At 52.0% G+C, this 461,373-nt stretch carries 380 protein-coding genes, 3 tRNA genes, 1 other RNA gene, 9 pseudogenes and 1 other annotated feature (2 of these 394 cut by a window edge); of the genes and pseudogenes, 182 read left to right on the top strand and 211 right to left on the bottom strand.

Annotated features, from left to right (window positions below; genetic code table 11):
* The 4 genes from K3T82_RS04305 to K3T82_RS04290 all read right to left on the bottom strand — a co-directional run.
* Positions 1-277 carry the 5' end (the start) of a PTS transporter subunit EIIC gene (locus K3T82_RS04305; RefSeq protein ID WP_420799289.1) on the bottom strand. 1,286 nt of this gene lie to the left of the window's left edge, so 277 of the gene's 1,563 nt are visible here — the first part of the coding sequence; it begins with the start codon at positions 275-277; its stop codon lies beyond the left edge, outside the window.
* 236 nt (positions 278-513) lie between these two features.
* Positions 514-1,428, bottom strand: a complete 915-nt coding sequence (locus K3T82_RS04300; protein WP_220192254.1) for a MerR family transcriptional regulator — start codon at positions 1,426-1,428, stop codon at positions 514-516.
* 371 nt (positions 1,429-1,799) lie between these two features.
* The gene (locus K3T82_RS04295) at positions 1,800-2,009 is read right to left on the bottom strand and encodes a hypothetical protein (RefSeq protein ID WP_220192253.1); all 210 of its coding nucleotides are present in this window, start codon (positions 2,007-2,009) and stop codon (positions 1,800-1,802) included.
* A 70-nt stretch (positions 2,010-2,079) separates the two neighbouring features.
* Positions 2,080-2,931, bottom strand: coding sequence for a hypothetical protein (locus K3T82_RS04290; RefSeq protein ID WP_220192252.1), 852 nt, complete (start codon positions 2,929-2,931; stop codon positions 2,080-2,082).
* A gap of 272 nt (positions 2,932-3,203) precedes the next feature.
* Between K3T82_RS04290 and K3T82_RS04285 the strand changes: the two genes are divergently transcribed.
* Positions 3,204-3,440, top strand: a complete 237-nt coding sequence (locus tag K3T82_RS04285) for a hypothetical protein (RefSeq protein ID WP_220192251.1) — start codon at positions 3,204-3,206, stop codon at positions 3,438-3,440.
* 77 nt (positions 3,441-3,517) lie between these two features.
* Here the strand turns inward: K3T82_RS04285 and K3T82_RS04280 are convergent, their stop codons facing one another.
* From K3T82_RS04280 to K3T82_RS04270, 3 genes are all read right to left on the bottom strand, one after another.
* Positions 3,518-4,492 carry a carbohydrate ABC transporter permease gene (locus K3T82_RS04280; RefSeq protein WP_220192250.1) on the bottom strand — a complete coding sequence of 325 codons (975 nt, stop codon included), beginning with the start codon at positions 4,490-4,492 and terminating at the stop codon, positions 3,518-3,520.
* A 3-nt stretch (positions 4,493-4,495) separates the two neighbouring features.
* A complete protein-coding gene (locus K3T82_RS04275; RefSeq protein ID WP_220192249.1) occupies positions 4,496-5,449 on the bottom strand; it encodes a carbohydrate ABC transporter permease in 954 nt (317 codons plus the stop codon).
* Positions 5,450-5,513: 64 nt separating this feature from the next.
* Positions 5,514-6,884 carry an extracellular solute-binding protein gene (locus tag K3T82_RS04270; protein WP_220192248.1) on the bottom strand — a complete coding sequence of 457 codons (1,371 nt, stop codon included), beginning with the start codon at positions 6,882-6,884 and terminating at the stop codon, positions 5,514-5,516.
* A 726-nt stretch (positions 6,885-7,610) separates the two neighbouring features.
* Between K3T82_RS04270 and K3T82_RS04265 the strand changes: the two genes are divergently transcribed.
* The 4 genes from K3T82_RS04265 (at position 7,611) to K3T82_RS04250 (ending at position 11,538) form a co-directional block, all read left to right on the top strand.
* Complete coding sequence (locus tag K3T82_RS04265; RefSeq protein ID WP_220192247.1) at positions 7,611-8,663, top strand: LacI family DNA-binding transcriptional regulator; 1,053 nt, start codon at positions 7,611-7,613, stop codon at positions 8,661-8,663.
* Between the two features lie 251 nt (positions 8,664-8,914).
* A complete protein-coding gene (locus K3T82_RS04260) occupies positions 8,915-9,880 on the top strand; it encodes a S1C family serine protease (RefSeq protein WP_220192246.1) in 966 nt (321 codons plus the stop codon).
* A gap of 234 nt (positions 9,881-10,114) precedes the next feature.
* Positions 10,115-10,417 carry a hypothetical protein gene (locus K3T82_RS04255; protein ID WP_220192245.1) on the top strand — a complete coding sequence of 101 codons (303 nt, stop codon included), beginning with the start codon at positions 10,115-10,117 and terminating at the stop codon, positions 10,415-10,417.
* Positions 10,418-10,533: 116 nt separating this feature from the next.
* Entirely contained in the window at positions 10,534-11,538 is a 1,005-nt protein-coding gene (locus tag K3T82_RS04250) for an NAD(P)H-dependent flavin oxidoreductase (protein WP_220192244.1), read from the top strand.
* 86 nt (positions 11,539-11,624) lie between these two features.
* On the opposite strand, the gene K3T82_RS04245 is transcribed toward K3T82_RS04250, so the two are convergent.
* Both K3T82_RS04245 and K3T82_RS04240 read right to left on the bottom strand, forming a co-directional pair.
* Entirely contained in the window at positions 11,625-13,082 is a 1,458-nt protein-coding gene (locus tag K3T82_RS04245; RefSeq protein WP_220192243.1) for an acetate--CoA ligase family protein, read from the bottom strand.
* Positions 13,079-14,062 carry a PAC2 family protein gene (locus K3T82_RS04240; RefSeq protein ID WP_220192242.1) on the bottom strand — a complete coding sequence of 328 codons (984 nt, stop codon included), beginning with the start codon at positions 14,060-14,062 and terminating at the stop codon, positions 13,079-13,081. The genes K3T82_RS04245 and K3T82_RS04240 overlap by 4 nt, the downstream gene beginning before the upstream one ends.
* A gap of 204 nt (positions 14,063-14,266) precedes the next feature.
* Between K3T82_RS04240 and K3T82_RS04235 the strand changes: the two genes are divergently transcribed.
* The 4 genes from K3T82_RS04235 (at position 14,267) to K3T82_RS04220 (ending at position 16,460) form a co-directional block, all read left to right on the top strand.
* Complete coding sequence (locus K3T82_RS04235) at positions 14,267-14,917, top strand: pseudouridine synthase (RefSeq protein WP_220192241.1); 651 nt, start codon at positions 14,267-14,269, stop codon at positions 14,915-14,917.
* Complete coding sequence (locus K3T82_RS04230) at positions 14,914-15,216, top strand: pseudouridine synthase (RefSeq protein WP_220192240.1); 303 nt, start codon at positions 14,914-14,916, stop codon at positions 15,214-15,216. Before K3T82_RS04235 ends, K3T82_RS04230 begins: the two co-directional genes overlap by 4 nt.
* A 77-nt stretch (positions 15,217-15,293) precedes the next feature.
* Entirely contained in the window at positions 15,294-15,854 is a 561-nt protein-coding gene (locus K3T82_RS04225; protein ID WP_220192239.1) for a hypothetical protein, read from the top strand.
* 24 nt (positions 15,855-15,878) lie between these two features.
* Positions 15,879-16,460: a PadR family transcriptional regulator gene (locus K3T82_RS04220; RefSeq protein WP_220192238.1), complete on the top strand. Its 582-nt coding sequence runs from the start codon at positions 15,879-15,881 to the stop codon at positions 16,458-16,460.
* Positions 16,461-16,518: 58 nt separating this feature from the next.
* On the opposite strand, the gene K3T82_RS04215 is transcribed toward K3T82_RS04220, so the two are convergent.
* From K3T82_RS04215 to K3T82_RS04200, 4 genes are all read right to left on the bottom strand, one after another.
* Positions 16,519-17,661 (bottom strand): DUF4349 domain-containing protein, encoded by a 1,143-nt coding sequence (locus K3T82_RS04215; RefSeq protein ID WP_220192237.1) that lies wholly within the window; start codon positions 17,659-17,661, stop codon positions 16,519-16,521.
* A gap of 386 nt (positions 17,662-18,047) precedes the next feature.
* Complete coding sequence (locus K3T82_RS04210) at positions 18,048-18,920, bottom strand: carbohydrate ABC transporter permease (RefSeq protein ID WP_220192236.1); 873 nt, start codon at positions 18,918-18,920, stop codon at positions 18,048-18,050.
* Positions 18,913-19,863 (bottom strand): carbohydrate ABC transporter permease, encoded by a 951-nt coding sequence (locus K3T82_RS04205; protein WP_220192235.1) that lies wholly within the window; start codon positions 19,861-19,863, stop codon positions 18,913-18,915. Before K3T82_RS04205 ends, K3T82_RS04210 begins: the two co-directional genes overlap by 8 nt.
* Before the next feature lie 27 nt (positions 19,864-19,890).
* Positions 19,891-21,249 (bottom strand): extracellular solute-binding protein, encoded by a 1,359-nt coding sequence (locus K3T82_RS04200; RefSeq protein WP_220192234.1) that lies wholly within the window; start codon positions 21,247-21,249, stop codon positions 19,891-19,893.
* A gap of 572 nt (positions 21,250-21,821) precedes the next feature.
* Between K3T82_RS04200 and K3T82_RS04195 the strand changes: the two genes are divergently transcribed.
* Positions 21,822-22,850, top strand: a complete 1,029-nt coding sequence (locus tag K3T82_RS04195) for a LacI family DNA-binding transcriptional regulator (protein WP_220192233.1) — start codon at positions 21,822-21,824, stop codon at positions 22,848-22,850.
* A gap of 143 nt (positions 22,851-22,993) precedes the next feature.
* On the opposite strand, the gene K3T82_RS04190 is transcribed toward K3T82_RS04195, so the two are convergent.
* From K3T82_RS04190 to K3T82_RS04180, 3 genes are all read right to left on the bottom strand, one after another.
* Positions 22,994-24,358 (bottom strand): D-arabinono-1,4-lactone oxidase, encoded by a 1,365-nt coding sequence (locus tag K3T82_RS04190; protein ID WP_220192232.1) that lies wholly within the window; start codon positions 24,356-24,358, stop codon positions 22,994-22,996.
* A gap of 54 nt (positions 24,359-24,412) precedes the next feature.
* Positions 24,413-25,687, bottom strand: a complete 1,275-nt coding sequence (locus K3T82_RS04185; RefSeq protein WP_220192231.1) for an amino acid deaminase/aldolase — start codon at positions 25,685-25,687, stop codon at positions 24,413-24,415.
* A 108-nt stretch (positions 25,688-25,795) separates the two neighbouring features.
* Positions 25,796-26,266 carry an NUDIX hydrolase gene (locus tag K3T82_RS04180; RefSeq protein WP_220192230.1) on the bottom strand — a complete coding sequence of 157 codons (471 nt, stop codon included), beginning with the start codon at positions 26,264-26,266 and terminating at the stop codon, positions 25,796-25,798.
* Positions 26,267-27,112: 846 nt separating this feature from the next.
* Between K3T82_RS04180 and K3T82_RS04175 the strand changes: the two genes are divergently transcribed.
* The 3 genes from K3T82_RS04175 to K3T82_RS04165 are packed head-to-tail and all read left to right on the top strand — an operon-like array spanning position 27,113 to position 30,276.
* On the top strand, positions 27,113-28,414 hold the full coding sequence (locus tag K3T82_RS04175) for an ABC transporter substrate-binding protein (RefSeq protein ID WP_220192229.1): 1,302 nt from the start codon (positions 27,113-27,115) through the stop codon (positions 28,412-28,414).
* Positions 28,415-28,462: 48 nt separating this feature from the next.
* Entirely contained in the window at positions 28,463-29,410 is a 948-nt protein-coding gene (locus K3T82_RS04170; protein WP_220192228.1) for a carbohydrate ABC transporter permease, read from the top strand.
* A 2-nt stretch (positions 29,411-29,412) separates the two neighbouring features.
* Positions 29,413-30,276 (top strand): carbohydrate ABC transporter permease, encoded by an 864-nt coding sequence (locus tag K3T82_RS04165; RefSeq protein ID WP_220192227.1) that lies wholly within the window; start codon positions 29,413-29,415, stop codon positions 30,274-30,276.
* Between the two features lie 63 nt (positions 30,277-30,339).
* Here the strand turns inward: K3T82_RS04165 and K3T82_RS04160 are convergent, their stop codons facing one another.
* The gene (locus K3T82_RS04160; protein ID WP_220192226.1) at positions 30,340-31,992 is read right to left on the bottom strand and encodes a glycoside hydrolase family 10-like protein; all 1,653 of its coding nucleotides are present in this window, start codon (positions 31,990-31,992) and stop codon (positions 30,340-30,342) included.
* A gap of 403 nt (positions 31,993-32,395) precedes the next feature.
* On the opposite strand from K3T82_RS04160, the gene K3T82_RS04155 reads away from it, so the two are divergent.
* Positions 32,396-33,025: a biotin transporter BioY gene (locus K3T82_RS04155; protein WP_220192225.1), complete on the top strand. Its 630-nt coding sequence runs from the start codon at positions 32,396-32,398 to the stop codon at positions 33,023-33,025.
* A 70-nt stretch (positions 33,026-33,095) separates the two neighbouring features.
* Here K3T82_RS04155 and K3T82_RS04150 read toward each other — a convergent pair whose 3' ends face one another.
* Entirely contained in the window at positions 33,096-34,355 is a 1,260-nt protein-coding gene (locus K3T82_RS04150) for a glycoside hydrolase family 3 protein (protein ID WP_220192224.1), read from the bottom strand.
* A 367-nt stretch (positions 34,356-34,722) separates the two neighbouring features.
* On the opposite strand from K3T82_RS04150, the gene K3T82_RS04145 reads away from it, so the two are divergent.
* The 6 genes from K3T82_RS04145 to K3T82_RS04120 all read left to right on the top strand — a co-directional run bounded on the left by K3T82_RS04145 (position 34,723) and on the right by K3T82_RS04120 (position 42,029).
* A complete protein-coding gene (locus tag K3T82_RS04145) occupies positions 34,723-35,727 on the top strand; it encodes a TIGR03557 family F420-dependent LLM class oxidoreductase (RefSeq protein WP_220192223.1) in 1,005 nt (334 codons plus the stop codon).
* Positions 35,728-35,833: 106 nt separating this feature from the next.
* Positions 35,834-37,171, top strand: a complete 1,338-nt coding sequence (locus tag K3T82_RS04140; protein ID WP_220192222.1) for a glycosyltransferase — start codon at positions 35,834-35,836, stop codon at positions 37,169-37,171.
* A gap of 809 nt (positions 37,172-37,980) precedes the next feature.
* Complete coding sequence (locus K3T82_RS04135) at positions 37,981-38,880, top strand: hypothetical protein (protein WP_220192221.1); 900 nt, start codon at positions 37,981-37,983, stop codon at positions 38,878-38,880.
* 429 nt (positions 38,881-39,309) lie between these two features.
* Entirely contained in the window at positions 39,310-40,179 is an 870-nt protein-coding gene (locus K3T82_RS04130; RefSeq protein ID WP_220192220.1) for an ABC transporter permease, read from the top strand.
* Entirely contained in the window at positions 40,122-40,952 is an 831-nt protein-coding gene (locus K3T82_RS04125) for an ABC transporter permease (protein ID WP_220192219.1), read from the top strand. The genes K3T82_RS04130 and K3T82_RS04125 overlap by 58 nt, the downstream gene beginning before the upstream one ends.
* Positions 40,953-40,979: 27 nt before the next feature.
* Positions 40,980-42,029, top strand: coding sequence for an ABC transporter ATP-binding protein (locus tag K3T82_RS04120; RefSeq protein ID WP_220192218.1), 1,050 nt, complete (start codon positions 40,980-40,982; stop codon positions 42,027-42,029).
* 50 nt (positions 42,030-42,079) lie between these two features.
* Here the strand turns inward: K3T82_RS04120 and K3T82_RS04115 are convergent, their stop codons facing one another.
* Complete coding sequence (locus K3T82_RS04115; RefSeq protein WP_220192217.1) at positions 42,080-43,030, bottom strand: nucleotidyltransferase domain-containing protein; 951 nt, start codon at positions 43,028-43,030, stop codon at positions 42,080-42,082.
* Positions 43,031-43,441: 411 nt separating this feature from the next.
* On the opposite strand from K3T82_RS04115, the gene K3T82_RS04110 reads away from it, so the two are divergent.
* The 8 genes from K3T82_RS04110 to K3T82_RS04075 all read left to right on the top strand — a co-directional run bounded on the left by K3T82_RS04110 (position 43,442) and on the right by K3T82_RS04075 (position 53,383).
* On the top strand, positions 43,442-45,277 hold the full coding sequence (locus tag K3T82_RS04110) for a serine/threonine-protein kinase (RefSeq protein WP_220192216.1): 1,836 nt from the start codon (positions 43,442-43,444) through the stop codon (positions 45,275-45,277).
* A gap of 113 nt (positions 45,278-45,390) precedes the next feature.
* Positions 45,391-46,380, top strand: coding sequence for an aldo/keto reductase (locus K3T82_RS04105; RefSeq protein WP_220192215.1), 990 nt, complete (start codon positions 45,391-45,393; stop codon positions 46,378-46,380).
* Positions 46,381-46,436: 56 nt separating this feature from the next.
* Positions 46,437-47,348 carry an LLM class flavin-dependent oxidoreductase gene (locus K3T82_RS04100; RefSeq protein WP_220192214.1) on the top strand — a complete coding sequence of 304 codons (912 nt, stop codon included), beginning with the start codon at positions 46,437-46,439 and terminating at the stop codon, positions 47,346-47,348.
* A gap of 250 nt (positions 47,349-47,598) precedes the next feature.
* Positions 47,599-48,828: an NAD(P)/FAD-dependent oxidoreductase gene (locus tag K3T82_RS04095; protein ID WP_220192213.1), complete on the top strand. Its 1,230-nt coding sequence runs from the start codon at positions 47,599-47,601 to the stop codon at positions 48,826-48,828.
* An 89-nt stretch (positions 48,829-48,917) separates the two neighbouring features.
* The gene (locus K3T82_RS04090; protein ID WP_220192212.1) at positions 48,918-50,009 is read left to right on the top strand and encodes an FHA domain-containing protein; all 1,092 of its coding nucleotides are present in this window, start codon (positions 48,918-48,920) and stop codon (positions 50,007-50,009) included.
* Positions 50,010-50,028: 19 nt separating this feature from the next.
* Positions 50,029-51,972 carry a cyclic nucleotide-binding domain-containing protein gene (locus K3T82_RS04085; RefSeq protein WP_220195055.1) on the top strand — a complete coding sequence of 648 codons (1,944 nt, stop codon included), beginning with the start codon at positions 50,029-50,031 and terminating at the stop codon, positions 51,970-51,972.
* A gap of 13 nt (positions 51,973-51,985) precedes the next feature.
* On the top strand, positions 51,986-52,879 hold the full coding sequence (locus K3T82_RS04080) for a hypothetical protein (protein WP_220192211.1): 894 nt from the start codon (positions 51,986-51,988) through the stop codon (positions 52,877-52,879).
* A 180-nt stretch (positions 52,880-53,059) separates the two neighbouring features.
* Complete coding sequence (locus K3T82_RS04075; protein ID WP_220192210.1) at positions 53,060-53,383, top strand: hypothetical protein; 324 nt, start codon at positions 53,060-53,062, stop codon at positions 53,381-53,383.
* Between the two features lie 113 nt (positions 53,384-53,496).
* Here the strand turns inward: K3T82_RS04075 and recQ are convergent, their stop codons facing one another.
* The 3 genes from recQ to K3T82_RS04060 form a co-directional block, all read right to left on the bottom strand.
* On the bottom strand, positions 53,497-55,716 hold the full coding sequence (recQ, locus tag K3T82_RS04070) for a DNA helicase RecQ (RefSeq protein WP_420799252.1): 2,220 nt from the start codon (positions 55,714-55,716) through the stop codon (positions 53,497-53,499).
* 99 nt (positions 55,717-55,815) lie between these two features.
* A complete protein-coding gene (locus tag K3T82_RS04065) occupies positions 55,816-57,513 on the bottom strand; it encodes a KAP family P-loop NTPase fold protein (RefSeq protein WP_220192208.1) in 1,698 nt (565 codons plus the stop codon).
* Between the two features lie 201 nt (positions 57,514-57,714).
* A complete protein-coding gene (locus K3T82_RS04060; RefSeq protein WP_220192207.1) occupies positions 57,715-58,635 on the bottom strand; it encodes a heme-dependent oxidative N-demethylase family protein in 921 nt (306 codons plus the stop codon).
* Between the two features lie 388 nt (positions 58,636-59,023).
* On the opposite strand from K3T82_RS04060, the gene K3T82_RS04055 reads away from it, so the two are divergent.
* Positions 59,024-60,286 carry a cation:proton antiporter domain-containing protein gene (locus tag K3T82_RS04055; RefSeq protein WP_220192206.1) on the top strand — a complete coding sequence of 421 codons (1,263 nt, stop codon included), beginning with the start codon at positions 59,024-59,026 and terminating at the stop codon, positions 60,284-60,286.
* 45 nt (positions 60,287-60,331) lie between these two features.
* The gene (locus K3T82_RS04050; RefSeq protein WP_220192205.1) at positions 60,332-60,616 is read left to right on the top strand and encodes a hypothetical protein; all 285 of its coding nucleotides are present in this window, start codon (positions 60,332-60,334) and stop codon (positions 60,614-60,616) included.
* Positions 60,617-60,772: 156 nt separating this feature from the next.
* Here K3T82_RS04050 and K3T82_RS04045 read toward each other — a convergent pair.
* The 5 genes from K3T82_RS04045 to K3T82_RS04025 all read right to left on the bottom strand — a co-directional run bounded on the left by K3T82_RS04045 (position 60,773) and on the right by K3T82_RS04025 (position 64,383).
* Positions 60,773-60,853: transfer RNA gene (locus K3T82_RS04045), tRNA-Leu, on the bottom strand.
* 75 nt (positions 60,854-60,928) lie between these two features.
* Positions 60,929-61,915: an acetyl-CoA carboxylase carboxyltransferase subunit alpha gene (locus K3T82_RS04040; protein WP_220192204.1), complete on the bottom strand. Its 987-nt coding sequence runs from the start codon at positions 61,913-61,915 to the stop codon at positions 60,929-60,931.
* Between the two features lie 88 nt (positions 61,916-62,003).
* Positions 62,004-62,894, bottom strand: coding sequence for an acetyl-CoA carboxylase, carboxyltransferase subunit beta (accD, locus tag K3T82_RS04035; protein ID WP_220192203.1), 891 nt, complete (start codon positions 62,892-62,894; stop codon positions 62,004-62,006).
* Positions 62,895-62,909: 15 nt separating this feature from the next.
* Entirely contained in the window at positions 62,910-63,914 is a 1,005-nt protein-coding gene (gene ftsY, locus K3T82_RS04030; RefSeq protein WP_220192202.1) for a signal recognition particle-docking protein FtsY, read from the bottom strand.
* 253 nt (positions 63,915-64,167) lie between these two features.
* Positions 64,168-64,383: a hypothetical protein gene (locus K3T82_RS04025; protein ID WP_007909317.1), complete on the bottom strand. Its 216-nt coding sequence runs from the start codon at positions 64,381-64,383 to the stop codon at positions 64,168-64,170.
* 989 nt (positions 64,384-65,372) lie between these two features.
* Between K3T82_RS04025 and K3T82_RS04020 the strand changes: the two genes are divergently transcribed.
* Complete coding sequence (locus K3T82_RS04020) at positions 65,373-66,344, top strand: sigma-70 family RNA polymerase sigma factor (RefSeq protein ID WP_236030998.1); 972 nt, start codon at positions 65,373-65,375, stop codon at positions 66,342-66,344.
* A gap of 69 nt (positions 66,345-66,413) precedes the next feature.
* On the opposite strand, the gene prfB is transcribed toward K3T82_RS04020, so the two are convergent.
* From prfB to rnhC, 8 genes are all read right to left on the bottom strand, one after another.
* A protein-coding gene (gene prfB / locus K3T82_RS04015) for a peptide chain release factor 2 (protein ID WP_220195054.1) occupies positions 66,414-67,545 on the bottom strand; the annotation gives its coding sequence in 2 pieces (ribosomal slippage) (positions 66,414-67,478 and positions 67,480-67,545; 1,131 coding nt in all).
* A gap of 77 nt (positions 67,546-67,622) precedes the next feature.
* Positions 67,623-68,495, bottom strand: coding sequence for an amidohydrolase family protein (locus K3T82_RS04010; protein ID WP_220192200.1), 873 nt, complete (start codon positions 68,493-68,495; stop codon positions 67,623-67,625).
* Positions 68,496-68,515: 20 nt separating this feature from the next.
* Complete coding sequence (locus tag K3T82_RS04005) at positions 68,516-69,823, bottom strand: L-fuconate dehydratase (RefSeq protein ID WP_220192199.1); 1,308 nt, start codon at positions 69,821-69,823, stop codon at positions 68,516-68,518.
* A gap of 68 nt (positions 69,824-69,891) precedes the next feature.
* Positions 69,892-71,013, bottom strand: a complete 1,122-nt coding sequence (locus tag K3T82_RS04000) for a hypothetical protein (protein WP_220192198.1) — start codon at positions 71,011-71,013, stop codon at positions 69,892-69,894.
* Between the two features lie 362 nt (positions 71,014-71,375).
* Complete coding sequence (locus tag K3T82_RS03995) at positions 71,376-72,068, bottom strand: polyadenylate binding domain-containing protein (protein ID WP_220192197.1); 693 nt, start codon at positions 72,066-72,068, stop codon at positions 71,376-71,378.
* Positions 72,069-72,326: 258 nt separating this feature from the next.
* A complete protein-coding gene (locus K3T82_RS03990; RefSeq protein ID WP_220192196.1) occupies positions 72,327-73,325 on the bottom strand; it encodes a GNAT family N-acetyltransferase in 999 nt (332 codons plus the stop codon).
* Positions 73,326-73,410: 85 nt separating this feature from the next.
* A complete protein-coding gene (locus K3T82_RS03985) occupies positions 73,411-74,457 on the bottom strand; it encodes a zinc ribbon domain-containing protein (protein ID WP_220192195.1) in 1,047 nt (348 codons plus the stop codon).
* 212 nt (positions 74,458-74,669) lie between these two features.
* On the bottom strand, positions 74,670-75,596 hold the full coding sequence (rnhC, locus tag K3T82_RS03980; RefSeq protein WP_220192194.1) for a ribonuclease HIII: 927 nt from the start codon (positions 75,594-75,596) through the stop codon (positions 74,670-74,672).
* A 420-nt stretch (positions 75,597-76,016) separates the two neighbouring features.
* Here rnhC and K3T82_RS03975 point away from each other — a divergent pair, with 420 nt between their 5' ends.
* The 3 genes from K3T82_RS03975 to tmk all read left to right on the top strand — a co-directional run bounded on the left by K3T82_RS03975 (position 76,017) and on the right by tmk (position 79,443).
* Positions 76,017-78,065 carry an exonuclease domain-containing protein gene (locus K3T82_RS03975; protein WP_220192193.1) on the top strand — a complete coding sequence of 683 codons (2,049 nt, stop codon included), beginning with the start codon at positions 76,017-76,019 and terminating at the stop codon, positions 78,063-78,065.
* Positions 78,066-78,207: 142 nt separating this feature from the next.
* The gene (gene dcd / locus K3T82_RS03970) at positions 78,208-78,804 is read left to right on the top strand and encodes a dCTP deaminase (protein WP_220192192.1); all 597 of its coding nucleotides are present in this window, start codon (positions 78,208-78,210) and stop codon (positions 78,802-78,804) included.
* A gap of 15 nt (positions 78,805-78,819) precedes the next feature.
* Positions 78,820-79,443, top strand: a complete 624-nt coding sequence (gene tmk, locus K3T82_RS03965) for a dTMP kinase (RefSeq protein ID WP_220192191.1) — start codon at positions 78,820-78,822, stop codon at positions 79,441-79,443.
* Between the two features lie 7 nt (positions 79,444-79,450).
* Here tmk and K3T82_RS03960 read toward each other — a convergent pair whose 3' ends face one another.
* Genes K3T82_RS03960 through K3T82_RS03950 form a run of 3 tightly spaced genes read right to left on the bottom strand, consistent with a single transcriptional unit; the run spans position 79,451 to position 81,359 of the window.
* Positions 79,451-80,308: a nucleotidyltransferase domain-containing protein gene (locus tag K3T82_RS03960; protein ID WP_220192190.1), complete on the bottom strand. Its 858-nt coding sequence runs from the start codon at positions 80,306-80,308 to the stop codon at positions 79,451-79,453.
* 21 nt (positions 80,309-80,329) lie between these two features.
* Positions 80,330-80,698: a tetratricopeptide repeat protein gene (locus tag K3T82_RS03955; RefSeq protein WP_220192189.1), complete on the bottom strand. Its 369-nt coding sequence runs from the start codon at positions 80,696-80,698 to the stop codon at positions 80,330-80,332.
* Positions 80,699-80,720: 22 nt separating this feature from the next.
* Positions 80,721-81,359, bottom strand: a complete 639-nt coding sequence (locus K3T82_RS03950; protein ID WP_220192188.1) for a nucleotidyltransferase family protein — start codon at positions 81,357-81,359, stop codon at positions 80,721-80,723.
* A gap of 397 nt (positions 81,360-81,756) precedes the next feature.
* Between K3T82_RS03950 and larE the strand changes: the two genes are divergently transcribed.
* The 4 genes from larE (at position 81,757) to K3T82_RS03930 (ending at position 86,796) form a co-directional block, all read left to right on the top strand.
* The gene (gene larE, locus K3T82_RS03945) at positions 81,757-82,599 is read left to right on the top strand and encodes an ATP-dependent sacrificial sulfur transferase LarE (protein ID WP_236030996.1); all 843 of its coding nucleotides are present in this window, start codon (positions 81,757-81,759) and stop codon (positions 82,597-82,599) included.
* Positions 82,600-83,093: 494 nt separating this feature from the next.
* A complete protein-coding gene (locus tag K3T82_RS03940; RefSeq protein WP_220192186.1) occupies positions 83,094-83,933 on the top strand; it encodes an alpha/beta hydrolase in 840 nt (279 codons plus the stop codon).
* 181 nt (positions 83,934-84,114) lie between these two features.
* Positions 84,115-85,302, top strand: a complete 1,188-nt coding sequence (gene nifS, locus K3T82_RS03935; protein WP_220192185.1) for a cysteine desulfurase NifS — start codon at positions 84,115-84,117, stop codon at positions 85,300-85,302.
* 318 nt (positions 85,303-85,620) lie between these two features.
* Complete coding sequence (locus K3T82_RS03930) at positions 85,621-86,796, top strand: aminotransferase class I/II-fold pyridoxal phosphate-dependent enzyme (RefSeq protein WP_220192184.1); 1,176 nt, start codon at positions 85,621-85,623, stop codon at positions 86,794-86,796.
* Between the two features lie 84 nt (positions 86,797-86,880).
* On the opposite strand, the gene K3T82_RS03925 is transcribed toward K3T82_RS03930, so the two are convergent.
* The 3 genes from K3T82_RS03925 to K3T82_RS03915 all read right to left on the bottom strand — a co-directional run bounded on the left by K3T82_RS03925 (position 86,881) and on the right by K3T82_RS03915 (position 90,847).
* A complete protein-coding gene (locus K3T82_RS03925) occupies positions 86,881-87,519 on the bottom strand; it encodes a DsbA family oxidoreductase (RefSeq protein WP_220192183.1) in 639 nt (212 codons plus the stop codon).
* A 165-nt stretch (positions 87,520-87,684) separates the two neighbouring features.
* Positions 87,685-88,236, bottom strand: coding sequence for a hypothetical protein (locus K3T82_RS03920; protein WP_220192182.1), 552 nt, complete (start codon positions 88,234-88,236; stop codon positions 87,685-87,687).
* Between the two features lie 226 nt (positions 88,237-88,462).
* Positions 88,463-90,847: an adenosylcobalamin-dependent ribonucleoside-diphosphate reductase gene (locus tag K3T82_RS03915; RefSeq protein WP_220192181.1), complete on the bottom strand. Its 2,385-nt coding sequence runs from the start codon at positions 90,845-90,847 to the stop codon at positions 88,463-88,465.
* Between the two features lie 437 nt (positions 90,848-91,284).
* Here K3T82_RS03915 and K3T82_RS03910 point away from each other — a divergent pair, with 437 nt between their 5' ends.
* The 3 genes from K3T82_RS03910 (at position 91,285) to K3T82_RS03900 (ending at position 95,320) form a co-directional block, all read left to right on the top strand.
* The gene (locus K3T82_RS03910; RefSeq protein ID WP_220192180.1) at positions 91,285-92,520 is read left to right on the top strand and encodes a competence/damage-inducible protein A; all 1,236 of its coding nucleotides are present in this window, start codon (positions 91,285-91,287) and stop codon (positions 92,518-92,520) included.
* Positions 92,521-92,805: 285 nt separating this feature from the next.
* The gene (locus K3T82_RS03905) at positions 92,806-94,062 is read left to right on the top strand and encodes an Nramp family divalent metal transporter (RefSeq protein ID WP_220195053.1); all 1,257 of its coding nucleotides are present in this window, start codon (positions 92,806-92,808) and stop codon (positions 94,060-94,062) included.
* 151 nt (positions 94,063-94,213) lie between these two features.
* Positions 94,214-95,320, top strand: a complete 1,107-nt coding sequence (locus tag K3T82_RS03900; RefSeq protein ID WP_220192179.1) for a site-2 protease family protein — start codon at positions 94,214-94,216, stop codon at positions 95,318-95,320.
* A gap of 77 nt (positions 95,321-95,397) precedes the next feature.
* Here K3T82_RS03900 and K3T82_RS03895 read toward each other — a convergent pair whose 3' ends face one another.
* The 5 genes and pseudogenes from K3T82_RS03895 to K3T82_RS03875 all read right to left on the bottom strand — a co-directional run bounded on the left by K3T82_RS03895 (position 95,398) and on the right by K3T82_RS03875 (position 102,203).
* Positions 95,398-96,303 (bottom strand): NAD(P)-dependent oxidoreductase, encoded by a 906-nt coding sequence (locus K3T82_RS03895; RefSeq protein WP_220192178.1) that lies wholly within the window; start codon positions 96,301-96,303, stop codon positions 95,398-95,400.
* 71 nt (positions 96,304-96,374) lie between these two features.
* The gene (locus K3T82_RS03890; RefSeq protein WP_236030994.1) at positions 96,375-98,393 is read right to left on the bottom strand and encodes an acetyl/propionyl/methylcrotonyl-CoA carboxylase subunit alpha; all 2,019 of its coding nucleotides are present in this window, start codon (positions 98,391-98,393) and stop codon (positions 96,375-96,377) included.
* Between the two features lie 161 nt (positions 98,394-98,554).
* Positions 98,555-99,361 carry an enoyl-CoA hydratase-related protein gene (locus K3T82_RS03885; protein ID WP_220192177.1) on the bottom strand — a complete coding sequence of 269 codons (807 nt, stop codon included), beginning with the start codon at positions 99,359-99,361 and terminating at the stop codon, positions 98,555-98,557.
* 91 nt (positions 99,362-99,452) lie between these two features.
* A complete protein-coding gene (gene corA / locus K3T82_RS03880) occupies positions 99,453-100,436 on the bottom strand; it encodes a magnesium/cobalt transporter CorA (protein WP_220192176.1) in 984 nt (327 codons plus the stop codon).
* 160 nt (positions 100,437-100,596) lie between these two features.
* Positions 100,597-102,203 (bottom strand): annotated as a pseudogene (locus K3T82_RS03875) (carboxyl transferase domain-containing protein).
* 381 nt (positions 102,204-102,584) lie between these two features.
* Here K3T82_RS03875 and K3T82_RS03870 point away from each other — a divergent pair.
* From K3T82_RS03870 to K3T82_RS03855, 4 genes are all read left to right on the top strand, one after another.
* Positions 102,585-102,658 (top strand) — tRNA-Gln (locus K3T82_RS03870).
* 192 nt (positions 102,659-102,850) lie between these two features.
* Entirely contained in the window at positions 102,851-104,281 is a 1,431-nt protein-coding gene (gene glmU / locus K3T82_RS03865) for a bifunctional UDP-N-acetylglucosamine diphosphorylase/glucosamine-1-phosphate N-acetyltransferase GlmU (protein WP_220192175.1), read from the top strand.
* A gap of 148 nt (positions 104,282-104,429) precedes the next feature.
* On the top strand, positions 104,430-105,884 hold the full coding sequence (locus K3T82_RS03860) for a hemolysin family protein (protein WP_220192174.1): 1,455 nt from the start codon (positions 104,430-104,432) through the stop codon (positions 105,882-105,884).
* Entirely contained in the window at positions 105,881-106,801 is a 921-nt protein-coding gene (locus K3T82_RS03855; RefSeq protein WP_220192173.1) for a hydroxymethylglutaryl-CoA lyase, read from the top strand. The genes K3T82_RS03860 and K3T82_RS03855 overlap by 4 nt, the downstream gene beginning before the upstream one ends.
* 110 nt (positions 106,802-106,911) lie before the next feature.
* Here the strand turns inward: K3T82_RS03855 and K3T82_RS03850 are convergent, their stop codons facing one another.
* The 4 genes from K3T82_RS03850 to K3T82_RS03835 form a co-directional block, all read right to left on the bottom strand.
* On the bottom strand, positions 106,912-108,354 hold the full coding sequence (locus K3T82_RS03850; RefSeq protein ID WP_220192172.1) for a S41 family peptidase: 1,443 nt from the start codon (positions 108,352-108,354) through the stop codon (positions 106,912-106,914).
* 502 nt (positions 108,355-108,856) lie between these two features.
* Positions 108,857-109,510: a translation initiation factor IF-3 gene (gene infC / locus K3T82_RS03845; protein ID WP_220195052.1), complete on the bottom strand. Its 654-nt coding sequence runs from the start codon at positions 109,508-109,510 to the stop codon at positions 108,857-108,859.
* A 182-nt stretch (positions 109,511-109,692) separates the two neighbouring features.
* Positions 109,693-110,625, bottom strand: coding sequence for a dihydrodipicolinate synthase family protein (locus K3T82_RS03840; protein ID WP_220192171.1), 933 nt, complete (start codon positions 110,623-110,625; stop codon positions 109,693-109,695).
* A 12-nt stretch (positions 110,626-110,637) separates the two neighbouring features.
* The gene (locus tag K3T82_RS03835; RefSeq protein ID WP_220192170.1) at positions 110,638-111,942 is read right to left on the bottom strand and encodes an MFS transporter; all 1,305 of its coding nucleotides are present in this window, start codon (positions 111,940-111,942) and stop codon (positions 110,638-110,640) included.
* A 329-nt stretch (positions 111,943-112,271) separates the two neighbouring features.
* On the opposite strand from K3T82_RS03835, the gene K3T82_RS03830 reads away from it, so the two are divergent.
* The gene (locus tag K3T82_RS03830) at positions 112,272-112,988 is read left to right on the top strand and encodes a FadR/GntR family transcriptional regulator (RefSeq protein ID WP_220192169.1); all 717 of its coding nucleotides are present in this window, start codon (positions 112,272-112,274) and stop codon (positions 112,986-112,988) included.
* 98 nt (positions 112,989-113,086) lie between these two features.
* Here K3T82_RS03830 and K3T82_RS03825 read toward each other — a convergent pair whose 3' ends face one another.
* Both K3T82_RS03825 and K3T82_RS03820 read right to left on the bottom strand, forming a co-directional pair.
* Entirely contained in the window at positions 113,087-113,527 is a 441-nt protein-coding gene (locus tag K3T82_RS03825; protein WP_220192168.1) for an Hsp20/alpha crystallin family protein, read from the bottom strand.
* 507 nt (positions 113,528-114,034) lie between these two features.
* Positions 114,035-115,159 carry an oxidoreductase family protein gene (locus tag K3T82_RS03820; protein WP_220192167.1) on the bottom strand — a complete coding sequence of 375 codons (1,125 nt, stop codon included), beginning with the start codon at positions 115,157-115,159 and terminating at the stop codon, positions 114,035-114,037.
* Positions 115,160-115,597: 438 nt separating this feature from the next.
* On the opposite strand from K3T82_RS03820, the pseudogene tyrS reads away from it, so the two are divergent.
* The 7 genes and pseudogenes from tyrS (at position 115,598) to recA (ending at position 123,079) form a co-directional block, all read left to right on the top strand.
* Positions 115,598-116,799: pseudogene (gene tyrS, locus K3T82_RS47505) on the top strand (tyrosine--tRNA ligase).
* Positions 116,800-116,930: 131 nt separating this feature from the next.
* Positions 116,931-117,806 carry an S-methyl-5'-thioadenosine phosphorylase gene (mtnP, locus tag K3T82_RS03805; protein WP_220192164.1) on the top strand — a complete coding sequence of 292 codons (876 nt, stop codon included), beginning with the start codon at positions 116,931-116,933 and terminating at the stop codon, positions 117,804-117,806.
* A gap of 155 nt (positions 117,807-117,961) precedes the next feature.
* Positions 117,962-118,205, top strand: an RNA gene (gene ffs, locus K3T82_RS03800) — signal recognition particle sRNA large type.
* Positions 118,206-118,345: 140 nt separating this feature from the next.
* A complete protein-coding gene (gene dnaX, locus K3T82_RS03795) occupies positions 118,346-120,541 on the top strand; it encodes a DNA polymerase III subunit gamma/tau (RefSeq protein WP_220192163.1) in 2,196 nt (731 codons plus the stop codon).
* Between the two features lie 16 nt (positions 120,542-120,557).
* The gene (locus K3T82_RS03790; protein WP_220192162.1) at positions 120,558-120,854 is read left to right on the top strand and encodes a YbaB/EbfC family nucleoid-associated protein; all 297 of its coding nucleotides are present in this window, start codon (positions 120,558-120,560) and stop codon (positions 120,852-120,854) included.
* Positions 120,855-120,866: 12 nt separating this feature from the next.
* Complete coding sequence (gene recR, locus K3T82_RS03785; RefSeq protein ID WP_236030989.1) at positions 120,867-121,478, top strand: recombination mediator RecR; 612 nt, start codon at positions 120,867-120,869, stop codon at positions 121,476-121,478.
* 542 nt (positions 121,479-122,020) lie between these two features.
* Positions 122,021-123,079: a recombinase RecA gene (recA, locus tag K3T82_RS03780; protein WP_236031233.1), complete on the top strand. Its 1,059-nt coding sequence runs from the start codon at positions 122,021-122,023 to the stop codon at positions 123,077-123,079.
* A gap of 91 nt (positions 123,080-123,170) precedes the next feature.
* On the opposite strand, the gene K3T82_RS03775 is transcribed toward recA, so the two are convergent.
* From K3T82_RS03775 to K3T82_RS03755, 5 genes are all read right to left on the bottom strand, one after another.
* Positions 123,171-124,448, bottom strand: a complete 1,278-nt coding sequence (locus K3T82_RS03775; RefSeq protein WP_220192160.1) for a DUF4032 domain-containing protein — start codon at positions 124,446-124,448, stop codon at positions 123,171-123,173.
* Positions 124,449-124,804: 356 nt separating this feature from the next.
* A complete protein-coding gene (locus tag K3T82_RS03770; RefSeq protein WP_220192159.1) occupies positions 124,805-126,397 on the bottom strand; it encodes a sensor histidine kinase in 1,593 nt (530 codons plus the stop codon).
* Entirely contained in the window at positions 126,394-127,119 is a 726-nt protein-coding gene (locus tag K3T82_RS03765) for a response regulator transcription factor (RefSeq protein ID WP_220192158.1), read from the bottom strand. The genes K3T82_RS03770 and K3T82_RS03765 overlap by 4 nt, the downstream gene beginning before the upstream one ends.
* A gap of 319 nt (positions 127,120-127,438) precedes the next feature.
* On the bottom strand, positions 127,439-127,630 hold the full coding sequence (locus tag K3T82_RS03760; RefSeq protein ID WP_220192157.1) for a hypothetical protein: 192 nt from the start codon (positions 127,628-127,630) through the stop codon (positions 127,439-127,441).
* A gap of 150 nt (positions 127,631-127,780) precedes the next feature.
* On the bottom strand, positions 127,781-128,812 hold the full coding sequence (locus K3T82_RS03755; RefSeq protein WP_220192156.1) for a zinc-binding dehydrogenase: 1,032 nt from the start codon (positions 128,810-128,812) through the stop codon (positions 127,781-127,783).
* Between the two features lie 363 nt (positions 128,813-129,175).
* On the opposite strand from K3T82_RS03755, the gene K3T82_RS03750 reads away from it, so the two are divergent.
* On the top strand, positions 129,176-129,451 hold the full coding sequence (locus K3T82_RS03750; RefSeq protein ID WP_220192155.1) for a hypothetical protein: 276 nt from the start codon (positions 129,176-129,178) through the stop codon (positions 129,449-129,451).
* 299 nt (positions 129,452-129,750) lie between these two features.
* Complete coding sequence (locus K3T82_RS03745; protein ID WP_220192154.1) at positions 129,751-129,981, top strand: hypothetical protein; 231 nt, start codon at positions 129,751-129,753, stop codon at positions 129,979-129,981.
* A gap of 164 nt (positions 129,982-130,145) precedes the next feature.
* Here K3T82_RS03745 and K3T82_RS03740 read toward each other — a convergent pair whose 3' ends face one another.
* Together K3T82_RS03740 and K3T82_RS03735 are read right to left on the bottom strand one after the other, a co-directional pair.
* Positions 130,146-130,991, bottom strand: coding sequence for a 2-oxoacid:ferredoxin oxidoreductase subunit beta (locus K3T82_RS03740; RefSeq protein WP_220192153.1), 846 nt, complete (start codon positions 130,989-130,991; stop codon positions 130,146-130,148).
* A 4-nt stretch (positions 130,992-130,995) separates the two neighbouring features.
* Complete coding sequence (locus tag K3T82_RS03735) at positions 130,996-132,759, bottom strand: 2-oxoacid:acceptor oxidoreductase subunit alpha (protein WP_220192152.1); 1,764 nt, start codon at positions 132,757-132,759, stop codon at positions 130,996-130,998.
* 651 nt (positions 132,760-133,410) lie between these two features.
* Here K3T82_RS03735 and K3T82_RS03730 point away from each other — a divergent pair.
* Positions 133,411-135,057: a serine/threonine-protein kinase gene (locus K3T82_RS03730; RefSeq protein ID WP_220192151.1), complete on the top strand. Its 1,647-nt coding sequence runs from the start codon at positions 133,411-133,413 to the stop codon at positions 135,055-135,057.
* 65 nt (positions 135,058-135,122) lie between these two features.
* Here K3T82_RS03730 and K3T82_RS03725 read toward each other — a convergent pair.
* Positions 135,123-135,195: transfer RNA gene (locus tag K3T82_RS03725), tRNA-Ile, on the bottom strand.
* Positions 135,196-135,467: 272 nt separating this feature from the next.
* On the opposite strand from K3T82_RS03725, the gene K3T82_RS03720 reads away from it, so the two are divergent.
* Together K3T82_RS03720 and K3T82_RS03715 are read left to right on the top strand one after the other, a co-directional pair.
* Positions 135,468-136,178 (top strand): YczE/YyaS/YitT family protein, encoded by a 711-nt coding sequence (locus K3T82_RS03720; protein WP_220192150.1) that lies wholly within the window; start codon positions 135,468-135,470, stop codon positions 136,176-136,178.
* A gap of 160 nt (positions 136,179-136,338) precedes the next feature.
* Positions 136,339-137,964 carry a hypothetical protein gene (locus K3T82_RS03715; RefSeq protein WP_220192149.1) on the top strand — a complete coding sequence of 542 codons (1,626 nt, stop codon included), beginning with the start codon at positions 136,339-136,341 and terminating at the stop codon, positions 137,962-137,964.
* Between the two features lie 1,026 nt (positions 137,965-138,990).
* Here K3T82_RS03715 and K3T82_RS03710 read toward each other — a convergent pair.
* Positions 138,991-139,920 carry a LysR family transcriptional regulator gene (locus tag K3T82_RS03710; protein ID WP_220192148.1) on the bottom strand — a complete coding sequence of 310 codons (930 nt, stop codon included), beginning with the start codon at positions 139,918-139,920 and terminating at the stop codon, positions 138,991-138,993.
* A 973-nt stretch (positions 139,921-140,893) separates the two neighbouring features.
* On the opposite strand from K3T82_RS03710, the gene K3T82_RS03705 reads away from it, so the two are divergent.
* Positions 140,894-141,754, top strand: coding sequence for a polyphosphate kinase 2 family protein (locus K3T82_RS03705; protein WP_220192147.1), 861 nt, complete (start codon positions 140,894-140,896; stop codon positions 141,752-141,754).
* Between the two features lie 584 nt (positions 141,755-142,338).
* Complete coding sequence (locus K3T82_RS03700) at positions 142,339-142,866, top strand: YggT family protein (RefSeq protein ID WP_220192146.1); 528 nt, start codon at positions 142,339-142,341, stop codon at positions 142,864-142,866.
* Between the two features lie 192 nt (positions 142,867-143,058).
* Here K3T82_RS03700 and K3T82_RS03695 read toward each other — a convergent pair whose 3' ends face one another.
* Entirely contained in the window at positions 143,059-144,567 is a 1,509-nt protein-coding gene (locus tag K3T82_RS03695; protein ID WP_220192145.1) for an amidase, read from the bottom strand.
* A 289-nt stretch (positions 144,568-144,856) separates the two neighbouring features.
* Here K3T82_RS03695 and K3T82_RS03690 point away from each other — a divergent pair, with 289 nt between their 5' ends.
* The gene (locus tag K3T82_RS03690) at positions 144,857-145,402 is read left to right on the top strand and encodes a ribonuclease FAU-1 family protein (RefSeq protein ID WP_220192144.1); all 546 of its coding nucleotides are present in this window, start codon (positions 144,857-144,859) and stop codon (positions 145,400-145,402) included.
* A gap of 65 nt (positions 145,403-145,467) precedes the next feature.
* On the opposite strand, the gene K3T82_RS03685 is transcribed toward K3T82_RS03690, so the two are convergent.
* Complete coding sequence (locus K3T82_RS03685; RefSeq protein ID WP_220192143.1) at positions 145,468-147,240, bottom strand: ABC transporter ATP-binding protein; 1,773 nt, start codon at positions 147,238-147,240, stop codon at positions 145,468-145,470.
* Positions 147,240-148,997, bottom strand: coding sequence for an ABC transporter ATP-binding protein (locus K3T82_RS03680; RefSeq protein ID WP_220192142.1), 1,758 nt, complete (start codon positions 148,995-148,997; stop codon positions 147,240-147,242). Before K3T82_RS03680 ends, K3T82_RS03685 begins: the two co-directional genes overlap by 1 nt.
* A 382-nt stretch (positions 148,998-149,379) precedes the next feature.
* Here K3T82_RS03680 and K3T82_RS03675 point away from each other — a divergent pair, with 382 nt between their 5' ends.
* From K3T82_RS03675 to K3T82_RS03655, 5 genes are all read left to right on the top strand, one after another.
* A complete protein-coding gene (locus K3T82_RS03675) occupies positions 149,380-150,993 on the top strand; it encodes an N-acyl-D-amino-acid deacylase family protein (protein WP_220192141.1) in 1,614 nt (537 codons plus the stop codon).
* Positions 150,994-151,021: 28 nt separating this feature from the next.
* Positions 151,022-152,134, top strand: coding sequence for an alanine racemase (locus K3T82_RS03670; RefSeq protein WP_220192140.1), 1,113 nt, complete (start codon positions 151,022-151,024; stop codon positions 152,132-152,134).
* Positions 152,135-152,337: 203 nt separating this feature from the next.
* Positions 152,338-152,796, top strand: a complete 459-nt coding sequence (locus K3T82_RS03665; protein WP_220192139.1) for a RidA family protein — start codon at positions 152,338-152,340, stop codon at positions 152,794-152,796.
* Positions 152,797-152,807: 11 nt separating this feature from the next.
* The gene (locus K3T82_RS03660; protein WP_220192138.1) at positions 152,808-153,434 is read left to right on the top strand and encodes a bifunctional 4-hydroxy-2-oxoglutarate aldolase/2-dehydro-3-deoxy-phosphogluconate aldolase; all 627 of its coding nucleotides are present in this window, start codon (positions 152,808-152,810) and stop codon (positions 153,432-153,434) included.
* Positions 153,431-154,363, top strand: a complete 933-nt coding sequence (locus K3T82_RS03655) for a sugar kinase (protein ID WP_268886618.1) — start codon at positions 153,431-153,433, stop codon at positions 154,361-154,363. The genes K3T82_RS03660 and K3T82_RS03655 overlap by 4 nt, the downstream gene beginning before the upstream one ends.
* 81 nt (positions 154,364-154,444) lie before the next feature.
* On the opposite strand, the gene K3T82_RS03650 is transcribed toward K3T82_RS03655, so the two are convergent.
* From K3T82_RS03650 to K3T82_RS03615, 8 genes are all read right to left on the bottom strand, one after another.
* Positions 154,445-157,666 carry an efflux RND transporter permease subunit gene (locus tag K3T82_RS03650; RefSeq protein ID WP_220192136.1) on the bottom strand — a complete coding sequence of 1,074 codons (3,222 nt, stop codon included), beginning with the start codon at positions 157,664-157,666 and terminating at the stop codon, positions 154,445-154,447.
* 298 nt (positions 157,667-157,964) lie between these two features.
* Positions 157,965-158,579 (bottom strand): TetR/AcrR family transcriptional regulator, encoded by a 615-nt coding sequence (locus K3T82_RS03645; protein WP_220192135.1) that lies wholly within the window; start codon positions 158,577-158,579, stop codon positions 157,965-157,967.
* Positions 158,580-158,746: 167 nt separating this feature from the next.
* The gene (locus K3T82_RS03640; protein ID WP_220192134.1) at positions 158,747-160,339 is read right to left on the bottom strand and encodes an aldehyde dehydrogenase (NADP(+)); all 1,593 of its coding nucleotides are present in this window, start codon (positions 160,337-160,339) and stop codon (positions 158,747-158,749) included.
* A gap of 103 nt (positions 160,340-160,442) precedes the next feature.
* Positions 160,443-161,363 (bottom strand): dihydrodipicolinate synthase family protein, encoded by a 921-nt coding sequence (locus tag K3T82_RS03635; protein WP_220192133.1) that lies wholly within the window; start codon positions 161,361-161,363, stop codon positions 160,443-160,445.
* Positions 161,363-162,640, bottom strand: coding sequence for an NAD(P)/FAD-dependent oxidoreductase (locus tag K3T82_RS03630; RefSeq protein WP_220192132.1), 1,278 nt, complete (start codon positions 162,638-162,640; stop codon positions 161,363-161,365). The genes K3T82_RS03635 and K3T82_RS03630 overlap by 1 nt, the downstream gene beginning before the upstream one ends.
* On the bottom strand, positions 162,637-162,888 hold the full coding sequence (locus K3T82_RS03625) for a 2Fe-2S iron-sulfur cluster-binding protein (protein ID WP_220192131.1): 252 nt from the start codon (positions 162,886-162,888) through the stop codon (positions 162,637-162,639). The genes K3T82_RS03630 and K3T82_RS03625 overlap by 4 nt, the downstream gene beginning before the upstream one ends.
* Positions 162,881-164,005: an NAD(P)/FAD-dependent oxidoreductase gene (locus tag K3T82_RS03620; protein ID WP_220192130.1), complete on the bottom strand. Its 1,125-nt coding sequence runs from the start codon at positions 164,003-164,005 to the stop codon at positions 162,881-162,883. Before K3T82_RS03620 ends, K3T82_RS03625 begins: the two co-directional genes overlap by 8 nt.
* Complete coding sequence (locus tag K3T82_RS03615) at positions 163,998-164,924, bottom strand: proline racemase family protein (RefSeq protein ID WP_220195050.1); 927 nt, start codon at positions 164,922-164,924, stop codon at positions 163,998-164,000. Before K3T82_RS03615 ends, K3T82_RS03620 begins: the two co-directional genes overlap by 8 nt.
* A gap of 262 nt (positions 164,925-165,186) precedes the next feature.
* Between K3T82_RS03615 and K3T82_RS03610 the strand changes: the two genes are divergently transcribed.
* Both K3T82_RS03610 and K3T82_RS03605 read left to right on the top strand, forming a co-directional pair.
* A complete protein-coding gene (locus tag K3T82_RS03610; RefSeq protein ID WP_220192129.1) occupies positions 165,187-165,975 on the top strand; it encodes an AraC family transcriptional regulator in 789 nt (262 codons plus the stop codon).
* An 84-nt stretch (positions 165,976-166,059) separates the two neighbouring features.
* Complete coding sequence (locus tag K3T82_RS03605; RefSeq protein ID WP_220192128.1) at positions 166,060-167,637, top strand: diacylglycerol/lipid kinase family protein; 1,578 nt, start codon at positions 166,060-166,062, stop codon at positions 167,635-167,637.
* A 45-nt stretch (positions 167,638-167,682) separates the two neighbouring features.
* On the opposite strand, the gene K3T82_RS03600 is transcribed toward K3T82_RS03605, so the two are convergent.
* The 21 genes from K3T82_RS03600 to K3T82_RS03500 form a co-directional block, all read right to left on the bottom strand.
* The gene (locus K3T82_RS03600) at positions 167,683-168,231 is read right to left on the bottom strand and encodes a hypothetical protein (protein WP_220192127.1); all 549 of its coding nucleotides are present in this window, start codon (positions 168,229-168,231) and stop codon (positions 167,683-167,685) included.
* A 113-nt stretch (positions 168,232-168,344) separates the two neighbouring features.
* Complete coding sequence (locus K3T82_RS03595) at positions 168,345-169,097, bottom strand: hypothetical protein (protein ID WP_220192126.1); 753 nt, start codon at positions 169,095-169,097, stop codon at positions 168,345-168,347.
* A 225-nt stretch (positions 169,098-169,322) separates the two neighbouring features.
* The gene (locus tag K3T82_RS03590) at positions 169,323-169,616 is read right to left on the bottom strand and encodes a DUF5808 domain-containing protein (protein WP_220192125.1); all 294 of its coding nucleotides are present in this window, start codon (positions 169,614-169,616) and stop codon (positions 169,323-169,325) included.
* Between the two features lie 129 nt (positions 169,617-169,745).
* Positions 169,746-170,858 carry a hydrogenase expression/formation protein HypE gene (gene hypE, locus K3T82_RS03585; protein ID WP_220192124.1) on the bottom strand — a complete coding sequence of 371 codons (1,113 nt, stop codon included), beginning with the start codon at positions 170,856-170,858 and terminating at the stop codon, positions 169,746-169,748.
* Positions 170,859-170,948: 90 nt separating this feature from the next.
* Positions 170,949-172,097, bottom strand: coding sequence for a hydrogenase formation protein HypD (hypD, locus tag K3T82_RS03580; protein WP_420799288.1), 1,149 nt, complete (start codon positions 172,095-172,097; stop codon positions 170,949-170,951).
* Entirely contained in the window at positions 172,084-172,791 is a 708-nt protein-coding gene (locus K3T82_RS03575; protein WP_220192122.1) for a D-sedoheptulose-7-phosphate isomerase, read from the bottom strand. Before K3T82_RS03575 ends, hypD begins: the two co-directional genes overlap by 14 nt.
* On the bottom strand, positions 172,784-173,071 hold the full coding sequence (locus tag K3T82_RS03570) for a HypC/HybG/HupF family hydrogenase formation chaperone (RefSeq protein WP_220192121.1): 288 nt from the start codon (positions 173,069-173,071) through the stop codon (positions 172,784-172,786). Before K3T82_RS03570 ends, K3T82_RS03575 begins: the two co-directional genes overlap by 8 nt.
* On the bottom strand, positions 173,068-173,679 hold the full coding sequence (locus tag K3T82_RS03565; RefSeq protein WP_220192120.1) for a D-sedoheptulose-7-phosphate isomerase: 612 nt from the start codon (positions 173,677-173,679) through the stop codon (positions 173,068-173,070). The genes K3T82_RS03570 and K3T82_RS03565 overlap by 4 nt, the downstream gene beginning before the upstream one ends.
* A 20-nt stretch (positions 173,680-173,699) precedes the next feature.
* Positions 173,700-173,972, bottom strand: coding sequence for a HypC/HybG/HupF family hydrogenase formation chaperone (locus K3T82_RS03560; protein ID WP_220192119.1), 273 nt, complete (start codon positions 173,970-173,972; stop codon positions 173,700-173,702).
* A 56-nt stretch (positions 173,973-174,028) separates the two neighbouring features.
* Positions 174,029-176,389: a carbamoyltransferase HypF gene (hypF, locus tag K3T82_RS03555; RefSeq protein ID WP_220192118.1), complete on the bottom strand. Its 2,361-nt coding sequence runs from the start codon at positions 176,387-176,389 to the stop codon at positions 174,029-174,031.
* Positions 176,382-176,855, bottom strand: a complete 474-nt coding sequence (gene hypB, locus K3T82_RS03550; RefSeq protein WP_307811073.1) for a hydrogenase nickel incorporation protein HypB — start codon at positions 176,853-176,855, stop codon at positions 176,382-176,384. The genes hypF and hypB overlap by 8 nt, the downstream gene beginning before the upstream one ends.
* Positions 176,843-177,085, bottom strand: a complete 243-nt coding sequence (locus tag K3T82_RS03545) for a P-loop NTPase family protein (protein ID WP_220192117.1) — start codon at positions 177,083-177,085, stop codon at positions 176,843-176,845. The genes hypB and K3T82_RS03545 overlap by 13 nt, the downstream gene beginning before the upstream one ends.
* Positions 177,073-177,456 (bottom strand): hydrogenase maturation nickel metallochaperone HypA, encoded by a 384-nt coding sequence (gene hypA, locus K3T82_RS03540; RefSeq protein ID WP_220192116.1) that lies wholly within the window; start codon positions 177,454-177,456, stop codon positions 177,073-177,075. Before hypA ends, K3T82_RS03545 begins: the two co-directional genes overlap by 13 nt.
* A 134-nt stretch (positions 177,457-177,590) precedes the next feature.
* Positions 177,591-178,136, bottom strand: a complete 546-nt coding sequence (locus K3T82_RS03535; protein ID WP_220192115.1) for a hydrogenase maturation protease — start codon at positions 178,134-178,136, stop codon at positions 177,591-177,593.
* The gene (locus tag K3T82_RS03530; protein ID WP_220192114.1) at positions 178,133-179,413 is read right to left on the bottom strand and encodes a hypothetical protein; all 1,281 of its coding nucleotides are present in this window, start codon (positions 179,411-179,413) and stop codon (positions 178,133-178,135) included. The genes K3T82_RS03535 and K3T82_RS03530 overlap by 4 nt, the downstream gene beginning before the upstream one ends.
* Positions 179,410-180,060 (bottom strand): DUF6084 family protein, encoded by a 651-nt coding sequence (locus K3T82_RS03525; RefSeq protein ID WP_220192113.1) that lies wholly within the window; start codon positions 180,058-180,060, stop codon positions 179,410-179,412. The genes K3T82_RS03530 and K3T82_RS03525 overlap by 4 nt, the downstream gene beginning before the upstream one ends.
* Positions 180,048-180,728, bottom strand: a complete 681-nt coding sequence (locus K3T82_RS03520) for a DUF5947 family protein (protein WP_220192112.1) — start codon at positions 180,726-180,728, stop codon at positions 180,048-180,050. The genes K3T82_RS03525 and K3T82_RS03520 overlap by 13 nt, the downstream gene beginning before the upstream one ends.
* Before the next feature lie 6 nt (positions 180,729-180,734).
* On the bottom strand, positions 180,735-181,301 hold the full coding sequence (locus K3T82_RS03515; RefSeq protein WP_220192111.1) for a NifU family protein: 567 nt from the start codon (positions 181,299-181,301) through the stop codon (positions 180,735-180,737).
* Positions 181,302-181,338: 37 nt separating this feature from the next.
* A complete protein-coding gene (locus K3T82_RS03510; protein ID WP_220192110.1) occupies positions 181,339-181,557 on the bottom strand; it encodes a hypothetical protein in 219 nt (72 codons plus the stop codon).
* Positions 181,558-181,595: 38 nt separating this feature from the next.
* Positions 181,596-183,392 (bottom strand): nickel-dependent hydrogenase large subunit, encoded by a 1,797-nt coding sequence (locus K3T82_RS03505; protein ID WP_220192109.1) that lies wholly within the window; start codon positions 183,390-183,392, stop codon positions 181,596-181,598.
* A 58-nt stretch (positions 183,393-183,450) separates the two neighbouring features.
* Positions 183,451-184,479, bottom strand: coding sequence for an NADH-quinone oxidoreductase subunit B family protein (locus tag K3T82_RS03500; RefSeq protein WP_220192108.1), 1,029 nt, complete (start codon positions 184,477-184,479; stop codon positions 183,451-183,453).
* A 775-nt stretch (positions 184,480-185,254) separates the two neighbouring features.
* On the opposite strand from K3T82_RS03500, the gene K3T82_RS03495 reads away from it, so the two are divergent.
* From K3T82_RS03495 to K3T82_RS03445, 11 genes are all read left to right on the top strand, one after another.
* Positions 185,255-185,914 (top strand): LysM peptidoglycan-binding domain-containing protein, encoded by a 660-nt coding sequence (locus K3T82_RS03495; RefSeq protein WP_220192107.1) that lies wholly within the window; start codon positions 185,255-185,257, stop codon positions 185,912-185,914.
* Positions 185,915-186,248: 334 nt separating this feature from the next.
* Positions 186,249-186,875, top strand: coding sequence for a TetR/AcrR family transcriptional regulator (locus K3T82_RS03490; RefSeq protein WP_220192106.1), 627 nt, complete (start codon positions 186,249-186,251; stop codon positions 186,873-186,875).
* A 157-nt stretch (positions 186,876-187,032) separates the two neighbouring features.
* Complete coding sequence (locus tag K3T82_RS03485; RefSeq protein ID WP_220192105.1) at positions 187,033-188,673, top strand: DHA2 family efflux MFS transporter permease subunit; 1,641 nt, start codon at positions 187,033-187,035, stop codon at positions 188,671-188,673.
* A 70-nt stretch (positions 188,674-188,743) separates the two neighbouring features.
* Positions 188,744-189,400, top strand: a complete 657-nt coding sequence (locus K3T82_RS03480) for an HlyD family secretion protein (RefSeq protein WP_220192104.1) — start codon at positions 188,744-188,746, stop codon at positions 189,398-189,400.
* A 37-nt stretch (positions 189,401-189,437) separates the two neighbouring features.
* A complete protein-coding gene (locus K3T82_RS03475; protein ID WP_220192103.1) occupies positions 189,438-189,938 on the top strand; it encodes a hypothetical protein in 501 nt (166 codons plus the stop codon).
* A 408-nt stretch (positions 189,939-190,346) separates the two neighbouring features.
* The gene (locus tag K3T82_RS03470; RefSeq protein WP_220192102.1) at positions 190,347-190,976 is read left to right on the top strand and encodes a TetR/AcrR family transcriptional regulator; all 630 of its coding nucleotides are present in this window, start codon (positions 190,347-190,349) and stop codon (positions 190,974-190,976) included.
* A 137-nt stretch (positions 190,977-191,113) separates the two neighbouring features.
* Positions 191,114-191,332 carry a hypothetical protein gene (locus K3T82_RS03465; RefSeq protein ID WP_220192101.1) on the top strand — a complete coding sequence of 73 codons (219 nt, stop codon included), beginning with the start codon at positions 191,114-191,116 and terminating at the stop codon, positions 191,330-191,332.
* A 685-nt stretch (positions 191,333-192,017) separates the two neighbouring features.
* Positions 192,018-192,563, top strand: a complete 546-nt coding sequence (locus K3T82_RS03460) for an NADPH-dependent FMN reductase (RefSeq protein ID WP_220192100.1) — start codon at positions 192,018-192,020, stop codon at positions 192,561-192,563.
* Between the two features lie 413 nt (positions 192,564-192,976).
* On the top strand, positions 192,977-194,278 hold the full coding sequence (locus K3T82_RS03455) for an NAD(P)/FAD-dependent oxidoreductase (protein ID WP_220192099.1): 1,302 nt from the start codon (positions 192,977-192,979) through the stop codon (positions 194,276-194,278).
* A 235-nt stretch (positions 194,279-194,513) separates the two neighbouring features.
* On the top strand, positions 194,514-196,016 hold the full coding sequence (locus tag K3T82_RS03450; RefSeq protein WP_220192098.1) for a serine/threonine protein kinase: 1,503 nt from the start codon (positions 194,514-194,516) through the stop codon (positions 196,014-196,016).
* Positions 196,017-196,123: 107 nt separating this feature from the next.
* Positions 196,124-196,729: a Dps family protein gene (locus tag K3T82_RS03445; RefSeq protein WP_220192097.1), complete on the top strand. Its 606-nt coding sequence runs from the start codon at positions 196,124-196,126 to the stop codon at positions 196,727-196,729.
* Between the two features lie 488 nt (positions 196,730-197,217).
* Here the strand turns inward: K3T82_RS03445 and K3T82_RS03440 are convergent, their stop codons facing one another.
* Positions 197,218-197,487 carry a DUF4954 family protein gene (locus tag K3T82_RS03440; RefSeq protein WP_220192096.1) on the bottom strand — a complete coding sequence of 90 codons (270 nt, stop codon included), beginning with the start codon at positions 197,485-197,487 and terminating at the stop codon, positions 197,218-197,220.
* A gap of 279 nt (positions 197,488-197,766) precedes the next feature.
* Between K3T82_RS03440 and K3T82_RS03435 the strand changes: the two genes are divergently transcribed.
* Positions 197,767-198,804, top strand: a complete 1,038-nt coding sequence (locus tag K3T82_RS03435) for a phosphotransferase (RefSeq protein WP_220192095.1) — start codon at positions 197,767-197,769, stop codon at positions 198,802-198,804.
* A gap of 143 nt (positions 198,805-198,947) precedes the next feature.
* Here the strand turns inward: K3T82_RS03435 and add are convergent, their stop codons facing one another.
* Positions 198,948-200,006, bottom strand: coding sequence for an adenosine deaminase (add, locus tag K3T82_RS03430; protein ID WP_220192094.1), 1,059 nt, complete (start codon positions 200,004-200,006; stop codon positions 198,948-198,950).
* Positions 200,007-200,602: 596 nt separating this feature from the next.
* On the opposite strand from add, the gene K3T82_RS03425 reads away from it, so the two are divergent.
* The gene (locus tag K3T82_RS03425) at positions 200,603-202,963 is read left to right on the top strand and encodes an MMPL family transporter (protein ID WP_220192093.1); all 2,361 of its coding nucleotides are present in this window, start codon (positions 200,603-200,605) and stop codon (positions 202,961-202,963) included.
* Positions 202,964-203,102: 139 nt separating this feature from the next.
* On the opposite strand, the gene K3T82_RS03420 is transcribed toward K3T82_RS03425, so the two are convergent.
* Complete coding sequence (locus K3T82_RS03420) at positions 203,103-204,482, bottom strand: serine hydrolase domain-containing protein (protein WP_236030983.1); 1,380 nt, start codon at positions 204,480-204,482, stop codon at positions 203,103-203,105.
* 563 nt (positions 204,483-205,045) lie between these two features.
* On the opposite strand from K3T82_RS03420, the gene K3T82_RS03415 reads away from it, so the two are divergent.
* Positions 205,046-205,582: a hypothetical protein gene (locus K3T82_RS03415; protein ID WP_220192092.1), complete on the top strand. Its 537-nt coding sequence runs from the start codon at positions 205,046-205,048 to the stop codon at positions 205,580-205,582.
* Here K3T82_RS03415 and thyX read toward each other — a convergent pair whose 3' ends face one another.
* The 4 genes from thyX to glnA form a co-directional block, all read right to left on the bottom strand.
* A complete protein-coding gene (thyX, locus tag K3T82_RS03410; protein WP_220192091.1) occupies positions 205,583-206,503 on the bottom strand; it encodes an FAD-dependent thymidylate synthase in 921 nt (306 codons plus the stop codon).
* A gap of 164 nt (positions 206,504-206,667) precedes the next feature.
* Complete coding sequence (locus tag K3T82_RS03405; protein WP_220192090.1) at positions 206,668-206,871, bottom strand: helix-turn-helix domain-containing protein; 204 nt, start codon at positions 206,869-206,871, stop codon at positions 206,668-206,670.
* Positions 206,872-207,075: 204 nt separating this feature from the next.
* Complete coding sequence (gene moaA / locus K3T82_RS03400) at positions 207,076-208,071, bottom strand: GTP 3',8-cyclase MoaA (RefSeq protein WP_220192089.1); 996 nt, start codon at positions 208,069-208,071, stop codon at positions 207,076-207,078.
* Positions 208,072-208,291: 220 nt separating this feature from the next.
* Positions 208,292-209,725 carry a type I glutamate--ammonia ligase gene (glnA, locus tag K3T82_RS03395; protein ID WP_220192088.1) on the bottom strand — a complete coding sequence of 478 codons (1,434 nt, stop codon included), beginning with the start codon at positions 209,723-209,725 and terminating at the stop codon, positions 208,292-208,294.
* Positions 209,726-210,269: 544 nt separating this feature from the next.
* Between glnA and K3T82_RS03390 the strand changes: the two genes are divergently transcribed.
* On the top strand, positions 210,270-210,929 hold the full coding sequence (locus K3T82_RS03390) for a hypothetical protein (RefSeq protein WP_220192087.1): 660 nt from the start codon (positions 210,270-210,272) through the stop codon (positions 210,927-210,929).
* A 257-nt stretch (positions 210,930-211,186) separates the two neighbouring features.
* On the opposite strand, the gene cofC is transcribed toward K3T82_RS03390, so the two are convergent.
* From cofC to cofE, 4 genes are all read right to left on the bottom strand, one after another.
* A complete protein-coding gene (gene cofC / locus K3T82_RS03385) occupies positions 211,187-211,798 on the bottom strand; it encodes a 2-phospho-L-lactate guanylyltransferase (protein ID WP_220192086.1) in 612 nt (203 codons plus the stop codon).
* A 138-nt stretch (positions 211,799-211,936) separates the two neighbouring features.
* A complete protein-coding gene (gene cofD, locus K3T82_RS03380) occupies positions 211,937-212,869 on the bottom strand; it encodes a 2-phospho-L-lactate transferase (RefSeq protein WP_220192085.1) in 933 nt (310 codons plus the stop codon).
* Between the two features lie 18 nt (positions 212,870-212,887).
* Positions 212,888-213,541 (bottom strand): nitroreductase family protein, encoded by a 654-nt coding sequence (locus K3T82_RS03375; RefSeq protein ID WP_220192084.1) that lies wholly within the window; start codon positions 213,539-213,541, stop codon positions 212,888-212,890.
* 199 nt (positions 213,542-213,740) lie between these two features.
* Positions 213,741-214,508, bottom strand: a complete 768-nt coding sequence (gene cofE / locus K3T82_RS03370; protein WP_220192083.1) for a coenzyme F420-0:L-glutamate ligase — start codon at positions 214,506-214,508, stop codon at positions 213,741-213,743.
* A gap of 283 nt (positions 214,509-214,791) precedes the next feature.
* Here cofE and K3T82_RS03365 point away from each other — a divergent pair, with 283 nt between their 5' ends.
* Complete coding sequence (locus tag K3T82_RS03365) at positions 214,792-215,172, top strand: DoxX family protein (RefSeq protein WP_220192082.1); 381 nt, start codon at positions 214,792-214,794, stop codon at positions 215,170-215,172.
* Between the two features lie 62 nt (positions 215,173-215,234).
* Here K3T82_RS03365 and K3T82_RS03360 read toward each other — a convergent pair whose 3' ends face one another.
* The 5 genes from K3T82_RS03360 to K3T82_RS03340 all read right to left on the bottom strand — a co-directional run bounded on the left by K3T82_RS03360 (position 215,235) and on the right by K3T82_RS03340 (position 224,588).
* Positions 215,235-217,085: a cellulase family glycosylhydrolase gene (locus K3T82_RS03360; protein ID WP_220192081.1), complete on the bottom strand. Its 1,851-nt coding sequence runs from the start codon at positions 217,083-217,085 to the stop codon at positions 215,235-215,237.
* Between the two features lie 201 nt (positions 217,086-217,286).
* Complete coding sequence (locus K3T82_RS03355) at positions 217,287-219,188, bottom strand: phospholipid carrier-dependent glycosyltransferase (protein ID WP_220192080.1); 1,902 nt, start codon at positions 219,186-219,188, stop codon at positions 217,287-217,289.
* A gap of 23 nt (positions 219,189-219,211) precedes the next feature.
* Positions 219,212-220,498, bottom strand: a complete 1,287-nt coding sequence (locus K3T82_RS03350; protein WP_220192079.1) for a glycosyltransferase — start codon at positions 220,496-220,498, stop codon at positions 219,212-219,214.
* A 77-nt stretch (positions 220,499-220,575) separates the two neighbouring features.
* Entirely contained in the window at positions 220,576-222,315 is a 1,740-nt protein-coding gene (locus K3T82_RS03345) for a glycoside hydrolase family 44 protein (protein WP_220192078.1), read from the bottom strand.
* Positions 222,316-222,365: 50 nt separating this feature from the next.
* Complete coding sequence (locus K3T82_RS03340; protein WP_220192077.1) at positions 222,366-224,588, bottom strand: serine/threonine-protein kinase; 2,223 nt, start codon at positions 224,586-224,588, stop codon at positions 222,366-222,368.
* A gap of 513 nt (positions 224,589-225,101) precedes the next feature.
* Here K3T82_RS03340 and hisI point away from each other — a divergent pair.
* From hisI to K3T82_RS03325, 3 genes are read left to right on the top strand one after another with little or no spacing between them, the layout of a single operon-like run.
* A complete protein-coding gene (gene hisI, locus K3T82_RS03335; RefSeq protein ID WP_220192076.1) occupies positions 225,102-226,043 on the top strand; it encodes a phosphoribosyl-AMP cyclohydrolase in 942 nt (313 codons plus the stop codon).
* 1 nt (position 226,044) lies between these two features.
* The gene (locus K3T82_RS03330) at positions 226,045-226,806 is read left to right on the top strand and encodes an HAD family hydrolase (RefSeq protein ID WP_220192075.1); all 762 of its coding nucleotides are present in this window, start codon (positions 226,045-226,047) and stop codon (positions 226,804-226,806) included.
* A 44-nt stretch (positions 226,807-226,850) separates the two neighbouring features.
* A complete protein-coding gene (locus tag K3T82_RS03325; RefSeq protein ID WP_220192074.1) occupies positions 226,851-227,696 on the top strand; it encodes an HAD family hydrolase in 846 nt (281 codons plus the stop codon).
* Between the two features lie 52 nt (positions 227,697-227,748).
* On the opposite strand, the gene K3T82_RS03320 is transcribed toward K3T82_RS03325, so the two are convergent.
* Complete coding sequence (locus K3T82_RS03320) at positions 227,749-228,687, bottom strand: EamA family transporter (protein ID WP_220192073.1); 939 nt, start codon at positions 228,685-228,687, stop codon at positions 227,749-227,751.
* A 252-nt stretch (positions 228,688-228,939) separates the two neighbouring features.
* Between K3T82_RS03320 and K3T82_RS03315 the strand changes: the two genes are divergently transcribed.
* The gene (locus tag K3T82_RS03315; RefSeq protein WP_220192072.1) at positions 228,940-230,118 is read left to right on the top strand and encodes a lactate 2-monooxygenase; all 1,179 of its coding nucleotides are present in this window, start codon (positions 228,940-228,942) and stop codon (positions 230,116-230,118) included.
* 11 nt (positions 230,119-230,129) lie between these two features.
* On the opposite strand, the gene K3T82_RS03310 is transcribed toward K3T82_RS03315, so the two are convergent.
* Positions 230,130-231,266 carry a class II histone deacetylase gene (locus K3T82_RS03310; RefSeq protein ID WP_220192071.1) on the bottom strand — a complete coding sequence of 379 codons (1,137 nt, stop codon included), beginning with the start codon at positions 231,264-231,266 and terminating at the stop codon, positions 230,130-230,132.
* Between the two features lie 542 nt (positions 231,267-231,808).
* Between K3T82_RS03310 and K3T82_RS03305 the strand changes: the two genes are divergently transcribed.
* Positions 231,809-233,455 (top strand): serine/threonine protein kinase, encoded by a 1,647-nt coding sequence (locus K3T82_RS03305; RefSeq protein ID WP_220192070.1) that lies wholly within the window; start codon positions 231,809-231,811, stop codon positions 233,453-233,455.
* A 34-nt stretch (positions 233,456-233,489) separates the two neighbouring features.
* On the opposite strand, the gene K3T82_RS03300 is transcribed toward K3T82_RS03305, so the two are convergent.
* The 7 genes from K3T82_RS03300 to K3T82_RS03275 all read right to left on the bottom strand — a co-directional run bounded on the left by K3T82_RS03300 (position 233,490) and on the right by K3T82_RS03275 (position 242,054).
* Positions 233,490-234,578, bottom strand: a complete 1,089-nt coding sequence (locus tag K3T82_RS03300; protein WP_220192069.1) for a phosphotransferase enzyme family protein — start codon at positions 234,576-234,578, stop codon at positions 233,490-233,492.
* A gap of 17 nt (positions 234,579-234,595) precedes the next feature.
* Complete coding sequence (locus K3T82_RS03295; protein WP_236031228.1) at positions 234,596-234,937, bottom strand: sulfurtransferase; 342 nt, start codon at positions 234,935-234,937, stop codon at positions 234,596-234,598.
* A 44-nt stretch (positions 234,938-234,981) separates the two neighbouring features.
* Entirely contained in the window at positions 234,982-235,494 is a 513-nt protein-coding gene (locus tag K3T82_RS47500; protein WP_236030980.1) for a rhodanese-like domain-containing protein, read from the bottom strand.
* Positions 235,495-235,508: 14 nt separating this feature from the next.
* Positions 235,509-236,048, bottom strand: coding sequence for a DUF6391 domain-containing protein (locus K3T82_RS03290; RefSeq protein WP_220192067.1), 540 nt, complete (start codon positions 236,046-236,048; stop codon positions 235,509-235,511).
* Between the two features lie 37 nt (positions 236,049-236,085).
* Positions 236,086-237,513 carry a protein kinase domain-containing protein gene (locus K3T82_RS03285; protein ID WP_220192066.1) on the bottom strand — a complete coding sequence of 476 codons (1,428 nt, stop codon included), beginning with the start codon at positions 237,511-237,513 and terminating at the stop codon, positions 236,086-236,088.
* Between the two features lie 424 nt (positions 237,514-237,937).
* Entirely contained in the window at positions 237,938-239,230 is a 1,293-nt protein-coding gene (gene odhB / locus K3T82_RS03280; RefSeq protein WP_220192065.1) for a 2-oxoglutarate dehydrogenase complex dihydrolipoyllysine-residue succinyltransferase, read from the bottom strand.
* A complete protein-coding gene (locus K3T82_RS03275; RefSeq protein ID WP_220192064.1) occupies positions 239,220-242,054 on the bottom strand; it encodes a 2-oxoglutarate dehydrogenase E1 component in 2,835 nt (944 codons plus the stop codon). Before K3T82_RS03275 ends, odhB begins: the two co-directional genes overlap by 11 nt.
* 441 nt (positions 242,055-242,495) lie before the next feature.
* Positions 242,496-242,809: a binding site (T-box leader), on the top strand.
* Between the two features lie 64 nt (positions 242,810-242,873).
* Here K3T82_RS03275 and K3T82_RS03270 point away from each other — a divergent pair.
* The 3 genes from K3T82_RS03270 to K3T82_RS03260 all read left to right on the top strand — a co-directional run bounded on the left by K3T82_RS03270 (position 242,874) and on the right by K3T82_RS03260 (position 248,355).
* Entirely contained in the window at positions 242,874-243,599 is a 726-nt protein-coding gene (locus tag K3T82_RS03270) for an alanyl-tRNA editing protein (protein WP_220192063.1), read from the top strand.
* Between the two features lie 50 nt (positions 243,600-243,649).
* Positions 243,650-246,946, top strand: coding sequence for an isoleucine--tRNA ligase (gene ileS, locus K3T82_RS03265; protein ID WP_220192062.1), 3,297 nt, complete (start codon positions 243,650-243,652; stop codon positions 246,944-246,946).
* Between the two features lie 422 nt (positions 246,947-247,368).
* Positions 247,369-248,355: an LOG family protein gene (locus tag K3T82_RS03260; RefSeq protein ID WP_236030978.1), complete on the top strand. Its 987-nt coding sequence runs from the start codon at positions 247,369-247,371 to the stop codon at positions 248,353-248,355.
* Between the two features lie 86 nt (positions 248,356-248,441).
* On the opposite strand, the gene glgB is transcribed toward K3T82_RS03260, so the two are convergent.
* On the bottom strand, positions 248,442-250,502 hold the full coding sequence (gene glgB / locus K3T82_RS03255) for a 1,4-alpha-glucan branching protein GlgB (RefSeq protein WP_220192061.1): 2,061 nt from the start codon (positions 250,500-250,502) through the stop codon (positions 248,442-248,444).
* A 433-nt stretch (positions 250,503-250,935) separates the two neighbouring features.
* Here glgB and K3T82_RS03250 point away from each other — a divergent pair, with 433 nt between their 5' ends.
* The 4 genes from K3T82_RS03250 to K3T82_RS03235 all read left to right on the top strand — a co-directional run bounded on the left by K3T82_RS03250 (position 250,936) and on the right by K3T82_RS03235 (position 254,131).
* Positions 250,936-251,337 carry a TraR/DksA family transcriptional regulator gene (locus tag K3T82_RS03250; protein WP_220192060.1) on the top strand — a complete coding sequence of 134 codons (402 nt, stop codon included), beginning with the start codon at positions 250,936-250,938 and terminating at the stop codon, positions 251,335-251,337.
* A 193-nt stretch (positions 251,338-251,530) separates the two neighbouring features.
* A complete protein-coding gene (lspA, locus tag K3T82_RS03245) occupies positions 251,531-252,124 on the top strand; it encodes a signal peptidase II (protein ID WP_220192059.1) in 594 nt (197 codons plus the stop codon).
* A 47-nt stretch (positions 252,125-252,171) separates the two neighbouring features.
* Complete coding sequence (locus K3T82_RS03240; protein WP_220192058.1) at positions 252,172-253,125, top strand: RluA family pseudouridine synthase; 954 nt, start codon at positions 252,172-252,174, stop codon at positions 253,123-253,125.
* 211 nt (positions 253,126-253,336) lie between these two features.
* Positions 253,337-254,131 carry a hypothetical protein gene (locus tag K3T82_RS03235; RefSeq protein ID WP_220192057.1) on the top strand — a complete coding sequence of 265 codons (795 nt, stop codon included), beginning with the start codon at positions 253,337-253,339 and terminating at the stop codon, positions 254,129-254,131.
* A gap of 107 nt (positions 254,132-254,238) precedes the next feature.
* On the opposite strand, the gene K3T82_RS03230 is transcribed toward K3T82_RS03235, so the two are convergent.
* Positions 254,239-254,601, bottom strand: coding sequence for an HU family DNA-binding protein (locus K3T82_RS03230; protein WP_220192056.1), 363 nt, complete (start codon positions 254,599-254,601; stop codon positions 254,239-254,241).
* Between the two features lie 307 nt (positions 254,602-254,908).
* Positions 254,909-255,451: an NADH-quinone oxidoreductase subunit B gene (locus K3T82_RS03225; protein ID WP_220195047.1), complete on the bottom strand. Its 543-nt coding sequence runs from the start codon at positions 255,449-255,451 to the stop codon at positions 254,909-254,911.
* 149 nt (positions 255,452-255,600) lie between these two features.
* Here K3T82_RS03225 and K3T82_RS03220 point away from each other — a divergent pair, with 149 nt between their 5' ends.
* Complete coding sequence (locus tag K3T82_RS03220) at positions 255,601-257,634, top strand: tetratricopeptide repeat protein (protein ID WP_220192055.1); 2,034 nt, start codon at positions 255,601-255,603, stop codon at positions 257,632-257,634.
* Positions 257,635-257,850: 216 nt separating this feature from the next.
* Positions 257,851-258,495, top strand: a complete 645-nt coding sequence (locus tag K3T82_RS03215) for a zinc ribbon domain-containing protein (protein WP_220192054.1) — start codon at positions 257,851-257,853, stop codon at positions 258,493-258,495.
* A gap of 99 nt (positions 258,496-258,594) precedes the next feature.
* On the opposite strand, the gene dgoD is transcribed toward K3T82_RS03215, so the two are convergent.
* The 4 genes and pseudogenes from dgoD to K3T82_RS03195 all read right to left on the bottom strand — a co-directional run bounded on the left by dgoD (position 258,595) and on the right by K3T82_RS03195 (position 261,778).
* On the bottom strand, positions 258,595-259,746 hold the full coding sequence (gene dgoD / locus K3T82_RS03210; RefSeq protein ID WP_220192053.1) for a galactonate dehydratase: 1,152 nt from the start codon (positions 259,744-259,746) through the stop codon (positions 258,595-258,597).
* 52 nt (positions 259,747-259,798) lie between these two features.
* The gene (locus K3T82_RS03205) at positions 259,799-260,731 is read right to left on the bottom strand and encodes a U32 family peptidase (RefSeq protein WP_220192052.1); all 933 of its coding nucleotides are present in this window, start codon (positions 260,729-260,731) and stop codon (positions 259,799-259,801) included.
* A pseudogene (locus tag K3T82_RS03200) lies at positions 260,732-261,148 on the bottom strand (zinc-binding dehydrogenase); the annotation flags it as partial.
* Positions 261,149-261,163: 15 nt separating this feature from the next.
* Entirely contained in the window at positions 261,164-261,778 is a 615-nt protein-coding gene (locus tag K3T82_RS03195; RefSeq protein ID WP_220192051.1) for a zinc-dependent alcohol dehydrogenase, read from the bottom strand.
* A 128-nt stretch (positions 261,779-261,906) separates the two neighbouring features.
* On the opposite strand from K3T82_RS03195, the gene K3T82_RS03190 reads away from it, so the two are divergent.
* Entirely contained in the window at positions 261,907-262,641 is a 735-nt protein-coding gene (locus K3T82_RS03190; RefSeq protein WP_220192050.1) for a FadR/GntR family transcriptional regulator, read from the top strand.
* Positions 262,642-262,742: 101 nt separating this feature from the next.
* On the opposite strand, the gene K3T82_RS03185 is transcribed toward K3T82_RS03190, so the two are convergent.
* Entirely contained in the window at positions 262,743-265,970 is a 3,228-nt protein-coding gene (locus tag K3T82_RS03185; protein ID WP_220192049.1) for a bifunctional cytochrome P450/NADPH--P450 reductase, read from the bottom strand.
* Between the two features lie 61 nt (positions 265,971-266,031).
* Complete coding sequence (locus K3T82_RS03180; RefSeq protein WP_220192048.1) at positions 266,032-266,667, bottom strand: TetR/AcrR family transcriptional regulator; 636 nt, start codon at positions 266,665-266,667, stop codon at positions 266,032-266,034.
* A gap of 215 nt (positions 266,668-266,882) precedes the next feature.
* On the opposite strand from K3T82_RS03180, the gene K3T82_RS03175 reads away from it, so the two are divergent.
* The 8 genes and pseudogenes from K3T82_RS03175 to K3T82_RS03135 all read left to right on the top strand — a co-directional run bounded on the left by K3T82_RS03175 (position 266,883) and on the right by K3T82_RS03135 (position 275,499).
* Entirely contained in the window at positions 266,883-267,821 is a 939-nt protein-coding gene (locus K3T82_RS03175) for a sucrase ferredoxin (RefSeq protein ID WP_220192047.1), read from the top strand.
* Positions 267,822-267,855: 34 nt separating this feature from the next.
* Positions 267,856-268,797 (top strand): ABC transporter substrate-binding protein, encoded by a 942-nt coding sequence (locus K3T82_RS03170; RefSeq protein WP_220192046.1) that lies wholly within the window; start codon positions 267,856-267,858, stop codon positions 268,795-268,797.
* A gap of 2 nt (positions 268,798-268,799) precedes the next feature.
* Positions 268,800-269,866, top strand: a pseudogene (locus K3T82_RS03160) (FecCD family ABC transporter permease).
* The gene (locus K3T82_RS03155; RefSeq protein ID WP_220192043.1) at positions 269,866-270,906 is read left to right on the top strand and encodes a FecCD family ABC transporter permease; all 1,041 of its coding nucleotides are present in this window, start codon (positions 269,866-269,868) and stop codon (positions 270,904-270,906) included. Before K3T82_RS03160 ends, K3T82_RS03155 begins: the two are co-directional and overlap by 1 nt.
* Positions 270,907-271,045: 139 nt before the next feature.
* Entirely contained in the window at positions 271,046-271,849 is an 804-nt protein-coding gene (locus K3T82_RS03150) for an ABC transporter ATP-binding protein (protein ID WP_220192042.1), read from the top strand.
* 391 nt (positions 271,850-272,240) lie between these two features.
* Positions 272,241-273,548 carry an ABC transporter substrate-binding protein gene (locus K3T82_RS03145; protein WP_220192041.1) on the top strand — a complete coding sequence of 436 codons (1,308 nt, stop codon included), beginning with the start codon at positions 272,241-272,243 and terminating at the stop codon, positions 273,546-273,548.
* Between the two features lie 49 nt (positions 273,549-273,597).
* A complete protein-coding gene (locus tag K3T82_RS03140; protein ID WP_220192040.1) occupies positions 273,598-274,542 on the top strand; it encodes a carbohydrate ABC transporter permease in 945 nt (314 codons plus the stop codon).
* A gap of 69 nt (positions 274,543-274,611) precedes the next feature.
* On the top strand, positions 274,612-275,499 hold the full coding sequence (locus tag K3T82_RS03135) for a carbohydrate ABC transporter permease (RefSeq protein ID WP_220192039.1): 888 nt from the start codon (positions 274,612-274,614) through the stop codon (positions 275,497-275,499).
* Positions 275,500-275,564: 65 nt separating this feature from the next.
* Here the strand turns inward: K3T82_RS03135 and K3T82_RS03130 are convergent, their stop codons facing one another.
* Both K3T82_RS03130 and K3T82_RS03125 read right to left on the bottom strand, forming a co-directional pair.
* Positions 275,565-275,885 (bottom strand): hypothetical protein, encoded by a 321-nt coding sequence (locus K3T82_RS03130; RefSeq protein ID WP_220192038.1) that lies wholly within the window; start codon positions 275,883-275,885, stop codon positions 275,565-275,567.
* 500 nt (positions 275,886-276,385) lie between these two features.
* Positions 276,386-276,673 carry a hypothetical protein gene (locus tag K3T82_RS03125; protein WP_220192037.1) on the bottom strand — a complete coding sequence of 96 codons (288 nt, stop codon included), beginning with the start codon at positions 276,671-276,673 and terminating at the stop codon, positions 276,386-276,388.
* A gap of 333 nt (positions 276,674-277,006) precedes the next feature.
* Here K3T82_RS03125 and K3T82_RS03120 point away from each other — a divergent pair, with 333 nt between their 5' ends.
* Positions 277,007-277,978 carry a carbohydrate kinase family protein gene (locus K3T82_RS03120; RefSeq protein WP_268886617.1) on the top strand — a complete coding sequence of 324 codons (972 nt, stop codon included), beginning with the start codon at positions 277,007-277,009 and terminating at the stop codon, positions 277,976-277,978.
* A gap of 171 nt (positions 277,979-278,149) precedes the next feature.
* A complete protein-coding gene (locus K3T82_RS03115; RefSeq protein WP_220192035.1) occupies positions 278,150-278,431 on the top strand; it encodes a hypothetical protein in 282 nt (93 codons plus the stop codon).
* 83 nt (positions 278,432-278,514) lie between these two features.
* On the opposite strand, the gene K3T82_RS03110 is transcribed toward K3T82_RS03115, so the two are convergent.
* From K3T82_RS03110 to cbiM, 3 genes are read right to left on the bottom strand one after another with little or no spacing between them, the layout of a single operon-like run.
* A complete protein-coding gene (locus K3T82_RS03110) occupies positions 278,515-279,345 on the bottom strand; it encodes an energy-coupling factor ABC transporter ATP-binding protein (RefSeq protein WP_220192034.1) in 831 nt (276 codons plus the stop codon).
* Entirely contained in the window at positions 279,342-280,217 is an 876-nt protein-coding gene (cbiQ, locus tag K3T82_RS03105) for a cobalt ECF transporter T component CbiQ (RefSeq protein ID WP_220192033.1), read from the bottom strand. The genes K3T82_RS03110 and cbiQ overlap by 4 nt, the downstream gene beginning before the upstream one ends.
* 19 nt (positions 280,218-280,236) lie before the next feature.
* Positions 280,237-281,547: a cobalt transporter CbiM gene (gene cbiM, locus K3T82_RS03100; protein ID WP_220192032.1), complete on the bottom strand. Its 1,311-nt coding sequence runs from the start codon at positions 281,545-281,547 to the stop codon at positions 280,237-280,239.
* Between the two features lie 557 nt (positions 281,548-282,104).
* Here cbiM and K3T82_RS03095 point away from each other — a divergent pair.
* Positions 282,105-282,644 carry a hypothetical protein gene (locus K3T82_RS03095; protein ID WP_220192031.1) on the top strand — a complete coding sequence of 180 codons (540 nt, stop codon included), beginning with the start codon at positions 282,105-282,107 and terminating at the stop codon, positions 282,642-282,644.
* 66 nt (positions 282,645-282,710) lie between these two features.
* Here K3T82_RS03095 and K3T82_RS03090 read toward each other — a convergent pair whose 3' ends face one another.
* The 7 genes and pseudogenes from K3T82_RS03090 to K3T82_RS03060 all read right to left on the bottom strand — a co-directional run bounded on the left by K3T82_RS03090 (position 282,711) and on the right by K3T82_RS03060 (position 288,241).
* On the bottom strand, positions 282,711-282,947 hold the full coding sequence (locus K3T82_RS03090) for a heavy-metal-associated domain-containing protein (RefSeq protein ID WP_220192030.1): 237 nt from the start codon (positions 282,945-282,947) through the stop codon (positions 282,711-282,713).
* 274 nt (positions 282,948-283,221) lie between these two features.
* Positions 283,222-283,926 carry an urease accessory protein UreG gene (gene ureG / locus K3T82_RS03085; RefSeq protein WP_220192029.1) on the bottom strand — a complete coding sequence of 235 codons (705 nt, stop codon included), beginning with the start codon at positions 283,924-283,926 and terminating at the stop codon, positions 283,222-283,224.
* A gap of 73 nt (positions 283,927-283,999) precedes the next feature.
* Positions 284,000-285,723: pseudogene (ureC, locus tag K3T82_RS03080) on the bottom strand (urease subunit alpha).
* A complete protein-coding gene (locus K3T82_RS49580; protein WP_220192028.1) occupies positions 285,720-286,073 on the bottom strand; it encodes an urease subunit beta in 354 nt (117 codons plus the stop codon). The pseudogene ureC and the gene K3T82_RS49580 overlap by 4 nt, the downstream one beginning before the upstream one ends.
* An 8-nt stretch (positions 286,074-286,081) precedes the next feature.
* Positions 286,082-286,387: an urease subunit gamma gene (locus tag K3T82_RS03070; protein WP_220192027.1), complete on the bottom strand. Its 306-nt coding sequence runs from the start codon at positions 286,385-286,387 to the stop codon at positions 286,082-286,084.
* A 63-nt stretch (positions 286,388-286,450) separates the two neighbouring features.
* Positions 286,451-287,134, bottom strand: coding sequence for an urease accessory protein UreD (locus K3T82_RS03065; RefSeq protein ID WP_220192026.1), 684 nt, complete (start codon positions 287,132-287,134; stop codon positions 286,451-286,453).
* Between the two features lie 396 nt (positions 287,135-287,530).
* Positions 287,531-288,241, bottom strand: coding sequence for an urease accessory protein UreF (locus K3T82_RS03060; protein ID WP_220192025.1), 711 nt, complete (start codon positions 288,239-288,241; stop codon positions 287,531-287,533).
* 278 nt (positions 288,242-288,519) lie between these two features.
* Between K3T82_RS03060 and K3T82_RS03055 the strand changes: the two genes are divergently transcribed.
* From K3T82_RS03055 to rsmG, 4 genes are all read left to right on the top strand, one after another.
* The gene (locus tag K3T82_RS03055) at positions 288,520-289,776 is read left to right on the top strand and encodes an acyltransferase family protein (RefSeq protein ID WP_220192024.1); all 1,257 of its coding nucleotides are present in this window, start codon (positions 288,520-288,522) and stop codon (positions 289,774-289,776) included.
* 189 nt (positions 289,777-289,965) lie between these two features.
* Positions 289,966-291,369 carry a sigma 54-interacting transcriptional regulator gene (locus K3T82_RS03050; RefSeq protein ID WP_220192023.1) on the top strand — a complete coding sequence of 468 codons (1,404 nt, stop codon included), beginning with the start codon at positions 289,966-289,968 and terminating at the stop codon, positions 291,367-291,369.
* Positions 291,370-291,436: 67 nt separating this feature from the next.
* Positions 291,437-293,569, top strand: coding sequence for a vWA domain-containing protein (locus K3T82_RS03045; protein ID WP_220192022.1), 2,133 nt, complete (start codon positions 291,437-291,439; stop codon positions 293,567-293,569).
* A 260-nt stretch (positions 293,570-293,829) separates the two neighbouring features.
* Positions 293,830-294,537 (top strand): 16S rRNA (guanine(527)-N(7))-methyltransferase RsmG, encoded by a 708-nt coding sequence (gene rsmG, locus K3T82_RS03040; RefSeq protein ID WP_220192021.1) that lies wholly within the window; start codon positions 293,830-293,832, stop codon positions 294,535-294,537.
* A 28-nt stretch (positions 294,538-294,565) separates the two neighbouring features.
* Here rsmG and K3T82_RS03035 read toward each other — a convergent pair whose 3' ends face one another.
* The 4 genes from K3T82_RS03035 to K3T82_RS03020 form a co-directional block, all read right to left on the bottom strand.
* On the bottom strand, positions 294,566-295,873 hold the full coding sequence (locus K3T82_RS03035) for an adenylosuccinate synthase (RefSeq protein WP_220192020.1): 1,308 nt from the start codon (positions 295,871-295,873) through the stop codon (positions 294,566-294,568).
* A gap of 133 nt (positions 295,874-296,006) precedes the next feature.
* Positions 296,007-297,542, bottom strand: a complete 1,536-nt coding sequence (locus K3T82_RS03030) for a spermidine synthase (protein WP_220192019.1) — start codon at positions 297,540-297,542, stop codon at positions 296,007-296,009.
* A gap of 28 nt (positions 297,543-297,570) precedes the next feature.
* Entirely contained in the window at positions 297,571-298,884 is a 1,314-nt protein-coding gene (locus tag K3T82_RS03025; protein ID WP_220192018.1) for a zinc ribbon domain-containing protein, read from the bottom strand.
* A gap of 348 nt (positions 298,885-299,232) precedes the next feature.
* Positions 299,233-299,724 carry a M67 family metallopeptidase gene (locus K3T82_RS03020; RefSeq protein ID WP_220192017.1) on the bottom strand — a complete coding sequence of 164 codons (492 nt, stop codon included), beginning with the start codon at positions 299,722-299,724 and terminating at the stop codon, positions 299,233-299,235.
* A gap of 366 nt (positions 299,725-300,090) precedes the next feature.
* Between K3T82_RS03020 and K3T82_RS03015 the strand changes: the two genes are divergently transcribed.
* Positions 300,091-303,201: an alpha-mannosidase gene (locus K3T82_RS03015; RefSeq protein WP_220192016.1), complete on the top strand. Its 3,111-nt coding sequence runs from the start codon at positions 300,091-300,093 to the stop codon at positions 303,199-303,201.
* A 99-nt stretch (positions 303,202-303,300) separates the two neighbouring features.
* On the opposite strand, the gene K3T82_RS03010 is transcribed toward K3T82_RS03015, so the two are convergent.
* Positions 303,301-303,972: an HAD family hydrolase gene (locus K3T82_RS03010; RefSeq protein ID WP_220192015.1), complete on the bottom strand. Its 672-nt coding sequence runs from the start codon at positions 303,970-303,972 to the stop codon at positions 303,301-303,303.
* Positions 303,973-304,146: 174 nt separating this feature from the next.
* Here K3T82_RS03010 and K3T82_RS03005 point away from each other — a divergent pair, with 174 nt between their 5' ends.
* The 4 genes from K3T82_RS03005 to K3T82_RS02990 all read left to right on the top strand — a co-directional run bounded on the left by K3T82_RS03005 (position 304,147) and on the right by K3T82_RS02990 (position 307,733).
* Positions 304,147-304,428, top strand: a complete 282-nt coding sequence (locus K3T82_RS03005) for a hypothetical protein (protein ID WP_220192014.1) — start codon at positions 304,147-304,149, stop codon at positions 304,426-304,428.
* Positions 304,429-304,431: 3 nt separating this feature from the next.
* Entirely contained in the window at positions 304,432-305,370 is a 939-nt protein-coding gene (locus K3T82_RS03000) for an ATP-grasp domain-containing protein (protein ID WP_220192013.1), read from the top strand.
* Positions 305,352-305,699 (top strand): hypothetical protein, encoded by a 348-nt coding sequence (locus K3T82_RS02995; RefSeq protein WP_220192012.1) that lies wholly within the window; start codon positions 305,352-305,354, stop codon positions 305,697-305,699. Before K3T82_RS03000 ends, K3T82_RS02995 begins: the two co-directional genes overlap by 19 nt.
* A gap of 669 nt (positions 305,700-306,368) precedes the next feature.
* Positions 306,369-307,733: a 3-keto-alpha-glucoside-1,2-lyase-like domain-containing protein gene (locus K3T82_RS02990; RefSeq protein WP_220192011.1), complete on the top strand. Its 1,365-nt coding sequence runs from the start codon at positions 306,369-306,371 to the stop codon at positions 307,731-307,733.
* Positions 307,734-307,783: 50 nt separating this feature from the next.
* On the opposite strand, the gene K3T82_RS02985 is transcribed toward K3T82_RS02990, so the two are convergent.
* On the bottom strand, positions 307,784-308,752 hold the full coding sequence (locus K3T82_RS02985) for a threonine ammonia-lyase (protein ID WP_220192010.1): 969 nt from the start codon (positions 308,750-308,752) through the stop codon (positions 307,784-307,786).
* A gap of 275 nt (positions 308,753-309,027) precedes the next feature.
* Here K3T82_RS02985 and kal point away from each other — a divergent pair, with 275 nt between their 5' ends.
* Complete coding sequence (gene kal / locus K3T82_RS02980) at positions 309,028-309,471, top strand: 3-aminobutyryl-CoA ammonia lyase (RefSeq protein WP_220192009.1); 444 nt, start codon at positions 309,028-309,030, stop codon at positions 309,469-309,471.
* A gap of 115 nt (positions 309,472-309,586) precedes the next feature.
* Here the strand turns inward: kal and K3T82_RS02975 are convergent, their stop codons facing one another.
* From K3T82_RS02975 to K3T82_RS02965, 3 genes are all read right to left on the bottom strand, one after another.
* Positions 309,587-310,732: a Gfo/Idh/MocA family protein gene (locus K3T82_RS02975; RefSeq protein ID WP_220192008.1), complete on the bottom strand. Its 1,146-nt coding sequence runs from the start codon at positions 310,730-310,732 to the stop codon at positions 309,587-309,589.
* 38 nt (positions 310,733-310,770) lie between these two features.
* Positions 310,771-311,820 carry a sugar phosphate isomerase/epimerase family protein gene (locus tag K3T82_RS02970; protein WP_220192007.1) on the bottom strand — a complete coding sequence of 350 codons (1,050 nt, stop codon included), beginning with the start codon at positions 311,818-311,820 and terminating at the stop codon, positions 310,771-310,773.
* Between the two features lie 80 nt (positions 311,821-311,900).
* Positions 311,901-312,995 carry a Gfo/Idh/MocA family protein gene (locus K3T82_RS02965; protein ID WP_236031225.1) on the bottom strand — a complete coding sequence of 365 codons (1,095 nt, stop codon included), beginning with the start codon at positions 312,993-312,995 and terminating at the stop codon, positions 311,901-311,903.
* Between the two features lie 432 nt (positions 312,996-313,427).
* Between K3T82_RS02965 and K3T82_RS02960 the strand changes: the two genes are divergently transcribed.
* From K3T82_RS02960 to K3T82_RS02945, 4 genes are all read left to right on the top strand, one after another.
* Complete coding sequence (locus K3T82_RS02960) at positions 313,428-314,102, top strand: response regulator transcription factor (protein WP_220192005.1); 675 nt, start codon at positions 313,428-313,430, stop codon at positions 314,100-314,102.
* Positions 314,086-314,442: a hypothetical protein gene (locus tag K3T82_RS02955; protein WP_220192004.1), complete on the top strand. Its 357-nt coding sequence runs from the start codon at positions 314,086-314,088 to the stop codon at positions 314,440-314,442. The genes K3T82_RS02960 and K3T82_RS02955 overlap by 17 nt, the downstream gene beginning before the upstream one ends.
* Positions 314,385-315,713, top strand: coding sequence for a sensor histidine kinase (locus tag K3T82_RS02950; protein WP_220192003.1), 1,329 nt, complete (start codon positions 314,385-314,387; stop codon positions 315,711-315,713). Before K3T82_RS02955 ends, K3T82_RS02950 begins: the two co-directional genes overlap by 58 nt.
* Positions 315,714-316,111: 398 nt before the next feature.
* Positions 316,112-317,083, top strand: a complete 972-nt coding sequence (locus tag K3T82_RS02945) for a TerC family protein (protein ID WP_220192002.1) — start codon at positions 316,112-316,114, stop codon at positions 317,081-317,083.
* A gap of 53 nt (positions 317,084-317,136) precedes the next feature.
* Here K3T82_RS02945 and K3T82_RS02940 read toward each other — a convergent pair whose 3' ends face one another.
* From K3T82_RS02940 to K3T82_RS02920, 5 genes are all read right to left on the bottom strand, one after another.
* Positions 317,137-317,994, bottom strand: coding sequence for a sugar phosphate isomerase/epimerase family protein (locus K3T82_RS02940; protein WP_220192001.1), 858 nt, complete (start codon positions 317,992-317,994; stop codon positions 317,137-317,139).
* Complete coding sequence (locus K3T82_RS02935; protein WP_220192000.1) at positions 317,991-319,049, bottom strand: Gfo/Idh/MocA family protein; 1,059 nt, start codon at positions 319,047-319,049, stop codon at positions 317,991-317,993. The genes K3T82_RS02940 and K3T82_RS02935 overlap by 4 nt, the downstream gene beginning before the upstream one ends.
* 340 nt (positions 319,050-319,389) lie before the next feature.
* Entirely contained in the window at positions 319,390-319,992 is a 603-nt protein-coding gene (locus tag K3T82_RS02930) for an NUDIX hydrolase (RefSeq protein ID WP_220191999.1), read from the bottom strand.
* 114 nt (positions 319,993-320,106) lie between these two features.
* Complete coding sequence (locus K3T82_RS02925; protein ID WP_220191998.1) at positions 320,107-321,612, bottom strand: aldehyde dehydrogenase family protein; 1,506 nt, start codon at positions 321,610-321,612, stop codon at positions 320,107-320,109.
* Positions 321,613-322,004: 392 nt separating this feature from the next.
* On the bottom strand, positions 322,005-324,050 hold the full coding sequence (locus tag K3T82_RS02920; protein ID WP_220191997.1) for a molybdopterin-containing oxidoreductase family protein: 2,046 nt from the start codon (positions 324,048-324,050) through the stop codon (positions 322,005-322,007).
* Positions 324,051-324,346: 296 nt separating this feature from the next.
* On the opposite strand from K3T82_RS02920, the gene K3T82_RS02915 reads away from it, so the two are divergent.
* The gene (locus tag K3T82_RS02915; RefSeq protein ID WP_220191996.1) at positions 324,347-325,099 is read left to right on the top strand and encodes a hypothetical protein; all 753 of its coding nucleotides are present in this window, start codon (positions 324,347-324,349) and stop codon (positions 325,097-325,099) included.
* Positions 325,100-325,188: 89 nt separating this feature from the next.
* Here K3T82_RS02915 and K3T82_RS02910 read toward each other — a convergent pair whose 3' ends face one another.
* The 3 genes from K3T82_RS02910 to K3T82_RS02900 all read right to left on the bottom strand — a co-directional run bounded on the left by K3T82_RS02910 (position 325,189) and on the right by K3T82_RS02900 (position 327,606).
* Complete coding sequence (locus K3T82_RS02910; RefSeq protein WP_220191995.1) at positions 325,189-325,587, bottom strand: ankyrin repeat domain-containing protein; 399 nt, start codon at positions 325,585-325,587, stop codon at positions 325,189-325,191.
* 80 nt (positions 325,588-325,667) lie between these two features.
* Positions 325,668-326,513: a helix-turn-helix domain-containing protein gene (locus K3T82_RS02905; protein WP_220191994.1), complete on the bottom strand. Its 846-nt coding sequence runs from the start codon at positions 326,511-326,513 to the stop codon at positions 325,668-325,670.
* 58 nt (positions 326,514-326,571) lie between these two features.
* Positions 326,572-327,606, bottom strand: coding sequence for a Gfo/Idh/MocA family protein (locus K3T82_RS02900; protein WP_220191993.1), 1,035 nt, complete (start codon positions 327,604-327,606; stop codon positions 326,572-326,574).
* Positions 327,607-327,888: 282 nt separating this feature from the next.
* On the opposite strand from K3T82_RS02900, the gene K3T82_RS02895 reads away from it, so the two are divergent.
* A complete protein-coding gene (locus tag K3T82_RS02895) occupies positions 327,889-328,533 on the top strand; it encodes a ThuA domain-containing protein (RefSeq protein WP_220191992.1) in 645 nt (214 codons plus the stop codon).
* 178 nt (positions 328,534-328,711) lie between these two features.
* Entirely contained in the window at positions 328,712-329,359 is a 648-nt protein-coding gene (locus tag K3T82_RS02890) for a TetR/AcrR family transcriptional regulator (RefSeq protein WP_220191991.1), read from the top strand.
* Here the strand turns inward: K3T82_RS02890 and K3T82_RS02885 are convergent.
* The 3 genes from K3T82_RS02885 to K3T82_RS02875 form a co-directional block, all read right to left on the bottom strand.
* Positions 329,268-330,332, bottom strand: coding sequence for a zinc-dependent alcohol dehydrogenase (locus K3T82_RS02885; protein WP_220191990.1), 1,065 nt, complete (start codon positions 330,330-330,332; stop codon positions 329,268-329,270). The genes K3T82_RS02890 and K3T82_RS02885 overlap by 92 nt on opposite strands.
* Positions 330,333-330,550: 218 nt before the next feature.
* The gene (uvrA, locus tag K3T82_RS02880; RefSeq protein ID WP_220191989.1) at positions 330,551-333,574 is read right to left on the bottom strand and encodes an excinuclease ABC subunit UvrA; all 3,024 of its coding nucleotides are present in this window, start codon (positions 333,572-333,574) and stop codon (positions 330,551-330,553) included.
* Positions 333,575-333,936: 362 nt separating this feature from the next.
* Entirely contained in the window at positions 333,937-334,308 is a 372-nt protein-coding gene (locus tag K3T82_RS02875) for a hypothetical protein (protein ID WP_220191988.1), read from the bottom strand.
* 548 nt (positions 334,309-334,856) lie between these two features.
* Here K3T82_RS02875 and K3T82_RS02870 point away from each other — a divergent pair.
* Positions 334,857-335,852, top strand: coding sequence for a helix-turn-helix transcriptional regulator (locus tag K3T82_RS02870; protein ID WP_220191987.1), 996 nt, complete (start codon positions 334,857-334,859; stop codon positions 335,850-335,852).
* 78 nt (positions 335,853-335,930) lie between these two features.
* Here K3T82_RS02870 and K3T82_RS02865 read toward each other — a convergent pair whose 3' ends face one another.
* Positions 335,931-337,592, bottom strand: a complete 1,662-nt coding sequence (locus K3T82_RS02865; RefSeq protein ID WP_420799287.1) for a cellulase family glycosylhydrolase — start codon at positions 337,590-337,592, stop codon at positions 335,931-335,933.
* Positions 337,593-338,093: 501 nt separating this feature from the next.
* On the opposite strand from K3T82_RS02865, the gene K3T82_RS02860 reads away from it, so the two are divergent.
* A complete protein-coding gene (locus K3T82_RS02860; protein ID WP_220191985.1) occupies positions 338,094-339,533 on the top strand; it encodes a helix-turn-helix domain-containing protein in 1,440 nt (479 codons plus the stop codon).
* A gap of 25 nt (positions 339,534-339,558) precedes the next feature.
* Here K3T82_RS02860 and K3T82_RS02855 read toward each other — a convergent pair whose 3' ends face one another.
* Together K3T82_RS02855 and K3T82_RS02850 are read right to left on the bottom strand one after the other, a co-directional pair.
* Positions 339,559-340,071, bottom strand: a complete 513-nt coding sequence (locus K3T82_RS02855) for a hypothetical protein (protein WP_220191984.1) — start codon at positions 340,069-340,071, stop codon at positions 339,559-339,561.
* 57 nt (positions 340,072-340,128) lie between these two features.
* Positions 340,129-342,063 carry an APC family permease gene (locus K3T82_RS02850; protein ID WP_220191983.1) on the bottom strand — a complete coding sequence of 645 codons (1,935 nt, stop codon included), beginning with the start codon at positions 342,061-342,063 and terminating at the stop codon, positions 340,129-340,131.
* A 288-nt stretch (positions 342,064-342,351) separates the two neighbouring features.
* On the opposite strand from K3T82_RS02850, the gene K3T82_RS02845 reads away from it, so the two are divergent.
* A complete protein-coding gene (locus tag K3T82_RS02845; RefSeq protein ID WP_236030973.1) occupies positions 342,352-343,020 on the top strand; it encodes a response regulator in 669 nt (222 codons plus the stop codon).
* A 54-nt stretch (positions 343,021-343,074) separates the two neighbouring features.
* Positions 343,075-344,124, top strand: a complete 1,050-nt coding sequence (locus K3T82_RS02840; RefSeq protein ID WP_220191982.1) for an ATP-binding protein — start codon at positions 343,075-343,077, stop codon at positions 344,122-344,124.
* 21 nt (positions 344,125-344,145) lie between these two features.
* On the opposite strand, the gene ggt is transcribed toward K3T82_RS02840, so the two are convergent.
* Positions 344,146-345,768 (bottom strand): gamma-glutamyltransferase, encoded by a 1,623-nt coding sequence (gene ggt, locus K3T82_RS02835; RefSeq protein WP_220191981.1) that lies wholly within the window; start codon positions 345,766-345,768, stop codon positions 344,146-344,148.
* A 373-nt stretch (positions 345,769-346,141) separates the two neighbouring features.
* Between ggt and K3T82_RS02830 the strand changes: the two genes are divergently transcribed.
* Positions 346,142-347,164 (top strand): Gfo/Idh/MocA family protein, encoded by a 1,023-nt coding sequence (locus K3T82_RS02830; protein ID WP_220191980.1) that lies wholly within the window; start codon positions 346,142-346,144, stop codon positions 347,162-347,164.
* Positions 347,165-347,296: 132 nt separating this feature from the next.
* Here K3T82_RS02830 and K3T82_RS02825 read toward each other — a convergent pair whose 3' ends face one another.
* The gene (locus tag K3T82_RS02825; RefSeq protein WP_220191979.1) at positions 347,297-347,539 is read right to left on the bottom strand and encodes a hypothetical protein; all 243 of its coding nucleotides are present in this window, start codon (positions 347,537-347,539) and stop codon (positions 347,297-347,299) included.
* Positions 347,540-347,853: 314 nt separating this feature from the next.
* On the opposite strand from K3T82_RS02825, the gene K3T82_RS02820 reads away from it, so the two are divergent.
* The 3 genes from K3T82_RS02820 (at position 347,854) to rpsU (ending at position 349,585) form a co-directional block, all read left to right on the top strand.
* Positions 347,854-348,819, top strand: a complete 966-nt coding sequence (locus K3T82_RS02820) for a helix-turn-helix transcriptional regulator (RefSeq protein WP_220191978.1) — start codon at positions 347,854-347,856, stop codon at positions 348,817-348,819.
* 248 nt (positions 348,820-349,067) lie between these two features.
* Positions 349,068-349,394 (top strand): zinc-ribbon domain containing protein, encoded by a 327-nt coding sequence (locus tag K3T82_RS02815; RefSeq protein ID WP_220191977.1) that lies wholly within the window; start codon positions 349,068-349,070, stop codon positions 349,392-349,394.
* Positions 349,395-349,399: 5 nt separating this feature from the next.
* Positions 349,400-349,585, top strand: a complete 186-nt coding sequence (gene rpsU, locus K3T82_RS02810; RefSeq protein WP_220191976.1) for a 30S ribosomal protein S21 — start codon at positions 349,400-349,402, stop codon at positions 349,583-349,585.
* 117 nt (positions 349,586-349,702) lie between these two features.
* Here the strand turns inward: rpsU and K3T82_RS02805 are convergent, their stop codons facing one another.
* Positions 349,703-351,109, bottom strand: a complete 1,407-nt coding sequence (locus tag K3T82_RS02805; protein WP_220191975.1) for an APC family permease — start codon at positions 351,107-351,109, stop codon at positions 349,703-349,705.
* A gap of 645 nt (positions 351,110-351,754) precedes the next feature.
* Here K3T82_RS02805 and K3T82_RS02800 point away from each other — a divergent pair.
* Entirely contained in the window at positions 351,755-352,966 is a 1,212-nt protein-coding gene (locus K3T82_RS02800; RefSeq protein ID WP_220191974.1) for an MFS transporter, read from the top strand.
* 59 nt (positions 352,967-353,025) lie between these two features.
* Here the strand turns inward: K3T82_RS02800 and K3T82_RS48980 are convergent, their stop codons facing one another.
* The 3 genes from K3T82_RS48980 to K3T82_RS02785 form a co-directional block, all read right to left on the bottom strand.
* Positions 353,026-353,223, bottom strand: coding sequence for an aldo/keto reductase (locus tag K3T82_RS48980; protein ID WP_220195044.1), 198 nt, complete (start codon positions 353,221-353,223; stop codon positions 353,026-353,028).
* Positions 353,220-353,993, bottom strand: a complete 774-nt coding sequence (locus K3T82_RS02790) for an aldo/keto reductase (RefSeq protein ID WP_220191973.1) — start codon at positions 353,991-353,993, stop codon at positions 353,220-353,222. Before K3T82_RS02790 ends, K3T82_RS48980 begins: the two co-directional genes overlap by 4 nt.
* Before the next feature lie 186 nt (positions 353,994-354,179).
* Positions 354,180-355,502: an AAA family ATPase gene (locus K3T82_RS02785; RefSeq protein ID WP_220191972.1), complete on the bottom strand. Its 1,323-nt coding sequence runs from the start codon at positions 355,500-355,502 to the stop codon at positions 354,180-354,182.
* Between the two features lie 362 nt (positions 355,503-355,864).
* Here K3T82_RS02785 and K3T82_RS02780 point away from each other — a divergent pair, with 362 nt between their 5' ends.
* Positions 355,865-356,734: an SCO6745 family protein gene (locus K3T82_RS02780; protein ID WP_220191971.1), complete on the top strand. Its 870-nt coding sequence runs from the start codon at positions 355,865-355,867 to the stop codon at positions 356,732-356,734.
* A gap of 159 nt (positions 356,735-356,893) precedes the next feature.
* Here K3T82_RS02780 and K3T82_RS02775 read toward each other — a convergent pair whose 3' ends face one another.
* Positions 356,894-357,544, bottom strand: coding sequence for a nitroreductase family protein (locus K3T82_RS02775; protein ID WP_220191970.1), 651 nt, complete (start codon positions 357,542-357,544; stop codon positions 356,894-356,896).
* Positions 357,545-357,718: 174 nt separating this feature from the next.
* On the opposite strand from K3T82_RS02775, the gene K3T82_RS02770 reads away from it, so the two are divergent.
* A complete protein-coding gene (locus K3T82_RS02770) occupies positions 357,719-358,339 on the top strand; it encodes a TetR/AcrR family transcriptional regulator (protein WP_220191969.1) in 621 nt (206 codons plus the stop codon).
* Positions 358,340-358,433: 94 nt separating this feature from the next.
* On the opposite strand, the gene K3T82_RS02765 is transcribed toward K3T82_RS02770, so the two are convergent.
* The 4 genes and pseudogenes from K3T82_RS02765 to K3T82_RS02750 all read right to left on the bottom strand — a co-directional run bounded on the left by K3T82_RS02765 (position 358,434) and on the right by K3T82_RS02750 (position 362,435).
* On the bottom strand, positions 358,434-359,459 hold the full coding sequence (locus K3T82_RS02765) for a LacI family DNA-binding transcriptional regulator (RefSeq protein WP_220191968.1): 1,026 nt from the start codon (positions 359,457-359,459) through the stop codon (positions 358,434-358,436).
* Positions 359,460-359,696: 237 nt separating this feature from the next.
* A complete protein-coding gene (locus tag K3T82_RS02760) occupies positions 359,697-360,899 on the bottom strand; it encodes a S1C family serine protease (protein WP_220191967.1) in 1,203 nt (400 codons plus the stop codon).
* Positions 360,900-361,076: 177 nt separating this feature from the next.
* A pseudogene (locus tag K3T82_RS02755) lies at positions 361,077-361,753 on the bottom strand (phosphoribosyltransferase).
* Positions 361,734-362,435 (bottom strand): dienelactone hydrolase family protein, encoded by a 702-nt coding sequence (locus K3T82_RS02750; protein ID WP_220191965.1) that lies wholly within the window; start codon positions 362,433-362,435, stop codon positions 361,734-361,736. The pseudogene K3T82_RS02755 and the gene K3T82_RS02750 overlap by 20 nt, the downstream one beginning before the upstream one ends.
* A gap of 328 nt (positions 362,436-362,763) precedes the next feature.
* Between K3T82_RS02750 and K3T82_RS02745 the strand changes: the two genes are divergently transcribed.
* On the top strand, positions 362,764-363,093 hold the full coding sequence (locus tag K3T82_RS02745; RefSeq protein ID WP_220191964.1) for a four-helix bundle copper-binding protein: 330 nt from the start codon (positions 362,764-362,766) through the stop codon (positions 363,091-363,093).
* Between the two features lie 160 nt (positions 363,094-363,253).
* Here the strand turns inward: K3T82_RS02745 and K3T82_RS02740 are convergent, their stop codons facing one another.
* Positions 363,254-364,054 carry a helix-turn-helix domain-containing protein gene (locus K3T82_RS02740; RefSeq protein WP_220191963.1) on the bottom strand — a complete coding sequence of 267 codons (801 nt, stop codon included), beginning with the start codon at positions 364,052-364,054 and terminating at the stop codon, positions 363,254-363,256.
* 233 nt (positions 364,055-364,287) lie between these two features.
* Between K3T82_RS02740 and K3T82_RS02735 the strand changes: the two genes are divergently transcribed.
* A complete protein-coding gene (locus K3T82_RS02735; RefSeq protein ID WP_220191962.1) occupies positions 364,288-365,577 on the top strand; it encodes a glycoside hydrolase family 125 protein in 1,290 nt (429 codons plus the stop codon).
* 171 nt (positions 365,578-365,748) lie between these two features.
* Here the strand turns inward: K3T82_RS02735 and K3T82_RS02730 are convergent, their stop codons facing one another.
* The gene (locus K3T82_RS02730) at positions 365,749-366,117 is read right to left on the bottom strand and encodes a hypothetical protein (protein ID WP_220191961.1); all 369 of its coding nucleotides are present in this window, start codon (positions 366,115-366,117) and stop codon (positions 365,749-365,751) included.
* A gap of 153 nt (positions 366,118-366,270) precedes the next feature.
* Complete coding sequence (locus tag K3T82_RS02725; protein WP_220191960.1) at positions 366,271-367,320, bottom strand: UDP-N-acetylmuramate dehydrogenase; 1,050 nt, start codon at positions 367,318-367,320, stop codon at positions 366,271-366,273.
* A 485-nt stretch (positions 367,321-367,805) separates the two neighbouring features.
* On the opposite strand from K3T82_RS02725, the gene K3T82_RS02720 reads away from it, so the two are divergent.
* The 7 genes from K3T82_RS02720 (at position 367,806) to K3T82_RS02690 (ending at position 378,806) form a co-directional block, all read left to right on the top strand.
* On the top strand, positions 367,806-368,786 hold the full coding sequence (locus K3T82_RS02720; protein ID WP_220191959.1) for a universal stress protein: 981 nt from the start codon (positions 367,806-367,808) through the stop codon (positions 368,784-368,786).
* A gap of 833 nt (positions 368,787-369,619) precedes the next feature.
* Positions 369,620-371,845, top strand: coding sequence for a discoidin domain-containing protein (locus K3T82_RS02715; RefSeq protein ID WP_220191958.1), 2,226 nt, complete (start codon positions 369,620-369,622; stop codon positions 371,843-371,845).
* 119 nt (positions 371,846-371,964) lie between these two features.
* Complete coding sequence (locus K3T82_RS02710; protein ID WP_220191957.1) at positions 371,965-375,222, top strand: glycosyl hydrolase; 3,258 nt, start codon at positions 371,965-371,967, stop codon at positions 375,220-375,222.
* A gap of 348 nt (positions 375,223-375,570) precedes the next feature.
* Positions 375,571-376,272, top strand: a complete 702-nt coding sequence (locus tag K3T82_RS02705; RefSeq protein WP_220191956.1) for a hypothetical protein — start codon at positions 375,571-375,573, stop codon at positions 376,270-376,272.
* A 215-nt stretch (positions 376,273-376,487) separates the two neighbouring features.
* Positions 376,488-377,174 carry a TetR/AcrR family transcriptional regulator gene (locus K3T82_RS02700; protein ID WP_220191955.1) on the top strand — a complete coding sequence of 229 codons (687 nt, stop codon included), beginning with the start codon at positions 376,488-376,490 and terminating at the stop codon, positions 377,172-377,174.
* A gap of 14 nt (positions 377,175-377,188) precedes the next feature.
* The gene (locus K3T82_RS02695; protein ID WP_220191954.1) at positions 377,189-378,046 is read left to right on the top strand and encodes an alpha/beta fold hydrolase; all 858 of its coding nucleotides are present in this window, start codon (positions 377,189-377,191) and stop codon (positions 378,044-378,046) included.
* A gap of 190 nt (positions 378,047-378,236) precedes the next feature.
* On the top strand, positions 378,237-378,806 hold the full coding sequence (locus K3T82_RS02690) for a GNAT family N-acetyltransferase (protein WP_220191953.1): 570 nt from the start codon (positions 378,237-378,239) through the stop codon (positions 378,804-378,806).
* A gap of 92 nt (positions 378,807-378,898) precedes the next feature.
* Here the strand turns inward: K3T82_RS02690 and K3T82_RS02685 are convergent, their stop codons facing one another.
* The 6 genes and pseudogenes from K3T82_RS02685 to K3T82_RS47495 form a co-directional block, all read right to left on the bottom strand.
* Positions 378,899-379,363 carry an SRPBCC family protein gene (locus K3T82_RS02685; RefSeq protein ID WP_220191952.1) on the bottom strand — a complete coding sequence of 155 codons (465 nt, stop codon included), beginning with the start codon at positions 379,361-379,363 and terminating at the stop codon, positions 378,899-378,901.
* The gene (locus K3T82_RS02680; protein ID WP_220191951.1) at positions 379,360-379,692 is read right to left on the bottom strand and encodes an ArsR/SmtB family transcription factor; all 333 of its coding nucleotides are present in this window, start codon (positions 379,690-379,692) and stop codon (positions 379,360-379,362) included. Before K3T82_RS02680 ends, K3T82_RS02685 begins: the two co-directional genes overlap by 4 nt.
* 199 nt (positions 379,693-379,891) lie before the next feature.
* Positions 379,892-380,254: a hypothetical protein gene (locus K3T82_RS02675; RefSeq protein WP_220191950.1), complete on the bottom strand. Its 363-nt coding sequence runs from the start codon at positions 380,252-380,254 to the stop codon at positions 379,892-379,894.
* 117 nt (positions 380,255-380,371) lie between these two features.
* Positions 380,372-381,862 (bottom strand): class II fumarate hydratase, encoded by a 1,491-nt coding sequence (fumC, locus tag K3T82_RS02670; RefSeq protein ID WP_220191949.1) that lies wholly within the window; start codon positions 381,860-381,862, stop codon positions 380,372-380,374.
* Positions 381,859-383,589, bottom strand: coding sequence for an NAD-dependent malic enzyme (locus K3T82_RS02665; RefSeq protein WP_220191948.1), 1,731 nt, complete (start codon positions 383,587-383,589; stop codon positions 381,859-381,861). Before K3T82_RS02665 ends, fumC begins: the two co-directional genes overlap by 4 nt.
* 279 nt (positions 383,590-383,868) lie before the next feature.
* Positions 383,869-384,027: pseudogene (locus tag K3T82_RS47495) on the bottom strand (LLM class flavin-dependent oxidoreductase); the annotation flags it as partial.
* Positions 384,028-384,305: 278 nt separating this feature from the next.
* Between K3T82_RS47495 and K3T82_RS02660 the strand changes: the two are divergent.
* Entirely contained in the window at positions 384,306-384,926 is a 621-nt protein-coding gene (locus K3T82_RS02660; RefSeq protein ID WP_220191947.1) for a dihydrofolate reductase family protein, read from the top strand.
* Between the two features lie 219 nt (positions 384,927-385,145).
* On the opposite strand, the gene K3T82_RS02655 is transcribed toward K3T82_RS02660, so the two are convergent.
* The 5 genes from K3T82_RS02655 to K3T82_RS02635 all read right to left on the bottom strand — a co-directional run bounded on the left by K3T82_RS02655 (position 385,146) and on the right by K3T82_RS02635 (position 393,533).
* Positions 385,146-387,605: a heavy metal translocating P-type ATPase gene (locus K3T82_RS02655; protein ID WP_307810730.1), complete on the bottom strand. Its 2,460-nt coding sequence runs from the start codon at positions 387,603-387,605 to the stop codon at positions 385,146-385,148.
* Positions 387,606-387,932: 327 nt separating this feature from the next.
* Complete coding sequence (locus K3T82_RS02650) at positions 387,933-389,126, bottom strand: ABC transporter permease (RefSeq protein WP_236030971.1); 1,194 nt, start codon at positions 389,124-389,126, stop codon at positions 387,933-387,935.
* Between the two features lie 15 nt (positions 389,127-389,141).
* A complete protein-coding gene (locus K3T82_RS02645) occupies positions 389,142-390,101 on the bottom strand; it encodes an ABC transporter permease (protein ID WP_220191946.1) in 960 nt (319 codons plus the stop codon).
* A 213-nt stretch (positions 390,102-390,314) separates the two neighbouring features.
* Positions 390,315-392,006 (bottom strand): peptide ABC transporter substrate-binding protein, encoded by a 1,692-nt coding sequence (locus K3T82_RS02640; protein WP_236030969.1) that lies wholly within the window; start codon positions 392,004-392,006, stop codon positions 390,315-390,317.
* A 450-nt stretch (positions 392,007-392,456) separates the two neighbouring features.
* The gene (locus tag K3T82_RS02635) at positions 392,457-393,533 is read right to left on the bottom strand and encodes an ABC transporter substrate-binding protein (RefSeq protein ID WP_220191945.1); all 1,077 of its coding nucleotides are present in this window, start codon (positions 393,531-393,533) and stop codon (positions 392,457-392,459) included.
* 363 nt (positions 393,534-393,896) lie between these two features.
* Between K3T82_RS02635 and K3T82_RS02630 the strand changes: the two genes are divergently transcribed.
* The 4 genes from K3T82_RS02630 to K3T82_RS02615 all read left to right on the top strand — a co-directional run bounded on the left by K3T82_RS02630 (position 393,897) and on the right by K3T82_RS02615 (position 396,625).
* Positions 393,897-394,313 carry an organic hydroperoxide resistance protein gene (locus K3T82_RS02630; protein WP_220191944.1) on the top strand — a complete coding sequence of 139 codons (417 nt, stop codon included), beginning with the start codon at positions 393,897-393,899 and terminating at the stop codon, positions 394,311-394,313.
* A 161-nt stretch (positions 394,314-394,474) separates the two neighbouring features.
* Positions 394,475-394,906, top strand: coding sequence for an RrF2 family transcriptional regulator (locus K3T82_RS02625; protein WP_220191943.1), 432 nt, complete (start codon positions 394,475-394,477; stop codon positions 394,904-394,906).
* A 62-nt stretch (positions 394,907-394,968) separates the two neighbouring features.
* Positions 394,969-395,877 (top strand): NAD(P)/FAD-dependent oxidoreductase, encoded by a 909-nt coding sequence (locus K3T82_RS02620; RefSeq protein WP_220191942.1) that lies wholly within the window; start codon positions 394,969-394,971, stop codon positions 395,875-395,877.
* A 181-nt stretch (positions 395,878-396,058) separates the two neighbouring features.
* A complete protein-coding gene (locus tag K3T82_RS02615; RefSeq protein WP_220191941.1) occupies positions 396,059-396,625 on the top strand; it encodes a cysteine hydrolase family protein in 567 nt (188 codons plus the stop codon).
* 125 nt (positions 396,626-396,750) lie between these two features.
* Here the strand turns inward: K3T82_RS02615 and K3T82_RS02610 are convergent, their stop codons facing one another.
* The 4 genes from K3T82_RS02610 to K3T82_RS02595 all read right to left on the bottom strand — a co-directional run bounded on the left by K3T82_RS02610 (position 396,751) and on the right by K3T82_RS02595 (position 403,104).
* The gene (locus K3T82_RS02610; protein ID WP_220191940.1) at positions 396,751-397,296 is read right to left on the bottom strand and encodes a DUF1326 domain-containing protein; all 546 of its coding nucleotides are present in this window, start codon (positions 397,294-397,296) and stop codon (positions 396,751-396,753) included.
* A gap of 406 nt (positions 397,297-397,702) precedes the next feature.
* Positions 397,703-398,674 carry an LLM class F420-dependent oxidoreductase gene (locus K3T82_RS02605; protein ID WP_220191939.1) on the bottom strand — a complete coding sequence of 324 codons (972 nt, stop codon included), beginning with the start codon at positions 398,672-398,674 and terminating at the stop codon, positions 397,703-397,705.
* Between the two features lie 205 nt (positions 398,675-398,879).
* Positions 398,880-402,050: a DUF6788 family protein gene (locus tag K3T82_RS02600; RefSeq protein WP_220191938.1), complete on the bottom strand. Its 3,171-nt coding sequence runs from the start codon at positions 402,048-402,050 to the stop codon at positions 398,880-398,882.
* A 238-nt stretch (positions 402,051-402,288) separates the two neighbouring features.
* Positions 402,289-403,104, bottom strand: a complete 816-nt coding sequence (locus K3T82_RS02595; protein WP_220191937.1) for a fumarylacetoacetate hydrolase family protein — start codon at positions 403,102-403,104, stop codon at positions 402,289-402,291.
* A gap of 297 nt (positions 403,105-403,401) precedes the next feature.
* Between K3T82_RS02595 and K3T82_RS02590 the strand changes: the two genes are divergently transcribed.
* Positions 403,402-403,803 carry a nitroreductase family deazaflavin-dependent oxidoreductase gene (locus tag K3T82_RS02590; RefSeq protein WP_236030967.1) on the top strand — a complete coding sequence of 134 codons (402 nt, stop codon included), beginning with the start codon at positions 403,402-403,404 and terminating at the stop codon, positions 403,801-403,803.
* A 147-nt stretch (positions 403,804-403,950) separates the two neighbouring features.
* Here K3T82_RS02590 and K3T82_RS02585 read toward each other — a convergent pair whose 3' ends face one another.
* Positions 403,951-404,343 (bottom strand): VOC family protein, encoded by a 393-nt coding sequence (locus tag K3T82_RS02585; RefSeq protein ID WP_220191935.1) that lies wholly within the window; start codon positions 404,341-404,343, stop codon positions 403,951-403,953.
* Positions 404,344-404,680: 337 nt separating this feature from the next.
* Here K3T82_RS02585 and K3T82_RS02580 point away from each other — a divergent pair, with 337 nt between their 5' ends.
* Positions 404,681-405,010: a hypothetical protein gene (locus tag K3T82_RS02580; RefSeq protein ID WP_220191934.1), complete on the top strand. Its 330-nt coding sequence runs from the start codon at positions 404,681-404,683 to the stop codon at positions 405,008-405,010.
* 101 nt (positions 405,011-405,111) lie between these two features.
* Here K3T82_RS02580 and K3T82_RS02575 read toward each other — a convergent pair whose 3' ends face one another.
* From K3T82_RS02575 to K3T82_RS02565, 3 genes are all read right to left on the bottom strand, one after another.
* Entirely contained in the window at positions 405,112-406,131 is a 1,020-nt protein-coding gene (locus K3T82_RS02575; RefSeq protein ID WP_220191933.1) for a zinc-dependent alcohol dehydrogenase family protein, read from the bottom strand.
* A gap of 38 nt (positions 406,132-406,169) precedes the next feature.
* Positions 406,170-407,399 (bottom strand): MFS transporter, encoded by a 1,230-nt coding sequence (locus tag K3T82_RS02570; protein ID WP_220191932.1) that lies wholly within the window; start codon positions 407,397-407,399, stop codon positions 406,170-406,172.
* A gap of 433 nt (positions 407,400-407,832) precedes the next feature.
* Positions 407,833-408,192 (bottom strand): peptide chain release factor family protein, encoded by a 360-nt coding sequence (locus K3T82_RS02565; protein WP_236030965.1) that lies wholly within the window; start codon positions 408,190-408,192, stop codon positions 407,833-407,835.
* A gap of 531 nt (positions 408,193-408,723) precedes the next feature.
* On the opposite strand from K3T82_RS02565, the gene dnaK reads away from it, so the two are divergent.
* From dnaK to K3T82_RS02540, 5 genes are all read left to right on the top strand, one after another.
* A complete protein-coding gene (gene dnaK, locus K3T82_RS02560) occupies positions 408,724-410,619 on the top strand; it encodes a molecular chaperone DnaK (protein WP_220191931.1) in 1,896 nt (631 codons plus the stop codon).
* A gap of 125 nt (positions 410,620-410,744) precedes the next feature.
* Positions 410,745-411,734, top strand: a complete 990-nt coding sequence (locus tag K3T82_RS02555) for a DnaJ C-terminal domain-containing protein (RefSeq protein ID WP_220191930.1) — start codon at positions 410,745-410,747, stop codon at positions 411,732-411,734.
* Between the two features lie 2 nt (positions 411,735-411,736).
* Positions 411,737-412,093: a chaperone modulator CbpM gene (locus K3T82_RS02550; protein ID WP_220191929.1), complete on the top strand. Its 357-nt coding sequence runs from the start codon at positions 411,737-411,739 to the stop codon at positions 412,091-412,093.
* A 67-nt stretch (positions 412,094-412,160) separates the two neighbouring features.
* Positions 412,161-414,779 (top strand): ATP-dependent chaperone ClpB, encoded by a 2,619-nt coding sequence (gene clpB / locus K3T82_RS02545; RefSeq protein ID WP_220191928.1) that lies wholly within the window; start codon positions 412,161-412,163, stop codon positions 414,777-414,779.
* A 25-nt stretch (positions 414,780-414,804) separates the two neighbouring features.
* Entirely contained in the window at positions 414,805-415,257 is a 453-nt protein-coding gene (locus K3T82_RS02540; protein WP_220191927.1) for a hypothetical protein, read from the top strand.
* 76 nt (positions 415,258-415,333) lie between these two features.
* On the opposite strand, the gene K3T82_RS02535 is transcribed toward K3T82_RS02540, so the two are convergent.
* The gene (locus tag K3T82_RS02535) at positions 415,334-415,741 is read right to left on the bottom strand and encodes a pyridoxamine 5'-phosphate oxidase family protein (protein ID WP_220191926.1); all 408 of its coding nucleotides are present in this window, start codon (positions 415,739-415,741) and stop codon (positions 415,334-415,336) included.
* 156 nt (positions 415,742-415,897) lie between these two features.
* On the opposite strand from K3T82_RS02535, the gene K3T82_RS02530 reads away from it, so the two are divergent.
* From K3T82_RS02530 to K3T82_RS48970, 10 genes and pseudogenes are all read left to right on the top strand, one after another.
* Positions 415,898-416,272, top strand: a complete 375-nt coding sequence (locus K3T82_RS02530; protein ID WP_220191925.1) for a MerR family transcriptional regulator — start codon at positions 415,898-415,900, stop codon at positions 416,270-416,272.
* A 691-nt stretch (positions 416,273-416,963) separates the two neighbouring features.
* Positions 416,964-418,097, top strand: a complete 1,134-nt coding sequence (locus K3T82_RS02525) for a peptidoglycan recognition protein family protein (protein ID WP_220191924.1) — start codon at positions 416,964-416,966, stop codon at positions 418,095-418,097.
* Between the two features lie 312 nt (positions 418,098-418,409).
* Positions 418,410-420,515 (top strand): ADP-ribosylglycohydrolase family protein, encoded by a 2,106-nt coding sequence (locus K3T82_RS02520; protein WP_220191923.1) that lies wholly within the window; start codon positions 418,410-418,412, stop codon positions 420,513-420,515.
* A gap of 95 nt (positions 420,516-420,610) precedes the next feature.
* A pseudogene (locus K3T82_RS02510) lies at positions 420,611-421,638 on the top strand (alpha/beta hydrolase).
* A 348-nt stretch (positions 421,639-421,986) separates the two neighbouring features.
* Entirely contained in the window at positions 421,987-423,552 is a 1,566-nt protein-coding gene (locus K3T82_RS02505; protein ID WP_220191921.1) for a DUF4129 domain-containing protein, read from the top strand.
* 161 nt (positions 423,553-423,713) lie between these two features.
* A complete protein-coding gene (locus K3T82_RS02500) occupies positions 423,714-425,123 on the top strand; it encodes a rhodanese-like domain-containing protein (protein ID WP_220191920.1) in 1,410 nt (469 codons plus the stop codon).
* A gap of 370 nt (positions 425,124-425,493) precedes the next feature.
* Positions 425,494-426,684: a nitric oxide synthase oxygenase gene (locus K3T82_RS02495; RefSeq protein WP_220191919.1), complete on the top strand. Its 1,191-nt coding sequence runs from the start codon at positions 425,494-425,496 to the stop codon at positions 426,682-426,684.
* 87 nt (positions 426,685-426,771) lie between these two features.
* Entirely contained in the window at positions 426,772-427,566 is a 795-nt protein-coding gene (locus tag K3T82_RS02490; RefSeq protein WP_220191918.1) for an SDR family oxidoreductase, read from the top strand.
* A gap of 147 nt (positions 427,567-427,713) precedes the next feature.
* Positions 427,714-428,427 carry an MFS transporter gene (locus tag K3T82_RS48975; protein WP_220191917.1) on the top strand — a complete coding sequence of 238 codons (714 nt, stop codon included), beginning with the start codon at positions 427,714-427,716 and terminating at the stop codon, positions 428,425-428,427.
* Positions 428,397-429,023: an MFS transporter gene (locus K3T82_RS48970; RefSeq protein ID WP_220191916.1), complete on the top strand. Its 627-nt coding sequence runs from the start codon at positions 428,397-428,399 to the stop codon at positions 429,021-429,023. The genes K3T82_RS48975 and K3T82_RS48970 overlap by 31 nt, the downstream gene beginning before the upstream one ends.
* 64 nt (positions 429,024-429,087) lie before the next feature.
* On the opposite strand, the gene K3T82_RS02475 is transcribed toward K3T82_RS48970, so the two are convergent.
* Positions 429,088-429,960 carry an SMP-30/gluconolactonase/LRE family protein gene (locus K3T82_RS02475; RefSeq protein ID WP_220191915.1) on the bottom strand — a complete coding sequence of 291 codons (873 nt, stop codon included), beginning with the start codon at positions 429,958-429,960 and terminating at the stop codon, positions 429,088-429,090.
* 33 nt (positions 429,961-429,993) lie between these two features.
* Entirely contained in the window at positions 429,994-431,277 is a 1,284-nt protein-coding gene (locus K3T82_RS02470) for a GNAT family N-acetyltransferase (RefSeq protein ID WP_220191914.1), read from the bottom strand.
* 258 nt (positions 431,278-431,535) lie between these two features.
* Here K3T82_RS02470 and K3T82_RS02465 point away from each other — a divergent pair, with 258 nt between their 5' ends.
* The 3 genes from K3T82_RS02465 to glpD all read left to right on the top strand — a co-directional run bounded on the left by K3T82_RS02465 (position 431,536) and on the right by glpD (position 434,835).
* A complete protein-coding gene (locus tag K3T82_RS02465; protein WP_220191913.1) occupies positions 431,536-431,925 on the top strand; it encodes a MerR family transcriptional regulator in 390 nt (129 codons plus the stop codon).
* Positions 431,926-431,993: 68 nt separating this feature from the next.
* Positions 431,994-432,815: an NAD(P)-dependent oxidoreductase gene (locus K3T82_RS02460; protein WP_220191912.1), complete on the top strand. Its 822-nt coding sequence runs from the start codon at positions 431,994-431,996 to the stop codon at positions 432,813-432,815.
* 295 nt (positions 432,816-433,110) lie between these two features.
* Complete coding sequence (glpD, locus tag K3T82_RS02455) at positions 433,111-434,835, top strand: glycerol-3-phosphate dehydrogenase (protein ID WP_220191911.1); 1,725 nt, start codon at positions 433,111-433,113, stop codon at positions 434,833-434,835.
* A gap of 95 nt (positions 434,836-434,930) precedes the next feature.
* On the opposite strand, the gene glpK is transcribed toward glpD, so the two are convergent.
* On the bottom strand, positions 434,931-436,421 hold the full coding sequence (gene glpK, locus K3T82_RS02450) for a glycerol kinase GlpK (RefSeq protein WP_220191910.1): 1,491 nt from the start codon (positions 436,419-436,421) through the stop codon (positions 434,931-434,933).
* A gap of 316 nt (positions 436,422-436,737) precedes the next feature.
* Here glpK and K3T82_RS02445 point away from each other — a divergent pair, with 316 nt between their 5' ends.
* Genes K3T82_RS02445 through K3T82_RS02425 form a run of 5 tightly spaced genes read left to right on the top strand, consistent with a single transcriptional unit; the run spans position 436,738 to position 442,188 of the window.
* Entirely contained in the window at positions 436,738-438,039 is a 1,302-nt protein-coding gene (locus K3T82_RS02445; protein WP_220191909.1) for a serine/threonine protein kinase, read from the top strand.
* A complete protein-coding gene (locus K3T82_RS02440) occupies positions 438,036-438,890 on the top strand; it encodes a WD40 repeat domain-containing protein (RefSeq protein ID WP_220191908.1) in 855 nt (284 codons plus the stop codon). The genes K3T82_RS02445 and K3T82_RS02440 overlap by 4 nt, the downstream gene beginning before the upstream one ends.
* Positions 438,891-438,927: 37 nt before the next feature.
* Positions 438,928-441,111, top strand: coding sequence for a WD40 repeat domain-containing serine/threonine protein kinase (locus K3T82_RS02435; protein WP_220191907.1), 2,184 nt, complete (start codon positions 438,928-438,930; stop codon positions 441,109-441,111).
* 27 nt (positions 441,112-441,138) lie between these two features.
* Positions 441,139-441,567 carry a cytidine deaminase gene (locus K3T82_RS02430; protein ID WP_220191906.1) on the top strand — a complete coding sequence of 143 codons (429 nt, stop codon included), beginning with the start codon at positions 441,139-441,141 and terminating at the stop codon, positions 441,565-441,567.
* Between the two features lie 51 nt (positions 441,568-441,618).
* The gene (locus tag K3T82_RS02425) at positions 441,619-442,188 is read left to right on the top strand and encodes a fasciclin domain-containing protein (RefSeq protein ID WP_220191905.1); all 570 of its coding nucleotides are present in this window, start codon (positions 441,619-441,621) and stop codon (positions 442,186-442,188) included.
* Between the two features lie 176 nt (positions 442,189-442,364).
* On the opposite strand, the gene K3T82_RS02420 is transcribed toward K3T82_RS02425, so the two are convergent.
* Together K3T82_RS02420 and K3T82_RS02415 are read right to left on the bottom strand one after the other, a co-directional pair.
* Positions 442,365-443,021 (bottom strand): nucleotide exchange factor GrpE, encoded by a 657-nt coding sequence (locus K3T82_RS02420; protein ID WP_220191904.1) that lies wholly within the window; start codon positions 443,019-443,021, stop codon positions 442,365-442,367.
* A 525-nt stretch (positions 443,022-443,546) separates the two neighbouring features.
* Positions 443,547-444,131 (bottom strand): HdeD family acid-resistance protein, encoded by a 585-nt coding sequence (locus tag K3T82_RS02415; protein WP_220191903.1) that lies wholly within the window; start codon positions 444,129-444,131, stop codon positions 443,547-443,549.
* 433 nt (positions 444,132-444,564) lie between these two features.
* On the opposite strand from K3T82_RS02415, the gene K3T82_RS02410 reads away from it, so the two are divergent.
* Complete coding sequence (locus K3T82_RS02410; protein ID WP_220191902.1) at positions 444,565-444,792, top strand: hypothetical protein; 228 nt, start codon at positions 444,565-444,567, stop codon at positions 444,790-444,792.
* 204 nt (positions 444,793-444,996) lie between these two features.
* On the opposite strand, the gene K3T82_RS02405 is transcribed toward K3T82_RS02410, so the two are convergent.
* A complete protein-coding gene (locus K3T82_RS02405; RefSeq protein WP_220191901.1) occupies positions 444,997-445,863 on the bottom strand; it encodes an aldo/keto reductase in 867 nt (288 codons plus the stop codon).
* 226 nt (positions 445,864-446,089) lie between these two features.
* Between K3T82_RS02405 and K3T82_RS02400 the strand changes: the two genes are divergently transcribed.
* Positions 446,090-446,356, top strand: coding sequence for a DUF6582 domain-containing protein (locus K3T82_RS02400; protein ID WP_220191900.1), 267 nt, complete (start codon positions 446,090-446,092; stop codon positions 446,354-446,356).
* A gap of 387 nt (positions 446,357-446,743) precedes the next feature.
* The gene (locus tag K3T82_RS02395; protein ID WP_220191899.1) at positions 446,744-447,652 is read left to right on the top strand and encodes an MIP/aquaporin family protein; all 909 of its coding nucleotides are present in this window, start codon (positions 446,744-446,746) and stop codon (positions 447,650-447,652) included.
* Positions 447,653-447,763: 111 nt separating this feature from the next.
* Here the strand turns inward: K3T82_RS02395 and K3T82_RS02390 are convergent, their stop codons facing one another.
* The 8 genes and pseudogenes from K3T82_RS02390 to K3T82_RS50855 all read right to left on the bottom strand — a co-directional run bounded on the left by K3T82_RS02390 (position 447,764) and on the right by K3T82_RS50855 (position 457,333).
* Entirely contained in the window at positions 447,764-448,723 is a 960-nt protein-coding gene (locus tag K3T82_RS02390) for a GNAT family N-acetyltransferase (protein WP_220191898.1), read from the bottom strand.
* A gap of 28 nt (positions 448,724-448,751) precedes the next feature.
* Entirely contained in the window at positions 448,752-450,368 is a 1,617-nt protein-coding gene (locus tag K3T82_RS02385) for a glycoside hydrolase family 3 protein (RefSeq protein WP_220191897.1), read from the bottom strand.
* A 150-nt stretch (positions 450,369-450,518) separates the two neighbouring features.
* Positions 450,519-451,457, bottom strand: coding sequence for an N-acetylmuramic acid 6-phosphate etherase (murQ, locus tag K3T82_RS02380; protein ID WP_220191896.1), 939 nt, complete (start codon positions 451,455-451,457; stop codon positions 450,519-450,521).
* 11 nt (positions 451,458-451,468) lie between these two features.
* The gene (locus K3T82_RS02375) at positions 451,469-452,719 is read right to left on the bottom strand and encodes an anhydro-N-acetylmuramic acid kinase (RefSeq protein WP_220191895.1); all 1,251 of its coding nucleotides are present in this window, start codon (positions 452,717-452,719) and stop codon (positions 451,469-451,471) included.
* A gap of 32 nt (positions 452,720-452,751) precedes the next feature.
* Positions 452,752-453,933, bottom strand: a complete 1,182-nt coding sequence (locus tag K3T82_RS02370) for an exo-beta-N-acetylmuramidase NamZ family protein (protein ID WP_220191894.1) — start codon at positions 453,931-453,933, stop codon at positions 452,752-452,754.
* Positions 453,934-453,977: 44 nt separating this feature from the next.
* Positions 453,978-454,835, bottom strand: a complete 858-nt coding sequence (locus K3T82_RS02365) for a carbohydrate ABC transporter permease (protein WP_220191893.1) — start codon at positions 454,833-454,835, stop codon at positions 453,978-453,980.
* 87 nt (positions 454,836-454,922) lie between these two features.
* Positions 454,923-455,864, bottom strand: coding sequence for a carbohydrate ABC transporter permease (locus tag K3T82_RS02360; RefSeq protein ID WP_220191892.1), 942 nt, complete (start codon positions 455,862-455,864; stop codon positions 454,923-454,925).
* A 195-nt stretch (positions 455,865-456,059) separates the two neighbouring features.
* Positions 456,060-457,333: pseudogene (locus tag K3T82_RS50855) on the bottom strand (extracellular solute-binding protein).
* An 87-nt stretch (positions 457,334-457,420) separates the two neighbouring features.
* On the opposite strand from K3T82_RS50855, the gene K3T82_RS02350 reads away from it, so the two are divergent.
* Together K3T82_RS02350 and K3T82_RS02345 are read left to right on the top strand one after the other, a co-directional pair.
* The gene (locus K3T82_RS02350) at positions 457,421-457,624 is read left to right on the top strand and encodes a hypothetical protein (RefSeq protein ID WP_220191891.1); all 204 of its coding nucleotides are present in this window, start codon (positions 457,421-457,423) and stop codon (positions 457,622-457,624) included.
* 1,041 nt (positions 457,625-458,665) lie between these two features.
* Positions 458,666-459,670, top strand: coding sequence for a peptidoglycan recognition protein family protein (locus K3T82_RS02345; protein ID WP_220191890.1), 1,005 nt, complete (start codon positions 458,666-458,668; stop codon positions 459,668-459,670).
* 94 nt (positions 459,671-459,764) lie between these two features.
* Here K3T82_RS02345 and K3T82_RS02340 read toward each other — a convergent pair whose 3' ends face one another.
* On the bottom strand, positions 459,765-461,373 hold the 3' portion of the coding sequence (locus K3T82_RS02340; protein ID WP_220191889.1) for a RecQ family ATP-dependent DNA helicase. It continues 50 nt past the right edge of the window; 1,609 of the gene's 1,659 nt are visible here — the last part of the coding sequence; its start codon lies off the right edge, out of view; its stop codon occupies positions 459,765-459,767.

Raw genomic sequence — 461,373 nt, 5'->3', positions numbered from 1 at the left:
CAATACCAGCGAGCGCAGCCGCGCCCTCTCCTCCTGTGAGACCAATTGCGATACCAATCGCGAAAATAGCGGGAAGATTGCTGAAGACGGCATTGCCTGCCGCTGCCAGCCAGGGGCCAAATGTGTGGCTCCCAATAGCCGACATCCAGGGGAGCGAGATCATGTCATCCTGCCCGAAACGGAGCAGCAATGCTGCCGCCGGTAACACAGCGATGGGGAGCATGAGAGAACGTCCCATGCTCTGTAATCCGCCCAGGATGCGGTCCCAGACTCCCATGTTGGAGGGCCCGGAAACCTGAGTTTGTGTGGCGGGAGTGCCAATACTCATTGTGTTATGCTCCTCTTTGCTGCGAATCTGGCGCAATGGAAGGCTCGTTTTTAGCGTTGAGTCTCCATATGCGCATTTTCGTCGTCAATACGATTTAAGATGGTAAAAAGGCCGTTTTGAATACTATACAACCATTGTAAATAGCAGGCGAGCATTGCCTCGCATGTGTATTACTTGCACCTCCTTTACTCTATATGGGTTATCTGGGGCTGTGAGGTATTCCCCTGGCGTGTTTGTTGAGGGAAAGAAAAACTTGAGCGTGTATGATTGCCATCGCGCTTCTCAATGGGAAATTGAATTTCAGTAAGGTGCGATTCAAGATCACCATCGCGTTGTAGGCAGATCTTACGGCAATGACCAGTGATGGTATAGTCGTTAATCTGAAGCCACATCCCAAGTGCCTGATAGGTCTCCATCATCGTGGAGGGGTTCCCATGGTGAAGGAGGGTTGCCAGAGTATTCACTCCGGGTAGTTCGCGGATCGTAATTTGCCCTCCACTCAACTCGACGATATTGCCTACTGAAGAACTATTGACGGGTACCGCGATCTCTACTGCCCCGGTGTCGTCTTCGTGGTAACCACCATCATGTTCGATATAGAGGAGATGATCGACTTGTTTGACGCCATGGCGCTGTAGAAAATCGAGCATCTCATTCGCGAGTTGATTCCTCTGGACCATATTAGCAACGATCTTGCGACTGGAAGCCACAATCTGAGGCTTAACCTTCTTGATGGTGACCTCATGAGTTAATCTGGCATCATCGGTTTCAATCTGTCGCAGGCGAGATTCGACTCGTTCCAAACGCTCTTGTTCCGCTTGCACACGCTGTTGGAGTTCAACCTGTTTGAGGCGAAGCATGCCACGTATCTGGGCTGGAGGAACCTCTTCATCGAGAAGCTGGACAATTTGCGAAAGCTCAAACCCCAGGTCTTTGAAGGCTAAAATACGATTCAGGCGGGGTAACTGGTCAATAGAGTAATAGCGATACCCCGTAAGTGGATCGACCTGGACAGGCTTCAGCAGCCCAATCTCATCATAGTAGCGAAGTGTGCGCATGGACACCTGGCTCAACCTTGAGAAATCGCTAATCTTGAACAAGGCTCTATCCTTCTTCTCTATGGATTGCTACGAAAACCATTCTCCACGTGAGGAGGCGATGCCCCTGGCGTGGCTAGCGTTGACACACTCAGGTTTTCGGATAAGAAGCTATCCAGATTTCCAGAGAGGTGGAACGCGTCGTTGTGTTCCGGTTGAAGTTATTATTAAGCATAAACTTTACCGTGACGTGAAAGTCAAGATGCATTTCGACCAAATTTCAGGTCAATTAGAATCTAAAGAGAAAGTGAGGCTATGTCAATGGTATACAACTTTGTATGCTGTGTATACATAAAAGGAAGCCAGGAGAGAGTACGAAATGTAGCTTCTCCTGGCTTCCTGTTGTTGCGACGTAAGTGCGAGTGAGGATCTGTTTATCGCTCGCTTGTGTTAGTGTGTTGTGATGGGCGTTGTGTGCTGGTGGACCCAGAGGTCATCCGCTGGCACATTTCCATAAGATTCTGTGCGGCCTCTTGAGGCGTGATGCCTGCTGCCTGAGCAGCGCTGTTGATATCCGTTTGAGTGATATTGCGGCTGTCACCATGATTATCATTGACTTTACCGCAACCACAACTAACGCACATTGATCAACTCCTTACGTGTCTAAAGAGACAGCTTGCGTGTATCTACGAAGTTTCGGTCCGCGTGATGGGACTAGACGCGAGCAAAGGCATCGTGCATGATCGAATCGATCTGCTGGTGAAGCTTTTGAGCATAGATCGCTGTCTTTTCGCCAGTGATCCAGGCTGCCTCACGTGCGGTCTGAAGCTTGCGGCTATCATTGGGAAGTCCGCGCGAGATTGGAGTGCGTGGTGTCTGGCGATCGATGAATTCGCGCAGGCCAGAGCGCTGCTGATGCTGCTGGCTGGCGCCGAAATCAACGAAGCCACCATCGATTCCAAGATGGCGGAACTGCCACCAGCGACCGTCGCTGGCATTGTACCAGGTGATGTATCCGCCGGGCAGGACCTGGCGAGGCTCCTGAACAGCGCCGGTATAGCTATAGCGCTCCCCATTCGCGCGAACTGGCTCATAGTAGGATGGGGTCACGAAATCAGAAACGAGAATGTCATTAACGGTGTAAGCAAAGTCAGCACCCTGACAAGGATCGCAGATGCCAAGTAAATATTGAACGCGGCCATGATCCTTCTTCAGTGAAGGTCCTGCGACCAGGCAATTGCCGTACGCGTCGGCTAGTAGTTCCAGAACCTCATGACTGGCGCTTAATGACCAGCTATGTGAATACTGAACGATGGCGTAGGGTTGCCCCTGCTCATCCAAGTGGAAGCCGAGAGCATGATCGGGAACGTTGGCGCGAACGATCACTGGATTGTACCCCAGGGGGACATCCTCAAGGCGGCTGAAGGCGTCAACTGTACCTTCGATATTCCACAAGGGCGTAAAGTCGCGGGTGACCTGCTTTTGCAGTGCGGCTGCGACACGTGTAAGCTCCGCTGTGCTAATGGCGTCTGTCTCTGATATCAGAGCAATATGTGAGGGCATCATAAAATGTTTCTCTCCTCAAAGCTTGCTAAAACGATAGATGTGGCGAGAGGGGAGCGCTTAGGCAAATTATGCTTGTACGTTCCCTTCGTGTCTCTACACACAACGTACCCCGCCCGAAGCAAATATATATTTGCAAGAGGGCACATAAGAATGAGGATTGTGGAGGTGTCTCTCTTGAGGTGGGGAAGCAAGCGGCTAGCTTTTTGGCTTTCTGTATATAATAGCGGAGGGAAAGGGAAGATGTATTGCCAATCAATGAAGGAGGGTCAGACATGTCTCATTGTGAGAAGTGTGGTAATGAGTATGACAAGGCTTTTGAGGTCACAATGGCCGGTAAAAAGCATATTTTTGATAGCTTTGAATGCGCTATTGCTACCCTGGCTCCAACCTGCAAGCATTGTGGTTGCCGCATAGTTGGTCATGGCGTTGAGGCAAGTGGCACCATATATTGTTGCGCCCACTGCGCGCGTGAATCGGGCTCACAATCGATCCGAGATCGTGATGCCTAGCAGCTTATTACATATCATCCAGAAGCATAACAAGGCCAGCATTGTGCAATTCAATGCTGGCCTTTCTGTGTATGTGTTTAGCCTTTCAGGCCGCTTAAATTGATGCCACGAATGATTTGCCGCTGGAATATCAGGAAGAGAATAATAGGAGGCACGCTTGTAAAGACCAGGCCTGCCATGAGGTAGGTGAAGGGGAGACCGGAATTGGGTCCCGTCTGATGGTAAAACATCACCATTAATGTTTGAAGCTGGTCATCAGCAAGAACCAGCAAGGGCCAGAGGAAATCTTTCCAGGAGGCAACAACGGTAAGGATGGTGATGACTGCCAGGGCTGGACGCGAAAGTGGCAAAATGATACGTGTAAATATCTGCCACGCGTTCGCGCCATCCAGGCGCGCGGCATCGGTCAAGTCGTCAGGAATTGTATCAAAGAAGCTCTTGAGAACGAGGATATTAAATGCATTGGCGGCCTCTGGCAGCCAAACGCCGCTCCAGGAGTCAATCAGCGAGATATGGATAAGCGGGAGATCGCTAATATTGACGAATTGAGGAATAAGATAGACGACTGGTGGAACCATCAAGGTACAGAAGAAGCTGAATTGAATAATATTTTTGCCCTTTGGGCGCAGTTTGGCAAGAGCATAGGCCGCTGTGGCCGAAACGGCGATTTGTAGCACCACGGCTCCCAGCGCCACAGCCAATGTATTCCAAAAGTAGAGCGGAAAATTCAGAAATTGCCAGGCGTTGATGTAGTTATCCCATTGTGGATGAACGGGCCAGAAAGTTGGTGGGGTCTGGAATATCTCGATACTAGATTTGAGCGCGCCAGAAACCATCCAGTAGAGCGGTATCAGTGTACTGAGAGTTGAGATAAGGAGAAGTGCGAAGACTGTCCAATAGATCATTTTGCCAAGAGGCTGTTTGAGCACAAAAGGCGAGACAAGTGTTCGCTCGCTGATATCTATTTCGGTCTCTCTCTTGCGAAGCCGTGGCTTTTGGGTTTCTGGCCCTTGAGGTGGCAGGGCTTGTGGATTCTGCATGAGAAGCGCCATGATCTATTCTCCTTGCATTGATTTGCTGGTCAAGCGCATATAAAGTAGTGTGAATGCAGCTAGAGCCAGGAAGAGTATTACACCTATTGCGCTGGCCCCACCAAAATCCGCTTGTTGGAACGCGTAGTTATAGATCAGCAGGAGGATACTCATCGTCGAATTCTGGGGTCCACCATTGGTCATGGTGAATGGTTCGATGAATACTTGCATGGTGTTGATGATTTGCAGGATGAGCATAAGCAACATGATAGGGCGGATAGATGGTAGTGTAATATGCCATAAACGCTGCCAGAGATTTGCGCCATCTATCTCTGCTGCCTCATATAGGGAGGCAGGCACACCTTGTAGGGCCGCGAGATAGATCAAGATGGTCGAGCCAGCGGCGCTCCAGGTTGCGACAACGACTAGCGCGGGAAGAGCGGTAGCTGGCGTTTCTAACCAGCTTCCAGATGCCACATGTAAGAGATTGAGCAGAGCGTTTAACAGCCCATCGTCAGGATTATAAATCCAGCGCCAGAGAAACACCGTAACAATAGGTGGCAACATGACAGGGATATAGAAGATCAAGCGGAAGAAGCCTCTGGCGTGTCTCATCTCATTAATGAGGAGGGCGAGGATGATCGGAACCGCATAGCCAGACAGAAGAGCATAGATCGAAAACACCAGAGTGTTACGCCAGGCTATGGCAAAAAGAGGATCGGAAAAGACATGACGATAGTTTGCCAGGCCTACCCAGAGTGAAGGATTGATGAGATCTATACTCTGGAAGCTCATTATGAAGCCTAAGATAATGGGATACCAGACGAAGATCGCAAAGACGAGGAGTGCAGGAAGCAGGAAAAGATAGCCACTCAGGTTTCTTCTAAATGTGTGGTACCAGTCGTGCGCCTCTTGAGGAGTTCGAGCAGTGTACTTTGTGATTGAGCCATGCTCCTGAGTTGGTACAGATGAAGACATCAGATTCTCCTTCTATACGGTAAGAGGGCACGGATTTTGGAGGCCGCACCCTCTTCTACCTCCATCAGGAGGCAGCCTGGTCGAGTATTTTTTGGAACTGTTGCGCCGCCTGATCGAGGAGCGCTTTCGGGTCTGCATTCGCGTTGCTCAATGTTGTTTGCACAACGGAGTCGAGAGCGGCATACATCTTCTGCGTCTCGGTGCGAGGCTCTGGTCGCAGAGTAAGTTTTGAATTGGCGAATGTTGTGTAGTTTCCGGTAGGCACGTTAGCATATTTGAGATTGAGCTTGTTGATGGTATCCTGGAATTCACCAGTGAAGAGAATGTTGCTGGGTGCTCCAACAGTTTGCCCTGCCGATGATTTTAATGCAAGGTTATTCTCCATGACCGAAAGATCAAATTGAGAGTAGATGACAAAATCGAAGGCTGTCTTGATCGCCTCGCGCGATGATTTCGGGTTGAAGATAAAGATGTTGCCACCCGTCAAGGCCGCGTTCCCTCCATTCTGAGGCATTGGGGCCATGCCAAAGTCTTCCAGGTTGGCCTTATATTGCGATTTGAGTGTATCAAGCATATCGGGAGCCATGACGACCATGGCAGCCTTGTTGGTTGCCAGAAGTTGCAGCGTTTGATCCTGAGTTAAGAGTTGCTGCTTTTTGATGGACTGGTCAGTAAAGCGCATATCCTTGAGAAGTTGTAGGACGCTTACCCCTTTGTCGCTGTTGAAGGTTGCCTTTGTGCCATCTGCGGACTGCATATCACCACCGACGGTATACATCCAGTTCGTGAAGTGCCAGCCACCCTGGTTGGATGTACTGGTTTCCGCGAAGCCAGCCACAGAGGAGCTAGTCAGTTGCTTGGCGTATCCACGGAACTCCTCCCAGGTGGTTGGTGGCTTATCGGGATCGAGGCCAGCCGCTTTGAAGAGTTTGCGATTGTACCAGATGCCAAGAGCGTAGCCAGTGACGGGAACGCCATAAATCTTGCCGCTCGCGGGATCTTTGGCGATAGAGGAGATACCGGGATTATAGCTATCAAAGTATTTCCAGCCCTTCGCGAGATCAGTGATATCGGCGACGGCATGCTTCTTGATGAGCAGAGGGGGCTCGGTAAACCAGCTTTCGACCGCATCTTCGGTTTGTTTCGCGGCTAATCTGGCGAAATACGTTGTTGGATCATAGGGATCGTTTTTGCCAACAATCTTTGTGCCTGGATGCGATTGTTGAAATTGCTTGACGGTCTGATTAAAGACATAGACCGCGCCCGGATTGGTTGAAGGTGGAAGATTATTGATGCTGGCTGTGACCGTGCCCGATCCTGCATTTGCGGCCCCACCGCAGGCAGCCAGGAGCTCAAGCCCGAGCAGGCTAACACCAACTGTCGCGCTTTGCTGAAGAAATTTCCGTCGAGTGCCATGTTTGATGAACGAGTCCATGAGATAACCTCCTTGAAAATAAGCACATGTTGTCCCTGCTTCATGACATAAGAATGTTATGAAGACATAATGCGAGCGTATTTAGGCTAACTGGCTTTATTGTGTGCGTTCTTGTATTAGGAACGCCGGGTAGGATCTGAAGGACCAGGTTATAGGGTTTCCAATGTGGGAAAAGGATAAAGTTTCATTTTCTAAGAGGCGGCTTCAAGAAGTTCTTATGTGAAAACCAACGCCGCTAGCGCGGCTAGCGCTGGCGCGCTCAGGTTTCCGGATAAGGAGGAAGTTAAGAACCATGGAATGGGTGCTTCGCGAAATAGCATGTTGGAGAAGAGAAGGTTGCATCATAGCTTTTCACCTCTGCAATTCTTTCGTCTAACAATGACGAAGGCAAGCAGGCCAGGGAACGTTCTCGCCGCGATCTGCGAATTCGCGCGACGAGGGTCAGGCCTGAGTGGTCCCTCTGGTCACTCAGAGGGAAGAAGTTACCAGATATGTCGCCTTCCAGGGTAGTTCAATAGAAGGATAAATTTAGGGTAACGTTTACCTTGCTACTCTGTAAAAAAGATAACATAGAGAATTATGGATTGTCAAGGGATACGAGAAAATCCGCATTAAGCGTTGTTTGTGGCTGAATTAAGGCATATGCTGATTGACATATATGGAAAATGCATGTTACGATGAGGGGGAATTGTTTAGGGTATCGATTACTCTACCGAGGAAGAAGGTATGACGTTGGAGCAGAAGCAATCGAAGCGTTTAACGATGGCGCAAATCGCAAAAGAGGCGGGTGTTTCAATCACTACGGTCTCCAAAGTACTCAATCAGCTTCCAGGGGTAGGGGCTCAGACGCGAGCACGTATCCAGGCAATGATTGAGCAGCATGATTATGTGCAAAATCATGCTGCGCGGCACCTGCGCAAAGGGCAGAGCGGCTTGATTGACCTGGTAATTATGCGCCTGGAGGGTGGGTATGACCTTGGAATTATGCATGGAGTGCAGGAGGCGTTAGAGGAGAGCGGTCATCGCCTGGTTGTCTTTGCTACTCATGAGGATGAGGCGGTAGAGCGTCGTTGGTTGCGTCGTATACAGGACCAGTCAACTGATGGGGTTCTCCTACTTCTACCGTATGAGCGTATTGGGATCGCTGAAATGCTCATGGCTCAGAATATTCCAGTTGTAGCCATTGGGGACCGTAATGAGCCTACCACAAATTACCCCACGATAGGATCAACTATCTGGTTAGGCGGATATACCGCGACTGAGTATCTGATTTCGCTTGGGCATCGCCGTATTGGTATCATTGCTGGACCACTTCATCTTACGACAACGCGCGCGCGTCTGGCTGGCTATCGTGAGGCTCTCGAACGCGCAGGCATTCCTGTTGATCCGGCGCTTATTTGCGAGGGGAATTATTTCTTGGGTGATGGTATAAAGCAAGCGAACGCACTTCTTGATCTCGAAGATCCACCAACAGCTATTTTCGCGGGTAACGATGCCCAGGCGGCAGGGGTATACCAGGTCTTGTATCAGCGTCAGGTGCGTATCCCAGATGAAATGAGCGTGGTTGGTTTTGATGATGTGATGTATACGGCCCAGATGCCACCTCCATTGACGACGATTCATCAGCCACTCGCTGAGATGGGGAAAATGGCAGCAAACATGCTGCTCCGCTTAATTGGCGGACAGACGCTTGAATCAAATCGTGTCGAACTCTCTACTTCGCTTGTGATCAGGGATTCCTGCGCCCCTCCACGCACAGGCCCACTGCTCAACCGGTAAGCCTTCGATTTCTGTGTTCTCTCGCTGCTCCTGATTTCCTATAGTTGAACTCTGAGCAGGATATTACTCTGTGCCTCTCGGTACGCATGGTATGACTAGGCGTGTACTGAACAGGGGTCTATGATAAAGAGGTAGTGAGAGGCGTGCGCTTGCGTTTGGCCAAAACGTGATATAATGTCTATCAATCTTGTTGAGTTGTGCCCTCGCACATACGCGATAGAATCGGTTCCACGAGAAAGCGCGATGGCGATATGAGTACCTTTGAAAAAGATGCCCTGGCATTAGATGCCTATTCGCATGCGGTGACAACTGCGGCTGAAAGAGTAGGCCCAGCGGTCGTGCGGATCGACGTTGAGCATCAGTCGCGGCGTTATCGCTCTTCTGGCTATCCACCTGAATTGCGTGGTGGCATTGGCTCGGGCTTCATCTTTGCCTCGGATGGGCAAATTTTGACAAACGCACATGTAATTGAACATGCTCGGCATATTAAAGTAACGTTAGCTGATGGACGTACCTTTGACGCGGGATTAATGGGGAGTGATCCAGCGGTGGATGTGGCGATCTTGCGCATTGGCGCGGATCACTTGCCCGTTGCCGAATTAGGGCGTACCCCTTTACGGGTTGGGCAACTGGTTATTGCTGTAGGAAATCCATATGGGCTGAACTGGACAGTGACTGCTGGAGTTGTGAGTGCTCTTCAACGAACCTTACAAGCTCCAGGTGCACCTAAGATGACCAATTTGATTCAGACTGACACCTCAATCAATCCTGGGAATTCCGGTGGCCCATTAGTTGATAGTGCAGGTCATGTGGTAGGTATTACAACGGCTATGATGCCAATGGCACAGGGGCTTGGTTTTTCGGTCCCTCTGGATACAGTAAAGGGGGTTGTGGCGAAGGTCATGGCGCAACGCTCTGAGGCTTCGCGAGGTGTCTCGCTGGGCGTAGGCGGCATGCGTGTCGTTTTGGATGAGGCGTTACGTCAGCGCCTGCAACTCTCGCAGCAATGGGGAATGCAAATCCTGGAATTACGCTCGTCGGGACCAGCCGAACAAGCTCAGTTGAAGCGCCTGGATATTATCCTCTCAGCGGATGGCGAACCTGTGACAGAGGCGCGTGATCTCCAACGCCTCCTGCGCTCAAGGCAGGCCGGCGAAAAGGTCGCGATTGGATTTTTACGTGGAGGGGTTACCCGTAAGGTCACGGTCGTTTTGTAGGATTTATATGGGATGATCCTGGCGGCGAGCCTGTAGAGCGGCAAAACAATCGAACATTTTTTTCTCTTTCGGGGAAAAACGACGAAAAGCCTTCATTCTCATGCATGGAGGCTTTTTTCTTTTTTAGTGGTTTCTGCCTGTTGCGTCTAGGTTATTGAAAGTGAGGAAGATCACACAGGGAACCCAATAAGGGAACTGCTAAAATCAGGCATACACGAAAGGGACGGTGCTACTATGCAAATGTTTGCTTTGATCGCTCTTAGTCTTTTCATCGTTCTTGTCGTAGGTGGTGTCTTCGTAAATGTGTTCCTGTATACTAGAGGTGCGGTAGGCAAGCATGACCGTATGAGCGAAATGGCATCGGTAACTTTGAGCCAGGAGGCGAGCGCAGACGCCGAAGACCTATATTACCTGGGGATTGGCTCGACCGATCATACAATGAGCAACTACATGCGGAAGACGCTCGCTGTGTTTGCTGCGGCCATCCTGGCGGTATGCCTTATTGGAGCCTTTCTTCTGAACTTGATTGTCAGATAGAAAGGGTGGGCCGATGTGCGCGAAGGGGCAATTGAAACAACGACCTGGAATGTGATACAACATTCCAGGTCGTTGTTTGTGACCGCTATTTATGAGAGAAAGCGAGAACGTCATTGATGCCTTTACTTCCAGAGCGCATGCAGACACGTTTTACCGAACTCGTTGGTATCCGCTATCCTATAGTCCAGGGAGGGTTAGCGCATCTTTCATTTGCCGAATTGGCGGCGGCGGTTTCCAATGCCGGAGGATTGGGGCAGATCGGATGCGCGTGTTTCTCAACACCGCATGAGTTACGCGCCGATATACAGAAAGCCAAACAATTGACACAGCAGCCCTTTGGCGTTAACTTTCCAATTGGGCACATCCCCTTAGATGATTTCCTTGATGTGGCCCTGGAAGAGGACGTCGCCGTGATCAGTATTACGGGCGGTAACCCAGAATCTCTTCTGAAGCGCATTCAGTCCAGTGGGGTATCCGTGAAGATGATGGTGCTGGTCGCGGGGACGAGGGCGGCTCGTAAGGCTGAAGCGCTGGGCGCGGATGCCGTGATCTCTGTTGGCTTTGAAGGCGGGGGCCACCTGGGTCGAGATGATATTGGAACGATGGTCCTGACGCCGCGTGTTGTGGAAGCGGTAAAGATTCCCGTTCTCGCCAGTGGTGGCATCGCCGATGGCCGTGGACTGGTTGCGGCGCTGGCACTGGGTGCGGAGGGCGTTGAATTGGGGACGCGCTTTGTGGCGGTGCGGGAGAGCAATGCGCACCCCAATTATCAGCAGGCATTAGTCCAGGCTCAGGAGATCGATACTGTAGTGGTGGAGCGAGCCATAGGACGCCCTGCTCGTGTGCTCAAGGGTGCGGTTGCCGCTCACATCCAGGCGCTTGAAACAGAGATCGAGCAGGCCCAGTTAACTCCTCAAGAACGCCTGGAGCGTTTGCTTCCCTCGATTCGGGGTGACGTGAATAAGCGCGCGGCTCTGGAAGGGCTGCTCGATGATGGATTTGTTTGGGGCGGGCAGGTGGCTGGCTTGATCCATGATATTCCCTCATCTGAGGAACTGGTAACGCGAATAGTCCGCGAGGCATATGCGATCACGCAGCGCTTGCCCAGGTATTTTGTCTAAGTCGTTGATATTTTACCCTTTTACGATAAAGAGAGGGGTCGGATTGCTCGCGGCAACCTGACTCCTCTCTGTCAAATTAAGCATCTCTAGAGATGCGAGGCGTTGCTGGTCGCGGGTTCTTTCTGCGAAGCCAGAAATTCTCCAACTTCGGAGAGGGCCGCCATTGCGCGGCAGGTGATCTCGACCGACTCATAATAGGGAATGCCCTCTTCGCGTAGGATGCGTAAGGCCGGGATGTCATGGCGCGCGTAAATGGTCTGGACGAGAATGGGTTTTCCGTATTGGCGTACCAGTTCGCCAAGCGCATGAGCTGCGGCTTCTTCGCGGGGACCAAAGTCTTCGGAGAGAAGCCAGCGATACCCGCCGAAAAGGCCCGTTATGACCACACCATCGACGTCTGGGTCCTGAACACAGACCTCAGCCAGATGCGCGAAGGAGAGTGGATCTTCGTCGGCGGCACCGGCTACGTCGATGGGATTGGTAGAAGTCGCGCGGCTGGGCATCAAGGCGCGCAAGGCTTGCTGGGTGTCCTGCTTGAGGATGGGCACTTCTAAGCCCGCGCGAACGAGAGCGTCGCCGGAGGCGACCGAGCTACCACCACCGTCACCAATGATTGCTATGCGGCGTCCACCCTGCGGTGTTGTTGGCTGCGAGGCAAGAGCTTGTGCCACGGGGAAGAGCTCATCCGAACGAAGGACACGCACGACGCCACTGGCGAAGAGGCTCTTATCGCTGTCTGGACGCACTCTTGCGCGTGATCCTGTATGTGAGAGAGAGGCGCGTACACCAACCTCTGTAGCCCCACTGAGCAGGATAACTACTGGCTTGTAATGACCTCGCGCATGCATCTCATTGGTGGTCTGACGTAGCGTCTCTTCCTCGATAGCTTCAACATAGCCAGCGATCACACCAGTTTCGGGATCGTCCGCCAGATATTGCATGCATTCGGGGAAAGAGACATCGGCTGAATTGCCGACACTGAGGAAGGTTGTAAAGCCGCAGCCATCCAGATATGCCTGGGCGTAGAAATACATTCCCAGATTACCGCTTTGCGAGACCAGACCAATGGGGCCTGAGGGCATGGGGAAGACCATGCCCAGGGCATTAAGTTTTGATTTGCGTACATATAGACCCATGCAGTTGCTACCGATCATGCGTATGCCATGCTCACGGCAGCGGGCTACAAGTTCTTGCTCCAGCGCTCGTCCCTCTGATCCTGTCTCGCTAAAGCCCGCCGTAATGACAACGATGCCTTTGACGCCCCTGGCGATGCAGTCCTCGATGGCGTTGGGCACGTGGGGAAAGGAGGTCGCGATAACGGCCAGATCGACCTGCTCGGGAACATCACGCAGGCTAGGATATGTTGGACGTCCAAGAATTTCGGGCACAGTCGGATTTACCAGGTAAATGTCGCCCTCGAAACCGCCCTCAATAAGCTGGCGGGCGGCGACGTGCCCCCATTTTTGGGGCGAGCGCGAGGCCCCCAGGATAGCTACTGAGCGCGGCTGGAGGACTTCATTGAGGCTATAGAGTTCTCTCTTCATTCGGTATCCTTCTCATCGTCTTCAGAGTAATAGGGAAGGTGCTCCCGTTCCATACGCAGCATAGCCTCAATATCCTGAATTAAAACATCTGCGCCTGGGAGTGGAAGAGATGCATAATCTTCGAGGACCGAAGCCTCTTCATCCTCTTCATCCTCTTCATCCTCCAGTTCAACTTCGATCTCGATCTCGTTCTCTATTTCATCCATTTGTTCTTCGAGCTGACGAACATACTCGCTGGCCTCGGGATCGCGAGCGACCATCGCGTCGATTCGCGCGCTGAAGCGTAGCGCTTGCGCTTGAATCTCTTGTAAGTCAAGTTCAAGGGATAAATAGGTATTGAGTGTCGTAAGTAGCGCTGATGAGATCATGACATTGGGGGTTGTCGCCAGGTAGTGTGGAGCGGCAGCCCAGAACATCGTCGTGGGAATTTGTGCTCGATTACAGTCTTCAAGGAGCACACTGAGAATCCCGGTTGGACCCTCATATCCAGAAGCAGGTAGATTCATCTCTTCCAGGCGTCGCAGCGCTTCCGGGTCATATGATGTCCCGGTAATGGGAACAGAAAGAGAGTGCGGCACATCGGAGAGCATTGACCCGAATAAAATGACATCTGAGGCCCGGAAGTATTTGCAGACCTTAAGGAAAGATTGACTGAACGTTTGCCATTTTAATTGGGGCTCTGTTCCGAGAAATAGGATGATATCGCGTTCCAAATCAGGTGTATTATAGGCGAAAAACTCATTGGAGGGCCAGACTATTGAGCGTTTATCCTCGTCGCTAAACTTGACGTGGGGCCGCGTTTCTGTAAAGATAAAGAAGTCTTCGCTATCTATTTCGGCGATCTTTGCTGGTGACCAGCGGTCAACGAGAAACTGGACCGCGTTAGTCGTGGCTTCGGCGGCGTCATTCCAACCCTGGAAGGCGGCGATGATCAGGGGATCTCGTAGTGCTGGCTGGGCATAGTAGTGGATGTGCGACATTCAAAAAAACCTCTTTTACCTGCCTGTAGAAGTGCTCCTTAAGCAAATATTTCTTACCATTCTACCATTCTTGCGCTTCGCGGCAAATACCGTAGTAGAGAAATGCCATCGCGACCACTCTGCCTCTCTCTGCCAGGGACGATGCAGCGCCAGAAGTGGGAATTATGAATAGTTACTACCACTAATTTGAAAGGATATTGACGCTTGCAACCTCTACCCTCTATACTGCCTGGCATGGAAGACGTGGACATTGCGATCCTTTATCAAGATCATCATACACTTATCGTCAACAAACCGGCGGGCATGGTGATTCATCCTACGTATAAACATGCGGATGGCACAATGTGGGATGCTCTCTTGCGCTATCTTGAAGCGCAGGGACCTGACAATTGGAGCCCGCCTGACGATTTGCCCGATGAGCCTGCCTGGAGCAAGGCTCCGCCGGAGGTGCAGGCGATGTTGCGTGAGCGCCGCCGGGAGATTTTCTTAAAAGAAGAAGGGCTCTTACCTCGCCCTTGCTTGCTACATCGCCTGGATAAGGACACATCCGGCGTTGTGGCTCTGGCGCGCACAGAGCGCTCGCGACGGCACCTGGTTCGCCAATTCTACGCGCATACTATTATAAAACGTTATCTGGCTGTTGTCGCTCCGGGCGCTCCCGCATGGGCGAGCCCACGTGTTCCCTTGCGCATCACGAAGCCACAAAGCGGTGAGGAAGTGGAAACGCGCTCATCTTCTTATGTAAGGGAGTTGGCTGTAGGTGAGGAACTGCTTATCGATGGTCCGCTCTGGCGTGATCCTGATGATCGCCGCCGTTGTGTGGTGATTGAGGGGGGCAGGAGGCAACCACCTTGATACGTGCGCTTGGGCACGAAGGGGCGTATTCCCTACTTGAGGTCCATCCCATTACGGGACGTACGCATCAGATCAGGGCACACCTGGCGGCTCTGGGGCAGGCAATAGTTGGTGATCCTGTCTATCGTGAGTCTCAGCCCTTTGATCTGGCGCTTGGTCGCCAGTTCTTGCATGCCTATAGCTTGACACTGTGCCGCTATCCCGACAACCAGGAAATGACATTTACGGCGGCTCTGACATCGGATCTACGAGATTGGCTGGTGAATTATTTCCCAACCGCGCTTGCTTGTGGTATATAGTTTACTGGTAAGCGCCTCGGTTCGCGAGGAACTTATGGGCTCAGTAAATGGCTTCTCCATAGAAGAGAGGAATGGTTATGGTCTCTTCCGCGCAGTATCCTCCCAATAGCGGCTCCCTGGCGCAGGCGAGTGAGCAAGAGAAACGTAAGCGCCTCGACGCCATGGTGCGTCTCTGGCAAAGTGAGACCCAGAGACAGTATGAGCGTGGCGATCACGCCGCCTTTGTCTCAGCGATGGGCCTGGATGAGTATCGCTATAGCGTCTGGTTACGCTTTCCTGAGTGGGAGCGTTCAGCGGTTGTCGCGCAGGTGATGGCGTTACGTGAGGTCAGGAGTGATGAGCAGGAGTCACAACCCGCCTTATTTAGCGCCTGGAAGCATGAACCTCTGCTCAAGAGCATGCCTGACTGGAAGTTGCATCTCCCACAGGAAACGGTATTTAATATTAGCGTTCGCATCACGCCGGGAGGGTTGGGAGAGGGAAGTAAATGGGCCATCGTGATGCCTCGCGAGATGCGAGCCCGCTATCGACCGGGCTGGCCGACTCAGCAGGAGTGGGTCGACTGGACAAGGTCGTTCGATTGGCTTGCCGTGAGCGTTGGTTTTATTCATATGCTGCTCGATACCTTAGAGCAATAGAGAAGAGGGCTGAAGGTGCCTCGGATGACCATACTTGGCTACGCTCTGTTATCGTTGCTTGCCTCTGAACCGCTTTCTGGCTACGATCTGGCACAGCGTATGAAGAAACCTATTAGTTACTTCTGGCACGCCCGTCACAGCCAGATTTATCCCGAACTGGCTCGCTTAGAAGAGCTAGGGTATGTGACGCATGAGGTAATTGAACAGGTAGAGCGCCCTCATAAGAAGAGGTATACAATTACTCAGGCCGGCTACGAGAACTTGCGAGATTGGTTGACGAAACCAACAGAGATAGGGCCGGACCGGAGTGAAATTGTGCTGAAGGCATACGCGATCTGGATGACTGATCCTCGCAAGGCGATTGATCTGTTTCAAGCGCATCTGCGATTGCATATCGAGCGCCTGGAGCAATATGAACGTGACTATGCGCTCATAGAGCGAGAAAAATCTTCCTCCCTGACGTTCGCTTCACCATTATTTGGCAATTACGCGACGCTCCGCAAAGGGATTGGCTATGAGCGTGAATATGTGGACTGGTGCCGCTGGATGATAGATCAAGCTCAGGCGTATCTTACTCAACAAGAAGTAACTTGCAAACTGCAATAAGTGGGTCTCGCGCTAGCATACATGCCGGTAGCGCGAGACCCATCATGCGTGAAGATGCTCAGGATCTATGTGAACCAGTTGTGAGAGGTCGCTCATCCTTTGGCGAGGCGGCTTCTTCAATAGATTCTCTCTCTGATTCCTCACTCAGCGCTGGTTGTGCTGTTTCCTCGTTGGTAACATCATCCTGAGAATTGACCTCCGCAACCATTGGTGACTGGCTGGCGGTATGATCTGGGTAAGGTATGGTTGCTCTCTGGGGTGTTTTCATCGGACTAGAGGCTAGGAATGGCTGAGATCGATGCTGCTTGCGCCAACGTCTGACGAGCCAGATTAGGATGGCGGCGGGGATAATATAGACGCTGAAGGCCAGTAGCCAGATGAGAATGGACACCAGAAATTGGAAGAAGTGTAACGAAGCCTGGAGGGCATCGTGTGTAATCTGCCCTATATTCCAGGTGTTGCTGGGTTCTGTGATTGCCGTTGAACCATCGTATGGCGGTTGAATGGTAATGGTGACTGGATAGAAGGTTGTTTGATCGTCGAGCGACTTTAGCGTGCCCTCTGCCTGCTCAATCTGGCCTTCAACCTCGGAAAGTTTGGACTCAATGCTCAGGAGATCTGACATCGACTGTGCATTCTTCATAAGATCTTGCAAGCGCTGCTGCTCTGTGCGTAAGTTCTTGAGACGCGATTGTGTATCAATGTAATCGTTGGTCGCGTTCTTGACGGTTTCATTGAGGCTGAGCAGGCGTCCATCATGCTTGCTGGGGTAATCGACCAGATAGCCACGAATGGCGGTATATAAACTGGATTGAACAGAGAAGGTCATCGTAATGTTGTAAGCATTGCCAACCAGTTGATATTGCATGCCCGATGAGGTAGATTGTGGGTCGGTGTGCGTGATCCAGTTCTGAAGATCGTTAGCGATGTTTGTGGTCTCTTTGGCCTCCATTGTAACGGCCAGTTGTTTGATAAGGTACTGCGGCGTGTAGTTGGTATTCGTTTGCGAGGTGCCGTTTGCTGACTTCTGGTTTTGTGACGAGGTGTCGCTAGCGCTATTCTTGCTTGTCGATGCAAACTCGCTGCTGGATGTTCCCGAAGATGTTGCTCCGCCGCAACTGGCAAGTAGGGTAAGCAGTAAGAGCAATCCGATAGAAATAGCGATCCATTTGACGCGAGACTGATATCTCTGACCCTTCATAGGTGCGCCTCCTGTGCCTATAAATAACAACAGTATGTGTAGACAACCATCTAAAGGTCTCCAACGACCGTAAAAGCGTGGTCACGTTGATGAATTTGAGCCTTACTAAGATGATGACGTCAAAGATGCGCTATTTGTTCCCATCAATATACTTCTTATTGTCAGTTACATTACGTGTTTTCACGCTTCAACTTCACAGAAACCTATGTGCTAAATGCATTTTTTATATGAAAATGTATCTGAATATTATGTTATGGGGTCTTGCTGAGGGGATGAAAGTGGGATGATTGATGGTACTATCTTTCATGGCGATTGAACAAGTAGCGCTCCTATGGCTTACGAAACCGTAGGAGCGCTACTTGTTCTCTATGAGATGGTAGAGGAGCCTAGCCTTTGAGGCCTGTTCCAGCTACACCTTGAATAATCTGGCGCTGGAAGAACAGGAACACGATCAGGACAGGTAGCCCACCTGCGATGGCTGAGGCCATAACCTGGGCGTAGCGAACACCATAAGAGCTCTGAACGGTTGAGAGTCCAACTGGAAGTGTCATCATATCAACGCCTGTGGCGACAATAAAGGGCCAGATGAAATTGTTCCAGGCTCCGATGAATGTCACAATGGCTACAGCAGCGATAGCGGAGCGAGCCAGAGGCATCCAGATCTGCCAGTAGACCCGAAAGCGACTCGCTCCATCCACAATTGCAGCCTCTTCCAGCTCTTGAGGGATACTATCAAAGAACTGTTTGAAGATAAACACCGCTAGAGGAGAAGCAATCTGTGGCAGAATAATTCCCCAATACGTATTTACCATGTTTAATTGCTGCATTTCGGTGAAAAGGGGCACAATCAGAATCTGACCAGGAACCATCAAGCCAGCCAGAATGATCCAGAAGAGCGGCTTGCTAGCGCGGAAGCGGATACGAGAGAGCGCGAAAGCCGCCATGCTTGCCAGCAGAATGACCAGCACAGTAACCGCGAGCGAGGTCAGAGCACTATTGAGATACCAGCGAAAGATGTTGGCGCTACTGAAAACGCTCTGATAGGCTACCCCTGTAAATTGAGTAGGAAGCCAGGTGACCGGAATTGTGGTGGTCTCACTCTCTGGCTTGAAGGAGGTATCAACAGCCCAGAGCAGAGGAATGAACCAGAGGACCGCCATAATAATGAGCAATATGAAAGCCAGCACACGCGAAATGGAAAGGCGTTTCCCTGGTGTTTTTGGCCTGGATGTGGATATGCTGGATGCGAGACTACTCATTGCCCTTTGCCTCCCCACGATAAAGGATAATAAACTGAACGATAGTGACGATGAGCACAACCAGGAAGAAGAGGTATGACATCGCGGACGCAAAGCCGATACGGAACGACGTGAAGGCTGTCTCATAGACATATTGCAGCACGGGGCGCGTCACAAAGTTAGGACCACCACCTGTTAACAAGAAGGGTTGCGCAAAGAGTTGGAGTGAGGAGATCACCTGAAGAATGACAACCGTTACGGTCGTATTGCGCAACAAAGGGATTGTCATGCTAATGAATTTGGACCAGGCGTTCGCGCCATCGATAGACGCAGCCTCGTAGGTTTCCTGAGGAATCTGTTGCAAACCAGCCAGGTAAAGCAGGAAGTTAAAGCCAACCGTCCACCAGATAGTGACAATGACCACGGACATCATTGCCGCATTGGGATCGGTTAGCCAACCCACTTCTTTCAGCCCGAAGGTGGTCAACATGCTATTGATTAAGCCATAACCTGGCTGATAGAGCCAGTTCCAGATCAATATAACGACCGAGACAGGCAAGACATAGGGAGCGAAGAAGGCCAATCGGAAGAGCCAGCGCGCGGGAATCGCCATATTGGCGAGCAATGCTAGCACCAGGCTAAGGATAACCAGGATGGGCGTACTAATAATCGTGAAAAGGAGCGTATTGCCCAGCGCGCCCCAAAGATTGGAGTCGCCTAGTGCCTCTACGTAATTGCTCAGGCCAAGGAAGGTATCCGTACCGGTGCCAGCCAGGCTCCAGTTAAAGAAGCTCATACGGAAGCCGAGAATCACCGGCCAGATAAGAAATATCGCATAGGCAAGTAAGAATGGCAGCACAAAGGCGAAACCAGTCAACTCATTGCGCCACCGTGCTCGGGTCCTGGCCTGTTGAGCTTGCCGCGAGTGGAGCGCTGATTTTTGTTCAAGCATAACTTCTGACATAACAAGTCCTCTCTACAGGGTGCTCGTCTAGAAAGGCGTAGGCGTTTTGAGCTGTTTGATCATCGCATCGCGGAACTGCTTGACGCCCTGTTTAGGAGTCAGATGCCCTCCGATTACAGCCTGGAAGGCTGCTCCTGCCTGGGTCTCCATCTCGGAGGCCGCGCCCGCGAACCAGACGGAGGGATCGTAGACAACATGTTTCGCTTCCTCGGCGTAATGGGATTGTGGAGTGAGCTTTTGATACTCACCGCTGGTTGCGACTGGCAGGTAGGTAGGAATATGCCCACCTTGTGCCCAGATCTGACTATTCTTGAGGAGCTCGCTGATAAATTTGATACTCAACGCCCGGCGCTGGGAATCGACAGCGTTCTGACGAGGCAGGACGAGGGCGTGAGAGTCGGCCCAGGTTTGTTGCCCACCAAAGATATTGGGATAGAGCGTCATATCAAAATTAGTCTTCTGGGTCTGGTAGGTCGTTACCTCCCACTCACCGTTCCAGTGGAAGCCTGCTTTGCCACTACTGAAGAGTGCTACAGAGCCCGCATAGTCTGCGGTAGTAGAACCAACCTCTTTGCTCATGCGTAACAAGAAGTCGAGCACCCTGGTCGCTTTATCCTCATCGAGAATGAAGTCTTTGCCATCGGCGGAGAAATATGGACCGTCAAGCTGCCCATAGAGAGCGCAGAAGACACGCCAACAGCTTGATGGATCACCCACAGGAAAAGAAATACCCAGATTGCCAGAGGCTTTTTTGGCTTCCCTGAAGGCATTGAGTACATCGTCTTCGCCCTGGAATGGGAGAAGTTTTCCCGTGGAATCTAGTAGGCCAGCCTTCTGACAGACGTCAATGTTGTAATACATGACCAGAGGGTGCGTATCCAGTGGCACCGCATAGAGTTGATTGTTATAGTGTGCCTTCTGCCAGACCGGCGCGACAAAATTCTCCTGGCTAATGTTATTGCTCGCGAGGGCTGAGAGATCAAATGGCTCCAGGAGTCCACTTCCTGCATACATAGGCAGACGTGACATATGTAAGATGGCTACATCAGGGGGACGACCACCAGCCGCCGCCATGGCAAGTTTCGTATAGTATGGCGTGCCCCAGGAGAGAGTGACTGCTTCCAGATCAACGTCCTGGTTTGCCTGCTGATATTTCTGCACCATTTCGAGCATGCGCTCGCCATCGCCACCTCCCAACAGATGCCAGTATGTCAGGTGTGTTTTTCCCGCTCCCAAAGCGGTTGTACCGCATGAACTGAGGATACTAGCCAAAGCCGTGGCCCCTAGACCGAGAGCAGCCGCGCGCCCCAGGAAATCTCGGCGCGTGAAATGTCCAGATTGGACAGGCTCAGAGTCTGGTGAGAATAAACGCTGCTCAGAGACCATATGCGATCCTTCCTTTATGAATATGCTCCTCTGAAGAGGCAGTTCAGCACGACGAAGTCTATGATAAATCTATATGATTGTTAGATGTCTGCACTATAAGTCGATAACACGCTGTGCATGAAGCTCATAGATATAGGTGAAGGAGCCGTTTAACAACGGTTTTTTGGGAATAGGTATGATAGTGGGAAAGCTCAAGAAGGCGAAACACACATCATTGGACACCTCGTAAATCGACATTGATAGCGTAAATAGAGACCTCAAACATCATCGTGACCTCGCGTTTTACAACGTTGTAATGCTCTTTACAACGTTGTAATGAACTGTACCATATAAAATTTGCGTTTGTCAATATAGTTGATGTTGAATATTTGGTAGCAATAATTCTTGTTTTGCTAAGCAAAAAGCGCTTGAGTGCTCTAGAAATATCGATTATGCCTGAATTGTAATTCTCTGTTGCTTCTGCAAGCATCCTATGATTGGATTGATTCGTACATTGACAATCGTAAATTCAGCGTGGTATAGTTCTCAACATTGTAATTCTCGTAGTTCTGTGCCAAAGGATTGAAAAACACGTGCCGACGACACTCAAAGACGTTGCCTTACGCGCGGGGGTCTCAATTAAGACCGTATCAAATGTGATTCATGGGACAATTCATGTCGCAGATGAAAAGCGGGAGCGTGTCGAGGCGGCGATCAAAGAATTGAATTACCAGCCAAATCTTTCCGCGCGGCATCTGAGGAAGGGGCGCGTGGGAGTTCTCGGGCTGGTGGTACCAGAACTAACTAATCCCTATTTTGCTGAGGTGAGCAATACTATTATCGCTGCCGCTGCTTGCCAATCGTACACCGTGCTGGTGGATACAACGGGTGGATTACGCGAGAATGAACGTGTTGTTATCAATGGGTGGCGCCAGCAACTGCTCGACGGCGTGATCTTGAATGCTCTTGCTCTGGAGCAGGAAGACCTGCATCCCGAACGAGTCGAGACCCCTATCGTTTTGTTGGGTGAGCGCTTTCTTGATGTCCCTTATGACCACATCATCATTGATAATGTCGCCGCTGCATATGAGGCGACTCGCCATCTCCTGAGTCTGGGACGGAGGCGGATTGCTGCCATTGGTTTGCGCTCAGATCTCCTCCGGCAAACAGAAACCTCCGAAATGCGTTTGCATGGATATCTTAGCGCCTTACAAGAGGCTGGTATCGCACATGATGAGGCGCTGATTCCTACAACGGTGACTCCTTATACGCGTCAGAGCGGTTATATTGCTATGCGCCAACTGCTTGAAAACGCTGTTTCTCTGGATGCAGTCTTTTGTTTTAATGATCTGATGGCTCTAGGGGCGTTGCGAGCACTACATGAGGCTGGATTATATGCTCCCCAAGATGTCTCGATTGTGGGCTTCGATAACATTGAAGAAGGATGCTATGCTCTGCCCTCTTTGACAACCATTGCCCCTGATAAGCAGCAGATCGGCGAAACCGCAGTCCGCTTCCTGTTGGGGCGGATCGAAGGCACACGCACAGAGCCACCCGAGCGTGTTCATGTTCCATTCACCCTGATCAAGCGCGAAAGCACGATGGGGCGTGCCACTTTCTAATTTTTATCTATTCCTTTTCAAGATCAGGTGTCTCGCGACGCTAGCGCGCCTTTGAGCACATGAATGTACGTGCCTGCACATATTTGAACCCCCTCACCACCACAGGTGATAGTGAGGGGGTTCTGTTGTGAACGATCCTGGTTTTATACATTAGCTTGTGGAATTGCGAGGAGAGAGCGGAGATAGGGATTGAGGAAGACTCCATCTGGATCGAGTTGGGCGCGAATATTGAGGAAGTCGTCCCAGCGGGGGTAGAGCGTGGCGAGCCTGTCTGCTGTGAGCGTATGCATTTTGCCCCAGTGGGGCCGTCCCTGGTAGCGCTGAAAGATCTCCTCGATGGCTTGAAAATACTCTTTATAGGGCATGCCGCGATACATATGGACTGCGATATAGGCCGAGTTGCGCTGGTATGCCGGACTGAGCCAGATGCCATCTTCGCGCACAAAGCGGCATTCGATGGGAAAATGCACCTGAAATTTGTTTTTCTCGATGCACTGGTGAATCTCATTGAGCACAGTCGTAAAGTGCTCGGCGGGGATATTGTACTCCATTTCCTGAAAGCGCACCCAGCGCGGGGTCGCGAATACGAGGTGGCTATAATCAACCTCGTCAACGTTCGAAATACCCAGGGCTGAGATATGGCTGACAGTGGGTGTGAGCCGTGGGAAGAGGCGGCAGGACTCGGAGAGTAGCCCATATAGCCAGTTTTCGAGTACGACCTGATTGAGTGTGCTCCAAATATTACCTCCCGCATTGGGGGCGGCTTCTGTCTCGCGTGCGAACTTGGTCTGTACCCACTGTGTATGTGGAAAGAGATAAAACTCGAAGTGGCTATTCTCCTGTTTGTAGCGCTCCAGGTTTTCCAGGCATGTCGTCAATGTCTCGCGCTGGCTGCGGTAGTGGAGGCGCTTACTCGGAACGGTGCGTAACTTGATGCGTGCCAGAACACCCAGGCTTCCCAGCGAAACCTGTGCAGCCTGAAAGATATCGGGATTCTGTTCGGATGAGCATTCAAGCTCCTCGCCTTGCGCGGTAATCAGCGTGAGCCCTACAACCTGCGTGGCGATAGTGCCGAAGCCGACACCAGTACCATGAGTGCCTGTGCTAATAGCTCCCGCAATACTCTGAACGTCGATATCTCCTAGATTTTCTTGAGCTAGCCCGTTGGCGTGGAGCAACTTACCCAGGTGATTGAGCCTGGTCCCCGCGCGTACGGTAACTATGTCGTGCTGGTTCTCATCTTTTTCAATGTGCTCGATCCCTTGCCAGTTATCCAGCGAGAGTAAGGTATCATCAGTCTGTACCAGGGGCGTGAAGGAATGGCCTGCCCCCACCACACGTAATTGTCCGCCTGCCTTTGCCGTTTGTTGTACAATCTGGCGTAACTCTTCCACGCTTTGTGGTTGGGCGAAGTTCTTGGGGTGACCCGTAACGGAGCCAGACCAGTTATGCCACTTGCGTCCTTCTCCTGGCGCTTTGGGAGTTGCTGTCTGTATGCGATGGCTCATAGACACACCTCTTTAAGTATGTAAGTAGCGAGTATGAGCAGTGATTGAGAGATGCTAGAGGAAGCATTGACCGTCACCGCGATAGGTTGGGACTTCATCGACAATAGCCCCGGCCTGTACCAGGAGCAGATGTGTGAAACGTTCACAAAGTTCACCGGCCTTCGCATGTCGCATGAAGATGGGATCCCCCAGGTGCAAGTCTAATTTGCCCTGGTAATGGATTGGCGTCTGGACCTCGCCAGCCCCTTCTAAGGCATCAAGTTTTGTCCCCTGGGGAAGATAGGGCTGTGCCTGTTTGTCCGCGCCCACAGCTCCCGAAGCCGTATAGCCGCCACCCTGGCAGGTGTAGATATGGGAGCGTGGTTGGCGGACGATTTCGATGGCATAGCCAGCCGCTGGTTGATAACGGAAGGCGTGGAAATTGTCAAAGAGTGTGGGCGAGTAGAAACCCGATCCAACCGTTACCTCAGTGACAGCGGCCTCTTGTTTCGTTGTATGCAGACTCCCAGTGCCACCACCATTCACAATGCGGATTGGAAGCTGAGCCTCCTCTCGAATAAATTTGACTATTGCCGCGCGACGCTGGGTGATGTCAGATAGCGAGCGGCGTTTTAGCAGACGAACAATGACATTCTTCGGTCCTTGTCCGGCGAACGCATCACCCAGACCTGCTATCTGGGCCTCATATCCCATGATGCCATCTAATGTGAGATGGTCCGACTTCTTGATGTAATCAACCAGTGGTCTTACATCTTCAACCGTGCGTAAGGGCGAGCGTCGCACCCCAAAGTGGAGACCGGGGAGCGGGAGCGACATATCGATATCCAGACAGAGTGGCAGGTGTGCTTGATGCTGCTGAGCGATACGTTCGGTATGCTTGATCTGTTCAAGGCTATCCACCATCAGGACAATTCGCTTGTCTTGCAGGCTGGCCTGGGCGATAGCTGCGATATCGTGTTCCTGCCAGGTTGGATACCCAAGCAACAGGTCTGTGAACCCTTGCTCCGCTAGATAGAGAGCCTCGCGTGCCGTGAAGCACATGATTCCCTGAAAGCAGGCATTGGCAGCCAGGACCCGTTGAAGTAGTGCGCGACTGCGAAGTGATTTCGAGGCCAGGCGAATGTGTTTATCACCAGCCTGGCTTGCGATGCGCACAATGTTGTCGTCGAACAAATCAAGATCTATGAAGGCAAAAGGCCTGGCGCGATCTCTGAACAATTCTCGATAATACTCATAGCGTGCATCGAGATTTTGAGGTGGATAGTTTGGAGGGCGTGAGACGGGCTCTTGCGATGCCATGACCGAAATAGATGCTTTGTTTTGTGACATGACTCAAATCCCTTTGATAGGCAAATAAGAGGTCAACAAAGACGGTATGGATGTGAGTGTAGCATTCAGGTAAGAGCAAGGTCAAGCGTATGCAGGGTATATATGGTCTTAGCTAAAGAAGGGGTGGTCGCGCCCTTCAAGAAAATGGTAGACGCGTAGACGGATGGAGGGGTGCATACTCAGGTACTCAATCTCGGCAGGGGTGAAAAATGCTACTTCAAATGACTCCGCGCTTCTACTGAGTTTGCCGCCAAGGAGTTTGCAGGCAAAGCAAATAGAGAACTGCTGTCTGACCTCGCCATCAGAAAAGGCGATGATATGCTTGGGATCAGTATAAATGCCAATGATCCGCTCAGGTTGTACATCTAAGCCAGTCTCTTCTTTTACTTCGCGGATGAGGGCCTCGCTAATGGATTCGCCCAGTTGCATTGCGCCACCCGGTAGTGCCCAGAGATTGTTATCACTACGTCGGTGGAGCAGGATTCTCCCCTGCGGGTCAGTAACGATTGCCGAAGCTGCGGGCACCAGGCTATTAGGTTGCGGTGCGCCGGAATAGTTGTAGTAGTCAACGCGTGTCATGCGTGGTCGTGTATCTCCCAGGCTCTAGAATAGCATGCTTCTGGCTATTGTAGCATTTATTTTTGCGAGAGAGAACTCTTTGAGACTATTTCGGGGGCTTTCCAATTCCAATATCAAGAGAACAAGTTATAACCTGAATTTAAAAGATAATGACCACCTTCATAATGCTTGCCGCGTTTTAGAAACTTTCAAACTAGAAAGTTTCTAAAACGCATAGCTAGTCAGCTTGTAGCACTTGCGACCTACGCTTTATGCTTTTTCCTTTAACATTTGATTATGGATTGAAGGGGCTTGCAAGGCTACTTTTATGAGTCCTTGCCCTATGAATCGATAGTATTGCATAAGTTATATCTTTGATGTTACAATTAACCCATGCACCTTGCCAACCACAGCCTTCTTTGGCACTGTTCGGGTCATAGGGAGCAAGAATTCTTGCTTTTCCTAAGTTGTTATGATGTGTATATCTATATACATGCTTTGTTGTTTTCCACTCCATGACCCGGTAGGGTATTTTGAACCGCGAGCTTCTTGCCACCTACTCCTTTTCACAAGACGCGCCTACTTGCTTTATTTCCTGTGGCTCAAGCTTCTTCTAGTGTGTCGACCGAGCGGAAGACGGTTCTGGAGCACGCGATCAATGTTGATTGCGGCCCTAAGTGTGAGCGCTGTGGATAGGTTCAGTGGTGAACCTTTCTGGTGTGCAGGGTGTTGTTGAAGATGAAATGCGCACTGTTTAAAGACCATTGACCGCATCTTTGTTCCTGCGTGATCCCAGAATTATGGGGCGTATCTTTCTTTTCACCGGTGCGCAACCTTGCTCGAATCGATGAATTGAGGAGTATGAAAATGAGTAGCTCGATTACACGTCGCCATTTGCTTGTTGAGGGCAGCAAAGTCGCTGTTAGCGCGAGTGTCCTGGGTTCGCTGCTTGCGGCCTGTGGAGGCTCAGATGCAGGTGCCTCGGGTAGCGTTTCGTTACGGTATTGGGTATTAGGCTATTCTCCTAAAGGCGCTAATAAGACTGGGATGCTTACTGATGCCGCCGTTGCCGCCTATAAAAAGGCCCATGCGAATATTAAGGATATATCCATTACTGGCTATACAGGCGATCAGGCAGGTTTTACGAAGCTTGTGCAGGCCGTCCAGGGGGGCAGTACTGTCGATGTCTTCCGCCTGCCATCCGATGTGCTCCCCGAATTGGTAAGCTCGGGCTCTGTGGCTCCCATTGATAGCTATCTCACCGACGATGATAAGAACGATATTATCCCATCCATCCTTGAAACGGTGAAGATCAATGAAAGTTATTATGCCTGGCCGCTGTGGGTTCCACCGGTGGGTATGTTCTTGAATCTGGATATTTTCAAAGAGCGTGGTGTTGAGGTTCCCAAGGACGATTGGACGTATGAAGAGTTTGTTGATATTGCCAAGCGTCTGACCTTCAAACGTTCTGACGGTCAGCAGGTCTATGGCTACACAGGTGTTGTTGACGCTGGTGTCGTCAATACCTGGCCTATCATTATGGGTGATGGCGGTACCCCTTTGAGCAGCGACAACAAGAAGTATACTTTTAACACGCCTGAAGGTATTAGTGGTCTGCAAAAACTGGTTGATCTCGCGCTCAAACATAAGGTCACACCTCCTGACTTTGGCACGCAGACTCCAGCTGACATGATAACCGGTTTTAGCGAAAAGAAGAACTATGCCATGTATAGCGAACCAAGTGGCTCTTCCGCTACGTACAAGGCGCTGAAAATGAACTTCACCGTCAAGTCCATGCCAATTGGTGCAGGTGGGAAACCCCTGACGACAGGTGGTATTGGCCTGATTTCCGTCGCTAGTATCCCAGATGAAGGGAAGCTCAAGGCGGCTATGGATATGGCTCGCTATCTGACGAGCGCCAGTGTCGGTAAGGATGTGAGTGGCTACTTCCTGGCTCCGGGCGCACGTAAATCAGTTGAGGTGAATGATCCGATCAGCCTCTTCAAGCCCTTTGTTCCTTATACATACATCACGCCCATTATCCCTCAGTGGCCCCAGATTCGCACCCTTCTGCATGAGCAGATCCAGAAGGCGGTTCTTGGTAAGATCTCACCAAGCCAGGCGCTCAACAATCCCGCGAGTGAGATTAATTCACTCCTCAATGGCTAGAGCCAGTTTTGCTATCCAGGCAAAATTTGGCTTCTAGGAGAATGCAGCATGTCGGAAGTCTCTCTCGAAAAGCAGGCTGGCAAACGGCAACGTGGTCCCGTTGCCAGCCTGCAACGTTTCTTTAAAGCGCATGGGTGGGGATATGCCTTTATCATCCCCAGTATGCTTGCCTTCATTATCTTTATTCTGATACCGGTCATCTGGGCCTTTGTCATCTCCTTCCAGAGCTATAGTTTTACCTTATTCTGGAATGGAAAATGGGCTGGCTTTAATAACTACATCAATGCCTTTACGACGAGTAGCGGCATCTTTGGGGCCGCGATCAGGAACACGCTGTACTATACCGTGATTACAGTAACTGCGAATATCCTGATTGCATTGATCCTTGCAAGCTTGATCCAGGGACGCAGCAAAGGCTGGCGCACCTTCTTTCTTGCGGCCTACTATCTCCCGGCGGTGACGAGCGTAGTGATTATCGCGATCACCTGGCGCTGGATCTATAATAGTGAATATGGATTCCTCAACTATCTGTTAGGACTGGTTCATATCGCGCCCGTGCGCTGGCTCTCAGACCCGAACATTGTCTTGAATAGCATTACACTCTCAACAGTGTTAACGATACCCGCGACTGGTGTTGTGCTCTTCAATGCCGCGATGGGCAGTATCCCGCCAGAGTTCTACGAGGCCGCGAAGCTTGATGGCGCGGGGGCATTGCGCCGCTGGTGGCATATTACCTTGCCGCTGATCAAGCCCACTACTTTATACCTGGTAGTCCTGTATACCATTGCGAGCTTTGAGGTCTTTGAGAAGGTCTTTGTCATGGTCCCGGCGGGAGTTGGTGATGGCTCACAGGTAATTGTCACCCAGATTTATCAGAATGGCTTCCAGCAATTCCGCTATGGTATTGCCTCGGCGCAGGCCTTTGTGCTCTTCTTGATGATTGCTTCGGTGGCATTGGTCCAATTCCGCTTCTTCAAGTCAGACGTGGAGTATTAAGTATGGCGTTCAAACTGGAAACTTCTCCCTCGCGACCGGTGCGTATGCGTAGGCGCGTGAACCTATTGCCCTGGATTATCCTGGCGATAACGACCTGCATCTCGCTCTGGCCGATGTACTGGCTATTTGTGACCGCGTTGACGCCTACGACCTTTACACTCAAGACGCCGCCAGATTTTATTCCCTTGCACGCGAGCCTGTCGAACTTTCAGCGCTTGTTGGGTCAGGCCTCTCAGTACTGGTCATGGGCGACGAATAGTATTGTGGTGGCGGGCTGTATTACCATTTTCCACATCTTCTTTGATACGCTGGCCGGTTACTCCTTTGCCAAGAAGACCTTTCCTGGTAGGAATCTCTTCTTCTGGTTGATTGTGGCAACGATGATGGTGCCAGCCTATGTGACGCTGGTGCCGATGTATCTTGTGACACGCAACCTGCACCTGCTCAATACGCTCTGGGCGGTGATCCTGCCTGGTCTGGCAAATGTCTTTGGCATCTTCCTGATGCGCCAGTACATTCAGACATTGCCATCTGAGCTTCTTGATGCGGCGCGTATCGATGGCTGTGGTGAATTAAGGGTGTTCTGGCATATTATTTTACCTCTCTCCAAGCCTGCTATTGGCGCTCTGGCTATCTTTACATTCGTGCGTCATTGGAATGACTTCCTCTGGCCTCTGATCGTACTGACTGATAGCACTGCGTATACATTGCCGGTTGGTGTGGCTGGACTGCAAGGTGAGTTCTCGACTGACTATGGCATCATCTTCGCAGGAGCGGCACTGGCGGCTCTGCCGATGATTATCTTCTTCCTGATCTTCCAGCGCTACTTCCTGGAGGGGGTGCGTATGGGAGCGCTCAAAGGCTAAACGCTTTATCTATGCGCTAAGAGTGGGAGAGAGATGGCAAGCAGCTATCTCTCTCCTTCTTGTTTAATAGCGGAGTGTAATGGCCTGACCGCGAGCAGGCTGGCTTTCATTATGTAGACGGTCTACAGCGGTTATATAGTATGTGTATGTATTCCCTGGTTGGGCGCTTGTATCCACAAACGATTGTTGAGTGCTGCTCTGGTTACGTGCGACGGTTACGAGCAAGGGGGGGCTGACTCCACCACTGTAGCCTGTATATGTTGGTTGTCCATTTCCACCCAGACGGTAGACGGCGTAGTAGGCTGTGGTATTGTTGAGAGCATCATTCCATAGGAGGGCGACCCCAGCCTGACCTCCCGTTGCTTGAAAGCTCTGAAGGTATTGCGGAGGCTGAGGAGATGTCTGCCCTAACCAGGACATCGTGGGCACCAACGCAGGCTGACTGTAGATGTCATTGATCAGGCGTTGCTTGAAGCCAAGGCGATTGGCATTCAAGTCTTTGAGGCTGAAGAAGATGCTGCCCTGGACCTGGGGATATCTAGCATTGAGCGCAAGTTGATTGGGCATCTCGTCAGCGTTGAGCCAGTTGGAGGGCGAGCTTGAGCCAATTTTATACGCGGCCTGTCCAATGTAGAGCTGAACGTGCCCCTTGGAGACCTCATTGGCCCACCAACTGACAAGCTTCTCATAAGCTGCGGCTGGATAGCCGATATTCCAGTAAATCTGGGGTGCGATATAGTCGAGCCAGTTATTTTTGATCCAGGTACGCGTGTCGGCGTACAAGTCGTCATAATTGGTCACTCCTGCGGTGGTATCGGAGCCTGTGGGATCGACCGATTTATTGCGCCAGACTCCAAAGGGACTAATGCCAAATTTGACGAAGGGTTTGATCTGCTTAATACGCGAGGAGAGGGAAGAGACGAAGAGGTTGACGTTGTCGCGTCGCCAGTCGTTTTTGTTGGCGAAGCGGCCTGCCCCATAGCGTTGATAGGTTGCGTTGTCGGGGAAATCCTGTCCATCTACTTTGTAGGGATAGAAGTAATCATCCAGGTGAACGGCGTCGATATCGTAGTTACGAACGACTTCTAGAATGCTGTTAATAATAAACTCGCGCGCGGACGGCTCGCCTGGATTGTAGTAGAGCTTCCCTCCATAGCTTATGACCCACTCTGGATGCTGGCGGGCGGGATTATTGGTGGCGAGTTTGTTGACATCGCCCTGCATACTGACGCGGTAAGGATTAAACCAGGCGTGAAATTCAATGTTGCGCCTGTGCGTCTCGCCTACCATAAAGGCCAGGGGATCATAGCCTGGATCTTTCCCCTGCACTCCTGTCAGATATTGAGACCAGGGTGCGTACTGTGAGGGATAGAAGGCATCGGCGGCCGGGCGTACCTGCACCACAGCAGCATTCAACCTCATTTGTTGAAGCTCGTTCAGGTGAGTAATATACTCCTGTTTCTGGGTCTCTGCCGGTAAACCAGGTTTCGAGGGCCAATCTGTATTCTCGACGGTGGCGATCCAGGCCGCTCGCAACTGACGTTTGGCTAACGATGAACTTGCGAGTGTGTTGCTGTTAGCTTGGATTGTAGCTTTGGTTGCTTCGTCGGCGGTGACTATACCTGGCAAGAGGCTGAGGGCTATCATGACACTGAGGAACGTTGAAAGTGACATGAGCTTGCTCACGCGGCGGAGACGGTCTAGCGAAAATCTCATCAGGTGGCGTTCTCCATTCGTGGATGAAAGATGACGAAAGATAATGAATAGCGCTACACAATCTGATTGTAGCATGTGACTTGAAAAGACAAATAGAGCTTAAGAAATATTGTGATATACTATCAAATACAGTGACACTCTTCTTGTTCGACAGTGAAGCCTCTCAAAAGTTTTCGCGAAAACATTGAACTTTCTGCGTATAAGGAGTGGTGTTGAGGCGTTTGAACTCCGAGAGGCTTTTGTGTTTCGCTGGCGAATGGAATCCATTAGATGTGATAGAATAGGCATGGAAGATGCTGACCTTGTGAGCTATCATCTTTTCGTTCGCACTTGTCTTTGTAGGCGGCTTTGTGGGTTGGTCAGCATAGGCAATTAAATTACACTCTTGTGAGGAGATTTATTTATGATTACTTCCCCTAAATCGACGATTGTAGATTATATTGTGCCGGGTCGTGGTTCATCGCGGGCTGTGGCTCTGTTACGTGATGGACTGTTAATTCTCGGCGTAAGCATCTTAATGGCGCTCTCTGTGCGTGCGCGTATCTATCTTCCCTTTACGCCAGTTCCGTTGACCTTGCAGACCTTCCTGGTCTTGTTGGCAGGGGCGGCCCTGGGAAGTAAGCGCGGGGCGCTCGCGATGCTGCTCTACCTGGCTGAGGGGGCCGCCGGCCTGCCCGTGTTCACGACAGGTGGAGGCCTGGCAAGTCTGGTAGGCCTGACGGCTGGCTATCTCTGGTCATACCCTGTTGCCGCCTTTGTTGTGGGCTGGCTGTGTGAGCGTGGCATGGATCGTAGCTATCTTACCTCCATCTTTGCCATGCTGCCTGGGGCGATCCTGAATCTCGCCGTAGGAACTCTCTGGCTCGCGATTCTTGGCCTTCCGGCTGCGCACGGCATTGATCATGGCTTTGTGACGGCCATGCTGGCTGGCTTTGTGCCTTTTATCCCGGGTGAAGCGATCAAGATGGTCATTGCGGCGGCCCTCTTGCCTACCGCCTGGATGGTTGTACGTCGAACCAACAAAGTGTCATAACTTTATCCAAAAGTAAAGAGAAGCGCGGCCACATGTGGCCGCGCTTCTCTTTACTTTTGGGTATATATCCCTATGCTTTGATAATGCCATACTGCAATTTCATGAGGAGGATACGCTCGACAGCTTCATCAACTCGTTGCTGGGTCAGCTCTCCGCTCTGGACCGCCTTTTGTAAAGCTTCGATGACGCCCTCTACCTGCGTACTATCGTAAGGTCCCTCGATCATATCATTTCCCGCGACGATAGCCATCACCGCTGCCTCTGGGATACTCCACTTGGCTGTGATACCTTGCATATAGAGTCCATCAGTAATTACGACACCATTATACCCCAGCTCCTTACGGAGTACGCCATTGATGGCTTTAGGTGACAGCTCCGCTGGCAGGTCAGGGTCAATGGCTGTTGTCACCACGTCTGTTGACATAATCATGGCTGGATGCTCGTTTTCGATGATCTGCTTATATGGCGCGAGATCGATTTTGTCTAAATCCTGACGGCTGCGGTTAACAATGGGAAGCGTATTGTGAGGATCATCATTGCTGGTAAGCGATCCCAGGCCGGGAAAATGCTTGAGTGTACCAATGATGTTATTCTTTTGCAACCCATCCAGGAACTGCCCCGCGTATGTCGAAACGGTTTGAGCGTTCGTACCAAAGGTGCGCATAGAGAGGAGTGGCGGTGTCGCAGTCGCGACGTCGACTACTGGCGCGAGGTCAGTATTGATGCCAAGCTGCTTCATATGTTCGGCGGTTTGAGTCCCGGCTTTAAAGACGGTTTCAGGATCGTCGCTGGCTCCGAGCGTTGAAGCCGAGGGAGTCTCGCCATAGAAGGTTGCCAACTTGTTGACCTCTCCACCCTCCTGATCGATGGCGATCAGCAAAGGAATCTTCGCGTCCTGGTTCGCTGAGATGGGGATTTGCTTGGCGGTGTCAATGGTGTTGCTTGGTGGATCGAAATTGCCATTTACGGATTGATAAAGATAACCTCCGACATGCTGTTTGGAAACCATATAAGAGAGCTCTGAACCCTCATAGGTGGCACCCATGTACTCTACCATAATAAGCTGTCCCAGCTTCTCTTCAAGCGACATTTGCTGTAGAATACTTTTGGCTTTCGCCAGGCGTTGCGAGAGCGCCAAATCTTCGGCTGTATTCTCATCACCCTTGGTAGTTGTTTGGCGCGTAGGCGTCGGTGTAGGGGTGCTGACCTGTTGTTGAGGAATATTAGCACAGCCTGTGAGAAGAAGGATTAAACAGCAGATTGAGAAGAAAGAACGTTGTAAAACAGTTCGATGTATAGGATACGCAGTTGGTTGCGATTGCTTGATCATAAAAGTTTAAAGCTCCAGCAAAAATAGAAATGTATAGTCAACCTGGCACCATTGTACCAATCTCCCCACTTAATGTAACGCAAATCATCCATATTTGTTTTCAAAATCTTCCAGATATCCCACATATCTGGTTACAAATGTAGCGAAGCAACGCTTGCAAAGAAAAACACTTCATCATTGTTGGAGCTCTTTGCTATCTTTAGTTACCGCATAAGCTCAAGGCTTTTTAGTTTAGCGAGGTGCTTGAGCGTTGAGAAGGCCTTGTCTTGAAGAGCGGAAAGAACTTTTTTGTGGTGGAATGCGTGTTCCTCTAAAGAAAGTAAGATCACCATGCTACTCTTAAGATAGCAATGAAAGGAGATGATACATGGCGGTCATAGGCTGGAAAGCTGGGGCAGAACAGTTTGCACCGCAGGAATTGCTAGAGTGCGCTCTGGTCGCGGAAGAGGTGGGCTTTGAATCCATCGATGTCAGCGACCATTTTCACCCGTGGAGTGAGGAGGGACAGGCGCCCTTTGCCTGGACATGGCTGGGGGCTGTTGCTGCGCGTACACAGAAGATTTCGATGGGACCAGGAGTTACCTGCCCTATCTTGCGCTATCATCCCGCGATTATTGCACAGGCGACGGCGACACTTTCACACTTTGCCCCAGGTCGTGTGTACCTTGGTCTGGGGGCTGGCGAGGCCCTTAATGAATATCCAGTTACTCACCACTGGCCTACCTATACTGAGCGTCGGGAGCGCTTGAAAGAGGCCATTGAGATTATACGAGCTCTTTGGGCCGGCGAGAAACTCTCGTACGCTGGTAAATATTATCAGACCAAGGAGGCCAAACTCTACACTCCTCCCAAGAGTGCTATCCCCATTTACATCTCAGCTCTCGTCCCAGAAAGCGCCCGTTTTGCTGGCGAATATGGTGATGGCCTGATAATTGTTGGTGGAAAGCCGGAAGATCTGTATAAGCAGGTGCTTAAGAATTTTTCTGAAGGGGGGCGGGCGGCAAAGAAAGACCCTGACAAAATGGCGAAATTGATTGAGCTTAATATGCTCTATACCAATGATGAGGAGACCTCTATTCAGCACCTCCTTACCTATTGGGCGGGAACTTTTGTACCTGCTCTCTTTAATCAGAAGATTTATTCGCCTGCCATGTCTGCTCAGAATGGAGAAGTTGTTGGCCCGGATACAGTGCGTAAGACCTGCTGCGTTTCCGGGGACCCCAAGGTGCAAGCGCAGTATATTCAGAAGCATATCGACCTTGGTTTCGATCACATCTTTGTCCATTCTGGTGATAAGGATCAGAAAGATTACCTGCGTCGCTTTGGAAAGGACGTTTTGCCGCGAGTACATGCAATGGTTGCAGCTCATTAATCTTCCGAGGCTGAAATGACACATAGATTAATGCAAGCATTTTTAAGCGGTTAAGAAAAATATAAATACATAGAAATATAGTAATAAAATATGGAGTTACCATTTTATGCAGATCTCACCCATTTTAGAGCGATTTCGTCAGTATAGTGGTGATGCGCAGATCATGCGTATCTATGAAAAAGCAGCTTCGCTACAAGGTTTACGTGTCTTACATATAAATACAACTGCTAGAGGTGGTGGAGTCGCTGAGATTCTCTCTGCCCTGACACCGATCACAAATACGCTGGGGATTACACATGCTCGGAAAGTCATTCAGCTTGATGAGGCATCTGGGGCCTTGATGGGCCATCTGGTGGATCTTTTGCAAAACCATGATGAGCCTGGAGCAATGCCAGAACGCGATGTGCAGATCTTTCTGGAAAAGTTGAGTCATTCGTTGATCCGCACTCCCGAACTCGATGCAGATATCTATGTTATACACGATTTTCAGTTAGTTCCCCTGGCGCAATTGTTTTCATGGCTACAGCCTGCGTTCTGGTTCTGCCATGTCGATACCGCGCATCCCAATCCTCACGGTGTTCAGTATGTACGCCAATTTCTGGATGACTATGAGTTGGCGGTCTTTAACACATCCGCTTCTGTGCTACAAGATCTTCCATTAGAGAAGCGACAGGTCATTAACCTGGGCATTGATCCTTTTGTCGACAAAAATCAAGCGATGGATCGTACCGAAGGCATTGAGCGCATTCGCCGATGTGGCCTTGATCCTGAGCGTCCCCTCCTTACTCAGGTCGCTCGTTTTGGGCGCTGGAAGGACCCATGGCAAGCTGTAGATATCTATCGTTTGGTTAAGGTCCAGGAGCCGCATGTGCAATTAGCTCTGGTTGGTGCCATGGAGGCCAGCGATGACCACACGGCAATGGAGGTGCTTCAGAGCGTAAAGCGATATGTGGGCGAGGACCCTGATGTCCATTTTTTGTACGATCCTCAAAGGATTGGGAATCGCGAAGTTAATGCCTTTCAGCGCTTCTCTAACGTAGTGCTTCAACGCTCGCAGCGTGAGGGATTTGGTCTCACGGCGACCGAAGCGATGTGGAAGTATCAGCCTATCATTGGAACCTCTTCGACTGGTTTGCGTTCACAAATTATCCACGAAGAGAATGGCTATATTGCCGATGATGTTGGGGCAAGTGCGTTCTATGCACTGCATTTGCTGCATCACCCAGAGATTAAGGATCAGCTAGGTGACCGGGCTCATGCCTATGTGCAGCAGCACCATTTACTTCCTGGTATGCTCGAAGACTACCTGGACTCACTCCTACACATTTGCCAACGTTGTGAAGTGCGTCGCCATGGGATTCAAGCTAATCCGGAAAGCATGGAAAGTGCTACGAAGCATGAATCTTCACAACGTGAAAGGATCGCTGACGGCGCTACCGATTAATGCGCCGTGTCGGGCGCTTGTCAATGTTCCTCAATAGGAGCGCATTGACAAGCGCTTTTTGAGTTCTTTTATTGATGTGAATGCATCTTTGAAGCTGGGGTAGCTTGTATCCTAAATGGAAGATAGTAAGTTAACATGTTGCAGTACGGAAGATAGAGGTGCTCCATTCATTGCCTGGCGTTTCTTTGGAGTAGAGCATGAAATTTCCTCTTAATTCTGGTGAGTGAACTGATTGCCAGTAACCTGATGGTGACGGCAGAGCTAGGAGCCGTCTCCATTGCCCTCTCCTTTGTGATCGGTATCTGCAGGCATCTGCTCTTCCCTGTTTCGGTGCCCCTGGTTTGGATCATGATCTGACGTGCACCATTTGGCTGGATTGAGAGTATACCTGCATTGATCTGGCTGGCTACCTTAAGTTTTATAGCGGCAATACAGCGATTGTTGGTAAGGGGCTTGGGAGCGTGAGCACCATCGTGCTTATCGTTCTAAGCGCGATGGTGTTACAACCCCTCAACATGTAGGCAATACACTGTGAGAATTCGATGTTGCCATGGTGAAATCTCTGGGTGTGGTTGGCTCGTTTCCATTATGCTGCAATGGCGTGAAAGGCTGTACTGGGACAACGCGTTGGACCCGCAGACTCCATACTTCTGTTGACCTAAAGACGACTGCTCTGTAGCGTGCCGCATCTATAGCCCATCTTTGGTATTAGAACTCTCTTGCATTGACAGGGATGAGGCTCCTTCATATACTGTGGATGGCAGGATACGCTAGGGAGCGTGCTAATTAGCCATAAGAGGGGTCAGGCTATGTCATTTACGCAAGATGAATTGCAGGCGTTGAATTCGATTCTTGAACAGCGGCTTTCCGCTCATCGTCGTGAACTAGAGCGTTCTTTAGATCATCGCTTTAATGCTATGCGGCGAGAATTTGAGCAGCGCCTTGTGACGTTGAATCAGGAACTCTTGCGTGTTATCCCACGCCATCTGAATATTCAGCAGGCACGTATGAAAGAGGCGTTGGGTCAGGTGACTTCTTCCCTTCGAGAGGGCGTTAAACAGTCGCAGGAGCAGGGATTGGAACGGCATGAAGAGCGCCAACAGATCCAGTTTCAGCAGGCATTGGAGAATTCTTTAGCTGCCCAACTTCTGGCAATAGAAGAGTTGATTAAGCAGTATGTGCCAGAACAGGATACAACTCTTCAGGGGATGCCGCAGGCACCTGAGTTTGAGTTTGGCGCAGAGTATGACGCGATTGAATTGCAAACGGAGATCTCCTGGGACGATATGGCATCTGTTGTCGATAAAGTCGTAGAGCAACGCCTGACGACCACAAGCGATTCGCTTCAGGAAAGGCTTCTGGAGGTGCAGAACTATCTTGCCGTGCAAATGCAGAGCTTGCATGCTGACCTGCTCCAGCACCTGCCCTCGTTCCCTAATGGGATGACTAGCATCCAGGAGATTTTTAGCAGTATCCAGCAATTGGAACATATCATTGAGTCTATGCAGGTTGCGATGAACGCGAACCATGCCCTGCTCTCCAATCGTATCTACCACCATCAGCAATTACCCCTGGAGCGCGCACACACCAACAACCATACTCCTCGCCCTCCTTCTTTCTCCTCAAATATTAAGAAGTCGTCCTTCCCTCTCCTGACTGAGCATGATGAGGAGGAGGATGAACACACGGAATCTTCACAGGAACTTTAACCTGTTGTTAGATTGAGACGTGTGGATCGAATGAGGTTTGCATTTTAGCCATCCCTCTTTCTTCAGTGGTGTTGACAATCTCTCGCAGTATCTTCGTAAGAGCTTGTCACTTACGGATGAGCATGTTATAATGCTCATCCCTGGCGATGATGTGCAATCTCATCAGGGTGGTTTTCCTGTGCTTGTTTTTCTCCTTACGGGTTGGTAGCTTGCCATCCCGGCTTTTGCATGCCACAAATTCTGATTAATCTTCTTTTGTTCCTACACTGATCGACTCCTTTGTGTTTCTAACTTACGCCTGGATGTCTGCCGCTAATACTCCTTTGCCACGTGAGCGAACACAATTCGCAAAGTAGGTGAGATGGTATTGTGTGTGCGCTTCGCATTGTTCATCGTGTTACCTATCTCATTTGTTAATAAGGAGGTGATATGTTTCCCTTTTATGTTGAAACGGCGTTCACAGCTTTTCGCCGCCAACTTATCTATCGCTGGGCCAATATTTCGGGCCTGATAACTAACATCTTCTTCTGTGTATTGTTCAGTTATGTTTTGCTCGCGCTCTATCATGTGCGCCCCTCAGTTCCGGGGTATAGCATCCAGGATAGCCTGCGTTACACCTGGTTGTTACAGTCATTACTTATGGTCATCACGCCCTTTGGTTGGATGGACTTGATGATGACTATTCGTACGGGAGAAGTTGTCTCTGATCTGAGCAAGCCTTGCGATTTCTGCTGGTACTGGTTTAGTCGCGAAGTAGGGAGGAGTCTCTATTTCCTGTTCTTTCGTGGGCTGCCTATCTACACGGCGGGAATGCTGCTCTTTCAGATTGGTTTACCGATGAGTTGGTCAAATTGGGGGGCGCTTTTGTTGATGCTTCCATCCGCGATATTGCTTGGCATCGTCTATCGTTTCCTTTATAACCTGCTGGCGTTCTGGATTATTGAGGGGCGCGCGATAGTGACGATGGCTGTAGTGCTTTCGCTGTTCTTTACTGGTTCATATGTCCCTATCTACTTTTTACCTTCGTGGCTTCAAAATATCGTGGCCTGGCTGCCTTTCAATGGCTTTATGAATGTTCCCACGCTGGCCTTCCTGGGGAAGATGAGTCTTTCTACCTTCTGGTTTGAGCTGGCTCGCCAGATTGGGTGGTTGTTGCTCCTGGTCCTTGTAGCGCGTCTATTGACAACCATTGCTACCCGCCGTGTGGTCTCGCAGGGGGCTAGAAGAGGAGTTTGTGACGTATGTCGCTATCTCGCTGGAACAAACTTTGGCATGATCTGTTGCTCTATCGTTATTTGATAGGTATTCAGGTGAAGGCCCAGTTTCAATATAAAATAAATTTGCTGATTGATATTAGTACATATCTCGCTGTGACGGGATTGGAGTTCGTTGCGCTCTTGCTCTTCTTTGGGCCATTCCCGGATATGCTTGGCTGGAAGATGGGTGAGGTGGCTTTGCTCTGTTCGGTGATGAACCTGAGCTTTGGTCTGGCCGAACTGGTGGGCGCGGGAATCGATAACTTCTCGGAGACCATTCGCCGAGGTGAGTTTGACCGCGTGCTCCTGCGCCCAACAGGAGTCTTTCTCCAGATTATTGGGAGCGACTTTCGCTTGCGCCGCCTGGGGCGTATCTCGCTGGGTATCCTGGGGTTTGCCTTTTCGCTCTCTCTCCTGCCAAACTTGCATTGGACCTGGAGCAAATTGCTGCTCCTGCCTCTTGGTATTGTGAGCACAACGGTGATCTTCTTATCGATCCTCTTGCTGGGTGCATGCATCTGCTTCTGGACTGTCGAAGCCGTCGAGATTACAAACGTGCTCTCGTATGGCGGTCGTGAGATGTTGAGCTATCCACTGACGGTCTATAACGGGCTTTTGCAGCGTATCTTTCTCTTCGTGGTGCCACTGGCTTTTGGCTCATATGTTCCTGTCTGTTATGCGCTTGGGCGTCCACTCCCCTTTGGTATGTCCGAGTGGTTAGCGTTTTGTTCACCGCTTCCAGCGGTGCTCTTCGCCTGTGTGTGCGGTGGCTTCTGGAGCTTTGGCGTGCGCCATTATCAGAGTACAGGTAATTAAGGGCATTATTAGAAAGGAAGACCCATAATGTCTGCGATGATTGAGATTGAGCATATGTCAAAGACGTTTCGCTTGGCACGGCGGCGCCCAGGCCTGCTGGGAGGCTTGCGCAGTATCATCAATCCTGAGATGCGCACGGTGCAGGCTGTACAAGATATCTCGCTCCGCATTGAGAAAGGCGAGATGATCGGGTTGGTGGGGCCGAATGGCGCGGGAAAGAGCACCTCCATCAAGATGATGACTGGCATTCTGATGCCTACAGCAGGCTCTCTGCGCGTGGCTGGTTTGGTGCCAATAGAGCAGCGCCGCGAACTGGCATCACGTATTGGAGTGGTATTTGGGCAGCGTACTCAGCTCTGGTGGGATCTGCCACTGATCGATTCGCTTCGTTTGCTTCGTCATCTCTATCGTGTCCCCGAGGAGCGTCACCGCGCGAATCTGGAGCATCTACGCGAGATGCTTGATCTTGATGAATTTATTGATACGCCTGTACGCCAGCTCTCGCTTGGTCAGCGGATGCGTGGTGATATTGCCGCCGCGCTTCTGCACGATCCCGAGATGCTCTACCTTGATGAGCCAACGATTGGCCTGGATGTGGTTGCCAAGGCGCGTATCCGTGAGTTCCTCTTGCATCTCAATGCCGAGCGAGGTACAACGGTGCTTCTGACCACCCACGATATGGATGATGTCGAGATGCTCTGCCCACGCATGGTGATTATCGATCATGGTCGTAAGCTCTACGATGGCTCTGTCTCCGCGATTCGCGAGCGTTTTGGTGGTGAGCGCACGCTGATTGCTGTGCTTGATCCGTCTGACCTGGATCAATTGGCGCGGAGAGACGCGGGTGAAGTGTGCTTACAAGGTTTGCCTGTAGGCGTGCGCCAGATACGGGCCGAAGGCCCGCGTGTCTGGCTTGGTTTCGCGCGAGATGCTCTGCCCGCGCATGAACTAGTGGCCTGGTTGGGAGGGCGTTATCGTCTGCGCGACGTGACCTTCCAGGAACCCGAGATTGAGGATGTGATTCGCCGCATTTATGAGGAGAATCTGCTCCTTCAGGATGTGCAAGTGATTGCCTAGTAGACAGATTGGTGTAATGCATCTCTGCCCTTTTCAGCTTGAATGTTGAGCTATGGAGCAGAGATGCGTAGCGCATCTTCGACTTCGTTATCCTCGAAGGGGAGGCGCTTTTGAAACGTGAGGGCATCCTGACGATACGCCTCCGGGCCTTCATATAGTTCCCTGAGTAAAAATGCTTTGTAGGTGTGTAAGAAATGCCTCTCAAAGAGAAGCACCTGCTCGCATAGTGTGCTTAACTGCTTTCGTTCGTTTGGATTTTTTGGTACGAGATAGTTCCACCGCTGGCGGCATAGCGTATAGACATCCTCAATGAGCCTGCTCCACTCGTCTCCGATATACTGGCGATATAGAATGTGACAGTCGCTTTTGCGAGTGACATACTGTCCCGACTTGAAAGCTAGTAGAGCCGTTGCCGCCCAACCTGTCGTGCGTACCAGATTGCGTGTAGAGAGGGCTTCGCGCCCATCGCTTAATTGTATTGAGCGATTCATATAGCCGTAGAACTCATCATTTTCATTCGGATACGCCAGTCGCAGGCGTGCATGTCTCCGGTATATGGTAGTTAACAAATAATAGACGGCATGCATGCGCTCATGGGCCCATTGTTGGATGGTGACGAGCGGATAGCGTCCGCATATATCTTCCCCAAAGAGCAGGCAACCACCCAACTTAAGTGTAGGTGTTATGCCCTGGGTTTGCAGGTCTCCCTCGCTGAGCAGCGAGATGTCTATCTCAATAGCGTGCTTTCTGGCGGTGTCCTCAAGCCTCTGATTCAATTGTTGAACTGCCTCTAGTTCGTCTCTAGTTTGTGATGGTTGCTTAAAGACAATGTAGAGGTCTACATCGCTTGTCTGCAATGCACTTGCATCGGTATAGCTTCCAATGAGGTAATAGCCAGCAATCCTTCTAGTGAAAGTTGATTCATAGTGCGCAATGATTCGACACAACAACCAATCGATAGCGGTATTTTCTGTGGTGTTAATGAGAGTAATGGGTGGCATGTTGACCCTTTCTACCTATAGGATGAGGTAATGGGTGCCATAAATGGCATAGTGTATGTGATGCATTCGAATAAGTGTGCATAGGATAAATGGGGACTTTCTTAGATCATTTATATTGTTTCATAGCGTGTATCCCTTAGTCAAAAATCTGAGCGTGACCGTAGCGACGATTTTCGATTAAGGTAATGTCATTTCTCACTCTGGCTACCCATTGCGAATGATGTTTATCATTACCTATATAATGGGTGAAAAGTTTGTGGAATAATGCGTGTTTTATGGTATGATATTGAACTAAAGAAAGATTATCTTATGCCTGTTCCAAAGCACAATATGCATCAATGCTAACAGGCGATTTTTTGTATTTTTTGCATATAGATAAGAGTGAATGCAAGGCGTAAAGGGACTATTCTTATGATGTATCGTGTGGGACAGCAGCTCGGCAATTATCGTGTGACAAATTTTCTAGGGGAGGGGCCCCATGCCCAAGTATTTATCGGTGAACATATATCTACAAAAGCACCCGTTGCTATAAAAGTGTTACGCGTACGACTTCCACAAGATGAATATGAAAAGTTTGCGCGCTCGGCTCGTCGAATTGCGAGCCTTTCACATCCGCATATTGCGCGCGTAGTCGATTTTGGAATTGAGTGGGATTTGCCGTATATAGTTATGGAACTTGCGCTGAATGGTAATCTTCGGCGCAGGCATCCAGCAGGATCGCGTCTCTCGCTTCAACGTATTGCCTCCTATACTCGTCAAATAGTTGATGCCTTGCAGTATGCTCACGGTGAAAATTATATGCATCAGCAACTGAAGCCTGAGAACATGTTGCTTAACAAACGTGGAGAGGTGTTGTTAAGCGATTTTAATATGCCACTGTCAATGATGAATACCTATACTCAGGATACGGCTCTCTATGTGTCTCCTGAGCAACTTCAAGGGGTAGCGCGCCCGGCTAGCGATCAATATTTGTTGGGGCTGGTTCTCTATGAATGGTTTACAGGCGAGCGTCCCATATACAATCCTCTGGGTGATCGTATCTTGCAATATGGCTCATTATTGCCGCCTTTGCGGAGTAAGGTCTCTTCCATACCAGTCGAGATCGAAGAAGTTGTCATGACCACCTTGGCTCGGGAGCCTCATAGACGTTTCAAAGATATGCGAGCCTTCTCCTATGCATTCGATCAGGCTTTTCAATTGCGCTCTGCTTCAGGACCACTAGGCGCTACTCCTCGCCGTACGAATATAACGGCTTTGGGGCAAACAGGTCGCTTAACACCGCTCCCGGCCACTTTTGATGAGCAATCCCAGTCCGCCCCACCTACGCCTCAAATTACTGGTAGGCCTATTTGGACCGCGCGAGCACATCAGGGCGCGATACGCAGTATTTCATGGTCATTTGATGGGCGCCGCCTAGTGTCGGCAGGCAATGATACGAAGGCACGCGTATGGGATGTCTCAACTGGAAAGTTTCTAGTGACATACCACGGACATAATACAGGTGTCCATACTGTGGGCTGGTCGCCTAAAGGTTTGCTGATTGCTTCGGCGGGTTATGATCGTGAGGTGCATATCTGGAGTGCGACCAGGGGGGCTCAGATGCGTACGTACCAGGGGCATACACAACCTATTCGTTCGCTGGCCTGGTCCGTTGACGGTCAGCATGTGGCCTCGGTAGATGGTCCTGATGGTACGGTGCGTATTTGGGAAGCTATGACTGGTGCGGAGCAGGCCTTATTTACGCCTCAGGCGAGCGAGCCTACCGCCCTTACCTGGTCACCTGATGGCACCTGCGTGGCGGTCGCGAGTGTGGATGGGAGTGTCCAGATCTGGCAGATCAATAACGCGGCAAAGCAGAGTAAAGGGCGTGTCTTTAGTGAACCTTCTTACTCTAGCGTACAAGCGATTGCCTGGTCGCCAAGTAAAACGTTTATGGCATCGGGGGGCGAGGAAAAGATTATTCATGTCTGGAATACGAATACGGGCCGTGATAAGCTTGCCTTTACCGGTCATACTCAGACCATCCATTCATTGTCCTGGTCGCCTGACAGTAATATCCTGGCTTCTGCCAGCGCTGATGGAACGATTCGCCTCTGGGATACGCACACTGGTGTGTGTGGATTTTCGTATAGTACTAAGCACCCTCCAATGCATACGGTGTCCTGGTCTCCCAATGGAAGATATCTTGCTTCAACCGATGCTGACGGCGTGCTCCAAATATGGGAGATTCAGTTCGCGAGCAAGTAATGCTTGACCCCTGGGTGGTAAGCAGTAGGTGTCGATGTACGAGAAGCCCACGCCTGTTCGTGCTATGATATGCGTGGGCTCGTAAGAATATTCTAGAATGAGGTGCAATAAGTATGCAATATCGCCCATTTGGACGTACAGGCTGGAAGGCTTCTGAGATTGGTTTTGGTGCCTGGGGTATTGGTGGTGATGCCTGGGGGCAACAGGATGATCAGGTCGCGCTCGCGGCTCTCCATACAGCTATCGACCAGGGAGTGAATTTCATTGATACCGCCGATGTCTATGGGGATGGGCACTCGGAGCAACTTATCGCTCAGATACTCAAGGAGCGTAAAGATGATCTGTTTGTCGCGACTAAGCTGGGGCGGCGTCTGAATCCTCACGTCGCCTCTGGTTACAATAATCGTCAGAACCTGAAAGGCTTCGTCGAGCGAAGCCTTCGCAATCTAAATGTTGAAGCTCTCGATCTGGTCCAATTACATTGTCCGCCCTCTGAAGTATATGCTATGACCGAGGTTTTTTCGCTCCTTGATGAATTGCAGCAGCAGGGCAAGATTCGTCATTATGGTGTCAGTGTAGAAAAAGTGGAAGAGGCTCTTCGGGCTATTCAATATCCGAATGTCAAGAGCGTACAAATTATCTTCAATATGTTTCGCTTGAAGCCAGCGGAGCAGTTTTTTGCCGAGGCACGTAAGCGCGAGGTCGGAATCATTGTGCGTGTGCCCCTGGCGAGCGGCTTACTGACGGGTAAATTTGGCGCGCAGAGCCAGTTTGCGTCAAGCGATCATCGCAATTACAATCGCCATGGTGAAGCTTTTGACCAGGGTGAGACCTTTTCGGGCGTCGACTATGAGGAGGGCTTACAAGCCGTTGATGAGTTACGAGCCCTTGTTCCCGGAGGGATGACGATGGCCCAGTTCGCTTTGCGCTGGACCCTGATGTTCCCTGAGGTCTCGACGGTCATCGCTGGGGCAAGAAATCCGCAGCAGGCTCGGGATAATGCCAGCGTATCCGAATTGCCTCCACTGAGTGACGCGACTATGAAGCGTGTTCAAGAGATCTACGATCAGCGCTTCCGCACTAGTATCCATCCTCGCTGGTAAAATGAGAAACAGAGAGGCTTTTTAGAACACATTGTTTGCTTTGGAGGTAACTTCGTTTGGTACAGGTTGATTTTGGTTTGATGTTACGTCCTACGAACGCTGGTGACTCGTTTAATGATTTGATGAGTTATAACCGCCAGTGCATTGAGGCACTTTCACCAGCGTTTACGACGCTCTGGTTGGAAGACCATCTGCAAGTGGGGGGCAATGACCATCTGGAGGCATTGACGACCCTGACCTATCTAGCTGCACAGTACCCGCGTTTTCACATCGGAACGCTTGTGTTAGCTCAGTCCTACCGCAATCCTGCCTTGCTGGCGAAGATGGCTGCTAATATCCAAGCTCTGACTGGAGGACGTTTGATTCTGGGCCTGGGTGCGGGCTGGAAAGAGGATGAGTACCGTGCCTATGGCTATCCTTTCCCATCTGTTAAGGAGCGCATGGCGCAGCTAGAAGATACCATTCAAATAGCACGTGCGATGTGGACGAAAGCGCCCGCGATTTATGATGGCACGTCATATCATGTTCATGACGCATATTGCGCTCCCCAACCCGCGACTCCTATCCCGTTGTTGATTGGTGGCGGTGGTGAGCGGCGAACGTTGGAGATTGTCGCACGTTATGCTGATTGGTGGAACTTCAATTCATGTACGGTTGAAGAGTATGTGCGAAAGTTGGTGATCTTGCGCCAGCATTGTGAGCGTGTGGGGCGCGATCCGAACGAGATTAAGCTAACGTATCTGAGTACATTAAGCGTATCCGAAGATCCGGCGCAGGTCAAGCATCATCCACAAAAGCACTATATCGCGGGTAATGCTGCAGAGGTTACAGAGGAATTGGAGCGCTTCCGCGATCAAGGCGTATCGCACTTCATTTTCCGTATCCTTGATCTAGAGACATTGCATCACTTTGTCTCACATGTTGCCCCCACTTCCAATAGTTCGTTTTCAAACGTGGAGCAAGAATAGGAGACACCCCTAAAAGGAGCCCTGGAGGTTGAGTCCCCAGGCTCCTTTTAGGGGTGTCTCCTATTCTATAAGATCTGCTCGAGACATGTAGTGGCGATCACTCAATCAGATTATGTGTATAGGTCATATTGATGAAATTCATCCTCTAAAAGTGTTTGTGACACCGTTGATATAGTGATTTCGCCGGGAAGAGGATGCCTGGCGAAATCACTATATTTCGCTTAAAGTTATAGCGCAACAGGGAGACGTAATGGCGGGACAATCTTATGTAATTATTGGCAATGGAATCGCGGGCGCGACCGCCGCAGAGGTCCTACGTACCGAAGATAGCGCTTCAGAGATTACCGTTGTCGCTGATGAGCCGACCCCAGTTTTCTATCGCCCCGCACTCAAAGATTACCTGGGGGGGAAGATTCGCGAAGAGAAACTCTGGGCCCGCCCCATTAGCTTTTACCCCGATCGCCGTATTCGCTTTGTTACGGACTGTGTTATTGCTATCCAGCCCGAGGCACATCTGCTATGTCTGCGAAGAGGCGGCAAGCTTAGCTATTCACGCTTGCTACTGGCGCATGGTGCACGTGCGACTTCACTTGCCTGCCCTGGCGTCAATCTAACAGGAGTTACTACCTTGCGCACTGTTGCCGATTATCAGCGGGTTCTGGCCCGTCTCAATCAGACCCAGCGCATCGTAGTAATAGGGAGTGGCACTCTAGCGCTAGAGTCCATTGAGACATTGAGACATCGTGGCTACGAGGTGACGCACCTGTTGCGACGAAGAACGCTCTGGTCCGACGTACTTGACCCTGTCGCTTCAGATCTGGTACTTCAGCAGGAGAAGCGAGATGGTGTGGATGTACGTATAGAGCAGGAGATCGCTGAGATCCAGGGGCGAAACGGGCAGGTAACGGGAGTCATAACCACGACTGGACAGCATATCGCGTGCGAGATTGTGTTGCTGGGTATTGGCATTGAACCAGTTGTCGACTTTGTGAAAAGCGCGGGTATTGCTTGTGGGCGTGGGGTGAAGGTCGATGGGGCTATGGGCACCAATGTGACGGATATCTACGCGGCGGGAGACCTGATAGAGACAATGGACCCCATTACCTCGAAGGCGCGTGTGATTGGGCAATGGTATCCTGCCGTCCAGCAGGCACGGGCTGCCGCTTACAGTATGCTTGACCTGCTGGATCGGGAGCATCCATTTCGCTTTGGCAATTTCTATAATGCCACCTTTCTGTATGGCCTGGATTTTGCCTCTGTGGGCCTCTCGACTATCCCCAAAGATGGAAAGGGATACCAGGAACTCGTTGCGGATCCAAAGCCCCGTCATTATCAAAAAGTCATCTTGAAAATGGGTGTTCCAGTTGGAATGCTGGCACTAGGAGATCGTAGAAGTGTACTGGTCTATAAACGCGCTATTGACCATAGCGTCGATCTCTCTTCTGTTGCGTCTCGGCTCCTTGCCCTGACTTCAGCCTAGACGCCTGGCTTGATAAGCAAGGCGTACCACCACCCATTCTGGGAACCAATCGCGAAGGGGCTGTTGCAGTTCAGCAAATTGCCTATGCTATGCGGAATATGCAAAGTAGCTCTCCTACTCAGGATACGCTGAAGGAGCCTGCTTTACAAGAGTCATGCCTTGTACCTGTAACATCTGTGGATATTCAGCCTACCCTCCAGAAGGTATATCTTAGTCAGACTCAGGTCCTTTCTATTGGACGTCAGGAGGGATGTGGCCTGATTGTGAACCACAAGACCATTTCGCGTCGCCATGCCGAGATAAGTTATGCTAACGGGCAGTATGTGCTGAGGGACCTGGGAAGCAAGAATGGATCGCGAGTAAATGAGCGGCGGATTACGCCAAATAGCTTGATAGTCCTCAAACCTGAAAGCAAGGTGCAATTTGGCGATGTGGCCTTTCTGTTCCAGACACAGCAAGTAGATCCTTCAGGCTCAATCTTGCTGAACAAGCAGCAAAAGCTCGCGCTATTTGCACCTCCCCGAGCCAAGGATGTTGGCGAACAAGAGAGGGAGGCAGACATAACGCGTATTTCTGAAGCCATTAACAGCGGGGTGCAGGGCCAGCCAGCGCTTTCGCATGACGGCTCATTGATCTTTCCTGGGGCTACCTCTCCATTGCCTTTTGAAGCTGTCTCGACCCTGCGCCAGGGGCCTGTACTAGTTGTGCTGTTAAGAGGTAAGCCAACGCTCTTTCCTTTGTCAGCGCAAAAGCATGTCACTATTGGGCGTGATGCACAAAACGATATTACGTTGTCTGAGATGTCAATTTCGCGTAAGCATGCGTACATCTTTCCAGGACCTGATGGCCTCTATATCAGAGATCTACAGAGTGGCAATGGGATACGGGTAAATCACAGCCACATTACTAGCGCGTGCCGTCTGACACATGAGGCCCATATCGCTTTCGGTAACATCTCAGCTTACTTTATGCATTATCAGCAGCCACTATTCCCCGTTCCACCTAGTATGCCGAACGGTGTTGTCCCGGTTGTCCGAGTTTCGTCCCAAAAACGCGATAGCGAAACCATGCCTGCCGCTGTCGCACTCGTCAGTGCACCACGGCAGGCCAATTGTCGTCAGTGCGGGGAGCAGCTAGTAATGCATGCGAAATTTTGCCCACGTTGTGGCGCACAACAATAAGGAGGGAAAGCCGTTGTCTATGCAGCAGAAGCCATCCGCTTTACCTCTGATCGGAGTACTGCACCGTAGCAATATCGTTCCTCTGACAGAAAGTGAGGTTCGTTTTGAGATTGACATGTGCATTGGTTGTGACCGCTGTATGCGAGCCTGTCCACTGCCTCTCTCATCACAAGTGAACATTGCCGACCTGAATCTGGCAACCATCTCGGACGAGATTGCTCCCCATGTGGTGCGCTTTACACAGGAGTGTGTGATGTGTGGCTCCTGTGTGCCAGTGTGCCCAGTGAATAATCATCGCGACCTGCTGATGCTTTCGCTTAAACAGCGTCTGGGAATAGCATGGGATCGCCATGTTGATATGGCTCGCGTGCTAGAGTACCTGCCGTCTGGCTGGGATCTCGCGCGACTGCTTGCTCGCCTGCGCGAACAACCAATGTTCGTCAATCCCCATCAGGTCCCGGATAACTATCTTAAACATATGCTAGTGAGTTCCAAGCTGCTCACGCTTGTTCCGGGATCGCCTATTATTCAGGAACGAACATATGGACGTGAGATCTACTTCATTCTTGATGGACGTTTTGTGATCTCGACACTCGGTCCGCATGGGGAGGATATGCCAGTCGCAATGCTTGGGCGTGGCGAGTTCGCGGGTGAGCGGGGTATGTTGACTGGGCAGCAACGAGGCGCGACAGTGCGGGCGCGAACGGCGGCGACAGTGCTGGAGGTGCCAGAACAAGTTATACAACGCATGATGGAGGTTGTCCCTTCCGTGCGCGATTACTTCGAGAGCTTGAACGATATACGCTCAATAGAGGCCATTCTCCAGCGTATGTCCTTATTTCAGGGGGTCGCGAAGCCTGATCTGCACTGGTTGGCGGGTAAGATGCAGTTTAGGACCTATGAACGTAACGCGCAACTCTTTACTGCCAGCGAGCAACATCAGCCCGCGCGTGAGACATTGCATATTATTCTGGATGGTTTCGTCAAGGTAGCGCGTGTGGCATCGGGGACAATCCCCGGTGAGATGCATGAGCGCATTATTGCCTATCGTCAGCATGGAGACTACTTCGCTGGCGGTCTGGATATGCTTGGAGATGGTAAAGCGGTGACCGCGACCGCGATTAACCGTGTTCGAGTCGCTGAAATGAAGCGAGAAGACCTGCTCATTATCCTCTCGCGCTACCCGGAGGTCAATCAGCGCTTCCTGCACCGTTTGCAAGAGTATCGCGTGATGGCGGATGCTGCTCAGACCTTTATTGGCTCACGTGACCTCCTCCAACGTACGACATCGCAAGTGCTGGCCGAAGCTGGGGCCAGGGCTGGACTGCGAGCCCTGGTGGGAGGTGGTGTCGTCGAAGGCACTGAGGTATTAGTCATTGACCTGGACAAGTGTGTCCACTGCGACAAGTGTGAGGAGGCTTGCGAACGCAGGCATGGACATTCGCGCATGAATCGTAAGGGGATGGTCATTGGTAATATTAGTGTTGCTACTGCCTGTCGCCATTGTCAGGACCCGGTATGTCTGCTCTGTAGCCGCGCTGGTATTGCGCGAATGTCGAGCGGTGAGGTCTATATCACCGAGAGTTGTATTGGGTGTGGTATCTGCGCCGAGCGCTGCCCTTATGACAATATCTCGATCATCTCGTTGGAGGAAGAAAAGGATAGCACTCCCTCAACCTGGTCGCGCTTCATGCGCTTTTTTACACAGGGGATGGGTAAAGAGTATGGGAAGCGTCAGTTACCTATGGTAAATCAAATGGCGGCTCCAGGCCCTCTCGCATCACATGATGGGCATGGCGCAATTGCGGAGATTCGCAAGAAACTCGCCATCAAATGTGACCTCTGTGCAGGCTATAGTAATCAGGCTTGTGTGCAGGCTTGCCCAACAGGAGCTGCTTTTCGTGTCCAACCAACGCAATTCTTTGGTACGACTGAGGATATCCTCCAACAACGAACATCATAGGAGTGTAATCTGTATGGCGATATCGAGCAAAGCGCCAGTAAAAAAGGTGGCGACACGTATGTGGCATACGCCTACATCAAAAGCAGCTCTTTACTGGTTTCTTTTTGCTGCCGCCTATACCGCCCTCTTCTATATTCTTTACCTGATCTTATTGCATGAGAAGGGGCGGCTTTTCCACGGACCATTCTTTGACGTGGTTTTTCGCTGTGGCGTAATGTCATATATCATGATACTAGGCGTTGCTGCCTATTCATTGCGTGCTCGCTTCTTTCATGGCCTGCCCTGGAAGGCTCAGAACTGGGTCTGGGCACATATATGGGTTGGTATTGCCTCCGTGCTACTCGCCCTGTTGCATGGTGACTTTCGCTATATTCTGCATTTTGATTGTGCTGGAATGACTTGTGTGACAGATAAATACCTGGCGCTACCTTCATTGTATGGTCTTATCTTCCTGGTGCTCAGTGGGGGGATTGGTCGCCTGCTTGATGCCTGGCAGACAAAGATCATCGCGCACGACGCGAGTACTAATGGCGTGGGCATCGCCAAGGCCATCCCAGGGCGTCTATCGGAACTAGAGTACGTGATAGAGCGTCTTAATGCTGGGAAGTCAGAGGCTTTCAAGGTCTATTGCGAGCGTGCTATAACCAGCGTGGGCCTGCTATCTGCCGACATACCAGAATTGCCACCGCAAGAGCATGCTGATTTCCATACAGCTCACACGGCGCTTGCGGAGCACGCGCGCCTTTTGGCCTCGCTGAATGTGCAGATGCGTGCCCGACAGATTTTTAAGCTGTGGCGCAGAGTCCATATGGTCCTGGTGCCGTTGATCCTTCTTATTATCTCCTTCCATGCCATCGCGGAACTGATCCGCGTCCTCCTAGGTATGATCCATACCATGCCACTCTGAGCAGATGGTGAATGTGGCGGCATGGCGCTTCAGAAACTGGATTATAAGCGCCATGCTTTCCCACCTCCATGAGCTTTGACCAAACCCTATAATGAATATCAGGCAAAGGCAATTGTTGGAGACATCCTGATAGCGATCTACTACATTGAAGAGTAACAAGAAAATGGAGTGACCTCTTCCATGAGAAAGCTAGTCTGCCTCATCCTGCTAAGCGTCGCGTTCGCTCTGACATTACTGGTCGCTATGGCGACCCCTGCGTCCGCATCGACCTCTGGTGTAACGGTAAGTGAGAAGACGACCGCAGCGGTTCCGTATGGGCCCTATGGAGGGTATGGGTATAGAGGATATGGGTATGGATATAGAGGATATGGGTATGGTTATTATCGACCCTATTACCCGTACTACCGCCCTTACTACTACCCGTATTATCGCCCTTACTACTACCCGTATTATCGCCCTTACTACTACCCGTATTATCGCCCATATTATCATCCTTACTACTAACGCCTCATTTAGCGATGGCGAATGATGGTAGTTATAGGATGATGAATAGTGGGTGAGTAGGGGCATGAGAGAGCGAGGTGCCTATCCTGCAATATGGCACCTCGCGTCTTCGTTTATGAATTACGGAGCATGGCTCGAACTATGTGCAGTTCTTCGTAGGAATAGTTATCCCCAAGGAGTTCCTTAGCTGGCTTTAGCGCGTCCATCCCAACCTGCTGAAACACGTTTGCGATATCCTCGCGATGGCCTGGTTGGAGCAGTGGTGTGATATCAATGACCTCACCATTCTCGATCATGGTAGCGAGATGGCGGATGATGGTTGACTGTGACAAATTGCGTGTTCTCGCTATCTCCTCAACGCTCATTCCCTGATTATACAGATCAAGCGTTTCATGATGTGTGGATTGTGAGCTCTTGCGGCGTGATGTACTCTCTCCTTGCGCTTTCTGTGTTGCCTCAGAGAATGAAACATCCAACCCAAGGCCCATATTATGGTTCTCACAGTAATCGCGAATGGCATAGGTGAAAGGGTAGTAAAATGCTTCTAGCTTGCGGCTACCAACGCCTGGAATCGCGGCGAATTGTGTCTCATTTTGGGGTCGTTGGCGAGCCATGAGTTGTAGACTCTTATCGGGGAAGATCACATACGGCGGCACACCATTCTCGTCCGCGATCTGCTTGCGTAGTTCACGTAAGTGCTGGAAGAGGCCCTGTTCCTCTGGTAGAAGCGAGATAGCCTGGGGAGAGAGGCTATCCTGTTTAGGACGCTCGATGGGGGCCGCGACTTCAACCTCACGCTGCCGTCGTAAGATCTCCATAGAGAGCCTGTTCAGCTTTAGTACGGGATAGCCATCCTGACTCTCGCTAAGCAAGCCCTGTTGCAGAAGCGCGCGGCAGAGGCGCCCCCACTCTTCGGCGCTCACATCTTTGCCGATGCCATATGTGGTGAGTTGATCGTGTCCTAGTTGACGAATCTTCTGGGTATTGGCTCCGCGCAGGATATCGATGATATATTTCATACCGAAGCGCTGATTCGTTCGTGAGACGCAGGAGAGGAACTTTTGAGCATCAATAGTGCGATCTTCGAATATCATGGGGCGGATACAGTTATCACAGTTACCGCAATTTTCTCCTTCCAGGGTCTCTCCAAAGTAGGCAAGCAGGGCACGCCTACGGCATCCTATGCCCTCGCTATAATTCACCACATGTTGGATCTGCTGCCGTGCCTTTAACTGTTCCGTTGCGTCCTCTTTCTGAGCGACGATGAATTCGAACTTCACACGGTCGCCATATTGGAAGAAAAGGATGCATTGCGCAGGTTGGCTATCACGTCCGGCGCGGCCTGATTCCTGATAGTAACCTTCCAGACTCTTGGGCATATCGTAGTGGATGACGGCGCGCACATCTGGTTTAGCGATGCCCATACCAAAAGCGATGGTCGCGACAAGCACAGATACATTATCGTGAATGAAGCTATCCTGGTTTTGTGTGCGCTCTTCGGCACTCAGCCCCGCATGATACGGGAGCGCACGGATACCATCACGGCAGAGATCATCGGTGAGCGTGTCCACGCTCTTGCGGCTCTGACAGTAAATGATGATCGGGGAGTCATTCTGCTCTCGGAGGAGTTGAAGAAGTTCTCTATATGACCCCTGATGCTTCTGCCGCACTTCGTAGTAGAGGTTAGGGCGGTTAAAGCTGGCAACGTGAATGTAAGGATCATTGAGCCTGAGTTGAGCGAGAATATCATCACGTACCCGCTCGGTTGCGGTCGCGGTGAGCGCCATCGCGGGTACGTGGGGATAGCGCACGCGTAAGCGGCCAAGCTGGCGATACTCTGGGCGGAAGTCATGTCCCCATTCACTGACACAATGAGCCTCATCAATTGCTAGTAAGGCCAGCCCTACATATTCCTGTATTTCGTCGAGAAAGCTCAGAAAAGTCTGTGTCAGGAGACGTTCAGGCGCGACATAGACAAGTTTAACTCGCCCTTCACGGATAGCCCGTTCCCTCTGTTGGCGTTCACCGCTACTGAGTGAACTATTGATGAAGGTCGCAGCGATGCCATTGGCCTGAAGCCGGTCAACCTGATCCTGCATCAAGGCGATGAGGGGCGAGATAACAATTGTTATGCCGGGGAGTAGAAGACCAGAGAATTGATAGATGAGAGATTTGCCCGCTCCAGTAGGCATCAGGGCGAATGCATCTCTCCCTGAGAGAACCTGCTCAATGACTTCGCGCTGGCCGGGTAGGAAGGTATCATATCCAAAGTATTGCTTTAGCTGCTGCTCAACGTCTTGCACGCGACATATCTCCTCCTTGCTGCAATGCATACTCCCCTGATGGTATTGGATTCGGCGGGGCTTGTCAATGAGCGGTTCCCTTGGAATCGATACTGGCTAGGATATGCCTTGCTTGTATGTTCGTATGCTTTAACAGGATGCGGGAGCATGCAAGCGTGAGCACTGGCGGATGATCTCTTCCGTGAGTGAGACCTCCACGTCCCGACCATGGACCACATCGCGGACCCGTTCACTCATAAACAGGTCGCGTAGATTGGCTGGAATGCTTTCAGGTAAGGCTGTCTCCATTGCCAGTGGTCCATTGAGATACTTGAGCATATAGGGATGATCTTCTAGAAACTCTATGAGCAAGGGCCAGCGCAGGTTAATGATGGTCCAGAGGGCAAGTTCCTGTATACTCACATTCGCGTTTGTCAGGATGGCAGCCGCTCTCTGAATGCTATATGTGTTGACGAACTTCTTCATCGCGCGCGGTGTCGGCTCTAGTAGGAGCGCAAAAGGCCTTAAAGCCTGTTCTGTTTCGGCTTCTATCTCAGGAGCAGTCAGGCGTTTGACCGCTGCCTGTCGCAGCGCTTGCTCTATCAGGATATCTTCTCCTTGCGCGCTTGTGCTTATTTCCGCGAGGATCTCCTGTTCGGTACGCTTATCGAGTAGCCTGGACTCTGCTTGCTCATTGGCTTGTTCCAGGTGGGCCATAATTTCTGCTGATCGCATATGCAGGAGGCGTTGCCAGAAGCGTTCCTGAATCACCTGTGGCATTGGTGGGATGGAGACCGAGAGCTGAAATGCCTTTTCCAGGAAGAGATAGCCCAGAGGACGTCCTGGCTCTTCCAGCGTCTGAGCGAATGTATCATAGGCTTTATCATAGCTCGCGCAAAGCCAGCGCTTATCCGCCGCAATGACATAGGTAACGGAGGCAGTGATGAAGAGGGTCTGGATACTTTCCAACAACTCAACAACGTATGTGGATTGGCAGCGGTCCAGATCATCGATAAAGACCACGATTGGATAGTGAATACCGCTCACCAGTGTGTTAAAGTGATCTGTGATGTCCTTCATAGGGTCGCGGCTGGACTTCAAGAATGAGTCCGCGACATTCGTTGAGCTCTGAAACAGAGAACGGCTGACACCAAAGATCAGACCCCAGATGGTGATGATAAATGCGACAATCGCGCTTACGGATTGCGCGAACTGTGCTAGAGGCTGAAGCGCGATTGAACTGGCTGCAAGTGCGGATTTCCCCAGCCCGAGATCTAGCAAGCCAACAGCACTATTGAGGCTAAAGAGCCAGAAGAGGCCAGCTATGGCGAGGAGGGCCAGTAGATAGGGTGGCCATCCTGCTCGAAGGAAACGCCAAGTAAATCGCTTGAGATAGATTTTTGTAGATCTAAGGCGTTCTATCTTCCGGAGTTGGCGAAATGCTTGCTGGAAGACAGCATCCATGATCCACCACCAGGGGGTGCCCAGGCGTTGGTGCATCCAGGCGTTGAAGTTGATAATGATCCATGATTCGGAGTTCTGACCAGGTTGTGGTGTTTGCACCTCTTTGAGTTCGTTACCCAGAAGATTGAGCAACGAAGATTTGCCAGATCCCCACGATCCATGTAGATGAATGAGGAATGAGCCCAGGGATTTCTCTTCTTCATATAGGCAGCGGATACGTAAGGCCAGAGCGGCGGCGAAAGCTTTGCGGCTTAGTTCATCTGTCAGCGCCGGGCGGTCCAGGTAGGTTGGTAGGGTATGGGCTTGCTGCCCAGTTATGTGTGCTTGCACATCTTCTTTCTGTGGCAATGGCACTCTTGCGACAAGCTTCTCATGGGGAGTCATAGCAATCCTCCGAGTATTTGATGCGTCTATTTAAATAGACGCAAAACATAACGGATATTCGAAGACTATATAAGAAGACCGTATAAATAGTAATGTGTGACAACAAAATTATTGTGAACTATAGGGGGTTCAGTAGTTGGGATCATTCTGTACGGAAAAGGCCTGTGAAATTGTTGCAGGGCGAGAGTAGCGATGTCAGCCCTATTGGCAGGTGTAGAGGTAAGCCAGAAGCATCTCAGCAAAGGGGGCTATTCCCTTGTAGCGTAGCACCTCTGGCGGTGTTGTTTGCAGCACTCCAATAAGTGTTTTGGTGTACTGAATATCTTTGGTAAGGATTGCAAGTGGGAACTGATAGGTGTGAATGGTGAAGAGAATGTCTCCTGTTTGAGGAAGACGAAGCAGGACCTGGCGTTCTATGCGAAAGAAGCAGCGCGTTCCGATAGCATCTGGCGTAAGTTCTTGTTGGGCTTTTGCAACTTCATCGTAATACTGGGGGATAAGATTCAATCTTGATACGTTCTTAATACCCCAGTTAGCTCGCCAGACGGCTCTTCCCACCTTTAAGCGCTCCAGGAGAAGTTGAGATGAGCGCCCAATCTTCTCAGCGAAGAGTGGCACCTCCTGATGGATCGCTAAGAATGACTTGCCCAGCTTTTCTTGCAGGCACCAGGCGTTAGGGAAGCAGAGCTGGCCTGCGATGAGGGGGAACTCTCGGGTCGCATCTGCTTGTAGGAGCAGTAGGTCCTCCTGAACCTGCCTTCCCACCCAATCCAGGGGCGCATAAGGGAGGCTGCTATCATTGCCTATTTCGAATGTTGTTGTCTCTTGCAGCAAGGCATTGTACCATCTATAGCTATTTCCTGTTTTGGTCAAGGTGAATGCGTGGGGGAAATTCTGAGTCAGATTATGCAGAAGCAGTTGAAGGACTTCCCACTGTGAAGCCAATGTTTCTATCGGTGTAGAAGCGTAATCGGTATAGTTTGTCTCCAGCAAGGATCGTTTCAAATACATCTCAGAAAGGTAGCATTTGGGATCAAGCTCGACGATGCGATTATTTGTCAGCGCCTGGACTCCCATAGTCATGCTAAATGCATCCGTCGTAAAAGGGAAATATGGAATCAAGGCCCTCTTCCTTTGCTGGTAATATATTTTTCAATCTTGTGTACTATTCATGCAGTATAGCAGATCCAGTTCACCTCTATAAAGTTTCAAAGCAATATCTTCCCTTTTATCCTTCCCCTCGGCATATTATGACAAAGCTGATCAGAGTTTCTGGTTTGCCTTGTGTCTCAGATCGTTATTAGTGCTCCTCTCAAGCGCATACCCCACTTTCAGCTGGAGACGCGTATATCTTTTAAGTGATGAAATAAATTTTCCTGTTATGAATTAGAGGCATTACCAGTGACAACCTAAACCTATCTAGGTGACCTTCACCCATCCCAAGAATCACAGTTTTTGAACAAAAAAACTATCGAAAAATGTTGATCTTGTGTTGACTCGAGGAGGCAAGATGCTGACCGGGCAAATCCTACTTCAACTTATTGTTATCTTGATAGTTGTCCAGCTTTTTGGTTTTTTGTGCAGGCGCATCGGCCAGCAATGGGTGATTGGTGAAATTTTAGCAGGATTGGCTTTGGGGCCATCCTTATTGGGAGCTCTCTTGCCTGGTGTGAAAGGCTTCCTCTTTCCAGCCTCGACTCTGCCTACTCTGCAAACATTGGGCGATATTGGTGTGATCCTTTATATGTTCTCGCTAGGAGTTCGCCTGGATACCCATTTGATGCTTCGCCAGAGCCGAACGGCAATCGCGACCTCACTTAGTGGCATTTTTCTCCCATTGATCCTGGGTGCAACGCTGGCATTTTTTCTCTTCTCCAGCCTTGGTGGGCCGGAAGCGACCCCTGTCTCCTTCATGCTCATGGTAGGAACCGCAATGTCCATCACGGCCTTTCCTGTGCTTGCTCGGCTTCTCGCGGAACGAAAGATGTTGGGGACGCAGATTGGGATACTCGCGTTGACCTGCGCCGCTGTTGATGATGTCATTGCCTGGTGCTTGCTTGCGTTAGTGATTGCAATTGCTCATGCTCAAGCTCTTCCATCCGTTGTGCTCACGGTTGGTCTCACCTTACTCTTTTGTATGTGTCTGTTGATAGTTGTGCGACCCTTGCTGGCCCTGGCATCGCGATATATTACCTCAAAACAGATACTGACGGCCTTCAGCATTGTCCTGTTGCTGCTCTCGGCCTACTGCACCAATGCGATTGGTATTCACCCTGTCTTTGGAGCTTTTTTGATGGGCCTCATCCTACCGCGTAACGCCTTATTTGTTGAACTCGCAGACAAGATTGATCAGGTAAATGTGGTAGTCTTCCTTCCACTCTACTTTGTCTCCAGCGGATTGCGTACCCAGATTGGTTTGATTGGTACCCCCTGGTTGTGGCTTATCTGTCTGCTTGTACTGGGAATAGCCTGTGCTGGCAAAATATTTGGTGGTACATTCGCCGCCCGCTTTATAGGTGAATCGTGGCATGACGCTCTAAGTCTGGGTATCTTGATGAACACGCGCGGGTTGGTGGAATTAATTGTTCTCAATGTCGGACTCGAACTGGGAGTGCTCTCCCCCACCATCTTCGCAATGCTAGTGATTATGGCCCTGGTGACGACAATGATTGCCGTTCCCTTGTTATCGCTCTTAGATTATAAACAAAAGCGATCAAAGTGGACAGACAGCGCAATCCCGAAGAGTGGTACCGAGCAAGAGCCGATTTCGTGAATATTTACTGATGTATGAAAAAATCCACATCTTAAAGAGGGTTGCATGGAAAGCGACAAGTTTTTAGACGAGCAGAGTGCTGAACTACAGAGAGCGTTGAGTGAAGCACAGTTTGTGTTAGATAGAATAGAACAGAGAAAAAGAAAAACATTAGCAATAAAAAAGAAAGTAGCATTGTTTGGATTTTCTTTTGCTCTTATTACTATTTTATATGCATTTTATTCCCTGCTTATTAGCGGGATTGCGCCTTGGTATCTGATACTTGTTTTTATTATTGTCATACTCTGTTTTATCTTTGGAATCTTTGTATCAGTGACAGCTGATCATTGATTGGCAATGCTATTAGCTAGCCATTATGAGGAATAAAAAGCGCTTCTTTTCGAGAGGCTGTGCTAAAGTTGTACTAAGCTCTGCTGTAAGCCAAAAATAGAACGCCCTCAGGAACGTCTAGAATGGTCCTGAGGGCGTCGTCCTACAAGAGGGAGGTGCCGGTGGAGAGATTCGAACCCTCAACCCTTGCGGGATCTGTTTTTGAGACAGACGCGTATACCGTTCCGCCACACCGGCAGGTGTTTGTGATGCGTAATCTACACATCAATTGCGATGTCTATAATAACGCATTCACAAACAGAAGTCAAGAGCCTACACCTCGATTTCCGAGTTCTCGTTGGCTGTTTCGTAGTCGAATTGGCCAATAGTTCGGAATTTATCGTATCGTTGAGTGAGCAGGTCATCAATAGGAATTTGTTTGAGCTCTTTGAGATTGCGGAGGAGTGATTCTTTGAGCGCTTCCGCTGTCAGGTGATGATTACGATGTGCGCCACCCACTGGTTCGGGAATGATCTCGTCGACAATTTTGAAAGAGAGCAGATCTTTTGAACGAATCCGCTGACCCTCTGCAGCGAGCGATGCCTGACCTGCGTCGCGCCAGATAATGTTGGCGGCGGCTTCGGGGGCCGCGACGGTATAATAGCTATGCTCTAGGATAAGGGTACGGTCGGCGATGCCGAGTGCCAGGGCACCACCACTATTACCTTCGCCAATGATGGTAGCGATAATGGGTACTCGCAGGCGAGGCATGAGATAAAGGCATGAGGCGATGGCTTCGGATTGTCCACGCTCCTCATCGACAAGCGCGGGAGATGCACCAGAGGTGTCGATCAAATTGATAACAGGAATACCAAACTTTTCAGCCTGCTGCATGATACGGTAGGCTTTGCGATATCCTTCGGGGTGTGGCATACCAAGGTTGCGGTATTGCTGCTCCTTCATGTCACGGCCCTTCTGGTGGCCGATAATCATCACAGTTTGACCTTCCAGGCGCGCAGTTCCAGCAACGATGGCATGATCGTCCGCAAAGGAGCGATCACCATGTAATTCGAAGAAGTCATCGCAGATATGCTTGATATAATCGAGTGTATAAGGACGATTTTTGTGGCGCGCAACCTGTACAGTCTGCCAGGCAGTAAGGTTTTTGTACACCTCTTCTGTCCGACTCTGAAGCTCGCTTTCCAGATTTTGTAACTGCTTAATTTCGTCTGCTTTGAGACGATCTCCCTTGCGCTGAAGTGCGTTGATCTTCTTTTCCAAATCCGCCAAGGGTTTTTCGAAATCTAGATCATAAGGCATCGGGCGTATCTTCCTCTACTTGGCTATTCCTATGGATCCTTTGAATTGCAAACGTTGTAGCTTATGCTTACATAAGTTATCCGACTGTTTATTTGTTGACCTTGGGCGTATACATCGTCAACAAGCGCGATAGTGTAGAGCGCAATTCATGGCGATGGATGACTGCATCAATCATACCATGCTCAAGGGCGAAATTTGAATTGATGGTGCCTTCAGGCAACTTGATGTGCATGAAGCCTTCGATGACACGTGGGCCAGTAAAGCAAACGAGCGCTCCTGGCTCGGCCAGAATGACATCGCCCAGGAATGCAAAGCTTGCGGAAACACCGCCAGTTGTCGGGTCGGTGAGCAGGCTAAAATAAGGCAGTCCAGCCTCTCCTAAGCGCGCGAGAGCCGCCGAAGTTTTTGCCATCTGCATCAATGAAAAAATACCCTCTTGCATGCGTGCTCCACCCGAGGTAGAGACTACAAGGACTGGTATCTGTCGTTCAATGGCTAATTCAATAGCACGGGTAATCTTTTCTCCAACGACTGAACCCATGCTGCCACCCATGAAATGGAAATCCATAACGGCTAGAGCCAGGGGCTGTCCGTCGATAGTTGCCAGGCCGCTGACAACCGCCTCGTTTTGACCGGTCTTCTGACGTTCCTCAACAAGCTTGCTAACATAATCTGGCTGATTAGCCATAGACGTTGGGCGCGCTACGAAATGCAATGGATCGCCAGGTATCATACTGGCTTCGGTCTCTTCGAAACTATTGGAGTCGACGAGAAGTTGTATGCGTTCGCGTGCGGTAATGCGGAAATGATGGCTACAGCGCGAGCAGACTTTCTGGTTTTTCTCCCAGTCGCGCCCATACAGAATCTCTTTACATTTGGGACACTTGACGACAATATTTCCCATTGAAGAGAGCGAAGACTGCGCGCGTGCTGCTGAGAAGATTGAGCTGTTTGAGGGAGCAGCCGCTTCTTTCACCATTGTAAAACCTCCTGGTTATTCTTGTGCAAAGAGAGCTGCAACAAAGCTCTGCGGATCAAAAGGTATCAGGTCTTCAACCTTTTCGCCAGTGCCAATAAATTTGATTGGCACGCCAAGGTCATCTGTGACGGCGAATGCAAATCCACCCTTGGCTGTACTATCCATCTTGGTAATAATAACGCCAGTGAGACCTATATCTTCGGCGAACTTACGCGCCTGTAAGAGTGCATTCTGTCCGGTTGGGGCATCGATGACAATGAGGAGCTCATGAGGACCATCGGGAACAAAGCGCTGGATGATCTTGTTGATCTTTTTAAGCTCCTCCATAAGATTATACTTGGTTTGCAAGCGCCCCGCCGTGTCGACTATAAGGACGTCGCTCCCACGTGCCTGGGCAGCTTGAATGGCGTCATAGACGACCGCGCCAGGATCGGCATTTGGCTGTTGGCTAATCACGGGTACCGAGATACGCTCACCCCATACTTTCAGTTGGTCAATAGCGGCTGCACGGAAGGTATCAGCCGCAGCAAGCATGACCTTATGCCCTTCATGCGAAAGGCGCGCGGCCATTTTCGCGATGGAGGTGGTTTTACCAGAGCCGTTGACCCCGATAACGAGCATAACTGTCAATGGAGAGCGTTGAGAGAGATGGAGAGGGGAGGAATCGCCTAGAAGGTCAACCAGTTCTTCACGTAACGCGCGCTGTACCTGAGCACCAGTGCGCATTTGTTCGGCGTCGGCACGCTCACGTAGGCGTTCTATAAGCCAGATGACGGTGCGGGGACCAACGTCAGCAGCCAGAAGTGACTCTTCCAGATCGTCCCATAATGTATCAGTAATAAGATCTGTCTCTTCAACGGTTGTACTCATACGGCTGAAGAGCTGGCGTGTGCGATTTAAGAAGCCAAAACGTTGTGGTGGCTCTGGCTGGGATGGTGCTTGTTCCGCTTGATCCCGTGTCACACGTTGATCTTTTTTTGAATCTTCTTCTGGTTTTTGCCCAAAGAAGCGATTGAGCACGTTTCTATTGACTCCTTATAGTTAACATGGTTTGAAAAGCTTGTGAGTTTAAGAAATGGTATCCCTCCAAACACGAAGAAGAGGGTGCGTAACCACTTCATTATACTACGGATAGACAATGACGTGGTCGACCCTCTGCGTGTAAAAGGCAAAAGAGGGGGAGAAAAGTAACTCTGTCTTTTGCCAAAAACAAGACACGTCATTGAGTGGGGTGAGCCACCCAATGGCGTGTGGAGTGGGGCGATGCCCACTTTTATTGGCGACCGCTACGATATGAATGGAGTGAGCCGTCACTGATAGGTTCGTTAATGATGATGTCGCCATTACGGATTTTGATGTTGTACAAGCAGGAGGGGTTGGTGCAAACCCAGGCTTTGTACTCGATGGAAGCTCCCTGGCTACCGAAATCCGAAAGCGGAACCAGATCACCTTCACTACATTTGCGACACCGAGGAAATGCGTTTTCCACGAAATCGCCTCCTTCCTTCTCTCTGGAGGGTATAACCGCTTGCCTAAATAGGTTCAAGCGAGGCTTAACAAGAAAGTAAGCCGAGGGGGGAGCCTCCGCCGCTGCATCCGCATCCCCACAGCAGGTCTAATCCATGCCTCCCCTATCATACCACAACTCCCTTTCAATGTCAGCAGGTATGTGAAGAAATATTCACAAAAATGCTCCGCCTACCTGGGCACTGGAAAATGTGGAGGATGATAATGAATAAGGGTTTTCTGTGCAAGTCAGACACGCCTGAGTGCTAAACCATGAAGGCAATATTCGACATAACTGTGTTCTTTGCCTTCTTACTTCCAGAATAACAGGCGGAACAACTCTAGTCAAGCATTGATATATTTTCATAATGTGGTGGGCAAAAATCCCCAATCATGGAAAACTCTTCATAGAACGGCTGTTGTCTACAGTGAATATATAGTATCATTCAGGTTCGCGTCGCTTCTAGCCTGCGTGGAAAAATTTGTGTATCTCTGGCTGGCGATAATGTCCACACTGGAAATTCTGGCCTTTCTGGCTCTAAAAAAGCATGTTATCTCTTCTTAACGGCAACTGGTGCGATATGTAAATGTCAGGTTTGGAAGATTTCTTTTGGGTTCCCCTCTATTGAATTTCATTTGTGTGCCGATAGTAGTACTGTTACAATGTTACGCTTGCCAATTACGAGCGAAAGGACTACATATGGCTGAAAAAACAAGGTTTTGGCACGCTTCTTGCTCTAATAGAAAAGTAGGAGAGCATATCGCGGACAATCCGTTGGAAAAAACACAGCCGGGATGGGTACATCCCCCAGGTAGCTCGTTGGCATGGGTCAACACGCCTATCATATACCCGACTGCGCCGCATTACGTTTGTAGAGGTCCGTTCTGCGTTTCTCGTATACGTCTGTGTGAAGGTAGTATGGAAAAGGAGTAGCCGTCGTGGGAGCAAGAGGCAAAAGGACATCTCAGAGCGTGGATACCGAAGTGACAGTGACGTTGGGCAAGAGAAAACACACTAAAGACCTGATGGATGAGAGCGTGGAGGTTGAAGGGGAAAAGGACTTCATTTACTCCTATGAGGAGGAGGTTGATGATGCGGAGGATCAGCGCGGGGCTGTTGATGACTCTGTAAAGCAGTACCTCAAGGAGATTGGCATGTATCCTTTGCTTACGGCAGAGCAGGAACTGCAACTGGCTGAACGTGTGGCACGCGGTGATTCGAGCGCACGTCAGAGGTTGATTGAGGCTAACTTACGCCTTGTTGTAAGTATTGCGAAGCGCTATTCCAATCAAGGCTTGCCCTTGCTTGATCTGATACAGGAAGGCAATATCGGCTTGATGCGTGCGACGCAGAAGTTCGATTATAAACGTGGTTTCCGTTTTAGCACCTATGCGACGTGGTGGATTCGTCAGGCGATTAGCCGTGCTATCGCAGAACACTCTCGCAGCATTCATATTCCCGTTCACGTTGTGGAACTTATTTATAAGATAAAGCGGGTCACACGACGGCTTTATCAAGAGCAAGGTGTCGAGCCGTTGCCAGAGCAAGTGGCGGCTGAACTCTCTTTGCCACGTGAGCGCGTGGTTGAGTTGCTCAATGTCTCTGAACAGCCAATATCATTAGACGCACCAATGGCTGATGATGAAGAGTATCATCTGTCAGATATGCTTGAAGATACGAGTATGGCCCCGACGATTGATGTTGTTTCACAGCAGTTGCAGCGTGAGCATATCGAGCAGGCGATGATGGTGCTTAATCCTCGCGAGCGTACGATTATTGAGATGCGCTATGGCCTGAAAGATGGGCATTCGCTCTCATTGGATGAGGTAAGTGTCCTGTTCCACTTAACGCGCGAGCGCATTCGTCAGATTGAGGTGAAAGCGCTACGCAAGTTGCGCTATCCAGAGCGATATGAAGGATTACGTGACCTGGCGCGTGCCTGAGAGTGAGTATAGAGAGAGCCTGAACGCATACGTGTTCAGGCTCTCTCTATACGCTTGTTGTGAATAGCTTTATGGGTTGCTATCTGCTGTGATGGCGCTCTCTACACCTGACGCTTGCTCTTGCAGGTAAGCATAGATGAAAGCATCGACATCACCTGCCAGGTACCCTGTCGTATCACTGGTTTCCTGGTTGGTTCGGTGATCTTTGACGATGTTGTAGGGGTGGACGATGACGGAGCGAATCTGCGTGCCGAAGTCGGCCTGAACATTCTCCCCTTTCAGGCGCGCAGCCTCTTCCTCACGCTTCTTCTGTTCCAGTTCGAAGAGGCGCGCCTTGAGCAATTTCAGAGCGACTTCACGATTCTGGATTTGTGAGCGCTCGTTCTGGCAGGTGACTACAATCCCAGTTGGGATGTGCCGCATACGGACCGCCGAGTCAGTTTTGTTGACATGCTGTCCGCCAGCCCCGGTTGCTCGATAAGTATCCACCTCTATATCCTCTGGTCGAATCGAGATCTCAATCGTGTCTTCGATATCTGGCATGACCTCGATTTTGGCAAAGGAGGTGTGGCGACGATGAGCCGCGTCAAAGGGCGAGAGACGGATAAGGCGATGTGTGCCAATTTCAGAGCGCAGATAGCCATATGCATAGCGCCCCTCAATCTCAACGGTGGCACTCTTGACGCCTGCTTCTTCACCTTCGCTATAGTCGTAGATTTGCGTGCGGAAGCGATGCTGTTCTGCCCAGCGGAGGTACATGCGTAAGAGCATTTCCGCCCAATCCTGGGCATCGACTCCCCCGCTTCCCGCGTGGATACTGAGGATGGCGTTCTTCGCGTCATGTTCGCCACTCAGCATCAAGGCGAATTCCAGCTTTCCAATCTGTTCTTCAAGCGGAGGGATCGCACTCGCTACCTCTTCCTGCATGTCATTATCTGGCTCCTCTTCCAGCATCTTAGAGAGTTCGTGCAGGTCTTTGAGTTGGGTCGCGATCTGTTCCCACGTCGTCACTTCTTCGCGTAAGGCCGTGAGCTGTTGCATGTGCGCCTGCGCCTGGCGATTATCCGACCAGAAATCAGGGGCCATGCTCTCTTCTTCAAGTTGCTTTACCTGGATTGCTTTGGAAGCCAGGTCAAAGACGCACCATAGTTTTCTCGACGCGCTTCTGTAAGCGTTCGATTTGATGGGTTATTTCATTCATAATTGCTATTATAGCATGCTCCTGGTGGATGTCCATGCATCCTGATTTTGTATCACTTGACCCTCAGAAAAGCCTTTCTATTCAAGACGATAAATACGACGCGCGTTCTCATGCCAGAACTTTTGTTGTGCGGTTGGTGAGAGATTCTGGCAAAGGTGCCTAAGCATGCCTATCCAGTTTGCATATGTTGATGCCGTCAATATTACAGGCCAATCTCCACCAAAAAGAATACGGTCCTCACCAAATGTTTGCGACACGTGCTCAATGTAAGGTGCCAGGTTGTTAATCCCTTGATTGTCAGGCCCTGCTTCAGTCGCAAGACCGCTGATCTTGCAGGCTACATTGGGAAGCGCTGCCAGCTGTTGGATCTGTTCGCGCCATGGATCTAATTGGCGCTCACTCACTGGCGGTTTGCCCAGGTGATCCAGAATAAATTGTATCTTTGGGCAGAGTCGCACAAGCTCGATGACGGCTGGTAGTTGCCAATGACGCAGACAGAGATCAAATGTGAAGCTATAGTCCTCAAGGAGTTGCACACCGTATACAAAGTCTGGTTGCAAACAGGTTTTGGGGTCTATCTCACCTTGAATGTTGCGTCGCACTCCCTTGATTTGGGGTCCCAGGGTTCGCAATGCTTCCAGATACGTTACGCAGCGAGCACCAAATTCGATTGGTGCCGCCGCGATAATGCCCTTAAGAAGTGTCTGTTCTCGCGCGAGATTAACAGCCCATTGCGCCTCTAGAAAGGCATACTGGGGTGCGACGTCACACTCTACAAACACGATACCCTCAATGGGTAACCCTTGGGTCTCATCATGGTATTGGGGAAGTGTATAAGAGTGGGCCAGTAAAGGGTCGTTGTCAGTCCAGGATATGCGAAAGCGCTCCGGGTCCCAGAGGTGTACATGGCTATCAATGATTGGAAATGGTTGAGAAGGCTGCGCGTTCACTATGGTTGCTCCTTCCGCTCTTAGTGCGCTTCGGCCCAGACTGCACCCGTGGGGTAACTATGGTCTCGCAGCGATTGTGGGTGCATTTCGATACTGTAGCCGGGCGCGGTCGGAACGAGATAGTGTCCCTGATGTAAACGTACGGGGTGAAGGAAGTGCTCATGCAGGTGAGCGGCATACTCAAGCATGCGTTGCTCCACGGTGCCGCTGATGGCGATGTAATCGAGCATCGCGAGGTGCTGTACATATTCGCAGAGTCCAACGCCGCCCGCGTGTGGGCAGACTGGAACATTACATTTGGCAGCCATGAGAAGTACCGCGAGTACCTCGTTCACTCCCCCAAGTCGACAGGCATCAATCTGGCAGACCGAGATAGCTTCTGCCTGTAGGAGTTGTTTAAAGACAATGCGGTTCTGTACATGCTCGCCGGTGGCGACATGGATTGGCTTCACCGCGCGCGCGATTTTGGCGTGTCCAAGCACGTCGTCAGGGCTTGTTGGCTCTTCAATCCACCACGGCTCAAAGCGAGCCAGGTCTCGCATTCGTTCAATGGCTTCATCAACCTCCCAGACCTGATTGGCATCCATCATCATCAGGTTGTGGGCTCCAATCTCTTCGCGCATGATGCGTGCCCGCCGTAGATCATCAACTGGATCGACCCCAACCTTGAGTTTGAAGCGCGTCCAACCATCAGCAAGGGCCGCTTGGCAGAGCGCGCGCATCTTCTCATCGCTATATCCTGACCAGCCTGCTGAGGTTGTGTAGGCCGGATAGCCATTGCGAACAAGTTCCACTTCGCGCTGTTCTTTCCCGGGTTCCTGGCGTTGCAATAGCTCTAACGCTTCTTCAGGTGTCAGCAGGTCGGTAATGTAGCGGAAATCGATACAGCGTACAAGTTCGGTGGGCGTCATATCCGCGATGAGTTTCCAGAGTGGCTTTTCTGCTACCTTGGCCCAGAGATCCCATACCGCGTTTACCAGAGCGGCGGTTGCCAGGTGAATGGCTCCCTTTTCCGGGCCGATCCAGCGTAATTGGCTATCGCCAGTGATCATGCGCCAGAATGCCCCCATATTCGCGGTCCATTCTTCCAGTTCATGACCAACCAGAAGCGGCGTCAGAGCATTGATTGCGGTCACAACGACCTCGTTCCCGCGCCCGATGGTGAAGGTTATACCATGCCCTTCCAGGCCGTTGGGATGATTGGTATGTAAAATAACATAGGCGGCGGAATAGTCAGGGTCTTTGTTCATAGCATCTGAGCCATCCAGGGCTCGCGAGGTGGGGAAGCGTACGTCATGTACGGAAATAGCTGTGATCTTGATCGGCATTGCTGTTTGCTCCTTTGCCATGAGTGGTTAGTACCTCATTCTAGCACAAGGGCAGTAAAGGCTGCGTATTAGCTCAGAAGCACGTTGGTGAGTAGGAGGGCATTGGGGGAGGAATCCTCTCCTGGGGGGGTGAAGGAGAGAAGGAGAAGCGATGGTTGACCAGGTAGGTCATTGGTGTAATGCAAGGTGCCATGAAAATCTCCGTTGGATTGAAGGGTGAGCGCATCAGCATTGAGTACTGCCAGACGTGTTAGTGTGTGGTCGAAGAGGCGCGCGGAGGGAATAAGCTTACTCTGTGAAGTGGTGAGCTTACCATTGATGACCATCGGTGAGGAGATGGGGGCGTTGAGTGAGGACTGATCCAGGTTAAGTCCTGGCGAGGCGGCGGTGGTCACGAACCAGATTCCGTTCTGATCAGACTGTATGAGGCGCTGGAGTGTGACATCTAATCCTAGCGTACTCTCATCGAGTGTGAGCGTAACATGTGCTGTGGTATCAGATTGGTCGCGTACTACAATGTGCGTTGAAGCTGTGGGCCAATGCAAGAGTTGCTGAGCCATGGTGGATACGGTGGTAAGTGGGTCTGACCAGGGAAGCTGAGTTCCATCATTTGCCTGCTGTTGTAGCTGCTCTCCTTCGGCGCGGCTGAGCACTGGATAGACTGATGGGAAGGGGATTTGCACAAAGCCATTATTGAGCCAGCGATATTCATGATAGAGCATCTGTTGCCAGGGCTGCATTAAGATCCTGATGTTCTCTGTGAGGGTTGGGTCGAGCTCTCCAATGGAAAGGGTATGCGCGCTGGTAATACTGGCTGTTCCCTGCAAGAGATCGTGTTGTTGAAAGAGAGGGGTCAGCGTTGGGGTGAGTCTTTGGATGGTTTCCTGCATACTACAGCCATAGAGATAAACATCAAGCGAGTGGCGAGAGTTTGTCTGATTTTCCACCTGGACAAATGCGAGTGGTTGATTGGCATCTAAACTCGGATTTAGTTGCACACTGGGAATATTTTGCTGTCCTGGGGGAAGCGCAATGATCGAAGGATAATCTGCTTCGCGCAAGAGAGTTGGACAGTCAACGGGCATCGCTGCCGAAGGCTGAAATGTGCGTAAAAGAAAATACCCCAATAAGGCGCAGAGGGCTAGCAGTGAAATTACTACTGTAAGTGGGTTAGGGCCATATGATCTCATTATCAACCACCTCCCACCTTTTCAAGTACCTATTTCTATTCTACTGACAGCTTCAAGAGATCGGCATCATTATTCTGGAACCGCGTCTCCATGAGTAGAAGTATCAAGCAATAGGGAGATGTGGCTGCTCTTTTTGTTGCTAATGCCCGTAAATGTATAATTGTTTTCGCGAAGTAACTATTCAGGTTGTGGAAGAATTGTGGCGCGCGCAAAAAATTACTGGATCATGTAGTGATTGCCAGGCGTATACCACATGAGGCCCTCTTACTACCGCCTACGGTAGCAAAGGGCCTCATGTGAGGTGAAGATAAGTCCTTTACAGAATGTAAATAGACGATTGTGAGAATAAAGTTCGGTCTTGCTTAGCCAATCATATGATTGAACTGCATGATAAAGAGCACCATCGCGACAAGGATGAACAGCATGCCAACGAGAATAGAGATCAGTGCTGTCGTGCGACCACGTGATGAAATGGCCTTGATTTCAGATGACTGTTGCTCGGCGGGTGAGCCCTGAAACGCAGGGTTCTGCTGCTGTTGTGCAAAGCCTGGGAACGAATATGGTCCACCACTTTGGGGTGCGTTGGGCACTTGAAATGATGGATTGGATGGCGGATAGTTTTGTATGCCAGGCTGAGATGCTCCATAGCCAGAGCCCGGCTGCATGCTGGGGAACGATGACTGCGAAGGCGGATAATTGCTACCAGGTGTGTAGGTGCCACCGCGCTGCTGCATCATCCCAGGACCGGGATTCATGTTGGTTTGTGCGTCGACCATGCTGGTCGCGTCAAACGCGTTTTGTTGATTATAGGCATTGTCTGATCCACGCAACAGAATGGGTTGAGGGCCACCGGGCTGAGATGCATGCGTGCCGGGTTGAGGCCTACCTGCCTGGGCGTGAGGCGTGAAAAACGATTGTGACTCAACTGTCTGATCGTTCGCACCATTGATGTCAGGGTTCTGCGCGGACTGCCCGCTCTCGACGACTGCGCCGCAGCGCGGACAACGTGTAGTTCCAGGGGCCATTTGCAGACCACATTGACCACAGAAAACCATGAATTCTCCTTTCAGACCTTGCTTCGATAGTCTGAGTACGCAAGGCTGCTTGTATGCTAGTATACCCTATGGTCGGCCCGCTGGGAACGGGCATATACTTCATTTCTATAACGTTTCATAAGCACGAAACGCCACGTTTGCGGGCTGTACAAAAATAGAGGCTTTAGTTTTTTTCACTCTTTTTGTAAGAACGTTTGGTATACCTAAAATGTTTCTCGCATAAGAAATTATTGGTACTGGAACTCTATGCTATGCTTCTCAATCCAGAATTTTTGCCATGGTGTAGGCATCGACAAATTCTCCGTTGACGTAGTAAGCATCTTTTAAGATGCCTTCTCGTAGAAAACCTCGTTTGGAATAGAGGGTAATGCCAGCGGTATTTGGAGTCATGACGTCAAGCGTCAAACGATGGAGATGCTGGGAGCGAGCCCAGTTTTCCGCGCCAATAAAAAGTTGTGTGCCTATGCCCTTCCCAGTATAGGATGCGAGAATGCCAATGAAGATTGTGGCGCTATGGGCCATGCGCCTTGGTCCACCGCGAGTTGCACCAAGGCAACCTATCAAGCGTTGATTATGTTCGGCAACCAAGAGTACTGCTTGTGTTGGGTCTTCCTGTAAATGGGTAAAGTTGGCCCGAAAATCTTCTACCGTCGAGGTGCGCTCTCCAGGCTCAAGCATCATAAAGGTCGTTTCCTGATCGATTTGGCGCGCGAAATTTAGGTAAGGTTCCGCGTCATCTGGAACAACTGTGCGGATGCGAATGGTTTGATCTTCCGCTGAGAGCTTCTGGCGGGAGCGCACGAAATCCTGTATCATCTGGGCTTTGGTATGACGTCGGAGGATATGATATGCCTCAATCTCATATTCTAGTGTGAAGACAGGTAGATGCATCTCTTCAAGGGGGACGATGTGTTTGTCTTCATCGAGAGGAGTGATTGCCTCCCATTCTCCTGACTCGCCTCTTTTCTGCAATTCGCCCATAATCTCCACTTCAATCCCATCAATGATGAGCTTGCCTTTGTACGAGCGAGTAAACTCTCGTTCATGTAGTGCTACCGAGTGCGTGCTGTACGCTGAAAAGAGTTGTTCAATAGCATATACGCCTGCCAGGTCGCTCTGGATATCTATATCGCGAGGGAAAATTGGTATTCCTTGTAGGGCGAAGCCTGTGCTACCAGTAATGACCCAATGGATGCCGCTGCTTGTCAGGCGTTCGTAGATCTGGCGTAGCACCCTCATGTGCTGAGGCGAGAGCATAAGATGGCGAGTCCTTTCCTGTTGCTTCTGAGCGATGAATGTGGCAAGCCTCTTCTATCGCTCATGAAGGGCTTGCCTGGACGGTTCACGAGACTTTATTCATTTGACTACTGGAGAACTTGAGCGAGCCATCGGCTTGTTTGGTGACGACATAATAACCGTTATAGGTGTTTGTCTGGTTATCGGTAGTGGTGGCTTGCATGGTAATGGTCACCTTGACGCCGTTGGGATCTGACGAGGGGTCGCTCGAAGTAATCGTATCATGATCGGTTGTCGCAAATCCATCCTTAAATTCCTGGAAGGTCTGAGTTGGATTGGCGAAGAGGGCATATGCCTTCTCATACTGCTTGGAATTAATATAGTCATAATAGGTCTGCACCAGATTTGTTGCTTCATAGTTCGTAACATTCGGTGTAGGAGTCGTTTGTGGCGTGTCCGTTGGTTGCGCGGTCGCGGTCTCTTCGGGAGTGGTGGTCTCCTCAGGCGTAGTGGTCTCCTCGGGCTGATTTGTGGGCGTAGCCGTAGCATCGGCCTGTGTCGTCGCGGTCGCGGTCTGGTTGGCGCTTGAGGATGGGAAAAATTTGTCCGGACCGACCGCGACGACGCTAATGGTTAGCAGAACAACGACGAGTGTCACAATGATAAGTGAGACGAGCAGAGCATTGTTACGCCTGGGGGGAGGTGTGGTGGGTGGTTGCCCCTGGTAGCCGGGATATGAGGTGCCGGAGGGTGGTACATTATAGTAATTGTTATAGCCTCCTTGTTGCTGAAAGCCCGTTCCTGTGCCATAGGGCGCTTGAGGGGTGTTGATGGGGTTGTACGGATTAGAGGTATGTGGTACCTGGGGCGGGTATGTGCCTGTCTGGTGGCCCTGGTTCAGGCGTGTCGATGTATGGCCATTATCATATACTCCCTGGTTGGTATTATACTGTTGTGTACGCTCAGAGTGCCCACTAGGATAGTCGTCCACTGGCCTTTGCGGCAGGGCATGCATTGAGGCTTGCGTCTCAGCGTTTGCATCGCTAACATCGACCTGCTGGGATGCCGTGGACGTCTCGGCAGGCGTTCCACAACGAGGGCACTGAACCGATCCAGGCGGTATCAGCAAGCCACATTGACCACAAAATACCATAAGGCGTATCGTTTCCTTTCTCCCACCGGGGTTACGGTCTTATGCGAAAACCAGCGTTGCTGCCGCTACTAACTGTCGTTGAGGCAGCCTTGGTATGTATATCAATTAAGAACATGCTCAGGTTTTCTAATAAGGAGTATGTCTACTATATGTACGTGAGACAAAATCTTACAGTTTAAAATATGGATATGCTTGGACTGACGATAGAGCAATCATGCAATGATCGTCTCGGTGGTTTTGAAGTGTAGCTTTGCGACCCTGCGTAAAGCATCCTTGCCCCTGTGTGCGACCAGCTCGCGCCCTACTGTGACGATCTGAGGATTTGAGGCCCCCTTTGGGAGTTCGAGATCCAGAGAGCGCGATAGTTCCTTGAGATGGCGAACGAAGGCTGCGCGTGCCAGAATGGAGGCCGCAGCTACCGCTATATCATCTTCAGCACGCGGTCTCTGCTCAAGTGTAATCGAGCACCCTGCTTTCGTCAAGGCATGCAGGAGTAAATGCTCCGCACCAAACTGGTCGATAATTGCTAACTGCGCCGGGACAGCGGATTGGAGCAGGGCGATATTCTCCGCGTGTACGCGCGCGAGCAGGAGATTAAGGTTCGAGGTTGCCTCATAGAGCCGATTATATTGTTCTGGTTGTAAAGAACGAATGACGATTTGCTTGTGGCAGATGCGTTGGATCTCGCGTGCCATTTCTTCGATAGCGCTATCTGTCAGGCGTTTACTATCACGTACACCAAGGGCTTGAAGTTGCAGTTCTGTCTCTGCGTTGACATAGGCAGCCGCGACAACCAACGGGCCATAATAATCTCCTTTGCCTGATTCATCGCCACCGATGCGTGCTTTGCCTGTGATTGAGAGGCTCCCACTGGCTGTTGGTTGCGAGGCGACGTGTGGTGGGGATGGAGGACTATCAGATGCTGCCCAGGTTTTGAGTGCGTTTTGTAGCGTGTTGGTTTGTCCCTGGATGTTGACTTTGCCAGTCGTATACAGAGTGATAGGAACGGCGAGGCGACCATTACTAACAACATACTGGCGTCCGCTCTGGACAGTTTTCTCATCACTGATAGTCCACCCCTGTGCGGAGACATAGGCACGTAGTGACGTTGTGAGCTCTTCTAGCCTGGACGTAGGCATCCTGGATTCCCTTTGCATGTTTTAGGTTTTCGACGAAAATCAGCACCGCCTCGATGGCGGCTAGCGCTCCTCACTTATGTTTTCGATAGAAGTAAAAACTCAATTTGGATGCTCTTATTTTAGCAGGTCTATGCTTAGGGGGAAATCGAATAGGAGCAATCGCTGTTATGGTCCTGTTTTGCCGATAAATGTATCTGTGTACCCATTGTGCCTGGGAGGAGCATTCGGGTGTGATTCTCTAACTTGTCAAAAGCATAGAGGCGTGCTATTCTCGCACATATGGTCTAATGTCTTAGCGAAACCCCAAGCCCCTCGATGGTGGCTAGCGCTGACCCCTATGCGGGGCATCGTGCGCTCAGATTTTCGCATAAGGAGAAATGGACCTTTTCGGAGCTGCTAGTTTATTTGGGAGCGAGAGTTATGGTGCAGGAGGATGAGGGGGGCGTTCCTCAACGAGGGGCGCTTCTCCGTAGAGCGCATGAGTTGCTTGAGCAAGTAGGCCAACCAGTTGCAGAAGAGCGTTTGATCGAGCATCTTTTTGGCGTGACCGGAGGGGGACGCGAGAATGGCTTCTGGACGATCCTGCTACGTCAGGCGTTACGAAGTTCTCCTCTCTTTGAGCTGCATGTGGTAGGGGAGGAAGATGAGATCGGACGCGAGCAGCAGTGGGCCTTGACTGCCTGGAAAAGCACTCAAATACCGCTCGAAGCAGTTGACTTTGTGGTGATAGATACCGAGACAACAGGTCTGCGTCCTGGTCCTGATCGTGTCATCGAGGTTGCGGCTGTCCGAGTGCGCAATGGAATGGTAATTGATACATTTCAAAGCCTGGTGCATCCCGAGCGGCGTGTTCCACCTTTCATTGTGCGCTTTACGGGTATCACTCCTGATATGCTTGCCGATGCACCCAAGGCACGTGAGATTATGCCTGCGTTTATGCGCTTTATAGATGGCGCTGTTTTGGTTGGGCATAACCTGAGCTTTGATCTGAACTTTCTCTCACATGAGGCCCAATTGCTAGGCTTGCCATTTCCTATAGATGGCTTGGATACTATTCTCCTGGCGCGTCGCCTCCTACCTGGCCTGAAGCGTTTCAAGCTTGATATGGTCGCCCAATACTTGAAGATCACGACCCATGATCGACACCGGGCCTTTGGCGATGCCCAGGTAACAGCGGAGGTCTTTCTACATTTGCTTGAGCGAGCGCGTGCTCAAGGGATGCTTTCACTGGGTCATATACGTCTGCGTCAGCAATTGCCTGTAGCCTGGACCGGTGATATCACGCAAATGGATGCGAAGAGTGTTCGGCGAGGGCGCGCCGATGGTAAGCTCTCGGGAGCGACGATCCGCCCCACAGGTAGCCTGCTGCTTAATCCCGTCTGGCGACGTGACTTTCCTGCTAAACCTGGTGTGTATCTGATGAAAGATGAGCATCAGCAGGTGATCTATGTTGGGAAAGCCAAGGTCCTGAAAGAGCGGCTGGCATCCTATTATAATCAGCCTCTTGGCTATACGCGCAAGATGGATGGTCTGCTCCAGAATGTACGCGAGATTGAGACACGTGTGCTGGGCTCAGAATTAGAAGCCCTGCTGGTGGAGTCGCGCCTGATCAAAGAGTTACAGCCCATGTATAATGTCCAGTTGCGCAATTATGAGTTGTACCCTTTTATTAAGATTGACATTCAGCATGCCTTCCCGCGTGTCTATGCCACGCGTGAGATCGCGGCGGATGGCGCGCGCTACTTTGGGCCCTTCCGTAGTCGGCGCGTCGTCGACGCGACGATTGAACTGATCCAGAAGATCTTTCCTGTGCGTACCTGTACACGCGGCTTACCACCCTCCGCGAAGGCGTCCGATCCTTGTCTGCGCTACCATCTCGGACGCTGTTCCGCGCCCTGTCGTGGCGATGCAGACGAGGCGGAGTATCGTACCGTTATTGAGCAGGTGTGTGCCTTCCTTGGTGGTGAGCGCGAAGACCTCTTCGAGCGTATGAGGCGGCAAATGTTTGAGGCGGCCCAACAGCTCAACTTCGAGCGCGCTGCCTGGTTGCGTGATGCGTTGCATAGCGCCGATGAAGTGCTTATTGGTCAACAACTTATCACGGGAGCTGTTGAGGCGAATAACCTCTTTATTCTTTACCCCTCGTCTGAGGCGAAACATAACGAGATCTTTCTTGTGCGGCATGGTCGCCTGGTAGCGCAAAGACGAGTTCTACATGAAGAGGGGTCCACCAGAGAGGCTTTGCGTGAATTATTGGTGCTGGCGCAGAATATGGGGTCTCCACCTGCGATTGTTGGTCAGGCTGAGGTGGATCAGATCAATATTATCAGCCGTTGGATACATCACCATAGTAAGGATCGGGCCTTCTTTCCGTTCTCGACTGCTCTGGATCATCAGCAGGGAACGGAGGAATTGTTGTCCCTTATCTGGAGAGATATCAGCGTGGAGCCAGATGTCGCGGAACTATAAGTGTATGGCTACTAGCGGACGGCTTGAAGGTATGATATGCTCTACGGCGTTACCGCTTTCGCATAGGGCCTGAGTGCTGCGAAGAGACGGCGAGCGTCTGTGAATTGTTGCGTTTAGCGAATCCTTGGAGACTGGAACGAGCATGCTACTATCTGACAAGCGTATTTTAGAAGAGCTAGAGAACGGGAATCTTATTATCGAGCCATTTGATATTCGCCACCTGGGAACGAATTCCTATGACTGTCGCCTGGGCGAGTGGTATTTTCAGGGCGATGCCAACGTAGAGGCAATGCATCTGGATAACCCGGAGGAGATTCGTGGCTATTGGGGAATGGCACGGCAGGCGCGGGATGGTAAGATCGCTATTCGCCCTGGAACGACGATCCTGGCTCATACTCAGGAAGTTATCGGCGGTCATAATGGCTTTCTGGCGAAGATGTATTCACGCAGCACGGTCGCGCGTTCGGGCCTCTCTGTTTGTCGCTGTGCGGGGGTTGGTGATGTCGGCTATATCAGTCGCTGGACAATGGAGATTAGCAACCATACACAGACCACCATCTATGTGCCAGTTGGTTTCCGTATTTGCCAGCTTACCTTTGAATATGTTGGCGAGACGCTGAAGGAATATCATGGCAAATATGGCAAGCGTGCGGAGACGTGGCGCCCCGAAGATATGCTGCCTAAGCCGTACTATGACTGGGATTACGAGGTTTACCGGACCGATAAGGGAGGGAAGTAGCGGGTGAAGCGAGGTGTGCTAATATCGTTTGAAGGCCTGGATGGAGCCGGGAAGACGACGCAGATGAACCTGCTCGAAGCGTGGTTGCGAGAGCAAGGCGTGCGCTATCTACGCACACGGGAACCCGGTGGTTCTCCGCTGGGTGTAGAGATCCGGCGTCTCCTGCTCAACCGTCCTGATGTGCAAATCTCACCCCTTGCTGAGGCTCTCCTCTATCAGGCAGATCGAGCGCAACACTTCGCGAGTGTCGTCTTGCCAGCGCTTGAAGAGGGGATTGTCGTGGTGACGGATCGCTGCCTGGATTCCAGTATTGCTTATCAAGGCGTGGCGCGGGGAATCGGTGCGGCGCGCATTGAGGAGCTATCCCTCTTCGCGACCCAGGGGCATGTTCCTGATCTAACTATTCTTCTCGACCTGCCACCGGAGAAGGTGCGGCTACGTACTGATCTGGCCCAGGATCGCCACGAGCAGAGCCACTTCGACCGCGAATCTGAGGCCTTTCATCGCCGCCTGCGTGCGGCCTTTCTTGAACTGGCTGAGACGTATCCGCAGCGCATTCAGGTGCTTGATGCCTCGCGTTCGCTCGTGGAGATTCAGCATGATATTCAAATGCTGGTCGCGGACTTGCTCGCGCGCTGAGAAACCATCAAGCTCCAGTAAGCAGACCGTGTTGTTTGAGTAGATGCCGGGTCTCTTCATATAAGTTTGCGAGTTCTTTAAGCGCAGCGTTGAGGCTCTCTCCTTCTGGCGAGCGATGCGCGAAGATTGTGTTTACGCGTCTGACAAGATCTTTCGGGGCAAGAGCAAAGCTACTAGCAAGGGCTAACGCGCCTTTCTCATTCATCCAGTAGACCTTGTTGAGGGCGAAAAGAACTTGCAGCAGGCAGGCAACCGAGCGGAAACAACAGCCTTCAACATACGTAATATCGCCGCGCTTGGCGGGCTTGAGTGCTATCTGATACGCGAAATCGGCTTCCCAGAAGAAGCGCTGGACAATCCCTTCTTGCAGGGAGCGAGGATAGGGGATGGTAAGCGTCTTGAGACGCTGAATCTCTCCAGATGGATCGCTAAGAATGCGGCAAAGAGCGATCTCTGACATATACATTGCCGTACTAAAGCCGTGGGGATGGCCTGGTTGATAGGCAATATCGACACGTCCGGCCCACCCCTCGGCAATGGAGTGCTCTACCTCGCGCAGATCGCGGTAGAGAAAATCAACGTGCATTCCCTGAATGACCAGCCAACCTCCTCCGTTGATGCGTGGCCCCCAGCCTCCAAAGTCTGTTAGCACGTCCGTGCGATGCTCGTCATCGACGCGGGCTGCCACTTCGCGTAAGCGCTCCAGGTCGAGAGGGGACTGTGAGTCATAGTACAGTCCCAGATCGATATCGGATGTTTCGGTGGCAACTCCTCGGGCCCGTGAGCCACCAAGCACAATGCCTACCAGTCCGGGTATGTCGCAAAGCTCGTTGCGTAATAACGCGAGAATGTCATCGGCGTGCATTGCCTCTGCTCCTCTATTGGACTACAGCGCTTCCAGGCGACTCCGGCGGCGCTGGGCTTCAAAATAGTCGGGATCGATTTCCAGAGCGCGATTGACGGCGAGAAGCGCATCCTCTTTGTGCCCAAGGATACCTAGAACCCAAGCTTTGGCGTCCCAGGCGGCGGCGTAGGGTTCGCGCAGCGCGAGCGCATGCTCAAAATCTGCCAAAGCATCCTGATAGCGGGCAAGCATCGCGAGACAGGTTCCTCGCACGTACCAGGCTTCGGGATTCTCTGGCGCGAGTGCGACAGCCTTCTCGGCTGCGGCGAGTGCCTCTGTATAGCGAATGGTATTTGAGAGTTGCTGGCTATACTCTAGCCAGAACGTTGCCTGTTGTTCTTGTGATGACATGCTGAGAGACTCCTGTGGGTGGCTATGGATTGAGACGCTGCCATTCCGCGACGACAGCCTGATACGTTTCCCAGGTGTCAACATCATAGTTTGCACGCTTGGAGCCAACCTCTATAGCTGCAACATCATCACGATGACGGGCGATGACCATGCGCCCACCCTCGTCTCCACGTACCTCAAGCAATTCTGGATAGAGGTCGCGCGCAAAGAGGACTGGATTGCCGCGCTGCCCCTCATAAAGGGGCGCGATAATAGGTTTGCCTGTTGTCTGCCTGGTAGCGATAAGTGTATCGAGTATAGCATTGGAGAGCAAGGGCTGATCTCCCAGTATGACCAGTGCTGAATGGCTCTCAGGCGCACTATGCGGAAGTTCGCGTAGCGCTGCATGGAGCGATGTGCTCATTCCTTCGCGATACTGTTTGTTCTCTATAGAATGGACGCGGGGATTGGTCAGATATTGAGCAAGTACTGAGCGCATATTCTCAGCTTGATGTCCAAGCACGAGGAGGATTGGGCTTGCCTGAGATGCCAATACTGTGTCGAGTACGTGTGCGATGACGGGCCGATTTCCGAGCGGTAACAGGAGTTTATGCCGTCCCTCGCTCATACGACTGGAGGAGCCAGCGGCCAAAATAATCGCAGCAGTGGTTGCGGATGACATCGAAACCTCTTTCTAGCGCGTGCGCTGAGAGTGCTATTCTCTCTTGAGACTATACTACTACAAAGCACCGATCGTATGTACATATTCTCTCTAGTGGGAATATTGGGAATGTGCTTCTAGTGTTTCCATAGAGGAGGTCCTCAGTAAATTTGCCGTCTTCTTGGTAAAGACTGAGGGGGCTCTGGTTTAAACATTGGCGAGTTGATAGAGGTGCTATAATAGCGTTCGTATTCAGAATATAGGTTGGCAGGAATATAATTGAGGTGGCTGCCCTCCTCACTGTGCGCCCAAACGCTGTTTGCGCCTTAAGGATAGAGTGAGGATGTTTATGCTCGTAACTCACCAGGAGTAAGGAAAAATGCTAAATTCGTCCCATACAATATCAGAGGATGTGCACATGTTGGATGCTGAGACGCAAGCTAAATATGAGAGTTTGCAAAGCATTTTGCGTGACATGGAATCAGTGCTTATTGCCTACTCAGGAGGGGTGGATAGCGCACTTCTTCTCAAAGTGGCTCATGATGTGTTAGGTGATCGAGCATTGGGAGCCCTGGCTGCATCGGAAGCCTACGCACCAGAGGAAACTCAGGAAGCACTTGATGTTGCTAAACAAATGGGGCTGCCTCTGCTCACATTAGAGACGCATGAACTAGAGGACGAGCGCTATGCTGAGAACAGTTTCAATCGCTGCTACTTTTGCAAGACCGAACTGTTCACACAACTGGAGCCATTAGCCCGGGAGCATAAGCTACACTTTATAGCCTATGGCGTGAACAAAGACGACGATGGCGATTTCCGCCCAGGTCAGAAGGCCGCGCGCGAGTTTGGAGTACGTGGTCCTCTGAAAGAGGCCGAGATGGGCAAGAAGGAGATTCGCGCGGTTGCCAGGATGTTAGGATTGCCTGTCTGGGATAAGCCTGCAATGGCTTGCTTCTCCTCGCGTATCCCCTATGGGAGCCGTGTCGATGTGGCGTCTCTTCAGATGGTTTATAAAGCGGAGAAGTATCTGCGGGAACAGGGCTTCCGCCAGCTTCGGGTACGGCATCATGACAAGATCGCGCGTATCGAGGTTGAGCGTTCGGAGATTCCGCGCCTGGTAGAAGAGCAGATGAGCCGCAACGTGACCGATGCTTTGCGTAAGATTGGTTATGCCTATGTGACGGTTGATCTACTAGGCTATCGTACTGGCAGCTTGAATGAAAGCTTCTTCAAGAAGAAAAAGGCAATGAATGAAGGGTAGCCTCATCTGATAAAGTGTCGTTTTAGGTAAAGTCTTTATGGTGAGTCAATGAAGGCTGGCTGTATAGGTAATCAAGGATGAGGAGAGCTCTATGACCAGGATGGTTGGTTGTAGAGCTCTCCTCGCTCTGATATTTTTAGCGTATGGGAAGTTTTTCTGCTCAGAGAACGTATATATGTATGATTACTGGTAATGAGCAATCGTTTATATTGAATATAATGCGCACCATCGTTAAAATAGCAGAAGCATCTTTGGAATTTAGATTAAGAGGGAACATGTGGAAGGAGCTTTGGGATTTTAATAATGGCATAAGCAACTATGCGTGTGTGTGATTCGTATATATGAGTTAGAACTTTAAATTCTTATACAAGAGCATTCATGTTCATTGAGACTAACAAACGTTTGTTCGGTCATGGATTTATTGCACAAAGGATAGAGGTTAGAAGAGGAGAGGCGTCAACGAAGTATTTGCGTAAAGCGTTTGGAGGTTTTCCATGGTATTGCGACGAAACGCTGGCTCCTTTCAGCTTGGTCCAGAGCAAACAGATCGCGCCTGTGTGTTGATCCATAACATTGGTGGAAGTCCGCTTGAGATGTATGAACTGGGTGAGTATCTGGCGGAACAGAATATCCGTGTGCATGGTATCTTGCTGGCAGGCCATGATGGGGATGTTGACACATTGTCCATATGTGAGCGTGAGGAGTGGTTGGAAACAATCGCTCAAGAAATTGAGGTGCTCAAAGACCATCCCTACATCTTTTTAGCAGGATTCTCGCTTGGGGCAGTTATGGCGCTATTGACTGCGTTGGAATACGCGGATCGTATTACAGGTGTTATTGCGATGTCCACTCCACTACGCCTGGCGAGCGGAAAACATGGTCTTAGCAATTATTTTAGCAAATGGTTTACCCCGCTAGATTACCTGGAATTTGATGATCCAAATGTTCGTAGAGATGTAATAGATTGCGTGCGGATCTTCGATCCCAAGAGCATGAATGGGCTCAGCGAAGAGGAGATTCTTGGACTGGCGAGGCAGACCGCGCGCTTCCCACTCGCGACGTGGCGACAGATGACAGCTCTTGCGCGTGACTTAAGGGGAGGACTACGAAATTTAGTCACACCTCTGCTGATTATTCATGGGAGGCATGACGCCATCGCGCATCCTGAAAATGCTTTAGAGTTATATCAAAAAGCCATATATGCACCAAAATCACTTCACTGGCTTGAGCGCAGCGGGCATGTATTGATGGAAGGTCCCGAGAGCGAACAGCTTCACTTCCTTTGCGCCTCATTTATCAATGATACAGTTTTGCACGATCTTATGAGCGGGTAGGAAGTATGAAAGAGACGTGAGTGAGAATATGGCGTGGGCATGTTTGAGCCAGGTATGATATAATCTGGATACCTAAGTGTGTTTTGAACACCAAGTAGGCGAGCTCTACTGTGGTACTGACTCTTTGAATGAATGTGTTCATTATAGCCTGGTGAGCTCGCAAGCCAAGCAGGAAATCGTTATGCCAGAGCATGCTTCAAATTCTGTTGCGTCAACGAATACGCAGCGCCTTATCTATATGGATCATGCCGCCACAACCGCGCTAGATCCGCGTGTTCTTGAGGCCATGATGCCGCACCTGACCGAAGAGTATGGCAATGCTAGCAGCATCTACGCCCTGGGCCGCCAAGCCTTACAAGCTATTTCGCACTCACGCGAAGAGGTTGCTCAGATCCTCAATTGCCAGCCTGCCGAGATCGCCTTTGTGGGCTGTGGTTCCGAGAGTGATAACCTTGCGATAAAAGGGATGGCCTTCGCCTCGCAAAAGAAGGGCAACCATATTATAACCAGCTCAATTGAGCATCACGCTGTTCTTCATACCTGCAACTACCTGGAACGTTTTGGCTTTGAGACAACCTATCTGCCTGTCGATGAATACGCCCTTATCGACCCCGACGCAGTGGGGCGAGCCATTACTGACCGTACTGTGTTGGTCTCCATCATGTATGCTAACAACGAGGTCGGTACCATTGAGCCTATTGCCGAGATTGGGAAGATCTGTCGCGCGCGCAAGATTCCCTTCCATGTCGACGCGGTCCAGGCGGGTGGCGCCCTTCCTCTTGATATTGCTGAACTGAACGTCGACCTGCTCACGCTCTCGTCGCACAAGTTCTATGGCCCCAAAGGAATGGGCATTCTTTATGTCAGGCAGGGGAAACGTATTCTGCCTCAACTACAGGGAGGCTCACAGGAGCGCGGGAGACGCGCGGGAACTGAGAATGTCGCAGGGATCGTAGGGACCTCGACGGCCCTGCGCCTGGCTCAGGAAGAGCTTGAGGTTGTTACGCCTCGCCTGCGGCGACTGCGAGATCGCCTGATAGAAGGCATCCTGACTATTCCTCGTAGTCGCTTGACAGGCCATCCCACTCTGCGACTGGCGAACAACGCAAGCTTCTGCTTTGAGGGCGTGGAGGGTGAGTCCATTCTGATTCACCTGGATATGCTAGGTCTCGCCGCTTCAACTGGCTCAGCCTGTACCTCGGGTTCTGTCGATCCCTCACATGTGTTGGAAGCGATGGGTTTTGCGCCTGAATGGTCGCATGGAAGCCTGCGCCTGACGCTTGGCAAGAAAAATACAGAGGAAGAGGTTGAGCGGGTCATCTCCATTTTGCCAGGTGTGGTAGAGAAGGTGCGTACTCTGGGCTTATAGTACCAAATACCTGATCCAAAAAGGAAAACAGAGAGCAAGTTATGCATTATGGGCGTGGCTGGCTCTCTGTTTTGTCTTGCAGCATCGCGGTACCCCCCGGATGAAATGGCTCTGCTGCACTTGCTCGAAGAGGTAATTGGCTCATTGTAACCCCTAGGGTTTTGTGCTACAGTGGAAGTGTGGGAGGTTGGAGGTGCTGACTTGACGCGCTTCTTAGAGAATGTTGGTACAGAAGACCATTGTAGTGCCAGATCTTGTTGCAGAGGTCTCTCTCAACGCAGCCTCCAGATATCGGACGAAAAGAAAGGGTTTTTGGGGATGGATACGTTAAAGCGTGAAATCCTGTCCCAGAGAGTGCGACAGGTAAGACCTTCTGGCATCCGCAAATTCTTTGATATTATCAACACGATGCCAGAGGTTATTTCACTCGGCGTCGGAGAACCGGACTTCGTAACACCGGAACACATTCGCCAGGCGGGGATACGTTCAATTGCCGAAGGGCATACACAATATACCTCGAACTACGGCATGATTGAGTTGCGTCAAGAGATCGCGAAGAAGCTACAGGGGCTATATGGCCTTGAGTATGATCCCGCGAAGCAGATCCTGGTAACGGTAGGTGTGAGCGAAGGTGTTGACCTGGCTATGCGTACGATCATTGATCCAGGTGATGAGGTGATCGCGCCAGATCCTGGTTACGTAGCTTATGAGGCCGACATCATCTTCGCCGGAGGCGTACCTGTACCTGTACCAACCTACGCGCAATATGATTTCGCCGTGCGCGCCGAGGAGATTGCCGCTGCCATTACCCCTCGCACCAAGATGATTCTGCTGGGTAATCCCAACAACCCGACTGGTGCGGTAATTCCGCAGGCGGAACTGGCAAAGATCGCTGCATTGGCAATTGAGCATGATTTGATTGTACTCTCGGACGAGGTATACAGCCGCTTGACGTATGGGGTTGAGCATTGCAGCATTGCGTCCTTGCCCGGAATGAAAGAGCGAACTATCCTTATGGATGGTTTCTCCAAATCGTATGCTATGACTGGTTGGCGTGTGGGGTATGTCGCGGCCTCGACTGAGATTCTAGAGGCCATGCTCAAGATTCACCAGTACACCATTATGTGCGCTGGGACCGCGCCACAGGAGGCTGCTCTGCACGCCTTACGTTATGGTGATGACGATGTTAAACGTATGCATGATGAGTACGCACGCCGTGGACAGATGTTTGTCGCGGGCCTCAATCGCCTGGGCCTTGCTTGCTGCGAGCCTCGGGGCGCTTTCTATGCCTTTCCTTCCATCAAGCATACCGGGCTGAGTGATGAGGAGTTTGCCGAAAAGCTTCTCTTTGAGGAACAGGTGGCAGTAGTGCCAGGAAGCTCATTTGGTGAGGCTGGTCAGGGGTATGTACGCTGTGCATACTGTACCTCCTATGAAAAACTGGAAGAGGCGCTAGTTCGTATCGAACGTCTTCTGGTGCGTTACGCGAAGTAGAAGACGTTCCGCAAGAAAAGCAAGAGGGGCTCCCCTGACGCCTGTATCGAGCAAGTGTCAAGGGAGCCCCTCTTGCTTTATATACTAATTAGCAGAAACTGCCTCCCAGACTGGAGCCTGAACACGATCCCGCTTCATCTCGAAGACGTTGGGCTGAGTCAAGAACCAGGAGAAATGATCCCAGAGTTCAGTCGCATCCTTTCCAGCGGGAACGCTATGAATAACGGGTCCGTAGAAGCCAACGGTCTCACCCTCGAAGGCAATAGTTGGAACTCCGAAGGCTGCATAGCGATCTACGGCCTCTTTATGATCGTTCAGCACATCCTGAATCGTTGATTCATCGGCAAGTGCTTGCGCCACAAACTCGCTACCCAGACCAGCGTCTTGTGCTGCTACCTCCACCACTGAACGGTCGCTAATGTTCTCCTTGCGGCCATGAGCGGCATTGCCCAGAGAGATATAGAGTTTCTCAATTGCTTCGTTCCCTTTTTGGCGACGCGCAAGAGCCAGGGTACGGAGAGCTGTCCAACCTCTACCGTTCACGTAATCGGGTTGAGTTCCTTCCTGCCGGTTAACAACCTCCAGACTGAAAAGTTTCCAGGTGATCTGTACTGGTCGCTCCTGACGCACGTTGCGCATCCAGAGAGCAGTACGCCAAGCCAGCGGGCAGAGCGGGTCAAAGTGAAAGTTAACGATCTTGGGTGATGTTGCTTCCATTCCCATAATTATCTCTCCATAGGGATATTATTAACGTCGTACTTCAGAAAGTAAAGCATACGGTAACAGCATATCGCGCTCAGGAGAGATCTGTCAAACAAGCTAGCGGATACGGCTCGATGATTGAGGTGGGCTAGCGGTCACTTCCGGGTGTTATCCGACGAGAGTAGACTAAATCTGCCGCCTGAAGCGCCCGGAGGGGGGGAATGGTGAGGATGCCACATGGGGCGTGGCGAATCGTAACACAGGTTCATCAGGTGTCCCCTCATACTTCTTCAGCAATGGGAAAAGTATACGCGGTAGCGTAATGCTTCCGTTGCGCTGTGTAAGCAGAACAAGGTAGTAGCAGCTATGCTTGTTCTCCATGAGGCTAATAATCATAGAGGTGTCAAGCATGATGCTCTGCTCGCCTCGTGTGAAGAGCAAAATGGGAGCGTTGTCCATTTCCTTTGAGATGTGTAAAATACAGTTCTCCAGATGAGAGGTGCGTAATTCCATACGCTCCAGGGTCACTCCCGCGCGCTTTGCTCGATGGCGTGTGTATTCTAGAAAGTCCTTGGCTTGCTGAATATACTCGAGGCGTACCCCTTTGTTACTTCCTGGTCGAAGTGGGATCAACGCGACACATACCAGGCATGCGGAGAGGTTGCGGGCAAGTGCGAGTGATTGATCGATGGCCTCTTTATCGATGCCGTGTGTAAATGGTAAGAGTAGATATCGCATAGGCTCATCCGTTCTTGTCGCCGTGCGGGCTGTTTGGTAGAGAAAGTATTCCGTCTGCTGCTATTAGTATAAAGCGATATTGATAAAGGCCGGATCAAAATCTACTTAGCAGGGCTCAAGATTCTCTCAGGAAAGGCGAAATAGTGGAAGGGGATCGGAGGGGAACGCACAGAGCGCGATGGATTCCCATCGCGCTCTGTGAAGTACATTATGTTCTGAGGTTAGTTTAGCATTCGCTGTAACCGCAGTTATAGCATTTGCGGCAGCCTTCCTCATTGACCATCGTGTTGCAGTCGCATTCAGGGCAGAGGTTGCCTGTCAGGTTCAGCATACTCAGATCATTGGGATTGTGGTGCGTGCCATTCTGACCATTGAGGGGTGGCTCTATAGATTTCGTGACCTGGAAAGATGTGCCTTCTCCCTCCGGGTCCGCTGGATCGCCATTTGTGTCAGATTGCGACTCAATATGTAGCTCGAGCGCGCGCGCGACTCCATCTGGTAGAGAGCGTACTTGCTGGATACCGAAGCCAACTGAGCGACTTCCGCCAATGCCACGGAGTTGTTCAGTGATAACCTTGGCGCGATCCATGGGCGAGAGTGGGCTGAGCAGTTGTAGATTGAGCGAGATCAGGCGACCTAGAGCCTCTGAGAGCGCGGCAATATCACTACCTGCCTTGCCCAGGGTGACGAAGACTTCAAAGGGGCCTTGCTCGTCGCTATTGATCGTGACGTTGATCTTGCCCTCAGGCGCGCGTACCTGACGAGTATACCCATGCACTACAGCTGGTCGCTCCTTAATACCCTGTCGGATCGAGGTCACTGGCTCCATCATTACGCTCTGAGTATTGGCCTCTTTCTCTTCGATAGACTTCTGCTGCTTCTCATCCTCGATACGTGTGAGCACTGCATCGCGTGAGCCATCTCGATAGTACGTTACACCTTTGCAGCCCATCTCGTAGGCCATGCGATATAGATCCTCCACCTGTTCGACAGTATGGCTATTAGGCGCGTTGACCGTCTTGCTAATACTGGCGTCAGTGTAGCGCTGGATCGTGCCTTGAACCCGTACATGCTCTTCTGGCGAGAGATCCTTGGATGAGACAAAGTAGGATGGCGTGGGCTCGTTGGGATGCGCGTCACGCCACTCCTGGAGCAGATGATGGTAGAGAATGTGCTCGCCAGTGCGGTCTCGACGGATCATGGCGAAATCAAAGACCGGTTCGATGCCCGAACTGACGCCTGAGAGTAGGCTGGTTGTGCCTGTGGGCGCCTGTGTCAGTAGGACGGCGTTGCGAATACCATGCTTTTTAATCTTCTCTTGAAGTGTCTTCGGCAGGCGCTTGATGAACTTGCCTTGCAGGTACTTGTCAGACTCAAAGCGCGGGAATGACCCCTTCTCGCTGGCAATCTCGATAGAGGCTTCGTAGGCCGCGTCACGGATTGTTGAGTAGATGCGCTCAATAACCGGGATCGATGCCGCGCTCCCATAGGCCACACGCATCTTGATGAGGGCATCTGCCAGTCCCATTGTGCCCAGGCCCGTGCGCCGGGTTCCCAATTGGGCTTCCCGGTTCTCATCGAAGAAGTAGCCCGTTGCGTCGATGACATTATCGAGGAAGCGCATCGCGACCTTGCTTATCTCTGCAAGGCGTTGCCAATTCATCTCGCCATTGGTCACAAATGCGGCGACATTCAGCGCTCCAAGATTACAAACTCCCCACTCTGGAAGCGGTTGCTCGCCACATGGATTGACGCAGCGTATGTTTTCATAGTACCAGGTATTGGCTTCCTTATTACAGCGATCCATGAAGACGACGCCCGGCTCAGCAGACTCCCAGGCTGATTTACAAATCAGATCCCATAAGTGGCGAGCCTTGAGCGTTTTCCTGACTTCTCCTTGCCAGGTCAATTGCCAGTCTGCATCGTCCTTGACCGCCTTCATAAAGGCATCCGAGACGCAAACGGAGAGGTTGGCATGTTCGATCATGCCAGGCTTCTTTTTGACTGTAATAAACTCTTCTATGTCTGGATGCGTATCATCCAGCATGAGCATTAAAGCCCCTCTTCGGGAGCCACCTTGCTGGATGACATCTCCTGTGGCCACTGAATATAACTGTGCCCAGGAACAGGGACCTGATGCTGTACCATTGACTGTCTTAATGTAGGAGCCACGCGGGCGTAATGTGGAGAGGTTGATACCAACACCACCTCCACGCGCCATGATCTCAGTCATGACCTTGAGATTGTCGAGAATGCCCTGGCGGCTGTCATCTGGGCTGGGGATGACATAGCAGTTGTAATATGTGACCTGATGGCCGGTGCCGCCACCAGCCAGGATGCGCCCGCCAGGCACGAACTGGAAGTCGGAAAGAGCGTCGTAGAAGCGCTCTTGCCAGATCGCGCGCTTCTCATCTGTCTCCTCGACGGAGGCGATGCCACGAGCCACACGGGCCCACATATCTTCGGGATGCTGCTCCATTGGCTGTCCCGAGGTATCTTTGAGCGAGTACCTATCGATAAATACCTTCTGGCGGATGCCTTCTAACTGAGTTTTCTGGCGCGGCGCGGTATTAGATAAAACTGATGTGGATGACTTCTGTTGGTCTACCATTCGTAAATGCTCCTTAAAATTAATTGTGTCCAGGCCACTGCCGTCTTGGTGCCGCGAGAGCGGTAAAACCAGGATAGTATATATGTTCTATGCGCAAGACGAAATAGTTAGCCAAAGATTGTTTAGCGTGTGATTCGAGCTAGATATGATATGAAACATATAAGTGTTGAAGGTATGCGGCGAAAGTGGGTATGATTGGCATACCTGTTGGCACTGAATGGTTGCGCTTCTTTGCGTGTAGTCTGGTATCGTGTTTACGCTAACCAGTATACCCAGAATGAGCCTTAATTACAAGCCCTCTGTGTCAATATATTGTGTCGATGAATATATTTTAACACAATATATTGTGTTTGTCGGGTGTGTGGTATGATTGAGGACACGTATAAGTGTGCTATTGGTGCGCCATAAGACAATCTTAAGCTAATGAGAGGAACTCCATGCGGGCTGAAATTATTTCCTGTGGAACTGAGCTCTTGCTCGGGCATATAACAGATACCAATGCGACTTACCTGGCCCAGAGCCTCGCGGGCCTGGGCGTCGATCTCTTCCATGTCTCGCAAGTAGGTGATAACCAGGAGCGCGTTGTCGGGACCTTGAGTCGCGCCTTCGAGCGCTCCGATCTGATTATAATGACGGGCGGCCTGGGGCCAACCGAAGATGATGTAACCCGCGAATCGATTAGCGCGCTCCTGGGCGAAGAGATGCGGGTTGACCCTGTACTAGAGGCAGAATTACGTGCACGCTTTAAAGGCCGTGAGATGCCAGAGCGTAATCTCAAGCAGGCAACCCTGATTCCTTCGGCGCAAGCCCTTCCCAATCCACGTGGGTCCGCGCCGGGCTGGTTTGTCCACAAAGATAATACGTATCTTGTTGCCATGCCCGGCGTTCCACATGAGATGTTTCGTATGTGGGAGGAGGAGGCTATCCCTCTGCTGGCTGCACACCTGGGTGGCACGATCTTTACTCGTCTATTACGTGTCTCGGGCCTGGGCGAGTCGACGGTCGAAGAGCGTTTGCAAGACCTGATTCATGCCACGAATCCTACAGTCGCCACGTACGCTAAGCAGGATGCGGTTGATGTGCGTATTAGCGCCAAGGCGACCACGGCTGAGGAGGCGGAGCGTTTGATCTCTGAAGTAGAGCTTAAGGCACGCGGGATTCTGGGTGATCATATCTTTGGCATCGACAAGGATACCTTAGCAAGCGTCACTGGCTCACTCCTTCAGGCACGTCAGCAGACACTTTCTGTGATGGAATCGCTTACTGGCGGTCAGCTCGCGAGTACGATTACGGATTTCAAAACCAGTTCCAGCCATTTTATAGGCGGTGTTGTTTCCTATAGCACGGATCTTAAAGTCCAGTTTGGCGTGCCACGTGAGACAATTGAGCGCTATGGTGTGGTAAGCGAAGAGACGGCCATTGCGATGGCGAAGGCTGTCTGCGCGCAACTTGGCACCAACTTTGGTATTGGCATCACTGGCGTCGCTGGCCCAGAAGAACTTGATGGCAAACCGGTAGGCACCATGTATATTGCGGTTGCGGGACCAAATGGAGTCGTTACCGGCATGGGTCCTGGCTGGCGCGCGAGCCGATCAGATAACAAGCGAATCGCCGTAAATACTGCCCTCAATTTACTTCGGCTCTATCTAGAGGGGCGTGTCAGGCCCAAATAGCTTGTTGTGCCGCAGATTAGCTTGCATTTCCGAACACTGTACATTTTATAAACAGTGTTCGGGAATTTATTGATTGCTTCATTTTGAGTGCTGCCGTCTACGCGTTGTACGCATCTATCAGGCGTGCTATGATGAAGGCAACAAAGAAAATGGATAGGGAAAGGTTTGGAGAGATGCGAGGTGATGTCTCGCTCCCTCTGAGTACGGGCTTATGGATACAAAGCGCCTAAAGACGAAGAACCCCCACGAGAGCACGTTGAGCAGAAGCGGCGCTCGCGCTTTCGCATCAGCCGCTCTTCACCGCTCTTAAAGCTTTTCACCGTCCTGGGACCGGGTCTGATTGCCGCCAGCGCAGGTAATGATGCCGGAGGTATCGCCACTTTCTCAACTGCTGGAGCAGATTTTGGTTATGGCCTCCTCTGGGCGTTGGTGGTTGCTGGCTTCTGCCTGGCAATTGTGCAGGAGATGTGCGCGCGTATGGGCGCGGTAACGGGAAAGGGACTGGCGGACCTGATACGTGAGCAGTTTGGGGTCAGGTGGGCCGCCATTGCGATGCTCGCATTGCTGGTTGCAAACACTGGTGTTACCATCTCTGAGTTCATGGGTATTGCTATGAGCGTCCAGGTGTTAGCAGGAAATGTGAATACGCCGCTTATTTATATTGTGGTACCACTATCCGCAGTGGTGCTCTGGTTTCTGGTCATGAAGGGATCATATCGCCGGGTCGAAATTATCTTTCTTCTTATGTCGCTCGGTTTCCTGGTCTATGTTCCTGTGGCCTTTGCCGCGCATCCTGACTGGGGGCAGGTTGGCAGACAAATCATCGTACCCACATTTAGCAGCGATGAGAAGTATTTGCTTGCAGCGGTGGCTCTGGTAGGTACCACTATCAGTCCATATATGCAATTCTTCATCCAGTCTTCAGTTGCCGATAAGGGGATTCACGCGGGCGAATACTTCTACGAACAACTTGATGTCTATAGCGGAACTATTTTCGCGGTTGTTGTCGCGGCTTTTGTGATTATTGTGACAGGGACAACGCTCTACCCCATTCACCATCCAGTTGAAACTGCGCTGGATGCGGCCTTCTCATTGAAGCAGATTATCGGGCCATCTGCCTCATTGCTCTTTGGAGTTGGTCTCTTTGGCGCATCGCTGCTCGCTGCCGCCGTCTTGCCTCTCTCAACCGCTTATGGCATCTGCGAAGCCTTTGGGTTTGAGCGTGGTGTCTCGCGCAGCTTTAGCGAGGCCCCTGTCTTTCAGAGTATCTTTACTGGCCTGATTATTTTGGGTGTGATTGTAACGTTGATTCCAGGTTTGCCGATCATCCAAGTTCTGGTCTTCCTTCAGGGCTTAAATGCTGCCATGCTGCCTGTTTTGCTAGTCTTTATTATCTTGTTAGTAAATAAACGGCGCTTGATGGGACGGCGAGTGAACGGACTGGCTTTCAACATCATATCCTGGGTGACAGTGATCCTGATTACCATTCTAGTTCTTCTCTGGTTGCTTACTAACTATATTCTCCCCATCTTCACAGGCTAGTAGTGGGAGCGCCCTACATGATGTGGGCTTGCTCCTTGATGAGTGAGCATGGTGCTGGTACAATCTGGAATAAGGTGTGGTATTACTATGTTTTTACCTGTAGTATATTCTGATGCAGAAAGCGTGAAGAAGCGCGGAAGCGAGGCAATGCGTGAATTACGAGCGAGATAATACCTCTACCGAAGGTGGCTATACATACAGGGAATATAGCGGCCATGAGCGTGAAGAGACGGGCGAGCCGAATAACTATACCCGCCCGGATTTCTATGCGCCTCCAAGTGAGGAGCAGGGAGAGAAGATCTATCCCGAGTCCGCTTCTTACCAAACGTATAATCCCTACAGTTCACATGCGAATCATGTCTATGAAACTAATGTGATGGAAGAGGCAGGGGAGTATCGAGGTCCGCAAAGCATGGAGGGCTATACAGCCGATGTTGGTGTGGAGCAGCGCGAGGCAGCGGAGCGTGGTAGCGCTGAAGGTGGTGCCCGGAAGAAGGGCGGGTTAGCGGGTATCGGTACGGCAATCGTGGCACTCTTTACCTGGCTCCTGAAGCTTAAAGGTTTCGCTTTAGTGCTCAAGTTTGGTTGGGGGGCTATCTCTGCGCTTGTTACTATTGGAGCCTACTCAATTGCCTTCGGTTGGCAATTTGCTGTTGGCATTGTGGCTTTGCTTTTTATTCATGAGCTAGGGCACGCCCTTGTTCTCAAGCTCAAGGGTATGCCAGTAGGTGGTATCGTCTTCATTCCCTTCTTTGGTGCGATGACGCTGCTTCAGCGTCTACCTACGAACGCCAAAGACGATGCGGAGATTAGTATTGGTGGCCCTATCGCGGGGGCTATCTCAGCTTTCGTCTGTCTGGCAATCGCCCAGTTGCAGCCAGATCCGCGTACCATCTGGGCCGCGCTGGCCTACTTTGGTTTTTTCATCAATCTGCTGAACCTGATCCCGGTTGTCCCCTTCGATGGTGGGCGCATATTGGCAGCTGTCGACAGGCGTGTATGGATTGTGGGCTTTATCGCCCTGTTAGGCTTCCAAGTCTGGGAGTGGATCAATGGCATCTTCTCATTCTGGCTGATCCTCATCATAGTGCTGGCGGCCTCACAGTTCTTCTCTGGGCGCTTTAAAGCTGATAGTCCCCAGATGAAGGCTTTCTACACAGTCCCGCTCTCAACACGCATTCTGGTTTCTATACTCTACTTTGCTCTGGCGGCAGTATTATTCCTGGGTATGTCGACCGCTCACAACATGATTGTTTAGAAACTGAGCATTAGAGAAGGGGTAGGGAAATGGGAGAAGCACTCCATTTCCCTACCCCTTCCGTGTTCAATTCTCCATTATTGTTTGCTGCGGACTTCGACGCCTGCAAGCTGTTCCAGGGCCTGCATCAGAGCTGTGTAGTCATCGCGTCCGTGCCCAGATGCGCGCGAAAGTTCATAGAGCTGGCGCGCGATAGAGGTCATAGCGACGGTCGCCTGATTCTCAGCGGCGAGATCAAGGGCTAGCCCCAGATCTTTATGCAGCAAGTCGGTCATGAAGCCTGGCTTGAAGCTGCCATTGAAGGCTCGCATAGGAAATTGGTTCGCGAGCTGCCAGCTTGCTCCTGTGCTGACGCCAATAATCTTTGCCATCGTATCTGTGTCCGCGCCTGCCTTGACACCGAGCACAAAGGCTTCGGCGATGGAGGCCGAGATGGTGCCAACGAGCATGTTGTTGACGATTTTGACAACTTCTCCGGCTCCGCTGGGGCCGACATAGAAAATATTTTCCTCTTTGCCCATAGCTGCCAGAACGGGGCGTGCTCGTTCAAAGATATTCTGCTCTCCTCCAACCATAATTGAGAGCGTTCCATTGATCGCGCCCTGAGAGCCGCCACTGACTGGTGCATCGAGGAAGTGCAGACCACGCTCGCTCGCCTGTTCGTGCAGTTTACGCGTGACGCTAGGTGCGATGGTGCTCATATCAATGATGATAAGGCCCTTGCGTGCGCCCTCGAAGATACCCTGGGGACCAGCGACGACCTCTTCTACGTCGGGCGAGTTGGCGACCATAGTGATAACAATCTCGGACGCCATAGCCAGGGCTCGTGGGGACGGGGCTTGCCGCACTCCCGCTTGTAATACCTCTTGAACGCTTGCCTTTTCTGGATGGCGCGCGAAGATGGTCACTTCGTGCCCCTTCTTGAGGAGGTTGAGGATCATGGGACCTCCCATGACACCTACGCCAATGAAGCCGACTTGCATTATTACTCCTTCTGCGAAAACCTGAGCGCGTTTTCGTATAGACCCTTAAGATCTTTCTATTATGCTTTACTCTATCTCGATGATGACGGCTTCACCAGGGACGACCTCGCCTTCCTGATAGTGGATACGCTGAACCTGCCCACTCCTGGGGAGACGATAGAGTGCTCCATTTTCATCGCACTAAGCACCGCTAGCACCTGATGGGCTTCGACGCTCTCGCCCTTCTGAACGTTGATCTTCACCAGCGTGCCCGCCATCGGAGCCTTGAGAGCTTTCTGTGTATGTCCAGATCCACTTCCATGTGCTGTGGTGGTGACATCTGGCGCTTGCCGCTTATGAAGTGTGTAGCTATAGCCGCGATAGGCGATCTGTAGCTTCAGTTCATCGCGCTGTGTAAAGAGCCTGTGTTGCGAGCCATTACGCGTGATTAGCCACGCGCCAGGGCCAGTTCGCAGGCAGGCCACACGCTCCTGGGGGCCGTCATCGATACGTATTTCCCAGCTTTTTGGCTGTGTTGACGCATTCTTATCCTCTATTGTATCCCAAATGTGCCCAATCTGGATGGTATGTTCTCTCTCCGCGTAGATATATGTGCGATTCAAGGCTCCGCCAGGCATGCGCCAGGGGCCAAGTCGTTGCCAGGGCGAGTGTATAGCGTCTTGTCCATCCTCAAAAAGTATAGGCGCGAGATCGCTCAGAGCGGCTACAATAAGAACTTCCGAAGGGAGCGACTCTTCGCCCGTAGCAGTGAGCATATCTTGCTCCTCAAGGAAGCTAGTCGGGGTCTCACCCTGACGAAAGGCTGGATTGAGGCTGATGGTGTGCAAGAGTGGTAGGTTTGTAGTCACACCGAGCAGCGCTGTCTGCTCAAGAGCAGTAGTGAGGCGCTCTAGCGCTGCAGGTCGGTTCTCGCCATAGACGATCAGCTTGGCAATCATGGGATCGTAGTACTGAGTAATCTCATCACCCGACTCAATACCGCTATCCACACGTACTCCAGGCCCTTGAGGAGGCTGAAATAATTGTATGCTACCCGTCGAAGGGAGAAAGCTCTGTCGGGGGTCTTCGGCATAGAGGCGGACCTCGATAGCGTGTCCACGCGCATTAATTTGTTCTTGTGTCACTGTGAGAGGTTCGCCAGCGGCGATAGACAATTGGTGGCGAACGAGGTCCAGACCCGTGATTAGTTCCGTGACCGGGTGCTCAACCTGAAGACGCGTATTCATTTCCAGAAAATAAAAGTTCCCATCTCCATCCAACATAAACTCCAGGGTGCCCGCGTTCACATAGCCTGCCGCCTTCGCGATACGCGTGGCGACCTCACCCATCTCCGCGCGCAACTTTGGCGTAAGCGCGATAGAGGGACTCTCCTCTACGATCTTTTGATGGCGGCGTTGAATGGAGCATTCACGCTCTCCCAGGTGAATGAGATTGCCATGTTTGTCTCCGAGCACCTGAATCTCGATATGGCGTGGGCGTTGTATTAGACGTTCAAGGAAGATTGTTTCATCACCAAAGGCCGCGCGTGCCTCACGCCTCGCGCCATCGAGTTGCTCTGGTAGATCAGCAGCGCTGGTGACTGTACGCATGCCTTTCCCGCCGCCTCCGGCTGAAGCCTTGATGAGAAGAGGAAAGCCAATATGCTCCGCCTCCTCTAAGAGCGTGTCATTATCTTGATGTTCACCGCTATAGCCTGGCACGGTGGGTGCTCCCACCTCTTTGGCGAGTCGCTTAGCTGCGATCTTGGACCCCATAACTCGCATGGCGGAGGCTGGTGGCCCTATAAATACGATTCCCGCTTGCTCGCATGCTTCTGCGAAGTCCGCGTTCTCTGAGAGGAAGCCATAGCCAGGATGAATGGCCTCGGCGCCACATTGGCGTGCGATAGCGAGGATGGCCTCGCCGCGCAGATAGCTCTCTGAGGCTGAAGCGGCTCCCAGAAGATAGGCTTCATCAGCCTCGCGCACGTGGCGTGCGCTACGATCTACTTCTGAATAGACGGCAACAGTACGGATGCCCATCTCGCGACAGGTTGCCAGGATGCGTATAGCGATTTCGCCTCGGTTGGCGATGAGTATCTTCTCAAACATAGTCTCTTCCCACAGCGTTGTGTTTTTCTATGACGAGCTTCGAAACAGTTGCACGTGACTTGTCGCGCGTAGTTTTTGAATACTGCTACTACCGCGACTGGCACGAACAAACACCTGAGAATGATAATATTTCTACAAATACTAACGTTTGCCTAATAGGCTCAGGTGTTTGGAGATGTCTTCACCCAATTGGGTTTGCGTTTCTCCAGAAAGGCACGTAGGCCCTCCTGCCCCTCAGCGCTGGTGCGTAGAGTTGCAATGGTGGTAGCGGTAAAGCTTCGAGCCTCTTCATGGCTCATTGTGCCTATGCTCATTGCCAACGCTTTACAGACTCGCGCGGCCTCGGGAGCACTGGTAAGCAACTCCTGTATAGTTTTTTCAAGCATTTCATCCAGTTCGTCTACAGGCACAATGGTATGGACCAGCCCGATTTGCCGTGCGCGCTCTGCTCCAAAGCGTTCTCCAGTCATGAAGAGAGCGCGCGCGTGTGTCTCACCAATCTTACGTATGACATAGGGCGAGATGGCGGCTGGCGCAATGCCTAATTTGACCTCGCTCAGCGCGAAGCGGGCGCTTTCGACGGCGATAACAATGTCACAGACTGCGATTAACCCTACACCTCCGCCTAGAGCCGCACCGTTCACGCGTCCAATGAGGGGACAGGGCAGGGTATTGATTGTATGCATCAGGTCCGAAAGATATAAAGCCTCCTCCAGATTCTGCTCTTTCGTGTAGCTGACGCTCTGCTGCATCATGTTCACGTCCGCGCCTGCGCAAAAGACAGTCCCCTCACCAGTAAGCACGACTGCATGCAAATGCATGTTTGCCCCTAGTACCTGAAAGGCGTTGACAAGCTCCTGCATCGTTTGCGTATTGAAGGCGTTGCGTACTTCTGGGCGGCGAAGTGTCACAACCGCGACACGCTCCTGGTGTGTATAGGTAATGGTAAGGTGTTGGTAATCTGTCATATTACGTCTCCTGCGTTGAGTATAGCTCGCACTGCGAGCAGGCATCTACGTTGTTGCCCTGGTAACTATGAAGGGGTCTTTCCCAAGAAGACTAGATCCACCTGAGCTTACGGAAAAATAGACTCATTATGAGAGTGAGCAAAAGCATAAGGGCGATCACAATAAAGTAGCCATACTCCCATTTTAGCTCAGGCATGTTTACGAAGTTCATGCCATAGACGCCCGCAATGAGAGAGTCAACCATCAAGATAATCGAGGCGGCGGTCATTGTACGCATGACTTTATTGAGCTCATTCGAGGCTACAGTCAGGTTGGCGTCCATTGTGCTACTCAACTGATCTCGATATAGGTCTACCGTATCCGCCAGACGGGAAATATGGTCATAGATATCGCGGAAGTAGACATTGATCTGCTCATCGAAGATTGGATTATCCCGATTGGTCAGAACGTTCAAAATATCGCGCTGTGGTGTGACGATTCGGCGTAACGCCAGGAACTGCTTGCGCAGTGAGAGCAGCTTGAGAGCTGTATCGTGTTCGTGTAATCCCCCTTTGCGCGTGTATAATCCATCTTCAATATCTTCGGTTTGGTCGACCAGGGCGTCGACTACAGGGAAATAGCCATCCACAATCGTATCCAGAAAAGAATAGAGGAGAATGCCCATACCCCAGTTCAGTTGTTGGACATTGCGTGTCCAACGAGTCTCGATCTCTTTGAGTTCATCTATGGGGTGCTCATGAACAGTGATGAGATAGTTTTTGTTCAGAAATAAATCTATCTCACGTACCTCCAGTACGCCTTTTTCTGTATTGAGTTTGACTGTATAGAAGACAACAAAGTAGAAATTGTCATACTCCTCAATCTTAGGCCGTTGGTGCTCATGAGACGCGTCTTCAAGGGCTAGTGGATGGAGGGTAAACTCCTCGCCAATTTTCGCCAATTCTTCTTTACTGGGATCATGAAGGTCAACCCAGAGGAATGCATTGGGATCATCTTTGTATTCGCTTAGCTGATTTAGATCTGTGATAGAGTGGAATTCTTGCTGCTTCTTATCGCAATATGTGGATTTTATCATACGGCGGGTATATCCTTTACTTGTGCCTGGTCGCTGATCTGGATTGAGTGCATCAGTGCTCTACTATAACATATACGTAAGAAGATCTTCCGCCGCTGCTGATAGGGACTATGGGACAAGGTAACGTTATCTTGTCCCTAGTAATGTGGTATGACTCCTGTTACATGCGGAAGACACCAAATGGTGTTTCTGGTAGGGGGGCGTTGAGCGAGGCGGCGATGCCCAGGCCCAGGACGGTGCGAGTGTCGCGCGGATCAATGATCCCATCGTCCCATAGGCGTGCTGTGCTATAGTATGGGTTACCCTCTGCCTCATACTTATCAAGAATGGGCTGCATAAAGGCTGCCTCTTCTTCTGATGTCATACTCTTTCCGCGTGCGGCCAATCCCTCTTTACGCACGGTTGCCAGTACCGTCGCGGCCTGAAGCCCGCCCATGACTGAAATGCGCGCGTTAGGCCACATCCAGAGTTGGCGTGGTGAATATGCACGCCCACTCATGCCATAGTTGCCCGCGCCAAACGAGCCGCCAATGATGACGGTGAAGCGGGGTACGGGTGCGTTCGCGACCGCCATAACCATCTTCGCGCCATCTTTGGCAATGCCTCCATTTTCGTACTGGCGTCCTACCATAAAACCAGTGATGTTTTGGAGGAAGATCAGCGGTGTCTGGCGTTGGGCGCACAGCTCAATAAAGTGGGTCGCTTTGAGGGCGCTCTCAGAGAAGAGAATGCCATTATTGGCGATGATCCCTACGGGGTAACCCATTAAACGCGCGAAGCCACAGACAAGTGTTGTCCCATACAGCTCTTTGAATTCATGAAAATCGCTATCATCCACCAGGCGCGCGATCACCTCGCGCACATCATAGCTCTTGCGTGGATCACGGGGGACAAGACCTAGCAACTCATTGGCTGCGTAGCGCGGTGGGCGCGGCTCACGCACATCCCAGGGAAGATACTTGCGCCGGTTCAGGTGCGAGACAATGCTCCGGCAGATAGCAAGCGCATGCTCATCGCTGACAGCATAATGGTCGGTTACTCCCGAAGTGCGGCAATGTACATCTGCCCCTCCCAGATCTTCCGCGCTGACCTCCTCACCAGTCGCAGCTTTGACCAGAGGTGGCCCGCCCAGGAAGATTGTGCCGTTGCCTCGCACAATAATGGTTTCATCACTCATGGCGGGAACGTAGGCACCACCTGCCGTACAGGAGCCCATGACAACCGCGATCTGAGGTATACGCTGGCTTGACATGCGGGCTTGATTATAGAAGATACGTCCAAAGTGGTCGCGGTCGGGAAAGACCTCGTCCTGAAGGGGCAGATATGCACCTCCTGAGTCTACTAGATAGATACAGGGAAGGTGATTCTGTTCGGCTATCTCCTGGGCGCGTAAATGCTTCTTCACCGTCATCGGGAAATATGTTCCCCCTTCACGGTGGCGTCGTTGGCTACGATCACACACTCCTGCCCTTCGACCACACCAATGCCTGTAACAATGCCAGCGGAAGGGGCTTCATTCTCATACATATCCCAGGCTGCCAGTGGGCTCAATTCCAGGAATGGGGTATCGGGATCGCAGAGAAGCTGCACGCGCTCACGAGCTAAGAGCTTGTTGCGCTTGCGATGCCGGGCTAAAGCCTCAGACCCTCCACCCTGTTGCACCTTCTGGATATCTTGCTGAAGCTGATCGAGGAGTTGCTGAAAATATTGTGTATTCTCCTGATAGGCGGGAGCATGTGTATCTATACGCGATTCAAGCAGAGCCATATGTATGTGTTTCCTCTCGACAGTGATGCGGGAAGTTGAAGGAAGCTTCATTGCTTCTTCTCGGCACAGAAACAAACGGGAGACGTTTGAGGCGTCTTGCCATAGAGTACTCCCAAATGCAGGATAGCACCGCGTAAAAGCGGCGTCAAGAAAAATGAATTATAGAGATGAATGATAATTTATTGGATTTGTATGCATACCGATTTCGAAACGCCTTTTATGTCTGCATCGATGATTTTGAGTAGCGCGTCGAAGGACGAAAAATGCGAGAGGTGATAGAAGCATGATTTTTTGAGAAATTGCAGTGTTCATCCTCTTGTCAATGTCTGTGAAGCATGTTATAATCACAACGTGTTCGCGATTATAAAGGCGGACACATATTCGGGTGTGGCCAAGCGGTAAGGCAGCGGTCTTTGGAACCGCGATCCCAAGTTCGAATCTTGGCACCCGAGCCACTTTCTACTTTGAATTAGGATTGTATGTCCTCCTCAGACATTAGCATGCTAATGTCTGATTTGCTGTTTGTGCAAGAAAGTGCACAAGCGCAAAGGAACTGGTTTGCAACCCAATTTGCTATCGCGAGAAACCTGAAAGGAGACGCGGCGTCGCCTACTTTCGCCTGACAGGGGTCTCACGCCGCACACGCTATGAATACTTATGCGACCGTGGTACTTGCCGCTGGCAAGGGAACACGGATGCGTTCCAAGCTACATAAGGTACTACACCGGCTCGCCGGGTCACCTCTTCTTGAACATGTACTTAAGGCTGTTGAGGCCATCCCTTCTACACCTATTTTTGCCCCACTCCGTGCTTCTGTCTCCACTCATCGCCCGGTCGTAGTGCTTGGGCATGAGTCCGAGCAAATAGAGGCTGCTTTTGGTGAGCGCTGCCATTATGCGATCCAGGAAGAACAACTGGGGACCGGGCATGCTGTACTGGCAGCCAGGGAGGCTGTGGATGCGCTTAACCCTTTACCCGATACGGTCCTTGTTTGCTATGGCGACACCCCTTTGGTGCATCCAGACATCTTTGCCGGGATTGTGGCTGAACATATTTTGCACAAAGCGACTATTACCTTCTTGACCGCGCGTGCCAACGGCCCCTCCGATTTCGGGCGTATCGTGCGCGATGAGCAAGGGAATGTGCAGGGTATTGTCGAGGTCAAGCGCGCCACAGAGCAACAATTGCGTATTACCGAGATTAACTCGGGCGTATATTGCTTTGATCGGGCCTGGCTCTGGTCTGCCCTTGAGAACCTGCCGCGTAACCCTGCTGGCGAGTATTATCTGACGGACCTGATAGAGATCGCCAGCCAGCAAGGGCGTGAGATTGCCACTGTTGAGGGCACGTTGGATGAGACAATAGGTATTAATAACCGTCTTCAGCTTGCCCAGGCTGAACAGGTATTGCGCCAACGTATTCTGGAACGCCACATGTATGCGGGTGTGACGATTCTTGATCCCGCCACCACCTATATTGATGACGAGGTCGAGATCGGCTGCGATACGGTTTTGTTGCCAAACACCATCTTGACGGGTCGTACTGTGATTGGCGCGGAATGCTCCATCGGACCCAGTACCACCATTGATCAGTCCGTAGTTGGCTCTCGTTGCTCCATTCGCAACTCTGTTGTGGAAGAGGCGACGCTTGAAGATGATGTGCGGGTCGGCCCCTTTAGCCATTGTCGCCCTGGTGCGCACCTGGCAAGTGGGGTTTATCTAGGTAACTATGCCGAGGTCAAGAACTCCTATTTGGGACCACAAACGCAGATGCACCACTTTAGTTATGTGGGCGACGCGACGGTGGGAAGTGGGGCCAATATTTCGGCTGGCTCTATCACTTCCAATTTTGATGGAAAAGCTAAACATCGTACTATTATAGGAGAGGGGGCTTTTATCGGGTGTGATACCACACTTGTTGCTCCTGTCACTGTAGGCGATCGTGCATATACTGGCGCGGGGGCGGTCGTCAATCGCGATGTTCCCGCCGATACACTTGTTGTTGGGGTGCCTGCTCGCTTCTTACGCTCACTCAAGCAAGAAGAAGATGCCAGCGCTACCGCCAGCGAGAAACAATAGGCTGTGCTCGTGTAACAAAGGCTTATGCCTTTGCGTATAAAGTGTATTCCACTTTCCTTTGCGAAAATCGATCTGGTTTTCGGAGCCAGTGCTCAGTTTTCGCAGAGGAAATGTACACGAGCATATTTTGAAAGGCAGTTAAAAAACTATGGACGGCCCTGAACTAGGTAGTTTAGCCGCCGCAATCGATTTCCACATACCCAGTCTCAATGGGGAGGCATGGTTGCAGATTTCAGTTCTGCTTATCATGCTGATCCTCTGTGGTGTGGCCTCTGCTGCTGAGACAGCACTAACCTCTGTCAGTCGTATTAAGCTCAAGAATCTCATTGACGAGGGCGATCAACCCGCGCTTGAGATTGAGCGTCTCCTTGCCGAACCCAACGCTTTTCTCTCCACGATCCTGGTTGTAAACAGCGTTGCCGTTATCGTTGCCTCTAGTATGGCGACGGTTCTGGCTCTGAGCTTTTCGTCCTCCTGGGGAGAACTTGTTGCTTCGGTCCTCATTTCCGCTGTTGTGCTTATCTTCTGTGAAATCACGCCTAAGACGGCTGCTGTACAGAACCCCATGCGTTGGGCGCGTGCGCTGGTTGGGCCAGTGCGTGGCGCGGCCTGGCTCCTGCGCCCGGTTGTCTGGCTGTTGAGCGTGATTACTACCTCCCTGGTTCGTTTGCTCGGAGGACAGGTGAAGCGCAAAGGCCCCTTCGTGACTGAGGAAGAGTTGCGCATGCTGGTTACAGTGGGAGAGGAAGAGGGCGTGCTTGAAGAGTCTGAGACTGAGATGATTCACAGCATCTTTGAATTTGCCGATACTACTGCTCGCGAAGTCATGGTGCCGCGTATTGATATGATAACGCTCGCCAGCGATGACACGGTGGCTGAGGCTGTTGACGTCGCGATGCAGGGGGGCTTCTCGCGTATTCCCGTGTATGATGCTGAGAAGGGAATGGATGAGATTATCGGTGTCCTGTATACCAAGGACATGCTTAAACAACTGCGTGAGGGGCATGATAAGAAGCTGATTCGCGATTTAGTGCGACCTGCCTACTTTGTGCCTGAGACCAAGAAGCTTGATGATCTGTTGCGCGAGATTCGTCAGAATCGCGTACATATGGTCATTGTCGTTGATGAATATGGTTCTGTCACCGGACTGGTCACAATCGAAGATTTGATGGAAGAGATTGTTGGTGACATTAAGGACGAATACGACCGGGAAGAGAATCTCTATGAGAAGGTAAATGATGACGAGTATATCTTCGACGCTAAGGTCAGTATCTATGAGTTCAACGAGATTATGGATATGAAACTGGAGGACGAGGATTACGGTACGTTGGGTGGTTTTGTTTATGCCCAACTGGATAAGATACCTTCGACTGGTGATAGCGTTCATTATGAAGGCCTGACGTTTACGGTTCTCGGTACCAAGGGGAGACGCATTCTTACGATTCGCGTCGAGCGCAAGCCGCATGTTGAGCATGAGCATGCTGATGTTTTGGTGCTTCCCACACAAGAGGAGCGTGCACAACAGGAACCTCAGAAGGAACAATATGCCAGTGTTCCTGAGGCCGAGTACCAATATCATCAGCAATCGGGAGGTGTGGCATGACGCCAAACTGGCCCGAGCGCGTGCGCGTGGTTGAGGTTGGACCACGCGATGGTTTGCAGAACGAAAAGGTGCAGATTCCTGCATCCGCGAAGATCCGCTTCATTGACTTGCTCAGTGATGCAGGTTTACCTGTTGTGGAGGCTACATCATTTGTAAGCCCGCGTGCTATTCCCCAGTTGAGCGATGCGGACGAGGTGATGACACAGATCGCAAGACATGAGGGGGTGACCTATCCCGTTCTGGTTCCCAATCTCAAAGGGATGGAGCGTGCTCTAGCCGCTGGCGTGCGTTCTATTGCTGTCTTTACTGCTGCCAGTGAAGCTTTTACCCAGCATAATATTAACGCGTCCATTGCCCAAAGCCTGGATAATTTTCGCCCTGTCTGCGATCTGGCGCGCCGTGAGGGCATCGCTGTGCGTGGTTATATTTCGACCGTCTTTGGTTGCCCCTACGAGGGTGTGGTTCCTACCTCGAAGGTATTGGAAGTCGCGGAGTCTCTCCTGGAGATGGGGGCGAGTGAACTCTCACTAGGCGACACGATTGGCGTCGCGACCCCTAATCAAGTCGTGGAGGTGCTGGATCTGCTTATCTCGAAGGGAAGCATTCCCGTATCGCGCCTGGCGGTCCACTTTCACGATACGAGAGGAACAGCCCTCGCGAATGTCTTAATGGCGTTACAACGAGGTATCAGCATTGTAGATAGCTCTGCCGGGGGACTTGGTGGATGTCCCTATGCTCCCGGTGCTGCAGGTAACCTGGCGACTGAGGACCTGGTCTATATGCTCAATGGTATGGGCATTGAGACAGGTGTGGACCTGGAGAAGCTTGTTCTGGCGACAAGCACTATTGCTCCATTTCTCGATCATGTACCTACCAGCAAATACTATCAGGCTGTTCGTTCCACTTTGCCTGTTTAGAGGGCGCAGAAAGCGATAACGAGAGGAGGCATGCAGCCCACATTGATGGTTGCATGCCTCCTCTTTTGTTATGCGGATTGCGTCCTCTTGGGCGCTTTGTGTAGCTCCCTTTAGTGTGATTGTAGGTACTTGAGAGCTGCGTTGAGCTGAGTATCTCCACCATTGAGAATCTTTTGCAGCGAGTAGTTGCCGCTATTCTCGTCGGCAGGTGTGAGCTCAACGGCATTGGTAGGCAACTTTACTACTTGATTGGGCTCGACACCGTTATCCCGAATAAACTTGCCCTTTGGCGTGAGCCACTCTTGAATGCCGAGTAGAATCGCGGAGCCATCCGAGAGCGGGAACTGTTGTAGTACCGTGCCAGTTCCAAAGGTATGCGGATCACCAATCACATAGGCGCGATTATTGTCCTTGAGAGCAGCGGTGACAATCTCAGCCGCGCTGGCTGTGTTCTCGTTGATGAGCACTACTAGCGTGCTTTTTGTATCAACCGGGCTACCTGTGACTTTGACGGGTGTCTCCTTCCCATTGCTATCCTTCTGGATGAGAACATCCCCATTTTGAATGAACATGCTGGCGATAGCGGTTGCCTCTCGGAGATAGCCACCAGGATTGTCGCGCATGTCTAAAATGTATTTTTGTGCTCCCTTGTCTTTCGCTTGTTTGAGCGCATCACGAAGTTGGTCGGAGACTCCATCCGTGAATTGTACAATCTGAATATGCGCGACCTTATCTTCAGGGATATAGTGCATAACAACACTTGGCACGTGGATTTCCTGACGTTCAATCTTAAAGGTTAATGGTTGTGAAACGCCTACGCGCTGTACTATTAGCGTAACTGTCGTGCCAGCATTGCCTTTGATGAGCTGACTGGCTGTATTGGTGTCTTTGCCTCTGACGTCCTTTCCATCAACGCTTAGGAGCACATCACCACGTTTTAAGCCAGCTTTTTCGGCAGGCGCGCCTGGAATGGTGTTCGAGATGGAAAGCTCCTTGGTTTTGGTGTCCTGGTGGAGATAAATGCCGATACCAATAAATTTACCACTGAGTTGTTGATTCTCAGACTGTACCTCTTCCGGTGTCATGAAGCGTGTATGGCCCTTATCTTGTAGAGACTCAACCATACTCTTAATCGCCGCATAAGACATATTCTTATAGTTGACAGCGTTACGGTCAACATAATGCTGATCTATGGTGTTCCATGCCTGCTGAATTAGATTGGAGTAAGCACGTGAATCCTTACTATCAGGCGTAACAGGGGAATTCCCGAAGAACTGATGGGCGAACCATCCACCAAAGAAGGCGACAACAACCAGAGCAACCAGCGTTATGAGCTGAGCGAAGATGCGGCCTATATTGCGCCGTTTAGGACGCTGATAATCCTGCTGGGGAGCAGGTTGCTGCATGTAGGGGTTATAGGGTACACCCTGCAAGTTATTATCCTGGGGTGGTGTGGTTGAAAACTGGTTGAGATCGTCATAGGCTGGCTGTTGAGGAAGCATGGGGTTATTATGTGGTTCCTCATACCAGCGGGGATCATCATATCTACTCACCGGAAGCCTCCAATATTGTATCGCGTCTTGAGTGGGTTTAATCAAAGGAACGCTATGAAAGAGGCTGTGCCGCCTCTTGTGCATTGTTAGATATACGTAACCTTATCTTAGTTGTGACATCTTACATTGTCAATCCAATAGCGCATATCTCAGGGTAATACGGTATTAGGTATACACGTTGTCTCAATGAACTCTTGTATGGTAGCAAACCCAATACATTATCGCAAGCAGGATATACGTTTGAAATGTTCGATGCTCCAAAGATAGAGGGAATTAGATATTTTTTGAACCACTCTCTTTGATTCTAATGAGGTATCGCAAAAAAATGGGGTGTTTTGACGTGTCATTAAGGAGCAAAAAGAAAAGAGAGCATAGCCTGTGAACTATACTCTCTTTTCGCGGTCTGGTATTAACGTCTTCTGTCATGTCGTCTTCCTCTGGTTGCTCTACGGAACGAACGTAAGGGGACTGACAGAAAAGAGCGACTCACGCACGGAAGCGCTTATGGTGTCGCATCCTTTGTATCGCTGCTTTGAGGTATTTCTTCGGCTTCGGCAGGAGTTGCCTTGACCTTTGACTTACCAGCGGAAGGTGGTGTCTGTTTCTTTGGCGGTTCCCATCCAGGAGCGCGAGAAACGATCATCGACATCATACGCCCTTCCATTGAGGGTGAGCGTTCGATAGTTACTGACCCTTTCAAGACTTCTGCGATGTCCTCGAGCAATTTGCGGCCAATATCGGGGTGTCGCATTTCTGCGCCTCTGAATTGGACGCTGACTCGTACTTTATCGCCTTCAGCAAGAAACTGTTGTATCTTGCGTGTCTTGACCTCGATATCATGCTCGTCGGTACGAGGACGCATTCGAATTTCTTTGAGGGTAACCGTTTTCTGATTTTTGCGTGCCTCGTTCTCCTTCTTAGCCTGCTCGTATTTGTAGCGGCCGTAGTCCAGCAGTTTACAGACTGGTGGAACTACATTGGGAGACACTTCAACCAGGTCAAGATCGCGCTCACGCGCCATCTCAAGGGCGCGTATAGGAGACATCACTCCCACCATCTCGCCGTTCTCGTCGATTACGCGAACTTCGCGAGCACGAATGCGTTCATTAATACGTGTCTCGCGTGACCGGTCGTTTCCACGAAAGTCCCTATTGATAGGCCAAACCTCCTCTTTGGTGACTACTATGTATGTCTTGAGTGTACACGTTGATGAAAGCTTTTTTGTATACACTCACTCGCGAAAAAGCACATGACATACTGATTCGCAATGACTTAGCAGCGAATGCTACAAGTATACTACGTGACCAGCTTGTTTGCAAGAGTATTTTAGCTGATCAATTACGCTCCAAGCAGCTCAGCCGCCTGCATAATGTGGCGAATGCGTGTTATCTCATCTTTATTAAGCAGAATTGAAGGGCGACCGGTGATATAGGTCTGGATAATGCCGCGCAAGTAAAGAGCGGCTTTAAAGGCTCCCATTGCTGAGGAGCCTATGCCCATACGATGTGTGCCTACCGAGACAATCTCAAAGAGGCGGTAGAGCCGCTCTTGCTCCTGGCGTGCTCGTTGCCAGTCGCCTGAGCGTGCGGCTTCGTAGAGGCGAACATAGCCTGCTGGATCAACGTTTCCCAGACCTGGTACACATCCATTCGCCCCCATTAGCAGAGCCGCGTCTACAAGCAGTTCTGATCCGGTAAAGACCTGGATATCGTTTCTTGGTCCCATATCCATTGCCAAGCTCCGGAAGTTGGCTTCATCGCCGCTGCTATCCTTGATGCCGCAGATAAGGTGCTCATCTGCCAGTGTGCGCATTGTCTCACGCGTAATTTTGGTGTGGACGGCGGCGGGAATGTCATAGGCAAACAGAGGTATGTTCACCGCATGGTGCAGTATTCGGAAGTGTTCAATAATCTCTGCCTGACTAATGCGTGTATAAAACGGCGCGGTGACTACCAGGGCGTCAACTCCTGCTTGCTTTGCCAGGCGAGCGTGTTCCAGCACCTGGGCTGTCGTCATATCGATTACACCAGCCAGAACAGGCACCTGTCCAGCCACATTGCGGACCGTAACCTCAATGACTGTGGCTCGTTGCTTGTCGGTCAGAAACGCCGCTTCACCACTGGAACCCAGGACAAAGAGCCCATGGACTCCATTCTCAAGCTGAAAAGCGATTAGCCTCTCTAGTGATGGGATGTCGACTTCAAAGTCGGTGGTCATAGGGGTACAAAGCGGAGGTACGACCCCGATGAATCGTGTAAGGTGATGTGTCATTGATATCTGTCCTTAACCTGCTATTTCTGCTGTGTCTGACCCTTCTGCTGGATTTTCGCTATTAAATTCTGCTGCCACTTCGTTGGCCTGGTGCGATACTCGTTGACCTAGATTCAATGCGACAATCAGGACCGCGATCAGCGTCCAGCCAAATGTTAGGGTTGCAAGCGAGATACCCATGCTCGTATTTTGTGCCAGGAGGGTTCCAATAATTGGCGCAAGGGCACCGCCTAGCGCTCCCACGTTGTAGGATACACCCACTCCAACCCCACGTATATCGACCGCGAAGTGTTCAGCCAGATATTTCGGGTGCAGTCCAGAAATGCCGCTGCTAGTAAACTGGAGCAGGCAGGCCAAAATACCCAGTAGCAGAATGCTGGATTTGCCAATGATAAAGACTGGGATAATAAGGAGCAGTGAGATGAGCCACATGTAAATGTAGGAGTTTCTTGTGCCTACCCAGTCTCCAAGGAATCCAGAGAAGATAGTGCCCAGAAGGTAGCCAAAATTTGCGATAAACATTACCTGCCCTACACCGTTTGGATCATAGCCAATCGATTTCAGATAGGTAGGCATGAGCGATTGAATAGGCCAGCTTAGCATAAAGGCGGAGAAAATAAAGAAGGTCATAACCAGAAAAACTGGCAACCATCGTGGGGTGAGCAGACGGAAGAATGAGACTCCTTCGCTATTCTTCCCCGCTTTCTGCGCGTTATTCCAGTCCGTGCTCTCCGGGAGATTGGCGCGCATATAGATAGTAAGGAAGACTGGTATGATGCCTAGATAGAAGAGGGCTCGCCAGCTAAAATGGGTAATGATATATGGATAGATTAGCGAGACGATAATACTTCCAACCGTATATCCTGAGAGGAGAAAGGCGCTTGCCCGGTTGCGCAAGTGCTTAGGCCAACTTTCCAGCACATAGGTCGCGCTGGCACTGTATTCACCAGCCATGCCGAGGCCCACGATCAGACGGAAAGCGAAGAGGGACCAGTAGTTCCAGGAGAAGCCACAAAGGAAGGTGCCGACAGCATAGAGCCAGATACCGATAATCATGGCCTTCTTGCGTCCTACTTTGTCCGCGATGCTGCCAACAACCGCGCCACCGAGCCAACGCGTGATGAAGGCTGCGCTGATAAGAGTGCTGGCTTCAACGAGCGTGAGTTGAAAGTCTTTTGCGATATTCGTCAGGGCATATGTGATCAAGACGAAGTCAAAGCCATCGAGCGCGTACCCAAGCCAGGCAGCCCAGAATGCTCTTCCCTGTGTTCCACTCAGTTGCTTGTACCAGGGCTGTGTTCCAACATCCGTTGTCATGATTTCCTCCTTTGGATAGTACTGCCGCGCAGCCTACATTTTTCTCGTTCGCCTAACCGCATCACAACCTGATGTATGCTTTGGCTGTGGCGTGTATATGAGCGTAAACACTACTCTCTGGCTTCACCCATAGCGTCGTGCCGATGATCTCCCTCTGGCAAAATATTGATTAAATTCTATATAATGGGCATGCGGAACGTGATGTGTGAGAAGCCAGGTTATTTCGTATGCATGAGCGAGTTTCCTAACAATACCTTACTAGCACTAACTTGTAGGATGTCCTACAAGTTAGTGCTAGTATAAAATATGAGAAAGCAAGGAGTCAAGTTGTGACGTCATCAGATTGGGCACCATATGGCGCTGTTTTACAGCGATCTGTTCCTGATCGCATTAAGCAATACATTCTTGATCAACATCTGGAGAGTGGGGCGGAACTGCCTAGCGAGTCGGAGCTGGCGAGTCAGCTTGGCATCAGCCGCAACGCCGTGCGCGAGGCTATCAAGATATTGCAGACACTAGACATTGTAGAGACACGCCATGGTCAAGGAACGTTTGTTGGAAAGCTCTCACTCAATGCTCTGGTAGATGGGCTGGCTTTTCGGGTACTCTTTGATGGCGAAGAGCATTTGCGAACATTGCGCGAGCTATTGGAGATTCGTCAGGTATTGGAATGTGGCTTAATTCAGCGTGTGCCTCGAACAATTCCTGCTGAACATATAACCGAGCTCTATCAACTCGTTGAGGCGATGGAGACCCAGGCGGAGCAAAACGCGCTGTCGCCACAAGAGGATCGCGCGTTTCATGACGTTCTCTATCGCTCACTTGATAACAAGCTGCTGATCCAGATCCTTCAGGCATTTTGGGATGTCTTTCAGCGCGTGCGCCAAACGCTGCCCGGAATCCCTCCGCATCCTCAAATTACCGCGCAGGCACATCGTCGCATCGTTGACGCAGTTGCCGCTCGCGACGTACATGCCGCCGCCGCCGCCATGCAGGAGCATTTCAGAGGTATCTCGAATTGGGTTCTTGAAAACCCTCAAGAATAGTGGGAGCTATCCTACACCAGGAACACAGCCCACGGTGGATGCAGCGCTGCATCCACCGTGGGCTGTGTTCCTGGTAGAAGGAAGGATTACCGCACTAACTAATTTGTGGCGCTAACCTTAATGGTGCGCGCGCGTGCGTGCTCGGCCTTGGGCAAGCGCAGGGTCAGGATACCATCGTGATAGCTGGCGTTGGCCTTATCGGCGCTGATGGGTGTGGGAACTGTAAAGCTCTGCTGATACTCACTGGTTTGGAAACCATGATGATGAACCGTGGCGCCTTCAGGAATCTCAACCTTGCTCCGCCATTTCAGGCTTATGGTATCCTGCTGCACATTGATCTCTACATTGTCGGGGTTGACACCAGGCATAGGTACCTGGAGTGTGAACTCCTCAGCCGTCTCATAGAGGTTGGCTGGTGTGACACGGTTGAATGCATTGAATGAGCGTGGGGTGAGTACGCTGTCCTCGAAGAGGCGATCCATCGCATCGCGCAAAGTAACGAATTCATTGAATGGGTTGTAGCGAGTAATGTTAGCCATAGTTGATAGCTCCTTTTATCTTGTCAAAATCTGTTGTTTTTATGCGCTCGGACGAAGCCCTTTGGAGTCGTCCGTTGCTGTATATCTTTGTTTCTGTCGATAGTATAAGCCTTCGAGTGTTAGAAGAACGTAAAAGGTATATAAGAGATGTGTTAGAATTCTTGATAATGTGTCTATCAAACTTTTGCGTCCAGAGAGGAATAACCATGAGTTATCTACTTGTTCTGCACACAAAACGGAATGCGCGAGCTCAATGCCTATTGCTGCCTACTTGCCTTGCTTACAATGGGAGGCGTGAATGTGTAAAGAATTGTAAGATTATGTAACTCTCCGTAAAACCGCTTTGGGTATAAAATTGGGTGTAGATTTCCTCTCATGGTGCTCATCGTCTCAAGAGGCCTCTATGCTTCGATACATGACGAGAGCCCATGGATAGATGCAATACTAGAGCATACTATCTATGGGCTCTCCCACATATCGCAATAATTGTTGCCAACAACGGTGGGGTTATTCGGCCATAAAGGTCAGACATTCCCAATCCTGAAATGCCTGGAAGAGGCAGTTCATCTTAGGCCACCAGTAGTCGCGGCGGGAGCCATTGGTAGCATCCCATACCGGCATGAAGAGCCAGTCGATAATACCGAGGCGATAGTCGCGCAATAGCTCATTCCAGCTGTAGGTATTGACTCCTTGGGCGGTGAGGGTTTGGTAGAAGCGGCGTAAGGCTTGCTGCTCACGTTGACCCTCTTGACGCTGTGCCCGCGTCCAGAAGGTCGCCATAAGATTGGCGAGGTCCTCGCCCCCAATATGGACCTGCGGACTCTGCCAGTCGATCAAGTATGTGGGACCGGGTTGCTGGCGAGATACGAGGAAGTTGGAGAAATAAGCATCGCCATGAACCAGGGTGAGCTGCTTCCCCGAAGAAAAACGAGGATTGAGCTGCTTCTCCCACAAGCGTGGCAGGAGCTTCAGACATGCCTCATAGCCGGAGCGTACCTCTTCAGGGAGAGGGTCATTGGCAGTCAATTCCAGCACCTGAGCCCACAGGTCAGCATAGTACTGGACAAAGCGTTTGACGGGTGTAAATTGCGTTTCCCAGATGTCAGCCCTTGCCATAGGAGTCTTGAGCAGGGGATGCTCCCACCAATAGGCTTGAAGCATTGCCAGAGTATCAATTACGGCATCAATAGAAGAGGGTTGAGGTACACTACCGAGTGTCGTAATAGTCTCTGCACGGGTAATCGGTTCACGATGTGTCTCAGAGACATCAAGCATCAGAATGTAGGAATTTTTACTTTCCTCATCATATGCGGCGGCGTAGCATGGCACGAGGACCTTGGGATGATCGGAGAGATGTGCTATGGTCTGATAGAAAAGGACTTCACGCGCCTGTGCTCGTTTACACCAATCTTCCTGGGTGTTGCGTTTGAGTACAAAATGCGTAGGCAAGCCAGTTGACTCGCTAGAATAGCTCACGTGCAGGCGTTGAGTCTGCGAGTTGAAGACCGAGCCAATATGTTCGCTCTCGACTGTGATGACCGTTCCATGAGATAAATATCCTGTATGTTGCAAGACCTGGGTTAGCCATTCAGGCGTGGCTTCACCGTGTATTGCTAGCGCCTCACTCGTCATCTGGTTCCCTCCTTTTCAACTATGACACTCAGCCCCATGAAGATGAACCCGGGGCTCACCACCCTAAAGTAGTGTTTAGATGGTGAAGGTGGTTGTTGTGCGGATAAAAAGGTATGCGCATCACAGGGATAATTATACCTTGTAAAAGGTATATAGAATGACGATTATAAATTCTTGTTAATGCAATGATCAAACTTTGTGTGCTCGACGAGGAAGGGCCATTCTGCTACAATGAGAGCCATAAAATCTATGCTCCCTCCTTATGTGAAAACTTGAGCGCGCTGCGGTGGTGCCTTGCCCTCGTTTGAGAGGGTGGTTTTTGCATGAGATCTTCTATGAGATCTTCTATATGTATAGGGAATAGCGATTGCATGCACAACTTTGTGCTCTGAGAGGTTTGTTGAGGTGTCTGTACAAGAGAAACCCGAGACGCGACTCATTGACTATGTGTTAAAACGAGGCGTAGCACTGGTTGAGAAGGAGGCAGAACTGCGTCGCCTGCTCCTTGAAGGCAATAACGGAGAGCCGCTACGCGTAAAACTAGGTGTCGACCCAACCCATTATGATCTGACCATTGGGCACGCGGTTGTTTTCCGCAAGTTGCGCCAGTTCCAACAACTGGGCCATAAGCCCGTGGTGGTGATTGGTGACTGGACCGCGCGCCTGGGTGATCCTAGTGGGCGTGTGGAAGCGCGTAAGCCGCTCACTGAGGAGCAGGTGAACTCGAATGCCGCGACCTATCTTGATCAGTTTTTCCGCATCGTTGACCGTGAGAAGACTGAAGTGCGTCGCCAGAGTGAGTGGTTTGATAAGTTCTCGCTGGGCGATGCCATCAAATTGCTGGGTTACAAGACCGTGGCCCAGATGCTTGAGCGTGATGATTTCTCCAAGCGCTACAAGGGCGGTATCGAGATCTATCTGGCCGAGTTTATGTATCCACTACTCCAGGGATATGATTCAGTAGCGCTGAAGGCCGATGTTGAACTTGGCGGCACCGATCAGACCTTCAATCTACTGGTGGGACGCGAGTTGCAGCCAACCTTTGATCAGAAACCACAACAGATCTTGACCGTCAACCTGATTGTAGGTCTGGATGGTGTGAAGAAAATGGGCAAGTCGTTGGATAACTATATCGCCATCACTGCCCCGCCAGAGATATGTATGGCAAACTTATGTCGTTGCCCGACCATGCCATGCGCACCTACTTTGAAGCATTAAGTGATATCTCAACAGAAGAACTGGATGAGTTTGATGCTAAGATGAGTGAGGGAACGCTCAATCCTCGCGATGTGAAGCGTCGTATGGCGCGTGAGATTGTGGCTGAATTCCATACGCTGGATGAGGCTCATGAGGCGGAAGAAGCTTTTATTCGCCAGTTCTCAGAGCGCAAACTGCCAACCGATATTCCATCCTTTGCGCTGTCCACGCCAATCAACATTGTTGAGCTGATGGTGCAGGCCGGGCTAGCAGCCAGCAATAATAAAGCCCGCGAACTCATTAAGCAGGGTGGTGTCTCGCTCTTCCTGAAGGGTGAGAGCGGAGAGGCGACGCGTATTACAGACGTTGAGTATACCGTTCCGGCTGAGCCTGGGGCGATTCTCAAAGTGGGCAAACGCCAGTACATTCGCCTGCAAGCGTAAGAGCGTGCCTGCTGCTCTGTGTGAGGGAGGCGCATCCTTTGCGTTCTCCCTCTTCTTTATGTATTTGTATCGATGAAAATCAAACTTATGCGGCTCTTTTCTGAGACCGTGTGATTAGGAGGGCTCAACATATGCCAGAGGCGATAATTGGCGTTATCGGGGGTAGTGGACTCTATCAGATGGAGGGGATGAGCGAAGTGGAAGAGATCGCAATTGAGACTCCCTTTGGCGCTCCGAGCGATACGATTACGCTTGGAAAAGTCGAGGGTGTTTCGATGGCTTTCCTGCCGCGCCATGGGCGCGGACATCGCTTCAGTCCTTCCGAAGTTCCCTCGTGCGCGAATATCTGGGCTTTAAAGAGCCTTGGCGTCCAGTATGTGATATCAGTGAGTGCTGTGGGGAGCCTGCGAGAGGACTATGAGCCACGCGACCTGGTTATTCCAGACCAACTCTTTGATCGCACCAAGAGTCGTGTGAATAGCTTCTTTGAGGGGGGAATCGTAGCGCATTGCCCCTTCGCAGACCCCTTCTGCCCTGAGCTTAGTGCTATTCTGCTAGAGAGCGCACGCGCTCTAGGTGATGTAACTGTGCATAAAGGCGGCACCTATGTCTGTATGGAGGGTCCCCTCTTCTCCACCAAGGCCGAGTCGAATCTGAATCGTAAGTTAGGCTTTGATTTGATTGGCATGACGGCTCTGCCAGAGGCTAAACTGGCTCGCGAAGCCGAACTCTGTTACGCGGTTATCGCTTGCGTTACCGATTATGATTGCTGGCATGAGGCGCATGATGCGGTCAGCGTAGAGATGGTTGTTAGTAATTTGAGCGCGAATGTCGCCAACGCGCAACGTATCCTGCGCCTGGCTGCACAGAAGTTAGCTCCAACGCGTGAAGATGTGAGTTGCCGGTGTGAGAGCGCTCTTGCGAGTGCGATCATGACTGACCCCGTCCGCATTCCTCAAGAAGTAAAAGAGAAATATAGCTTGCTTGTTAGTAAGTATCTTGCGTAGTTTAGTGTGGCTTACTCCGCGAGTTTTGGGGAAGAAGGTGATGATATACTTGAGTGGCATGCCAGCACCTTCTTCTCTATGAGGGAAGCATGAGAACGTGCCAGTGATGATGGCTATCTCGGCTTTCTGAGCCACCTGGGAGAGTGCTTGACAAGTGGTGTGGATAGGAGTACAATACGTCTCGTCCCGTGAAGGAAAGACAACACTAACGGGGCGGACCGATTTTCTTCCGGTCCTGTCGGTCGGCGTAATTGGGGCCTGCGCGGCAGATGTCTATGAATCCCGTCAGGTCCGTGAGGAAGCAGCGGTAAGTGGACCTCCCTGGGTGACGTAGGGTTACCCGATTGCGCTGACCGGCAGGACCGGGTGAAAGTCGGTTTTTCGTTGTCTGTCGCACTGTTTTTGGCTCTCGAATGGCTGGCTTGCCACCTCGATACGATGAGACGTTATAGTATGGTGTATCTCTCGTAGATACTGTTCTCTGGAAACAGGGGGTCGGTTTGTGGCCCGTCATAAAGTAGTCCAGGCGGGAGTATTTGATGGCCTCACAAGCGCTCTACCGTAAATGGCGTTCCCAGACCTTTTCTGAGGTTGTTGGACAGGAAGCCGTTATTCAAACCCTTCGTAACGCACTCAAGAGCGGCAAGCTCGCTCATGCGTATCTCTTTACCGGACCTCGTGGTACTGGCAAAACGACGACTGCTCGCCTCCTCGCAAAAACTATCAACTGCTTGAACCCTAATCACGGCGAACCATGCAATGAATGCCTGCAGTGCCGTGAGATTACCAATGGTAGTTCATTTAATGTAATTGAGATTGATGCCGCCTCCAATCGCGGCATTGATAGTATTCGTGAACTTCGTGAGAAGGTGATGGTGCCTCCCACAGGCGCTCGCTATAAGGTCTATATTCTCGACGAGGCTCATATGCTCACCGTGGAGGCATTTAATGCCCTGCTTAAGACGCTAGAAGAGCCTCCCCCTCACGCTATTTTTGTCCTGGCAACTACCGATGTGCATAAGTTGCTGCCCACCGTTCTCTCGCGCTGTCAGCGTTATGACTTTAAGCGCTTTAACCTGCGCCAGATTGTCATGCACCTGACGCATGTTGCTGAGGATGAACAGATTCGCCTGGAAGCAGGAGCCGCCGAGTTGATTGCCCGAGCTGCCGCCGGTGGAATGCGTGATGCTTTGAGTTTGCTGGATCAGGCCATCGCTTATTCCGGCCATGAGGTTTCGCTGACTCAAGTACAGACGATGCTAGGTGTTGCCGATCCACGCGCGATTCAGAAGTTCATTCTCTATGTCGCCCACCTTGAGAGCCCCAATGGATTACATCTGATCTCTGAGTTGATGGAGTCGGGGGCCGATTTACGCCAACTCAATGTACAGATCGCTGAGTTCTGGCGCTCCATGCTGCTGGCGCGCGCAGGTGCAAACATCGCTGAGATTACTGATAGCACCGATGAGGAGATTCGCGAAATCAAGGAGGCGGCAGAACTCTTCCGCCTGGACGAGTTGATCGAGTGCGCGCGCATCTTTGCGCAAAATGATCTGGTACAGAAGAGCCAGGGGACACCACAGCTTGGTCTTGAGCTGGCCTTTTTGAGTTGTGTCGAGTTACATCGCCGCGCTCAGAGTGGTGAGTCTGTCCTGGCTGTTGAGACTTCAACCACACCATCCCCACCTGCCCAGGCTCGTCCCGCAGCCCCTCAAGCTCGTTCTACCGCCAGTCAGATCACGTCCGTACAATCACCAATGTCAGGTCCGGTTAATCTTCCCCGTTCCGCGATGCCCCAGCCAACCCGCGAGCCTGAGATACAGCGCGCCGCGTTTGCTGTGCCACAACCCTCGCAGCCGGAGGTGGAGGAAGGGCTACCCCATCAAGCTATGCCAGCCAGATTGGGGAATCAGGACCTCGCTGATGAAACGCCCTCCGAGGACCAGACCTTGACCACCTCAACTCCCGTGACACGCGAGGAACTTACCGACGGCGCCCCTTATGAGGAACCTGCGCTTTCGATTGAAGATGTCCGCGAGAAGTGGGAGTATGTGAAGCGGCGTGTGAAGACCAAGAAGAATGGGGCCAAGATCGCGGCCTTCTTGAATGGGTACGTGCTGGTCTCTGTACAGCAGGCGCAAGGGGTCCCCATTGTGGTCATCCAGGCGAATTATGACTTCCATTATCAGGCTCTACAATCCGCTGAGCCACAGAGCTTTATTGAGTGGGCTCTCAAGGTTGAGCTTGGTGTGGAGTGCCGCCTGAAGATGTTATCACCAGGCACGAGCATACAAGGCCAGAGCGCGATGCTTCCGCCTCCACCTCCTCCATCACCTGCACCTGGAACAAAGAAGGACGTGAGTGGTGCTTTAAACATGAAGATGCCCACACTCACAGTGCAATCGGTCCATGTCGAGCGTCCAGTGGAATTTGCTCTGCGTCCGGCCCAATCGGAGCCGAGTGTTCCACCTACACCGCCTCTGCCTCCGCCTGACATACAGCCATCCATTACGCCACCTGTGGCGACAGTGGCAACTTCTCTGGTACAGACGGCACCTCTTGCCAGAACGCAACCAGTGCGCGAGAATATATCTGTACCACCTCCTGCCAGGGATCAGATATACCTGGACGAATCACGTCATGAGTCAGTCTCGCGGAAAGCGCCAGAAGATCCTGTGGTGCAGGAAGTTATGCGGATGTTTAAGGCCGATATTAAAGATATTCGACTGAAATAAGAAGGGAACGTCACCTATGAATATGCGAGAGCTTCAGAAGATGCAGCAGCGTCTCTTGAAAATGCAAGAGGATCTTGAGAAGAAGGAATATACCGGTACCGCTGGCGGCGGCGCGGTCACTATTCAGATGAGCGGTAAGTATGAGATCCTGGGCGTCAAAATTGATCCAGAGGCGTTCAATGCCGAAGACATCGAGGAGCTTGAGGTCATGGTGAAGGCTGCCGCCAAAGATGCCTTTGACAAGGTGTCAGATGCTCAGCAGAAACTTGTCAGCAATGCCACGGGAGGTATGCGCATCCCTGGACTGTTCTAGCATGGAGGACCGGTGAGCGATATTGCCCCACCAGTTGCAGCGCTGGTAGAAGAGTTTGCCAAGCTGCCAGGGATCGGCATTAAGTCAGCGCAACGCCTGACCTTCTTTATCCTGCGTAGCCCAAATGACCAGGCTCGCCGCCTGGCTGAGGCCATTATTCGGGTGAAGGAGAGTATCGTCTACTGTTCGCGCTGCTTCAATATTACCGAGAAGGACCCCTGCCCTATTTGTAGTAATCCCAGTCGTGAACAAGGCGTGGTGTGTGTTGTCGAGGAGCCATTGGATGTGCTGGCTTTGGAGAAGACCGGCGCATATAAAGGATTGTATCATGTTCTGCATGGTGCGCTCTCTCCCATGAATGGCATCGGACGCAAAGAGCTACGCATTGATGAATTGCTTAAGCGCCTGGAACATGAGGAGATTCGCGAGGTCATCTTCGCGACTAATCCCGGCTTTGAGGGCGATTATACAGCCGGGACCATCAAGCTCTACATTAAGAATGAGCTGCATCGTCCCGACCTGCATATCACTACTCTGGCACGTGGACTCCCTATTGGCGGCGATTTAGAGTATGCCGATGAGGACACTCTAGGACGAGCTATCGAGGGTCGACGAGAACTATAAAAGATCAGGATACAGCTATCCCGCTGTATCCTGATCTTTTTCTCCTGTAATGCGTTCTTGTAGCGAGAAGCCGTGCGACACGGCTTGACAGGTTGTTGAACATATGGTACTCTTGTTCTAATTTCTGGGAGATAGTGAATTGGGGAGGATATATTTCCGCTTTTGGAACCCCACCAGGGAATAGAGTAAGTGTACGCAGTAAATCGTCGTTGCCCATGTGCCAGGGAGAGGCATGGAGCGCAAGAGAAGTCAGAACGGCGCAGCCAGATATCTTTTTGTGCCTGTTTTAGGGGAGATGGCGAGACGGTTTACCAGGTTTGACTTTCTCCTTATACGAGAAATAACGCCGCTGGCGTGCTCAGATTTTCGTATAAGACCTTAGACTGGCTTTTAAGAGGATTGTAAAGAAGGAGGAACTCACGGGAGAGGGATGGCGAAGCAACTACTCTGCACCTCGCACCTGTGCGTTGAAGGAATCGCTAATGAGTACGAAGAAAGAGAAAGCTACAGCAGATCGCAGTAATGTCACCAGCTCAAGCGCTATGAGTGACAGGGAGAAGGCTATAGAGCTCGCGTTGCAGCAGATTGAGCGCCGCTTTGGGAAGGGTGCGATCATGAAGCTCGGCGATACAGCCAAGGTGCAAGTTGAGGCCATTCCAACAGGTTCCATCGCGCTAGACCTGGCTCTTGGCGTGGGTGGCTTGCCACGTGGCCGTATTATTGAGATCTATGGCCCTGAGTCTTCCGGTAAAACGACCCTCTGTCAACATGTTATTGCCTCGGCACAAAAAGCGGGTGGGTTCGCTGCCTTCATCGACGCTGAGCACGCCTTTGACCGTGTCTATGCTTCGCGTTGTGGCGTTGATACGAATGCTCTGCTAATTTCCCAGCCTGATACTGGCGAGCAAGCGCTTGAGATTGTGGACTCACTGGTACGCAGTAACGCTATCGACGTTGTGGTGGTCGACTCGGTTGCGGCCCTGGTGCCACGCGCTGAGATCGAGGGCGAGATGGGCGATTCGCATGTTGGCTTGCAGGCCCGCCTGATGAGTCAGGCGCTTCGTAAGCTGACCGGCGCGATCAGTAACTCCAATTGTACGGTTATCTTCACCAACCAGCTTCGCGAGAAGATTGGTGTGATGTTTGGCAACCCTGAGACAACGGCTGGTGGTAAGGCGTTGAAGTTCTATGCCTCCGTACGCCTGGATATCCGTCGTACAGACTCCATCAAGCTTGGACAGGACGTTGTTGGTAATCGCACTCGTGTCCGTGTCATCAAGAACAAGGTCGCACCTCCTTTCAAGTCCGCCGAGTTCGATATTATGTATAGCGAAGGTATTTCGCGCGAAGGCGGCCTGATCGATATTGGCCTGGAGATGGGTCTGGTGAAGAAGAGTGGCGCCTGGTTTACCGTTGGCGATATTCGTCTGGGTCAGGGCCGCGAGAACGCCAAAGAATTCTTGCGTCAGAACAGCGATGTCGCACTGGCTATCGATGAGCAGATTCGTAACAATATGAATACCTTCCGTGGCGGCGAGATCGAAGGGGTCGAAGAGGAAGAGGAAACTGAGGAAGAGATCACTCAGGCTGAGGAGAAATAAGCCGAAGCGGATACGTTCTTCCATAGCAAAGCATAATCAAAGGGTGGGATTGGCAACCTGTGTAAGGAGCTAGTCCCACCCTTTCTTGCTATCAGGCTTTGGGATTTTCCAGATCCTGTGTCGTGATCTTCTTGGGTTGTTGGCTCTCATGCAAGATGGCCGGTAGCTTCTGCTCTAGCTCGGGGTGCTGGAGACGAACCAGGGGGCGCTCCGAGGTGGCGACTAACGGTTCAAGCTCTTCGCTTTCAATTGAGGGTTGGGCCAGTGCTTCGGAGACTGGGGCGCGTTCGCGCCACCACGTCGCGATTCTGGCGGGATCAACCGCTCCCAGCTCACCTGTATCCGCCTTCTCCATTGAAAAATCAACCAGTGAATCTTCCAATGATATCTCGCGTCCAGCCTTGAGGCTCAGGTTCCATTTGTGGTCCATGATCGCGAAATAGATCTGCATGGGGTCCTGGTCCTGGGTCAGCGATTGGCGGAGCAGCAAAATGGTGGGTAAATGATAGCGCTGATACCAATCGCGTGCCGCGACCTCAAGTTTGACTGGTCGATGGACCTGCTCACTAAGTAACGCCTGATGTCCCAGAATCAGGTTATAGAAGCGCCGAGCATAAGGGCGTGGAATAGAGACATGGATCAATTCATAGATGCGTCGCTGGTACCAGCCCGGCAATACAGTGGTAAACTGCTGAATGGCGCGCCCTGTCATATCAAGTAGCGAGAAACCCCAGCGGTTAAGCGATTGGAGGAATTTTTGGGCCTGGAAGAGGGTATCGAAGTGATGCTCATTCGCCAGGCGGGCATGCTCGCGTTTGAGCCAGCGATAGCGTCGCTCGAAGTAGCGGAAATCACTATCGTCGAGCACCTGCTCATCCTCTGAGAGACCTCTTGCCTGGCGGAGATCTTCGGCCTGCCATGCCAGAGATTCGCCAAAGTGGGCCAGGTCTTGCTGACGTAGCCCTTCGCTCACAGCCTGGGGAAAGATCTCGGTCGTTTCTGCGTCTGCCATAATCGCCAGGACGCGCCGACCATCAATGCGTATGAGGGCATTGGCGAGTGAGGGATCGCCCCAATAGATGCCATGTTCATGAAGTTCAACCATCAGCACGGCGATTGCCGAAAGCAGACTATGCTTGGAGCGCCTCTTGAGTGGCAGCCGATAGAGTAGCACGTGAGGGATGACGCGTGGAGCGAGCCGGGTAATCGTGTAACCCCGATCATTATTGATCTGCTGGCGCATGCCTGGGATGCCAGGAACCTCGATGGAGAGAGGAGGAGCTGAAACGTGAGCGACTCCTATTGGGCTAAGCGCTGGTATCCCTCGTCGCTCAATTTCACGCAGGTTGCGGATCTCACGGTCTGCCATATGGGGAGTCGTCTCCTTGATGGCATACCGGGCGCCGTCGCACTCGACAAAGACAACCGGGTGGCGCGATGCTCCACGCCGAATGACTAGAAGCTCTACCCCAAGCTGTTCCCATTCATCGAGCTGGGCGTGCCATGGAAGTTGCTCCAGGCGCTTCCTATCCGCCCGGGGGACATGTAGTTGAATCTTTATGTCTTCATGTGTAATCAGGTGAAATGTGCTAATGATGTTACCTCTTCCATGTATAGTTATCTTAATCTCGTATCGCGATGTATTCTTCCTCTTTATTATGGTGTATGATATCAGGTCCTCCAGACTCTCGCAAATTAGCGGCTTGCTTATAGCGCCACGCTTCATCAATGGTCATCATCCGCGATAGGGAAACAAAGAGTAAATTGGCTCCCTTTGCCGGGTGTGCTCTCTACCTTGACGCTGCCCAGGTGATCCTCGGCGATGCGCTGGACAATTGCTAGCCCCAGACCGCTGCCACCTTTATCGCGCGTACGGGCGTGGTCCGCGCGATAGAAGCGTTCAAAGATGTGAGGAAGATCCTCTTCCGCGATTCCAATGCCTGTATCACTAACGGTAATGCAGGCAATTTGGGTCTGTTCTGAGGTGTGCGTATGGAGGGCGAGCGCCACACTTCCTGTACTTGGAGTGTATTTTAGTGCGTTATCGAGTAGAGCTATCAATGCCTGTTTGAGTGCATCGGCATCGCCATAAATCAGCGCTGGCTCTGTATGTTGTAGGAGAATGCGCGGGTAGGGAGGATGCGATTCTCCTACATGGCGATACTGGCGGAAGGCCTCTAAGACCAGACTATCCAATTCAATCAGGGTCGTGTAGTGGGTGGCTCTATGACCGGGTAAGACTGGTGGCTGGCTATCAGTGCGAGCTAGCGTTAGCAGATCGTTGACTAGTCTCCCCATGCGTTCCGCCTCAGCGTGCGTATCGACGAGGGCGGCGTTGATCTCTTCGGGCGGCAAATCGGGAGCTTTGGTGAGCAAATCCAGATTACAGCGGATAGAGGTGATAGGTGCTCGTAGCTCATGCGAGGCATCAGCTACGAAGCGTTGTTGTCGCCGGTAGACCTCTTCGAGATTGGCAAGCATCGTATTAAAGGTTTCGCTCAGAACACTAAACTCGTCGCGTGCGCGCCAGGGGGACATTGGTATGGCAACACGCTTGCTGAAATCCTGGGCCGCGCTAATAGCCTGAGCCGCATGTGTGATGCGTTGGACTGTACTGAGAACGCCGCGCGCGATGAGCCAACCACCCAGGAGCGCAAGCAGGAGAGCGAGCAGCGATCCTTCAATAATGATCTGGCGCAGGTTTACCAGGGATTGTTCTACGCTGCTTGTGCTGCGCGCCGTTTGAATCAGGTGTGGTGTGGGATATGGGTCATCATTGAGCAGCGTATAGACGCGAACCTGTTGCCCCTGATAGGTGATGGTGCTAAAGAGGCAGGAGCGAACCTGCTTATTTTCTGGGCAGGCCCCACCCCGGAGGGCGGTCTGTGCGGCTACTAGATCCCAAGGGGCGGGCGATGTTGCTTGCCCGCTGATGGATGTGCCGCCCTCCAGAGTGCCAGTGGTTGTTGCTAACAGCTCTAGCTTGGTATTTAGCACCTCAATGGAGATTCCTCCGATGCCAATGCCGCTGTCTCCAGGGAGAAGAAGAGGGTATTTGTAAGGTGAGTGAGCCATCCATTCCGGTGTTAGATCCTTACCAAGCAGCAAACCAGCAGCGCGGCTGCTAAGCGCATTGTCTAGCTCTTTATATGCCTGTTGCCTGGCTTGCTGGTAGACGATGATGCCAAAGAAGGCCAGAATGCAAACCAATAGGAGCGCATAGAAGCAAGCTAGGCGCAGGTGGAGTGGTAGATACAGACCTCTGATAGGCTTACCGCTTCTTTGTCGATGGTGAAGCTGCATAGATACATCGCTCATAGTGTATTCCTCTCTCCCTGATCGCTTGAGCGGAGCACATAGCCAGTTCCGCGCATCGTTCGTAACAGGCGCTTCTCTCCATTCTTTTCGAGTTTCTGACGCAGGTGTCCGATATACACCTCAAGCACATTTGCCCCACCTTCGAAATCATTGCCCCAGATACGCTCCATCAGCAGCCCACGTGTCAGAACCATGCGTGGATTGCGCATAAAGAGTGCGAGTAGCTCGTATTCGGTTGTACTAAGGTCTATCACGCGAGACATGCGTCGTGCCTGGCGGGTCGCGGTATCAAGTTCGAGATCCTCAAAGCAGAGGATTTCGCCTGCGGACTCAGCGGGTTGTTTTCGGCGCAGAAGTGCCTTGACGCGTGCCAGTAGCTCCTCCAGAGCGAATGGTTTCACAAGGTAATCATCGGCACCCATTTCTAGACCTGCGACGCGGTCAGCGACCGTATCGCGGGCTGTGAGCATCAATATCGCGGCTTCATTGTGTGCGGCACGTAAGCGGCGACACACCTCAAGGCCATCTATGCCTGGGAGCATGATATCAAGGATAATGACGTCGGGTCGTCGCGTTCGTGCCAGTGCCAGGGCTGCTTCGCCATCGTTCGCGCTCGATACCTGGTAACCTTCATACGCCAGACCTCGTCTGAGCGCGTCTGTAACTCGGCTTTCATCATCAACAATCAAGATGTGTGCGTTGGTGTGCGTATATGGTTGCATTATTCTATATACCGATCTACTCTATGTGTGCTTCCGGGGAGCGGCTCCAGACTTCTCTCATATTGTTCTTAGCTTGCCTTTTCGGCTTGCGTTTGTCAATGCTTCAGATGACTTTCCTGTTCAAACATCCGGGTGCGTTAGCTAGTTCGCGGAGTTGAAGTTGATGCAAAGCCATAATCTGGATGATGGTATGGGCTTGGGGCAGGCGAAAGCAGGTCGAATAGTGAGGAAGGATTTTCTTATAGTGCGGTTAAGAGGCTCTGGAAGGAGAGTGCCTGGTATGTAACAGGTACTCTCCTCCAAGATATGTAAGCGTTGCCTATACCTCGTCGGCAGAGAGGCGGCGCATTACAAGAAAGGAGACGATGCCGATCAAGGCAAGCGACCCGGCTACGATCCAGGTGATCGTCCAACCTTTACGGCTGGAGGCCGCTTCAGGCGAGTCGATGATCTCGACCCGGTGGTGATTGTTGTTGGGAGACTGGCGCTGCTCTTTCACAACTGTTGCCATGAAACTGTCATCCTTTCGTTGACCAATAAACGATCTTATGTGAAAACCAGCACCTCTCACGCGGCTAGCGCGAGTGCGTCCAGGCTGTCGCATAAGGAAAAGCCAAACCGAAATATCGCTCGGTACCTGAACAATACCTCGACAATTTCATTATACAGAGGGTGTTACAATCAATTTGCCAAAGTTCTCACGTCTCTCCATACGCTGTTGCGCGTGCCCAATCTGCTTCAGAGTATAGGTGCTATCGACAACTGGGATAAACTGGCGTCGCGCGACAAGTTTGAGGAGATCAGCGAGATCCTGACGTGTTCCACCATAAGAGCCAATAAGGGTCTGTTCCTTGGCGAAGAGGTTCCAGAGATTGATTTTACTCTCATTTCCGCTTGTCGCGCCACAGGTGACCAGACGTCCTTTGCGTGCCAGGCATGCAACACTCTTCTCCCAGGTATCGGGTCCAACGTGTTCCACGACAACATTAACGCCGCGTTTTCCAGTCAGGTGGCGGACCTCTTGTAGGAAGTCTTGCTCACGATAGTTGATAACCTCGTCTGCCCCCAATTCGAGAGCCTTGGCTCTCTTTTCCTCATTGCTTACTGTGGTGATGACACGCGCTCCCGCTAGCTTTGCGATCTGGATAGCTGCGCTTCCTACACCGCTTCCTCCTGCCTGTACCAGCACATCCTGACCTGGCTGCAATGGTGCCTTGCGAGTAAGCATATGCCAGGCGGTAATCGCTGACAGCCCAACGGCTGCGGCGGAAACGGCATCGACGTTGTCTGGTCGAGGCACAATACTCGAAGCTGGGACGCTTATATATTCAGCATAGCCACCCTGGCTTCCCAAGCCAACAATATCTCCTTTCAGGCAGATAACCTCCTCGCCCGAGCGACAAAACTCGCATTGTCCGCAGAAAAGATAAGGAGCAACGACTACAGCCTGTCCAACTTTGAGCCCGCCTACAGCCTGACCTAGCGCCACGATCTCGCCTGCGACCTCTGAGCCTGAGATATGGGGCATGGGAGCGACTTTGGTTCGCCCGGTGCGTGAGTAAACATCGAGACGATTGACACCACATGCCTGCACCTTCACAAGAACATCGCCGGGACCCGGCGTCGGTTGTGCTATATCCTCGACGCGCAAGACCTGTATGTCACCATGCTCATGAAAAACGGTTGCCTTCATAACCTCTCCTTTGAAGTCGCCTACTTATGACGAAAACTCTGCTTTTTATTGTTCTCTCTCCATTTTATCACCCTGTGCATCTAAAGACCTCTCCATTCATATTTGGAGATGTGAAGAGAGGCATTATTGTTCGGGTGAGATATCATGACACCTTGACGTTGGTGGAACATCACGCTATCATCCATAGCAGAACAAATTATCTTGCCATTCATCTGCCTGAGCGCAGCCGCCTGAGAGGCTCAGATCTTGCACTACACAAATTTAGCGTGATGTGGAATCATGTGGCGGCGAAGCTAGCCGCCGCACAGGCGGCGTTGGCAAATGTTTTTATGGCTTGTTGTTGAAGGTATACTAAATAAAATCATGATGAACAAACTACGCGGTCGCAACCTTAAGCACCCTGGCTGCCTGATTGGTGTTACAACTGGGCTCATTGTTGGGATCATCCTGGCGGGTGTCCTGGCGGCGGTCTTTAATGTCAATATCACTTTTATCCTCTGGTTCTGGTTAATTCTTACCCTGGTCCTGGGCGTGATCGGGTGGATTATTGGTGATCGTATGTCGAGTCGTTTCCCCGCCTTGCCGGAAGAGGAGAGTGAAGCTGAAACGTCAGCCAATTCAGAATCATCACAGGCGTAACCAGCGACCTTCTTAAAGCGTGGGGAAACTATGCCAGAGGGCTAGCACTTTGCGAGAAAGTATGGTATAGTTGCTTTTACTGGATAGCGCTGATCACCTCTAAATCATATCTACTATCCATCGAAAAATCAGGAGCAGCGTGGCTCTAAAGCGATGATGCGCGAACTCGTGGATGCAGTATCGCCGTGGCTGCTCGTTGAGCTGCCCTCCATCAGATACGAGATCCCCCGGTGTGCTGTAAACAAACCTCTCAACTACTGTAACTACACCTGATCAGCACAGGATAGGAGGATACCCTCATGATGAGTAATGAGTTTCGCCGACCAGTTTCCGTTGATTTTGCCCCTCGCGGTAGCTCATGTGAATGGTGTGGCAAGCCTGCCGAGCGTCAATTGACCGCTATTGGAGGGACCTATCATAACGAGGGCGGTCTCTTCTGCCGAGCCTGCGGCGAAAAGTTCTCCCAGGCTGTTATTAATTCCCTCAATGCTGCGATGACTACAACCACACCTGGCTTTGAATTGTACTAGCACCACCACTGCATCTGTAGGTAGTCATTTCGTTGTTCGCGTATCACACTTACGTCACTCTAGGGATTGAGTGGCGTCTGTCTATTGGGAATAATGAGAACAAGTATAGAAACGCGGTCAGGGAAACACATGTCCTGACCGCGTTCTCTTTCATAGAATGCTGTTTAAGCGTAGCGTTGGATGTATTGTTCTACGTCGAAGGGGTTGCCCCGTTCGGCAAGCTTCTGAGCAGCCTGATCCATAGTATCACGTTCCTCACGGAAGAAGACCCCGGTAAATTGCTTTTCCGTATTGAGTGCCAACATCATCGCCTGATTCCGGTCCTGAATGTTGTGCTCGGGTGAAATGGGTGTGACGGCGGCATCCCAGGCATCAAAGGTATGATAAAAAGTTGGGCAAGGGCTCAGGGCATGAATGAAGGCGAAGCCCTTATGCTGGATTCCCTGCTCAATCAATGCTGCCAGGTCCTTTGGTTTTGCTGAGTAGCCACGTGCCACGAAGCTAACATTCAAGGAAAGGGCTGTCGCAATGGGGTTAAATTGTGACGCCATCAAACCATAGGGGGTCGATTTAGTCACATGTCCATGAGGTGACGTTGGTGAGGTCTGGCCCTTGGTCAGGCCGTAGATCTCGTTATCCATAACAACAACTGTGATATCAATGTTGCGTAATGCTGCGTGTACCAGGTGACCCGCGCCGATACTGAAGAAGTCTCCATCGCCACCAACCGCCACAACTGTTAGATCTGGGCGGGACATCTTTAAGCCCTGGGCGACAGGAAGTGCACGACCATGAACACTATGAAAGCCAAAGGTTCTCATAAAGTGAGGGAAGCGGCTTGAGCAGCCGATACCCGATACCACAACTGTCTCGTCTGGAGCAAGCTTCATCCCAGCCAGGCCGCGTAGCGTTGCATTTAATACGCCGAAGTCACCACAACCGGGACACCATGTAGGTTTGACGTCACTTTTATAGTCTTTAGGTGTAGGATTAATAATTGTCTGCGTCATGGATTTAACCGACCTCCTCAATGGCGCGGAGAATCTCGCCCGCAGTGAATGGAATGCCGCCGAATTTATTGACACGGATCGCTTGCAATCCATATTTCGCGCCAAGCAGGTTTGCTAACTGCCCAGAGTAATTACACTCTGGCACAATTACCTTCTCTACAGAGTTAAGGAACGCTTGAATGGTGTGATCGGGAAGGGGAGACAAAATTTTCAGATGGAGCGAAGCCACCTTCAATCCCTTCTCACGTCCACGGTCAACCGCTTCCTGAATAGCTCCTTCGGTGGAGCCCCAGCCAATAACGCCTATCGCTGCCTCGGCGTCACCGTAGCGCACAGGCTGTGGTAACTCCTCGGCAGCAGTGTAGAGCTTGCGGAAGCGTTTCTCCATCATGGCGACATGGTCTTCTGGCTCGTAGTCAGGATGCCCATATTCGTCGTGTTCAAGACCTGTCGCGACGTAAGGTTTTGCGCCAGGTCCGGGGGCTGTCATAGGAGAGATGCCACTGGCTGTATAGGCGTAGCGTGAGTAACTGTGTGTCATGCCAGAGGCTACAGCTACCTTGTCTTCGCTACTGCCAAGGCTGTCCTCCTGCTTCAAGGGTAGGCGTTCAACGATCTCGCCTTGCTTGAAGATATGACGATCAACGCTCTCCACGCGTGCGGTAAGCGATTGATCTGTCAAAAACAGAACCGGCATCTGGTAGCGTTCGGCCATATTAAATGCCAGTTGAATCAGCTCGAAGCAATCGGCAACGTTGGCGGGAGCTACAACCATACGGGGTGTATCTCCATGCCCCGCGTGCAGCGCAAAGCTCAGATCAGATTGCTCCATCTTGGTTGGCATGCCTGTACTAGGACCGGCTCGCTGCGCGTCTATGATGACAGCGGGCAACTCCGCCATGGATGAAAGCCCAATCAGTTCAGTCATCAGAGAGAAGCCGGGACCAGAAGTCGCGGTCATAGCACGCTTACCGCCGAAAGAGGCACCTAGCACCGCTGCCAGGGCTGCCATCTCGTCTTCAGCTTGCATGAATGTGCCACCGACATTGGGTAGCTCTTTTGCCAGCGCTTCCATAATATCGCTGGCAGGGGTAATAGGATAGCCCGCGAAGAAACTACATTGTGCCGCGAGCGCGCCCGCCACGACTGCCTGGTTTCCATTAAGTACCACACGATCAGCCTTTGTAACGGGACCGAGAACATAAGGATCTTGTTTAGGTGATTTCTCTAAAACATAATTGGATGCGATTTCCAGGGCCAGCATATTTTTTTCCATTAAGGTCGCATTGGCCTTACGGGATTTAGAGAGCTTAGACTGGACGACCTGAGTAATTGCCTCAAGAGGCGGCCCAAACAGACCGGATATCGCTCCTAACATGACCATATTTTTGGTTTGGAAAAGCTGGACTTCTTTACGCGCAATCTCATTAAATGGTATAGCATAAGTAATAAAGTCGCCAGTTTCAGGAGTGAAATCGGACGGGTCGTAAATCAGTACGCCTCCATGTCGTAGATCGCTAACATTGCGATCGAACGCCTCCTTGTTTAGGCAGATGAGCACGTCCGCGTAGTCGCCCATAGATTGAATGGGCTGGTCGCTGATGCGAACCTGAAACATACACGGGCCTCCCAGGATTTCAGCGGGGAAGGTCCTGAATGTATGGACGTGGTATCCCCAACGCGCAGCAGCTAGCGCGAGAATATCACCCCCAGAAATGGTACCTTCGCCCGACTCTCCGCCTATTCGGATGGTAACTTCGTTCTTCACTGATTTCTCCTCAGTAGTGAAACGTTGAACCGCACCGGAAAGCAGGTAGCGCGGCATTGATAGGTAAGGTGTCTTGTCTTTTCGGCAATTCGTACAGCAAAAGATAAATAGAGGAGGGCTTTCGCCTGATGGGGGAGAGTGGCCACACGAGGCGGTTTGTGTTGCGCTATGACACATCCCGTAAGAAAAGGTACTGTTGCTTCCAATCAACTCTCAAGCAGCAGCAGTGAAACAGAAAAGCCCACTAACCTCTAGTATATGTTCCCTGTCTGCTCTTGCACATCCTCGACAATTCACTTTTTTGATCCTAAGCTTTATTGTTGAAAACACACTTATGATCTGCTGGTATTATAGCACACTGACTCATGGGTAGCTATGTCAAAAAAAGCCCATCTCATTGTTTAAATAGCCTTTCTGAGCGTTTTCAAGTGCATCAGCTCTGCTGCCAAGGGCGTTATAAGGTCACCCTAACATCACTCGGGTGGCATTCATTTTTTTAGGCTTACTTCATTGCTTAACTCTGCTTTTGATGCGCATCCAATATCTCCTATGCTTATTGACCTATGCGGTTTTTACTGCATACAATATATTTATATTCGTATTTTATAGTGATTGAATGTATTGAGCCCCGAGGGGTGGGAATAGAGACAGGTGACAAAACATCAAGATCTTCTAAATCAGCAATATGGGGATTATCGCTTAATTCGCTGGATTGGTGGAGGAAGATATGGGGACGTTTACCTGGGACAGCATGTTCAGCATCAAACGCAGGCTGCGGTCAAGGTCTTTAATGTATATCTTACCCAGGCGCAAGATCGGCAACGTTTTCTAAGTGAGGTCCATTCACGCCAATTGGAGCATCCTCATATTGCAGCGTTGTTGGATGCAGGAGTGGGGGAAAGCAGCCTTCCGTTTCTGGTTATGGAATATGCCGCACGTGGGAGTTTCCGCAAGCGCCATACCAGGGGCTTGCAGGTGCCTCTTTTGGATATTCTCAAGCATCTTGTCCCCATCGCTTCCGCTCTCCAGTACGCTCACGATCTGCAACTGGTACATGGCAATCTTCGACCAGAGAACTTGCTGCTGAATAACAATGGCATGGTTCTGCTGAGTGACTTTTCAATCCCTAGTATTGGAAGCAAATTTAATTCTGACAGTACGTTGAGTGATCTGGAACGTGTGATTCCGTATACCGCGCCTGAGCAGTCTCTAGGTGAGCCTGGCTTTGCCAGCGATCAGTATGCGCTTGCGGTGATTATTTATGAGTTGCTCTGCGGGAGGTGCCCATTTCCGGGGATGGTAACAGTACCTGCAACCCAGGAAGAGCTAATACCCCCTTCCTTACGTGAACAGGTTCCAGACCTCTCTCTCGAGGTGGAGCAAGTGATCTTGCGGGCACTCGCAAGTGACCCTGATCAGCGTTTTAGGGGTGTACAAGAGTTTGCGACCGCTTTAAAGGCGGTCAGCTATCCTGAGCAAACTCCAACGGCTCCTATGCCAACTATCGCGCTTATGACAAAGATCTTTCCTGATGAGGAAGAACTAGCTACCTTAAGTGCGAGCCGAGAGATATTTCCCCTACCAGCAGACGATATTTTTAAGATTCCGGAACAAGAAATACCAGAACCAACGGATATATTTCCTGTGGAGGAAGAGGCAGCTCGTCCTATCTATGCGCTGGTGCCGTCTCAGGCTGCACCCCCTGCTCTTACAACTCTTTCGCAAACATCCATTATGGTGCAGGCCCCACGGGGTCAGCGAAAGCAATTCCTCGCTATTGGAACTGTTGCTTTAGTGCTTTTGATTATTGCCTCAAGTATGTTCTTTGTGCGCTCTGTCCAGCGTGTCAAGGTTTCCGTTATACCCACTGCCGTCCAGCAGGGGCAGCCAGAGGATAAACCAACTTCGATTGCCAGGATACATTCTAGGAGTGACTCATCCTCGGTCAAAACCGCTACACCAACAGCTAAACCTACTACGCGACCAGTAATGCAACCTACACCAACCTCGCCTCCGCGCCCAACCCCTGTTCCCACCCAAAAGCCGAAGCCGACCCCCACTCCCAAGCCTGTGTGCCCACCTCAGGTTCAAAACGGGAGTACAGGTAGCTGGGTCAAGGTCTTGCAGCAAGAGCTGAATGCTCGCGGGATGAAAGATCAGGACGGGAAAGTGCTCGACGTTGATGGGGAATTTGGCTCAAGGACCGAGTATGCTGTGAAACGCTGGCAGACACTTCAGCATATAGAGGTTGATGGTCAGGTCGGGCCGATTACCTGGCATACTCTCGGGAACTGTTAATAAGAGCCAAAGGAGCTTTGCATTAAAGAGAGGTGTGAAATGGCATTTGGTGGGAGGTAAACAAGTGGGCCCAGCTGGGATCGAACCAGCGACCAATCCGTTATGAGCGGACTGCTCTAACCGCTGAGCTATGGGCCCAAACACCAGAGGATTATAACACATCTCACGCGTCTTGAAAAGGGGCAAACAGGCAAAAATCGAGCCTTGTGAAGGTCTTACGAAAAAAAGAAGCGCGGCGCGGCGCTTCTTTTTTTCGTAAGACCTTCACAGCTGAAGACCAATAGTGGTTCGGTGCGTTTGCATTGGCTGATAGCGGCCCCCATGGATTGGCGGTTGCGAGTATGATATGTATTCTCTATTCTCTATGTAGTGATATATTGCTGTGGTTGGTATAGAGAATGGATACTTTTATGCTTCAGATACCCTGGCGCACATTTTTATCGTGGAGATATGTGCTCCGCTTGCTCTGTGTATGCGTGGGCCTGGCGCTGTATGCGCTTGGAATTGTATTAACCTTTCGCTCTGGTTTGGGGCTCGATCCCTGGGATGTACTCCATCAGGGTATTAGTCGCCATACTCCGCTCTCCTTTGGTACTGCCAATATCGCCATTGGGGCGCTCCTGATTGTGCTATGCCTGTTCTTTAGAGTCTACCCTGGTGTTGGTACGGTCTTAAATATGCTTCTTATTGGAAGTCTGGTCGATCTCTTTCTACGCTTGAATGTAGTTCCAGACCTTGGGGACGCGGGCCTGTTCTGGCGCTTGCTTGTAAATGTCGCTGGAGTAGGGGTGATCGGGTTGGGAACCGCTTTTTATATTACTCCTCGGATGGGGGCTGGTCCTCGCGATAGTTTGATGTTGTATTTGCATCAGCGCACGAAGCTTCGCTTGGCTATTGTACGTGTTTCTATAGAAGTGTGTGTACTGGTGATAGGTTTCCTGCTGGGAGGGACTGTCGGCTTTGGCACCTTAATCTTTGCTGGTGGGATTGGACCAGCAGTCGAGGGCAGTTTCTATGTGCTGAGAAAGATCGGCGAACTCGTTCGCGCTCCTCAAGTGCAACCTCAACAAGAACGAGCTGAATCAGGGGAGGCAATGTCCCAACTAATAAGCAAAAAATAGGACATGTGACCCATCCCTCCTGTGATGGCAGGATGTATGCTACTATCTGGAATATTCAAGCAGCATTTTTCACGCAGAGCATGATGGCCTGTTTATGATTCCTGACCTGAGCTTGTAACATACATTCATTGGGTATCATTTTGAGGGGGGTAAGCTTCTTATGGTACGAAGCCTTTATCGTTTTTACCTTTATAGCGTTTGTAGCGCATTGCTTATATTCGCACTCACCGCTTTTGGTACGCTGATCTCAACTCTTGCTTCTTTTACTCCGCTTCGTGGGCAATATAGCAGCGCTCCGGGGCAGGCTCAACTGGTGCAATCGATCAGTTTTGCCTGTATTGCGTTTCTGATTAGTGGCGTATTGGGTGGCTTGCATTATTGGCTTCTCCGTCGCGATATGAAGCAAGATGAGCAGGCATATAATAGTCCAATCCGTGCATTCTTCCTGCATACCTTGCAAGGAATTGGAGTCGTTATTGGTGTTCCTCTGTTGGGCACGACCTTTGCCATACTTGGAACATCAGCCTCCCCTAATGTGTCGAGTCTGCTAGCAAGCGCGCTCTCATTCTTATTATTAGCTGTACTTGTGGCTTTAGAGAGCCGTCGTACAAAGGAACTTTCAGGGGTAGCTCTGGTATTCCAGCGCATTCACTTCTTTGGTACGCAAGTGGTGTTGCTTCTGACGATGATCGTGTTCTTCTTTTTGCTACGATATGTCAGAAGGTTGATTGACCTATGGTTTTTTGGCGGTTTGACTCAGAATACCTATTGCTATCAGTGTTCTGTTGGTAATTCGATCTGGCTTGCAATTGCCCTGGTCTGGGTGGCTGGTGCCTGGATCTGGTATGGTTGGATGACCTATCAGGATCGTTCGTTAGCGACGCGCCTCATCTTTCATGGTTTGGGGCTTGCATTTGGGGCTGCGGCCTTTCTTGATGGCATATGGTTGGTGCTCACCTGGCTCTTTAGGATGCTTTCTGGTGAGCAAATAGGTGTCGAGCATATTATAGGTTCCTCTGGTGATCTGGATTTTTTCTCTTCGTTGATCCTGGGCTGTATAGTGCTTGCCGTGTATCTCTGGCTCCTGCGTGGCACGGTGCGACAGCAATTACTACAAGCTCGCCAGCTTGGATTGACCGTTGTGGCTATTGTGGGTGGTATTGCAGCGGCCTTTTTCTGGGTAGGAGCAGGCAGATTATTATATGATGGTCTGCAAACATGGTTCCCGATTACGACGAGACCAGATAGAATTGAATGGCTTACATCGCTAGCGCTGGCTGTTACTGGTGTCGGGTACATAGCTCTCGATTGGTTTTTGCGCCGCCAATATAGGTCGAACGGAGAGTTGGCTTTGGGACCACGCCGGGGCTTTGTCCTGGTGCTTTTGGGGGCAGGCGTCATCACAGGGGCTATTGGCCTGGCGATGGCGTTGTATGTTGGTATTACCGCGTCTCTTGGGTCGGCTGCCAATAATTGGCAGCAAATGGTCCAAGGTGGATTGGCGACACTCATAATCGGGCTGGTGTTAGTGGGCATTTACCTGCTACCAGCTTTACGTGAGCACCTCTTCAAGGGTCGTGAGCATTCGGCCAAAGCTGAAGTTCCACGTATTGAAGTGGGGGCGGAAAATAAAGGTGCGCATGAGGAGCCAGTTGCCGAGGAGCAGGTATCACTTCAACTGACGACTGTGGAGGAGATACTTGATGCGTTACTGGAGTTAAAGATCACACGTGGAGAGGCTGCCTCCCGTCTACACGCGCTTATGGATGCCCCGAAAAGCGAGTGATATCCTTCACACCGAAATGGGCTTGAAACAGATTTAAATTAAGAAGCGATGTCTGCTTAGACGTGAGCGTGCTGGCGTTGTACTGCCTGGTAAGCTACCGAGGTGGATTTCGCTTCTTCTTCGTGCAAGCAGTGAGAGCAATAAGCTGAGAGAACAGAGCTATGGAGCCGACGCTTCTTGCATGCGTGGCGACCACATAGGGTATGTCCACATTTAATACAGGTTTGGGTATTCCACCAACCTAGTGATGCGCTACAAAGCGCGCAAGTCTTTTCATGATGTAGCTGCTTCATGCCTTCAGGCTCCTCTTGCACTATTGCTTTCTGATTGTGGCTGGCCCTATCAACGGGTCATATCATAATCGTTTTTGGGGAAGGATTCCCGAGTTCCACAATAAGATATTAGCATAGCCTAATACAGGCGTCAAGGGTAGCGGTCCAGGAAATTGAGGAGCATCTCAAATGCTACCCACCTGTTGAGGGGTTGTGTATTGCACCCTTTACGATGAATATCAAAGAGCATTTTTGCAAGTCCAGGGATTGTGAACGATTGTGGAATTGTAATGCTGAACGAGAAGAGAATGTGAACGATTGTGGAATTGGGATGCCGAGTCAGGAGAGTGTGAGAGGCATGCGAATGTGAACGGTCCTGTAATCGAAATGTTGCGTCGAGGGAAAGTGGAGAGGTGACGTGAATGTGAATAGTTCTGGAAACGGATTGTGGGGCTGAATATACGAGTGTGTGGCACTAAGGTCTTATGCGAAAACCAACGCGCTGCCGTGCCCCCGTATGGGGGTCGCGACTAGCGCTGACGCACTCAGGTTTTCGGATAAGGAGTAAGGTAAGAGAATGTGAACGGTCGCGGATTTGAGATATAGGGTCAAGTAAAAGTGAGAGAATGTGAACGGTCCTGGATTTGAGATGCTCAGAATTCTGGCTTGGAGAGATTGAGTGTAGTGAGTCTGACACAGGCTCAGCGCTTCAGCCTGTACTTATAGATAGTATACCCCTGATGAGTGGGGAGGCTTAGAAGGACGCGGCTAGCGGGAGGTCTGGAGTCATATGCTGAAAATGCTCTTGAGTGAGCATCTCGCGTGCCACTTCCAGAAAGGCACGGGTTGTGGGTGAGAGCCATTTCTCCTTATGCCAGAGCATCTGGTGGAGAATTTGAAAGTCATGTCCTTCCCACTGCAAAGCGGCAAGTTGACCTTGAGCTAGCTCTGCCTCTACCGTCAGGCGTGGAAGGAAGGTAATGCCCATGCCCGACATCGTGCATTGCTTAATTGCTTCAACGCTGGTGAATTCCAGATCGGTAACAGCGTCGATGCCCGCTATACGCAACTCACGTTCAAAGACATTGCGATACATGCAACCCTTTTCTGTGAGTAAGAACTGCTCGCCCTGGATATCCTGGGACTGGATATGTTCTATGGCTGCCAGGGGATGCCGGGGGGCTGCGAGCATCAGGAGCGTTTCATAGCCCAGGGATTCAACCTCAAAAGCCGTCGAACGAACTGGCTCATCGAGCACAAAGGCGACATCCACTTCTCCCTCACTGAGGCTTTTGAGCTGATCTTGAGTGGGGCGGAAGACCAAACGTGAATGAGGGAAGCGAGCGTGAAACTGCTGGATTACGCTGGGTAGGCGATATGTACAGAGCGACTCGGGCGCGCTGATGCATATGGAACCCGAGAGGTTCTCATCCTCCATGAGCGTATGGCGTGCCTCATCTACCAGGCCCAAAATCTTCTCAGCGTAATGGAGAAGCTTTCTTCCAGCTTCGGTTAAGATAACGCGTTTGCCTAGTCGATCAAAGAGCTTTACCCCAAGTTCTTCCTCAAGCCCCTGAATTTGCGTGGTCACACTCGACTGAACATAGTTGAGAGTCTGGGCCGTGCGGCTAAAGCTCAAGGTATGAGCTAGCATACGGAAGGTGGTCAATTGGCGTATATCCATATACATCCTCTTCACTCGGGAAAACCTAGGCGGCTGGCGCTACTATGCTCAGGTTTTCTGGCAGGCTGTTATCGATTTTTTCGATGGAAACGATCAAATTCGTTTCATTGACTTGATAATAACATTATATTAAACTTAAAGCAAGAGAAAATTATTAGATCCGCACATATGCGGGAAAGGTCAGAAAACAAATGGAAGCCATGCTTATTCTACTAGTGTTTGTTGTTCTCAGTATTGCAGCGTTACGCTGGGGAATCAATAGCCGTGAGACGTTAGAGAGTCTTGAGTGGAAGCGGTGCGCATCCTACTGGCACCGTCAGCCACTAGCTGAATGATATGCTGTTGTATTGATGTGTCTACATCAGGATTGAACGCTGCCGTTGATAGAGGGACGTAAATCGCGTATACTCCCTTTGTTGGCGGCAGCGTTGTTATTTGTGAAAAACAAGGGAAGCTGCTATTAAGAAAATGGCGTAAAAGAGAAGGGGAATGAGCGTGGCACATGTGATCGTATTTCTTGATGATGGCGGCGTGATGAATAATAACACTCTGCGTGGCCCTCAGTGGCAGCGCGAAGTAGCTGATTTTTTGTGCCACTACTAGGAGGCACACACGAAGCATGGCGCGAGGCTAAAATGGACCCGAATACTATAAGCGTCTCTTCGAGGACTCCGAGGTTGACCCTGCTTCAGCTGTGGTTGTGGATGATAGCCTTGATGCGCTCCATTGGGCGCGCCTGATGGGAACGCGCACGATCCATGTTTCTCGCTTGCCCACGCCATGCTGTGATTCCGGTGCCTGTATTGGGAGTCTCGCTGAATTACCAGAGATATTGCTTCGATTAGAGGAGTTAGACCTAAGAGAAACTTCTATCTGACAGGATGGGAAGCCACCCAAGTGCGACAATATGTCTGCGCGGAGCGTGTTAAGGATAATGTAATTGAAGTTGTTTGTACAGGAGGGAGTCAGGTCGATGAGTAAGCAGTTTTTGTGGAAGGTCAAAGAGAGCAGTAAGGTAAAGCTCAAGGACTATAGCCCAGAATATAGAGACGACCATATCGAGCGTGATGTGGCAGAAGAGCAGTTGCAGAAGCTCAGCAAGGAACTGGGCGAATTGCAAGAGTTGATGACAGCGGCTCAGAAGAACAGCTTGTTGATGATTTTGCAAGGAATGGATACCAGTGGCAAGGATGGAACTATCCGCCATGTCTTGAGCGCAGTCAATCCCCAGGGCTGCACGGTGCACTCTTTTAAAGAACCATCATTGGAAGAGTTACAGCATGACTTTCTCTGGCGTATTCATCAGCACACACCTCCACTGGGGGTCTTTGGCGTCTTTAATCGTTCACATTACGAGGATGTGCTCGTCGTACGGGTTCATAATTTGGTGCCAGAGAAAAAATGGCAGAAGCGCTACCAGAGTATCAATGCCTTTGAGGAACTATTGGCTGATAGTGGAACCATCATACTGAAGTTTTTTCTACATATTAGTAAGGATGAGCAGGCTAAGCGACTACGTGCGCGTGAGGACGAGCCAGAGAAGTCGTGGAAGTTGAATGTGGGAGATTGGAAGGAGCGAGCCTATTGGGACGATTACCAGGAGGCATATGAAGACGCGCTAAGCAAATGTAGTACTGAAAGCGCGCCCTGGTATATCGTGCCAGCCAATCACAAGTGGTATCGCAATATGGCGATTGCCCAGACTCTAGTGGAGACCATGCAGCAGTACAAGGATGAATGGCGTAAGGATTTGCTAGCACGTGGTGAGAAGGAACTGGTGGCTCTCAAGCAGATACATGCAGAGCAAAGCTATGAAAGTAAGATCCGAAAATAAGCCTGTGGAGACGAACGCGTAAAATTTTGCCGAGATTGGGACAAGAGGGCCAGTATAATCACTGGCCCAACAGCCAAGCTACCCTCTTTCGCCAGGAGGCATAAGAATGTGGCTTGGCAGGGTTTACCTACATAAATAGTATCGTCGGTCTGACAAAATATTTTGTGTAGGTGTCGAAGCTTTGGTGAGAATGAGGATGGTTATTTGCGATGTCCGGAAGGGATGAAGGTGGAGCCTGGTTATAGAGTCGGTTGAAACGCATAATCCGTACTACTGATAAGGTAGTATATTAAGTCATTTGAAAATGGTGGCATGGTATGTCGTGGGCACTTAAAGAGTGTCCATCAGTATAATAATTGAAAATGACAAAGAAGATATGATAAAGTTCTTATGCGAACACTAACTCTGCTAGTGCGGCTAGCACGAACTCTTTTTACAAAAAACTGAATATGCTCTGCCCTCCGCATGGGGGGTAAGCGGTTGTCGTGCCAGCGGCGTTGGTGTTCAGAGAGGTAGAACGTAAAGATCTATCGTGTGGGAATCATCTACCAGTTCTCATATCTAGGAAAGGTAAGGTGTAGAGCATGAGCAATCAGCCTTATGGGCATGACCCACGTTACCAGCAGGGGGTTGACCCGCGTTATCAACAGAATCAGGAACAGACTGAGCCTGTTGTATATGATGAGCGGGTCTACACGCGCTCGAATGAAGGTGGTTATATGCAGAGCCAGCAAGAGCGCCATGTGGGACCGAACCGTGACCAGGTCGCGAGGCGCGAAGAAGTATATGTCAATCCAGAGCAGCAGCGAGCCAGAGCACGGTACTGGGTCGCGACCGCAGTATACTTCCTCCTAGGGGTGCTGGAGATTATTCTGCTGCTACGCTTTATTTTCCGTTTACTGGCGGCAAATGAGTCGAATGGGTTTGTGAAGGGGCTCTACGAATTGAGCTTTGTCTTTATGGGACCATTCAAGGGGATTTTTAGTGATCCTGGCTTTGGTACAGGGAGCGTCTTTGAGATCTCGACTTTGATTGCGATGCTGATCTATGCTCTGGTGGCCTGGGGTCTCGTCGCGCTGAGTCGTGTCGCGCTTGGTCCAACCAATCGCTAATCTGAGAAACTATAGCTGAGGGCAGAAGGATAGAGCTGTGAACCCGGCGTTAGCTGAAGCACAGCGCCGACGTATGCCGGGTTCAAGATTTCTGAAAGCCGCTGTAGTCATACAAGAACTAAAAAGGAGCCAGCCACGTTATAGGCTAACGTGGCTGGTTCCTGGTGTGTTAAGGGGCGCTTCTTTAGCTGCTTAGGAAAGCGTGATGGTATCGAGGTAGCGAGGGGCATGTCTCGCTCGCGTAGCCTGCTCAAAGGCGTAGGCGAGGCGGATCAGTGTGGCTTCACTATAAGCGCGTCCCATGAAGGTTAGACCGACGGGCAGCTCGAAAGTAAAGCCAGTCGGGACCGTAATGGCGGGATAGCCTGCCAGGGCGGCGGGTTGAGAACTGCTACCGAGGGGATGGTCGCCGTCAATCACGTCGATGCACCAGGCAGGCGCGCCAGTAGGCATGACAAGCGCGTCCAACTTGTGCTCATCCATAATGGCATCGATACCCTCCTGGCGTGCTAGGCGCTGGTTTTCAGCCAGAGCTTGCAGGTAGGTGGGGTCATCTAGCCCGGCTGTCTCCTGCGCGCGGAGAAAAAGTTCTTGTCCGAAATAGGTGAGCTCCTCGGCGGCATGGGCTTTGTTGAAGGCGATGATATCTGCCAGGGTGCGTACCGGGCTGCTTTGCAGTTCAGAGAGATACTGGTTCAGATCAGCCTTGAACTCATGCAGCAAAACGATCATCTCATTTTCTGATTCATTCATCTGTTTTGCAGTTGGGATATTAGCTGGATCAACAATAACAGCGCCAAGGTCGCGTAAGCGCTGTATCGCATTCTCGATAATGGCGTCAGCTTTGGCGCTATAGCCGAAATATACCTCGCGCGCGACACCGATACGCGCACCTCGCAAGCCCTCGCTATTCAGGAATTTTGTATAGTCTATGGGTTGAGGGTGAGGATTGGTGCGGGTGGCGCTATCGCGGGAGTCGGGAATGGAGATAGCTGTGAGGAGCGTGGCGGCATCGGCGACCGTGCGTGCCATAGGTCCGGCAGTATCCTGACTGTGGGCAATGGGCACAATGCCCGCGCGACTGACGAGACCAATGGTAGGTTTGATACCAACCAGTGAAGATGCGGCGGAGGGGCAAAGGATAGAGCCGTCGGTTTCGGTACCCAGGGCTACAGCGGCCAGATTGGCAGCAATAGAGGTGCCAGAACCAGAACTGGAACCACAGGGAGTTCGGTCGAGCACATAGGGATTGCGGGTCTGCCCACCACGTCCGCTCCAGCCGCTAGATGATGCATCTGAACGGAAGTTTGCCCATTCACTGAGATTGGTCTTCCCTAGAATAACGGCCCCTGCCTTCCGGAGCTGGCGAACGACCGAGGCATCCTGACCTGGACGTGAGCCAAGCAGAGCCAGTGAACCGGCAGTGGTTTCCATGCGGTCATCGGTGGCGATATTCTCCTTCAAGAGCACTGGAATGCCGTGCAAGGGGCCGCGTGGACCCTGGGTGTGCCGCTCCTGGTCAAGTGCCTCCGCTATATCGAGCGCGTCAGGATTGATTTCGAGCACCGAGTTGAGATGGGGTCCCTGATGGTCAAGCTGGTGAATGCGCTCGATATAGCGCTCAGCCAGTTGACGTGCCGTGATCTCTCCCGCGCTCAGCGCGGCCTGTAGCTCGGCAATAGTTGCCTCTTCCAGTTGCATACAATGCCTTTCTATCTAAACATTTGATTGATGTCTATCTATATATATGCGCAATTCTCGAGAGTATATCACGTTCTTAGAAACTTGTTCTAAAAAGTATTTGCCAACGCCGCCGCACAGGCGGCGAAGCTAGCCGCCACATGGTTCCACTTCAGGCTGAGTTTGTGTGGTGCGATGTCTGAGCATCTCAGGCGACTGTGCTCAGGCACATGAATGGCTTGCCATTAACCAGATGTGCTAAGCTAAGGAAGAGATTCGCGAGGTAAGGAGAGAAGGAGGGTAGGTCGCTATGAAGATCAAACGCTCGGATAGAAGTGATTGGCGGCGTGTCAAAAAGAGGCGGTATGCCTTGATCCCAGTGGAGCATGAGACCTTTTGTGGGCATGCGAGCCTATTTTGTATGGACGAGTTCTTGGAACCATTGTGGGTTCCTTATGCTGGCCGCTTGATTTGTGTGGCCGACCAGGGGCATCACTGGCTGCAAATGTTTCCCCAGGGGGCGCGGCACGTCATCACCGTCATGTATGATCAGGATGGTGTTGTGACGCAGTGGTATATCGATATTTGTAAACGCTCGTACATGGATGACAGGGGCGAGATGTGGTATGAAGACCTCTACCTGGACATCATCTTCACCCCTGGTGACAAGATAGAATTGATTGATGTGGATGACCTAGACGAGGCGCTCAGGCAGGGGGCGATTTCTGATGAGGAGTATAACCTGGCCTGGAAGGAAGCCAGCAATCTGCTGACCGCGCTCGAAGAAGGAACGTTTGGGCCCCTTTTGGTGGCAGCGCATTGTCGGGAACTGCTATTGGCGCATATGGCTAAATAACGAGAAAGCAGGGGAGGGCTGGCACATACAAAACCCATCCTCCCCTGCTTTTTATTGGAGAAACTTTACGCTTGCGCATCCTGAAAGGCGCGGTTCTCGCCGTGCCAGAGGCGCTGGAACTCGGGGCATGTTGCCAGCAGATCCGAATGCGTTCCCTGAGCAATGAGCATGCCATCTTTGAGCACAAGTACGTTGTCGGCGCGTTGGAGAAGCGCGCGGCGTTGCGTGACAGCCAGAAAGGTGGTATCTGGTTTCCCCGTGAGGCGTTGCCAGAGTGCCTGCTCGGTTTCAACATCGAGCGCGCTGGAGAGATCATCGAAGAGTAGTAGTTCCGCCGGATGTGTGAACATGCGCGCCGCTGCCACGCGCTGTATCTGTCCACCTGAAAGGCGCACACCGCGAGGACCGATGATAGTCTCGACACCTGTGCGCATAGTCATAAGATCTGGTGTCAGGATTGCGTGATCGAGCGCCTGCTCGATCTTTTGTTTATCTGAGGGCTGCCCCAGGAGTATATTGTCGCGAATGGAGCCGCTGAAGAGGTGAGGCTGTTGTGGGGTGTAGGCGCAGCGGGGTGGGACCAGGAACGCGGCGGGTTCTTCGATGGACAATTCGTTCCAGATTATCTCACCTTGACTGCAAGGGAGAAGCCCTAAAAGAACGCGCAGGAGTGTCGTTTTGCCTGAACCAATGCCTCCCGTGATGACGGTAAGTGTGCCGGGTTGGATCTGGAAGGTAATGTTGCTGATGCCGCGCAGTGTGCCGGGATATTGATAAGAAAGATTCACGACTTCAAGCTGCTTCAGGCGCGTCGCGGGCGTTATAGTAACTGGCTCGATAGATGGGAGAGTGCCAGAGAGGTAAGTCTGGCTTGAAGCAACCAATTCTGCGAGAGGTGCTTCCTGGAGGAGTGTTCCCAGACGCTCAAAGGAGGTGGCGACCTGGCGGTAGCGCGCGATTAGCATGCCGAAGGCCGAGAAGCAGTTCATCAGGAATTGCGCGTAAAATACAAATAGAAGGAATGTTCCCACGCTGAGCGTACCAGCGGCGATAATTTGAGCCGAAATGAGCACAATCAGGCCAGTGACAAGATTGAGAGTATTGGCAAAGAAGGATTGCAGCACTTCCCCATAGATACGCTCGCGGAGTGCCACCTGGCGCCGCCGTTCGTTGAGGCGACGGAAGTGCGCGATGACCGATGCCTCTGCCGTAGCAACCTTGATGGCTTGAATTGCCTGGAAGATGTTGCTGATACCAGTTGCTACCTCGCTGGTGGCAGTACGGCTAGCCTGACGATAGCTCTGGATACGTCCCATCATGACGCTATTGAGCACAAGCATCGCGGCTATAGGGAGTAGTGCGATGAGTGTGACCAGGGCATTGATGCTGAGCATGATTGTGATAGCGCAGCACGCGAAGAGAAGGCGGCCAAAAATAACCGCTGACCAGATGAGAAAGACGCCGATTTCACGCGTATCATCGCGAAAGCGGCTCACGGCATCGCCACTTGCGACGGTAAGTGCCTGGACCGCCGGGAGCGCGAAAAGGCGTAACAGGATGTTTTTGGTTAGTAGGGCAATCGTTGCCTGAGTCATCAATGGCTCAATGAAAAAGATCAAAGGGCGCAGCACTGGTCCAATGACTGAGATGAGCAGCCAGAGCAGGAGCGCGTTACCCCAACTGAGTGTTGTATTGCTTGTAAAGCTGTCCATAAAGCGGCGTAGCATCTCGCCGCCGAGTAAAGGCATGGTATAGGTGAGTAGCCAACCTACGATAAGCAAGAGATAGACCCAGAAGCGGAAACGGATTAAGGACCAGAGCAGATATCGAGTTTTCATCAGGCCAAAACCTCCTCCATGCCAGTGCTTAGCAAGTGCGAGAAATACGAATCAGAGCGCTTGAGTAAGCTCTGGCGCTCGCCCTGCTCACGAATAGATCCATTCTCCAGGATCAGCAAGTAGTCGGCCCGGCGCAGCGTTGTCAGGCGATGAGCAATGATGATGACAGTACGGCCCACTAATAAGCGATCCAGGGCCAGTTCAAGTTTGTGCTCGGTTGGTAGATCCAGGCGTGAGGAGGCTTCGTCGAGGATAACGAGCGAAGGATCGCGCAGGAAGACGCGAGTCAGTGCCAGCAATTGCGCCTCCCCTGCCGAGAGTCCAGTATACCCCTGAAGAACCGTGTCGAGACCATCTGAAAGATGCTGATACCATTCTTCGAGACCCGTCTCACGCAAAGCACAGAGTAGTCGCTCATCAGAGATTTCGGGGTCGAAGAAAGTCAGATTGTCGCGTAGAGAGGCATGGAAGAGCTGAATATCCTGCGTGACCAGGGCAACAGAGCTGCGTAGGGTAGATAGGCGTAGCGCCCGCAGATCGAGTGTGGGTGTGGAGGGTGTGCCCAGGCTGATTGTCCCGCTCTGAGGGTCATAGAGTCGCAGGAGGAGGCGAGCAAGGGTCGTCTTCCCGCTACCAGTACGGCCAAGCAATCCGAGTATCTTTCCACCAGGAAGGGCGAAGTTGATGTTGTGAAGGACTGGCTCATGCCCCTCATAGGCGAAAGAGACGTCCGAGAAGGTGAGAGAAAGTGGGCTGGATGGAAGCGTTTCAAGCTTGCCATCGATAACCTGGGGGATGACGTTAAAAAGCGTTTGCACGCGCGTAATACTGGCGCTTGCATCTTGAAGATCGCTTAACTGGTCGAGAATCTGGAGCAGTGGTAATTGTAGGAGTTCTGCATAGTAGAAGAGCATAACCAATGTACCGGCGCTGGTTAGCTTGAGGCCGAAGAGTGATGCGCCCAGAGCCAGGGCGAGCAAGGTCCCTCCTACTAATGTGAGCGATGTAATGCCGAAGCGTAAGCCATCGAGTAGCCCCAGACGCTGTATGGTGTGGAGCCAGCTACGGATGCGTTCATAGAAGCCGAGCAAGATATACGAAGTCGCGCCTAGAGCACGTATGTCCTCAAGACAGGACGGGCGTTCTTCAATATAGCCATAGAATTGAGCCATCTCTTCTTTATTCGCCAGATGGGAGGCACTGGCGAGATTGCGCGTGCGTTGTATGACCAGGAAGGCAAGCAGTGTATAGACTGTGAGCCCCAGCCCTAGCCGCCAATCCAAGATGAAAAGTATAAGCAAGATACCAAGCAGGAGGAGAAGGTTTCCTACCACACGAATGACGAACTGTGAGAAGAAGTTTGCCAGACTGGTTACATCACCATCGAGGCGCGAAATCATCTCGCCGGGGTTATGTTGATTGTGGAAAGGCATGTCTAGATTCAAGCAATGCTCGGCCAGATCTTCGCGCAAGTTATTGGTCGCCTGCCAGGCAATGTTCTCGCTGAGATAGGTCGCTAACACAGAACAGAACTGTGATACCAGCCCAATGAAGAGGAAGAGCAGCCCCAATATGCTCAACGAAGATAGGGGAACCTGACTGACCGCGCCATTGATTAAGAGTTGCAAGATGCGAGGGTTGAGTAGTTGCAGTCCAATAGTCGCCAGCAGTAAGAGTGTTAGAAGTAGAACATGTGGGCGTTGACGAGCTAGATAGGTGCGCAGTAAATGGATGTAAGCGTGAAGCGGTATGTGCATGCGTATCTCCTTTGACCTGGCGGGAGAATCTACCCATGAGACGTGTAGAGCATACCCGGGAAAAGCTTATAAAACATCGGTCAAATGGACGATGCGCATCTATTGACATATACGGTATAATGCATTATGGATAAGACTACATTGACCCTCTCTTCTCTCCTCTTTTGCTGATTACATTCTCTTGTTCCCTCTCTCTGAACCTCCAGGTGCATGCCCAGTGTGGGATAAAACGCCGTACCTACATATGGGATTTCGACTTCTGTGTCCCTTGGGATGTGTGGTTAGTGGCTTTTATATGAGGTATGATAAATGGGAGCGCTGTCTAGCACGCTGGCGCGCTGGCGGGGTTCTGAGGTAGTGACAATGTCATAAGGGGGAAGACATGTATGACCTCTGCATCGTAAATGGTCGGATCGTTGATGGGAGTGGGAAGACGGCGTATAGGGGCGATATTGGCATCGTGGGTGAGCGTATTGTCGCGCTGGGTTCGTGCCTCGCGCCTGACGCTAAAGAGGTGCTGGATGGGGAGGGGCTGGTGGTCGCGCCCGGATTTATTGATGCGCATACACATGATGATCTGGCAATTTTCCGGGGCGAAGGCGTGCCCATGAAGATTCAGCAGGGAGTAACGACAGTTGTCACGGGCAACTGTGGCTTTAGCATGGCTCCTCTGGCAGCGGAGCATGTGGAAGCGTTGAAGGATTACTCCGTGGGAGTTCTGGGGAATGATGCCCAGCCCTGGCATTGGCGCCTGACATCTGAGCTCTATGAGGCATGGCGTGAGATCCCGATGGCGCAACATGTACGGCCCCTTATTGGGCAAGGACCGGTACGTGTCGCGGTGATGGGCTTCGAGCGGCGTGCTCCTACAGAGCAGGAGTTACAGCAACAGGAATCCCTGGTACGCGAGGCGATGGAGGCTGGCTCGGCTGGCCTCTCCCTGGGGCTAATGTATATTCCAGGGATGTTCACTCCAACTGATGAGCTAGTGAGGTTGGCGCGTGTGGTAGGACGCTATGGTGGGGTAGTGACCTCGCATATGCGTGGTGAGGGTGATCAATTGCTTGCTTCCCTGGCGGAGATGCTTGCAATCGCGGAGCGGGCAGAAGTTGCGATGCACATTAGCCATCTCAAGGTTACAGGGCGTAAGAATTGGGGTAGTATAGAGAGAGCCCTGGACCTGATCGCGGAAGCGCGCGGGTGTGGACTGGATATCACTGTCGATGTTTACCCTTACAACGCGGGCTCGACGACGATTACCCAATTGCTACCACCCTGGGTACTGGATGGTGGTATCGCGCAGATGCTTAGACGTCTGCGTGAGCCGGAAATACAGAAGCAGGTCGCGCGTGATCTTGTGCATGGCATTGAGGGCTGGGAGAATCAGGTTGGCGCAAATGGCTGGGATAGCGTATTACTGGCGGCGTTACACCAGGAGGACCTGAAACCGCTAGAGGGCTTGAACATGTTGGAGGTCGCGGAGGCTCTGGGGAAGTCGCCTGAAGAGGCCTTCTTCCATATCATCCTGGAGGAGCAAGGCGAGGCTACCATTACCATTTTTCATATGGATGAGCGCGACGTAGAGCGGGTGGTCCAGGCTCCCTTTGCCATGATCGGCTCCGATGGCATTCCTGTGCGGGGTGGGCGGCCCCACCCCCGCCTGTATGGTACCTTTCCCCGCTATTTTCGCCGCTACGTGCGTGAAATGGGTAGTCTTACGCTGGAAGAGGCTGTGCGGAAGGTCACTTCTTTGCCAGCACACCGCTTTGGATTAGGGGTGCGTGGAGAGATCGCAGTGGGAAACATCGCCGATCTTGTTCTCTTTGATCCCGAAACGATAACTGATACCGCAACATATAAAGAGCCCCGAACATACCCTGAAGGGATAAAGGCGGTCATCGTCTCCGGTCAGATGGTAGTACAGGGAAGCCAGCAGATATCCAATAGACCAGGACGTCTGCTGCTTACGCCTCAAGGTGTGAGAGATGAGTGCTAAGTACGAGTGTTATGGAAGGAGAGAGCTTATGTCGATGATTAATCGTCCAGTGATGGAAGTTGATACCCCTGCCTTGTTAGTTGATCGTCAGCGCTTGGAGGCGAACATACGACGCTATGCTGAGCTTGCCATTGCTGCTGGCGTGCGCTTACGACCTCATATCAAGACGCACAAGATGCAAGAAGTCGCCGAGATGCAGTTGCGTGCGGGCGCGGTTGGCATCACTACCGCTAAACTAAGTGAGGCTGAGGTCTTTGTCGAGGCGGGAGTGAAAGATATTTTTATCGCTTATCCAGTTATTGGGGAAGAGAAAGCGCGCCGTGCGGCAAGGCTGGCGCAACGCTGTCGCCTATCTGTAGGGGTAGAGAGCGAGTATGGTATACGCCAATTGTCTATGGCTGCCGCTGAAGCAGGCGTGGAATTATGGGTACGCGTCGAAATTGATTCGGGTTTAGGGAGAACGGGTGTCTCTCAAGAGCGCGCGGAGGCGTTGTGTCGTCTGGTGCTGGACGCACCCGGATTGAGGTTGGATGGACTCTTTACGTTCCGAGGAGCCTCTTTCCCTGAGGCGCCATCGAAGAATCCAGAGGTGCTAGGCCGCCTGGAAGGGGAATTGATGGTCGCCCTTGCTGAGCGGCTCCGGGGCGTAGGTATTCCCATTCAAGAGGTGAGCGTTGGTTCAACGCCGACGACGCCCGCCGCCGCCAGAGTACCCGGCGTGACCGAGGTACGCCCTGGTACCTATGTCTTTTTTGATCGTATGACAACGGAGGTGGGGACTAGCAAGCTTGATGAGATTGCCCTCTCGATCATTGCCACAGTGGTTAGCCGTCCAGCGGAAGATGTGGCAATCATCGACGCGGGATCAAAGACGTTCTGTGGTGATATCGTTCCCGCGAGTGCCGGATTGGAGGGTTACGGCGTAACGGTGGATGGCGAGAAGGGAGTAGTGATACGTATGAATGAGGAGCATGGTACGGTGCGCCTGGCCCCAGGTTTCTCCCCAGCAATAGGCGATCGGCTGATACTCTATCCCAACCACGTGTGTACAACCGTGAACCTGTCGGATGAGGTTCTAGTGACAGAGAATGACGTAGTGCGCGAAACATGGAATATCGTAGCCCGTGGTAAGCGGCAATAACTTTGCCTGATGCGCGGCTTATTTCGTTTGCCTGAACACTGATCAGTTTCTGAACGAGAAGAGGAAATCAGCAGAGGCAATGCTCCCGAGTGCCGTGCGTGTTGTATGATTACTGGTATGAAAGATGCTCCAATTCGGCTTAAAATCGTGTCGCAGGGAGCGAACAATACGGTTGGAAATGACTAGAAAAGAGATGCTTATCTATGGAGTTTGAAGCACGGATCAAAGAACTTGGTTTAACGGTTCCTGAATTGCCAAAACCGGCCTTTAGCTATGTGCCTGCTGTACAGGTAGGAAATCTTATTTTCGCCTCCGGGCAAACGCCTACTATCGCCGGTCAGTTGACAGTGCGGGGCAAGCTTGGACGAGAGGTCACAATAGAGCAGGGACAGGAGGCTGCCCGGCTGGCAGTACTTAACTGCCTGGCAGAGGTGCGTAGCCTAACAGGCTCATTGGATCGTATCACGCGGATCGTCAAGCTGAACGGCTATGTCGCCTCGGCGGAAGGCTTCACGGATCAGCCACAGGTTATCAACGGAGCATCGAAACTGCTGGAAGAGATTTTTGGTGAGGTGGGCAAGCATGCGCGTGCAGCACTGGGAGTAGCCGAACTTCCCGCCGGTGCGCCAGTTGAGGTTGAGATGGTCGTCGCAATCCAGTAGGGAGAGGAATTATGTCAACTGTACTTGAACGAATTGAGCAAAGCAAAATCGTCGCTATCGTGCGCTTGCGTAGCTATGAGCGCGCGATAGAGGTCGCGAATGCCCTCCTGGCGGGAGGCGTAACCATTGTTGAGTTTACCTTGACTGGCGAGGGCGCGTTGAATGCTATACGCGAGACACGTGCAGCGCTGGGAGACAAAATGACCATTGGCGTTGGGACTGTGCTCAATGCCGAGGCCGCTCAAGCTTCGTTGGAGGTCGGCGCGCAATTTATGGTCACACCTACGATTTGCCCCGACGTCATCGCGACCTGCAATGCTGCTGGCGTGCCCATCCTCTGTGGCGCGCTGACACCAACCGAAGCGCAAACGGCTTATAGCCTGGGCGCGGACATGGTGAAGATCTTTCCCGCGCGCCTGGGTGGACCGGCCTATATACGTGATATCCTGGCCCCATTGCCGCACTTGCGCCTGGTGCCAACAGGTGGCGTGAATATCTCAAACGCGCGAGCCTTTATTGATGCTGGCGCGGTCGCCATCGGTATTGGTGGGAATATTATCTCTGAGCAAGATGTCACAGCCGGGAATTGGGACGCCATTGCTGAGCAGGCGCGCTCATATGTAGAGGCGCTCAGGTGAGCGCGCTAAGGGAAGGGCATGAAGTCGTCACACTGGGAGAATGCATGGCGGTAATGTTCCCAGTGGAGCCCCTGAGCATGGATTGCGTCTCGACGTTGAAACTGGATATCGCGGGTGCGGAGTCCAATACCGCCATAGGTCTGAGTCGTCTGGGGCACCGCGCACGCTTCATTAGCCGGGTAGGTAATGACTCGTTGGGGCAACGCGTGCGAGCGACACTGGCTGCTGAAGGTGTCGATACCACGCATCTTATGACGGACCAGGAGGCACAAACGGGCGTTTTCTTCCGTGAGTGGCTGCCAGATGGAGCGCGGCGCGTACTTTACTACCGGCGTGGCTCGGCTGCCAGCAAACTCGCACCTGAACACCTGGAACCTGAAGCCTTCGAAGGGGCGCGTATCTTGCATCTGACAGGGATCACCCCGGCTTTGAGCGAGACATGCGCGGCGGCAGTGAAGCGCGCGATTCATCTGGCGCACGCCGCCGGGGCTCTGGTCTCCTTCGATCCCAACTATCGCGCGCCATTGTGGAGCCCCGAAGAGGCCCGCAAGGTCTTGTTGCCGCTTATGGCGCAGGCTGACATCCTCCTTATGGGGCATGAGGATGCGCTGGCGGTCCTGGGCACCGACGATGAGGAAGAAGTTCTACGCCCTCATGCCGAGTTTCAGGCTCGCGTCATTGTCTTAAAGCAGGCTGAGAGGGGGGCTAGCGCCTGGTCTGCGGCGTCCGCGAAGCGCATAGCCGTTCCCGCTTCTCCTGTGGCTGAAGTCATAGATCCGGTGGGAGCCGGTGACGCCTTTAACGCCGGCTTTCTAGCTGGCTGGCTGCGTGACTATGGCCTGGAGAACGCGTTGCGGTTGGGCGCAGAAGAGGGGGCGCGCCTTGTTGCCCAGACAGGCGATTACATTCATACGCATGACAGCCAGTGATGTGCTTTTATATGCAAGAGGGGTGCTACCGCAGCATTACGGTAGCACCCCTCTTTTGTGTTAGAGAAGCGAATGAGTCACTTAGTGTGCGACTGCTATCTCAGGAGCGGTTGGCTTCTCATCGATGGTTGGCTCTGCGGGAGGTGTTGTATCGTTGCGCCCGCGCATGCTCTCCACGATAACGTAGAGGGTTGGGACGACGATCAGAGTCAGGATCGTACTTGTCGTCAGACCACCGATCACCACGATAGCTAGAGGCTTCGAGATGAAGCCGCCAGAACTTTCACCACCGATGCCCAGAACCATAGGCAGGAGAGCCAGGATCGTCGCGATAGCGGTCATCAGAATGGGGCGCAGACGGTGACGTCCACCTTCGATAACGGCGTCACGGGCCGACATGCCCTGCGCGCGATACTGGCGTACCAGATCAAGCAGAACGATAGCATTGGTAACTACGATACCCACCAGCATCAGGAAACCGATAACTGCAGCGGCACCCAGAGGCGTATTGGTTGCCAGCAGGAGGATCAACGAACCTGTCGCGGCAAATGGGATCGAGACGAGCAGGAGGATTGGCTGCAAGAGGCTGCGGAAGGTCGCAACCATGATGCAGTACACCAGGACGATAGCGATCAGAACGGCGATACCCAGATCCCTGAAGGTACTGTTCAGGTCGGATGAGACACCACCCAGCGAGACTGTGGCTCCGGCGGGGATGCTCAACTTATCCAGGTGTTCTTTTACTGTCGTGCTGATGGCTCCAACATTGGAGCCGGTAACAGTCGCGGTTACGGTTGCTGTGCGATTGCCATCAATGTGCGTGACCTGTGTTGGGCCATCTACCTGTTTGACCGTCGCGATATCCTTGATTTTGACGTTTCCCGACGTGGTGGGAATGACCATATTCTTGATATCATCGATCTTTGAGGCAGGCGAGCCAACGAAGAGATTGACATCCTGCTGAGTGCCATTGAGCGTGATATGCGAGATGGTCGTGCCTGAATAGATCAGGCGCACATTCTGAGCCACCTGAGCCGGAGTCATACCAACGGCAAGGGCCTTAGTGGGATCGACATCGATTTCAATCTGGGGTGCCGCGTCTGTCAGGTTGCTGGTAATATCACTCAGACCTGAAATGCTGGATACCTCATCCTGCACCATCTTTGTTGTATCGCGCAACGTCTGCTCATCAGTGGACTGAATATCAACCTCAAGATTGGAGCTTGATGGTCCGCCAGAGCCACCCGCAGAGATGGTGAGTGTGCCCAGGCTCTTCTGTCCATCGAGGCGTTCACGGAGAGCCTTCTCAAACGCGATCTGATCCACGCCATCTTTCGTCGTGATGGTCATGGAAACCGAATTAGAGCCACCGCCACCCGTGAAGGAAGAGAGGCCGCCGCCAGAGCCAACGGTAACCTGATAGGTCTTGATATTTGAGAGATCGGAAATGGACTGCTCAAGCGTTTGAGCGTCCTTGTTTGCCTCATCAAGGCTGGTAGCAGGTGCGAGCTTCAGGCTAACATTATAAGAATTCTGACCAGATGAGCCAAAGAGATTGGTCTGGAGACGAGTGGCAAGGGCGAGCGAGCCCACTAAAAGAGCGATGGAGACAAGCACTAGAACTGTGCGCTGCCACCAGCGTCCAGTTACCCAGCCGACAATCGCGACATAGCCACGCTCAAGCCAGCTACCAGAATGGGCGCGTTCCTTCTGCTTCTCTGTTTGTGGTTTGTTCTTAGGAGCCTTCAAGAACCAGTAGGCCAGGACCGGAATAATGGTCAGGGCCACGAAGAGCGAAGCCAGGAGCGCGACTGTCACCGCTACCGAGAACGAGCGGAAGAGTTCGCCTACCAGGCCGCTAGTAAAGGCGATGGGTAGGAAGACCGACACTGTTGTCAAGGTTGAGGCCGTAACCGCGCCCGCTACCTCGCGTACAGCGTTAAGGATAGCAGCTTTTTTCTCCTCACCGTTTTGGAGATGGCGATAGATGTTCTCAAGAACAACGATTGAGTCGTCCACCACGCGTCCAACCGCGATAGTCAGACCACCCAGGGTCAGAATGTTCAGGGTAAAGTTTCCTACATACAGACCGATCAAAGCGATAACAATAGAGAGCGGAATAGAGACCGCAGTTACCAGAGTCGAGCGGATAGAGAGAAGGAAGACCAGGATAACGATGATGGCGAAGACCGCGCCAATGACGCCCTCACGCACCAGATCATTGACTGATCGGGTGATGGTCGGAGCCTGATCGGAGATGACTGAAACCTTCGCGTTATGGCCCAGCTTTTTCTCAAGGTCTGAAATTTGCTTATTGACTTCCTGCGAGATTGAGACTGTGTTACCATCAGAGGTTTTGACAATCGAGATGCCCAGGCTGGGCTGACCATTTGTGCGGGTCAGTGAGGTCGAAGGCGAAAGATCCTCTTTCACCGTTGCTACATCTTTTAGTTTTACAGGCTTAGGTGGCGCGGTAGGTGGTAGAGCGGTCTGCCCTAACGAGCCAGTGCCACCCATACCCTGTGAGCCAGTGCCGGTGGGAAATTGGCCGGTCGTGCTGGTCTGTACTCCAACAACAAGATTCTTCAGATCGTCGAGTGACTTGAAAGTATTGCCAGTCACGATGGGCAGGGTTTTACCATCATTGGTCGTTGAACCCGAAGGAATCGTAATGTTGTTGGCCTGCAGCATACCCTGAACCTGAGAGAAGGTCAGGCCGTGATCCTTGAGCTTCTGAGGGTCAATCGTGATGCTTACAATCTGGGTGCGTACACCTGTCACATTGACATCGCCCACACCTTCAATCTTCTCAAGGTTGGGGACCACATCATGTTTGATTGCATCGGCGAGTACTTGCTGGTCCTCGTCTGCGCTCACGGCCATCTGAATAACGGGTAAGTCCGAGATGCTAAAGGACTGTACCTGTGGTGTGACGCCACTGGGTAGGCTGGATTGTGCTTTATTGATGCGCTGAGTGATGGTTTGGGTGGCCTGATCAATGTCCGTGCCGTACTCAAAGGCCACGGTCAGAATGGCGACACCCTGGTTTGAGTACGATGTTACCTTCTGGAGGCCCTTAATTCCCTGGATGTTCTGTTCCAGGGGTTCGGCTACATCGCGCTCGACAATCTCAGGCGAGGCGCCCATGTAGGTCGCGACCACTGAGACCGTTGGGAACGAGATAGACGGGAAGAGCTCTTGCTTGAGAGACGGGATGATAAAGCCTCCCAATAAGAGTATGGCAATCGTCACCAGGGCGACGATACTTCTATTGGCGATACTAAGCCGTGAGAGATATGACATACCTCGTAGACTGCCTTTCATACTGGCCCAAGGCCGAAAGCTGAAATTCAAAACTAAGGTCTTATGTGAAAACCAACGCGTTACCGTGCCCCCGTATGGGGGTCGCGGCTAGTGCTGCCGCACTCAGGTTTCCGAATAAGGAATAATAGGCGAATTGGTAATATGTGCGAAAACTAGAATATACACATTAGCATGTCGCTTCATCATCACAACTGCAAGTTATGATGGAAACCTTTATTAATATAGTAAAATTTTTTTCTGCCGTCGCTGTTGCTAACGGGAGCCTCTCTGCGATCTATCAGGATTGGGGAGAGGAAGCAGATTGGTACTGGATATAGGGGAGAAGTAGCTTTGCCGCTTCTACCTCCATCTGTTCAGCCGGTGTTTGCAAATCAAGAAATGCGTAACCGAGGATTAGGCCCAACCCCACGCATTGGAGTAGATCTGCCATCGCCTGTGAACGGATATAAGGCTTGTCCTTTCTCTTCTCCTGCTCCTGACATTGTGCCTCGTCGCGCTGGTGGAGGGAGGCGAAGAATGCTTTTAAGCGTTGTTTAATATCTGGTCGGTGAATCGAGGATGAGGCGAAATGAAGAATAAGCCGATAGAGGGAGCGGTCTGATTCGATGGATTGGCAGAACGCGTGCAGGAAAGCGCCTGGATTCTGTTGCGCTTCTTCTTTGGAGACAGACGCGACCAGGCGATCATGGAGGCGGTGGATGACATCTTCCAGGACGGCGAACATGATATCGTCCTTGTCCTTGAAATGGTGTGTCAGCCCTCCTACTGATATGTCAGCTTTCTTGCATATATCCGCGATTGTTGTCTCGGCCCATCCTCGCTGCGCTGCGAGTTCTTCGGCGGCATGCACAATTTGTTGTCGCCTGATAGAGCGGATATTGATCCTGCCCATTTGCTGTCCTCTATTCTTCTCTAAATTCGCAAGCCTCCTTGCGATACAGAATTATCGCTCGATAAACAGAATATATATTCTGTTTAGGTGGTTGTCAAGGCAGGTAGGAATAAAGAGAGGGAGTGTAAGCGATTGCCACTCACACTCCCTCTTTCAGGTCTGGGGGACTATGCGCCAGTCACATCATCGCGTGTCCATTTGCCATCGACGACGCGCCAGATGCGGTCCGGGTTGGCGTCTTGAAGCTCGCGTGGGAGGCGATGGGGGCGCACATTATCATAACTTTGGAGGATGGTAAAGCGCTCAATCGCTGCTGGCAGGCCAACGGAGGTGAAGCCAGCGTGTCCAGTGGATGGGAAGGGACCACCATGCTGCATCGCGGGGCTGACCTCAACGCCGGTGGGCATCTTATCATTGAGGAGGCGCCCCACATGCTGCCTAAGTACATGCTCCAGGCGTGTGTAGAAGGCATTATCCACGTTCCCAGTGTGGCTATAGATTGCGCCAGTCAGGCTACCTTCGAGGCGATGTGCTATCTCAAGTATTTGATCCTCGTCTTTTGCCAGGACGAGCAGGCTAGAGGGGCCAAAAGCCTCTGTTTGCAAGGCCTCGCTCTCACGCAAGAATTGCTCCCCACTGACACGTAGCAAGGTGTTCGCGAAGCGGAAGCCCGCCTCATTGACGGGCGTTCCACCCGTGAGGAGTTCCGCGCCATGCGCTGTCAAGGCCTTCATCGACTCTCCCAGCCCGGTTTGGACGCGTTCATTGAGCAGAACCCCTGGTGTCTTCTCCTTGAACTGTCCACTTACAGCCCGTACAAAAGCTTCGGCTTGGGGACCCTCGGGAAGAATGATGAGGCCGGGATTGGTGCAGAATTGCCCTGCTCCCATGAGGCAGGAGGTCACGAATTCGGCAACAAGAGCATCCAGGCGCTCTTCCAGCGCTCCGGGAAGAATGAAGATTGGATTGACGCTGGAGAGTTCCAGATAGATGGGCTTGCCCACGCGGTCCGCTGCTGCTTTGAGCGCGAGACCTGCCGGGCGCGATCCTGTGAAGCCAGTCGCGCCGATGTGTGGGTGCGAGACAAGTTCCAGCGCAAGCTCGTTGGGGAAGTGATAGAGAAGTTGGAGGGTGTCCACTGGCAAACCAGTGCTTTGGAGGGCCTGGGTCGCAAGTTCCGCCAACAGGCGCGTGGTGCCTGGATGTCCTGGATTGGCCTTGGCGATGACTGGATTGCGTGCTACAAGGGCTGCGGTGAAGTCTCCGCCCGCGACCGCATTGAAGGCGAAGGGGAAGTTATTAGGACCGAAGACCACGACAGGTGCGCTCAGGGGCGCACGAAAAGAGCGAATGTTGCTTGCAGTATCAATGATGGGATGTGTCCAGGAACTTTCACGCGCGGCTTTGGCTCCCAGGCGCAGTTGCTTCGTTGTACGAGGTAGCTCGACCGAGTTGAGACGCGGCTCCTTTGGTAGGCCAGTTTCACAATGGGCACTATCAACCAGAGCGACCCGGTTAGCTTCTATCAGGTCCGCAAATTGTTCGAGGAAGGTCGCGATGCTCTCAGGAGACGTTGAAGCCAGGGTATCGGCGGCCTGGTACGCGGATTCAATGGCCGCGTAGATATCTTCTTTACCAGAGATCGGATAGGTTTCGTCTAGCACTTGCCCTGTAGATGGATTAAGGGCCTGAAATGTGCCTACGGGATGATTTGCCTGCCGCCACTCACCAGCGATCAGGACTGGTTGTATGCTATTCATTATTTGCCTCCTGATAATGCCTTATGTGAAAACCAATGTGTTGCTGTACCCCGCAGGGGGCACAGCGCACTCGGGTTTTTCTCATAAGGCGTACAAGATTTGCTTATGCTTGTATGGTTGGTTTGTGCTCCAAAGCGTACTGGATTGTTGAGCGTGCTGTTTCAAGTTCCGCTCCCGTCAATTCGAGGCGCGGTCCACGTACTTGAGCGCTCCCCATGCCAACGAACTCTTGCGCGAGCTTGATAAGCTGCACAAACTTGGGCACTGTGTCCATACGCAGCAGGGGGAGGAACCAGTTATAGAGTTCTTCAAGTCGTGCTCGATTCCCCTGTCCCTCGCGAACCTGGACGGCCAATTCAAAGAGCTCAACTGATTCGCGCGGAAAGGCGTTGACCAGGCCCGCAATCCAGCCCACTGCGCCCGCCTGAATGCCCTCGACAATCGCGTCATCGACGCCAACCAGGATATCGAGTCGCTCGCCTAGCAGGGCGCGGATGGCGGTGACACGGCGCACGTCGGTGCTCGATTCCTTGACTGCTTGCAGATTACTATGCTCATGTGCAAGTTCCGCAATCTGCTCAGGTAGGAAGTCTGTTTTGTAGGCGGGTGGATTGTTATAGAGCAGCGCTGGGAGCTCAGTAGCGTTGAGAATCGCGTCTACATGCGCTTTCATTTCACGCCAATCGCTGGAATAGACATAGGGTGGTAAGACCATCAGGCCACTACATCCCAGCTCCTGTGCCGTTTGAGCCAGCCGAACCGCCTCCTTTGTCGAGAGAGCCGCGATTCCCGGAATGATAGGCACCCGTTCGCCTACTGCCGCGAGAGCCGTCTTGAGCAGTGTGACCTTCTCATCGAAGCTGAGGGTTGAGCCCTCGCCGAGCGAACCTAGCGGAACGAGTCCGATGCAGCCTGCATCGACCATCCAGCGGCAGTGGTCAGCGTAAAACGTATAATCAATTGTATCATCCAGATTGAACTTTGTGGTAATGGCGGGTATGACGCCTTTCCAATTCACATTCATCAGGCTAACTCCTTTGAGGCTTGTTTATCAGGTGTATCAAGTGTGGTAATCAGGCTTGAAACGCGCGCGCTGACAATGGGCGGACGAATAGAATCCCGGCTCCATCCAAAGAGGAGGCTTGTCGCTGAGCCACAAACGCGGCCCTGGCATGGCCCCATACCGCAGCGAGTATGGAGCTTCGCGCCGCGCCAGCTTGTATGCGCTTCCAGAGCACTATAGGTCACATCTTCGCAGCGGCAGACAATCGTATCCGGCTCCGCTAGCGCACGTAACTCAGGTCGTAGGGCGAAGTGGCGGGCCTGTAAGGCGGCAAAGCGGCGCGTGCGGGCGCGGGCTGGAAAGAGAGCACGCGCCTCTTGCGCCTGCCCTATGGCTGCCAGACCAGCGATCTGTCCTTCCAGCAAGGAGAGTTCCAGGCCACCAATGCCGGTGACTTCTCCGGCGCAGTAAATAGCTTGCTGCGAGCTCTCTTGCCATTCATTGACGCGAACTGCCTCGTTCTGAATCTCGCAGCCAAGCGCGGAGGCTAACTCAGTGTTAGGGAGCAGGCCGAAGCCGCAGGCCAGATAGTCGCAATCCAGACTCAGGCTTCGTGTGTCCTGGCTCAGGATGATCGCTTCCAGGCGCTGTTCTCCCAGGGCGCGGGTAACCCAGCAGCTAGTCTTAAAGGGAATTCCTAGCAGCGAACCCCCTAGAGCCGCAGCTTGCCAGAGATATTGGATATGGCCTGGAAGGTGAAGAGCGAAGCGTGCTAGCTGGTTAAGTGGTGCTTGCTCAGCTAGTAGACACACATGAGCTCCCTTGCTTTTGAGGTAGGACGCAACCGCGAGCAGGAGTGGCCCGCTACCGGCGATTACAACGCGCTTGCCAGCGATAGGTAGACCACCCTTGACCAGAGCCTGGAGCCCACCCGCGCCCATGACACCGGGAAGCGTCCAGCCTGGAAAGGGCAGGAAGCGTTCGCGAGCGCCTGTTGCTAGGATGAGCTTATGATAGCCTATTTCAAGCGCCTCATCTGGCGTTTCGATGATTAGCTTTCCCGGCTCATAGGCCGCGACGACGCGTGCTTGCATGTAGCGTGTAATATTACTGGCTTCCGCTCGCTTAAACCAGGCCTGGTGGGCGTGGGTTGGGCCGCCGCGCCAGATCTGTCCACCAGGGGAGGGATTGTCATCGATCAGCGCGATACTGGTATGGGCATGGGCCGCGCTGCTGGCGGCTGCGAGGCCTGCTGGTCCCGCGCCAACAATCACAATATCAAAGATGACCTGCTTCATGTTGTTGTTACCACCATTCCGTCTTCGCAGAGAGTCTGGCAGCTCAGACGATGGGCCTGCTGATTGATTGTCACGCGACATTCGTAGCAGATGCCCATGCCGCAGAGAGGCCCGCGCGGCTCGTCTTGCGTTGAATGTCGATATGCCTCCGCTTGCGCGAGGGCGATTGCTGCCGCGACCACTGTGCCAGAAGCGACACTTACTTGGTGTCCATTCACCGTGAGTTGTAAGTATTGTATCTCACTCATGTGCCACCTCCATGAGGGCGCGAGCTGGTAAATAGGGATCGGTTGGGATATCCGAGGGTCGTTTGAGTATCTGGGCCGCAAGCAAGTGTGCTGTGCTGAGCGACGTGGTAATACCCAACCCTTCATGTCCGGTTGCGAGCCATAAGCCGGGATGTTGTGGATGAGGACCAATTAGCGGTAGGCCATCGGGCGTTGCAGCCCGTAGACCAGTCCAGGTGCGGATACAAGAACAGTGTGTCAACTCTGGTAGGTACGCGCAGGCGCTCGCCAGGACTTTCGAGAGCATATGTGGCTCGACCTCAGAGGTGCCTATGCCTGGCTGGCGCGAGGAACCAATGAGGATTTGTCCGCTTGGGCGCGGCTGCACATTGAAGGAAACGGTATCTGCGTCGGTCGCATGGGCATTCCTGACATAGCCAAGCTCCACAAGCTGATGTCTCACAAGATCGGGATAACGGTCGGTAATCACCAGATGGCCCTTGCGTGGCTGGATGGAAAGTTCCGGAAGCAATTCAATTGTGCGCACACCATTGGCAATCACTATCTGCTCTGCCTGTAGGATCTGATCATTCTCAAGTTGAATTCCATCAGCGAGCAGACGGACTACGTTCCCATACAGGAGGGTAGCTCCATGTTCATGGGCGCGTTGATACAGCCAGTCGGCGCTCCGTGGTGGATAGATCACGCTATCGCCGGGCACCAGTAGCCCGCCAGCCAAACCAGGGCGCAGGTGTGGCTCAAGTTCATAGAGCTGATGCTCATCGAGTACTTCGGCGGGTATAGCGTGCGTAAGGTATAGCTCATACTTGCGCCGTACTTCGAGCATCTCAGCATCATCGGCGGCGACCCAGATGGTGCCGCAGCGCGCGTATTCGTGCCGCGCGGGATTCTGGTCCACAAGCTCATCCCAGAGAAGTTGTGAATGTCGCGTGAGGGTAAGTTGAGCCGGGCTGTCATCCATGACCACAATATGACCCATGCCAGCCGCGCTCGCCCCGCTACCAATGGTATCGCGCTCGATGATACCCACTGAGAGGCCTGCGCGAGCCAGTTCCAATGCGCAAGCCGTGCCAACAATGCCAGCACCTACAATGAGCACATCAAATGCCTTACCCATGTCCAATGCCTTTCCAGAATGGATCTCGCTCGTTCATGATCAGGCGGGCTTCCATGGTAACAAAGGCTTCTCCGGTGATATGGGGATAGATTGCGTCTCCCTCGCGATGATAGGATGCCTCGAAGCGGCTGCCGAGAATGCTCTCCTGTATCCATACCTCGCCGGGCGCAAGCTTGGCACTCTCAGCGAGACAGGCCAACTTCGCACTAGTTCCAGTGCCGCATGGTGAGCGGTCGTATGCCTTGCCAGGGCAGAGCACGAAGTTGCGGCTATGGCTACCGGGTGAACCAGGGGCGAAGAGCTCGATATGGTCGATCAGTGCGTCATTGGCTCCTGTTATACCATTGCGCTCCAGGGCCTGACGAATTCTCCAGGCAAAATCAGTAAGTTGCTCAACCCGTTCGAGGCTAAGTTCTTGCTTATGATCCTCAACAAGGAAGAACCAGTTGCCGCCCCAGGCAATATCACCTGTAACGGAGCCATGCCCCTCTATCAAGAGGTGTACCTGGGAGGCATAGCGATAGCTGGGGATGTTGTGAACCGTCACGCGTCCATCCTCATGCAGTTCTGTCGTAACTATACCAACGGGTGTCTCGATCAGGTGACGCCCAGGTTGGATGTGTCCAAGATGCGCCAGGGTCGCGATCAGACCAATCGTGCCATGTCCACACATACCCAGGTAGGAGACATTATTAAAGAAAATCACCCCAGCGCTACAAGCTGGATCTACTGGCGCGCAGAGGAGCGCTCCAACAAGCACATCGGAGCCGCGCGGCTCATTGACGACAGCGCTGCGGAACCAGTCGAATCGCTCACGGAAGACATTCAGGCGTTCGGGCAGACTCCCCGACCCCAGATCTGGCCCACCTTCAAGCACGACACGCGTCGGCTCGCCAGCGGTATGCGAATCAACGACCATGACGTTGCGCACGCTTTTACCTTCCTTCTATGGGATGCCATTCATTTGCCTGAGCGTAGCCGCCTGAGACGCTCAGATGTCACGCATTACATACTCAGCTTGAAGTGGAATCATGTGGCGGCGTTGGCAAATGCTTTTCTTAACATGCTATCAGAGCAAGTATTATACTTCTATCTTATTTCGCAAATGGCACAACGTCTTGTACAATTAGCGAGAGATCTATGCGGATTTTGGCATAGTTATACCTGAGGAGGTTGTCTTGATGTACCCGCCATACACATCGGAGCAGGGGCGATCTAGCGCCGACTGGAGTATTGCCTCTCGCCAACAAATGGCTCTTTCGCTCACCGATCCCTTCTTCTGTGAACTGCTCTTTGACCAATTGGCCGATATCGTCTTCTTCGTCAAAGATGTACAAGGGCGGTATCTGGTGGTGAATACAACCCTCATGCGGCGATGTGGCTGCAAGGAGAAGCGTGATCTTATTGGTCGCTCGCCGCTTGAGGTATTCCCGCCTGAATTGGGTGCGAGCTATCTGGCGCAGGATCGTCAAGTGGTGTGTCAGGGGCAGGCCATTTATAACCGTCTTGAGCTTCACCTCTACAATGATCGTTCGCGCGGTTGGTGCCTGACGCATAAGATACCATTGCTTGACAAGGATGAGCAAATAACCGGGGTAACTGGCATCTCCAGAGACTTGCGGGTGCCTGACCAGGGGCATCCGGTCTATCAGCGTCTTGCCGAGGTTATTGCCTACATCCAGCAAGCGTATGCGCAACCAATCAGGCTGGAGCATCTGGCAGCTATCGCTAATCTCTCGGTCGCGCAGCTTGAGCGGCACATCCAACGTATCTTTGACCTTACACCGAAGCAGTTACTGATAAAGACGCGGTTAGAGGCGGCAACGCGCTTGCTTGAAGGCGCTGATTCTATCTCTTCCATCGCGCATGCCTGCGGCTACGCTGATCACAGCGCCTTCTCGCGCCAGTTTCGTACCGTCGTTGGCATCTCGCCCGCGAAGTACCGCGAAATGCTCCGTGTTGGTTCTTGACCAGACCGTTTATATGCTTGTATTCACCTTTTTGTTGTAGCGCGTACCAGAGAGTAGGGACGAAACAGCGAAAGGGTGATATCTATGAAGGGCAAGAAGGCATTCCTGGTGATTAATCCCAGGGCGGGACAGAATGTCGTGCGACTTCCAGAGGTCTTAGCGGTGCTCGCGGCTGCTGGCTGGCAGCCAGAGGTCGCCTTGAAGAAGTATGGAAGGCAGTCAATTGAGCTAGCGCGTGAAGCGAGCGAGAGCGGTAGCGATGTGCTGATTAGCTATGGCGGTGATGGCAACTTGAATCAAGTCATCAATGGCTTGATGAATGCGAAGAAGCCCGAAAAGGGGGTAGTTGGGGTCCTTCCTGGGGGAACAGCGAATCTATGGGCGGGTGACATTGGTGTGCCCCGGGACCCGGTCAAGGCTGCTCTGGCACTGATTGATAGCGAGGTACGCCATATTGATGTTGGGCATGTCGAGGTTGAAGCCCTCTCGTTCCCTGAAGGAACTGAGGATGACCCACATGGAGAGCTACGAGGCAAACTTCTGAAGCGGCGACCGGGAGCGCGTGAGCGTCAGCATTTTCTGCTCATGGCGGGATTGGGCTTTGACGCCGAAGTGATGCGTCACGCACCCAAGCCGCTCAAGTATCGCCTGGGGCCGCTTGCGGTTGGCTTAACAGTCGCACAAAGGCTCCCTGAGCACCAACCCTTTCCCATCGAGTTACATGCCCTGGGGGTGAATGGCGAGGGCGATATTACCTGGCAGGGTGAGGCCCTACAGGTCATCATTGGCAACACGCGCCGCTACGCGATGGTGCTGGAGACCACTCCTGATGCCTATATTGATGATGGTGTACTTGATGTCTGTATCATCGTCGCGGGTGATCCGGTGTCAACCATGCAGCAGCTTGGCTCATTGCTTGTACAGCATAAGCCCCACACTACTGCCACCAAGACCCTACAAGGATCGCATATCTCCATCAAAGTCCCGGCATCCGTACCAATGGAACTGGATGGAAGTGCCGTCAAACTGAAGAACTACCTGGGCAAAGAGGCATATAGGCAGTTGGGACAGGCTGAAGAGACGGATCAGGTGATGGTGACCTATCGTTTTGACGCTCTGCATAAGGCCCTGCCAGTCGCAATCCCCTGTACCTATAATGAGGAACTCTTCAATGAACCGCTCAGGCATGAGAAGATGTCAATTAACAAAGATGAGCAGCATCAGGCGAGCCAGGTTGCCGGTAAGCGCGAGGAGAGGTCGCAGACCGCACTGCAAGAGGCTACCGAGCGTGCTATCTCGAAACCGGCTCACAGGCATGCTAATGATGAGGAGAAGCATAGGCGTCTTGGAGAGATACGCTCCGAGTTGACCGGGCTAATGACGGCGCTCTTTGAAAATGGGCGCAAAGTGACGGTTATCGGCAAGGCTAATTACCCTGAAAAGCCGGGAAGCTATATTATCGCAGGCACTACACTAGATGTACTGACGAGCGAGAGTAAGGCCGCCGCGGTGGTCGTTACTTCCAATACCGCTCTCTTCAATCGCGATGGTGAGCGGATTCAAAGTTCGGCGGTTGAAGATATTGAAGAGGGCGTGGTCATCGTCGTCGAGGGCAAGCGTAACAAGTTGGGTGTCATTAAGGCGACACGCGTTATTCTCTGAATGAGCATATCATGTAATGTGTGGTGACGCTTAAAGTACTGCGCCTCATGCGGAGAGGCGTAATTTGTTGCGTACCCATTGATATCCGGCAAAAATGATAATCCCGACATGGATATAGAAGAGCGAATCGATCACAATGCTACGTTGATGCCACTCTGACTGCACCTGATAGGCGTGCTGATCCATGTAGGTTGGTAGAATCGAGCGAGGAATGTATTGTGGGGTGAGAACGTAATGACTGAGCCAGGAGAAGGGAAAGCCCTCATAGGTCTGGTTGAGGGGCATAATATTGTGCGTGGTATTAACCCCGTGAATCAGGAGACTTGAAGCCATGCAGGCGATAACAAAGAGAGCGAGCAGCCCATAATACGGTAGTGCTCGCCGCGTAAAGATCTGTTGGCTATAACGGATATGAAAGAACACAACGAGTGAGCCAAGGAGCACGACTCCGATATAGACAAAGGCGTAGGTCAGGGGTCGATTAAGAATAGCGAGTACCGCGATAGAGAGCAGGCTACCAACGCCAAACAGTTTGAGCAAAAGTGATGAGTGACGCCCATTGATGACATTATCTTGCAATTGATGACGTAACATACGAGGACCATCCCTTTCCACGCCATATGTCGAATGATGTTGTTGAATTCTTCTACCTTAGAGACGTGTCAGGGATGGAAGAGTTTCCAAAACGAGATGAAATGCCTATAGATTCACGTCGCTAACTCCTTGCGTTTCCGTCCACGAAAGAGTTTCCCTAACCAGTTCTGGACCAGATGGGGGAGAAGATAGCCAACGAGAAAGGCTACGATAGCCGCTACATAGGGCAAGTAGGGCATGGTAAAGGAGTTCGCGAGGATCACGCTAAGCAGAAGGAAGAGCCCTGTAAGTATTCCTCCCACCAGGCTGAGCACGATGCCCCTGACGAATGAGCCAATGACTGAGTCACCCAGTTCGCGCTTGAAGACCTCCTGTCCCATCTCTTTGAGCAGTGCTACCCGCTGGCGATATTCGAGCCCATCGAGGGTTTCGATAAAACGCGAGCGCTCAACTTTCTTCAGTTTGCGGGTCAAATAGGTGCGTAGCGTACCAAAAAAGTCTAGCAGCCCAAAGAGCAGGAAGCCCACAAAAAAGCCAATCAGGGCCGCGATAGTCGTCGCGAATGCCGACGCCTGAGCGTTGAGTAATATCAGGAAGAAGAGACAGGCTACAACTGCCACGACATACACTACAGACCAGAGAAAGCCCTTCACATAACGTTCAACGAGTATCTTGAGCACCAGATCAGGTACCTGATGTTTGAGAAACTGGAAGCCGGTCGCGCCTAGTATCTCGCCTTTCTCCTTGTTTTCGAGGGTACGCGTCATTTTTAAGAGAATCTCGACCTTCTCGCGCTTGGTTAGGAGGGGAATCTGGCGTTGAATTGATCTATATGAGCGTTCCTGCTCTGGTAGCTGCTGAGTCATGCGTGCCTGGCTCCTTCAAGACATCGTGTATGGATCTCTAATCTGATCCTGTAATAGCTGGCTGAATAGGGAGAGCGCTAACCTATATTAACGCCAGCATAAGATACACTCCTGGTACGTCGCTCCTGTTTGTGTAGACTCAAAACAGCCAGTTTCCGGCAATTTCTGGAAGGCTCGCCAATGAGCCGAACGTGTCGAACGCTGACAGATGAGCACATGCTTGTGCTACTTGCTTGTTTGTTTGGGTTTGGGATGGACAATGGGGTGTAGATTGAGCGTCCAACCAATACCGAAGACCTGGGGCGTGAAGATGCTGGATGTCGTATCGTTCCACATGCGCTCCCGGATGCGCTCAGGTGTTGGCTTGCGGAAGTCATAGGGGATGCCGAGGATGGAACCTTCCCAGGTGCGCTCCTCTGGTGCCTTGCGTAGTTGTTCGCGAATGGCTGCGCCCGTGATGGCGAGGGTGGCGAGCCCCAGAAGTGTGTTTGTCGCGTTGCCCTTCTTGCGTCGACTCATGGCAGTTGCTTCTCCTTCTGCTGAAAGCAGTATTTAGCAGGCGCGTTCCATATACACGCCTGCTAAGACTACGATTGCCAGAAGCGAGAGTTGCAGATCCATGACCTGGATGCTGATTGTCAGCTTGCTCTAGCAGATGCGGGGAAGTGGATCGCCAACCAGCATATCCAGCACGCGCATGCCGCCAATATCTGTGTGTAGAAAGACCATACCAGGTGGCTCCGCCTGTACGGTGCCAATCAGCGCCGCCTCACGTCCCAGAGGATGGGCACGCATAATCTGAAGCGCCGCCTCTGCCTGCTCTGGCGCGACGATAGCGAGCAATTTTCCCTCGTTCGCGATGGTCAGCGGGTCCAGACCCAGGATCTCGCATGCGCCTCGCACTCCCGCATGAACAGGGATAGCGTGCTCCTCAAGCCCAATAGAGACTTCCGAACTCATTGCCATCTCATTGAGAGCGGTCGCGACGCCGCCGCGTGTGGGGTCCTTGAGGGTGTGGACCGCGTTACCCAGAGATGAGAGGAGAGCCTCGACGAGTGTATGGAGAGGTGCGGTATCACTTTCCACATCGGTTTCGATTTCAAGCGCTTCGCGTGCCAGCATGATCGCGATGCCATGATCGCCGATTGGCCCGCTGAGCAGAACCTTATCGCCGGGCCGCAGGAAGTTTTGCCCCATGTCGTGTGTGGCTATCACCTGACCTACACCCGCAGTATTGATAAAGAGCCCATCGGCTTTCCCCCGCTGCACAACCTTGGTGTCCCCAGTTACGATGGCGATGCCTGCCTCGCGCGCGGCTTGAGCCATGGAAGCGACAATCTTGCGTAGGTCTTCAATGGGGAAACCTTCTTCCAGAATAAAGCCAGCCGAGAGGTAGAGTGGCTTCGCTCCTGCCATTGCCAGATCATTGATCGTGCCATGAACCGCTAGCTTCCCAATATCTCCGCCAGGGAAAAAGAGCGGACTGACCACATAGGTATCGGTCGTGAAAGCCAGCTTTGGCCCGTCATTGACACAGAAGACCGCCGAGTCGTCCATTACATCGAGCATGGGATTGGAGAAGGCGGGCGCGAAGACTCCCTCGATCAAGTTGTGTGTCGCCTTGCCCCCACTGCCATGGCTCAATGTGATACGCTCATCGCGCAAGTAGAACTTATGGCGGCGTGCCTGCCGGGTGCGCTCGATCTTTTGTAGCACCTCATCAACGACGTGTGCACTTGTTTTAGATCTGGGTGCCTCCATCGCAACCCCTCCTCTCATGTTTGACATTGATTGAACAATATCTGTTTATCGAACGATGTTCGGATTCTAGGCGGCGTTGGCGAATAGCTGCTAGCCGTTGGCCTGACTGGTTGAGGCCATCCGCAAGCGGGAGCGCTCGGAAGCCATCGAGAAGCGACCATAGTTGAAGTATGCGGCGCATGCCCCCTCTGGTGAAACCATACAGGTCCCGATAGGGGTTTCAGGTGTACAGGCTGTGCCGAAGACCTTGCATTCCCACGGCTTGATGACTCCCTTGAGTACCTCACCACACTGGCAGGCTTTGGGGTCCGCCACGCGCACGCCTGGGACGTCGTAGCGCAATTCCGCGTCCCACTCCGCGAACTCCGGGCGGAGCTTGAGCGCGCTATGGGTGATAAAGCCCAGCCCGCGCCACTCGAAGTAGGGGCGTAGTTCCATCGTGCGCGCCATTGCCTCTAGTGCCTTCACGTTCCCTTCTGGTCGCACCACGCGCGTATATTGATTCTCGATTTCAGAGCGCCCCTCATAGATCTGTTTGGCGATCATATACACGGATTGGATAATATCAAGCGGCTCAAAGCCAGCGATAACGACTGGTTTATGATGCTGTTGCGCGATAAACGTGTAGGGGCGCATTCCGATAACCATACTGACATGCCCAGGACCTACAAAGCCGTCTAGGCGCAGATCGGGCGAGTCAAGAATGGCCTTGATAGCCGGAATAATGGTCACATGGTTACAGAAGACGGAAAAGTTTTTAATGCCTTCGGTTTTGGCGCGTAGCAGTGTGACCGCCGTCGATGGAGCGGTCGTCTCGAAGCCTATAGCGAAGAAGACAACCTCTTTCTCGGGATACTGGCGCGCTAGTTTATAGGCGTCCAGTGGGGAATAGACAAAGCGTACATCGGCTCCCTCGGCCTTGGCGTCTAGCAGGCTCCCGCGTGAGCCGGGGACACGCATCATATCGCCAAAGGTTGTGAAGATGACGTTCTCCATGCGCGCGATAGCCAGCGCGTCATCAATACGGCCCATAGGCAGCACACAGACGGGACAGCCCGGCCCATGCACAAGGTCGATATTGAGTGGTAACACGTCCTCAATGCCATGCTTATAGATGGTATGGGTATGCCCACCGCATACCTCCATGAGCTTGAGTTGTCGTCCCTCACTCAGACGAGCTACCTCGGCAGAGATGCGCTTCGCCAGTTCCGCATCGCGGTATTCATCAATGTATTTCATACTCATGCGCTTGCTCCTTCCGTGGCTGCTCTTTGAGTAGCGTATGAATGATATCCAGAAGGGCATGATAGACAGTGGCCTGCGCCTCCTGAATGCGTGGAATGTGATCGCTTGGAGAGTTGATGCAGTAGTCGATTACCTGTGACTGCATCATCTTGCCTCCTACATAGCCTGTCAGCCCGATGGTGAGCATTTGCTGCTTCTTGGCCTGCTCTAACGCGAGCAGGACATTGGCCGAATTTCCACTAGTCGAGATGCCAAAAGCGATATCACCTGGTCGTCCAAAGGCAATGATCTGGCGGAGGAAGATGTTTTCAAAGCCTACATCATTGCCGACTGCCGTGACGACCGCGACGTCGTTGGTTAGCGAGATGGCTGGGAGTGGTCGCCCATCGGGATAGGGCGGGTCCAGGAGTTCGGTGACAAGGTCCTGGGCGTCGGTCGAACTTCCACCATTGCCAAAAGCCAGGAGCATAGCTCCATTGGCGAAGGCGTGAGCCATAGCCTCTCCCGCCTCGATGATGCGCTCTTCATATTGTTCTAGTGTCGCGCGCCTGAGCGCGACTACTTCGTGGCACTTCTCTATGGTTGATTGGCGCACCTGTGCCAGCACTTCTTCTACGTTGGCCTTACCGCCCTCGAAGAGGAAGGGATAGAAAAGCCGGTCATACTCTGAGCCCTGTGTTTCACTCATCGCGCACCTCCTCGTAGCGGGTCATGCCGACACCTCCATGTACCAGGATTATGTCACCGGGCGTCAGGGCATCGAGCAAGGTAATATCGACCTCTTCCTGTTCATCTTCAACCTGAACCAGGGCTAATCCAGCCTCTTGATCCACCCACAGTACATGTGCTGGCAATGCTTCGTCTCCGCAGGTTACACAATGCTCACCTGCCCGGATATGGCACTTTTGATATTCATGCAGCCTCGCTTCCAGGCTGTTATCGTTATAGCTATTTGTGCTTTCGGTCATGTCAGCAGGCCCTCATGCTCAAAGAAGATGTGTACCAGTTCCCAGAGGACATGGTAGAGCGTCTCATGTGTTTCTTGAATGACCAGGGGATCTTGCGTTGGGACGACGAAACAGAAATCAAGTCCACTCTGTGGCAGAGTTCCACCATCGCGACCAGCTAGCCCAATGGTGAGCAGCTCTAATTTTCGCGCAAATGTGAGCGCTGCCTGCACATTCTCGTCGCGTCCATCGAGCGTATAGCCAAGCGCGATATCCTGTGCCCGTGCCAGGGCGTGTAGCTGGCGTATATAAGGCATATCCGCTCGCCCTCCAGCCATCAGGCCGCTCAGGGTCGCGCTGTCGTTGGTCAAAGCCAGGGCCGGGAGCGCGCGCTTGCCCACAATGACAGGATGCACAAATTCAACCGCGACATGGTGGGCATCGGTGGCCCAGGCTCCGTTGCCGAAGGCGATCAAGCGCCCTCCCTGATGAAAACGGCGCGCCATGGCCCAGCATGCCTCGGCAATGTTTGTTGCTTGGGCGTTGAAGAAGATTTCTGGAACCGTCGTGCTCTGCCTGAAACGGGCCTCAACGACAGCTTTCAGATCAAGGTGTGTTGCCCGCGACATGCTTCCCTCCCATTGGCTCGTCACTCAATTTGGCTACTGCGCAGCATCTTGAGTTCATCTGTATAGACGTCACCCATCTGGTGTAGAGCGGTCATTGTCTCTCGGGCTTCGTTCTCGTCAATCTTGCTCATGGCGAAACCCACGTGAATCAAGACCCAATCGCCAGGACCTATGCCTTCGGGTCGGACCAGGGCGACATTGACGTTACGCTTGACCCCCGAGACATCGACCTTAGCGATGGAGTTGCTATCATCGACAATATCGACAATCTGACCAGGAATACCAAGGCACATATGAAACTCCTTCTGTTTAAATCGGAACTCATGATTTTGATGCAAAATAGTTCGCGTTAAGGCATGGACTCTCCCCGTAATATGGCGGCAGCGATAGCGATCTGCCCCAGGCTCAGCCCGCCATCGTTGGGCGGGACCTGCCGATTGGTATATACCTGGAAGCCCTGCTTTTCTAGTCGTACAAGCATCAGTTCAAGCAGCAGGCGATTCTGAAAGACTCCGCCACTCAGCGCGACGCGTTCTAATCCTGTGCGTTCCCTCACCATTGCACATGCGGTAGCCATGAGCTCAGCGATGGTGGCATGAAAACGTGCGGCGATCTGCTCACATGGCGCGCCTGAGCCCAGGTCATGAACCAATGCCCGTATGGTTGGTTTAACATCGAGTAGCGCTGGCGTTCCTTTGCTTATGGCGAATGGGTATGGTTTACACGTCGCTTCAGTCGTGGCTTTATGAGCCAGGGCTTCAAGCTCAATCGCGGCTTGACCTTCGTATAGTACTTCCTGGCGGATGTTTAGGAGCGCTGCCACTGCATCAAAGAGACGCCCTAAGCTGGATGTGGGGGGGCTATTGATGCCCCGCTCGATCATTTGAGCGAGTATGTGCCACTTCTGCATGTCCAGGGTTTGGAGCATAGGAAGTGAGAGACATGTAAAGCCTGAGCCAAAGGCCTGATTCAGGTAAACTGCTGCCATGCGCCAGGGCTGGCGTATGGCCCGTTCGCCTCCGGGTAACGGTAAATAGGCAAGGTGGGCGTGGCGCGTGAAGTTGGCGAGCGTGGCTTCCATTATCTCGCAGCCCCAGACCGCGCCATCCGTGCCATAGCCGGTGCCATCGGCGGCGATCCCGATGACTGAGCCCTCCAGGTTGTGCTCTGCTATCACACTGGCTATATGGGCATGGTGATGTTGTACACCTATCTTACATTCGATGTCCGAGTCGAGCGCGTAGCGGGTCGCGAGATAGTCTGGATGTATGTCATAGGCGATTGCCTGGGGATCAATGTCGAAAAGGTGCTCAAAGTGTGGAATGCCCTCGCGGAATGAGGTTAGCGTCTCCAAATTCTCCAGATCGCCTATATGGTGGCTAAGAAAGGCTTGCCGCTCTTTCCCCAGGCAGAAAGTATTCTTGAGGTGCCCACCACAGGCTAGAAGAGGCACGGGGAACTCAAATCCTAACTGAAGTGGTTCTGGAACATAGCCGCGCGCGCGTCGTAGAAATTGTGGCGTGCCACCCACCAGGCGCAGCACCGAGTCGTCAGTGCGTATATGTATCTCACGGTTATGCGTGAGTGCTCCATCAGCGATTGGCGCGAGACGCGTATATGCGTCATCATCACGATAGGCTATCGGCTCATCGCTCAGATTGCCACTGGTCATGACAAGCACGGCTGGCTGCCGCTCGTTGGCGTATTGGCGTAGAAGCAGGTGATGGAGTGGGGTGTAGGGAAGCATGATGCCGAGCGTGTCACAGGCAGGCGCGACGCCCGGCGCGACCACAGTATCTGGCTTTTGGTTTAGCAGAACAATTGGTCGCTGATGTGATTGGAGGAGCACTGCCTCAGCGTCATTCACGAAGCAGAGTTCGCGTACCGTTTCCAGGTCTGGAACCATCAAGGCAAAGGGCTTGGCCTCGCGGCGTTTGTGTTGGCGTAGGCGCTGAACCGCATCTGGATTACAGGCGTCACAGGCCAGATGATAGCCGCCCAGACCCTTGATAGCGAGAATGGCCCCTTTGGATAGTAGCGTTGCAGCTGTGATAATTGGGTCTGTCGAGTCTACCCGTGTGCTATAGGCCGTTAACTCGACATGTGGTCCACAGGCGGGGCAGGCGTTGGGCTGGGCGTGGAAGCGCCGATTGGTTGGGTTCTCATACTCGACCTGACATGTAGGACACATTGTGAAGACGCGCATTGTTGTCTTTTCGCGGTCATAGGGCACGTCTTGAATGATAGTGAAGCGCGGGCCGCAGTTGGTGCAATTGATAAAGGGATAATTGTGGCGTCGGTCATGTACGTCGAAGAGTTCGCGCAGGCAATCATCGCAGATGGCGCTATCAGGTGAGATGAGAGCCTGGCGCTCCTTTCCGGACTGGCTATGCGCGATCTGGAATCCTTGTTCATGGCATGGCGGAAGCGACTCAACTCCTATGTGCTCAACGCGCGCCAGTGGTGGTGCATCCTGACGCAGCGCCTGCTGAAAGCTCGCGAGCTGTTCCGCTGTGCCTTCAACTTCGATGGTTACACCCTGGCTGTTGTTGAGCACAAAGCCAGCCAGTTTGTAGCGTAAGGCCCGGTTATAGACAAAGGGCGGAACCCTACACCCTGAACAATGCCTCGAATATGGAGGCGCTGGCGTTGAATTGTTGCGCTGCTGACCGTTGCCATAATCGCTCCTTTGCGATTGCTCTCTATCCATATGCGATTTTCTTATATCCATGAGCCTGTGCGGGTTCTAGCGTATGCGTCACTTCTGTGAGAAGCCACTCGCACCACTCATCCAGCCCTTCACCAGTGCGGCAACTGATCTCGAAGATGCGCATATCAGGATTGATGGCGAGGACCTGTCGCTTCACTTTTGCCAGATCAAAGTTGACGTGTGGGAGAAGATCAAGCTTGTTAATGACCACTGCCCGGGCGAGTGTAAACATTTGCGGATACTTAGCTGGTTTATCATCGCCTTCACTGGTGCCGATCACGACTACTCGCGTATCTTCTCCCAGGTCCCATGAGGCCGGACACACCAGATTGCCGATGTTCTCAATGAAGAGCAGGTTGACGGATTCCAGATCCAGTTCAGCCAGCGCGTCGCGTACCATGTGGGCTTCCAGGTGGCACGCGCCTCGCGTATTGATTTGTACTGTTGCTCCACCTACAGCCTCAATGCGTTCCGCGTCCGCGCTCGTCTCGATATCCCCTCAATTACCCCAATACCTAAATGCTGCTGAAGCCGCTCGATGCTGCGCTCTAGCAGAGAGGTCTTCCCCGCTCCTGGCCCGCTCATCAGATTGATCGCGCGAATGTCACGTGCTCGTAATCGTTGATGGAGTTCCTGGGCGATATCGTCGTTGGCAGCCAGGATTTTCTGGGTCGCGGCTATGGTTACTCTGGGCATGGTCGCTCTTCCTCCGTTGGAGTATCGGTCTCAATCTCGATGCTTATGATGTCCATCTCGGTGCCGGAGATGACCTCTGTATCCCAGCCCTGACATGTAGGGCATTGGCGAATCGCGTTCTCGATAGTGAATTCCTTTGCACAATGCTGGCAGTGCGCACGATATGGTATCGTTTCGATCTCCAGGCATGCTCCCTCTAGCAACGGATACGCACTGGCAAGCATTTCAAAGCAGAACGTGAGAGAGTCGTTAATCACGCTCTGGGCCTCTCCTATCTGGAGATGTATGCCGCGCACATGGGTTGCGTGATGGATATGTGCCTGGGTCTCTACTGCCTCCGCCAGGCTTTGGGCAATAGCCATTTCATGCATAGCTACATATGCCGCATGCGCATATAGCGCTGGTAGTCAGAATAATTTCTTTTGAACAGCAGAAGCGCCAGCCCGACGCAGAGTAGAAGTACAAGTCGTAACATAATGCTCAACCTTTCTTCAAGTAGAACAAGCTAGCAGGAAATTTCTTGTACAAGGCAGTCGATCATCTGTATAGCTCCATCGATTGCCTGCGCAACTTCATGGCTAAGTCCAGGCTGAAAGTCCAGTTCGCTTTCCTCATTTAGTGAAGTCGCGGCCTCACAGCCAACTAGTAGTGTGCGTTTGGGTCTGGCTCCTAGCGTGTGCGCAAAGGAAAGTACTTTGACCGGGTCCATACTATGCCCATCCAGGTAGACATATTGTGCTTCTTCAAGGTTTTGGGTCTGCTCCTTTTGGGTAGCTCCTATCTCCAGCAGATGTAATGTTCCTGGCGATCCCAGGCATGGCAGCGTATCAACAAGGATGATTAAGTCATAGTCATCCAGCAGTGTGTAGGCCAATTCGATGCCCCTGATGCCAAAATCGACCACGCGGACGCTATCTGGATAGGCTGAGTCGACGCGCCTGAGGAGACGCTGTGCTACTTCGACGCCAAAGCCATCATCACCCAGGAAAATGTTTCCGATACCAGCGATTAGAATGCTGATTTGCTGCTCTTGGGTTACTTGTTGGCTCATAGCGATACCCTTCCCAATGGCTCAATCTCTTCTGGTGCGAAGAAGAAGCGATGCCCAGGCAAGACGCGTTCATCCCACTGCTCACGCCCTGGATCGTCATCTAACGTTACAACGAGATAGAGACGGTTCTCGAAGTCTTGTTGAATACACTCGACTCGCCCTATTTTGCCTTCGAGTAACATATCGAAGGCGTCTGCGCGCAGCCTGGGGTGCAGGCGTACACGATCACCCTTTCTGACATTATGGTTGGCGATGCGTATGCCCTGCGGTGGTGGATAATCCTCGCCTGGGAAGATTGATCCGTTCTGTCCCGTTGAGTCATTCCGCGCTTCATCGCTGGCTTGCCAGTCGCGGAGCGTGCCATGTAGTCTCATCAACTGTTCAGGAGACATTGCTTCAACTCGCTCAAGCAACTTACGCGTCGACTCACCACCCTGGCGCATAGCTTCTTTCTCTTCATCACTTAATGTCAGGATACGTAGCGTAAGTAACTCATCAATTTCCGTGCCATCAAAGAAGGCGCCAGGACTCTCTGGAGCTATCTGTGGGTAATCATAGAGAATGATGGGTGCCGAGAGCATACAGTCTCTTTCCCCTTGCTTCCCTACTAAAACTGGCCATGTGCGTATGTTTCGGCAGTTCTCTACCTGCTCCCGAAGTGCCTCTGGATATTCTAGGAGCGAGACGAATGAGCCATCTTTGATATGCATAATCGTGTGGATCGAGATAAAGGCATGGCGTAATATTGCCTCATGCCGACTGTCGATCTCCGCTGTATTTGGAGTTGTATTCGCGATATCTATAGTGAGCTTGAACAGGTTTGCCCCAAGTTGCGAACATCCTATCGCCAGTTCTCCCTGTAACGCTTGCATAGTGCGCACGATACCGGATGTATCCGCTGGCAGATGGGTACCCGCAAAGTTGATTCGCACGCTTCGCGGACTCTCTGATAGGGCATGGAGCGTAAGAGTGGGTGCTTGTACTTCTCGCTCCATGCCTTCCTGCCAGGTATCACTTTCGTTTGAGTTTAAGCAATCGAGCAAGTGCAAGAAGCGGCTGGTCACCGAGAGGTGGGTCATAGGTGAGCCTTCTATCAAGCATTCCGTATGCATCTGCCAGGGATCAATGCCGCCCTGAGCCTCGCTGTAGGCGCGAGGATAGACAACGCCGATGGTCCAGCGAATACGGTTTTTGAGCGCGTTGTGTCTGTAGGGATAAAGGATATAGCCCTCGTACATCACCGCTTCAGCAATAGCTCTGACTTGCTCTAGCTTCATGGTTTGATCTCCTTGCTTGCACTGTATAAGAGTTGAAGCAGTGTCTCATCCCAGGTCAGCAGTTTATGAGAGATCTTGTAGGCATTCAACTGGTCGAAGATATCTTTGTGCATTCGTATCCAGGCCGTGTTTGGATAATAGTGCGCGATCATCTCCTGCCACAGGCTCACAGGGAGCTGAAATGTGGCCTCCTTCGACCAGGGAACTTGTTCGATCTGTAACTGCCCTTGCTCCCCCGCGTAGAAGATGGTACCGCTAAAGAGGAAAATCAAGGGAATCTCGCCGTCTTCAAGTGCGTCAAAGTACTTGGCGCTCACAACATTAAAATCATAAGTACAAGGGACTGGCAGGTCTACCAGTGTGTTGCCGCTGAATTGCGGCACAACGACGTTCGTGTGTGTCCAGAGTTGATTGCGTAGAGTTTCTCCCCAGCGTGTCGGCTCTCCAAAGACGTCCAGGAGCCGTGCTTGCGCCCGCGCGCTATAGTGGCGTTTGGTGACCGCGATTTGAATCTGGCAACGCAACGAGATGGAGTGAATGATCTCATTATCATCGGTATTACTTATGTCTAATTTGAAGAGCAGCGTAGGCGTTGCGGCATATGTTGGAGCCTCCGCCCCCACGATGGCGAAGTTTAGATCTGGCATGGCTGCTCTCCTTCGTCAATCACTGTCGCGCGTTCGCGCAGATCACGGAAGAAGCTATCTATGGCCTCCCAGGCTTCCTGTCCTCCGCTCAAGCCGCGCCAGCACAGGCGTATCAGACCGACGAGCTGATAGCAAGTATCAATTGGAACCAGGTAACACTCATTGTGTCCGCGTACGCGATTGATGAGTAGGGCTTCTACCTCCTCTTCCATGTCTTGCAGATGTGGATTAGCTTGCGTAATGTTCTCCCAGTCATCCAGGTCCAGTAGTGATTCCATCGCCCCCGCAGGGCTGGGATAGAAGGCCCGCGCCCCCTTTCCTGTGCGGAAGATGTAAACCATATTGACTGGTAGGGCTAGTGCTTCCCAGGCTTCATCCTCAAGATGAAATTGTACGAATGTCAGGAAGCGGCGCGGGACGGTCTTATAGCGTGCTTGCTGTCGTTCACTCTTGAAGAGGAGAGCACAGGCATTGCAGGCACATAGGCAGGCGCGGCTAGAGAGTGCTAGCAGGTGGTGATGTTCTGAGGGAAGTGGTTCGCCGCATAGCTCACAATGCTCTCGCGTTATTGGAGGCTCATCCGTTTGTTTTAGGGTAAAGCGACGCAATGCTTTTAGTGAGATGTGAGGTCGGCTCTCGGAACTGTCGCCTGGATAGATTGTCGTCATGCTGACCTACCTTGTTTTATCTCTTTGCCGTCGCGTTGGTACGAATGTCACTGGTATCCTGGTGCGTGACTCCTGGCTATCTTGTTCGATCAGTATCTCTTCTAATTCGGGTGCTGCCTCGCGTAGTGCCTGCTCGACCAGTGTGCTAAAGGAGGTGCTGGATGCGTGGCAGCTATGACAACCATGAGTCCCATTGAGGCGCACGCGTATCCGACCTTCTTCCATCTCCAGTAGTTCGACTGTCCCGTTCCGTGCTGTTGGAGTGGAGCGTACCCTTTCCAAAGCTTGGTGTACACGTGTTTCTATGTCGAGAGGGTGAAGTCCATGCAGTAACAGGAGGGATGCCAACAACTCGTCTTGTGTGAAGCGTTCAACCAACGCTTCTCCCGTTGTGGACGCGCGCTGTGTCAGCTTCAACATACGCGCTAGTCCTTCCCCATACAGATCAAGGAGCAGTTGAACAAGCTCTTCAGTGGTCGAACGAGCCTGGGCATCCTTGAACATGGATACCTCTTGAAGCAATTCCTCGATCCGCGCCGCGCGTTGCTGGTGCTCCTGCTGATATTGCTGCATGGATACTTCCCCTCTCGTCTTATCGATACTCTTCTGGTCAAGATGGCGGCAGGTATGGGCTCTCAGGATCAACCACCTTCGTCGAATTGACAACGCCGCTGGCACTTCGCGCTGTGGACTTGCCAGCGCGTCGTCCCGCTCCCCTTATATCAGTATCGTGACGCCCAGCCTCTTTCCCTGCGCCTCCGACAACCTCTTCTCCTTTCTCCGTGCCGCTCTGGTGTATTGGTTCGATATGGTGTTTCTTTTCTGGCATAGGCTATTCCTCTGACTTCGTTTTTTTGGGCGTTCGCACTACATTTTTGGTCCAAATGTAGGAGAGTGGACCACTTGTAATTCTTTTCCCGGCCCCAGGTACATATGGACACCACAGGGAAGACAGGGATCAAAGCTCCTTACCGCACGCATGATATCGATGCCCTTAAAGTTGTCCGGTCCATTTTCCTCAAAAATGGGCGTATTTTGTACAGCATCCTCATAGGGTCCAGGGGTGCCATAGATGTCGCGTACACTAGCATTCCAGGGGGTTGGCGGATAGGGGTGATAGTTAGCTATCTTGCCATTCTCAATCACCATATGGTGTGAGAGTACGCCGCGTACCGCTTCGTGGAAGCCACAACCAATAGCTTCCTTGGGTACTGAAAAGTCGCTCCAGGTCTTGGTGTGGCCCGCGCGAATCTCATCAAGAGCTTTGTTGATGCAATAGAGTGCTACGGCGGCTGAGTAAGCCTGGAAGTAGGTGCGTGCCCGGTCGCGCTCAATGGCATTGCTCCACGGTGGGATCTTCCACTCAAACTCAACTTCGGGCTTCATAGCTGTCTTGGGGAGGCGAATCTTTACACTCTGCCCCGTTGCCTCAATGTAGCCATCCAGGTTAACGATGCCTGCCAGCGCAGTCGTCCAGAGGCGTGCTATGGGACCACCCCCGGTATCGAGTGCCAGATACTTGCCGCTGCGCTGATCATACCAGCGTGGCGACATCACCCAGCTATATTTACCCTGGAAGTCACGCTTCTGTGGTCTGGGGATGGTCGTCTGATTCCAGGGATGGCGCTTGTCAATGGGGTTGCCCAGTGGATCGCGGTCGACGAAGGTGCGCTCGTTCTCCCAGTCATCGTAGTATGAACTGCCGAGCAGAATACGAATGCCCAGATTGATATCGACGAGATTTGTGGTAACCAATTCATTGTCAACGACTACGCCAGGCGTGACAAACATAGCCTTGCCCCACTTATTCATCGTGTGGTAGTCATAGTCGCATACTTCGGGGTCCTGGAATGATCCCCAACAGCCCAGCAATGTTTGGCGATACCCTACTTGCTCATAGCCGGGAAGTGCCTCATAGAAGAAGTCGAACAGGTCGTCGTGCAGCGGTACTACCTTCTTCATGAACTCTACATATTTCATCAGGCGTACAAGGTAGTCTGTGAAGAGTTGAACGGTCGCGACTGTTCCTACACCACCTGGGTAGAGCGTCGAAGGGTGAACGTGACGCCCCTCCATCAGGCAGAACTTCTCACGCGTCAGACGACTCATCTGGAGCGCCTCGCGATAAAATTCGCCCGTAAAGGGATTGAGCGCGCGCATAATATCCGCGATGGTGCGATATCCGTGAGCGTCTGCGTGCGGGGCTTCTGTCTTCTCCGCTCGTTCCAGCACCCCAGGATTGGTCTCGCGAACCATCTTTTCGCAGAAGTCCACGCCAACCAGATTCTCCTGATAGAGATTGTGGTCAAACATGTATTCCGCCGCCTCGCCCAGATTGATAACCCACTCGCCTAACGCTGGTGGCTTGATACCATAAGCCATATTTTGTGTATAGACTGAGCAGGTGGCGTGGTTATCGCCACAGATGCCACAGATGCGGCTGGTGATGAAGTGGGCGTCGCGTGGGTCTTTCCCCTGCATGAAGAGACTGTAGCCGCGAAAGATCGACGATGTACTGTAACACTCGACAACCTTGCGCTTTTGGAAATCGATTTTGGTATAAATGCCCAGACTGCCGACGATGCGGGTAATCGGGTCCCACGACATCTCGACAAGTTGCGTTGGCGGTGCTGGAGCCGCTCCCCGCTTAATCTGAGTCGCCATAGAGCTCTCTCTTTCTGTCGAGAGGTGCCAGCCTATCTGGCATCTCATAGAGGGGTGTTTACCATCTTGGATGATAGCTGGTTGCTAGTTCTCGACCCTTATGTCGCCAGGATGGTTCCTTATTGAGTGTCGTGTTCGTGAGATTGCGTAACCTGCGCATTGCGGGACCATAGAGGCTAATCAGGTTGGTCGAGGCTTTGGCACCTGGTGGCTCGTCCATAAAGGGCTGGAACTTGTCGGGGAAGCCAGGCATGGTACAGCCAATGCAGATTCCGCCAACATTGGGGCAGCCACCTAGTCCCGCCATCCAGCCACGTTTAGGAACATTGCATTGCACGACAGGTCCCCAGCAACCTAGCTTGACAAGGCATTTCGGGGAACCATATTCCATGGCGAAGTCACCCTCTTCATAGTAACTGCCACGGTCGCAGCCTTCATGTACAGTTTTGCCAAAAAGCCAGGTGGGGCGTAACGCTTCGTCGAGGGGAATCATAGGAGCCATGCCAGCTGCCTGGTAGAGCAGATAGAGCAGGGTTTCCATGAAGTTGTCTGGCTGGACTGGGCAACCAGGAACATTAACAATAGGTACACCCGCTATGGAGCGCCAATCGGGACCCAGGTAATCCGCTAACCCCATCGCCCCGGTTGGATTGCCTTGCATGGCATGGATGCCGCCATAGGTGGCGCAAGTGCCAGCCGCTACAACAGCCCAGGCTTTGGGTGCCAGGCGATCAATCCATTGTGTGGTGGGAATGGGCTGATTCGTGACGGGATCGTTGCCCTGCGCAGCCCAGTATCCTTCGGCTTTGATGTTCTCATTGGGTATCGAGCCCTCCATGACGAGGACAAAGGGATCGATTTCTCCCCGCTCAGCCTTATACCACCACGTCATAAAGTCTTCACCCACCTCATAGGCGAGCACTGGATTGTGTAAATGTACCTGGGGAAGCCCAGGGATGGCACCCATGACCACGTCTTCGATGCTTGGCTGACTGGCGGCTGTGATGGAGACCGTATCACCATCGCAACTCAGACCACCCGTCATCCAAATGATGTGGACTTCCTCTACGCGCGCTCTTGTTGCCATACGATCCTTCCTTAACATGCGTTATATTGCGCTACCATCGTGATTACAGGTGGTGGCAAAGAAGATGGGGTATGTACAAGAAAACAATTTCGCAGATCTGTATCGCACGCGATATATGGGTTCACGTAACCTACGATGACAAGATGTGTAAGGCAAAGCAGGCGACATAGTGTCTTATGTCTCTTACTTGGCGAAAGCCAACATAACATAAAAAGTTGATATTAGCAAGCTTATCAGTTGAATTGCTGATTTTATTTATATAACCTCTTCTTTTTAATGACTTCTCCCCTACTTACCTGTGTAGTACCTTCGAGCAAGAGAATCCATAAACGCTGAAATAGCCTCTGGAGAGCGTTTAGTCCTATTTATTGTCAGGTGGAGAGGCTGGCGAATAGGTACTTTGGCCTATGTATCCCTGTGTATCATTGCGTATCTGGGAACTTCAATATATTATATCTTTAATCTCATAGACACCGACTACCAGATTTGGTGCCTGTTTGAGGTCCATGCGCGCTAGAAGCAATGGAAGGCATACGCGCTTGTAAACAACGGTATATTGCATTGGTTATTTTCAATGTTGGGGTTGCGCTAGCTGACAATGGATTGGGATACTCCTCATTGAAACAAAAGTCGGGATAAGGCTCACCCCTGGGAATTGCTAGTATTTGTCGCAGGGGCGTTCGATGCTGCCCCTGGCCTGTGACATGAGTATACATGCTGATGTTCGAAATAGCAGTTGTATAACTTATATCGACCAGTGCAAATGGAAAGAACAGTGAGGTTACAGTTGAAGGGTTATAAGCATATCCTAAACACTCTACGTCTGAACAAGATGAGCCGCTGGGGCGCTATACGTCTGGCGATCCTGTTTACAGTTCTGTGCGTGAGTGGTTTGATAGGAATGAATACACTTGGAGCGCATGCCAAGTCTAGCTGCACGGGGACCGCGTACAACGTGGTGAGGGGCGATACGCTAAGTGGGATCGCTCAGAAAAAAGGTCTTAATTGGAAAGACCTGGCGAAGTTGAATGGCCTGGCGAACCCAGATCTTATTTTTGCCGGCCAGGAGATCTGTCTTTCTGGGAAAGCTGTGAGTGGCGCTCCTTCCAAACCGACAACTACGCCTACTACTACCTCCACGCCTACTCAGAGCAAGAGCGTTGAGGGCATGATTGATGATGTATTTGGCACTTACGCTCCAGCTGCGAAACGCGTCGCCATGTGCGAGTCGACGATGAATCCTAACGCGACGAACTCGATTTCGATTGGCGGTAGCCATGCCGCCGGTGTCTTCCAGATTCTCTATCCTAGCACCTGGAACACCACGTCTCAGGCGAGTAAGTCACCATATGACGCTCAGGCAAATATCCAAGCCGCTTACGAAATCTTTTCACGCGATGGTTATAGCTGGCGCGAGTGGGCCTGTCAGCCTTAATTTCAGGAACACTTCGAGAAGCCTGCAAATTTAGAAGAGAGGTAGCGCAGAAGATTCATTCTTCTCGCTACCTCTCTTCATGTGTAGCAAATTCTCCCGCGACCTATAAAAATTCAGATCTCTACCTTCCCTTACTTGATGAGCCCACCCAGGCTTGTGAAACTTTCTATATAGCCTACTTCAATCCGCTCCCAGTGACCCTTGACAAATTTATGACGTTCTGTTAAATTTATGACTACAAAGTCAAAGATTTAAATGTTAAGTCAAACTGAGAAATCAAGAGTCATTCTTTGGTTTTGTGAGTCTAACATTGATGGAGACCGTCATATAGATTATGAATCAACCACTCTCTCTGAAAGAGAGGCAACGCAGAGAGCGCCAGGATTTGATACTTCAGGTGACGCGAGATATGCTCTTTGAACAGGGATATCATCAGATGTCTATGGATGAGATAGCCTCGCGTGTTGGCATTGCTAAGGGAACGCTATACCTGCATTTTCAGCGTAAGGAAGATCTGGTGGCTGAACTCTTCGCCCATAGCCTGAGCATGTTCCAGGATATTATTGAGAAAGCCCAGACCAGACCCGGAACTGCGAAGGAGCGTCTCGTTTCTGTGCTCGAATTCATGCAATTATGCTTCTCCGATAAGTCTATACATATCGTGTATGCGCTTGATAATGCGGAGATCGCTTGCATTCTGCGTGAACGGTTTTCGCTTCCAGTGGCTCGTATCAAGGAAGGTGTGGCCGCGCTGTTGGAAGATGGTAAGCGCTCCGGTGAGTTTGCTACCGCATTGCCTACCTCTGTTATGGTTCAGGCATTCTTTAGCCTGCTCTCGCCTGTGGTGTATAGTCGTCTGCTGCGCGAAGATCCTCAGCTTACCGCCGAAGACCTCTCTGAGCATCTCAGGCACATTTACTTCCAGGGGATTGCGAAAGAGAACCGCGAAGGACAGTCGTAACACTTCTCTCATTGGCATCATGTATTGCAGATAATATGATGACCAGTTTAATGTCGCTTAGTGTTGATCACAGGCAACGATATATTCTGCTCTACTATTCTCAAACGACAACAGAGAAGTTGTCTATCGAAAAAAGTCAATCTTTGGGGGTCATTGGATGCAAATTTCCACCTCCGCTGCGCAACGACAGGGAGGGCTCTCGTATAAGTGGCTTGTGGCATGTGTGGTGATCTTTGGTACCTTTATGTCTGTTCTGGATGGCACAATTGTGAATATTGCCGTCCCACGCCTGGAAGCCGCCTTTGGCTCCGATCTCAATAGCGTGCAATGGGTACTTACCGCCTACACTCTGGCTCAGGGTGTTGCCACTCCACTTACGGCCTTTCTCTCGGACCGCATCGGTATTAAACGCTTCTACATACTCGCTTTAGCGGGTTTCACTCTGGGTTCAGCACTCTGTGGTCTGGCCTGGAGCCTTCCTACCCTGATTATCTTTCGGGTCCTTCAAGGTATCGCGGGTGCTTTTCTCAACCCATTAGCGATTACGCTGTTGTACCGTGAGTTCCCGCCCCATGAGCGCGGAACGGTGATGGGCGCGCTGGGTATCCCAATTCTGTTAGCTCCAGCTCTGGGACCAACGGTTGGTGGCTATATCGTTACCTACATGGGCTGGGAGTTGATCTTCTATATTAATGTGCCTATTGGGATTATTGGCCTGTTGATGGCTTTCTTCTTCCTGCGTGAAGGCACTATTGATAAATCGAATAAGTTTGATGTTGTGGGTTTTGTGTTCTCGGCGGTAGGTTTGGCATTGCTGCTTTACGGTTTCTCTGATGCCAGCACTGATGGATGGTCTTCTGCTCCGGTCATGGGGTCACTCTTGATTGGCTCACTTTCGATGATTGTATTTATTATCTTCGAATTGAGTATGCTCCGGAGAGGGAAACAACCTCTGCTCGACTTGAGCGTGTTCGCTGATCGCTCCTATACGACCAGCAATATTGCCAGTACGTTGGTAATATTCGCGCTCTATGGTGGCCTCTTCCTGATTCCAGTCTACTTGGAGAGCCTGCGTGGATTAAGCGCCTATCAAGCTGGACTGGTTCTTTTACCGCAGGCCTTCTCTTCTATGGTCGCAGTGCTGGTTGGTGGTCGCCTGGTTGATAAAATCGGCGTACGCGCTGTGGTCGTCCCAGGCCTGATTATTCTGGCAATTGCCATGTGGCTCTACACCACGCTGAGCACTACGATCCCGATTCCCGATTTGCAATGGATTCTGATTTTACGTAGCTTCGCTATTGGCCTGGCATTACAGCCTTTGATGGTATCGGCGCTGGCGAATATTGAGACTCGCCGCCTCTCCCAGGCTAGCGCAATGAACACTACATTGCGCTTTGTAACCAGTTCGTTGACGGTCGCTATTATCTCGACCTTGGTGAAGTCAGAGAATACCTTGCACTATGCGCACCTGGCGGAGCGTGTAACAGCCGCCTCCCCTCTTGGTCAGCTAATCACGCGGATTCAGATGGGTCTGGTTGCGCAAGGGTATTCAGCTTCCGCTGGTTACGGGTATGCCCAGAAGATCGTAAGTGGCTTACTCCAGCAGCAGTCGTATATGCTCGCTATTCAAGATGCCTTCCGCGTGAGTCTGATCCTGGCTATTATCGCCGTGATCGCGACATGTTTCGTGAGTGGCACGAAGAAGCCACAGAAGAAATCAGCTGAAGAGGAACCTATCAGCTCTCAAGAGGCTGATGAGGCCGAGATAGCACGCGAAGAAGCTGCCATGGCTGTTTAAGAACGTATAAGAACGTAAATGATCGCAATTATACACACATTTTTTTCATTACCCAAGGAGGGAACGCGTCATGCGTCGTCTGATTCTTGTTCCAATTCTCATCTTTGTCGCTCTGGTCGCTATCGCTGGGGCTGGTGGCTACTGGTTCTATAACAATTACAATTTCTATTCAACTGATGACGCTCTGGTGAGTGGGCAAATTATCAATATAAGTAGTGCTCAGTCTGGTCAGTTGACAAAGTTGACTGTGAAGCAGGGTGATACAGTGCATACCGGGCAGGTTATCGGTACGGTCGCCGCTGTCTCGCAGACTACTGGTCAGAAGCTCAATGTGAATCTGACGAGTCCGATTGATGGTACCATTGTTCAGGCAACTGGTGTCCCAGGACAGCTTGTAAGCGCGGGAGTGGCAGTGGCTCAGGTGGTTGATTTGTCTACTCTGAACGTAACCGCCTATGTTGATGAGGGAAAACTGAATGATATTAAGAATGGTCAGGATGTGGATGTGACTGTAGATGCCTATAATGGCGACACGTTTAACGGCCATATTGTGCGCGTTGTTGACGCGACCGCTAGCCAGTTCTCTCTCTTGCCTTCATCAGATAATGCCAGTGGAAACTTTACGAAGGTCAGCCAGCGTATTCCTGTAGTGGTCAGCCTGGATGGCAACGGAGGTCATAAGCTGCTGCCCGGACTGAGTGCGACCGTCAAAATCCATTTGCACTAATCTGTTATGAGCCTTAGAAAGGAAGAGGGGTGTTGGCATGTTCATTGTTGGAGGGTTGATTGTAGTTGCGGTATTGGCGATTGTGGGAGCTTTCCTGCTGGCTCGTAGTGGCGGGAAGCCAGAGCAAGGCGCCCCTTCTCCTCAGGAGTCAGTGACCGCTCAGTTGCCAGTAGAGCACCAGAACCAGCCTGACGCGGAGTCCGTGGATATTCATCCACTCGCGCCAGAAGTTACACCACAGGTTCATGCTCAAACCGCAATAGCGGAGATCCCAACGGCTACGCTACCTGCCGCGACGAGCGAACCTCCTGTTGTCACGGACGTGACCGAACCGTTGCGGCTGGAGATTAAGATGCTTCAGGATCATATCTATCAGCTTACTGAGCAGCTTCAGGTTCTCAACTCGCATACACAGGAGATTGAGCAACGTCTGGATCATATCTACGCAACTTTACCTCATCAGAGGTCAGATGATCCTACCGAGGGACCGCAATTGCCCTTCCCTGAGGAGAGTAGACTTCAGGGTATCAATCTTTAATAATATCGTGAGATGGTTCCGTTGCGACAACCAGCGGAACTATCTCTTTACCAAATCGATGTGTTCGAAAGCGTGACGGATGTAGTTCGTATCAAAGGTATTATGATGGGAAATGCGCGTCCGCTTGACATTTATGGGCTATTCTGGTAGTTTTCTTTTGCTAAAAGTACGCAAAACGATTCATTTATGAGTTGCCTGCGTACGCCAAAAGGACCGAGTATCCCACGATAGTCGATACTTCAATTGACTATTATTCGAGAACCTGAGCGCGCTCGGACTGATACGAAAACTAATGGCGGCTAGCGCAGACCCATGTGGGGGCATAGCACGCTTTGATTTTCGTACAGAGTTCGCGCTAGTCACGTGAGTGGCGTTGGTTTTCGCATAAGACCCTAGGGAGGGAGCCATATGCGCGAGACAACCCTTTCGCTCAAAGAACGACAGCGCCAGCAACGTGAAGAGTTGATTCTCCAGACTGCCGCAGAGGTTTTGCTAGAGAAAGGCTACCATGAAATGAACATGGAAGAAGTCGCGGCGCGCGTTGGTATTGCTAAAGGGACGCTCTATCTGCACTTCCCTCGCAAAGAGGATCTGGTCCTGGCGTTGCTTGAGCAACAAATGCAGGATATTCTTCAATCTGTGCATCAAGCCGCGATAGCACCGGGGTCTGTTCGCTCGCGCCTGGAGTGCCTTCTTCAAATCTCCTATACACGTATGAAGGGTCAGCGTGGTCGTATCCTGTATGCGCTCTTTGGCGCCGTCGAGTTGCGCCCCCTGTTGCGCGAGCGCCATCATACTCTGTTTGAACAATTTTCGACTATTCTAGAGCGCTTGATAGATGAGGGGAAGTCCTCTGGAGAGTTTGATACTGCAATTCCCACCTCTATTATGTTGCATACCTTTACGAGCCTCCTGGCTTCCTACTCATTTAAGCGTCTTATCCTCGATGACACTGTTTCCCCTGATGAATTGGTCCGTTATGTTGGGCAGATCTTCTTTAGAGGTGTCGCTAATCCTCTGCATGTCTCTGAAGCCTAAGCTGTAGCTTCTCTATCATAAATCTGTCTGATGCCTGCGCCTGGGCTATGTTTCTCTCCGTACAATGGAAACAAGGTTGCGGCACTTGAAGTGTTGCTGCCTTGCTTTTGTTGCTACATAAGCGAAAGGGGTATCTCATGGTGCACAAATCGGAGCATGAGCGTGGTAAGAAGCAGAACGCCGCTCAAAAACAGCCAAACATGGAAAAGTCCCATCAAAAGGAAATATCAAGTGATGAGGATATTCCGACTGTGTCTCGCGAACAGGCTATCGAAGAAATTCGTGAAGCTGCCAAGAAGTCCGGCTATGCCAAGCAAGTGCAGGATGAGTCGCGTAAGCACAAGAACGATAAATAGCTTGATCCAGCCCTTTTGTCATGGCAGACCGTAACAGGCATGACCTGTAGATGTGAGTGGATAACAGATATACAGCCTTCTCCATCTACAGGTTTTGCTAATCTCTCTTTAAACATGCTTATTAATTGCCGTCTTCTCGTCTGAACAGTAATCAGAAAATGAACCGTTGCCTTCATATGGAGGATATTGAACTATGATGCAGGTGTATACACGTTGTACATCAGGAATATCATCATCATCTTATGTGTTTATGTTTTGTGGGAATGGAAACCTTTAGGTGCTATTGCTAATCTCTCTGGCTTTCCTTGCCGATTGCTTTCTAGTATCAGGCCTGACGTTGTGGCACGGCCGGGTGCGTTCAGGCGCGATTGCAGGATTGATCCATCACGGGTATATGCTAGCCCATATGAAATATAACATGGTTGCTAATATGTGCCAGGTGTAGTTTCTAGTATTACCCATGCGAGCAGCGTACGAGATTACTTTTTGCCTACTCAGTGATTTGTTTCGTTGCTGGCTATGCTCAACATACGTTGTGTAATGCGTGACCTCGTAATGTGAGGCATGGCGGGAAGTAAACAGCGAGCGTGCCTACCTGGGTCTTTTTTTGATGTGTTTTGATGTAGAAGCTGACTTTCAAATTTTAGTGATTTGTTTTTGTGCCATTCATTGAGGAGTTTTTACTTTGTCGTCTACAATTCGCATTATTGGCTTTACCGGGAGCTTGCGTGAGGAGTCTTATAACAAAGCAGCGCTTAGCGCGGCCCAGGAACTTTTGCCCGCTCATGCCGAACTTGAAATCCTGTCCCTAGCCGATCTCCCTCCTTATGAGGAGGCTCTTGCCAAACCTGAGAGCGTGCTGGCTTTTTGCGAGCATATCGCGCGTGCTGATGCTGTGTTGATTGCTACACCTGAGTATAAAGGCCTGCTTTCGAATGCGCTAAAAAGCGCATTACAGTGGACCGAGACGAGCGATATATTCTCTCACAAACCAGTCGCGGTGATGGGAATTGGTCGCTTGAGTGGTACTGAGCATGTTCAACTGCGTGCCCTATTGAGCGCCCAACACGCCGCTCTGCTAGAGCAGCCAGTGCTTTATGTGGGTGAAGGTGCTACAAAGGTAAATGCTGAGGGACGTCTGGTGGATGCCGAGATTCGGCAGCAGATCCAATCCCTCTTGCAAGCCCTGGTTGCGCGTGTCGAGGATGCCAAAGGCATGTTGGTTGGCTAGTCCAGGTTTCAGGAGCTACCTATACTTGTGCTCTGATCCTATAGCTAACCAGTATGAGCGGCGCAATACATATATCGCACCGCTCATTTGCTACTCTCATTCAAGTAAGCTGCCGGATATTCAGCAGAGGCTTAGCAATTCCCAAGAAGTCGCTAATTCTAACAAGTCTTCACTATTCCATAGTCTATTGGATGAGAACTATGCCTGTTTTGTAGAGAGGTATCTGTAGAACCGTTCAGTGCCTTTATCTGCCAGGCAGAAAACGTGCCAGGGAGCCTCTAGCGCTGGCTGCTAGGGGCTTGTAATTGGTTTATAAATACGTCAAAATAAAGTATGCTGAATTATACCATGGCGAGTAAGCAGCGTGTCTCTGCGTTGAGACTATATCTTTAGAACAAGGAGACACCAGCAACATGACAACTAATATCACACGTTTGCCACGTGTCGTCATCGTTGGCGCCGGGTTTGGTGGCCTGAGAGCGGCGCGGGCGCTTCGCAATGCGCCAGTTGAGGTCATCGTTATCGATAAGAATAATCATCACCTCTTCCAGCCTTTGTTGTATCAGGTGGCAACGGCTGGCCTCTCACCAGCTGACATTTCCGCGCCTATCCGTTCAATTCTTAAAAAGCAGAAGAATACCACCGTCCTCCTGGCAGAAGTAACGGGTGTCGATACCGAGAAACAGGTAGTTCACACCGCCGATCAGGACATATCTTATGACTACCTTATTGTTGCTACTGGCGCGACACATAGTTATTTTGGTCACGATGAATGGGGAGAGTTCGCTCCTGGGCTGAAATCAATTCCAGATGCCACCTATCTCCGCCGTCAGATCCTGCTGGCCTTTGAAGCTGCTGAAATGGAGAGCGATCCCGCTCGGCAGCGTGAGTTGATGACATTTGTGCTCGTTGGCGCGGGTCCAACTGGCGTCGAGATGGCGGGCGCGATAGCAGAATTGGCCCATAAGGCTCTGGCTCGCGATTTCCGTAATATTGATCCCCGCCTGGCGCGTGTCATTCTTGTGGAAGCAATGCCGCGCATTATGCCTGTGTTTCCCGAAAAGCTGGCTAATAAAGTTGCCAAAGCTTTGACGAATCTTGGGGTAGAGGTTAAAACGAACTCCGCTGTTGAGAAGATCGATAGAGATGGAGTTGTCATTGCGGGTGAGCATATTCCCGTTCAGAATGTAATCTGGACAGCGGGTGTTGCGGCGTCGCCTGCCGCCAAATGGCTTGGGGCTGAGACTGATCGGGCGGGTCGCGCGAAAGTGCAGAGCGACCTCTCTCTTCCTGGTCATAGCAATGTCTTTGTCGTTGGTGACACGGCCCTGTTTTTACAGGAGAATGGCAAACCATTGCCAGGAATTGCCCCGGTTGCTATGCAAGAGGGTGATTATGTTGGTGCGCGTATCTCTCAGCTTGCCGCCGGTCGAACTCCTGAGAAGTCATTTCAGTATAAGAGCAAAGGCAATCTCGCCACAGTGGGGCGCTCATTTGGTATAGCCGATTTCGGCTGGCTGCGTCTATCGGGCTTTGTTGGCTGGGTGCTCTGGCTCGCGGTTCACATCTTCTTCTTGATTGGCTTCCGTAATCGTGCGGTTGTGATGTTCCAATGGGCCTGGGCCTATTTGACCTTCCAGCGAAGTGCGCGCCTGATTACCTTCCCCAGCGCGCATAGCCTGAAGCGGAGAGAACTGGTTGAAGAACTTGTCTAAAGAGTGAGTTTTTTAAGCAATCTCAAAGAGAGCTGTTTGTGTACAGTTGTATGCGAACAGCTCTCTTTGTGCTTAGGGTGTTGATCAAACCAAAACGACATAGTCTGGTAATTGTGCCACGGACCTTGCTACCTTTGCGCTTTATGCATATAATGGGCTAATTAGCCTAATTTGTAAACTAAGCGTGAGGTGTTTGATGAGGGACGCGCAGACAAAGTTCCCTAAGGGGAAGGTTGTGCATGATCGATATATCATTGAAGAGCTCCTTGGAACAGGGGGATTTGGCGCGGTCTACCGTGTGCGTGACCGTCGATCCAAAGGGGATGTTTATGCTCTCAAAGAACAAATCGAATCCAATCCACAACAGCGCGAACGTTTTTCCTTTGAAAGCGAGTTACTGAAACATCTCGATCACCCTGCCTTGCCGCGCGTGTACAGCGTATTTGGGGACGAAAAGTCGCAGAATGTGTATATGCTCATGGACTTCATCAATGGTCCTAATTTAGAGCGCCTGCGTCGTCGCCAGCGAGAGGGACGCTTTACGCTTGCGCGTGTCATGACAATGATGAAGCCCATTGTGGATGCTATCCGCTACCTGCATCACCAGGAGCCTCCTATCATTCATCGTGATATCAAGCCTTCGAATATGATTATCCCCACCTCTGGCGAAGGGGCTGTGCTTGTAGATTTTGGGATTGCCAAGACATACGAACAGGACTCAACGACCTCTGCCATTCGCCATTGCTCTCCTGGCTATGGCTCACCCGAACACTATATGCGCGGCACAAATCTGCGCAGCGATATTTATGGCCTGGGCGCTACCTTTTATACCTTGCTGACAGGTGAGGTTCCCGTTGATGCCTTGACTCGCTTGACCAGAACGAGTAGTGGTGGAACAGACCCTTTACGTCCTGCTTATGAATTGGTGGAGGATATACCAGAGCCCGTGAGCGCTATCTTGCACAAAGCAATGGCGATTGACGCTCTTGAGCGCTATGAGTCTGCTGAGGCGTTTTGGGAGGCACTGAAAGCATATATTCCCGATATACCAACGGAGTTGGTTGGGGTCGATATGGACGATGATGCAACCCCTTTAACTGAGGATGGCGAGCGCCCTACGACTCAGACCACGCTGCCCCCGCCAAGTATTGTTGTACAGGAGATGCCACGTAAGGTACGCCGCTCGCGAATGGGGCTTCTGCCTCTTTGCCTTATTTTGCTCTGTGCGCTGGCTCTTCTTGGTGGTCTTGTCTGGTCAACTGGCCGTTGGATGCCTGGTGTATTTGCGCAGACGACGCCAACTATCGCTCCAACTGCTATTCCCACTCCGTCCCCGACTGCCACACCAACTGCTACTCCCACTCCGTCTCCTACACCAACTCAGCCCCCGGCTCCCCCTCGGCTCGCTCACAGTTATAATGGGACCATTTCTAATACCTATACCTCTCCGCCAACAAATTCTACAATGTCACTTTCAAACATTGCCCAAAAAGGCGAGAATTTTAGCGGTTATCTCACAGTTGGACCCGGTCTGGTAGGCAACAATGACTTCAAGGGTTCAATTAACGCGAAGCGCAAGTTCCATTTTCTCGTTACAGGCTATGCTGGTCTGCTTCCCCTTTACTTTGAAGGCACTGTCAATAAGGATCAGTCGCTTTCAGGTACCTATTGTAGTTATCGCAATAATGCTTGCGATCATAGTAGTGGGTATGGGAATTGGCATGTTACTCCAGGCTAAAATCTCTTCTAGTTGTAACCTCCATTCCTGCAAAAGCGTGTCTAGACCTGGGTATATGTCCCATTGATAGACAATGCTAGCTCATTTCTGGAAGGAGTTGCAGATAGATGACTACTAAGGCTCAGCAAACATCTAAGCAGGCAATTCAGACTATCGAGGCTCAGCCAAAATTTAAGCAGCGTCCACATGTGATTCAGAAATTTGGCGAGCTGCACTCGATGCCGATAGGTCTTCCTGAGGAGGCGATCAAGAAAAACGTTGAATGTTTGAATCAGTTAGTCGCTGACTCGGTAACTCTCTACTTCCTTTATAAGAAGCACCACTGGCAAATGGTGGGACCAACTTTCTATCAGCTTCATCTACTTTTAGATAAGCATGCGGAGCAAATCGAAGAGACTATCGATCTGCTAGCCGAGCGTGTGCAACAGCTAGGTGGCGTAAGTATTGCTATGCCAAATGATGTTGCTGAGATGACAAGAATTGAACGCCCACCTAAGGATGCAGAGGGAGTTCTAACGATGCTATCACGTATCGTTGAGGCGCATGCCACAATTATTAAAGGCTTGCGGGAAGGTATCGAACTCTCCGAGCGCACCCACGATTCCACTACCAATGATGTGCTGTCTTCCGATGTGCTCCCCATGCATGAGCTACAGCTCTGGTTTGTCTCGGAGCACCTGGTTGATATACCCATTACAGACGCAAAAGCTTAGACTTTAAGCCCCTGGGCAAACGGCTGGTAGACAACACAAAAGAAGGTCTACCAGCCATTCTCTTTGCCTCAGTGCCTGGGGAAAGAGGATGCGAATATTTGCAGGTGAGGAATTTCACTTCGAGATTGTTAAATAGGTGCTAGTTCTTTATGCTCATATGCCGCACCATAATATTGACACAATTTTGATAGTTTCTTTACTGTTCTTTGTAACCTTTAAGCCGCCATAATACGTTTTGATAAGTGGTATGTGTAAGTTTGTGTTGATTGCATGGATGGAGGAGTTTATATAATGACTGATTTGCGCAATAGGGGGACAAGTGGCCGTCATGCCGCGTATGTTATCCTAATGGTTGTTGTTGTAGCTGCATTGTTTGGCTCACTACTTTTCTTCTTCTAATCTATATTAAGGCCGATTAAAACATCTTTCCCAATGCGAGATCTTGTGCTGTATTATTATGTGATATGGCACATGATCTCTTTTTGGGTCTATCGTAAGGTAATCCCGTGCCATGTGGGGCGTTTCCCACCAGTTGCGTGAAATTTGCGTTGTGTTAGGGCGACCCGAAATTGACCAAGCAGAGCGGGGTATGAGGTATCAGCCGTAATATGTTTCCAATAAGCATGGAAATTAGCAAAGAGCAGGCTATCCTCGATTGTGTACTGCTCTCCAAGGGTACAGCATTCCCGTAAGAATTGATCCACTATTGCATTAAACGCGGTTAAAGGATCGGAAGGATTATCTCTGTTCATAATCATCAATGGTGTTGCTCGTAAGGTTGTGTGGTTGGTTCTGCTTTGTGAGCCGAACAATGCATTGCTGAAAGCAAGCTACTTGCATTTATTGTACCCGAACGGAGGCTGTAATTCACTACCGGGAATGGATAAGAGTGGCATTGGAGCCTGCTACAAGCCAACGTCTATAACCGCCATAGAGAGATCAACTTCTATTTAGCAGCTAGAAAGTATGTTACTCTTGGCTTATCAAATTATGGGAAGAGGGTTGATTGTGTATTACTGTGAAAGGGGCTATACGCCATGTTGGCTATAGAGCAAGGAGCTCAGGTGATTGAGCGGCTTATCGGGGCCTGGGAAACACCATTTGTAGAGTTGGCGATCTTTGAAAGTGGGAATGCATATCATATCGCAAGTCTATTGGTATCCTATTGTGAAGAGCATCTGGGTGTATCGGTGGCCGAGTTTCTTTTCTATGAGTCCAGCCAGGGAGCTGTTGTGGGCTTACGTCTGGTGGATGAGCGCCGCGTAGTGCTCAAGGTGCATCAGCCTGGTCAATCATTTGAGTTTCTACGGGCTGTACAGGAGGTGCAAAGGTATCTGGTAACAAATGGTTATCCTTGCCCTTGTCCAATAGCTGGACCAGAGCGCCTCGCCCAAGGCATCGTCGTTGTTGAGGAGCTTATTGATGATGGGGTCTATGTTGACGCGCATGATCCGGCGATCCGGCGCTTGATGGCGGAAACCCTGGCACAACAGGTCCAGCTTACGCGCGGACTGGTACACCTGCCTGGAATGCGAACAAGTATGTGGCGCTTTCCCGAAATCGATGGGCTCTGGCCGCAACCACATAGCAAGCTATTTGATTTTGTTGCCACATCCCATGGAGCCGAGTGGATCGATAGAGTGGCCCGCGAGGCTCGAAGTATCCTGGATGTGTGTTCTGGCGAACTAGCTTTAGGACATACGGATTGGGCTGTCAAACATTTTCGCTTTAAGCGAGGGCAGGTCCGAGTTATTTATGATTGGGATAGTTTGGCGCGTGACTATGAGCCTATACTGGTTGGAGATGGCGCACGCGGCTTTACTATGACCTGGCATCTACCGACGCGCCTTACTCCCACGCGCGAGGAAATTCACGCCTTTGTTGAGGAGTATCAGGTCGCGAGAGGACGAGCTTTTACACGTACAGAACGGACACTAATTTCTGCCAGTGTGACTATGGGATTGGCTTATAGCGCACGCATAGAGCATTCTCTGGCTCCTGAGGAAACAGATTGGCCCGAGGAAAGCTGTCGTGGTATCCTGGCTTGCTATGGAGCTGGCTATTTCGAGGCGTAGATGAGAATGTGAACGATTGCGTTTTTGTAGTGATTCAAGGGAGGAGATGAGAATGTGAACGATTATGTTTTCGTAGTGGCTCAAAGATGTGGACGAGAATGTGAACGATTGCGTTTTTGTAATCGCTCACATTCTTATATATTTTAGCGCCCAGCGAGCAAGAAGCGCTCCAGTAGCGTTTGCATCTCGCGTTCAAAGTCTTCGATCAGGCTGGCCTTGCGCTCATCAGGCAAAAAGCTGTAGCGTATGCCGTTGAGAAGAATCTCGTTGATCGTGGGTAGATCAAGTTCAAAAGCGCTGTGCAGCAGTTCGACCTCCTGATTGAGCGTTGTATTGAAGAGAGGAGGATCATCAGTGTTCACGGTGATGGGAATGCCTGCTTCCAGCAACTTGGGGAGTGAGTGATGCGCATAGTCGGAGTAGACGCCCAGACAAATATTGCTGGTAGGGCTGACTTCCAACAGTATCTGGCGTTCTGCCAGGTAGGCGAGTAAACGCTCATCCTCTGCGGCTCGCACCCCATGTCCAATACGCTCTGCACCCAGCGTTTTTAGCGCGCCCCAGATACTTTCTGGTCCCACTGTTTCGCCAGCGTGAGGAGTGCTGTGTAGTCCAACCTCGCGAGCCTGGTCGAACCAGCGTGCGAACAATTCGGGAGGATTGCCTATTTCGCTGCCACCCAGGCCAAGAGCCACGACGCCATCGCCCATGGCTTCCTTCGCTACCTGAAATGTAAAGTCAGCATAGGGAGAGACTCCCGACCCCTGATGATTATTACGCACGATATCAAAGACCCAGTTAATTTCTACGCCAAAGTCCTGGCGTGCGCGTTCCCTGCCGCGTGTAAGGCCCGAAAAAAACGTATCGAAGGGGAGATTTAGTAAGAAGCGATGTGTACTGGGTGAAAAGGTGACCTCGGCATAACGTATGTTCTGACGTGCCATCGTTTCGCCATATTCATAGGCGATGAGCTCGTAATCTTCAGCCGTTTTAAGGCAACGAGTGGCTGTTACAAAGATCTGAATAAAGTGTTCAAAGTCGCGATACTTGAACCACTGCCGCAATTCCTCAACACCCTGGACTGGTAGGGCAACTGAGTTGCGCTTCGCCAATTCCAGCATTGTTTCGGGGCGTATCGACCCCTCAAGGTGCACGTGCAATTCGGCTTTGGGTACTTCGCGTAAATACTGTTCTACCGACATAATGCTTTCCTGCTCTTTCGGCCCGCTCTGTTATGCGGTTCCATCGAGGCGATCTGCTACCAAGCTATCACCCCATTCCAGAAAATATTACCCGTTGCCACGGGTGATCTGAGTATCTGCCTGACTTTATCAGTGTATTACGTCTTGCTTCATCGCGCAATACCGCCTGCCCTCTTGCTATTCTGAGCGCGCTTTACTTTCCAGTATATTTCGCCTCTACCGCCAGCAATTAAAAGGCCTTCACATATAGGTGCAGAACTTCAGCCTGAGCAGAGAATGAAGAAAGTTACTCAAAAGGGCATTCTAAGTGTTTTTTTGGGTAACCGTAACTGTATCAACGTGTGAAAATGCGACTATCATGCGGATTATAATCCACCTTTTGGTCGAGCACGGATATGGTGAAAATTGCTATGGTTAGAAAAGGCTCTGTCTATGGCGAATGGCCAATGATGGCACCCCAATCTTGCACGCCTCAAAGACGACAGGCTGCGCCCTTAGATACGCTTGAATTTGGTGGTATGTCATAGAGGCATACCCGGAAGATGTTGGATGGAGAGCCCCTGGTAAAAGAATCCATTGAAAAGGAAAAGACGTGCATGCGAATAACAGATGCTCCTGAAGAAACATCTGCTATGCTACCGAAACAGGCGGTGACCTCGCCTCGTGAAGCCCATGGTATGTATCGAATTGGTGTGGCGTATGGATATTTCATTTATCGTTTTCGCTGGTTCATTATCGCGCTCTGGGTTGCCATACTGGCGGTGAGCGCTTTCTTCGCCCTACAAACTACACAGCACCTCTCTGGTGGCGGCTTCAAGCTTGAAGGTAGTGAGTCTGTCCAGGTCTCCGATATCATGACAGACAAGTTTGACCAGCCACTTTCACAGCTCACCGTCGTCTTCCAGTCAACCTCTGTTAAGGTCTCTGAGCCTGAGTATCAGAGGCAAATCAACGATTTTGCTGACAAGGCGCGTGCCTTTAAAGACGTCAAGACTGTTACGATTGGTGAGACAGGCAAGGACGATAAAACGACCTTTGTGCGTGTCGGGTTTAGTGTTGATTCGGATACAGTGCAGCAGCACCTTGATGATTTTCGCAAGCTTATCCCTGCTGAAAGCGCCCAGAAGCCCGCGCGTATGTATCTGACCGATGGTGCCGCGATTGCGGGTGAGATTACGGAGGTCGCGCAGAAAGAGGTAGAGCGTGCTGATGCCACAGCGTTACCTGTCGCATTAGTGATTCTGGTAGGTGTCTTTGGCACATTTGTTGCTGCCTGCATGCCACTATTACTGGCCCTGCTAGCGATCCCACTGGCTTTTGCCCTTATATATCCAATTGCTCTGGCTATGCCAACCAGTTCGCAAATCTTGAGTGTAGTCTCAATTATTGGACTGGGAGTCTCCATCGACTATAGTCTCTTTATTATTCGCCGCTTCCGGGAGGAATTAGCTGAAGGCTATCATGTTCGCGAGGCTATCGCCTGGACTATCGCCACTGCTGGCGAGGCCATTCTCTTCAGTGGCCTGACAGTCATGATTGGTTTCCTTGGCCTGTTGCTGATCGATCTTGGTTTGACGACATCTATTGGCATAGGAGGCGCGGCAGTGGTCATCGCCGCCGTGATCGCGGCCCTTACCTTGTTGCCTGCTATGCTTAGTGTGATTGGTTCGCGTATTAATGCCTTACGGGTTCCCTTCCTGTGGAAAATGACTATGCCACGGGCGAGTGATGGTCACAAGGAGCAAGAAGGCTTCTGGCATCGCCTGGCGATTGGGGTTATGAAGCGGCCCTTTACTGTTATTGTGTTTGTCTGCATTATCCTGGGAGCCTTAGCCTGGCCTGCGCTTTCTCTGCGCACTGGTACGACCGACGAAGGAACGCTTCCAGCGTCTTCTCCCGCGCGCCAGGGACTGACGATTCTAAAAGATCAGTTCCCAGCTTACAAGGATCAGAATATTGATGTTGTGGCCCAGTCACACAATGGCTCTGATGTGCTCAGTAAAGAAAATCTGGAGCATCTTGCTACCCTGACGGATTGGCTCAAAGAGCAGAAGCACGTCAAGAGCGTGACCAGTGTGATGAACTTCCCCGCTGTTGCTGGTGGTCCACAATTGACGCGTGACCAGTTGATTCAGCTGTATACCTCCGGACAGTACAAACGCATGCCTCAATTGGTTAGCCTTGTTGATGCCATGGTCAAAGATGATACGGCCTATATCAATGTCACGACCGATACCAGTTTGAATAGTGATGAGTCACAAGCCTTGATTGATCACCTGCGTGCGGACGGCAGCGCATCTACCAGCAATCTAGATGTGAAGGTTGGTGGCTTGCAGGCGATCTATATGGACTTTGATCGTTACCTCTTCGGTCATTTCCCACGGGCCATTCTCTTTGTGATTGTGGCTACCTTCATTCTGCTACTTATCATGTTCCGTTCCCTGCTCCTACCGCTCAAGGCCGTGTTGATGAACTGCCTCTCGGTTTGTGCCTCTTATGGAGTGCTGGTGATAGTCTTCCAGTGGGGTTATGGAAGTAACCTGCTAAACTTTACTAGCAGTGGTTTTGTAGATGATATCATTCCCATAATGCTCTTCTGTGCTCTCTTTGGCCTCTCAATGGACTACGAGGTCTTCCTGTTGAGTCGTATCCGCGAAGAGTGGCTACACACCCACAACAACCGACAAGCCGTGGCTCTTGGCTTAGAGAAGACTGGTAGTGTAATCACTAATGCGGCCTTGCTCTTCATCGTCGTCACTGTTTCCTTTACTTTCACGACATTGACGGTTACGAAAGAGATCGGCGTTGGAATGACAGCGGCGGTGCTGGTGGATGCTACCATTGTGCGCTCCCTGCTCGTCCCCGCTACCATGCGCCTGCTTGGTCGCTGGAATTGGTGGCTCCCTGGCCTCAAGGTTCCGCCCAAGCAAGTTGATATGGAGATCGAGAGCGCGTAAAGCGGCAGCCAGAGCGATCTTAGACTAAAGAAAGCCAGGGCCTTCCCAGTGGGAGAGTCCTGGCTTTCTTTTATGTGATGGCAAAACAAGTGATGTTTTGCTTAGATGCCTACTATATAACGGCAGGCTTATTCATAGGCTAGTGGATGCGGCTGAATAAGCGGCCTGCGAGATCTACCCCTACGACTGTACCGTTCTGATCGCGGGTGAAGAACCCTCGCTGCCCCTTGAAGGCTCCACCTGTGATGATATACTCGTCTTTGTCGCCGGGCAGCAGGCCGAAATCGAATGGCGCGTGATCTGGGGGCAGTTCCTTGTCTGCCGCTGCACGGATTTCTGGTTTCAGCAATACCTCAAGCCTTAGCCCTTCTCCGATCGTGTCGATAGTGAAGGTCATCACATCGTTCTCGTATTTGCCAACAATTTCCTGGGCCCGTGCTGTGTTAAATGGGATTGGCTCTGGGTCGCGGTCGCTGAGTCCCAGGTAGTTCTCTAGTGCCCAGCGGACGACTTCCTGGTTGAAGGGAATGCCATCTGGGCCAGTGTTGGATAGCGAGACGACAGCGAAATTGCGTTCGGGAACGATGAGCAGTTCGCCGAACTGACCATTGGCCGATCCGCCATGGCCGATGGCACGAACTCCGTCCACCTCACGTAAAAACCAGCTGATACCAATGGCGTCGCCAAGGTTGCTCGCTCGCAACGTAGCTGTGGGTTCCTTCATCTGGTGCAGCATATTTGCGGGGAGCACCTGAGCCCCACTTTCTGCGTTGCCATCTCCAAGATGGAACCGGGCCCAGCGCAGTTGGTCCGCTACCGAGGAGGCGATGCCACCGCCAGGATTATCACCGCGCGAACGTCGCCACAGCCGCGCAATGGACAGTGTTCCGTCTTCGCCGCGATTGTGCCCGACTGTGAAGCGTCGAGTCATAATGTCATCACGCGCAAAGAAACTGTGTGAGAGCCCCAGCGGCTCGAATATGAGAGATTTAACAGTCTGCTCGAAGGTCTGGCCCGTGACCTTCTCTATGAGCCGTCCAATCAGATTGAACCCTGCCTGACTGTAGGAAACTCTAGTATTGGGCGGCGCAAGCTGCTCCAAATCGGCCATTTTTGTCACATAGTTCTGTAGGGCGTCGTCTCCTTCACCGGTGTCGGCGATGACTCCCCAGTCTAGCCCGGAGGTATGGTTGAGCAGGTTCTGCACTGTGATGGTGTCCCGGGCCTGTTTGTTTTTCAGTTGGAGCTCTGGAATATATCTGCTAACTGGCGCGTTCAGTTCAACTTTTCCCTCTGCGACCAGGCGCATGAGTATGGTCGCTGTAAAAGTCTTTGTGATCGAGCCCACAAGAAATAGTGTGTCCTGATCAATGGGCAGGGGATTATCGACGCTTGTTACACCGTGGCAGGCATAGATTTCCTTGTTGTCCACCCATACTCCAACGGCTACACCCGGTATATTGAATTTTTTGGATGCTGACTCAACAAAATCGGTTAACGTGATTTGCGACATTTTCATTTTCATTTCCATTTGGATATAAACGTCAGGGCATTCCGCTTAGAGCTTCTTCGGGGAATAGCTTGTCCATCTTGAGGTGATTGGGAAAGGTATTATGACTGGCACCCTAACAAACATCCCAATTCTGGAAGGTGAAGAGAGATTCAAGGCTGTGCTCTATCTCTGACCATCAAGGCAGACTCACGTTGCTCAACTGTTGCCAAGCAGCAGTACTAAAACCACGTGTAAGTACGCTTTCAACGGATATGCTCATCGATATAATAACACAAGTCAGTTGCTTTGCCCTGTGCTTCAGGATGCACAACCTGAGCTTATTCATGCGGACATCGATACAACAGCGCGCTAAGCCACTGGTGCTCTATGGCAAAATCCCAGCTATTGGTCAATTATAGGTGTTATGCGAGTTTCAGCGCTCTGGGAACTTATCGAGTTTCCACCTTGTTGTATACTCAGGAACGGAAAGACGCGTTAAGTATCTATCCCTTAGATTTTATTTTGATAAATTGTTGCAAGACGATAAGCTGGCTGGAACGAAGAGTCAGATTCAGAGAGGCAGAGGATGTATGCGGATACGGCATTTACGTTATGATGATATTCCAGAAATCGTGGGTGTGCAGCAAGAGTCCGCACGTGTGGATGGTACAGTCGTGCAGGGCGATGGCGAGCTAGAAGCGTGGTTGCGTGACGAGCAGGTAAACGCGCTCGCGAATGGATTCGTGATTACCGACGATGATGACGAGCTGAGCACATGGAGTCAGGCAGGTACTCTAGAGGGCATTACTGGTGAGATCATTGCTTACACAGTTGTCTGCCTGGAGCGTGATGAGAAGGGGTACCATTTCATCTGTCGAGGAACGGTTACTCCATCGCAGCGGCGCAGGCGCGCGGGAAGACTCTTGCTTGTTGGGGCGCTCAACCGGGCACGCGAGCAAGCCTTCGAGTTCGAATTCGAAGCCGAGCAGGAAGGTCTACCACTCTATTTTGAGGTGCTGCTTCCTTCTGGGGATATGGGCGCGACGCACCTCGCGGCTTTGTGCGAGCTTGAGATTACCTCAGAGCCCGCGCCGCAAGGTCTACAACTTTATAGCCGCACGCTCTAATTAGACTTTACGATAGTCTGTGACAACGGAATGAGTACCGTCGGGGAGTTGTTCGATAAGGTAATCGCCGAAGAGAATGGGATCAGTCTGGTACAGGCAAAGATAGATGCGTACTGCCAGTTCGCGAATTTCGGTCTCAGCATGGGCATCGGCGCGCATCTCGATGACGTGCCGCCAGGAGCGTGCATTGCCTGTGACCACGATTGGGGCTTCGGTCTCATTGGGAAGGACTGAACGTGCCGTTTGTTGCACCTTCTTACGCAAGTCGGTACGGGCCTCGGCGCTCAGGATGGTCGAGCCTTCTTTCTGCATCTCTAGCAGGCGTTTCGTTAGCGTCGCGTATTCTTCATCCGCGCGGTCGATACGGCTCTCGAATTGAGCGTGCAACTGGGGGTCGTCGCGGTATTCGGGGCGCTCTACGAAACGGAGCATGCGTCCAGAGACATACCTTTGGCTCAGCTGGGAGAACCCCATGCCAGCGCGATGTCGGATCAGCTCATGGGTCAGGCTCCGTGAGATGCCGTAGAGCAGAAGGCTAAAGTTGGCGTGCTCGAAGACAGAGCCATGGCCCGACGATTTGAGGTTGTCAAAATAGCGCCTGGCGTTCTCATTCATCGTCCGTTTGGGACCAAAGCTCATGTAGCAGGTCTGTCCGGCAACCTTACATAGTTGGGAGCTATCGGGGAGTGGAGTGGGATCTTCAAGATACTGATCGAAGTGTAGCGTTGCATCAAAACCATCAAGGAAACCCGCCAGCCCGGCGAGATTGGTTTGTGGGCGCGCCAGCATCACGACTCCAGGAACTTGTAGGTAGGGGGTACCTCCTGGAGTGTGTTGTACTGGCGCGTGGATAGTAGCATAGCCTGCTTGCTCGCTTCCATGATAGTTCTGGAAGAGTGTTTGTGGGTCAAGAGCAGCCAACGAGAACCTCCTGGTTGACTAGTGGTATTTCGTTATCCGAAAACCTGTGCGTGCCATGCCCTCGCATGAAAGTTCGCGTTAGCTATTGCAACGACGTTGGTTTTCGTATAAACCCTGTATAAATCGTCCACTAGTCTAACAGGTTCGGAGCCGTTTGGCTACTCTCATTGACTCACTGATTCGGGTGGTGCGAGAAGATTATTCAGGGTAACTCGGCGTATGCGGTACGCCTGTCGTGCTCCGCGATGGGGTAGCGTGATAGCATCAAGCACTCCATTTTTGATCCAACGGCGCACTGTTGTGTCATCTACACGCAATTGTTTTGCGACCTCTCGAACTGTAAGCAGTTCAGCATCGTCGTGTTCCACAGAGCCCTCTTTTCTGGCCAGTGATGCATATAAAAAAATACGCCTGACCGCGTTATGATAATCGTATTCACAGAACTAAAGTATTCTTTGTTCTTGAAGCAATTATCTATTTGACTATATAGACGATTACGCCGCTTTTCAGTAACAGAACCCGCAATAGTTGTGATGCACTGTAATTACAAGCTTTCTGCTTGAATGTTTCCATTATCCTCCGATCATAGACATGCTGCGATTAGCGCGCTTGAATCGTTTATCCCCAATATAATGTTTCAACTCTTTGTGCCACACTGCTTGTCGAATGACTCGCTCTAGCTCAGTATCATCGGCATCTGAGCGCAGGACGGAGCGGAGGTCTGTTTCTTCGGTGGCGAAGAGGCAAGTACGTAGTTGTCCATCGGCTGTGATACGAATGCGATCACACTGGGCACAGAATGGTTCACTTACAGGATTAATGAAACCGACCTCGCCAATGCCGTCACTAAAAGTATAGCGGCGGGCCGTTTCGGAGGGATCACCGGAGGTAATGGGGGTGAGAGGACCATGGGTGGCTTCGATAATAGCTTTGATCTCATGTCCCGTCAGGATGTCTTCTTTGCGCCAAATTTGGTCGGCGTCGAGAGGCATGAACTCTATCCAACGCATGACATAGGCTTTATCGCGTGCGAATCGAACGAAGTCTAGTACCTCGGACTCGCTAAAGCCGCGCATTGCGACCGCGTTGATCTTAATGGGATGGATACTGGGGTATTTAGCAAGTTCATCGAGGCTTTCTAACACGCGTGCTAGCTGGTCGCGGCGTGTTAGTTGGGTGAACTTTTCGCGAATGAGTGAATCGAGGCTTACATTGATGCGGGTCAGACCGGCATCTGCCAAGGCCTGGGCTTGTTGTTTAAGCAGGATGCCATTGGTCGTCAGGCTCAGGCTGTGGAGCCCATCAAGCTGGCGGAGTTGACGCACAAGTTCTGGCAGATCACGTCTTACCAGGGGCTCACCCCCTGTCAGGCGAATCTGCTCGATACCCATGCTAACGGCGACGCGACTGATACGTACCAACTCTTCATAGCTTAGGATTTCAGCCTTGGTGAGCCAGGGAAGTCCTTCAGCAGGCATACAATAGGTACAGCGAAAATTGCATTTATCAGTCACTGATATACGCATATTCTTAATACGTCGCCCATAACTATCTACTAATGGTTCCATTGAATACTCCCCTATCAAATAGGCTTTTATCGCGTGTGTTGCTATCACTATAGCATACCTGTCCACTTTTGTGTCCGGAAAAGTTACGAGAAAATTAGGACGTCTGTAATGCCTATGAAAGGGCGGCAAAAAAGGTCCGCCCCTCAGTTGAGGAGCGGACCAGTGTGTGTGTGTCACGGACAGGCTAAGTGTGTGTATTGAAAAGATCTGTGTGTCCGTTTTATGCGTCGTAGTACATCGCGAATTCGATGGGTACGGGGCGCAGGCGAACTTCGTTGCTCTCGCTGCGCTTGAGATCGATATAGGTCTCAAGCAGGTCGCTGGTGAAGACGTTGCCTTCGAGAAGGAACTCGTGATCGTTCTCCAGTGCTCTGAGAGACTCTTCGAGGGAGCCAGGAACCGAGCTAATCTCATGCAGTTCCGCAGCCGACATCTCGTAGAGGTTCTTATCGACAGGACCGTAACCAAAGGCGCTGGGATCAATATTGCGCTTGATGCCGTCCAGACCAGCCATCAGCAGGGCCGAGAAGAGTAGGTATGGATTGGCGGTTGGGTCTGGTGGGCGGAACTCGATGCGCTTGCCCTTAGGATTATCGACCAGCGGGATACGGATAGCCGCGCTACGGTTGCCCTTCGAGAAGACCAGGTTGACAGGAGCCTCGAAGCCTGGGACCAGACGCTTGTAGCTATTGGTCGTGGGAGCCGCGAGAGCCATGATGGCGGGCGCGTGCATCAAAACACCACCGACGTAGTTGCGGGCCATTTCAGAGAGCCCGGCGTAGCCATCGGCATCATAGAAGAGAGGCTTTTCATTCTTCCAGAGGCTCTGGTGTGTGTGCATACCGGAGCCATTGTCGCCGTAAATTGGCTTGGGCATGAAGGTAACGGTTTTGCCGTACTTGCGGGCAATATTCTTGATGACGTATTTGTAGAGCAGAATATTGTCGGCGGTTTTGAGCAGTGTGCCGAAGCGAATGTCGATCTCGGCCTGACCAGCGGCACCAACTTCATGGTGCTGTGCCTCGACAGGAATGCCAAGGGCCTCAAGCTGAAGAGCCATCTCGCTGCGCAGGTCTTGCTGCGTATCATTTGGAGCGACTGGGAAATAGCCGCCCTTGATGCGCATCAGATGACCAAGGCTACGGGAGCCATCGTGATTGGTAGCGCGACCACTATTCCAGAAGGCTTCATCGGAGTCGACCTGGACGCTCTGTGTGCTTTCAGTGGAGGTATAATGCACATTGTCAAAGACGTAGAATTCCGCCTCGGGGCCGAAATATGCCGTATCAGCGATACCGCTGGAGCGAACATACTCTTCCGCTTTACGAGCGATATAGCGGGGATCGCGTGTATAAGGCTTGCGAGAGCCCGGATGAGCAATGTCACAGATTACGCTAAGGGTGGGAACAGCGGTGAAGGGATCCATGAAAGCGGTCTTGGCATCGGGGATAACCAGCATATCGCTTTCATTAATTGCCTGGAAGCCTCTAACGCTGGAACCATCGAAGAACAAGCCCTCTTCAAAGATAGATTCTTCTAGTGCGGTGAAAGGAATGCTGAAGTGCTGCCAGGTGCCAGGTAGATCCGTAAATTTCAGATCGACCATTTTTGCACCATTCTCTTTAGCGAATCGTAAGACTTCCTCTGGGGTCATCAATCGTTTCTCCTCTCGCGTTCTTTCCCCGCATCATTGCTGGTATTGAGTGGCTCGCCTTGCACACTACGGATATATTGGATATTCTGCATAGTTATGATAGCGTTTACCTGGCTCCCAGCCAGATGTCAACTTCTGTACATATCATAGGCTCTGTGCTAAAGAGATACTACAGTTACTTTATCCGAAAGTTCTGGTTACTGTTTTAGGCATATTGCACAAATTTTGGACAGAATAATCGGTGAAAAAGCCTGTTACTACCTCTTCTATTCAATGCTTCTCCTGTTGCTTCCTAGCTTATGGCAAAATAGGCAGGGCGTATCGTATAGGTTTTGTTTTTCTCGGTTGCTTCTCAGGCCCTTGATGCGTTTAACAGAGTGAACCATTGGCATTGTTGGATTGTAGGCCCTTTTGTATGTAGCTGATCTTACAGTCGTGAGGGCGATAGCATGTGAGATGGTTGGGCAATTTCCCTGGCTCTACTTGCGGCGGTTGAGCTAAGAGTTGTACGATATGGATACTATGAGCGTAGGAGATCCATTTGATGGATGCGAATAATCAGAATATTAATGATAGCCTGACGGAGCCTGTCGACGTACGTAACAGACGAAAATCTGCTCCGGTAGCACCACCACGTGGCGAGCGGCGTGGTATTGGTCCCGGCTGTTTTATTGGTACGATTGTGCTGGTATTGTTGCTGGGTATGGTGGCGGGTGTCATTGGCTCGGTATTGTATGCGGACAGCATGGCGGCGAAGGCACCTATAACAACGACTAAAGCCGATCCGAATCAGGCCCTTGTGGTGCAGCTAAGTGATGACCTTCTCACGCAGGTCGCGACGAAGCAGTTAAAGAGTGCCACTACGCCAGGTACGATCACGAATTTAAAGGTATCAACGCCACAGGATGGGCAGCTTGTGATGACTGGTGATGATCAGCTCTCATTTCTGGGTATTCCTATTACCCGTAGCTTTCGTGTAACAATGCAGCCCTATATCGATGCTTGTAAAGCCAAGGTGCGTGTCCTGAGTGTCGATACAGGTGGCGTTCCGGTGACCGGGTTGGTGGATAGCCTGGAAGAAACCGTGAATTCTCAACTTAATGTGGATCTCTCCAGCTTACTCAATGGTTTCTCATATTGCGCAACTGGAGTATCCACAAATAGCAAGGGTATGACTGTGAGCTATTCAGTCACAACGAAGTAGTGAAGCCTGCGAAGTAGCTGCTGATTGAATGGTTTTTCCCTGAGCGAGAGTTGCTCAACGTTCATGTGCGTTACGGTTTAAGAAAGAGATGTGGATCGGTTTGCAGCCAGTAAGCCAGTCCACAACTCTTTTTGTTTTGTGAACATCTCAAGAAGCAAGAGCGCCTTGAAGAGCCTGATAAAGCAGTAAGGCCATAAAAGTGTGATCGATTGCGAAAACACAACCGCTATTTGAATATATTATTATCGATATAGTAGCTATTTTGCGATGGCTTCGTGGTAGTCATAGTGCTGAAAGATAACTAGATCTTCAATGGTATCAATGTCTAGTTCAGTTCCCAGGCTATGATAGAGTGTATGGCTGAGGTTGTGCGCACGAGCCTGCGCTATATAATGCTGGAGGCTATTAACGCCAAAGACATAGGGTATGATAAGTGGCGGACGAGCCAGCATAGCGTTGGTACCGGTTCCATCGCGCGATGGAGCCAGGACCACTGGGTAAGATTCTGACTGCTCGACCATTGCCTGTATATCTCTAGCTCGAAGCAGGGGAAGGTCAGCGGAAAGCGTGAGAAGCATATCTGTATTGTAATTGACCAGGTGTTGGGCGGCGTTGGTCAAGGCTTGATTATGGCCTGGTCGCCCCTCCGTGAGGCCATGAGCCCCCCAACGCCGCGCGTAGGTGAGTACCTCTTCGTCCGCGCTGACGACAGCGATGCTTGCAAGCACCTGGCTGGCATGGAGAGCATCAATGACACGATGCAGCATGTCAAGGACTAATGATGAGCGCTGCTCAAGTGTCAGATGTCGAGAGAGACGTGTCTTGACGCCTGAAAGGTGTTTGACTGGAATTAATGCTCGATGCCCCATGCGCGCCTGACTTTCTAAGATCTCATACGAATACTAACGCTACTACCGTGCCCCCCGGATGGGGGTGTGGCTAACATTAATATGCTCAAGTTTCGGACAATGAGTAAGTGTATTACATGTAATCGTTTTTCTTATTACTTAATAGGTAAGACCTGCCGCTCGAATAACTGTACGTGCCAGCGCGGTTTTGTGCTCCATGTCGCGCATGATAGTATCGGTGACGACGCATGGAATTCCCAGGTCTTCGACCTGTTCGGCGAGATGGGCATCTTGCTGGTCTATCACCATGACATCGAGGAAGTCTCGATAGTGGCGTGTAATGCCAACCGCGCTTGCTTCCATATGCAGGGCGCGCATCAATTTGTCGGCAGGGCCTTTGATAGGCGCCCCTCCTACGAGTGGGCTTACGGCGACGACCATACCACTTGTTTCATGTAAGGCGTCGTGGATGCCGGGAACTGAGAGGATGGTGCCAATGCTGACAATCGGGTTGCTGGGCGCGACAAGTACGGCATCTGCTTGTTTGATAGCATCAATCACACCTGGCGCTGGCTTGGCCTCATGTGCGCCAATGAATTCGACACCAAGTACCTCATCGCTACAGTGATTCTTCGCGAAATATTCTTCAAAGTGGATCAGGCCCGTTGGTGTCTGGATATGGGTCGCAACCGGGTTATCACTCATAGGGATGATATGCGGCTTGATACCCATGCGTTGGCGTAGTCCTTCAGTGATTGTGCTTAGAGACTGACCCTGGTGTAGCAGCATTGTGCGGTGGATGTGCGTTGCTAGATCCTGGTCGCCCAATTTGAACCAGTCTTCGTGCCCAAGGTCGATCAGGCGTTGCATGGTATGGCCAGTATCGTTGCGAATGCCCCAGCCCTGTTGTTCGTCGACGATACCCGCCAGGGTGTACATAACAATGTCGACATCGGGCGAGACATGTAACCCGTAGAATTCGCGGTCGTCGCCCGTGTTGGCGATAATGGTGATCTCTTCAGGGGGAACAACCTGTACGACGCCCTGTAAGAAGCGAGCGGCCCCAACGCCGCCTGCGAGTACAACTATCATGCCTACCTCTCTCCACCTTTACTCAAAATGTACAATCAGTTTATCTAAGGGAAGTCGTTCACGGCGTTTGGGATCAGCTGCCGCGTAACCAACAGTGATAAGTGCCTGGGGAATGAATGTTTCAGCCAGTCCCAGCGCTTCGCGTGCGATAGAGGGACAGAAGAGTGGTGCGCACATCCACCCTGTATCCAGCCCCAGGTCATAAGCCGCAAGCAGCATATTCTGGATGGCTGCGCCTATACTCTGGATTGCCATTGTCGTTTCATTGGTCTGGCGCTGCTCATCGGGGTAGCGATCCAGGTCCTCTAAGTAGAGGCAGGGAAGGATCAGCGCCGGTGCCGAAAGGATGCGCTGGCGTGATTTGTCCAGGCGCAATTGTACGATCTCGGCGGCTTGCCCGTCCATTTCCAGGTTGCGCTTCCAGTCCTCACCCATAGCATCGGCGAGTCGCAATTTTGCTCCAGGTTGTGTCAAGACCGCGAAGCGCCAGGGCTGACGACCATGAGGTGAGGGAGCCCAGCGTGCCGCCTCAAGCATATGAAGAATGGCCTCGCGTGGTACTTCGCGGTCCTGATATTGACGAACGCTTCGGCGACCTCGTAGCAGTTCCGCGAGGTCATGGGCTCGTTTGAAACCATTTATAGATTGTTCATGCGAGGATTGTAAGGTCACTGTTCTTTCCTCTAAGATCTTATACGAGAACCAATGTCGCTGCCGTGGCCCCGCATGGGGTCGCGGCTAGCACCGACGTGTTCAGGCTTTCGAATAAGGAAAAGGTTTTACGCGGAAAAACACATAGCTGATGTGGTTCGTGCTCGCATTCGACATTCCTTATCAGGAGCGAATACGTCAGGCTGGTATAGTGTCAGGATTAGCGGAACATATCTGTGGCGCCATCACGAATGAGTTCGCTTCCACTGCCCTGCCCTGATTTATAGGTATAGCCGCGCAACAGGGCGACAGGCACGCGATCCACTTTACCCATGACTAATTCCGCAGCGGAGGCCAGTTCGTCGGCAACTCCAATTACACTTGCATGGAGTTCATAGCCATAGGGATCGTTCTGACCGCGATAGTCGGATAGGGGTTCCATACCCGCAACGCCAATAGCCATATTGACCTGCCCATTGCGCCAGGGGCGTCCCCAGGTGTCTGAAACGATGATGGCGAAGTCTGTGTTGTCATCATCGTTGATAAGACTTTGGATGCGCTGGCGGATCTGGCGTGCTGAGCGGTCGGAGTCTTCGGGTAGGAGTGCGAGCACGCGCTCACCGCCGATATTGGATTCGTCAACGCCCGCATTCGCGCAAATAAAGCCGTGTTGTGTCTCGCAAATCATAACGCCATGATCCATGCGTACGATGCGTTTGCTTTCGCGCAGAACGACCTCAACATGCTGAGGGTCCTTCTGATAGCGCTCGGCGTATTGGAGCGCGAAGGGCGAGGGCTCAATTTCATCGAGTCGGACCAGGCGCCCTTCGGCTTTGGAGATGATCTTTTGCGTGATAACGAGAACATCACCCTGGCGTGGTGTGATCTGCTGTTGCTTCAACGCATTATAGATAAGAAGACCCAGGTCATCCCCTGGGCGAATATCGCCAATACCTGTAACAGGTAAAATTTTTATCTCTGTATGCATGATTCTCCCTCGTATGGCATTATAGCGGCGGCGTGTGATGCTGTAAAGCGCATGGCTGCCCGCGAACTGGTTGTCCAGTGTTAGTATGCCACACATATATAGAAGAGTGAAAATGCTTTGGTTTATTCCCTGATTGGCTCAGAAAAGTCGAAAGCGTTATGTATGAAATTGCTATGGTTTGGATTGCTGTACTATATAGGAGAGGAGTAGGTGATCAGGCTGCTTACTTATCGTTATATCTATGCAGTGCTTTATTCGTTGATTAAAGGGGGAACATGAGTGTATGTTAAAAACACTCAGTAGATTATTTTTGTCAGGTATTTTCATAGTAGGTGGTTTCAGCACATTGAAAGAACCTGAGGGGCGCGCAAAGATGGTCGCGAAGGCTGGTATACCGCAGCCGCTCCAGGCGACTATTCTCAATGGAGCGGTCATGGTTGCAGGTGGCTTCGCGCTGGCTACTGATGTCGCGCCGAAGCTTGCCGCGATGGCTCTGCTAGGTGCGCTGGTGCCGACAACTATTGTGGGACATGCTTTTTGGAAGGAGGAGACACCCGCCGGAAAGGTGCAGCAGCAGATCCAATTTCTAAAGAACGCCGCGATCATAGGAGGGTTGCTGATGGTGTTGGCGGAGGCTCCAATCCAGAAGAGCGAGGATAAATAGATTTGTAGGGGTGCCCAGGGAGCCAGCGGGAATATTCGCTGGCTCCCTGGGCATTCCTATTATCATGTGGGCTCACTACCCCATACAAGCTTGCCGTTGATATAGACTGTGACGCGTGACGATGGCTGATAGCCAACTCCACTAGCGGAGAACGAATAGTCATTGCTCTCGTTGTAGTTGCTCCAATCGGCCTTGTTGAAGCGTACCTTGATCTCGCCAGTATCTTGGCCCTGAGCCAGATTGCCTGCTCCGGCTGTGAAGGCAATCTCCAGGTAGTGGCTGGCATTAGTGCGTGGTGGAGAAACCATGCCGATACGTTGGTTGAGGTTGGCGCAACCGAGGGTCGCGAAGTCACACCAGGTTTGTTGGGCTTGTGTACCATCGGCGGTGTACCAGTAGCGGATGGTGACTGTGCTGAGGGCTAGTGAACTATTTCCCCCATTCCGTAGTTTGAAGGATGGTTGAATCTGGTTGACGGTTGGGCCGTTACCATTACCGCTCATATATTGAAGCTCAAGGTCGCCACTTGTCGCGATTGCGGTTGGCGTGGAGGTCGGTGGCGTGGTTGGCGATTGTGTTGGAGTGGAAGTTGGCTTTTGAATTTCCTTGAAGGGATAGAGGATGCTCTTCAGGTAGTTCTGTTTCTCCTGGTTAAGATGGGTCCAGTCGTCCTGTAAAAGCCCTCCTGTGTCACCTGAATCGGGATTCCAACTCCAGAAAGTCCAGTTGAAGCCATTGGCACCGGGGCCGAGGTAACTAACGAGGCTGGTGAGCCATTGCTTATCTTTCTCACTCTGGAGCCTGGAGCCGAACTCGCCAACCCAAACGGGCGCTATATTCTGTTTTTGAATGTAGCCCCAATAGCTGTCCCAGACGCCCGGTAGATTTTGTGGAAAGGTACTCTCCTTGAACCAGGGTTGAGGATAGAGGCTCTCTGGATAGTCATGTACGGAGTAGACTAAGCGATTGGCTATTTTTAACTGAATGGGATGTTCCTTCACTCCCTTGAGATTTGCGCCCCACCATGTACAGTTGCCGGATGTTTGCTTATTGGCATTGGCTGAGGGGTAGCACTCGACACCTTCGACAAAGATGAGCCAGTTCGGATTGACTGTGAGGATGGCATCCCCCGCACGCTCGGCTGCTTGCTGCCAATCGAGTTTGGGATCGCCGCATCCCCAGCAAGCAGGAGTGTGCGGTTCGTTATGCAGATCGGCTCCCACGACCATAGTATTGTTCCGATAGTGTTTGGCTAACATTTGCCAGTCAGCTATCCAGCGCGACTCAGGATATTGAGCCGTATACCAGAGCGGTTCCTGTTGCGCGCTTGAAGGGCGGTGTCGATCAAGGATAATGTGTAAGCCAATCTGACTGGCGTACCCCACAATCTTATCCAGCAGTTGCAGGCCACGCAACCCTTGTAAGTCCGGGTTTTTCGTATAGTCTATACCGGATGGCGTATTGTTAGCATCGAAGAGCTGATTGGTATAGGGGATGCGAATAGTGTTATATTGCTGGGATTTAATCTGATTGAGCATGTCTTTATAATTGCGTACATTAAGACCGTGGACGACAAGGGTATTGGTCTCGAAGCCAAACCAGTTGACGCCAGCAATACGCACTGGCTGATTGTTTGCATCGAGGATCTGGCTGCCGCTGGTGTGCCATGCGCCGGTGCCAGCCGTCGCTCCCACAGAGGTTTGGGAGGGGAAGAGATTCGACTTGAACAGGCTAAAGCCAGCAACGAGTAACGCGCCTATCAAGATTAGCGATACAATGGCGATCAGTAAGCGTGTGAATGTTAGACGTGGCTTTCTGCGCAAAGGACTGTTCACACTGGTAACCTGACTATAGAACGGCAAGTCAGGGTCTGTTGGTCGTGAATGCTCTGTATTCTCAGGAATGTGCTTCATAAAAAACCTCTATGGTCTTATGCGAAAACCAGTGCCGCTGTTGAAGCTAGCGCGCTCCCTGGGTGAGAACATGAGTTGCCGCCATTCAGGTGGCATTGGCTCTTGCCTTAATTCAAGCGTGTTCAGGTCTTCGCATAAAGGGTAGGAATATGCCCAAAGGGTGGTGCCCTTTGAGCGCGTGGTTCTCTATAGTTCTTGTCCTCAAGTACAGCTATGTGGATCGTGCGCGACCTGATAAATCTGGATACGCGCGCGGGTATTGTTGCCGGTAGAGTTGAATTCAGTTCGTAGAATTGAGCGATGGAGCGCGCGGTCAAGCAAGAGCATGGGGCCGCCACGCGACTGAATATCATTAAGCATATTGGTATCGATAACAAGGTAATCGATGTTATTCCAGCAGTTATGTAGTAGCGTATCATGTACCTCTGGATCGAAGGCCGCGTTCCAGTAGATGTGGGCACGTGGGTAAGTTGAGCTGTTGCCAGCGCCCATACTGCCACTTTCATGCAGATCGGTGTACAGGTAGCTATTGATAATCAGCACCGAGTTCTGTGGCACATTGCGGTTGATCCACATAAGCGCCTGACGTTGGGGCTCAGCATTGTTTTGGCTGAATTGTGGCTCCTCACGTTGGAGATTGAAAGGAATGATGGCTCCAATCAAGAGAAAGAGGAGTAAGGCTCGCGCCAGATCAAAGCCGACGCGCTGGCTCAGTATTCTCAAAGGAACGTTTAGTGCCATGACGATGCTAATTGTGAGCAGAGGCAATATGGGTAGAATCGAGAAAGGGAAGATGTTCTGGATGGCGAGCAGCATGAGCCAGTAACTCACCACAAAGAGCGCGAGTAGCCACTGTAAGCGGTTCCACCATCCACCAATAATATGTATTACCAGGGAAAGAGCACCAGCGATAAAGAACGGGAGATCCAGGCGCATCCAGGTCTCCCAACTGTTCGCGAAGTTGCCAGTCTCTTGCGTGTACTGCGCTTGTCTGAAGAGTGTACCTAGCAGGCTGGGGTGAGCATGTGTATCTCCGGGCAAGATGCCAGGGGGAAAGAGCTCACCCTTCATAATCGCTAGAAGAGCATAGGCTGAACTGAGAGAGAGTACAATATAGCCAAAGGCTACCAGGGCAAACTTGCGCTGAAAGCGTGTCGCGAAGAGCCAGACGCTATAGAGCATGATCGGGACGAAGACAATGAAGACCTCCTGGCTCAAGATGGCGATGCCCAGGGCGAGTGCTGAGTAGATGATGTTGCGCAGGCGGCTATTCCCATGCACTACGAAAAAGATTGAGAGCAGAAGCCAGAAGGTTCCGATATTATCGAGCAAGACCTCGCGCTGATAGGTTATGGCTAGGGGGGAAAGGGCGAAAATCGCCAGGGCGAGCAGACTCGCGCTTCGGCTCCCGCTCAAGCGTCGGGTAATCAAGTAGAGAAGAAGCGCGCTTCCCCCTGACAGAGCGAGCATCATTACGCGCCCACTATTGATGGCAGTTTCAAAACTGAAAAAGCCGCCAGTGAGCAAGGTCCAGAGCGCGATTTGCATCCAGCCAACGGGGGGATGGTCATAGGTATAGGGGTAGGGCTGAAGGTTGCCGTGAATCAGCGCCCAGGCATTTGCCATATAGGCACCCTCGTCTGGCCCATATAGCGGGAAGTTGAACATATTGAGCGCGTGTGCCCAGAGTGTGAGGCCAAGCGCCAGTGCAACGACCAGCCCTTCTATCCAGAGCGGTATCACTATGGTCTTCCGCTGTGAAGGATTAAACAGGTCTATCCGTGGTAGGAGACGTGTTCTGATGAGCGTGATACGCTGGCGCTCAGCTGATAGCCAGCGTATCTGCTCTAATAGCGAAGTATTGCCAGCCTCATGTGTTTCCTCTTTAGGTGGCTTATCCGGGATAACCGCATGCACAAAGAACCGGCTATTGCGGTAGAGTGTCACATTGCCCGGATCTAGTTCACCCTTTGCGGGTTTGGCCTTGTCCGTCAGTGGTGGTGTCTCAGGCGGTTTAGCGGACGCAATAGGTGGTGTACGCGGTGGTACCTGACTCTGGATACCGGTCTGTTGTGGCTTGTCTGGCTGCTCTGGTCTTTGCATTTATGTGCTTCCTCCTCTTCGACTTAGCTATGAGCTGGCGCATTGCCGCGATGTTGCCCAATATGGGCCGTCTTTTCCCAATTGGAAGTACCTTTGAGAAAGCGGTAGGTAGCGCGTAGCGCGCCGATACCCAGCAAGATCTGATAGGGCATAAAGGCTAGAAGCAGAATCAAGGCTTCTTTCCAACTCCATTTGCGATGATGCACTTTCACAAACTCATGTAGGCCCGCCAGATCGATGAACATAGCCAGAATGAAGCAATAGAAAGGCATAAAGGTCAGCATTGCCATCCACACGGGCAGCTTGACGAAGAAGAACATCACAATCGAAACGGGGATCATCAGCGTAAAAAAAGCCTGAACCTCTGGCAATATGAGCACATAGAGCGCGAGCATGCGGCGTTGGAAGGTATCAAGTTTGAGCCAGCGGCCCCGGAAGAGAATCTGGATAAAGCCCTGGTTCCAGCGCGTGCGCTGTTTGATAAATTGCTCAATAGTATGAGGAGTCTCCTCCTTCGTTACAAACTCATCATCATAAATGATACGCACGCGTGCGCCCGAGAGGCAGAGGCGGATGCCCAGATCGGCATCTTCTGTCAGACAGGTCTCATCCCAGCCCCCGAGGCGTTGCATAAGATCGCGCCTGACGAAGACGGTATTGCCTCCAAGGGGGGTCATGCCGACATTGGCGAAGAAGTGGAGCGAGGACTTAAACCAGAAGAAGTACTCTAGCACATTGAGGAAGCAGAACCACTTCGTATTGTGGTTCATAAGCTGGACGCCACTTTGCACAACGTCCACTTTCTCATTAAGGTAGGTGGTGTTGATAATTTGCAGGATATCGGGATGTGGCTCATCTTCAGCGTCGAAGATCGTCACGATATCGCCCGTGGCAACACGTAGGGCGAGATTGAGCCCATGCGGTTTATTGATTGGCTTATCGTTGAAGATGACCAGTTGGACGTTGGGGTCGCGCAATTCGTTGATTTTGGCGCGAGCCTCGGCAATGGTGCCTGTATCGTCCTCGCGGCAGATTGCCATAATCTGAACAAGCTTGCGTGGATAGTTCAGGTCATAGACCTTCTGGATTGTGTCACGGTAAACCTCCTCTTCGTGGCGCGCTGGTAGCATGATGGTAAAGGAGAGGCTCGGCTCGCGATAGATGGTTGGCGCGCTATTGAGCAGAGCTTGCTCTGGTTCCTCCCAGATGAAGAGGCGCAGACGAATATTGAAGATGGCCTGAATTGTCATCAGCACGATGATAAGCATGTAGAGTGCTTCCAGGCCGTTTATGAATATGTTCCAGAACATAGTATTTTCTATCCTCATGGTGAGACTAGCTCACCGCGCTATTGCGTTTCTCTGAAGCCTCAGCGTTGGGTTGTGCTTCAACAAGGTCGCGTATCCGTAGCAGTACTTTCCTGCCCACAGACAGTACGGGTAATCACAGGGGTCTTGCCATTGCTTGTTTCGAGATTTCCCTGAGATGTGAGTAAGGTATATGCTTCGTTGGCGCCCCCGCGTTTGAGCGTCAGTAAGAGCAAACTACGACCTTTAAGAGTCACGTCCTGGCTATTCCAGTTATGCGTCGGTAAGCTCAGGCCATCGGGTCGAATATGGGCGATCTGTGTGGTCTCACCTTTGTTGATAAAAAGCAAGCTAACGGTGTTGTGGGCTTGATCCTGCGTAACATAGAGTGAGACATTGTCTTGCTGGTTGGAGGTGGGCACGTAGGTCTTTTGCAGATGCGTGAACAACTGCATAGTACGCAGCATTAGCGTCGCCTGATTTCCGCGCGAGGTGAAAAGTGGATAGGGGGTGTCGACGCCTTCGGTTGAGAAGAAGGCCATGTATTCGACCTGCTGATCCATCAGTCTCCCCAGGGTATCAGCCCACCAGAGCGCGGCGTAGTCGGGTGGTGGAACCGCGTTATTAGGATTAGTATTGACTTCAGTGATAGCAACAGGCAGATCGCGCTGGAAGTCCTGTCTTACAATCTGGCGCAGTGAGGAGACCAGATCGTCCCACTCACCCGTGCTATCAAGCAAAAGGCTAGTTGCCTGGCGTGCATCGTTGAATGGATAGCGATGAAATGAGACGCCATCGAGCAGGTGAAAGCCAGCGGTCGGATGTGTCTTCTCATATGTGCTCACCACCTGGAGAAACGTCTCCATCCAGAGCTTGTTGGTTGAATCTCGCGGCCCGAGGCCCGCGCCATAGAATTGGCTGATTTCAGGACCAAAGACTTTAATGTTAGGATCATTCTGGTGCATGGCGATTGAGTACTGGATAAAAGCCTGGGCATATTCGATCGCGGTATAGGTTGCGCCTGTATCAGGATTAGTCAGACGATCCGGTTCGTTGCCGACCACCCAGTATTTGATGGGATATAGTGTTGTGGTGGTGTTCTTACGCTGGATGCTGTGAGCGTTGTTCATGTAATCGACAAGGAGTCCGGCGCGGCTGGCGCGTGACGAAAGGGTATCCGCATGCTGCGGATCTGAGAGTGGAGCCTGAATGAGACCATCCGCGCCAGTATCATGAAGCAGGTGGCTGAAGTCATCGAGTTGTGCGGTGGAAAGTGTGTGCTGTTCGCCCCATTCGCCACCAGGAAAGCGAAGCAGGCGGATCTGTGCCGAGCGTAGACCCTGCACAATCGCGGAATCGTAGCTCATAAAGCCGCTACCCTGAGCGTCCTGTGAATCGCTGCCAGCCTTGGGAAAAACATTGCTTCCGTAGAGATAGGGGCTGATTGGTTGGCCCAGATTGAGATCAACATTGGTCTGCTGAGCATCACCAATGCTTACGAGCAAGTGGGTATTCGCATGACTAATACTGGAAGTGCCCAGGACTAGAGAAATGAGGAGCATAGCGCTTAATAAGAAGACAAGGATACCTCTCCCCTGTCTTCTTGTGCGGCCTGATTTCTTGCCGCGAAGTGGTGGTCGACTGCCGGGAGCCAGGATTTCTGGCAAAGGATCGAGTCCTGTATGAGACGGTATAGGCTGAATGGTTGGTGCGGCTGGGACAGCCTGGTAACCTGGACCAGATGGTCTCGCTCCCTGTAAATGCTGGCATTCTCCTGACTGTGAGGAGGGGTAGCGTCGCGCGTTCTCATCGGATTGCATATAAAACCTCTTGTATAGGATTGCTGAGGTAGAAGATGAATAAAGCAAGCTTAACGATTGGATTTCCAGACCTGAACTGTATTGTCCGCACTAGCAGAGGCGATATGCTTGCCATCGGGAGACCAGGAGACTGCATAGACGCCCCGCGTATGACCGCGATACGTCAAGATCAGGTGTTTATTGGATGCTTCCCAGACTTGAACTGTCCCATCTTCGCTACAAGAGGCAATCAATTTGCCATCAGGGGACCAGGAGAGACCATGTACAGAGTCCGTATGCCCGACGTACTTGGCTCTTGTTGCGCCATCGATACCGCTTTCAATCTGGACTGTTCTATCGCCGCTAGCGGAGGCAACCAGATTGCCATCAGGGGACCAGGCGACCACATAGACCTCTGCCGTGTGTCCACCGTATTTGAAGATAGTTTGCCCCATCACAAAAGCTTCGCTAGGAGCGGTTGCCCAGTCCTGCAAGGTATTATCCCAGGAGCCTGAGGCGATGCTTCGGTTATCAGGAGACCAGGCGACGGAAAGGACGCCGGCGGTATGTTGTTGATAATTCAGAAAGGGATTTCCTGTCACGCTATTCCAGACCTGAACCGTCTTATCCTCGCTAGCGGAGGCGATCAATTGACCATCTGAGGACCAGGAGAGCGCATTCACGCGGTCTATATGCCCTGAAAAGGAGAGGCCCTGTTCCCCATCGCGCGCATCCCAGACCTGAACCGTCTTATCCTCGCTAGCGGAGGCGATGCGTTCGCCATCGGGAGACCAGGCAACAAAGGTGACCGCACCAGTATGTTTGTTATAGGTCTGCTTGAGGTTTCCAGTCGCGCTGTCGAAGATCTGCACAAGCTGGTCATCGCTGGCAGAGGCGATCAATTTGCCATCGGGCGACCAGACAATAGAGTTGACGCGTGCGGGATGCCCTCGGTAGATGAGAGTGCCATCACTGGTAATCTGGGAGTGAGTATTGGTCGATGTTGTATCCTGCGTGTTTGAACCCTGCTTATTGCTCTCGCTTCGACGGGTGAGAAGATACCAGGTGCCGATACCCCCACCAACGGCGGCCAGACCTAACAAGCCTGCCATAAGAGCCCGCCGAGTGAGAGGTTCTGGCTGGTCGCGCCGCGCTGGTGGATGCTCTACTGGAGGGTCGATAGGAGCTAGCTCCGTTGGTGTAAGAGGGAGCGGCTTATAGATGTTCGCACGCTCGGGTGATGGCTGTTGCGCAGCCTGTGATGGCGCAACACTGGACGCGACTGCTGACGCAGTGAGCGCTTGGGGTTGAGGTGTTGTCGGAGGGGGCTGAGGCGTCGAAATCTGTGCCTGGATGGGTGGCGTGTCGCTTGCCGTGACCGCAGTTGTTGGGGCCGCTGGCTCGGTAGCCCGCAAGTTTGAGATGACCACCGGATTAAACGTCGCTTCCTTCGAAGCATCCGTGAGCGCCTGCACGAAGTCCGCGATAGATGGAAAGCGGCGCGTGGGGTCCTTCGCCAACGCGCGCAACACTGTTCGCTCTTCCTGAGGAGTGACTGATGGAGCTTTGAGGCGTAGGGCTGGTGGTTGGCTATGGACATGATGATTCGCTATCTCCACGTAGGAGCCCTGAAAGGGGGGAACACCACAGAACCATTCATACACCACAACAGCAAGGGAGTACTGGTCGCTCCCTGCTCCCGGCTTTCCTTGAAGTTGTTCGGGAGCAGTATAAGGAATGCTATCTAGTGCCGCTTGTGTGTTGGGTTGTCTGGTACGTTTCAAGTTGCGCATAAGGGCTTCAAGCGCGAAGTCATAAACAAGAATTTGATTCTCGCGGTTCAGTAAGAGATTTTCAGGGCGTATATGTGTGTGAATGAAGCCCTGATTATGTGCGTGTTGGAGTGCCTCGCCTATCTGCTTAAGATAGGCAAGAAACTTGGTGAGTGGTTGGGTTTTCCCTTTAGGATATACCTGACGGAGGGTGATATGCGGGACATATTCTATGACCAGAAAAGGGCGCGCGTCCTCCAACCCTGCATCACATACACGCAGGATATGTGGATGGTTCAGGCTCGAGAGGTGATGCGCCTGCTTGAGAAAGTCATCCCTGACCTCTGTGACCAGAGGCTGAGATTGGATGTCGAGCACATATTGCCCTTTGTGTTGAATATGTTGTCCCAGGTAAGTATCAGTAAAGCGTCCCTGGTCGAGTCGACCAATGATGCGGTATTGTCCAATCTGTTGCCCCTTCTGATAGCTTGAAGGGACTGATTGCTCTTCTCTTTCCACCATAAAACAAAGCTCCCACGTATTTTAGATTATTGGTTCACTCTATAAATTTTGCACTGAATTTGAATGTCTTGTTGCATGTTTGCTATAAACAAACTAGAATACCGAGGATAGATGATATATCCTTGTTATTGCCTACTCAATCGGCTTGAAAGCTTGTGTACATTGGTAATATACATTTGAGTATCTCACATGTTAAACGAATAATACCAGCTTTTTTTGCTGTTGAATATCCCATGTATTACTAATTAGATGTGAGGCATTTCACAGTAAGAAGTAATATTGATAATCGTTAATATGATATTTAGTTGTGAGTGTATGATTGCTTGACTCGCTTTCCACAAATTTGGGAGTCTTCAGGACTTTGCAGGTAAGAGTGTTTCTCAAGGGGAAATGTGAGAGAGCGTATGTACCATCTCCTTTTAGTAGGAAGGAAAAGGGGACGAACCATGCGCTTGTGTTAGAATAGAAGTGACAAAGAGCGAGCAGTCCATACAGGGAGGATTTTGTTACGCGATGGAATTACCAGTTACATTTGACCGCCAGGGCTTAATCCCTGTGGTCATTCAGGATGACGTGACCAATGATGTACTTATGGTCGCGTTTATGAATGGGGAGGCGCTACGTCGAACACGCGAGAGCGGTTACACTCATTTCTATAGTCGTTCTCGCAACACCATCTGGCGGAAAGGCGAGCAGTCTGGTCATACTCAACAGGTGAAAAGCATCTATGTGAACTGCGAGGAGAATAGCCTCCTACTTCGCGTCGTTCAGCAGGGTGGCGCAGCCTGCCATGAGGGCTACCATAGCTGCTATTACCGTCGTTTGCAGGATGACAATAGTTACGAAACCATAGCCGAACGTGTATTTGATCCAAAGAGTACCTACACTCATGCGGCTCATGTGCAACCGGAGCGAGGAGCCATTACACCTGAGATGCACCAAAAACTAGAAAGTATCATGCGCCAGCTCTATGGCATCTACCTGTATTTACGAGATCACGACTTGAGCGAGGAGTCCAATACCTCGCGTCTTCTGCAAGAGCGCAGCCAGAGCTATCTGACCTCGCGTCTGGGTGATGAATTAGAAGAACTAGCCGAGGTACAGAGCGGTGAGCATGTCCACACCGGGAGACAGTCGGATACCGTATTGGAGGGTAGCCAGGTTGGTTACTGGCTCTTTCTGCTTGCCGCTGGTCGTGACATCGCGTATCCCAATTTTGAGCCCCATAGAGCTCTGCTAGAGGGCTACGAGGCTCAGGAGAGCGAGAGCAGGATCATCGAGCTTCGCGAGGAATGCCTACGCCTGGTAGCTGCTGAGCAGCCTGAAAAGATGGCTCAGGGTCTAGCTATAGGCTTTCGCCTGATAGGTTGGGCCTGTGCCGCAGCGGGTGTTGACCCTCTCGCGCCTTCTGAGTTTGACCTGGGACAGATGAGGAGAAAGGGGCTGGTACCATAGTATGCCATCGTCCATGTTGTCCTATGATGCTATCATCTTCGACCTCTTTGGCACTCTGGTGGACGACCTGCAAGATGAACCCTTTACGCAAGCTTTGGAAGAGATGGCTGATATTGTTGGCGCGCCCCACGAGGCGTTCTGCCAGATGTGGATGCATGATACATGGCCTATGCGCGCGTCGGGCCAATTCCCTGATGTCGAGGCGAACATTATCTATGTCTGCACTCAGCTAGGCATTACACTCAAACCGGATCAATTGTTGCTCGCGGCAAAGCGCCGTCTCGCGCTCACACAAGCCTCTCTGCACCCCCGGCATGATGCGCTAGAAACACTGGAGAATTTGCGCCGCCTGGGCTACATGCTTGGATTGATCAGCGATTGCAGCATGGAGGTCCCTTTGCTCTGGCAAACAACTCCCTTTGCTCTGCTCATCAATGAACCCATCTTCTCCTGTGCAGTCAAGCTGAAGAAACCAGATCCACGCATCTATCGACTGGCGAGCGAGCGCCTGAGCGTATCTCCTGAACGCTGCCTCTTTGTAGCGAATGGTGAGAGCTACGAATTGGCGGGCGCGCGGTCTGTGGGCATGACATCGATCTTGATTCGCGTACCCTACGCTGAGAAGCATAATCCACGCTGCCATGAGGCGAAGACGTGGGAAGGTCCTCGCGTAACTAGCCTCAAGGGCCTGCTAGCGCTTCTGGATGGTGTGGAGATAAAGACGCTAGGAACACCTGGACAACGAACAAGTGATGGCATATAATGCCAGTCCCTATTGAATGTAACAGCTAGAACTGGTGGGTGGATATGCCTGATAATAGTGAGAATACACAAACTGGCCTGCAAGTTGCGACGGCCAACGAAGCAGATTCGCAAGCTATGCCTGAGCGTGCGGGGGCGATTCGCGCTATTATCTTTGATCTTGGAGGCACGCTCATTGATTGGCCTGACTGGGATGAGGATATTGAGCGACGCTGGGGATTATCGTATGACCATTTGATTGCGTATATGAATGGGAGGGTATGGCCTGAGCGGGAGGCTTATATCCAGGCTATGCGTGCCGCCGAGAAGGCGCACTGGCAGCGTGTCACTGAGCAGCATATGAGTGAAACCGCTGATATGGTGTTACTCGATGGTTTTCACCGCCTGACTTGTACTGTGAATGAGCGAGAATTGTTAACGGCTCTGGATGGTTATGCCAACGCCGTGATTGGCTGGGCGATTATCTTCCCTGAAATCGTTGGGACGCTCATAGAATTGCGCAAGCGTGGTTATCGTCTTGGCTTGCTCTCTAATACCTGGTGGGCTGCCTCCTGGCATAACGCGGACCTGGCGGCACACGGCCTGACCTCGCTTTTGGATGTTGTCATGTATACTTCAGAGTTGCCCTACTCGAAGCCTCATCCCTATGTCTTTAAGGAGGCGGCGCGGCGGCTTCATATGGAACCGAGCGCGTGCGTGATGGTTGGCGACCGTATGGCCGATGATGTGGGAGGCGCGCTCAGCGTTGGGATGCGTGGCGTCTGGCGCTACAATGAGTATCCCTGGCCCAAGCCCAAGGAGATTACTCCATCGGCAGTAATTACAACCCTTACTGAATTGCTCACGCATTTGGAGTTATGGGAAGAAGCTGATAGTCCCGCTACTCGTTAAGCATGCCCACGCAGCTAACCGCGTGGGCACTTATGATGCCCTGTAGAATTGGCTAACTGGTGAGCGATGGTACTTCGGGAGCCTGATCATATTGCAGCACGATCAGGGCCGCCAGGACGAGCACACAGCCTATAATCTGAGCGATATCAAGCTGTTGTCCTAACCAGAAGTAGGCGATGATTGAGCCCGCCACCAGTTCAAGCGTCGTGACAATACCGACGCGTGTCGCATCCACGTGACGTAACGCGCCCAATTCGAGCGCGAAGGGAATCGCCATGCCGGCAACACCAACGACCGTGATCAGCAAGAGGGTTTGCCAGTCCCAGGTAGAGGCGGGGATTGACCAGGGAGGCTGGACAAAAAGCCAGAATATACCCGCGACAATGGCACCATAGGCGGTGGCTGGCAGGGACGGCACGTCGCGCCCTATGCGTTTGCCTAATAGGAGATAGGCAATGAAGAAGAGCAGGGCCAGGACTCCAAACAGCAGCCCAACTAGATTAAGCCCGTTCAGGCTCAAGTTCCATACCCCTGTAAGTAACAGCAAGCCACAAAGCGTACATATCAGCGCAATAATGACAGGAAGCGAGGGCAATTTTCGCTTCCAGATGGCTTCTCCAAGCGCCATCCAGGCCGCCGCGCTGAATTGAATGATAAGGGCAACAGCGATTGGAAGCAGACTAATCGCCATAAAATAGGTATAGGTGACCATTGCCAGCGTGAGCCCAAAGGCAATGATCCAGCCCCAGGAGCGCGCATACCACTTCAATCCCTGCCTCCAGCCAATTAGCATCACCACCAGCAAGCAGAGCCCACCAATGAGCATACGAAACTCGACCAGCGTAATAGGGGTTACGCCGCGTTGATCGAAAAGGACGCGCGAGAGATTTCCATTAAAACCAAAGAGGAGTGATGCTGCTGCAACCATGGAAAAGCCGAGTGCTTGCTTTGAGCTACGGCCTCCTTGTTGAGATTTTTTCTTAAGAGCCATTGCGAAGAAAGAACCTTCTCTAGTAGCAAACGATGAGATAAAAGCGCAGTACAGAAACGTATTAATATCAGCCAGGTAGATTGCCCCGAATACCGATATATCCACGATGATGCCGGTGTTGCCACAGTATAACACATCCATGATTGGTTACTTGCTGGAGCTCATTGACAATCTCCATCCATGAGCCATACACTGAGCCTGGATTACAACAATGTCGTTGTCTATAAACGCGCGAATAAGGAGCGTGCTTTTATGAGCGATACCTTTCATGTCTCCCGTTCCTATGGTTTTGAACGACAATTACAGGTCTACATGGCTGGATTACAGGGCCAGCGCCCCACAATTGCGGTGAATCCCGAGGCTCTGGAGCAGCAAGCATCGGCGGCGATGACGCCTGAGGCCCAGGGATACCTGGGGGGGATGGGGTCGTCCATGAGGGCGAATCGCGAAGCCTTCCAACGCTGGCAGATTGTGCCTCGCATGTTGCGTGATGTCTCGCAGCGCGATTTGAGCGTTGAAATCCTGGGCACACGCTTGCCGGTCCCTTTTCTACTAGCACCGATTGGCGTACTCTCTATTATCCATCCCGAAGCTGAACTGGCGGTAGCGCGTGCGGCGAAAGCGCTGGAAATTCCTATGCTTCTAAGCACCGCATCTTCTAAGAATATGGAAGAGGTCGCGAGCGCGATGGGGGAGACTCCTCACTGGTTTCAACTCTACTGGAGCAAGGACTTTGATTTGACCGCGAGCCTTGTTCAACGCGCTGAGCAAGCGGGTTACCAGGCTATTGTCGTCACGCTCGACACGACCTTATTAGGATGGCGCGATCAAGACATACAGAATGCCTATCTTCCCTTTCTGCTTGGTCAGGGATTAGGAAATTATGTGAGTGACCCTGTCTTTCGGCGCGCGCTTCCTGATCCTCCAGAGGAGAATCCTTTCGCCGCTGTTCGTCATTTTGTCAATATCTTTACCAATCCTGCCTTAACCTGGAATGACCTGGCGTTCCTGCGTCAGCACACGAAGCTTCCCATTCTACTGAAAGGCATCCTGCATCCCGATGATGCGCGCCGTGCTCTGGATAGCGGCATCGAGGGGATCGTTGTCTCTAATCATGGCGGACGTCAGGTTGATGGCGCCCAGGCTGCTCTGGATGCGCTTCCACGGGTAGTCGATGCCGTGAAAGGACAGGTCCCAGTGCTCTTTGATAGCGGCATCAGGCGCGCATCAGATATCTTCAAAGCGCTAGCCTTGGGTGCGCGAGCGGTTCTGTTGGGGCGCCCCTACGTCTGGGGACTGGCTCAGGGGGGTGAAGATGGTGTGAGCGAGGTGCTGCAAAACTTCCTCGCAGACCTGGACCTTACCCTGGCCCTCAGCGGGCACACATCCTATAGTGCGTTGACTCGTGATGCACTTGTTCGCGAGCCCTGAAAGGCCTCCCCTTAGAGCTTCCACCATTGTCGGTGCCAGGCTCGGGCCATGTTGAGTGCCTCGCGCGTTTCCTGGGAGAAACTATTCTGGCATTCCTCTAGCTCGGGGGCACCGGCATAGAGATCTACAATCCCTAAATCAACGTCAAGCAATGGTTCCAGGGCTGCTGCTGTGCAGTATGGAACATAGGCAGGGCTATAGCCGCCTGCCTGGAGCATGACCAAACGTCCTGAGCATACTTGTTCCGCGAGTTCTAGCATCAGGCGTGAAATACAACGAAAGCCATCCATGCTCATCATCAATTGGGTTAGAGGATCGAGCCAGCTTGGGTCCTGCCCAGCTGTGATAATGATCAATTCTGGTTGGAACTGAATGCCAATAGGCAGAACTAGTTGTTCAAAGAGCGCGCGGTAGCCTCGATCACCAGTGCCAGGTGGCAGCGGAATATTGATCGTATAGCCAGTGCCAGCGCCGCTTCCTATCTGCTCTAACATGCCCGCGTTTTTAGGGAACCAGTTGCGTTGATGCATGGAGACGAAGAGTACTTCCGCGTCATCATAGAATGCCTCCTGCGTTCCATTCCCATGATGGGCGTCCCAATCCACTATCATGATTCGTTTGAGCCCGTATCTCTTACGCGCATAGTGGGCAGCAAGAGCGGTATTGTTGAAAACACAGAAGCCCAATGCCTTATTGTGTGTCGCGTGATGGCAGGGTGGACGTAGCAACGCATAGCAGTTGCGCACCTCACCTTCCATGACGGCTTGTGTGGCATTTAGGGCTCCACCAGCCGCGTAGAGCGCTGCCTCAAAAGATCCTGGGCTCAAGATTGTCTCTTCATCTACCTCGCCCCAGGAGCCATGTCCTGGTCCACCTTGCGCGAAAGCGCGTATCCCCTCGATATAGGCATGGGTATGAAACATGGTCAATTCTTCGATGCTGGCAGGGCGAGCCGTCACGGGCCGCATCATCTCTGTCATGCCAGATATATCGAGAAATTCTTTTGTGCGCTTAGTTATGAATGCTGAGGAGGGATGTGGCTCTGGTGAAAGCTGGAAGACGCGATCTCGTAACTGAACCTTTCCTTCCACTCCAGTGTCGTGGGCCAGGAAACGTTCATCAAAGACCAAACCACTCCGATATGCCATGGTTGCAAATACCCTTCTTAAGTGTGAGACCTGTGACAAAATATAGTGCTGATACATGATACTTTCTCGGGTAGAGGAGCACTCCCTTACTATACGATAAAAAGTTGATGGGCGTATTTTCTCATAATGGAACGTCCTTAAGAGTGGAGATGTACTTGCTCTCCAGGAGAGAGGAGCGTTTCCTACAGCGTGTACATACGTCTAGAACTAGTGTATAATGCGGGTGCGTGCAAGCCACACATCTTTGAGGTTGTTATGGCAGAGGCTATCTGTCGAAAAAACACAAGAAAACCTCGATGGACAGTACGCTTTTAAGTTGACAGATATTCACCGGACGATACATATTTCACAAACCTGGCTCGCTGCTTGTTGTGCTCATACTCAGGGCCAGATTGTTTGGCCTACATCAGGTGGGACTGCAATCAGTCGATGGTTTGAGCGTTCCATGCAAAAACGCCCTCTTGGGGAAAACGGATGACAAGAAAGGAGAGCGTGTTTCTTCCCGCCTGATGGCAGGAGTTTGCACACGCAAAGAATGAGGAATGATTGAAACAGTTCCATCAGGCTCCATATTGCATGGGCGTTACCGCATCGAACGCGTTCTAGGAAGCGGTGGCTTTGGGCATGTTTACCTGGGAACAGATATGCCCAATACGAATCTGTGCGCGGTCAAAGAATATTTGGTGACAGGGGCAAGCGGACAGGAACAACTGCATCATGAAGCGACGGTGCTTAGCCATCTGCATCACCCCAATATGCCGGCTTTCCAGGATGCTTTCATGGAGCGTGGGCGCTACTATATCGTCCTGAATTATATTGAAGGAAACGACTTAACTGATCTGATTCGTTTGACTCGTCAGCGTGGCGAGGTCATTCCCGTCGGGCAGGTTATGAGCTGGTTACTCTCTATTTGCGATGCTGTACACTTCATGCATAACCAGCGCCCACCTATCATTCACCGCGATATAAAGCCGGATAATATCCGTATCATGCCCAATGGAACCGCCGTGCTGGTGGACCTTGGCAATGCTAAAGCCGCCGCCGATGGAGCGCGCACCCTTTTCTTTATTCGCCACCAGGGGACGCCCGGCTACGCGCCACCAGAGCAGTATCCAGGCGGAACCGGAACTGACACACGTTCCGACGTCTATGCGCTTGGCGGAACCCTCTTTTTCGCTCTTACCACTCATGAGCCTCCCAGTGTCTCGGCGCGTAACCAGTCAATCCAACAGCGGCGACCAGACCTCCCAACCTTACAGGATATTGTAAACAGTAATCCGCCGGAAGAGAGCCCAGAGGCCCGTGAAGCCCGTCAGTTTCGCCTGGGGGTCTCTCAGCCAGCGAAGCCTGCGCCTCGTCACTCACGTCATGTCGCGCAGCTTGGGGCGATCCCACCCCAATTATTGCAGCAACTCAGTCGCATTATCTTGCGCGCAATGGCGATGCGCCCAAAGGATCGTTATCAGTCGGTCGCGGAGTTGGCTCATGATCTCCAGATGGTCATGGCGCACCTTCCTACACCTCCGCCACAGCCGGGACCGGGATCACAGCCACCCAATCCTAATAGCACGCAGCCTAATCTGGATACGCTCTATGATCAGATGGTCGCGGATGGGCGAATCAAGCCCCCCACTGACCAGGCTGGAGCCTCTATGCCGCAACAGATGCAGACACCTTCGCGTTCCTGCTCTCATTGTGGTAGTCTCCTTCCAACTGGGGCCGCTACCTGCCCCAATTGCGGTGCGTCGGTTATCCCTGTTCAACAGAATAGCGCACGCTCAGGCGCGCAGAACGCGATTCAACAGCTAGAGGGTGAGCAAACGCTTGTCCAAAATAAGGCCAAAATGGAGCAGTCTATCCCAAATCGTCAGGTCGCCTCGGTAGCACAGACGCCACCTCAGCAAGCCCCTGGTGGTGTCGCTCAAATGTCCCAGGGGGGAGGAGCCACACCTCAACCTGCCTATGTTCAACAGCAACAACAGGTAATGAGTGCCCCCCAACCGCAGGCGACAGTTGCCTCATCAAGCCCTCCCCAGCAAAGCCCTCAAGTTTCCCAGAGCCCCAAGGAGCCGCAGTTGAACCTGCGTGTGCTACTTCCTTTGCTCCTGGGGCGCTCCTCGTTCTCGCCATCATTACCTTTTTCGTCATCAGTCATACCCACCAATAATATGGAGACTTACAATGATTGAGTGTCCCTTACGCAAATCTAAGGGACCAATCTCCTCAAGCCCACATTTCCTGTAATGAGGGACGTATCCGCTTGAGCCAGGATGGTAACGAACTGGCCCAGTTCAGGCGCTCCATAAGGTTCTCAATCTGAATATCATTGAGATCTTCGGACCCAAAGAAAAGGTCCTCAAGCGGGCCATTGATGGTGGCGATAGGCGCGATAATCATCAGGGCATCCGCCAGCAGCGCGGCTTCACCCTTAACAGGTGGAAATACCTCGCCATAGGCAGCCAGAAATTGGCGCGCGCGCTCAGGTTCAAAGCCTCGCTTCACCAGGGGAGGAGTCAGCGGTTCGCCAGGATGCCAGGATAGAGCGCAGAAGTAGAACAGAGCATAGGCTACTTCAAAAATGCGTTTCTCCCAGCGTGAAGCTTCCAGGCCCATTATTGCTGTCACTCCTGCTGGGCCAAAGCGCAAGTTGAGCGCGTGATAATCACCGTGAATGTGAAATTCCGGTAGTGATTCTCCCGCACCTCCTATAGCAACCATCGCAGGTGGCAAGACAGCTTCCCATTGTTCTGCCCAATTGGTTAATGCCAGCGCGATAGCCTGATTCCCGCAAGTCTCAGCCCGTCCACGTGCCAGATGTAGCCAATTCTGTACCATCGCTCCGATATGCGCCTCTTCAGGCCAGCGATATTGTGGTCCCTGATAGCGGCTTGAAGCCTGGTGCAAACGACCAAGCATTGTCGCAGCGGCCTGCCCCCAGGTGGTACTACGCGGATTGAGCGTGCTAAAGAGCTCACCCTCGGGCCACTCCTGTAATTCAAAGGAGTCCTCGCCAATGGTGACATATGGCTCGCTTTGCGCTGTCTGAAGGTGCGCTGGCAAAGGAATACCTTGCTGACGCAAGTAGGCATGAAAGGAGTCGCGATGCCCATTGTCATTTCCCATTGGACTCTCAGGGCGCTCGCGTAAGATGTAGCGCTTGCCCTCAACCTCTACTAACAGGCTCAAGCTAGTCGCATTTGAGAATTCAGCTGGACCGAGGTTTGTCCAGGTATGAATGCCAAAGGACCGCATGATCGTATTGAGATCAAGCAAGTCCTCTGGCAGAGTTTGATCGTTGTGATATTCGTTCATTGAGCCATTCTAAATTTCTACGGGAAGATCTTCGCGGCTCCCCATTCGTTCCAGGAGCCATCATAGTTGGTGATCCGAGGATAGCCTAGCATTGCTAGGCTGAACAGGACTGTTGTGGCTGCCACTCCACCGTTACAATAGGCAACAATATGCTTGTTTGGTGAGACGCCAGCGCCAGTGAAGATCTGCTTTAGTTCTTCGTTGCTGCGGAAAGTTCCTGTCTGGGAATCGATCAGTTCTTCGCGAGGGAGGCTAAGGGCTCCGGGAATACGTCCGGCCCGACCTTCGCCCCTGCGAACCTGTCCACTATACTGCCCGTAGTCACGAGCGTCAACGAGCGTCGTTTCTGTTTGCCCTATTTGTGCCAGAACCTCTTGAGCCGTCGCGCGTAAGGTTGGTTGCGCTACCGCTGTAAAGGTCGTTGGCTCGTAGGTTGGAATGGTGCTGGTGAGCGGACGCTGTTCGCGTTTCCACTTGGAGAGTCCCCATTGAGCACGACAACCTGGGTATGCCCATAGTAGTTTAAGGCCCACCACAGGCGGGTTGAGAACTGAGAGGCGGGATGGGAGTCGTAAGCCACAACGAGATGCTGATTGCCAATTCCCAGACGCCCTAACACCTCGGCGAAGCGTTCCGCTGGCGCGATTTGAGCTTCCACTGCGTCGTCGTGATCGACGATGTCACTGCTCCAATCGATGTACACCGCGCCTGGAATATGTTCCTGCTCATATTCATCGCGGGCTCCAACATAGTGCGTGTCCTGTACCTTTGTGCCATCAGATTCTTCGCGCTCAACGCTACGGACATAGCCACGCATGTCTACAATGCGGAGATGGGGATCGCTCAAATGTTCCGCCAGCCACTCAGTCTCTACGAGAAATGCTTGCCGCTGTGGTTCTAAAGTTCCCTGATCCAACAGTATCGTCCTCTCTAACCGAAGAGTCCCGCTGCCTCGGGATTATCGGTGCTAACAAAGTGAGCCGGAGCGCCTAGTACGCTCATCGGTTTGACATCGAGAATGGTCATGGAATTGTTAGGTGTCTGAGTTGTGATAAAACGCTGCACCGTCAAACCAAGCGGGCGTGCCAGAACAAGGGCTGCTGTCGAGGCCAAAATCACATTATTCGCGGTGCTATAGGGACGGCGCATCTTGGCGACCGTCATCGCTGAGAGTCCGGTAAGAATGCCTGCGACCGCCATATTGGTACCACAGCGCTCATGAATTGCCAGTTCTGGTTGTGTTGTGCGTAAGAGATGCAGAGCTTCCTGCGCAGTGGGCAGGATCGCTTCAGTTGGAAGTTCACCAAACACGAAGAAACCTGCGGCAAATGAAATGCCTGAGAGACGTACTTCGGGATACTTGCGCGAGAGCAAGACAATTGTAGCATGTTCAAGGGCATGATTCTGGCGGACCGCTGCTCCCAGCGTCAATTGTTGCGCGACTTGCACAAGTGGATTTATTGAAGTCATCGTTTTATTCCTTCCAGCTTTTGATGGTGAGGAGTCTTTATGACCCATACGTTATATTAAACACCACGGCCTCATCACCAAAATGGATGACATCACCATCATTTAATGCCACTGGTTGCTGTATGCGAACATTGTTGAGCATGGTTCCATTAACACTTCCCAGGTCGGCGAGGAACCAGCGACCCTCCGCGAACCAGAGGCGGGCATGCCTGCGTGAAACGGTGCGACCCGAGATGACTAGATCGCAACCGTTGGTTCGTCCAATGGTTGTTACATCCTGGTGAAAGCGGAAGGAGCGCTGGGCCATCGGGCCATTCTGAATAGTGAGACGTGCCAGGACAGGGCGACCGCTGCCATCAGTGTAGCGATCAAGGGCCGCACGCTTATTGGAGAGGTCGTCGCCACATGACGTACAGAAGAGGCGTGAGCGTGGATTCTGAGCCCCACAGCGGAAGCAGGTTATCATCTGCTGTCCCCCAGCCATATTCAGGTCTGGGGAACTAGTAGGTGGCAATGGCTGCACCGGTACGGGAATTTGATCATGTGAGGGTGATGAACCCCCCATCACGCGCCAGGGGCGTGGCATCGAGAGATTGGCGGCTGTGAGAGCACTCGTGAGAGCGCCAATAAAGACATCCGCAGATTGATAACGATCAACTGGCTGCTTGGCTGCCATCTTTGTGATAATTTGGATGATGCTGGGAGGCACATTTTCAGCGCTCAAGCGCTCGACTGGCAAGGGATCATTGACGTGCTTGAGCGTGACTGAGAGCGGATTCTCAGCCGCGAAAGGCACGCGTCCGGTCAGGCAGTGGAAGAAGACAATGCCAAGTGAATAGATGTCGCTACGACGGTCGACCGCCTGCCCGGTGCCCTGCTCGGGTGACATATATTGAGGGGTGCCAATGCCGGTTCCTACGCGTGTCAGATTGGTTGTGCCTTCTAGAATTTTCGCGATTCCAAAGTCAGAAAGCAGGAGATGTCCATCTTTGCGCAGTAGCATATTAGCGGGTTTGACATCACGATGCACGATACCATTGCGGTGCGCGCAGTCAAGCCCTTCCGCCGCTTGGATGATGAAGTCTGCCGCTTCTGTGACGGGAATTGGTCCCTTTAAGCGATCCTTGAGTGTTCCTCCATCGACACATTCCATGACGATGAAGGTGATATTATCAAGTTCGCCAAAGTCATGAATCTGGACAATATTTGGGTGTGCCAGCTTCGCTACAGAGCGTGCCTCCTGTACGAAGCGTTTGACAAAGATTGGGTCACGCGCATGGTAAGCTGGAAGGATTTTGATAGCGACATAACGGTCCAGAGTAGGCTGGTACGCTTTGAATACCGTCGCCATGCCTCCGGCACCGATGCGGTCCACAATGCGAAACTGGCCCAGCGTTTTTCCAATCAATGCCCCCGCATCTTCGCCGCGCCCAGCCTGGTGAGGAGAAACATTCTCTGGTTGCATACCCCGATCAACTCCCTCTGTTCTGCCATGAGACTTGTCGATGTTCATACTCTTGCTATTCTCAAGTGGTACGTAGTCGCAAAGAGGTAACATGCTTTGCCCGACAGAAATTGTTTATCTTTTAAATAAAAACTCTTACACACAAAACCCGCTCAAAGTGTATTATCTTGATGCATGGCGGTGTGACGGTTTCTACTTGATTATACAGAGTGAAACGTTCCCTGTCGAGGAAAATCAAAAAAGCCTCAAGGATTTGGTCAACGTTGTCAATGCTGATGTATTGTACTGTGCGAGCCAAGGAAGAAGCGGGTGCGCCTGCTGGTGGTGATAACCACAAAGCTCAGCACACCCACTTTGCTTCTGAGATTTACGCACAGAAAAGTACGCTCACAAAGATAACGTTCTAGTAGCCCTAAAGTTGTTCCTAACCTTCAAGTAGAAGTGCTTCGGGGTCCTCTATCAGTTCTTTGATCTTTACCAGGAAGCGTACTGCCTCGCTACCATCGACGATGCGGTGGTCGTATGAGAGCGCGACATACATCATCGGACGGATGACTACCTCGCCATTGAGTGCGATAGGACGCTGCTCAATCTTGTGCATGCCCAGGATTCCAACTTGTGGACCATTAAGAATGGGAGTCGAGAGCATTGAGCCAAAGATGCCTCCGTTAGTGATCGTGAAGGTGCCTCCTTGTAGATCTCCCAGCGAGAGAGTATTAGCGCGTGCGCGGCGTGCGAGATCTGCGATTTCACGCTCTATTTCAGCGAAGGACTTTCGATCCGCATCCCGTACAACTGGGACAACCAGACCCTCATCCGCGCCGACCGCGATTCCGATATCGTAGTAGTGCTTGATGACCATCTCATTGCCCTGGATCTCGGCGTTCAGGCGAGGGAATGCCTTTAGGGCCCCGACTACAGCCTTTGTGAAGAAGGACATGAAGCCAAGTGAGACGTTATGCCGCTCCTTGAATGCGTCCTTGCGGCGAGCGCGCACCTCCATGATCGCGCTCATATCGACCTCGTTGAAGGTGGTGAGCATGGCTGCTGTTTGCTGCACATTGACCAGCCGCTGGGCGATGGTCTGGCGGCGGCGTGACATGCGCACACGCTCTTCGCGTCCCGATGCGTCGGCTACAGGTTGGGGCGCAGGGGCCTGTAGGCGTGGAGCCGCAGGGGCCGCCTGGGGCTGAGGCTCCTGCGGGACCTTGATCGCTTTCATCTCCCCTGTGTTCTGCTCCATGTAATTGATGACATCCTCCCGGGTCACGCGACCATGAGGACTGCTCCCTTTGACCTGCGAGATATCAACGTTGTACTCGGCGGCAATTCGGCGCGCGAGTGGAGAAGGAGGGCGCTGTGATTCTACCGAGGCGGTCAGTGGCTGAGATGGAGTGCGCTCGGTCATCGTTCCGGATTTGGGCCTGGGCGCTTCGGCTGTGCTAGTGCCGTTGCTTGACGGCTTGACGGCTGCAGCTGCTTGTTCGCCAAGTATGCCGATAACTTCGCCAACCGAGACGGTATCACCCGTCTGCTTGACGATCTTCTGCAATACGCCATCCTGATCGGCGTTCACCTCAACGTTAATTTTATCGGTCTCAAGCTCAGCCAGTGTCTCGCCTTGGCGGACGCTTTCGCCCTCTTTCTTTAACCAGTTAGCGATGGTAGCATCGACGAGCGATTCTCCCAGGGTCGGTACACGAATCTCAGCGGACATGTTTCCCTCCGGTCTGTTTTATTGATATACCCGCGGCTTCCGCGATGAGCTGCTCTTGTTCGGCGCTATGGATATCCCAGAAGCCAGCAGCCGGGCTGGAGCGGTCGGGGCGCGCGATGACGCGAACGTCAACATTCTCTCCCAGCAGTTTTTTGAGGTGGGGCGCGATATAGGCCCAGGCCCCCATGTTATGTGGCTCTTCCTGCACCCAAAGGAATTCCTTGGCATTTGGATATCCCTCAAGTATCTTCTTCAAAGACCTTTTGGGGAAGGGATAGAGCAGTTCCACACGTATAATGGCGGTATCCTCATTGTGCATGCGGCTCTCATGTGAAAGCAAGTCGATTGAGATCTTACCGCTACATAAAACCACTCTGCGTACAGGCTCGCGCTTCTGGCTGGCGCGTGGGTCATCTATGACTGGCTGGAAACTCCCCTCTGTCAAATCGCTCAAGCGTGAGGAGGCGAGAGGATGACGCAGCAAGCTCTTAGGCGTCATAATGATGAGTGGGCGTGGATACCGCGAAAGTAAGTAAGCCTGCAGGCGGAGCAGATGAAAGTATTGTGCCGCTGTCGAGCAGTTGGCGATGCGCCAGTTGTCCTCGGCCGAGAGTTGCAGATAACGTTCAAGGCGTGCGCTCGAATGATCTGGCCCATTGCCTTCGTAGCCATGAGGGAGAAGCATGATAAGTGATGAGTCCTGCCGCCATTTGGCGCGGCCCGAGGCAATAAATTGATCTGTTATCACCTGTGCGACATTTGAGAAGTCACCATACTGAGCCTCCCAGAGTATCAGCGTCTCGGGAGCCTGGACGCTATATCCATATTCATAGCCCAGAGGGGCAACCTCACTCAATGGGCTGTTGAAGACGGTAAAGGAAGCGCGAGCGGTGGAGAGGCGTTGCAGCGGGAGGAAGGTCATATGTCCTTGTTTACTATGCAGGACCGCATGCCGGTGATTGAAGGTGCCACGTTCTGAGTCCTGACCTGTCAGGCGAATGGGCGTCCCTTCGGAGAGAATAGAGGCAAAGGCCAGAGCCTCGGCCTGTCCCCAGTCAATCCCACCATCTGGCCCAAGCGCATTGGCGCGCCGCTGGAGGATGCGTTCTAGCTTAGGGTGTGGGTGAAAGCTCTTCGGCCAGTTCAAGAGTTCTTCATTATAGAGATTCAGTTGTTCGGCACTCAGACGGGGGACCTGAATATCAATCGGATAGGCTTCCTGCTTGCGCTCGATCTCTACCCGTTCAATCTTCACCGCGCCATTGTCTGCCTCACGTTTGGCCTGCTCTAGTAAGCTAAACTCCTCCTCCCATAGGCTCTGGGCTTCATCCAGAGGGAGTACACCATCAGTGTCTAAACGCTTGGCAAAGAGTTCGCGCACGGTTGGATGGCTGCGAATGATCTCGTACATTTGTGGCTGTGTAAAGGCTGGTTCATCTCCTTCGTTATGGCCCCAGCGACGATAGCCAATCAGGTCGACTAGCACATCTTTATGGAAGCGGTCGCGATAGGCGTGCGCGATACGGACAGCGGTCAGACAGGCATAGGGATCATCGGCATTGACGTGGATGATGGGTATGCCAAAGCCTTTTGCCATGTCGCTTGCGAAGAGCGTTGAGCGTGAGGATTCGGGATCAGTTGTGAAGCCAAGCTGATTGTTGACAATAATATGGATGGTACCTCCCACCCAGTAGCCACGTAGGTGCCAAAGGTTGAGCGTCTCGGCTACGACGCCTTCGCCAGGGAAGGCCGCATCCCCGTGAATCTGGATTGGCAAGGTATGATCGACGTCTAGCAGGGGAGAGCCACGTAGGGCGCGAATCTCCTGTTCGGCTCGGGCCATGCCTTCGATGACAGGATTGACGAACTCCAGGTGGCTGGGATTGGGAGCCAGGATAACCTTCAGATCGACCGATGCGCCTTCGCCAAGCAAGTGCTCGGCTCCCAGGTGGTATTTCACGTCACCCGTCCAGCCATAGCCAAAGCTATCCGTGAGAGGTGTGCCTTCTTCATGGCGAGCGTGCGCGAATTCAGAGAAAATCGCGGCATAGCTCTTTTCCAGTACATGGGCCATCACGTTCAGGCGCCCACGGTGAGCCATGCCGATAATGACATTGCGAGTCTCCGAGTCCACGGCGGCGGAGATAATCTCATCTATCATGGGTACCAGGATATCGGTACCTTCTATAGAGAAGCGCTTTTGTGCGGTAAAAGTCTGGTGAAGATAGCGCTCAAAGGCTTCAACCTCTGTCATGCGCTTGAGTAGGCGACGGGCCTCAGCGGGCGAAGGTTGGCGATGATAGAGATGCAAGCCCACGGCATCACGTAGCCAGCCACGCTCATCCGGGCTTTTGACCTGATCAAATTCATAACTGATCGAGCCCGAATACATAGCGCGAAGAGCATTGATCGCTTCCAGGGCATTCGCGGCCCCTTCGGCGGAATGTCCACCAATGACATCGGGCGGCAATTGGGCCAGGTCTTCATCGCTCAGGTCATAGGTCGCAGAGAGTAGAGCGGGATCTCCTGGTGGTTCGCTGCCCAGCGGGTCCAGGTGCGCGCCGAGATGTCCTCGTTCGCGGATCGCCTGAGCCAACGAATAGGCGGCGACAATATGCGAAACATTGTGCTCTTGATCTTGAGACTGGGAAGCCACGACGCGGTTAGCGGATGGAACGGACGTCACAGGCTGCTCAGAGGAAGACCAGGAATCAAAGATGGCCCTGGTGGCCTCATCTATTGATGCTGGATTCTGTTGATAGCGTTCATAAAGTTCGAGAACGTAACCAGCATTAGGTCCATAGAACGTTTCCAGGTCGTGCATGGGTATTCCTTTTTCGTTGACACAAAACGCCTGGCATTGCTGCCCACACCCCAATGTGTCTCATCGTTGAGCCGGCCCCTTGTGTCGAAAGTCTTGGCATTGTATTCTACCACCCTCTATGGTATCATAGCTTTACAATACTTCAAACCGTTTAGGGTTGGCTCTCTCTGTCGCAATCACCTGATTTTGAAGAGACACACCGCCAGGCGAACCGGGTATATGACAAACCCCGGACTTTTCGGCCTCACATTGCCGCTTATGTGTGGGCGATGATTCATTACTTTTTCTACGAATAACCATCTATCATCGTCACTTTTCGTCAAAACGGGCATTATGTCTGAGGTAAATACGACTGGCTAGAATTCTCTACAGAGAGATGCATATCCACTGGTGGATATACTGACTATATATATCGCCAGATACTTGCATGATGTGAGTCACATAGAGGCCTTGAAGGAGCCAGTACGCAAACCACTTCTGTCGCAGAGAGCCTGGATATGGTGCGACCAGGCACAGAGCGGTTCGCCGAATATCACTCCTGAGCCGCCTGTCGAAAGAGGCACCCTCATCTTGAGCGTGACCTTTTGTAGATCAGGCCGGACCCTTCCCGTTACCATGAAGGTCGTAATCCTGTGCGCCGCTCAATGGCTGGAGTCGTGTACGGAATACGCGAAACCGAGTGAGTCAGTACGTTACTTCACTACGTCGTCTGGCTAATAAGGGTGGTACCGCGGGAGTTCCCTCTCGTCCCTGTGCAGGACGAGGGGTTTTTTATTGGGATTTTTTGGGGGTTTTTAACAATAACAGGAGCACAGAAGGGTGAAGACGAAGCTACTGTATCAAACAAATAGCTATACGTATGAGTGCTCGGCGAAAGTTGTTGCTGTATCTGGCGACGAGGTTGCGCTAGATGCCACTATCTTCTACCCTGGTGGCGGTGGTCAGATGGCTGACAGGGGAACGCTGAGCTGGGATCAAAGTGCCTACCAGTCTCACATCATTGCGATCAGCAATCGCAATGGCGTTGTCTGGCATACGCTTGACTATCTCCCGCCACACAGTGGCACCGAGGTCACTGAGACTATCGATTGGAATTTTCGCTATCGTTCTATGCGCACACATACGGCTTTTTTGCTGCTCTGTAGTGTTATCTGGAGGGAATTTGGCGTCCAGGTATCTGGTGGGCAGATCTATCCTGATCGCGCTCGAATGGATTTTGCGATGGAGTATCTGGAGAAGGATCGTATTGTCGAGTTAGAGCAACGGGTTAACGCGGTCATCGAGGCTGATCATCCAATTCATACGTATATGCTGCCTCGCGAGAAGGCATACGCGCTTTCGGGGCTGGTGCGCGCCAAGATGAACCTGCTCCCGCCGCATCTGGAAGAGATACGTATGGTCGATATAGTGGGCTTCGATCTTCAGACTGATAACGGTACACTGGTCAATCATACACGCGAGATCGGCGGAGTCCAGATTATGCGTAGTGAGAACAAAGGTAGATTGAATAAACGCCTGGAGATTGTGCTCAAGGATGCACTTTGATCGCTCCCGGCTTTGTATACATAGACGGTTTTGGTGCAGAGGAGGTTACTGTGTCAGTTTCATCTACGGTCTTTCGTCCGGTGATGACGGCGGATCGCGTCAATTATCCCGCCCTGGAGCGCTCTATCCAGCAATGGTGGGATGAGCATGCTGTACGCCAGCAATATCTAAAGAGGAATGAGCAGAGTACGAAACGCTATTCCTTCCTGGATGGTCCAATCACCGCGAACAATCCCATGGGTGTGCATCATGCCTGGGGCCGCACCTATAAAGACCTCTATCAGCGCTTCAAGACCATGCAGGGCTATAAACAGCGCTATCAGAATGGTTTCGATTGCCAGGGACTTTGGGTTGAGGTTGAGGTTGAGAAGTCGCTGGGCTTGCAGACCAAGCGCGATATTGAGGCCTATGGCATCGCTGAGTTTGTGGCGCGTTGTAAGGAGCGAGTCTTCAAATTCGCGCAGGTGCAGAGCGACCAGTCGGTGCGTCTGGGCTACTGGATGGATTGGGGCAACGACTATTACACGCTCTCTGACGAAAACAACTACACTATCTGGCACTTTCTAAAGCAGTGCCATGAGCGGGGCTTGATCTATAAAGGTCACGATGTGATGCCCTGGTGCCCACGCTGTGCTACGGGCCTCTCTAACATGGAGATGGAGTCAGAAGGCTATAAAGAACTGACGCACCTGAGCCTGTATGTGCGTTTCCCGCTCATTGATAAGCCAGGCGAATATCTGCTTGCCTGGACCACAACGCCCTGGACTCTGGCGGCGAATGTCGCTGCGGCGGTCCATCCAGACCTGAATTATGTGCGTGTGGAGCAGGATGGCGAATACTATTATCTCGCGGAGCAATTGCTTCCCGTCCTCAAGGCCCTCAAGGGACGCGATAAGGGTGACTATCGTGTGACTGAGACGCTCAAGGGGCATGACATGGTGGGCTGGAGATATCGCGGGCCTTTCGATGAATTGCCAGCAGTACAGGGCATCGAGCACAAGGTGGTGCCGGGTAAGGATGTCAATGCCAGTGAGGGTACTGGTATCGTACATACCGCGCCTGGTTGTGGACATGAAGACTTCCTGTTGGGTAAGGAATTCGGCCTGCCAATCATTGCACCCGTCGATGAGTTTGGCGTGTACATAGACGGCTTCGACTGGCTCACGGGCCAGAGCGCGGCTAGTGTGGCGCAGCAGGTCGCGGAGAATCTCACGCAGAAGGGCCTGCTCTATCGACCCCAGAATTACAAGCATCGCTATCCCACTTGCTGGCGCTGTAAGACAGAATTGATCTTCCGTCTCGTCGATGAGTGGTTTATCTCAATGGATCAGTTGCGCCAGGAAATCATGGAGGTCGTGAAGCAGATCACCTGGATGCCTGCGTGGGGCTATGACCGTGAGATGGACTGGCTGCGCAATATGGATGATTGGATGATCTCGAAGAAGCGCTACTGGGGCCTGGCTCTGCCAATCTTCGATTGCGCCGCGTGTGGACATTTCGAGGTGATTGGTAGCAAAGAGGAGTTGCGCGAGCGAGCTGTGTCCGGCTGGGAGGATTTTGAGGGGCACACGCCGCATCGACCCTATGTTGACGCGGTGAAGATTAGTTGCGCGCAGTGTGGGGCTGAGGTTTCACGCGTTAAGGATGTGGGGAATCCCTGGCTGGATGCGGGTATTGTTCCCTATTCGACACTTCACTACCTGACTGATAACGCCTACTGGCAGGAGTGGTTCCCTGCTGAATTCGTGACTGAGTCGTTTCCAGGTCAGTTCCGCAACTGGTTCTATTCGATGCTGGTCATGAGTACAGTGCTCAAGAATAAACCACCCTTCCAGAAACTCTTCGGCTATGCGACCGTCTTTGGTGAAGATGGCACGCCAATGCATAAGTCCAAGGGCAATCTGGTGGTCTTTGACGAGGCTGCCGAGCGAGTCGGCTCGGATACGATGCGTTGGCTCTTTAGCAACCATGTGCCAGAGCAGAATCTGAACTTCCCGAATATCCCCACGCCAGAGGAGATGGAGAAGTCGGAGCGCACGGGCCTGCCCGTTCGTCTGAGCGAGAAGTGGATGTTGGTCCGGCGTACACTTGACAAGATCTGGAATGTGTACTGGTTCTTTGTCACCTACGCCAACATCGATAGCTTCAATCCTGGTACACAACACCTCGCTGTCGAGAAGCGTAGCGAGTTGGATCGTTGGATCATCTCGGAACTGCATACGACGATTAAGACAGTGACGCAGGGATTGGAGCAGTACGATACGAACCGTCCCGCTGAGGCGGTACAGGAGTTTCTAGAGGACCTCTCTAATTGGTATCTGCGCCGTAGCCGCGAGCGTATCTGGAAGTCCGAGATGGACGACGACAAGCTTGGCGCATTCCTGACGTTGTACGAGAGCCTGACGACACTGGTTACGCTCCTGGCTCCTTTTATGCCCTTCCTCGCGGAAGAGTTGTATCAGAATCTGGTTCGTAGTGTAGATACACAGGCTCCCTTGAGCGTGCATCTTTGCGACTGGCCTCAGGCGCAGGAAGCCTTGATCGATGAGCAGTTGGCTCGCGAGACGCACCTGGTGATGCGTATCGTTGGCCTGGGACGTGCCGCGCGTGAAAAGGCACAAATCCGTGTACGTCAGCCACTCAAGACACTTCAGGTTCGCGTGCCTAGCCAGGAAGAGGAAGAGGCGCTCCAGCGGCATAAAGAACAAGTGCTGGAGGAACTGAATATTAAGAGTCTGCGCATGATGCGTAGCGATAGCCGAATGCTGGCTTATACGCTCAGGCCGCAGGTCAAGATTCTGGGTCCCAAGTATGGGCAGGTTGTACAGAAGATCCTGGCCTATTTTAAGACTCTAAGTGAGCATGAGGCACAGGAGGCGGCCCAGACACTTCAGACCCAGGGAAAGCTCGACCTGACCTTTGGTGATGCCCAGGTTTCGCTTACACCTGAGGAGGTGCAGGTAATCTCAACGGCTCGCCCAGGCTATGTTACCGCTGAGGAACATGGCTATATCGCGGCGTTAGAGACTACCATCACGCCCCAATTGCGTGAGGAGGGTCTGGTACGAGACCTGACTCATTTCGTTCAGGATATGCGTAAGAAGGCTGGTTTGAACATTGAGGATCATATCGGCCTGGCCCTTTATGCTGATCCCGATTTGGCGAATATTATCCTCCACTATTCTGATGAGATCCAGGCCGAAACCCTGGCGAGCAACCTGCTAATTTCGGTGAGTGAGGCAAAGGATAAGCCCTCTTTCCCCGAGATGTATCGCGAGACCATCGCACCTACCGAAGCGAAGAAGCTGGAATCGTACACAGTCCTGGTTGTCCTTGGTAAGCAGTAGCGTCTAACCAGGGGCTTGTCGCTGCTCGCGTGATAAAAAAGAGTGGTTAAACAATTGTTTTCGCGAAAACAATTGTTTAACCACTCTTTTTTAGGTGTAATTGTATGAGTGCGTCACCCTTGTTACACACGGACGTATATGTTTGTGGGTATGAAAGTACTCCCAGCGAGCTTTTGCTGTATCTATTCCGGTCGGTTGGTTCTATCATATATATGGCGAATGAAGCATGGCAGAGATTATTGATGTGCTGTTACTACCATCTTCTACGCTGCGGTATTTTGGTGATGGCAAAAGTATCTATTACAAGCAGAATAGCGGTGCAGGGGTATCGATTTTATTCCTGTTTCATGCTATACTGTACGGGCTGCCTATGGCTGCAGAGTTACAGCCAAGGGGTGTAGCCAGAAAACGAGATTTGTATTATGCATAGAAAAGAATCCTCATACCGAGATGACGAGCAAGGCGCCCATAATCCTCTAGACAATGGGAATAAGAGCACTCAACCAGAAGACTATCAGACGAACGGGACTTCTGCTCCTGAAACCTCTAAAAGGAAGAATCAACATAAAAGGGCTGCTGACCATTATCGCTCTCTTCGTGGGAAGGGAAGGCCAGAGACCGAAGACGAACGTCTCCTACGGCGTCCTACACAACCCCTGATAAAACCCACTGAACCTCTCCCACGTGAGCGTGTTCGCCAGGAAGAGCATGCCTATGAGCGTGCCGTCAACTTTGACTTTACCATTACCGATCCCTGGCGCGTTATGCGCATTACCAGCGAGTTCATCAATGGCTTTGATGCTCTCGCCCATATTCCTCCTTCGGTTGCCATCTTTGGTTCAGCGCGTACACAACCAGGTGATCCTGTGTATCATGCCGTGAGCGAAACTGCGCGCTTGCTGGCGCGGGCGGGCTTTGGCATCATCACTGGTGGCGGCCCGGGGGTGATGGAGGCCGCGAATAAAGGCGCACAAATGGGCGAGAATGTCTCTATTGGCTGCAATATCGAACTCCCTTTTGAGCAATCATCAAACCAGTACCTGGATATTGATCTAGAGTTTCGCTACTTCTTCGTGCGGAAGACGATGTTTGTCAAGTACTCAAATGCGTTCATCATCTTCCCCGGTGGCTTCGGTACGATGGATGAGCTATTCGAGGCGCTCACACTTATTCAGACCAAGAAGGTGAGCAACTTTCCGGTTATCCTCTATGGTTCCAGGTATTGGAGCGGTCTCATGAATTGGATTCATGATACTATGCTCCCCGATGGGAAGGTATCGCCGGAGGATCTCGATCTTTTGCGTCTCTCGGATGACCCCGAAGAAATTTGTGCTCTTGTGTGCGAGGCCTACGAGCGCAATCAAGAGCTTGAGAAGGAAGATCCCAACCGCGAGAAGTCGATTCGCTAGCCATAACTACAAACTCTAAGCAAGAGAGGTGCCAAAGCTTTTATTCAGGCCTTGGCACCTCTCTTGTGCGTTTTCTCTATAGCCGGTTACTCTTCCGGAGCTTGTGAGGCCGTAGCAGCATTGGTCACATCAGCCTGTTCACCTGGACGCCATTTGAGGACAATTGTGCTGAGTGGAGGGAGTGTGAGCAGGATTGAATGCGGGCAGGACTGCCAGAAGCGGGGAGCGCTGGGCATAGGCTGATCGTTGATTATGCCGCTTCCGCCATAGCGCAGGTCGTCGCTATTGATGATCTCGTAGTATTCGCCCGGATGGGGCACACCAACGCGGTACCCATAGCGCGGCACCGGTGTAAAGTTACTGATGAATATCAAAGTCTCCTCGTCGCGGTGGCCTCGACGCATAAAGGAGATGACGCTATTATCTGAGTCGTGACAATCAATCCAGGAGAAGCCCTCCCCCTCGTAGTCGCGACTGCTAAAGGCTGGCTCTCGCTGATAGAGGGTGTTGAGATCACGTACAAAGTCCTGTAATTGTATGTGATGTGGATCGCTGGGGGCATCGAGCAGGTGCCAGTCCAGGCTCTCTTTATAGTTCCATTCGTGCCACTGTCCGAATTCGCCACCCATGAAGAGAAGCTTCTTTCCAGGATGGCCCCACATGAAGCCATAGAGCGCGCGCAAGTTCGCGAAACGCTGCCAGAGATCGCCGGGCATTTTGGTGAGCATAGAGCCCTTGAGATGCACGACCTCATCATGTGAGAAAGGCAGAATGAAGTTCTCGCTATACGCGTACATCAAGGCGAATGTGATATTGTTGTGGTGGTAGCGGCGATGAATGGGATCAAGATGCGCGTACTCCAACATATCATGCATCCAGCCCATATTCCACTTGAAGGAGAAACCAAGACCTCCAACGTAGGTTGGACGAGAGACCAGGGGCCAGGAAGTTGATTCCTCAGCGATGGTGATTGCCCCTGGAACATGCTTATAGACAGCCTCGTTAAACTGGCGTAAGAAGTCTACTGCTTCCAGGTGCTCGCGCCCTCCATACTGATTGGTGATCCACTGCCCCTCGGGGCGCATATAGTCCAGGTAGAGCATGGAAGCGACCGCGTCCACACGTAGACCATCTATATGATATTCGCTTAGCCAGAAGAGGGCACTTCCAATCAGGAAGTTACGCACCTCGCTACGTCCGTAGTCAAAGACATAGGTGCCCCAGCCTGTGTGCTCACCTTTGCGCGAGTCAGAGTACTCATAGAGATGTGTGCCATCGAAGTAACTCAGCGCATGTCCATCTTTGGGAAAGTGTGAGGGAACCCAGTCCAGGATCACGCCAATCCCTTGCTGATGCATGTAATCGACGAAGTATTTGAAGTCCTCTGGTGGACCGAAGCGACTTGTTGGCGCGTAGTAGCCAGTGACCTGGTAGCCCCAGGAGCCGTCGAAAGGATATTCGGTGATTGGCAGAAGTTCGATATGGGTAAAGCCAAGCTTCTTGACATAGTCCGCTAGCGCTACGGCTAGCTCACGGTATGTCATAAAGCGATCTTCCTCGACCGCCCCCTCCTGGTGGCGTTCAGGAATATGTCGCCAGGAGCCAAGATGTACCTCGTAGATAGATATTGGAGAGTTCAACTTTTGTCGTTGCTCTCGCTGCGCGACCCAATCTGCATCCTGCCAGGTGTAGTCGGAGATGTTCGCGACGACACTGGCGTTATTGGGGCGTAGCTCAAAGCTCAGGCCATATGGATCAGCTTTATCAACATGATAGTTATTGAAGCGTGAGCAGATTGCATATTTATAAAGAGTACCAATTGAAAGACCAGGAACGAAGCACTCCCAGACCCCAAGGTCATTATGTCGCAATTGCATAGGTGTGGCTTTGCGGTCCCACTGGTTAAAGTCGCCAATCACAGAGACGGCTCGCGCATTGGGAGCCCAGAGCGCGAAGTTGACACCCTGAATGCCATTAACGGTACGTGGGTGCGCACCCATCTTTTCATAGATTTGATAGTGAGTACCTTGCCCAAAGAGATAGAGATCGAAATCGCTAAAGATAGAAGGCGCGTCTTGCATCGGCTCTATTGTAGTGGAGGAGAGTGGCTTCTCTTCTGGAGTTTGAGATGTGTGTGATACTGACATGCGTGAAAGTCCTTATTTAGTAGTATCTCAACGGTTACACATTTTTAGCATAACAGATCGGACAAACTCATTGCGTCTATCCAACCCGGAGTGTAGGGAAGTGTTGTGTTTTGCACGATTCTCCCCGCCTTTTGGCACAAGAATGTGATAAGCGCCTTTCAGCTTCACTATATCACATTTTATTGCAATCATTTAGATGCCCTGATGACCTGTGGCGATTGATATTGTAGGGCTTCAGGACCCATCTTTGCGCGTAATGGCAAGCGCTTGAGCGCTGAGAACTCTTATCCCATGTGTGACACCAAAGAGGCGGCTCTTGCGTGTTTTCAACAAAGCGGGTTTTGTTTGTTATTCGAAAACCTGAGCGTCCGTGACATTGGGTTTCGGAGAAACCCTTAAGCAAACCCGAATCTGGTTGAAAGGGTGATCGAAGATGACAGTGAACATAAAGCATGCAAAAGAGCGTCTACAAGTTAAAGAGAAGGAACTTCAAGAGAGCATCGCCGGGCTGACCGAAGCGTATCCCGAACCAGTCGATTCTTCTCAGGCGGATGAGGGCCCGCAAGAGTTTGAGGAAAAGGCTGTCGATTTTCTGGAAACACAGCAAGAGCAATCAATCATGGTCAATCAGCAAGCGCTTTTGCAGCAGGTCACAGACGCGTTGAAACGCATCGAAGATGGTACCTATGGTCGCTGTATAGATTGTGGAAAGCCTATACCCGAGAAGCGCCTCGAAGCCCTTCCCTGGGCTGCGCGTTGTGTGCAGGATGAGGAGAAGCTTGAGAAGCAGAATTTGAGCCGCGAAGACCTCTATGGCGATAAATGGCAACCCTGAGGAGTGGGATAAGAGGGTTTGTAATCAGGAATGGGTATTTGTGGTTGGCTGTCAGCTACAAATACCCATTCCTGATTATCGCCTGGAGCACCATTTGGCGCCTTGAAGGCTGGCTTACGAAATGCATATGCGTATGATACAATGGTGATCACATTAACGGGTCATCTCTCAAGAGGAAAGGAAGAACAAAGACGTGGTTGCCAAACGTGCCCGTCTCTACGATATGCTTGCGTTCCTGGCTGCCATTGCTGTGGTGGCGCTAGATCAATGGACGAAGTCACTGGTCGTAGAGAATCTTAGCCCTCCTGGAAGCAAACCAGATATTTCACTGCTCGGTCCTTATTTTGTTGTTCAGTATATACAGAATAATGGTGCCGCTTTTAGCTTCTTCGCCAATAGCACGCTTCTTATCATCTTGATTATGGCCGCGATAGCGGTCGTGGCCTATCTGTATATCCGTATGCTCAATAGTGGACCACTCATCTATAAGCTTATTCTGGGCCTGATTGTGGGGGGCGCGGCAGGTAATCTGCTAGATCGGGCGCGTCATGGTGGTTATGTGGTTGATTTCCTGGCGTTTCGCATTCCCGAATTAAACTACCGTTTTGCCATCTTCAATGTCGCCGATGCTTTTATCTCGGTGAGTGTGGTCTTGCTCTTTTTGCTTGTAGTCTTTGGGGGATGGCGGCAAACGGAGGTTTCCACAAAGCAGGAAGAGATTGAGGATGAAGACCAAAAGACCGCATCTCAGCAGGGTAGCGAGGGACAAGCGACCGTTCAAGACTGAAACGCTCGCCTTGAGCGTATTATGATTGGTAAGGACAAGAAGGAAGCATGCCTGCAAGCAACGATACGACAACAGACAATTTTGTACGCTGGGAGATTGATGACGAGGGGATTGGGCAGCGTCTTGATCGCTTTTTGGTCACGAAGCTCGATGGCGTTTCGCGTTCAGGAATCCAGCAACTTATCACCGACGAACTGATTCTGGTGAATGAGAAGGTTAGTAAGCCAGGATATGCCTTACGCGCGAAAGATATTGTGACGGCTTTACGTATGACCCCAGCGCCTCAGCAAAAGCAGGTAACGCCTCAGAATATCCCACTGGATATTATCTTCGAAGACGCCGACTTGTTGATTATCAACAAGCCAGCGGGCATGGTTGTCCATCCCGCGCCTGGCAACTACGATGGGACACTGGTGAACGCGCTGGTCGCGCAATATCCTGAATTGCAACAGGACGAAAATGATACACGACCGGGCATTGTTCATCGCCTGGATAAAGATACTTCCGGGTTGTTGATGGTGGCGAAGAATGCTCAGGCGCGTGCCTCGCTCGTTGAGCAGATGAAACAGCAGACTATCGTCAAGCGCTATCAGGCTTTAGTGGAAGGTAACATCTCGCTTGACCAGGGGAGCATTGATGCTCCTATTGGACGTGATTCGCGGAACCGGCAGATGATGGCGATTACCGTGACGGAGGGCCGTGAAGCGCGAACACACTTCCGTGTGCTACAGCGCTTTAGACGTCATACGCTGGTTCTTGTGCAGCTTGAGACCGGACGCACACATCAGATTCGTGTCCACTTTAAAGCTATCGGGCATCCGGTCGTCTGCGATCAGACCTATGGTTCAGGTCACAAATTGCCTGACCTTCATTTGCAGCGCCAGTTCCTTCATGCCTATCAGTTAGATCTCGCGCACCCACGTACGGGCGAAGCACTTCATTTCGAGGCACCCTTACCACCTGACCTCCAAGAGGTGCTAGATAATGAGGCTGTTCTATAGCTCCCTGGAATTTTCCTCGAGCTCATGTTATACTAGGTTGCGTGGCAATGAGATACGCCACGCAACCGTTTTTCGTATAGCGCTCCTTTTGCTGCTCTTCTTTCATTAGTTACTTTTTGAGCTCACTGTTTTTCTCTCTATTTCATCTCTATCTGAGATTATGTACAACGTTGAAGTCGTTGTTCCTATGTGAGTAGAGGAGAAACAGATCATGCCGGTCTTATCCAGAGAAGACGAGCTCGATATAACGCCTCGTAGTATTGTGCGCCATCGCCCTATTAAAGAGCCCGCCACTGATGGGAAGCGCAAGAAATCTCCCCCGCAAAAACAATCTCCAACAACGATGCCCCAACGCGCCTCACGTGCTTTATCCATGCCTGTAACCGAAGCTATGGTAGCAGAAGGAAGCTCAGATGTAAAAGCTGCCCCGGTGGAGGTGCAGGAGACTGAGAAGAAGAATAAACCCTCAACGTCACTCAAGAGCAAGCCTTCATCGCCTAAGCGAGCGTTTCGTTTCTCACGACCAGAGCGTAAGGAACCTGCCTCACCACTACTCTTTTTAGGCCTGGGAATGCTAGTGATGCTTGTATTATGGATCGTCCTGAGCGCGGTTTTGGGTTGGTGGAACACCATGATGGATGACTGGCGCTATGGGCGTCCTCGTACTTTCCAGATCGATGCTCAGGTGGGGCATAATGAGCAGACAGGTCATCCCAGTCATTTTCTAGCTATCAATCTAGACAAGCAAATTCAGATCATCGAGTTGCAAGGTGGTGATCCGGCGCGAGCGCGGATCTATGTGGGCCCACAGCTTTATGGTGAGCATGACGATCTCGTACCCATAACATTGAGCTTTGTAGATCTAAATAGTGACAAGAAACCCGACATGATTATCCACTTTCAACAGACGCGTGTGGCTTTCGTGAATGATAGCTCAGGGTTTCGGCCGGTTCAGGCTTCCGAGCAAAGACAGATTGATATAATGTTGCGTAAACTCGATGTATAGGGGGCTAGCAAGCCTGTTATGGCGACATAAAAGCCCCTGCTGTTGTGAGATAGAATCAAGCCACAACGGCAGGGGCTTTGTAAACGTCAGGTATATGTAACGATGCGTTACCGGTTTTTCTTCATGGTTTTGGTATCGGCGGTAGCCACTTTGCGAGTATGCTCGGCACCAGTTGCCGCCTGGGAGAGGACAGCTCCGACCGAGAAACCGACGCGCTTGCGGGCGGGAATCGTGATCTGATCGCCACCGCGAATGGATTTTACTTTACGTGGGGCGACGTCGCGCAGGTTCCAGGTGCCAAAACCCATCAGGCGAACTTCGTGCCCCTGAGCTACGTCCTCGCGAACCACCTCGGTGAAGGCATCAATCACCTTGCTGGTCTCTTTCAGGTTCATACCAGCTTTCGCGGCGATCTGGTGGATCAACTCGTCTTTACCGATCACGACATGGTCTTTGGTAGTGCTTTTCATTGTGTGTCACTCCTTCTACTGTGTTCTTTGTGCAGGGCTTTGTTCAGCCTCTGCTCATTGCGACAACGCGCTCATATGCTTGGTGTGTCATCACCTCGTTACGAGCGATGAACTTCATTTCTGCTTTGCGCATTGGAATGGTGCTACCTTCCACTACCACTATACAAATACCCACCAAATACTAGAAGCGATACAAGATAAAGTAGATAACCCTTCAATAAATCGTCTGTCTGTGTGCCTGGGAGGCGAGATCTATCGAGGACCCAGGCACACGACTACACAGGAGTGACCGTATGGCTACCTTGAATCAACGTAGAGCTGTATAACTCTCCTCTGTTTCCCGCACAGCCAGCCCTTGTTTGGCGATCTTCTCTTTCAGTTTAAGCAGCCCCTCAATCAATGCTTCGGGGCGTGGTGGACAACCAGGAACGTAAACATCTACTGGGACAATCGAATCAGCTCCCTGAATAGTGTAGTAGCTATCATAGAACTCGCCTCCGGAGTTGGCGCACTGTCCCATACTGATTACCCATTTAGGCTCAGGCATCTGCTCCCAGAGGCGGCGTAGACGAGGTGCCATCTTGACCGAAAGTGTGCCCGCAATGATCATCAGATCCGCCTGGCGAGGGCTGGCGCGAAACACCTCCGAGCCGAAACGGGCTAGATCATATTGGGGCGCTGAGGCCGCTGCCATCATCTCAATCCCGCAGCACGCGAGGCCGTACAGAAAAGGCCATACGGAATGTGAGCGTGCCCAGTTCTGTGTCCATTGCAACATATCGGCGAGTGTGGTGAGCACAACAGGGGCTTCTTGCTGACCTGGAATGTACTGGGCTGGACTGCTAGCCATGTGTAGCGGAATAGCCTTTGAATGTTTATTCGTATTCATCATTTGTTTTCCTTCCACTCTTAAAATCACTTTTGTCAATATGATAGAATGCCGTATGCACGATTGAGTTGTGCATTGAAACCTTCACCACGAAAAGAAGTAAAAGAACATTGCAATCAGCTACCTTTAGTGAAACCCTACGCATGTTACGCAAACGCCAGAGCATGAGTCAGCAACATCTTGCGAGCGCCTTGGGGGTACACCGGAATACCATTGGAACCTGGGAACGTGGCGATTATTTGCCCGATAGCAAGGCGATGGTACTCGAAGTTGCTCGCTTGCTGCATCTCAATGAAGAGGATACGCGTGCGTTGTTGGACGCAAGTTTGACGACAGTGAGTACGAGTTGGTATGTACCTTTCCCACGCAATCCATATTTCACCGGGCGCGAGGATGTACTTCACTATCTCGCTGAAACCTTGCATGTTGCGAGCGGAGATTCGCAAGATCGATATGTCGCGGGCTTGCGAGGTATGGGAGGGATTGGGAAGACGCAGTCTGCTCTGGAATATGCCTATCGCCATCAGCATGCCTATAATGCGGTTCTCTGGCTGAATGCTGAGTCACGGGAGGCGCTGCTTGCCAGCTTTCAACACCTCGCACGTGCGTTGCGGCTGATTGAGCAATCCGAGCCGAGTGATTTCAATGCAGCCGTTGAGGTCGCGCACTGGCTTGGAATGCATAAGGGCTGGTTGTTGATCCTTGATAACGTGGAGGATGTAGGGCTACTCAAGAAGTATATACCCAACATTGGACGGGGCGCGGTTCTGGTTACAACTCGTCTTCAGACGTTGGGCGATTTCGCTCCATGCTATGAACTCCAGCCACTCGCCATCCATGAGTCATTGACTTTACTCTTCTCTAGAAGTGGTTTAAAGGGGCCTTCTCCTCAAGAAATGCATCTCGCGCAGGCTCTCATCAGGGAGACGGAGGGTCTGCCTCTGGCTATCGATCAGGCTGGAGCTTATATGGAGGAGACCCAGTGCGGTCTGGAAACTTTTTGGACACTCTTTCAGCAGTATCCGCTCTCGTTTTTGAAAGAGCGAAATCCTTCTTTGGATCATCCATCTTCGGTCGTCAAGACCTTTCAACTAGCCCTGGCGCGAGTTCAGGCGCAGGATAGTCACGCGTGTGATCTGCTCATGCGTTGTGCCTTTCTGGCTCCTGATAGCATTCCTGAGGAGCTATTAGGCCGTACGACAACGATTGATGCTGCTCTACGCTTCAATCAGGGGATCAGAACTCTCTTGAGCTACTCGCTATTACGTCGCGATCCAGCCAGTCGTACTTTGAGCATCCATCGTCTGGTGCAATTGGTGTTGCGACATAGCGTTGATGATGTAGAGCGACGTTCTATCCTGGTGGATTCATTGGCGCTGGTAGAGCAGCGTTTCCCAGTTGATATGGCGGAGGAAGCGTATATGACAAGAGGTGAGCGCCTCTTTCATCAGGCGCAGACTTGCCTTGACTGGGGAGAGCAGGAGGGCTTATCTGATAGTGTCATGGCGTCTCTGCACGCGAAACTCGCCTGGTACGCATTAGCACATTGGCAACGAGAGGAGGCCCTACAGCATTGGGAGCGGGCGATCACGCTTTGCGAGGCGATGTCAGGAGATGCTATTGAAACGCTGACTAGTAGCATGAGTGGTCTCGCGACTCTCTATATGACTGAGGGGCGTTATCTGAAGGCCGAAACGTATTTCAGATGCGTACTGGATGCGCTTGCTAGTCCCGCGTATAGTGAGCATGCGTATTGGGCGTTTGCTCTTAGTGGTATTGCAACTATCTATCGTGAGCAAGGACGCTATCAAGATGCTGAAGAAATGTTTCTGCAAGCGCTCGCTACACATGAGGTTCTGCGGGGACCAACGCACTTCTGGACGAGCGTGACTCTTTGTGAATTGGCTCTGCTCTATCTGCGACAACGGCGCTATGAGGAAACTGAGACGTTGCTCTTGCGCGCATGTGCGATCTGGGATCAACCAGCGTATCATGACCATCCTTATCGTGCGCAGGGCCTCAATGCGCTGGCTGCTTTGTATACACAGCAGGGCAAGCATATCGAAGAGGTTGGTGCTCTGCTCCAGGAGGCTCGCCATCTCCATCGCGGTTCCTGGCGTGATTCTCCATACCAGGACTATTGATGCTCCCCTCGGATGCTTCGTAACCTCTCTCTTCCTCGCGCGTACATACTACAGGTATTGGTTAATATGAGCCACTTCATAGCGTTATGCACACGAAGGCGATACAGTATCTTCGGTGTTGATTGGCTTTCATATAGTTACTAACTATCAGAAAATCTGAGCGCGTTTAAGTGACTTCGGTTTTCGTAGAAGACCTTAGTAGGAAGAAGAATCGTAATGGATAATCGTTTCTACCCACTTCCCAACCTTGATCTTGAGCGTATGGCGCGCGATATTGAAGACTACTTTGTACGACAGGGCTACCAGGTGCAGCACTTTGGTATGCAGGATCAAGTAGCGGTACAGATGCGAAAAGGCGGTGAACTGGAGGCATTGGTTGGCTTACAGGCCGCGCTTACAGTTACATTGCAGAAGGTCCAGGGAGGCGTTGCCGCGAACATTGGGCAACAGCAATGGATTGATAAGGCGGCTGTGGGCGCGATAGGCGTCTTCTTCCTCTGGCCGCTGATGGTGACCGCTGGTGCTGGCCTGATTCGTCAGGCAGGCCTGGAGACACAGATCTTTAACGCGGTGGATATAGCCGTTCAGCGCCAAGGGGGAAGACCCTATTCACCACCACACTATTCTACCCGCCCTTATGGGCAATCTCGGCCCTCTCGGCAGGCTGTGCCGATGCAGTGTCCCCATTGTCAGGCGCAGAATGATGAAGGTGATGCCTATTGCTCCTACTGTGGCAAGTCGCTCCGCCCAGAACCCAAGAAGGTATCACATTGTCAGCAGTGTGGTGCGACCCTCAAGCCTGATGCTGCCTTCTGTGCGAAGTGTGGTCAAGCCGTTTCCAGGGAAGAGGCCGCTAAGTAGTTTGGCCCTATCTCTCATGGAAACTGCATCATGCAGTGGAGAGGCGTTGATATTGGCTTGTGTCGATATCAACGCCTCTGTTCGCTCCAGATGTATGAGCTAGTGGAGAGCCTGACGGCGTTCCCAATTCTCCTTAAAGAGGTCAAAGAAGACATTTTCGCGTGGATGCTGCGCGATGACCTCTTCATTCAGGGTGACGCCTAGACCGGGCTTATCAGGCAGGGCGAAGTAGCCATCAATGACCTCAGGGTTGCCTGGGGTTGCTGTTTTAACCCATTCATCGGCGAAGTCATTGAAGTGTTCCTGAATTTTGAAATTGGGTGTGGAGGCAGCGAAGTGTAACGCCGCCGCCGTGGAGACGGGGCCTCCGACGTTGTGCGGAGCCATTAGAATATAATAGCTTTCAGCCCAGGCCGCTAGCTTTTTCGTCTCCAGGATACCACCAAAGTGCGCGATATCAGCCTGTAGATAGTCCGCTGCTTGAGACTCGATCACCTCGCGGAAATCATAGCGGGTATGAATGCGCTCGCCGGTCGCGATGGGGATGTTAATCTGCTCCGCAGCCTTCTTAAGTGCCGCCGCGTTCTCGGGTGGTACTGGTTCCTCTACCCATGAAGGCTCAAAGCGTTCCAGTTCGCGCGAGAGCGCGATGGCTGTGGCTGGATTGAAGCGACCGTGCATCTCGATGAGAATCTCCACCTCTGGTCCAACGGCGTCACGTACAGCCTCAACCAGCGAGAGTGAGCGTAGTTTCTCCTCACGCTCAAGCTCATAGAACCCCGCGCCAAAGGGATCAAACTTGAGGGCTCGATAGCCCTTTTCGACGACCTTTTTGGCTGCCGCGTGGAACTCCTCCGGTGTGCGCTCAACAGTATACCAGCCATTAGCATAGGCCTTGATCTTATCTCGAACCGCGCCCCCTAAGAGCTTGTACACGGGCAAGTTTAGAGCCTTGCCCTGGATATCCCAGCATGCCATTTCAATTGTTGCGATTGCTGACATTGCGATCTCGCCTGCGCGTGCGAAGTCGTGGCGGTACATGTGCTGGACAAGGTCTTCAATATTGAAAGGGTCCCGACCCAGGATATGGTTGGGTGCGGCCTCATTCAGATAGCCAAGCAGGGCATCTGTATGGTTGAGCATACGGGCCTCGCCGATGCCTTCAAGCCCCTCATCTGTGCGCACCCGTACCAGGGTCAGGTTACGCCAGGGAGTACCGATCACATAAGTTTTGATATCACTGATTTTCATTGCAAATAACCTCGCTTCTGTGCTGAATTGGTGACATCTGATGGTGGTGGCTCTATCCTAGTTGTGGGAGCGCCAACCCTTCTGCTCTAAGCTGTGATGTGGTGGCTTCGGGGTAGTAGCGTTGAAGGAGATCCATGCCAATGCGCGCGCGTCTGACACGTTCGCGTGAGAGTGCGACGGCGCTGGCTTCAATATGCAGACCGGAGGGGTAGATATTAGGCGCGTTGCGCAGGCCAAACTTGATATATACTGGAGCTGCGATACGTACAATCTCTGGGATCTCATAGAGGCGCACGAAGCCCCCTACATCGTCGGGTGCCTCTACATAAATGTCCAGGGGGATGTCGACTGCCTGCCGAATCGCGGCTATCTGGGCTAACGTCAGGTCGGTTGGCAGATTGAAGGTGTTTGCGCCCAGGCGCTCTAGCAGACGCACCGAGGCAGGATTGGCGGCGGCGATCATGACACTGATCTTGAATTGCATATCGGCTGGTAGCTCGCCCTGCTGGCGCATCTCATTGGCGACCCATAGCGCTCCCTCATCGGCCAGGAGCACGCTCCGTATGCCCAGGTCTGCCGCACGTTTGATATCTTCCAGGCAGTAGACGAGTTGCTCTTGCCCACGCAAGCGGGGGGCGATAGACTTCCCACCGCTAGAGAGGGCCATCGCGCTTGTGTCCCACCCTGCGTTGGGGCGCGCGAAGAGACTGACCTCAATCCCTGCTTCAGTTGCTATACGAGCCATATCGCGAATCTCGTCATCGGTTTGTAGCATGACGCCGCTGCCCTGTGAGATTCGGTGGATAGTGACGTTATACCGTTGTGCCTCCTCCAAAAGCGCCGCTAGAGCGGTTGGCCCTTCAGTGCTAGGGATCTCAACACGATATTGCGCGCCATCGGGAAAGCGCTTGGTGCTGGTTGGCAAGTCGTGTGCATCGCCGGGAGGAAGTCCCAGGCTAGTCAGAAAGCGTCGTGTTGCTTCCACTTAGATGCTCCCTTCATGTTGAATAACGACCTTTAATGTATCCACCTGGCGCGCTGCCAGGAGCTTTAGCGCATCCTCGTATTGCTCAAGTGGGAAACGGTGTGTAATCAAAGGCGTGAGGCTTAGCTGGTTGGTTCGTAGGAGTGAGACCGCGTGAGCCCAGGCGCGTGTACTGGCCCCGAAGAGACCGTGGACCGAGAGTTGCTTGAGAGCAAAGATGTCGGTCGCGAGTTCGAGTTTCTCTCTGTCTCCCGCGATCCCTTCCAGCAGGACCGTGCCTCCGCGCTTCGCCATGGCGAAGGCATCAGCGACCGCCTGTGCGCGCCCGGCACCCTCAAAGACAAGGTTCGCGCCCCGCCCATGGGTCAGATCGTTGACCAATTCCAGGCTAGATGACTGACGCTGGCTGATGGTATGAGTCGCGCCTTGCCCTCAGCCGCGAGGTCGGCGCGACTCATGTCTGCCGCTCACAATGATCGCGGAGGGGCTATAAAGGCGCGCTATCTCGACTGCGAGCAAACTGATAGCACCATCTCCGAGTATGACTACGACGTCGCCCGGCCTGGGGGCTTTCTGTAAAAATGCTTGTGCGACGACTGCTGTTGGCTCAAGAAGCGCGGCTTCATCTAATGGAGTCGCGTCTGGGAGGATGTGAATCTGACGCGCGGGAACGACGACATATTGCGCCAGACCCGCTGGCTGGGTAAAGCCTATCTCGTCATAGCCTCGCTCGCAGAGGCTTGTCGCGCCGTCGCGGCAGTTGGCACAGGTACCGCAGGCCAGAAATCCCTCCGCGACAACTTTGTTTCCAACCTGGATTCCCTGGACTCCTTCGCCCAGCACCGCTACTTCCCCTGACCACTCATGACCGGGAATAACCGGGTAGCGACAGTATTCCTGTGGTCTTCTTCCCTGATAGATTTCAACATCACTTCCGCAAATACCCACCGTTGAGGAGCGAATCAGCACCTCACCGGGTCCTGGTTGTGGCTGTTCCAGTTCGCGGATCAACACTCGACCTGGAGCGCTGATCTGAATAGCTTTCATAGCTCTGCCCCCTGGCTGGTAATACACAAATAGATACTATGATCTCTCTACCTATGACAAATTGATTGACAGGTGAGAAAGAACCGGGTATAGTTCTTTTGTATTATTGTATGACAAATGAGGCAGAGATGGCAAAAGGATTTTCCTCGCTTCAACGCGAGAGCTTATATAAGCAAGTTGAACGCCAGATTGGCCTGAGCATCATTCGAGGCGAGTACGAGCCGGGCGAGGCGCTTGCGAGCGAGCCGGAACTGAGCGCGCAATTCAGCGTCAGTCGCGCGGTTCTGCGGGAGGCGCTCAGGACTTTGAGTGCGAAGGGGTTGGTTGAGGCGCGTCCTAAGACTGGGACGCGTGTGCGTTCCCGCGCGGAATGGAATCTCCTCGATCCAGAGGTGTTAGCCTGGCAATATGAGGCTGGACCAGAGCAAGAGTTTCTTCAGGCGTTGTGTGAGGTGCGGCTAATGCTGGAACCGATGGCGGCTCATTTGGCGGCGGTGCGTGCGACTGAAGAGGAGGCCGAGGCTATAATACGCTGCTGTCGGGACATGGAGCAAACACTAGAAGCCCCTGAAGATTACACCGCTGTTGACCTGCGCTTCCATATGCTCATCTGCCTTGCCACCCATAACGAGCTCTTATTGAATGTTATGCGCACCTTGACCCGCGCCATGCATGCAAGCCGGGAAGTGACGGCGCGTATACCCGGCGCGACGCGCGCTGCTATGCCTGTCCATCAGCGGGTGGCGGCTGCTATTCAACAACACGACGAGCGGGAAGCAGAGGAGGCGATGCGTGCGCTGATTAGCCTGACCTTGCAGGACATTTACCGTGCTTTTGATGACCAATCCCCAGCCAGGGCGTGAGTCCGCCCTATTGGGGGAAGAATAGGAGCTTCAGGAAAACTGGTTCGCTTGCCGCGCGGCAAGCGAACCAGTTTTCCTGAATACAAAGGCTAATGGTGTATCTAATTGCCCCAGACGTCAACGAGATAGCGATTGCTATCGCTGAGCTTCTGAAGCCATTCCGCTGCTTCTTGTGGGCCTTTCCCCGTTTGCTCCTGGTAGATCCTGGCGAAGGTGGCCTGAACATCGGGAGCCATCTGGCTCGCATCACCGCAGACGTAGATAACTGCGCCAGACTCGATCAATTCCCAGACCCTTCCTCTCTGTTCCCAGAGGCGATGCTGGACGTAGACTTTCTCGGCCTGTACGCGTGAGAATGCGGTATGGAGTTCGGTAATATCTGCACGCTCAAAGGCCTTCAATTCATCTTCATAGATGAAGTCCTGCTGTGGGTGACGGCAGCCGAAGAATAGCAGGCTGGGGCCAATCTCCTGCCCTGCGTTCTTCTGGGCCTCACGCTCCTGTAAGAAGCCACGGAACGGTGCCAGACCAGTGCCGGGTCCAATCATGATCAAAGGCGTGCGTGCATCCTCTGGAAGGCGGAAGGTCGATTTCGTATCGCGCACGAAGGCATAGGCGATGTTGCCATCTTGCATACTGCGCAGATGATTGGAGCAGACTCCCTGGTACGTGCCATGTCCCGACCAGGCGGGCTCATCGATGACGCCAACGGTGATACTGCAATGCTTCGGGTCCTTGAGTGGCGAAGACGAGATTGAGTAGTAGCGTGGACGAATAGGTGTCAGCATCTCCAGGTAGGCGTGGAATGGTAGCTCACAGGCTGGATTCTCTTCCAGCAGATCAATGAGGGTTTTGCGTTTCGCCAGCACGCCTTCGCGGTACCGTAGAGCACTGGTCTCGTCGTCACCGCATAGGGTCAGGAGACGCATCTTCTCTGGTGGGCATTCGGTGTGTTCAGCCAGGACCTTGATTTGGGTCCGGGTAGCAACCTCTTGCAGTTCGACATAGTCTGCCAGGAGGTCGTAGACGCGCACCGGCTCATGAATTGGCAGATGTGTGCGGCGCTCATCACCCTGATGGAGACGGATTCTGGTTTCCACCGTAAAGTGGAAGCGCGCGGCGACACGCTTGACCATTTCTGGTGTGTTCCGCGCGATAATGCCCAGGTGATCTCCCGCGCGGTAGTTGCTACCTGTTGGTATCGCCAGTTCGACGTGGCGTGTTGAGCGGCTCGCCTCCTGGGTATTGAGCTCACGATTGGCGACGACGCGCAGTGGATAGGCCCCAAAGGAGGCTACAAAAGGATTGGGGGTATGTGTCTCGGTGACGATCTCAACTGTATAGCGTGGCCCAGTCGCGGCGATACTGGTCTCAAGATCGAGCTGAAGTGCCTGTCCCAACTCGTTCCAGAGCCCTTGATACCAGGACTGGAACTGTCCATCGAAGTCGTCAGCGGCATCCCCTTCACCACGCTGATAGATGCGTTGAGCACCATGACGTTCCAGGTTACTATCCACAAGTCTTGGGATTGCCTGGAACGTCGAGAACCAATCGCGGTTGCCACAGCCGAAGACGGTATATTTCACCCCTTTAAGCGCATCGGCAGGCATTTCTCTCTTGAGCCAGCCACAGAACTCGGCGGCGTTATCGGGTGGCGTCCCATTGTAGGAAGAAGTGACTACGACGACCGCTCCCTCAGTTGGAAGCTTGCCTGCGTAGTCATCCAGGGAAGCGACCTGCGCGGCAAAGCCACGCATTTTCCCATCTTCCATGATTGTGTGTGCTAACTCCTCAGAAGTGCCCATATTGGAGCCGTGCAGGACGAGGAGAGGCGTATTATGCTGGTTTGTGGCTACCACACGTGGAGCCTCATCAACCCTGGGTGTGGCGACCTCAATGGGTTTGACAAAGTCCTGAAGATCACGGTCGGCATCTGTTCGTGGGCATACACGCATCGTCAGCCCCTCAGGCTTGAGCGTGAGCGTCTGCTTAACCTTCAGTTCATAATTTGTGTGGTCAATCAGGTGGAAACGCTGCAAGATCTGACCCAGAACCAATGTTGCCTCTTGCATTGCGAACTGACGCCCAATACAGGCGCGCTGTCCATTGCCAAAGGGCTTGAAGGCATTTGCCGGGCGCGTGGCTTCGGCTTCGTGACTAAAATGATCGGGATTGAACTCTTCGGCATCCTCGCCCCAGACACTCTTATCGCGGTGCAGCATAGGAATGAGAATCGCCCATTCGCTATCCTTATCGACTCGGTACTTGTCTGCTATGACTGTCTCCTCGTAGGGATAGACTGAGAAGAGGGGAGCGGTAGGCCATAAACGCAGGCTCTCATTGAGGACCTGAGACACATAACGTAGCTTATTGATCTGCTGGAAGGTGGGTTTGATCGAAGTATCTGGACCCAGAACGCGATCAACCTCCGCATAAGCCTTTGCTAGCACATCGGGATGTTTGAGCAGGAAGTAGAGCGCGAACGAGAGGAGTCCACTGGTCGTCTCATGGCCTGCGATCAGGAAAGTGATGATCTGATAGCGGATGTTTACATCATCGAGTCCCTGCCCAGACTGCTTGTCGATTCCTGAGAGCATGTAGCTCAGGAGATCTTTCTTGTCTGCCGTATTACTGTTGGCTTTGCGTTCTCGGATGAGGTCGTCAACGAGGTTGTTCATGTAGTCAACATCGCTCTGAAACTGGCGATGCTTATTGACCATCAGCTTCTCCTGAATTGGGAGGCGGCGACCGCGAGCCATTGATTCACCCAGAGAATTGACCATGCTCTGTACAAAGGGGTGCGCGTCCTCGCGATAGAAAGAGTTGAAGCGATAGTCAAAGCCACAGAGCCCGATAGTATCTAGGGTCAGGCGCGTCATATCTCCGGGAACATCGATTTCCTCATTTGGGTTCAGGCGCTCCCACTTCTCCAGCAATTGTTCGGCAATATCCTGCATCATGGGCATATAGCCCTGCATAGCACGCATACTAAAATTTGGCATCAGGATATTATGCGCCTTGTGCCAGTTTGCTTCCTGGGTGTGGGCCGTAAAGAGCCCATCGCCCGAGAAGGAGCGCACATTGAGCAGTGGTCGCCAGACGCGCTTATCAAAGCGCGACTCGTCACTAAGCTCATCGACAAGCTCGAAGCCCGAGACGATAACTGTGCGTCGTCCTGGAATCTCAAGCTGAAAGATTGGCCCTAGTTCGCGGGCTAATTCCATCATACCTAGCACAGGAACGGCGGGATCAATATCATAAAGATTGCCAACAAGCGGTTTTTTATGTGGCTGCGGAATGGGTGTAAGTGTATGATCTTCTATATACATGGCGCGAGTGAATTCCTCTCAGCAGTAGAGGGTTACGCAAGCAAACCATCCGTAATGGAGCTTAAGCCTCAGTGGGCTGATTCTCTCCTGTGAGCACAGATTCTGGAAGCCCGTGACGCAATAGAAACAGCATTTGCGCCACGATGGTATCGGGGTCCATATCCTCATGCTCAAGCCATTGTGTAATGCCTTGCGTAATCATTCCTGTTAAAAAGCTAATCTGCATCGAAAGGTCATAGCCTACCAGAGGTGTCTTCTGATTGGCGTTGGTTAGCACTGTGGTGAGTATTTCTGTCAGTGCGGTCTGTACGCGGTCCATGCGTGTATTGTGTCGATCTGGATGGATCGTTATGCGAAAGAGATCGCGTTGTGCGTTGGCGTAGCGAAAGATCGCTTGCAGAATAACCAGTAGGGATTGACCCTCTTCCGTGACGGCTTGCTGAACGTGCGAGCGCGTCTCGTTAAAGCACTCTTGTAGGAGGATCGTAAAAGCCTCTTCCTTGTCGTGAAAGTGCAGATAGAAGGTTCCTACAGCGACATCCGCGCGTTCGGCAATTTCAGCAATGCTCGCGGCGCGGTAACCACGCGCCGCGAAGACCTGCCGTGCCGCCGCGAGAATCTCGGCTCTGGTACGAGCACGCCGTCGCGAGCTACGTTTCTCATCCTGTGTTTGTGTTTTTGCTGAATCGCTATTCATAAAATGAATTATAATTCAGTTGTAGGCCACTGTCAAGGGCATGCAAATGTATCTCATGGCTTCCCAAAATTCCTTTATGTGGGCCTTAAATTAGCTTTCCCTCTTGACGGATGAAGTTAGGCTGTGCTAATATCCGACTGTGGAACTTGGTTATAGCAATAAGGCGTATAAGCTAGGTGCCATAAGCGAAAAACACGGATTTGGAGTGACGACCTTTGAGTGAGAGAACATTCTGCGCCCAGGTATGCCGGAAGGAGCAAGAGCCTTTTATTGGTACCGCTGCCTATGTGGATGCTTGGTTGCTCATCGAATATACAGGAGCCTGGCAGAGGAGCGCTGTCTCATCCAGTGCCTTGCCAGAGGTTGTGAAGCAGTGGCTAAGCGAGCAAAATGAGGCTTTGCCACGTTTGCGCGTTCAGTTTATTAAACAACATTCGAAGCCCATTGACCACCCGACATGCTTTCTAGCATTCACGCGCAATGGGGACGCGCATCTCTATCGGTTTTCACTGGAGCACTATGAAGACCTGCTGACACTGGATCTCAACGATGTGATCCAGAATGAGCAGGCTTACCAGGCTTCATGCTATAATCAACCACTCTATCTTGTTTGCACACATGGCAAGCATGATAGCTGCTGCGCCAAGTTTGGCCTGCCGATCTATAACGAACTGGTTTCGTTAGCGGGAGAGCAGGTGTGGCAGAGCTCGCATGTCGGTGGCGATAAGTTTGCTGCCAATGTGCTGTGCTTCCCTCACGGCCTCTACTATGGATATGTGACACGTTCCGATGTCGCGCATATCGTTGAGCGCTACCAGCAACAGCAAGTCTATCTGGAGCGCTATCGCGGTCAGAGTTGTTATTCCCCCATTGTGCAGGCTGCTGAGTATTTTTTGCGCTCACAAACGGGTAATAGCGATTTGCAAGCGTTCCGTTTGCAAGAGATACGGTCCCCCCAAACGGATAATCCTCTTGTCTTTGTCTCCTTCCTAGAGGTTCTCTCCGGTCGCCTACATATGATTACTCTGGAACGTGAGGTACGTGAGGTAACCAGTTACAGCTCTTGCAAGGGATTGTGGGCGCACCCGGTTCCCTATTTCCATATGCGCCAGTATAGCATCATGGATAATCCGGCGTTAGTCTCGGCGCGATAATTGACTCAAAGTGAAGAATGGAAACCTTAAACTGATGAAGAAGCTTCTTACTATTTTTCCGATATGCATGTTGCTAGTTATATTATTTACCGCCTGTGGAGGGCAAACCTCGACAGGCTCTAATGGGCAGGGGAATGACTCGGGTGAGCGTGTAATCAAGCACGCGATGGGCGAAACAAAGGTTTCGGCACATCCTCAACGTGTGGTTGTTCTGGATACTGGTGAACTGGATGATGCTATCGCGCTTGGGGTAACTCCGGTTGGTGCAGTTTCAGCGCTCAAAGATAGCGGCTACATGAGCTATTTGCAGGATAAGACCAAGAATATTGTTAATGTCGGCACTATTTCGCAGCCTAATCTGGAGAAGATTGCTTCTCTTAATCCTGATCTGATCTTGAGCAGCAAGATGCGTCATGAAAGCATCTATGACAAGCTTTCTCAGATCGCTCCTACGGTCTTTAGCGTAGAGACTGGGGCACCCTGGAAAGAGAATTTCATGCTGTATGCGAATGCCTTAAACAAGGTTGCTGAAGCGAATGCACTCATGCAGCAATATAATCAGAAGATCGATACATTAAAGAGTAAACTTGGTGATAACCTTTCCAAGACACATGTTTCAATTGTACGTGTTCTCCCAGATCGTGTGCGCCTCTATATGCATCAGACTTTTATCGGTTCTATCCTTGATGATGCAGGCCTGCCTCGCCCCACCTCTCAGGATGCCCAGAAGAAGTTCGCTGAGGAAGTCTCATATGAGAACATTTCATCGATGGATGGCGATGTAATCTTCCTGTGCAATTATGGTGATAGCAAAGCGAAGCTTCAGGAACTGACAAACCAGCCTCAATGGCAGAAATTACAGGCCGTGAAGAACGGAAAAGTCTTCCAGGTCTCTGATGACCTCTGGATGCTTGGCATTGGCGTCGGTGCAGCAACCAAGGTTGTGGATGAGCTCACAACAGATTTGACGAAGTAGCGATGTCTGATATGCTGAAAGAGAAATCTGAGCTTGCTCATATTCACCCAGGGCAGCGTGAGAGGCGTACCACACCCTTTCGCCATGCTCCCTGGGTGGGGCTGCTTCTGGGCCTGGCTTTATTGCTCATCACATTGCTGCTTGCGCTTTGTCTCGGCTCGGTCTTCATTGATCCTCCAACCGCTTTCCGGGCACTCTTTGCTTTTGATGGCTCAACGGCTCAAGACATTGTTCGCAATCTACGCTTCCCTCGCGTGCTCATTGCTGTCTGTGTCGGGAGTAGCCTGGCAATAGCCGGGCTTTGATGCAAGTAGTGACAAAGAATCCACTTGCATCACCGAGCTTGATGGGCGTTAATGCCGGCGCAAGCTTTATGGTGGTCACGTATACCTTCTTTGTTGGCACCTCCTCCCTGGGTAACTATGTTTGGCTGGCGCTGGTGGGTGCTGCTGGTTCAGGTGCTCTGGTGTACCTGCTTGGTTCGTTGGGACGCCAGGGGATGACTCCTCTCAAATTAGTCGTCGCGGGATCAACTGTGTTAGCGCTCTTCTCGTCGTTGACTCAAGGGTTTCTGGTCATTCGCGAGAGCACGCTTGATGAGGTGCGTTTCTGGTTGGCTGGTTCGCTCGCGGGGCGCAATCCAGCTTTATTAGTTCAGGTATTGCCATATTTGCTGGTTGGTATAGGAATTGCACTCGTCTTTAGCCGTCAGCTCACGATCCTTAATCTAGGTGATGATGTCGCGCGTGGATTGGGGCAGCGCGTGGGTTTGGTGAAGGCTGTCGCGTCCCTGGCGGTTGTCCTGTTGGCTGGGGCTTCAGTCGCGATTGCTGGTCCGATTGGTTTTGTCGGGTTGGTGGTGCCACATCTGGTTCGCGCACTGGTGGGCAACAATTATCGTTGGGTACTCCCGTATTGCATTGTCTTTGGCGCGATCCTGCTTCTGGGCTCCGACATAATCGCGCGTGTAGTCATTCGTCCAGGTGAGGTCCCGGTTGGCGCGATAACTGCGCTTGTAGGGGCCCCCATCTTGATCTGGCTTGTGCGCAAGAAAGTGAGGCGTGCCTGATGCGTCATTGGTTGGTTCTCCGTTCTCCCTGGCCTCCCTTTTCATTTCGTGTCAGGGCTCGCTTTCCGTTGGTTATCCTCGCTCTCTTATTTTTAATCGTAGTGACATTGGTCTTTTCGGTCAGTGTTGGTGAGTATCAGGTCCCACCCCTGGCTGTGCTTGAGACCTTGCTCGGGAATGGAAGCCGAAGCTATACTTTTATCATCATGACATTACGCCTGCCACGCGCGTTGATTGCTATTCTGGTTGGTATGGGCTTTGCGGCGGCAGGGGCTATCTTGCAAGGGCTGACACGCAACCCCTTGGCCTCGCCCGACATCATTGGTATCAGTCATGGAGCAAGTCTGGCAGCGGTGAGCGTACTCATTCTCTTTAGCGGTATTGCTTTTGCCTGGTTACCACTCTTCGCGTTCGCGGGTGCTAGCCTCGCTGCTTTGCTTGTCTATTTGCTTGCCTGGAGAAGTGGGTCATCTCCTACTCGCCTTTTGCTTGTGGGTATTGGTCTGGGCGCAGTTGCCTCAGCGTTTGTACAGATTGTGTTGAGTATGTCCCAGGTCATACAGGTAGGACAGGCTATGACCTGGTTGGCAGGTAGTGTCTATGGTCGGAGTTGGGAGCAGTTTTGGATTCTGTTACCCTGGCTGGCGATCTTTCTAGGAATCGCGCTATTTATGAGTCGCCATCTAGATGCGCTTCAACTAGGAGATGATCTGGCGCGGGGACTGGGTAGCAATGTCGAGTGGCAGCGTGCTCTGTTATTGGTGGCGTGTGTGGGTTTAGCTGGTGGCTCGGTGGCGGTGGCTGGAACGATTGGCTTTGTTGGCCTGATGGCCCCTCACATTGCGCGTGTGCTCATTGGCCCTTCACACGGAGGACTGCTGCCAGTAGCGACGCTAGTAGGTGGCTTGATGGTTGTGGCGGCAGACCTGTTAGGACGTGTCCTTTTCCCGCCGATTGAGATTCCATGTGGTGTGGTTACCGCTGTTATCGGCGCACCCTATTTTATCTGGCTGCTGATACGCAGCAGATCATTTGCTTAAGCGTGTAACAAGCACTGTAATACTAGCCGGAAGGATTGCAAGGGGTATTAGCCCTTTCGTGTGCCTTCCTACTACTGTAGGCGGCGTTCGTGAGGCTGGCTGTTAAAAAATATACAAGGGTTGGAGGCCTGGAAACGTAATGAGTACACTTGAGGGTAGGAATATATCCGTCAATTTTGGTGAGGTGAAGGTATTAGAGGACCTGGCACTGCCCATTCCTGATGGGCAGATTACGGTGCTGGTGGGTAGTAATGGCAGTGGCAAGACGACTTTGCTGCGTGCGCTGGCACGGCTGCTCAAGCCAACGAAGGGCGTGGCTCTGCTTGAGGGTCGGGAAATCTTCAAGTACTCCTCAAAAGAGGTCGCGCGTCGCCTGGGAATTTTGCCTCAATCTCCGGTGGCTCCCGAGGGTCTGACGGTTCGTGAATTGGTTGCCCAGGGACGCTATCCCTATCAAAGCTGGTATCAACAGTGGTCGCGAGAGGATGAAGAACAGGTCGTGCGAGCGTTACAGATCACGAACATGCATGATCTGGCTGAGCGCCCACTCGACGCGCTTTCAGGTGGTCAGCGCCAGCGGGCCTGGATCGCGATGACGCTGGTGCAGAATACTCCCTTGTTGTTGCTTGACGAGCCAACAACCTATCTGGACCTTGCTCACCAGGTTGAGGTGCTTGACCTGCTCGATGATTTGAGTCACAATGAGCAACGGACTATTGTAATGGTATTGCATGACCTGAATCAGGCTTGCCGCTATGCCCATAATCTAGTTGTGCTGCATAAAGGAAGCATTGTCGCATCGGGCCACCCCTCAGAGGTCATGAGTGAAGAACTTGTCAAACAAGCCTTTGGGATTGAGTGCCAAATTATGCTTGATCCCTTAACCAATACTCCCCTTTGCCTGCCAATGAAGCGTCACTTGCAAGCTAAGCAACTTGCCTAGCCCGAGTATTGCATAATTATCCAGGCTTGTTTTTCGTATTTTTTCGGCACCGAACGCCTTTTGCTCTCTAAACACTACTCAGAGAGCAAAAGGCGTTCGTTTTTTAGCTTGTTGGGCTTGGATAATGATGAGTTTGTCATTATAGAGAAATGCTCCCCAAGAATAAGATGAGCTTAAAATGGGCTTGGTAAGGGCTTTGCACCCACTGTTGAATAATCTCGTACTCTGCCAAAAAGCTTGACAAAGTGACGAAGATAACGTTATCTTTCTTGTATATCTTATGCGCTTGCCTGTATTGCGGCAGTGTAAGCGGATGTTGCTGTCACCGCCCTCTTGTGACAGATGAGCCATACATGAATGTTTGTCGGTATATGGACGAAGGAGTACATATATGCAGCCAATGCATCGACGATCCTTCCTCAAAGCAGTTGGAGGTGCCACTGCTGGAGCTAGCCTCTTCCTAAGTGGTTGCGCGCCAGCGATCCTCACCGGAGCCAAGAAGACACTCAACTTCTGGGCGTTCTCTAGTACACGTACCCAATGGCAACAAAAAGCCTGGGAACTCTACAAGCAAGAGAAAAAGCCCGACTTCGAAATCAACTGGATGATTTTCCCCTTTCAGCAAATGCATGACAAAATTCTGATTACGGCCCTGGCTGGCTCGGGAGGGCCTGACATCGCCGACATCGAGATCGGGCAATTCGCGCGCTTCATTAAGGGCGATGTTATTTTCACGGACATGACCTCCAAGCTTCAGCAAATGGGGATCGCGGACCAGTTCTATCGCCCCTCGGCAACTGACCCCTGGTCCTGGCAAGGGAAGATCTATGGGATCGGCAATGAATTGAATGCCTGCCTTCTTAGCTATCGCTGGGACTTATTCGAAAAGGCAGGCATAAAAGCCCCTATCACTACCTGGGATGAGTTCGCGGAGGCGGGCCGTAACTACCACAAAGCGACAGGTAAATACTTCATTGATTTCCCCTTTAACGATTCGGGATACTGGTGGATCCAGACGCTTCAGGGCAAAGGTGGCTTTTTTGATGCCTCCGGCAAACCTATTTTTAATTCTCCTGAAGGCTTAAAGACGCTTAGTTACCAGAAGCAGGCCCTGGCTGAAGGCTGGGCCAGTATTCGTCCCGTTGGACAGGCGTACTGGGCCAAGGTTTCCGACGGAACATTTGCCTCGCTCATTGGCCCTTCCTGGAATTTCAGCGGATTTGTGCAGCAGAACTCGCCCGATACCGCCGGAAAATGGCTCTTACAACCATTGCCGTTATGGGAAGCGGGCGGCTCAAATACCGCGACCCAGGGGGGAACTGGCGTCGCTGTGCTTAAGACCTCTTCCTCTGTCGAGGAGGCGCTCGACTTTGTGCTCTATGAGCACTCAAGTGTTGAAGCCCTGCTGGGTGACTACAGTATCCGTCAGACGTGGCCTACTTTTAAGCCCGCGCTGGAGCAGGCGAAGCTAAGTGAGCCCTTGAAGTTCTTTAATAATCAGAGCGCGGGTGGCGTTATCAAAGAGGTTGCTCCTCAGATTAACAAGTGGTATAACTCGCCCTACTGGCCTGAGACCACAGATGCCTTTACGAGGCTCGCTCTCACCCCTTGTTTACAGCAAGCAGGTGTCTCACCCGCATCGGCGCTGAAAGCCGCTGATGGCGAGGCTACACGCATCATCAATTTCGAGACTGCTTAAAAAGCCCCTGAGATAACTGGCGTATGCCATGCCTAGAGGAGGTATGCTCATGACCCAGGTGCAGACCAGTGTGACAACGAACGCGCATCCAAGCGGTAGCTGGTGGCGTCGCAATCAACGTAAGCTTGCCCCCTATATCTTTATCTCACCCTTCTTCATTCTCTTCCTGGTGTTTGGGATCTATCCGATCCTCTATTCATTCTGGTTGAGTTTCTTCAAAGGCTTTGGCTTTGATAAGAAGACGTTCTTCGGACTTGGCAACTATATCTATCTCTTTCAGGACCCACGCTACTATACCGCCGTACTCAACACCACGAAGTACGCCCTTGGGAGCCTGTTTATTCTTACTCCCCTGGCTCTAATTGTCGCTCTGGCAATCAATTCCCTTTTTGTGCGCTGGAAGGGGATCTACCGCGTTGGACTCTTTTTTCCGGTCATTACCTCAACCGTGGTTATTACGGTTATCTTCGCGCGCGTCTTTGATACCCAGTATGGCTTGCTCAATGTAGCGCTGGGCTGGTTTGGTATCACGCCAGTAGGTTGGCTTACGGATCAGCCCGTTGTTATGCCTGCCTTTATTCTCATTGGTATCTGGACCTACATGGGCATCAACATTCTCTTCTGGATGGCGGGTCTGAATGCCATCAATAGGGAATACTATGAGGCGGCGATGATTGATGGCGCGAATCGTTGGCAAGCTTTCTGGCGTATTACGTTGCCACTGCTCAGACCGATCACGCTCTTCATTGTCATTCAGGCCATTATCGGCTCATATAATCTCTTTGCCGAGCCGTTGTTGCTTACAAGTGGTGGCCCTTCAGATGCATCACTGACAATTACGTTGTATGCCTATACTCAGGGCTTCCAGAACTTTAATGTCGGCTATGCGAGCGCTATTGCCTACTCGATGACGCTCTTGTTGCTCATCCTCTCCATCTTGAATATCAAGCTCTTTGGTGGCTATGGAAACGCTGCCTCCTCGGACGTCTCATGATAGCGCGACGGTTGGTGTTTTATGTCTTGCCGTTCTTCCGTGGCAAGGTGTTACAGAGAGGATTTCTTCATGGCAAGTATTGATACGACACTGCAAGAGGCGAAGCCACAGCTCTCGCCCGCCGCTCGTAATCGTCGTAGAGTATTCTTTACGGGATCGATTGTTATCAACCTTCTACTGCTTTTGCTGGTGATCCTGACGGTTATACCTTTTCTTTATATGGTGTTGAGCGCTTTCAAGCCAAACGCGGAGATCTTTGGTTCGCCGATCACGCTCTTCCCGCGCACTTTTACGCTGGATAATATGGGGGCTTTGCTCTCGCAATTTCCCTTCGCGCGTTGGATGTTGAATACTGCGATTACGGCATTTGGTGGTACCATCGTGTCGCTGCTCCTCAGCTCACTGGCAGGCTTTGCCTTCGCGAAGTATGATTTTCGGTTTAAGAATCTGCTCTTTACTTTGATGCTGGTAACGCTCCTTATCCCGCCTCAGGTGTTGCAAATACCGCAATTTGAGGTCATTCGTGAGCTGCACTGGTTCAACACGTATCAGGCTTTGATTGTTCCTCGCGCCGTTGGGGCTTTTGGCATCTTCCTGATGCGGCAGTATACGATGACAGTGCCGAATGAGATTCTGGATTCAGCGCGTGTAGATGGAGCATCCGAATTTACGATCTGGTGGCGCATTGTGCTGCCTCTGGTACGCCCAGGGCTGGCAGTTCTTGGTATCCTTACCTTTACCGGTCTATGGAACGACTTCTATTGGCCGCTGATCGTCACGACCGATCCATCTATGTTTGTTGCGAATCTGGGCATTGCTGCGCTTGTGGGACCCTATGACTACCAGTATGGGATTCTACTTTCGGGCGCTGTTCTAGCTTCTATTCCCATTATCCTGATGTTCCTTATCTTCCAACGCCAGTTCATCGCGGGTCTCACTCAAGGCGCTGTCAAGTGAGCCTGAGTGTGAATATATCGTGTAAATGAGGGGAAGCCCAGGTACGTACCTGGGCTTCCCCTCATTTACCTTACCTGTACTGAACCATGCCTATCACAATGGTCGCCATGCGGATGATGAAGTTCCCCATTGCATAGATAATCGAAGTGATCTCCATGGGGTACCTTTTCATCTCCACATGTATCATGCTTGCACTCACATTGAACTGGCGCACAGGTATCAGGATGCTGTTCGCTGACCTCGATGACATGTTCGTCATAATGCCCCTCATGTAGGTGATGTAAGTGCCCTTCATGAAGGTAATCTACGTGCCCCTCATGTTGCACTGCTGTATGACCGCAGTGTTCGTTGTGTTTGTGCTCATGCTCTGTATGAATGTTGTGCATTCCAGAATTCTCCCTGTCTATCACATAGCTCTCTGGATAACGAGGATGAATAGGTGTATGTGTGACGCCGCCTAATAGCCTGGAAACGCGCTTGGTGAAACCACGGATATATATAAATATAATACCGCCATCGGAATGAAATTTTTTGTCGATGCTCTCCCCTGCACTAGATGCCTAAAGTTCATAGGGTTACTGATGTAAATGCCCCTCTTGAGGTTGCCTATGGCTGTATAAAGAAAGAGGTAATGCTAGATATGGTTTTGTAGTGCTTAAGCTGCTTTAAGTTCAACATTTGTTTTTGTTTGTCTTAGGTGTGTGAGTGTATGTAAGGCCTTGAGACGCAAGGGGGAACTTTGTGAAGATTTCAGTCTGTACCAAGGTGATTGGGGTTATAGCCTTCAGCGCTTTTCTGGCTGTATTGATGCTAATTGTTTCGACACATTCAGCATCAGCAGCCAGCGCAAAGGCTACAAAAGCCACGAACGCACGCATCGAATGTTTTAGAGCCCCATGTCCTGGCCCAGTAGTGTACCGTCCGGCACCAGTAGTGTATCCGGTACCAGTAGTGTATCCAAGACCAGTAGTGTATCCAGTGCCAGTAGTGTATCCAAGACCAGTAGTGTATCCAAGACCAGTAGTGTATCCAGTACCGGTAGTGTATCCAAGACCAGTAGTGTATCCAGTACCGGTAGTGTACCGTCCGGCACCAGTAGTGTATCCAGTGCCAGTAGTGTATAATCCTGCGCCAGTGGTGTATTGATCAGCCCTAGCGGTATGGCTCTGCGCAATCTGGAACCACCGATTGGAGTGTGGTTGTGGAGGAATCGTGACAGGCACAACAGGAGGTTGGGGTTGTGACGGTTATGGCGACATTCCTACAGCGGTAGTTGCGCACTAGCTCAGACACATGATAAGCAAAGGCAGTTCCTGACCGCCAGGAAGCCAGGGGATTCGTTATCAAGCGAATGTCCTGGCTTCATACTTTATCTATTTAATCTCTTGCTGTTGTGGATAAAGGTGGAGGTTGGAGCCTTGCCTGGACAGGGACCTGGTGGATAAGCGACAATAGAAGGATGATATTAAAAGCTTAGTAACTGTGTAATTGAAGGGGGAATAAGCCCGTGCATAAATTTATTACCTGTATAGGAGAGTGTTTGATAGATTTCTTTCCGGTAGTGGAGGGGGAGGCAAGCCTGGGCTATGGCACGGACTTTCGGATGCATGCTGGCGGTTCTATTTTAAATGTTGCGGTCGCGCTCTCTCGTTTGGAGCAACCCTCTGCCTTTGTTTGTAAGGTCGCTGATGATTATTTTGGGCGCTACTTGCGTACCTATATGCAGGTAGAAGGCGTGAATACGAAGTTTCTTCTAGCGTCTCCAGGGACGCATAGCACCCTGGCTTTTGTCGCGATGGAGAATGGGCATCCGGCCTATAGCTTTTATAGCGAAGGATCGGCTGATACATTATTGACCGCGAATGAAATTGACGAAGCGCTCTATCGTGAGACGAAAATACTACATTTGGGTTCTATTAGCCTGCTAAATGGAACTACTCCAGAGGCGATTCTTAAGACGGCGCAACGCCTCAAAGACAAGGCTCTGATTTCGTTTGATCCCAATATTCGCCCCAATCTGATACATAATGAAGCGGTTTATCGCGATATGCTAGCGCGTATCTTCTCCCTTGCTGACGTCGTGAAGTGTAGCGATGCGGACCTTACTTGGCTCTATCCTGGTCGTTCAAGTGAGGAATGCCTTGCGGCTTTGCTGGCATTAGGACCAGCGCTGGTCGTGGTCACGCAGGGGGAACGCGGGGCGATAGCCGCGAGTGTGGGCGGCGCGCAAGGTCGAGTTGCCGCCTTCTCTGTGCCGGTGGTAGATACTGTGGGCGCGGGTGACGCCTTCTGCGCGGGACTGCTGACATGTCTGAGTGAGCCCGAATTGAGAACACGTGATGAGCTTGAAAGGATCTCAGGGGAAGTAATTGATGGGATGTTGCGCTTCGCGGCGGGTGTATCGGCTTTAAATTGCACACGGGCAGGTGCGAATGCTCCCAGGCGCACGGAGGTTGAGGACTTTCTACGCCGAGAATAACGCTTATTATCTGATCCAGCCACCGCTTTGCCCTCTTTTTATACTATAAGTATCAATGAGTTAGCCTCCTACCAGGAAGTGTAACTCATGCATAGTGAAACATCTATGCGGCATGCCTGATGATTGATTATCGTACTTCATGCTGATCAGTTTTCCAGGAGAGTAGAACTCATGGCAGAAGAGCATCGACGAGATGATGAGCAGAGGGAAGGACAGTTTGACCCGCAAATCAATGCCGCGCGTGAGGCGGCGGAGAATAAGATCAACCGTATCATCGACGACTTTGCCAAGAAGGTACCAGGTGGTGAGCAGTTTAAAGAGAAGGCGAAGGACATGGCTGGAGGCGCGCTCAATATGGTTCAGGATGAGGCTCGTAAGCGTTCGGGTGGTATTCTAGGGCAGGCTGGTAACGTCCTGAGTCGTCTCTTTGGTGGTTCGCGTAGTGAACGTTAACCTCCACATAAAAGCATTGTATACCGAAAGGCTTGCCGCTCTAAACGGCAAGCCTTTCGGTATACAAGTTACTCATACTTAAGTTATGAGTGTGAGTTGGTTGGAGTGACCTCTCGCTGGAGAGACCAATCCATGCCGAGTTGATGTAGTTGGGGGTGGATTAGGTTCGCGTTGACCAGGAGGTTGCGGTCACGCAGGATGCGCTCAGGCGTATCGTCTGCAAGGACGCGTCTCTCTTCGCCAAGTACTATAACGCGTTTGGCGATGGTGGGTACGATCTCTAGTTCATGCGTCGAAGTGATGATGGTTTTGCCTGCCTCTCCTAACTTGCGGATGAGGTTGATTAGCACCCATTTGGTGCGAGGATCAAGAGCCGCGGTTGGCTCATCGAGCAGGATAACGTCGGGGCGGAGCGAGAGAACCGAGGCAATAGCCGCTCTCTTCTTCTCGCCACCCGAAAGTTCAAAAGGCGCACGTCGGGCAAGGTGCATGATCTCCATTTGCGTTAGTGCTTCCTCGCAACGCTCCTGGACCTCGCTTACGGAAAGCCCCAGTTGGAGTGGTCCAAAGGCCACATCATCAAAAACGGTCGCGCTAAAGAGCTGAATATCGGGGTCCTGGAAAACGAGCCCCACCTCCTGATGGAAGGTAAAGGCGTCCTTGCCAGCAGCGACAGACTTGATATCACGCCCCATTACCTGCATCGCACCTTCCGTGGGAGCGTAAATCCCATTCAGCAGTTTGAGGAGCGTAGATTTGCCGCTACCGTTGGCTCCCAGTAGCGCAACCTGCTCGCCACGATTGATATCCAGGTCAATACCGTCAAGGACTGCTTGCTGATGATGATAGGCATACCGTACGCCGCGCAGGTGAAATGCTGGCGCTTCTGATAAGTGCGAAATAAGCGTGTTCATATGAGATAGCCTCCGAGAAAGAAAACCAGAAGTGCCAGGCCACTTGCCAGCGAGAGCGCCATCCAGTCATTAATGTGCATATGATAGCGCTGATGAGTGTGGATGGTACCTTTAAAGCCGCGCGCCATCATCGCAGCGTAAACATCGTTACTCATACGAAACGAGCGATGCATCAGCACACCAATTGAAGCACTGATCCATTTGCGCTGTCCATGTCCACTCAGGCGACCTACAGTGCGACTTTTACGCGCCTCGAACATACCGTTAGCGGTATGCAGAAAGAGAAAGATGTAGCGGTAGGTCATGGAAAGTAGCAGCGTGAAGACCTGGGGGACGCGCAGGATCTGCAAACTTTTGAGGATATCGGCCCAGGCTGTAGTGAGGATGAGGAGTATAGCAAGCGAGACCGAAACACCTACGCGAGCCACAAAGACCAGACCGCTTAGAATACTGGCAGGCGTGGGACCAAATTGCCATGCCCCAAGCGGCACATCGAAGAGGCGTGGTCCAAATGGCACTAGAAAGATAGAAGGCAGAATGACGACGCCAGCGAAGAAAGGGATACCCATCCAGACGCGGCGCACGAAGAAATCAAAGGGGATCTGACTACCCCGCGCCACCAGCAGTAGCATCAGGTAGAAGGCGAGAAGGATCACCAGTGAATGTGCCAGACTGGCTGCTAGAACTGTGACCAGGAACATGCCGAGCTTCGCCCGTGGATCGAGCTTCTGGAGCCATCCGGGCTTGTGAGCATGTTCTTCTGTGAAGACCGCTCGTTCAAGCGTGCTGGAGATGCCGCTAATAGTTTGCTCAATCCAGCCAAGCTGGCGCTTGCGTTCCCTGGTTGTTGGTGGCTGAGTAGATACAAGCATGATCTGGTTCTCTATTCCTTTAACTGTTTGTCTCGCTAGCTGGGGTCGCTTGCCGCGTTTCTACTGGCTCCGAAGGTGCGGCGCGCAGGCGCTTTAAAAGTGTGAGCAGGCCAAAGACGATTCCGCCTAGCAACAAGATACCGATGATTCCTGAAAGTTCATACCCTATCGCTGCATGCCAGAGCGGAGCATTGGCATCAGAAAAGAAAGGGAGGGGGATATTATAGCCCGCGAGCGGCGCGCTAAAGATGCCTTCAAGCTGTTGCAGCCCTTTCGGTACATAGTGGAAGACCTGCTCAACGTCCTCTGAACTTCCTTCACCAAAGGCGATACCTGGCGTGATGAGCCCCAGTGGCGCGATAATCGCAATCGCCAGGAAGGCTGTTCCAACGTTACGTATAGAGCTCGGTAGCAAGAACCAGCCCAGTGGGACCAGCACTAGAGCCAGGATAAGCACTATCAGCAGCATCATACCTACATCAGCCCAGTTGACGCTACTCCAATCCGCGCCGAAGAGATGTGTGATACTGCCCCCACTAGTCGCGAAACCGGCGATGAGCAAGACCACGATGATACCAACGGCAGCAGCACTATAGATTTGCCATTGCGGCATCCTGGTTTGCTCGCCTCTCTCGACGTTTCCTCCTGATACAAAGGCGCGGAGCGAGGTGAGGAAATATGGGTGATTCTTCTGAATATAGGCCAGCCCGAGAGCGGTAACCAGACCCTCTACTAGTGCTGCGCCAAAGAGATGCGAGAGAAGCATGGCGGGGAGTGTGGCTTCAAGCCCGTAGGGGCTATAGAGTGGTCTTCCGCCTTCGGAGAAGAGCAGCGGCTGTACTCCTAACTCAACACCAACCGCCACCGCCGCGACTGTAATCGCCAGATATGAAGCGATACCAGCAGCCCATATGCGTCTCACCGAGAGCAGCGGTGAACGACCTGCGATCAGGCGATAGAAGAAATATCCCATAAAAGGAAGGAGGATACCCATATTGAGGCAATTAGCAAAAATTGCGAGCACTCCACCATCCCCGAAGAAGAGAGCCTGGATAATCAAGGCAATACTGACGCCAATGACCGCCGCCCAGGGCCCAAGCACGATAGCCATTAATGTTCCTCCAACAGCGTGTGCCGTTGTGCCACCAGGAACGGGGATGTTGAACATCATAATGGTAAATGAGAACGCCGCGAAGATAGAGAGCAGCGGGATCGTCCGATTATTAAGCACTGAGCGTACACGGTGCGCGGCGAGGGCCCAGGTTGGAATGGTAAGTACACCTGTGCTCAGTGAGAAGACGGGGCTAAGATAACCGTCGGGTATATGCATTAAAAACCTCCGTACAAGTGCAAATAGCTGCTTCTTGCGTAGAATGAACATGCTCCAGAGGATGAATTGCAGCGATACAATGTGTTTCTGCTAAATATTTGTTATTGCAAATGATTTGCAATAAGCAGTGTACAACCCATGAGCCGCGCATGTCCAGTGCTTGAACGTAAGAATGTGTGGTTGATATTAGAGTTATTCTTCTTGTGGTTGGAGGAGACGGTATTTATGTTCTAGCATGAGAGTGCGAAGCGGTAGCGCTCGAACGCTGATAATCCAGAGAATAGAATGAGAAAAATATTTGGCACGCCATTTGTTGCATTAGTGTGGATTGAGAGATAACCATCTCAATCATTTTCTATTGAGGATCGGCATGTTGACAGATGTTTGAAGATGAATGAAACGTTTTGACATGCAATGGATTCTTAGGGTATAGTACTAAAAGAAGTTATATGCTTTAAGCTATGAAGTGGTATATTGCAATATTGTATATTTGAGAAGCGGCTAGAGGCATATTGTAGACTTGATCCAAGCTTGAGCGAAAGGATGCAATGTCTTTGATGAAAGTGAGCATTGAGCAGCAGTATCTAGTACGAGGCGAAGCGTTTGGGGCGCGAGGGTGTTCTGGTTGTACCTGCGACCCATGCGATTGCAATCCTTGCAACTGTGGCGATGGTGTGGCGATTCCGCGCTGGCGCGTGAGTGGCTATGCGCCGTCTCATGGCAGTGTGGAGGCGTTTGATGTGTCTGGATTGTTTATTCTCTCTCTCGCTCAGCCTCGTGTGGAAGGTGGCGTCTGGCAGGAGGTCTTGCTGGTAGACAATAAGGCCAGCGTCAAGCAGATTGCGGCGTTACTGATCGCCTTTGAATCACGTCTGGAGAGTATGCCCGCTGAGATTGCTTCGTCTTCGCATCGACGCCAGCGTTCGGTGTACATGGTTCCGATGCAATATCGTAAGAATGAACGTGGAGGGTGGCTAGAAGTTAACCATGCGTCTGAAGTTTCCATACCTGTCCGCGAGGATGTAGATAGCTTGCTCATCACCTGGCGTTACGCAGGCCCGATGGCATCACGCGGTCGCTTCCATTTTTCGTCATAGCTCCTCAATGCAATAAAGACGACGACATCAGCACCGATGTCGTCGTTTCATCTGTCGCCAATGGACTTAGGCCTGGATCGTGTATGGCTCAGCACTCCCAATGATATGCTTCACCTTCTCAAGCTCGCCCTCGATCTGGGCGAGTGTTACTTGCTCTGGCGCGTAGCGTATCACAACCGCTTTCGCGGGAACATCAGTTTGAACAATCTCCACACCAGGCAGATTGGTTATCGCGTTCGTGACCTTATTCATGCAGCCCTGACAGCCAATTTTCGGCAGGGTTAATTTCGTTGTCTCTTGCATAAGTTGCTCCTTAAATATGTTTTCTACCGCCCACTTTCTATGGGTTGCTATCGACAAGAGGGTGAGGTATGCATAGCTTCATATTTTTTAGTGTACAGGTAGGTGCATAGATAAAACGTGCCATACCGATGTTCTTACATGTAGTATAGCGTAGAGTGTGATGGATGCCTATTAGGAGAGAACCTGAATTTCTTGGTGATATTGAAAGAAGCGAGTAAGTAGATTACTATGAGGCCCGCTACTTACTCGCTTCTTAGGGTGTTTGACCTTGCAATCAGGCGTGTGAGTGTGGATGGCTATGGGTGTGACTGTGGGCTTGAGGTGCTGAGAGCGTGGTGAGTAGTATGCGGCGCTGCTCTCGCGGGGTGTTTATCTGCTGTTCCAGCCAATTGATTATTTCTGGGAGGCCGGTTCCCACCTGCATATTGGTAAAGATAAAAGGCCGCTCTCCGCGCTGGATGGTAGCATCACGGCGCATGACCTCAAGTGACGCTCCCACATAGGGCGCGAGATCGATCTTGTTGATGAGAAGCAGATCTGAGCGGCAGATGCCGGGTCCCCCCTTACGCGGGATCTTATCGCCGCCTGAGACGTCAATCACATAGATTGAGACATCGACCAGTTCGGGGCTGAAGGCGGCGGCAAGATTGTCTCCGCCACTCTCGACAAAGATCAGTTCCAGCCCTGGAAGGGTCTCTTCTAGCTCCTCTATCGCCTCCAGGTTCATTGAGGCATCCTCACGGATGGCGGCATGGGGGCAACCTCCGGTTTCGACGCCTCGGATGCGTTCGGGTGGGAGTGTTCCCTGGCGCAGCAGGAATTCGGCATCCTCTCGTGTATAGATATCGTTGGTAACAACGGCGAGATTGTAGCGCGAAGATAGAAGTTTGCTGAGTCGATCAAGCAGAGCTGTTTTTCCGCAGCCAACGGGCCCGGCAACGCCTACGCGAAAAGCGCGAGGTGTAATAGTTTGTGACATACTCCAATTCCACTACCTTTCTTTAAGTTGTGCATCAATTACCATCCCTTGATGAATAAATGGTACCCTAGAGCTAAAACAGAAAATAACGTTGGGCCATAGGCAGTTCCAATGCGGGTTCACAGGTGAGTAACTCACCATTAGCGCGTACCTCGTAGGTCTCGGGATCGACCTCAATCTGCGGCATCCCCGCGTTGTGGCGCATATCGGCTTTGCCAACGGTACGACACTCGCGGACTGCCACAGCGGTTTTACGCAAGCCAAGCTGTTGAGGAACCTCCGCTTCTAATGCGGCCTGAGACATAAAGGTCAGGCTGGTCGTGGCGGTTGCTCCTCCAAAGGAGCCGAACATTGGTCGGTACATGACCGGTTGTGGTGTTGGGATGGATGCGTTGGCATCGCCCATCGCGCCCCAGGCGATAAAACCACCCTTCACGATCAGCTCAGGTTTGACGCCAAAGAAGGCGGGCTTCCAGATCACAAGGTCTGCCAGCTTTCCGGACTCAATAGAGCCAACGTGATGCGCGATGCCGTGCGTGATGGCGGGATTGATCGTGTATTTGGCGATGTAGCGCTTGACACGGAAGTTGTCGTTGCGCTCCGAATCTTCGGGAAGCGCGCCGCGCTGTTGCTTCATCTTGTGAGCTGTCTGCCATGTACGTAGCACCACTTCGCCCACGCGCCCCATTGCCTGGGAGTCGCTAGCGATCATGCTAAAGACGCCCAGGTCGTGCAGGATGTCCTCGGCGGCGATGGTCTCGGGTCGGATGCGGCTCTCGGCGAATGCGACATCTTCGGGTACCTGTGGGTTCAGATGGTGGCAGACCATGAGCATATCCAGGTGCTCGGCAATGGCGTTGATTGTATATGGTCGTGTCGGGTTAGTTGAGGATGGCAGGATATAGGGATAGGATGCGATACTGATGATATCGGGGGCGTGTCCGCCGCCCGCGCCCTCTGTGTGATAGGTATGGATCGTGCGCCCTGCGATGGCGGCGATGGTATCCTCGACAAAACCCGCCTCATTGATGGTATCGGTATGAATGGCGACCTGGACGTCGAACTGATCAGCTACACGCAGGCAGGCATCGATAGTAGCAGGTGTCGTTCCCCAGTCTTCATGTAGTTTGAGACCACAAGCGCCAGCACGAATCTGCTCTCCGAGTGGTTCAGTCGTAGAGGTATTGCCCTTGCCGAGAAAGCCCAGGTTGACGGGCCAGGCTTCAGCCGCTTGAAGCATCCGGGCCAGATTCCAGGCTCCGGGTGTGCAGGTCGTTGCGTTGGTTCCGGTCGCGGGACCTGTACCACCACCAAGCATCGTAGTGATGCCGCTAGAAATGGCTTCGTAGATCTGCTGGGGCGCGATGAAGTGGATATGACTGTCAATACCTCCCGCTGTTACCAGCATATTCTCACCGGCGATAACCTCAGTGCTGGAGCCTACGACCAGTTCGGGATCAACGCCTGCCATCGTGTCAGGATTGCCTGCCTTGCCCACCTTGACTATACGCCCATCCTTGATGCCAATATCGCCCTTGACGATGCCCCAGTAGTCGATGATCAAAGCATTGGTAATAACCAGATCAAGTGCGCCATGGGGACCTTCGCGCGTGGCTTGTCCACTCTGTCCCATGCCGTCACGGATTACCTTGCCCCGCCGAATGTAATTTCATCACCATAGCTAGTCAAATCTTGTTCAACCTCAATGATTAAGTCGGTGTCGGCGAGGCGCACCCGGTCGCCAACGGTTGGACCGTAGAGGTCGGCATAGGTCTGGCGCGGAATATATAAGCTCATGACTCGCTTTCTCCTTCCGTGTCGGTTGGCGCTTCCGGCGCCAGTGGACCATTCACGAGGCCCGCGTGCCCATAGACGATACGTGCCCCAGCGTAAGGGACAAGGGTAACCACCTTTTCATCGCCTGGCTCGAAGCGGACCGCAGTTCCAGCGGGAATGTTTAAATGCATGCCATAGGCCGCGCGGCGCTCGAAGTTCAGGGCCTTATTGACCTCATAGAAGTGGAAGTGGCTTCCAACCTGTACAGGCCTGTCGCCAGTGTGCGCGACCTGGAGACTAACAGTGGCGCGTCCGGCATTTGCTAGAATATCGCCAGCCTCTTCGTCAAGGATGTATTCGCCTGGCTTCATATCTCACCTCACTCCTGAATGGGGTCATGTAGCGTTACCAACTTGGTGCCATCGGGAAAGGTGGCCTCGACCTGGACCTCCGTGATCATTTCCGCGATGCCATCCATGACATCTTCGCGACGCAAGATAGTGGTTCCCAGGATCATGATCTCCGAAACACTTCGACCATCGCGAGCCGCCTCCATAATCTCGGCTGTCAGGATCGCTATCGCTTCTGGATAGTTGAGTTTAAGGCCTCGCTGCTGGCGCTTTCGTGCTAGCTCAGAAGCCACAAATATCAGTAGTTTCTCCTGTTCACGTTGTGTCAGTTGCAAGGGACGCTCCTTTCTGTTTTAGACTCTGGTGAAATGATGCCTACAGGCCGATGCAGCCGCCACTTAATAGAGCTTGCGTGGCATATTCGCGCTACGCCCATACAGTGCTATGCGTGCGTGCTGCCAGAAGCGCGGTAAGCTATCTAATAAAGGCTGACTTCTCTGGCTTAGTCCGCGCACAACCAGCCCATGAGCAGGTAACGTACTTACTCCCCATAATGTCTTCCCTGCTGTACTCCATTCCTGAGCCAGTTCGCCCAGTTCCCGCTCCAATTGTGACCACCGACCACTCTCGATCCCAACGCGACATATGTAAAAGGTGCAGAAGTAGGTATATGGGCCGAGGCGCGTGGGTGATGTCAAGGGGCGTGTAGCTGGTTCCAGGCGCAGGTGCTCACTGGCAAGTGGTCGGCTGGGAGCGTGGATATCTAGGTCCAGAGAGAGTTGCTGATAGGCAAACGCCTCAGCGCTGCGACCGGGGGCCACGATTTCCCAATAGAAGAGTCCCGCGTCTTGTGCCAGTTCGATGCGCGTATGCTGATGATAGCGTGAGCCCGCGAAGGGGATTAAGAGATCGGGCAGATATTCGAGCAGAGCACGTTCTCCGATAGAGAGTGTCATATCCTGTCGGGCCATTGGTCGTCTCGCGAGGCTGCGATAGATTCTGGTCGCGCTGGTCGAGGTGAGTTGGGCATAGGTTCCCGCTTCCAGCGTCGCGCGTACCTGTAAATGGTCTCCTCCGAGCACTCCCCCGAGATATTATGCAGGTGAACGAGTGCCCCCCTTTCTGGGAGGGGAAATGCCCGAATGACCCGCAGTGGTGGACGCTGGTACTCGACTCGCAGGCGCGTCACCCCATCTCGCGCACTTCTCGTAAAACGTAAGTGAAGCGATCCTCGTACCTCTGACGGGGGAGTGTCATCTGGACCTTGCTTAATGTGAACGATTCTGTTTTCAAGTTCTGTATGCATCATTAAGAACCAAAGACTACCTGTGTAGCTCTCGTTGAGATGCGGCGCGCTCCGCTTGAGGTAAGACACACACGATCTTCCCTACACCTCCACGCGAAAAACGGCAATTAATGTTGGTTATGGCTCGACGTCGAGCCCGGCGCGACGTTGGGATGCACCAATACACCTTAGCTTAGCTGATAAAGAGCCTTGTCATCAGATTGGGATGGCGCATGCTTCCCAGGTCTGGTAGCAATGTAAAGCTGGAGACTTCTTCGAGCGAAAGCCGCATGCTCTGCTCACCAATGTCGAGTAAGATCGGCTTAAGGTGCCAGAGCAGACTACTAGCTTGATGCTGACCTACTGGCAAGAGGCGCTGGCAGGCATAAACCAGACTCATCAGCGTTTGTTGCAGATATGCTAGTATCAACGCTGCTTTATCTATTCCCAGCACTCCCCCCGCTAATCCAAAGGCCGTACAATAATGAGCTTCGACTCCGGTGGACTTCTGCATTTGCATCGCCTCTTCTACCAGGACGCTTGCATGGGTCTCTTGTACTAACAATTGTACGAGTTGGAGAAAGCGGCGACCGAGGGTGATGCTTGCCTGACGCGCCTCGCGCGCGCCCCGTAAGGAGCTCAGGCGCATATTAAGTTCGCTCCATGCCTGGGGGAAATCGGGAGATTGGAGCGTATGCAAGAGGCTAGCACGATGGCAATAGACTGCTTCGAGCAGTCCGCACTCTTGCATATAGTCGCGAAAGAAGGGATATAGATTGTCGCTGGTGAGGGAGCCATCATTGGCGAGTGTTTCCAGCCCAAAGGAGTGAGCAGTGCTCCCGATAGGAAGAGCGCTATCGGCCAATTGCAGCAGTTGTAGCAGTTGTAAGTTCCCGTTCTGCATTGCTTGATACCTGCTTTCTCTGAGGCTTTAAAGAAGTGTACCGTCTGCGCGAGCGAAATACAAGAGTAAGCACTAGAAAGTGCTACCACACATTCTTCTCCGCTCACATACCTACTTTTCAGGGGGGAATTTTATTGGTGATAGATATGACTATTGGCCCCATTACTGTATTTATGTGCTTAAATTTGTTATATTGGCTATCCGTTGGGGCGTTTGTTGTGGGTGGTTATTTTTATGGTGTTTATTTTATGAAGACATTTTGAGCAAAGGATGCTGCTATGTTGGTGAAAAAAAGTGGGAAGATTGAATTTTTGGAGGGGATGAGGGGCGTTGCGGCAATGGGGGTGGTGATGTTGCATATGACGTATTTGATAGGCAGTATCATTGTTGATTATAAGCAGTTTCCGTTATTTTCGGCGTTGTGGGTGTTTGGAAATGCAGGGGTGCAGTTATTTTTTGTGATGTCGGGTTTTTTGTTGTTTATGCCGTATGCAAAGGCGTTGTTGTTTGAGGAGAAGTGGCCGGGGACGGGGCGGTATTATTGGCGGAGAATGTTGAGGATTGTGCCGGGATATTATTTTTCGTTGGTGGTGCTGGTGGTGTTGGTGCAAAGACAGTATTTGAGACCGGAGCATTGGACGGAGTTATTGCTGTTCTTGACGTTTTTGATGGATGGGAGTAAGGCGACGTTTCAGAAGATCGATATTCCGTATTGGACGCTGGCAATTGAGGTGCAATTTTATGTGTTGTTGCCAGTAGTGGCGTGGGGAATTTATGAGGTGGTGAAGCGAGTGGCGGTGAGAGCGCGAGGGAGACTGGTGGGGGTGAGTGTGATGTGCTGGGGGATCATTGTGATAGGGTTGGTGGTGAGGTGGATTGGGTTTCAGATGACGGGGGGGAAGGGGACGTTGAGTGGGTGGATGGATGTGGTGCGGTTTGTGGTGTTTGGGGTGGAGGGGAAGTTTTGGGAAGTTTTCGCGGTAGGGATGTTGATTAGTTTGTGTTATGTGTATGCGCAGAGGCCTGAGGTGAGTGGGGAGTTGGCGGTGAGACTACGTAAGGCGAGTCTCTGGTTGCGGTTGGGGGCGGTTGTCGTACTAGTGTTTTGTGCGTTGTGGGAGTTTCGATATGGGTATAATGTAGTGCAGTTGGATTGGTGGTTGCCGTTGATGCCGTATACCCGGCAGTTGTTGCGTTTTGTGGTGTCTATTGGGTGGGGGATGTTGTTGATGGGATTGTTGTTTGGGGAGTCGTTGCTGAAAAGGGTGTTGGAGTCGAAGCTAATGATGGGTTTGGGGACGATTTCGTACGGGGTATACTTGTGGCATTTTCCGATGATGGCGATATTTAAGAAATATGTTTTGCCACATTTTGGGGTGCAAGATGTGGTGCGGACGTATGCGTTATTTGGTGGCTTTTTCGTCTTGGGGATTGTTCCATGGTGTGTGGTGGTGTACTGGTTGGTGGAGCGACCGTTTATGGGGATGAAAAGGAAAAAGGTGGAGAAGGTGTTGGTGAAGGTGAGTGCTGAGTGAGAAGAGAGTCGCTCTGAAGTGGATGCCGCTTCTCTTGCGTTTTCTTGTATCAGGCTGTAGAATCAAGTATGGTTCCACTTGTATCTGGCTTGTATCGTTCGGTCCATGTTGGAGCAACTCCTAGATCCTCGCACGCTCGCATGCGTCCACATATGAAGCCAATCCCCAAGAAAGGTAGCATAGAACTCAATGTCAATCACTACTCGACCGCGAACTGTTGGCGAGTTGCGTGAAAGTGGCTACAAGGTGCTCTCAGTAAAAGAGGAGATGCGTAAAAACCTGATCGCCAAGATCCGCAATGGAGAAGAGTTGTTTCCTGGGATTGTTGGCTATGAAGAGACGGTTATTCCCCAGATTGAGAATGCCATCCTTTCAGGTCAGGATATTATCTTCCTGGGTGAACGAGGTCAGGCCAAGACGCGTATGGCCCGCAGCCTTGCGAACCTGCTGGATGATGAGATACCAGTGATTGCTGGTTGTGAGATTAACGATAGTCCCTATGAGCCGATCTGTCGGGCCTGTCGAGATAAAATAGAGCAGCAGGGAGACGAGGTAGAGATTGCCTGGTTGCCACGTGACCGCCGCTATGGCGAGAAATTGGCGACTCCAGATATTACGATCTCGGATCTTGTCGGTGAAGTCGATCCTATTCGTGTCGCCGAGGGGCGTTATCTCTCAGATGAATTGACGATTCACTATGGCATGATTCCTCGCACACATCGCGGTATCTTCTGTATCAATGAGTTGCCGGACCTCGCCGAGCGCATTCAGGTTGGTCTACTCAATATCATGGAAGAGCGCGATGTGCAGATTCGTGGATATAAGATCCGTCTGCCTCTGGACGTCTATGTGGTTGCCAGCGCTAACCCTGAAGACTACACTAATCGTGGTCGTATTATTACACCGTTGAAAGACCGCATCGGCTCCGAGATCCGCACTCACTATCCACGCGACCTTGAGCATGAGATCAGCATCATGGAGGCTGAGAGCACCCACTTCCCCACGGATGGACTCGATATCATCGTGCCTACCTTCATGAAGGAAGTCATTGCTGAAGTGACGCAGCTCGCGCGTGCTAGCAATGACATCAGCCAGCGTTCAGGTGTTAGCGTGCGCGTCTCGGTTTCCAACTTCGAGAATGTGCTCAGCAATGCCGTCCGCCGTGCTCTGCGCCTCAACGAGCGTCATGCCGCACCCCGCGTCAGCGACCTCTCGGCGATTCTTGCCTCAACCTGTGGCAAAATCGAATTGGATGCCGTTGGTGACATCAAAGAAGAGCGCGTTGTACAAAAGCTGATTAACGCAGCGGTCCTCAATGTCTTTGGCGAATACTTTGAGTCACGCGAATTCGATCAGTTGTTGGCTGGCTTCGAGCGCGGCCTGAATGTTCAGGTTGGCGATGATATGTCATCCATGGAGTATGTAAATCAGCTTTCCAAAGTAGGCGGCTTGAGCAAGGCTATCGATAAGCTCAATGGACGTGGGAGCCCAGCCAGTGTGGCCTCATCCGTTGAATTTATCCTCGAAGGGCTGCACCTGAATCGGCGCCTCAACAAGGATGAGGTCGAAGGAAAGGTGCGCTATCGCCGCTAACGTCTTCTACGAAAACCTGGACACTTTAGTGGCACAGGTTTTCGTAAGGCCGTAAAGGACATGCGTTATGTTTCAACGCTTTCACAAGAACCGCTATGGCTATTCGCGCTGGGATGGCACCCAGCGCATCGAAGGACTCGATGCCGACGATATCCTCAAGGCCCTCTCCGATGATTACATGGAAAATGGCAACTTGCAGCAAGCAATCAGACGCTTGATGCAAGGGGGAATTCGGGGTGAGGATGGACAGCAAGCCATGGGCCTGCGTGAGATCATGGATCGCTTGCGCCGTGCTCGTAGCGAGCAACTCAACCGCTACAACATGGCTTCAGGTGTTATGGATGACTTGCGTGAGAAGCTTGAGCAGATCAAACAAATGGAGCGCGACGGTATTCAGAGTCGCCTCGATGAGCAGCCCGGCTCGCAAGAGCAGAGCAAGCAACCATCAGAGGGGGCTGATCAGACTCCTTCTGGTCAGCAGTCGCAGGGCTCACCCGCTGAGGGAGGCGAGGGTCAGCAAGGAGCCTCTGGCGATGATCTCTCACCTGAGCAGAAGCACAAGATGCTGGAGATGATTGCTGGACGCAAGCGCGAGTATCTGGATGGTCTACCACAGGATATTCCCGGTCAGATCAAGAGCCTTTCTGATTATGACTTTATGGATGACCAGGCCCGCGAGAAGTTTAAAGAGCTGATGGATGGCTTGCAGCAGCAGATGATGCAGCAATACTTCCAGGGCATGCAGCAGTCGTTGCAGAATATGACCCAGGAAGATATCACGAATCTACGTGAGATGATTCGTGATCTGAACAAGATGCTGCAAGAGCGCCAGCAAGGCATTGAGCCAGACTTTGACTCTTTTATGCAGAAGCATGGTCATTACTTCCCTGGCGTGAACTCACTGGACGATCTCATCGAGCAGATGCGAATGCAGCAGGCTGCCATGCAGGGAATTCTCGATAATCTCTCGCCTGAGCAGCGCCAGGAGTTACAGGAACTCATGGATCAACTGATGGGCGATGATCGTATTCGCGTTGATATGCTGGAACTGGCCCAGAACCTGGAGGCCGTAGCTCCCATGGAGCAGGCGCGCACGCGCTTCCCATTTAGAGGCAACGAAACGCTACCTCTAAATGAAGCTATGCGTATGATGGGTCGCCTGCAACAAATGGAAGGCTTGCAGGATGAGTTGCAGGAGGCGCGTCGCCTCGATGACCTGGGAGCCATCGATAGCGAGAAGGTCAGAGAACTTCTCGGCACTGACGAATATCAGTCCATTGAGCAACTCAAGGAACTGATGAATGTGCTGCAAGAGGCAGGCTATATTGAGAAGAAGGGGAATCGCTGGGAGTTGACCGCGCGCGGTATCCGCAAGATCGGTCAGAAGGCTCTACAGGATATCTTCAACAAGCTCAAGCGCGATGGTTTTGGTCGTCATGCCAGCCCTTTCCGGGGCGTTGGTGGCGAGCGTATCGACGAGAGCAAGACCTATCAGTTTGGTGATCCTTTCTTGCTAGATCTGCAAAAGACCCTGATGAATTCCATTCATCGCGATGGTGTAGGGACGCCGCTTGGACTCAAGAAAGACGACTTTGAAGTCTATCGCACAGAGTTTATGACTCAATCATCAACAGTGCTGATGATTGACATGAGCCTGAGCATGGTCTATAACGGTTGTCAGCAGGCTGCGAAGAAGGTCGCGGTCGCGCTTGAGAGCTTGATTCGCTCCCAGTTCCCGCGTGATAATCTCTATATTGTTGGCTTCTCGTTCGTCGCTCGCGAATACAAATCTAATGAACTGATAGAACTCAGTCGTTATGACAATGATCGTGGCACGAATATGGCCCATGGTCTGATGCTGGCGCGCCAATTGCTTGCCAAACAGCGTGGTACCAACAAACAGATCATTATGATTACCGATGGTGGTCCTACCGTCTGGTACGAAGAACGCTATGGTGGTTGGCAGTTTGCCTTCCCCAGCCCTTATGCTGAGCAGCAAACGTTGCTTGAGGTCAAGCGCTGTACGCGTGATGGCATTACCATCAATACCTTCATGCTCTATGATGATGACTGGATGGTTGCCTTTGTGAACCAGATGGCGGAAATTAATCGTGGGCGGACGTTCTATGCTGACCGCGACAATCTGGGTGAGTATCTGCTGGTTGATTACCTTAACAGTAAGAAGAAACTCATCTCATAGCTATCAAGTCATTCTCATAACGGACAAATAGTTTTTTCGCGGAGATTGGTATGAGCCACAAGCTTATGCCAATCTCTTCCATTCTCAGAGTGATAGTAAGCTATGGGTCTTGCTATTGCTCCGAACGCTTCAGGGGTTATGGTATGTAGGACGATTGCCTTCGGCAATCGTCCTACATACCATAACCCCTGTGAACCGCCGCAGGCGGTGAGGAATCTTGCATAGCCACAAATAATATGAATGAGCAGGATATGTGAACTATGGTGAAAAACGCTTTTCAAGAAGGATTGCGCAGGCTGGGATTGGGTGAAGAGCTAGAGGAAGCGTTTTTGCGCTACCGACAGGAGTTGCTTGAGTGGAACACACGCTTTAACCTGACAGCCATTAAGGACCCGGAAGAGGTCATGATCAAGCACTTTCTGGATTCTCTCTCTCTGCTAACTCTCTTTCCACAGGAGGAGGCGACACTCCTGGATATTGGCACTGGTCCTGGCTTCCCTGGTCTGCCGCTCAAGATAACGCGCCCTCGCTGGCGCGTGACCTTGCTAGAGGCCACGAACAAGAAGGTGATCTTTCTGCGCCACATGGTTGATGTGCTTGGACTGGAGAATGTGGAGGTCGTTCATGGGCGAGCGGAGGAATTGGGGCATAAACCTGAATACCGCGCAGCCTTTGATCTGGTGACCGCGCGCGCGGTGGCGGCGCTCCCGGCGTTGCTGGAATACTGTGCTCCTTATTGCCGTCTGAACGGGACTATCCTTTTGCCCAAAAAGGGCGATATGAGCGAGGAGATCGCACAGGGAAAACGAGCCGCCGCCATGTTGGGGGTCGTATGGGAGTCTGATGTCGCGTTAGATCTGCCGGGACTTGAGGATGGTCGGCGGTTGCTCACCTGGCGCCAACGTAAACTTTGCCCTGAGTCGTATCCGCGTAGTGGCGCGGCGATGGCTAAGCGACCGCTGGGCTGAAGGCTACGCCACTACGCATAAGCCATAATTAAGGATGTGAGCCGCCCGCAGGTGCCAGGACATCCTGTAACTGGATGGTACGTCCCCGTTGAGGGCTGACAGAGATCATCGCTACGGGCGTCTCAAGTAGTTCTTCCAGACGTTTGAGATAGGTCCTGGCTTCTGTAGGCAACTCGTCATAGGAGTTGATGTCTGTCGTGCTTGTCTGCCAGCCAGGAATCTCTTCGTATATGGGCTCGCAGGCTGCCAGGTCGTTAGGCGTCGCGGGTGGTGTATGAAGAATCTGTCCGCGTAAGCTATAGGCGGTGCAGATTTTAATGGTTGGGAACGTATCCAGCACATCAAGTTTGGTAACGATCGCGGCATCAAGACCGTTGAGTTGCGCGACAAAGCGTCCCGCGACCGCGTCAAACCAGCCGCAGCGTCGCTCACGCCCTGAGCGTGAGCCATACTCATGCCCTCGCTCGCGTAGGATTTGCCCCACATCATTAAAGAGTCCGGTAGGGAGCGGTCCACTTCCCAGGCGGGTCGTGTAGGCTTTGTAGATGCCAATAATGCGGTCAATTGAGCGTGGGGGAAGACCTGAACCAACTGCGGCATTCGCGGCCATCGTCGAGGAGTAAGACACGAAAGGATAGGACCCGAAGTCGATGTCAAGAAGCGCGCCCTGCGCTCCTTCAAGCAGGATGATTTTCTGCTCCTCGCGCGCGTGAAGCAGCATTTGTTGCGTATCTGCGATATGATTGTAGAGTCGCTGCCCATAGGTGAAGTACTCACCATGAATCTCTTCCAGCGAGAGCGGTGGCTGACCATAGATCTGGGTAATCATACGGTTCTTCTGTTGGAGGATGGTTGAGAGTTTGGCGCGGAAGGCATCGACATCTAGCAGGTCTGCCATGCGAATCCCACTTCGCGCATGTTTGTCCACATTGGCGGGACCCATGCCTCGATAGGTGTTATCGATCAGTTCAGTGCCGCGAGCCTCTTCTTCCAGGCGATCAAGGACAAAGTGATAGGGCATGACAAGGTGGGCGCGTTCGCTGATATAGAGCCGCGAAATATCTACTCCCTGAGCTTGTAGGGCTTCCATCTCCTGTATAAGCGCTTTGGGATCGACAACGACGCCATTGCCAATGATGCAAGTTGTGTTGGGGAAGAGAATGCCGGAAGGCACAATCTGGAAAGAGAATTCTCCCTTTTCGTGAACCACGCGATGCCCAGCGTTAGTTCCTCCCTGGTAGCGCACGACAAAATCGGCCTGCATGGAGAGTTCGTCAATGATTTTGCCTTTGCCTTCGTCTCCCCATTGTGCTCCAATAATTGCAACTGCCACCATAATACTATTTCCCCTTTGCCTTTCTACACGCTAAGGTCTTATGCAAAAACCAACACCGCTGGTCGCGGCTAGCGCTTCGCGCTCAGGTTTTCGAACAAGGAGTAAGAATCGCTTGCTAAATAATTTTTCGCAGCTAACCATAGATATAGCTGAGCAGAAGTTGGTCCGTAATCTGTTCAATTGGTGCCCGATCATCGGTGAAGACGATGCCATCTTTGGGGCGACCGATCTCAACCACAGGGACGACCTCATTAGCTACTTGCCCCATAGTCGTAGTTGGGTCCAACTGAGAGAGTTGCGAACGAAATGTCTCGATTGTGGTGGGTTGCATCGTTGCCATAACCACTGTATTAAAGGTATTTGGGACATTTAACACGTAAACACTAGGGAATACTTTGCTCATCGTCGCTACCATAGATTGTACCAGACGATAGTCAGTGGAGGTATGCCCTGTGTTCAATGCAACGACCCCCTGGGGGGAAAGGCGGGCGCGGACCTGATTAAAGAATTCCTTTGTTGTAAGCTGGAATGGGATGTAGGGTTGCTGGAAGGCGTCGATGACGACTTCGTCGAATTGCTCCTGTGTAGTTGCGATATAGGGTCTGCCATCCTGTACATGCACATTCAGATTGGGTTCAGTCATTCCAAAGTATTTGCGACCTACATCAACTATGGCTGGGTCAATCTCGACGCCATCGATTGGCACTGGGCCATAAACCTGCGTAAACTGGTGCGCGATAGTTCCACCCGCGAGGCCCACAATGGCGACACGGTGCAATTTATCTGGTGTAAAACCCTTGTTGAAATATGGGGCAGCCAGGAAATAGTCCCAGTACCACCCGGTCAGGACGCGGTTCTTATCGGCGTACGCGATGGAATGAATGGCTTGTCCTTCATTCAAGATCAGCGAACGTGTGCCATCGGCCTGCTGTGTGACCTGGATATAGTTATAGAGTGATTCCTGGTGATAGATAAGATCGGGAATCTGCTTCAGGGGGCCAAGTTCCATAAAGAGCGTGGCAATGAGCGCAATCTGTACAATGGCTGTCAGCGGACGCCAGAGGAGACGCGATTTCTGAATCTGCCAGAGACCCCAGAGCGAGGCCGCGAAGAGCAGGGTCGCGAAAATGAGTAGACTGCGTCGTACGCCAAAAGTGGGAATGAGCCAGAGTACTGGCAGGAATGAGCCCAGGATACTACCGCAGGTCGAGATCGCATAGAGTGAGCCACTGATGCGCCCACTCTGCTTGACGTCGCTGGTTACCAGACGAATCGCGAAGGGCGAAACCAGTCCAAGCAGGGTGACGGGGACGGCAAAGAGCAGCACCGTTCCAAGCAGCGAAGCCAGAAAAGCGCTGACCGAAATCTGCGCGATAGCGCTGACAGACCAGGAAAGAACGCTCTGGCTGATAAAGGGGATCATAGCAGTCGTGAGAGCGGCGGCAGCGGTGATCACGCATAATACTTGAGCTGATGGATAGCGGTCTGCAAGGCGACCTCCAATAAAATATCCCACGGTAAGGTAAATCAGGACCAGGCCAATCAGGACCGCCCAGATATAGAGAGAGCTACCAAAATAAGCTCCCAATAGACGTGAGGCGCACATTTCCAACCCCAGGCTGGTCATGCCGCTGATAAAGACCAGGATGATAAAGAGAAGCTTCTTCAAGACGACTGCTACCTTTTCTTTTGCATGGCTAGGCCGCTGGTGGCGTGACAAACTGGAAGGTATTGAGTACTGGCACGAAGACCTGCCCTGCGAGAGCATCAAACTGGTCATCCTGAGCCTGTTGCTCAATAACATAGCTCTTTCCACCGTGATTAGTCGCGTAGACGACTATCCGCTCGCGGGCGGCGGGATTGATTTCTGATTGATAATAGGCGACGGCCTGAAGCCAGGTGACGCCACCTATGGTTGGTGAACTATATGACGTGGGTGGCGTGAAGCCTGCCTTTGGTGCAAAGTTTGTCTGCAGGTCCGCAGTTATGAGATCTGTGGCTGGGGTCCCGTTATTCGTTCCTATCTTATAGGACATAAACTGGTCAGCCTGAGCCGAATTGGTGAATTGCACTCCAGCTGCATTGGCTGGCGCACCAGCCGCCCAACTTACTGGATACTGTGTCTCGAAGCCGTTAGTATTGCAAGTAACTGCGCACCAGGCATAGCCCGGTGGTGGCGCTGGAGTTGGTACAGCGGTTGGCACCGAGGTCGGGCTGGGTGATGGTACTGGCGACGGTGTGGCTGTTGGGGCCGCCTTTGTTGCGGTCGCGGTCACACTCGCTGTCTGGTCGGTATGGGTACTCCTGGTGGCATACATTGCGACTACGCCTATGACACAGAAGACGATCAGCACGGCGCATACAACGGCGATGATGATGGGTGTATTCGGGCGTTGCATGTTGGTAGGAGGAAACCCAGGTTGTCGGTTGAGTTGTGGTTGGGCCCCATAGGGGCTCCCGTTCTGCGTGTGGAGGTTTCCTGTGCCACGTAAAAGGCCAGATCCGCCGTGTTGTGTGGGTGATGGTAAGCGTCCAGAATAAGCCCCACTCTGATGAGGGTAAGCAGATGGTGTTTCTGGGTAGTTGGAGAGAAACATGGGTGTTTGTGGAGCCTGAGGTTGGTATTCTTGTTCTGATAGAGCGGACATGGCTTCAGTTGCATCGTGATAGAACCCCGTACCTTGTTGTTGGCCATGCTGTGAAGGCGTTCCTGCTCCCGGTGTCTGGGGCACAAAATTCGTACCCGGCACAGGCGTTGGTGTAGAGGGGAGTTGCGCAGGTTTAAATCCAGATTGTGAGAGGAGACCAGATTGTGAGAGGAGACCAGAACGCAAGGGGCGCGAGGGATTGCTCTCGAAGGCCATCTGTGTATTGTATGTGTTGCTATTTGTAGCATCCAGCGGATGGGAATGTGTCGATTCTGTCGACATAGTTTGCTCGATGGCAGTGCCGCACAGACCACAGAAGGTCTCTGCCGGGCTTACTTCATTACCACATCTGGAACACTTCATAAAGCTCCCTTTCTGGATACCAACCTCTTACTCCTTACCGAAAACCTGAGCGCTTCAGCGACGTTGGGTTTCGTATAAGTTCTTAACCATCACAGCTTTGTTACAACCCCTGGATAAGTCACGCCATTTCAAAATATGGGATTGTCCTGGCGCTCATTATAGCGTATTTGCTCTCATCTGTACACGTTATCCCTGATTTCCTATGGCAGCCCAAAAAAGCTCTTTCGGGCGCTTCGTTCCGCCATTCGTGCGTTGTAAGAGCGTGGCTGATTGGCCTTTTTTGCGGGGAGCAAGGCGTATGGGGTCTCTGATCAAGAATGCCCGGCTTTGGGGTGGAAATGTCGTTATTTAATCCTGATAGACAATATCGAGCCTTTGCAACCCTTCGTGCTCGTAATGATAATAAGCGAGAAGTTTGCCTGGAGCCAGATCGCTATCGTGACTGAAATCTGATGTTGCGTTGAATGGTCCGCAGACGATCAACCATGCCCAGGGAATGCCTTGCTCGACGTTTACACGGTGCATGTTTTGCTGATCTGTATTGCTTGCCTGGGGGAATCCAGTTGGGTGACTATGATAGACGCCTATGACCTGTCCCTCATTGTGCATCTCTGTGGTTAGCAGTTCTTCAGGTGCGAACTCGAAGTAAACTGGCGAGTTCGCTGTATTAGCGAGTGGCTGGACGCGCTCTACATGCCAGTTTCCTTCTCTGCCCATGCTTCCTAGAAGGACACCACAGGCTTCGATAGAGGTGCGCTGGTGTATGTCCTGATATATTTCTTGTCGAGCTCTCTTACTCAGAATGATGTGTGTATGTGGAGATGTATTGTGTTGCTTCATAGTGTTGGCCTATCTGGCTACGCCTCTCCTGCTTCTAAGGAATGTGGAATCCTGAGCCGCTTATTGTATGGATACTATATCACAGGCAACCAAGCCTCGATGTAGGATTTCTACGTTCCTGGCAACTTCTTCCTAAAGAGTGAATCCTGGCTTTGTGATGCTGTCTTTTATTGATCCCTTGCTAGGGCAGTGTTACAATATTTATATGTTTTTGGTGTGCCACTCTTCTGTCTTCTCTCCATTTATAAGCAAATATCAATATCAGCAAGTGCTTTTAACGGAACGTTGTATCCTGTTGGAGGCGAGGGGATGAGGGAGTGCCTCACGTCGGATAGTCTAATGATTAGAAGAGAAGGTTATCGTTTTATGCTACTTACAGAGAGGAAGCTTGAGGCCGCGATCAAACGCATGGCGCATGCGATGGAGGGACCTTCTACGGCGCTTCAACCTGTTTTAAGCGCTCCGGCAACCGGTCCGATGACGCCTCCTCCGAGTCCAGAGGACCCGGTGTGGCAGACGTTAGAGATGGATCAGGTGTGGGGAAGAACGCATGATACTACCTGGCTCAGCGTATGGCTTCAGGTGCCAGAGGAGGCTCGGCAGCAGGCATTAGTCTTGCAATTGCATTGGCCCCATGCGGGAGATGATTCCCTTCTCATGCGCCTTGAGGCGACAGTGTACCTCGATGGTCAGGCTATTGGCGCGTTTGACTGGCGACACCCGCTTCTCTTGCTTCCCGAGCATGCACGCGATGGGCAGCCACATTATTTGACAATGCAGGTGTACACCTATCGCCCCATGCGTTTTGAGGGCTTAACCTTGCATGCGCGCAATGAGACGGTATGGAAACTCTATCATACTCTGAATGCTGTCTTTGAGTCCGCGCGTTCCCTGGACGAGAATGACATCGCGCGCCATACCCTGCTGGAGCGCCTGAATCAGGCTCATACACTGCTCGATTTACGCGAGGGCTATGCCAGCGAGCGCTTCACCGCGTCCGCTGAGGAGGCTTTACGTGGGCTACAGGAGCACCTTGCCGATGGCCTGACCTCTGGCAGCCGTCCGCACATGGTGGTCAGTGGGCATGCGCACCTGGATCTGGCCTGGCAGTGGCCTTACTGGCGTACTCGTCAGAAGATATCACATACGCTCTCTAACGTAGTGAACCTGATGGAGCGCTATCCTAACTACTACTATAGCCATAGCCAGCCTCAAGCTTTGCAATGGGTAAAAGAGGATTCCCCAGAGCTGTATGAGCGCGTGAAGCAGCTCATTGCGGCGGGACGCATTGAACTGGTGGGCGCGATGTGGGTGGAGGCGGATTGCAATCTGACGTCGGGTGAATCGCTGGTCCGTCAGATCTTGCATGGCAAGCGCTTTATGGAGCAGGAGTTCGGCTATTCGCCTCGCCATGTCTGGCTCCCCGATGTCTTCGGCTATAGCGCGGCGATGCCACAGATTATGCGTGGCTGCGACCTGCCTGTCTTTATGACAACCAAGATTAGCTGGAACCAGTTTAACCGTATGCCTTGCGATACTTTCCGCTGGCGAGGCATTGACGGTTCCGAGGTGCTGACCCACTTTGTGACCGCGCCAGATGTCTCGACTCAGAGCACATATTATACCTACAATGGCCCGTTCCGCGCCTCCGATGTCCTGGGGACCTGGAAGAACTATCGCCAGCAGGCTATCAATGATCAGTTGCTCTATCTCTGTGGCTGGGGCGATGGTGGCGGTGGTCCAGAAGAGAGCCAGCTTGAGCGCTCGCTCGTCCTGCGCGATCTGCCAGGCTTCCCAACGGTTGAAATGGGACGTGCGGATAACTACTTTGATACTTTGTACGAGCGTGTCTGGGATCAGCCCGACCTGCCAACCTGGGTTGGTGAACTCTACCTGGAATATCATCGAGGTACCTACACCTCTCAGGCGCGCACGAAGCAGGGCAACCGTCGAGCCGAACTCTACTTCCGTGAGGTGGAACTCCTCAATGCCTGGGCTGGTTTGTATAGTGTGCCTACACGTCAGGACAGAGTGAACGATGCCTGGAAGCTTGTACTCCTCAATCAGTTCCACGATGTGCTACCAGGATCTTCGATAACCGAGGTCTATGAGGATGCCTTACGCCTCTATCAGGAGGCGCGCGCTATCGCTACCGAAGTGCGTGATGAGGCCCTCTCGACGCTTGTAGCGAATCAAGGCTGGGGTGAGGATCAGCTTGTCGTGCTGAACACGCTGCCCTGGGAGCGTACAGATACGCTTCAGATCCCAGTGGCGGATGCGCCTGCTGCGTCTGCTGGACAGACAGTGGCGGATTGGGATGGCGAAGAGTTTGTGCTGTTAGATGGTGTGCGTGCGCCATCTATGGGTGTTGGTGCGCTTCAATCAGAACCATCGGAGCCATGCGGTGTCGCGTATGGCGATAATGGTTCGCTAACGCTACGTAATGCCTATTATGAGCTTCATATGAACGCTAATGGAGACATTGAGCGTATTTATGATCGGCAGGCTGAGCGCGATGTGCTGGCACCAGGAGCGGTTGGGAATCAATTGATCGCGTACGAGGATCGCCCGTTGAACTTCGATGCCTGGGATGTGGATATCTTCTATGAAGAGAAGCCCTATCCATTAAGTGAGGTCGCGCGCGTGCGGGTTCTCGAAGAGGGGCCAGTGCGTGTGACCGTTGAGGTGGAGCGTCCCTTCATGTCCTCGCGTGTCACGCAGCGTATCTCGCTCTGGCAGCAGACTCCTCGCATCGATTTCACGACAGAGATTGACTGGCATGAGCATCAGACGTTGCTCAAAGCGGCCTTCCCGGTCGCGATTAATAGCGCCCAGGCGACCTATGAAACCCAGTTCGGGCATCTTCAGCGCCCCACGCATCGCAATACCTCCTGGGATGTGGCGCGCTTCGAGGTCTGCGCGCATCGTTGGATCGATCTAAGCGAGAGTGGCTATGGTGTGAGCCTGCTTAACGATAGTAAGTATGGGCATGATGTGCATGATAATGTGATGCGCCTGACCCTGCTGAAGTCAGGTATCTCTCCCGACCCGCAGGCGGATCAGGGGATTCATCGCTTTACTTATAGCCTCCTTCCGCACGAGGGCGATTGGCGCGAGGCTGGTGTAGAGCGTCGCGCTTATGAACTCAATGCGCCTCTTCAGGCGTTACGAGGGAGTGCTCCGACAACTGCATCTAGCTCACAGGAAGCTTACTCATTCCTCAGAACCAATTGCCCACATATCATCGTCGAGACGGTCAAGCCTGCTGAGGATGGTGATGGCATCATTGTCCGCCTCTTCGAGGCTCACAACCGGCGCGGTAAGGCCAGTATCCAATTCGCGAACCGCATCATAGCGGCAGAGGAGTGCAATCTGCTTGAAGTGGCTCTGGAAGAGGCGACCTTCAGCGGTGATACATTATCATTCGCGGTTCGCCCCTTTGAGATCAAGACGTTCAGGATTCACCTGGCGCGGTAGTTTATGAAATGCAAACGCTACACAGTTTCTGAAACAAGTTCGGAAACTGTGTAGCGTTTGATCTATCGAGCCTTTGGGAAGAGGTTGTATGCTTCTTTGTTAGGGCTTGAGAAATTGTTCGGCTTGATAGGAGCGTAGGGCCTCGACACTATCAACGCTGATATCTGGCGCAAAGCCATCGGGTAGAGGTGCCGAGGCATACTTCCCTTGCCGCACAAACACGGTGGTCAGGCGAGCCCCCAGGTCCTTTTTCGTCTCATGGAGAATCTGGGGTTTGTCGTCAACCATCACAAAGTGGTCTGCTGGATAACGTTCGATGATTTCATTGAGATGTTGCTGCTTATGGTCATAGATCATGACGCGTCCCTGGACCGCCTGGAATAGCCCACTGGTATGAATCTTGTTGTCCTGGAATACCTTGTCGCCATCGGAGACGATGACTGTCGTCCCTAGTTCGTTGAGATGTTGTAGGGCCTCAATTGTGTGAGGATAAAGCCTCTCATCGAAGGGATAATCGTCAAATATGGCATGCGCGCGTTTATAAGTCGTCTCATCCATTTCTGAGAGTGGAATTTCATCGCGCAGGCGTTGCAGTGTGAGGGGAATATCAATCACACTCTTATCGGCGCGAACCTCCTCATAGATTTCCCAGAAGCGTTCATTTAACTTGCTTCCTATTGTTTCTTGAAGCCGCGCGAATAGATCTTGCTTTACTCTATCGTTATCAATAAGTGTATTATCAACATCAATCCAGAATGTCAGTGTCGTCATCGTTGATCTCTTTCATGTTTATGAAAAGGGCTGGTCATCTAGCCTCCTGTGGTGTATTTTACTACGAAGGCGAGTACAATGGGTGGTGGATGGCAGCTTTTGGGAAGAAGTATTGTTCATATATCAGGAAGCCGTTATTATACATATATTACGGAGATTCGCAAGGGAGCAGGCATGAAGGTTATATTTCGCAGCAAAGATTTCGCCAGCATTGATGGTGCGGGCTTTGGCTTTAATCATAGGCGACCCATGAGCGCGCCCTGGCATTATCAGGGACGCGTGCAGCACCGCAACTGGCAGGGAACCTATGAATGTTACTGGGAGAAGAGCGCGAAGTCATCACCTCTCGCTTCTCAAGAGTTATTCTGGACGGTGCGCGGAGATGCGCGCCTCTTTGGGCTAGCTGCCGCCCTCAAATCGCTAGGCCTTACTGTAGATGTAGAGCAGGACAATTAGTTCATGACAACACAGCCTATAGCGCCACGCGGGCGCATACTCTTACTCATGTCACCCTCCACCTATCGCGCGGGAGCTTTTCTGAGTGCCGCGCAAAGTCTGGGGCTTGAAGTTGTTGTAGGTATTGATCTACCAGAATCGCTGGCCGAATATTGGCATGTTCCGCTCGGAATCGAGTTCTCCGATATTCCAGGCTCATTGCGGGTTATAGAGGAGTACGCGCGTGAACATCCATTTGATGCTATCCTCTCCGTCGATGATAGCGCGAGTGAATTAGCAGCCCATGCCAGCGCCTCGCTTGGCTTGCCACATAATTCTCCTGGTGCTGCCGAGGCCGCACGTGATAAGCTTATCATGCGCGATCTGATGTCGGCGGGTGGTGCGCCCTGTCCGATTTATCGTGCTTTTGGCCTCTCCGAGTCGCCTGAAGAGATCGCGCGTCAGGTGACATATCCCTGTGTGCTCAAGCCGCGCCGCCTCTCAGGGAGCCGAGGTGTGATTCGAGCCAACAACCCGACCGAGTTTGTTAGCGCGCTCCGTCGCTTGAAGCGCATTCTGCTTAGCGAGGGGCTGCACGAAGAAGAGACTACCTTCCTGGTCGAAGACTTTATTCCTGGTCGCGAGGTTGCGCTTGAGGGCTTGCTGACTCATGGGCAACTCAAGGTGCTGACTCTCTTTGACAAGCCTGATCCGCTGGATGGTCCTTTCTTTGAGGAGACTATCTATACCACTCCTTCGCGTCATCCTCTTGCGGCACAGCAAGCGATTGCCGCGTGTGTCTCTACCGCTGCAGCCGCGTTGGGATTGCGTGAGGGACCAGTGCATGCCGAGCTACGTGTCAATGATGAGGGACCCTGGATGCTGGAAATCGCTGGACGCTCGATTGGCGGTCTCTGCTCGACAGTTTTGGAATTTGGCTCGGGATGTGTCTGGAGGAATTGATCCTGCGGCACGCCATTGGCGAAGAGGTACAGTCGGTTGAGCGCGATACATATGCTGCCGGGGTTATGATGATCCCCATACCTAGCGCTGGAATGCTAAAAGCCGTGAAGGGGGTAGAAGAGGCAGAGGCTGTGCCGCTTATCACTGGTGTTGAGATAACCGCCCAATTGCATCACCTCCTTGTACCGTTGCCAGAAGGGGCGAGCTACCTGGGCTTTATCTTCGCGCGTGGTGATACACCAGAGGCAGTTGAAGAAGCTATACGTCAGGCGCATAGTCGCTTACACTTCGAAATCAGACGTGAGATTCCAGTGCTGAGTATGCGCTAGTATGCTGTCGTTGGTGTCGCTACCCCTTTTTTCCTAGCGCTGTGATGAAATGCCTGGGGGTAGCGATATACCATTTAATGATATAAATTATAATGAGGGTCCTGGTGGGCTTATACTTTGTTTTGCCTGAGCAAAGAGACTCAGGCTCTATTTAACTCTGAGAGCGTTTGTGGGTCTTATGGAAGGCAGGAGCTCTGGACGCATGAGGGGAGACTATATATTTTAATGGCTATAAAGGGACCGCACATCCCAATGTTCCCACCCCTCCTGAGCGCGTTGGACATTCTTACTGATCTATGAGATACTCGCCGTGAGCGATTGTCGGTTGTTATTGGAGGTTTTCATGTCCTCATCTGTATTTAATATACAAGGGCGTCAATGTCCGCGTTGTGGTATGTCGTGGCCTATGACGGAGGCGCGGTGTAAGAATTGTGGATATCTTTTTGAGACAGCAGGGGGAGGCTCGGCTTTTGGGGGAAATGTAAATGCGGGCTCTTCCATGCCAGGAGCGGGGCAATTTCTGGGCACTGGCTGGGGCCAACCACCAGCACAGGCTCCTCAGCAGAATACTAATAACGCCGGTAATATGGGATCTGGTACGCCGTGGAACCAACCTCAATCAGGCTCGAACTCCCCGTGGAACCAGCCTCAGCCGGGCTCGGGAAACCAATGGAATCAACCGCAATCGGGCTCCGGAATGCAGTGGAAGCAAACCCAGGCTCCTGCCTCTGGCAGTGGTATGCAGTGGGGGCTCAGCCATCAACTGGCGGTTCAGGGATGCAATGGGACCAATCACCGTCAGGCGGCAATGTTGGGTCTGGCACGCAGTGGAATCAGCCTCAATCGAGTAACAATGTTGGTTCAGGTGTCCAATGGAACCAGTCTGCACCTCAATCGAGCATGGGATCTGGGATGCAGTGGAACCAGCCCCAATCAAACAATAATGTTGGTTCAGGTGTCCAATGGAATACTCAGTCGCCAACCGATGGTCCTGGCTCAGCCTGGAACACGGGTAGCGCGACCGGCTCAGGAATGCAGTGGGGGCAGGGGGGCTCGTCTCCTGCCAATTCAGCCTTTGCTGGCGATCAGAACAATAGTAGTTTCGCTTCGCCTTTTGCGGGTGGTGGTTCTACTGAGACACCATTCTCTAGCTTTAATCGCTCGTCTCCTGAGAGTAGTGGCACCTTCGATGCTCCCAATGTGAGCAATAGCATTCCCTTTACGCCCGCGCTCGACCCCTTTGCCTCTTCTGAGCAGAAGAAGCGCCCACGCTGGGGTGTGATTGTAGGCGTGATCCTCCTGTTGATTGTATTGGTTGGCGCGAGTGTTGGAGGAGTAATTTATTTTACTCGTGGCGACAACAATGCCGCGAACCAGGGTAATACTCCAGCGACCACTACGCTAAAGCCGTTACCCACTCCCACAAGCAAGCCTCTGTTCTCGGACACTTTCGCGAATAATAATAACGGTTGGCGGCTTGAAAAGGATGAGAAGGGGGCCTTTGCGGTCTCTTTAGGCAAAAACGCGTTGACTCTTGCCGACAATGACAATAAGATTTTGTGGGAGATGCTCCCTAATACGAAGCGCTATGGCGACTTCCAACTCTTCGTCAATACGACACTGACCAAGGGCGACGCCAATAATGGTGGCGGTGGCTATGGCGTCTATGTGCGCTCGGCGTCGACACAAAGTGGTGATCTGTCGACCTACTATCGTTTTGAGCTCTATGGTGATGGTTCATACTCGATCTTTAAGGGCCAGTCAGATCCCGCGAATGGGAAAGTGCTGGCTCCAAAAGAGATTGTTGCCAATACGCAGCATCCAGCCATTCAGACGATGGGAAAGCAGAATCAGCTTGTCATCAAGGCCAAGGGGCCAAACATTACCTTCATTGTGAACGGGCAAACGATTAAGTCGATTTCCGATAGCAGCTACTTGAGTGGCTCCATTGCCCTCTTCGTGTCGAATTTGCCGAATACAAAGCCCGGTGCGGAAGCCCAATTCTCTAATCTGGGTATCTATCCTGCGGAATAGCAAAGCGATTCCCAAAAGACGAGGCGCGACCAGAGTCGCGCCTCGTTGCTTTATGCATTGAGGTAGCTGGCGTATTGCTGTGGGTCGACGTTGCCACCACTTACAACACAGCAGACCCGCTTACCCTTGAATCGCTCAGGTTGACTCAGGAGCGCGCCGAGGGTCAGCGCGCCGGTTGGCTCTACCTTCAGGTTGAGATAGCGGAAACTATGGCGCAAGCCGTTCAAGGTCTCGGTATCTGGTACCTCAATAATATCGGCAACCCCTCGGCTCAGGATCTCCCAATTGAGATGACCCAGACTGATAGTGCGTGCTCCATCGGCAACTGTCGCAGGCTCTTGCTCGTTACTGGTCAGCGCACCCTCGCGCAGAGAGCGAGCGGCGTCGTTGCCTGGCAGGGGCTCAGCGCCTATGATTTCAGTGCGCTTCTGAAGATGGTCACGTGCTATAACCAGTCCAGAACTGAGACCACCACCACCAACAGGAACTAAAATAATATCGGGTTCAAACCTCTCAAATATCTCTTTACCCAGCGTCGAGTTCCCCGTCACGACCCGGTAGTCGTCATAAGCCGGAGCCTGGAAGGCTTCTGGATGTTCGCTCATGAGTTGCGCGACCCGTTCGGCCCGGCTAACGCGGTGTACGTCGATGAGGTCGACGGTCCCACCATAGGCCTTGACTGCCTCAATCTTGACGGCTGCCGAGGTCTCTGGCATCACAACAATACAGGTCTTTCCCAGGAGCTTGCTAGCATATGCGATAGCCTGCCCAAAGTTGCCAGATGAGGCGGTAATGATCTGATGTTGTGGAATGCTTGAGAGGAGGTTATAGGCGGCGCGAAACTTGAAACTGCCAGTATATTGAAATGTCTCGCTGGCGATGGTTACTTCGCACTGAAGTTGTGCGGAGAGGGTGGAATCGGGCAGAAAGAGCGTTGGGCGAAGTGCATGTGGCAGTTTTTCCCAGACCGTATCGATGTATGAAGGGGTAAGATCTGGCGCGGTGGAATAGCTATGCATTGATAAAACCTCCTACGTGGTCGTTGCGGTGGCCGTGTTTGGCTCATTGTATCACATGCGGGATTCTTATAGCCTATAGAATATGAACCTCGCTGCCGGTCACTGATCGTAAGGCTTTCTCTCTTCTAAGAAATGCGTGCTAGCCGCGAACTGTGGCGGTGGTTCTCGCATAAGACCTTATTCCGAGCATACTGTACAATGTCCATGAAAGATATGTTCCTGCGATTCATTCGGGCTGGCGTTGATCAGCCTGAAGCATGGAAGGAGGCTTTGCGATGGCGATGATACCTGAGTATTCTTCTCTGCTGCGTGTTCGTCTAAACTCACATGATGCGCATTATGGTGGACGGCTGGTCAATGGGGCGCATATGTTATCGTTATTTGGCGATGCCGCGACTGAGTTAGCTATTCTCTCGGATGGAGATGAAGGTTTGTTAGTGAGCTATGACAGTGTTGAGTTTCTCGCGCCGTTGTACGCGGGCGACTTTGTCGAAGTGCGGGGGCGTATCACGAAAGTGGGGAATACATCGCGGCGCATTGAGTTTGAGGCATACAAGGTTATCGCCGCGCGTCCCGATGTGTGCGAGTCTGCCGCCGATGCCCTTGCGGAGCCATTACTGGTCGGGCGAGCTATTGGCACGACCGTTATTAAGCCAGAGCGCCAGCGCTCACTCCATGTCGCACACCACTCTTCCAGCCACAAGTCGCGTCAGGAGTAAGCAAATTGATTTTTGTGCGCCAACTTGGAGCTTGACGCGCAAGTTCTTCATAGAAGAGTGGGAGGAGACATGTTTATTATGTGTCCCTTCCCGCTCTTCAGTACAATACTAGGTCTTAGAGGTCGACCCAGACTGCCCCCTTCTGGGAGCTTTCGACGGCTTTGACGATGAAGCGCAGACCTCGCAATCCGTCATAGACGGTGGGATAGCCACCCTGGGGCTGCTCTCCCGACTCTACACGCCGTATATCGGCAATCGCCAGTCGGTAGATATTGGCGAACGCCTCATAGAAGCCTTCGGGATGGCCTGCTGGCAGGCGCGAGAGCGCCTTCGACTCGTCGCTCATATAGCCAAGGTTGGTGCGTAGGATCTGGTGTGGACCTTCGTGCGGCTTGAAGATGAGTGTGTTGGGCTCCATCTGGTGCCACTCTAATCCCGCCTTGGTGCCGTAAATACGCAGGGTCAGGTTGTTCTCTTCACCAGCCGCGATTTGCGAGCAGGTTAAGAGACCCTTGGCTCCATTCTCAAGATGCAGCAACATATTGGCGTCGTCATCGAGCGCGCGCCCTTCAACAAAGGTCGTCAGGTCCGCGCAGAGCGAGGTGACTTTGAGTCCTGTGACGAACTCAAGCAGATTCTCAGCATGCGTACCGATATCGCCAACGCTACCCGCGATACCCGACTTGCTTGGATCGGTGCGCCATGCTGCCTGCTTGTTATCACTCTTTTCCAGAGGCTCAAGGAGCCAGCCCTGGACATATTCTGCGAGCACCTTGCGGATCTCACCGAGCGCGCCCTGTCTCACTAGGTCCCGCGCATGGCGGATCGTTGGATAGCCAGTGTAGTTATGGGTAAGGGCGAATACGACGCGCTTCTCTTCCGCCAGGGCGATAAGCTGTTCGGCCTCTTCGATGTTGAAGGTCATGGGTTTGTCGCAGACAACATGGATGCCCTGCTCAAGAAATGCCTTCGCGACCGGGAAGTGCATATGGTTTGGTGTGGCGACGATGACAAAGTCGATGCCATCAGCTAGTTGCGCTTCGGCACGTGCCATCTCGGCGAAGCTGTCATAGGAGCGCTGCAAATACCATGCAGCCGCTGAGGCTCGCGCCCGTTCTGGATTGGTGGACATGGCTCCAGCAACGATCTGAGCCTGCCCGTCCAGTTCGGCGGCGACACGATGGACCGCTCCAATGAAAGAGCCCTGACCGCCGCCCACAATACCCGCACGCAGCCTTCTATTTGCTACCTCTCTGCTCATACGGTCATTCCTCCTGTAATCTGGATTACGCAGACGGTCTAGTCAAGACCGAGAATGCGGCGGTTGGTGGCTTCATCGGCGGCTCCGCCTGCGAAGTCGTCAAAGGCTCTGGTTGGCGTGTCAATGAGCATGCTCTGAATGAACTCCGCGCCCTCGCGCGCGCCCTGCTCAGAGTCCTTGATGCAGCATTCCCACTCCAAGACAGCCCAGCTTGAGTAGCCAATCTGTGTCAGTTGCGAGAAGACTCGCTTGAAGTCGACCTGTCCATCGCCAAGGCTGCGGAAGCGACCGGGGCGGTCCTGCCAATCCTGGTAGCCACCATAGACGCCAGAGCGAGGTGAGGAATTGAACTCGGCATCCTTCACATGGAAGGCTTTGATGTGATCTTTGTAGTATGTGATGTAATTGATATAGTCGAGATGTTGCAGGACAAAGTGTGAGGGATCATAGAGGATATGCACCCGCGAGTGATTGCCAGTCGCCGCCAGGAAGCGCTCGAACGTGACACCATCGTGCAGGTCCTCTCCTGGATGGATTTCGTATGCCAGGTCAACACCATGCTCCTCTGCAACATTCAGAATTGGCTGCCAGCGCTGGGCAAGCTCTTTGAAGCCCAGTTCTACCAGCCCTTGTGGGCGCTGGGGCCAGGGATACATGGTATGCCAGAGGAGCGCTCCCGAGAAGGTTGGGAGAACGTCGAGGCCCAGGTTGCGCGAGGCTTTAATGGCTTTAAACATCTGCTCAACTGCCCACTTTGTCCGCTCAGAAGGATTGTTATGTAGAGTGGCGGGAGCAAAGGCGTCGAACATGATATCAAAGGCTGGGTGGACGGCGACGAGTTGCCCAATAAGATGTGTCGCTAATTCGGTGATCTCCAGCCCATTGCACTGCCCTTTGAGGTCGTCACAATACTGCTTCGACTCGGCAGCTTTGTCCAGATCGATGAAATGCGAGTCCCACGCCGGGATTTGAATGCCTTTATAGCCAAGGTCTTTGGCCCAGGCAGTAATGCCTTCGAGGGTATTATATGGTGGCTCGTCCTGAGCGAACTGCGCCAGAAATATGGCTGGTCCTTTGATCTGTGACATTGATCGTTTTCTCCTTTGGTGGTACTTCCGTGTACGACTTCTATGATGTAGTGTCAGGTTAGTCGTAAATGAGATTGCCTCTACCAGAGGGGCTCTTGCGAGGGTAGTGGCGCTGGGCGCTCACATGTGCTGCTCAATTCGATATGGCGACCCTCGTTTGAGGATTCATGAATGGACTGCATGATATCAAGTACATGATACGCCATCTCGCCATTGGCGCGATGCTGTGTACCCTTGCGTATCGCGTGCGCCATATCCGCGACGCCGATGCCACGCGAGTTCTCTGTATTGCCATGGGTCAGGGGAACATCGGTCCACTCGCGGTCGCCAGCGCGACGTACTTTTACTGTGCCACCAAATGTATTGGGGTCGGGCACGCTGATCGAACCTTCAGATCCATAGATTTCGATTAATGGGTGCTCATGTGACCAGATATCGAAGCTGGTTGTAACAGTCGCAATCGCGCCGCTGACGAAGTCGAGATTACCTACAACGTGTGTGGGTGTCTGCACATTAATCTTCTGGCCCGCGAAAGGCTGACTGGTGATGAGGCGTTCGGGGAAGGTAATACGTGTGGTTCCAGAGACGCGGCGCACAGGGCCTAGCATTGAGATAAGCGCGGTCAAATAATAGGGGCCCATGTCAAACATTGGTCCACCACCGATATGATAGTAGAACTCTGGATTGGGATGCCAGCTCTCGGGTCCATGCCCCATCATATAGGCGGTCGCCGCGACAGGCGTTCCAATGACGCCATCGTTGATGAGCTTGATACATGTCTGAATGCCACCGCCCAGGAAGGTGTCGGGGGCGCACCCAACCCGTAGGTTGTTCGCGCGGGCGGTCTCCAGTAGTGGCTGTGCCTCGGCGCGGCTGACGCCCAGCGGCTTCTCGCTATAGGTAGATTTACCAGCCTGAAGCGCCGCAAGCGCGATTTCGGCATGTACTTTGGGGATGGTCAGGTTGAGCACGATGTCGATGTCTGGATCGGCGAGTAGCTCTTCTACTGTGCAGACCTTGGGTACATTGTACTTCTCTGCCTGGGCACGCGCTCGATCTAGATCAATATCTGCGCATGCGACAATGTTTAAAATATCGAACTTACTTGGAGCTTCTAGATAGATGGAGCTGATTACTCCACATCCGATAATACCTACGTTGACTTTGTTATTCACTTCCAAGTCAAAGCCTCTTTCCTTGAGCTATGGCTCTACAACCAAGTGCCATGAAGATGTTAATGTGTCGATTCACCACTCATGCGCTTGAGTGTGCCCAACTCGGTTTCAAAGCAGTGTTCAGGTCATGGTTGCCGTTCTAAGATCCCCCTTAAGGGCACGGCTGAACACCGTTCAGATGTCCAACGCTTCTGGCGCATTGGTGCATGCTTTGACCGCATGGTAACAGCGCTTTGTTGGCACCAACAGTATACCTATCTACTAAGTCTACAACATATGGCTGCCCTATTGGAAGATATGAAAGCAGGCTAGCATTGAAATATTGTATTCTCAGGATGATCTCAGAAACCTCTTAGTCAGGTATCAGAGTACGGTGCTATACTACTCTTGCTATACCACACATGGAGACCAAAAAGAAGAAGAGAGTATCGCATGAAAGCACACTTGCTGGTCGTAGATGATGACCCGCGCATTACTGATTTATTGAGACGTATTCTTGCTTATGAGGGGTACAGCGTCGCTGTGGCGGCTAGCGGTGATGAAGCGCTCAAGCGAACATTAGAGCGCGCGCCTGATATTATTGTTCTGGACGTGATGCTTCCCGGACTGAACGGGTTGGAGGTGGTACAGCGCCTACGTGTGGCAGGTGATAATGTACCTATATTACTCCTGACCGCGCGCGATACGGTCGCGGATCGTGTTAAAGGGTTCGAGGTTGGTGCGGACGATTATCTTGTTAAGCCTTTTGCCCCGGAAGAATTGGTTGCTCGTATCAAGGCTATGTTGCGGCGCAATCAGGCTGAACGCCATGAAGTCTTACACTACGTTGATGTGGAGTTGGATACGGGAACGCGTGTCGCGCATCGCGGCCCACGTGAAATCGAGCTGTCTCCGACAGAGTATGAGTTGCTGGCCCTCTTCTTGCGTCGCCCTAGACAGGTCTTGACCCGCGATATTATTATGGATCGCGTATGGGGACTCGATTTTGAAGGCTCCTCAAATGTGTTAGAGGTTTATATCGGTTATCTGCGTACCAAGCTGGAAGCCGATGGTGAACCACGTCTTATTCATACCGTTCGTGGCATTGGTTATGTCTTTAAAGAGTAAAGCACTGATTGTTCAAGAGCTCTACGATCCAAATACGCCATCTCTACCAGCTCAGAAACGCCCTCGCCTTCTGCGCCTGCACCTTATGACCTGGTATGGGGGCCTTGTGGCGATGTCTCTGGTGGTCTTTGGTGTACTCGTCTTTCTTCTCACTACCCAGTCGCTATATAACGGCGTGGATAACTCATTACGAGCTGAGGCCGGGACTGCTCAGGCCAATATTCGCTCAGAGCTTACACGCAATGCCTCTATTTCAGGAAATACTATCTGGCCCCCCGATTGGTGCTCAATGTCATTGATACCCATAGCCTCTCCAAGGATACGCTTGGTATTACGGTGAAAGTTTTTGATGAGCGAGAGGGTGTGCGCTATATCTCCAAGAATGACGCGCTTAACATCGAGCCCTCTCCTGAAGTCTTTCAGCAGGCGCTCTCGAAACAGGATCAACAAATTTATACAACCACGGGCAAGGATAAAGAGCCAATTCGCGTCCTGGTGGAGGCGATTCATGGACTTGGTTTAAATCAGACTTCAGGGACCCCTGGGACAATTGGTGTGCTTATGGTTGCCAAGTCCTTGCATGCTGAAGAGGCTACCAAGGCCCAATTATTACTCCTGCTCTGCATATCTGGGAGCATTGTACTCATTACGGCTCTTAGCGTGGGCTGGGTGATTACAACCAACGTTCTGAGCCCGCTATCCGATATCGTCGCGACGGCGCGCAATATTGCCAATGCGGCGCGGGGAGTCCATGTTGGGAACCTCAATCAGCGTGTGGAGCGTCCTCGAGGTCATGATGAGATGATTGAGGTGGTGGATACGTTTAACGAGATGCTCGCGGCGCTAGAGAAGGCAACCAAGGCTCAGCATCGCTTTATTGCGGACGCCTCCCACGAGTTGCGCGCGCCCCTGACGACTATCCAGGGAAATCTGGCATTCCTTCAGCGCCATTCTGATGAGCTTCCATCGGATGAGCGTAAAACAATGCTCCTCGATGCGCATAGTGAGACCTTACGCCTGGCTCGCCTGGTCGATGAGTTGCTCCTTTTAGCGCGCGCTGAGGCCAATTCAGATACCTCCAAGACCCTTTCTCATAAGGAAGATTCGCAACCGCTTCGCGCCGAGAGTGGTTCGCGTGAGCAGCCGGTGGAATGGGATCATGCGCTGCTGCAATTGGTGCGCCAGCTTCGAGGACGCATGGTTATCGACAAGTCGTCGCTTAAGCTCGAAGTGAGTCATATTGAGCCAGTGCGTGTGTATGGAAGTGAAGAGAGTCTGCGCCGCATTATGCTGATCCTGATAGATAATGCTTTGAAGTATACGCCTATACGCGAGGATGGGCGATCCGGAACAATCACCGTGTCTTTGAAGCGAGAGAACAATGAAGCTCTGCTCCAGGTAAAAGACAATGGTATCGGGATTGAGGCAGATGATCTTCCCCATATCTTTGAGCGCTTCTACCGCGCGGATCGCGCTCGTTCCCGTGAGGGAACTGGCCTTGGTTTGTCTATTGCCCAGATGTTAGTTGAACAGCTTAATGGACGCATCACTGCCGAAAGTCAACCAGGGGAGGGGAGTATCTTTAACGTCTGGCTTCCTCTTGCTATGTAATCGGATTGACTGAGAATAAGCTTATGTTTTCTCCGCCTGTTCTCAGTCAGAATTCAGCTTTATCACAGTCTTACCTCATGACAGGTCGTTATACTTCTCGCATTGAGTGTGAAGCACATTTATGCCATTTGATTCTTTCTACACGACAACGTTTACGTTAATAGATACATACATAAGCATGTCCTGCAGGCTGCTTGTGTGTGTGAATAATCTCTTGCCTCAACCAACATATGCATTGCTAACAGTAATTCCGCCTGTGTTTCAGGATACCAGCGAGCTGTCGCGGCTGATGGGAGGACCTGAATAACGACACTATACTAACTATAGCAGCGTGTTAGGGGGATGGTTATGAGTGCATGTTATGGGCTTAAACAGGCTGTTTTTAAGGAGAAGCAACAATGTTTCTAACGCAAGGCATCTGGCCGTGGGTGGCGTTTAATGCCTTCGTCATCATATTATTGGCCCTGGATCTGGGGGTCTTTAACCGTAAGTCGCACACGGTTTCAATCAAAGAGGCACTTATCTGGAGTGTGGTGTGGATCTCATTGGCTCTGGCCTTTAATGTTGGTATCTACTTCTTTCAAGGTCCGGATATCGCGCTTCAGTTCTTAACAGGCTACCTGATTGAGAAGTCTTTGAGTGTTGACAACATATTTGTGTTTGTCTTGCTCTTTACCTTCTTTGCTGTCGACCCTAAATATCAGCATCGGGTACTCTTCTGGGGCGTCCTGGGTGCGCTGGTGATGAGGGGCGCTCTGATCGGTGTTGGCGCGGTTCTGCTAGATACTTTCCATTGGATCATTTATATCTTCGGCGCTTTCCTGGTCTTTACCGGGATTCGTATGGGCGTGCAGAAGAATGAGGAGGTGCATCCCGAACGCAATCCCATACTCAAGTTGATGCGTCGTATACTCCCTGTCTCAGATAATTACGATGGCGCGCGCTTCTTTACGAAGATCAATGGTAAGCGTCTGGCGACACCATTGTTGCTCGTCCTGATTGTCGTCGAGACGACAGATCTGGTGTTCGCGGTCGATTCAATTCCCGCGATTTTCGCCGTTACTAATGATCCCTTTATCGTCTACACTTCGAACGTCTTCGCGATCCTGGGGCTGCGTTCGCTCTACTTCGTCTTCGCCAACATTATTCACAAATTCCACTACTTAAAGCTTGGTCTAGCGGTTATTCTCTCCTATGTTGGTGTCAAGATGCTGGTCGCGGATTTCTTCCACATCCCCACGTTCCTCTCACTTGCGATTATCGCGCTGGTGCTGACCGTTGCCATCATTGCTTCAGCCATTCGCGCGCGTCGTATAGGGGAGACGGCCTCGCACAAGGAGGAGAAGGAGACTACAAAGGTACCCTCCTAGTATATCCTATAACAGCAATTGAGGAGTGGCAAGTCGCCACTCCTCAATTGCTGTTATGCGTATTCCCAGTCCATCTCTTTAAGCAGATGTTGGAGCGCTTGGGAGGCCTTGCGGAAGAGATTTGAGCCGCTGAAGCCTTGATATTCCCCTGCAGCTGCCAGATGTGGTTCAAGCGAGAGGAAGCCATCGTAGCCATCGGCGCGTAATCTGCGCAAGATATCGGGCCAGCGCCCGTCGCCAGCGCCCGCGACTACCAGTTCTCCGGCTGCGTTCACGTCCTTGACATGAACATATTCCAGCCAGGGAGAGATAGCCTCATAGGCCTCTGGATAGGGCTGCTGTTCGCATTGTAGATAGTTGGCGGGATCAAGCACGCCTCGCAACCTGGGTGAATTAATGCTCTTAAGCAGGTCAACGTTGCGCGCGATGGTGTCGCCAAAGATAAGCTTTTCGTTTTCGTGGATCAGGGTAACACCTGCCTCTTCGGCCTTACGTGTTAGCACTGTAAGGCGCTGAATAATCTCCTCACGGTAGGCGTCAATCCCTGGGGTACTCTCCTGTCCCTGTTCCGTGGCTTCTGTCAGCATTGGAGGATAGAAGGAGAAGATGCGGATATAGGGCGCATTCAGATAACGAGCCACTTCCAGCGCTCGCTCGAAGTGTTGCAGATGCTCCTCAAAGGAACTGGTGACTGGAACCTTGCCAATGGGTGAGGCAATGGCGGCGACGCCGATGCCCTCTGCCTCTAGTTCGCGTTTGATATCGGCAAGTTGGTTGTCGTTCAGTTGCAGGACATTGGTATCCCAGACGCCACGCAGGTCGATATAGTGAATGCCTTGCTCCTTGAGAACGGTAATCTGTTCGTGAAGATCAGGCGAGATTTCGTCGGCGAAAGCGGAGAGCCGAATCATGAAAATACTACCTCTTTCTTTGTGCGTGCGGACTCATAAATACCCAGGATGATTTCGACCGGATGGCGGGCTGATTGCCCATCGATGGCTGGTGAGCGGTTCTCGCGGATGGCGCTGATGAAGTCCGCTATCTGTGTGGCATGCGTTGAGGACTGAATATTGCTGGGATCGGCGGTTCCCGTTACGCTTGCTTCCTCCTCGGTTATCTTGCCGAGACCCGTTTGTCCGTAGGCTCCCACTGCCTCTTTCTCATCCCGTGCGAGGTGGAGGAATTTCAAGCGGTCATCTTCAATCACGCCTGATCCCTTCTCACCAAAGACTTCAATGCGGGTTGTGACACCGGGATAGGCTCCGGTGGTGGCTGTGATCGTGCCCAATGCCCCATTGGCGAAGCGCAAGATGGCAACGGCGACGTCCTCTGTCTCCATGGAATGGACCAGGGTGTCGGTATAGGCTTGCAGGCTCTTGACCGGACCCATAAACCATTGGAGCAGGTCGATGGAGTGGATCGACTGGTTCATGAGTACGCCACCCCCATCAAGTGCCCAGGTCCCGCGCCATTCGCCACTATCATAGTACGCCTGTGAGCGCCACCAGGGAATTGCTGCGTTGCCGAGCACGAGGCGTCCGAACGCGCCCTCTTCGATAAGTTGGTGAATGCGCTGGGACGCGGCATCAAAGCGATGCTGGCTGATAACTGTCATTGTGCGCCCGGTCTCACGCTGCACATTCAGCATCTCCTGTATGCGTTCGAGCTGAATTTCCATGGGCTTCTCGACAACGATATGCAATCCGGCTCGCATGGCGTCACAAGCTGGTGTGCCATGTAATCCGCTGGGTGTGCAGATACAGACCGCGTCGAGTTCGGTCTCTGTCCACATCTGCTGGTAATCTGTGTAGGTGGCTACGTTGTATTTGCTTCCTAACTTCTGCGCTCTCTCTTCGAGAATATCTGCAACTGCAACCAGTTGGGCATCGGGAAGGGATGAAAGTGCCTGTGCGTGTAACTGACCAATCACGCCGCAGCCGATAATGCCAAAGCGTAGCTTTTCCATCAAGAATAAAACCTCCAATGGTTCGAGCCGGTCGTTAACGTGCATAAGTCTATGAGGGAGCCTCATGCTCCCAACCGGCTTGCCTATTATGGATAGGATATCACACTCGCATGTCTTGCTTCAGCCACAGGACGCATTTTCGCACTATGAAGGTCTCCAAAGTGTCGTCAAGTGTGAGGAAGGTGTGTGATATGATGGCGATAGTTTATCAATGCTAGTGGAATTTGAGGTGTCGAGCGTCGTATGTTCAAACCCTTACTGATAATCGTGAACGGTCCGTCAGGTGCTAGCTGCCCATAGACCTGAGTAGCCAGCACTAGCAGTCAACAGGCATTGACTCTTATGAGAGAAGTGTGTCACGGATAGCGCGAAGCGAGGGATGATTGCTGTTCTGAATAAAGTGCTCTGTGAGACCAAGTGTTGCCAGATAGAGAGATTGGAGGGCTATCTCTCCGCTCCAGGCCTTGCGACGGAATGCGTTGAAGTCCTGGTGCACGATCTCGATATACTCATTTTCATCTAGTTCTTGTTCTCGCGTCTGTGTGACACCCAGCGCCAGAAACGCATAGACGATGTTACCCTGGTTTGCTGGATTGGCGTAGCTCTGCCCCACCTGGAAGAATTCACCTCCACTGTACCCAGTCTCCTCGCGAAGCTCGCGCTGAATGGCGGCGAGCGGGTCACGGTCCGATGGTTCCACCGCGCCGCCGGGGAGCCCCAGCAAAATTTGTCTCGCGCCATGGCGATATTCACGGACAAGGACGATTTTACCCTCAGTCGTCAGGGCGATGACATTGACCCAGGGCAATGCTTCTAGCACGTGGTAGGATTCGATGATGTGTCCTTGGGCGGTCTTACAGGTATCGGTACGTATGCGTAACCAGGGATCTTCATAACTGATGCGGCTATCTACTACTTGCCAGGGGGCCAGGTCCTTTGGCATGATGTCTCCCTTTTCTTAAAAAGTCGTTGCCCACTGAACAGGCAGCGGGCAACGATCTCTCATAACGACTTTTGCCTCTTTTGGGCCAAATTCACCCCGGCATTATAGGCTAATCTACAAGCCAATGCAAACAGATTTGACCTCGGTGTAGTTCTCTAACACCTCATGTCCCATCTCTCTACCCCAGCCCGATTGTTTATAGCCTCCAAACGGCAGCGCGGCATCAAAGACGCTATAGCTATTGATCCAGACTGTTCCCGCGCGTAAGCGGGCCGCGAAACGATGCGCCTTTGAGATGTCATTGGTCCAGATGCCAGCGGCCAGCCCATATGTGGTGTCGTTGGCTAGTGGCATAATCTCGTTGGGATCTTTGAAGGGGATGGCTACCACAACCGGGCCAAAGATTTCCTCTTGCACTACTTTCATATCTTGCTTGGCATCAACGAGCACTTTGGGCTCGACAAAGTAGCCCTTTTCTCCGAAGCGCTTACCTCCTGTGAGGGCCCTTGCTCCCTGGCTGAAGCCCGATTCCAGGTATCCACAAACACGATTGAGTTGCTCATCAGATACGAGCGGCCCCATGGTCGCGGTTGGATCAAAGCCTGATCCCAGCTTAATCTTTTGCGCTTCTTCCGCGACCCCCTCTACCACTTCATCGAAGACTCCTTGTTCAATGTAGAGCCGCGATCCGGCGTTGCAGCATTGACCATGATTGAAGAAGATCGCGAAGGCTGCCCCTGGAATGGTTTGTTTCAGGTTGGCGTCTTTAAAGACGATGTTTGGCGATTTTCCGCCTAGTTCCAGGGAGACCTTCTTGAGATTGCCAGCCGCAGCCTTCACAATGATTTTGCCCACCTCTGTTGAGCCTGTGAATGCAATCTTATCCACGTCTGGATGTGCAGCCAGTGCGGCTCCGGCGGTTTCTCCATAGCCTGGTACAATGTTAACAACGCCCTCCGGAATACCCGCTTCAAGGATCAGTTCGCCCAGGCGCAGGGCTGAGAGCGGGGTCTGCTCGGCAGGCTTCAGGACGATGGTGCAACCAGCGGATAGTGCCGGTGCCAGTTTCCATGCGGCCATCAATAAGGGGAAGTTCCAGGGAATAATTTGACCTACGACTCCGATGGGCTCACGCAGGGTATAGGCAAAGAAGGTCGAGCGCGGAGCTGTGACACCAGAAATGGGAATGGTGTTGCCTTCAATTTTAGTGGCCCATCCTGCCATGTAACGAAAAATATCGACGGCGAGAGCGACGTCAGCCGCCTTGGCGACCTTTACGGACTTACCGTTGTCAAGTGCCTCCAATTGGGCGAACTCATCAGCATGCGCTTCTAGCAGGTCTGCGAGTTTCCAGACCATGCGTCCACGCTCTGAAGGGCTTATGTTGCGCCAGGGACCACTCTCGAAGGCTTTACGCGCCGCCTTTACTGCACGTTCGATATCTTCTTTGTCTCCTTCGGCGACATGCGCCATCACTTCGCCAGTGGCTGGATTGTATACAGGAAACGTTTTGCCAGAGGCGGCTTGCACCCATTTGCCATCGATGAGCATGGGCCTGGGTTGGGTAATAAAGGAACTGACCTCTGGAACAATCTTGATTTCGGTGTTAGAAACAGCCATGTTTCATACCTTTCCTTTGCTAGACAGCATTGTCATGCCTGATAGGCAGAGAACAAACAATCGGAGGGGGAATCTATCTCGCCCTCTCCTTCTACTGTAACTTCCTGGCTTTCAGCGGGCGATAAAGTGTGAGAAAAGAATGTCTTCAGATGGACTACAACGAGGCAATAACACAAGAGGAATACATCCGATGAGCTCCATTCACTGGATCGTGTCTTTTCTTGCTGTGACGAAGAAACGCGCGAATCTTGGCAGCAAGGAAATTGCTCATCGGATGAGTACTCATATATTGAGTATAATGGGGAAGCAAAAGTGAAGTCAAGGAACATAGTTTCAAACTAACGTTCCTTTTTTTGGTAAAATTACCTACTCATGACCCTTCGGCTTTATTCCTATTTCGCGCCAACCTCGACCCAGGCGTCATAGGCGGCTTGCCCACCGGGGATGCCTGACACAATATCGTTGGCGGCAAGTGGCACAATAGGAGCTCCGCTGGTGACGCGATTGACTCCTACCCACCCATCGCGCATCCAGACCGTACCTGGCAAAATATCCTCTGTGACATGCGCCTGGGCCTCAAATTGGCCGCGTTTATTTGTAATCACAATTGAGGTCCCGCGCTCAATGTGTCGTTTCTGGGCATCCACGGGATGAATCCAGAGCTCAGGTCTTGGGTTGGCTTTAGCGAGTGTCGGGAGGGCCTGTCCTTCGTCGAAGAAGGCGTGGAATGCTGTCAGCGTGCGACCCTGGCAGAAGCGTAGCGGATACTCATCGCCAGCTGGTGCTGTGTAGGATGGGAGTGGCGCTAATCCGGCCTGCTGTGCGCGTTCGCTCCAGAACTCAACTTTGTGCGAGGACGTTTGGAAATTGTGGTCTAAGTAGGCGATGTGTGAAAGGTTGTTCTTCTGCCAGTAGCCTTTCTGCTGGCGCAGGTGCTCGACTGTGAGAGGCTCGCCTGTTTCCGTCTTTTGGGCGGAGAGGAAGGCGTTAATATAGTCTTCCTCGTCGCGCCAGGGGAAGATATTGTCTATATTAAGCCTGCGTGCTAGTTCACGTATGATCGTAATCAGGGAATGGGCTTCTCCGGCTGGCTGAAGGGCCTGCTCCATAAGATAAATATGTGTGGCGGTTTGCTTCAGGCCCATCACTTCCAGCCAGGCGGTGGCGGGCAGGATCAGGTCTGCGTAGCGCCGGGCTGTCTCGTTCATGAAGAGGTCATATGACATGATGAAGCCCGTTTGTTCAAGGCCGTGTGCGATGGCGTTTGAATCCGCGAAGGTTGAGAGCATATTGCTGCCACAGATCAGGAGTACATCGAGGCTTCTATTGACAAGGGCCTCTGTGATGCTGGTCATATGGCTGGGAATGCTTGTGGCGCTTGGCGCTTGCGGCGTGAGGTCCGCCAGAACGTTCGCATATCCAACCCCTTCAGGTGAGGCCCCGTGGCGCTGTCCTAGTCCTCCGCCCGCGAGGCCGTATTGGCCAGTCAGAGCGGGGAGGCAGGCAATGGCGCGTGCCGGTTCCCAGCCATGTTGATGTTTGAACATCGAGCTACCACCCATGACAATTGTGGCTGGCGTCTGCTGAGCATAGCGACGCGCGAGACCGCGAATGCGCTCCGGCTCAATACCTGTGATGGCACTTGCCCATTCTGGTGTGTACTGCTGAAGATGGGTCGCGAACTGGTCGAAGCCGAGTGTGTGGCGTTCAATAAATTCCTGATTGTGCATATCTTCTTGCACAATGACGTGTGCCAGAGCCAGGGCGAGCGCGGCGTCGCTACCAGGAGGAAGCAGGATGACCTCGTTGGCGTGCCGTGAAGCCTCGGTTCGCCGCGTGTCGATATGAATGATGTAGGCTCCACGTTTGCGTGCTTCTACCAGATGGGGTGCGAGGTCGGGCTGACTGGCGAGTGTGGCTCCCCAGAGTAGGATGGTCTGCGCGTTCGCGGCCATATCCTCTTTGGTGTTGGTCTTGAGCGCGCCCGTGAGCCCCAGCCCATAGCCACCCATGGCCCAGCAGACTATGGAGGTTGACCACTGCTGAAAACCACCTAGCATACCGAAGCGGCTGAGCAGGGTGTTATTCATTGGTCCTGTGGTGCCTGCGCCATGTCCACGCCAGAGCCCAACCCGGTCCGGTTGCGTTCGTTGGATGGACTCGGTGATCATGGTGTACGCATCTTCCCATGAGCATTGCTCCCATGTATTCTCGCCACGCTCTCCTACGCGGCGTAGTGGGTGCAATAGGCGTTTGGGATTCTCAAAGATCTCTTGACTTGCTCGTCCTCTGATACAGAGAAAGCCCCGGCTGTCCGGGTTTTGTTGGTCTCCCTTGAGTGAGAGTAGCTTGTTATTCTCGACTTCAACTGTCATCCCGCATTGCGTTGGCATGCAGTTCATAGGACACATCGTGGTAATCTGGCGTTTCCCGACCATGTTTGCTCCTTCATAAAGCCATACATTCCTCTGCCTCTAGAATACCACAGATTATGCCAGCCATTGCCCGGAATGGATTTCGACTCTACGTTGAATCTATAGATAGATAGAGATTTTTAGTTGATTGACTAAAAGTACCATGCCTTCCATCTTCTCTATCGCGAGTACGATGGTTTCGGCATGGACACGGATATACTATATACTGTCAGGGCTTGAGAGCAGGCTTTGGGCTTTATATTTTTATTGATGCTCTTGTTACATACGCTATATTTTTCATTCATCAAAGGATGACGACGTTGACACATGAGATGTTAGAGGATTCTGCGGCTGGACAAAAAGACACGGTCAGAGAGACACAACAGCGTCTCTTACATCAATTGGATGATCTTCAACAAGAGTTTAAAGAGCAGGCCAGGGATCATACCCACTCTTTGGCAGACCAGGTTCGCCAGCACCAGGAAGCGTTGAGTCTGTTTCGTGAAACATTAGAACAGTGGCTTGCAGATCAGCGTGTGCTCCTCTTGCGAATTCTTGAGGATCATACTCTGACCTTTCAGCAGACTCTAGAAACAGCGGGCCAGCAGTTCGCGAGCCAGTCTCAACGCTTAAATGATCAGGATTTGCGCTCGATCCAATTGCAAGAGACGGTTGCCAATGATCAGGAGGCGAATCGGCAATTGCAACAGGATATGCTTTCTCGAATAGAGGCGCAAGGGAAAAGAACTACATCTATCATGGCGCGCCAGGCGCAGCTTACGCTTCGGGTGGAGCAATTGGAGGAACTTACTCAGAGCCTTTCAACCCAGCTTGTCTGGCAGGGCGAACTGGTGCAGCAGCAATATCAGGCGTTGACGGATAGTCTGGCGGTGTGGGGTGAGCAAATTGAAGCTTGGAGGCAGGAGACCGATGCGCGTTTAGAGCAGATGCTACACCATGTGCAGCCTTCCTCACGTGCGCATGAAGAACTACCTCAGCATCCAGATCAGGACAGCGCGGAAACACCGCCTGCATCAGAGCCTCAATCGTTTCAAGCCCAATCTGTATCATAATAAAAACCAGCAAGTTCTGGTTGACAGTATGCTGGGGTTTAGATGGCCTGTGGTGTACAGCGTAAGAGGGCAACAGGCCATCGAGCTTATTATTTGTTCAGTGTCTCAAGTAACTCCAGGGCTGCGTGAGCCTCGGCTCCTCCTGCCTTCGCGTGATCTATAAGCGTGATTCCATGGGGTCCTCTGGCTGAGCACATTGTTGGATAGGCTCTTAATATTGCCTGAACGATTTCGATCTGACCGAGCATGGTAGCGGCGAAGATATCGATACGCGCCCCCTTTTCCAGCAGGTAGAGCGCGATCTCACGTTGTCCTGTGTGTGCCGCCGCTCCAAGCGCGGTCTCCCAGTCGCCACTACCCCAATCCCATGCGGCGTTGATTAGCGCGGGCTCTTGTTCGAGAAGTTCTTGGACACGCTTTAAACTACCGTGGGCATTTGCCACAAACTCATGGACAATCTCTTGCTCAAGCCTTGGTCTGGTATTCATATGCATACTCCTTCGCTTTGTCTGCCACTCAAATCCTGCTAGGAGTATCGCATAACTACCGGAACCGCGCTTCTCCAAAATCACCTTTTGGAGAAGCGATAGCTTTTTGGAGAGCAACCTATGCGCCGCCGAAAGAGCCAGCTAAAAGAGCCCAGGCTTTCAAAGCCTAGCGCGAAGCAAATCTCGGTAATGGGCATATTGGTCTGCGATAGCAGCCGTTGCGCACGTTCCAGGCGGATGTTGATGAGATATTGATGCGGTGTGGTGTGGAATATCTGCTTGAAGGCGCGTAGAAAGTGGGTTGGCGAGAGTGTCGCGACGTGAGCTATCTCATCAAGTGTCAATGGTTGGTCGAAGAAGGCAAGCATATATTCTCTGGCTCTATAGAGGCGATGGTAGAGTTCTCGACGCGTTACAGAGCGTAGAGGTGGTAGGGCTTCGATCTCCTTAAAGATATTTCGGCGCACCTGAAGCACGCTGGTTATGATCTCACAAGCTAGCTCATCGAGTGGTGCCGCCTCATAGTATAGGTTGGATTGCATAGTGCGCAAGCGGGAGAGCAGTGAGGAAAGCAGTTGATCATGCGCGTATGTGCGCTCAGAGAAGTTCAGTAATTCTGTGCGTGGCTTCTCCGGCTCGTCGAGCAAAAATCCTGTGGAGGTGACAAGGCTCCGATAGACTTCCTCTGCGAAGCCTGCTCGAAAGAAGAGGCAAAATGATTCGACTGGCGTCTCTGCCTCAATCGCGATAGTATAGGGCTGCCCGTGATTGACGATAAAATAAGAAGTGTCATCAACGGCATAGAAGCCCCGTCCGAGCGTGTAGAGCGCACGCCCAGACGAGAACGTTTTAATAGAGAGTTCCGCCTGCCCTTCCCAATAATACTCACGCGCTTTTTCATGCAAAATATAGCCTGGAAATGCCATATACTTCTCCTTAACAGCAATGAGTAAAGGAACAAGCAGTACGGAGATTCTTTTTTACCTACCAGGAAATCTCTACCCGCTTACCCGTCTCCGCGCTCTCAATGGCTGCAAAGACCATTGCCAGGCTCTTGATGTTATCGGTCCCGGCGGTTTCGGGTTCACGATCTTCCCGTAGGCAGGAGATGAAATCCTCAATGGCGCTGGCATGCCCCTGCGTTTTCGTATCTGGAGCCGAGGAAGGTACGTCGATGTCGCGGAAGCTTGAGAGGAATTTGCCGCTCTCGCTGACCTGCTGTACCTGAAGAGAGGTGCCTCCATCCCATTTCATGCTTCCTTGTGGCGCGATGAGACGCCAATCGCTCTCCCAGGTTGTCGGTAAGCCCTCCGCGCACCAACTCCCACGATAGGTATAGATCAGGCCACCTGTCATCTCAAAGATTGCGACCGCCGAGGCTCCGTGCGTATACCACGAATCGGCGGGATTCCATTCCTGGCAGTAGACGGAAACTGGGTTGGCTCCGGTCAGGAAGCGCGCGGCATCAAAGGTGTGGATCGCCATGTCCAGTAAGAGCACATGATGCATCTCATCGCGGAAGCCTCCAAAATGCGCGCCGATGTAGAAGTCACTGTTGACCGTTGTGAGAGATCCTAGCTCGCCTGTGGCAAGATATGCTTTGGCGCGGCGGATGTTAGCGTCATAGCGGCGATTTTGCATGACGGCGAAGCGCCTGTTGGCTCGTTGGGCCGCGCTAATGAGTTTGCGCGCGCTTTCTAGTGAGTCCGCCATAGGCTTCTCACTGAGCACATGGCATCCAGCTTCTAGTGCCTCTAGCGTCGTCTCGTAGTGGGCTTCGGGTATGGTGCAATTAAATACAACATCAGGGTGGATCTGTTCCAGGACGTCTGTGAGTTGTGAGCTGATAACAACGTCTGTGAGGTGATGCACCTGGGCTCTACTCTGCGCCGCCTCTACACGAATATCGACAAGGCCCACAATCTCTACGCCTGGCAACCCCTGTACTGTCTCGATCCAGGTGCCGCTCATGCTGCCGCACCCTACGAGCACGACGCGCAGTGTTTCTTCCTTTTGCATATGCTGCCTCCTTATACGGAAATCTGAGTGTTTTCTTCTTGAAACGACCCTCAACGCTGCCTGGGTGGCAGCTAGCGCTGTGCGCTCAGAAGATCAATAGGAGTCCGCACTAGCCGCGAGAGCGGCGCCGTGCCCCGTATGGGGCTGGTTTTCCGACCTTCCAGGAATAAGTATAGCTTATCGCTGGGTTGCTTGCCCAGCCTCTCGCTGTGCATAATATCAGTGTCACCGTTCTAATGACGTCGGGACACAACTTTGACAGAGCTGAGAAAGGATGTATCGATGAAATCAGCACTTCTTGTCTGGGGTGGCTGGGAAGGTCATGAGCCAGAGAAAGGGGCCGCGCTCTTCGCTCCCTTCCTGCGTGAGCAGGGCTACGAGGTTGAGGTCGCGAGCACGCTGGATATTTATCTTGATGAAGCAAAGATGCAACGCCAGGATCTCATTGTACCTATCTGGACCATGGGAACGATTACTAAAGAGCAGGAGAAGGGACTTCTCGATGCCGTCCAGCATGGCGCGGGCCTCGCTGGCTGGCACGGTTGCATGGCAGACTCGTTCCGTAACAACACTGAATATCAGTTTATGGTAGGGGGCCAGTGGGTCGCTCATCCTGGCAATATCATCGATTATACTGTCAACATCGTCAAGCACGATGATCCTATCACTGCCGGGCTACAGGACTTCCGTATGCACTCTGAGCAGTACTATATGCATGTTGATCCGATGAATGAGGTGCTGGCGACGACAACCTTCAATGGTGAGCACGCGCCCTGGATTGATGGGAGCGTGGTACCTGTGGTCTGGAAGAAGCGCTGGGGTTTGGGTCGTGTCTTCTATTCTTCTCTTGGTCATGTTGTCAGCGACTTTAGCGTTCCCGAAGCGCTCACGATTATGCAGCGTGGGATGCTCTGGGCCAGCCGTTAGGCTCTAAGAGAATCGCAAGGGCCTGGTTCGCTTTGAGACGCTTTACGGAAAATCAGGAAGAAGGGGTATACATGTAGTTTTCAAGTAGATACTTGAAAACTACATGTATACCCCTTACCCAATACGTCCGCATTTGATACAATCATGGCGAAACCACGGAATGAGAGAGGTACAACGTATGCCAGCAGAAGGGCGCTCCATGCGCGAAAATATCCTCGAAGCTGCGGTCCAGCTATTTGCCGAGTATGGCTATCATGCCGCTCCCCTGCGTGATATCGCGCGTCTGGCGGGCATCCAGGCCGCGAGTATTTATCATCATTACCCCAATAAGCAGTCGCTTCTGGTTGAAATTATGGAAACGCATATGAAGCGCCTGAATAGCCAGTTAGAGTCCATCTTGCGGAAGTACGATGACCCACGCGAGCGTTTACGTGAGTCCATTGCCAATCATATCCGCCTGCATACCACCTATAAGGCCGAGTTCTTCATTATTGATACTGAGTTGCGCTCCCTGGAAGAAGAACCGCGTGCGCGTATTATTGCCTTACGCGATGAGTATGATAATCTCCTCCAGGGGCTTCTATATGATGGGATGGAGCGTGGCATCTTCCGCCAGAGCGATACAAAGGTGACTACATACGCTATCATCGCGATGTGCACTCAGGTATCTTCCTGGTTTCGCTCTGGCGGGCGTTTGAGTGTGCAACAGGTCATTGAGATCTACTACCAGATGATTAGTCAGGGGCTGCTCCTGCATCCAGAAGGTGCGCATACGCAGGAGGAAGTAGCGCGTACTTTACCCCCTTCTTCTGCGTTAGGAGATTAATGGCGTCCAGTGCGGACGCCAGGGGCAGGCGCTGGCTAATAAGGGCTTCCACATCTATTTTGCGCTCGGTAATCAGGTGTAGAGCTTGAGCGTAGTAGGTGGGGGTATGGTGAAAGACGCCTTTAATGGTCAGTTCGCTGTAGTGGATGGGGCGTGTCTCGAATTGGACCTGGGTTCCTGAAGCGCAGCCTCCAAAGAGATTCACCAGTCCGCCGGGCCGCGTTAGCTGTGCCGCCAGTTGCCAGGTTTCGGGTGTTCCGATGGCTTCTATGGCGACATCCGCCCCTCGCTGCTCTTCTGTCTGCTGGCGGATCGCTTCGTATTGTTCCAGGGGCGTCATCTGTGTGACGTCGAGGACCAGGGTTGCTCCGAAATGCCTTCCCAGATTCAGGCGCTCTTCACCGCGCCCGGTGAGGATTACGCGAGCGCCGCGTAAGGCTGCTGCGGCTGTTAGTAAGAGTCCAAGCGGTCCTGAGCCAAGGATGACGACGGTATTACCTGCCTGTATTTCGCTGGCTTCTACACCATGCAGTGCGCATGCCAGGGGCTCCGCGAGCGCCGCCGCTATAAATGAGGTGCTGGGAGCGAGACGATGCAGGTTATGTTGGACGATGCGTTCGGGAACTAGGATATATTCAGCGTATGCTCCATTGAGTAGCAGCAGGTCTTCGCAGAGGCTATAGCGCCCACGGCGGCAGTAGAAGCACTGGTAGCAGGGGGCGGAATTGGCGATGGCGACGGCATCCCCTTCGCGTACTGTGGTGATGCCGGCCCCAATCTCTGCAACAACTCCCGAGACTTCATGTCCAAATCCGGCAGGTACTTGGCGAAAGAGCAGAGGGTGACCACGCCGAAAGGTTTTCACATCTGTGCCGCAGGTGGTTGCAGCCGCTACCTGCACGAGTACCTCGCCTGGGCCTGGTTTAGGTCTGGGTTGCTCTTCCATGCGAAGATCGCCTGGCCCATAAAACATTGCCGCTAACATAGCTCTTTATAACTCAACTTTCTCTACACTCTTCTTTCCTAAGCTATGTTGTAGCACATTGTGGAGATCGATGGAAGGTGAATGCTTCAGCGCCGGAACTTTTCAGCACTCATATGTGAGATAGTGGCGAAATTGCCAATAACAAACAATTCCACCACTATCCCCTGTCTCCTGCGTTTAGGCTTACCACTCAACCAATCCGCGAGTTATAGGTTTATCTCACCAAGGAAGCGTCCTGTGTGACTTTCTCTTATGAGCGCGACCTGTTCTGGCGTGCCTTCGGCTATGATATAGCCGCCCTTGTCTCCACCTTCAGGTCCCATATCGATGAGCCAATCCGCGTTGCGTATGATGTCCATATTGTGCTCGATGACGATGACCGTGTTACCGAACTCGACGAGACGATGAAGAACATCGAGCAGGCGTTGGACATCGGCGAAGTGCAGGCCCGTAGTTGGCTCGTCTAGAATGTAGAGGGTGCGACCCGTCGCGAGCCGACTCAACTCCTTCGCGAGCTTGATGCGCTGGGCTTCACCGCCGCTAAAGGTTGTAGCGCTCTGCCCTAGTTTAATATAATCCAGGCCCACATCGTGTAATGTCTGGAGCACGCGGGCGATTTTGGGCGTGTCGGCGAAGAAGGCCAGCGCCTCCTGTACATCCATGTCGAGCACGTCGGCGATGTTCCTTTCCCGGTAGCGAATCGCTAGCGTCTCTCCATTAAAGCGCTTGCCCGCGCACTCTTTGCAGGGAACCCAGACATCCGCCAGGAAATGCATCTCAACCACATATTGTCCATGCCCTTTGCAACTTTCACAGCGCCCACCCTCGACGTTAAAGCTGAAGCGATCCGCCTTGTAGCCATGTTCGCGCGCTGCCTCAGTTCCCGCGAAGAGGGCGCGAATGTCGTCAAAGATGCCTACATAGGTCGCGGGATTGGAGCGGGGCGTACGCCCAATTGGCTCCTGTGTGATATTGATGACTTTGTTTAGTTTCTCTACCACTATAAGGCTCTCGAATGGTCCCGCTGGCTCCTGTGTCTTATGAATGACCTGGGTCAGTGCCGGATAGAGGGTGCCGTTAACCAGGCTGCTCTTGCCGCTGCCACTTACGCCTGTAATACAGGTGAGCAGGCCAAGTGGGAAGCGCGCATCAACATGCTTGAGGTTGTGCAGAGCGGTGTTGGTGATGGCGAGCCAGCCGCGTGTGGGCGAGCGTCTTTGAGTGCCCTTGGGCGAGGTAATACGTAGTTTGCCGCTAAGGTACCGACCTGTAATCGAGGCTTCATCCTCTGCGATCTTTTCTGGTGTGTTAGCAGCAACTACCTGACCGCCAAGGATACCAGCCCCCGGCCCGATATCAATAAGCCAGTCGGCGGTGCGCATGGTCTCCTCGTCGTGCTCGACAACCAGAACTGTGTTCCCCATATCGCGCAGTTGGAGTAAGGTATCGATCAAAGTGCGCTGGTCACGGGCATGCAGGCCAATGGAAGGCTCATCCAGTACATAAAGGACGCCAACCAGACCGCAGCTTAACTGGCTTGCCAGACGAATGCGCTGTCCCTCTCCTCCCGACAGGGTGGGCGCGGGACGGTTAAGGGTCAGGTAGTGTAGCCCGACATTGAGCATGAATTGGAGGCGTTGCCGGGTCTCCTTCAGGATCTCGCTGGCGATGAGTAATGCCTCATCGTCGAGTGTCTCATAAAGTTCATCTAGCCATGAGAGTAAGCGGTCGATGGTCATCTCGCCTATCTCGCTGATATTATGCCCCGCCAGGGTGACCGCGTTGACCTCTGGTGAGAGGCGTGTTCCCTGACAGGTAGGGCATCGCTGCTGGCTCATAAGGCTGGTGTACCATGCCTTCATGCCCTCTGAACTGGTCTGGTGGAAGCGCCGGTTGATCTCCGCGATGACGCCCGCGTAGGTCTCGACGCGATTATGGGTCCAGTTTCCGTTTCCGTTGGATTGTGAGAATGAGAGATTGAACTCAATCTGCTCGTCTCCTGAGCCGTAAAGCAGGACATCGCGGAAGTGCTGTGACAGCTCTCGCCACGGTGTCTCCAGGTCGATGTGATAATGTTGAGCCAGCGCGAAGAGCACGCTGGTTGAATAGTTTACGCCTTTCTTGCGTACATTGCCGAACCAGCGGAGTGTACCATCCATAAGCGAGAGGTCAGGATCTTCGATGAGCCGCTCAGGATCAACCTTGAGTTGTGTCCCCAGCCCATTGCATGTCTGGCACATGCCAAAAGGTGAGTTGGGGCTGAAGTTCACCGATATAAGATCTGGGAAGCTTGTCCCACAGAGTGCGCAGCGTGCTTGCTCGCTCAGAACCACCTCCTGACCTTGATCAAGACTAACAATTACTGTTCCTCCACCCAGTTTCATCGCTCGCTTGAGTGTGGCGCGCTGGCTCTCGTTCCATGCCTCATCCCTGATCGCTGGCACCGTATCATGCGCGATTGACAGATCGATGCTATGCTCCCTGTCCTCTTCCAGATGAAGCTTGGCAAGCGCTATCTCTGCTCTACCATCGACCCGCGCGTTGATGTAGCCTTCTTGTATGGACTGCTGAATGAGCGCGTTATATGTTTCTGAGGACTGGCGTGTCAGGGGCGCAAGGAGATGAAACGGCGTACCGGGCGGAAGTGAAGCGAGACGGCGCGCGATCTCATTGGCGCTATGGGTATGAATCTCTGTCCCGCATGTGACGCAATGCCTGACGCCGATACGTGAGTAGAGCAGGCGCAGGTAGTTGATGACCTCGGTAATGGTTCCCACATTGGAGCGAGGATTTTTGCTAACCGTCTTCTGTTCAATGGCGACTGCCGGGCTGAGACCATATATGAAATCGACCTTGGGCTTCTCAACTTTATCCAGGTAATGACGCACAAATGGCGAGAGGCTTTCAACGTAGCGGCGCTGTCCTTCGGCATAGATGGTATCAAAGGCGAGTGAGGACTTCCCACTGCCACTGACGCCGGTCAACACGACCAGCTTGTTGCGTGGAATCGCTACGTCGATATGCTTGAGATTATGCTGATGTGCGCCACTGATAAAGATCTGGTCCGGCTCGACCTGGACCTTTTGCGGCTCCTCATCCCGGTTTGTGCTCCGCTTCTTAACGGCTCCATTATGTGTTAGTCCTGCCAGAAGTTCGATATGGGGATGAAGTGGTTGCTGTATTGGTTCGGCTTGTTCTTTAGATGCATGGATAGATTCAACCTGGGGCATGGAATCAATAACCTCCTATGGTCTTATGCAAAAGTATGCTGGCTACGGAAGTGTGATGGATTATAAAAATGGCATGAAGGCATACGGACTTCCAATGTATCTTGTTTCTTGTGAGATAGATAAGAAATGATGGTGTACGAGTGGTAACGTATGGGTGTTGTTCGGTGAATCACAGCGCTCACAAAGTATACCCCGATATTCCTGACATCTTGTGACATGTATCTGAGGAATGTTGTGCTGTAACCGCGTTCCCAAATTAGGAGATTGGAGGGGCAAAGGCGCTTGGCCCCAAAAAAGCGGCGAGGAGGAGTCCGGTTTTTGATACCGGGCTCCTCCTCACCTTCATTCAGTTGTGATGTCTGTCAGTTGTTCGGCAGGCGGCTCTTCGCCCCCTTCTGCGCCTCGCGCACGGACAGGATGTACCAGTACAGCCTGGTGCGGGTCAGATCCATCTTCGCGTAGCTCTCCGGCCACATGAAGAGAGATGACCAGATGCCTCGAAGCCAACGCTCCTCCTTCAGAGCGGTGATGAGCCGGTCAAGGTTCGCCTCCAGCTCCTCCAGGTTCGACTGGAGATCCGCTGGCTTGGCGTCGTGGGTGATCTTCTTGCGCCCCTCTTCGACCGCTGCCAGAAGGTAACGCAGGTGCTTGCACGCGTTCGGCCGCTGCGCCTTGATCGCATCGATGGTGCGCGCGTAGAGCTGCTCAGGCGTGTTATTCGGCTGGTCAGGCATCACAAACCTTCTCTCGTTATTCGAGCATTAAATCTTGCTTTACCAATAAGTCTTGTACTACTGCAAGATTGGCCCTGGCAATCTCCTTTCTTTTGTCGGAACGGTATGTAATCTCGTTCTCTTCCCACATGCGCGGGACGCGGAACAAGAAGCCTCGTTGTTAGGGTGAGTGGAGAACGGCGCCCTCTACACTGCGACCCCTTGTGCTTTTGCCTCAGAAGGCATGCTGCGACTATGCGTCTCAGCAAGACTGCAACAATCTTTCAAGGATCGGAGCTACACATTGACACATAGGAGCTCATCTTGTGGACATGGCGCACTATACCAATGCTGGTTTTGTCGAAAAAAACAAGCAAAAAGTTGAAATCTCTCAGAGTGTACCAGCCAAGCAGAGAATAAAAAAGGCTCTTTTGGGGACAAGATCGCGAGCGCTCTATATCTTGGGGAGATGTTTCTTATTTGAGGAATATGACAAGGCTTGTCATATTCCTCTGTTACAATAGAGAGCAGATAGAATATTGAAGCTGAAGAAGGAGGGGACACCAGCTATGCGTGCTGATCGCTTGCTCTCTATTTTGCTGTTGTTGCAGGTTCATCACCGCCTGACTTCTCGTGAGTTAGCCCAACGCTTGGAGGTGTCGGAGCGTACCATTCATCGCGATATGGAGGCCCTGGGAATGACGGGTATTCCAGTCGTGGCCGAGCGAGGATATGGGGGCGGTTGGGGGCTGCTTGAAGAGTATCGCACGAATCTGACAGGGTTGAATGAGGCGGAGATTCAGTCGCTCTTCTTCGTCAAACCAGATCGTTTGCTTAATGATCTGGGACTGCGGAAAGCTTCAGAGGGAGCCTTGATTAAGCTCTTGGCGGCGCTCCCAGAGGCGCATCGCCGCGATGCCGAGTACGCGCGGCAACGTATTTATATCGATACGGCGGGCTGGCATGCGAATCAGGAGAGTATTCCCCATCTGGCTACGGTCCAGGCGGCGGTCTGGCAGGAGAAGAAGCTACGAATTAGCTATCAGCGCCATGACGGTGTTGTCGAGCGTATCGTTGATCCGCTAGGGCTAGTTGCCAAGGGCACGATCTGGTATCTGGTAGCGGGTGTCGAGGATCAGTTGCGAACCTATCGTGTCTCCCGTATCGAAGCTGTAGAGCAACTTGAAGAGCCATGTGCGCGCCCGAGCGACTTTGACTTGGCTAGTTATTGGCATCAGTCATCAGCCAGTTTCAAGGCCAATCTGCCCCGCTATTGGGTAAGGGTTCGCATGACAGAGGCCATGCTACAATGGCTTGCCAGCATTGGTCGCCCGCCGAAGATTGAGTCGCAGGGCGAAGTGGACGCGGAGGGGCGCATCGAATTGATACTCCGCTTTGAGCTCTTTGAAGAGGCTCGCGGCTACATCCTGAGCGTTGAACCCGGTATAGAGATTCTAGAGCCTCTCGAACTGCGCCAGGAGATCATCGATCAGGCCCAGCGCGTGCTTGCCTTTTACACAGATCAAGCGCCAGCGCTCCCCGAAGCGGCGAGCACCGTTGAGTAGTGTCTACCTGTAAAAGATACCCCTCGCTCTCCGCTGAGGGCAAGGGGCATTCTTAAGAGGAGAGGGGGCTATCCTCTTCTAGGGCTCAGCCCCCCAGATGAGCTTACCCTGATAGTAGGCCGTCACCTTCGTCCAGGCACCATAGTTGGTCATGGTCTGGTTGTAGGAGTAGTCGTTGGCCTCGTTGAAGTTGGACCAATCATTCTTACTAAAGCGGTTCTGGATTTCGCCTGTATTGGCACCCGGTGCCAGCGTGCCCGCGCCAGTCTTGAAGTTCACTTCCAGGTAATAGTCTGCCTGTGAGCGTGTGGGGGAGACGGCGACGAATCTACCATTGATGTTGGCGCAGTTGATCTGCGCGTAATCGCACCAGTAGGATTGTCCCACGCTGCCATCGTTGGTGAACCAGTAGCGGAGCGTGATATCACTCAAGTTGATGGAATTCTGTCCCGTATTTACGACCTGCAAGTATGGCCTGATCGCGTTATCGGTTGGTGAGGCGTCTTTATTGGCGTAGTTCACCTGTACCGAGGCCGAACCAGCGGGAGGGGTAGGTGTGCTTGTAGTCGTCGCTGTCGGAGTTGTGCCGGTTGTTGGGGTGGGAGTGGGTGTGCTACTGCCTGCGTCAAGCGCGAACTCAATGGGTGTCAGATAGGCCTGTTTGGTCTGGTTGACCGTTGTCCAGTCGTCATTCAGAATACCACCTGTATCCCCTGAGTTGGGATTGAGGCACCAGAAAGTCCAGTGAATACCGTTCGCGCCCTTCCCAAGGTAGTTCGTCAGTGTCGAGAGCCATTGCTGGTCGGAAGTGGTTGCCAGTTTGGTGCCAAATTCACCCAACCAGACAGGGGCGATGTTCTGCTTGACGAGATAGCCCCAATGTGTGTCCCAGACGCCCGGCAGGTTATTGGGGTAGTTGGAGGCGCTGAACCAGGATTGCGGGTAGACGCTGGCTGGATAGTCATGCGCGGAGTATACGAGGCGGTTCGCGACATTCAAGCGAACAGGGTACTGGGCCGCTCCTTCAAGGTTCCCCCCCCACCAATAGCAGTCACCACTGGCCTGTCCACCGGGACCATAGCAATCAACGCCCTCTACGAAGATAAGCCAGTTTGGGTTCACAGAGAGGATCGCGTTTCCAGCGCGCTCGGCTGCCAGACGCCAGTCAACGCTCTGGTCGCCACAGCCCCAGCAGGCGGGCGCGTGAGGCTCGTTGTGCAGATCTGCTCCGATGACCATTGCGTTCCCTTTATAGCGCTGGGCCAGCATCTGCCAGTCGGAGATCCAACGTGATTCGGGATAGGCTGAGGTGTACCAGAGGGCCGATTGCCCACCTGAATCGGGGCGATGTCGATCCAGAATGACGCGTAGGCCAATCTGACTGGCATAGCCGATGATCTTATCCATGACTTGGAGGCCACTTAATCCTTGTAGATCGGGATTTTTGCTATAGTCGATGCCGTTGGGTGTGCTCCCCGTGTCAAAGAGTTGATTTGCGTAGGGGAGGCGCAGGGTATTATAGCCCAGGCTTTTCGTCTGATCGAGCATATCCTTGTAGTTGCGGGTCCAGAGGCCATGTGGGGCATAGTTGGCGGTCTCAAGGCCAAACCAGTTGATACCAGCGATTCGTACTTGCTGGTTATTGGCGTCTAGTATCTGGGTTCCATTGGTATGCCAGTAGCCGGTTCCGGCGGCTTCCACCTGGTGAGTGTTAAATTGCATCGCTAACACAGACATCATCACTAAAAGAACAACACCAAGGAGCGTGAAACGTCCCTGTCGCCATGGAAATCTACGTTTTAGGATCTGTCCAGTCATAGATATCCTCGCTTTCATAGCTTATCCTTCCGCGAAAACCACGCATGCCGCATCAGTGGCACTTTGGAACTACACAGAGGAACTCCGCCTGAGCCCTGGTTTTCGTGTTGGATCTTACCTCCTTGTACTGAAGCGCGAAATTGCCTTCTCTCCTGGTATACCTTTGTAAGGGCTTTGTAGTCAATTTGAACTTCCTGGTGATTAAAAACTGAATAAAAGCGCGAACGGTACTCTATTCATTATTCTCTTTCATTATAGGCAGGGGCTGTATTTAGCTTTAGCGGAGTAAGATGTAAAGTAATTATTTTATGAGAAACTTATAACTTGACAGTCAAAAGCAAATAGCTTACTGTGAAGAGTGACGCTACTTTTCTTCTCTGTGCTATAAAAGGCATTTGCTCACCGCAAGTCAAGGGGGACGAGATGAAGAAGGCACCTACCCATCCCCTACGTGCTGCTCGTACTCGCTACAATTTAACCATTGAACAGTTGGCGCGCGAGACAAACGTAGGAGCCGCCACTATCTGGCGCGCGGAACATGGTCACTCGATTAATGCTGAGTCACGCCGACGCCTCTGCGCGTACTTTGGCATAACCTCTCAGGAACTGGGACTCGCCGGAACTGTCGAGTCAGAAAGAAAGCATCCTGCCGCACCCTCCTCTCAAGAAGTTTTAGATGATGCTCCACTCTCTTCAGCGCCGTCATTGTTGCGGAAATATACCTCTCTGGAAGAAGCCAGTACCGCGATCCCTTCTCCATCACGGCATGCACCATTACAGGAGCAAACGGGCCTCTGGCTGGTCCTGGGGGCCAGTCAGCTTGCCTCAACCATTAAAGAACACTGGACTCCCGATACCTTATTTGAAGCCCTCCATATTGTGTCCCAGAGCCTTCAGGGCTTGCCTGAAAGCATGCGCTTAAACCTCTTGCGGCAGGGGGGAGCATCTCCTATCCATGCTAGATGGCGTATGAGCGTTACGGAAAGTGTTCAGTTGCAGCAATCCTTTGCCCAGAGCATCAGGCAGGCATGGCAATTTTCACATGCGACCAGCCCGGAGCAGGTATTTTCGGTTGGGCATGCGCTCCGTGTCCTTTTAGAGCATATTCATACCCTTTTGCCTGCCCAGGTACACGCGTGCTTTTATGCCTCTATCTATAATCTGATTGGTTCAGCCCTTCACCATATGAATGATATCGAGGCACAGGAACAGATGCACGCGAGTGCGTATGTGGCTGCGACTGAGGGCCATGATTGCTGGAATCAGGCCCAGAGCCGTAACTGGCAGGCCATTGCCGCCAATGTTTCCGGGCGATATATCCAGGCGACTCAATTTATTGAGGATGCTATTCGCTTGATCGAGCATGAGGAAGGTGAGGAGTATATGTGCTCGAAGGCTCACCTGCTGGCAAATTGGGCCTATAACGCGGCTCTCCTTCAGGATTATGCCATTGTACGTGAGAAATTGGAGGAATCGCGGCGACTTCTTGAGGGTCTTTCGCCTAATGAAGAATTTGACCACTCAAACTGGCATTTGATCGCTGGCAACTGTGCCTTGATGAATGGACGTTACAACGAAGCCATCACCCATTTTGAGCAGGCTCTGCGGCACATCCCGACGCGCTGGCATTCGCGTCGGGTTCTGACGTTGCTTCCGCTTGCTGAAGCCTACGCCAGGAAGCGCGAAAAGGAAGCCAGCCTGGAGATGGCGCAAAAGGCTGCCTCAGAGGTGCATCTGCTCTCCTCTAGAATGCTTTCCGAGCGCTTCCTTGAATATCAGGGCGTGTTGAGCGAAACCTTTCCACGCGACCGAACTGTCTCAACATTTATCGCTCAGGCCAAGCTCGTAAGCTATCATCCCTAACGGGCTTCCAGACCCGCTCTATGTCTCACTGCTTGTGTGTATAGGGACTTGTTGGGAGGAAGGACAGGATATAACTCTGGATCGAGTGTAGGAGTGTTGTCAGCATGCGTGTGTAAACGCTCCTACGCGAGGGGATACGAAATAGAAAGACAGGTCGGCCAGGAACTTCAAGCACTTGTTTGATGTCACTTGTTTCCAGAAAGATTCCTTTGCCATTGCGTATAAAGAGCATAATACCCGCGCATGCCCATTCCTGAGCCAGAGCTTCAATGCTTCGCGCGACATGATGTGTTGAGTGATGCACGCATTTGGTTGCTACCCCGATCTGTGCCGCCTTGTGTTGTATAAGCTCGAAGAAGTCGTATGCCTGTGCCAGGGCTTCGGGTCGAGGCTCCCTCTGCGACTCTTTGTTGGGAAGGCGAATGAGCGAGGCGAGTAACAGTGTCATATCCCTTTCTTGAGCGAAGGCCAGCGCGGAAGAGATGGCAGTCGCATCTATTCCATGTACGAATGGAAGAAGGATATACTGTTTTGCCATGTGTACCTTTCTGTGAGATGGAGGCCGTCATGACCTCCATCTTGCTATCTCAGCGGATTACCAGCGCTTGATAAGGTGGGCGACCTTGCCACCCGGCGTTAATTCATAGCGTAAGCGGTCGGGATTAATTTCCTTTGCTTCATCCATGAGGGATTCTGGTAGCACAATCTCCAGAGGGCGTATAAAGCGCCAGATATGCGCTAGCTTTTCGGGAGTCGCTAACTGGTAGACGAATTGCCGTGGTACTCCTTCGCGGCGCGCTGACTTCTCGGCTTGACTGAATGCCTCTTTGGCTTTCGGATCTTCGAGGTAGGGATCGAAGATTTCAAAGGGGCGTGGGCTTCTCTTGAGTGTTTGGCTGCTTAGGTAGAGGAAGACGACTGGCTGGGCCGAAGAGGCCTTGCGTAAGGCGCTATCAATTACTTGCTGATTGTGTGCCTCATTGCCAAGCACCGCGATTACAGACCCAGGCGCGCGAGCAATCAATGGGGTTGGTAAAACCAGGGTACTCCCCTGGCGCATGTAGTTGATAATGGCTATGCCGCCGCCTAAGAGCACAACCGCGCCTCCGAAGATGGTGCCTAGTGGTTTGGAGAAGAGTCCAATAGTCCATGCCAGAAGCACCAGCAGTGTCGTGATTACACCTAAAACAAAATCCAGGCGCTTCCACCAGTGTGCCAGAAAGACGCGTACCTTTCGTAATGCAGCAGGCGTTTTGGCGACCTCTGCTGCCAGCTTTGCCTCTGCCTCCTGTGGAGTGATTTTCATCGTCGCTGCTAGCTTTAGCAGTTTATGCTTCCGCGCGAATTCGGGATGCTGGCGCGCGGCTCGCCATTCGCGGAAGCGAATGATGTCGAGTCCCAGGCAGGTGATTGAGAAGGCTCCCAGGAGCCCAAAGGCATACATATCGCCCAGCATATTGATTTGCCCATTGGCGATGAGCAAGACCAGGATGGGAATACCCGCTGCTAGCGCGATTGAAAAATGTGGTGTGTTGCGCAGGCGGTTGCGCTGAAGAATGATGGCGGGTAGGAAGTCCATCCGCGAGAGTGCGAGGAAGACGTGATAGGCTCCAATAATGGCAGTATTGCCAGCGAAGATCAGGATCAAGCTCGCGCTGATCGCGACCCCTTGCTGTACAATCGTGCTACCCCAATGTCCACCCAGGAGTGAGATCAATTGCGTGGAGAGCACTTCGTTTCCGGCTGCCTCTGGTTGAAGTAAGGTTGAAAGGGTCGTCAGGAGCGGGCTGGTGATGCCAATGGTGAGCACAACCAGCAAGAGCGCGATACTGATAACCTTCTTGCGAGGCGCTTTCATAACTGGCGAGAGCTGAGAGATGCTCTCCAGACCGGAGAAGGCAAGAAAGGCTCCCGCGAAACCAACCAGGAGTGAGGTTGTGGTAAGGCCTTTTTGCTGAAAGGCGCCCATGAAAAGTTGCCAGGCATCCTGGAAGGAGATGTGGGTGAAGACGATGAAGAGAACAACGAGATCGCCACCGAAGGCCACCAGGGCCGCTATGAGGCTCACTTTGGCACTTTCGCTTATGCCAATCCAGTTAAGGATGCCGAGCAGCACCAGAACCCCTATCGTAATGAATAAGGCATAGGGAAGCAGAGAGGGAAAGACGACAGACAGGTATTGGATGGCTGATAAACAGCTAATCGCGGAAGTAAGGAAGTAGCTGACAAGGATGAACATGCCTCCCAGGGCTCCAACCCAGGTGTGAATACCCTGCGCGGCGACGGAGACGACACCTCCTCCTTCAGGGAAGCGCGAGCTCACTTCGGCATACTTCAAGGTCAAAAGCACGAAAATGATCATAGTTAGGAGCACAAAGAAGCCTGCCAGACCGCCTACATTGCTATATAGAATACCAGGCACGTAGTAAATGGAGGAACCAATATCCGCGAAGACTACTGCCCAGCATAATAATGGTCCCAATGACGCTTTGCCGTGGGCGTCATCATGTGCGTGTGAATGCTGCGTCATAACGTTCCCTTCTTCGATTCAGCGGCGAATACGAGATAGGACGCAAGGCGTGCTTTATTTATACTGCTACGCGTTATAGATTTGGCGGCTAACAACGCCTCAGGTCAATGAATGGCACGCTGTCGGGCGTCTATGATACACTTGGAAAGAAACCTGTACGCGCTCGCCTCAAGCGCCCTATCTACAAGGGTGAGTATAGGAGCCTGAATGGCGGAATACATTGTCCATGCGAGTAACTTCGGTCTACTCCTAAAGGAGTAGGGTGGCTCGCCTAAGAGGAGAAAGCTCATGGTGATTCGGGTGTTGATCGCCGATGATCATAGTGTTGTACGTGAGGGGCTGAGGATGTTCCTGAGCCGAGACCCGGAGATCGCGATTGTTGGAGAGGCTGAAGATGGCGAAGAGGCGGTTCGTCAGGCAATGGAGATGCGTCCCGATGTGGTATTGATGGACGTTTTGATGCCGGTTATGGATGGCATCGCCGCGACGGCTGCCTTGCGCCGCGCTTTGCCAGAGACAGAAATCATTGCTCTTACAAGTGTCTTAGAGGGTGCGACCGTCGTTGATGCCATAAAGGCGGGTGCCATCGGGTACCTGCTCAAAGATACCCAGGCGCAGGAATTGCGTAAGGTTATCAAGGAGGCAGCATCAGGTCAGGTGCATCTCTCGCCGAAAGTCTCGGCTTCCCTGGTTCGCCAGGTGCAAGCTCTGCCGCCCGCCGAGTCCTTGACGGAGCGTGAGAAGGACGTTTTATGCCTCTTAGCTCAGGGCAAGGCTAATAAAGAGATCGCGAACCACCTCCAGATTGTAGAAGATACTGTCAAAGTGCATGTGCGGCATATCTTGGCGAAGTTGCATGTACAAAGCCGTACTCAGGCCGTTCTGTGCGCTCTTCATCTTGGGCTTGTGGTGCTGGATACGAAGAATCAGCCTGAGAAGAAGGCGCGTCCTCAGTGAGTGTCTGCCGTTCTTTCGTCTGAGTGTAGCCGTCTGTGGCAGGAAAAGAGGACCATGGTGAAATACGTTGAGCGCATTGCTGTGCGAGATGGACACATCAAACCCCAATGGAGCCGGAGAGTGATTGATAGCCTTCTCGCTCTCGGTGGGACGGCCCTTATTTCGGCTGTCATTGCCCTGGCGCGGCTCTATTCACATACTCCTACTATCTCTCTGCTCTATCTGCTCATTGCTCTGGCGCTGGCAAGCACACGCGGTCTCTACGCTTCCTGCCTGATGTCATTGCTCTCAGTGTTTGCCTTTGACTTCTTTTTTGTTCCTCCGGTTTTTACGCTGGCTGTGTTCAAGACGGAAGATGTGCTCACGCTGGTCGTTTTTCTGATAGCCTCGGTTATTACAAGCCAGCTTGCTGCCGCCCTGCGTATGCGAGCTGAGCAGGCTCATAGCCGCGAGCGTGAGCTACGCCGCCTCTACGAGCAGGCTCAAGAATTGGCATCGCTTCAGGAGCGCCAACGCCTGGCGCGCGAGTTACACGATTCAGTTTCTCAGGCGCTTTATGGTATTAGTTTGGGGGCGCACACAGCTCAGGAAGCCCTGGTCGATGATCCAGAGCAGGCGACGGCTTCGCTGGACTATGTTATTTCTCTCACAGAAGCTGGATTGGCTGAGATGCGCGCCCTGATCTTTGAATTGCGTCCTGAGTCGCTGGAGGCGGAAGGCGTGGTCGCGGCGCTGAGTAAGCAAATCGCGGTTATGCGCACGCGCTATCGGCTCTCGGTTGAGGCTCACCTCGATGAAGAGCCTGATCTCTCGTTGGAGATCAAGTACACGCTCTATCGTATTGCTCAGGAAGCCTTGCATAATATCGTCAAGCACGCACGAGCCCATTGCGTGACACTTCACCTTGCGCGAGAGGATCAGGAGATTCGTCTCCTGATAGAGGATGATGGTCGCGGCTTTGATGCAACCCAGAAGTTCCCTGGTCATCTAGGTATCTGCTCCATGCAGGAGCGGGCGAAGAAGGTGGGAGGAGAGCTCACGCTTAATAGTGAGCCGAACCAGGGCACTCGCGTGCAGGTTCGGCTCCCATTGGTTTCCGCGTAATGGGTCATCAAGGTCGCGTAGTTACCAGCCAGCCGCGATGCCCTCGGCGCGTGGGTCGGACCCACCTTGCATGACGCCTGTAACGGGATCGATGATAATGCCCTGGGCATAGCCCATAGTGGTGAGCCATGGGTCTCCCTCCTCTACAATGTGTCCCATCTCGCGGAGCGCCTGTAGCGTTTGTGTGGGCACTCGTCCTTCCATAAGCAATGTCTCTTCCGCCCCTCCATAGGTGGCTCCGTGAATCCAGCGCGGCATCTCAAGTGCTTGCTGAATGTTGAGGCCATAGCGTTCGATGGCTGTATAGACCTGGAGATGGGTCTGGGCCTGCCCATCGCCCCCCATTGTTCCAAAGACTATGACCGGGCGACCGTCGCGTGTCGCCATGGATGGGATGAGCGTGTGTAGCGTGCGCTTGCGAGGAGCCAGGGCATTCGCGGCAGTGCTATCGAGCGAGAAGTAGGCCCCTCGATTTTGGAGCACGATGCCTGTATCATCGACCACTACGCCGCTACCAAAGCCCATATAGTTGCTCTGGATGAGCGAGACCACATTCCCCTCTCTGTCTGCCGCGCAGAGATAAATGGTGTCGCCTGTAAAGCTGCCAGGAGCTTGCGACGCCTGCGCGTGTTGTGGATCGACCAGGGCCGCCCTTTCCGCGAGATAGTCCGGGGCTATGAGACTGGTTGGATGCACACGCATATGCTCAGGATCGGTGAGATAGGCTGCGCGGTCTGCGAAGGCCAGTTTCTTGACTTCCACCGCGTGGTGGATCGTCGTAGGCGAGAGTGGTGAGTCACCTGTTTGCAGGTGGTTCAGCATACCTAGCATCTGGAGAGCGGTAATTCCCTGGGTGTTGGGTGGTAGCTCGTAAATAGTGAGGTCTCCGAAAGGAACACTGAGCGGGGTGACCCAATCACTGCGATGGGCGGCAAGGTCTTCGCGTGTGATAAGTCCACCTTCTTGCGCGAAGAAGGCCGCTATCTGTTCGGCGATCTCTCCCTGGTAGAAAGTCCCCACTCCTTCGCGCGCGATTGTGCGTAAGGTTTTAGCAAGCGTTGGATAACGAATGATTGAGCCCAGAGATGGAACACTTCCATCTGGAAGAAAGTGTGTATGCCAGGAGCGATGATATTCACCACTGGCACTGGCGCGGTCCAGGGCTGAGCGCAAATCAGGCCCCAGGGCAAAGCCCTCCTCGGCGTAAGAGATCGCGGGTTCAAGGGCGCGAGCCAATCCCAGGCGACCAAAGCGCTGTGCGGCTTCGTTCCAGCCACTGGCGCAGCCGGGAACCGTTACCGAGTGGACGCCGCGTTGGGGCATGCTTGTAAAGCCAAGTTCGCGATAGCGCTCAATACTGGCTGTCGCCGCTGAGCGTCCGCTCCCGTTTAAACCATGAAGTTGCCCACTTCGCGCGTCATAAATTAGCATGAATACGTCGCCACCCAGGCCACAGACAAAAGGGTATACTACCTGGAGCATGGCGCTAGCCCCTATGGCCGCGTCAATAGCATTGCCACCCGCTTTGAGGATGTCCAGGCCCGCCTCGGCGGCGAGATAGTGCGGTGCCGCGACCACGCCTCGGCGAGCCATCGTAACGGGTCGATGTTGAGGAAATACGTTTTCCAGTCTTGAATAGGCCATGTGATCCTCCCTGATCTAGAATGTCTCTCTCAACAAAGGTTGCCTATCTTATATATTACACTGCCTGGCAGGTGCAGTGTGATGGTGATGACTGCAGAATGAGTGGTTTTTATCAGAAAATAGTCGTTAATTCGGTCTCTGCATGGGCCTGGTAGGCGGATTGACAACATTGGGTACCATCGGACCCTGGTTTGATAAGGTCTGTCAATTGGCATATACTAATTCGTATCGGTAGCGAATGCCTACCATTGCTATTTTGAAGGTCTTATGCGAAAACCAACCCATTTGGGAGTGTGGCATCGCTGACTCCATGTGGGGTACGGTGCGTTCTGGTTTTCGGATAGGGAAGTAAGTATGGAGGATAGATCGTTCCATGACATTACGTATTATACAGGCTGGTCTGGGCGGATGGGGGCGTGATTGGGCGAAAAGTGTTGTATCAAAGAATAAAGATATTGAGCTTGTGGCGTGTGTGGATACCGATCCTGGCATGCTTGAACTTGCTCGCGGCGTAGTTGATATCGCGCCTGAGCGCTGCTTTACGACGCTAGAGGAGGCGTTGGCGACGGTTGAGGCGGACGCCGTTCTGATTACGGCGCTGTTGGGAGCCCATTTGCCACTCGCGATAACCGCGCTTAATGCTGGCAAGCATGTGCTGGTAGAAAAGCCATTTGGCCCAACAATCGCCGAGGCTCGCGAGGTTGTTGAACTGGCGGAGCAGCAGCGGCGCACGCTCTTTGTCAGCCAGAACTATCGCTTCTATCCAGCGGCCCAGGCTGTGCGCGACTTACTGCAAAAGGGCGAGTTAGGGGAAGTCGGTTCGGTATACCTGGATTTCCGCCGCTATTCGAATACCGCTCCCGTAGAGACCCATCGCCATTATCATATCTGGGAGCCCCTGCTGGTAGATATGTCGATTCACCACTTTGACCTGATGCGTATGATCCTGGGTCAGGAGCCCACTCACATCACCTGTCAGACCTGGAATCCATCCTGGAGCAATTTTGACGCGGCCTCAACCGGAGCCGCGACGATTACATTTGATGGTGGGGCGATAGTGAACTATCGCGGCAGTTGGGTAAGCCCTGCCACCCGAACGAGTTGGGGCGGTGAGTGGCGCATCGAGTGCGCCAAGGGCACGATTTCTATGGTGACGCGTGATGATGAGGTGCCTGATAGCGTGACTATTCAACCCTTGGAGGGGGAAGCCTATGAACTAGAGCTGCCCACCGTCTCCAAGCAAGATCGGCATGGTACGCTTGATGCTTTCGTTCAGGCTGTTCGTGAAGGGCGCACAACGTCCGACATTTCCGGGTTGAACAATCTATTCACCCTGGCGCTGATGTTCGCGGCTGTCGAGTCCGCTGAGAAGGGCCAGCCCGTCGAGATCGCGTAATATGTAAGTAATATCTACGCTTCCCCCGGCAAGCTCTCACCCCTCCATCAGGCGTGAGAGCTTGCCGCTTTCATTACAGATAGACAGATGAAGTCGCAGCGCGTCCACCATGACTGGGTAATGACTTTGCCTCTAGACTTCGCTTACAATCTCGCTCTCGCAGACCTCAAAAGGGTAGCCTGAATAGTCTTCGATGACATAGATCAGGCCGCGCTCCTGGTCCTGATACTTCCAGGCGATAGTGCCTCGTGCTCGACCGTCATCGAATTTTACCTGTTCATTAAGCTTGTAGGCACCGCCATCGACTAGCGTTCCGTATTGGAAACTGTTCTGACGGTAAACGAATAAGCGGAATTCGGGCGTGTCCTTGTACATGTAAATATTCAACCCCTTTGGCTACTATTTCTCCTTGAGCCAGGTCTGATGCGTATGTGTTGCATCTCAGCAAATGAGAGACCTAGGCCTGGTATTGTCTCTCCTCTATCTCAAGGAACTCGGATATCGAATGTGATTACTGCTTGGTATCGGCATAGCACTGCATGGGTTTTACTTCAGGGCTAGTTTTTAGCCAAAGGTACCAGAAAACAGACTGATTTTCTCCATGTGGCATATGCTAAGGAACAAGGGCGAAACCAATCCTTTATTTATGTGCGTGACCCTTCAAACTTTGTCGTGAGTGGAGTCTTACTATGTACCATCCCACCAGCCGTGTTCTGACTGTGCTAGAACTGCTTCAGGCCAGGCCGTATATTAGTGGCCCAGAGTTGGCGGCGCGCCTGGAGACGGATGTGCGGACGGTGCGCCGCTACATTACACATCTTCAGGACGTTGGCATTCCCGTTGAAGCCAACATCGGACGGCATGGAGGATATCGCTTGCGCCCAGGCTTTAAGCTACCACCACTGATCTTTACAGAGGAGGAAGCGACCGCGATAATGCTTGGTTTGCTCGCAAGCTCATGGTTGGAGATTGAACACTCTCCCATCGCGATTGAGGGCGCGTTGGCGAAAGTGTCGCGTGTCTTGCCTGCGCGAGCACGGGAACGCCTGGAAGCGGTATCATCCCATCTCGTCTTCTTTCCGCATAACCAGCAGGCGCGACCCGATGCCTCGCTCTTGATCGATCTGAGTGGGGCAATTCAAGCCTCACAGCGTGTTGCCCTGGATTATAGTTCCAGACAAGGTGAAGTTACACATCGCAAGGTGGAGCCATATGGCATCACTGGCTGGAAGGGGCGCTGGTATCTTGGAGGGTATTGCTGCTTGCGCCAGGGATATCGAGTATTTCGCCTGGATCGGATACAGCGGGTGGAAATCCTTTCAGAGACGTTTGAGAAGGCTGATGATTTTGATTTTGAAACCTTTATAAAGGCACAATATACCGCTCCCAGCGTGGCTATAGAGGTAGAGTTCCAGACGGATCTGGCGACTGTACAACAAAAGATGGGCACTGTCTATGGAACGCTGACCCCTACTTCTTCAGGCGTCTTGTTTCAAGAGCAGCACGACGATATCGAGCGTATGGCACGGTACCTGATGATGTTGGATCTGCCGTTCGTTGTGCATGATCCGCCAGAGCTACGCGAGGTCTTGTTGCGGCTAGGGGAACGGATGGTGAAAATCGCGATGGCATCACCCTCTTCTTCAGGAAAGTGATGAATACGACATATCATTACCAATTGGTCAGAGCCTCTAGCGCAAAATAGCGCGGTGTGCTATACTAGGAGAAACTGTAAAGTGCTTTGTTGCTCCGAGAAATTGACCGAGGTGATGGTGCGCAATACAGGAAGATATGTTCAATCCGCCTTCTCCTTATGGAAAGCCTGAGCGCGCTAGTGCTAGCCGCGAAAGCGGTGTTGGTTTTCGCATAAGATCATAGTGGCGAATGAGAAAGAGAGTTTTCATTGACTGACCAGACACTGTATTGTCGCGACTGCAACCAGGAATTCACTTTTACTGTCGGTGAACAGGAATTTTATGCCAGCCGTGGCCTGACCAACACCCCGAGCCGTTGCCCATCTTGCCGCGCGGCCCGCAAACAGGCTAATGGCGGACAGCGTGGCGGTTTCCGCCAGCGCGAGCAGCGCCCCATGTACTCCGCGACTTGCGCGAGTTGTGGTAATGAGGCCATGGTCCCATTCCAGCCCCGCGAAGATCGCCCTGTCTACTGCCAGGATTGCTACCAGCCCCGCGAGAGGCAGTACTCCGACAGCAATAGATCGCGCTGGTAACGCTAATGACCCAGATTATTGTAAATCCCGACAGACCATTTGAAGTGGCGGTAAAACAGTTCAGTCGCAGCGTACAGAATGCAGGCATTCTGGCCGAGGCACGCCGTCGCCGCCACTACGAGACGCCCCAGGCGCGTCGCAAGCGCAAGGCTGAGGCCCAGCGCCGCCGCCAGAAGCGCTCCCGTTACTAGTCTTGACGGTGTTCCAATAAGTCTTGCTGGTTCTATGAGCGCCGATAGGCTTTCCTTCAGACCAACCTGTGCCAAAGATATTACAGGTTGGTCTGAAGGTTTTTTTATGTCATTTTTCTATGCATTCGTTAATTTATCTCGCAGGAAGAAAATCAATCCGCCGCCGATAAGCAGCCAGGCTATGAGCACAAATGGCAGCAGATTGAGGGGCCACGGTGATGGCGAGATGACGACCGCGCCGAGAATGCCCAGGATGATAAGCAGGCTCACTCCTGGCAGGATGCCATGCAGGAAAATGCGAAAGCGCTCTCGCCGTTTGCGGAGGAAGAAGACGATGCTGGCGAGCGCGACCAGGGCATAGATAATCAGAATGAGTAGCGCGTCTAATGTACCCAGGAAACTAAATGCCTGGATCGGCGTAAATAGAAGCCCTAATGGGATACCAACAATTAAGCCCAAGATGCAGAGCATAGTGATTGAGCCGATAGGATTCTGGCGTACAGGGTGGAGCCATGCCGTCCAGTGGGGAAGCAACCCGTCACGACCAACGGTATAGAGGATACGCGCGCCACCATTGATGATCGCCAGGGCCGCGCTAAAGAAGGAGAGCAGGCCCACAATATCTATGAGCACAGCCAGGACTGGTCCGCTATACTGCCGCCCAAGAGTATCAAAGGGCGCGGGATCGTTGGCGAATCCCGTTGCCATGTTGGTGATGCCATAGCCTACGGTACTCACATAAGCCATCAGAACATAGAAGACGCCAACGACAATCATTGAGCCGAAGACCGCGCGCGGAATATTGCGGTGTGGATTACGTGTCTCTTCGCCAAGGGTGGCTGCTGTCTCAAAGCCAATAAAACTCAGGGTTGCTAATACGATGCCTACAGTGATGTCGCCGCCTCTGGGAATAGTTTGCAGGGTAAAGGGAACGAGCGTCAGACCACCCTGCTGGCCTACGCGAAAGAGCACTATCCCCGCCAGGATAAGACATATGCCTATCTCGAAGGCCAGAAAAGCGAAATCAATGTTCATTGATTGGCGCACACCCAGATAGCAAATGGCAAAGGCCAGTCCAATCGCCAGCACAAACCAGAAACTCCAATGCAGGTTGAGACCGAACCAGCGCTGGACGAGTGTTTGCAGGTTCGCGCCCAACAGGACAAACGAGTAGGGAACTCCCACGATGATCGCGGCAAGACCAACCCAGGCTGTGAGAAAGCCCGGTATAGGGCCAAGGCCCTCGGTTACAAAGGTATAGGCTGAGCCGCTGGAGGGGATTTCCCGCGAAAACTCGCTATACTGGTTCGCGACCAGGAGCGCGATCAGAAAGCCGATGAGGTAGCAAAGAGGAATCGCCGCGCCTACCAGACCCGCCTGGGGAATGGTGTTAAAGAAGATAGAGGCGGCAGGCGACATGACCGCGACCGAAATAATGATGGCATGACGCAACCCGAGGGTGTTTTGCCGCAGCGATGAAACTCTCTCATCATCTGCTGGCTGTTGGATGGGTACATCACTCATAGCATTCTCCTCATTCATAGAAATATATATTTCGACGATGGGCGCCGCCGCTACTGAAGCGACGCGGCAACATACGGGGTTTACCGTGGGAGGGGATGCGTTGATTCCATTTTAAAAGTGCATCATACATATAGTGGTGGACCTGAGAGGGAAATGTGCCTCTCATGATCCACTGGCACTCAATGTGTGGAAGTATCGGATAGTATGCTTAACTATACCATCAAATTGAAGAGAATGTGGCGGGAGGCTTAATCATGCTTGAGATGCTTATCTTTTACATTTCTACTCACGCCTTTTCCCTTTCCTGTTATTGCTGAGTTCTAGTATATGACAACGATGCCGTGCTGTAACAGGCAAAGATGCAATGACTGTTATGGTAAGGCTTGTTTGTGTTACCTTGAACGTATACTGATACATATGGTACGCTATCGTTTATAAAGAGGCGCGAGAGGATCTATAGCTGCATGATGGCTCACGTGCTCATTGAGAAGGAAGAGTGCATTTGAGGGATCGCGTTCGCTTCCAACCTCACCCTGTCTAATATCCTTCCCCGCTGGTCAGAAGAGGGCGTGGACCTCCTGACGAAGAAGAACCTGTATTGGTAGTGTTATGGATGTTCTTCTTTGAGATCAGGAGTGTTTTACCATGTCTTTTTTCTGGCGCTTGCTCCCTTCGCGCGATCTGTTGCGCATTCCCGCTCTCCGCTGGCTGGTAATCGCGCGCTTTTTGGGGGACCTCTTCTTCTACTCCACTACGATTGTCTTCTTTCAGCAGCAGCGTGGGCTCAACTTCACTGAGATGTTTCTCATGGAGTCGATTCTGTCATGGTCTATCTGGCTGGTCGATATCCCTACGAGCCTCTGGGCGGAGCGTATCGGGTACGCGCGTATGATGCTGATTGGGCGCTGCGTAGGTTTTGTGGGTATACTCATCTTCGCTCTGGCGCATGGCTTCTGGCTTTTCGCCCTCTCTAATGTGCTCGGTGGGTTCGCCATTGCCTCAATTTCGGGTTGTGAGAGTGGGCTTGTCTATGCTTCGCTGCCTCCTGAGCAGCGGGAAGAGCGCGGAGGCGAGACTTTTACCCTGTTGACGAGCGCGTCGAGCGCGGGCTTTTTTCTGGGCCTCTGCACAGGTAGCTTTCTTGGCGCGTATAGTCCCGCGCTCGCTGTTTGGGTGAGCCTGCTTCCGGCGTTGCTGGTCTGCTTCGCGACGTTGCGCCTGTTCCACTACGTGCGACCTGTGATGCTTCGGGAGGAGCAGGCGCATGCGCGCGTGCGCGATATGTCGCTCCGAGTAGGAAAGTTGATACGCGCTCAGCCTCGAACGGTCTTTCTGAGCGTCTTTCGTGCGCTGGGCTTCGCCATGACGAATGCTATCTTCTGGTATAATCAGCCCTTTTTTGAGCGTGCTGGTATCCCTGTGCTCTGGTTTGGGCCGCTGACGGCGCTGGCTATGGGGGCGCAACTTCTGCTTTTGTTGCGCCTGCCTATACTTCAGCGTCGCCTGGGAACTCGCTTCGTGCTCTTATGCTCATGCCTTGTGCCGGGTCTTTGTTATGTGTTTCTGCCCTGGGTTTCCTCAATCATACTGGTTGTATTCCTGGTGATGGGAATCGTTGCCTTCTCTGCCTGGCAAGAGCCTGTGATTGAGCAAGAACTGAACAGGCGTATTCCAGATGTCGCGCGCGCCACTACCCTCTCAACGCTGGGACTGACTGGCGCGCTGGCGAAGGGTGGCTTTGATCCGTTGATTGGTCACCTGGGCGACCTGGGCCTGGACCGGGTGGGCCTGGGCCTTGGTCTGGGCCTTGTCGCGTTCGGCATCTGTGTGCCATTTCTGGTTTCGAGGTCCAAGTGAGCCTGGCGCAGTGCTTCCGCCTGCGCCTACATATAGAGAGCGGCAAGCCTGCTGTACGCTTAGCGCGGAAGCCAGGGGCGAGCCGCCTCATCGATGCGCTCAAACTCTTCGGTAGTGAGAGCCCAGCCGAGCGCGCCTGCGTTCTCCTGGGCTTGCCGGACATTCTTGGCACCCGGAATGGGAATAACATGCTCATCTCTCATGGTAAGCCAGTTCAAGGCTACCTGCCCGCTCGTCTTGCCATGAACCTGAGCTATCTGGACGAGTACCCCAGCAGTGGTTCCATCTTGCGCCTTTGCCTGAGACTGAAGGCGGGTGAGAGGCGGCGCGGTCCGCGAATGGTCGGTATGGTTTCCGCGTTGACGCTATATTTGCCAGTGAGAAGTCCTTGCTCGAGCGGACTGTAGGCGATGAGCGTTATGTTTAGCTCGCGGCAGGCGTCGAGCACGCCATTGGATTCCGGATGGCGATGTAGGAGGCTATAGTGAACCTGATTGGAGACCAGGGGGATATCGTGACGCGCGAGCCTGGCATGGGCCTTGCGCATCTGGTTCGCGCTATAGTTGCTTACTCCAACGGCGCGCACTTTCCCTTTGCGCACCACCTCCGCCAGGGCATCCATCAGTGCGTTCATCTGAATAAATGTGTAGGGCCAGTGAATCTGATACAGGTCGATATGCTCAACGCCGAGCCGTTCAAGGGAGTCGTCTAAGGCCTGGAACAAAGTTCGGGCGGAGAGGCGCAAGGGAAGGGGTGCGAACTTGGTCGCGATCACGATGGGCTCTCCAACTTCGCGCATACAGTCGCCCAGGATACGTTCAGACGCGCCCTGACCGTAGATCTCGGCGGTGTCGAAGAAGTTTAGCCCGGCATCGAGACAGGCTTTATACGCTTTTACGATGTCGTCCTGGGTATAGTCTTGCCCGTAGTTCCAGAAGGCCGTGTCGCCCCAACTCCAGGTGCCAATACCCAGGGCTGGGAGCGCGATATCGGAAGCCCCCAGAGTGCGCTGTTCTGTTTGCAACATGTACGTTTCTCTCTTATGAACGTGAATGGACAATATCGATGATGTGGATATTGTGGCACGTAATGAGAGGAAGTACAACGTATACGCTTTCTTCCAACGGAGTCGCGCTCATATTCGCATCCGTTTTGCCCCTTTGTTGATATTCAGGCTTATTGTGGCAAGCTACTTTGAGATGCGACCGCTGTGTCAGGCGGATTGTGAGCGATATGGGTTGTGGGGATCGAAATGATCATTTCGCTGGTGATGGTGAACGTTGCCACGTTCGGGGTGTTCAGGTCCGACAACGGGGAGCGTGGGCTGGTGCGTTTGTGTGGAAGGATTGTGAACGGTTGCGGAATTGGGTGTGTGGGGGCTTGCCGAGTTTGTTGGCGTGGGATGTGGATTGTGAACAGTCGCGGAATTGGATGACGTATCATGCGGACTGGGAGCCTCGTCGGGTAGGGGATCGGCAAGATCATCTTCAGGGATGGGGGCATATATGAAGGAGGTTAGGAAGGTATCCTGATCGAGGATGGCGTCAAGCAGTGGTTGGATGAAGGGGTGAATGGCATAGTGCCCGCGCTGGGTGAGCAGGAGCAGATTGGCGCGCACCATCTTGGAGAGGATGTGTCGCACACAATCATAGTCCAGGTCCAGCACAGTCGCGATCTGTTTGGGGGTTAGATTGAGCGCGCAGTCACGCATCAGATGCAGGATCAGAAGGCGCTCGGTCGAGATGATCTTGTGCGCGCTTATCGTCTCCAGTGCCACACGCTCGCGCATAGTCGCGAAGCGATATTGAATACGGTCGGATGGACAGTAGAGCAGGTGCGTAGCGGCGCGTGTATAGCGGCCTGATACCTCAAGGCGAGCGTAGCTATCGATGGAAAGGCGTTTGAGGTGGAGATGTGTGTCTACGAGAGCGCTCAGTGATGTTGAACGCTTCGCTGTCTGCATAATCAGGATCGCGATATTGTGTTGCTCCGCGAAGCGGCGCAGGATAAAGAAGAGGTCACGGTCATTGCCACGGAAGAGACGGCGTAGACTGGGCAGGTCATCCAGCACAATCAGGCGTGTGTTGGGAGCGCCTAGCAGATGATCATGCAGATGCTGTAGTCCGTTCTCCATATTCAAATGAGCCCAGGTATTTTTGACCAGGAGCCTGTTTGGCTTGCCTGTGGGTGAGGATGGCGTGCTCAAGCGGTTTTGCAGGGTGTGGATATGCAGGGCGGAACTGCCAAGCGCGAGGTAGAGCGCTTTGTTGCCGAAGGGGGTGTCAAAGTGCCGCGCGAGCGCCCCCGTTGCCTCAAAGGGAGGTGTACCAGTGGCAATATGGAGCCCCAGTTGTAGCGCGAGAGAAGTTTTACCACTGAACTCCTCGCCGGTAAGGAGTGAGAGACCAATGGGGATCAGGTTGGCAATGGGAGCGATACCCTCTGTGAGGACGTGAGAGGTGTCCTGGTCAAGTTCTTGAAGTGTGGAGATGGGCATATAGGGGCGGGCAATGAGATCGTCGTGAGCCTCGGACATAGGATACATCCTCCTGAATTGGGGTCAGAATGGTGATGTCTACACTATGCACACTGTAAGCTATTATAAAGGCATATTAGTATTTTAACATAATACTATCGAATAATCAAGTAGATAATAATAAATTAGTAGAATTGATGATATAAATATACTTTTAATGTGTGTCGTCGCTATGTGGCTCAGGCGAGCGGTTGTGAACGATCCTGGTTTTACAATTTATTATGCTTGACATCTTGTTTCTGTGTAGACTACAACTGGTTATGGAGATATTTGCTACTGTGTCATATGCGCGTGTACGACAAAAAAGTATCAAGTAGACTCATTGTCGTTTATTGCCAACGGAGGTAATAGCATTGCACTTCATGAATGATCAATCGCAACTCTCATTTGCGCGTACAGCCTGGAGTACGCTCGAACCATGCCATGCCCTGATCTACTTCGCGCCGGAGGCACGTCAGGCTTACACTCAGGCGGGTCTAAAGGGCTACTGGATGGGATATTTTGCCTCGCGCTCGGCACCTCTGGGTGCTGTTCCCGTTGAAGTTGTGACCGCGACGTTCTATAATTTTCATCCACGTATGATTGGTCGCGCCCTGCCTGATGCCTGGAGCTTCTCTACCCCTGAGCGTGTTATCCAGGTGCGTCTAAGCGCGGCTGATGCCGCTCTGCGCCGCCTCCTGGGGGAGCGTATGGGCTCGCAAGAAGTCGCTGAAGCGGCTGAACTAGCGCGAGAGGCGACGCGCGGCTGCTCCGTGGTTGGGCGCGCGCTGTATGCCACCTACGCGGCCCTGCCCTGGCCCCAGGAATCACACCTCGTGCTCTGGCACGCCGCGACCTTGTTGCGAGAGTTCCGTGGTGATGGGCATGTGGCGGCCTTGCTGGGCGAAGGCATAGATGGCTGCGAAGCGCATGTCCTTCAGGTTGGGATGGGGAATGTGACAAAAGAGGTGATACTGCCAAGTCGTGGTTGGAACGAGGAGGAGTGGCAAGCCGCCATACAGTCGATGCAGCGGAAGGGTCTTCTCGATAACGAAGGACAGATAACCGTGAGCGGAAAGACTCTCCATAGTGAAATAGAGAAGAGGACGGATTTTCTGGCCCTTCCTCCCTGGCAACATCTTGGCGAGGAGCGCAGTAAGCGCCTGCTCGAACTGGTGCGCCCGCTGAGTATCAGTATTATCGAACAAGGGGGCATCCCTATGCCAAACCCGATGGGTCTGCCTCGTCCCTGATGGGATGCGCCATTTGTGAACGATCCCGGCGGCAAACCTGGCATCAAAGCCATGCATAATGCAATGACTTTGATGCCAGATCTTGGGATGGTCGTTGGGAGCGCCAGATGTACGGGTAGACTCGCGACGAGCGAAAACTCTCTTCTGTGTTGCTTCTTCTTACCAGCGATTCCAATGGATCACTTCATCTAAGGGCTTGCGTGTAGCTGGTTTGAAGGTATCTCCTAGCGCGTAGGCAACGGGAATGAGTGCCGTTTGCATAATCCGCTCGTAGGGAATACCTAGCACATCGGCTGCTTCTCGCTCAAAGAAGAGATGATAGCTTGTCAATGATGTGCCCAGACCCCGTGAACGTGCGGCTAACATAAAGCTCCAGGTCGCGGGCATGATCGAACCCCACTGACCTGCTTGCTGGATGACGGGCGCATCTTTGATGCGGCCCTCAATGCAAGGAATGACATGTACAGGAACCTCATGTAGATGGTCAAGCAAGTAGAGTGCCGAAGCGCCTACTCTGGTATACATCGCAGCCTGATCCCCGGCGAGAGCAGCGGCGGTATGTTCTTCTATGAATGCTTTATTGGTTTCCCATCCTTTGCGATAGAGGTCCGCCAGGGCCTTACGCTGGGTCGGGTCGGTGATAACGAGAAAGTGCCAGTTCTGTCCAACCCCTGCGGTCGGTGCCTGGACCGCGAGTTGGAGGCATTCGGCGATAACTTCTGCTTCTACCGGGCGCGTCAAGTCCAGGCGTCTGCGTACCGTGCGTGTCGTCGTGAGTAGTTCGTCAGTGGTGAGATTAAGTTGAGGCATAAACGCCCACCTTTCTATTGTTGACAGTGATACTGATCTATGACAGGATAAACAAGGCGGTGATCTACTGCCTTATTTCGTTAAGTTAAGCCTTATTCGTAGTGTAGACTGACTACTGGTGAGAGACAAGAAACAGTCGTGATGAAATGTCTTAGCTGAGACAAGGAAGGCGAAATGACTCAATCTGCTAGCAATTTACGCACGAAACGCACACGGACGCTTCTGCGAACTGCCCTGATCGATCTCCTCAAGGAGCGTGGTTTTGATGCTCTTACTGTGGGAGAGATAGCTGAACGCGCTATGGTGAGTCGAGCCGGATTCTATCGCTATTATCAGGATAAATATGACCTGGTTGAACAACTCTTTGATGAATCTGTCCATACCATGATGCGCAATATTGATGCCTCGCCTCGTATTCACAAGAGCGGAGATGAAACGGAAGCCTTGCCGGAAGCCTGGGTGCAGTTCTTTGAGCATTTCGTAGAGTATGCGCAAATCTATCGTGTGGTGTTTGCTAGCAAGAGCCGCTCCTGGTTTCTGACGAAAATGCATACTTCATTGGAGAAGGCGATGCATATACGCGTACAGCAGCCATCTTCATGTGTCCAGAATGGAAGGCAAGTCGCTGACTCATATGATAGGCTTGCCCCCTCGCTCGCGGCTACGCTCTTGATTGAAATGATCACGCGCTGGTTTGAAGATGATCTACGAGAACCCCCCAGAGAAATAGCGCTCCGTTCTTCGAAGATGGCATCTTCTCTGTTGAAAGAAGTGGGCACCTGGAATAATCATTGAAGCCGGGTATTTTGGTGAATTACTTCGTGCCGGGAACAGGTGAGGCTTACGCGTGAGCTTGTTGTCCAGGCCGCGCGGTGGTGAAGCTTTGTGGTTATGCTTCACAAGAGCGAGGCGCTGCTGTTGAGGCGCGGACGACGATTTGTGGCGGTAAGAGTACAGTAGTCGCCATCAGTGTTCGACCGCTGATAAGCAACTCGACCGCCTGTTGTCCAATAGCGGTTATGGGTTGCGCGACCGTCGTGAGGGGCGGCGAGACTATCCGTGCCATCTGGATATCGTCATAGCCAATGATCGAGATATGCTCGGGAACGGCGATATGTACTTCGTGGAAGTATTGGAGCGCACCGATAGCGAGTTGGTCGGTGGAGGCAAAGATAGCGGTTGGAAGTTGCGAAGCCGTCCCGCGTTGTGCTAACAGGCGTTGGGCCAGCTTATAGCCTGCTTCAACTCCAAAGCCCTCGCTGAACATGGAGGTATTGTCGAAGCGTATACTCTGCTCTTCCAAGGCTCTGGCGAAGCCTCGCAAGCGTTCCAGCGATGAATGTAATGAGAGCGGCTCAAGGAAAACGGTGATATCCTGGTGGCCCAGGTCGAGCAAATGGCGAGTCGCGAGATAGCTTCCCTGGTAGTGATCAGTGGCTATGACCGGGTATGGCAGGTTTGGAAGGACGCGGTCGACGAACACCACACGCACTTGCGCGTGATGGAGCGTGGTCAGGATCTCAGGGCTCATCGCTTCAGAGGTTGCCACGATCAAACCGTCGAGCTGTTGCCGGAGCACATGCTCTAACTGTCGCTCCTCACGCTCGGCTGTATTATCGGTACTACACATGAGCAAGGAGTAGTTGTGCGCGAGGGCATGGTCCTCGACTGCTCGAGCCAGCCCGGCATAGAAGGGATTGGTGATATCGGGTATGAGGAGACCGATACTGAACGTCTGATGCTTCTTAAGCGCGGTGGCAATCATACTGGGGCGATAGTGCAGGGCTTCGATAGCCGCCAGAACGCGTTGACGCGTCTCCTGACTGATGCGTCCGGTACCATTAAGGATCTTGGAGACCGTCGCGGCAGACACGCCAGCCTTTTTTGCCACATCATAGATTGTTACCTTGGGCATTACAGCAATCCCTCACCAGCATGATTGGGTAATCGGTTTCTCAGGGACTCAAGTATAGCACCATCATACATAGAAGTAAATTGTCGCTCCTGAAGAATATGAGATATTCTCTTCGTGCCTATGGCGCTCAAGGGTTTATAAAGGGGATAGGTGAAGAATCGGTCAGTTGACCGATTCTTCACCTATCCCCTTTACCCAAAGGGTCCGCGCAACGGACCGGGAGCATACATAGAAAGGCTATCGTGAAGGGATCTGTAGTTCGCCGAGGGTAACAGGCACCGTCTTTTCTGTATTCCCCTGATAGAGGGTAACCGTTACCCTGTCGCCGGGTCGCTTGTTGAGCAGATAGTTGCTGACATCCGCGTTCTGTGTGACCTCGACGTTATCGACGCGTGTTATCACATCGCCGGGACGGATGCCAGCCCTCTCGGCGGCTCCACCCGCGTCCACTTTAGCGACGAGTAAGCCCCTATCTACTGGTAGCTCACGTTGTTGCTCGACGAATTGTGTGATTGGAAGGGCGGTAATACCCAGAGCCGCGCGCCCCGAGTTGATCACGCGCCCATTCTTGATGATCTGAGGCGCGATAAACTTCACGCGGTTGGCGGGAATGGCGAAGCCAACACCGCTGGCCGGCGTCTTAAATTCAGGATCGATCGCCGCCATGGTAGGGATACCAACCACATTGCCATTGAGGTCAACCAGCGCCCCCCCACTATTGCCAGGATTGATGGGTGCGTCAGTCTGAATGGTATCGGGGAGCGTTGCGCCCCCTGACTCTTCAGAAACGATGCGATTGAGCGCGCTAACGATGCCACTGGTCACCGTCTGGGTAATTCCAAGCGGGTTGCCTATAGCCATTACAGTCTGCCCAACCTGGAGTTTGGAGGAGTCGCCAAGTTTCGCGATAGGCATATTGCGGGTCGGTTGAATCTGTAGGACTGCCAGATCATCTGTGGGGTCGGCCCCGCGAATCTGAGCATCGCGGATCTCTCCATCCGCGAGCTGGACCTGAACGCTCTCGCTATTGGCGATTACGTGATTGTTCGTGATGATATAACCAGCCCTATCAATAATCACGCCAGAGCCAAGGGAGCCACCTTTGCTTGTCTTCACATTGACCTGGACAATGGTTGGTTTGACAGCCTCAGATACCCTCTGGCGTATTTGATCTATCTCCACCGTTGCACCAGATGGCTGATTCAGGGTGCCTACTCTAAGAGGTGGAGAGTTGCGTACCAGGAAGGCCACAAGCAAGCCAAGAAGTACAAGTCCCGCGAGAAGAGGGTAAATAAGCGTCCAGTTGCGATTACCCCTCTGTTGCTGTGGCGGGGCCATGTGTTGATTGGGTGGCCGATCGTATCGCGATGAATACTGCTCATTGTCTGGTGGTATATTTCGCGGATCGTGCGGTTCATTTGGGTCATTAGTACCGTACATGTTGCTTGCCTTTACTAAGGTCTTCTGCGAAAACCAACGCGTGGTTGTGTTTGGCACTAGCTTGCTCTGGTTTTCGGAGAGAAGTATGAAATAAGCCGTTTCCTTGTGCTGCTATAATTCTACCGACCTGAAAGGGAAAACATATGCGCATGTAGCAGCCTTGAGGATTGTCCGTGTTTAGTAGGGATATTGGTGGCGACTGGTGGATTGTTGAGCGCGTATGCGTCCGAGCAGGTCGCGCACCTCCTGATCGGAGGTTTGCGCGAAATCTTGATACCAGTAGCCGACACCATAGAAAGGGTCGGGCGTCTGCGCACAGATCAGGTGGTCCACTTCCCCTTGTAGTTGAAAACAGGTAGCACTAGCGGCTACAGGGACAGCGACCACAAGATGCGCCGGGCGCTGTTGTTTGAGAGCCTGCACCGCTGCGCGCATACTAGCGCCTGTCGCCAGACCATCGTCGACAAGTATGATTGTGCGATTAGCGAAGGCCTGTGGGGGATAATTGTCGCGGTACAGCTTTTCCCGTCGTTCAAGTTCCTGAGTTTCGTCCAGAGTGACTCTGTCAATGACATATTGGGGAATGCGTAAATGTGAGACAACGTCGTCATTGATAACGCGTATGCCTCCACTAGCGATGGCACCCATAGCCAGTTCTTCTTGCCCTGGTACACCTAATTTGCGTACGAGAAAGGTATCCAGGGGCGCGTGGAGTGTACGCGCAATCTCAAATGCGACTGGCACCCCCCGCGTGGAAGCGCCAGGACAAGCACATCTGGTCGCTGTTCATACATGGATAGCAGCGTGGCGAGATGGCGTCCTGCTTCGCTACGATCACGATAGATGCTGCTCATGTACTTCCCTTCTGGCAGGAGGCAAATAGCGCGCAAACCATTGTTGTGCCAGATCCGCCACCTGTTCCAGTGTACCCGGCTCCTCGAATAAGTGCGTTGCGTTAGGAACCAGTTCGAGATGCTTTTCTACATGGAGGCGTGCCAGTGCCTCCTCGTTCAATTCGATGACCTGCTCATCGCGAGAGCCAACTATCAGCAGTGTTGGGGCTTGCACGTGCTCCAAGGCCGCGTCCGCAAGATCGGGTCTTCCGCCACGTGAGACGACAGCCGCGACCTGTTCTGGTTGTTTCGCGGCGGCAACCAGGGCCGCCGCTGCTCCGGTACTCGCGCCAAAATAGCCAATACTTAGCCCAGCGCATGCGCTTTGGGCAAGTAGCCAGCGTGTGGCAGCCTGCACGCGGGAGCTAAGAAGCGGGATATTAAAGCGCAGGTGAGCGTGGGCCTGATCAAGCGTTTCCTCTTGCGCTGTGAGGAGATCAAGAAGCAGGGTCGCGAAGCCTGCACGCTGTAAGACGCGCGCGACAAACTGATTGCGAGGGCTGAAACGGCTACTTCCGCTGCCGTGCGCGAAGATGACCACACCTCTGGGATGTGGCGGTAGGCGTAGATTGCCGTTCAAGATAATTGTTTCATTGATAGTGATATGGCAGGTATCGTCTGTTCGCCTTGGTTGTGTATGCATGGCATTGTTTCATCTGGGAAATGCTGACCCCTCCAACAATATATTGGTGGAATAAGTAACGTGAACCGGATTGTGGGAGGGGTCGTATAAAGATCACGCCTCAATCTGGCAAAAGGTTTCTTTTCTCGAATACTGAAGGCTTCTATAGATTGGGGAGGCGTATTACTGCTTCCCTTTATTTGGGGTTGGCACTACTAGAATGGCTTGTGCTCACGTTTTCAAGTTTGCAAGTGAAGGTGTTATTGGGGCTGAACACGTAAGTGGTATCTCGCTAAGAGGTTGAGTTTCCGTGCCTGATTACTGTAGATAGAGAAAGGAGTGCATCTCTATGCAGAATACCATGCTCAAAGATCAGGCACAAGACTGCGCTCATGATTGTCTGCAATGCCATGCTGCCTGTATGGCTGCGGTTCATGAGGGGAAAAAGCGCGGTGGTGGTGATGATAGTAGCATTGCGCTTGATTGCGCGGAACTCTGTCTGGCAACTGCCCACATGCTTTTGCGCGACTCACCTCTGGCTGGTTACGCGTGTACTGCCTGCGCTTCGGCGTGCAATCATTGCGCAGGTATATGTGATCAGAAAGGCATGTCGGATGTCGCCAATGCCTGTCGCATCTGTGCGAATTCGTGCGAGCAACTGGTAAAGATGATTCCTTAGTGAGGTAACAGGGCTCAGTCAGACATCTTTAAGTGTTTCGCAGAGAACATGGGCCATATGTAGCTGAAAGCATAAGCGTCTACGTATGGTCCCATAATTCTCTGTGTGCCACCATCAATGGTACGGTGCCTTTGGTTTTTCAAGCGCATTTTTGAGACCTTTAGATTAAAGGTAAACCTAAGACGAGGGGCGGATCGGTCAGAAGTGGCGAGTGCAGGTCGAGATCAGGGTTCCCCATGATGTGACCATTATGGACAACCAGAGGAAGTGTACTGCTCCCAACGAGCAAATTCTTATCGGGGAGCAGAGATGATTGAAGATCTGAGGCCTGGGGGAAAGCCGCAGCCCGAAGATAATAAACCCCATCAGCGATGCCTTGAAGCAAATACCACCCTGGTGTGCTGAGTTTGGTGCAACGTACAGGAGCACCCTGAGGAACAGGACTGCTAAAGAGTCCAACATAAATAGTGCCGCGAAAAGCCGCGGGAGTGTTAATCTGTCCTACCAGGGCATGTCGCATTTGTGCGCAGGAGTTCGAGGGGGGCATGAACCCAGTATTTGGGACAGTGGATGGTTCAAAGGCATGAGCATGCTGGCGCAAAAGACGTGGTGACAGGCCAACAAGCTGTGTAAAGCGGCTTGTGAAAGAGCCAACGCTATTATAGCCAACCTCAAAGCAAATATCAGTCACACTTAGGGATGTCGTCAAGAGCAGACGCCTAGCCATCTGAAAGCGGAGAGCGGAGAGAAATTCACCAGGGGGGATACCTATCAGGCGACGAAATACGCGGTTGAAGTGGAAGGGGCTGAGGCAGGCGACTGAAGCTAGATCTTCAAGGGTCAGTAATTCATGGAGGTGGGTATGCATGGTATGAATTGCGCGTTCCACGGCTTGAGTATGAGCTTCGAGTGTGATCTGGCGCAACTCGTCGTCATGAGAAATAAGCATTGTTGGAGACATAATAGCCTTTCTCCTTTGATGGCAAAATTTTTCCACCGACTTATTCTTATTGGCTCCTTCGTAGGTGGAAAAACGGATCATCTGGAGCAGATACCTGCTTCGTTCCGCTTCGCGTGAGGCATTTCTGTGATACAGTGGAGGGAAGAATCATAAATGAGACCTGAGCACTAACGTGCTAGCGCACTCAGTTTTTCGTATGAGGAGAAATTTGTCAGGAAGGAAATTGACGGAACGTGCATCACTATCCAGCAGTTGCGACCTTAATTGACGATGTGACTCGGAAGCTAGAGCAATCTACACCTCATCAGTATCCCCCTCAATTGTGCCAGATGTTTAAAGAATGTTATCCCAATACCCTGGCGACTACGGTTGATGTGCTTGAAGATGGCACCACTTTCGTGGTGACGGGCGATATTCCCGCTATGTGGTTACGCGATTCTTCGGCCCAGGTGAATCCCTATCTGCACCTGGCTAAAGAGGACCAGGCATTACAACGCCTGTTCTGTGGACTTATTCAGCGGCAAGCGCAGTGTATATTGCTTGATCCTTATGCCAATGCTTTTAATCGCGAGCCCAGCGGTCAGGGGCATACAGGGGATCTGCCGCCAGCGGGACCCTGGATCTGGGAGCGCAAGTTTGAACTCGACTCGCTCTGCTATCCTGTGAGGCTGTGCTATCGCTACTGGCAAGAGACAGGTGATACAGGCATCTTCAATGAGACGCTTCATGCGATGCTGAACAAGATCATTGAAATCATGCGTATAGAGCAGCACCATGAGACTCGCTCTGGCTATACCTTTGAGCGCCCTGGGATGGATCTGGTGACAGAAACACTTCAACGTCAGGGGCGCGGCACACCTACCAGCTATACCGGGATGGTATGGTCAGGCTTCCGACCAAGCGATGATGCCTGTACCTATGGCTACCTCATTCCTGCTAACATGTTTGCCGTGGTCGTGCTGGGTTATGTCAGTGAGATGGCGCGTTCGCAGTATCAGGATGAGGCCCTGGCGCGGGAGGCTGAAGACCTGCGCCAGCAGATCGAGCAAGGAATTGAGCGGTATGGAGTGGTTGAGCATCCCACGTATGGGTCTATCTATGCCTATGAGACGGATGGTGCTGGTCATCATAATCTGATGGATGATGCGAACGTGCCGAGCCTGCTCTCGGCTCCTTACCTGGGATATTGTGTCATCGATGACGCGTTGTACCAGAATACACGACGTTTTGTGTTGAGCCGCGATAATCCCTATTATTACGAGGGCGAATACGCGAAGGGGGTTGGAAGTCCACATACGCCAGCGGGTTATATCTGGCCTATCGCGCTCAGTATGGCGGGTCTGACCACGACGGACCCGGAAGAGCAACGCGAACTGTTGACGATGCTGGTCAATACGACAGCAAACACGGGATTGATGCATGAGAGCTTTGATCCTGATAAGCCTGAGCATTTCACCCGCCCGTGGTTTGCCTGGGCTAATAGCCTCTTCGGCGAACTGGTACAGTCGCTCGTTGCCAAATAGAGGTCCATGCACTCCCCTGGTGTGAGAAGAAGCTATCAAGCGACGCCGAATCTTTGCGCAAAGGTTTGGCGTCGCTTCGTGTGATGAACGGTTCTAGTTGGCTCATGTCGGGACTGAACGTCACCCGGCTTGAAGTGGTATAGAATGATCTGTTACAGGTGGTGTGGGCATTTAGTGGCTTTCTGGTATATGCCTTATGTCACCCTGTTTATTCATTGCATCTATAGTGGCGGCCTGAGTGCTTCTTTCTTCGGTACGGACAGGCAATTTTCCTCGACAGTGAATCCAATAGAGAGGCACTGTCTCGGAGGGGTCCGTCAAATAGATAGCACATTTCTGAGCATTGACTACCAGATGAGCCTTCTTTTCCAGGATTGTTGGCTCCCTCTGTTGCAACCATGTAATCACTTCTGATGTCGTCTGGCAATCAGGGCAAAAAGCGCTGTCTCCAAGAGCCACACGGTTGCTCCTCAGGAGATGTTTGGGATACCAACTCGCAAGAGCCAGGAGACACACTTGAAGCGTATCATAAAGGTGCATCGTATCCCTTCCTTTCTGTGACTTGTTGGCGTGATGATATTGAATCTTGCAATAAGAATAGTTCATCCAATATGGGAACTGGTCGCGTGGGGCATGATTGCAGATTGAACTTACTTCTAACGTGTATCTATGCTCACCACTATTGATCCAGCTTTAGAGGGGATTTGTTTGATCTGGATGAGACCACTCTCCCCTGAGATCAACATTGAGCATCAGATCTATCCCGCACTGCCTGAGCACCTGTTGATGGGCAGCGACAATGAGCTGAAGCATGTCTTCCGCGCTAGCCCCTCCAAGGTTCACAAGATAATTCGCGTTTTGCTCGGAGATCTGGGACTTTCCATGTATCTGCCCTTGTAAGCCAACCTGCGCAATTAAATCCCTGGCGCTGGTTCTCTGGTGGTCCTTAAAGATTGGCCCTGTGAGTGGGAGTGAAGGTTCCCTCTGTCGGCGCTCGCGTAGGTAAATATCACGCTGCGTAAGTAATTGTTGTGAATCCTGATAAGAGAGGTGCAGTCCCAAGCGTAGCACAATCTCCGGTGGCTCGATTAGATGACGAGGGGAAAATACCAGTTTTCCTTCATCATCAATAACGGTTGAGCGCTTGCTGCGTAAACGGCTATGCCGGTAGCTCAGGTCAAGCTCGTTACGGGTATAATGACGTTTGGTGGCTGGAGCGAACTGATCGTCGGGATCGCTATCACTTCCTCGCGCATCTAACACATCAATCCATTCCAGAATTTGCCCTAAGTCCCAGTTGCGTGCTCCCGCGTTACTGACAATGCCTGCTCCGAGTGTACCAGAAATGCCAACGCCGAATTCCAAGCCACTCCAACCGAGAGGAAGCAAGGTGTCAAGAATTTGATCCCAGCAAGCACCAGCCTCTACGATGAGTAGTGCGGAGGTTTCTGTCTGCATGTTAATTTGATAGTGGTGGAAATCGATGCGAGCAACAATACCTCTCACCCCTGCATCGGCAAAGATGATATTTCTTCCACTCCCAACCAGCAGAAGCGGCCAGTGCTGCTCCGCGCACAAATTGACCAGGTCAACCAACTCTTGCTGACTTTTCAATGTCACCCATATATCCGCTGGTCCACCTACGCCAAAGGCGCAGTGAGATACTAGCGGCTCGTTCAGGCAGAGTCGCTCTTGAAAATGGGGATACAAAATGTTGTAGGCATGTTGGATATCAATGCTCATGATTATGACCTTTCGGCTGCGTTGGTCCAATGAATGCCGATTGATGGTATTCTGCGCTCTATGGTGACAACACGCTCGCTCCTATTCATTTTAATTTTGGCAGGTCGCACAAGCTCATTTTTTATGCGGTGAGTCCTGCGCCTACATACACATCCTGCCTGCCGCTATCGTAGGCGCAAGGATAAAGGATGTTGTTAAAGTGGCGAACGACCCTGGTTTCATGAAGAGAAAACAACGGCAGTGAATGGCGAAACAACAGATCTTTTGTGGTCTTAAACTAGGATAATCCTTGTATCTCACAGGAGCATCACAAAGGAGAGTAGCTTTCTCACTGACAGATCACATTTTTACCATGTGCAAAGGTTGTTTGTTCGCTGGTCGTCTTGGCTGAGAAAGAATTACCTCATGCATTGAGGAATGTGCTAATAGTGAAGTGAGGGAGGTATCCCTCACTTAGGTTTGCTCTAAAGAGGGGGTGGTCAATAATGTTTCAACATATTCTTGTGCCACTGGATGGATCGCCACTTGCTGAAGAAGCCCTCCCAGTAGCCGCGCAGTTGGCCCGCGCCTCTGGGGGAATGATCACTCTCTTGCAAGTAGTTGATATTTCCTATGCGTATCTCTCATATGGAGCGATGCAGCCAGCTATTACGCAAGAGATTATCGATAGCAGCTTTTCCTGTGCCAGAATGTATCTGGATTCCCTGTCTCGCTATCCAGATTTGGCTGGTGTGTCTCTCAAAAAGCAGGTCGCGTTGGGGTATGCAGCGGCTATGATTCTTTCCGAGGCAAGCGAGCACTTAGTTGATATTATAGTGATGTCCAGTCATGGATATACAGGAATTAAAAGGTGGGTGCTGGGAAGTGTGGCGGAAAAGGTGGTTCATCATGCACCTGTCCCAATTCTCATTCTTCGCGACAAAAAAACGCTGTTTATTCAATCGAATGGAGAAGGCACAGGGGGCATTCGTGCTCTGGTACCGCTTGATTCTTCGGCTCGTTCGCAGGATGTGATTGCACCTGCGCTGGCTTTGGTGGCTGCTTTGTCTTCACCTGGACAGGGTAGACTCCACTTTGCACAGATGGTTGTCGCTTCAAAAGAGCGCAATGAGGAAGCCAGGGCGGAGTCTCTACAAAGCGCCAGGCAGAATCTACAAGATGTGAGCATGTGCATTAACGAAGGTCTCGTTGCCAATGTCGATTCTGATCCTGGTTTCAAGCTCACATGGTCAGCCTCATTGGCGCGGGATATCGCGGAAGGAATCGTTCATATGGCGGAGTGTGGTGAGAGGTCTGGAGATAAAAGTATCATTGGACCTAGTGACCTTATTGCCATGACAACGCATGGGTATAGTGGAATCAAAAAATGGGCTATGGGGAGCATCGCGGAGCGTGTGCTCCATGCCACCAAACTTCCATTGCTGCTGGTGCGTCCCGCCGATATGGTTAGAAAAGAACATCTATAGCAGGATTGCCAGTGAAGACAGGATGTTAGAGCATGTTTCTCTCGGGAGAGTTTTGATACCAGTCACAGTATGGATGCCATTGGAATAGTTTCGTAAAATTTCGGCATGTGCTTTGAGAAGACGTAGATATTGACCACGGAGATATAGAATATTTTCCGATAGTTTTTATTATATATCGAAGCAAGAACAGAGCTTGCGTGAAAGGAAGATAATAGGGCAAAAGGCAAGAGATAACACTTGACAAGACAGAAAAAATTCGTTAAATTCATACTAGATATTTGATATTTAATTTCGCAAACTTTCGATGCAATAGAGCGAAGTGCTTCAGAACATTGGTATAGTGTATTTTAACATTTCTGGAATGTCGCGCTTAATTGGCACAAGACAAGGATTGTCTTGCCTTCGATGGAGGAGGGAACTTCCAATGCACCTCACTTTCTCGCGACCTTGCACACCTCTACTTTGTGATGTATCTCCTTTCTTTGAACGTTTATGTACGCTGGTTTATAGCACTTCGCCTTCACCTCATTAAGGCTTTCTATGCATTGACGAAGCTTTCGTGGCTGTTTGTGGCGCGAGCGCACAAACGTTCAACATCTCTAGCCCCTGTCGTGATATCCGTATGTACGTAACTATCAAGCTGATGCAATGCCTACTCTCCTTAAATTCGAGATAGAGATAGATACCTGATAGGATGATTCAAGGTCTCTAAGAGCGCATCCAGGATGCGCTTGTGAGCCTCGACTCTATTTACTCAGCCGAGAGACACGGTATGTCTCGATGTCTTCGTGTGTTTCGCTATACAAACATCTGTTTTGCTCAAAGGAGATGCCATGGATGCTATTTCTACGGACGCCAGGAAGCGTCCGAAGCCAGGGCGACGCGGCTTACAGCTAGCACTCACGCTCTGCCTTTTGCTTGTATCACTTCTCTCCTACCCACTTTTCGCACGCTCGACGACGGCTCGAGCTGAATCCTCTTTACTTTCGCAGGGCAAGCCTGCGACGGCTTCCTCCTCCGAGTCGGCGGCTGTAGGTGCCACCTTAGCGGTTGATGGTAACCTGGGTACCCGCTGGTCAAGCGCCTTTAGCGACCCGCAGTGGTTACAGGTGGACCTTGGAAGTACCGCCACCGTAACTCAGGTCATCTTGAATTGGGAGGCCGCGTATGGGACTTCTTACCAGATCCAGGTTTCAACTGATGGCACCAATTGGAGCAATATCTATTCGACCACCACAGGAGCAGGTGGCACGGAAACGCTGAATGTTTCCGGCACGGGCCGCTATGTACGCTTCTATGGGACGAAGCGTGCCACGCAGTATGGCTACTCGCTCTGGGAACTCCAGGTGTATGGTACCACCCAGGGTGGCTCTAGCTGTGGTATTACCAATGTCGCGCGCGGTAAGACTGCCACGGCCTCTTCGGTCCAGGCTGGTAATGTCTTTGTTCCATCGGCTGCCGTTGATGGTGATTCCGGTACCCGCTGGTCAAGCGATGCCAGTGATCCTCAATGGTTGCAGGTCGATCTTGGTAGCTCGCAAACTGTCTGCGAGGTGGCATTGCAGTGGGAGACCGCCTACGCCAAAGCCTACCAGATCCAGATTTCTAGCAATGGCACCACCTGGACGACTATCTATTCCACCACAACAGGCCCTGGTGGGACCGAATTGATCTATCTCGCTGGCACAGGGCGCTACATCCGTATGTATGGCACCCAACGCGCCACACAGTTTGGCTACTCGCTCTGGGAGTTCGAGGTCTTCGCGGGTGGTGGCGGCACGACTCCCACCCCCACGCCTACATCTCCCACCACCCCTACCGCTACTCCAACGCCAGGAGGGACGCTCCTATCCTATAACAAGCCAGTGGTCGCATCCTCTTACCAGGACAACGCGAACTGCGGTGGGTGTACACCAGCCAAGGTTGTTGACATGGACCCAGCGACCCGTTGGGCGACCAGCGATACCACTGGCTGGGTCGATCCAGGCTGGATCTATATTGACCTGACCGCGAGCGCGACGATCAGCAAGGTTGTGCTGCAATGGGAGAATGCCTACGCGACAGCCTATCAGATTCAGGTCTCCAACGACGCGAACAACTGGAATACGATCTACTCTACCACGACAGGGGCAGGATTCCTGCAAACGCTGAATGTGTCTGGTACGGGTCGCTATGTGCGTATGTATGGCACCCAGCGCTCGACCCCTTACGGCTACTCACTCTGGGAGTTCCAGGTATATGGCAGTGGTGGAAATCCCACGCAGCCACCCGCTTCACCTCCACCACCACGCAACCCCACCCAACTCGTCTGGTCCGACGAATTCAATAGCGCCAAAGGAACCACTCCTGACGCCACCAAGTGGACACCTGAAGTAGGAACTGGCCCCAATGGCGAGTTGGAATACTACACCAACAATCAAAACGCCTCTATGGATGGAAACGGCAACCTTGTGCTTGAGGCGCGTAAGCAAGTGACGACTGGCTCGCACTGCCCAACCGACCCCTTATCCGGAAGCACCACCTGTCAGTATACCTCTGCCCGCCTCAATACACATGGGCATTTTAGCTTTACCTATGGGCATGTAGAGGCGCGTATCAAGGTATCTGGCACCCAGGGACTCTGGCCCGCGTTCTGGCTGCTGGGTAGCAACTACTTTGATAACAATACGCCCTGGCCCAACTGTGGCGAGATTGACATTATGGAGCACATTGGCAAGGTTCCCAACACGACCTACTCCACGATTCATGCGCCCGCGTATAACGGTGGTGGTGGTATTGGCTCGCCATATACGTTAGCGAACAACGCTGACTTCGCCAGCGGCTTTCATGTCTTCGCGCTTGATTGGGATGGCAGCCATATGACCTTCTCTGTTGACGGCAACGCCTTCTTCACGATTCAGAAGAGTAATGTCGAGGCGACACGCGGTCCCTGGGTGTATGACCATCCATTCTTCATCATCCTTAACAACGCGGTAGGTGGAGACTGGCCCGGCGCGCCCGATGGCACAACGACGTTCCCGCAACAGATGGCCGTTGACTATGTGCGCGTCTATCAATAGCTCAATACATTCCTGACACGTAGTGTTCTTTTGAACCCTTTCGAGCGAGCGAGAGTGCCAATGTGCACCTTGCTCGCTCAGGGACCAACCTTCGTTGACCGCAAGGAAGAGGAAAACGCATGCGAGGTACATTACGTCTTTTCGCCAGGTATGGGAGAGTGCTTATCGTGCTCTCGCTTATCCTGATGTCATTCCTATTGATAAGGACCATCGACCCACGGGCGCACGCGGCCTCAATCGTACCTGTGGGATCGGGAAGCTACACTACCACGCTTCCACCGAATGTCAATGCTCCACCGAACAAGATCTATCGCACCTCTCGCGTCACTGGACCGATGCCTACCAATGATTGGTGGACCTCAGTGGCGTGGGCCCAACCCTCCTTCCCAATCTATCCACTTCCTTTAGCCTTGCAGGCGACCACCACTGGTATCGGGGTTAGCTATCCCAACCTGCAAGCCGAACAGGTTGCAGTACACGCAGGCTATCAGACGGATTTCACATTGGGAGCCTCGACCGGCACCTTCCCCTCGTCGAATCCACTGGTTGATGGCTACTCTGATTGGACAGTCTCTCTACTGTGGGATGCGGGTGGCGGAAGTAATATGCGCGTGACTTCCGGGCAAGGATCGCCCTATCTCTACGCGACATTTGCCAAGGAGAATCCACAGATCACCTTTCCCGCGACCCCAACGGTCTGGTCCGGCACTGCCTCCTCTAGTGTGCTTGGGATTACCGTCAATGGGCATAATTACGCACTCTTCGGCCCGAGTGGTTCTACCTGGAGCGGTCTGGGAACCACAACCTTTACCAACGACTTGAAGGGCAAGACCTACTTCTCGCTGGCGGCCCTGCCAGATGCCACAGCCGCCACGCTCCAGACATATCAACGCTATGCCTACTCATTTGTCACGGGGACACAGGTCAACTGGTCCTATGACCAGAGTCGGAGCCAGGTTCATACAACCTATACGTTCACGACACAGGCCCAAGAGGGAACGCAGACCGGCACTATCATGGCCCTCTTCCCCAACCAATGGAAGGTCGCTGATAGCTTCTCTCCTCTGGCGTATACCTACCATAGTATTCGTGGCACGATGAAGACCCTGGCTGGCTCGTCCTTCTCGACGACATTGACCTATCATGGCATCTTGCCTGTCTTCCCCGATGTTGGACAGTACAACCAGAACACCCTTATCGACTACATTGAGGCGGCGAACAATCAGAGCCGCGATCCCTCGGTTGGCGATACCTACTGGGGAGGGAAGGCGCTCTTACAGGTCGCGTCCCTGCTGCCCCTGGCGCGTCAGGCCGGACTGAATTCAGCGTATAACCATTTGCTGAGTTGGCTGGAAGGCGCGATGGCGGACCATTTCACGGCAACCGACGCGTCAGGCAATGCCAAGACAACCAATCTCTTCTACTATGATTCGAACTGGGGAACCTTGATTGGGTACCCTGCTTCCTATGGCTCTGAGAGCGATCTCAACGACCACCATTTCCATTATGGCTACTGGCTCGACGCAGCCGCCACAATCGCGCGGGCCGATCCTTCGTGGGTGGGCAAGTACGGCGGCATGGTCAATCTGCTCGTTAATGACATTGCCGATCCCAGCCGGACAGACTCGCAGTTCCCCTTCTTGCGTAATTTTTCGCCCTATGAGGGGCATTCATGGGCCTCGGGGAGCGAACTGGCATCATGGGGCAATAACCAGGAGTCCTCCTCCGAAGCCATTAACGCCTGGGCTGGCTTGATTCAGTGGGGGACTGCTACGGGCAATACGCAGTTGCGCGATCTGGGAATCTACCTCTATACTACGGAGACACAGGCTGTCGATCAGTACTGGTTTAACGTCAATCACGATAACTTCGCCACTGGCTATGGGTATAACTATACCGCGCAGGTATGGGGAGGCCAGATCTGGAACGGAACCTACTTCTCCGCCGATCCACAGGACATTCGCGGTATCAACCTGCTCCCTATTACACCTGCCTCACTGTATCTGGCGAACAACACCAGCTATGAGCAGGAGTTCTTACAGGCCCTCACGAACGAGCATGGTAGTAATACCTGGAGCGAGTGGCAGGATACTTTCTGGGAGTATCAGGCGCTCATTGACGCGCCAGGAGCCATCTCGCTCTTTAACGCTCAGCCCAACTATACGCCGGGCGCATCTGAGAGCAAGGCCTTTACCTACTCCATGCTCTATGACCTACAAACACTGGGGCAGGTGAACGCGGCGGTTACCGCCAATACTCCTTTGTACGCGGTCTTCAAGCAGGGTAGCACAGTCAACCATGTCGCCTATAATGCCGGAAGCGCGGCGATTACGGTCACCTTCTCTGATGGCACGTCGTTCTCCGTTCCTGCTGGGAGTATCGCGGTCAATGGGACTGTGATACAACCCCGAACGCTGCCACCTCCAACGGGCCTGCAAATTAATGCTGGTGGTGGAGAAGCCTATCCATTTGCCGCCGATCAAAACTTTAGCGGCGGCGCGACGACCAGCACAAATACGGCGATCAATACGAGTGGGGTGAGCAATCCCGCACCCCAGTACGTCTATCAGTCCAACCGCTATGGTAGCTTCACCTATACCTTCTCGCATCTGACGCCCAACATCTCCTATCCCGTGCGCCTGCACTTCGCTGAAACCTACTGGACTCAAGCGGGCCAGCGCGTCTTCAATGTCAGCGCCAATGGGCAACAAACCCTTGCCAACTTCGACATTGTGGCTGCGGCAGGTGGGGCCAATAAGGCCGTGGTGAAGCAGTTTAACGCTACAGCCGATGGGAATGGGACGATTACTCTTCAGTTTACAACCGTCAAGGATAACGCTGAAGTCAGCGGCATTGAGGTTGTGGGTGCGGGCGGCACACAGCCAACGCCGACTCCCACTCCTCCAACACCAACGCCAAACCCACCAACAGGAGGCAGTGGCGTGCAGATAAACTCAGGCGGGAATGCCGTCTCTCCCTTTATCGCGGATACCGACTTTAGTGGCGGAACAGCGGTGACCTCTGGCAATACAGTCAGCACCAGTGGCGTTACTAATCCCGCGCCCCAGGCGGTCTATCAAACCAACCGTTATGGCAATTTTACCTACACAATTCCGAACCTGACACCTGGAAAATCTTACACTGTGCGTCTGCACTTCGCGGAGACATACTGGACCCAGACGGGACAACGTATCTTTAATGTCAGCCTGAATGGGCAGCAGGTGCTGGCAAACTTTGATATCGTTGCCTCGGCTGGCGGGGTTAACAAGGCCGTAGTGAAGCAGTTTACCGCGACCGCCGACAGCGCGGGCAAGATAACGATCCAATTCGTCACCATTGTGGACAATGCTCAGGTGAATGGTATCGAAGTGCTGTAAAAGTAGCGCTCTGGTCCTCACGACCAGAAAGGTGTATAGAACAAGGAAAGCGTTCGCTGGCGAGCGCTTTCCTTGTTCTATACACAATTTAAACTGTTTAGCTTCTGGCTTACTCTAAAAAGCATTCACCAACGTCTCTTGAGCGGCGGCTAGCTTCGCCGCCACATGGTTCCACTTCAAGCTGAGCTTGTGTTGTGCGACGTCTGAGCATCCGCGCTCAGGCGAATGCATAGATAACTATGAGAAACCATCCTGTGAGGTGGAAACGTGTTACGTCTACGTTCGTAGAAATAGATTTGTAGAGAGGTAGTGAGATGTAATCTTTCACAGAAATTGGAGTGATACACCATGCCAAAAAGACATCAACAACATCCAGCGATGTGCCTCCAGGGGCACAACAATCCGAAAAAGACGACAGTTATTACGACTGGAACCCCTAAGACGAAAAAAGCGTACAAAGAAGAAGCCCTACGCCATGAAAACCCCGCCAAACCACCTCCCATAACTAAAGTTCGCCCTGAACATGTCCTGCACCCGGAGGTCGCGACCAAGAAACAAGATTCATTGGCCCGTATGCAGGATGGCGCGCATCGTAGTGGTAGCGCCTCCAACGCCCATAGCCGCCGCAAGCATGCCAGGTTGCATGAACAAGCTGATAGACGGCAGCCAGAGTCCAGGCCCTTACCGCATGATGACTTTGATGAGGATCTGAGACCAGACAATTTCAAGGGCGCGAATCATGGTCCGATGTCTGAGCCGAAGGACATTGGCCTGCGTGCCAGTGACATAAAGGAGCTTTATCAAGTCTTGCCGGATTTTAGTACGGCTGAAATGCGTGACCTTGTGATCATTCCAGTGGGTGAACGCCTGGAGCAGGGTGCTAAGTACATTGACTTAATGCACCGTGAGAAGGGAGAGTTTACCGCGATGGCTAACATGGTGGTGGAGGATGGACATGATTATGTCCCCAAAGATCACACCGGTTACGTGCTCTGGAATCGCCTGCGAGGCGTCACTTCGCCTGCGCGCCTGGATGAAGCAGAGCGTTAGGCCAAGAGACAATGCCTTGATGGGGGTTCGCGATATATTTTGAGACTGAGCTCCCATCAAGGCGTTGAAGCTCATTCACAACACTCCCAGTTGACCTGCTCACCTCAACATATACACGCCTCTTCAATCCCACTTCTGGTCTATAGGCTCTTGCTAAATATGGAGGTGTAGAGTACTCTAGTACCAATATAGCGTTTCTGGTACTGGAGTTAGACATGGATGGACAGCTAAAGCTATCAGGCCCAAAGGACCTTGATATGCGTGCCGAACGTATTCTTGCCACAGCGACGCGCCTGATCCTGCACTATGGCTACGATAAAACCACAATGGGAGACATCGCTACCGCAGCGAATGTCTCCAAAAGCACCGTTTATCTCTATTGGCAGAGCAAGGAAACGTTGTTGCAAGCCTTGCTCACGCGTGAAACCCTCGATGTTGCTAATGACTGGCTACGACGTGTCCAGGATGATTCGCAGGGAGGTACCTTGTTTGGTATTTACCAGCATGGCTTCCGGGCGCTAGCAGCACATCCCCTGATGAGTGCTCTCTATACAAAAGAAAGCCATGTCCTGGGAGAGTATGTGCGGCGGCGTGACCCGGCCCGCCATGTCCTCCCCTATCAGTTCAATCGCCTCCTCGTCCAGCGCTTGCAAGCAGCAGGTATCATTCGCGCTGACGTTCCCGACGCGGTCCTTAATCACGTGCTTGTGCTCCTCTCGGTAGGGCTTTTCTCGATTGGAGAATTGCTGCCGCCTGAAGAAACGCCCCCTCTGGAAGAGGTTATGGATACCCTGGCGGAGATGGTCGCGCGTTCTCTGGCACCGTCTGAGCCGGGGGATTCGGCACAGGGAAAGGTGGCTTTACAAATGTTTCTCGAACAATTAATGAGTGCTTTCATATAGAGGAGCATTTCTCGATGCAAAATACAGCTTCGCAGGCAATCTGGCTCGAAATTGATGGTATGCATCTTCATTGCCTTACGGCTGGAGAGAACGGTTCCCCGGTGGTCCTATTGCATGGAGCAGGGCTGGACTCGGCAGCCCTTTCCTGGGGCGAAGTCATGGGGCCGCTCTCGGCTCATCACTGTGTCTTCGCATTTGATCTTCCTGGTTATGGGCAGAGTTCCAGGCCCGATCTCACATATACGATTGAATTCTTTGTGGCGGTACTGAAGAAGGCGCTAGATATGTTGGGCCTGGATAAGGTTAGCCTGGTTGGTCTTTCGCAGGGAGGCGCCATCGCGCTCGGCTTGACGCTTGATGAGCCTCAGCGGATAGATAAGTTGGTGCTTGTTGACCCTTATGGGATACAAGATAAACTAGCAGCACATAACCTTTCCTATTGCTATGTGCATCTCCCATTCCTTGACGCATTCAGCTACTGGCTGGTGGGTAGAAGCCGATCCCTGGTGCGGTGGACGCTGCTGGCTGGCCTTATTTATAATCCAGATCATCTCTCTGATGAATTGGTTGAGCAGGTCTATCAGGCGGCACAGGAACCGAAAGCTGGCAGAGCTTTTATCTCCATGCAGAGAAGCGAGGTCCGCTGGTCTGGTCTGCGCAGCAACTTTACCGCCAGATTGCACGAAATTCTGGCGCCAACACTGCTGATTCATGGCGCGCAAGATCAAGCTGTTCCTCTTATTTACGCCGAGCGAGCTCATGAGCTTATTCCTCATTCACAGCTCTCTATCATGCAGGAGTGTAAACATTGGCCGCAGCGGGAGGACCCGGAGGAATTTAACCGCATTGTGGGCAACTTTCTGGCAGAGTGATATGAGTAGGGGCGGGATAGGGTTGAAGAAACCGGAGGAGGGAGTTGGAGCAAGTACAACTCTAATCGTACTCAGACTAATGAGAAGCCTATTCCTGCTACCTGTGCCAGCCTGGTTTGTATGGTATACTAATCAGGCTGCAATTGTCCTCCATCATATCCATCGATGGTAATCATCTCCTTGAGCAACAATGCAAAATTTGATCCAGATCCGACCGGCACAGCCCGGTGATGCTGAGAGAGCGGCGCTTCTGCTGCACTCAGCTTATACTCATACCCATGTCACCTATCCACCGCAAGACATACAAGAGAGCGGCTTTATAACACGTTTACAGGATTTTTTCCGCCAGAACACCAATCGTTTTAGCTATCAACATATTCAGGTGGCGGAACAGAACTCAGAAGTGGTTGGAGTGATCCTGAGTTTTGGAGGTCGAACTGAGGTCGACCTCAATACCGCTATTGGAAATTGGCTCGAACGGGAGGCACTGGATGATGAATGGTATATAGATGCTCTTGCTGTCTTCCAGAATTGGGGTCGCCAGGGAATTGGAGCGTGTTTGCTGCATAGTGCCGAACGGCAAGCTCTCCAACACCACTACTCCAAAATTGCGCTGCATGTCGCGCAAGAGAATACAGCGGCGTTGGACCTCTATACGCGTTTGGGCTATATAGTCACCCAGCAAGCAGTTCTCTACCAACGTCCGCACATCCGTATGGTAAAAAAACTGGATCATAAAGAGTTGGGGATCAACGAATGATTCTTAAGTAGCAGGATACCACATATTTTTGCTGGCAATCTTAATGATCTCTTGTGGAGGGGCTTGGTATAGCCCTCCGCAAGAGATCGCTCCTATTTGCTTGTCGAGGTGTAAACAGCATGATCGTCGGCGAGGGTTTCCCCCAGTTGGCGTATAAGGCGTCCCCAGCCTCCGCTCATGATCTGGTAAGAGAGTTGTAGCAGTGGGTGCGCGAGATCGAACCCGCTATGTTCCAGGAACAGGTGTGTGCCCTGCTCTTGCGGCTCTAGACGCCAGGTAACGATTGAGCGTAGATCGTTTTTCCCAGAGTGATCGATCCAACTGTAGCTGAGATTTCGCTCGACCTCAAAGGAGAGAACTTCACATTGGATGATGCCGCTAAAATTCACTTTGGGTATAGGTGTGCCTTTGAAGGTAAAACGATGGCCAACCTTCAGTTGGAAATCATTGGGCATTAGCCAGCGAGCTAGAAGAGCAGAATCAGTTAATGCTCGCCAGACGTGCGTCGGTGGGTATGGAAAGAACTGGTCAATAGCAATGGTAGAAGAATTAGTCATAGTGTTTTCTCATGCTCCTCAGCAAGTACTGCTTCCAGATTTGTCATGCGCTCCTGCCAGAATCGTTCGTAGGGCGCCAACCAGTGATGAATTGCTTGTAATGGCGCTGCTTGCAGGCGATAGTAGCGGTGCCGCCCCTGCCTCTGTTCGCTGACCAGACCTGCATCAAGTAGCACCTTCAGGTGTTCCGAAATAGTGGGGCGCTGCATAACGAAATGATCTGCCAGGTATTGAACAGGTTTCTCTCCCTCGTCTCGAAGCAAACGCAATAGTTCGCGCCGCGTCGGGTTGCCCAGGGCCGCAAAGACGGGGTCAATCATATCAAGCATTTGGTAAGCCCTTCTTTTATCTTCCCTGATACGTCGGAATTTTCCTACGCATAAGCCTAGTCCTATTATACGTCGGAAAATTCCTACCTGTCAAGGCTGATTATTAGGAGAAGAGTCGGGGCAAGTGCGAGCTATATAACCCGAAACCAATAGCAACGCTTTTGTGATCATGTTGGCTTATGAAGAGGAAGGGCTTGCGTTAATTATCGAGCTCTTCCTCAAGATTATTGGGAGGGATAGCGAGACCAGAATCAACGATGAAGAAGGCATCGCCGATGCGTTGGGCAAGAACATAAGGTTGTAAAATCTCCTCTTCGTCTTCGTCTTCAAATATGGGTGTATCAGGGATGGAGGCTTCCACCTCATCAGAAATATCGACATCGAGGGTGTTGGAAGGATCGTTGAGCCATGCGTCGAGGGCCTGGGGAAGCGTCTCTGAATAGTGTTGAAACCAGGAAAGGAAGGCCAGAGCCTGCTCAGCCGTCAGGGAAAGAGTGCGTCCATCAGGCAAAGGAAGATGCAATATGGAGCGCTCTGGATTCTGATTATGATGATCTACCATAGGTGAGCACCTGCTTTCGAAAAGAGTCTCTGGAGCAGATACGAACGAGTAAGGTAGAAAGATACAAGAAGAAGCTAGTTGGTGGGCTAGGTACTAATTTTGGCCTCCATTAACACCTCATTTCAAACCAAGATCCTTGTGAGGATTTCCAACCATCCTGGCTGGTACTATGATTCGATCAAATTCCTCGGCATTAATGGAACCACTCTCAAGGGCTGCCTCACGTAAGGTTTTCTTCTCATCAAGTGCTTTGTGTGCGATAGCCGAAGCCTTGTCATACCCAATGACCGGGCTGAGAGCAGTCACAAGCATCAGTGATTCGTTGACGTACTGGCTGATTCGCTCGCGATCTAATGTTATACCTTCAATTCCGTATTCGCGCAACTTGTCACAAGCATCCCCCAGGATACGCGCCGAGTGTAGTACATTCTCGATGATAATCGGGCGCATGGCATTGAGTTCGAAGTTGCCCTGTGATCCTGCAAAGGCGACGGTCGTATCGTTGCCGATGACCTGGATACACACCATAACCATCGCCTCTTCCTGGGTGGGATTGACCTTGCCTGGCATAATCGAGGAGCCAGGCTCGTTGGCGGGCAGATTGAGTTCATGGATTCCTGCCCGTGGTCCGCTCCCTAGCCACCGAATGTCATTGGCGATCTTCATCAAAGTGACTGCCAGCGCTCGCAGAGCCGCACTCGCGTTGACCATGGCATCGAGAGACCCTTGAGCCGCGAACTTGTTGGGGGAACTGACAAATGGGTGTTTCGTCAGACGCGCTATCTCTGCCGCGATTTCAGGCCCAAAGTCTGGTAATGTATTGAGGCCCGTTCCCACGGCTGTTCCACCAGCCGCAAGTTGATACAATCCGTGTAAGGATTGTTTTACCAGTGCTACTGCATCCTTAAGTTGGGTCACATATCCTGACCATTCTTGCCCAACGGTGAGGGGGGTCGCATCTTGCAGGTGAGTACGCCCGATTTTGACGACATCCACCCAGGCTACTGCCTTCTTCCACATGGTTTCAATGAGCTTCTCCACCTGTGGTATGAGATGATTGGTAATCTCTAGCACTGTGGCGATATGCATTGCCGTGGGAAAGGTATCATTGGAGGACTGAGACATGTTGACATCATCATTGGGATGGATGGGGGATTTGCTTCCCAACGTTCCTCCAAGCAGTTGAATGGCCCGGTTAGAGATGACCTCGTTTACGTTCATGTTTGATTGGGTGCCTGAGCCAGTTTGCCAGACATAAAGTGGAAATTCGCTGTCCAGCTTGCCTGCAATGACTTCATCGGCCACCCTACTGATAACATCCGCTTTGTCCCGTGCCAGTTTGCCCGCCTCGGCGTTGACGATGGCCGCAGCCTTCTTTACATATCCATAGGCATGGTAGACGGCCTTGGGCATATGATCGTCCCCAATGGAAAAATGTATTAGGGAGCGCTGAGTCTGCGCTCCCCAATAGTGTTCCGCTGGTACCTCAATTGTGCCCATGGAGTCGGATTCCTGGCGTGTGCCTGTGGCTCCTGTGCCAATGGGATGTTCCTGAGTGATGACGGCCTGACTCTTCTTCCTGGTGTCTTGCTTGCGAGGTGATGTCATACCCGCACCTCCTGCTTGACTACAACCTGCGGATAGACTGGTTGCCACATCATGTTCTGCACTTGCTGAATTACATTGGGAAGTTTCGCGCGTGCCAGCCCTTCAGCGGCGGCGGTTTTGGCGACCTCTACCGCGACAGTGGCTGAGACTTCGCGTAGATTCTCGACATGTGGTAAGAGCGAGGCCCCTGGTTGATGAATATCCACGAGGCCCGCGACCGCGCGAGCGGCAGCCATGAGCATGCCGTCGCTCACCTGGCGCGCTCGGGCGACAATCGCTCCCAATCCCAATCCGGGATAGAGCAGGGCATTGTTCGCCTGTCCAGTCGAGTAGGTAATGCCCTTATACGTGATTGGACGCCAGGGCACACCAGTCGCGATGAGGGCACGTCCATCTGTCCAGTTTATCAAGTTGGGCGGCGTTGCCTCCATGAGGGTTGTTGGATTGGAGATTGGGAAGATGATAGGGCGCTCGACGTGGGAGGCCATATCTTTGACGATGGCTTCGGTGAAGGTGCCCGGAGCCGTTGATGTTCCAATCATAATAGTTGGATGCACCTGTCGTACAACTTCAGCCAGGCTGATACCCCCATTGGGCATATCGTGCTTCCACTTGGCGACTTCGCTGGCGGGGCGCGCGTAAGGCACCTGGAAATCACGCAGTTCACTGCCCATGTTGTCGGTGAGCAGACCCTGAATATCGACACACCAGAAGCATCGTGTGGCTTCGTCCCGTGATAACCCTTCCTGCATCATGGCCGCGCGAATCTGATCAGCATTGCCGATTCCAGCCGTGCCTGAGCCAAAAATGACGACTCGCTGGTCACGTAAGGCTTGCCCAGACACCTTCATAGCTGAGAAGATCCCTGCCAGTGTGATCGCTCCCGTACCTTGCACATCGTCGTTAAAGGTGCAGATCTGAGCGCGGTACTTCTCTAAAATGCGCCGTGCATTGCCAGGTCCAAAGTCTTCCCAGTGTAGCAAGGCATTGGGGAACAGTTTTGTTGCTGCCTTGACATAGGCAGCGATAAAGGCGTCATAGCGTGCTCCACGCACCCTGGCATGCCGATTGCCGAGATAGAACGGGTCATTGAGCAGGCTTTCACGATTGGTTCCTACATCGAGCATGACAGGAATAACGCGAGCCGGATCAATTCCGGCTGCCGCCGTATAGACCGCAAGCTTTCCGACAGAGATATCCATTCCGCCTACGCCCCAGTCGCCGATGCCGAGTATTTCTTCCGCATCCGTGGCTACAATCAAGTCTATCTCTTCGGGTCCCGCCCCAAAATTGCGTAGTGCCTCTTCAATTGCATTTGGGTGATCGATGGAGAGGTAGACACCCCGTGGTCGGCGATATTCGTGGCTGTAATGCTCGATGGCTTTGGCGATTGTGGGATCATAGACAATTGGTAACATTTCAAAGAGATGCTCGGAGAGGAGGCGGTAAAACAGGATTTCATTGCGGTCTTGTAAAGCAGTTAGAAAGCGGTTTTTGCTCTCGTCATCAGGTTGCTGCTCGTATTGAGCATAGCAATGTTTGACTTGCTCATCTATAGACGTTACAGCGGATGGAAGGAGCCCAACGAGATGAAAGGTCTTGCGCTCCTCAAGAGTGAAAGCTGTACCGCGATTCAGCATTGGATCATTGAGTAAAGTGAGGCGGGTAGCTTCAGTTGCTAGACGTTGCTCGCCGGGCTTGCCAGGGAGTAACTGGTAGTTTCTCATGTTCATCTCTCCATCTCTTTTGGCTATGAACAGGAAGGAGGTGTGACTGAATATAATTTTTCGAGAGAAATACCTGATATCAACCAGATACTATCGTGTCCCTCTGAGCGATTCACTGTCAAGCAGAAGCATGTCTCTTTTTCCCTGTTTCATCTTCAATGGTTGTGGGAGCGCAAAAGTTGGCAAAATCGTTGCTGTATGTTAGAAAGAAGAAATGATTGCCAAGTAAGTTTAGCCTCCTCTACGAGACAGCCATAAATGTCTCGTAGAGGAGGCTAAAGTCCACATCGAGAGAATCACCTGGAGGGCTTCTCGGAGCATGCGTAGCCGCTCAGGGGCATCAGGATAAGGATATCCATACGCACGATACTCATGCTCGTACTACCTCGCCCCGATGCCGAAGTTCAAGCGACTATGGGAGAGGACCGCAAAGGTGCTTGTCGTCCCAGAAAAAGTGAGTGAGTTTTCAGGATGGAATATTCCAGCATCTTAAAATAATGACAGATAAGTCTATGTGACATCATTTACTCTGGCATTCATTGCAGTCTGTATGCCAGAACAGACATGACCGAGATGGCTTCAATTGGGCAATAATATGCCCGATTGTGGGAAAAAGCAAGATTGAAGAAGTTTTTCTCAATGAAGCATGCGACACTCCTTCCATATCCTAGCATGATGGAGAAAGGCGTTTGATGAGCATATGGAAGGAGTGTCGCATGCGTAAACTCATTGTCAGTAACCTGGTGTCATTGGATGGCTATTATGAAGGGAAAGAGAGGAATCTTGATACCTTCTTCGACTATTTCCATGAAGACTATTCAGGGGATCAGCATTTCGATGAATATAATACTGAACGGTTGCGGGCCGCTGATACCTTGCTCCTGAGTGGGCGCACGTCATTTTTGGGCAACAAGACGTATTGGGCAGGGGTTCCGCAGGACCCGAATGCAACTGCGATCAGAAGAGAATTTGCTGAGTTGATGAAGTCTGTCAAGAAAATCGTGGTTTCGGATACCATCACCCATGAGGACTTAGCTCCCTGGGAAGAGACAACGCGTATCGTCAGAGGGGCGGAGGTGTACGAAGCGATTGCTGCCCTCAAACAGCAGCCCGGCAGAGACATCTTCTCGTTTGTGAGCCGTATGCTCTGGAACGACCTACTTCTGCATGATCTCGTCGATGAATTGCACCTCACGATCTTTCCAGTGATCGCGGGTGAAGGGACACCATTGTTCACAGGTCGTCCGCCAGTACCTCTCAAACTCCTTGCCACACGCACCTGGCAGGGCTCCGGGAACATCCTTGCCTGTTATCAAGTAGGGCGAATGAAGTCATAACGAAATGATCATTCATATCTAGCCGGGAGGAAGAGGGAAGACCGATCCCAGTCTTTCCGGTATGAGCTCACAGTTACTGTCCTACAGTAACTGTGAGCTCATACCGGAAACATTACTTGCCAAAGCGTCGTAGACGCAATGAATTACTGACTACAGTTACCGAAGAGAGGGCCATCGCCGCTGCTGCAAAGATTGGTGCGTTCTCTTGCAGGAAAGGGATCAAGGGGAGAGAATGGCAGCGGGTATCAGAATGATATTGTAAGCAAAAGCCCAGAAGAGATTCTGCTTGATGGTGCGTAGCGTCGCCCGTGAGAGCGCCAGAGCAGTTGCCACACTTCTCAAATTGCCCTTGACCAGGGTAATATCAGAGGCTTCCATCGCGATATCCGTGCCTGTTCCCATCGCGATACCCGCATCCGCCTGTACCAGGGCAGGGGCGTCGTTGATGCCATCACCCGCGAATGCTACGACCAGCCCTTGAGCTTGAAGGCGTTTGACCTGATTGGCTTTATCTTCTGGAAGCACTTCCGCCAGAATATGTGTTGATGGTATGCCAACCTGGGAGGCAATGGCCTGCGCGGTACGCTGATTGTCTCCCGTAATCATCCACACCTGTAAGCCCTGCGCTTGTAAGCTTGCGATGGCTTCGCGTGAGCCGACCTTAATGGTATCCGCGACCGCGACCAGCCCAACGACTTGCTGATCTAGAGCAATGAGCATTGCGGTTTTGCCTTGCTCCTCTAATTGTTCCAGGCGATCATGTAGTGGAGCGCTATCCAGGTGGTGCATTTGCATGAGGCCACGCGTTCCAACCAGAACTTGATGCCCTTCCACCGTTGCCTCCAACCCACGCCCTGCTAGCGCTGTGAAGGCTTCAGGTGACCCTTTCCAGGTCAAACCTCTGACCTTCGCACCCTCAATAATGGCGGTCGCGAGAGGATGCTCAGACCCTTGCTCGGCCCTCGCTACCATTCGTAACATTGTATCTGCATCAGTTCCTGGTAATGCGAAAACATCCGTCAATTCAGGTTTCCCTTTAGTAATAGTTCCAGTTTTATCGAGCAGTACGGCGCGCACGGCTTGAATGCGCTCCAGACTCTCGCCTCCCTTGATCAAAATGCCCTGCTCCGCGCCCTTGCCTGTCCCTACCATAATAGCGGTAGGTGTCGCCAGACCCAGCGCGCAAGGGCAGGCCACGACAAGAACCGTGATTGCCGCGACAAGAGCTATGACCCATGGATTGCTCGCTGTCATAGCCTGTCCCATGTCTGGCTGAGTCGGCGTGATGCTCAGATTGCCAGCGATTGACCAGCCAATAAAGGTCAGGGCTCCAATTACTAAGACCACTGGTACAAAAATGCCTGAGATGGTATCCGCCAGGCGCTGAATGGGCGCTTTCGATCCCTGCGCCTGCTCTACAAGACGAATGATGCTTGCCAGGACAGTATCGGCTCCTACTTTGGTCGCCCGCATATGTAGGAGTCCACGCTGGTTGATAGTTGCGCCAATCAAGGTATCGCTTTCGCTCTTTTCTACGGGGAGGCTTTCACCAGTAATCATTGCCTCATCCACCGAAGAGCGACCAGTAAGGACGATACCATCAACGGGAATCTTTTCGCCGGGTCGCACGATCAGTTCATCACCAACATGAACCTGTTCAATGGGTAGTTCTAGCTCTTGTCCGGCGCGCACTACATGGGCTGTGCGTGCCTGGAGGCCCATCAATTTCTGAATAGCCTCATTGGTTTGCCCCTTAGCGCGAGTTTCCAGGTACTTGCCCAAGAAGATGAGCGTGATAATCAAGGCTGCTGTGTCATAGAAGGTGATGGCACCAACTGTCTGGGGGAAAAAGGTCGCGACCACACTCATGAGGTAGGCAGCGGTTGATCCCAGCGAGATCAAGGTGTCCATGTTCGCCCCAAAATGCCGTGCTGTTTTGAGCGCGGTCCGATGGAACTCCCAGCCAACCACGGCCCAGATCGGTGTGGTCAGGATCAGCAACAAGAGATTCTCTCCTGGAAAGCGGTTCATGAAGAACATATTGAGTATTACTACTGGTACTGAGAGGATAATACTCAGGATGAGTAGAGTTCGCTTGCGCGCTAATTCTGCCTGCCGACGCTGGCGTTGGGCATCCGCCGGGGAGGGTGACGCTGTCTCAGCGAGATTAGAGCTTGTCGTCGAAGTTTGCTCGGATATTGCCCGTGTTTGAGGGGTTGCCTTATAGCCGATAGCATCAACCTTTGCGGTCATCTTCGCTATGTCTGTCTGAGTTGGATCATAGCTGACCGTTGCTTGCTCAGTCGCCAGGTTGACCGAGGCTTCTAGCACGCCTGGAACTTTCTTGAGCCCCTTCTCGATGCGCATAGCGCAGGAAGCACAAGTCATCCCTTCCAGGTCCAGGAGCACCTCTACCTCGCCGGAGGTGGGTGCCTGTTCCTGGGGCTCAGGAGGTGCAAGCGGGATCGCCTTGTAGCCGATGGCATCAACCTTCGCGACCAGCTTTTCTACCTGGGTCTCCGTTGGATTATAGCTGACATTTGCCCGCTCAGTTGCTAGATTGACTGACACATCAGTGACGCCTGGAACTTTATTGAGTCCCTTCTCAATGCGCATAGCGCAAGAGGCGCAAGTCATCCCTTCTATCGCAAACATCGCGTTCTGTGGCTCTTGTATCATATCTGAACCTCTCTGTAGAGAGGAATTTGTCTCTATCGTCATATTACAGTCCTTTGCCGCTGTACCGTATCCTCATACCCCTACCGAGGGGGTATGGGTAATATACCGCTGCTAGTGTCGATTTGTCAAGGTCTGGCAAAGGGGTGCAGCTTTTATTTCTCTCAAAGTATGTGGAGATGCCTCCTTCAAGTTCTTCTCTTATCTTACAGAGTCCGCGAATTGGACGTTATCCAATAAAGAAGCGACCGTTATCTACAACGATAACGACCGCTTCTTTATTGGACTTCAGTGAAAAGGTCTTCTCTGCGTGGCTGCTGACCGCTCTCTTTAATCCTTTGAGCGGGGATCGAAGGCGTCGCGGAGACCATCTCCAAGGAAAGAGAATGCGAGCACAATAGCCGCGAGAACTCCAGAGGGAAGGAGGGCCTCCCAGGGGTGGGTGCTCAGGAGTGTGGCACCATCCGAGATCATCAGACCAATGCTTGATCCCGGAGGTTGTACTCCCAGACCGAGCAGGCTGATACCTGCCTCACTGATAATGGTGTTGGAGAGGTTGAGAGTAGAGGCAATAATTACGACGCTGAACAGGTTGGGGATGATGTGGCGCAGGATGATGCTCAGATCGCTGGAGCCAGTGGTGCGGGCGGCCTCAACGAATTGCTGCTGCTTAATTTGTAGCGTTTGCCCGCGCACATAGCGCGCCATGAGAGGCCAGGATGTGAGCGCCAGAGCCATCGCGACCAGAATCAGACGCGCGTTCCCATTGGGTCCCAGGATAGGGATATGAGAGAGCGTAACGTTGGCCTGCGCGCCAAATATGCCAGTGAGCAGGATGACAAAGAGCAGACCGGGAAAGGCGAACATGAGGTCCGCGAACCGGGCCAGTAGGGTGTCGACCCATCCTCCGTAGTAGCCCGCAATGACGCCAATCAGGATACCGAGAATGATGTTAACAACCTCTACCAGGACTGCGACTAGAATCGAGATCAGCAAGCCTTGCATAAGGCGCGCCAGGAGATCCTGACCAATGCGATCAGTCCCCAGCCAGTATTGAGAAGATGGCCCTTCATCCAGACGATTGAGTTCCTGGTGTGAGAAGCTATGGTAGACATCGGGCGAAACTTTACCATTGATGGGGCTATTATACTCACCTCCGATATGCTGGTAGATAGATGGCCCGATGATGGCGATGAGCACAAAAAAGAGAATTATGCCCAGGCTGATCATTGCTCTTTTATCGCGGCGTAAGCGTCGAAGGGAGTCTTGCAGAGGTGTTGGTGGTTTGGGCATTGGCGTAGGGAGAGATGCCCCATCCGTCGCGACGATTTCTCCACTCTCTGGCAGTTCGATAGGTGGCAGATGCGCGGGTGCCTCGGCTTCTGTCTCCTGGGTTGGCCCCTCGTCAACTGTCTGTTCATCAGAAGTGAGCACATCTGCGCGTGTCTCTTCAGCCTGTGTTGCCTCTGCTTGATGCTGTGTTGTCTTCTCTTCTTGAGTGCCAGGATTATCCTGAGTATCCATGAGCGCCCCCCCTTTCTATTCAGCCTTAATGCGCGGATCAACCAGCGTATAGAGCAGGTCGGAGACCAGATTGCCTAAGACGACACTACACGCTAACATAACGGTGGTGGCCTGAAGAACAGGATAGTCCAGCGAGTCGATGGCCTCCAATGTCAGGTTCGCTACACCTGGTAAGTTGAAAATCTTCTCCGTGAAAAAGGCCCCTGTGACCAGGAAGCCAACCGAGACACCAATGACGGTCACCAGAGGGATCAGGGCATTTCGAAAGGCGTGGCGATAAACCACGACTTGCTCGATCATACCTTTGGCTCGCGCGGTCTTGATATAGTCTTGCCGCAATACCTCTAGCATGCTGGTGCGAGCCAGGCGCGCATAGTAGGCCATGCCTGCCGCTGTATAGACAAGGATGGGAGCGAGTTTGTACTGAACATCCTGCCAGCTATATTGCCAGGGCGTGCCCCACTGTGTTACTGGCCAGCGCATCCCCAGCGTTTTATCCATCCAGATAATTAGCAATTGGAAGAGAACCCCAAAAATAAAGACGGGAATGGCGTAGAGGACCAGAGCCAGCCCCATATTGAAGGTATCTACCCATGTGTTGGCTCGTAACGCGGAGGCGATACCCAGGGGGATACCAATAACTAATTGCAGAAAAAGGCCCCATAGCGCCAATTCCAACGAGACGGGGACGCCATCCTTCAGAATATCCCATACAGGCCGGTTGATTGTACGAAAGGAGAGGCCAAAATCGAGTCGAACGAGATGGCTCATATAGCTGATATATTGTTGATACCAGGGTAGATCCAGGCCATATTGATGTTTAAGCTGAGCCTCCAGCGCCGCGTTGGGGTGATCGCCAAGCAGGACGCGAATGGGATCTCCGGGCGCGAAGTGTCCCATGAGGAAGGTAATAAACGTGACGCCAATCACAACGAAGAGGAGACCTAGCAGCCGTTTCAAGAGAAAGCGAAACATTGTTGCATACCTCGTACCAGAAATCTCGGGCGCGTCGATTGAGAGTGTCAACATTGTCCCATCGCGAGGATTTGCCGTGTGGGCAGTGCGCCCCCGAGATGTGTACGGGCGCTGCAATGGGGGGCTCGTACGCAGTATTAGGTGCCTGATCTGGTTCCTCGTACCATTCATGGACAATCCAGAATGGTACGAGGACCGGATAAGAAGAACGCGTTACTGCGTGATATAGATCTTGCTCCAGTCGTCAGGCGGGATCAACTGCTGTGAGTTGAGGGAAAGATTCGCCACACCGGGTCTAACCAGATATTGAACCTTTTCCTGCCAGAGGGGGAGCCAGGCGACGTCATTGATAGCTTTCTGCTCTGCGTCGTTGTAGAGCTGCATGCGCTTGGTTTTGTCCTGTTCCTGGTCGGCAGCTTCCAAGGTCTTCTGGACTTCTAACTGGGCGCTGGAGGCTGTCGAGCTATTCTGACCGTAGTTGGACTGGTTGTAGTCCTGGCCTTTATCGAAGAAGAGGGTTAGCCAGTCCTGAGGATCGGGATAGTCGGCATTCCAACCAGCCTGCCACATCATAAGTGAGCCGTTATTCTTGGTCGCGGTCGTCAGATCCAGCAGTTTTGGCCGGGTGACGATATTAATATTGACCTTGACCCCAAGCGTGTTCTGCCACATCTGTGAGATCGCGGTAAGGGCATCCTTAAAGTTCTGGTTGCGTGGATAGAAGGTTAGAGTGATGGGGGGCAGGGCACCGACATTGGCGTATCCCGCCTCTTTCATTCCGTCCTGTAAGAGCTGTTTGGCCTTGGCGGAGTCGCCCTTGGTATCGGTACCAAGTGGCCCAGTGAGCTTATCATTGTAACCCGGCATACCTTGAGGAATGACGTGGTTGGAAGGGGTGAAGGCTCCCTTCATCGCACTCTGTACGATCAAATCTTTGTTGATGGCAAGGGCGAACGCCTGACGGATCTTGATGTTATCGAAGGGTTTCACCAGGTAATTCATCGCGATATAGCGAATCGTCAGGATTGGTGTTTCCTTGAATCCCTGTGAGCCGCGTTCCTGATCCAGATTCGTCGATGGAACGGGCGTGAAGTCAAGCTGCTGGGCCTGGAATGCCCGGTACATCGCGTCCTGGTCCTTGTAGAAGATGATAGAAAGCTTGCTCATCTGAGGCTTGGAGCCGTAGTAAGAGTCGTTGCGCACGAGATCTATACCCTTGTTATGAGTATATTTCGTGACCTTCCAGGGTCCGGAACCCGCGCCCTCATCCAGATGATCTGTCCAGTTTGTATTGTACTTCTCGACGAGTTTCTTATTGACGACATAGGAGGTGGGATACGAGAGCGTTTGCAGGAAGTACGCGGCTGGCTGGCCGATCTTAATCACTACCGTCTCTGGATCGGGAGCAAGCAGGCTGGTGCCAATGAGTGTCTTGACCTTGCCGCTGTTGAAGTCTTTAAAGCCCTTTACGAGCTGGAGATAACCAGCGACACTCGATTTTGTCGCAGGATCAATGGCCCGGTTGATACTGTAGACGACATCTTCAGAGGTGAGTTTATCGCCATTGCTGAAGGTCAGATTCTTCTTTAGTTTGAAGGTCCAGGTCAGACCACCATCGGACTGCTGATAACTCTCTGCGAGCTGAGGTTTCACCTGTAGGCCTGCGTCAAGTGTTACCAATCCCGTGAAGATATTCTGGATCGGGAAGTTCGAGTCCGTATCCTGTACCAGGGCGGGATCAACGGTGTTGACATCGGGATCGCCCACGACGGGATAGCGGAGTATCTGCTTATCGTCCGACACCTTACTGGTCGAAGGTGTATCACCTCCGCATGCCGCTAGCACCATTGCTAGCAAGCACAAGAAGCTAAGTAGCATCACAGCTGACCGTTTGCCAGGTTTCAAGCCTTTTCTCCTTGCACTACACAGCGCATCTGGACGTGAGAGTAGAGTTGTTCTGCTTCTACTGTCTTCTCATTTGGAAGATGCACCGCTAAATAAGAGAATGTAAAAGACGCCTAAAAGAGCTTCGAACACTAGGACGGTAAAGAGTGTGGTAGCCGCACCGTCGCCCCGATGGTTTTCCAGATTTATTGAAGAGGTAAGAGGTAAATAGATAGGAAAACCATTCGAAACAGGACAGACTCCATCCACCATGTAGAAACTACGTCAAAATCTCTACCAATCTCACAGGCGTAAGTGGTGGAGAAAGGATTTAAATAATGTGCGTATATATGATTGATGAATATGTTTAAAAAGTGGAAATATAAAAGAATTTCATCTATATAGTTGACAAAGAATTAGCAAAATAATAGTTAGAAGATGAGGAATATACATAAATCCAGGATAGAAGGTCTATTGGCGGGGATTGGAGGGCATTAGAGGCCGCTCTGCTTGCTCAGGAGGCCATATTACACGGCGCTGCCCTTGTTGCCACTGGACAACTGCCATCTGGTGTCCAACCTGTAAACCAGAAATAGGATCAAGCTGAAACTCTCCAAAGAGGGTGCGGCACTGTAGCTTTTGGGCTGTACTCAGGAGATCTTCATCCCGAGTAGTCGTGGTCTCACGGAGACAACGAGCGTAGACTATACCAGAAGCGAATGCCTGAGCAGCGGCATAGGGTGGCTCGCTTCCTTCTGTTTGAGCATATTGACTTGCGAACCATTGAGCATCGGGTCCCTCATCAGGAGAGAGTGCGGTACGAGCGACCCATTGTGCGGGTCCAATGAGCCCTTCTCGCAACTCGCCGAGGGGTTCTAGCACTTCATCCACGCCTGCTCCCACCAACGCAATATATCGCCATCGCCTAGAGCTTCGCAGCAGAGGCGCAACCGCGCGTTCATCGGCAAAATTACCCACGACGAGCAATATATCAGCAGATGGAATGTTCGCAATGCTTGCCAGAGCGTGAGAGGGTGAAAAGTACGCAGTAGTTAGATTCAACCCAAGCAGAGCCGCCTCTTGTTGTGTTCCCCTGGCTACGTCTTGTCCGAATCCTGTTGTGCTGTGAAGGAGTACGGCCCTTCTAGCGGTCGGGTCAAAAGACGTAATAGCCTGAAGAATACTGGCAAAATAGGTTGAAGCTGGCGAAAGAATATTGATAACATGTGGAAATGAGGGTCTTGCCAGGCGCGAAGAGGCCCCACTATGATTCCAGATGAGTCGTGTGCAGGAATATGCGACCTTGAGCATTGGCCCGCTCCCGTACGGACCAAATAAAACATCTGGCTGGCTTGTCAGTGCTGCTTGTAGCCCTTTCTGAAAATTTGTGCTGCAGTCATATACATCAAGTGCGACACTTGAGAAGTTCGTGGGGAGTATGGCAGCTTTTTTAGCCCATATGTTGAGTGCCGAAGCGCAGGTTTTTCCATACAAGCTCAGTGGACCTGTGAGTGGAGTTACAAGTGCGGCATGTAACGTTGTCATCATATGTCTCATTTTTTTGTATAGAGCGTCATCTTTGAAACGTGCCGTTTATAGTAGAAATTAAATCATCTAAGAGTTCGCGAGTTGATGCATATTCACTATATCGTAGTGTGTCCAGTCAATAATGCTTTGATCCGGTTGGCATTCTGCGGCATCAAGGTGTCATAGGGCTGAGGGTCTTCCTTATTGCTACCTGGGGGCTCGTTTTTGGAATAACTGGTTAGACGCAAATGTTACCCCTAGAGGGAGAGAAGCTTCCTTTCCAGGATATGAGAAAACGATTCACATTGGATAGAAAGCATCATCTCATCGGTATCTTGTTCGATAAGTGCATTACACACTTTACACAAAAAAACGGAGCAACAGATGAAAATTCTCTATACAGCCGAAGCAACAGTGCAAGGAGGACGCGAGGGCGAGGCCCGTTCCTCTGATGGAAACCTAGTCGTCAAGCTGAATCCTCCAAAGGAAATGGGAGGGTCCGGCGAGGGTACCAATCCCGAACAACTCTTTGCTGTTGGGTATGCTGCTTGTTTTCAGTCGGCGTTGATGAGAGTGGCACAACGTGAAAATGTTGACGCAAGCCAGTCTACCATCACTTCGCGGGTAGGCATTGGACCCAACGGACAAGGAGGATTTGGGCTTGAGGTAGAGTTGCGTGTCTCCCTGCCAGGGATCGATTCAGCAACTGGCGAGAAAATCCTTGAGCTTGCTCATCAGGTCTGCCCGTATTCCAATGCCACGCGTGGCAATATCCCCGTAAAACTTACTTTAGAGCAGTAACGCTCATAAAATCGCGGGGCCTGGGATGGCGAAAGCCATTCGCCGGGCTGCTCCTTTAGAGAAGCCGGGCACTCCGAACTAATAAGGAGTGCCCGGCTTGACAAATAGATTTTTTCTCGCTATTATAGATCTGTGAAGTCGATAATTATGAGGGTTGAAGAATGAAATATTCAAAAGCGACGAATTATGCCCTTCATGCCATGCTGTTTTTCGTGGCGGCACCTGCCGGCAAGACAATTGGTATGCAGCCCTTGGCGGAAATGCTGAGCGTGTCCCCAACGTATCTCTCAAAGATTCTAACCAAACTGGTGAAGGCTGGCATCGTCGCGTCGACCCCAGGAGTGAGTGGAGGATATAGGTTACTGGGGCGCAGGGAGGAGCTTTCATTTTTAAGTGTCATTCACGCTATTGAGGGAACTGCGTCGCTCTTTCATTGTGATCTGGAGCATGTCAATGATGGCTGTCTAATTCAGGGCACAATGGCTGAGGCCGAGCACAATATGGAATCATATCTGCAAGAGAAAAAGCTGATTGATCTGGTCGACAAACTTGACCAGCATCGGTTCGCAAAATTGGCGACCACTTTCAGCTAATTTTTTTCCCCATTGAAGATAAAGAGTGTCTATAATGTCTTTAATAACAAAGGAGAGAAGCAATGATCTTTGATTGCGCGATTATAGGTGGCGGTCCGGCTGGTTTGAGTGCGGCGTTGGTGCTTGGTCGAGCCAGGCGTCACGTTGTGGTGTTTGACGACGACAAGCCACGCAACGCCGTAACCCAACACTCGCACGGCTTTCTTACACGCGATGGTGTGCAACCAGCGGAGTTCAGGGCTCTTGGTCGTCAGGATATTGCAGCTTACCCTTCGGTGGCGTTCCATGCTGCGCGCATCGAGAGCGCTCGCAAGCTAGAAACAACGTTTGAGGTCGTTACTGACAGTGGCGAGATATTTGAATCGCGAACGCTCCTGCTGACAACGGGCATACAGGAGACCCTTCCGGCGATTGATGGCATCTACGACTATTATGGCAAGAGCCTGTTTAACTGCCCCTATTGTGATGGGTGGGAACTACGAGATCAGCCATTAGTGATTATCACCGAACAGGAGATGGGAGCCTCCCATGTCCCTCAACTTCTCTACAATTGGAGCCAAGATATCGTCGTTTGCACGAATGGTCATCATATTTTAAAAGAGGAGCAGAAGCTTTTCTTTGAAAAATATGGCATACAGGTTGTTGAGGAGAAAATCGCGGCACTGGTTGGGCAATCTGGACAACTCGAACGCATTGAGTTTGTGAACCATCCTGGAATTGAGCGAACTGGTGGTATCGTAGGAGTACAATGGCGGCACGCGACCACTCTTGGTCAGGATCTTGGCTGTGCCACGAATGCTATGGGAGGCATCGCTGTTGATGAGCAGGGGCGCACCAATATCAAAGGTGTGTACGCTGCTGGTGATACCGTCACAATCCTCATGCAAGCCCAGGTGCTTCTGGCTTCCGCTTCCGGTAGCAAGGCAGCCTTCGGAATCACCAATGAACTTATCTCAAGTTACTTTGCCTAGTGATAGAATGCTTCTTCCTCCATATAGGAGAGATATAAAGCGCCCAAACAATGCTTGCTTTCTCACATCAATGAGGAAGATTTAGAGAAGTTGCGCGAGGCTCTTCCCATCTTGCGCCATATCAGCGAAATTCAAGCATGATGACAACGCTTATCACCTGGGTTACAGAAAGGAACAATCCATGCCAGATACACAGCCCCATACGCATACTGCTCTTTTAGTGATGGATATGCAGGTTGAGATTCTCTCTCGCTATGCTCATGCTAAAGATTTTTTGACACCCATGCATGATGCTATTTCTGCCGCGCGAGCCGCATTGATCCCTGTGATCTATGTGGGTGTAGGCTTTCGTCCAGGCTATCCAGAGGTGAGTGCGAACAATAAAGGGTTCGGGGCACTTAAGCAGCGGCAGATGTCAGGCATGACAAATATGGAGATCTATCCAGATATTGCGCCCCAGCCAACAGATGTTGTGATCACCAAACGGCGGGTGAGCGCGTTTTGCGGGAGTGATTTGGATGTGGTGCTAAGAGCGCAGGGGATTACACATCTCGTTCTCACTGGTATCGCAACCAGTGGGGTTGTCCTATCAACATTGCGAGAGGCTGCGGACAAGGATTTTCAGTTGACAGTTCTGTCTGATTGTTGTTTTGACAACGATGAAGAGGTTCATCGCGTTTTACTCTCTAAGGTCTTCCCTCGGCAGGCTGAGGTGATTCAGGCTTCAGACTGGACTGAGAAGCTATAAGCAGAGGGTGTCGATTCATATCCTCTCTGAAATCAACATTAGAGGGTAGGTGCCTGCCACTCAATGCCGCGAGTTTGGCATTGGGTGGCAGGCAGCGTTTGTGTGTTTGCTTTTTAATTACTTGTTCAGCCCCACTGCTCTAAGTTTTGTTGAGCCGAGATATGTCCATTATAGGTCCATTCTGGCAACGCTATAGCACGTGCATCCCCGCGTACCAGGCGGCTTCGCTCTCTGGCAAAGGTGACGGAGAGCGTATCACGTCCTTGGACTTTGTAGATGGACATCGGCACCAAATATACGGCTCGCTGTGCCGCTGGCACGCATTCGGGATGAGCGGCTGCGCTTCCCTGGCGCTGCTCGAAGAGACCAAGCAGAACGTGTATCTGATCTGGGGTCGCAGCCTCATCAATAAGAATAACCTCCTGCCATTTTGTGTCCTGCTCATTGCGAGTTTGGGCAAGACTGATAAGGAGACGTTGTGATACATCCACGTCAGCAATCATGCCAGTCTCAATCTGATCTCCTACAAAGCGCCATCTTGGGCCAAGATATGCCTCTGCGCCCTCACAGGTACAGCGGTCACCGCAGGTACATGGATCACAGGAACATGAGCAGGACTGTGCCGCAAATATCGTTCCTTTGAGTTGATAGGTTAGTGTCTTGATTGTCATACAATGGGACCTCTTCCTCTTTATGCTGTCTACCATGCATGAAAGAGAATGTCAGTTCTCCCATTGCTCATAAATCCTGGGGGCTGTTCTCCTTCCCTGCATGGTTGTTCTTCTTCCATCCTAACAGGAGAAGACAAAAGCTTTTTTCGACTTGATGGAGATTATTCGTTGTAAGCGGCTGTAAAGTGGACTGTTTGAGAGAAGATGTACTATGTTCTGTTGCCTATTGAGGTGAGTATAAGAATTAAGCAGTTTGAGGCATAAAGGCCTGAGCTTATCTATGGCTCAAGCGCTTTTGTAGAGCCTTTAGGGAGGTTGAACACACGGGGTTGTAGGCGACTTTCAAAGGCACTACCACTCAATTACTGGCACGCTAGTAATTGAGTGGTAGTGCCTTTGTGGCTATTCAAGATTTAAATGTTTGGGTACTGCTGTTCACAAATTCCTGAGCAAACAGGCGTAATCCCTCCAACTGGGGCATATCAAAGAACCGTATGATCAATTCTTGCACTCCTGCGTCTTCATATTCCTTCAAGCGCTGGCGAATGGTCGAGGGACTCCCAACCAGCGCGCCGTCGATGCGATCTCCAAAGTTGGCTCGCACGAAGGAGGGAATTCTCTCCTGTGCCTCTTCATCGGTCTCGCCGATTGAGCAGAAGACGGTTGTGGTACGACGAATACTCTCATAATCGCGCCCAACAGTGGCACAATGTTTCTTCAGGACATTGAATTTGTGCCCGATGGTAGCAAGATCATTACCAACATTGCAGGCATCGGCGTACTGTGCCACCATCTTCAGGGTAACTTTCTCTCCATCACCCCCGATGAGGAGTGGAATGTGGGGTTTTTGTATGCCTTTGGGTTGATTGATGGCCCCACGTACCTGATAATATTTGCCCTCAAAATGTGCCTCTTCCTGAGTCCACATGGCGAGAATGATCTGTACAGCCTCACGTAAATAGCGTAGTCTCTCAGGCGCATCAGGATATTCATAGCCGTAGGCGCGATATTCGTGTTCATACCAGCCAGAACCGATACCGAAATTTAGCCGCCCATGTGATAGTACATCTAATGTGCTTGCCATCTTCGCCAGCAGGGCTGGATTACGATACCCATTGCATGTGACCATTTGACCGATGCGAATGCGCTTCGTATCACGTGCCAGCGCCGCCGCCGTTGTCCAACACTCAAATGTTACCTCTTGCGAAGGTTGTGGAATCGTATGAAAATGATCCACCAGATATGCTGCCGCAATGCCTATCTCATCAGCTGTCTGCGCAACGCGGGTCATTGCCTCGTAAGCCTCCAAAGGATCTGGAATGCTCCTAAGATCCATTGTCCAACCCTGGGGAAGCAAAATTCCAAATTGCATAGCCATGCTAGCCACCTCTTTCTTGATTTTACATGGGGGAATCAGTATGAAAATCGGATTATTGAAATTGAGATCAGGTGCTATTTGTAAGCGATATATGGCATATATCGCTTGCCAGAAGTATACGTACTTTGGGCGTTGGCGAGAAGTAGCCGAAAGGATACTTGTAGAGGATACTTTTGTGTGAAGAGAAGGATTTGGAAGAGGCATATTAGAGCAGTTCGTACTCTCGAGCACGAGCAGTAGCTTGTCCTCTATTCTCGACCGCTAGCTTATACAGAATGTTTGCCACATGCTTTTTGGCGGTTGCCAGCGATATGATCAGTTGGTTAGCAATTTCTTGATTTGTCATACCTTGAGCCAATAGATGTAAGACTTCTAACTCCCGTGCGCTAAGTGGTGAGATGGGGGATCGTGGAGTCTCCTGGTACTGAACAGATGGAAATTGTTTGATATGCTGCTGGTGCTTTTGCTGCTCGAAGGTGGCTACTAGAGTTCTGATTGAGGCGTTGGCGGATGGGGAATCAATGTGCGCGATTTGGGTGACCTCGACATCCAGGAGGTCCTGAAAAACCTGTTGTAGAGGTGCTCCAGCGTCCAGATATATGCGTAGATAGTTTGTTGGATCGGCCATTTGGAGCAATCGTTTTGCTATCTGTTTGGCCTGAACCACTTCGCCGAGTGCATAGAGTGCTGCTGCCTGGTGTGCCAGTACAGGAATGATATGCCATGTACTCTCGTTCTCTTCCGCACGCGTAAACAGATGGGCTAGAAGCTGTAGAGCATCAGTATTTCTTTGTAGCGCCAGAAAGACGCGAACCAGAGCCATTGCCTCTGCATATTCTTCTTCATCATCGCCGAGCCCGGGTATTTGTGGATGAACTTCATTGTGGCTGGCCCAGGCTGAAGCGGCGGCGAGATTTCCCTGTGCTAACCAGATTTGGGCTTGTCCAGCCATTACCAGACGGTGATGATGCTTCCACTGACTCTGCTGGCTCAGTTTTTTTGCCTGCGTCAATGCCTGTTTAGCCTCTTCCCACTCTCCTCTGGCAAGGAATATGCGTAGGGCTTGATAGTAGCCTGTGATCTGTATATCAAGATGTTGCCAGGTCTGTGCAAAGTGCAGAGCTGCATCGAGATGGGTCCTCGCCTCTGTGAGTTGATTTCTGGTCCAATGGAAATCCGCCAGGTGCAGGTGAATGTATCCGAATAAAGAACGAGCCTTCCCCATCTGTTGCAATCGTCGTAATGCTTCTCTCAAGATCTGATATGCCTGGTTTAGCTGTCCAATATCACGGTAAACTATACCGAGCCGTTCCATCATCCAGACCGCTTCATATAGATGTTGCTCTCTTTCAGCTTGCTTCTTCAACTCGGTCAGTACTGGGAGTAGTACGAGCACATTTGCCTTACCCGTTATGAGGTGGTAGGTTGAGAGCATTTTCCATTTCGCATTTTCTTCACTGGAGAGCTCCTGGAGTTGGGTGCCTAGAAGGTGCATCTGAGCCACATTTTCTTGGAGAAGCGCGTCCCTGCTTGCTATCCACATGCGTAACAGATTCAAACGATTGTGGAGTTTACGCTTTTCTGTTTCTGGGAGGGTGGTGGGGTGCAGTCCTTGCGCAATCGCTTCTATGCGTACAAAGAGCTGTTCGCTTCTCGTGACTTCCTGGTTCCACTGCTTTTCTGGCGCATAAAAGGTTTGGAACAAGATTTGCAGGACTGTTGTCAGGGCTAGGTGTGTATGAACCTGTAGTATGGCGTCTGGCAAGCATTCGATCCAGGCATATAACTGGAAGATTTCCCCATTTAAGCTCATATGTGTAGCTGACTGCTCCATAAGATCAGCCGCGAAGACGTAATTATGGCCTGTGAGCGCGTGAGTAATTGCTTCACGTATGTTTCCTTGTTGGGCGTACCAGCGCGCTGCCCGGTGGTGTAAAATGGGAATTTGTTCTGGAGAGAGTGCTTGAAGGCGAGCCTGGAGCACATCGCGAAAGAGGCTATGATAACGAAACCAGCGTCGCTCTTCGTCGAGTGGAACAAGAAAGAGATTGGCTTTCTCCAGGGCAAGTAGCATTTGGTGGCTGGCCTGGGTGCTGATTTCTTTTGTTACAGCCTGACAGAGTGAAGGGTTCAGGCGGGTTAAGATTGATGTGTGCAGAAGAAAGCTCTGCACCTCCTGAGGCTGGTTCTCCAGTATTTCCTCATTCATATAGTCTAAGAAGAAATGCTGACCGCCGTTCAATTGTTGCACAAATGTGGAGCGATCCACACGTCCGCGCATTGCAAGAACTGCGAGTTGTAGCCCTGCAATCCAGCCTTCAACTCGTTGTTCAAGCATATCAGCCTCTGCTGCGCTCAGAGGATATTTCATCGCCTGACTGAAAAATTGTTCTGTTTCCACTCGCGTAAAGCGTAAATCTTGATCTCTTAGTTCAATGACCTGTGCTCGGGCGCGCAAACGTGGCAGAGCCATTGGCGGATCTCTGCGTCCAGCCAGTATTAGATGCATCCTGGGAGGAAGGTGTGCAAGCAAGAATTGGAAGGAGTCGATGATGGCTGGATCGCTGATGACATGATAATCATCTAATACCAGCACAAACTCTTCCTGACAAGCTGTCAGATCATTAATGAGGGTGGTTATAATTGTCGACAAAAGCGGTGGCTGTGGTGCTTGTAGCATGCTCAGGGCTACACCCCCTATCGCTGGCTTGTTAATACGTAGCGCGGCAACAACATAGCTCCAGAAAAGTATGGGGTCATTATCTTGTTCTTCTAGTGATAGCCAAGCGACAGCTTGTGTCAATGTCCGTCTATGCGTAGCCCAGGTAGAGAGCAGAGTCGTCTTCCCACTGCCAGCAGTAGCGGAGATGAGCACCAGGCGATGAGAAAATATCGCATCCAGGTCTTTGAGTAGGCGTTCTCGTTCTACTAACAAGGCGGGAAGTTGAGGTGGAATGAGCTTTGTCGTGAGAAGCGAGATGTGATCCTGGTTTAAAGGATTAGTCGATGCTCTTGATGATCCTCTATTGATCTGTATGATTGGCTTTGCAATCGCTGTATTGCTGCCTACAAGGTCTGAGGCTACCTGCTCTAAGTATGATAGCGTGGCGGTTTTTCCTAAATAGCGCTTGCGAGTGCGTCTTGCCTGCCTACTATAGGCATACCAATATCCACCTCCTCGAGGCCGAACTTCTTTGATGATGCTGAGATGACCATTTCGACCTTCAAATGCGAACGTGGTGTGCTCTTGAACCCAGGCAAGCCACGCTGACTCATCTGCTTGGTGAAAAGATCGTTGGAATTGTCCGTCTATAGTAAGTTCGTAGTGCTGCTTTTCTTCTGACCAAGTGAGAGCACACCGTGATGGTTTTGGCATAGATCCTTTGCTGCTGTGTGTTTATGATTCGATCACCCAACCGTACCCGATCACCCAACATTGCTAAGCATAGCAGAGACAAGAAAGCCCTGCAAGGCGAAATTTGTCAGTATTGGCAAATGGTGTTGCTTCGCTTCTATGAAGAGTGGTGTGAATGCCGGGGAGAAGGAGGTCCGCTGAGTATGAGCCGGAGCGGACCTCTTTCGTAGCATGTGAAGGAATCTTCAGGACGCGCCACTTATTTTGTCACCTGATTGTGAAGATGTAGTGCCCCAACGTGTATCTCTACTCTGTCGCCCGCCTGTAGCGTAAAATGATCGGGGGGAACAATGCCCGTCCCGGTCATTAAGAAAACTCCATATGGAAAGCTCAACTCCTGACCCAGACATGCTACTAGTTCTTCGAAAGAGCGTTTCATCTGTGCTATGCTAATCTCTTCTTGAAAAGCAAGCGCTTCATCCCGATAAATGCTGAGCCCTATAGTGAGCGCGCGCATCTCGTCTCGTTCTGTCAGGATGATACCAGGCCCCAGCGCGCACGAACCATCATAGACCTTTGCCTGAGGCAGATAGAGCGGATTCTCTCCTTCGATACTCCTTGATGACATATCATTACCCGCGCAATAGCCCACAATGTCCATCTGGCTATTGATGACCAGCACCAACTCGGGTTCTGGCACATCCCAATGGCTGTCTCTGCGGATGCGTAATGGCTGCTCATGCCCTTTGACACGCCATCCAGCAGCCTTAAAGAACAGCTCGGGTCGTGAAGCGTCGTAAACCATCTCGTAGACATCCCCTACATCCGATTCGTTTTTGCGTGCCTCGCGGCTTCGCAGGTAGGTGACTCCACTAGCCCATACTTCCTGTGCTGCTTCGATGGGAGCCTGGAGCTCTCCTGAAGCGGCGATTGGTTCTGGAAGGGCGCGCAATGTATCAAGCATAGTGGCTTGTGACATGCTGAGTAAGGAGCTCAGGGTTATGTCTTGGGGCAGGAAATGTCCATCCCTGGCCCAGCGAATACCCTGTTCGGTTTGATGTCGTGTCAGGTACATGCTGTCTCCCTATCTGTAAGATCGATTTGACGGTATGATAACCGTGAAGTGATGCTTATCGCGGAGCTTCGTTGGTCGTATCTGTATGCTCGGCTGCCTCTATGGCATCATTATGCTCATGCGTGTGAATCCTTTTCAAGTTCTCTGGTGTAACATTATTTCATAAAAACAAGGAGCCAGTTTTTGTGGAAGTCGGCGCAAATAGAGCCTGTAGGGAATGGATCTGACCCTTTTTCTGGTTATAGTAGAGTAAAGTACGCTCAAGTGTACTTGCATATGGAAAGGATTCGAATCATTATGAGTGATTGGAATAAACAGATCATTGAGGAGTTTCATGCGAATGGCGGGAAGGTGGGAGGCCCATTTGAGGGTGTACCATTACTTCTGCTTACCACAACTGGAGCCAAGAGTGGTAAATCGCATACGACGCCGCTGGCCTATTTCATAGATGGAGATCGTTTTCTCATCGTTGCCTCCTTCGCTGGCGCGCCCAAACATCCTGCCTGGTATCATAATATCCTGACTCATCCTCAGGTTTCTATCGAGTTGGGAGTTGAGTCTTATAATCTGACGGCCACCGTTATTACTGGCGAGGAGCGGGAGCGCCTCTGGTCAATGATAACGACCCAAAACCCGGTTTTCGCCGGATATCAAACGAAAACAACCCGCAAAATCCCTGTCGTCGCTTTGCAGCGCTAGATTTTCTCGCGCTCTGGTGTTTGGGTATCCTAGAAAGAAGCGATATGGAGGCATTCCGATGCTATTCGGAATGCCTCCATATCGCTTTTGTTCAAGTCCTGCGTGCAGGACTTGAGCTTAGGGATTTTAAGGCTTTTCTTTATATGTTTAGGACTGGTACGTTCGATAGTCGCCGAGCAATGTTGTCAGCTCTATCAGGTTGCCAAAGGGATCGCGACAGAAGAAGCGGGGACGTCCTGGAATGGGTTCGGCCTCTATAATTGTGACCCCTGCTTCTATCAATGTATGTCGATATTTATCTAAGTCGTCGACGACCAGACAAAAGTGCTGCCCATTTTCACTTGGTCGATCAGTGGCGGGAAGCAAGTGTAATTCCATTTCGCCATCGCCAACGATATACCAGACGAGCTGTAAGTGGTCAAGGGTCAATGGTGGCTGCTTTTCCTCAAGCCCAAGGAGTTGCCCGTAAAATGCTCGCACGGCCTCTTGACTCCCAGGTGGCACAAGTATCGATACGTGTTGTAATCGAGGTTTTGTCATGTTTTCGTCCTCCTCCTAGAGGTGGGAACGAAGAAAGGCAGCTCTCAGTAACGCTGATCGCTTTATGAAGACAGTAACCATCCAGACATGTGGTTTTGTTGAAGGATGCGTTACAATGGTTGCAAATCTTTGTGCTTACTCCTTATACGATAACCTGAGCGCGCTCTTGTTGTTACGAACATCAATCCTCATTCGAGGGCGCGGCGCCGCCTTAGCGGCAGCTAGCGCTGCGCGCTTAGATGTTCATGCAAGGAGTTAGCACTAGCCACGATTCCCATGCAGGGGCACGGCAGCACGTTGGCTTTCTCATAAGATGTCAATGGCAAGAGGATGAGACATGGTAGAACATGAAGAGACTTCCCAGAATGATGAACTCGTAGCATTGCGTGAAGACGAAACACGCTGCCTGCGGATACTTGCCGCGTGTCGGCGCTTCGCGGTCAATCTCGGTGGTGACTCGGGGTATTACGCGACCCTGGCTCAGAATGAAGAGGTGCTTCTCGATGCCTTTTGGCAGGTTGTGAAAGCCCACCAGGACCCGACAGGCGCATACGATCAGCTTTTTGCTCAGCGTACTCAGCGTGCGGGCCTGACTCCAACTGATGTGCAGCGGCTAAAGGCTCGTTTACAATGGTGGCTTACGGCTCAGGATGAGGAGGAGGAATAGACTTAGGCATAGCCAATGCAAGACCTCCAACGTCGCTGTCGCAGTGTTGGGGGTCTTGTATTGGCTATGCCTTATAAATTTCAGTTGGCAACAATGAGTGCCTAGCCGTTAGGTAGAATCTGTGTCTTGAGCCCTTTTCCCTGTCGAACTAATTCAAGCGCGTGGGAAAACTTCTCAAGCGGAAATGCCTCGGTAAGCATGGCTTTGGTGTTAATCGCGCCACCACTTACAAGGTCAACAGCCTGCTGATAAGAGTGTAGGATAGCCATTGAGCCAACGATAGTAATTTCATCATTATAGATGCTAAAAGGCGAGAGCGCGATTCTGGCCTCGCTAGGCGCGACCCCAAAGACCATAAACTTTCCGCCACGCTTCACAGCTCTGAAGGCTGCCTCGATTGCCTTGGGAACTCCGGTCGCGTCAATGACACAGTCAAAGCCCAGTGGCTCGATAGCAAGGAGATCGGCGACATCTGTCGCTGTGCGATAGGACCCAAGCTGCTCAGCAAGTGCCAGGCGGTCCGTGTTCAGGTCCAACATGGCAACGCGTGAGGCTCCGCCACGCAGAGCCAGTTGTAGGAGCAATAGGCCCATGGTTCCAGCTCCTACGATGAGCATACTGTCTCCCAGCCTGGGTTCGAGTCGATGAATGCCGTGGACCGCGCAGGAAACGGGCTCGATCAGGGCTGCCTCGCGAAACGATACATGTTGGGGAATCTCGTAGGCGTTGGCGGCTGGTACCGCGACGTATTCTGCGAAGGCACCGCTGACAGTGTCACCGATGGCATTCCATTCCTGGCAGAGATTTCCGTGACCTGCACGACAGAACGAGCAGTGACCACAGTAGAGTGAGGGATCGACCGCGACCCTGGTGCCAACGGTGAACTTTTTTCCGTTGTTTGCCTGTATGTCGCTGCCTACAGCGACCACCTCTCCCGCAAACTCATGCCCTGGCACAATGGGATAGGGGGTAGGTGGGAACTCCCCATCCATAATGTGTAAATCAGTGCCACAGATGCCACAGGCCCCAACTTTAATGATTAGTTCATCAGGTTTTGGCGTGGGATCGGCAATCTCTCCTACATGTACCGTTCCAGGCTTGTCGATAATAACGGCGCGCATTGGATATCCTTTCTAATGTAGGCAATGATCGTTTGGTTTCAATCTACCTCTGTTTTAATGGCGGATAGAGCCTCGACTTTTACGGAAATAATCCTGGCTGCTGGCGCGCAGAGGGCTGCCAGAAGACACAAGAAGATGACAACGGTTAAGGCAAGGCGCAATCCTATGTGGTCAGCGATAAAACCAAGCATAGGTGGGCCCGCGATCATTCCAGCATACCCCCATGTAGTGACGGTCGCAAGGGCGGAGCCTGAATCGCGCGTTGAGAGGCGACCCGCCGCGCTCAATGTGAGAGGAAAGGGAACCGAAAGACCAATGCCAATCAGCCCTAGACCGCAAAGCACTATTGGCGTCCAGGTGAACAACAGGACTACGGTGAGTCCGATGGCCGAGAGCGCACAGGAGCAAGCTATGAGTACGGCGGCACCAAAGCGCTTTGTCAGGTTATCACCAATTCCGCGCGTCAGGGCTGTGCAGGTTAAGAATATGGTAAAGCCAGCCGCCGCTAGTCCCGCATCCATATGCAGTGTACCGGAGAGATAAACTGTACTCCAGTCGTACATTGCGCCGACACTAAGCAAGACGCAGAAGCCTATCAATCCCAGGAACATGAGCCTTAGGCCCAATTGCGGTGCACGCCCTTTATCTCTCCCTACTGTCTTCTGGACTACTTTGGGTGGCAGCAGGAAGCGCGAGCTCAAAATGAAGCTAATGCTGGCTATCCCAACGATGGCAAGAAAATGAAGTTCGGGGCTGAGATTGAACGTTGCCAGAACACTTCCTATAAGCGCGCCTGCCAGGCTTCCCACGCTAAAGCAAGCATGAAATGAGTTGAGCATGGGTTGTCCATAGGCCTGTTCGATATCGGTACCCTGGAGATTCATCGCGATATCCATTGCACCACTGCCTGCTCCAAAGCCGATAAGCGCCATGAGCAGGAATGGTAGGTTATTCGCATATGCGATGAGCAGAAGCGAAAGACCCATACACAGAGAGCCAACTATCATCATCATCTTGCTACCCAAGCGTTGGGCTATGCGAGCCGCGATATTCATCGCGACAAGTCCACCGATGGTACATCCTAGCAGGGCTAGCCCTAATTGTCCCGAGGGCAAAGCCAGTTTCGCTTGGATGGCAGGAAGACGTGTTGAGAAGGTCGAAGTCAGTACCCCGTTGAAAAAGAAGAATGTAATTATCGCGATCCGAGACACGCGTAGACAGCGTCTCTCCAGGTATTTGCCATTTGTTATCATAGAAACCTTCCGCATCTATTCCTGGGGTGTGTACAAGGCAGTTTGTGATGAATGTATTAAATCCCCGGAACACGTGAATATATCGGGTTGTAGTTAATGTGAGGGGCTATTTGTGCGAAGAAATTAGTAGATGAGAATGGTGCGCGTTATGCACTGGGTATCGCAGTAAATAGCCTCACATATAGGAGCTATCGAGCGATCTACATCCTGGAGATGGAAAGGGGAAGGCTAAAGAACCCGATCTGATTGCGAAGGGTGTTTGTGTTATATTTATAAGCCTGTTGCCTCCCGCATAAGCCCGGCGTGATCGCCTATGCGGGGAGTTTGGTCGCGAGTATGGACGTTTCGATGAGGTGCAGCATGATATCTTCCTTTGACTGAGCAAGTAGGATCTGGTGATGGATACTACCAGATGGGGAACAGCCTGTCAAGCAAAGAAGAACAACTGCTATTCATCGCGATGAATAGCAGTTGTTCTTCTTTGCTTGCTCAGAGATGTATGGCGCTTGGCTTGTAGTCGGCGTTCGCGACTTGCTGCTCCTGGTCGAGTAGCGATTCGTGGTGTCTCGATGCGCTGAAGTCTCTGAAGACGTTCAGCGAGACGCTCAAACGCTGCTTCGCGATTGGCATACTGTGAGCGCCGTTCGGTGGCGGTTGCCGTCACCCCGCTTGGGCGATGGATCAGACGTACGCCGCTCTCCACTTTGTTACGATGCTGACCTCCCGGTCCTCCCGCGATAAAAAATTCGAGCGTGGAATCGCGCTCTAATGAAGCGCGATCAGTTGGATACCATTTCGTTGTTATCACCCCCTCTCGGGTGTATTGAAAATTTCCTTAGGTTGAATCTGCTTGCGACTTGCCCTGGCGCGTTCCTTGAGAGCGAGCACAAAATCTGAAGTTCTCCAATATACCTGGGTGTCAGGCATATAGTCTGTACAGCATAACATACACGCGCAAGCAGGAGACCTTCTCAGAAAAGGCCAGCACCAAACCTGCAAATAGCAGTGTCGTTGAATCATAAGCTGAAGATGGATGGAGTAGCGCTTACTATAACCATTTGTGACCCATATTGGCGTTCATCATTATTAACTATGTGTATGAGAACGGAAACTGGCGTCAGGTTTTGTGGTCAAGCGAATAATAAAAGAGGGATCGTGGCTCTATCATTCATAGCTCTTTTCATAGAGTTTCTACTTAAGCCAACGTCGTGAGCGTTGATGTGCTCATGTTTTTCGTAGCATGGGTTACGCTTGATGGTTCACATGGGTAAGTGGCATGCTTGCTCAAGCTTCTTGTCGAGAGAAGTTGTGAACGTAGCGCGGTATAAGCGAGGTACCAATGGCAAAAATTCTTGGCATTGACCTGGGGACGACCAATTCGGTGATGTCGGTTATTGAGGCTGGTGAGCCAACAGTCATAGAGAACAGAGAAGGGTCCCGAACTACTCCCTCAGTTGTGGCTATTACCAAAGGTGGTGAGCGCCTGGTTGGGCAGGTGGCGAAGCGCCAGGCTGTCACGAACCCTGAGAATACCGTTTTCTCAATCAAGCGCCTGATGGGGCGCAAGTTCGATGATCCAGAGGTTCAGCGTACCATCAAGACAGTGCCATATAAGATCACACGTGCCGAGAATGGCGATGTGCGTGTTGTCATGGCGGGGCGCGAATATAGCCCGCCGGAAATCTCGGCGATGATCCTGCAAAAGATGAGGGTTGACGCGGAAGACAAGCTAGGAGAAAAAATCACTCAGGCTGTGATTACCGTACCCGCTTACTTCAACGATGCACAACGCCAGGCGACGAAGGACGCGGGCACTATCGCTGGTCTTGAGGTCTTGCGTATCATCAATGAGCCAACCGCCGCCTCGCTGGCATATGGGTTGGAAAAGAAGCACGATGAAATGATAGGCGTGTATGATCTGGGTGGTGGCACTTTCGATATCTCTGTCTTACAATTGGGCGATGGTGTCATTGAGGTCAAAGCTACTAATGGTGATACTCACCTGGGAGGCGATGACTTTGACCAGCGTATTGTTGACTGGCTCGCCGACGAGTTTCGCAAAGACCAGGGTATCGATCTTCGTAATGACCGGATGGCTGTGCAACGTTTAAAGGAAGCGGCGGAACGAGCCAAAATTGAATTGTCGACGTCGATGCAGACTGAAATAAACCTGCCTTTCATTACGGCAGATGCCAGCGGGCCGAAGCACCTTGTGATGACGTTGACGCGAGCTAAACTAGATCAATTAGTTGGCGATCTTATTGAGCGGACGCGTGGCCCTGTTATAAAGGCGCTCGAAGATGCCAATGTGAAAGCCAGCGAGGTAAACGAAGATGTTCTGGTTGGCGGGCAGACGCGTATGCCTGCAGTGGTAGAGTTCGTGCGGAAGATCTTTGGCAAAGATCCGCACAAGGGCGTCAACCCCGACGAGGTTGTAGCGATTGGTGCTGCTATTCAGGCTGGCGTTTTGGGTGGTGAGGTAAAGGATGTGCTGCTATTGGATGTTACTCCTCTGTCGCTGGGTATTGAGACATTGGGTGGCGTCACCACAAAGCTGATCGAGCGTAATACCACCATTCCAACGCGTAAGAGCGAAACCTTTAGTACGGCGGAAGATAACCAGTCTGCTGTAGATGTGCATGTCTTGCAGGGTGAGCGCGAACTGGCTCGCGATAATAAGAGCCTGGGTCATTTCCGGCTTGAAGGTATCGCACCCGCGCCGCGTGGCATGCCACAGATCGAAGTCATTTTCGATATTGACGCGAACGGTATTCTCAACGTCACCGCTCGCGATAAGGCGACTGGGCGTGAACAAAAGATTACCATTACGGCGTCCAGTGGCCTCACCAAGGATGATGTGGATAGAATGGTGCGCGAGGCGGATGCCCATGCGCAGGAAGATCATCAGCGTCGTGAGGAGATTGAGGCACGCAACCGCGCCGATAGTGTTGCTTACCAGGCAGAACGCACCTTGCAGGACGCGGGTACAAATGTCTCTCCTGAGACACGGAGTGAGGCGGAAAGCAAGATCAAGGCCGTCCGCGATGCGCTGGCGGCTAATGATCTCTCACAGATACGTAGTTCCGCTAGTGAATTGGAAAGTATCGTCCAGCGCTTACAGCAGGAGGTTGCCAGCCAGCCTCAAGCCGCAGGTAGTGGCGGCCCAACTTCCGGCCCTACCCCTGGTTCTAAAGATGAGCCTGGAACCGTCGAGGGCGAATATCGTGAGATCTAGCTAAACTTTGGGCTTCAAGTTGGAAGGTGTTCCAGACTTTATTGGGGCACCTTCCTGGAGCCTGGATCATAAGATGGTAGCCAGGAATAGTGAAGTGCTAAGTATGGTTCGGGGAGAGTGCTCTCATGGCCGTTGATTATAAGGATTACTACAAAGTTCTGGGGGTAGACAAGCAAGCGAGCCAGAAGGATATTCAAAAAGCTTTCCGTAAGCTGGCGCGTAAGTATCATCCAGATGTTAATCCGGGTGATAAGTCAGCCGAGGAGAAGTTTAAGGAGATCAACGAGGCTAATGAAGTGCTGTCTGATCCAGAAAAGCGTAAGCGCTACGATGAAATGGATCAATATCGTCAGCAATATGGAAGCTGGCCTGGGTATGAGCAGGCTGGCGGGGGAAGGCGCGCGCAGTACCGCACAGTAAATGAAGCCGATCTTAATGATCTCTTTGGTGGGGCATCTCCCTTCTCAGATTTCTTCGAGACCTACTTTGGTTCGGGCTATGGCGGGGCGACTCAGGGGCGAACGGCAGGTCGCACCCATCGCGGTGCTTACTCTCCACCTAAACAGGATGTTGAAGCCAGTATTGATGTGACTGTTGCGGAGTCATACCAGGGGGTTTCGCGTGTTGTCGAGTTATCCACTCCCGGAGGCGGCATGCGTCGCCTGGAGATCAAGATTCCCCCAGGTGTGGATGAAGGCTCGCGTATCCGTATCGCGGGTCAGGGACAGCAGAGCTCGGCGGGGAGAGGCGACCTCTATTTGCGCGTACATATGGCACCTGATACACGCTTTACGCGTGAGGGAACAACGCTGCGCACGCGTGTGGATGTACCTCTGACAACGGCTATGCTTGGAGGCGAAGCGCAGGTATCACTGCCCAATGGTCGCCGCCTCTTATTGCGTATCCCTGAAGGGACCGAAGAAGGAACAGCCTTCAGGTTGCAGGGAAAAGGTATGCCTACGTTAGGCCATCCTGAGAGACGAGGCGATTTGTTTGCTGAAGCTCACCTCAAGCTGCCAAAGCATCTTGATCCGGAGCAGCATCGTCTCTTTGAGGCCTTTGCCCATTCTATTGGTAATGTTGATCAGGCCGCAGGCGTAAAGGGAGGAAGCTAGCTATGGAGAAGCCAACCGTGACCCGGATTGTGTTTCAGCAATACCGCGCCCCGATCTCGTATAGCGAGGCAGAGGCCGCGAATGCGTGTTGCCTAAGCATTCAAGCATTACACCTCTTGCAAGCTTCTGGCCTCATCGAAGGTGGAGAGCCAAATCAGGAGCGGAGTTACAGTGAAGAAGATGTCTTTCAACTGAGGCGTATTCGTCGCTTACAGCAGGAGTTGGGCATTAATCTGGCTGGTGTTGAAGTGATTTTGCACCTCCTGCAACGCCTGGAATCCGTACACAAAGAATTGGACGAGGAGAGGAGCCGGGCTCTCATCTCTGCATCTGCCAGAGGCTTACTCTCAGGTGATTAGCTCACATTGATTGTAATATCAACAACACGTGAGAGTCCCGACGTGTGAATAGGAGAGATCGTGCATTATGAATATAGAACAATTCACGGAAAAGGCGCGTGAAGCAATCAGCAATGCCGCCCAGGTCGCCCGGTCACACAATAATGGACAGGTCGAGCCTGAGCACTTGCTGTCCGCATTGCTTGCGCAGGATGATGGGGTTGTGCAGCAGGTGATTGAGAAGGGTGGGGGGCAGCTCGTGGCGGCGCGGCATGCCATCAATGACGCGATTGAGCGTATGCCCAGAGTGTATGGAGGCAGCGAACCCGGTATCTCACCACGTCTGCGCAAAGTGCTGGAAGATGCCTGGAGCGAGATGCATACCTTCCATGACGAGTATCTGAGTGTCGAGCATCTGCTGTTGGCTCTGTTTAACGTGAGTGAAGGCGCTGTGCCACGCGTGCTGAAGACTATGGGCCTCACGCGTGACAATGTGCTACAAGCCCTCACTTCTATTCGTGGCGCGCAACGTGTTACCGACCCTAATCCCGAAGGTAAGTATCAGGCGCTAGAGAAGTATGGTCGTAATCTCTCGCTGCTGGCTGAGCAAGGTAAGCTCGACCCTGTGATTGGTCGCGACGAAGAGATCAGGCGTGTTATCCAGGTCCTTAGTCGCCGGACAAAGAACAATCCGGTCTTGATCGGAGAGCCGGGCGTTGGTAAGACCGCCATTGTTGAGGGCTTGGCTCAACGAATCGTGCGTGGCGATGTGCCAAAGACCCTGGCTGGCAAACAGATTGTTACGCTAGACCTGAGCTCACTTGTGGCTGGCGCGAAGTATCGAGGCGAATTTGAGGAGCGCCTGAAGGCTGTACTGAAAGAGGTGACAAGTTCAGAGGGCAATATCATTCTCTTTATCGATGAACTCCATACGCTCGTTGGTGCAGGGGCGGCGGAAGGTGCGATGGATGCCTCCAATATGCTCAAGCCAATGCTCGCGCGTGGCGAACTGCACTGTATTGGTTCTACGACACTCAATGAGTATCGTAAGTACATCGAGAAGGATGCTGCTCTGGAACGCCGTTTCCAGCCTATCATGGTTGAAGAGCCATCTGTCGAGGATGCAATTAGCATCTTGCGTGGCCTCAAGCAGCGATACGAGGCTCATCACGGTGTGCGTATTACTGATAGCGCCCTGGTAGCGGCTGCGGTGCTCTCCAAGCGTTATATTACCGACCGCTTCCTACCAGACAAAGCAATTGACCTGATTGATGAGGCCGCCAGTCGTAAGCGCGTAGAACTGGATAGTACACCCAGCGAGGTTGATGCCCTGGATCGGCGTATTCGGCAGCTCCAGATCGAGCAAGAAGCGCTCAAAAAGGAGACTGACGCCGCTAGCCAGGAGCGCCGAGCGAAGGTTGAGCAAGAGATTGCTAGCCAGCAAGCGCAATTGAACACCATGAAGCAGGCCTTGGAGCGTGAGCGCGAGCCGGTCGAAACCATGCGTCGCTCGCAGAAGGAGTTAGAGCAGGCGCAGGTTGAACTGGAGAGAGCCGAGCGCGAATATGACTTCGCTAAAGCGGCTGAGCTGAGGCATGGGAGAATTCCGAAGCTGGAGCAGAAGCTTCGCGAGATGGAGTCGAAGCTTACCAGCATCCAGGGTGGGCGTATGCTCAAAGAAGAAGTTGACGCAGAAGACATCGCTGAGATTGTCTCCAACTGGACGCATATTCCTGTCTCAAAACTCATGGAGGCCGAGATTCAGAAGCTTGTTGGTATGGAGAAGCGTCTGCACAAGCGTGTCGTGGGACAGGATCAGGCCTTACAGGCTGTTTCTGATGCGGTCCGTCGCGCGCGTGCAGGGCTTCAGGATCCCAATCGTCCCCTGGCGAGTTTTCTCTTCCTGGGGCCAACCGGCGTCGGTAAGACTGAGCTTGCGCGTGCTCTTGCTGATTTCCTCTTCGATGATGAACATGCCATCATTCGTATAGACATGTCAGAGTACATGGAGAAGCATAGCGTCTCGCGGCTGATCGGTGCTCCTCCAGGCTATGTTGGCTATGAAGAAGGTGGACAGTTAACCGAGGCTGTACGCCGTCGCCCTTATAGCGTCGTACTCTTCGACGAAATTGAGAAGGCCGCGCCCGAGGTCTTCAATGTTCTACTGCAATTACTCGACGATGGTCGCCTGACAGATGGGCAGGGGCGCACGGTCGATTTCAAGAATACCGTCATCATTATGACGAGCAATGTGGGCACAGGCTGGCTTCATGAGCTTGAGGGCATGGATGAAGATGAGGTACAGCGCCAGGTGCGCCAACGCCTGCGGGAAGAGGGGCTGCGACCGGAGTTTATCAATCGTATTGATGAGATCATCGTCTTCCATCCCATCACGCGCGACCAGATGAAGGGCATCGTGAATATTCAGCTAGACCGCCTGCGCCCACGCCTGGAAGAGCGGCACATCACCTTGCAACTCACTGATGCCGCGCGCGAACAACTGGCTGAGCAGGGCTATGAGCCAGACTTTGGGGCACGTCCGCTCAAGCGCGTCATTCAGCGTGAGATTGAGAACCGTGTTGCCCGTGATATTCTTGATGGCACCATTCGCGATGGAGATACGATCGTCATTGATTTCAAGAATAATAAGTTTGCTCTAGAGCCAGTGAGAGAGCCAGTACCACAGGGAGCGCGTGCGCGTCGATGAGCATAGAGTAGATAGAGGAAGTGAAGTGAGCGAGCATCCATTTACGCTTGATCAAATCCGTTACCAGGCTCAAGATCAGGCACTGGCCTTTTTGCTGGCATCGATTGTCTACTTTAAAGAGCAGGGATGCTCGCCACTTCCATTCATTGCATCCGTAGGCAATACTCTTGCACCTAGATGGAAAGATCTGCAAGGGTTTGGCGCGCATGTTGTCATGGAGCACCTTGCCCTACACGTCGTCGCGCTCGGCGGGCATATCGTAGCGATGACTGGTGATGATGTGCTGTCGTGCGCGACGCTCTCCCACATTCCCTCCACTGAGATATTAAAGTCCTTTGCGCTTAGCAGAGATGATGCCGACGTCATTTGGGATGTCTTCCAGCCCATCGCGGCTTCCCTCTATCTCTGGTATGCGTGGTCTCGCGAGCAGGACGAAGTTACCTTCAAGCTATCGCGTACCAGGCTGCCTATCGTGTAACGCTATCCTTCATCTTTGTCAATAAGCGTAAACAGCGATATCTATTAGATATCGCTGTTTACGCTTATTGACGTTATTATGCGAGATATTCAGTGACTTTCTCGCTTGCCAGGCGTAGTGAGATACGCTGCTGTCCTGTAAAGGTTTTATAGTATTGCTGCTTATTTATCTCGCCCTCGATATAGCGGTCTATCAGGTTTCTAAGATCTTGCTGAATATGAATCTGATCGTCAATAATGGCAACTGCTCCTCGAATAGTCACATAACGTGGGCCATCCTGAACGCAGATGGCGATACGAGAGTCACGGTGGATATTCTTTGCTTTTTGAAGATGTATCTGAGTATTCATGACGATAGAGCCATCATCGTCGAGAATATACCACATTGTTGTTAATTGCGGACTACCGTCCCTGTTGATGGTGCTGAGGATTGCGAAATGCTTTTCTTTAAGAAATGCCCATGCTTTCGTGGATAAGCTGCTCATTATAAGAAACCTTTCATTTGTATCTACTCAAGAAGACTTGCAATAAGGGTCCTATGTCATCTCTCTGGGAAGTTATGCCTTCTATCGGTGAATATAAACTATGACATTAGTGTTACAGTCAAGTGATGGTGGTTATGCGCAAGAAAGGACATCAAATTGCAGATCAGTGAGTTGGCTCGCCTGACAGGGACGAGTGTACGTTCGCTTCGCTATTATGAGGCGCGTGGGTTGATTAAAGCACGCCGTTTGGAGAATGGATATCGCGATTACGATGGGAGTATTGTTGAGCAGATCAGGGCTATTCGCATGTATTTGGAAATGGGACTCAATACAGATGAAATCGGACGTATTGTGAGCTGTAAAGGGTTAAACATATGGGGGGAGGTAGATCCCACATTCCCTGAATGTGGAGATAATGTGCTTGCAATCTATACGCATAAGCTTCATTCTATAGATGTTGAAATGCGGACTCTAAGCGATATCAAGTCTCGCCTTTTGCAAAAAGTGCATTTCATAAAGGACCAGCGGTAATCATACTTCCGAGAAACTGTTTCAATGAGCTGTAAGCCTATGCTACTAGAATGCAGCGGCATAGATGGATCGTTGGAAAGGGGCCACTTGCGTAGCAGTTATCAGGATTTTATGGGTATCTTTGAAATGCTTTGCGTAGTGATGGAACTCTGTGCGTGCTTTATTTGAACTTGCCTTAGAGTAGGCTTGAAAGGCCATGTTCCAGGGATGGTCATATAGTACTCCATTTGCGTTCATAGGCTTGCTATATAGATAGATGATAATGTATGCTCTGCTTAAATGAGGTCGGAAGGGACTCCACAGGCTGCTTGAGAGGGAAGGCACGTGCGCAGGAGCAGACATTAGTCCTTTGCGACGACGCGGAGATGGCATCACTACCCTGACTGGTAACCAATGCTATATTTGTGAACATCGATAGAAGTTCTCCTCCTTTCGCACACTCTACATTCTCTTCTTCTCTCAGCCTTTTCTGACTGGGCCCAAAGAGAGCGACGCCACTGGCGAAAATTCTCTGCTCTTTGCGCCTGGCTTGCTGTCTCAATCACTCGTCATTGCTGTAACTTCCCAGATTAAACAGTGTTCGGATTTAGAACAGTGTTTAGATACCCCTCAGAATGGGGCATCTGGGTGGGCTCCATGTGAGCGAGTGGATTGCTAAGTGTATTGAAGTATGCGAATGAAGGAGTTCGTTATGTGTGATCAGCAGAGATCTCAGGAGCAATCCGACCAACACAGGTCTATTTTGAATCGCCGCAATGTCATCAAGCTTGGGGCTGGCGCGTTGGGTGTTGCGGGCCTGGGTGGCCTTGAGCTTATTCTAGCATCCTCACCTGCCCATGCAGCCCCATCTCTTACGCCTACTATCGCGGGTACTGCCAAATGGGGAGCTAAGTTAGCTCATGAGGCGGTCGAGATACTTTACCGCAGGCCTACCAAGATCCTTGTCCACCATACCGCGACCTCTAACTCATATGACACTTCATTGGCTCATGCCTACCAGTTGTCGCGCAGCATCCAGCAAGCTCATTTTAACAATGGCTGGATCGATACCGGTCAACATTTTACCGTCAGCCGTGGTGGCTACATCATGGAGGGGCGCCATCGAAGTTTGGAGACGTTATTAGATGGGACAAGGTTTGTATATGGTACCCATTGCCCTGTGCTCAATTCATCCTCGATTGGTATCGAGGATGAGGGAACCTACACTTCATTACTTCCCCCGACCGCGCTCTGGAACTCGCTGGTGAGTCTGTGTATCTATATTTGCCGACAATATGGCCTGACTGCTACCTCTATCTATGGACATCGTGACTTCTATAGCACCGAATGTCCGGGTACAGCTTTCTATGGGCGCTTACCCGCGTTGCGTAGTCAGGTTGCGGCGGGCCTGGGTCAGTCTCTCCCCTCCTATTCCTGGCCTACGCTCGAAGAGGGAACCAGCGGTGAGAATGTCAAGTCGGCGCAGTTCTTGCTACAAGATCATGGGTATGCTAGCCTCTCTGCTGATGGTCATTTTGGCTCTCATACTACCCAGACCATGAGGCAGTTCCAGGCTGCGAAAGGCTTGCGTGCCGATGGTGTACTTGGTCCGCGCACATGGGTGGCCCTTGTCAAAGCAACGGTCTATGGAAGTACAGGTGGCGCGGTACGTGCCGCTCAGACGCAGTTGGATTCGAAGGGCTATGCTACCAGTGTCGATGGTGCGTTTGGGCCTCTAACGCATGGTGTCGTGAAGCGCTTCCAGAGCCACTATAAGCTTAATGCCGATGGCGCGGTTGGAACCGCTACCTGGTGCGCTTTGGTAGGTGGTACCGTCGGTTTATAAGGCTATCCTTTATGGCAAACCGCTCGTCAGCTAGCAGGCTGGCGAGCGGTTTATTCTTGGTAGTCATCACGGCATTTAGAAAGTCTGGAGGTCATCTGATCCGTATGCTAGCCACGCGTTTTCGGTGATATACTCGGAGCAGAAGTGCATTCATGGGTTTGTATGAGTTGGAAATGGGTGATAGCCTTTACATGTGAGTGGTGCGCGGCGCTATTCGTACCAGGCAGATGAACTTCTTTTATTTATATCTTGATTTTTCTACTCCTGACTTGGAGCCAGAGAGTATTTACGAGACTAGAGAGTATATTTTACATGTCTGCATACAGCTTTCCTGAAGATTATGTTGAGCGTGTGTATGCTGGAGTGCTTGGCAAATTGATTGGTGTCTACCTTGGTCGTCCTTTCGAGGGCTGGACCTATGAGCGCATCATGAGCGAGCTTGGCGAGATCCGCGATTATGTGCATGAGAAATTGGGCGTGCCGCTGGTTGTGACCGATGATGACCTTACTGGCACTTTTACTTTTTTGCGCGCGTTGCCCGATTATGGCAATACTCTGGACCTGACCCCTGCCCAGATTGGGCAGACATGGCTGAACTATATCATTGAGCAGCGTACGATCCTCTGGTGGGGTGGGATGGGCAATTCGACTGAGCATACCGCCTATCTGCGCCTGAAGGCAGGCATTCCCGCGCCACAAAGTGGATCCATTGCCCTGAATGGGCAGATTGTCGCTGAACAGATCGGCGCGCAAATCTTTATCGATGGCTGGGGCATGGTCTCGCCGAGTAATCCAGTCCAGGCGGCGGAACTCGCGTGGAGAGCAGGAAGTGTTAGCCATGATGGAGAGGCCGTCTATGCCGCCCAGGTAATCGCGGCGATGGAGGCTGCTGCCTTCGTAGAATCTGATATGCAGAAGCTACTTGACGTTGGCCTCTCGGTGATTCCGAGTGATTCCCTGGTGGCGCGGTTGATCGAGGATATCCGCGCCTGGCATCGGGAGGAGCCTGATTGGCGTGTCACCCGCGAACGGATCGTGGAGCGCTATGGCTATGAGCGCTATGGTGGTAACTGCCATGTTATCCCCAATCATGCTCTGATTATCCTTGCTCTGCTTTATGGAGAGGATGATGTACACAAGTCACTGATGATCGTCAATACTTGTGGTTGGGATACTGATTGTAATTCTGGGAATGTCGGTTGTCTGCTTGGGATCAAGAATGGCTTGCGAGGTTTGGAGGGTGGGCCCGATTGGAGAGGACCTATCGCGGATCGGCTCTATATGCCAACCGCCGATGGTGGACGCGCGATTACAGATGCCGTTAATGAGGCGTATCACGTTGTTAGCATTGGATATGCGTTGGCTGGTCAGTCTTTTGCTCAACCAAAGGATGGTGCGCGCTTCCACTTCTCGTTCCCAGGTTCTGTGCAGGGCTTCCAGGTTGATGAGCAGGATGGGAGTGTTGTGCTTCAGAACGAGTCGCATCCGACTATTGAGGGGCAGCGCTGCCTCGCCATTGCGTATCGTGGAGTCAGCCAGCCAACTCTGGTGGGCACACCCACATTTATTCCACCATCCGCGCGTCAGATGCCCGACTATGGCCTATATGCCTCGCCTACACTGTACGCTGGTCAACTGCTGACCGCGCGCCTGATTGCCGATTCTAAGAATGCGACATCTGTGAGCGTGCGGACCTTTGTTCATATATACAATGACGAGAACAACCTGGATACTATCCTGGGCCCTGCTTCTCTGTTTCGCGCAGGCGAGGAGCAAACCTGCGCATGGCGTATTCCCGATACACAGGGCGCACCTATCGTTGAGGTTGGCTTCGCACTTGACGTAGAGCCTGGGCAAGAGGGCCGTCTCTACCTGGATTCTCTCGGTTGGGACGGTGTGCCTGATACAACTCTTACAGGTACACGCGGCAATAGCGAAATGCGTTTGCGTGCCTGGGTGAATGCTGTGGATCAGTTTGAGGGGTTCTGGCCTGAGTCGTTCCGCCTGATCCAGAATGCTGGAAGAGGCATGGTAAGTCAGGGTGGGCGCGAGTGGCAAGACTATCGCGTGAGCGCGACTATTAAACCCCATCTGGCGCGCGCTTTTGGGATCGCGGCCCGTGTGCAGGGATTACGTCGTTATTATGCGTTGCTGTTGACCAATACCGGGCAGGTGCAGTTGCTCAAGGTGCTGGATGGTGAGCAGGTGCTCAGTGAGGCGGCTCATGTGTGGGAGCTTGAGAAGTCTTACCAGTTCAGCTTGCAAGTCGTAGGTGATCGCATCCAGGCTTTCATCGATAGCGAGCTAATCTTTGATGTGCTGGATGAAAATTCTCCCTTGAATGGCGGTGGGATAGCCCTGGTCTGTGAAGAGGGCCATATTGGTTGTGATGTGGTACGCATTCAACCTGCCAGCTAAAACTGTCTTCTCCTGGGATCGCATATAATAACGAGAGGTGGCGTTCATACGCCACCTCATTCGTGACGAGTCAGCTTGGAGAAAGAGGTTATTTTATGCATCCCTGGTCTACACAGATGAGCGGACGCTTTGAAGAGCATGTCTTTCAGAGCGACGTCCTGAAGAACAATCCCCTGGGTGATCCATCCGCGCGCCCACTCTGGGTCTATCTACCACCGGGCTATGATGATGAGCCTGAGCGGCGCTATCCCACAATCTATCAGATTCAGGGTATGACAGGCCAGCTTGATATGTGGCGCAACCGTACGGCTTTCCGCAAGAATTTTCCCGAACTTGCCGATGAGCTCTTCGCTCGCAAAGAGGCTCCCCTTGCATTGTTGTCTGGGTTGATTGCTGGACCACATATGGCGGGAGTCAGTTTGTAGACTCGCCTGGAACCGGGCGCTATCATACCTATCTCTGTGACGAGATTGTACCCTGGGTTGATGCTCACTACCGTACTCTGCCGCAGCGCGAGCACCGGGGCATTGCTGGCAAGTCCAGTGGGGGCTATGGCGCGATGATTACGCCTATGCTGCGCCCTGACCTCTGGGGCGGACTGGCGACCCATGCTGGTGACGCGCTCTTCGAGACCTGCTATCTGTTGGAATTCCCTGCCTCTGTGCGTGCCTTGCGCGATCACTATAATGGCTCGTTTGAGAAGTTCTGGGAGGATTTCCGCAGTCGTCCCGCCATGAGTAAGGCGAGTGATATGCCCTTAATCAACGACTGGTGCATGGCTGCGTGCTACTCGACGGACGAAGATGGAACGGTTCAACTTCCCTACGATACGAGAACTGGCGAGTTAAGGCCTGAGATCTGGGAGCGTTGGCTACGCTGGGACCCGGTGCGTATGGTACCCGCGCATGCCGAGGGGTTACGTTCGCTCAAGGCCATTTACATTGATGCTGGCAACCGGGATCAGTTCTACCTGGATCTAGGGGCTGAAGCCTTCAAGCGTGAGTTGGAGAAGATTGGCGTGAAAGACATCTTCTTTGAGCTTTTCGATGGTACGCATTCCGCGATTGAGTATCGCTATCCTCTGAGTTTGAAGTACCTTGCCGAGCGTCTGAGCCCGCGCTAGACTCCTCTTGTTAGTTATTGAAGCTGGGGCGCATATTTTTATATGCGCCCCAGCTCTTTTTTGTAGAAAGCTTACGTTTGTTTATTTTTGTGATATTCTACCCTGTGAACACGTAGAATATAGATATATTATTCTATTTAATGCCCTGCTCCAACATAGCAAGCCATTCATTTGCCTGAGCGCAACCGCCTGGAATGCTCAGACGTCGCGCAACACAAACTCAGCCTGAAATGGAACTATGTGGCGGCGAAGCTCGCCGCCGCTCAGGCGGCGTTGGCCAATACTTTTATCGCAAGATGTGATAGTGCGAGGCTATCGGTTTTCATTACCCGCGTTAAGGGGTGCCCCATGAAGACACCTGTAATGGCTCCTCATAATGACCGGATGTCGCTTGGCTTCAGACGACGTCGCGCTGCCTGGATGACGCGATCCTCTAATGTAGAGCGCACCGCAAGTCTGGGTGAGAGAGTGTTGCCTTATTTGCTGGCTCTGTTGGATGCCTGCATCGTACTGGCGGTCCTGAAGGGCATGGCGAGCATGTCTTCTTTTGCCGGTGCGGAGCACGTTGTTCCCTTCTGGTGGCTCTTTCTGCTTTCCTGCCTGATGCTGCTTCTGGTGCAGGCGCGAGGCGCGCTCGCTGGTTTCTTACCTGGGAGGTGGTTACGTCGTCTGCCTTTTTTATTTGAGCGGCAGCGACTCTTTGCCAGTATCGTGCTGGGCCTCTCTTTTTGCGCGCTAGTGCTGGTCACAATCTGGGTGAGCTTCTATACCACATCCGCGTCTTTGCTGGATACGCGCTGGCTGATGGCTCTGCTCAACGATCTGCAAATGGTACCCGCGCGTCTTGCCCAGCTTTTATTTATCTTTATCCTGGCAAGCTTTTTCGGTGTGCGAGCACTCTGGTTGGTGCGCCGCAGGAGAGAGGCGGGAGAGGTCGCTCAGACCCTGAAAATTGGCGTGGGTCTGCTTCTTGTAGCCTTGCTGCTTCGAGCTCTAGTAAGCCGCTATGATGTGGATAACGTGTTGCTGTTGGATATTCCCGCCCTTCTCACTCTGGGCCTCCTGGCTCACGCCCTGGCTCTGGTCATGGAGAAGCGCCGCGAGCACGATTATGCGTTTGGATTGCTGGGGAGTGTGGCAGAGCAGGAGCGCTCACTGGGGCTTGGGGTCGTGCTCCTTGGTTTTTTTCTGCTCCTGATAGCTCTGCTCATTGTCGCGCTGATGACGCCGATATGGCTGCGCACAATGCTAGAACCACTCCTGTCCCTCTGGCGGCAGTTGCTCGAGGTTGGGCAAAATGCGCAAACTTCGGCGCAGCCAGATATGAATCCGGCAACGCCAGGCACAAAGCACTTGGACCCATCATTCCTTGGATTAGCTTCGGTTCCGGTACTCTGGAGGGTAGGGGGGATTGTCCTGCTGGCAATGCTTATTGGCTACCTATTGACGAACCGGGCCTGGATACGCTATGCGACGCGCGAACGATGGGGGAATGCTGTCATTGAAGAATATCACGTGACCATCTGGTCCTGGGACTTGTTTGTCAGACAGGCGCGAGCGCTACTCAATGCAATCTGGCGCTGGCTCTTCATCCGGAAGGCAATTTTGATCTCAAAGAGCCCTGGCTTCCCTATGTGGCATGAGGCGCTAAGTGGCCCTCATGCCACGCGTAGTATCCGTGAAATTTACCGAGAGTTGCTCTTACTCGCCTTTCACCGTGGCTGTGCTCGGTATTACCATGAGACACCTCGCGAGTTTCAGCAACGATTGTATATATACTTTCCGAGGAACACAGCCGAGCTTGTGCTGCTTACTGATATCTATAACCGCACGCGGTATGGCAATCTCGCCCCTAGCGATGCCGACGTGGAGGTAATGACTCATAGCTGGCAGGCTATCTTACATTCTTACTAATGTAATCTTCATTGTTCACTTCTTCTACGATGGAAAATTGGTACAATAAGAGTGAAGGTGCTCGATGTCGTGCGCCGGGCTCAAAGCTGTAAAGCGACTTCTCGTCAGGCGAGAAGTGCGCTATACTGAGCAATACACTGATGTAGAGGAAGGATGAGTTCATGATCTTACGCACGTTTTACGATGAGGATTTAGCCCAGACGAGTTACCTGATAGGCTGTTCTGCGACCGGAGAGGCTCTGGTGATCGATCCCAATTGTCGCTTCGATCAATATATGAGCTTTGCGCGAAGCAAGAACCTTCGCATTGTTGCGGTCACGGAGACGCATATACATGCCGATTTTGTCTCGGGCGCCCGCGAGCTGGCTTCGCTCACAGGAGCACGCCTTTATCTCTCCGACGAGGGGCCTGCCGAGTGGAAGTATGTTTATGCCGCCTCTGCGGGTGCCTCACTCCTCAAGGATGGCGATACTTTTACCATAGGAAACGTGCGTCTCCAGGCTCTTCATACTCCTGGGCATACCCCGGAACATCTCTCGTTCCTGCTCACCGATACTGCGAGTGCTGATGCGCCGATGGGTCTCTTCAGTGGCGATTTCCTCTTCGTTGGTGATGTTGGGCGTCCCGATCTGCTTGAGCGTGTCGCGGGACTCTCCGGCACGATGGATGCAGGCGCGCGCCAACTCTTTCGCTCTCTGCAAAAGATTCGTAAGCTTCCTGACTATCTTCAGATCTGGCCTGGGCATGGGGCTGGTAGTCCGTGTGGACGCGCGCTTGGCGAGGTCCCCCAGAGCACGCTGGGCTATGAACGGCGCTTTAACTGGGCCTTCCGCGAGCAAGATGAAGGTCTGTTTGTGCAAGCCGTACTAGCCAGGCAACCCGAGCCCCCTACCTATTTCACCCAGATGAAACGCGTCAATAAAGACGGACCTGAGCCAGTGGGTCTGAGGTTGTCATTACCAGAGCTTCCCTTCACGGACTTGAAAGATTACCTTGATGAAGAAGCATGTGTCGTAGATATTCGCTCAGCTGAGGAATATGCCTCCGGGCATATTCCAGGAACCCTCAACCTGCCCTTACATGCCTCATTTCTAACCTGGGCTGGATGGTTGCTACCATATGATCGTCCCTTGCTATTCATTGGCGACCATGCCGTTGCGATCCAGGCCCAGAAGAAGCTTGTTTTGATTGGGCTGACATTCACCGGGGGCTATTGGCCTCCTACCTGCATCGAGGAGTGGCGCAATAGATATGGAACCATCGAGCAGGTGGCGCAGATCGAGGTCTCTGAGTTGCGGCAGCAGGTGGCGCAGGGTGACATCTATATCCTTGATGTTCGTAACGCCGATGAATATGCCCAGGGGCATATCGAGGGCGCGCACAATATTCCCCTTGGTCATCTGGAGCAGCATTTACAGGAACTCCCAATTGACCGGACCATTGCTATTCATTGCCAGAGTGGACTACGTTCAGCCATCGCGCTGAGTGTGCTAGCTACTCATGGCATCCAGCGGTGCGTGAACGTCTGTGGCGGTTTTAATGCCTGGGTGCAAGCCGGGTACGTGAGCTGAGAACGAGAGGGTGAGCATGTCCAACTCCATGCGACATGCTCACCCTCTCGTTGACACCTGATATAATGAGCTGTTTTTCATAAACAGGGACAATATTGCTATACAATCTGAATTTTAGTTTAAGATTTCGGCTGCCAATCTGGCATTTTATACAGCGGTAAGAGCGAATATAGTAGTTTTTATATGCAATAAGGGTGATGTTTATCTGATGCCTTTTCTGTTTGTTTAGTACTATGAAAGTTTATTCATAGTATCTGTGAATCACTGCATTATTAAATGCGCATATGTTATACTTCTGCTTACTAATACTGTAGGGGCTGTGATGTACCCCATGATGAAGATTATCTTCTGGAGGTTTAAGGAGGGGTGAATGGTACATCTGAATGTAGCAGGTGGTGAAGCACTTAACTATGTTAGTGGTCAACGGATACAGCGAAAAACCGATATGAGGCTGGTTGATGGGAGGCAGCAGGTGATGGTGGAGGCGCTGGCGTATTTGTCGCTCTACCATCAGGAGCAGGGAAATTTCGCGGGCTTTGTACCACAGATGGCGCGGGTCCACGATGAGATTATGCAGACGGGGACCTATTGGCAGGGGGAAGATGAACTGGCATATGGGGCGCGTGTGGCGTGGAGGAATAACTCACGCTGTATAGGTCGTCTGCAATGGAAGTCGCTCGCGATCCATGATATGCGTCACCTACAAACGGCGGAAGAGATCTATGAGGCGTTAGTGGAGCATATTCGTTGGGCTACTAATGGCGGCAAGATTCGTTCTGCGATATCAATCTTCGCGCCCCAGGTACCAGGCGAGCCTGGCATCCGCATCTGGAATCCTCAATTGATTCGCTATGCCGGGTATAAAAACAGCGACGGTTCCATTACTGGGGATGCCCTCTTATGTGAACTGACAGAGAGTATGCGGCATCTGGGTTGGAAGGGGGGCGCGGGTACACCCTTCGACATTTTGCCCATCGTCATCCAGATGCCACATCAGGCACCAATGCTCTTTGAATTACCTCGCGACATCATTGTAGAGGTGCCCTTAAGCCATCCTGAGTATTCCTGGTTTGCCGATCTAGGGCTCAAATGGCATGCCCTCCCAGTCATCTCAAATATGCGTCTGGAAATTGGCGGGGTTTCCTATACGGCTGCCCCTTTTAATGGTTGGTATATGGGTACTGAGATTGGCGCGCGCAACCTGGGAGATGTTGAACGCTATAATCTGCTGCCCCTGGTCGCGAGCAAGATGGGCCTCAATATACGTTCGGATCGTGAGCTTTGGAAGGATCGCGCGCTGGTGGAGTTGAATGTCGCTGTCATGTCTTCCTTCGCCCGCCACGGCGTGACCATTATTGATCATCATACCGCCTCGCGTCAGTTTATGCATCATCAGCGCAACGAAGCTGAGGCGGGTCGCCCTTTACCCGCTGATTGGGGTTGGATTGTGCCGCCTCTCTCGGGGTCCGCGACCCCTGTTTTCCATACCTCCTATGAGGATCGCCTGTTAACACCCAACTTTTTTGCCCAGGAGGACCCCTGGCGTACGACCACCATATAAGCCTCTTTACAATGCTTGCCAGAGGGCGTATTGTAAACTTTTATGAGCCATAACTCATAAGATGTGTTAATGAAGAGAGGATATTGTATGGATCTAGGTTTAGGTGGGAAGGTCGCGCTAGTGCTGGCGGCGAGCAAGGGCATTGGTCGAGCCTGTGCGCGTGCCCTGGCACTTGAAGGGGTCTCCGTTGTAATGGGTGCTCGCGATTCAGAAACATTGACGCGCGCGGCACGCGAGATTGAGCAGGAGAGTGGTAGTCGAGCAGTGCCTGTGCCAACTGATGTGACCAGGGCTGAAAATATCCAGAATATTGTTGAGACAGCTATACGCAAGTTCGGTCGCCTGGATATTGTGGTTAATAATGCTGGTGGTCCTAAACCGGGTACCTTTGAGATGCTCAATGATGAACAGTGGCGCGCCGCGTTCGAACTTAACTTGATGAGCACTGTACATATTGTTCGTACGGTTCTGCCCCACCTACGCCGATCTGGTGAAGGGCGTATCATCAATATTGAAAGCACTTCGGTCAAGCAGCCGATAGATGGACTGGTGCTTTCCAACGCCGTGCGTTCAGGAGTGATCGGACTTGCGAAGACGCTCTCCGTCGAACTGGCGGAGGACAATATTACCGTCAATAATGTCTGCCCTGGGCGTATTCTGACGGATCGTGTTCGTCAGGTCTATCGCATTGATGAGAAGATTCAGGATGGGCTGAGCGAGGATGAGGTTCTTGCTAGTGTTGCCCGTGATGTGCCTATGAAGCGTCTGGGCGAACCCTCTGAATTAGCTGATCTGGTTACCTTCCTCGCCTCGCGCCGGGCCGCATACATCACAGGTACCACCATTCAGGTTGACGGTGGACTGGTGCGCTCCCTTCTCTAAAAAGCCTGTGCTATACAACCTCCCTGCATCCATGCATACAAAGGCACTTTATGGAAAATAGGCATTATAGAGGTATATAATGCAACATGGCGAATTTTAGCTATGAACTTCTATGAGCTTTGTGTGGATGGAAGGGGAGGAGATACTATGCGGAGGATTACCCTGCTAGGGCAGGGACAGCGCTGGCGGCGCATCGTCCCTATGGTAATGGTGACGGCTGCTCTCGCCGCCCTGGACCAGATCAATCTTAGTTTTGCTCTGCCGAGTATAGGTAAAGAACTGGCAATAGGCGCGACCCTGGTTGGCGTTGTGGGAGGCGTGTTGAGTCTGGGCGCGCTTCTCGCGCATGCGCCAGGTGGCTACTGGGTCTCGAAGTGGGGACCTAGAAGGATCGTTGCACTGGGATTGATAGCCTGGGGTGCCTTGGCGCTCGCCAATAGTGGCGTGCAGAATACAGCTCAATTGATGATAGTACGCTTTGTGCTCGGAGTCGTTGAAGGTATAACAACTCCCGCCCTTTTGGTGTTGCTATCACGCTGGTTTCCGCTGGTGGAGCGTGCGCGAGCGAACGCGTATTGGATGTTTTGTTTTCCCCTGGCTGCCCTGATTCTGAGACCGCTGATAGGCTGGTTACTGACTTTTACGACCTGGCGAACCCTCTTTCTGATTGAGGGCATCATTCCTCTGCTCTGGGTTCCCTGCTGGTGGCTCTGTATCGCGGATAAACCTGAACTGGCTCGCTGGTTACAGAAGGAAGAGCGAGACGCGCTGATCTACCAATTCGGGCGTGATGCGGCACATGATCGGGGCATAGGAGTGATTGGAGGCGGGTGGTCAAGAATTGGCGTGTGTGGCTATTAGGCATCGTGGCCTTATTAGTAATGGTCGGGGCGCGTGGCATGAGCTTCTGGTTGCCTGTGGTGCTTACCGGCGTTACACATCAGCATATTGGTCAGGTGGGCTTGATCGCGATGGTACCCTCGCTCGCAGGTATCATTGGGCTATACATCAATGCTACCCATTCTGATCGGAGGAAGGAGCGCCAGCAGCATGTCATCATACCGCATTATCTGGCGGCTTTTGCGCTGCTCTCTGCTGGGATTGTTGTCCTGGCAAATCAAAACTTAAGTATTGCGTGTCTGGTAATCGCGGAAGGCTGTATGATGGCGGCTGGCGGTGTCTTCTGGACATTGCCTACCCTTATCCTGGGGAGTCAGACCCTGGGTATCGGGCTCGGCGTAATTGGCTCCATAGGGTGTATCGGTGGTATTGTTGGCCCTCTGTTTATGGGGGTGATTATGTCAAGCAAAGATGGCGTGCATGGAATCAGCTTGCTCATGGGTTTTGTGGGTCTGACGCAACTTCTGGCTGGCGTCATTGTCGCCTCATTGCGTCTGGAGGCGCGCGAGCGCTCTACCACTGTCTCGGTGCCCTTCGCGCAAGGTCAGGAGATCTGACATCTTGAAAGGAGAGTGCCCAGGAGGGATATCTCTCTCCTGGGCATTCTTTTGCTGCTCTGTTTTAGCCTGCGAACTTGTAGCGGGGGAACCCCTGAACGTCGCTCTGATAATGGAAGAGATCACCTGAAAGAGGTTGTTGGGAAAGCTGTTCGAGCGTGAGTTCTTCCCGTGCGCTGGTAATGTAGAGATCCGTGAGTGTCGGACCTCCGAAGCAGCATGCAGTGGTATGGAGCGCCGGAACTTGTAGCGTGCGATCAACTCTGCCGTCAGGAGTATAGCGTACAACGCAGGCGCCATCCCAGTGCGCGCTCCAGATATAACCCTCACTATCGACGGCGAGGCCATCAGGCTGTGGAATCTCGTCTGGAAGTTGTATAAAGGGGCGACGATTGGTGATGGAACCGCTAACGGCGTCGAAGTCATAGGCATAGATGACGCGCCGGGGCGAATCAGTATGATACATGATCGTGTTGTCTAAGTTCCAACCAATACCATTAGAGGTGCCAATGTTTGTTGCCATGACGTGGAGAGAGCCATCGGGATCGAGGCGATAGAGTGTACCAGAGTTCATATCGCCAATCGTACTCATGGAACCAGCCCAGAAGCGCCCGGCGCAGTCAATCGCCCCATCATTGAAGCGTACATCAGTGAGATGCTCAAGCGGACGGGCAATATACTCTAGTTTCTGCTCTTGCGCGTTCCAGACGGCAAATCCGTCGCGAACGACCATTACGATTCCGCCTTGCTGGCGAAAGCCAAGCACACACACTGGTATGCCTACATTGAAGCTCGTATGCTGTCCACTTGCTGTCTCCAGGCGATGAAACCGCTTGCCCACGATATCTACCCAGTAGAGCGCTTGCTCGTCTTCATTCCAGAGTGGTCCCTCTCCCAGAGAATCCTGGCAGGCGAGAAAGTGTTCTGTGTCAATCATCGGATGACCCTCCTCTTGCTGCTGTACTATCGGCTAGAACCAGTCGCTAAAGCTGATCCATGGATCCCCTGCTGGGAAGAGTATCTCAAGCGCGGATTGGGCCGCGACTGGTAGGGCTTGTGGATGTTGGGCGAGTACCCAACTAAGTGGGCGATACCCAAAGACCAATTGTATAAAGTTCTGCGGTGAGCACTGGAAAGTGATAGTCTCGGATGAAACATTTGTGCTGATATCTAATTCACCGCCTGCGATACTCAGCGTGATACTCTCATCGCCAATGACGAAGTGTAGTTCTCCCGACCAGTTCGCCAGGGAGCGCTGCCAACGTGCTTGCAACTCAGGTTTCAAGGCGTTGAAGAATGTGGGAAGATGGACGAAGCGCCCCATCCATCCCGCGAAGCGATGATGGTATTGAGATGAGCGTATGCCCCCCTCCTCAGCGGGATGGCGCCATTGTGAGGTGTCTGGAACTTCAAGATTGTCGATGGCACGGTACAGTTCGGTAGAGGTTGGAGGGAGATGATAGGTGTGGGTCGCGGGCTCCTCCCCTCCAGTACTCAGTCGTGCATGCTCCTGCATGAGCGCGAGTTGTGCTGCCCAGGTATCGGCGGCAACCTCTACCACCTGTGTCTTGTCGGGTTCGCGTGAGGAGATAAGATAGCCTTCCACCACACCAGTAGGCGATGTCGCGAGCAGGACAACGTTCTTGGAAAAACGATTACGTAACAGAAATTCCTGGACCCCAGTCGAGCGTTCAAAGCCGCCTGTGTAATGACCAAGGCGGCGTGTATAAAGATCGCGTATAGTTTGGGCGTCTTCCGAGGTCGCACGTCGAACAGTGTGAGTGCTTGCAGGTCGCGCCAGAATCGCCGCGCGGTTGATCGCATAGGTGCTAACATCAAAAATATCAGTATAGCCGAAGCGATAGTAGAATTTAGGAATACCATCCAGCAGCAAGAGGCTATGGCCCTGTTCCTGGGCGAACTGAATCGCATCATGCATCATTGCGCTTGCGATCCCTTGTTTGCGTGCCTCTGGATCGGCTACTACCATTCCAATACAACCAGTAGAGATACGAGCCTCACCAATACGCAGAATCGACTCGCCGAGAATATAGCCGCCGCGTTGTGTGTCATCGCGGAAGGCTCCACGCAGTTGTAGTGCGCGAAAGTCAGGTCGTGTGATGGCGACTTGGCTCCACTGCCTGGCATTTTCGGGATCAGGGGCCTGCGAAAATGCCTGATCGGCCCAGATATATTGCTGCTCAATCTCTTTCTGCGTCGCGAGTGGGCGAACAACAATAGGTGACGAAACCATAAAAGGATATACCTCCATGAAATAGGCTGCCAGTTTGTTCCCCCTGGCGCTAGTTACCATCAGCGTAGCACCGAGAGTCCCATGGCGTCAAACAATGTTTGGTGCTTATATATGTTGGCGTAGAGCTTTCGCCTGCTAGCTGCAGGCTGCTCCTCTCTCCACTCTGCGGATGTGATGTATAGATTTGGGATCTTGACATTCCTGGCCTAAGCGTCTATGCTATAAACATGACGTTAACGTAACATTTGAGGATGAGCCATGAATGATCGCATGCGCATAGGTGATTTGACGGAACGAGCTGGTGTAACACCGCGCACCGTCCGATATTATGAAAATATAGGATTGCTTCCTCCCGGTGAGCGTGAAGGCCACGGGCAGCACTATTATACGGAGGAGACGCTAGCTCGTTTGCGCAAAATCGATCAGTTAAAGAAGCTTGGCCTCAGTCTGGATGAAATACGTGATGTCATCGACCTGTATTTCACTGACACCAGTGGGATACAACCAAAACAGAAAGTCCTCACTATCCTGCGCCAACATCTTGCTGAGACGGATCAGAAGATCGGCGCATTACAGCAATTTCGCACCGATTTACAGGCCCATATCGAGCGCTTTGAGCGCTGGTTAGAGGCCCAAGAACAACTCTAATTTTTTTACGCCAAACATAACGTTAACGTCATGTTTGGCGTAAAACTTCAGTCAGGAGGATTGAAAAAATGAATGACGCGATTGGATTTATCGGGCTTGGCCGTCTAGGTCTGCCCATGGCTACCAATCTCATCAAGTCCGGATACCCTCTTAGGGTGTATAACCGCACGGCGAGCAAGGCCGAATCGCTGGTTGCTCAAGGGGCGCAATTGGCTGGAACACCGGCTGATGTAGTAGAGACTGGCGGGGTTATCGCGAGCATCGTATGGGATGACGCCGCTTTGGAGAGTATTGTGATGAGCGATGGCTTTTTGGAGCGCCTGGGGGCAGGTGGTATTCATCTTTCGATGAGTACTGTATCGCCTGAAATGTCAAAGAAGCTCGCGGCTATTCATGCTCAACATGGTAGCACCTATGTTGAGGCACCCATTTTTGGTAGACCCGAGGCCGCAGTCGCTCATCAACTCTGGATTCCCTGCGCGGGTCCGCAGCACGCCAAAGAGCGAATCCAACCGCTTTTGAAGGCGATGGGAGGGCAAGGGATCTTCGATTTTGGTGAGGAGATTGGGGCGGCATTGCTTGTGAAGCTCGTTGGCAATTTCCTGATCATTTCTGCGGGTCACTCTTTAAGGGAAGCCCTTGCGATGGCAGAAAAGAACGGCGTTGATCCAAGAGCGGTTGTGGATATGCTGACACAAACGCTCTTTGATGCACCCATCTATCGAAGCTATGGCAAGATGATTGCAGAGAAGAATGCACCTTTCGGTCAAAGTAAGATTCCGCTTAAGGATATTGGTCTCTTCAAAAATGCGGCTCAACAGGTGGATTCATCCACGCCCCTCGCCAGCTTTTTGTACGATCTCTTGAGTAGCGATGGCGCAAGAGCATAGCTTCTTCCTTTGATCAATACTATCCATGTTTTCTAAATAGAGGGTGGAATGTGAACGATTCCGGAATCGTTTGCGCCGGAGAGGTATTATGAACGATTCCGGAATCGTTTGCGTCGGAAAGGAAATGTGAACAGTCCTGGCTTATTGTGAAGGTAGATGGAATGTGAACGGCCCTGGCATCATATAATAAAATGGCATTGTGAACAGTTTTGTAATTGGAGCGGTTGGGGAGGACTGTTAGTGAACAAGGAATTAGAAACAGAGAACACAAAAAGTCAGGAGAGAAAGAAAAGGCATGAACATAGCATCTCCTCTCAAGCAAATTGAGGACGAGTTGTTTGATGTCATTGTTATCGGAGGAGGGATCGTCGGGGCTGGCATAGCGCGAGATGCTGCCTTACGAGGCTTGAAAGTGGCTCTCTTTGAGAAAGATGACTTCGCCGCAGGCACCTCTTCAACTTCAACGCGCCTCATTCATGGTGGATTGCGGTACCTGGAGATGTTCGATTTCGGTCTGGTCCGGCAAGATCTAGGTGAGCGCGAGATCCTTTTGCGCATTGCCCCGCATCTGGTGAATCCGCTACGCTTCGTCATTCCCATGTGGTCGCGCAGCCTTTTTTATCGGCTCAAGCTTAAGATTGGCATGATACTGTATGATCTGCTCTCCTATGATAAGACGCTGCCGAATCATAGTTTCTGGAGCCGCGAAGAGACTCTTAAGCGTGAGCCATTGCTCAATCCCGATGGTCTACAGGGGGCGCTTAGTTACTTTGACGCGCAGGTACCTTCTACTGAACGTCTGGTGATGGAGAATATCCTGGACGCGCGCGATCATGGTGCATCTATCTGGAATCATACTCGGGTTATCGATGTTGTGCGCGAGGGGAATGATATCAAAGGCGTGAAGGTAGTGCATGAACGAAACGGTGAGGCGCGAGAAGTCCGGGGACGCCTAATAATCAACGCGGCGGGCCCCTGGTTGGATAGCCTGGTCGGGACACTACTTCATAAGCCGAGTCGTCGGGTGCGTATGACGAAAGGGATACATTTTACCTCTCCACCTGCTAGTAATCATGCCCTGGTGCTCTTCGCGCGCAAGGATGAGCGCCTCTTTTTTGTTATTCCCTGGCAGGGGTATGCCTGGGTAGGCACTACCGATACCGATTATGATGATTCTCCCGATCTGGTACGTGCGAATGGAGAGGATGTTGATTACCTGCGTGATTCGGTAGAAAGCTTCTTGCCGAACGCGGATTGGCAGCAGGTTTACTATACGACGGCGGGGCTGCGAGCGCTGGTACGTAAAGAGGGGGTGAGCGAATCGGAGGTTTCACGCAAGCACGCCCTGGTTGATTATGCCAGCACAGATGGCATAAATGGCATCATGGCCGTTGTGGGTGGAAAGATTACTGCTTATCGGGACATCGCTGAAGATACGGTCAATCTAGCCTGTGCTAAATTGGGCCTGAAGATACCTTCACAAACCGCCAGTGTACCTTTACCGGGAGCGCGCCTGGATGTGAAGACCAGGGGGCATGATGAGAGTCTGCGCGCTATGCGCGATTTGCTCTACAAAGATAGTGAGGGTCTGGATATCAGCCATGAGCAGATCGATCACCTGATGAGCCTGTATGGCATGAGCGCACAGCACATTCTTTCCCTGGTACGGCAACAGCCAGAGCTTGGTAGGCGTATTCACCCCAACTATCCAGACATTGTAGCGCAGATCTATTACGCCGTCGCACATGAGTACTGTGCGGACGTGGATGATTTCCTGATGCGTCGCACGATGCTGGGATTTACTCAGGATCAAGGCGCGGCGGCTCTCGCTCCTATTCTTGATGTGATGGATATGCTCTGTGAGTGGTCTGACGAGGAGCGGTTGATACAGGAGCAGAGGTACGAGAAGGAAATCGCCAAGAGCCAGGCTTTTCGCCAGGAATTGAAAATCACCCCCAACGAAGCGGCGAATGAGGCGCGGTCTGTTGCCTCATCGGAGCCGCATGTTCTTGACGACTAGAATGAGAAATTGCATGGATGCTAAAGTGTTATCACGTCCTGGGAATCTGACTGTCAGGGTCCCAGGACGTGATAATGTGATGGGTAGTTGTTTGCCTATTGCTCCCAGTGTAGGGAGCGTTCTACGGCTTTCTTCCATCCAGCATAGAGTTGTTCTCGCAGGTCTCTTCCCATCTGAGGCTCAAAGGTCTGATCAATGGCCCAGAGCGCCGCGACTTCCTGCGGACTTTTCCAGAAGCCGGTGGCGATGCCAGCCAGGTATGCTGCACCCAGCGCGGTCGTCTCGGCGACCTTCGGGCGCTGGACCGGCACGCCAAGAATATCGGCCTGGAACTGCATTAATGTGTTGTTGACCGCCGCGCCTCCATCGACGCGCAGTGCTTTGAGATCAACGCCGCTATCGGCAACCATTGCTTCCAGTACATCGCGTGTCTGATAGCTCATGGATTCAAGCGTGGCGCGTGCGATATGCCCCATGGTGCTGCCACGGCTTAGGCCAACGATGGTGCCGCGAGCATAGGGGTCCCAATAGGGCGCGCCCAGACCTACAAAAGCCGGGACGAGGTACACACCACCGTTATCGGAGACGGTATTCGCGAGCGCCTCTACATCGTCGCTACTCTCAATGGCTTTCAGGCCGTCGCGTAGCCACTGTACTGCGGCTCCTGTCACGAAGATGCTCCCCTCAAGCGCGTAGGTGGTTTGCTCTCCCAGTCTCCAGGCGATAGTCGTCAGGAGACCATTCTTCGATGATACTGCCTCCGGGCCTGTGTTCATGAGCATAAAGCTTCCCGTGCCGTAGGTATTCTTCGCCATGCCTACTTCATAGCAGGCTTGTCCAAAGGTCGCGGCTTGCTGGTCGCCCGCGATACCCGCGATCTTGATTGGCTTGCCAAAGAACTCGGGATCGGTCTCGCCATACACTTCGCTAGAAGGGCGCACTTCAGGCAGCATCGCGCGTGGGATGCCTAGCTCTTTGAGGATAACATCGTCCCAATTGCCCTCATGAATGTTATAGAGTAAGGTACGGGAAGCGTTGGTCGCGTCTGTGATATGTACGCGACCGCGCGTGAGTCGCCAGATCAGGAAGGTATCGACATTCCCAAAGAGAACATCGCCGCGCTCCGCCTTCTCGCGCACACCTTCAACATTATCGAGAATCCACTTGACCTTGGTGCCTGAAAAATAAGCGTCAGTCACCAGCCCTGTACGCTTGTGAATCTCAGTATCAAAGCCTTTGGCTTTGAGTTCATCGCAAATAGGAGCGGTCAGGCGGCTCTGCCAGACGATAGCGTTGAATACGGGCTTACCGCTGGCTTTTTCCCAGACCAGGGCGGTCTCCCTCTGATTGGTAATACCAATAGCTGCGACATCGTCAGCCGAGGCCCCTGCTTTTTGTAAGACCTGTTGCGCTACGTTTAGCTGGCTTGTCCAGATATCCTCTGGATTGTGTTCTACCAGTCCAGGGGCTGGATAGATCTGAGGAAACTCTTGCTGCGCTACCTCTACAATCGAGCCACTATGATCAAAGAGGATTGCGCGTGAGCTTGTTGTTCCTTGATCGAGAGCCAGTACATATTTAGCCATAAGGACACTCCTCTGCTTTTTAGTGATAGACATCAATGCAACACTATATATGTGGGCGTCACTGCCCATAGCAATTTGCAAAAGGTGCTGTTATTATATCCTGTCTCTGAAGATTCTTGTATAGTCGCGCCTCTGAATTGATGTTCGTGTTTGTATTTGTGAAAATAGTGATATTCATTGGGTTGTAGTCCGATATTCACGTTACCTAAAGAGGTAGGATATGAGACCATTAAGTATTCTCTAGCGTCTATAATTGTGCATATATGTGCGTCTATGGAAATTATTTATCTTATTTGGCTAGAGGGCAGATGAATCGATGAAAATGTATGGAGAGCAGGATGCCCCATCACTTGTTGGTAAGTTGCTTGGAAACTATCGCCTGATCAGGCTCTTAGGGCGAGGTAGTTCCGCGATGGTATATTTGGGAGAGCATCAACATTTGCGGGTGCAGGCCGCGATTAAGGTATTGCATACACATTTGCTGAAGAGTGAGATACAACGTTTTGAGGCGGAGGCGCGCACTATTGCCCAGCTAGAGCATCCCAATATTGTGCGCGTGCTTGAGGGTGGGGTGGAAGGCGATGTGCCGTACCTGGTGATGGAGTATGCTCCTCATGGGACATTGTTGCAGCATTATGAGCAGGGGCGAAGGTATGCGCCTCAGGTAGTCTTGCCACATGTCTTACAGATCGCTGGGGCGCTCAGCTATGCACATCAGCGACGCATTATCCATCGTGATATAAAGCCTGAGAATGTCTTGCTTGGCCCGAAGCAGGAGGCATTGCTCAGTGACTTTGGTCTGGCGGTTGTTGCGCACAACACGCGCTCGCAGCAGATAGAGGAGGTCGCGGGCTCGCTCTATTATATGGCACCGGAAGTCATTGAGGGGTATCCCCGTCCCGCGAGTGACCAGTATGCCCTGGCTGCCCTTATCTACACCTGGCTGCAAGGGGCTCCCCCTTTTGTGGGTACCTTCCGCGAAGTCGCGTCCCAGCATCTTTCGGCTCAGCCTGTTCCACTTACGCAGCATGTACCGGGTCTCGCGCCTCAGATAGCGGACGTTATCCAGCGAGCGCTGGCGAAAGATCCGCACCAGCGTTTCCCAGATATAATAGTATTCGCCAAAGCCTTTGAAGCGGCGTGTCAGGGTGTCTCTCTGCCCTATGATGCTGGCTATCGGGCTAAGGTAGAGCCTTCTCTCCCCGCCCGGCAAGCGGTTGGCCCGGTTACGCCAGAAGTGACATTGCCTATTGAGCCAACTACTCAGAATATCCCGGCGCGTGGTCTATCGCGCAGGATAGCTCTGGGCGCGATGGCAGCAACGATAGTAGGAGTCGCCGCGCTAGGGGGAGGAGCCTGGTGGGTATGGGGGCGAAAGGAAACGCCGTCGATTGTCAAATCCATTCAGCCCACAGCGACGCAGACTATAAAACCAACCACTGTGCCCTCGAAGCCCTTTGGTACGCAGCTTCTTGTCTTTAATGGGCATGGGATTGATCCTAAAGGGAGCGACCCCAATCGTATCTCAGCGCTCGCCTGGTCTCCAAACAACAAGTTGCTTGCCTCAGCTGATAGCACGCGTGTCCTTGTTTGGGGGCTGAGAATGGGAAGATTGTGAACGAATACAAAGAGCACCAGGAAGCTGTTACTAAGCTTGTCTGGTTGGACAATGAGACCATTATATCCGCGAGTGGTGCCGCATCGACGATTGATAAGGGGCAAGTGAGCCATACTGTACGGGTGTGGAAGGCGAAAGATGGCACGACCATAGCAAATTATGCGACCCCTGAAGGGACTGTGCCTTTCTCCTGGTCACCAGATGGAAAGCGAATTTTGAGTGTCGAGAGGACGATTGATGCCAATGGGATAGCTGAGTTGGGCCTGGTCAATCAGGAAGTCTGGGAAGCGAGTACGGGTAAGGTACTCGCAATTCATCAGGGGCAATTCCTGATGAGTAACATTGATTTTGCCTGGTCGCCGGATGGCAAATACATTGTCACAACATCGAGCATGGGTGGTGGTGCGGGTGCACCACCCGAGGATTTTCGTATAGACGTGTGGGAAAGTGCAAGCGGGCAGGGTGTCATTACAAATCCAGCTGGTGAGCGCGATGGGATCTGTGTGAGCTGGCAGCCAAAGGGGATGTGGGTGGTGTCGGGACATGTTGACGGCTATGCGCGCATCTGGGAGGCGTTAACTGGCAAGCAAGTTCAGATTTTTCAACCAGGAAACGGAAGTGTGCTTGCGCTAGACTGGTCGCCAGATGGCAAACGTATAGGCGCTTCAATTGGCTCCTTCCAGGCGCTAGGATACCCAACGGATATCAGCGTATGGGACATTGAGCAGAAGAAAGTGCTTGGTATCTATGAAAAGCATTCTAATTATGTGCGTTCATTGAAGTGGTCACCAGATGGAATGCGTATGGCCTCAACAGATTCTACAACTGTTCACATCTGGCAGGCCGCATAGGCTATCGAATTGTGTCCGTGGTATATGGGAGTAACTTGTGGCAATTGACTATGTTAGCCGTCGAATTGGAAACTATCAACTGGAACGATTGATTGGGCGAGGTGGCTTTGCATCAGTTCACCTGGGCCGGCATGTTTATCTTGGCAACCAGGCGGCAATCAAGATTATACCCACATCTCTCACAAAGGAGAACCGGGAGCTATTTCTTCAGGAGGCTCAGATGCTGGTGCGCCTGGACCACCCAGGCATTATCCGAGTCTTAGAGTTTGGCATTGATGAGCAGGGAGAAGCAACTTATCTGGCAATGCAATATGCCGCGCAAGGCACTGTTCGCCAGCGTTACCCACGTGGCAGCCGCTTGCCTCTGACGGTAGTGCGTGCTTATATTGAGAGTATCGCATCGGCTCTGTATTACGCGCATGAGCGCAAGATTGTTCACCGCGACGTGAAGCCAGAGAACTTGCTATTGAGCAAGGAAGGCAAGGTTCTTCTGAGTGACTTTGGTATTGCCGTCGTTGCCAGTAGTGCGCGTCTAGGCTCTAATGTAGAGAATGTTGCAGGCACGCTCTCGTACATCGCGCCTGAGCAGTTGCAGGGAAGCCCGTGTACTGCAAGTGACCAGTACGCGCTAGGGATTGTCATCTATGAGTGGCTGTGTGGACGCACTCCGTTTCGAGGTTCCTCAACAGAGATCATGGCGAAGCACCTGTTTGCTACGCCCCCCTCGTTGCGCAAGCTCATATCTAATATGCCAGAAGAACTGGAGCAGGTAATCATACGAGCACTGGCGAAACAACCCAATGCGCGTTTCGCTTCTGTGAAGGCGTTCGCCGATGCCTTTCTATGGGCCAGTGAGGGCATAAGTGAGTGGAATGTCGCGGACGGAGGAGCGGAGGACGATGATGCTGCCCATATAGATTATGGCACTGTCTTTGGGCAATCCTTCACGGATATTTCAAGCACCCCACCCTCTTCAGCACATCCTCCTGTGAATGCGCCCCAACAGGCGGCCCTCATGAGCCAGAAGACCCTCACGCTAGAAGCGCGTGACAAGCCTCGCCCGACGCGTCGCGCTCTGCTTGCGGGTGGCGCGGGATTGGCGGCAGCACTGGGAGCGGGGAGTGTGGGTGGGCTGTGGTACTGGCATGGAATAAGTGCATCGTCTACCAAGAATCCTCCAAAGAGCGAGCCGCCTACAAAACCTCCTCTCACGGGTGACATGGTCTACGTCTACCGACGAGCGCGCCAGAGTGTGGATGAGGCCCTCTGGCTACCAAATAGCAAGCGAGTGTTGACACTTCTTGATAACAGTGATATTTATGTTTGGGATGCCGAGAGCGGCGCGCATGAACAATTAATCTTTCCTGGCCCAAAGTATCGGGGAGAAGTAGTGCTCAAGGAGAATTCACCTGTAGGGCTCTCCCCTGATGGTACGCAACTCGCGCTTGTGACAACTGATGGTGTGCTAATAGGATCTCTGGGCGCTGACACATATGATACGCTTACCAATCCTGAATACCTGATCGCGCTCTGGTGGGCTCCCAGAGGCTCAATGCTGGCAGTGTTGAGCGAGCAAGGGTTTGAGCTGTGGGATACGCAAGCTCGCAAGAAAGTCTATGTTAGCGATTCGGACTTATTATCAAGCATATTGAATAACCCAAAGCGGATATGTTGGTCACCGGATGGTAGGTCTATTGCTTCTATGACCACTATCGTTACTGTAGATGATTCGGTCATTATCTGGAGCGCTGAGGCGGGGAGCTATGGTGAGCGCATCGCGGCCCTGGAGCGGGTAGGAAGTTCTGTGCAGGCATTAGCCTGGTCGCCGGATGGAAAGCAGCTTGTGATCTCACAAACGCGGGAAAGTCTCCAGGTTTGGGATATCGCAAGCCGCGCGCCTGCGTTTACCTGTGAGCAAGGTGGGCTAGGCCCTGAAATAATCTCCTGGTCGCCCAACGGAGATTATGTACTTGGGGCGGCAAGCTCATCACAGAATAACGGACTGAAAAAGGATACAAACCTGTATGTTTGGCGTATGCGTAAGAGCCAGGAACATCGTCCGGGCAGCCTTTTGAAAACGTATAAGGGGCATCAACAAACGATTCTTACCGCGTCCTGGTCTTCAGATAGTCGCTATATCATTAGCGGAAGTGGTAGGGGAGAATACCCTGACAATCAGGTAATTGATGCTAGTGCCCGTATCTGGCGTGTGCCCATTTAGACGAAATGCTAGAAGGAAGCAATATTTATGAAACTTGATCAGCGACTGATCGATGCTGCTATTCACCTGATGAATACCCGCTTTCCTCAGGATGAGGATGCAGGCGCTGCCGCTATGTACACGGAGACAGGAGAAATTCTCACCAGCGTATCGCCTGACATTCCCAACGGAGCTGCGGCATTGTGTCATGAAACAGGAGCTATTTGTGAGGCATACAAACGGGAGCAGAAAGTAACGGCTTCAGTTTGTGTGTACAGGGCTGCCAACTCCTCTGATGTGCTGATTCTTGCTCCTTGCGGTATCTGTCAGGAGCGCCTGTACATGTGGGGACCTAGTGTGGAGGTTGCGGTTGCAGATCCTCAGGATGCCCGCAAGTGGATCGCGAAACGCCTTGACGAAGTTCAGCCTCATTACTGGGCCAGGGTTTTTGCCGAGCAAGATGGAAAGTCCTGGTAACTTTTCGTAAGCATCATTCGTGCCCTCGATGAGCCTGAAGGCTAGTTCCTGATGCAGAAAGGAAGGGTCGAGTGTACGATGGTCAAAGTCAGCGATATCTTGCGCGAGCGCGTCTATCCGTATAGTTATCAGGAGATTGATTCACTAGCAAGAGCTGTAGGGTGGGAAGCTCTTTTGGAAGGTGATACCCAGATCACCCTGTTTGCGCCTAATGACTTTGTGCTTAACAAGTTAAAAACGACCAACGAGTTTGATATGCTCAGGCATATCACGCTACTCAACCAGCTTGTGCAGTTCCATATTGTTCCTGTGCGTCTGACTGTGGAAGATATGCGTGCTGAGGCACGCGCGGAAGGTACAAGCACGCTTCAGCTTCAGGTGGAGTCGGGGCGTCTATTAACAGTTGAGGTTGGGGCGCAGATACTTATAGGAGGTGTGGCTATCGTCGAGCCTGATATGCTTGCGGACAACGGTGTTGTGCATGGTTTGGATGGCATTCTCGTGCCACCGGGAATGAGCCTGGATGAATTTGAGAAACCCGCCGAGAGTCAATCAGCTACCATATATAGTCCAGATGAATTTGATAGATTCTGGCCGAATGGGACATTCCAGGCTGAATAGTGTCTTTATATGTAAAGCAGTGTGGGATACTTTGCCACTCTAGGATGGCAAAGTATCCCACACTGCTTTATGTGGAGCTGTGATCGTGTTGCATCGTTTATTATGGATATAGTGTCAATGAGTACTGACGATGCGCGACCCGAGCTAGATTATATGCCATAAATCCATTTGGCTCGTTATTGTCCCTGACCATTGGTAGCGGGGCCTGCCACAGTGACCTGTGCCGGTCGTATGATGCGTTCGCCAAGAGCATAGCCGGGGCGGAAGACCTGGACAACCGAGCCTTCAGGCTGATCGGGACGTGGCTCCTGCATTAATGCTTCATGCCATTGAGGATTGAAGGGTTCACCAGGAGTACCTATCTGGCGCAAGCCAAGCTGCTGTAAGGTCGTATTGAGCTGACGCGCGGCGATCTGGATACCTTGCGCCCAGGGATTCTGAGCCAATTCGGCTGGCATAACGAGCATGGCGCGCCCCAGATCATCGAGTACAGGCAGAAGTTGTTCTAAGAGCTGGGCCTGAGCTTGTGCCCGACTATCGGTTTGCTCCTGTGCTGCGCGGCGTTTGAAGTTCACAAAGTCAGCCTGGATACGCTGGCTCATATTTAAATACTCACCTGCCTGGCGTTGGGCATCGGCTAGTTCGCGCTCGAGTGCCGCAACTTCGGGTGCTGGGTAATCACCATTGGCTCCTTGCTCTCCCTGTCCAGCCACAGCCTCAGTACGCATTGTGGGCTGATCTGAGACATCCTTGTTCCCTTTAGATTTCTCCTGGGTCTTGGCCTGTTTGGGCGAAAGAAACTGATTACCCTTTATGAGCGGCTTTTGCTCCATGGACTACTCTCTCCTTTTTATAGTGCGCTTCTATATCATTAATTGTAAGGCTTTATGTGAAAACCAGCACGCTGCCATGCCCCTGCATGGGGTTGTGACTAGTGCGCACTCCTTCCCGAACCCCTGAGCGCTAGCTGCCGCTGAGACAGCGTTGGGGATCGTATCAAGAAGAGCGCATTCCGGTTTTCTAATAGGAGTAATACGATTTATACGCAAACCAACACCTCCATCTCGGCGAACGTGAACCTCTTCTATGAAAACCGGAGTGCTCTCAGCCATTCAAGCTGCGTTGGTTTGCGTATAAACCGGAGCTTGCTCCGGTTTTCATAGAAGAGGGATAGGAATTTGGCTAGTTTACCCCGTCACACTTCAGTCCTTCTTATTGCCAGGTAACAGCGTTGTGGTTCAGAGTGTATGGTGAGGCTGGCTCCTGATTATCTCAACTTACCATATACCCTGGACCCCGAAGCGTTTCGGGTGCTGAAACTTCTTCCACGTGTCATACCTGAATATTTGTATGGCTGGCTATACACGACTAGGGGTTCCAGTGCTGGGTGCGCGCCGTTGAAATGAGCGTGCAATCAGAACCAAACCCCAGACAATGGCATAAATGCCAATTAACCAGACAATGGTTAACAGGCCTGCGCCTGGTTGGGCGAAGAGAAGAATGCCTAGCACAATAGAGAGAGCGCCTGCTATTCCCATAGCCCATTCTGATTCGGCGGGTCTACGGCCAGAAAAGGCATTAATCAGTTCGAAAATCCCCGTCAAAATGGCCCAGGTCGCAATTAGGAAAAGCAGTGCCACCGCCGTGAGACCAGGAGATGAGAAGGCGATGATGCCGATGGCGATCCCAATCAGCCCTTCAATGAAAATGACCCACCAGTAACGGGTATAGCGACGACCCTGGAATGACGCGATTACCGCGAATATGCCATCAACCAGGACGTAGGCCGCGAATAGGTAGATCAGTATAAAGAGTGTTAAACCAGGCCACACCAGGGCTGCTATACCAAAGAGTATAGCGATGATACCACGGATTGCCATCCATATGGTGCTCTGTGGCGCGGTAAACGAATCTTGCTGTGCCGGGCGTCCCCATCGTTGCATGTGTGTTTCTCCTCACTAGTATAATACTGCATTCGCTGCCTGAAGTGAGACTTTCTGGCAACGAAGAGGAGAAATAGATACTCCTCTTATACTAGCATGCCTTACTAGTGAAAGCACAACTGAAGTATGGAGGAACCGCAGCATTGCCGGAGTTATGGCCTGATTTCCCATAGCATAATGGGCCAACGTTAGATGCGTCTATGGAAAGAATCGATATATTCTATGATACAGACTGGTTATACAGTACATTTCAGGCGAAAATTGCCTGGCAGAGTATTCCGCAAAGCGAGAAAATTCGTTATAGTAGTAATGTGTGGTTCATAAGTTTTTGTGTGTGGCTTATGAACAAAGCCGAAGTTAATGATGTGTCTGTTCTTGTTGTGTGATAGGCAACGACCGCCCATCACAACAAAAGTCAAAGAGGAGTTTTGTCATGGACAATAAGGCACAAGAATGCGTTCGTATCGGTCGCTACCAGTCTTGTTTGGAGAATGGTCAGCTGAAGCTGTACTACCATCAGGTTGGAGATCCCAATGGTTTCTACGGCACTATGGACGCAGAAGAGATGCTGGGGTTACTTAATCTCCTGTCACGGCACAAGGAAGACATCTACCAGGCCGTAAACGCGAAGGAGAACAGTCGTTACGCGATTGGTCACTAGATCTAATTTGAAAACCATAGTCGCTTACGCGCTCAGGTTTTCAAATTAGGCAGTGAATTGGGTACTAACAAGAGGAAAGAGGATCGGCGCGTTAAGTGTGTGGCGTGCTGATCCTCTTTCCTTTGCAATATTTGCCCCGATAATTATTCGCCAATGCCGCCTGAGCGGCAGCTAGCTTTGCTCTGGTTGGTGGAAGGCTGGCCCTTAAACAAAGAGGGGTTCCATACCCAGGCGTGAAACCATGGATTGCATCGCTTCATCAGCGGGCTTGCTCGCTGTCTCAAAGCGACTGGCTGCATCCAGTACACGTGGAAGGAGCGTTATATCTCCAACGGTATTTAGGAAGATACCAGGTTGGCTGAGCGCCCAATGGACGGCACGATCGATATCCTCCTGCTCCGTGAGTGGTGCATACCAGGTGTTATGCGTATGTTCGCGTTCCATGTATGGGCGATAGGCGATTGATTTGATGGTCTGTACCGCAACCTGACGCTGCTGGCAGGTCGCGAGCAACGCCTGAAAATTCTCTGCATAATAGGAACTTTGCATCGTGACGAAATTATAAGGGAGCAGTACCGAATCGAAGTCGAAGCGCTCCAGGCTACGCCGGTGTGTTGCCGCAATCTGCAAGCCATGTCCGGTTACGCCGATAGCGCGAATCAATCCCTCTCGCTTGGCTTCAATAGCCGCCTCAATAACTCCTCCTGGGCTCAGCGCAATATCCCATTCGATAGGATCAGCCAGATTGTGCAGTTGCCAGAGATCTACATAGCTGACTTCCATGCGCTCAAGAGAGCGATGAAGCTCTTCACGGGCTTTTTGGGCTGTGCGCTCGCCTGTTTTTGTCGCCAGGAAGAAACGTGAGCGATGCTGCTTTAGCCAAGGAGCAAGGCGTAGTTCCGCGTCTCCATAGCTTGCAGCCACATCAATGTGATTTACGCCGTAGCGCAGGAGAGTTTCGAGAGTCTGATCTGCCTCATCCTGAGTGACTGAACCAAGGGAGGCGGCTCCAAAAATCGTGCGTGTGCTCTCATGACCAGTGCGGCCAAAAGGAAGTGTAGGAATTGCCATAATGCTTGCACCTTTGCTATAAATTTCAGAGTTGGCAATGCGTAACGAAAATTAACCTCTTGTCGTGAAGACGGTAGGGTCAACAAAAAGGTAACAGGCAAGCAGTGGGATGTCAAGATCGAAGTGGAATGATTAAAGCTGCTCAAAGAGATTCTCATGTGGAGGAAAGGTTGCCAGTGTAAAAGTTGACCCGGACACAAATTACCGCAGAAAGGACCGTCGTGCTATGAGCAAATTATCCGAGAGTGACAAAGACAAGCTTCCAGAAAGTGTTTTCGCCTTCCCTAAAGAGCGTAAAGAGCCGCTCGTAGATGCCCGCCATGTACAAGAGGCAATCGCACGCTTCGATCAAGTTCAGGGCGTTACGAACGATGAGCGTGATGAGGCATGGCGACGTATAAAGAGCGCGGCTCGTCGTTTTAATGTCGAGTCGCATGAGAGTGACTGGCACGACTTGTTTGAGCATAATTTCCGCGAAATTCCACGTGATTGAGAACTGAGACGGAATTTATACAATTGGTCTGAATGAAGGAGCAGTGGGAGTATCTTGAAAAGGATGCTTCCACCGCTCCTTCATTGTTGAGTAAGATGGAAAAGTATGGATATCTGATTATACTAATCGCATGGTGCATGCAGTCCTGAGCGTGCGGTTGGGCTTTCTTGGTCCTTTTTAAGAGCGCATGCAGGCCTATGCGCTCTTAAAACAGTGTTCAGAACGTTTGAGCCATTTAGTAAACGCCTGAAATAGATCAAGACTTCTGAATCCTGCTAGTGATTGTGTATTTTCTTCAGGCTTTTTGGTAGATACCGAACAGCACTTTGTTCTTATGTAGAAACAACCTGATGTTAGCCATTTTAAATGAAAGGAAAAGGAGGAATTATGGCGAATCGTGTTGCATCTCCCACATATTCGCTCGCTGGGGTACGCGGTGAGGCGCTTGCCGAATTTTTTGGCACGCTAGTACTAGTGCTTTTTGGTGACGGTGCTGTAGCATCATTTGTCTTGTTCCGGAATATTCCATTGGAAAATATTCCATTTGCTCATACCTGGCCTGTAGTTTTCCTCGGATGGGGTTTCGCGCTTATGCTGGGTATCTATGTCGCGGGGGCGGTGAGTGGTGCTCATCTAAATCCGGCAGTGACGTTGAGTCTGGCAACCACAAAGCGCTTTCCCTGGAATAAGGTCTGGCAATATATCGTGGCTCAGATGCTAGGAGCATTTGTGGCAGCGGCAATCCTCTTCTTCATTTATCGTGGAGCCATCAATCATACTCTTGGGACGTCCCAGATTAACTCCGGCAATATCGCGAAAATTGGTAACGTGTTTTATACGAGCAAGCAGGACTTTGTCGGGACGTTTGGCGCATTTTGTACCGAGGCCCTGGGGACCGCTCTCCTGGTTGGAATGATTATCGTGATTTTAGATCGGCGTAATCAGCCAGTGCAGGCAAATCTGAATCCACTGATTCTGGGCCTATTACTCGCAGCAATAGGTGCATCCTTTGGCTTGAATACTGGATTCGCGGTCAACCCTGCTCGTGATTTTGGCCCGCGTTTGTGGATGGCGCTGGCAGGTGGTGGGTTAGGAGCGCTCAATAGTTATACATGGGTGCCGCTGCTCGCGCCTATCGTGGGAGGCCTTATCGCCGCCTTTGGCTACGACTATATACTTGGTCATGTCCTGGCGGCACGTGAGGCGAAAAGCACAAGTGAGGCCAGCGCCCGAACCGCTGAACCGGCAGTTGGCGTGGGCATGCGTGGGCGTAGATTGCGCAAGCCTGAGCGCTAATATAACAGTGAGAAGAGAGGGGGATTCTCACCCTCCTCTCTTTTATTGTGCTCAGGAATGGGGGGTACGGTGCTGGCTAAAGCGCAGCGCCTTGTATAGCGTGGTTTACTGCTAATCCTTGTTGTCGAATGTGCGCCAGATAGGATAATATGTGCGCCATATCTTATAGCCTAATTTGCCATAGAATTCGGTCAGGACAAGCCAGTCGATATAGCAGTTGCGGACTCCACGTTGTTTGAGAATCTCGCAAGCATACGCGACAATACCGATACCGATGCCGCGACCACGTTCAGATGCCGCGACCCCAACTGATCCGATAGAGCCCGCGTTTTCACCGAGAAGCCCTTGCCAGATCACGTCGGTACGTTGGGGATGTGAATGCGGACTTGACATAATGAGTGAGCCGACAACGCGTTCTCCATCGAAGGCGATGAGCAGATCTTGCAGGTCGCCCATCTCCGCGAATTGGCTGAAATACTTTGACCAGTTATAGAACTCGCGCTCCTCAAATTGTTTGAGAGCCTCGATGGTTTCCGGTGTTGCGGTCGCGAAACGGATACCCTCTTGCCGCATTCGCTCAACGATTTTCTCTGGCAATGTAAAGTCGCCCAGGTCGCGTACCATATCGTACACAGGCTCTTCAGGTTGCCAGCCCTTGCGCTCAAAAAAGCTCATGACCTGGAGATCATCAGGAACGCCGCACCAGAAACGCGGATAGATGCTCCCAAGTTGCACTGTGCTAACTTGCTGCTCTCTGAGGTAGGTCAGAGCGGCATCGTGGAGCGTGCTTCCCAACCCCTGCCTCTGACGCTGAGGGGTGACCAGGAGAAGAGCAAGGTGCCCCACATGGTCGCTCCCACGCAGGCTCTGATAGGTGGCGACAAAGGCGATTATTTCCTCGCCGTCGCGTATGAGCAGGTGATGAGCCTGTGCCCCCGTGATGATCGTCTTGATGTGCTCGGCACTGAGCGGCCATTGCTGACCGATGGCCTCTTGCCAGAGCGCGACAACTCCTGGCAGGTCGCGCTCTTCGTCAAAGCGTTCTATGGCTGTATCATTTAGCTTAGTCATAGCGTGTGGCCTTTCTTATGCCGGTGTATTATCCGCGCTCATGTAGACCGGTCAGGCTGACGGGAAGCTTGCCCCGCGCGCTTTGTGTTCCGTCGAGGATCGCCAAAGCAGACTCAAAGGCTGGCAATGTGTATTCATAGGTGACCAGGTAGGTTCCCAGGTCAGGGTAGGCCAATAAATCATACGGATTGTGAACCGCGATGCCGATTATGGGCTTCTCCTGCTCCAGCAGGCGCTTCACGAAATTGCCCTGTGGCTGATAGCGATTGGCATTGACAGTAATGACCACAAGAGCAGTGCTGGCCGCAATCGCTTCTGAAAGCTGTGCCGCGACGGCTTCGCTAGCCTGGCTAGGTACCGCTATGACCTGGGCTGAGGGGTAATGCGCCTGAATGGTCGCGCGTAGCGCCTCAAGCGCGGGATAGCGGTCGGCGGCAAGCGTCGCGTTCTCGGTTTCGGGAAAGAGGAAGAGGGGGGCTTGAGCATATTCGCCCGAGAGGGGAATGAGATGGTGATTATCGCGCACAAGCGTGGTTGAGCGTGCATAGGCGTCATGACTCAGCTCAAGGTGCGCAGGTGAGTCAATCTGTTGCAGGTTCTCGTCCCTGGGCAGGTCCTCCCATGAGAGGTAACTGGCTTTGAGTTGTAGCACGCGCTCTGCTGCCGCCTCGATCTGTGCTGCCGAGAGTTCGCCTGCCGCCACTGCTGCCATCACTGCTTCTAGAGCGCCCTTTTGCCGTTGATAGGTATGGGAGACGAGCACAATATCGACGCCTGCCTGAAGTGCCAGGACCGCGCCACGCTCAGTCCCAACCGTATTCGCCAGCGCATCCATCTCCATACAATCGGTAGTGATAACGCCACCAAAGCCCAAACGTTCACGTAACAGGCCCGTCACGATTTCAGGAGAGATGGTCGCGGGTAACATCTCCTGTGTCATCAACTTCGGGAGATTGATGTGCGCGATCATGATGGAGTCGGCTCCATTGGCGATACCAGCGCGGAAGGGAACGAGTTCAACCGCTTCCAGGCGTGCAAGATCATGCTCGATAACTGGGAGAGCTTTGTGAGAGTCGACCGCTGTGTCGCCATGACCGGGGAAATGTTTCAGATTGGTGATGACCCCAGCCTCCTGAAAGCCCTTGATAGCGGCTGTAAGGTGTTGTGAGACGCGCTGAGGATCTTCACCGAAGGAGCGCACGCCAATAACAGGGTTCGCGGGATTATTGTTGACATCGGCGACGGGAGCCAGGTTCATATTGATACCCAGGGCCTTGAGTTCCTCGCCTGTGGCATGAGTGATCTCGTAGGTCTTCTGCTCAGAATCGATAGCTCCAAGCGCCATATTGCCGGGGAATGTCGTGGCATGGCGACCAAAGCGGCGTACCATCCCGTTTTCCTGGTCAATCGAAATAAGGAGAGGGTAGGGATGTCCAGCTTCTCTCGCGATGTGCTGGAGTTCATTGGTAAGCCGTTGTACCTGTGCCGCGCTCTCGATATTGCGTGCAAATAAAATAATGTTTCCAATACGATAATTTTGAATGAGATCAATGATCTCTGGTGTTGGGGTTGTTCCAGTGAAACCAGCGGAGATCAGTTGCCCGATCTGGTCTTCAAGCTTCATGCCTTGAGTATAATCAGACATGTGTACCTGTTCCTTTCTGTGCCAGGCTTGGTGATCCTTCAACATTGAATGAGCTATACAATCATAGTATCGCATGTATAAATAAAAGTGCCAGAGCATTATTTACTCTGTTTAAGCGCTCTATGCCCCTATCGTGAGGCTGCGCAAGCGCTACTCATCGGCATGCAATGCGGTGAGTGTAGCACGTAAGATTTGTTTATGGGCTGCCAGGTGTTGGCGTGCTTCCTGTGGGCTAACATGAGCGCGAGCGACAACAATGGCGGTCTTGGTTTCACCGTCGCATTGCTCAAGCAGGGCATCGGCTCGCGCCTGATCGACACCAGCGATACCCTGAACAATCTTGCTGGCGCGCCGCTGAAGCTTGTAGTTGCTCGCGTGAACGTCGACCATCTGATTACCGTAGGTCTTGCCAAGCAGGATCATGGTGCCGGTACTGAGCATATTGAGCACCATCTTTTGCGCGGTACCGGACTTGAGGCGCGTGGAACCACTGACTACCTCGGGTCCCACGACGGGCGCGATCATGATATCCACAGCAGGATGGAGGGGCGTATGGGAGTTGCAAGCTACGCCTACGGTAAGCGCTCCAAGCTCGCGCGCGTAAGCGACTGCACCCAGGACGTAAGGCGTGCGCCCACTAGCGGCAAGGCCCACGACCACATCATTCACACTCAACGTGAGCGCTCGCAGGTCTTTCCGCCCGCCTTCTTCGCTATCTTCAGCGCCCTCTACCGCCTTGAGAATAGCAGGAGGCCCACCCGCGATCAGTCCTATGACCATCTCTGGTGGCGTGCTGAAGGTTGGAGGACATTCTGAGGCGTCGAGAATACCCAGACGGCCTGAGGTGCCTGCTCCTATGTAGATCAGGCGCCCACCTGCACGCAGGCGGTCCGCGATCCCTTCAACGGCCTGGGCGATAGCGGGTAGTTCCTGTTGAACAGCCAGGGTAACTTTCGCGTCTTCGGAGTTCATGAGTTGCACTATCTCAAGTGGGTTCATGCTATCAATCGATGTACTGGCTGGGTTACTGCCTTCAGTCTCCATCGCGTTCAAATTTAATTCGTGTGGGTGCTCGGATGCGCTCGACATAGTTTCTTTATTTACTCCTGAATAGTGTCTGTGATGAGATGTAAGCGGCGTAGCATCGGAGGGATACCATCTTCCTCACCAATACTCTCCGCGAGTGCCTGGCACAACAGGTGGCGATAGTTCTTGCCTGGCACAATCTTGCCCAGGTTCACGGTTTTGCTGGCACCTGTGCAGCCCGGCAAATTGTTGGTGCGCCCAAGAAGGCATTCATGTCCCAGAAGCGCGAAGAGAATGGCTTCCTTCGCGCCTGCTGGCAGGCCAGTCTCCTCGAACAGGCGCACATGTGTTCCCGGTAGGGCTTCGCGCAGGCGTTGCATAATGACTGGGTTGTAACCACCACCACCACCTACCAGCACTTCGTCGATGTGCTGAGGACCGAAGGCGCGGTATGCCTGAATGATGCTCTCTGTTGTGATGGCGGTCAGAGTAGCCACTGTATCTTCTGGCGAAAGGCCGCGCTCCTGACCACGCGCGATGAGGTGGGCGGCAAATGCGTCACCAAAGAGTTCGCGTCCGGTGGTCTTGGGTGGAATCTCTTGAAAATAGGGATGGGTGAGCACCTCGCTTACTATGGCTTCATTGATCTTCCCGGCACGAGCCATCGTACCATCACGGTCGAATCCTTGCGCGCCTGCGCTAAAGTGGCGTACCGCCGCGTCGATGAGCACATTACCGGGGCCTGTGTCGAAGGCATACGCTCCTGCTGGTCCCTTGCCAGCAGGTAAGAAGGTCACATTGCCAATGCCGCCAATGTTTTGCAGAGCAAGTGAGCGATGCTCGTCGCTGAAGAGTAGGGCATCGAGGAAGGAGGCTAAGGGCGCACCGTGCCCGCCTGCCGCCACATCCGCGACACGCATATCATCAATAACTGTGATACCAAGGTGCTGAGCAATGACAGCACCTTCGCCTGTTTGCCAGGTGGAGCGTACACGACCAGGCTCGACGAGATGATAAAGGGTTTGCCCATGAGAGGCAACCAAGTCAATCTCTCCTGGCTGAAGCTGGAAGCGCGACAGGAAGTCGTCGATAGCGGAGGCGAAGGCCATCCCCAGGCGGAAGTTGAGCTCTGTCAGGTCTGCGAGGTGGGCCTGTTTCTTACGCATGATGTGTAACAGTTGTTGTTGGAGCTCTTTGGGAAAGCTAGCTTCCTGGTAGGCGAGTAGGCGCAAGGAAAGTTCATTGTGTGCTACAGGCGTAAACTCACAAAGGGCAAGATCAATGCCATCGACTGAAGTACCAGAGTTGATCCCAAGTACGTGCATATGCGCCGGGTTCCTTTCAAGTAGTGATGATCCTAATAGAGCAGATAGGGAACGCGTCGCCGTTCGAAGGCCGCTGTCTGCTCATGCCAGCCTGCCGTAATATCCTCTACGCTAGCGCCAGCATCCAGCGCCAGACGTGGTTTATCGCTGCCAAGGAGGAGATCAATAAAATAGCGTCCTGCCTCATTGCCGCTCTTGCCTTTGATCCAGGGTTGTGAGAGAGGGGAGAGGCGACGTATATCAGCGATCAGGTGCAGCCCCAGTTCCTGGAGGGGAGCGTGTTCACGCTCAAGTAGATACACCTGCACTCCGCCACAAAGCTGCTGGGCGTGCTTTTGAAAGGTTGGCGTGAAGAAGAGAGGGCGGAAAGCAACCCCTGGCAAGGCGTGCCTTGCTAACGTATCAGCCAGTTCAAAAGGATTGATGTCGGGTGCTCCGAGGAACTCGAAAGGCCGAGTGGTGCCACGCCCTTCGGAGGCGCTGATACCTTCAACCAGGCATGTCGCGGGATAAAGCGCCAGTGCCTCCAGGGTTGGTAGGTTGGGTGAGGGAAGCACCCAGGGGAGATCGAGCTGATCAAACCAGAGTTCACGTCGCCAGCCCTGCATCTTTATGATGCGGGGTTCGGGAAGATCATGTTCTGCGGCATAAAGGAGCGCGAACTCGCCTACAGTCAGACCGTGGCAGATAGGAATATCCGCGATTCCCACAAATGATGTGAAGGCTGGATCGAACAGATTGCTCATGAACCGTAGTCCACCAAGAGGATTAGGTCGATCCAGGACCACGAATGGTACGGAGGCCGTCGCGGCGGCCTCCATTGCGTGAACCAGGGTCGAGATATAGGTCGCGTAACGCACGCCAACGTCCTGGAGATCGAAGACGAGCGCATCGAGACCGCGTAGCATTTCGGTGCTTGGGTGGCGTGTCTCACCATACAGACTATAGACTGTGAGACCTGTACGTGGGTCATTGCCCGCCTGCACATGAACGCCCGCTTGGGCATCCCCACGAATGCCATGTTCTGGCCCGAAGAGCGTCTGGAGGTGAAAGCGCTCATCGGTATGTAGGAGATCAATGCCGCTGCGCAACTCGCGGTCGATGCCGCTTGGGTTGGTAATCAGACCCAGGCGTGGGCCTTGCAAGTCTGGTGCTTCACCTGCCAGCAACACGTCCAAACCTGTCTGTACGCGGACACGTGTTGAGCCAGTCATGACATATCCTTTCTGTGACAATTCCAATGGCGACGTGTGGTCTGTTAGCCTTTAATCGCGCCCATACGCACACCCGAGAGGAAGTTACGCTGGAAGATCAAGAAGAAGATGACCATGGGTAGGGCGGCCAATGCCGCGCCCGCGAAAATTATACCATAATCGGTACTAAACTCACCTTGAAGGCTCGCCACCCCGACTGAAAGGGTATAATGCTCGCTTGTTTGTAGCGCGATGAGAGGCCACAGGAAGTCATTCCAATGCTGGACAAAGGTGAAGATTGCCAGAGCGCCAATCGCGGGCCGCGAGAGCGGTAGAATGACGTGCCAGAAGGTGCGGATTTCACCACAGCCATCGATGCGCGCGGCGTCCAGTAGCTCTGACGGAAGGGTCTGGATGTACTGGCGCATCAGGAAGATGCCGAAGACATTCGCGAAGCCGGGTAGAATGACCGCCCAGAGCGTATCAACCAGGCCCAAATTTTGAGTTACCAGGTACAGCGGGATAAGCGTGACATAGGCCGGGATCATCATCGTGCCGATCACGATCCAGAAGAGGATGTCGCGCCCTGGAAACTTCCGCTTGGCGAAGGAGTAGCCTGCCAACGTATCAAAGAAGATATGGAAGACGGTAATCGCGATTGAAATAAAGAGGCTATTGCCCGCCCAGGACCAATAATCGGTGGCCTGGTTCAGCAAGCGCTCAAGATTCGAGAAATCAGCATGGACTGGAAAGAAGTCTGGGGGCGATTTCAGCGAAAATGTCGTTGGGGTGAGTGCGGTCACATAGAGCCAGTACATCGGCCATAGCGAGATGACGGCAGTCCCCAGGAGGATAATCCAGGGTATAATGCTCCCCCATTTAATCTTGGAAGCGCTTTGGCGCTTTATTTGTGCATGAGCCATAACGGTAACACCAATCTTACTCTAAATGCGAACACCTGAGCGCGTGAGCGCTAGCCGTGATGTCGGCGTGGATGTTCGTGCCAGACCTTAGTACTCTACATCGCTGCGGAGGAAGCGAAATTGAACAACGGAGACAATGGCGATCATCAGGAAGAGCACAAATGCCTGGGCGGAAGCGACGCCGAAGCGCATTTGCTGGAAACCGTTCTGATAGATCTGTGTCACCATTACATCAGTGCTGGTGCCAACGCCGCTTTTGACCATGATATAGAATTTCTCGAACACCTGGAAGCTAGCGATGGTATAGAGCACCACCAGGTAGAGCGTCGTTGACTTGATGAGTGGAAGTGTGATATACCACCAGCGCTGAATGGGACCTGCTCCATCGAGTTGAGCAGCCTCGTATAACTCCGGCGGGATACCTGCCATAGCTGCATTGAAGAGCACTACACCAGTTGCTGGAATAGTAAGTACCGTCGAGAGCGTGATGCTATTGAGTACAATATTGGGATCGGAGAGCCAGCGTACGGGCGCGATATGGATCAAGCCCAGCAGATAGTTGAGCAGGCCATATTCGGAATTGAAGATCCATTTCCAGGTTGTCGCAATGATGATCGTGCTACAAACGGCTGGTAGGTAGAACGCAGCCAGGAAAAAGGTCTTCGCGACTTTCCCGCGCTTCTGAATGAGAGCTGCCAGGATCAGCGCGATAAAGATATTGGCGACCACTGTAATCACAGTATAGTAGAGCGTATTGATGATAGATTGTCCAAATACACCATTGCCTGTGGTGAAGGCGGTCACATAGTTTTTGAAACCAATCCAGTTCCCCGTTGTTACCAGATCGCTATCCTGAAACGAAATGACCAGAGCCCAGAGGATGGGGAAGAGTGTGAAGACAGAGAAGACAAGCATACTAGGAAGGACAAACAAATAGCTCCAGCTATGCTGTTTGAAGAAGCTTCCGATTCTGCCCAAGGGAGCAGCCGGCTTGCGCTTCGTCGAGCGTGACAATGAGATGTCCGACATAATCATTCTCCTATTTGGGTTCGAAAGGACCATAGCGACGAGACGGTTGGTCGATGCGATGGGAACACATCGATGGGTGCAGCCAGGATGACTCCACATATAAGCTTCATTACGGTCTACTGAGAATCCCCATGAGAAAGGGCATAGGGGCGCGTGCTCTTATTGGCGCGTCCCTATGCCCCCATTCAATCGCTTTTACTCGTTACTGGCGAGAATCGAATTAATTTCGTTGGCAGGACCATTGAGAGCTTGAGATGCTGAGGTCTTGCCCAGAACTGCATTCTGAATTTGTGTATGCAACATGGTGCGGATCTGACCCCACTGTGAGATCAAGGGCATGAAGTAGGTGTCTGCGACAAAAGGCGAGAATTTGCTGATCGGATCAAGAACCTGGATCGACTTGCGCGCGCCAGGAGCAAGGTAGTAGCCGTTGACATCTTGAGCGACCTGCTTGCCTGTGAGATAGTTGGCGAAATCCATTGCCATTTTCTCTTTGTCCTTGTCGCTATGCTTCGCTACGACAATGACGCCAAGACCGCCAACGGTAAAGGGTTTGCCACGATTGCCAATAGGCATGGGGCGAATCTCGAAGTTCACGCCAAGTTGCTTATAGCCGCTTGAGTCACCGCTGGGGGCGCTATACATCGCGTAGGTCTTATTCTGGCTGAAGCCGCTAACGATATCCTCGGAAGCCATCGCGCCAAAGTCGGGAGGTGTCACCTTGTACTTGTGAGCGAGGTCGATCAGCTTTTGTAGACCGCTGATACCTTCGGGTGAGTTAAAGGTATACTTCTTGTTGTCGGCTGAGAGTGGGGTCGCGCCATCGCCCAGGATGAAGGACCAGGTATTGACCAGATCAGCGTCAATCGCGCCAGTATAGCCATAGACCTGTTTCCCATCGGAGCGTTTGAAGGTCAGTTTCTGGGCGATTTCGACGAACTCTTCATAGGTCCAATCGTCCTTCGGGAGCTCGACGCCGCGCTCTTTGAAGATGTCGACGTTTAGATACATGCCCACGGGGGAACCCAGAGCGGCCAGGCATAGATCTTGCCGTCGATTGTGACCGCTTTGAGCAGGTCGGGGTAGATATCGGCTTTATCTTCGGCGCTCAGATAATCGTCAATAGGCGAGATGAGTCCCTGTTTGATAAGCGCGGGCAGACTATCGGTTGGATAGCGGAAGAGATCGACGGAGGTCCCGCCACGGACGGCCTGAGTCACTTTGGTAGAGCCAGCCTGGTCCGCAGTATAACCGGTCGCTTTCACCGATTTGAGTTCTGGGTGAGCCTTAACATATGCTTGAATCGCGGCATCTGTGAGCTTGCCTGTCGCATTGGCTCCATTAGGCTGATAACCCGTAATCCAGTAGTTGAGAGTGCCTTGAGCGGAACCAGATGCGGCACCACCACAAGCGGCCAGGAAGGCTGCGAGCGCGCTTGTGCCTACCACTAATTTGCCGCCATCGATCATGAATTGTCGACGTGTTGTAGAAGACATCGTGTTTAACTACTCCTCGTTTTCTTTGACGAAAATACCTAGAGAAAGGATAGGTGCTCTATGTCGCGAATGAGCCATGAGGATGATGAAGCGGCGATCGGTGTTCGCGGGCAGTATGCCCGTGGGGCAGATCTGGTGAGGCGTTGTAATGATCGCGCTACCATAACTGTCTACTGCTTCCTCGCTTGTAGCCTCTCTCAAACCGGAGCGCTAGCGCCAATCACGCTGTGGCGTTGTACGACCCTGATTTATAGGAGAGAATAGGCGCACTCGTCTATGAGCCTGGACTCAGACAAGCATTGAATGAATCCTGTGCAAATAATAAAAGTTTTAATACATTTTTGAAGATGCGTTCATTCGCACTCCTTTTGCACTCTACACTCTGATATGACCCATAAAGTTGATATGTTGTATATACCACTAGCGTAGATGTGAACAATATGCCACACGGAAGCTCTTCTGTCAAGGCGTTTGTTGCTCTTTTTGTGTTTAAGTTGGCTATAAATAGAAAGAAGATGGAAGAGATAGAGAAATCTCGCCTTTCTTATCTACTGTTAGTGGATAAGATCCTCTCTCTTATTTTCCCTGTTATGTATAGTGGCGATTGTATATTTATGGAACTTGTGTCAGAAATACTCTAGCTTGAGATATGTTTGCTGTCAATCGAAATAAGGTCGCTTGATGGTGGAGAGATGCATCATTAGGTTGGTTTTAGACCTGGAAATGTGTATAGGACTTCTGGTTGCTAGTGAAAATGCCCCTGGAAAGAGCCTGCCTTATTGTTGGTCTCTTCAAATCGCGGCTATTTGTATGTTATACTCAACGTGAGCAATACATTTATGGTCTTCAATGTTGTATTTGAAGGCATTCTGCGCGCCAGGGAAGGCACAATGCGAGGGGGCATGGATTGCAAACCATTGCATCAACAACCGGCATGAAGCGTTCTTTTGTGTCCATACACGAATGTTATCTTGTTTGGCTTTCTCCCCTCCCATTTCTTCTGCTCATATTCGTATCTTCCCTACTCGATTTCTGTCCAATCACAATAGTCGACTCAAGCAGCCTCTTTGGCCTATACAACAGTAGGACATGACCTCCTGTCATATGGCTATCTGGCAATGTATTGATTATTGTGAATATGTATTTCGCGAGGTGCATTATGTGTGAACACTGTGAAAAGGCTGGGATAGCGCACGAACATGGCTCTGGGATCAATCGGCGAGATGTCATGAAGAGTGGCCTGGGCTTTGTCGTAGCATTGGGGTGGCAGGAGGGCTTGAAGTGTTGACGGGAGCGCCGCAGGCTATGGCGAGCTCAAGACAGATTCAGGTTCCAACTATTTTAAGCTGTGAGGAGTGGGGCGCACGTCTTCCGCAGGATGCGTTAACAGTGCTGGATAAGAAGGCAACCAAGATTTTAGTGCATAACACTGCCTTCCCAAATACGACTGATCATTCTCTTGCCCAGGCTATTCAGCGTGTGAAGGACATTCAGGATCTCCACATGGACACCAATGGTTGGTCGGACACCGGTCAGCACTTTACCGTGAGTCAGGGAGGATATATCCTGGAGGGTCGGCATAACAGCCTCTCCGCTCTGCAATCCGGCAATAAGTTTGTAGTCTCAGCACATTGCCCGGCCTTGAATACGGAAGCGATTGGCATTGAGAGTGATGGCTCGTACATTGAGGTTTTGCCGCCAGAGGAACTATGGAAGTCGCTGGTGACGCTGTGTGTCTATATCTGCTCGCAGTACGGCCTGAATGTGAACAATATTTTCGGACATTGGGATTTCCGCGCCACGGATTGCCCCGGAATTAAGTTTTACTCTAAATTTCCTGAGTTGCGCCGTGAGGTTGCTAAACGCCTGGGAGCGGGGCAGATTCCAGCGCGTACATGGCCTGATCTGCGCCTGAATGTGAGTGGTATTGGTGTGGAGGCGATACAATATCTCATGCGTGACCAGGGGAATACTATTACTGTTGATGGCGCGTTTGGTCCTGCAACCAATGCGCAGGTGAAAGCTTTTCAGACCTCGAAGGGGATAATCGCTGATGGCTTTACGCGTAATGATACCTGGGAGGCGCTGGTAAAACCTCTCCACAAAGGCAGCCAGGGCGATCAGGTCTCCGCGTTACAAGGTTTCCTGGTTCGCAATGGTTTTGACCTGAAGCAGAATGGTCAGTTCGACGACGCGACTATGCATGCTGTAAAGCAGGTGCAGACGCTTCATCGTCTGCCGCCAACCGGGAAGGTGAACCTGGATACCTGGTGTGTTGTCACTGGCGGAAATGTGCGTGGTGGTTACTAGTCTTCCACTAACCTCTACGAATAAGCAAGCCAATCCGTACCCTCTAATTGGGTACGGATTGGCTTGTTGGCTGTAATGTGAGCATCAGGGCGCTCTATGCCTCATTGTGAGGCGTAAGCAATTGATTCTCTTGCACGACGGTCAGTGAGAGTGCTTTATAACCAACCTCCTCAAAGAGGACGATGATTTTATCCTCCTCGTAGCGCATGACCAGACCCACGCCCCAGGCCTTATGCTGTACTCGGCTATTCATAGGATAGGGGCGATCTGCTGACGGTTCCTGGAGCGTTGAACCCGCGTCACAATTGGCGCAGTGACCACAGGTGGCATTGGAAGCTTCTCCAAAGTAATTGAGCAAATATTCGCGCAGACAGTGGTCTAACTCCGCATAGCCCCGGATCATCTCAATACGTGAGCGATTATGCTGGCGGCGCGACTCGTCGATTTGCAGCGCTTCTAGGGCTACCTCCGGATGAATCGTGTGTTCTGGTCTGGCAGTAACTTCGCCATTGGGAAGTGTCTCGATGGCGTGTAGCTCTTCCAGCGCTGTAAGGATCTGCATGGTTTTGGTCTGAGAGAGGTGAAGTTCTTCGCTGAGCTCTTTTGTCGTCATGGCCTTACCATGCGCTTGAAGTGTTTCGGCGACCAGTTCTACCTCCTCGGCATCAACGGGAGAGCGACCGGTGAGAAAATAACGAATATTGATGTCTTTGGGGCAATAGAAGAGGATGGCCCTGGATGGCTCCCCATCGCGTCCGGCTCTCCCTATCTCCTGATAATAGGCATCAACCGAGTCGCTAATATCATAGTGATAGACAAAGCGGACATTAGGCTTATCGACGCCCATACCAAAGGCTGTCGTAGCTACGATGACATCCAATTGATCGTCCATGAAGGCCGCCTGAACTTCAGTTCGCCTATCACCTTTGAGCCCCGCATGATAGTAGTCGGCTTTAATGTCTAGACCTTGCAGGGCCTCCGCAATCTCCTCTGCATGCTTGCGGGTAGCTGCATAGATGATGCCAGGCTTTTCACTCTCCTGAACGCGCTCAAGAAGGGCTTTTTTCTTGGTGCTCTCATCCTGAAAACTCTCGACCCCGAGCCAGATGTTGGGGCGATCGAAGCCCTGTACAATGACTTTCGCATCTTGCATGTGTAGGCGCTCAAGGATTTCTTCGCGTACGGGAGGGGCAGCGGTGGCGGTGAGCGCAAGCACGCGCGGATGCCCTAGTTCGTCAATGATCTGTCCCAGGCGCAGATAATCAGGGCGAAAGTCGTGGCCCCATTCGCTGATACAATGGGCCTCATCGATGACGAAGAGCGTTGGCTGAATCTGGCGGAGTTTCTCAAATGTTTCGTCGTTGCTGAATTGCTCAGGAGCCAGAAAGAGAAATTCCAGATCACCCTCTTCAAGATCTTCAAGGATCTCTGTTGAATCACTAGCCCGTTCCAGGGAATTGATAAGCGCGGCATTGCCGATTTGAAGTTCGCCGATATTTTCTACCTGGTCGCGTTGAAGGGCAATGAGCGGCGAAATAATTACGGTTGCCCCTTTAAGGAGATGCCCGGCAAATTGATAGATAAATGATTTCCCGGAACCTGTGGGGAGAACCGCCAGGGTGTCATGCCCGTCGAAGATAGAGCGTAGGGCATCTTGTTGTCCTGGTCGTAATTCTTTATAGCCAAAGAGAGCGCTGGCAAGC

Origin of the sequence: Ktedonospora formicarum, assembly GCF_016587355.1 — a bacterium.
Classification (GTDB): Bacteria; Chloroflexota; Ktedonobacteria; order Ktedonobacterales; family Ktedonobacteraceae; genus Ktedonobacter; species Ktedonobacter formicarum.
The sequence above is the reverse complement of the archived record's forward strand: the minus strand, read 5'-3'. Positions and strand labels throughout refer to the sequence as shown.

Excerpts from the sequence above, each read along its gene's own strand:
- K3T82_RS02715 (WP_220191958.1), top strand. The coding sequence starts at position 369,620 with ATGGATGCTATTTCTACGGACGCCAGGAAGCGTCCGAAGCCAGGGCGA.
- K3T82_RS03995 (WP_220192197.1), bottom strand. The coding sequence starts at position 72,068 with ATGGTTTTCTGTGGTCAATGTGGTCTGCAAATGGCCCCTGGAACTACA.
- K3T82_RS03570 (WP_220192121.1), bottom strand. The coding sequence starts at position 173,071 with ATGACCGAAAGCACAAATAGCTATAACGATAACAGCCTGGAAGCGAGG.
- K3T82_RS04210 (WP_220192236.1), bottom strand. The coding sequence starts at position 18,920 with ATGAGTAGTCTCGCATCCAGCATATCCACATCCAGGCCAAAAACACCA.
- K3T82_RS04295 (WP_220192253.1), bottom strand. The coding sequence starts at position 2,009 with ATGTGCGTTAGTTGTGGTTGCGGTAAAGTCAATGATAATCATGGTGAC.
- K3T82_RS03680 (WP_220192142.1), bottom strand. The coding sequence starts at position 148,997 with ATGCACATACCGCTTCACGCTTACATCCATTTACTGCGCACCTATCTA.
- K3T82_RS02725 (WP_220191960.1), bottom strand. The coding sequence starts at position 367,320 with ATGAGCATTGATATCCAACATGCCTACAACATTTTGTATCCCCATTTT.
- K3T82_RS48975 (WP_220191917.1), top strand. The coding sequence starts at position 427,714 with ATGCGGAGGATTACCCTGCTAGGGCAGGGACAGCGCTGGCGGCGCATC.
- K3T82_RS03135 (WP_220192039.1), top strand. The coding sequence starts at position 274,612 with ATGGCAAGTATTGATACGACACTGCAAGAGGCGAAGCCACAGCTCTCG.
- K3T82_RS03005 (WP_220192014.1), top strand. The coding sequence starts at position 304,147 with ATGAAGGTTATATTTCGCAGCAAAGATTTCGCCAGCATTGATGGTGCG.
- K3T82_RS03465 (WP_220192101.1), top strand. The coding sequence starts at position 191,114 with ATGGTGCACAAATCGGAGCATGAGCGTGGTAAGAAGCAGAACGCCGCT.
- K3T82_RS02375 (WP_220191895.1), bottom strand. The coding sequence starts at position 452,719 with ATGCACGTACTTGGGATCAACTCTGGTACTTCAGTCGATGGCATTGAT.
- accD (WP_220192203.1), bottom strand. The coding sequence starts at position 62,894 with ATGGTGAAAGAAGCGGCTGCTCCCTCAAACAGCTCAATCTTCTCAGCA.
- K3T82_RS02995 (WP_220192012.1), top strand. The coding sequence starts at position 305,352 with ATGTGTCTGGAGGAATTGATCCTGCGGCACGCCATTGGCGAAGAGGTA.
- K3T82_RS03510 (WP_220192110.1), bottom strand. The coding sequence starts at position 181,557 with ATGCCAGAAAAGAAACACCATATCGAACCAATACACCAGAGCGGCACG.
- K3T82_RS03955 (WP_220192189.1), bottom strand. The coding sequence starts at position 80,698 with ATGTCATCACAAGAACAACAGGCAACGTTCTGGCTAGAGTATAGCCAG.
- K3T82_RS04135 (WP_220192221.1), top strand. The coding sequence starts at position 37,981 with ATGTCATTTACGCAAGATGAATTGCAGGCGTTGAATTCGATTCTTGAA.
- K3T82_RS04190 (WP_220192232.1), bottom strand. The coding sequence starts at position 24,358 with ATGAGCCATCGCATACAGACAGCAACTCCCAAAGCGCCAGGAGAAGGA.
- K3T82_RS03885 (WP_220192177.1), bottom strand. The coding sequence starts at position 99,361 with ATGACAGATTACCAACACCTTACCATTACCTATACACACCAGGAGCGT.
- K3T82_RS04085 (WP_220195055.1), top strand. The coding sequence starts at position 50,029 with ATGCAGCAGAAGCCATCCGCTTTACCTCTGATCGGAGTACTGCACCGT.
- K3T82_RS03645 (WP_220192135.1), bottom strand. The coding sequence starts at position 158,579 with ATGGGCAGGATCAATATCCGCTCTATCAGGCGACAACAAATTGTGCAT.
- K3T82_RS02365 (WP_220191893.1), bottom strand. The coding sequence starts at position 454,835 with ATGGCTCATGCACAAATAAAGCGCCAAAGCGCTTCCAAGATTAAATGG.
- K3T82_RS04150 (WP_220192224.1), bottom strand. The coding sequence starts at position 34,355 with ATGATCAAGCAATCGCAACCAACTGCGTATCCTATACATCGAACTGTT.
- K3T82_RS04205 (WP_220192235.1), bottom strand. The coding sequence starts at position 19,863 with ATGTCAGAAGTTATGCTTGAACAAAAATCAGCGCTCCACTCGCGGCAA.
- K3T82_RS03670 (WP_220192140.1), top strand. The coding sequence starts at position 151,022 with ATGTCGATGATTAATCGTCCAGTGATGGAAGTTGATACCCCTGCCTTG.
- K3T82_RS02585 (WP_220191935.1), bottom strand. The coding sequence starts at position 404,343 with ATGACAAAACCTCGATTACAACACGTATCGATACTTGTGCCACCTGGG.
- K3T82_RS03015 (WP_220192016.1), top strand. The coding sequence starts at position 300,091 with ATGCTACTTACAGAGAGGAAGCTTGAGGCCGCGATCAAACGCATGGCG.
- K3T82_RS02360 (WP_220191892.1), bottom strand. The coding sequence starts at position 455,864 with ATGTCGGACATCTCATTGTCACGCTCGACGAAGCGCAAGCCGGCTGCT.
- K3T82_RS02345 (WP_220191890.1), top strand. The coding sequence starts at position 458,666 with ATGGCGAGCTCAAGACAGATTCAGGTTCCAACTATTTTAAGCTGTGAG.
- K3T82_RS03840 (WP_220192171.1), bottom strand. The coding sequence starts at position 110,625 with ATGACACATCACCTTACACGATTCATCGGGGTCGTACCTCCGCTTTGT.
- larE (WP_236030996.1), top strand. The coding sequence starts at position 81,757 with ATGTTGGATGCTGAGACGCAAGCTAAATATGAGAGTTTGCAAAGCATT.
- K3T82_RS02925 (WP_220191998.1), bottom strand. The coding sequence starts at position 321,612 with ATGGCTGTTTCTAACACCGAAATCAAGATTGTTCCAGAGGTCAGTTCC.
- K3T82_RS02860 (WP_220191985.1), top strand. The coding sequence starts at position 338,094 with ATGAAGAAGGCACCTACCCATCCCCTACGTGCTGCTCGTACTCGCTAC.
- K3T82_RS02630 (WP_220191944.1), top strand. The coding sequence starts at position 393,897 with ATGAAAATTCTCTATACAGCCGAAGCAACAGTGCAAGGAGGACGCGAG.
- K3T82_RS02975 (WP_220192008.1), bottom strand. The coding sequence starts at position 310,732 with ATGAGCAGAGAGGTAGCAAATAGAAGGCTGCGTGCGGGTATTGTGGGC.
- K3T82_RS03050 (WP_220192023.1), top strand. The coding sequence starts at position 289,966 with ATGTCAATCACTACTCGACCGCGAACTGTTGGCGAGTTGCGTGAAAGT.
- murQ (WP_220191896.1), bottom strand. The coding sequence starts at position 451,457 with ATGTCGAGCGCATCCGAGCACCCACACGAATTAAATTTGAACGCGATG.
- K3T82_RS02785 (WP_220191972.1), bottom strand. The coding sequence starts at position 355,502 with ATGTCCGAGGCTCACGACGATCTCATTGCCCGCCCCTATATGCCCATC.
- K3T82_RS03290 (WP_220192067.1), bottom strand. The coding sequence starts at position 236,048 with ATGACTTCAATAAATCCACTTGTGCAAGTCGCGCAACAATTGACGCTG.
- K3T82_RS03020 (WP_220192017.1), bottom strand. The coding sequence starts at position 299,724 with ATGAAGCAACACAATACATCTCCACATACACACATCATTCTGAGTAAG.
- K3T82_RS03960 (WP_220192190.1), bottom strand. The coding sequence starts at position 80,308 with ATGCACGCCGATGACATTCTCGCGTTATTACGCAACGAGCTTTGCGAC.
- K3T82_RS04140 (WP_220192222.1), top strand. The coding sequence starts at position 35,834 with ATGCAGATCTCACCCATTTTAGAGCGATTTCGTCAGTATAGTGGTGAT.
- K3T82_RS02760 (WP_220191967.1), bottom strand. The coding sequence starts at position 360,899 with ATGTACGGTACTAATGACCCAAATGAACCGCACGATCCGCGAAATATA.
- K3T82_RS03435 (WP_220192095.1), top strand. The coding sequence starts at position 197,767 with ATGTTGGCTATAGAGCAAGGAGCTCAGGTGATTGAGCGGCTTATCGGG.
- K3T82_RS02430 (WP_220191906.1), top strand. The coding sequence starts at position 441,139 with ATGAAACTTGATCAGCGACTGATCGATGCTGCTATTCACCTGATGAAT.
- K3T82_RS03605 (WP_220192128.1), top strand. The coding sequence starts at position 166,060 with ATGAAGGGCAAGAAGGCATTCCTGGTGATTAATCCCAGGGCGGGACAG.
- K3T82_RS03590 (WP_220192125.1), bottom strand. The coding sequence starts at position 169,616 with ATGAGTCGACGCAAGAAGGGCAACGCGACAAACACACTTCTGGGGCTC.
- K3T82_RS02920 (WP_220191997.1), bottom strand. The coding sequence starts at position 324,050 with ATGGTCGGGAAACGCCAGATTACCACGATGTGTCCTATGAACTGCATG.
- K3T82_RS03115 (WP_220192035.1), top strand. The coding sequence starts at position 278,150 with ATGGCAGAAGAGCATCGACGAGATGATGAGCAGAGGGAAGGACAGTTT.
- K3T82_RS04265 (WP_220192247.1), top strand. The coding sequence starts at position 7,611 with ATGACGTTGGAGCAGAAGCAATCGAAGCGTTTAACGATGGCGCAAATC.
- K3T82_RS03745 (WP_220192154.1), top strand. The coding sequence starts at position 129,751 with ATGATGAGTAATGAGTTTCGCCGACCAGTTTCCGTTGATTTTGCCCCT.
- K3T82_RS02350 (WP_220191891.1), top strand. The coding sequence starts at position 457,421 with ATGTCGCGAATGAGCCATGAGGATGATGAAGCGGCGATCGGTGTTCGC.
- K3T82_RS02610 (WP_220191940.1), bottom strand. The coding sequence starts at position 397,296 with ATGACAATCAAGACACTAACCTATCAACTCAAAGGAACGATATTTGCG.
- K3T82_RS04000 (WP_220192198.1), bottom strand. The coding sequence starts at position 71,013 with ATGAGATCATATGGCCCTAACCCACTTACAGTAGTAATTTCACTGCTA.
- K3T82_RS03185 (WP_220192049.1), bottom strand. The coding sequence starts at position 265,970 with ATGTATATAGAAGATCATACACTTACACCCATTCCGCAGCCACATAAA.
- K3T82_RS03860 (WP_220192174.1), top strand. The coding sequence starts at position 104,430 with ATGGACGGCCCTGAACTAGGTAGTTTAGCCGCCGCAATCGATTTCCAC.
- K3T82_RS03675 (WP_220192141.1), top strand. The coding sequence starts at position 149,380 with ATGTATGACCTCTGCATCGTAAATGGTCGGATCGTTGATGGGAGTGGG.
- K3T82_RS03330 (WP_220192075.1), top strand. The coding sequence starts at position 226,045 with ATGCCATCGTCCATGTTGTCCTATGATGCTATCATCTTCGACCTCTTT.
- K3T82_RS03765 (WP_220192158.1), bottom strand. The coding sequence starts at position 127,119 with ATGCAACCATATACGCACACCAACGCACACATCTTGATTGTTGATGAT.
- K3T82_RS04095 (WP_220192213.1), top strand. The coding sequence starts at position 47,599 with ATGGCGGGACAATCTTATGTAATTATTGGCAATGGAATCGCGGGCGCG.
- K3T82_RS03760 (WP_220192157.1), bottom strand. The coding sequence starts at position 127,630 with ATGGCAACAGTTGTGAAAGAGCAGCGCCAGTCTCCCAACAACAATCAC.
- K3T82_RS03625 (WP_220192131.1), bottom strand. The coding sequence starts at position 162,888 with ATGAGTGAGATACAATACTTACAACTCACGGTGAATGGACACCAAGTA.
- K3T82_RS02415 (WP_220191903.1), bottom strand. The coding sequence starts at position 444,131 with ATGCAACGATGGGGACGCCCGGCACAGCAAGATTCGTTTACCGCGCCA.
- K3T82_RS04225 (WP_220192239.1), top strand. The coding sequence starts at position 15,294 with ATGGTCTCTTCCGCGCAGTATCCTCCCAATAGCGGCTCCCTGGCGCAG.
- K3T82_RS03505 (WP_220192109.1), bottom strand. The coding sequence starts at position 183,392 with ATGGCGACTCAGATTAAGCGGGGAGCGGCTCCAGCACCGCCAACGCAA.
- K3T82_RS03340 (WP_220192077.1), bottom strand. The coding sequence starts at position 224,588 with ATGGTGGAAAGAGAAGAGCAATCAGTCCCTTCAAGCTATCAGAAGGGG.
- K3T82_RS03235 (WP_220192057.1), top strand. The coding sequence starts at position 253,337 with ATGCCGGTCTTATCCAGAGAAGACGAGCTCGATATAACGCCTCGTAGT.
- K3T82_RS03705 (WP_220192147.1), top strand. The coding sequence starts at position 140,894 with ATGAGTAAGCAGTTTTTGTGGAAGGTCAAAGAGAGCAGTAAGGTAAAG.
- K3T82_RS02680 (WP_220191951.1), bottom strand. The coding sequence starts at position 379,692 with ATGCTTGATATGATTGACCCCGTCTTTGCGGCCCTGGGCAACCCGACG.
- K3T82_RS02895 (WP_220191992.1), top strand. The coding sequence starts at position 327,889 with ATGAAATCAGCACTTCTTGTCTGGGGTGGCTGGGAAGGTCATGAGCCA.
- K3T82_RS03475 (WP_220192103.1), top strand. The coding sequence starts at position 189,438 with ATGTTCATTGTTGGAGGGTTGATTGTAGTTGCGGTATTGGCGATTGTG.
- K3T82_RS03310 (WP_220192071.1), bottom strand. The coding sequence starts at position 231,266 with ATGGCATATCGGAGTGGTTTGGTCTTTGATGAACGTTTCCTGGCCCAC.
- K3T82_RS02550 (WP_220191929.1), top strand. The coding sequence starts at position 411,737 with ATGGAGAAGCCAACCGTGACCCGGATTGTGTTTCAGCAATACCGCGCC.
- K3T82_RS02710 (WP_220191957.1), top strand. The coding sequence starts at position 371,965 with ATGCGAGGTACATTACGTCTTTTCGCCAGGTATGGGAGAGTGCTTATC.
- K3T82_RS03650 (WP_220192136.1), bottom strand. The coding sequence starts at position 157,666 with ATGTCATATCTCTCACGGCTTAGTATCGCCAATAGAAGTATCGTCGCC.
- K3T82_RS03345 (WP_220192078.1), bottom strand. The coding sequence starts at position 222,315 with ATGCAATCCGATGAGAACGCGCGACGCTACCCCTCCTCACAGTCAGGA.
- K3T82_RS03155 (WP_220192043.1), top strand. The coding sequence starts at position 269,866 with ATGCGTCATTGGTTGGTTCTCCGTTCTCCCTGGCCTCCCTTTTCATTT.
- K3T82_RS02575 (WP_220191933.1), bottom strand. The coding sequence starts at position 406,131 with ATGCGCGCCGTTATTATCGACAAGCCTGGAACGGTACATGTAGGAGAG.
- K3T82_RS02615 (WP_220191941.1), top strand. The coding sequence starts at position 396,059 with ATGCCAGATACACAGCCCCATACGCATACTGCTCTTTTAGTGATGGAT.
- corA (WP_220192176.1), bottom strand. The coding sequence starts at position 100,436 with ATGATAAAATCCACATATTGCGATAAGAAGCAGCAAGAATTCCACTCT.
- K3T82_RS03355 (WP_220192080.1), bottom strand. The coding sequence starts at position 219,188 with ATGCAAAGACCAGAGCAGCCAGACAAGCCACAACAGACCGGTATCCAG.
- K3T82_RS04155 (WP_220192225.1), top strand. The coding sequence starts at position 32,396 with ATGATTACTTCCCCTAAATCGACGATTGTAGATTATATTGTGCCGGGT.
- clpB (WP_220191928.1), top strand. The coding sequence starts at position 412,161 with ATGAATATAGAACAATTCACGGAAAAGGCGCGTGAAGCAATCAGCAAT.
- K3T82_RS02635 (WP_220191945.1), bottom strand. The coding sequence starts at position 393,533 with ATGATGACAACGTTACATGCCGCACTTGTAACTCCACTCACAGGTCCA.
- K3T82_RS03820 (WP_220192167.1), bottom strand. The coding sequence starts at position 115,159 with ATGACGAGTGAGGCGCTAGCAATACACGGTGAAGCCACGCCTGAATGG.
- K3T82_RS02730 (WP_220191961.1), bottom strand. The coding sequence starts at position 366,117 with ATGCACCTTTATGATACGCTTCAAGTGTGTCTCCTGGCTCTTGCGAGT.
- K3T82_RS03320 (WP_220192073.1), bottom strand. The coding sequence starts at position 228,687 with ATGGCTCTTAAGAAAAAATCTCAACAAGGAGGCCGTAGCTCAAAGCAA.
- K3T82_RS04125 (WP_220192219.1), top strand. The coding sequence starts at position 40,122 with ATGTCGCTATCTCGCTGGAACAAACTTTGGCATGATCTGTTGCTCTAT.
- K3T82_RS02465 (WP_220191913.1), top strand. The coding sequence starts at position 431,536 with ATGAATGATCGCATGCGCATAGGTGATTTGACGGAACGAGCTGGTGTA.
- K3T82_RS02940 (WP_220192001.1), bottom strand. The coding sequence starts at position 317,994 with ATGATTCGGCTCTCCGCTTTCGCCGACGAAATCTCGCCTGATCTTCAC.
- K3T82_RS02910 (WP_220191995.1), bottom strand. The coding sequence starts at position 325,587 with ATGAATACCAGACCAAGGCTTGAGCAAGAGATTGTCCATGAGTTTGTG.
- hypD (WP_420799288.1), bottom strand. The coding sequence starts at position 172,097 with ATGAAATACATTGATGAATACCGCGATGCGGAACTGGCGAAGCGCATC.
- glpK (WP_220191910.1), bottom strand. The coding sequence starts at position 436,421 with ATGGCTAAATATGTACTGGCTCTCGATCAAGGAACAACAAGCTCACGC.
- K3T82_RS03130 (WP_220192038.1), bottom strand. The coding sequence starts at position 275,885 with ATGCACAACATTCATACAGAGCATGAGCACAAACACAACGAACACTGC.
- K3T82_RS02775 (WP_220191970.1), bottom strand. The coding sequence starts at position 357,544 with ATGCCTCAACTTAATCTCACCACTGACGAACTACTCACGACGACACGC.
- K3T82_RS02750 (WP_220191965.1), bottom strand. The coding sequence starts at position 362,435 with ATGCATACACAACCAAGGCGAACAGACGATACCTGCCATATCACTATC.
- K3T82_RS03425 (WP_220192093.1), top strand. The coding sequence starts at position 200,603 with ATGCGAATAACAGATGCTCCTGAAGAAACATCTGCTATGCTACCGAAA.
- K3T82_RS03180 (WP_220192048.1), bottom strand. The coding sequence starts at position 266,667 with ATGAATAGCGATTCAGCAAAAACACAAACACAGGATGAGAAACGTAGC.
- K3T82_RS02500 (WP_220191920.1), top strand. The coding sequence starts at position 423,714 with ATGATCTTACGCACGTTTTACGATGAGGATTTAGCCCAGACGAGTTAC.
- K3T82_RS02620 (WP_220191942.1), top strand. The coding sequence starts at position 394,969 with ATGATCTTTGATTGCGCGATTATAGGTGGCGGTCCGGCTGGTTTGAGT.
- K3T82_RS02555 (WP_220191930.1), top strand. The coding sequence starts at position 410,745 with ATGGCCGTTGATTATAAGGATTACTACAAAGTTCTGGGGGTAGACAAG.
- moaA (WP_220192089.1), bottom strand. The coding sequence starts at position 208,071 with ATGGAACCATTAGTAGATAGTTATGGGCGACGTATTAAGAATATGCGT.
- K3T82_RS02970 (WP_220192007.1), bottom strand. The coding sequence starts at position 311,820 with ATGTCACAGATCAAAGGACCAGCCATATTTCTGGCGCAGTTCGCTCAG.
- K3T82_RS03535 (WP_220192115.1), bottom strand. The coding sequence starts at position 178,136 with ATGAGCCAACAAGTAACCCAAGAGCAGCAAATCAGCATTCTAATCGCT.
- K3T82_RS02960 (WP_220192005.1), top strand. The coding sequence starts at position 313,428 with ATGAAAGCACACTTGCTGGTCGTAGATGATGACCCGCGCATTACTGAT.
- K3T82_RS03365 (WP_220192082.1), top strand. The coding sequence starts at position 214,792 with ATGTTAAAAACACTCAGTAGATTATTTTTGTCAGGTATTTTCATAGTA.
- K3T82_RS03615 (WP_220195050.1), bottom strand. The coding sequence starts at position 164,924 with ATGGTCGTTGATTCGCATACCGCTGGCGAGCCGACGCGTGTCGTGCTT.
- K3T82_RS03440 (WP_220192096.1), bottom strand. The coding sequence starts at position 197,487 with ATGATTATGAACAGAGATAATCCTTCCGATCCTTTAACCGCGTTTAAT.
- K3T82_RS03055 (WP_220192024.1), top strand. The coding sequence starts at position 288,520 with ATGTTGGTGAAAAAAAGTGGGAAGATTGAATTTTTGGAGGGGATGAGG.
- K3T82_RS03835 (WP_220192170.1), bottom strand. The coding sequence starts at position 111,942 with ATGACAACGGATGTTGGAACACAGCCCTGGTACAAGCAACTGAGTGGA.
- K3T82_RS02685 (WP_220191952.1), bottom strand. The coding sequence starts at position 379,363 with ATGACTAATTCTTCTACCATTGCTATTGACCAGTTCTTTCCATACCCA.
- kal (WP_220192009.1), top strand. The coding sequence starts at position 309,028 with ATGGCGATGATACCTGAGTATTCTTCTCTGCTGCGTGTTCGTCTAAAC.
- odhB (WP_220192065.1), bottom strand. The coding sequence starts at position 239,230 with ATGTCCGCTGAGATTCGTGTACCGACCCTGGGAGAATCGCTCGTCGAT.
- rsmG (WP_220192021.1), top strand. The coding sequence starts at position 293,830 with ATGGTGAAAAACGCTTTTCAAGAAGGATTGCGCAGGCTGGGATTGGGT.
- K3T82_RS02690 (WP_220191953.1), top strand. The coding sequence starts at position 378,237 with ATGCAAAATTTGATCCAGATCCGACCGGCACAGCCCGGTGATGCTGAG.
- K3T82_RS03700 (WP_220192146.1), top strand. The coding sequence starts at position 142,339 with ATGAGCAATCAGCCTTATGGGCATGACCCACGTTACCAGCAGGGGGTT.
- K3T82_RS03825 (WP_220192168.1), bottom strand. The coding sequence starts at position 113,527 with ATGGCTAACATTACTCGCTACAACCCATTCAATGAATTCGTTACTTTG.
- K3T82_RS02655 (WP_307810730.1), bottom strand. The coding sequence starts at position 387,605 with ATGATACAAGAGCCACAGAACGCGATGTTTGCGATAGAAGGGATGACT.
- K3T82_RS02385 (WP_220191897.1), bottom strand. The coding sequence starts at position 450,368 with ATGTCTGATTATACTCAAGGCATGAAGCTTGAAGACCAGATCGGGCAA.
- K3T82_RS02700 (WP_220191955.1), top strand. The coding sequence starts at position 376,488 with ATGGATGGACAGCTAAAGCTATCAGGCCCAAAGGACCTTGATATGCGT.
- K3T82_RS02520 (WP_220191923.1), top strand. The coding sequence starts at position 418,410 with ATGTCTGCATACAGCTTTCCTGAAGATTATGTTGAGCGTGTGTATGCT.
- K3T82_RS04240 (WP_220192242.1), bottom strand. The coding sequence starts at position 14,062 with ATGTCGCACATCCACTACTATGCCCAGCCAGCACTACGAGATCCCCTG.
- K3T82_RS03325 (WP_220192074.1), top strand. The coding sequence starts at position 226,851 with ATGCCTGATAATAGTGAGAATACACAAACTGGCCTGCAAGTTGCGACG.
- K3T82_RS02460 (WP_220191912.1), top strand. The coding sequence starts at position 431,994 with ATGAATGACGCGATTGGATTTATCGGGCTTGGCCGTCTAGGTCTGCCC.
- K3T82_RS02425 (WP_220191905.1), top strand. The coding sequence starts at position 441,619 with ATGCAGAAAGGAAGGGTCGAGTGTACGATGGTCAAAGTCAGCGATATC.
- K3T82_RS03755 (WP_220192156.1), bottom strand. The coding sequence starts at position 128,812 with ATGAAGGCAACCGTTTTTCATGAGCATGGTGACATACAGGTCTTGCGC.
- K3T82_RS02745 (WP_220191964.1), top strand. The coding sequence starts at position 362,764 with ATGCAGAATACCATGCTCAAAGATCAGGCACAAGACTGCGCTCATGAT.
- K3T82_RS03740 (WP_220192153.1), bottom strand. The coding sequence starts at position 130,991 with ATGACGCAGACAATTATTAATCCTACACCTAAAGACTATAAAAGTGAC.
- K3T82_RS03910 (WP_220192180.1), top strand. The coding sequence starts at position 91,285 with ATGCGGGCTGAAATTATTTCCTGTGGAACTGAGCTCTTGCTCGGGCAT.
- nifS (WP_220192185.1), top strand. The coding sequence starts at position 84,115 with ATGCCAGAGCATGCTTCAAATTCTGTTGCGTCAACGAATACGCAGCGC.
- K3T82_RS03195 (WP_220192051.1), bottom strand. The coding sequence starts at position 261,778 with ATGAAAGCTATTCAGATCAGCGCTCCAGGTCGAGTGTTGATCCGCGAA.
- K3T82_RS03515 (WP_220192111.1), bottom strand. The coding sequence starts at position 181,301 with ATGCAGCAATATCAGCAGGAGCACCAGCAACGCGCGGCGCGGATCGAG.
- glmU (WP_220192175.1), top strand. The coding sequence starts at position 102,851 with ATGAATACTTATGCGACCGTGGTACTTGCCGCTGGCAAGGGAACACGG.
- K3T82_RS03390 (WP_220192087.1), top strand. The coding sequence starts at position 210,270 with ATGGATGCGAATAATCAGAATATTAATGATAGCCTGACGGAGCCTGTC.
- K3T82_RS02740 (WP_220191963.1), bottom strand. The coding sequence starts at position 364,054 with ATGTCTCCAACAATGCTTATTTCTCATGACGACGAGTTGCGCCAGATC.
- recQ (WP_420799252.1), bottom strand. The coding sequence starts at position 55,716 with ATGCATTGCAGCAAGGAGGAGATATGTCGCGTGCAAGACGTTGAGCAG.
- K3T82_RS04055 (WP_220192206.1), top strand. The coding sequence starts at position 59,024 with ATGCTGACCGGGCAAATCCTACTTCAACTTATTGTTATCTTGATAGTT.
- K3T82_RS02935 (WP_220192000.1), bottom strand. The coding sequence starts at position 319,049 with ATGGAAAAGCTACGCTTTGGCATTATCGGCTGCGGCGTGATTGGTCAG.
- K3T82_RS02660 (WP_220191947.1), top strand. The coding sequence starts at position 384,306 with ATGCGTAAACTCATTGTCAGTAACCTGGTGTCATTGGATGGCTATTAT.
- K3T82_RS03660 (WP_220192138.1), top strand. The coding sequence starts at position 152,808 with ATGTCAACTGTACTTGAACGAATTGAGCAAAGCAAAATCGTCGCTATC.
- K3T82_RS03530 (WP_220192114.1), bottom strand. The coding sequence starts at position 179,413 with ATGAAGCTAGAGCAAGTCAGAGCTATTGCTGAAGCGGTGATGTACGAG.
- K3T82_RS03990 (WP_220192196.1), bottom strand. The coding sequence starts at position 73,325 with ATGCTCTCGCCTCAGCACATGAGGGTGCTACGCCAGATCTACGAACGC.
- K3T82_RS03455 (WP_220192099.1), top strand. The coding sequence starts at position 192,977 with ATGACAACTAATATCACACGTTTGCCACGTGTCGTCATCGTTGGCGCC.
- mtnP (WP_220192164.1), top strand. The coding sequence starts at position 116,931 with ATGCCAGAGGCGATAATTGGCGTTATCGGGGGTAGTGGACTCTATCAG.
- K3T82_RS02445 (WP_220191909.1), top strand. The coding sequence starts at position 436,738 with ATGAAAATGTATGGAGAGCAGGATGCCCCATCACTTGTTGGTAAGTTG.
- dgoD (WP_220192053.1), bottom strand. The coding sequence starts at position 259,746 with ATGAAAATCAGTGATATCAAAACTTATGTGATCGGTACTCCCTGGCGT.
- K3T82_RS03620 (WP_220192130.1), bottom strand. The coding sequence starts at position 164,005 with ATGGGTAAGGCATTTGATGTGCTCATTGTAGGTGCTGGCATTGTTGGC.
- K3T82_RS02645 (WP_220191946.1), bottom strand. The coding sequence starts at position 390,101 with ATGTTTCGCTTTCTCTTGAAACGGCTGCTAGGTCTCCTCTTCGTTGTG.
- K3T82_RS02765 (WP_220191968.1), bottom strand. The coding sequence starts at position 359,459 with ATGCCCAAGGTAACAATCTATGATGTGGCAAAAAAGGCTGGCGTGTCT.
- K3T82_RS04175 (WP_220192229.1), top strand. The coding sequence starts at position 27,113 with ATGAGTAGCTCGATTACACGTCGCCATTTGCTTGTTGAGGGCAGCAAA.
- K3T82_RS03710 (WP_220192148.1), bottom strand. The coding sequence starts at position 139,920 with ATGGATATACGCCAATTGACCACCTTCCGTATGCTAGCTCATACCTTG.
- K3T82_RS03855 (WP_220192173.1), top strand. The coding sequence starts at position 105,881 with ATGACGCCAAACTGGCCCGAGCGCGTGCGCGTGGTTGAGGTTGGACCA.
- K3T82_RS03170 (WP_220192046.1), top strand. The coding sequence starts at position 267,856 with ATGAAGAAGCTTCTTACTATTTTTCCGATATGCATGTTGCTAGTTATA.
- K3T82_RS03525 (WP_220192113.1), bottom strand. The coding sequence starts at position 180,060 with ATGCCAGATCTAAACTTCGCCATCGTGGGGGCGGAGGCTCCAACATAT.
- K3T82_RS03000 (WP_220192013.1), top strand. The coding sequence starts at position 304,432 with ATGACAACACAGCCTATAGCGCCACGCGGGCGCATACTCTTACTCATG.
- cbiQ (WP_220192033.1), bottom strand. The coding sequence starts at position 280,217 with ATGCTTGTATCTACTCAGCCACCAACAACCAGGGAACGCAAGCGCCAG.
- K3T82_RS02820 (WP_220191978.1), top strand. The coding sequence starts at position 347,854 with ATGTACCATCCCACCAGCCGTGTTCTGACTGTGCTAGAACTGCTTCAG.
- K3T82_RS02370 (WP_220191894.1), bottom strand. The coding sequence starts at position 453,933 with ATGACTGGCTCAACACGTGTCCGCGTACAGACAGGTTTGGACGTGTTG.
- K3T82_RS02535 (WP_220191926.1), bottom strand. The coding sequence starts at position 415,741 with ATGAGCAGCTTATCCACGAAAGCATGGGCATTTCTTAAAGAAAAGCAT.
- K3T82_RS03640 (WP_220192134.1), bottom strand. The coding sequence starts at position 160,339 with ATGAATAGCATACAACCAGTCCTGATCGCTGGTGAGTGGCGGCAGGCA.
- K3T82_RS03350 (WP_220192079.1), bottom strand. The coding sequence starts at position 220,498 with ATGTTCTGGAACATATTCATAAACGGCCTGGAAGCACTCTACATGCTT.
- K3T82_RS02405 (WP_220191901.1), bottom strand. The coding sequence starts at position 445,863 with ATGGCAATTCCTACACTTCCTTTTGGCCGCACTGGTCATGAGAGCACA.
- K3T82_RS03565 (WP_220192120.1), bottom strand. The coding sequence starts at position 173,679 with ATGTCGCGGGCAACACACCTTGATCTGAAAGCTGTCGTTGAGGCCCGT.
- K3T82_RS02865 (WP_420799287.1), bottom strand. The coding sequence starts at position 337,592 with ATGATGTCTGTGTTAGCGATGCAATTTAACACTCACCAGGTGGAAGCC.
- K3T82_RS04255 (WP_220192245.1), top strand. The coding sequence starts at position 10,115 with ATGCAAATGTTTGCTTTGATCGCTCTTAGTCTTTTCATCGTTCTTGTC.
- K3T82_RS04260 (WP_220192246.1), top strand. The coding sequence starts at position 8,915 with ATGAGTACCTTTGAAAAAGATGCCCTGGCATTAGATGCCTATTCGCAT.
- K3T82_RS03360 (WP_220192081.1), bottom strand. The coding sequence starts at position 217,085 with ATGAAGCACATTCCTGAGAATACAGAGCATTCACGACCAACAGACCCT.
- K3T82_RS02845 (WP_236030973.1), top strand. The coding sequence starts at position 342,352 with ATGGTGATTCGGGTGTTGATCGCCGATGATCATAGTGTTGTACGTGAG.
- K3T82_RS03750 (WP_220192155.1), top strand. The coding sequence starts at position 129,176 with ATGATGAACAAACTACGCGGTCGCAACCTTAAGCACCCTGGCTGCCTG.
- K3T82_RS02825 (WP_220191979.1), bottom strand. The coding sequence starts at position 347,539 with ATGTACAAGGACACGCCCGAATTCCGCTTATTCGTTTACCGTCAGAAC.
- K3T82_RS03930 (WP_220192184.1), top strand. The coding sequence starts at position 85,621 with ATGGATACGTTAAAGCGTGAAATCCTGTCCCAGAGAGTGCGACAGGTA.
- K3T82_RS02490 (WP_220191918.1), top strand. The coding sequence starts at position 426,772 with ATGGATCTAGGTTTAGGTGGGAAGGTCGCGCTAGTGCTGGCGGCGAGC.
- K3T82_RS04185 (WP_220192231.1), bottom strand. The coding sequence starts at position 25,687 with ATGTCACAAAACAAAGCATCTATTTCGGTCATGGCATCGCAAGAGCCC.
- K3T82_RS02420 (WP_220191904.1), bottom strand. The coding sequence starts at position 443,021 with ATGGAGCAAAAGCCGCTCATAAAGGGTAATCAGTTTCTTTCGCCCAAA.
- K3T82_RS04005 (WP_220192199.1), bottom strand. The coding sequence starts at position 69,823 with ATGCCGATCAAGATCACAGCTATTTCCGTACATGACGTACGCTTCCCC.
- K3T82_RS04105 (WP_220192215.1), top strand. The coding sequence starts at position 45,391 with ATGCAATATCGCCCATTTGGACGTACAGGCTGGAAGGCTTCTGAGATT.
- K3T82_RS04250 (WP_220192244.1), top strand. The coding sequence starts at position 10,534 with ATGCCTTTACTTCCAGAGCGCATGCAGACACGTTTTACCGAACTCGTT.
- dcd (WP_220192192.1), top strand. The coding sequence starts at position 78,208 with ATGCTACTATCTGACAAGCGTATTTTAGAAGAGCTAGAGAACGGGAAT.
- K3T82_RS02830 (WP_220191980.1), top strand. The coding sequence starts at position 346,142 with ATGACATTACGTATTATACAGGCTGGTCTGGGCGGATGGGGGCGTGAT.
- K3T82_RS03915 (WP_220192181.1), bottom strand. The coding sequence starts at position 90,847 with ATGGTAGACCAACAGAAGTCATCCACATCAGTTTTATCTAATACCGCG.
- recA (WP_236031233.1), top strand. The coding sequence starts at position 122,021 with ATGAGTGACAGGGAGAAGGCTATAGAGCTCGCGTTGCAGCAGATTGAG.
- K3T82_RS02840 (WP_220191982.1), top strand. The coding sequence starts at position 343,075 with ATGGTGAAATACGTTGAGCGCATTGCTGTGCGAGATGGACACATCAAA.
- K3T82_RS03225 (WP_220195047.1), bottom strand. The coding sequence starts at position 255,451 with ATGGCTAGCAGTCCAGCCCAGTACATTCCAGGTCAGCAAGAAGCCCCT.
- K3T82_RS02625 (WP_220191943.1), top strand. The coding sequence starts at position 394,475 with ATGAAATATTCAAAAGCGACGAATTATGCCCTTCATGCCATGCTGTTT.
- K3T82_RS04270 (WP_220192248.1), bottom strand. The coding sequence starts at position 6,884 with ATGGACTCGTTCATCAAACATGGCACTCGACGGAAATTTCTTCAGCAA.
- K3T82_RS03240 (WP_220192058.1), top strand. The coding sequence starts at position 252,172 with ATGCCTGCAAGCAACGATACGACAACAGACAATTTTGTACGCTGGGAG.
- dnaX (WP_220192163.1), top strand. The coding sequence starts at position 118,346 with ATGGCCTCACAAGCGCTCTACCGTAAATGGCGTTCCCAGACCTTTTCT.
- K3T82_RS02390 (WP_220191898.1), bottom strand. The coding sequence starts at position 448,723 with ATGACTAAGCTAAATGATACAGCCATAGAACGCTTTGACGAAGAGCGC.
- K3T82_RS02410 (WP_220191902.1), top strand. The coding sequence starts at position 444,565 with ATGGACAATAAGGCACAAGAATGCGTTCGTATCGGTCGCTACCAGTCT.
- K3T82_RS03315 (WP_220192072.1), top strand. The coding sequence starts at position 228,940 with ATGAGCGATACCTTTCATGTCTCCCGTTCCTATGGTTTTGAACGACAA.
- K3T82_RS02605 (WP_220191939.1), bottom strand. The coding sequence starts at position 398,674 with ATGGCTATGCAATTTGGAATTTTGCTTCCCCAGGGTTGGACAATGGAT.
- K3T82_RS03975 (WP_220192193.1), top strand. The coding sequence starts at position 76,017 with ATGGTGCAGGAGGATGAGGGGGGCGTTCCTCAACGAGGGGCGCTTCTC.
- K3T82_RS02875 (WP_220191988.1), bottom strand. The coding sequence starts at position 334,308 with ATGCCTGACCAGCCGAATAACACGCCTGAGCAGCTCTACGCGCGCACC.
- K3T82_RS02590 (WP_236030967.1), top strand. The coding sequence starts at position 403,402 with ATGAGTGATTGGAATAAACAGATCATTGAGGAGTTTCATGCGAATGGC.
- K3T82_RS02665 (WP_220191948.1), bottom strand. The coding sequence starts at position 383,589 with ATGAGAAACTACCAGTTACTCCCTGGCAAGCCCGGCGAGCAACGTCTA.
- K3T82_RS03045 (WP_220192022.1), top strand. The coding sequence starts at position 291,437 with ATGTTTCAACGCTTTCACAAGAACCGCTATGGCTATTCGCGCTGGGAT.
- K3T82_RS49580 (WP_220192028.1), bottom strand. The coding sequence starts at position 286,073 with ATGAAGCCAGGCGAATACATCCTTGACGAAGAGGCTGGCGATATTCTA.
- hypA (WP_220192116.1), bottom strand. The coding sequence starts at position 177,456 with ATGCATGAAATGGCTATTGCCCAAAGCCTGGCGGAGGCAGTAGAGACC.
- K3T82_RS03920 (WP_220192182.1), bottom strand. The coding sequence starts at position 88,236 with ATGCGATATCTACTCTTACCATTTACACACGGCATCGATAAAGAGGCC.
- K3T82_RS02905 (WP_220191994.1), bottom strand. The coding sequence starts at position 326,513 with ATGGCATTTCCAGGCTATATTTTGCATGAAAAAGCGCGTGAGTATTAT.
- uvrA (WP_220191989.1), bottom strand. The coding sequence starts at position 333,574 with ATGCCCCAGGTTGAATCTATCCATGCATCTAAAGAACAAGCCGAACCA.
- K3T82_RS03695 (WP_220192145.1), bottom strand. The coding sequence starts at position 144,567 with ATGCAACTGGAAGAGGCAACTATTGCCGAGCTACAGGCCGCGCTGAGC.
- K3T82_RS03940 (WP_220192186.1), top strand. The coding sequence starts at position 83,094 with ATGGTATTGCGACGAAACGCTGGCTCCTTTCAGCTTGGTCCAGAGCAA.
- K3T82_RS04115 (WP_220192217.1), bottom strand. The coding sequence starts at position 43,030 with ATGCCACCCATTACTCTCATTAACACCACAGAAAATACCGCTATCGAT.
- K3T82_RS02790 (WP_220191973.1), bottom strand. The coding sequence starts at position 353,993 with ATGTTGCAAACAGAACAGCGCACTCTGGGGGCTTCCGATATCGCGCTC.
- K3T82_RS04160 (WP_220192226.1), bottom strand. The coding sequence starts at position 31,992 with ATGAGATTTTCGCTAGACCGTCTCCGCCGCGTGAGCAAGCTCATGTCA.
- K3T82_RS03575 (WP_220192122.1), bottom strand. The coding sequence starts at position 172,791 with ATGAGTGAAACACAGGGCTCAGAGTATGACCGGCTTTTCTATCCCTTC.
- K3T82_RS03770 (WP_220192159.1), bottom strand. The coding sequence starts at position 126,397 with ATGAGCGATGTATCTATGCAGCTTCACCATCGACAAAGAAGCGGTAAG.
- K3T82_RS02580 (WP_220191934.1), top strand. The coding sequence starts at position 404,681 with ATGGTAGAACATGAAGAGACTTCCCAGAATGATGAACTCGTAGCATTG.
- K3T82_RS02650 (WP_236030971.1), bottom strand. The coding sequence starts at position 389,126 with ATGGATACTCAGGATAATCCTGGCACTCAAGAAGAGAAGACAACACAG.
- K3T82_RS04110 (WP_220192216.1), top strand. The coding sequence starts at position 43,442 with ATGATGTATCGTGTGGGACAGCAGCTCGGCAATTATCGTGTGACAAAT.
- glpD (WP_220191911.1), top strand. The coding sequence starts at position 433,111 with ATGAACATAGCATCTCCTCTCAAGCAAATTGAGGACGAGTTGTTTGAT.
- K3T82_RS04280 (WP_220192250.1), bottom strand. The coding sequence starts at position 4,492 with ATGGCGCTTCTCATGCAGAATCCACAAGCCCTGCCACCTCAAGGGCCA.
- K3T82_RS04130 (WP_220192220.1), top strand. The coding sequence starts at position 39,310 with ATGTTTCCCTTTTATGTTGAAACGGCGTTCACAGCTTTTCGCCGCCAA.
- K3T82_RS02400 (WP_220191900.1), top strand. The coding sequence starts at position 446,090 with ATGAGCAAATTATCCGAGAGTGACAAAGACAAGCTTCCAGAAAGTGTT.
- cofC (WP_220192086.1), bottom strand. The coding sequence starts at position 211,798 with ATGGGGCATCGAGCATTAATTCCAGTCAAACACCTTTCAGGCGTCAAG.
- K3T82_RS04170 (WP_220192228.1), top strand. The coding sequence starts at position 28,463 with ATGTCGGAAGTCTCTCTCGAAAAGCAGGCTGGCAAACGGCAACGTGGT.
- K3T82_RS03275 (WP_220192064.1), bottom strand. The coding sequence starts at position 242,054 with ATGCACGACCTGGAAACGTTCTATGGACCTAATGCTGGTTACGTTCTC.
- K3T82_RS02470 (WP_220191914.1), bottom strand. The coding sequence starts at position 431,277 with ATGGTTTCGTCACCTATTGTTGTTCGCCCACTCGCGACGCAGAAAGAG.
- K3T82_RS03690 (WP_220192144.1), top strand. The coding sequence starts at position 144,857 with ATGAAGATCAAACGCTCGGATAGAAGTGATTGGCGGCGTGTCAAAAAG.
- K3T82_RS03545 (WP_220192117.1), bottom strand. The coding sequence starts at position 177,085 with ATGCCCAGAGTAACCATAGCCGCGACCCAGAAAATCCTGGCTGCCAAC.
- K3T82_RS03635 (WP_220192133.1), bottom strand. The coding sequence starts at position 161,363 with ATGAATGTGAATTGGAAAGGCGTCATACCCGCCATTACCACAAAGTTC.
- K3T82_RS04285 (WP_220192251.1), top strand. The coding sequence starts at position 3,204 with ATGTCTCATTGTGAGAAGTGTGGTAATGAGTATGACAAGGCTTTTGAG.
- K3T82_RS04090 (WP_220192212.1), top strand. The coding sequence starts at position 48,918 with ATGCGGAATATGCAAAGTAGCTCTCCTACTCAGGATACGCTGAAGGAG.
- K3T82_RS04200 (WP_220192234.1), bottom strand. The coding sequence starts at position 21,249 with ATGGTCTCTGAGCAGCGTTTATTCTCACCAGACTCTGAGCCTGTCCAA.
- K3T82_RS02495 (WP_220191919.1), top strand. The coding sequence starts at position 425,494 with ATGGTACATCTGAATGTAGCAGGTGGTGAAGCACTTAACTATGTTAGT.
- hypF (WP_220192118.1), bottom strand. The coding sequence starts at position 176,389 with ATGGATAGAGAGCAATCGCAAAGGAGCGATTATGGCAACGGTCAGCAG.
- K3T82_RS03090 (WP_220192030.1), bottom strand. The coding sequence starts at position 282,947 with ATGCAAGAGACAACGAAATTAACCCTGCCGAAAATTGGCTGTCAGGGC.
- K3T82_RS03685 (WP_220192143.1), bottom strand. The coding sequence starts at position 147,240 with ATGAAAACTCGATATCTGCTCTGGTCCTTAATCCGTTTCCGCTTCTGG.
- K3T82_RS03775 (WP_220192160.1), bottom strand. The coding sequence starts at position 124,448 with ATGGCAGACCGTGAGATCCGCAACCTGCGTGAAATTGAGCGACGAGGG.
- K3T82_RS02800 (WP_220191974.1), top strand. The coding sequence starts at position 351,755 with ATGTCTTTTTTCTGGCGCTTGCTCCCTTCGCGCGATCTGTTGCGCATT.
- K3T82_RS02890 (WP_220191991.1), top strand. The coding sequence starts at position 328,712 with ATGCCAGCAGAAGGGCGCTCCATGCGCGAAAATATCCTCGAAGCTGCG.
- K3T82_RS02990 (WP_220192011.1), top strand. The coding sequence starts at position 306,369 with ATGGAATCAACCGCAATCGGGCTCCGGAATGCAGTGGAAGCAAACCCA.
- K3T82_RS03415 (WP_220192092.1), top strand. The coding sequence starts at position 205,046 with ATGCGGATACGGCATTTACGTTATGATGATATTCCAGAAATCGTGGGT.
- cbiM (WP_220192032.1), bottom strand. The coding sequence starts at position 281,547 with ATGCATATACCCGACGGTTATCTTAGCCCCGTCTTCTCACTGAGCACA.
- K3T82_RS02985 (WP_220192010.1), bottom strand. The coding sequence starts at position 308,752 with ATGCATAGCTATTCCACCGCGCCAGATCTTACCCCTTCATACATCGAT.
- K3T82_RS04275 (WP_220192249.1), bottom strand. The coding sequence starts at position 5,449 with ATGTCTTCATCTGTACCAACTCAGGAGCATGGCTCAATCACAAAGTAC.
- K3T82_RS03230 (WP_220192056.1), bottom strand. The coding sequence starts at position 254,601 with ATGAAAAGCACTACCAAAGACCATGTCGTGATCGGTAAAGACGAGTTG.
- K3T82_RS02770 (WP_220191969.1), top strand. The coding sequence starts at position 357,719 with ATGACTCAATCTGCTAGCAATTTACGCACGAAACGCACACGGACGCTT.
- K3T82_RS03480 (WP_220192104.1), top strand. The coding sequence starts at position 188,744 with ATGCGTCGTCTGATTCTTGTTCCAATTCTCATCTTTGTCGCTCTGGTC.
- K3T82_RS04245 (WP_220192243.1), bottom strand. The coding sequence starts at position 13,082 with ATGAAGAGAGAACTCTATAGCCTCAATGAAGTCCTCCAGCCGCGCTCA.
- K3T82_RS04220 (WP_220192238.1), top strand. The coding sequence starts at position 15,879 with ATGACCATACTTGGCTACGCTCTGTTATCGTTGCTTGCCTCTGAACCG.
- K3T82_RS02705 (WP_220191956.1), top strand. The coding sequence starts at position 375,571 with ATGCCAAAAAGACATCAACAACATCCAGCGATGTGCCTCCAGGGGCAC.
- K3T82_RS03665 (WP_220192139.1), top strand. The coding sequence starts at position 152,338 with ATGGAGTTTGAAGCACGGATCAAAGAACTTGGTTTAACGGTTCCTGAA.
- K3T82_RS02805 (WP_220191975.1), bottom strand. The coding sequence starts at position 351,109 with ATGAGTGATGTACCCATCCAACAGCCAGCAGATGATGAGAGAGTTTCA.
- K3T82_RS04065 (WP_220192208.1), bottom strand. The coding sequence starts at position 57,513 with ATGACTCCCCATGAGAAGCTTGTCGCAAGAGTGCCATTGCCACAGAAA.
- K3T82_RS03610 (WP_220192129.1), top strand. The coding sequence starts at position 165,187 with ATGTACCCGCCATACACATCGGAGCAGGGGCGATCTAGCGCCGACTGG.
- ureG (WP_220192029.1), bottom strand. The coding sequence starts at position 283,926 with ATGTCACAAACTATTACACCTCGCGCTTTTCGCGTAGGCGTTGCCGGG.
- K3T82_RS02945 (WP_220192002.1), top strand. The coding sequence starts at position 316,112 with ATGTTTCTAACGCAAGGCATCTGGCCGTGGGTGGCGTTTAATGCCTTC.
- K3T82_RS02570 (WP_220191932.1), bottom strand. The coding sequence starts at position 407,399 with ATGCGGAAGGTTTCTATGATAACAAATGGCAAATACCTGGAGAGACGC.
- K3T82_RS02395 (WP_220191899.1), top strand. The coding sequence starts at position 446,744 with ATGGCGAATCGTGTTGCATCTCCCACATATTCGCTCGCTGGGGTACGC.
- K3T82_RS02525 (WP_220191924.1), top strand. The coding sequence starts at position 416,964 with ATGTGTGATCAGCAGAGATCTCAGGAGCAATCCGACCAACACAGGTCT.
- K3T82_RS03720 (WP_220192150.1), top strand. The coding sequence starts at position 135,468 with ATGCTTCAGATACCCTGGCGCACATTTTTATCGTGGAGATATGTGCTC.
- hisI (WP_220192076.1), top strand. The coding sequence starts at position 225,102 with ATGGAATTACCAGTTACATTTGACCGCCAGGGCTTAATCCCTGTGGTC.
- K3T82_RS03890 (WP_236030994.1), bottom strand. The coding sequence starts at position 98,393 with ATGTTTGAGAAGATACTCATCGCCAACCGAGGCGAAATCGCTATACGC.
- add (WP_220192094.1), bottom strand. The coding sequence starts at position 200,006 with ATGTCGGTAGAACAGTATTTACGCGAAGTACCCAAAGCCGAATTGCAC.
- K3T82_RS02900 (WP_220191993.1), bottom strand. The coding sequence starts at position 327,606 with ATGCAAAAGGAAGAAACACTGCGCGTCGTGCTCGTAGGGTGCGGCAGC.
- K3T82_RS03630 (WP_220192132.1), bottom strand. The coding sequence starts at position 162,640 with ATGAAGCAGGTCATCTTTGATATTGTGATTGTTGGCGCGGGACCAGCA.
- K3T82_RS03060 (WP_220192025.1), bottom strand. The coding sequence starts at position 288,241 with ATGCAGAACGGGAACTTACAACTGCTACAACTGCTGCAATTGGCCGAT.
- K3T82_RS04145 (WP_220192223.1), top strand. The coding sequence starts at position 34,723 with ATGGCGGTCATAGGCTGGAAAGCTGGGGCAGAACAGTTTGCACCGCAG.
- hypE (WP_220192124.1), bottom strand. The coding sequence starts at position 170,858 with ATGGAGGCACCCAGATCTAAAACAAGTGCACACGTCGTTGATGAGGTG.
- K3T82_RS03520 (WP_220192112.1), bottom strand. The coding sequence starts at position 180,728 with ATGACGACAATCTATCCAGGCGACAGTTCCGAGAGCCGACCTCACATC.
- K3T82_RS03950 (WP_220192188.1), bottom strand. The coding sequence starts at position 81,359 with ATGTCATCCGCAACCACTGCTGCGATTATTTTGGCCGCTGGCTCCTCC.
- glgB (WP_220192061.1), bottom strand. The coding sequence starts at position 250,502 with ATGTCAGTATCACACACATCTCAAACTCCAGAAGAGAAGCCACTCTCC.
- K3T82_RS02505 (WP_220191921.1), top strand. The coding sequence starts at position 421,987 with ATGAAGACACCTGTAATGGCTCCTCATAATGACCGGATGTCGCTTGGC.
- K3T82_RS02855 (WP_220191984.1), bottom strand. The coding sequence starts at position 340,071 with ATGGCAAAACAGTATATCCTTCTTCCATTCGTACATGGAATAGATGCG.
- K3T82_RS03110 (WP_220192034.1), bottom strand. The coding sequence starts at position 279,345 with ATGAACACGCTTATTTCGCACTTATCAGAAGCGCCAGCATTTCACCTG.
- K3T82_RS02870 (WP_220191987.1), top strand. The coding sequence starts at position 334,857 with ATGCGTGCTGATCGCTTGCTCTCTATTTTGCTGTTGTTGCAGGTTCAT.
- ggt (WP_220191981.1), bottom strand. The coding sequence starts at position 345,768 with ATGGCCTATTCAAGACTGGAAAACGTATTTCCTCAACATCGACCCGTT.
- K3T82_RS03035 (WP_220192020.1), bottom strand. The coding sequence starts at position 295,873 with ATGGTGGCAGTTGCAATTATTGGAGCACAATGGGGAGACGAAGGCAAA.
- K3T82_RS04080 (WP_220192211.1), top strand. The coding sequence starts at position 51,986 with ATGGCGATATCGAGCAAAGCGCCAGTAAAAAAGGTGGCGACACGTATG.
- K3T82_RS03485 (WP_220192105.1), top strand. The coding sequence starts at position 187,033 with ATGCAAATTTCCACCTCCGCTGCGCAACGACAGGGAGGGCTCTCGTAT.
- K3T82_RS02930 (WP_220191999.1), bottom strand. The coding sequence starts at position 319,992 with ATGCCAAAGGACCTGGCCCCCTGGCAAGTAGTAGATAGCCGCATCAGT.
- cofE (WP_220192083.1), bottom strand. The coding sequence starts at position 214,508 with ATGCATACAGAGATAAAAATTTTACCTGTTACAGGTATTGGCGATATT.
- K3T82_RS03285 (WP_220192066.1), bottom strand. The coding sequence starts at position 237,513 with ATGCAACCAGAGAATGTTTCTCCTCACCAGGCTGGGCGCGGCGAAGAT.
- K3T82_RS03790 (WP_220192162.1), top strand. The coding sequence starts at position 120,558 with ATGAATATGCGAGAGCTTCAGAAGATGCAGCAGCGTCTCTTGAAAATG.
- K3T82_RS03300 (WP_220192069.1), bottom strand. The coding sequence starts at position 234,578 with ATGAACGAATATCACAACGATCAAACTCTGCCAGAGGACTTGCTTGAT.
- K3T82_RS03715 (WP_220192149.1), top strand. The coding sequence starts at position 136,339 with ATGGTACGAAGCCTTTATCGTTTTTACCTTTATAGCGTTTGTAGCGCA.
- K3T82_RS03445 (WP_220192097.1), top strand. The coding sequence starts at position 196,124 with ATGACTACTAAGGCTCAGCAAACATCTAAGCAGGCAATTCAGACTATC.
- K3T82_RS02850 (WP_220191983.1), bottom strand. The coding sequence starts at position 342,063 with ATGACGCAGCATTCACACGCACATGATGACGCCCACGGCAAAGCGTCA.
- K3T82_RS03985 (WP_220192195.1), bottom strand. The coding sequence starts at position 74,457 with ATGGTATTTTGTGGTCAATGTGGCTTGCTGATACCGCCTGGATCGGTT.
- fumC (WP_220191949.1), bottom strand. The coding sequence starts at position 381,862 with ATGACATCACCTCGCAAGCAAGACACCAGGAAGAAGAGTCAGGCCGTC.
- K3T82_RS02600 (WP_220191938.1), bottom strand. The coding sequence starts at position 402,050 with ATGCCAAAACCATCACGGTGTGCTCTCACTTGGTCAGAAGAAAAGCAG.
- K3T82_RS03150 (WP_220192042.1), top strand. The coding sequence starts at position 271,046 with ATGAGTACACTTGAGGGTAGGAATATATCCGTCAATTTTGGTGAGGTG.
- K3T82_RS03500 (WP_220192108.1), bottom strand. The coding sequence starts at position 184,479 with ATGGCAACAAGAGCGCGCGTAGAGGAAGTCCACATCATTTGGATGACG.
- K3T82_RS03925 (WP_220192183.1), bottom strand. The coding sequence starts at position 87,519 with ATGGGAATGGAAGCAACATCACCCAAGATCGTTAACTTTCACTTTGAC.
- K3T82_RS03560 (WP_220192119.1), bottom strand. The coding sequence starts at position 173,972 with ATGTGCCTTGGTATTCCTGGTCAGATTGTCGATATTGTCGATGATAGC.
- K3T82_RS03215 (WP_220192054.1), top strand. The coding sequence starts at position 257,851 with ATGGATAATCGTTTCTACCCACTTCCCAACCTTGATCTTGAGCGTATG.
- K3T82_RS03895 (WP_220192178.1), bottom strand. The coding sequence starts at position 96,303 with ATGCAAGTCGGCTTCATTGGCGTAGGTGTCATGGGAGGTCCCATGATC.
- K3T82_RS03595 (WP_220192126.1), bottom strand. The coding sequence starts at position 169,097 with ATGACTCAGCAGCTACCAGAGCAGGAACGCTCATATAGATCAATTCAA.
- K3T82_RS04120 (WP_220192218.1), top strand. The coding sequence starts at position 40,980 with ATGTCTGCGATGATTGAGATTGAGCATATGTCAAAGACGTTTCGCTTG.
- K3T82_RS04180 (WP_220192230.1), bottom strand. The coding sequence starts at position 26,266 with ATGACACGCGTTGACTACTACAACTATTCCGGCGCACCGCAACCTAAT.
- K3T82_RS04075 (WP_220192210.1), top strand. The coding sequence starts at position 53,060 with ATGAGAAAGCTAGTCTGCCTCATCCTGCTAAGCGTCGCGTTCGCTCTG.
- K3T82_RS02675 (WP_220191950.1), bottom strand. The coding sequence starts at position 380,254 with ATGGTAGATCATCATAATCAGAATCCAGAGCGCTCCATATTGCATCTT.
- K3T82_RS03025 (WP_220192018.1), bottom strand. The coding sequence starts at position 298,884 with ATGAAGTGTTCCAGATGTGGTAATGAAGTAAGCCCGGCAGAGACCTTC.
- K3T82_RS04050 (WP_220192205.1), top strand. The coding sequence starts at position 60,332 with ATGGAAAGCGACAAGTTTTTAGACGAGCAGAGTGCTGAACTACAGAGA.
- K3T82_RS03420 (WP_236030983.1), bottom strand. The coding sequence starts at position 204,482 with ATGAAAATGTCGCAAATCACGTTAACCGATTTTGTTGAGTCAGCATCC.
- K3T82_RS03305 (WP_220192070.1), top strand. The coding sequence starts at position 231,809 with ATGATTGAAACAGTTCCATCAGGCTCCATATTGCATGGGCGTTACCGC.
- rnhC (WP_220192194.1), bottom strand. The coding sequence starts at position 75,596 with ATGCCTACGTCCAGGCTAGAAGAGCTCACAACGTCACTACGTGCCTAT.
- cofD (WP_220192085.1), bottom strand. The coding sequence starts at position 212,869 with ATGATAGTTGTACTCGCAGGCGGCGTTGGGGCCGCTCGCTTCTTACAG.
- glnA (WP_220192088.1), bottom strand. The coding sequence starts at position 209,725 with ATGACCCCAGAGGAAGTCTTACGATTCGCTAAAGAGAATGGTGCAAAA.
- K3T82_RS03095 (WP_220192031.1), top strand. The coding sequence starts at position 282,105 with ATGAAAGTGAGCATTGAGCAGCAGTATCTAGTACGAGGCGAAGCGTTT.
- K3T82_RS03010 (WP_220192015.1), bottom strand. The coding sequence starts at position 303,972 with ATGACGACACTGACATTCTGGATTGATGTTGATAATACACTTATTGAT.
- K3T82_RS03250 (WP_220192060.1), top strand. The coding sequence starts at position 250,936 with ATGACAGTGAACATAAAGCATGCAAAAGAGCGTCTACAAGTTAAAGAG.
- K3T82_RS03470 (WP_220192102.1), top strand. The coding sequence starts at position 190,347 with ATGCGCGAGACAACCCTTTCGCTCAAAGAACGACAGCGCCAGCAACGT.
- K3T82_RS03145 (WP_220192041.1), top strand. The coding sequence starts at position 272,241 with ATGCAGCCAATGCATCGACGATCCTTCCTCAAAGCAGTTGGAGGTGCC.
- K3T82_RS04215 (WP_220192237.1), bottom strand. The coding sequence starts at position 17,661 with ATGAAGGGTCAGAGATATCAGTCTCGCGTCAAATGGATCGCTATTTCT.
- K3T82_RS04290 (WP_220192252.1), bottom strand. The coding sequence starts at position 2,931 with ATGATGCCCTCACATATTGCTCTGATATCAGAGACAGACGCCATTAGC.
- K3T82_RS04040 (WP_220192204.1), bottom strand. The coding sequence starts at position 61,915 with ATGCCTTATGATCTAGATTTCGAAAAACCCTTGGCGGATTTGGAAAAG.
- K3T82_RS02955 (WP_220192004.1), top strand. The coding sequence starts at position 314,086 with ATGTCTTTAAAGAGTAAAGCACTGATTGTTCAAGAGCTCTACGATCCA.
- K3T82_RS02885 (WP_220191990.1), bottom strand. The coding sequence starts at position 330,332 with ATGTTTTATGGGCCAGGCGATCTTCGCATGGAAGAGCAACCCAGACCT.
- K3T82_RS02695 (WP_220191954.1), top strand. The coding sequence starts at position 377,189 with ATGCAAAATACAGCTTCGCAGGCAATCTGGCTCGAAATTGATGGTATG.
- K3T82_RS03260 (WP_236030978.1), top strand. The coding sequence starts at position 247,369 with ATGCATAGAAAAGAATCCTCATACCGAGATGACGAGCAAGGCGCCCAT.
- K3T82_RS03600 (WP_220192127.1), bottom strand. The coding sequence starts at position 168,231 with ATGTTACGTCATCAATTGCAAGATAATGTCATCAATGGGCGTCACTCA.
- K3T82_RS02595 (WP_220191937.1), bottom strand. The coding sequence starts at position 403,104 with ATGTACCTGACACGACATCAAACCGAACAGGGTATTCGCTGGGCCAGG.
- K3T82_RS02475 (WP_220191915.1), bottom strand. The coding sequence starts at position 429,960 with ATGATTGACACAGAACACTTTCTCGCCTGCCAGGATTCTCTGGGAGAG.
- rpsU (WP_220191976.1), top strand. The coding sequence starts at position 349,400 with ATGACCCAGATTATTGTAAATCCCGACAGACCATTTGAAGTGGCGGTA.
- dnaK (WP_220191931.1), top strand. The coding sequence starts at position 408,724 with ATGGCAAAAATTCTTGGCATTGACCTGGGGACGACCAATTCGGTGATG.
- K3T82_RS03190 (WP_220192050.1), top strand. The coding sequence starts at position 261,907 with ATGGCAAAAGGATTTTCCTCGCTTCAACGCGAGAGCTTATATAAGCAA.
- K3T82_RS02780 (WP_220191971.1), top strand. The coding sequence starts at position 355,865 with ATGAATGATCAATCGCAACTCTCATTTGCGCGTACAGCCTGGAGTACG.
- K3T82_RS03490 (WP_220192106.1), top strand. The coding sequence starts at position 186,249 with ATGAATCAACCACTCTCTCTGAAAGAGAGGCAACGCAGAGAGCGCCAG.
- K3T82_RS03140 (WP_220192040.1), top strand. The coding sequence starts at position 273,598 with ATGACCCAGGTGCAGACCAGTGTGACAACGAACGCGCATCCAAGCGGT.
- K3T82_RS02720 (WP_220191959.1), top strand. The coding sequence starts at position 367,806 with ATGTTTCAACATATTCTTGTGCCACTGGATGGATCGCCACTTGCTGAA.
- K3T82_RS04165 (WP_220192227.1), top strand. The coding sequence starts at position 29,413 with ATGGCGTTCAAACTGGAAACTTCTCCCTCGCGACCGGTGCGTATGCGT.